We start from the raw sequence: 443,457 nt of genomic DNA on the forward strand, positions 1-443,457 counted from the left end.
GCGTAGTACAGGGTGATGAAGGTGGCGATGCAGCCGAAGCCGATGCCGCCCAGGGCCAGCCCGGTGCCGTGGGGCGCCACGCGGCCGAGCACGTGGTGGAAGGGCAGGCGCTCGCCGTGGACGATGGCCGCGGCGCGCTTGGGCCAGGCCAGGGCGAAGCCGATGGCGGCCAGCAGCATCACCACCGCGCCCATGCTCCATAGCCCCAGGCCCTGCACCAGCAGCACGCCGAAGGGCGCGCCCACGGCCAGCGCGCCGTAGCTGGCGATGCCGTTCCAGGAGATCACCTTGGCGGTGTGCAGCGAGCCGACGCGGTCGATGCCCCAGCTGATGGCGCCGGTGCCCACCAGGCTCTCGGCGGTGCCGAGGATCATCCGGCCGAGCAGCAGGCAGCCCAGGCTCAGCGCCGGCATGCCTTGCAGCCACACCGAAAGCAGCATCAGCAGGCCGCTGCCGGCGCAGCCGAGCATGCCGTAGAGCACCGCGCGCTTGGGCCCGAGGTTGTCGATCACCTTGCCGGCGTAGGGCCGGGTGAGCAGGGTGGCCAGGTACTGCACGCTGATCACCAGCCCGGCCAGCACCGAGCCGAAGCCCAGCTCGCCATGCACGTAGCCCGGCAGCACGGCCAGGGGGATGCCGATGGTCAGGTAGGCGAGGAAGGTGAACAGCACCACCGACACCACCTCGAGCGTGATGGCGGCGTTGGAGCGGGGCATGGCGGTATCGGCGGACATGGACACGAACGGCGGGGGGGAGAGGGGAGCGCCATGATGAACCGCCGCCGGCTTGTAGGAAAGCTAGCTAACGAACTACCTGAGGGGTTTGCACGAAGCCGGGTGTATCGGCGTACAACCGCGAACGGTTGTACGCCCTACGTTACGGGTGAGCTTGGCGTAGGGCGGATAACCGTTCGCGGTTATCCGCCGTTTGACCGTGATCCCCGGCGCGCCCCGGATTCGAGCACGAAGCGCCTGTTCGGGGGGGGCTCCGCGCTTACCGGGGAATCAGACGCGCCGGAACAACGTCGGGTAATCCACCACCAACCCCAGCCCATCCACCTCCAGCAACGCCTGGAAGTCCGTGCCCTCCAGGTTGCGGTACAGATAATGATGGGCATCCTGCCGCGTATAACCCTGGCGCATTTTCCTCGGCTGCAACCTTGGAGCCTCCACGTAGACCACCTCCAGCGCCACCGACTGGCCATCGCCCAGGCCCAGGCGGCGGATCGGGAAGGTGTTGGTGAAGGGGCTGGGCCAGATGTCGATGTCCAGGCAGCCGTCCAGTTCCGCCAGCGCAGTGCCGTCACCCAGCGTCCAGCGGCCCTGGCCGTCGGCCAGCAGCGCCAGGTTGCGTTGCAGGTGTTCGCCCTCCACCAGCAGCTCGGCCTCGCGCAGGCGCCAGTCGGTGTCCCATTCCAGGCGGTATTCCAGTTGGTAGGGCGGCTGGCCGTCGGCGGCGGCCACGCGCAACTGGCTGTCGGCGCGACCGTCCTGCAGGTGCAGGCGCTCCCAACTGGCCGGCGGGGCCTGCCACAGGCCTTCCCAGGTGAGTTGGCGGTTCATGCCGGGTCCAGCAGCAGGCCCAGGCGCAGGCGCTTGGGCAGGCGGGCGACCACCAACTGGTGCGAGCGGGTGAGGGCCTCGCGCAACTCGTCGGCGCCCATGGGGTAGGGGCGCTGCATGGCGATCCAGTGGGCGCGGGCCAGGTAGGGCGCGGGGCGGATGCCGGGGCGGTCGACGAAGCCGAGGAAGAGTTCCGGGCCGACCTTGAAGGCCAGGCCGCCGCGGCCCTCGTCGAGGAAGTCGAGGATGGCGAACATCTTGTTGCCGGCCACCGAGAACACCCGGTTGCTGCCCCACTTGAGGTCTTCGCGGGCGCCGGGCAGTTGCAGGCAGAAGCGGGCGATCTGGTCGGGCGTCATGGGTTCTCCGGCGTCAGTCGCGGAAATAGACCTGCACCAGATGGTAGCCGAACTGGCTCTTCACCGGGCCGTGGACGACGTTCAGCGGCTTCTTGAACACCACCGCGTCGACGCTGCGCACCAGTTGCCCGGGGCGTAGCTCGCCGAGGTCGCCGCCGCGCTTGCCGGAGGGGCAGGTGGAATGCTTCTTCGCCAGGGCGGCGAAGTCTTCCCCCTTGGCCAGGCGCTGCTTGAGCTGCTCGGCCTCGGCGGCGGTCTTGACCAGGATGTGGCGGGCCATGGCGACGGGCATGGAAGGTTCTCGGCTGAAGGAAATGGCCGATTGTACTCCCGCTCGGTCGCCCGCGAGGCAGTGACGTACATCGCATTTTTCCGGGGCTGGCATTGTGCCTGTCTGACGGCCTACCTAGAGTCTGATGATTATTCCTACAAGCGCTTGCCTGTCGTGGGCAGCGCCTCCCCTAGCGTGCGGATGCAGTACAGATGGAAATCCAAGCGATGCTGCGGATCCTGTCCAGCCAGGACGGTTCCGACCTTTACCTTTCCACCGGCGCGCCGCCCTGCGCCAAGTTCAACGGCGTGCTCAAGCCGCTGTCCAGCGAACCGCTGAAGGCCGGCGACGTGGCGCGCATCGCCGACGCCATCATGGACGAGGAACAGAAGGCCGAATTCGAGCGCGAGCTGGAGATGAACCTGGCGATCTCGGTCGCCGGGGTCGGGCGCTTCCGCATCAACATCTTCAAGCAGCGCAACGAGGTGTCCATCGTCGCGCGCAACATCAAGCTGGACATCCCGCTGTTCGAAGACCTGAAGCTGCCCGAGGTGCTGCTCAAGGTGGTGATGGAGAAGCGCGGCCTGGTGCTCTTCGTCGGCGGCACCGGCTCGGGCAAGTCGACTTCCCTGGCGGCGCTGATCGACCACCGCAACCGCAACAGCGGCGGGCACATCATTACCATCGAGGACCCCATCGAGTACGTGCACCGGCACCGCAAGTCGATCATCAACCAGCGCGAGGTGGGGGTGGACACCCGCAGCTTCCATGCCGCGCTGAAGAACACCCTGCGCCAGGCGCCGGACGTGATCCTGATCGGCGAGATCCGCGACCGCGAGACCATGGAGCACGCCCTGGCCTTCGCCGACACCGGGCACCTGGCGATCTCCACCCTGCACGCCAACAACGCCAACCAGGCGCTGGACCGCATCATCAACTTCTTCCCGGAAGAGCGCCGGCCGCAACTGCTCAACGACCTGGGCAACAACCTCAAGGCCTTCGTCTCCCAGCGCCTGGTGCGCACCCAGGACGGCAAGCGCCGCGCCGCGGTGGAGGTGCTGCTGGGCACCGCGACCATCAGCGACATCATCAAGCGCGGCGACTTCAGCTCGATCAAGGAGATCATGGACAAGTCCCGCGCCCTGGGCATGCAGACCTTCGACCAGGCGCTGTTCGACCTGGCGGTGGAAGGCGCGATCAGCGAGGAAGAGGCGGTGAAGAACGCCGACTCGGCGAACAACCTGCGGCTGAAGCTCAAGCTGCACCGGGACAACCCGGCTGCGGCCCAGACCCAGGCCGCCAGCGCCCAGCCAGCAACCCCGGCCGCGCCCGCGGTGGAAGCCTCCAGCTGGGGCCTGGAACTGGCCCTGGAAGAGATCAAGGCCGAGGACGAGGAAGACAAGAAGGGCGGTTGAAAGGTGGGCGAGGCGTAGGGCGAATAACCGTTCGCGGTTATCCGCCGTTTGACCTTGACCCCCGGCGCGCCGCCGCATCAGCCATGGCGCGCCAATAAATGTAGGAGCGCGCCCTGCGCGCGAATCGCGGGCAGGGCCCGCTCCTACAGGTGGGCTCGGAGGAGGGCGCATCGTAGGCGCGAGCTTGCTCGCGAACAGACTCCGCTGCGGGGTTCATTCGCGAGCAAGCTCGCTCCTACGCGGTGGATTCCGACGTGGACTTCAAGCGCCTGTCCGAGGCCGGCGTGGACGGCTTCTTCACCAACCGCGCCGACCGCCTGCTGGCCTTCTACGGGCGCCCGGCCGCCAAGTCGGTGGGGGGAGATACTGGCGGGGCTGGGCTACTGATAGAAATACCTTCGTATATCCCCCCGCCACAGAGGTATAGCCCTGCCGTCCCGATGGAGAAGTGCGCCAGGAAGTCCCCGCCAATAGCATGGGTTCACAGCGGACGATTCGCTGCAACGGCCCTGCATTTCGGCGCTCGCCTATCGCCCAGCCGAGCCCGAAGGAACGACTTCCAGGTTATTGGCCACTTCTTCCGAGGAAACGTCATGAACATGCATCTGAACTATTCCGTCCAAAAGAATTCCGCCCAAAAGAATTCCACCCAAAAGAATGCACAACACCAGGAGAGGGAAGAGCTGGTGCCTTCGCGCTATGCGCTGCGGGTCGGCGAGATCGACGTGCTGGTGGTCAGCGATGGGGTGCTGCCGCTGCCGACCGCGACCATGTCCACCAATGCCGAGCCGGCCGCCCGCGCGGCCTGGTTCAAGGACATGTTCCTGGGCCCGGAGGCGTTCGACTGGGCGCTGAACGTGCTGGTGGTGCGCAGCGGCGAGCAGACCATTCTGGTCGACGCCGGCCTGGGCGGGCAGTTCCCCGGTTTTCCGCGGGCCGGGCAGTTCCCCCGGCGCCTGGAGGCGGCCGGTATCAACCTGGCGTCGGTGACCGACGTGGTGATCACCCACATGCATATGGACCATATCGGCGGGCTGCTCGTCGACGAGGTGAAGAACCGGCTGCGCCCGGATGTGCGCATCCACGTCGCGGCCACCGAGGTGGCGTTCTGGGCGGCGCCCGATTTCTCCCTCACCTCCATGCCGGCGCCGGTGCCGGACGTCCTGCGCGCGACTGCCGGGCAGTTCATGGAGGCATACCGCGACAAGCTGCATACCTTCGAGGATGAGCACGAGGTTGCGCCGGGCGTGGTCGTCAGGCTCACCGGCGGCCACACGCCGGGGCATAGCGTGGTCCATGTGACATCCGCCGGCGAGCGCCTGACCTTCGCCGGCGACGCCCTGTTCCCGGTGGCCTTCGACCACCCCGACTGGCACAACGGCTTCGAGCACGACCCCGAGGAATCGGTGCGCGTGCGCGTCCGTCTTATGCAGGAGGCGGCGGCCAGCGGCGAGCTGCTGGTGGCCACGCACCTGCTGTTCCCCTCCGTTGGCCGGGTGGCCGTCGACGGCGATGCCTTCCGTTGGATTGCGGCCTTCTGGGATTACTGACGGTCCGGCCCGCCCGGATGGGCTGCACACCTTCACCGGCCAGGAGCCCGGCGCCGGCCCGCTCCTGGCCTTCATGGATTCTCCTGAAATTTCCCACCCACATTCTCCCTTGTGAGCCTACAAGCCCCCTCGCTAGATTCCCTTCCGCCATGGTCAATCCCGTGGCCCGGATCGCAGTCCGGTCGAGTAGAGGAGTGCACGAAGCGCCGATGCACCTTGCACAGGCGCTTTTTCTTGCCTGCTGCGAGATGCAGTTATGGCGGGTCGTGTGGGGCGGGCTTCGGCCTGGCCGGTTCTTGCTTCTCTCGCCGGTACTGCGACCCCGCACGATCCGCCACCCATTCCCGGGTTGGCGGTTCCTTCCTCCGTACTAAGGAGCAATGGAAATGCCGTATCACTTCGTGTCTGTCGTGTATCCCCCGTTGTCCCATTCGTCCTTCGCCTTCCCCCGGGAGGTGCGCCATGGCTGATCGCAGGCTGGTTGCGTTGCAGGCCCAGGCGTCCGAGGGCGTGCTCTATGTCGATACCGCCGCGCCGGCGGAACATATCTACGATGTGGCCGAACGCCGGCTGAATGCGCTGGAGGACCTGTTGCGGGTGCTGGAAGTGCATGACGTCGGCGACGTGCTGGTGCACGAGACGTCGCGCCTGGCCTCCGCCCTGGTGCCGTTGGTGGGCGAGGCGAGGCAGTTGTACGGGCTGGCGCGGGAGAAGGCTCTGGTGGCTGGCCGGTAGGAGCAACTATCTTGCGCCGAGGCGCTCTTCGTAGGATGGGTTGAGCTTGCGAAACCCATGCGGTTGCGCTGATGGGTATCGCTTCGCTCAACGCCATCCTACGAAAAGCCGTGCTGCCTGGAACCGTAGCGGGCCCTGCCCGCGATTCGCGCGCAGGGCGCGCTCTTACAGGGGAGTGGCGTGGGTGGGGCGGCGTAGGAGCGAGCTTGCTCGCGAATGGGGTTTACCGGTGGCTTGGGCGTCGGGTTCAAGAGCGCCCTCTCCCCAACCCTCTCCCGCAAGCGGGAGAGGGGGCTGTCCGGCGCGGGCGGGAGGTTCGGCGTCAACCTGTAGGAGCAACTGTCTTGCAGGCCGCGCCGGGGCGCTCTTCGTAGGATGGGTTGAGCCTTGGCGAAACCCATGCGGTCGTGGTGATGGGTATCGCTTCGCTCAACCCATCCTACGGGGTGTCATATCTGCCGGAAGGGGTAAGAGCGGACTCTGTCCGCGATTCGCGTGCAGGCCGACGCCTCATCCATCCGTGGAACGGGTGGTGGCTTCCCAGGCCGCTATTTCCTCTTCCAGCGCCTCCAGTTTCTGGCGCACCAGGCCGAGTGCATCGCTGCCCAGCAGCAGGTGGGCGGGGGGATTTGCCGAGCCGATCGCTTCCAGCATGGCCCTGGCTGCTTTCCTTGGGTCGCCCAGCTGCTTGCCGCTTTTTTCCTGGCGCGCCTGGCGCACGGGGTCGAAGAGTGCGTCGTAGTCGGCGATGCTGCGGGGGCTGCGGACCATGGAGCGGCCGGCCCAGTCGGTGCGGAAGGAGCCGGGCGCGACGGCGGTCACGGCGATGCCGAAGCCTTCGACTTCCTTGCCCACCACTTCTGATATGCCCTCCAGGGCGAACTTGCTGCCGCAGTAGTAGGCAATGCCGGGCAGGGTGATGAAGCCGCCCATCGAGGTGATGTTGAGGATATGGCCGCGGCGCCGCTGGCGCATGTATGGCAGCACCGCCTTCATCATCGCAACGGCGCCGAACACATTCACGTCGAACTGCCGGCGCATTTCCGCCAGCGGGGATTCTTCGAGGATGCCTTCGTGACCGTAGCCGGCGCTGTTCACCAGCACATCCAGCGGGCCGACGGTCTTTTCGACCTCGGCGACCAGCGGCTCGATGGCCGCGAAGTCGGTCACGTCCAGCAGGCGCCCCAGCGCCCGGCCGGGGGCCAGGGCTTCCAGCGCGGCCTTGGCCTGTTCGCTGCGGACGGTGCCCACCACGCGGTGGCCGTCCGCCAGTGCCTCCTGGGCGAGGGCCAGCCCGAAGCCGCTGCTGGCTCCGGTGATCAACAGGGTTTTGTGAGGTGACATGGCGGTGGCTCCATTTCAGTGGGGATGAGCGCACAATACTTATCCGCCGGCCTGTTTCAGAGACCGCATCTTCTGACTTTATTGCCTAATTCTATGAATCGACATCATCCCTCGGAGCGAGAACGCATGGTCGCCCTGCTAGAGGCGCTGGCCCCCAACGAGGGGTACAACCTCACGTCGCTGGCCAGCGTGCGCATCCTGAGGTCGGACCGGCCCCTGGCGCGGACGCCCGTGCTCTACGACCCCGGCATCGTGATCGTGTGCCAGGGCTGCAAGCGCGGGTATTTCGGCGATCAGGTGTATGTGTACGACGAGCAGCATTACCTAGCCGTCGCCGTGCCGGTGCCCTTCACCATGGAAACGGACGCGACGGCCGAGCGCCCGCTGCTGGCCATCTACCTGCACCTGGATTTTCAGCTCGCCGCCGAGCTGATGATCCAGATCGACCAGCAGCAGGCGCCCTCGCCGAAGGAGGCGCCGCGCAGCATGATGTCGAGCCCCATGGATGACGCGCTCGCCGCTTCCGTCCTGCGCTTCCTGGCGGCGCTGAACGACCCGCTGGAGGCGACGGTGCTCGGCCCGGCCTTGCTGCGCGAGCTGTATTTCCGCGTGCTGACCGGCGCCCAGGGCACCGCCATGCGCGCGGCGCTGGCCATGCAGGGGCGGTTCGGGCGGATCGCCAGGGCGCTGCGGCGCATCCACACCGATTACGCGCAGCCGCTCGACTTGCCGCAGCTGGCCGAGGAGGCCGGCATGAGCGTTCCTTCGTTCCACAGCCATTTCAAGGCGATCACCCAGACCTCGCCCATGCAGTACGTGAAGTGCACCCGGTTGCACCAGGCGCGGCTGCTGATCGTGCGCCAGGGCATGACGGCGCAGGCCGCCAGCCATGCCGTGGGCTACGCCAGCCCGTCGCAGTTCAACCGGGAGTTCAAGCGGTTGTTCGGGCGTTCGCCGCAGGTGGAGGCCAGGAGGATGCGGGAGAGTTTTGCGATTCCGCCGGTGCATGGGGAGGGGGTGTATGTGTCTTCCCATTAGGCCGTTCGGCGCAATCGCGGACGGAGTCCGCTCCTACGGGTGCGGGAGAGACGTCGTCGTAGGATGGTGTTGAGCGAAGCGATACCCATCAGCGCAACCGCATGGGTTTCGCAAGCTCAACCCATCCTACGAAAAGCCATGCTCGCTCATGCTGCAGGGGCGGACTTTGGGAGGAGGGCGCGGTATCACATCGTTGTAATCCGCGGCCGCTACCCTGGCGCCCGCATGCTGCCCGCCGAGGTGCGGGCGGCTTCCTGGCATTGCCGGCAGATGGGGCAGCAAGGTGGACACAGGTACTTCGCGCAGGCCGTTTCTCATCCGTTCCGAGGACATGCACGCCGACGAGTTCGGCGCGCTGTTCACGCGGATGTTCGGCGATCTCTATTCCGGCCTTCCGCCCCTGCGGCGCAAGGTCGCCATCGCCGGCGTCTACGGGCGCTACGAGGGCGTCAGCTTCCGGCGCCTGAGCTTTCGCGGCGACTTCCTCACCGCGCTGCCCGACATGGATGACGAGATCACCTTCGTCTTTCCCACCGCCGGGTGCATCGTGTTCAACCAGGCGAGCGAGACCGTGGGCGTGCCCCAGGTCGGCCTGGCCATCGAGAAGGCCGCGGTGCGCTCGGTGGGCTTCGGCGACGGCCATGCGCAGTATGGGCTGTCGGTGCGCCGCGGGCTGTTCGCCAGGCGGCTCGCCACGCTGCTCGGCCGCCCGGTGGTGCGCCCGGTGCGCTTCCAGCCGGTGGTGGACTTGAAGGTGGAAGCCTTCCAGGGGATCAAGGCGATCGTCGGCCTGGCCACCGGCGCGGAGTTCGACGCCCTGGCCAGTTCCAGCGCGCTGATGCCCGCTCGCCTGCAGGAGATGCTGGTGGATTCGGTGCTGGAGGCCTGGCCGCACAACTACAGCGAGGCGCTGCGCCGGCCGGGGCCGCTGATTGCGCCGCGCCACGTGAAGCTGGCCGTGGAATACATCCGCGAGCACCCCGAGGTCCTGGTCAGCGGCGGCGAGCTGGCGGCGCTGACGAACGTCAGCCTGCGCGCCCTGCAGGAGGGCTTCCGGCGCTTCGTCGGCAGTTCCATCGTCGCCTACCAGCGCCAGGTCCGCCTGGAGCGGGCGTACGACGCGCTGCGCCAGGACGCTTCGCCCTCGGTCAGCGAAATCGCCCTGGGCCTGGGCTTCAGCAACGTCGGCCGCTTCTGCCAGTACTTCCAGGGCGCCTTCGGGCTGAGCCCGGCGGACGTGCGCAAGGGCATCCGCCACTAGCGATGCCCGGCCGGTCGGCCGGGCAGGGCGGGCGGTCAGAACTGGTAGCTGGCCTTGAGGCTGCCGCTGTAGCCGTGGCTACCGCTGCCGCTCAGGGCGCCGACTTCCGCGCCGAAGCTCAGGTCGCCGAGGCTGGCCATGGCGTTCACCGCGCCGCTGAACTGGTCGCGGTTGTCGAAGGCGGCGCGCTGGGCGACGTCCAGGCCCAGCAGGTGGCCTTCGCTGTCGACCTTGTAGTCGCCCAGCGCGTGGTCGTAGCCCAGGTCCAGGCCCGGCACCAGTTGCCAGCCGCCGCTCAGGGCGATGGGCATGAAGCTCACCTTCAGGTTGGCGACGGCGCTGCGGCGGGTCTGCTCGATGCCGTCGATGTCCAGGGCCAGTTCGCTGCCTTTTTCCTGGAAGCCGGACAGGTCCAGGTGGCTGATGCGCACGCCCAGGCTCGGTTCTAGGATCGCGTCGCGCACCGGGATGCGGTAGCCCAGCGCCACGCCGGCGCCGCTGAGGGTGCCGTGGCTGTCGCCCTTGGCGGTGCCCAGGCCGCCGCCCAGCTCACGCTTGCTGTCGTAGTCGAGCCAGCCGGTGCTCAGGTCGGCGTCGACGAACAGGCCCTGCTCCAGGCTGCCCGGGGCGAAGCGCGCGCCGGCGCGGAGGAAGGTCAGGTCGGTGTCCACCTCGCCGCCCGCGCCGCCGACGCTGCCGCGGCTGTAGCCGAAGCCGGCGTTGGCGCTGAGCTGTTCGCTGAAGCGCTGGGTCAGGCCGACCATCAGGCCCTGGGTGTGCTCGTTGCTGCTGGCGGCCCGGGACGAGCCGTCGTTGCCCTGGTAGCCGGCCAGGGCGGTGCTCCACAGGCGGCGCTGGCCGGGCTTGAGGTCGGTGCCGCTGGCGAAGGGCGCGGCGGCCCTGTCGATCAGCGCGTCCTGGCGCAGCAGGTAGCTGGCGGCATCGGCGTGGGCCTGGCCGCCGACGGTGGACTCGACGCCGCCCAGGCTGCCGGCGTCGATGGCCGACTGCAGGTAGTAGTTGTAGGCGCTGTAGGCGCCGGAGAGGCTGCTGTTCTGCAGTTGCTGCAGCAGTTGCGCGCCGGCGGCGGCGTTGCCGGCCAGGCCTTCCATGCCGGGCAGGCTGTTGTAGTAGACCATCTTGCCGCGCAGCACGTAGAGGGTTTCCTGGGACAGGCCCAGGCCTTGCTTGAGGTAGTTGTCCATGCTGCCGTACCGGGCCACCACTTCGTCCAGGCCGGCCTGCAGGTAGCTGGCCTGCACGCCGAGCAGGGGCGCATAAACGGCTGCCATGCTCGGTGGCAGCGCCGCCAGGGTCGCGGCGATGCGCTGGGCGGTGTAGTCGTTGGTGGCCAGGTAGTTGGCCATGATGGTGGCGTTGTCCACCCCGGCGATGCTCAGCAGCACGGCGGCGGTCCAGCCGGTGCGGTCCTTGCCGGCGGTGCAGTGGAAGAGGGCGGCGCCGTCGGCCGCGGCCAGTTCGTTGAACAGCTCGGCGAACTGGCTGCGCATGCCGGCGTCGCTGACGAAGGCGCGGTTGGTTTCTTCCATCATCGCCACCGCCTCGGCGGCGCTGCCGAAGGCGATGTTGGTGACGTTCGCCCCGGAGGTGGTGCTGCCGATGATGTCGATGTTGCGGTAGGCGGCGCCGGCGGGCAGGGTGTCGGGCGTAGCGGCGATTTCGCTGGCGGTGCGCAGGTCGAAAACGTTGCTGATGCCCAGGCCATCGAGCGTGGTCAGGTCCGAGGCCGTGGGCGTCAGCGCGTTGGAGCGGTAGAACACCCCGGAGCGCATGGTGCCGTCGTTGGCGGTGGTGTAGGCGGTGGTGGTTCCGGCGATGTCGCGGAAGTTGTCCATGCCGGTCAGTCGCGGGGTGTCGAGGGTATAGGTCTCGGCGGCGTGGGCGGCGATGGACAGGCTGAGGGCGGACAGGGAGAACAGAACACGATGCAGCACGATGTAGCCTCTTCGAACGGGTTGGCGGGGGCTACTATCGGCATCGTTGCGAACCGGGATATTACAGTTCGCGGCGCCGGGAAAATCACGGCGCGAATTGTCCGTGGGCTGCGTTTTTCGTCCGTTGTGCTGTGGGTGTGGCCGCCTACTCCTCGAAGCGGCCGGTGCCCTCGCGGTCGCGCTCGTAGTGCCTGGCCAGCGGGAACGCCGGCAGCCAGGATTCGCGGCGAAGGGTCCAGAGTTCGTAGGTCGGCACGAACTGGTCCGGGGCATCCAGGGCACCCAGGTTCACTTCCACCTCGTCGGCGCTGCGCAGGAACACCGACGAGCCGCAGCGCGGGCAGAAGAAGCGCCCCGCGTAGTCGCGGGTTTCGCCCTCGATGCTTACCGCCGCCTCGGGGAATATCGCCGAGGCGTGGAACAGCGCGCCATGGTGCTTGCGGCAGTCGAGGCAGTGGCAGAGGCCGACCCGGTAGGGGCGCCCCGAGGCCACGAAGCGGACGTTGCCGCACAGGCAACCGCCGGTGAACTGGTCCATGCTGCATCTCCTCTGGAATCGAAGGTTCGGAAGTCCGTCGTGAAAAATAGCAGCCGGGCCGTCGCCGGGTTTCGGCTTCCGACGTTCGTTGCCGGGCGGGGGAGCGGCGGCGAGCCCGCTAGTCTTCGAGGCCGGTCGCCTGGCGGTATTGCCGCGGAGTGAAACCGGTCAGTTGCTTGAACTGCCGGCTGAACGCGCTGTGGTCGGTATAGCCGCACTGCAGGGCGACTTCGGTGATCGGCAGGTCGGTGTGCAGCAGCCGGTGGGCGTGCTCCAGGCGCACCTTGTGGATCAGCTGCCGTGGCGTCAGGTGGAACACGCGCTTGCAGTAGCGCTCGAGCTGGGCCACGGAGAGGTCGGTGATGCGCGTCAGTTCGTCCAGGCTGATGGGCTGGTGGAAGTGCGCGCGGATGTATTCGTCCACCGCGGCAAGGCGCTGGTAGGCCGGGTGGGTGGCGCTGGCCGACTGCAGGTCCACCGAGATGCCCACCAGGCCGATGATCTCGCCGTCGCGGTTGTACAGCGGCCGCTTGTGCGTCAGGCACCAGCCCGGCTCGCGGCTGCCGTACAGGTGCAGTTCCAGTTTGTCTTCCAGTACCTGGCCGTGTTCCAGCACGCGGCGATCCTGCTCGGTATAGCCCGGCCCCAGTTGCGCCGGGAACACCTCGGCGCTGGTCTTGCCCAGCAGCGGCTGCAACTGCTTCAGGCCGCAGCGCTGGACCAGCGTGCGGTTGGCCATGACGTAGCGCGCCTGGGTGTCCTTGATGAAGATCGCGGCATTGGGGATCACGTCCAGCATCGGCAGCAGCATCGACACGCTGGCCAGCAACGCCTCCATGCTCTCCGGGCGCTGCAGTTCATGCCCCTGGCACAGCATGGCGAGCACGTTCTGCGACATGGTTTCCAGCCTCCTGAAAGCCGCCTGGCAACAAGCTGCCGGGCAGCTTGCCGCAAGGCTCGCAGCCTGTCGAGGGTATGCAGAGGCGGCGTGATCCAGGCGCGGACGAGCGGGGCAATTGTGCCGATTTCGTCATTCGTGCTGAAGAAAACCATCAAGCGCGCCGGCGCCGCCCCGGTCCACTCTATGGCCAACGCGTGCAGCCGAACTTCATAGAACAAGCGGTTGCCGCCGGCCGACTCGTCCCTGCGGGCAGCACCCGGAGCGCAGCGTCGAGTGGCAATGCATCTGCCTATCCAACAACGCACAAGAAGGCAACGCCATGTCAGGCAAGTTCAAGAAGCAACTCTCGTTGATGGACCTTACGTTTATCGGGCTGGGAGCCATCTTCGGCTCCGGCTGGTTGTTCGCGGCCAGCCACGTTTCCGCCATCGCCGGCCCGGCAGGGATCTTCTCCTGGCTGCTGGGCGGGTTCGCCGTGCTGCTGCTGGGCATCGTCTACTGCGAGCTGGGGGCGGCCCTGCCGCGCGCCGGTGGCGTGGTGCGCTACCCGGTGTACTCGCACGGCCCGCTGCTGGGCTACCTGATGGGCTTCATCACCCTGATCGCCTTCTCCAGCCTGGTGGCGATCGAGGTCGTCGCCTCCCGCCAGTACGCGGCCGCCTGGTTCCCCGGGCTGACCAAGTCCGGCTCCAGCGACCCCACGGCCATCGGCTGGCTGGTGCAGTTCGGCCTGCTTTGTCTGTTCTTCCTGCTCAACTACCGCAGCGTGAAGACTTTCGCCAAGGCCAACAACCTGATCAGCATGTTCAAGTTCATCGTGCCGCTGCTGGTCATCGGCGTGCTGTTCTGCTTCTTCAAGCCGGAGAACTTCTCGGCCCAGGGCTTCGCGCCCTTCGGCCTGTCGGGCGTGGAGATGGCGGTTTCCGCCGGTGGCGTCATCTTCGCCTACCTGGGGCTGACGCCGATCATCTCGGTGGCCAGCGAGGTGAAGAACCCGCAGCGCACCATCCCCTTCGCGCTGATCCTTTCCGTGCTGCTCTCCACCGCCATCTACGTGCTGCTGCAAACGGCCTTCCTCGGCGGCGTGCCCACGGAAATGCTGGCCAACGGCTGGGCCAGCGTGTCCAGGCAACTGGCCCTGCCTTACCGCGACATTGCCCTGGCCCTTGGGGTGGGTTGGCTGGCCTACCTGGTGGTGGCCGATGCGGTGATCTCCCCCAGCGGCTGCGGCAACATCTACATGAACGCCACCCCGCGGGTGATCTATGGCTGGGCGCAGACCGGGACCTTCTTCAAGCTGTTCACCCGCGTCGACGAAAAGTCCGGCATCCCGCGCCCGGCGCTGTGGCTGACCTTCGGCCTGTCGGTGTTCTGGACCCTACCGTTCCCCTCCTGGGAAGCGCTGATCAACGTGGTGTCGGCCGCGCTGGTGCTCAGCTACGCCGTGGCGCCGGTCTCGGTGGCCGCCCTGCGCCGCAGCGCGCCCGGCATGCCGCGCCCGTTCCTGGTCAAGGGCATGGGCGTGCTCGGCCCGCTGTCCTTCATCATCGCCGCGCTGATCGTCTACTGGTCGGGCTGGGGCACGGTGTCCTGGCTGCTCGGCCTGCAGATCCTGATGTTCGTGGTGTACCTGCTGTGCGGCCGCTTCGTGCCGACCCGCCACCTGGACCTGCGCCAGCAGGTGCGCTCCTCGGCCTGGCTGATCGGCTTCTATGCCGTGACCATCGTGCTGTCCTGGCTCGGCAGCTTCGGTGGCATCGGCGTGCTCGGCCACCCGTTCGACACCCTGGCCGTGGCCGCCTGCGCCATGGGCATCTACTACTGGGGCGCGGCCACCGGCGTGCCTGCCCACCTGGTTCGCCTGAGCGGCGACGATGAAAGCGACGCCGAGGCCGACGTGGCCGGCGACCAGCACCCCCTGGGCGGCTACGCCCAGGCTTCGTCCTGACGGCCCGCGCCCTCAACGCCTTCGGGCTCTCTCACTGGACGGCTACATGAAACGCGTACACATCATCGACTCCCACACCGGCGGCGAACCCACCCGCCTGGTGATGAAAGGCTTCCCCGAGCTGGCCGGCGCCAACCTGGCCGAGAAGCGCAACGCCCTGCGCGAGCAGCATGACCACTGGCGCCGCGCCTGCCTGCTGGAACCGCGCGGCAACGACGTGCTGGTGGGCGCGCTGTATTGCGAGCCGGTGTCGGCGGGCGCCACCTGCGGGGTGATCTTCTTCAACAACGCCGGCTACCTGAACATGTGCGGCCACGGCACCATCGGCCTGGTCGCCTCGCTGCAGCACCTGGGGCTGATCGGCCCGGGCGTGCACAAGATCGACACCCCGGTGGGCCCGGTCAGCGCCACCCTGCACGAGGACGGCGCCGTCACCATCGGCAACGTGCCGGCCTACCGCTACCGCCGGCAGGTGCCGGTGGAGGTGCCCGGCCACGGCCGGGTGTACGGCGACATCGCCTGGGGCGGCAACTGGTTCTTCCTGGTATCCGAGCATGGCCAGCGGCTGGCGCTGGACAACGTCGAGGCGCTGACCGACTTCACCTGGGCGCTGCTCCAGGCCCTGGAGGCCCAGGGCATCCACGGCGAAGGCGGCGCGCCGATCGACCACGTCGAGCTGTTCGCCGACGACGAGGAGGCCGACAGCCGCAACTTTGTCATGTGCCCGGGCAAGGCCTACGACCGTTCGCCCTGCGGCACCGGCACCAGCGCCAAGCTGGCGTGCCTGGCCGCCGACGGCAAGCTGGCCCCCGGGCAGGCCTGGGTGCAGGCCGGCATCACCGGCAGCCGTTTCGAAGGCCGCTACGAATGGGAAGGCGAGCGCATCCGCCCGTTCATCACCGGCCGCGCCTACATGACCGCCGACAGCACCCTGCTGATCGACGAACAGGACCCCTTCGCGTGGGGCATCTGAGCCCCCACGCCGTTTTTCCCTACCCGAACGAGTGCTTCAAGGAGCCCGAACAATGAGCGACAACATCTTCACCGGCTGCATCCCCGCGCTGATGACCCCCTGCACCGCCCAGCGCAAGCCGGACTTCGACGCCCTGGTCGCCAAGGGCCGCGAGCTGATCGACGTCGGCATGAGCGCGGTGGTGTACTGCGGCTCCATGGGTGACTGGCCGCTGCTCACCGAGGCCGAGCGCCAGGAGGGCGTGGCGCGCCTGGTGGCCGCCGGCGTGCCGACCATCGTCGGCACCGGCGCGGTCAACACCCGCGAGGCGGTGTCCCACGCGGCGCATGCCGCCAGGGTCGGCGCCCACGGCCTGATGGTGATTCCCCGCGTGCTCTCCCGCGGCGCTTCGCCGGCCGCGCAGAAGGCCCACTTCTCCGCCATCCTCGCGGCCGCCCCGGAACTGCCGGCGGTGATCTACAACAGCCCCTACTACGGCTTCGCCACCCGCGCCGACCTGTTCTTCGAACTGCGCCGCGAGTTCCCCAACCTGATCGGCTTCAAGGAGTTCGGCGGCGGCGCCGACCTGCGCTACGCGGCCGAGAACATCACCTCCCAGGACGACGAGGTGACGCTCATGGTCGGTGTCGACACCCAGGTGGTCCACGGTTTCGTCAACTGCAACGCCACCGGCGCCATCACCGGCATCGGCAACGCCCTGCCGCGCGAAGTGCTGCAACTGGTGGCCCTGAGCAGGCAGGCCGCCAAGGGCGACGTCAAGGCGCGCCGCCTGGCCGGCGAGCTGGAGGCGGCGTTGGCGGTGCTTTCCTCCTTCGACGAGGGCTGCGACCTGGTGCTGTACTACAAGCACCTGATGGTGCTCAACGGCGACAGGGAATACAGCCTGCACTTCAACGAAACCGACGTGCTCAGCGAGGCCCAGCGCCGCTACGCCGAGAACCAGTACGCGCTGTTCCGCCAGTGGTACGCCAACTGGTCGGCCGAGCAGAACCTCGCCTGAACCGGCCGGCGGCGGGGCCCGATGCCCCGCCGCGATCCGCCCCCTGCGCGACGGGCGTCGCGCAGGGGGCCCACTTTCTTGATCCAGGACGCACCATGAACCTTACAGGCAGCATGCTGATCGGCCAGCAGGCGGTCGCCGGGCGCCGCGAGGCGACCCGGGCCATCGACCCGGCCACCAATGAACCCCTCCAGCCGCCCTATGCCGGCGGCACCGGCGAGCAGGTGGAGCAGGCCTGCGCCCTGGCCTGGGCCGCCTTCGACCGCTACCGCGAAACCTCCCTGGAGGCGCGCGCCGGCTTCCTTGAAACCATCGCCGAGGAGATCGAGGCCCTGGGCGAGCAACTGATCGAGCGCGCGATGGCCGAGACCGGCCTGCCGCGCCAGCGCATCCAGGGCGAGCGTGGCCGCACCTGCCAGCAGTTGCGCACCTTCGCCCGCACCGTGCGCGCCGGTGAGTGGCTGGACGTGCGGGTGGACAGGGCGCTGCCCGAGCGCCAGCCGCTGCCGCGCCCGGACCTGCGCCAGCGCCAGGTGCCGCTGGGACCGGTGGCCGTGTTCGGCGCCAGCAACTTCCCGCTGGCCTTCTCCGTTGCCGGCGGCGATACCGCCTCGGCCCTGGCCGCTGGCTGCCCGGTGGTGGTCAAGGCCCATGGCGCCCACCCCGGCACCAGCGAACTGGTGGGGCGCGCCGTGGCCCGCGCCGTGGCCAGGTGCGCCTTGCCGGATGGCGTCTTCTCGCTGCTGTTCGGCTCCGGCCGCGAGGTCGGCACTGCCCTGGTGGCCGACCCGCGCATCAAGGCGGTGGGCTTCACCGGCTCGCGCAGCGGCGGCCTGGCCCTGTGCCAGGTGGCCCAGTCCCGCCCGGAGCCGATCCCGGTGTATGCGGAGATGAGTTCGATCAACCCGGTGTTCCTCTTCCCCGCGGCCCTGCAGGCGCGCGGCGAGGCGTTGGCGCAGGGCTTCGTCGCCTCGCTGACCCAGGGCGCTGGCCAGTTCTGCACCAACCCGGGCCTGGTGGTCGCCCGCCAGGGGCCGGCGCTGGAGCGCTTCATCGCCGCGGCCGCCGAGCGGGTGCGGCGCAGCCCGGCGCAGACCATGCTGACGCCGGGGATCTTCCAGGCCTTCGAAGCCGGCGTCGCTGCGTTGGCCGGGCAGGCCCAGGCGCGTGTCCTGGCGAAGGGCCTGGAAGGCGAGGGACCCAACCAGGGCCAGGCCCATCTGTTCGCGACCCGGGCGCAGGCGTTCCTCGCCGAGCCGGCGCTGCAGGCCGAGGTGTTCGGCGCCGCGTCGCTGATCGTGGAATGCGCCGACGGCGAGCAGGTGCGCCAGATCGCCGAGCACCTGGAAGGCCAGCTCACCGCGACCCTGCACCTCGACGAGGCCGACCTGGACAGCGCCCGTGCGCTGCTGCCGACCCTGGAGCGCAAGGCCGGTCGCCTCTTGGTCAACGGCTGGCCGACCGGCGTGGAGGTGTGCGATGCCATGGTCCATGGCGGCCCCTTCCCGGCCACCTCGGATACGCGCACCACCTCGGTCGGCACCGCGGCCATCCTGCGTTTCCTGCGCCCGGTCTGCTACCAGGACTTCCCCGACGCCCTGCTGCCCGCCGCGCTGCGCCACGGCAACCCGCTGCAGTTGCGCCGCCTGCTCGATGGCCAGAGGGAAGCCCGGGAACATGCGTGACGTCCAGGCTTCGAACAGCCCGCAACCCCAGGCGGACATCGCCGTGATCGGCGCCGGCATCGTCGGCGTCGCCTGCGCCCTGCAACTGGCGCGCCAGGGGCTGCGGGTGCAGGTCGTCGACCAGCAGGCGCCGGGGCAGGGCGCCTCGTTCGGCAATGCCGGGCACCTGGCCACCGAGCAGGTGTTCCCCATCGCCGACCTGTCGATCCTCAGGCGCCTGCCGGCCATGCTCATGGACCCCATGGGCCCGCTACGCCTGGACTGGAAGTACCTGCCGCATGCTCTGCCATGGTTCGTGCGGCTGCTGCTGAACCTGCGCCCGGCGCCGTTCCGCCGCACCGTCGCCGGTATCCGCGCGCTCAACGAGGGCAGCCTGGAGGCCTGGCGGCGGATGTTGGCGGCCATCGGGCGCCCCGGCCTGTTGAAGGAGGACGGTTCCTTGCTGGTGTTCGAGCGCGCCGAGTCGCGCCAGGCGCTGGACGCGCTGCAGGCGCGCATGCGCCAGCAGGCGGTGCCGGTCGACTTCTGGCCCGCCCAGGCCGTGCGCGCCGCCGCCCCGCAACTCAGCGAGCGCCTGCTGGGCGGGCTGTTCTTTCCGCGCACGGGGCATTTCATCGACCCCTACCTCGTGGTCCGCGAACTGGTGGACGCCGCCCGTGCCCTGGGCGTGCAGTTCCTCCAGCGCAAGGTTCTCGGCGGGCAACTGCGGCAGGACGGCGTGGCGCTGGCCACGGCGGAAGGCGGCCTGCGGGCCCGCCAGGTGCTGATCGCCTGCGGCGCCCACTCGGCCGGGCTCACCGCGGCGCTGACCGGCCGCAAGGTACCCCTGGACACCGAGCGCGGCTATCACCTGATGCTGCCCCACGAGCACGGTCGCCTGCCGTTCGCCGTCACCTCGCTGGAACGCCGGTTCATCATGACGCCCATGGCCGACGGCCTAAGGCTGGCCGGCACCGTGGAGTTCGCCGGCCTCGAAAGCCCGCCGAGCATGGAGCGCGCCTGGCAACTGCACCGGCTCAGCAAGGGCCTGTTCGGCCGCGACCTGAGCGCCGAGGCGGCCACGCCCTGGATGGGCATGCGCCCGTCGCTGCCGGACTCGCTGCCGATCATCGACCGGGTGTGCGAGGGCAGGGTGCTGCTCGCCTTCGGCCATCAGCACCTGGGCCTGACCCAGGCGGCGATCACCGCCGAGCATGTCGCCCGGCTGGCAACCGTGCCGGCAACGGGCAATGCGCCGCACGGCCTGCCGGGGCTCGACGCCTACAGGTTGGATCGGTTCTGAACCCTGGCCGGGGCCGCGGGACAGGTGCGGCCTCGCCAGCGTGACCCGGCGAAGCGGCTATGCGCGTGGGAGCGGGCTTCGGCTTGTCGCGGGCTTCCCGTCGGCAGGGCGGGAAAGGCCCTGCGAAAAAACGCCGCGAACGCTTAGAATCCGCCCCCCACCGTCCAGGCAGCCCCGTCCAGAAGTCATGGCGCTCGATCCTCCCACGATGTTGACCCTCTCGATCGCCCTGGCAGCGGCCGCCGCCCTGTACCTGGCCATCGAGTGGCGCAACGTTCGCGAACCCTCGCTGCTGTTCTGGAGCGCGGGCTTTTCCACCATCGCCGTGGGCTCGACCCTCGCCCTGTTGCGCATGGGCGGCTTCCCGCTCCTGGGCATCTGGTTCGCCAACGGCCTGCTGATCATCGCCCACTGGCTGTTCCTGCTGGGCGTGGCGCGCTTCACCGAGGCGCGCCTGTCCCGCGCCTGGTACCTGATCTTCGTCGCCTGGACGGCCATGCTGCTGTTGCCGGACGGGCAGGCGTGGTCGAAGGTGATGCTGCTGGCCAACTCGCTGCTGGTGGCGCTGCCGACGCTGCGCGCCAGCGCGCTGCTGCGGCCCCACGGCAAGTCGCTGAGCGTGGGCGCCGGGCAGTTGCGCTACGTGTTGCTGCTGCACGGGCTGTTCTACCTGGGCAAGCCGCTGACGGCGCTGGTGCCGGGCACGCTGATCGACCTCACGGCCTTCCGCGGCGCGATCATCCAGGTTTCGCTGGTGGAAGGGACGATGGCGATCATGCTGATCGCGCTGTCGATGACCGGCACCGAGCGCTACCGCCGCGAGAAGCGCATGGCCCGGCTGGCCGCCCGCGATCCGCTGACCGCGCTGTACAACCGCCGCGCCCTGGAGGTGCGCGCGCCGCGGTTGCTGGAGGAGGTCTGCAGCGCGCGGCCGGGCGCGTTGCTGCTGATCGACATCGACAATTTCAAGCTGGTCAACGACCTGCACGGCCACATTGCCGGAGACCGGCTGCTGGTCATGCTGAGCGAGATGATCCGCGCGCTGCTGCCCGAGCGCGCGCTCGCGGCCCGGCTGGGCGGCGACGAGTTCGTCATCCTGCTCGGCGACATGACCGGCGAGCGCGTGGTGGCGCTGGGCAGCGCGTTGCGCGAGCAGTTCCACAAGGCCGCCGCGCAGGCCTTCGCCACCCCCGAGGCGGTGACCCTGAGCATAGGCGCCAGCCTGTTCGACCGGCCGCCGGCCAGCCTGACGGCGCTGATCGAGCAGGGCGACGCGGCGCTGTACGAATCCAAGCGCGGCGGGCGCGACAGCATCCGCCTGGTGGCCGGCGGCGAGGCGTAGGCCATGCCGAGACGCTCTTCGTAGGATGGGTTGAGCTTGCGAAACCCATCGGGCCATGGCGATGGGTATTCGCTTCGCTCAACCCATCCTACGGTTCCGCTGCCGGGCAACTATGCTGCAGGCTATGCCGAAGCGCTTTTCGTAGGATGGGTTGAGCTTGCGAAACCCATCGGGCCATGGTGATGGGTATCGCTTCGCTCAACCCATCCTACGGTTTCCGCTGCCATGGACTCACCGTCCACGCCTCGTGCCACCCATTTCGACCGCCAGGGCTTCGCGGCGCGGCATGTCGCCGTGCCGGCCCTGGCGCAGCGAACGCCAGGAGGTCAACCCCATGAGCGCGATTCACATTCACCCCTCGCTGGACAACGGCATCCGCCCGGAACAGCCCGGCTTCGCCGGCGGCACCCTGCAATGCCTGTGCGCGACCGACAAGGTGGAGGTCGCGGTCGGCGCGCAGACGCTGCACAACCACGCCTGCGGTTGCACCAAGTGCTGGAAGCCCGCGGGGGCGACCTTCTCGGTGGTGGCGGTGGTGCCGCGGGACAAGGTCAGCGTGGTGGCCCACCCCGAGAAGCTGCAGGTCGTCGACGACAGCGCCGTCATCCAGCGCCACGCTTGCCGCGAGTGCGGCGCGCACCTGTTCGGGCGCATCGAGAACCCGGGGCATGCCTTCTACGGCCTGGACTTCGTGCATACCGAACTGTCCCCGCAGGAGGGCTGGTCGGCGCCGGGCTTCGCCGCCTTCGTCTCTTCGGTGATCGAGAGCGGCACCCCGCCGGCGCAGATGGACGCCATCCGCCAGCGCCTGCGCGAACTCAACCTGGAGCCCTATGACTGCCTGTCGCCGCCGCTGATGGACGCCCTGGCCACCCACGCCGCCAAGCAGAAGGGCACCTACCGCGAGGCCTGACGGCGCTGGCGGGGCGGCCGGCCACCTGATAGAGGCCCTCGGTCAGCGCGGGCCTCCTCAGGCATACTCCTGGCCAACAGAGCCCCGAGTCCGTTCCCATGCCCCACAGCAAGCCCCCGGCCGGCGCCCCCGGCGCCAGCGGTTTCGTCGAAGTGCGCGGCGCGCGCGAGCACAACCTCAAGGACGTGGATGTCGCCATCCCGCGCGATGCGCTGGTGGTGTTCTCCGGCGTGTCGGGTTCCGGCAAGTCCTCGCTGGCGTTCGGCACCCTGTATGCCGAGGCGCAGCGGCGCTACTTCGAGTCGGTGGCGCCCTATGCCCGGCGCCTGATCGACCAGGTGGGCGTGCCGGACGTCGACGCCATCGACGGCCTGCCGCCGGCGGTGGCGTTGCAGCAACAGCGCGGCGCCAGCAACGCGCGCTCCTCGGTGGGCAGCGTGACCACCCTGTCCAGCCTGGTGCGGATGATGTACTCGCGCGCCGGCACCTACCCGCCGGGCCAGCCGCTGCTGTACGCCGAGGACTTCTCGCCGAATACGCCGCAGGGCGCTTGCCCGGCCTGCCACGGCCTGGGCCACGTGTACGAGGTGACCGAGGCGCTGATGGTGCCGGACCCGTCGCTGAGCATCCGCGAGAAGGCCATCGCCGCCTGGCCGCCGGCCTGGCACGGGCAGAACCTGCGCGACATCCTCGTCACCCTGGGCTACGACGTCGACCGGCCCTGGCGCGACCTGCCGAAGAAGGACCGCGACTGGATCCTCTTCACCGAGGAAACCCCCACCGCGCCGGTGTACGCCGGCCTCACCCCCGCGGAGACCCGCGCCGCGCTCAAGCGCAAGCAGGAGCCCAGCTACATGGGCACCTTCACCGGTGCGCGGCGCTACGTGCTGCACACCTTCGCCAGCACCCAGAGCGCCCTGATGAGAAGGCGCGTGTCGCGCTTCATGGAGGGCCGGCCGTGCCCGGCGTGCGGTGGCAAGCGGCTCAAGGCCGAGGCGCTGGCGGTGACCTTCGGCGGGGTGGACATAGGCGCGCTGGCGCAGTTGCCCCTGGACCAGGTGGCGGCGCTGCTGGAGCCCATCGCCCAGGGCGACTTCCGCGCCCAGCCCGGCGCCGCGCTTTCGGAAGAGAAGCAACTGGCGGCGCGGCGCCTGGCCGAGGGCGTGGTGGCGCGGCTGCGCACGCTGCAGCAGCTGGGCCTGGGCTACCTGAGCCTGGACCGCGCCACGCCGAGCCTGTCCACCGGCGAGCTGCAGCGCCTGCGGCTGGCCACGCAGCTGAGTTCCATGCTGTTCGGCGTGGTCTACGTGCTCGACGAGCCGTCGGCCGGGTTGCACCCCTCCGACAGCCAGGCCCTGTACGACGCCCTGGACAGGCTGCGCGACGCCGGCAACTCGGTGTTCGTGGTGGAGCACGACCTGGAGCTGATGCGCCGCGCGCAATGGCTGGTGGACGTCGGGCCCGACGCCGGCGAGCGCGGCGGCCGGGTGCTCTACAGCGGCGCTCCGGCGGGCCTGCGCGAGGTGGCGGAGTCGCGCACCGCCCGCTACCTGTTCGACGAGATTCCCGCGCCGCCCAGCCACGGGCGCGAGGCCGCTGGCTGGCTGGAGCTGCGCGGCATCCACCGGCACAACCTGCGCGGGGTGGACGCGCGCATTCCATTGGGCGTGCTCACCGCGGTCACCGGCATCTCCGGTTCGGGCAAGTCCAGCCTCATCGCCCAGGCGCTGCCCGAGCTGATGCTGGCGCACCTGGGGCACGAGCCCGAGGAGGAGGGCGCGCAAGCCACCGAGGAGGGCCCGGCGATCCTCGAAAGCACCGGCGGCCACCTGGCCGGCGACCTGGCGGCGGTGCAGCGGGTGGTGCAGGTGGACCAGAAGCCCATCGGCCGCACGCCGCGTTCCAACCTGGCCACCTACACCGGCCTGTTCGACCACGTGCGCAAGCTGTTCGCCGCCACCCCCGATGCGCGCCGCCGCCGCTACGACGCCGGGCGCTTCTCGTTCAACGTGGCCAAGGGGCGCTGCGACACCTGCGAGGGCGAGGGCTTCGTCAGCGTGGAACTGCTGTTCATGCCCAGCGTGTACGCGCCATGCCCCAGCTGCCACGGCGCCCGCTACAACGAGGCCACGCTGCAGGTGCGCTGGAACGGCCGCAACATCGCCGAGGTGCTGGGCATGACGGTGGAGGAGGCCGGCGACTTCTTCGCCGATGAGGACGCGGTAGCGCGCCCGCTGCGGCTGCTGCGCGAGATCGGCCTGGGCTACCTGCGCCTGGGGCAGCCGGCCACCGAGCTGTCCGGCGGCGAGGCGCAGCGCATCAAGCTGGCCAGCGAACTGCAACGCAGCCAGCGCGGCCGCAGCCTGTACGTGCTGGACGAGCCCACCACCGGCCTGCACGTGGCGGACATCGACCGGCTGATGCTGCAATTGCAGCGGCTGGTCGATGCCGGCAACAGCGTGGTGATGATCGAACACGACATGCGCGTGGTGGCCCAGGCCGACTGGGTGATCGACGTCGGCCCGGGCGCCGGCCAGGCCGGCGGCCGCGTGGTGGCCAGCGGCACCCCGCAGCAGCTGGCGCGGGCGAAGGGCAGCAGGACCGCGGCCTATCTCGCCGCGGAACTGGCGCGCTGTGCGCCGAACACGCGGCGCGCAAGGCGCTGAGGGCGGAACCGCTGGCGCAGCAGGCGCTCCTCCGAGCGCCTTCGCGCCGTCAGGCGCGCTTGGTGGACGGCAGCAGGATGGTCAGGCAGCCCAGCAGCGGCAGGTAGGAGCACAGCTTGTACACGTACTCGATGCCGTGGATGTCGGCCAGGTGGCCGAGCAGGGCGGCGCCGATGCCGCCGAAGCCGAACATCAGGCCGAAGAACACCCCGGCGATCATGCCGACGTTGCCGGGCACCAACTCCTGGGCGAACACCACGATGGCGGAGAACGCCGAGGCGAGGATGAAGCCGATGATCATGCTCAGCACGCCGGTCCAGAACAGGTCGACGTAGGGCAGGGCGAGGGTGAAGGGGGCCACGCCGAGGATCGAGAACCAGATCACCGTCTTGCGCCCGATGCGATCGCCTACCGGGCCGCCGAAGAAGGTGCCGGCGGCCACGGCGCCGAGGAACAGGAACAGGTACAGCTGCGAGCTGGCCACCGAGAGCTGGAACTTCTCGATCAGGTAGAAGGTGAAGTAGCTGGTGAAGCTGGCCATGTAGAAGTACTTGGAGAACACCAGCAGCGCCAGCACCACCAGCGCGGCGTTCACCCGGCCCCTGGACAGGCCGTGGGTAGCCTTGCCGCCCTGCTTGAGCTTGAACAGGTTCAGGTGGTTGCGGTACCAGCGGCTGAGGCCGTACAGCACGCCGATGGCGAACACCGAGAACAGGCCGAACCAGGCCACGTGGCCCTGGCCGTAGGGCACGATGATGGCCGCCGCCAGCAGCGGGCCGAAGGCGCTGCCGGCATTGCCGCCGACCTGGAAGGTGGACTGCGCCAGGCCGTAGCGCCCGCCCGAGGCCAGCCGCGCGATGCGCGAGGTTTCCGGGTGGAAGGTCGAGGAGCCGATGCCCACCAGCGCCGAGGCCAGGAGAATCGCCGGGAAGCTGCCGACGAAGGCCAGCAGGAGGATGCCGATCAGCGTGCAGACGCTGCCCGCCGGCGCCAGCCAGGGCTTGGGATGGCGGTCGGTGTGGTAGCCCACCCAGGGCTGCAGCAGCGAGGCGGTCAGTTGGAAGGTCAGGGTGATCAGGCCGACCTGGGTGAAGCTCAGCCCGTAGTTGGCCTTGAGCACCGGGTAGATCGACGGCAGCACCGCCTGGATCAGGTCGTTGATCAGGTGGGCCAGGGCGCAGGCGCCGATCACGCGCATGACCAGGGGGCTTGCTTGGCTGGCGACGGACGCGGCAGCCGTAGGGGCGGCAGTAGTGGACATGGGACTCCGGGCAGCAAGGGGCGGCCGGCGCGCAGGCGCGGCCATCGTTTTTGGCGGAGGCCCTATGCTAGGCAGTACGTGCCCGTCCGTCTTGCGAGTTTCGGACGTCGGGTATCGAGAAACGGGCAATTCGTTTCGGGCTGGCCGCCGTAGGGGGGGCTGCAACGCGCGGGGAGCGCAAAGCGAAACGGGACGCCAGGCGTCCCGTTTCGTCATTGACCGTAGGATGGCTCAAGCGAAGCGATACCCATCACCATGGCGGGTGGATCAGGCCAGCGCGGCGAGGTCGTTGCGCAGCTCGCGGGCCGCCGCGACCATGTTCACCAGCGCCGCTTCGGTCTCCGGCCAGGCGCGGGTCTTCAGGCCGCAGTCCGGGTTCACCCACAGGCGCTCGGCGGGGATGCGCTGGGCCGCCTTGCGCAGCAGCTTGACGATCTCTTCCCGGCTCGGCACGCGCGGCGAGTGGATGTCGTAGACGCCCGGGCCGATCTCGTTCGGGTAGTCGAACTTCTCGAAGGCCTCCAGCAGCTCCATGTCCGAACGCGAGGTCTCGATGGTGATCACGTCGGCGTCCATGGCGGCGATGGATTCGATCACGTCGTTGAACTCGCTGTAGCACATGTGGGTGTGGATCTGGGTTTCGTCGCGCACGCCCGAGGCGCACAGGCGGAAGGCCTCGGTGGCCCAGTCCAGGTAGTGCGCCCAGGCGCTCCTGCGCAGCGGCAGGCCTTCGCGGAAGGCGGCTTCGTCGATCTGCACGATCCTGATGCCGGCGGCCTCCAGGTCCACCACTTCGTCGCGGATGGCCAGGGCCAACTGGCGCGCCTGGACTTCGCGGGGCACGTCCTCGCGCGGGAAGGACCACATCAGCATGGTCACCGGGCCGGTCAGCATGCCCTTCATCACCTTGTCGGTGAGGCTCTGGGCGTAGGTGATCCACTCCACGGTCATGGCCTTCGGGCGGCTCAGGTCGCCATAGATCACCGCCGGCTTCACGCAGCGCGAACCGTAGCTCTGCACCCAGCCGAAGCGGGTGAAGACGTAGCCGTCGAGCTGCTCGGCGAAGTACTCGACCATGTCGTTGCGCTCGGCTTCGCCGTGTACCAGCACGTCCAGGCCCAGTTGCTCCTGGATCTGCACCGCGTGGCGGATTTCGCTGTGCATGGCTTCGGTGTACTCGGCCTCGCTCAGCTTGCCCTGCTTGAACGCCTGGCGCGCCAGGCGGATGGCCGAGGTCTGCGGGAAGGAGCCGATGGTGGTGGTGGGGAAGGCCGGCAGGTCCAGGCCGGCGCGCTGCCTGGCGATGCGCTCGGCGAAGGCGGAATGACGCTGGGCGTCGGCCGGCTGGATGGCGGCCAGGCGGGCCTGCACGGCCGGCTTGTGGATGCGCGGCGAGGCGGCGCGGCTGGCCTGTACGGCGCGGCTCTGCTCCAGGGCGGCAACCACGTCGGCGGCCTGCGGCTCGGTGGCGGCGCGGGCCAGCACGGCCACTTCGGCGCACTTCTGCACGGCGAAGGCCAGCCAGCTCTTCAGCTCGGCATCCAGCTTGTCTTCACGCTCCAGGTCCACCGGGCTGTGCAGCAGCGAGCAGGAGGGCGCGAGCCACAGGCGCTCGCCGAGGCGTTCCCGGGCGTGGCGCACCACGTCCAGGGCCTTTTCCAGGTCGCAGCGCCAGACGTTGCGGCCGTTGACCAGGCCCAGCGACACGACCTTGTAGGCCGGCAGGCGGTCGAGGATGCTGGGGTACTGTTCCGGCGCGCGCACCAGGTCGATGTGCAGGCCATCGACCGGCAGGTTCGCGGCCAGGCCGAGGTTGTCTTCCAGGCCGCCGAAGTAGGTGGCCAGCAGCTTTTTCAGCGGCTCGCCCTGCAGTAGGTTGTAGGCGCGCTCGAAGGCGTTCTTCCAGTCCTGGGGCAGGTCGAGGACCAGGATCGGTTCGTCGATCTGCACCCATTCCACGCCCTGGGCGGCCAGGCGCTGGAAGATCTGCCCGTAGAGCGGCAGCAGGCGGTCGAGCAGGTCGAGCTTGTTGAAGCTGTTCGTTTCAGAGTCAGCACCTTTGGTCTTGCCCAGCCACAGGTAGGTCAGCGGGCCGATCACCACGGGCTTGACGTCATGGCCGAGGGCCTTGGCTTCGTCGACCTCTTCGAACAGCTGTTCCCAGCTCAGCGCGAACTGCTGGTCGGCAGTGAACTCGGGGACCAGGTAGTGGTAGTTGGTGTCGAACCACTTGGTCATCTCTTGCGCATGGGCGCCGCCGCAGCAGCTGTCGCTGCGGTCCGTCGCCACGGCGCCACGGGCCATGCCGAAGAGGGTCTGCAGGGTCGGCTTGGCATCGCCATGGCCGCGGAAGCGCTCGGGGATGACGCCGAAGGTCAGCGAGTGGGTCAGCACCTGGTCGTACCAGGCGAAATCGCCCACCGGCAACAGCTCGATGCCGGCATCCTTCTGCGCCTGCCAGTGGGTGGCGCGCAGTTGCTTGCCGACGGCGCGCAGGCCGGCTTCGTCCAGCTCGCCTTTCCAGAAGGCTTCCAGGGCTTTCTTCAGTTCGCGGTCCCGGCCGATACGCGGGAAGCCGAGGTTGTGGGCCAATGCCATGGGTGAATCTCTCCATTGAAAAACCAGTGGAGGGATTCTCGGGATCGGTGGTTCATGAGACAAACTCAATTTATTTGCGATGAAATCAAGTTTTACTCATGATCGGGCTTCGTCATCTACCTCGGCGCTGGGGCTTTCCCCCGGATCGCGGATGAATCCGCTCCTACCGTTCGGCCTCTTGCGCCGAGCCTCCCTGTAGGAGCGGGCCCTGCCCGCGAATCGCGCGCAGGGCGCGCTCCTACAGGGCAATGGCGTGGGTGGGGATTGCGTAGGAGCGGACTCCGTCCGCGATTTTCGGCTGCAGGCTGGGCATCGATGCCAGGTCCAAGAGCCCCTCACCCCAGCCCTCTCCCGGAGGGAGAGGAAGCTAGCCCGTGCCGAGAGGAGGCCGGGTTTCCGCCGGCAATCCCTGTGCTGGCCGGCTAACGCCGAAACACTTGCCGACTGCGCCGAGGCGCGCCTCAACGGATGGGTTGAGCTTGCCATACCCATCGGCCCCCGGTGATGGGTATCGCTTCGCTCAACGCCATCCTACGACGGCGTTTCCCTCGCGATTGCCAACACACGCCGGCCTGCCGGCCGGATCGCGGATGAATCCGCTCCTACCGTTCGGTCTCTTGGGCCGAGTCTCCTTGTAGGGCCCTGCCCGCGAATCGCGCGCAAGGCGCGCTCCTACAGTGGAATGGCGTGGGTGGGATAGCGTAGGAGCGGACTCCGTCCGCGATTTTCGGCAACCGGCGAACACCCTCCGCGAGCAGGGACTCGCTAGGCATCCCGCAATTCGAATCGCGGGAACAGCGCTTCCAACTCGCGCCACAATGCCGCTGCGCCCTGCGGGGCCGGCGTTGCAATGAGCTGCGGATCGAGCTGCCGCCCACTGCGGGCCAGTTGCACCACGAAATTTTCCACGCCCACCCCGCGCAGGCGCGTGGCCAGGCGCCGTAGTCGTTCCAGGTCGAACAGTTGCCAGTGCACCGTGGTCCGGCATTCGTAGGCCACGCCGCTTTCCAGCAGCAGCTCCAGGCTGCGCCAGTTGGCCTGGCCGCTGCGGGGCACGCCGGTGATGGCGTCGGTGTCCTCGGCCAGGGCCTTCACGTCGAACCCCACCCAGTCGGTGTGCGGCAGCGCCCGGGCGAAGGCGCGCGGCTGGATACCGGCGCTGTGCAGGCCGGTGCGCAAGCCCATCTCGCGCACCCTGGCCATGGCCCCGGGCAGCGCGGCCTGGAGGGTCGCTTCGCCGCCGCTGAACACCACGGCCTGCAGCAGGCCCTGGCGGCGCTGGAGGAAGGCGAGGATGTCCTCCCAGCGGATTTGTGCCTCGCCGCGCGCCGGGATCAGCTGCGGGTTGTGGCAGTAGCGGCAGCGCCAGGCGCAGCCCTGGCAGAACAACACGCAGGCCAGCAGGCCGGGGTAGTCGAGGGTGGTCAGGGGCACCAGGCCCCCGACCCTGAGCTCAGCGCTCATCGCGTCTCGCGGAAGTGGCAGCGCTCGCGGTGCTCGGACTGCTTGCCGGCGTTGAAGGCCGACACCGGGCGGTGGTAGCCCATCACGCGGGTCCAGACTTCGCAGCGTTGGCGTTGGTTTTCGGGCAGTTGGTTGGCTTTCATCGGTAGAGCTCCTTTCTTGCGGTTGGTGAAGCGGGGTGTCGCCGGCTCAGCCGCCGCAGCTGCCGCAGCAACTGGCGGCGCGTTGTTGCAGCAGGGCTTCGTCGCACTTCGGGCAGAACTCGTGTTCGCCGGCGAGGTAGCCGTGCACCGGGCAGATGGAGAAGGTCGGCGTGACGGTGAGGTAGGGCAGGCGGAAGCGCCCGAGGGCGTTGCGCACCAGGGTCTTGCAGGCCTCTGCGCTGGAGATGCGCTCGGCCATGTACAGGTGCAGCACGGTGCCGCCGGTGTACTTGCATTGCAGGGCGTCCTGCAGCTCCAGCGCCTCGAAGGGGTCATCGGTGAGGCCCACCGGCAGCTGCGAGGAGTTGGTGTAGTAGGGCGCCTCCGGCGTGCCGGCCTGGAGGATGTCCGGGTGGCGCTTGCGGTCCTCGCGGGCGAAGCGGTAGGTGGTGCCCTCGGCGGGCGTCGCCTCCAGGTTGTAGAGGTGGCCGCTGTCTTCCTGGAAGCCGACCAGGCGCGCCCGCACGTGGTCCAGCAGTTCCAGCGCCATCTGCCGGCCGGCCTCGTTGTGCAGGCCTTCGCGGTCGCCGGTGAAGTTGCGCACCATCTCGTGCAGGCCGTTCACGCCGATGGTGGAGAAGTGGTTGCGCAGGGTGCCCAGGTAGCGCTTGGTGTAGGGGTAGAGCCCGGCGTCCATGTGCTGCTGGATGACCTTGCGCTTCACCTCCAGGCTGTCGAAGGCCAGCCCCAGCAGGTAGTCCAGCTGGCGGTAGAGCCCGGCGAGGTCGCCGCGGTGGCGGTAGCCCAGGCGTGCGCAGTTGAGCGTCACCACGCCGAGGGAGCCGGTCTGCTCCGCCGAGCCGAACAGCCCGTTGCCGCGCTTGAGCAGCTCGCGCACGTCCAGCTGCAGGCGGCAGCACATGGAGCGCACCTGGTTGGGCTGCATGTCCGAGTTGAGGAAGTTCTGGAAGTACGGCAGGCCGTAGCGCGCGGTCATCTCGAACAGGCGCGTGGCGTTGTCGCTGTGCCAGGGGAAGTCGTGGGTGATGTTGTAGGTGGGGATGGGGAAGGTGAACACCCGGCCGTGGGCGTCGCCGGCCTGCATCACCTCGATGTAGGCGCGGTTGATCAGGTCCATCTCCGCCTGCAGCTCGCCGTAGGCGAAGGGCATTTCCTCGCCGCCGACGTAGGGAATCTGCTCGCGCAGGTCCTCCGGGCAGACCCAGTCGAAGGTCAGGTTGGTGAAGGGCGTCTGGGTGCCCCAGCGCGACGGCACGTTGAGGTTGTAGATGAATTCCTGGATGGCCTGGCGCACCGCGTCGTAGCCGAGGCCGTCCTTGCGCACGTAGGGCGCGAGGTAGGTGTCGAAGGAGCTGAAGGCCTGGGCGCCGGCCCACTCGTTCTGCAGGGTGCCGAGGAAGTTCACCATCTGCCCGAGGGCGCTGGACAGGTGCTTCGGCGGCCCGGCCTCGACCCGCCCCGGCACGCCGTTGAGGCCTTCGTTGAGCAGGGTGCGCAGCGACCAGCCGGCGCAGTAGCCGGCGAGCATGTCGAGGTCGTGGATGTGCAGGTCGGCTTCGCGGTGGGCGGCGGCGATGGCTTCGTCGTACACCTCGTCCAGCCAGTAGTTGGCGGTGACCTTGCCGGAGACGTTGAGGATCAGCCCGCCCAGGGAATAGCCTTGGTTGGCGTTGGCGCGCACCCGCCAGTCTTCCCGCGAGAGGTATTCGTTCATCGAGGCGGCGACGTCCACCAGCGTCTTGCGCTCGCGGCGCAGGCGGCCGTGGCGCTCGCGGTAGACGATGTAGGCCCGCGCGGTGGGGTAGTGGCCGGCCTCCATGAGGATGCGCTCGACCACGTCCTGCACCTGCTCCACATCCAGCTCGCCCTCCGGCAGGCGCGACAGCACGCGGCGCGTCAGCGCCTGGGCATGGGCGGCGCTGAACTCGCCGCTGGCTTCGCCGGCGGCGGCGATGGCGCGTTCGATCTTGCTCGGGTCGAAGGGGGCGGCGGCGCCGTTGCGCTTGCGCAGGCGGGTGGGGAGAGGGGCGTTCCGGGTCTGGGTCATTGGACTGGATTCCACAACATGATGTGTTTTGAATTTTCAAGACAACAAGATGTTGTGGAATCTAATGGCGTCGGCCGAGGAGGGATTGACCTCGGTCAATGTTCGGCGCCGGAGGGTTTTCGCCATCGGAGGTATTGACCGGCTGGGTCTGGCGTTTGTGTAGGAGCGAGCTTGCTCGCGAATGAGCCCCGCAGCGGAGTGTGTTCGCGAGCAAGCTCGCTCCTACGAAGAGCACCCTCTCCCCAGCCCTCTCCCGCAAGCGGGAGAGGGGGCCGTTCGGCGTGGGCGGATGATGCAGCGTCAGCCGGCGAGTTCGTAGGGCGCATAACCGTTCGCGGTTATGCGCCGTTGGCCGTGCCGCCGGGGGGCCCGGCGGCACGGCTTCTCGTAGGAGCGAGCCCCTCTCCCCAGCCCTCTCCCGCAAGCGGGAGAGGGGGCCGTTCGGCGTGGACGGATAGTTCAGCGTCAGCCGGTGAGTTCGTAGGGCGCATAACCGTTTGCGGTTGCGCCGTTGGCCGTACCGCTGGGGTGTCCGGCGGCACGGCTTCTCGTAGGAGCGAGCACCCTCACCCCAGCCCTCTCCCGGGGGGAGAGGGGGCTAGTCCGTGCCGAGAGGAGGGTGGTTTCAGCTTGCAGCCACGGTGCTTGCCGGCTAACTGCAAACTACCCAAGCACACCGAACGGTCCCCTCTCCCTTCAGGGAGAGGGTTAGGGAGAGGGCGCTCTTAAGCCCCATGCCTACAGTCACAGGAAAACACACCAACCCATCCTACGAAGAACCCCTCGGCGCCGCGATCCCCATCATCAGCGCTTGCGAATCGCCACGCGCCGCGGCTTGAGGCCGCTTCCCGCGTCGGCGGCGCTGTCCTGCACAGGCTGCAGCCTGGCCCGAGCCGCGTGCAGTTTCTTGTAGCTGTCAATCAGCCGCAGGTGCCTGTCCAGCCCTTCCAGTTTCATGCTGGTCGGCGTCAGGCCGTGGAAGCGCACGCTGCCGTCCACCGAGCCCAGCGCCGCGTCCATCCGCTCGTTGCCGAACATGCGGCGGAAGTTGGCTTCGTAGTCGGCGATCTCCAACTCCTCATCCAGCACCACCTCCAGCACCACGTTCAGGGCCTGGTAGAACAGGCCGCGCTCGACGGTGTTGTCGTTGTACTGGAGGAAGGCCTCCACCAGTTCCTTGGCGTCTTCGCAACGCCGCAGGGCGAGGTTGATCAGCAGTTTCAGTTCGAGAATGGTCAGCTGGCCCCAGACCGTGTTGTCGTCGAACTCCACGCCGATCAGGGTGGTGATGTCGGTGTAGTCGTCCACCTCACAGCCTTCCAGGCGCTCCAGCAGCGCTTCGAGGCGGGCGTCGTCCAGGCGGTGCAGGTTGAGGATGTCCTCGCGGAAGGCCAGCGCCTTGTTGGTGTTGTCCCAGACCAGGTCCTCCACCGGGTAGATCTCCGAGTAGCCCGGCACCAGGATGCGGCAGGCCGTTGCGCCCAGGTGCTCGTACACCGCCATGTACACTTCCTTGCCCAGGTCTTCGAGGATGCCGAACAGGGTGGCGGCTTCCTCGGCGTTGGATTCTTTTCTTTCACTGCAGCCGCGCCGGCCGGAGAAGTCCCACTCGACGAATTCGAAGTCGGCCCTGGCGCTGAAGAAGCGCCACGACACCACGCCGCTGGAGTCGATGAAATGTTCGACGAAGTTGTTCGGCTCGGTCAGCGCCTGGCTTTCGAAGGTGGGCTGCGGCAGGTCGTTCAGGCCTTCGAAGCTGCGGCCCTGGAGCAGTTCGGTGAGGCTGCGCTCCAGCGCCACCTCCAGGCTGGGGTGGGCGCCGAAGGAGGCGAACACGCCGCCGGTGCGCGGGTTCATCAGGGTCACGCACATCACCGGGAAGCGGCCGCCCAGGGAGGCGTCCTTGACCAGCACCGGGAAGCCCTGTTCCTCCAGGCCGCGGATGCCGGCGAGGATGCCGGGGTACTTGGCCAGCACCTCCTGCGGCACGTCCGGCAGGGCCAGTTCGTTTTCGAGGATTTCGCGCTTCACCGCGCGCTCGAAGATTTCCGACAGGCACTGCACCTGGGCTTCGGCCAGCGTGTTGCCGGCGCTCATGCCATTGCTCAGGTAGAGGTTCTCGATCAGGTTGGAGGGGAAGTACACCACCTTGCCGTCGGACTGGCGCACGAACGGCAGCGAGCAGATGCCGCGCGCCACGTTGCCCGAGTTGGTGTCGTACAGGTGCGAGCCGCGCAGCTCGCCGTCGGGGTTGTAGATCGCCAGGCAGTGGGCGTCGAGGATTTCCGCCGGCAACTCGTCCTGGCGGCTGGGCTTGAACCAGCGCTCGTCGGGGTAGTGGACGAAGGGCGCGTTGGCGATGTCCTCGCCCCAGAACTGGTCGTTGTAGAAGAAATTGCAGTTCAGCCGCTCGATGAACTCGCCCAGGGCCGAGGCCAGCGCGCTTTCCTTGGTCGCGCCCTTGCCGTTGGTGAAGCACATCGGCGACTGCGCATCGCGGATGTGCAGCGACCAGACGTTGGGCACGATGTTGCGCCAGGAGGCGATCTCGATCTTCATGCCCAGGCCGGCGAGGATCGCCGACATGTTGGCGATGGTCTGCTCCAGCGGCAGATCCTTGCCCGGGATGTAGGTGCGCGAATCCGCGTCGGCGCTGGGCATCAGCAGCGCCTGGGCGTCGGCGTCGAGGTTTTCCACTTCCTCGATGACGAACTCGGGCCCGGTCTGCACCACCTTCTTCACCGTGCAGCGCTCGATGGAGCGCAGGATGCCCTGGCGGTCTTTTTCCGAGATGTCCGCCGGCAGCTCCACCTGGATCTTGAAGATCTGCTTGTAGCGGTTCTCCGGGTCGACGATGTTGTTCTGCGACAGGCGGATGTTGTCGGTGGGGATGTTGCGCGTCTGGCAGTACAGCTTGACGAAGTAGGCCGCGCACAGCGCCGACGAGGCCAGGAAGTAGTCGAACGGACCCGGTGCGGAGCCATCGCCCTTGTAGCGGATGGGCTGGTCGGCCACCACGGTGAAATCGTCGAACTTGGCTTCGAGCCGAAGGTTATCCAAGAAATTAACCTTTATTTCCATGCGGGTTTACCACGACAAAAAATGAGATGAATAACCCGCCATTGTAAGCGTTTTGCGCAGCGCTCCGCCCGTTCGCCTGTCCGGCGCGCTACTGCCCATCGGTGCGCTGATAGCGCGCGGCCGCCCGTTGCACCCAGCCCTCGTCGAGCATCTGCCGCAGCGCGCCTTCGATCAGTTGGCGCTCGGCCGTCAGCGGGCGCTGGTGGGAGAAGCCCAGGTAGAGCTCGGTGCGGCTGTCCGGCTGGAAGCGGGTGCGCACGATCTGCCGGGCCAGTTGCGGGTCGCGCAGTTCGTAGTCCACCTGGCAGTCGGTGCCGATCACCAGTTGCAGGCGGCCGAGGGAGAGCATCTGCAGCAGTTGCGTCTCGTTGTTCACGCCGAATTTCTTCAGGCGCTTGTCGGAGTCGAAGGGTTCGAAGTAGGCGGACTCCAGCACATAGCCGATGGTGGGGCCGAGCAGGTCGTCGTAGCGGGCGATGCGCGGCGCCTCCTGCGGCGAGGCGTACAGGCGCGGGGCGCAGGCGTAGTAGGGCTGCGGCAGGTAGTCGATGTACTGCTCGCGCTCCGGGGTGCGCGCAAGGCCCGTCATCAGGTCCGCCGCGCCGCTCTGCAGGGCGGCCAGGCCGCGGGCCCAGGGCGCGCGGTGCACCTCGAAGCGCAGGCCGGTGCGCTTTTCCAGCTCGGCCAGCAGATCCATGTCCAGGCCGCTGATGCGGCCGTCGGCGCCTTCGATGCGGAAGGGCGGCCAGTAGTCGGTCATCACCCGCAGCGGCGGGTATTCAGTGGCATCGGTCGCGGCTACGAGCGCGAGCAGGCCGATGCCCAGCCAGCGGCGAGCGGACACGACGAATCTGGCGAAGGGCTGGCAAGGCATACCGGCTCCCGGAACTGGAATGGGTGGCGAAGTCGGCGGCTCCCTTGCCGAGGGGCGGTGCGCGCCCCGGAGCGTTCGGTCGGCGGACGCCCCCTCAGGCGACGTCGCAGAATCCTTCCGAATTATCTGAAGGATAGCCTTCTGCCGCTACGTTGCAGAATGCCCGGCGTGAAGGAAAGACATGGACGCTCGGGTTCGCCATCAAGTCCTAAGTACCTCGTTTGCAGTCGAAAGAACTCGCTGTGCGGAGAGTCATGATGACTTCGGTGGCCTTCAACACCTTGAAAAACTGAGGGTTTTACCCTGGCACGGAAGTTGGTGATGGTTCCTGGCGCCGATGCGCGAATCCCCGCGCCAGGCGATCCCACTGACGACCATCAGGAGCATGTACATGCCAAGCAATGATTCCAGGTCCCCCCTGGCGGTGATCACCGGCGCCGGTTCCGGCATCGGCCTGGCCGTGGCCCGGCGGCTGCTGCGCGAGGGCACCCGGGTAGTGGCCATGGCCCGGCGCGAGGTGCCGCCGGCCGACCTCGACGAGGCCGGCGGCCACTTGTGCTGGTTGAGCGGCGACGTCACCCGCGCCGAGGACCTCCAGTGCCTGGCGGACCTGGCCCGGGAACTGGGGCCGGTGGACTACCTGCTGCCCAACGCCGGCATCGCGCAACTGGCCGACGGCCTGGACCAGGCGGCGTTCCAGCGGCAGTGGGCGGTCAACGGCGCCGGCGCGCTGAACACCCTGGCCGCCTTGCGCGGGCAGATGGCGCGGCCGTCTTCGGTGGTGTTCATCGGCACCTTCCTGTCCCAGGTGAGCTTCCCGGGGCTGGCCGCCTACATCGCCTCGAAGTCGGCGCTCAAGGCCCAGGCGCGCACCCTGGCGGTGGAACTGGCGGGCGAGGGCATCCGCGTCAACGTCGTGTCGCCCGGGCCCACGGCGACGCCGATCTGGGGCACCCTGGGGCTGGACGACGAGGCCTTGGGCAAGGTCGCCGCCAGCGTCAACGGGCGCCTGCTGGACGGCCGCTTCCTGGAGGCGGAGGCGGTCGCCGATGCGATCCTCTTCATGCTCTCGGACCAGGCCCGCGGCATCCACGGCCAGGACCTGGTCGTCGACAACGGCTACACCCTGCGCTGAAACCCGCCTGCGCCGCCCCCGCGCGGCGCAGGCCGCTCAGGGCTCCTGCGGCCGGCGGTCGGGGGCGGTATCGTAGTCTGGCCGTCTCCGCTAGGCGCTCTCCGCCGGCTCCTTCAGCGCTTCCTGCACCAGCGGGTGCAGGTCGGTCTCCGGGTGCTGCGCCAGCCAGGCCCCCAGGTCGCGGCGCATGGCCGGCGTCCAGAAGCTCTGCAGGTGCTGGCGCACGCCGCGCACGGCCAGTTCGCGGTCGGCCTCGCTGGCGAAGTACTGGCCGATCTGGTTGGCCATCTTGACCAGGTTGTCGATGCTCATCGGCGCACCTCGGCTTTCTCGGCGTGGCGGCGTTCCTTCAGCAGGCGGCGCTGTTCGTCGCTGAACGCCTGGTAGCGCTTCTGCCATTCCGAGGGCTGGAAGACGCGCACCACTTCCACCGCGGTGACCTTGTATTCCGGGCAGTTGGTGGCCCAGTCGGAGTTGTCGGTGGTGATCACGTTGGCGCCGGACTCGGGGAAGTGGAAGGTGGTGTAGACCACCCCCGGCGCCACCCGCTCGCTGACCTTGGCGCGCAGCACCGTCTGCCCGGCGCGGCTGCCCACGCCGACCCAGTCGCCGTCGGCGATGCCGCGGCTCTCGGCGTCGCTGGGGTGGATCTCCAGGCGGTCCTCGGGGTGCCAGGCGACGTTGCCGGTGCGCCGCGTCTGGGCGCCGACGTTGTACTGGCTGAGGATGCGCCCGGTGGTCAGCAGCAGCGGGTAGCGGTTGTTGACCTTCTCGTCGGTGGGCACGTAGCCGGTGAGCATGAAGCGCCCCTTGCCGCGCACGAACTGGTCGATGTGCATGGTCGGGGTGCCGTCGGGCGCGGCGTCGTTGCACGGCCACTGCAGGCTGCCGTGGCGGTCCAGCTCGGCGTAGCTGACGCGGGCGAAGGTGGGCGTCAGGCGGGCGATCTCGTCCATGATCTCGGACGGGTGGCGGTAGTTCATCGGGTAGCCCAGGGCGTTGGACAGCGCCATGGTCGCTTCCCAGTCGGCCTTGCCGCCCAGCGGCTCCATCACCTTGCGCACCCGCGAGATGCGCCGTTCGGCGTTGGTGAAGGTGCCGTCCTTTTCCAGGAAGGAGCTGCCCGGCAGGAACACGTGGGCGAACTTGGCCGTCTCGTTGAGGAAGATGTCCTGCACCACCACGCATTCCATGGCCGAGAGGGCAGCGGTGACGTGCTGGGTGTTGGGGTCGCTCTGGGCGATGTCCTCGCCCTGGCAGTACAGCGCCTTGAAGCTGCCGTCCAGGGCCGCCTCGAACATGTTGGGGATGCGCAGGCCCGGGTCGGGCTGCAGGCTCACGCCCCAGGCCTGCTCGAACTGGCTGCGCACCTCGACGTTGGAGATGTGCCGGTAGCCTGGCAGCTCGTGGGGGAAGGAGCCCATGTCGCAGGAGCCCTGGACGTTGTTCTGCCCGCGCAGCGGGTTCACCCCCACGCCTTCGCGGCCGACGTTGCCGGTGGCCATGGCCAGGTTGGCGATGCCCATCACCGCGGTGCTGCCCTGGCTGTGCTCGGTGACGCCCAGGCCGTAGTAGATGGCCGCGTTGCCGCCGGTGGCGTAGAGCCGCGCGGCGGCGCGGATCAGTTCGGCGGGTACGCCGCACACCGGGCCGAGCACTTCGGGGGCGTTCTGCGGCTGGCTGACGAAGTCGCGCCAGTGGGCGAAGTCCGCCGCCTCACAGCGCTGCTCGACGAAGCGCTGGTCGACCAGTCCCTCGGTGACGATGACGTGGGCCAGGGCGTTGAGCATGGCCACGTTGGTGCCCGGGCGCAGCTGCAGGTGCAGCTCGGCGCGGGCGTGGGGCGAATCCACCAGGTCGATGCGCCGCGGATCGATGACGATCAGCCGCGCGCCCTGGCGCAGGCGGCGCTTGAGCTGGGAGCCGAACACCGGGTGGGCGTCGGTGGGGTTGGCGCCCATCACCAGGATGACGTCGGCCTGCATCACCGAGTCGAAGCTCTGGGTGCCGGCGGATTCGCCGAGGGTCTGCTTCAGGCCGTAGCCGGTGGGCGAGTGGCAGACGCGGGCGCAGGTGTCGACGTTGTTGTTGCCGAAGGCGGCGCGCACCAGCTTCTGCACCAGGTAGGTCTCTTCGTTGGTGCAGCGGCTGGAGGTGATGCCGCCGATGGAGTCGCGCCCGTACTTGAGCTGGATGCGGCGGAATTCGCCGGCCGCGTGGTTGAGCGCTTCTTCCCAGCTGACCTCCTGCCAGGGATCGCTGATGTTCTGGCGGATCATCGGCTTGGTGATGCGCTCGGGGTGGGTGGCGTAGCCCCAGGCGAAGCGGCCCTTGACGCAGGCGTGGCCGTGGTTGGCCTGGCCGTTGCGGTCCGGGACCATGCGCACCAGCTGCTCGCCCTTGAGCTCGGCGCGGAACGAGCAGCCCACGCCGCAGTAGGCGCAGGTGGTGACGACGCTGCGCTCCGGCTGGCCCAGCTGCACCACGCTCTTCTCCATCAGCGTGGCGGTGGGGCAGGCCTGCACGCAGGCGCCGCAGGACACGCACTCGGAGTCGAGGAAGTCGTCGCCGCCGGCCGCCGCCACCCGCGAGTCGAAGCCGCGGCCGTCGATGGTCAGGGCGAAGGTGCCCTGGATTTCCTCGCAGGCGCGCACGCAGCGGTTGCAGACGATGCACTTGCTCGGGTCGTAGTCGAAGTAGGGGTTGGAGACGTCCTTGGCCTCGCTCAGGTGGTTGGCCCCGGCGTAGCCGTAGCGCACCTCGCGCAGGCCCACCTGGCCGGCCACGGTCTGCAGCTCGCAGTTGCCGTTGGCCGGGCAGGTCAGGCAGTCCAGCGGGTGGTCGGAGATGTACAGTTCCATGACGTTGCGCCGCAGCGTCGCCAGCTTCGGCGTCTGCGTGCGCACCACCATGCCCTCGGCCACCGGCGTGGTGCAGGAGGCGGGGTAGCCGCGCATGCCGTCGATTTCCACCAGGCACATGCGGCAGGAGCCGAAGGCTTCCAGGCTGTCGGTGGCGCAGAGCTTGGGAATGCTGGTACCCAGCAGCGCGGCGGCGCGCATCACCGAGGTGCCGGCGGGCACGCTGATCTCGCGGCCGTCGATGCTCAGGCTGACCTGCGCCTCGCTGTCGCGGGGCGGGGTGCCGAGGTCGACGATGTCGGTGGAGGGATCGAAGAGGTTGATCACTGGTCGGCCTCCGTATTCGCCAGACCGAAGTCGGCGGGGAAGTGCTTGAGGGCGCTGGTCACCGGGTAGGAAGTCATTCCGCCCAGGGCGCAGAGCGAGCCGTATTGCATGGTGTCGCAGAGGTCCACGAGCAGCCGCGCCTGTTCCTCGCGGGCGCCGAGGTCGGTGGCGGCGATCAGCCGGTCCACCACCTCCACACCGCGGGTGGAGCCGAGCCGGCAGGGCGTGCACTTGCCGCAGGATTCCTCGGCGCAGAACTGCAGGGCGAAGCGGGCCATGCGCGCCATGTCCAGGCTGTCGTCGGCCACCACCACGCCGCCGTGGCCGAGCATGGCGCCCATGGCGGCGAAGGCCTCGTAGTCCAGCGGGGTGTCGAACTGCGCCGGCGGCACCCAGGCGCCCAGCGGGCCGCCCACCTGCGCCGCCTTCAGCGGGCGGCCGCTGGCGGTGCCGCCGCCGTAGCCTTCCACCAGCTCGCGCAGGCTCAGGCCGAAGGCGCGTTCCACCAGGCCGCCGTGGCGCACGTTGCCGGCCAGCTGGAAGGGCATGGTGCCCAGCGAGCGGCCCATGCCGAAGTCGCGGTAGAACGGCGCGCCGCGAGCCAGGATCACCGGCACCGAGGCCAGGGTGAGCACGTTGTGCACCAGCGTCGGCTGGCCGAACAGGCCCTGCAGGGCCGGCAGCGGCGGCTTGGCGCGGACCACGCCACGCTTGCCCTCAAGTGAGTCGAGCAGGGCGGTTTCCTCGCCGCAGATGTAGGCGCCGGCGCCCACCCGCACCTGCAGGTCGAAGGCGCGGCCGCTGCCCAGCACGTCGGCGCCCAGGTAGCCGGCCTCGCGGGCGATGGCCAGGGCCTGCTCCAGGGTGTCGATGGCGTCCGGGTATTCCGAGCGCACGTAGATGTAGCCCAGGCTGGCGCCCACGGCGAGGCCGGCGATGGCCATGCCCTCGACCAGCAGGAAGGGGTCGCCCTCCATCAGCATGCGGTCGGCGAAGGTGCCGGAGTCGCCTTCGTCGGCGTTGCACACCACGTATTTCGGCGTGGCCGGGGCCTCGCGCACGGTGCGCCACTTGATGCCGGCGGGGAAGGCCGCGCCGCCGCGGCCGCGCAGGCCGGAGTCGAGCACCGCGGCGACCACCTCGGCGCCGTCCAGGGCGATGGCCCGCGCCAGGCCCTCGAAGCCGCCGTGGGCGCGATAGTCCTCCAGGGACAGCGGCCGGGTGATGCCGGCGCGGGCGAACAGCAGGCGCTGCTGGCTCTTCAGGTAGGGGATGTCCTCCACCGGCCCCAGGGCCAGCGGGTGAATGGTGGCGTCGGCGGCCAGGGCATCGAGCAGGGCGGGCACGTCCTGCTCGGCGAGCGGGCCGAAGCCCAGGCGGCGGCCGGCGGCGTCTTCCACCTCCAGCAGCGGTTCCAGCCAGTAGAGGCCGCGGGAGCTGGTGCGGCGCAGTTCCAGCGGCAGCTGCCGGCGCCCTGCCTCGTGGGCCAGGGCGGCGGCCACCTGTTCCGCGCCCACGGCGCGGGCGACGGAGTCGCGGGGGAGGAAGAGCTTCAGCATGCGCCATCCTCCAGGCAGCCGTTGACCAGCTCGCGCAGGCGCTCGGCGGTGAGCCGCGCGTGCAGCCGGCCGTCCAGCTCCAGGGCCGGCGAGCAGGCGCAGGCGCCCAGGCAGTACACCGGGCGCAGGCTGATGTTGCCGTCGGCGCTGGTGCCGTGGTCGTCCAGCGCCAGCTGTTCGCGCAGCTGCGCGGCCAGGCGCTCGGCGCCCATGCTCTGGCAGGACTCGGCGCGGCACAGGCGCAGGGTGTGGCGCGCCGGCGGCGCGGTGCGGAAGTCGTGGTAGAAGCTGATCACCCCGCGCACCTCGGCCTGGCTGAGGTTGAGGGCATGGGCGATTTCCGCGACGGCGAGGTCGGGAACGTACCCGCAGCCGTCCTGGATGGCGTGGAGGATCGGCAGCAGGGCGCCGGGGGTGTCCTTCTCGCGTGCCAGCACGTCGTGGATCAGGGGCAGGTGAAGCGTCTCATCAGGCATACAGCGTACCTCGGCATCGCGGACCGGCCTGCCTTGGCGGCAAACCTCCGGTGTCTTCGGCTGCGGCGTACCGTCCACGTCACGGCGGCGTGGTCACCCGGTCGCCCTCCCTGCCGCCGGCCGGGTGTCTTGACGCACCGGTCCGGGGGCATCCTGCAAGCTTGCCATCCTGCTCGCCCGGGGTTTGCACCCAAGCGACCCGGCGCATCCTGAAACCGACCTGCGCCCTGGCCCGGCGTCTTCCCTATCAGCGGGTTTAGCTGGTACGCGAGCGCGGCGCCAGGGGTTGCCGATCGGCGGAGGCAGCGGGGCAACAGCGAATCAACAGTTGTTGCTCAGATAGCAACAGGCCGCCCGCGCCAGGCCGCGCAAACCGGCTCGGTGGACACTGGAATGGTTATTGCTCGGCCCTGCGTGCAGTTCAATTTCGCCGGCCGGGCCCATGGCGGCCGCGGCCGAAGGTTCATTGCCGGGGCGGCGCCCGCCTGAAGGCCGCCCCGACCGACGAGGGATCCCGTGTGAGCGCCAACCAGCAAAGCCGCATCCTCAACCCTTTGCAGATCGCCCGCCAGCTGGCCGCCGGTTTTGCCGAGAACGCCGCCGAACGCGACGAGCGCGGCGGCACGCCCAAGGCCGAGCGCGACGCCATCCGCCACAGCGGCCTGCTGGCCCTGAGCATTCCCGGCGCCTTCGGCGGCCATGGCGCGGACTGGTCGCTGACCCTGGAGGTGGTCCGCGAGTTCGCCCGGGCCGACAGTTCCGTGGCCCACGTGTTCGGCTTCCACCACCTGATGCTGGCCACCGTGCGCCTGTTCTCGCGCCCGGAGCAGTGGCAGCCGTGGTTCGAGCTGACCGCGCGCAAGAACTGGTTCTGGGGCAATGCCCTGAACCCGCTGGACACCCGCACCCAGGTGAAGTGGTTCGACGGCTGGTGCGAGTTCTCCGGCAAGAAGAGCTTCTGTTCCGGCGCCAACGACTCGGAGATGCTGATCGCCTCGGCGGTGGACGAAAGCGCCGGCGGCAAGCTGCTGATCGCCGCGCTGCCCAGCGGCCGCAGCGGCATCGGCGTGCACGACGACTGGGACAACATGGGCCAGCGCCAGACCGACAGCGGCAGCGTGACCTTCGAGCGGGTGCGCGTGGAGCGCTCCGAGCTGCTGCTGGACCCGGGCCCGCTGAGCACGCCTTTCGCCTGCCTGCGCCCGCTGCTGGCGCAGCTGATCTTCGCCCACATGTTCCTCGGCATCGCCGAAGGCGCCTTCGAGGAATTCCGCGGCTACACCCTCAAGGAGGCGCGGCCCTGGTTCCGCTCCAGCGCCGAGAGCATCAGCGAGGACCCGTACGTGCTGCGCCACTACGGCGACTTCTGGGTCGGCCTGGAAGGCGTGCGCCTGCTGGTGGAGCGCGCCGCCGCGCAGTTCGACGCGGCCTGGGGCAAGGAACAGCGCCTGGGTGCCGAGGAGCGCGCGGAGCTGGCCATCGCCATCGGCACCGCCAAGGTCGCCGCCACCCGCGTGGGCCTGGAACTCTGTAGCCGCCTCTTCGAAGTCACCGGCGCCCGCGCCACCCACGCCGCGCTGCGGCTGGACCGGCACTGGCGCAACCTGCGCACCCAGAGCCTGCACGACCCCCTCGATTACCGCGTCCAGGAGCTCGGCGCCTGGGCGCTCAACCGGCAGCGACCTTCGCCCACGTTCTACTCGTAAGGAAGCCCATGCAACTGCTGACCCTCCCACCCAACCCGACACTGGCCACCTCGATCCGGGCAACCGCACAGGTCTTCGAAGACCCGAAATCGCAGGCGCTTCTCTCCCATTTGCAACAGGTCGCCCCCAGCGAGGCCAGCGTCCTGATCATCGGCGAGACCGGCACGGGAAAGGAGCTGGTCGCACGTCACATCCACAATTTGAGCGGCCGGCGCGACCGGCCCTTCGTCGCGGTGAACTGCGGGGCCTTCTCCGAATCCCTGGTGGAGGCCGAGCTGTTCGGCCACGAGAAGGGCGCCTTCACCGGCGCCCTGGGCGCCAAGCCCGGCTGGTTCGAGGCGGCCAACGGCGGCACCCTGTTCCTCGACGAGATCGGCGATTTGCCGATGCCCATCCAGGTCAAGCTGCTGCGCGTGCTGCAGGAGCGCGAAGTGGTGCGCCTGGGCTCACGCAAGGGCATCCCGATCGACGTGCGGGTGCTGGCGGCCACCAACGTGCAGCTGGAGAAGGCGATCAACGCCGGGCACTTCCGCGAGGACCTGTACTACCGCCTCAACGTCGTCACCCTGCAGCTGCCCGCGCTGCGTGAGCGGCGCGGCGACATCCTGCCGCTGGTGCGGCACTTCATCGGCACCTACGGGCGCAAGCTCGGCTTCGAGGCGGTCGACCTGAGCGATGCGGCGGCGCGCAAGCTGGCGGAGTACGACTGGCCGGGCAACATCCGCGAGCTGGAGAACGTCATCCACCACACCCTGCTGGTCTGCCAGGGCGGCCGCATCGAGGCCGACGACCTGCGCCTGCCGGGGCTGCGCCCGGAACGCCTGGAGGGCGCGGCCGGCGCCGACGAACCGCTGGAAGCGCAGCTGGAACGCGCCTTCCTGCGCCTGTTCCGCGAGCGCGGCGGCGACGTGCATGGGCAGGTGGAAAGCCTGCTGGTGCGCGAGGCCTACCAGTTCTGCCATGCCAACCAGGTGCACACCTCCGACCTGCTGGGGCTCAGCCGCAACATCGTCAGGGCCCGGCTGATCGCCGCCGGCGAACTGGTGGTGAACAAGCGCCGCACGCCTGCGCCGTTGGCCAGCCGTATCGTGCGGCTGTCGATCTGAACTGGGCGGAGGAGGACGGGCGAGCACAGCTTTTCGTAGGAGCGAGCTTGCTCGCGAACGGGGCTTCCCGTGGCTTCGGTGCCAGGACCAAGAGCACCCTCTCCCCAGCCCTCTCCCTGAAGGGAGAGGGGGCTTGTCTGTGCCAGCGGAAAGCATGGCTTCAGCCGGAAACCACCGGCGTGTCCGGCTAACTCCAGACTACCCAGCTCTGCCGAACGGTCCCCTCTCCCTTCAGGGAGAGGGGTAGGGAGAGGGCGGAGTCAGCCCAATGCACCGGCACAACCGGGAAACGCCTGTAGCGCTCCCTGCAATCGCGGATAAATCCGCTCCTACAAGGAAAGACGCACCCGTAGGATGGGTTGAGCGAAGCGATACCCATCACCGCAACCGCATGGGTTTCGCAAGCTCAACCCATCCTACGAAGGGCGCTTCGGCGCGGCTGGCGTCCCGTCATGCCCCGCGCGGGCGGCGGCCGGGGACGAAGTGGGTCGGGTCGTTGTAGCCCGGCGTGGAGGCGTGGCCGGGGGTGACCAGGGCGTCGACGAAGGCTTCGTCCTCGGCGTCCAGGCGCACGTCCAGCGCCTTCAGGTAGTCCTGCCACTGTTCCTCGGTGCGCGGGCCGACGATGGCCGCGCTGACCAGGGCGTTGTTCAGCACCCAGGCGATGGCGAACTGCACCACGCCGACGCCACGCGCCTCGGCGTGGGCCTTCAGCTTCTGTGCGATCTCCAGGGACTCCGCGCGCCATTCGGTCTCCAGGATGCGCTTGTCCTGGCGCCCGGCGCGGCTGTCCGCGGCCGGCTCCACGCCCGGCAGGTACTTGCCGCTGAGCACGCCGCGGGCCAGCGGACTGTAGGGCACCACGCCCAGGCCGTGGAATTCGGCGGCGGTGAACTGCTCGGTCTCGGCCTGGCGGTTCACCAGGTTGTACAGCGGCTGGCTGGCGATGGGCCGGGGCACGCCCAGGCGCTCGGCCACGTGGACCACCTCGGCGATGCGCCAGCCGCGGTAGTTGGACAGCCCCCAGTGGCGCACCTTGCCCTGGGCGATGGCGTCGCCGATGGCCGCGACCGTTTCCTCCAGCGGCGTCTGCGGGTCCTCGCGGTGCAGGTAGTAGAGGTCCAGGTAGTCGGTGCCCAGGCGTTTCAGGCTGGCATCCAGGGCCGCGGCGATGTGCTTGCGGCCCAGGCCGCGGCGGTTCGGCCAGGCGTCCGCCGGGCCCATGCCGACCTTGGAGGCCAGTACCCAGTCGTCGCGGCGCGCGGCGATGGCCTGGCCGACGATTTCCTCCGAGCGCCCGTCGTTGTAAACGTCGGCGGTGTCGATGAAGTTGATCCCGCGCTCCAGCGCCTGGTCGATGATGCGCCGCGAGGCGGCGGCATCGGTCTGGCCGCCGAACATCATGCTGCCCAGCGCCAGGGGGGAGACCTGCAGGCCGGAGCGGCCCAGGGTTCGGTAGTTCATGTCGCTCTCCGGTTGGGAAATTCAGACCGCCTCGGCTTCTTCCTGGAACAGCCCGTCGGACTGCCGGCTCCACAGGCGGTAGTACTGGCCGCGCTTCTTCAGCAGCTCCTGGTGGCTGCCGTCCTCGACCACGCGGCCCTTGTCGAAGACGATGATGCGGTCAAGGTGTGCCACTGTCGACAGGCGGTGGGCCACCACGATCACGGTCTTGCCCTGCATGATGCTGTCCAGCTGGTCCTGGATGAAGCGCTCGGTGATGGAGTCCAGGCTGGAAGTGGCCTCGTCCATCACCAGGATGGGTGCGTTCTTCAGCAGCACCCGGGCGATGGCGATGCGCTGCCGCTGGCCGCCGGACAGCTTGACGCCGCGCTCGCCCACCAGGGAATCGTAGCCGTGCTCCATGCGTTCGATGAAGGCGCTGGCGCCGGCGCCGTGGATGGCCGCGGCCAGTTCCTCGGCGCTGGCCTCCAGGCGCCCGTAATGGATGTTCTCGCGGATGCTGCGGTGGAACAGCCCCGGCTCCTGGGGGATCAGGCCGATCTGCCGGTGCAGCGAGTGCTGCGTCACCTCGCGGATGTCCTGGCCGTCGATCAGCACCTGGCCGCCGTCGACGTCGTACAGGCGCAGCAGCAGGTTGAGCAGGGTGGACTTGCCGGAGCCGGAGAAGCCCACCAGGCCGACGCGCTGGCCGGCCGGGATGCGCAGGTCGAGCTGCTCGAAGATCGGCTGGCCGGGGTGGTAGCCGAAGCGCACGCCGCGGAACTCGACGTTGCCCTGGCGCACTTCCAGGCGGCGGGCGTCGGGGCGGTCGACCACCTCGTGGGGGCGGATCAGGGTGCGCACGCCGTTGGCGATGTTGCCGGTGGCCTCGAACAGCTCCAGGAAGCGCCGCGACAGGCTGGCCACGTCGTTGATGATCAGCAGCGCCATGCTGGTGGCCATGACGAAGGCGGCGATGCTGATGGCGCCGCTGCGCCACAGCCACAGGGTGAGCAGCAGCATGCCGATCTTCAGGGCCATGCCGCAGCTGTTCTGGAACCAGCGGATCTTCTCCATGTAGCCCAGCGAGCGGCCGGCCGCCGCCAGTTCGCGGTCCAGGTAGCCGGACAGGTAGTCCAGCTCGTGGGAATGCCGGGCGAACAGGCGCACGTTGCTCAGGTTGGTCACCGCGTCCACCACCTTGCCGGTGCTGATGCTGCGCGCCGCGGAGTACTGCTGCGCCAGCGGGTGGCTGCGCCGGGCGAGCAGGAAGGAGATGCCGATGAACAGCACCGACCAGCCCAGCATGAATGCCGCCAGCAGGCCCGAGGCGCTGGCCAGCACCAGGCTCGCCAGGCTCAGGGTGACCAGCAGCGGGATCAGGTCGAAGAGCAGGATGTTCATGGTCTGGTTCACCCCCATGGCGACTTCCGAGACCTTGTGCGCCAGGGCACCGGCGAACTCGTTGCTGACGAAGCGGTGCGAGTGCTGCTGCAGGTAGGCGTAGACGGTGTAGGTGACGCGCGCCCGCTGGCGCGGCAGCACGCGGATGTTGATGGTGTTGGCGCTGCGGGTGAAGACCACCTCCAGGGCCACCAGCACGGCGAAGCCGGCCACCGGCCAGAACAGCGCCTCGGGCGTGCTGCTGGCGTTCACCAGGCGGGTGACCTGGCCCAGGCTCCAGGGGATCAGCACGGTGCAGACCACCGCGGTGATCTGCAGCAGCAGGATCGCCAGGTAGGCCCAGCGGTACTGGCTGACGAAGTGGATGACGAAAGGTACCGGCGCCTCCGGCAGGTAACGGATGTTCCAGGCGTGGGCCTGGCGTTCGCCGGCGGTGTCGTCCGGGGTGTGGCTCATGGCGGGTAAAGTCCTTCAGGCATGGGTCAGGGGCAGCAGGTAGCGGGTCACCGGGAAGGCCGTGCCGTCCTCCCCGAAGACCCGCGAGGCGTTGCTTTGCGGGGTGAAGCCGGCGGCGCGGTAGAAGCGCTCGGCGCGCGAGTTGCCGTCCAGCGCCCACAGGGTGACGCGGGCGAAGCCCGCGGCCTCCAGGGCCTGGCGCGAGGCCAGCCAGAGCGCGCGGCCGATGCCGGCGGACCAGGCCGCCGGCACCAGGTAGATGGAATAGAGCTCGCCGGTGCCGGGCTCGACGTCGGGGTCGCGGCTGGCGCCGAAGGAACTCCAGCCAACCACCGCGCCCTCATGCTCGGCCACGCGGATGTCGCGGTTGCCGTTGCGGATGGCGTTGTCGATGAAGTCGACGCGGCGCTGCAGGTTGTCGGCCAGGCCCTGCAGGTAGCTGTCCGGCAGCAGCCCGCGGTAGGTCGCCTGCCAGCTCTGCACGTGAGCTTCGGCGATGGGCCGGGCATCGCCTGGGCGAACGGTACGGATCAGCGCGGGAATGGGCTCAGCCATGGGCGGTCTCCTTGGGGCATGCGTTATCGGCGAGCGAGGGCCTGGCGTGGCCGCTGATCGAGGCTCCGGCGGTTTCGCCCAGGCGGCGGAACGACAGCGCCGAGGCGGCGCACAGCAGCGCCCCGGCGAGCATTGCCAGGGACAGGTCGGCGACCTGCGGCTGGGCATGGCCCTGGGCGTGCATGACCAGCCCCAGCAGGCTGGCGGCCAGGCCCACCGCCAGGCTCATGGCCAGTTGCATGGACATCGCCGACAGGCTGCTGGCGCGGCTGGCCAGCTCGCGCGGCACCTCGCAGAAGGTCAGGGCGCCCAGGGTGCTGAACTGCAGCGAGCGCAGCAGGCCGCTCAGGTACAGCAGCCCCAGCAGCAGCCACAGGGGTGTGTCGGCGCGCAGTAGGGCGCAGCCGACGATGGACAGGGCGCAGAGCAGCGCGTTGCCGACCAGGGTGCGGCGGAAACCCAGGCGCTGGACGATGCGCACCGAGAGGAACTTCACGCTCAGCGCGCCGGCGCCGCCGGCGAGGGTCAGCAACCCGGCGTCCAGCGCCCCCAGGCCGAAGCCCAGCTGCAGCATCAGCACCATCAGGAACGGCTGCGCGGCGCTGCCCAGGCGGAACAGGTTGCCACCCCAGATCGCTGTGGCGAAGGTGGGGATGCGCAGCAGGCCGAGGTCGATCAGCGGCGCTGCGTGGCGCCGGGCATGGCGCCAGTAGGCCAGCGCGGCGCAGGTGCCGGCGGCCAGCAGCGCGGCCACCGCCGGCAGCGGCAGCAGGCGGTGGCCCAGGGCCTCGAAGCCGAACACCAGCGCCGCCAGGGCGCAGCCGCTGAGCAGGAAGCCGCGGCGGTCCAGGCGCCGCTGCGGATCGCCCGGGAAGTCGGGGACGAAGCGCAGGATCAGGACGATGCCCAGCGCGCCTATGGGCAGGTTGACCAGGAAGATCCAGTGCCACGACAGCAGGTCCACCAGCAGCCCGCCCAGCGGCGGGCCGAGCAGCGGCCCGACCAGCGCCGGGATGGCCAGCGCGGCCATGTTGCGCAGCAGGGTGTCGGGCGTCGACCAGCGCAACAGCAGCACCTGGCCCACCGGCGCCATCAGCGCCCCGGCGGCGCCCTGGGCCAGGCGCGCCAGGGACAGCTGCAGCAGCGAGGTGGACGCCGCGCAGGCCAGCGAGGCGAGCATGAACAGGCCGATGGCCGCCAGCAGCACCCGGCGCGGGCCGAAGCGGTCGGCGACCCAGCCGCTGACCGGCACGAACAGCGCCACCGCCAGCAGGTACAGCGACACCACCAGGTTCATGCGCACCGCGGCCTCGCCGAAGTCGGCGGCCATCTGCGGCAGCGCGGTGAGCACCGCGGTGCTGTCCAGCAGCTCCATGAACAGCGCGGCGCCGGTGATCATCGGCACCAGGCGGCCGTTTTGCTTGGCAAGGTTCATAGCCGGCCACCGTCGCCAGGCGTGGCCAGGTTGCGGATATAGCGCTCCAGCGGCGCCCGGAACGGCATGACGTCGTCGTCCTGCCGTTCCACCAATACCTGCAGCAGCCTCGCCAGCAGTCGCTGGGCGAGGGACGCGTATTGCGCGCTGTCGTAGAGCGCGAGCGCATGGAAGAGGAAGGCCGCATTGTTCGTATGCGCCAGCGCCGAGAGCGTCTGCAGGCTCTCCTGAGCCCGCCCCATGACCCTCAGCGACGAGCCCAGGCCGAGTATCGCGATCACCTCCTCCCGTTCGTCCAGCCCCAGGGCCAGGGCATTGCGGTAATGGTCGATGGCCTCGGCTTCCCGCGAGGCCTGGTCGAGCTTCAGGGCCTTGCGGAAATGCCATCGCGCGACATCGCCATCCGCGCTGCCGACGATCGGGACGCCGGCCGCTTCGCTCTTCTCCAGCAGGTGCAGGGCGGGTGCATCGTTCCTTGGCCCCAGGTCCCGCCAGCCACTGCTTCGGTAGAACCTCCAGGCCGCCTGGTTGGCCGGGCTCACGGACAGGCGCAGCGTGCGACAGCCGAGTCGTTGGAGAAAGCTTCGAGCGTAGGATTCCAGGACTCGGCCCAGCCCTTCGCCGCGCCTTTCCGGTACCAGGTAGAAGAGATGGACGTAGCCCTGCGGCCCCTCGGCCGACTCCAGCAGGCTCATCTCGATCTGCCCGATGACCTGTTCGCCGTCGTGGAGGAACACGGCGCTGCCGGGCAGCTTGTGCAGGCGCTCCCGCAGCCAGTTCAGGTAGCGCGCCGCGCCATTGCCGTCGTTGCCGTGGAAGGGAATGGTCGAGCCATAGGCACAGTGTGCCGTGTCTTCTCTGAAGCGAACGCACAGTTCGGCATGGGCGTGTGGGTCGATGGGGCGGAATTGCAGTTGCGCTTTCCCCGGCATCAGAACAGCCCCGAGGTCGGCGGCTCGCTGCCCTTCAGGCGCCAGGCGCCGACCACCGCGGCCTTCCAGTGGCGCGGGTTGTGGTTGGCCAGGGTGCGGGCGTTGCGCCAGTGGCGGTCGAGGTTGTGCTGGCGGCCGGTAGTGGAGGCGCCGCCGACGTCGAACAGCAGTTCGGCGGCCTTGAGCGCCGATTCCACGGCGATGTACTGGGCCTGGGCCACTTCCACGGCGGCGAGGTTCACCGCGTCGTGGTCGAGGCCCGCCGCCCAGGCTTCGTCGAGGCGCTCGGCGGCGCGCAGGATCACCGCCTCGGCGGCCAGGGCGCGGGCGGAAATCTCGCCCACGGCGAATTCCACGTAGGGGTCGTCCACCGAGCGTTGCGCGCTGCTGTGCTTGATCGGCCGGGCGTGGTCGCGGGCGAAGGCCACGGCGTCGGTCAGGGCGTTGCGGGCGATGCCGGCCTCCACCGCGCCGAGGAACAGTTGCAGGAAGGGCGTGACGATGGAGCGCTGGCCTTCCTCCACCACCCGCGGGCGGATTTCCCCCGGCTGCACCAGCAGGTCGTTCAGGCGCGTGGTGCCGCTGGCGGTGAGGCGCTGGCCCATGGCGTCGAAGTCGTCCAGCAGTTCCAGGCCCTCGCGGTCGCGCGGGACCACGAAGGACACCGGCTTGTCGTCCTCGTCCAGGGCCACCGCGCTGACCCAGTCGGCGTACAGCGAGCCGGTGCTGTAGAACTTGCTGCCGCTGGCGCGGAAGGCCTCGCCGTCGCGGCGCAGGCGCGCGCTCACCGCGCCGTTGGCGCCGCCGATCTCCCAGCCGGCATTGCCGAACACCTCGCCGGCGAGGAAGCGCGGGAACCAGCGCTGCTGCTCGGCCTGGTCGCCGCGGGCGAGCAGGCCTTCGATGAAGGCGAAGCTGGGGCGCAGCGACTGGGCGACGTTGGAGTCCACCGCCGCCAGGTCGATGACGAACTGCACGGTGTCGCGCACGCTGGCGCCGGCGCCGCCGTATGCGGCGGGGATGCGGAAGCACAGCAGGCGGTCGGTGGCCAGGGCGCGCACCTGCTCGTGGGGCAGCTGGCGCAGGCGCTCGCGTTCGGCGGCACCCTCGGCGATGGCGGCCAGGCGCGGCATGGCGCGGCGGCGCAGCTCGGCCAGGTCGAGGGTGGCGGGGGGCAGGGCGGTTGCGGCGGATGTGGGCATCTTCAGGTCCATCTCGGGAAAGGGATCAGGCCGGCGCCTGGGCGAAGCGCAGCGGCGCGCTGGCCTGGCGCAGGGCGGCCGGGTCGCGGTAGCGGGCGCCATGGTGGTCGGCGGGCAGGCGCGCGTGGCCGGCGCCGAACAGCCGTTCGCGCAGGGTCTCGCCGTCGTTGTAGGCCTCGCGGAAGCGTCCGCGGCGGCGCAGCTCGGGCACCACCAGTTCGATGAAGTCGCGTGCTGTGTGCGGGGTGAGGAACTGGCGCAGGTTGATGCCGTCGATACCGTCCTCGTCGAGCCATTTCTCGATCTCGTCGGCCACCACCTTCGGCGTGCCGGCGACGAAGAAGCGGCCCTCGTCGAAGCCGCCCAGGCGCTTCACCAGCTGGCCCACGGTGGCCTGCGGGTCGCTGGCCAGCAGCGCCGCCCAGGGCCCGCCGCCGGGCAGCTCGGCCAGCGGCGTGTGCGCCGGGAAGGCGGCCAGGTCGACGCCCGACTGCATGTGCGCCAGGGCGCCGTCGAGGCTCTGCAGGCGCCGGTAGTCTTCCAGCTTGGCCTGCACTTCCAGGTCGTTGCGGCCGACGATCACCGCCGCCTGGACGATGAACTTGATGCCCGCCGGATCGCGCCCGTGGGCGCGGGCGCGTTCGCGCATGTGGGCGATGTTGCGGCGCACCGCCGCCGGCGTCGGGCCGCCGGTGAACACCACCTCGGCATGGCGCCCGGCGAACTCGGTGCCGGCCGGCGAGCCGGTGGCCTGGAACAGAACCGGGGTGCGCTGCCGCGAGGGTTGGCAGAGGTGCGGCCCGGCGACCTTGAAGTGCTCGCCGACGTGGTCGATGTAGCGCACCTTGGCCGGGTCGGTGTAGATGCGCCGCTGGCGGTCGGCGATCACCGCGTCGTCGTCCCAGGAGCCTTCCCAGAGCTTGTAGAGCACGTCCAGGTATTCGTCGGCGATCTCGTAGCGGTGGTCGTGGGGCACCTCATCGTCCAGGCCGAAGTTGCGCGCGGCGTTGGGCAGGTAGGAGGTGACGATGTTCCAGCCGACGCGGCCGCGGGTCAGGTGGTCGAGGGTGCTCATGCGCCGGGCGAAGGCGAAGGGCGGCTCGTAGGTGGTGGAGAAGGTGGCGCCGAAGCCCAGGTTGCGGGTCACCGCGGCCATCGCCGGGATGACCAGCAGCGGGTCGTTGCTGGGCACCTGCACGGCCTCGCGCAGGGCCGTCTCGGGGCCGCCGCGGAAGCGGTCGTAGACGCCCACCACGTCGGCCAGGAAGACGCCGTCGAAGGTGCCGTGCTCCAGCAGTTGCGCCAGTTCCGTCCAGTAGTCGATGTCGTTGAAGCGGTGCCGCTGGTTTTCCGGGTGGGCCCAGAGGCCGTGGACGATGTGGCTGACGCAGTTCATCTCGAACAGGTTAACGTGCAATGGCTTCGACACGGATGCGGCGCTCCCGGGGTTGCGGCAGGTGGGGAATGGCGCCCAGCAGGGCGCGGGTGTAGTCGTGCTGCGGGCGGGCGAAGACCTCGCGCACCGGGCCGCTCTCGACGATGTGGCCGTCCTTCATCACCAGCACGCGGTCGCTGACGTGGCGCACCACGCCCAGGTCGTGGGAGATGAACAGGCAGGCCAGGCCCAGGCGCTGCTTGAGGTCGGCCAGCAGGTCGAGGATCTGCGCCTGCACCGAGACGTCCAGCGCCGACACCGGCTCGTCGCACACCAGGATTTCCGGCTGCGCCGCCAGGGCGCGGGCGATGGCGATGCGCTGGCGCTGGCCGCCGGACAGCTCGATGGGCCGGCGCTGCAGCATGCCCGCCGGCAGGCGCACCAGCTCCAGCAGTTCGCGCGCCCGCTGCTGGCGCTCGGCGCGGCTGCCGCCGGCCCGGGCCAGGGCCTCGTCGAGGACGCGGGCCACGCTGTAGCGCGGGTCGAAGGAGGCCAGCGGGTCCTGGAACACCACTTGGATACGGCGCCTCTCGCGGCGCTGGGCGAGGGCGTCGAGGGCGCTCCAGGCCTGGCCGCGCAGGTATACCTCGCCGCTGTCGGGGCGCTCCAGGCCGAGGATCATGCGGGTGAGGGTGGTCTTGCCCGAGCCGGATTCGCCGACGATGCCCAGGGTCTCGCCGGCGCGCAGGGTGAAGGAGGCGTTGGCCACGGCCTGCTGCGCCGCGCCGTTCGGGCCGCGGAAGTGCTTGGCCAGCTGCCGCGCCTCCAGCACCACCGGCTGGGCGCCGAGGCTGGCCGGCGGCGGCTCGCTGGCGGCGGGCTGCGGCGCATGGCTGAGGTGCACCGCGGAGGCTGCGCGCAGCAGCGAGCGGGTGTAGGGGTGGCGCGGGTCTTCCAGCACCTGGTCGACCGGGCCTTCCTCGACTATCACGCCGTGCTGCATCACCGCCACGCGGTGCGCCAGGCGCGCCACCACCGCCAGGTCGTGGCTCACCACCAGCATGGCGCGGTTGCGCTGGCGCAGGCTTTCCAGCAGGTCGAGGACCTGCGCCTGGACGGTGGCGTCCAGCGCCGTGGTGGGTTCGTCGGCGATCAGCAGGTCGGGGTCGCAGGCGATGGCCGAGGCGATCAGCGCGCGCTGGCGCAGCCCGCCGGAGAGCTGGTGCGGGTACTGGCGGGCGCGCAGCTCGGCCTCGGGCACGCCCACCGCGCGCAGCAGCTCGATGACCTTCTGCCGGCGCCGCTCGCGGTCCAGGGACGTATGCAGGCGCAGCGGCTCGTCGATCTCGCGGCCCACCTGGCGCAGCGGGTCGAGCGAGCCGAGGGCGTCCTGCATCACGAAGCCGATGCGCGAGCCGCGCAGCTCGCGCCACTGGCGGCCGCCGAGGTTCAGCAGGTCCTGGCCGTCGAAGGCCAGGCGCCGTGCGCGGATGTGCGCACCGGCGCCGGTGAGCCCGGCCAGGGTGCGCGAGGTGACGCTCTTGCCCGAGCCGGACTCGCCGACCAGGGCCAAGCATTCGCCGGGGTAGAGGCTGAAGGACACCTGCTGCAGCACCGGCTGGGCGCGGCCGAAGGCGACGTCGAGGTCGGCCACTTCCAGCAGCGGGCGGAACGGGTTGATCAGGGTGGTCATGGGCGTTTGCCCTCGCTGTAGCGCAGCAGGGCGCGGCCGAGCACGGTCACGGCGACCACGGTGAGGGTCACCGCCGTGCCCGGTGCCGCGACCAGCCACCAGGCGTTGGAGAGGAAGTTGCGGCCGACCGAGAGCATCGAGCCCCATTCGGGCGCCGGCGGCGGCGCGCCGAAGCCGAGGAAGCTCAGCGAGGCGCCGGCGGCGATGTTGGCGCCAATGCCCAGGGTGGCCAGGATCAGCACCGGGCGGATGGCGTTGGGCAGCAGGTGGCGCCAGATCACCGCCGGCCGCGACAGGCCCAGGGTGACCGCCGCCTCGACGTAGGCCGCGCCGCGCACCACCTTGGCTTGGGCCCGCACCAGGCGGGCGTAGCGCGGGATGCCGGCGATGCCCACGGCGAGCATGGCGTTGACCAGCCCCTGGCCCCAGAAGGTGATGATGACCAGGGCCAGCAGCAGTTCCGGGAAGGCCAGCAGCACGTCGATGCCGCGCATGGCCGCGGCGTCCAGCCAGCGCGGCCCGAGCCCGGTGGCCAGGCCCACGGCGATGCCGCCGAGCAGGCCGATGGCGGTGGCCGCCAGGCCCATCAGCAGCGATGGCCGGGCGCCGTGGACCAGGCGCGCGAGCACGTCGCGGCCGTTCTCGTCGGTGCCCAGCCAGTGCGCCGCGCTGGGCGCCTGGAAGGCGTGGCGGGCGCTGGCCAGCAGTGGGTCGGTGGCCACCAGCCAGGTCGGCGCCAGGCTGGCGAGCACCAGCAGCGCCAGGAACACCCCGGCCAGCGTCAGGCCCGGACGGGCCAGGGCCGCGCCGAGGAAGGCGGGCGGCTGGCGGCGCCGCGACGGCGCGGGCAGCAGGCGGGGCAGTGCGGTCGACGGACCGGCCATGGGCGTTCTCCTCTCAGGGCGCCGGGTTCGGCAGGCGCGCGTGGATGGCGTCGATGGCGGCGAGCGCCTCCGGCGTCAGCTGCAGCTCGGCGGCGTCGAGATTCTGCGCCAGTTGCTCCAGGCTGGTGGCGCCGTTCAGCGCGCTGGCCACGAAGGGCTTGGCGATGACGAAGGCCAGGGCCAGTTGCGCCGGCGCCAGGCCCAGCTCGCGGGCCAGCTCGACGTAGGCGCGGGTGGCCTGCTGCGCCTCGGCGCTGGCGTAGCGGGCGAAGCGGCCGTAGGCGGAGCCGGCACTCAGGCGCGCGCCGGCCGGCTGGGCGCCGTCCAGGTACTTGCCGGTGAGCACGCCGAAGGCCAGCGGCGAATAGGCCAGCAGGCCGATGCGCTCGCGGTGGCTGAACTCCGCCAGGCCCGTCTCGTACTGGCGGTTGAGCAGGCTGTAGGGGTTCTGCACGCTGAGGATGCGCGGCAGGCCCAGGCGCTCGGACTGCCTGAGGAACTCGGCCACGCCCCAGGGCGTTTCGTTGGACAGGCCGATGTGGCGCACCCGCCCGGACTTCACCAGTTCGGCCAGGGCGGTGAGGGTTTCGCCGATGTCGTCGCTCTGCTCGTCGTCCACCCAGGGGTAGTCGCGGGTGCCGAAGAAGTTGGTGCTGCGGCTGGGCCAGTGGAGCTGGTAGAGGTCCAGGTAGTCGGTCTGCAGGCGGTCGAGGCTGCCGTCCAGGGCGCTGCGCAGGGTGGCCAGGTCGAAGCGCGTGGCGCCGTCGCGGATGTGCTGCATGTGCCCGCTCTGGCGCGGCGGGCCGACGATCTTGCTGGTCAGGACGATGTCCTGGCGGCGCTTGCTGCGCGCAAGCCAGGTGCCGATGAAACGCTCGGTGTCGCCCCAGGTGTCGGCCCGGGACGGGGTGGGGTACATCTCGGCGGCGTCCACCAGGTTGACCCCGCGCGAGAGCGCGTAGTCGAGCTGGCGGTGGGCGTCGGCCTCGCTGTTCTGGTGGCCCCAGGTCATGCTGCCGAGGCCGATGACGCTGACCTTGAGGTCGCTGTTGCCGAGTGGGCGGTAGTTCATGCCGGTGGTCTCTCGCAGGTTCAGGCCGAGGCGGCCGCGGGTTGTTCGTAGCGGCTGGCCGGGTAGGGCAGGCCGAGGTGTTCGCGCAGGGTGCTGCCCTGGTATTCGTGGCGGAACAGCCCGCGCTTGCGCAGGCGCGGCACCACTTCGTCGACGAAGCTCTCCACGCCCGAGGGGAAGCTGTCGGGCATGATGTTGAAGCCGTCGGCGGCGCCGGCGAGGAACCATTCCTCCAGGCTGGCGGCGACCTGCTCGGGGGTGCCCACCAGCAGCCGGTGGCCGACCAGGATGCGCCGCGACAGCTGGCGCACGCTGAGGTTCTCGGCGCGGGCCAGGTTCAGCTGGGCTTCGAGGAAGCCGTGGGAGCCCTTCTCGAATTCGTTGACCGGGCCGATGCGCTGCCAGGGCAGCGGCGCGTCCGGGTCCAGCTCGCTGGCGTCGATGCCGATGCGCTGGGCGATCTGCCGCAGCAGGCCGCCTTCGCCCAGGTAGCTGTTCAGCCGCTCGAAGCGCTCCAGGGCCTCGGCCTCGGTGCTGCCGATCACCGTGGACAGGCCGGGCATGATCTTCAGGTGCTCGGGGTTGCGCCCCCACTGGCGGGCGCGCTGCTTCATCTCGCGGTAGAAGGCCTGGCCGTCGGCGAGGGTGGTCTGGGTGGTGAAGATGGCGTCGGCGAAGCGCGAGCCCAGGGCCTTGCCGCCCTCCGAGGAGCCGGCCTGGAATAGCACCGGGCGGCCCTGGGGCGAGCGCGGCACGTTGAGCGGGCCCTTGACCGAGAAGTAGCGGCCGACGTGGTCGATGGCGTGCACCCGGGCCGGGTCGGCGAAGCGCCCGGAGGCGGCGTCGCCGAGGATGGCGCCGTCTTCCCAGCTGTCCCACAGCTTGAGGGTGACGTCGACGAACTCCTCGGCGCGGGCGTAGCGGTCCACGTGCAGCGGCGCGCCGGCCAGGCCGAAGTTCTGCGCAGCGGCGTCGCCGGCATTGGTCACCACGTTCCAGGCCGCGCGGCCGCCGCTGATGTGGTCGACCGAGGCGATGCGCCGGGCCAGGTTGAAGGGTTCGTTGTAGGAGCTGGAGGCGGTGGAGATCACGCCGATGCGCTGGGTGGCCAGGGCCACCGCGGTGAGCAGCACGGTGGGCTCCAGGCGCCCGGCCGGCTGGCGGCCGACGTCGCCGGCCAGGGCCGGGCCGTCGGCGAGGAAGATGGCGTCCAGGGTGCCGCGCTCGGAGATGCGCGCGATGTTCTGGTAGTAGCCCACGTCCAGGTAGGCGGTGGGCGGCGCCTCGCCGGTGCGCCAGGCCGCGGCGTGGGCGCCGAAGCCGAGGATGTTCATGCCGATGCTCATTTGCCGCTGTGCGTTGCTCATGCCGGGGTCTCCTCGGTATCGGGGGCTTGCTGTTGCGCGGCCTTGGCGGCGGCGAAACGCTCGCTCCAGGCCTCGCTGGGAAGGGTGCCGTTGAGGTGGTAGTCGCCCAGGTAGGCCTCGCGCAGGATCGCCGGGTTGTGCGAGGCCAGGGTGCGGGCGTTGCGCCAGTGCCGGTCGAGCCGGCGGCCGCTGCTGGTGGCCGAGGCGCCGCCGACCTCGAAGAGCAGGGTGGCGGCCTCCAGCACCTGGGGCAGGACGATCTGCTGCGCCTGGTAGGCGTGGATGTCGGCCTCGGCGTACAGCTCGCGGCTGGCTTGGCCTGCGCGGTGCGCCTGCCAGGTGCGTTCGAGGGTGGCCGAGACGGCTTCCACCAGCGCCTCGGCGGAGAACGCCAGGCTGCCCAGGCGGCCCACCACGCGCTGCACCAGCGGGTCCTGGCGCGGCTCGGAGCGGCCGGGAATGCCGAAGGCGCGGGTGCGGCCCTGGACGAAGGCGACGGCGTCGCGCAGCACCGCCCGGGCGATGCCGGCCAGGGTGGCCAGGTGCACCTGCTGGTAGAAGGCGGTGATGTAGCTGTCGCTGCGCCCTTCGCCGAGCTTGAAGCGGCGGAACAACTGGTGTTCCTCGACGCGCACCTTGTCGAAGCGGGTGGTGCCGCTGCCGGTCAGCCGCTGGCCGAAGCCGTCCCAGTCGTCCAGGCGGGTGACGCCGGGCGCGTCGGTGGCCACGGCCACGGCGACGTGTTCGTCGCCGTCGCTGGCCGACACGGCGATCCAGTCGGCATAGAGGGTGCCGGTGCAGTAGTACTTCTCGCCGTCGAGCAGCCAGTGGTCGTCCTCGCGGGTGAGGGTGACGCTGTTGCCGGTGACTTCGCTGCGCTCGGCCATGGCCGCGCCGAACAGCTCGCCGCCGACGATGCGCGGGAACCAGTGCTGGCGGCTGGCTTCGTCGTCGTCGTTGAGGCGGCCTTCGACGAAGCCGAAGTGCGCGCGGAAGATCTGCGGCAGGTTGGAGTCGGCCTCGCCGAGGCGGCGGACCAGGCGGAACAGCTGCGGCAGGCTGGCGCCCAGGCCGCCGTAGGCCAGGGGGATGCGCAGCGCGCCGAAGCCGGCCGCGCGCAGCCAGGCCACCGGCTCGTAGGCCAGCTCGCGCTGCTGCTCGCGCTCGATGGCGCCGGCGGCGATGCGCTGGAACACCGCTTCGAAGCGTTGCAGCAGGGCGTTGTCGTCGGGGTGCGCCGGCGCACTCGCGGCGGCGGGAAGGTCGTCGGGGAAGATCATCGCGGTGTCCTCGGGGCGGGCGATGGAAGGGGGCGGCGCCTGGTGGGCGTCGAACAGTTGGCGCAGCTGGGCCAGGGCGATGCTCGCGGTCATGCTCATGCCTCGCTCACCCGCGGGTCGACCAGGGCGTTGAGCAGGTCCACGGCCAGGTTCACCAGCACGTAGATCGCCGCCGCCAGCAGGGTGATGCCGAGCACCACGGGCACGTCCTTGTCGTTCACCGCGTTGAGCATCAGGCGGCCGATGCCCTGGCGGGCGAACAGGTTCTCGGTGATCACCGCGCCGCCCAGCAGCGCGGCGAAGACGAAGCCGGATAGGGTGATCAGCGGCGTCAGCGCATGGCGCAGGGCGTGGCCCAGGCGCACGCCGGCCTCGGACAGGCCGCGGGCGCGGGCCATGGCGATGAAGGGCTGTTCGAGGATTTCCTCCAGCTCCTGGCGCAGCACCTGGGCCAGCACGGCGGCCACCGGCAGGGCCAGGGTGAGGATCGGCAGCACCAGGCTCTTCCAGCCGCGCGAGCCGGTGGGCGGCAGCCAGTGCAGCTGGAAGGAGAACACCAGCAGCAGGAGGATGCCGAGCACGAAGCTGGGCATGGACGACAGCAGCAGCTCGCCGCCGGAGGCCAGGCCGCGGGCCCAGGGCGCGCGGTTGGCGGTCAGCACCGCCGCGCTCACCGCCAGCAGCACCGCGGCCAGTGCCGCCCACAGGGCTAGCTGGGCGGTGGCGCCGACCTGCCCGGCGATGGCCTGGGCCACCGGGATGCGCAGGCGGTACGACTCGCCCAGGTCGCCCTGGACCAGGCGCCCCAGGTAGTGGGCGTACTGCACCGCCAGCGGCTGGTCCAGGCCGTAGTCGCGGCGCACCTGGGCGATGGCCTCGGCGGTGGGCATGGCGTCCGGCCCGCCGAGGATGGCCAGGGCCGGGTCGCCGCCGCTGACGTTGAGGGCGACGAAGGTCAGGCTGGCGGCGCCCCAGAGCACCGCCAGGCCGCCGAGGAAACGCCAGAGGATGCGGCGCAGGGCTTTCATGGTTGCGGCTCCCGGTCCAGCCAGACGCTGGTGAAGAAGGGCACGTTGTGCGAGCTGTCGAACACCACGCCCTTGACGTCGCGGCGGTAGGCGATGGTCAGCTGGCTTTCGTACACCGGCACCGCCGGCACCACTTCGGTGAGGCGTTGCTGGGCGGCGCTGTACAGGCGCTGCTGCTCGGCCGCGTCGGTGCTGCGGCGGGCGCGGGCGAGCAGGTCGTCGAGCCGGGCGTCGCGCAGGCGCGCGCTGTTCTGCCCGATCAGCTTCGGCGTGGCGATGGAGTTGCTGTGGTAGAGGATGTACAGGCCGTCCGGGGTGTTGGTGTGCCAGTAGCCGCCGACCAGCGCCTGGTAGTCGCCGGCGTAGCGCAGGTCGTTGACCTGGGCCTGGGGCAGCACGCGCAGGCCCAGGTCGATGCCGATCTTCTTCGCGTCGGCCTGCATGGCCACCGCCACGTTGGCCGGCAGCGCCGGGCTGTCGATCATCAGCAGGGTGGCGGCCAGGCGCTTGCCGTCGCGGCTGCGGTAGCCCTCGGCGTCGCGCGCGGTCCAGCCGGCCTCGTCGAGCAGGGCGTTGGCCGCGGCCACGTCGTAGCCCAGGGCGTTGCGCCAGGCCGGGTCGTAGAAGCGGGTGTTGGCGGCGAGGAAGTCGGCCTTGACCTGGAATTCGCCGAAGCCGCTGATCCAGGCCAGGCCCTCGCGGTCGATGGCGCGGGCCAGGGCCTTGCGCACGCGCACGTCGTCGAAGGGGAAGCGTTCGACGTTGAAGGTCAGGCTGCGCACCGGGTTGCCCTTGCGGATGCGGCTGCGCAGCACCAGTTGCGGGTCCTTGCGGATGGCCTGGGCGTTCTGCGTCGGCGCGTCCAGGGTGAAGTCGTACTGCCCGGAGACCAGCGAGCTGTAGCGGATCAGCGCCTCGGGCACGAAGCTCAGTTCCAGGCGCTCCAGGTAGGCCGGGCCCTGGTGGCGCAGCACCGGCGGCGCCCAGTGGTAGCCGGCGCGGCGCACGAAGCTGGCGCCCTGGTCGCGGGTGTAGCTTTCCAGCACGAAGGGCCCGGAGCCCACCGGGTGGGCGGCGATGGATCTGGGGTCTTCGAGGATCTGCTTCGGCGAGATCATGCCCAGCCAGGACTGCGCCAGCACGTCGAGGAAGGGCGAGTAGGGCTCGCGCAGGGTGGCCTGGAAGGTGTACTCGTCGAGCACCTTGCCCGACTGGTAGGGCGCGATGTAGGCCGCGGCCAGCGGCGACTTGGTGGCCGGGTCGCGCATGTGTTCGAGGTTCACCCGCACCGCTTCGGCGTTGAACTTCGTGCCGTCGCTGAAGCTGACGTCGTCGCGCAGATGGAAGGTGTAGGTCAGGCCGTCCGCGGAAATCTCCCAGGATTTGGCCAGCCAGGGCGACACCTTGCCCTGTTCGTCCTGGTACACCAGGCAGTCGTAGAGGATGCGCCCCAGCCACTGCACGTTGCCGTGGGAGAGGGCGTGGATGTCGAAGGAATAGGTGTCCAGCGCGGCGCTGGCGCGCAGGGTGCCGCCGGGCTTGCCGGGGGCCTGCTCGTGGAAGTCCTCGGCGGGGTAGCTGAGCTGGCCGTCCTTGAGGGTGCCGGTGTCGAGGGCGGCGCCGCCGGCGCCGGGCCCATCGTCGGCGGCCGGCGAGCAGCCGGCCAGCACGGCGGCCAGCAGGGCGCCGGCCGCCAGGGGCAGGAGTCTGTCGATCATGCCGGCCTCCGCGGGAGGGCCGGTGGGGTGTGCGGTGTCGATGGCATCTACGGTGTCCCTGTTGCCAGGCGGGCGGCGGATCGCGCCGCCCGCGTCAGTGCGCGCCGCCCCGGTCGGGCGGCGCGGCCGGTCAGTAGCGCAGTTCGAGGCCAACGTAGGCGCCGATGCCGTCACCCGGGTAGAGGGCGGCGACGTCCTTGCCCTTGGCGTCGTACTGCGGCGCCACGGCGGTCACGTACTTCTCGTTGGCGAGGTTCTTGAGGTCGAGGGAGACCTTCCAGTCCTTCTTCGGCGCCTCGTAGCCGACCCCTGCGCCGAAGATGGTGTAGGAGGGCGCGTAGAAGCTGTTGGCATAGTCCACCGCGGTGCGCGAGGCGGAGGTGACGTTGACGCCGCCGTAGAAGCCGCTGGGGTGCTGGTACTGCAGTTCGCCCTGGTAGACGTGCTTGGGAATGCCCGGCAGCTGGTTGTCGCCGAAGGTGTCGTCGTGGCGGTAGTAGAAGTCGTTGTAGGTGTACGCCTGGCGCCAGCTGATCTTCTCGCCGACGCTGTTTTCCCAGAGCAGGGTGTTCAGCCCGGCCTCGACGCCCTGGTGGATGGTCGGGCTCTCGGCGTTGAAGGCCGAGGTGACCGCGGCGGTGGTGGCCGTGGCGGGAATGATCTGCACGTTCAGCAGCTCGTCGCGGATCCACGAGCGGTACAGCGCCAGGCTGCCGTCGAAGATGCCGTGGGAGCCCTTGATGCCGACCTCCAGGGTGTTGGCCTTCTGTTCCACCAGCGGCTTGACGAAGGGCGTGGCAGCCGACGAGTTGGAGTACTGCCAGGACGCCGGCGGGTCGATGGAGCGGCTGAAGTTGCCGAACAGCTGCAGGTCCGGGGTCAGTTGGTAGCGCAGGCCGACGCGCGGCGCGGTGCTCCAATTCTCGTAGGTGTCCTTGCTCGGGTAGCCGCTGGTGTTGCTGGTGTTCACGTACTTGATGTCGGTGCTGCGGCGCACGTTGATGAAGGACAGGCCGGTGGTCAGCCAGAGGTCCTCGGTCAGCTCCAGGTCGTTGCCGAAGGAGAAGACGTGGTCGAAGGACGATCCGTAGTCCACCACCTTCACCGGCTGCTTGTTGGCCCGCGTCGAGTCGACTCCGCCCTTGATGTGCTCGGTGGAGGTGAAGGCCGCGCTGGAGCGGCTCTCGTGGCCGAACCACTGGTCGCTGCGCGCGTAGTTGAGGACGAAGCTCAGGTCGTGCCAGTCCCAGTAGCTGGGGTTGGTCGGGCTGTCCGGGCTGTTGTTGTGCGGGTAGTCGTAGTAGACCAGGCCGACGTCCAGCCTGGAGTCGTCGTCGAAGGTGTAGGTGGTCTTGCTGCCGACCCAGGTGCTGCCCGGCCGGCGGCTGCCGGCGCCGCTGCTGGTGGCGGTGGGGCTGGCCTTGTCCGGGTCGTGCTTGAGCTGCTTGAGGGTGATGGCGCTGGGGTCGTTGTGGTACTCGTCGCGGTAGCGCACCAGCAGGCGCGTCTCCAGCTTCGGGTTGAAGCGGTAGCCCAGGTTGAGCACCACGCCCTGGCTCTTCGACAGGCTGTAGTCGCGGTAGCCGTCGTTGCGGTAGTTGTCGACGTTGGCGTAGTAGTCGAAGCCGCCGACCACGCCGCCGGCGCTGAGTACTTCCTTCTGGTAGCCGTAGCTGCCGGCCTCCACCCGCAGGCGGGTGCCGGGCGCGCTGTAGCCGGTCTGGTTGACGAAGTTGACCGCGCCGCCGAGGGTCAGCGCGCCGTACTGGAAGGCGTTGGCGCCGCGCAGGATCTCGGTGTAGTTCACCCCCGAGCCGTTGAGGAACTCGTAGGGCGTACCGCCCGGGCCGGTCAGCGGCAGGCCGTCGAAGAGGAACTTGATGCCCTCGCGGAAATAGCCCGGCGAGGTGTTGGCGCCCGAGCCGCGGATGGAGATCTTCGCCGCGTCGTTGCCGCCGGTGGACTGCACGAACACGCCGGGCTGGTAGGCCAGGGTGTCCTGCAGGTTGGCGGTGCGGCCCCTGGAAAGCTGCTCGCTGTCCACCACGCTGACGCCGCCGGGGACGTCGGCGAGCTGGCTGCGCGCCGCCTCCACCGGGGTTTCCTTCTGTGCCTGCACCACTACCGTCTGCAGGCGGGTACCGCTGTTCTGCTTGCTGCTGTCGCTGGCATCGCTGCCTGCGGTTTCGGCCATTGCCTGGGTCCCCACCAGCAATACCGCCGAACCGAAACTTGCCGACCAGAATGTTGCCCGGCGAATAGCCAGCGCAAGTTTCCCCCACTCACCCCCAGAATAATTAACCACCAACTTCGAATCCTCATGGAATAGATAAAGTAATTGGCTTTCTATTCGTATAGTCATGCTCCGTCTGTACTTGAGCAGGACTCGTGCCAAGTGGTTAAGTCCTTTTAAATCATGGTGTTGGTGGTTTTTATGGATTTTTTGTCTGCTTGCGTTGGATCAACAGGTGCTGATGTTCTGTTGGTTTGTGCGCAGTGTTTGGGTTATATGCAAATAACGGGGTGTTGGGTGGCGGGAAGTTGTATTGCGGGGGCGGGGGAAGTTGTGGTGTTTTTTGTAGGAGCGGGCTTGCTCGCGCGTCAACCCTCTCCTGAAGAGAACCCTCTCGGGTGCTCAGTGCTCTGTTCGCCGGATGCTGTGGTACCCGGCTGAAACCTCGCTTTCAGTCGGCACGGACAAAGCCCCCTCTCCCTTCAGGGAGAGGGCTGGGGAGAGGGTACGGAGTCAACCTCCCACACCAGCCTCACCGGCTGACACCGTTCGCGAGCAAGCTCGCTCCTACAACAGCAGCGCCCCCCTCAAACCGCCAACCCCCACAACCAGCGCTCCTCGAACGGCGGCTCCAGGTCGACGCTGGCCGGTGCCAGTTGCGCCACCTTCGGTCGGCCCTCCGCCGGCAGTTGCGGCACCGAGGCCAGCAGGCGCTGGGTGTAGGGATGCTGCGGGTTCCGCAGCACCGCCTCGGTGGGGCCGGCCTCGACCACCTTGCCTTGCAGCATCACCAGCACTTCGTCGCTGAGGTGGCGGATCACCCCCAGGTCGTGGGAGATGAACAGGTAGGCCAGGCCCAGTTCGTCCTGCAGGTCGGCCAGCAGGTCGAGCACCTGGGCCTGCACCGAGACGTCCAGCGCCGACACCGGTTCGTCGCAGATGATCACCTTCGGCTGGCTGGCCAGGGCGCGGGCGATGGCCACGCGCTGCCGCTGCCCGCCGGAGAGTTGCAGCGGGCGGCGTTGCGCCAGTTCCGCCGGCAGGCGCACCTGGCGCAGCAGCTCGGTGATGCGCGCCGGGCGCCGCGCGGCGTCCAGGCCGCCGGCCTGGAGGGCGTCGTCGAGCACCTGGCCGACGCTCCAGCGCGGGTCGAAGGAGCTCAGCGGGTCCTGATAGATCACGCTGATGTCGCGCCGCCGCGGGCGCCGTTCGCGTTCGGCGATGCGCTGCGCGGCGGCGGCATTCCAGGGCTGGCCGGCGAACGCCACGCTGCCGGCGTCCGGCTCCAGCAGGCCGAGGGCGATGCGCGCGGCGGTGCTCTTGCCCGAGCCGGATTCGCCGACGATGCCCAGGGTGCGCCCGGCGTGCAGGCGGAAGCTGACGTCGTCGAGCACCTGCCGCCATTGCTGGTCGGGGCCGCGGTAGCGCTTGCCGAGGCCGCGGGCTTCCAGCAGCACCTGTGGCTGTGCGACCTCCGCGCGTCGCACCGCGGGCGCCGCGCCGGGCGTCAGCCGCGTGCCGCGCGGGCGGTTGGCGGGGATCGCTTCCAGCAGGCTGCGGGTGTAGGGGTGGCGCGGCGCGTGGAGAATCTGTTCGATCGGCCCCTGTTCCACCACCTCGCCGTGGCGCAGCACCAGCACCTCGTCGGCGAGCTGGGCGACCACCGCCAGGTCGTGGCTGATCAGCAGCAGTGAGTCGCCGCGCGCCTTCACCTGCTGCAGCACGCCGAGAATCTGCGCCTGCACGGTGGCGTCCAGCGCGGTGGTCGGCTCGTCGGCGATCACCAGGCCCGGGTCCAGGGCCAGGGCGCTGGCGATCAATGCGCGTTGGCGCAGGCCGCCGGAGAGTTGTTCGGAGCGTTGCCGGGCACGCAATGCCGGTTCCGGCACGCCGACCTTCTCCAGCAGCTCCAGCACGCGCTGCTGGCGGCTGTGGCGGTCGCCCCAGCGGTGGGTGGCGAGCACTTCGAGGATTTCCTGGCCCACCGGGCGCAGCGGGTCCAGGGACACCAGGGCGTCCTGCAGCACGAAGCCGATCTCGCGGCCGCGCAGTTCGCGCCAGCGCCGCTCGTCCAGGGCCAGCAGGTCGCGCCCGGCGTATTCCAGGCGCCGCGCCTGCACCTGTGCGCCGGCGCCGGCCAGGCCCACCAGGCTGCGCGCCAGCACGCTCTTGCCCGAGCCGGATTCGCCCACCAGGGCCAGTGCGCGGCCCGGCTGCAGGGTGAAGGACAGGCGGTCGAGCACGCGGTGCTCGCCGAAATGCACGGACAGGTCTTCGACTATCAGCGGTTGGCGCGGCATCAGCGGCGGCCCTCCAGGCGTTGTTGCAGGTAGCGCCCGGCGACCGTGGTCGACAGGGTGGTGAGGACGATGAACAGCCCGGGGAAGAAGGTCAGCCACCAGGCGTTGACGATGAAGTCGCGGCCCATCGACAGCATGGTCCCCCATTCCGGCGCCGGCGGCCGCGCGCCCAGGCCGAGGAAGCTCAGCGCCGAGGCCCAGACGATGGCGTGGCCGACGCCCATGGTCAGGGTGACGATCAGCGGGCGCATGGCGTTGGGCAGTATCTGCCGGGCGATGGTGCGCCACGGGCCGTGGCCCAGGGCGCGGGCGGCCTCGATGTAGCCGGCGTGGCGCACCGCCAGCACCTGGCCGCGGACCATGCGCGCGTAGCCCGGCGCGCTGCCGATGCCGGTGGCGATGATCAGCGGGCCGATGCCGCTGCCGAAGATGGCGACGAAGAGCAGGGCGAGGATCAGGCTGGGGAAGGCGAACAGCACTTCCAGCAGCCAGCCGATGCCGCGGTCCACGGCGCCGCCGGCCAGGCCCGCGGCGAGCCCCAGGCCGATGGCGATGCTCATCGCCAGGGCGGTGGCGGCCAGGCCAATGGTCAGCGACTGGCGCGCGCCGTGGATGACCCGCGCGTAGATGTCGCGGCCGGACTGGTCGGTGCCGAACCAGTGGGCCCAGCTCGGCGCGCTGAACGCCTCGCGCGGCTGGATGGCCAGCGGGTCGCCGTGGGCGAACAACTGCGGGAACAGCGCGGCGGCCACCAGCGCGGCCAGGAAGGTCGTCGCCAGCAGCGCCGGCCAGGGCAGCGCGCGGGCCTGCCGGCGCGGCGCCAGGGGCAGTTCGAGACTCGGGGCCAGTTCGCTCATGGGGCGCTCCTTTGCAGGCGGGGGTCGACCAGCTCGTAGAGCAGGTCGACCAGGATGTTGGCCAGCACGTAGCCGGCGGCGACCACCAGGGTGATGCCCAGCACCAGCGGCAGGTCCTGGCTCTGCACGGCCTGGAACAGCTGGCGGCCCAGGCCCTTGCGGGAAAAGATCACCTCCACCACCACCGAGCCGCTGAGCAGCGCGCCCAGCGCCCAGCCCGACAGCGAGATGGCCGGCAGCACCGAGTGGCGTAGGGCGTGGCGGTAGCGCACGGCGCGGTCGCTGAGGCCGCGGGTGCGCGCGGAGAGGATGAAGGGCTGCTCCAGGGTGATCTCCAGGGCCTCGCGGGTGACCTGGCCGATGAACCCGGCCAGCGGCACCGCCAGCGCCAGGGCCGGCAGCACCAGGCTGCGCAGGCCGTCGCTGCCGGCCGGCGGGAACAGCTGCAGGCCGAAGGCGAAGGCGGCCAGCAGCAGGATCGCCAGCCAGAACTGCGGCAGCGCCGCGGCGAGGGTCTCCAGCAGCGAGGCCAGGCCGCCGAACCAGTGGCGGCGGCCGGCGCTGAGCAGCGTCCAGCCCAGCACCATGAGCCAGGCCAGGGCCAGGGCGGCGAAGGTCAGCTGCAGGGTGGGGCCGGTCTGCTCGGCGAGGATGCGCGTCACCGGCAGGTGCTGCGAGTAGGACACCCCGAGGTCGCCGCGCAGCAGGTGGCCCAGGTGGATGGCGTACTGCACCGCCAGAGGCCGGTCCAGGCCGTATTCGCGGGTGGCCTCGGCGATGGTTTCCGGGGTGGGGTTGCCGCTGGGGCCGCCGAGGATGGCCAGCACCGGGTCGCCGGGCATCAGGCGCACGGCGAAGAAGGTCAGGCTGGCGGCGGCCCACAGCACCAGCAGGCCGCCGAGCAGGCGCCAGGCGGCGTGGCGGGCCAGGCGCAGCAGGCGCTCGCGGCGCGGGTCGGGTGCGGTAAGGGTCTGGCTCATGGGTTCACCCAGGCGTCGTAGAGGGAGGTGACCGCCAGCGACGGCTCCAGGCGCACGCCGTGGGCGCGCTTGTAGATGCCCAGGCGGGTGCTCTGCGGGTAGGTGGTCAGCTGCAGGTACTGGCTGGAGGCGAGGGCCTGGGCCTGGTGGTACAGCTCGCGGCGGCGCTCGCCGTCCTGGGTGGCCAGGGTCTGCTCCACCAGGGCGTCGAAGCGCGGGTCGTCGAAGCCGGCGGTGTTCTGGTGGTAGCCGCGCACCCCGGCCGGGCGCAGGAAGGCCGAGCCGAAGATGATCCGCAGCACGTCCGGGGTGTTGGTGTTCCAGTAGCCCAGGCGGATGTCGTAGTCCCAGTCGGCCTGGCGCTGCTGGGCGAGCACGTCGCTCATCTGCTCGATGATCACCTCGAAGCCGGCGCGGCGGGCGGTGGCCTGCACCTGCTCCCACAGGCTGAATTCCGAGGGCGGCGTGCGGTTGCCCATGATCACGTGGACCTGCAGGCGCTTGCCGCCTCGGCTGCGGTAGCCCTCGGCGTCGCGCCCGGTCCAGCCGGCGGCGTCGAGCAGCTGCCCGGCGCGCTGCGGGTCGTAGTCCTGGGCGTGCTCGAAGTCCGCGCTGTAGAAGGGCGTGGCCGCGCTGAGCGGGCCGCCGGCGCGGGGGAACTCGCCGAAGTACACGCTCTTCAGCGCCGCGTCTATGTCGGCCGAGCGGATGAAGGCCTCGCGCACGCGGATATCGTCGAAGGGCGCGCGGGTCATGTTGAGAGTGCCGTTGGTGGGGTTGCCGGGGCGCTGGGCGACCAGCAGCGACACCTCCGGGTTGGCCCGCGCGGCGGCGTGGGATTCCGGCGGCACGCTCTCGATCACGTCCACCTCGCCGGCCTGCAGCGAGGCGAAGCGCACCGAGGGTTCCTGGATGAACTTCCAGACGATGCGTTCCAGGTACGCCGGCCCCTGGTGCGCCGCGGTGGGCGGCGCCCAGTGGTAGTCGGGGTTGCGTTCCAGCACCACCTGGCTCTGCCGGTCCCAGCGCACCACCTTGAACGGGCCGCTGCCCACCGGACTCTCGCAGTTCTCGTCGCGCGGGCGGCGCAGCGCGGCGGGCGACTGGATGCCGAGGAAGCCCTGGGCCAGCACTTCGAGGAAGGCCGCGTAGGGCGTGGCCAGGTGCACCACCGCGGTGTGCGCGTCGGGCACGTCGGTGCCGCGGTACTGGCGCACGTAGCCGCCGGCGGTGCTGGACTGGGTGCGCGGGTCGACCATGTGGTCGAGGTTGGCCTTCACCGCGTTGGCGTCGAAGGGCGTGCCGTCGCTGAAGCGCACGTCGTCGCGCAGGTGGAAGGTGTAGCTCAGGCCGTCGGCGGAGACCTCCCAGCTTTTCGCCAGCCAGGGGCCGATGCGGCCTTGTGCGTCCATGGACACCAGCGAGTCGAGGAACTGCCGGCCGAGGAACACCTGGGGCATGTCGCCGGCGACGTGGGGGTCGAGGCAGATGGGTTCGCGGTCGGTGGCGTAGGTCAGGGTGCCGCCGCTGACCGGGGTGTCGCTGTGGGCCTGGTGGTCCTGCGCGTCGCGGCAGCCGCCGAGCGCGGCGGCGAGCAGCAAGGGCAGGGCGAGGGCCAGGGGCTGTGGGGGTGTTCGTCTGGGCTTCAAGCGTGGGCAGCCTTCTGCAGGTGGAAGACGGGGCGGCGTGCGCTCCGGGAGCGGCCGCCCAGGCTGCGTTGCACAAGCCATGCCCGGCCTGGAAGGCCCGTTTCAGCGGGGTTGCGCCGCGATTCCGCGCTGCTGCGCGGGCAGTTTGTCGATTCGCTGTTGCTGGCTGAGCAGCGGGCGGTTGGCGGCGGGTTGTGAAGCGATCAACAGCGCGGCAACAGATGTTCCTTCGAGTACAGCGTGATTTTTCTCAACTGGTTGATTCAGAAGGAATTAATGCTTGGCATGGATTCTGCGAAAGCGCTGTCGAGCACGACTATGCGCATAGAGGCTCGCCCACTCATTGGAGGACCTAAGGAGCCTTGCCGTGCATTCGAAAAAACCTATAACCCGTACAACCCGCGCCGGCCTGGGGGGCCGGCTGCTGAGCCTCGGCGCCGGCCTGTGCCTGGCCGGCGGCCCGCTGTGGGCGGCCCAGCCGGAGGATGGCGATACCCGCCTGGCCACCGTGGTGGTGGAGGGCGCCGCCCGCAGCGAGGCGCAGAAGGCCGAGGAGCGCTTGAAGAAGGTGCCCGGCGCGGCCGTGGTGGTGGACAACAAGGCAGTGGAGAAGGGCCGCGCGACCAACGCCGAGGACGTGTTCGCGCTGCAGCCGGGGATTTTCGCCCAGGCCACCAGCGGCAGCGGGGCGAACAAGATTTCCATCCGCGGCTCGGGCCTGAACACCTTCTACCAGGGCTACGCGCTGGGCATCAGATACCTGTTCGACGGCCTGCCCATCACCGGCCCGGGCGGCACCCAGGAAGACTACCTGAGCATGAACGGCATCGATCACACCGAGGTGCTCTACGGTGCCAACGCCTTCGACTACGCGGCCACCAGCCTGGGCGGCGCCATCAACTTCGTCACCCACAGCGGCTACACCGCGCCGGGCAACTACCTGCGCCTGGAGGCCGGCAGCTTCGGCTACCGCAAGCAGCAGCTGAGCACCGGCGGGGTGGTGGACGACAGCGACTACTACGTGTCGATCTTCCACAACGAACGCGACGGCTACCAGCACGACACCCCGAACAAGGGCCAGGAACTGGTGGCCAACCTCGGCCACCGCTTCAACGAGCGCCTGGATACCCGGCTGATCGTGCGCTACCGCGAGGAGACGCTGACCCAGGGCAACACCCTGACCCGCGCGCAGATCAAGCACGACTCCAATTCCAACAAGGTGCCCATCGGGCGCAAGAAGGACGGCTCCACCTGGGTCGGCAGCACCACCACCTACCGCTTCGACGACGACTCGCGGCTGCAGGTGGGCCTGAGCGTCAACGACTACCCGCTGCTCAACGGCTGGCGTTACTCGGCCACGCCGCAGGACTGGCGCTCCACCGACACCAACCTGACGCTGCGCTACCTGCGCAGCCGGGACCGCCTGTTCGGCCTGCCCAGCGACACCACCCTGACCTTCAGCAGCACCCGCTCGCAGTTCGCCGACGTGAAGTCCCACAGCCGCGCCACCGGCCAGTTGCTGCAGCACACCGACTACACCGGCTCGCGGGATACCGTGTTCGCCTTCGGCAACGAGCTGCAGCTGGACCCGCGCCTGTGGCTGGTGAGCGGGCTCTCGGCGATCAACATCGACCGCGACGTGAGCATCGAGTACAGCACCAGCGCCAACACCAGCGAGTTCCCCAGCGCGGTCAGCTACAACAAGTGGTACGCCGCGCCGCGCATCGGCCTGCGCTACCAGCTGACGCCGGACATCCAGCTGTTCGGCAACGCCAGCCGCTCCATCGACCCGCCGGTGACCTGGCAACTGGGCAGCACCGGCGTGCCCTACATCCGCCCGCTCACCCCGCAGAAGGCCGACACCCTGGAGGTGGGCATCCGCGGCAGCGTCGGGGTGGTGGACGGCAGCCTGACGCTGTACCGCTCCTGGGTGAAGGACGAACTGCTCTCGGTGGTGGTGCGCCAGGCCACCGCCACGGCGGATGCGCTGGTGGCCAACTCCAACGCCAGCCCGACCATCCACCAGGGCATCGAGGCGGGGCTGGGCATCCAGCTCTGGGAAGGCGCCAACGGCGACCGCCTGGACCTGCGCCAGGCCTGGACGCTGAACGACTTCCACTACCGCGGCGACAGCACCTTCGGCGACAACGAACTGCCCAGCCTGCCGCGCCAGGTGTACCAGGCGCAGCTGAACTACCAGCGGCACGACGGCTACTACGCCGAGCTCAACGCGCGGGCGGCCTCCAGCTACTACGTGGACTACGCCAACAGCCTGGGCGCGCCTTCGTACACGCTGTGGGGCGCCAAGCTGGGCTACCAGGCGCCGGGCCGGCGCTGGGAGGTGTTCCTCGACCTGCGCAACCTGACCAACGAGCACTACGCCACCGCGGCCAACACCGCCTACGACGCCAAGGGCCGGGACTCGGCCAACTTCTACCCGGGCGATCCGTTCAACGTCACCGCCGGGGTGGCCGTGCGCTTCTGAGCCGCCGCGGGGCCGGCGCCGTGCCGGCCCCGCCGCTTCAGGCGCCCGGCGCCAGCGCGGCGGTCAGCGAGCGCAGCAGGGCGGCGCAGCGCTGCTGCCGGTCCAGCGGGTAGCGGGCCAGCCACAGGGGCAGGTGCTCGAACAGTTCCAGGGTGGGCTGGCAGGCCTGGCCGGGGCTGGCGTAGCCGGCGGCGCCCAGCAGCGCATCGAGTTTCTGGCCGAGCTGCCGGCGCAGCCGTTCGACGCATTGGCGCTGTTCGTCGTTGAGGCAGCCGGCGTCGCGGGTGGCCAGCTGGAAGTGCAGGGGATTGCTTTCGTACAACGCCACCAGGCCCTCGACCACCCGCTGCAGGGCGGCCTTGGGGCAGCCGCGCAGCCGGCGCTGGTCGAACAGCGAAAGCAGCGCCAGGTAGTGTTCCTCGATGAACTCCAGCAGCAGCTCTTCCTTGCTCGCGCAATGGCTGTAGAGCGAGCCCGCGGTCAGCTCCAGGTGGCGCGCCAGTTCGCGCAGGCTGACCTGGGCGAAGCCGCGCCGGGCGAAGAGCTCCAGGGCCTTGGGGCGGTTGCGCGCGAAACGCGAGCCGGGGGAGGCGGTCATCTGGGCACCTGTGCGTCGGGTCGGGCTGTCGCCGGGAAGGCGCGCCGAAAGGGCGGCCGGCCGCGGCGCGCCCGTTTCGTGGGTTGGGCGCCTCCGGGGCCGGCCGGCCCGATCAGACGCGTTCGAAGATCACGGCGATGCCCTGGCCGCCGCCGATGCACATGGTGGCCAGTGCGTAGCGGCCCTGGATGCGCTGCAGCTCGTGGATGGCCTTGGTGGCGATGATCGCGCCGGAGGCGCCGATGGGGTGGCCCAGGGAGATGCCGGAGCCGTTGGGGTTGACCTTCTGCGGGTCGAAGCCCAGCTCGCGGCTGACCGCGCAGGCCTGGGCGGCGAAGGCCTCGTTGGACTCGATCACGTCCAGGTCGGCCACGCTCAGGCCGGCGCGCTGCAGGGCCAGGCGGGTGGCCGGGATCGGGCCGAGGCCCATCAGGGTGGGCTCGACGCCGGCGTGGGCATAGGCCACCACCCGCGCGATGGGTTGCAGGCTCTCGCTCTTCACCGCCTCGGCGCTGGCCAGCAGCAGGGCGCTGGCGCCGTCGTTCAGGCCCGAGGCGTTGCCGGCGGTGACGCTGCCGTCCTCGAGGAAGGCCGGTTTCATCTTGGCCAGTTGCTCGAGGCTGGCCTCGGCGCGCACGTGCTCGTCCACCTCGAACAGGCTGGTGCCTTTGCGGCCGCGGATCTCCACCGGCACGATCTGCCCGGCGAAACGCCCTTCGGCGATGGCGCGGGCGGCGCGCTGCTGGCTCTGCAGGGCCAGGGCATCCTGGTCCTGGCGGGTGATGCCGTGCTGCTTGGCGATGTTCTCGGCGGTGATGCCCATGTGGATGCCGTGCAGCGGGTCCTGCAGGGCGCCGAGCATGTAGTCGAGCATCTTCACGTCGCCCATGCGCGCGCCCCAGCGGGCGCTGGGCACCAGGTAGCCGGACTGGCTCATGCACTCGGCGCCGCCGGCGATGGCGATGCGCGAGTCGCCCAGCATCAGGCCCTGGGCGGCGCTGACGATGGCCTGCAGGCCCGAGCCGCACAGGCGGTTGACGGTGAAGGCCGGGGCCTCCTTGGGAATGCCCGCCTGCAGCGCCGCTACGCGGCTGATGTAGGCGTCCTTGGGCGTGGTGGGGATGACGTGGCCGAACACCACGTGCTCGACGCGCTGCGCGTCGCAGTTGGCGCGGGCCAGCGCGGCCTGGGTGACCAGGGTGGCGAGCTGGGCGGGCGGGGTGTCCTTGAGGGTGCCGCCGAAGGTACCGATGGCGGTGCGCACCGCGCTGACGACGAAGACTTCTGGTCTGTGCATGGGAAGGGCTCCTGGCAGAATGGCGAGCAGTCTAGAAGGCGATGCGGCGGCGTCCTATGCCAGAATTGCGCAGCCCCGGCTGACGAATTTGGACATATCGGATGATGAAACCCGCCCTGGGCCCCGAGGAACGGACGGCCACCCCGCGCCGGCGCGACTCGGTGGCGGCCTATTTCGTGAAGGCCGCGCTGCACCGCCTGGCCGACCGCCCGCAGCGCGCCGCCGAGCTGCTGGCGCAGGCCGGCATCGAGCCGCACTGGCTGGACGAGCCGCTGCACCGGGTGCCGGCGGAGGCGGTGACGCGCCTGTGGCTGCTGCTCACCGAGGAGCTGGGCGACGAGTTCTTCGCCTTCGATTCCGCCGGCCTGCCGCGCGGCGCCTTCGCCATGGTCTGCCGCAGCGTGCTGCACGAGCCGGACCTGGGCCGCGCCCTGCGCCAGTGCCTGGCCGGCTTCAACCTGTTCCTGCGTGACATCCGCGCGCACCTGGAGCTGCGCGGCAACCGTGCGGCCATCGTGCTGCACACGCGCATCGACGACGCCACCCTGCGCTGCGTCGCCGAGGAAATCTACCTGAGCATGGTCATCGGCGTGGCCTGCTGGCTGGTGGGGCGGCGCATCAACCCCGACCGCGCCCGCTTCGGCCACCCGCAGCCGCCCCACGGCGCCGAGCCGCTGCTGTGGGGGCCGTGGATCCGCTTCGACGCCGACCACACCGAGCTGGAGTTCAACGCCCAGCAACTGGCGCTGCCGGTGATCCGCAACTTCGCCAGCCTCAAGCAGTTCCTGCGCCAGGCCCCGGAGGGCGTGGTGGTGCGCTTCCGCAACCGTTCCGGGTTGTCGGCCAAGGTCTACCGCCGCCTGAAGGCCGGCGGCGACCTGGACTGGCCATCCCAGGCGCAGATGGCCGCGCAGCTGGCACTGAGCGAATCGGCCTTCCGCCGCCAGTTGGAGCGCGAGGGTTTTTCCTACCAGATGATCAAGCACGAGGTGCGCCGGGCGCTGGCCTTCGAGTGCCTGGATGATGCCAGCCTGAGCATCGCCGAGATCGCCGCGCGCTGCGGCTTCCAGGAGCCCAGCGCGTTCCACCGCGCCTTCCGCCAGTGGACCGGCATGAGCCCCGGACGCTACCGCGCGGCCCGCGCCCAGGGCGGGGATTGAGCGGCCAGGGAGTGTATTGGGCCCCGCCCTGAGGCGGCGGGGCCTGCCCGTGAATCGCGCGCAGGGCGCGCTCCTACATGGGGAGGGTGCGGGTGGGGTGGATAACGCTTGGAGTGTTATGCGCCCTACGGACTGTCTTGCCGGCTGTGCTCAGCCCCGTAGGATGGGTTGAGCGAAGCGATACCCATCACCCCGGCCACATGGTTTTCGCAAGCTCAACCCATCCTACGAAAAGCACCTCGGCGCAGCCGGCAAGACGGTTGCTCCTACGACCGCGATGCTTGGGGTGTTATGCACCCAACATGGCTGCGTTGAGCCAGGGAGCTTCGTGATTCCGCATCATGCCGAACGGTTCCCTCTCCCGCTTGCGGGGGAGGGTTAGGGAGGGGGTGCGGAGTTAGGGTTGGCAGAGGTGCGGCGAGCAGCGCCCTGGCCCTGGCCGGCAACCTGCAGGAGGCGCTGGACCTGCTGCTGCAGCACCGCGCGCGCTTCTGCCCGCTGCTGGCGCCGCGCCTGCTGCTGGAGGAGCGCTACGCCTGCCTGTACTGGGTGGACGCCTGCGGCCTGGGCGGCACCCGGCGCTTCCTGGTGGAGAGCAGCATGACGGCCGTCACCGCGCTGTGCCGCTGGCTGGCCGGCGAGCACCTGCCCTGGCGCTACCTGTTCGCCCATGCCCAGCCGGGCTACCTGGAGCAGTACCAGGCGCACCTGGGTCTGCAACTGCAGTTCGACAGCCATGTGGACGCCATGCTGATCCCCCGCGAATACCTGGTGAAACCCTGGCCACGGGCCGCCGCCACCGCAGGCCAGGCGGCCCGGCGCGACGCCCAGCGCGAACGCCAGGCGCTGGGCCTGCGCGAGGGCTTCCTCGAACACCTGTACCTCCTGCTGCAACGCGAGGCCCACGACCCGCTGAGCCTGGAGCAACTGGCCGCCCGCCTGGGCATGAGCCCGGCCACCTGCAAGCGCAAGCTGCAGAAGCACCACACGCACTTCCAGGCCCTGCACGACGAAGTGCGCAAGCATGTCGCCCTGTACCTGTACCTGTACCTGTACCTGTACCTGTACCTGTACCTGTACCTGTACCTGTACCTGTACCTGTACCTGTACCTGTACCTGTACCTGTACTGGTCACGCGGCTATGGCAACGACGAGGTGGCGCAGTACCTGCGCTTCACCGACACCACCAACTTCCGCCGCTCGTTCAAGCGCTGGACGGGGGTGGTGCCCAGCGCGATCCGTGGGCTGCAGCCGGACGGCTTCTCGTAGGAGCGAGCACCCCGGCGCGGCCGGCAAGACCGTTGCTCAATACATCCCAGCTACCTGTAGCGGGGCCTGCCCGCGATTTCGCACGCAGGGCTCGCTCCTGCAGGGGCACGGTGCGGGTGGGACGGCCGGTGCCCGGTCGAGCAGGGGCGATGGGCGCCTCGGCGCTGTCGGCAGTTGTCCCTCCGGGAAATGCCGTACCTCAAGGTGCGCGCCGTGCCTTGCCCGGCAATGGGTACGAAGGAGCCCTACGCGCCCTGGACCTGCAGGGCGCGTGGGCGTTGGCTGCGTCGCTCATCGGTGGCTTCGCTGGCGGGCTGCAACTGGAAGTCGAAGACGACCTCGGCGCAACGGCCTGCGATGCCGTGGGCATTCTCGACGAAGTTGACCTCGCCGATCAGCCCGTCGCGGGTGGCGTAGGCGAAGTCGTCCCACAGGTACCGGTCGCCGGCCAGGTTGATCTGGGTGGTCAGGTGGCGATGGCCGGGCGCCGAGATGAAGAAGTGGATGTGCGCCGGGCGCTGGCCGTGGCGGCCGAGCTGGTCCAGGCATTGCTGGGTCGGGCCGTCGGCCGGGCAGCCGTAGCCGCTGGGCACGATGCTGCGGACGCGGTAGCAGCCCTGGGCGTCGGTGCGGATACGCCGGCGCAGGTTGTACTCGGCCTGGCTCGGGTCGAAGTAGGAGTAAAGGCCCTTGGTGTTGGCGTGCCACACGTCGACGGTGGCGCCGGCGATGGGCTGGCCGCGCAGGTCCAGCACGCGGCCGGCCAGGAACATCGGGATGCCGGCGTCGCTGCCGTCGTCCATGCGCGCCTCGCCTTCGCTGAGCGGGGCGCCGGCCACGTACAGCGGGCCCTCGATGGTGCGCGGGGTACCGCCGGTCCTGCCGGCTTCGGCGTCGCGGGCATCGCTGAGCAGGTCGAGGAAATGCTCGATGCCAAGGCCCGCCACCAGCAGGCCGGCTTCGCCGCGGTTGCCCAGGCGGTTGAGGTAGTCGACGGCGGTCCAGAATTCGTCGTCGGTGATTTCCAGGTCTTCGACGAGCCTGGCGGTGTCCTGCAGGATGCGCAGCACGATTTGTTTCAGGCGTGGGTTGCCCTGTTCGTTGCGCAGGCCGGCGGCCTCTTCGAAGAAGGTCTGGATTTCGGCAGTCCGGGAAATCTTCACGGTCATGGGGTTCACCTTGTTGGTCTTGTCGTCAGGTACCGCGAAGGTGGCTGAGCAAAGACGGTGCCAATCTTTCAACTTGTTGATATAAAAGGAGTTCTGTTTTTTCTGGACGGCGAAAGGGGCAGGCCGGTCGAGCATTTGGTGAAGTGCCCGGTCGGCCTTCGTCCAAATGCTCAAGCCCGCCCGGGGGCGCCTTCGCCCGGCGACTTCTTCAGCCGGTAGGCCAGCGCCGGGCGGGTCATGCCCAGCAGGCGAGCGGCCTCGGAGACATTCTGCTGGCTGCGGGCCATGGCTTCCTGCATCAGTGCTTCCTCCAGCGCGTCGAGGCCGATGCCGCTGTCGATGATCTGCCCGACCCACGGCGCCTGCCCGGCGCTGGCCACCAGGCGCCCGTCGCTGGCCAGGCCGATGCTCTCGGCTTCCGGCGGGGCGTGGGGGAAGAGGGCGTCCAGGCCGATGCTCTGGTTCTCGTCGGTGATGATCACGCCGCGCTCCATGAGGTTCTCCAACTCGCGCACGTTGCCCGGCCAGTCGTACTGCAGGCAGGCCTGCAGGGCGCGGTCGCTGAGGCCGAGGGTCTTCTTGCCGTAGCTTTCGTGCAGGCGCGCGAGGAAGTGCTCGATCAGCAGCGGGATGTCTTCGCGGCGCTCGCGCAGGGCGGGGATGCGCACCGGGAACACGTTCAGCCGGTAGAACAGGTCGGCGCGGAAGCGGCCTTGCTTCACCGCCTGCTCCAGGTCCTCGTGGGTGGCGGCGATGACGCGCACGTCCACCTGGCGCGTGCGGCTGTCGCCGACGCGCTCCAGTTCCTCTTCCTGCAGCACCCGCAGCAGGCTGGCCTGCGCGCGCGGGGTCAGCTCGACGATCTCGTCGAGGAACAGGGTGCCGCCGTTGGCCCGCTCGAAGCGGCCCATGCGCGACTGCTGGGCGCCGGTGTAGGCGCCTTTCTCGACGCCGAACAGCTCGGCCTCGATCAGGTCCGGTGGGATGGTCGCGCAGTTCAGCGCCACGAAGGGGCTGCCGGCGCGTTCGCTGCGCAGGTGCAGGCTACGGGCGATGACTTCCTTGCCGGTGCCGGTCTCGCCCAGCAGCAGCACCGAGGCCTTGCCGGGGGCAACCTTGTCGATCAGCGCGCAGCAACGCTTGTAGGCCGGGGCCTGGCCGATGCCGTAGAACTGCCCGGCCTGCAGTTGCAGGCGCTGGCGCATGTTCGCCACCTGCACCTGCAGGGCCTGCAGTTCGTCGATGATGGGGTCGCTCTGGAAGTAGCGCAGGAAGTCGTTGGCGTCTTCCCATTGCTCCACCGGCTTGCCGACGATGCGGCACTGCGCACCGCCGCAGCCACGGCAGCTGACTTCCTTGTAGAGCACCTGGCGGCCGAGGAAGAACGAGCTGTAGCTGATCGCGTAGCCCAGCAGCATCCAGCACACCGGTTGCTCGGAGTGCAGGTTTTCGGCCTGGCAGTTCTCCACCTCGAAGCTGTCCTGCCATTCGATGTCGGCATAGAAATGGCCGCTGTCCAGGTCGATCTCCAACTGCAGCGGGCACACCTTGACCATGCCCTTGAGCGAATGCAGCTGCGGGCCGATGAAGAACATCTCCACCGGGTTGCCCTGCGGGCGCAGCTTGCGCGCCAGCTCGGCGTCCTTCAGCCCGGACTGGTAGCCCATGCGCAGGAAGAAGCCCTTGGCCCGCTCCACACCGAGCATCTCGATCAGCTCGCGGCGCATGCTGGCCATCATCGCTGCCTGGACCAGCAACATGCGCTGTTCGTCCAGCCAGACCTTGCCCTCGGTGCCGAGGAAGCGGACCCGCTCGGTAAGGTCCTTGAGCGCCGGAGCGGGGTCCGGCGCCTTGTATTGGGTAATCATCGATCGCGCCCCTGAATTGTCGTTGTACGGGGTGGTGGCGCGTCCCGCCCAGGCTGTGGCGGGGTGGCTCGCGCCGGCGACGCCGCCGCGGTTCAGGCAAGGCGGAGGGGCGTCGCTCTTTTTCCAAATCGCCTGAAGGGGCGGGAAAAGTCAATCCGGCCCGGCCTTCGCCATTTGCTGCAATGGCCCCCGCCGGCTTGAGCAAATGATCAATCGCAGTAGCCGTCCGGGCCAGGCTGCAACCCTTCGGCGGGCCTCTTCGCAAGTCGCGATATTTCTAAAAAAACCTTTTGTTTCAGTTGGTTAAATTTATTTTTCGAGCGTCTTCCACGGTCCTGGCACAGGCGTTGCTCAAGCCCCTTCGACGCCACCGGAGCCCGAGCATGAACGCCACCCCCTTCGACCAGATGCCCCGCTACGTGCGGGTTCGCAGCGAGCCGGACGCGGCCTTCGTCGAGTTCGACTTCGCCATCGGCTACCCGGACCTCTTCGTCGAGCTGGTGTTGCCGCGTGCGGCCTTCGCCAGCTTCTGCCGGAGCAACCGGGTGCATCACATGGACGCGCAGATGGCCGCCGCCATCGACGCCGACATGCAGAAATGGCGCTACGGCGAAAGCCGTGGCCAGGACGACTGACGCGCCTTCCGCTGCGTCGCCCCACAACAACAACTACGGGACGCCTTGCATGAGCATCGAGATCAAGACGGCCACGGTGGAGCCCATCCGCCAGACCTTCAGCCACACCCGCCGGCGCTTCGGCGACAAGCCGGCCAGCCGCTACCAGGAGGCCAGCTTCGACATCGAGGCGGCGACCAACTTCCACTACCGCCCGCTGTGGCAGCCGGACAAGCTGCTCAACGACCCCACCCGCACTGCCGTGCGCATGGCCGACTGGTACGCCGTCAGTGACCCGCGCCAGTACTACTACGGCGCCTACGTGCAGGCCCGGGCGCGGATGCAGGAGAACGCCGAGCACGACTTTGCCTTCTGCGAGAAGCGCGAACTGCTGGCCCAGCTGCCCGGGGAAAAGCGTGCGCTGATCGCCCAGCTTCTGCTGCCGCTGCGCCACGCCGAACTGGGCGCGAACATGAACAACAGCGGCATTGCCGCCGACGCCTTTGGCACCAGCGTCACCCAGATGCACATGTTCCAGGCCATGGACCGCCTGGCTATCGCCCAGTACCTGTCGCGTATCGGCCTGCTGCTGGAGGACGACGGCCTGGCGCTGCTGGCCGAGGCCAAGCGGTGCTGGCTGGACGAGCCGGCCTGGCAGGGCCTGCGCCGCTACGTGGAGGACACGCTGGTGGTACGCGATTGGTTCGAGTTGAGCCTGGCGCAGAACCTGGTCAGCGACGGCCTGCTGTATCCGCTGCTGTTCGAGCGTTTCGACGCCCAACTGGTGGCCGCCGGGGCGGGACAGGTGGGCATGCTCACCGAGTTCATGCGTCTGTGGTTCGCCGAGAGCCAGCGCTGGGTCGACGCGCTGGTGAAGACGGTGGTCGCCGAGAGCGACGCCAATCGCGCGCTGGTCGAGGGCTGGGTCGCCCACTGGCGCGAGCGCGCCTTGCCGGCCCTGGCGCCGCTGGCCGAGATCGGCCCCGGCCACGAGGCGCTGGACGCCGTCGACGGCGCCTTCGGCGCACGCCTGAAGAAACTCGGCCTCAGTGGAGCAGCAGCATGACTTCCCTCGTCTACATCGCCTTCCAGGACAACGACGCCGCCCGCTACATCGTCGAAGCCATCGTCCAGGACAACCCCCACGCCGAGGTCCAGCACCGGCCGGCGATGATCCGCGTGCAGGCCGAAGGCCGCCTGGACATCCACCGCGCCACGGTGGAGGAGAAGCTCGGTCGCGAGTGGGACGTGCAGGAAATGCTGATCGACGTGATCACCCTCGGTGGCAACGTCGAGGAGGACGAGGACCGCTTCGCCCTGCACTGGAACTGATCCGCACAACGACAAGAATCCGGAGAGAGCCGCCATGGCCGCCAAACGCCTGAACCAGAAAGACAAGTACCGCTGCCTGACCCGCGACCTGGGCTGGGAGCCGAGCTACCAGCGCAAGGAAGACATCTACCCCTACGAGCGCTTCGAGGGGATCAAGATCACCGACTGGGACAAGTGGGAGGACCCCTTCCGCCTGACCATGGACGCCTACTGGAAGTACCAGGCCGAGAAGGAGAAGAAGCTCTACGCCATCTTCGACGCCTTCGCCCAGAACAACGGCCACCAGAACATCTCCGACGCCCGCTACGTCAACGCCCTGAAGCTGTTCCTGTGCGGCGTCACGCCCCTGGAATACCAGGCCTACCAGGGCTTCGCGCGGGTCGGCCGGCACTTCGGCGGGGCAGGGGCGCGGGTCGCCTGCCAGATGCAGGCGATCGACGAGTTGCGCCACGTGCAGACCCAGGTGCACGCGATGAGCCACTACAACAAGCACTTCAACGGCCTGCACGACTTCGCCCACATGCACGACCGCGTGTGGTTCCTCTCAGTGCCCAAGTCGTTCTTCGAGGACGCCCGCACCGCCGGCCCGTTCGAGTTCCTCACGGCCATCTCGTTCTCCTTCGAGTACGTGCTGACCAACCTGCTGTTCGTGCCCTTCATGTCCGGCGCCGCCTACAACGGCGACATGGCCACGGTCACCTTCGGCTTCTCGGCGCAGTCCGACGAGGCGCGGCACATGACCCTGGGCCTGGAGGTGATCAAGTTCCTGCTGGAGCAGCACGAGGACAACGTGCCCATCGTCCAGCGCTGGATCGACAAGTGGTTCTGGCGCGGCTACCGCCTGCTGACCCTGGTCGGGATGATGATGGACTACATGCTGCCGAACAAAGTCATGTCCTGGGCCGAGGCCTGGGAGGTGTACTTCGAGCAGGCCGGCGGCGCGCTGTTCAAGGACCTGGAACGCTATGGCATCCGCCCGCCCAAATACGTCGAGCAGACCGCCATCGGCAAGGAGCACATCAGCCACCAGGCCTGGTCGATCTTCTACCAGTACAGCCAGGCCACCAACTTCCACACCTGGATACCCACCGACGAGGAGCTGGACTGGCTCTCGGCCAAGTACCCGGAGACCTTCGACAAGTACTACCGGCCGCGCTACGAGCACTGGCGCGAACTGCAGGCGCGCGGCGAGCGCTTCTACAACCCGACGCTGCCGATGCTCTGCCAGATCTGCCAGATCCCCCTGGCCTTCACCGAGCCGGACGACGCCACGCGCCTGAGCCACCGCAGCCTGGTGCACGGGGGCGAGCGCTATCACTTCTGCTCCGACGGCTGCTGCGACATCTTCGCCCATGAACCGGAGAAGTACGTGCAGGCCTGGCTGCCGGTGCACCAGATTCTCCAGGGCAACTGCGGCGGCGGCGACGTCGAGGCGGTGGTGCGCGACTACTACAACATCGCCCCCGGGCAGGACAACTTCGAGTACCAGGGCTCCCCCGAGCAACAGCGCTGGCAGGCGCAGAAAGCCGGTTGAAGCACAAGGCGGGCGCGCCCGCCGCGCCCCTCGACAAGAACAAGAGGAATACCACCATGTCCGTGACCGCCATCGGCACCTATATCTCCGAGCCCCTGGACCGCCAGGCCAATTTCCACGGCGCCCAACTGGTCTACCTGTGCTGGGAGCACCACCTGCTGTTCTGCGCGCCCTTCACCCTGCCGGTGGACCCGGCGCAGCCCTTCGCCGAGTTCGTCGAGCAGGTGGTCAAGCCGGCCATCGCCCTGCATCCGGACGCCGCCCGGGTGGACTTCGCCGCCGCCCAGTGGCGCCTGGACGATGCGCCTTTCGCACCCGACCCGGCCCGCGGCCTGGCCGCCAACGGCGTGGGCCACAAGAGCCTGCTGCACCTGCATACCCCGGGCCTGGAAGGCCTGGGCGGCAGCCGTAACTGAGGGCGCCGCCATGAGCTATCAAGTGACCATCGAACCCACCGGCGAGCAGATCGAGGTGGAGGAGGGCCAGACCATCCTCCAGGCCGCCCTGCGCCAGGGCGTGTGGCTGCCCTTCGCCTGCGGCCATGGCACCTGCGCCACCTGCAAATGCCAGGTACTGGAAGGCGAGGTGGACCTGGGCGCCGCCTCGTCCTTCGCGCTGATGGACATGGAGCGCGACGAGGGCAAGGTCCTGGCCTGCTGCGCCATTCCGCAGAGCGACTTGGTGATCGAGGCCGACATCGACGTCGACCCCGACTTTGCCGGCCACCCGGTGCGCGACTACCACGCGGTGGTCAGCCGCCTGGTGGACCTGTCGCCGACCATCAAGGGCGTGCACCTGAAGCTGGACCGGCCCATGGCCTTCCAGGCTGGGCAGTACGTCAACCTGCAACTGCCGGGCATTGAGGGCACCCGTGCCTTTTCCCTGGCCAATCCGCCGAGCCGCCCCGATGAGGTCGAGCTGCATGTGCGCCTGGTCGAGGGCGGCGCCGCCACCGGCTTCATCCACGACGGCCTGCGCGAGGGCGACGCGGTGGAAGTCTCCGGTCCCTACGGGCAGTTCTTCGTGCGCGGCTCCCAGGCCGGCGACCTGATCTTCATCGCCGGCGGCTCGGGACTGTCCAGCCCGCAATCGATGATCCTCGACCTGCTGGAGCAGGGCGATGCCCGGCGCATCACCCTGTTCCAGGGCGCGCGCACCCGCGCCGAGCTGTACAACCGCGAGCTGTTCGAGGAACTGGCCACGCGATACGCCAACTTCACCTATGTGCCGGCGCTCAGCCAGGCCGCCGAGGACGGCCAGTGGAGCGGCTTTCGCGGCTACGTCCACGACGCGGCGAAGAAGCACTTCGATGGTCGCTTCGGCGGCCACAAGGCCTACCTGTGCGGCCCGCCGCCGATGATCGACGCGGCCATCACCTGTCTGATGCAGGGCCGACTGTTCGAGCGCGACATCTTCATGGAGCGTTTCTACAGCGCCGCCGACGGTGCCGCCGAGGGCCAGCGCTCGGCCCTGTTCAAGCGCATCTGAAACCTTGCTGCCCGGCACCTCGCTCCTGCGCGGGGGCCGGGGTGCGCCCGACCGATAACAACAACAAAGGTTGCCCCGATGAAAAAGCCCCTTGCGTACCTGCTCCGCTTCGCCGCCTGCGCCCTGCTGTTCGGCGTCGCCAACCTGTCCCGCGCCACCGAGGGTGGCGGTACTTCCTACCCGTTGGGCGCGGAGAATTACATGTCCGGCGCCATGCCGCCGCCGGGCTTCTACGGCCAACTGTTCGTCAACCACTACGAGGCCGACAACCTTCGTGGCAACGACGGCCGCAAGCTGCCGGTGGACTTCCGCGTGCGCGCCAACGCCATCGTTCCCCGGCTGATCTGGGTGAGCGACTACAGCTTGCTCGGCGGCAGCTTCGCGCTGCACGCGATAGTCCCGCTGGTGGACCTGAAGGTCGACCTCAACGGCCAGTCGCAGCACAACCGCGGCCTGGGCGACATGATCTTCGGCCCGGCGCTGGGCTTCCATCACAGCGAGAAGTTACACAGCATCCTGGCCTTCGACATGATCGCCCCCACCGGCCGCTACGATAAGGACGACCTGGCCAACCCCGGGCGCAATTACTGGGTGTTCGAGCCGGTGTACGCGATGAGCTACGTCGACCCGAACGGGCCGAACCTGGATGCCAAGGTGATGTACGACTTTAACCGCAAGAACCCCGACACCGACTACCGCTCCGGGCAGGAATTCCACGTCGACTACGCGGTGGGCTGGGGCTTCGGCAACGGCTGGGTGGCCGGGGTGGGCGGCTACTATTACCGGCAGACCACCGATGACCGCCAGGACGGCGAGCGCATCGAGGACAACAAGGGCCGCAGCTTCGCCATCGGCCCGTCGCTGAAGTACAGCGGCAAGGACGGCTGGTTCGTCACCGCCAAGTGGTCGAAGGAAACCGACGTGCGCAACCGCGCCCAGGGTGACGCCTATTGGCTGAAACTGACGCTGCCATTCTGAGCGGAGGGGCCCGCCGCCTCACTGCGGCGGGCGCTGGCAGTCCTTGAGCAGGCGCTTGATGGCCTTGTTGACGTTGCGCTTGGCCAGTTCGTCCAGGGAGAACCAGCGGCAGTCGGCGATTTCGTTCTGCGGCTGGGGGTTCTGCGGCTCGGGCAGGGCCGTTTCGAACACGTAGTGGAGGGTCTGGTACAGCTCCAGCGGAGCGAGGTAGGCCATGGCCTCCACCTGCAGGCCGGTTTCTTCGGCCAGCTCGCGCTGGGCCGCCTGGCGCGGCGCCTCGTTGGCCTCGATGCGGCCACCGGGCAGGTTCCATTTGCGCCGGGCCTTGCGCACGAAAAGGATCTTGTCGTCCTGACGGCAGATCACTGTCGCCCGTTCCTTGATCGCACTACCCATGGGCACCCCCTGATACTGCTTGCCACATACATCTGTAATAGCAGACAACGCTTGTCATGAATTTGTCACAAAAAATAAGCAAGAACGACGCCAGCCGGCGCGGCGCGCAGGATACGCAGGGGAGAAGGCAGCGTTCCATTTGAAACCGCTGATTCGGGTAATGGAAATTTCTGATCGGTCGGCGGGGGATGGGCGGTTTTGGGGCGCGGTGTTCCGGCTTGCGCCGAGGTGCCTTTCGTAGGATGGGTTGAGCTTGCGAAACCCATGCGGTCCCGGTGATGGGTATCGCTTCGCTCAACCCATCCTACGGGAATGACCGAGCGCCGGCCTTGCCGGCGAAATCGCGGATAAATCCGCTTACATGGGAATGGCATGGCGCGTAGGAGCGGACTCCGTCCGCGATCAGCACACCGCGATATGCGAATCCGCCCGCGGTTCGGTGCCGCCGCAGAGCACGCCGGTCTGCGGGTCGCGGACGATGATCTGGCCGCGGCCGTAGTCGGTCAGGTCGCAGGCCACTTCCACCTCGTGGCCGCGGCGGGCCAGGGCGAAGGCGAGGTCGCGCGGGGCGCCCTGTTCTATGCCCACCTTCATCCCGCCCAACCACTGCCAGCGTGGGGCGTCCAGCGCGGCTTGCGGGTTGAGGCCGAAGTCCACCAGGTTCATCACCACTTGCACGTGGCCCTGGGGCTGCATGTAGCCGCCCATCACGCCGAAGGGGCCGACCGCCACGCCGTCCTTGCTGAGGAAGCCGGGGATGATGGTGTGGAAGGTCTGCTTGCCCGGGGCCAGGGCGTTGGCGTGGCCGGGGTCGAGGCTGAATTCCGAGCCGCGGTTCTGCAGGGCGATGCCGCTGTCGGGCAGCACCACGCCGGAGCCGAAGCCGTGGTAGGCGCTCTGGATGAAGGAGACCATGTTGCCTTCGCCGTCGGCGGTGGCGATGTACACGGTGCCGCTGGCGTGCGGGTCGCCGTGTTGCGGCGCCTGGGCGCGCTCGCCGATCTCGGCGCGGCGGCGCGCGGCGTAGTCTTCGCTCAGCAGGGCGCTGGCGGCCACGCGCATGTGCTCGGGGTCGGTGATGTAGTGCAGGCCGTCGGCGTAGGCCTTCTTCATCGCTTCCAGCTGGCGGTGCCAGGTGAGTTGGCTGTCGCGCTGGTCGAAGTCGAAGCCCTGGAGGATGTTCAGCGTCATCAGGGCGATCAGACCCTGGCCGCTGGGCGGGATTTCCCAGACGTCGTAGCCGCGGTAGTTGGTCTTGATCGGCTCGACCCATTTCGGCCGGTAGCCGGCCAGGTCCGCCGCGCCCAGGTGGCCGCCGCTGGCCGCGGAGTGCGCCGCCAGGCGCTGGGCGATGGCGCCGCGGTAGAAGCTCTCGCACTTGGTCTCGGCCAGTTCGGCCAGCGTCCGCGCCTGGTCCGGGTTGCGGAACAGCTGGCCGGCGCGCGGCGCTTCGCCGTCGAGGGTGAAGGTGTCGAACCAGGCTTGCAGCACCGGCTCAGCGGCGCGGCTGGCCTGGTATTCGCGGCGGGCGATTTCCCACTGGTGGGCCACCACCGGCGACACCGGGAAGCCGTCGCGGGCCAGGGCGATGGCCGGTTGCAGCAAATCGGCGAAGGGCAGCTTGCCGAAGCGCGCGGACAGCTCGGCCCAGGCCGAGGGTATGCCCGGCACCGTGACCGGCAGCCAGCCGTGCACCGGCATCTTCCCGTGGCCGGCGGCCTTCACCGCGTCGATGGACAGCGAGGCCGGTGCGTGGCCGCTGGCGTCCAGGCCGTGCAACTGGTCCTTGACCCAGACCAGGGCGAAGGCGTCGCCGCCGATGGCGCAGCCGGTGGGCTCGACCACCGTCAGCGCCGCCGCGGTGGCGATGGCCGCGTCGATGGCGTTGCCGCCGGCGCGCAGCATGGCGATGCCGGCCTCGGCGGCCAGCGGCTGCGAGGCGGCGACCATGCCGTTGCGGGCGAAGACGCTCTGGCGCTGGGAGGCGTAGGGGTATTCGTGGGCGGAGAAACGCAGCATGGAGGGCGTCCTTGAATCAGAGTACGCGGCTGAGGAATTCCCGCGTGCGCGGGTGATGGGGGTTGCCGAACACCTGGGCCGGAGGGCCTTCTTCGATGAGTTCGCCCTGGTGCAGCACCACCACGCGGTCGGCCACTTCGCGGGCGAAGCCCATCTCGTGGGTGACCACCACCATGGTCATGCCTTCCTCGGCCAGCTCCTTCATCACCTGCAGCACTTCGCCCACGGTTTCCGGGTCCAGCGCGCTGGTGGGTTCGTCGAAGAGCATCGCCTGGGGCTTCATCGCCAGGGCGCGGGCGATGGCCACGCGCTGCTGCTGGCCGCCGGAGAGCTGCGCCGGGTAGTGCTCGGCCTTGTCTGCCAGGCGCACCCGGGCGAGCAGGCGGCGCGCCTGTTCGAGGGCTTCGCCGCGGGGCACGCCGAGCACCTGCACCGGCGCCTCGATGATGTTCTCCAGCACCGTCATGTGCGGGAACAGGTTGAAGCGCTGGAACACCATGCCGATGTCGCGGCGGCGGCGGGCGATGTTGCTTTCCGAGTCGCGCACCAGCTTGCCGTCGGCGCGCTCGCGGTAGCCCATCAGCGCGCCGTTGACGCGGATGCTGCCGCCCTGGATGTCTTCCAGGTGGTTGATGCAGCGGATGAAGGTGGTCTTGCCCGAGCCGGAGGCGCCGATCAGCACCACCACCTCGCCGCGGTGCACGTCCAGGGACACGCCCTTGAGGATCTCCAGCTCGCCGAAGGCCTTGTGCACGTCGCGGGCCTGGATCACCACGTCTTTCGCGGTCGGGATCATCTCAGCGCCCCCTCAGCAGTTTCATGGCCTGCTGGCCGAACATCCGGCTCGGCGCCGCCGGGGCGTTGCCCTCGGACTTGCCGAAGCGTTTTTCCAGCCAGCGCTGGAAGAAGCCCCAGAGGGTGGTCAGCAGCAGGAAGTAGATGGCCACCACCAGGTACAGCTCGAACACGCGGAAGGTCGCCGAGGTGACCATCTGGGTGCTCAGCAGCAGTTCCTGCACGCCGATCACGCTGACCAGGGTGGTGTTCTTCAGCATCACGTTGAACTCGTTGCCCAGCGGCGGGACGATGACGCGGAAGGCCTGGGGCAGGACGATGCGCCGCATCAGCTTGGCGAAGGTCATGCCCAGGGACTTGCCGGCCTCGTACTGGCCCTTGTCCACCGCGCCTATGCCGGCGCGGATGATCTCGGCCATGTAGGCGCCCTCGTTGAGGCCCAGGGCGATGATCGCCGCCTGGATGTTGCCGGGCAGGACGAACAGCCCCAGGTCCAGGTCCTCGAAGCGGAACACCCCGCCGGCGGCCAGCGCCGTGTAGAGGAAGACGATCTGCACCAGCAGCGGGGTGCCGCGCATCAGCCACACGTAGAAGCGCACCGGGTATTGCAGCAGCGGGTTGGACGACAGCCGCATCAGCGCCGCCAGCAGCCCGAGCACGCAGCCCAGGAGCATGGCGCTGACGGCGATCACGCAGGTCAGCCAGAGCCCGTACAGGTAGATGTCGCTCGGCTTGAGCAGGTATTGCCAGAACACGTCCCAGCTGAAGTTCATGGTCGGTCACCTCGGCTCAGTCGAGCTTGTCGCCTTCGATGTGCCACTTGGCGAGCAGCGCCCGGTAGCTGCCGTCGGCCTGCATGTCCTGGATGATCTGCTGCACCGCCGCGCTGAGTTGCTTGTCTTCCTTGCGGATGCCCAGGCCGGTGAGGATGCGGGCGAAGGCCGGCACGCCGGTCTCGAACAGGTCGGGCGCCATGCCCTGGTAGTAGCCGGCGGTTTCCACGGTGGTGCCGTAGGCGTCGGCCTGCTGGATGCGCAGGGCCTGGAAGGCGTCGGTGTCGGTGTTGTAGACGATGACCTTCATCGGCGCCTTGCCGGCCTGCTTCAGCTTCTCGTTGTGGGCGTCGAGCAGGGTGCGGATGGTCGAGCCGTTGAGCACCGCGACCTTCTTCCCGGACAGGTCGTCGAGGGTGTGGATGCCCTTGGGGTTGCCCTTGGCGACCACCACAGCCTGGCTGGAGTACATGTAGTTGACCATGTCGATCACTTCGCGCCGCTCGGGCTTGTCGAACAGTTGGTCCACCAGCATGTCGCACTGCCGGGCCAGCAGCGCCGGGATCAGCCCGGAGAAGGGCGTCACCCGCCATTCGATCTTCTTGTCGCCCAGGCGCTTGGCGATGGCTTCGCCGAGGTCGACGGTGACCCCGGTGAGCTTCTGCGAGGCGTCGTAGAAGCCCATGGGCGGGGAGTCCATGCCGCCGCAGAAGACCACCTTGTCGGCGGTTTTCAGGCGGTCGGGGATTTTCACCGCGTCGGCGTGGGCCAGCGGGGCGGCCAGGCAGAGGGCGAGAAGGCACTGCGGGATCCTGCGTACGAACATGTTCAGCTCCAGTGGGCGAGGTTGCCGGGGCAGTTCAACGGGACAGGCGAAGCGCGGGTCTCAGGCGCCCTTTGCTTCGAGGAACTTCAGCAGCGAGGGCACCGTGCCCTCGATGTGCTCGCAGAGCACCCGCTCGGCTTCGCGGGCATCGCCGCTGCGCAGGGCGTCGAGGATCACCGCGTGCTCCTCGCGGGCGCTCATGGGCTTGTCGACGTGCTGCAGCCACAGGCGCATGTGCGGCTCGATCACCGAGTACAGGGCGTTGATCTGGCGCAGCAGGCGCGGTCGCCCGGCGAGGCTGCAGAGGTATTCGTGGAAGACGCGGTGGCGGCTGACCCACTCGGCGCTGTCGTCGCGGTAGTCGTCCATCTCGTCGAGCAGCCGCTCCAGGCGCGCCAGCTGGCGTTCGCCCAGCTTCGGCACGGCGAGGCGGATGGCCAGGCCTTCCAGGGCGCTGCGCATCTCGAAGACTTCGCGCATCTCCTCGATGTTCAGCCCGCTGACGATGGCGCCGCGGTTCGGCCGCAGCGTCACCAGGCCCTCGGCGGCCAGGCGGCGGAAGGCTTCGCGCACCGGCATGCGGCTCATGCCGATGTCGTTGGCGATGTCTTCGGCGATCAGGCGGTCGCCGGTGCGGTACTGGCCCTTGCAGATGGCGTCCAGCAGGTAGCTATAGGCCTCTTCCTCGGCGGTCACGGGTTGGCGGTCGTAGTTGGGTACCAGGCGCATGGGGTGCTCCTTTTGGATTTCTGTATCCAATTATCCATGAATGCAATTAAGCAGATGCCGTGCCAGGATCGATGATCGAGACACAAGCCGTTGATTCGCTGGCGATTTGGTTGGGATGGAGGAGGGCGGCGGGGTGCTGGATGGGCATCGAACGGTAACGTCCGGCGCTCGTCGTGCGTCATGTTGATGCACGGCGGGCACTTTTGTAACGCGGACGGACGTTCGTCAGGGCGGCGCCGGGGGATGTGCCGTGGCCGCGGCGGCGTGCGTCGATGCCTGGGTTGGCACTGTCAGCTCCGCTTCGCCCCGCGACAACCGGTCTCAGCCGAAAGAATGGTCGTGATGCCCATCCTTGACGCTTCGCTCGGCGCCTGGTCAGCTTGGCGCGGGCGTTTCGGGGGTGCTTGCTGGTTCGTTGGCGCTTGCAATTTGACAGCTGTGTTCCAAGCTAGGTCAGGGCATCGCTTTCTGTTAAGGTTCGCGGATTCGATGGCGCGCACAGCGCCGGATTCCACTCTAGTTATGCATGAGGTGCTGTGTGATCAAGGTGCTGGTGGTCGATGACCACGATCTGGTGCGCACCGGAATTACCCGCATGCTGGCCGACATCGAGGGCCTGCAGGTGGTGGGCCAGGCCGAATCCGGCGAGGACGCCCTGCGCCTGGCCCGGGAACTCAAGCCCGACGTCGTCCTGATGGACGTGAAGATGCCCGGCATCGGCGGCCTCGAAGCCACCCGCAAGCTGATGCGCAGCCAGCCGGACGTGCGCGTGCTGGCCGTGACCGTCTGCGAGGAAGACCCGTTCCCCACCCGCCTCATGCAGGCCGGCGCTTCCGGTTACCTGACCAAGGGCGCGGCGCTTGAGGAAATGGTCCAGGCCATCCGCCAGGTCTTCGCCGGGCAGCGCTACATCAGCCCGCAGATCGCCCAGAGCCTGGCGCTGAAGTCCTTCGAGCCGGAGAAGGGCGGTTCGCCGTTCGACTCGCTGTCCGAGCGCGAAATCCAGATCGCCCTGATGATCGCCAACTGCCACAAGGTGCAGAGCATCTCCGACAAGCTCTGCCTGTCGCCCAAGACGGTGAACACCTACCGCTACCGCATCTACGAGAAGCTCTCCATCACCAGCGACGTCGAGCTGGCGCTGCTGGCGGTGCGCCACGGCATGGTGGATGCCAGCAACTAGATGAGCGCGGTGTTCGATTCGGCGGCCTACCTCGCCACCTGCAGCGGCCGCCCCGGCGTCTACCGCATGTTCGATGCGGACGCCAAGCTGCTCTACGTCGGCAAGGCGAAGAACCTCAAGAAGCGCCTGGCCAGCTACTTCCGCAAGACCGGCCTGGCGCCCAAGACCGCCGCCCTGGTGGCGCGCATCGCCCAGGTCGAGACCACCATCACCGCCAACGAGACCGAGGCGCTGCTGCTGGAGCAGACGCTGATCAAGGAGTGGCGGCCGCCGTACAACATCCTCCTGCGCGACGACAAGTCCTACCCCTACGTCTACCTGTCGAGCGAGGACGAATACCCGCGCCTGGCCCTGCACCGCGGCGCCAAGAAGGCCAAGGGCCGCTACTTCGGGCCCTACCCGAGCGCCGGCGCCATCCGCGAGAGCCTGGCCCTGCTGCAGAAGGCCTTCCTGGTGCGGCAGTGCGAGGACAGCTACTTCCGCAACCGCACCCGGCCCTGCCTGCAGTACCAGATCAAGCGCTGCAAGGGGCCCTGCGTCGGCCTGGTCGGCCCCGAGGAATACGCCCAGGACGTGCGCCATTCGGTGATGTTCCTCGAAGGCCGCAGCAACCAGCTGGCCGATGAGCTGAGCGCCGACATGGAGCAGGCGGCCATGCGCCTGGAGTTCGAGCGCGCCGCCGAGCTGCGCGACCAGGTGGCCATCCTGCGCCGCGTGCAGGACCAGCAGAGCATGGAGGGCGGCAACGGCGACGTCGACGTCATCGCCGCCATGGTCAACCCCGGCGGCGCCTGCGTGCACCTGATCAGCGTGCGCGGCGGGCGCGTGCTGGGCAGCAAGAACTTCTTCCCCCAGGTGGGCATAGAAGAGGAGGTCGACGAGGTGCTGCTGGCTTTCCTCGGCCAGTACTACCTGAGCCACCACGAGCGCGAGCTGCCGGCGGAACTGATCGTCAACGCCGTGCACGAGGACTTCCCGGTGCTGATCGAGGCCATCGCCACTGCCCGCGGCCGCGAACTGGAGATCAGCCACCGGGTGCGCGGCACCCGCGCGCGCTGGCAGCAGCTGGCGATCACCAACGCCGAGCAGGCCCTGGCCGCGCGCCTGGCCAACCGCCAGCACGTCGCCGCGCGCTTCGAGGCCCTGGCCGAGGCGCTGGACCTGGACGAGCCGCCGCAGCGCCTGGAGTGCTTCGACATCAGCCATTCCAGCGGCGAGGCCACGGTGGCCTCCTGCGTGGTGTTCGGCCCCGAGGGCCCGCTGAAGTCCGACTACCGCCGCTTCAACATCGAGGGCATCACCGGCGGCGACGACTACGCCGCCATGCACCAGGCCCTGACGCGGCGCTTCAGCCGCCTGAAGGAGGGGGAGGGCAAGATGCCCGACATCCTCCTGGTGGACGGCGGCAAGGGCCAACTGGCCATGGCCCAGGAAGTGCTCCAGGAACTGGCGGTGAGCGGGCTGATCCTGCTCGGCGTGGCCAAGGGCGTGACGCGCAAGCCGGGCCTGGAGACTCTCTACCTCAACGATGCCGAGCACGAATTCACCCTGCCGGGGAATTCCCCGGCGCTGCACCTGATCCAGCAGATCCGCGACGAATCGCACCGCTTCGCCATCACCGGCCACCGCGCCCGCCGCGGCAAGGCCCGGCGCACCTCGACCCTGGAAGAAGTGCCGGGGGTAGGGCCCAAGCGCCGCCGCGAGCTGCTCAAGCATTTCGGTGGGTTGCAGGAACTGGGCCGCGCCAGTATCGATGAGATCGCCAAGGCCCCGGGCATCAGCAAAAAGCTGGCCGAGCAGATTTATGCTGCCCTGCACAGCGAGTAGAATGCCGGGCTCAACTCACCGGCCAGTGGTCCCGATGAATATTCCGAACCTGCTCACACTGCTACGCGTCCTGCTCATCCCGATCTTCATCCTGCTGTTCTACATGCCGTTCCCGGGCAGCCACCTGGCCTCCAGCGCGGTATTCGCCCTGGCTGCGGCGACCGACTGGCTGGATGGGTATCTGGCGCGCAAACTGGGCCAGAGCACGCCCTTCGGCGCCTTCCTCGACCCGGTGGCGGACAAGCTGATGGTGGCGGTGGCGCTGGTGCTGCTGGTGGAAGAGCACGCCAACCTCTGGCTGACGCTGCCGGCGGTGATCATCATCGGCCGCGAGATCGTGGTCTCGGCGCTGCGCGAATGGATGGCCGAACTGGGCGCCCGCGCCCACGTCGCCGTATCCAACCTGGGCAAGTGGAAGACCGCCGCGCAGATGGCCGCGCTGGTGATCCTGCTGGCCAACGCCCCGGTGTTCACCTTCTGGGTGCTGCTGGGCTACGGGCTGCTGATCGTCGCCGCGGCCCTGACGCTGTGGTCCATGCTGCACTACCTGCTGGCCGCCTGGCCGCACCTGAGCACCACCCCGAAAGAGAAATAACTTTTTTTGAATCAAAGGGTTGACGAGGCTCCAGAAAAAGATAGAATGGCGCCCGTCAACACGACGCGGGAATAGCTCAGTTGGTAGAGCACGACCTTGCCAAGGTCGGGGTCGCGAGTTCGAGTCTCGTTTCCCGCTCCAAGTTATGATCTACAGACTTCTACTGACGTCTGTAAGTCGTTGAAAAGAGGGGCTTCGGCCCCTTTTTTCATTCCAGCGAGCGCCACGGAAATCCACCCACAGCTACCGTTTTTGAGTGACCAATTGAGGCACAAGAATGCGGTTGGGTCGGCTACCGGATAGTTGCTGGGGCTGAGCGGGAACCATGACGAGCATTAGGCCTAAGTCATCACTTAGGAGCCTCGAAATGGCACTCTCTGATCTGACCGTCCGGCAGGCAAGGACCACCGGCAAGCGCTACACCCTCTCCGACAACGACTGCCTGGGCCTGATGGTCTCTGCCGCAGGCGGCAAGTCGTGGATCTTCCGCTACTACTGGCTCGGCAAGCAGAAGCGCTTGTCCCTCGGCGGCTATCCCGCCCTCAGCCTGCGTGAGGCCCGCGCGGAGCGGGACAAGGCCCAAGCCCTGCTCGCCAGGGGAATCGACCCCCAAATCGAACGCGACCAGCGCCGGCACGCGGCCAAGCTGGCGGGCGAATACACCTTCAAGAACGTCTTTGACGCCTGGGTCGAGCATCGCCGCAAGGAACTCAAGGAAGGCCGTCAAAGCACGCTGTCGCAGATTCTGCGCATCTTCAACAAGGACGTGCTGCCCACCCTTGGGAAGATGTCGATCTACGACATTCGCCGGTCCCAGCTCGTGGGCGTCGTGGCGGCGATCGAGAAGCGCAAGGCGTTCACCACCGCCGAGAAGGTACGCACCTGGTTCAATCAGATGTTTCGCTATGCCCTGGTCATTGCCGAGGGGCTGGAAGTCAACCCTGCAGCGGACCTGGACGTGGTGGCCGAACCCAAGCCTCCGGTGGCGCACAACCCCTACCTGCACCTTCCCGAGCTGCCCGAGTTCCTTCAGAAGCTCCGGCTCTACAACCCCCGGGGTTGGCAGACGCAGCTTGGCGTCCGGCTGCTGTTCTTGACGGGGGTGCGCACGGGCGAGTTGCGGCTGGCCGAGCCCGAGCAATTCGACCTCGACCGCGGCTTGTGGATCATCCCGCCGCAGGTCGTCAAGCAGCTCCAGGACGAAATGCGCAAGGCCGGCAAGCGGCCGCAGGACGTGCCGCCCTACATCGTGCCTCTGTCCCTGCAGGCCATCGAGATCGTGCGCTATCTCCTGGGCGTGATGCGTCCGGCGCAGAAGTACCTGCTGTCGCATCGCAGCGAACTCAAGAAGCGCATCAGCGAGAACACCCTCAACAAGGCCGTGCAGCTCATGGGGTATGAGGGACGCCTGACCGGCCACGGCATCCGCGGCACTATCTCGACCGCGCTCAATGAGATCGGATACCCGAAGATTTGGGTGGACGCGCAGCTTTCGCACTCCGATCCGAACAAGGTCAGCTCGGCCTACAACCACGCCAAGTACGTGGAGCCGCGCCGCCGCATGATGCAGGACTGGGCCGACCGTCTCGATCTGCTCGAACAGGGCGAAGTGGAAGCCGCGAGCGCGCACCTGACCATCCGCATCGACGGCGTGCCGGCGATGGCTGAAGTGGAGGAAGCGCTGGGTGCGGTAGTTGCGGTCCCCACGGCGGCCGAGCCCGCTGTCCTCGGGGTGCCGCCCGTGGTGGCCACGCCCATCGTCGTGACCCCCAACAGCGGCGGAATCCCGTTCCAGCGGCTGTCGCAGGTGCCGCCGGCTCCGGTGCATGCCCCGGAGCCGGAAGTATCCGCCATCCAGCGCGAGCGCGAGGAAATGCTGGCCATCTACGAGTCGCCGAACAATCTGCCGGTCCCGCTCTTCGGCAAGCTGGCCGGGAAGTCCAAGGACCAGATCAACCGCGAGCTGAAAGCGGGCAAACTCCTGTCCATCAGCCTGGGCAATCGCGGGCAGCGGGTCCCCGACTGGCAACTGGTGCCGCTCAAGCACAGGCTGGCCCAGGTGCTCATGAACCAGTGTCCGCACGCGGATTCGTGGGACCTGTACCGCATGCTGACCCAACCGCACCCTGACCTGGGTGATCGCGCAGCCATTGATGCAGTCACGCCCACCAACGTGCCTGTGATCGTCCGGGTCATCATGGGCGACTACCAGCGCCATGAGGATGAGCCTGACGCCATTGCCATGCGGCCCATCCCCGAGGATGTCCGGCTGAGCGTCCGGCGGCTGGTGGATAGCGCAGTGGTGCTTGAGGGGGCTTAAGCCCTGCTTCACTCTATTGCCGGGGTCATCGCCCCGGCAATTGGGGTGTCATTACGTGGCGTCAGCCCCGGTGACTTGCAGCCCTCTGCGCTCGAATCGCTCCGAAACGGAGTCGGCCTGCGCGTCGGGTCGCTGCAGGTAGGTCACGATTTCATAGGGGCCGTCGGAGAGCGGTCGCATGGAGATTCCCCACTGATGGGCACGCTCGATGCGTGATCGCGCAGATACCCCGACGCCGTAGCCGGCCGCAACCCATAGGGCCAGCATCTCGAATGAAGTCGCCTGCTGGATGTTCGCCTGGTCCGCTGGCGTGAGGGAGGCCAGCCTCTCATCCAACAGCGGACAAGCCTCGGCCTGCCAGCGATAGATGGGGTAGTCCTGGAGATCGGCGATGGTGAGTTTCTCCCGGTTGGATAAGCGGAACCGTGGCGGGATGGCGACGGCCATTGTCTCCGCCCACAAGGGCTGCGTTTTGAGAGCCGGGGCGCTATGCCCCTGAAGTGACATCCCGACGTCGTAGCGACCTTCAAGAAGCCCCTCAAGCAGGACATCCCCTGCAACCTCGAAAAACATGAGGGCGACGCTTGGCTCATCTGCGCGTTGCCGCGCGAGAAGCGCCGAAAGTTGTGATGACGGCACGCCCGGCGCTACCGCAAGTCTAAGACGGGGGGACGGGCTGGTGGCATCGTGCATAAGAGCCCCCAAGAAGAGAATTGACCAAGAAACCAATCCGACATGATACGTATGAGTTAAATTTAACGTGGTTAAATTCTAGTGACTGCTCGACGCTTCTGCTAATGCAGAAGCGTACTGTTCAACGAGGCCGTCCCCCAGGCACAACCAGATATGAAGCCGAACCAGCTCTGGCTTTCGGCAAGGCCGTGCGCGCGTTTCGTATGAATCAGGGCGTTGCCCAGGAGGAACTGGCTGCGCTGGCCGGGATCGAGCGTTCGCACATGGGCAAGATCGAGCGAGGGGAGCACTTGCCCTCGTTGGCCCTGATATTGAAGATTGCCGCAGCACTCAAGATAAGTAGCACCGAACTGATGGCTGCAACGGAGTGCAACATTGGCGCTGGCCCTGACACATGAAAGGGATCGCTTGGAGATCGCTTCGTCAGCTTCCGAAGTGGGCGCGAAGGCGGGCGATGAATCGCTCAAGCAGCGCTGGCACTGGGGCGCCGTCAACGTGCAATAGGTATGTTGTGATCACGGCAGATGCCGTCGCCAGGGGGCGAATAACGACATCGGGCCGCTGACAGGTCGCAATCCTGGTTTCCGTCGTAAATCCGACGCCGAAGCCGGCTCCCACGAGAGTAAGCATCATGTCCAATGATGATACGTGCTCTACAACATTGGGTTCGCGCTCCAGCGACCGAAGAAGTCTCGCTAATTCTCGGCAGTACCCTTCGCAGACATTTGGATCACACAAGACAAGCGGGTGATTTCCGAGTTCATGAAGTGGAATCTCTTTGTGGGCCAGCAATTCGTGCCGGGTGGGCACAACGATCACCAATGGATCTTGCCAAATGGGTTCGGCAACGATGCCATCACCGACGTCGGCGGTGTGTGCAAACCCGAGCGTGAAATCGCCTGACCGCAGTCCTCGCAACTGCTCTGCCAATGGGGTTTCGGAAAGGCGTATCTCAATCTCCGGCTCTTCCTCTCTGCTCTGGGCAAGGAACGCCGAGAGCCTGGGATTGATCGCTCCGTCGGACACCACGATGCGCAAACTTCCTCGCAGACCGGACGCAATGGCCCTGACATTTTCCCTCGCCTGTTCCAAAACAGAAAACAGTCGGCGAGCGTCTTGCAGGAATGCTGCTCCTGCCGCAGTGAGCTGCGTACCCCTACGATCCCGGTCAAAGAGAAGCACGCCGAGTTCGTCCTCAAGCTCCTTGATGGCTCGTGACAAAGGTGGCTGCTCAATGTGCAAGCGTTCTGCAGCACGCGTGAAATGCAACTCTTCGGCTAGGGCGACAAAGCAGCGAAGGTGTCGCAACTCCATATGCAGCGCTCCTTTTGAGTTCTCCAAGGCATTACGCAATCGAGATCATCAACCACGCCAAGTCAGTTAGAGAAAACCATGCAAATACTTCCACGCACTATTAACTGTTCAAAATCAATGTCTCAATCTTCTCGCGCCATCGGCCTTTCCTCATCGGCTACATGCTTGAGCGCAGGGCTGCTATGACCGGTTGGCGGAGGCTACGCTTGTGTCCAGATCGGACGCGCGCAAGTCCTCCTCCAACTGTTTCAGGAAGGCGCGTTCCCAGCGCCAAGGGATGAATCAACCACCGTGCTCTTGTTCGAGCAACGAGCTCAGGCGGGCCACTTCATTGCTGGTAATGGCGATGCTCTTGCCATCCTTCGCAGCCACCGAAGCGCCGACCTGCTGGTACACCGCGCGTCCGAAGCGATTCTCCTGGGCCATGCGCCCGTCTTTGAAGATATAGAGCGTGCCACCGTCTGCCAGCGGGACCATCTCCTTGGCCGCTTGGACTGCCGCGTGGCCGGCGAAAGCAGGCACGGACAGCGCTGTCAACAGGGCGGCAACGACGATTTGCGATTTCATAATCAACTCCTTTGTGAAAACGGCGACAACTTGCGCCGCGTCATTAATGTAGAAGTGTGCTAACTACGGGGCACTTACGCGGCCATTACATTCACTTCATGCGCTGTCATCTTCTGAGCAAGGATCAATTTCCTGTAGGAGAAAGAATGCCCAGCCACGCGACTGCCGCCAAAATCAGAACCGCGAGAGCCGTCTCTGTGAACAAGCTCTGCCGGAGCTTCAGGGCGGCCTTCACGTGGTTGCCTGTCTTCAGTGCCGCTTCCAGGCCGGGGCTCAGACGAAACCGATTCGCGGCCGCCAAAGCGAGCATTCCCCCAAGCAGTACCAGCTTTCCCAGCAACAACCGGCCATACAGAGTCGAGATAAGCGGATCAATCGATGGCCCGACGATCAGCACATAGTTGACGATGCCGCTCACGGTGAGAACCGTCACGATCAGCGTTCCTATCCGGGCGAAGCTATTCGACGTGCGGCTGAGAATCTCTACCGAATCGCTTTGATTGGCAGGCTTGATGACCGCAAGCATGAGGAAGGAGAGCAATGCCCCCACCCAGGCGCCCGCAGCCCACAGGTGTGCGATGTCGGAAGCGAGGTGGACGTATCCTCGCACGCCTTCATCCATGGCCCCGTGTCCTGCCCAGGCTAAGGTTGCCAGCGCCACGCCACCTGTACCTGCCATGGCAGCGAATCGCCATGTTGGATTGAACGTCAGCACTGAAATCAGCACACAGGCCACCAGTGCCAGGATACGAATGCACCAGGCGATGCCCATGTGGGTGCCGGTGATGAGCATTTCAAAGATGTGCGTTGATAGCTCACCGTAGCTCTGCGCGCCGGACATCGCCTTGGCCATGACCATCATTCCGCAAATCGACAAACCAATGCCGATTGCGGCGGCTGCGCCGACGAACACCCTATAGCGCTGCGAGATCAGGGAGGATCGCTCGTCGTGCCGCAAGGCATAAAGTCCGAACATGGCGACGCCGAATGCCGTCGCCATGTCCAGATAGAGTGCGAGGCGCAGAACGATCGTGAACCAATCGCCGGCCATCGGGTTACTTCACCTGGAAGGTGATATTGCCGGTGATCGGATGGGTGTCCGACGAGACGGCACGCCACTCCACTCCACGCGGTAGCTGCCCGCTTGTAACGTCTGCGCCGGCGTGATGACCATCGTCTTACCGTCAGTGGCACCCGAGACACTTGCATTGACCTTCATCGCTCCGTGATTCGCCATGCCAGGCATCTCGGTCATGACGAGGTTCGCAGCAGAGAACTGCGGCACGAGTGTTTCGGAGAACTTCAGTTCGATGGTGGCCGGTGCGGTGACCTGCGATTTGTCGGCCGGCGTCGATGACACCAGCGAGGGATGGGCGAATGCGGCAGTGGCGAACAGGCCGAGGGCGATCGGTGCGACGAACTTGGCGATGAGGTGTGAACGGGTCATAAAGATTCCTGCGTTGGTGTGTGAGGGGGGTTGAGAAAAATTCCGATGTGAGGCTTACGCCTGGGCACCGGCATGGAGCGGAAAGGCGGTTCGCTTTGCTATAGCAACCTCCTGCAAGTCATGAGCGGAATGTTTGTCATAGCTTGCTGCCTCGCAGCCGCAGCGCGTTGCCGACCACCGAGGCCGAACTCAGGCTCATCGCCAGCGCTGCAATCAGGGGAGACAACAACCAGCCGGTGAAGGGATAGAGAACGCCAGCGGCGATGGGAATGCCCAGCGCGTTGTAGAGAAAGGCGAACATGAGGTTTTCTTTCATGTTTCGCACGGTGCTTACCGAGAGCGTTCGAGCCACAGCGATTCCGCGCAGGTCACCCTTGACCAGCGTGACCTGGGCGCTGTTCATGGCCACGTCGGTTCCGGTACCCATGGCGACTCCCACGTCGGCTTTGGCCAGGGCAGGCGCGTCGTTGATGCCGTCGCCGGCCATGGCCACGATCCGACCTTCCTTCTGCAAGCGCTCGATCAGCATGAGCTTGTCAGCCGGCTTGACCTCGCCGTGGACCTCGTCGATGCCCAGACGTGCACCCACCGCCTGGGCGGTCGTCTGGCCGTCCCCGGTGGCCATGATGACGCGCAGGCCCGCGGCCTTCAACGCGGCCAAGGCTTCGGGAGTGCTGTCCTTGATCGGGTCAGACACTGCAAGCAATCCAGCAAGCTGACCATCTACAGCGAGGTACATGACGCTGGCGCCCTCGCTGCGAAGCGATTCGGCTTGTGGCACCAGCGGTGTCACGGACACGCCAGACTGCTCCATAAGGACGGTATTGCCCAGAGCCAGTTGCTGGTGTTCAACCTTTCCTCGCACGCCGATGCCGGTTCCCGACTCAAACGTCTGGGGCTTGAAGAGTTCAAGGCCCTGGGCACGGGCGGCCTGCACGATCGCCTCGGCCAGGGGATGTTCGCTGCCCTGGTCCAAACTGGCCGCCAGGCGCAGCACTTCGTCGTCCGTGAACCCGGTAGCCGCCACAACCCGATCGAAGGCGGGCCGGCCTTCTGTCAAGGTCCCGGTCTTGTCGATGACCAGCGTATCGACCTTGCGCAGATTTTCGATGGCGGCGGCGTCGCGGAACAGTACGCCTTGCGTGGCACCGCGGCCCGTGGCGACCATGATCGACATCGGCGTGGCCAGCCCCAGCGCGCACGGGCAGGCGATGATCAGCACCGCCACGGCATTGATCATTCCGTAGACCCAGGCTGGCTGCGGTCCGAAGAAGCCCCAGACGAAGAAAGTCGTGATCGCGATGGCGACGACGGCCATCACGAAGTAGCCCGCGACCACGTCCGCCATGCGTTGCATCGGCGCCTTGGAGCGCTGCGCCTGAGCGACCATCTGGACTATCTGCGACAGCACCGTGTCCGAGCCGATCCGCTCCGAGCGCATGATCAGCGCGCCGCTGGTGTTGAGCGTGGCCCCGATCACCTTGTCTCCCACGCGCTTGCTGACCGGCAGCGGCTCACCTGTCAGCATGGACTCGTCAATCGAACTGCTGCCTTCGTGGACAACGCCATCGACCGGCACTTTCTCGCCAGGCCGGATGCGCAGCAGGTCGCCGACGTGGACATGGCTGAGCGGCACGTCCTCCTCGCTGCCATCCGCGTTGATGCGCCGTGCGGTCTTGGGCGCCAACCCCAACAGCGACTTGATGGCCGCCGAGGTCTGGGAGCGTGCCTTCAATTCCAGCAACTGGCCGAGTAGGGTCAGCGAGATGATGACGGCGGCGGCCTCGAAGTAAACGCCCACCCGTCCCATGGACATGAACGACGCCGGAAACACCTCGGGTGCCACGGTCGCCACGACGCTGTAGACGAAAGCGGCCCCCGTCCCTAGCCCGATAAGCGTCCACATGTTCGGGCTGCGATTGACCAGCGACAGCCACCCACGCTCGAAGAAGGGCCATCCGGCCCAGAGCACGATCGGCAGCGACAGCACCAGTTCCACCCAGCTCTGCGTGGCCATGTCCATCAGGTGCAGGCGTTCGCCCAGCATAGCCAGCGCCAGGACCACGAGCGTCAGCGGCAAGGTCCACCAGAAGCGATGCGAGAAATCGCGCAGCTCCGGATTGTCTTCATCGAGGTCGGGCAGCAGCGGCTCCAGCGTCATCCCGCACTTTGGGCAGGTTCCCGGATGGTCCTGGCGGATCTCCGGGTGCATGGGGCAGGTGTAGATCGTTCCGGGTGCGACAGCGGGTGCTTGCGGCACGGCTGGGCTCGACGCACTGGTATGGCAATGCAGCGCTGCGCCATTGCCTGCATTGGCGGCGGCATATCGCGCGGGCTCGGCGTCGAATTTGCGCTTGCATCCCGGACTGCAAAAGAGATAAGTGTTGCCCTGGTGTACCGAGCGGTGCTCCGACGCTGCGGTGACGGCCATGCCGCAAACCGGGTCCCGTGTCGCGGCATCAGGCGGCGAGCTGGTGGAGGCCCCGGCCGTATCGCTACCACCTGAATGTGGGGCGTGACGATGATGCGCATGTGAGGTGGACGGCGTGGCAATTCCGGCCATGCCGGGATGCGTGTGCTGCTGCCCCGAAGGCTTGTCGGTTGAACTCATTGCTTCGTCTCCCCGGGCGCGTCAGCTTTGCCCGATGCGTCGTCTTTGGCCTGATCCGCCGCCCGTTCATGTCCATCATGGCCATGGCCGCGGTGCATGAAAAAGTGCATCAGCGGGCATGCCGCCAACAGCAGCAATGGGAGATAGTTGGCGACGTGTGCCGTGTGGTCCTTGAGCAGGAAATACGCAGCGACCGCAGCAATGATGAGGAAGGCAACGCCATAGCTCGATCGCCAGAAACGAGGTCGAAGGCTGGACGTCTGTGTGTGCTCATGCCGCATGGCGTATCTCCGCAGGAAAAGTGATGGTTGTTCAGCGATGCGCCTGATAGACCGTGCTGTTGCCGTCCGTTCCGATCAGCAGCACGTCGTAGGCGTCTTTGCGTCCGCCGTAGGCCGGACCATCCATGCCCGGCGAGCCGACCGGCATGCCCGGCGCCGCGAGGCCGATGGCCCGAGGCGCCTCGCGAAGCAGCCGCTGGATGTCCGCCGCGGGTACGTGGCCTTCGATGGCGTAGCCGCCGATCTGCGCGGTGTGGCACGAACCGTATTTCTGCGGGATGCCCAGGCGCGCGCGAGCGGCCGCGTTGCCGGTATCCAGAACCTGCACATCGAAGCCGGCACCTTCAAGGTGCGTGACCCAATCCTTGCAGCATCCGCAGTTCGGGTCCTTCCATACCTTGGCGACGGGCCGGCTCTGCGCCATGCCAGGCCCGGCAAGTGCCACCATCAGCAGGCCAGCGATCAATGCCTGGCGCCTCGACCCCTTGGCCTGCTGTCCATCGTCATGATTGTTCATGGCTTGTCTCCCAAAATAAATGACTAGAACCAGAATCGAACGCCGGCCACCCAGCGCGTTTGCTGTGCGCGGCCACCTTCGGCGCGCACGTAATCCGCAGTGCGGCCAAAGCTGCCCGCGCGTTCAACGCCGATGTAGGGCGCGAACTGGCGGCTGATTTCGTAGCGCAGGCGCAGGCCCGCCGACGCATCGGCAAGCCCCTTGCCGATGCGCCGCTCTGGGTCGTCCTTGCCGTAGAACTGCAATTCGGCGCGAGGCTCCAGAATCAGGCGTTGCGTGAGCAGCAGCTCGTAACTGCCTTCAAGGCGCAGCGCGGTCCTGCCGTCATTGCCGACATAGCCGGTCGCTTCCAACTCGAACCAATAGGGTGCGAGACCCTGCACGCCAAAGGCCAGCCATTGGCGACTCGGCCCCTCGCCGTTGTCCACGCGAATACCAAGCTGCGTGTCCCAATACGGCGCGATGGCATGCCCCCAAAGAAGCTCGGTGCGCGACTCTTCGAGCTTTCCCTTGGCGATGTCGCCCTCGGCTTTCACGACGGCCTTGTTGTAGGTCGTTCCGAACCATGCCTGGAGGTCGTAGGCCGTGGAATCGTCCCCTTTGCGTGTGAAGCGCCGCTCCAGGGTTTCTCCGCGTAGCGAGGCGAACGTATGTTCATCGGCCATCATCAGGCGCGGCACACCAGGTACGGCGTAGTCGCCCGAGCCGAGTTGCTGGCCATCGGAATAGCCATGGGGATCGCGTGCGTCGGGCGGCGCCGAGCCGCCCTGCATTTGCATGTTGCCGTGGTCCATGGCCGGGGCGGCGGCCGCACCGTCTGCTGAAGTTGCGTGACCGGCGTGCGGATCGGCTGCAGGCGCGGCGGGTGGTGTGGCCGGCACGGTGGTCGCCTGAGTGTCGGCGTGGCCGTGCGCCGCATGATCGTCTTGCGCTTGCGCCTGAGCGGCAACGCTCACCAGAGCCAGGAGCGTGGTCGCCAGCGCGCGAATGGGGAGTGCTTTGGACATTCTTGATCTTCCTTGTGCGCTTGGTTCAGGACACCACGACTTCACGGAACATGCCGGCATCCATGTGGAACATCAGATGGCAGTGCCAGGCCCAACGACCGAGCGCGTCGGCCGTCACCAGGAAGCTGATGCGTTGCGCGGGCTGTACCGGCAGCGTATGGCGGCGGGCGAGGAATTTGCCGTCGGGGCTTTCCAACTCGCTCCACATGCCATGCAGGTGCATGGGATGGGTCATCATGGTGTCGTTGTGCAGGATGACCCGCAGTCGCTCGCCGTGGCGGAAATGCACGGGCGTGGACTTCCCGAACTCCAGTCCGTCCAAGGACCACGAGTAGCGCTCCATGTTGCCCGTCAGGTGCAGTTCGACCTCCCGCCCAGGGCCGCGTTTGTCCAGAGGACCCGAGGGCGTGTGCAGGTCAGCGAGTGTCAGCACCCGTCGACCGTTGTTGCGCAAGCCGATGCCGGGGTCATCGAGATTGGTGCGCGCCATGTCAACGCGCATGTCCGTGCTCGCGCCGTACTCGGTGCGAGCGTGGCGCGCGGTTGTGCTAGGCACTGCCAATCCGCTCGCACCAGCGGCATGCTGGCTGTGATCCATCGCCATGCCGTGGTTCATGCTCCCGTGGTTCATGGCGCCATGGTTCATGCCACCCATCGCTCCGTGGTCCATTCCAGACATGGAGCCCGCGTCCTTTCCGGTCATGCCCGTCATCCCGGTCATCCCGGTCATCCCGGTCATCTCCATGGGCTGACCCGACATGCCTTGGCCCATGGCACCCATCATGTCGTTCATGGTTAGCCATTCGATGGGGTCGATTGCTGGGACGGGAGCTTGGAGACCCTCACGCACTGCCAGCGTGGCCCGCGCATATCCGGTGCGATCCATGGACTGCGCGAAGATTGTGTAGGCGTCGTCGCGCGGCTGGACGATGACATCGACGGTTTCGCCAGGTCCGAAGCGGAACTCATCGACCGTCACAGGCTCCACGTCCACGCCATCGACATGCACGACGGTGAGTTTCAGGCCGGGAATCCGCACGTCATAGAAGGTATTGCCGGCACCGTTGACCATGCGCAGCCGCACGCGCTCACCAGGGCGGAACAACGCCGTCCAGTTGCCGGCCGGCGTCACACCGTTGGCGAGATAGGTCAGCGTCGCGGACGACAGATCAGCAAGATCCGTGGGGTTCATCCGCATCTCGTTCCACATCTTGCGCTTGTCGATCGCGGCGGCCATGCCGTCGCGCGAGGCGTCACGGAAAAAATCGAAGACCGTGGGCTGGTTGTAGTTGTAATAGTCGCTCTGGGACTTGAGCTTGGTGAAGACACGCATCGGGTCTTCGTCGGTCCAGTCCGAGAACAGCAGCACGTGGTCGCGATCGGCGTGAATGGTCTCCGGGCCAGCGGGATCGATGATGATCGACCCGTACATGCCAGTGAGTTCCTGGAAGCCGGAATGCGAGTGGTACCAGTAGGAGCCGCTTTGCTGGACCTTGAAACGGTAGGTGAAGGTTTCGCCAGGCGCGATCCCCCTGAAGCTGATGCCCGGAACGCCGTCCATCTGATACGGCAGGATGATGCCGTGCCAGTGAATAGACGTAGATTCACGCAGCTTATTGGTGACCCGGATCGTGACCGTTTCCCCCTCGCGCCAACGCAGGGTCGGGCCGGGCAGCGAGCCATTGATCGTTGTCGCCACCCCAGGCTTGCCCGTGAAGTTCACAGGCGACTCGGCGATCACCAGATCGAATTCAGTGCCTCTCAGAATTGGTGCCGCCCCGTGTGCCGAGCGCTGCTGTGCGAAAGCCTTCAGAGCAGGTGACGACAAACCGGCCAGGACGCCGCCAGCGGCCAGCCCTTGCACGAAGCGGCGGCGAGACAAACCGTGTGATGGAGTAATAAGAAAGGGCGAACGAGGCGGCATGGCCTTGAATCCTCCATAGAGCTTGAAAAGTTGCCTTTGAGCCACCCTGTTCAGGACGGCACGATTTGGCGTATGGAGGTCATGCTACGAACTTGCCACTTTCGGATGAATGACCCGTTGATTACATTCATGTAATCATTGAGTCATGTTGGTGGCAGGTATGGCTCCGTACATTGCACCGTGAGCGATGGTGCGAATCGGGGGTGCGGCCCCCGAGCGCGGGATTTTCATAGGGAAAAGCAATGAAACTGCTGGTAGTCGAGGACGAAAACAAGACTGCTGACTATGTCAGGCAAGGTCTCATCGAAGCAGGATTCGTGGTCGATCTGGCACGCAACGGTCTGGATGGGCACCACATGGCCATGACCGAGCCCTATGACCTAATAGTCTTGGACGTCATGCTGCCGGATGTCACCGGATGGCACATTGTGCAGTCGCTGCGGGAGGCGGGGAAACAGGTACCGGTGCTTTTTCTGACCGCGCGCGGTAGCGTGGATGATCGCGTCAAGGGGCTTGAGTTGGGGGCCGATGACTACCTCGTGAAGCCCTTCGCGTTTTCTGAACTGCTTGCGAGAGTGCGCACTTTGCTGCGACGTGGTGGTGTTCCCAATCATCCGGACCACATTCAGGTCGCCGACTTGGTACTTGATCTGCTTCGTCGACGGGCCACCCGAGGGGGGCAACGCATCAATCTCACGAACAAGGAATTCGCGTTGCTCGAACTGCTGGCCAGACGTCGAGGAGAGGTGCTGCCACGCTCTTTGATCGCCTCGCAAGTATGGGATATGAACTTCGATAGCGACACTAACGTGATCGACGTCGCAATAAGAAGGCTGCGCGCGAAGATTGATGACGCATACGATTCCAAGCTCATCCAAACGGTTCGTGGCATGGGCTATACGTTAGATGCTCCCGATGATCTCGAAGCGTAATTCGACCTCGCGTCGACCTGCCTCGCTTGCACTGCGCGTAACAACGCTGGTCTGTATCGCCACGACCTTGGTATTTCTAGCCTTTGGATGGGTGATCATTCGATCGATGGAGCATCATTTCGCACAGCAAGATGCACAGGAACTGGATGCAGTAGTTTCGGCATTGTCAACGCCCCTGCAGCAGGCCTCCGCCGAAACGGACCTCGGTGCACTACGTCGAGAACTGGCGGGCGCAGTGGCTGGTCATCATGGAATCAGCTATGCCGTCTATGACAATGCCGGCAACACGATCTTTGCAACCTCCGGCCCCGATTTGTCTCATCTGATGGCTGCGGCAAAGTCGATCAGCCGCCTTGGCGGGGACGATCTGGCAGTATGGCAGGACAACCAACGGCATTTTCGGGGCGTCGCCCTTTCGTTCAAGGCAAGCGATGGCGTGGTAGATCGTTCCTATCGCATTGCCGTGGCAATGGACATCGAGTTCCATCTTGAATTCCTGCGGGACTTCAGGCGCATGCTCTGGTGGGCAACTTGCATTGTGATTCTCATCGCGCTTGTGGTGGCATGGCTTGCGGTGCAGTGGGGCCACCTGCCCATCCGCAAAGTCAACGAAGAGATTCGGACGATCCGATCGTCCAAACTGGATGTGCGGCTCAACCCCATGGATGTTCCGGTAGAGCTTGCCGAACTAGTCATTTCGTTCAACGATATGCTCGCTCGCATCGAAGACGGATTTACCACGTTGTCCAATTTCTCTGCCGACATCGCGCATGAACTGAGAACGCCTGTCACGAACCTGGTAACGCAAACGCAGGTCGCGTTAAACCACCCCCGGTCGGCCGAGGAGTATCGAGAGATCCTCTACTCCAATTTGGAGGAATTCGAGCGCATGGGCCGCATGATCGGCGATATGTTGTTTCTTGCTCAGACCGAGAATGACCCCCATAACCTTCGCTTGGTAGAAGTGGACCTGGGGAGAATGGTGCGAGGGCTATTTGACTATTTCGAGGCGCTGGCGGAAGACCGGGAAATAACGCTGTGCTTGAAAGGTCAATCGCGACCGATATCCGCTGACAAGGAAATGCTGCTGCGTGCATTGAGCAACCTTTTGTCGAATGCCATCCGACATGCTCCTCACGGAGCTGGCGTCACGGTTCTATTGAGAGAGGACGAACAACTCACGACCATCAGTGTCGAGAATCCTGGTGAGCCAATTCCAGCGTCCGCAATTCCAAAAATCTTTGACCGGTTCTTTCGGGTCGATCCTGCGCGTCAGCGAAAGTCGGCTGGCGCGGGGCTCGGCCTTGCAATAGTTAAATCGATTGCTGTGGCTCATGGAGGCGATGTGCGCGTGACATCCAATGAGTGGACGACAAGGTTCGACCTCACACTTCCACATCTTGCGTAGCCTTTCGCCAGGAAGTCGCTTCCATATGGCCGCGCTGTTCAAGCGCGGTTTGGGCTATGTATACGCACAGCGTTAGCCCACCAACGTCAAGTCTGACAGAAATGTAATCAATTCGCAGGAAAATGTAATTGTTGCGTCATCGTTCGGTTGGTGGCGGACTTGCATAGTGATCCCGAAATTTCGCGCAGTCACGTCGGGACTCACTCTTCATGAAATCATCACTCATCATTGCAGCAGGCACTTTGGTGCGGCCGGCCTTGCTTGTGTTCGCGTTGACGTTATCAGTAGGAAGTGGGATCGCTTACGGCCAGCCCTCACGTAACACCACGACGCTTGGCTCAACCGCGCAGACCCTGATTGACTATGCGCGCCAGAGTAATGCTGGGTTCGCTGCTGCGCGAGCAGAAGCGGCCGCAGCGAGCGAGCGTGTAACGCCCGCCGGTGCGTTGCCCGACCCGAGTTTCGAGGTCGAATTAATGGACGCCACGAACACCATGAGCGGGCGCTCGGCGTCGTTGCTACCGGGTCAAGTGGGCGAAACACGTTACCGGATTACCCAGCCCTTGCCTGGTTGGGGCAAGCGCAAACTTGCTGTGGAGGCGGCAGAGGCTCAGGCAAGGCAGGCAGACGCAGTCAAAGAGACGGTTTGGAGCGATCTTGCGACGAAGATCGAGACGCTATGGTTGAAATACTACTCGGCTGATCGGGAGCTTGCACTTGCCAAACAGGGCCTGGCCTTGCTGCAGGGCTTGGAGGAGACCAGCTTGGTTCGCTACAAGACCGGGCGGTTGCCTCAGCAAGCAGTGCTGCGCATGCAGAGGGAGATCACGGCGCAGCGCATCGCACTGGTCGAAATCGAGCAACGTCGCAAAGGTCTTGCCGCAGGGCTGAATGGGCTGATCGGCCGGACACCTGATTCGCCCCTCGATGCACCTGCGGAGCCACCCCCATTGCCAGAACGGCTGGTGATCGACTCTCTCTTTGATGCGCTGATGAACGCTAATCCGGAAGTGAATGTCGCTACTTTCGGCATCGAAGCGGCTCGTGCCGAGCGGGCGCGCACTTACCAGGATCGTTTGCCGGACTTCGCCGTCGGCTTGCGCAACAGCCGTCCTGATGGGCGACGGGCATCTTGGGACGTAATGTTTGAGGTGACCATTCCGCTACAGCAATCCAGTCGCCGTGCAAAGGAGCGTGAAGCGGAGCAGATGCTCTTGGCGGCCGAAGCACGGCGCGAAGATGCGCGCTCGCGCGCTGCCGGCGAACTCGGTACTGCTTGGTCCATGTACGCACAGGGGAGCGAGACGCTTCGCTTGCTCGAAAACACCCTAGTGCCACAAGCGCAGGCAACGCGGGACGCCAGCCGGGCGGCGCTTGCCAGTGGCGCGGTCGATTTCGACAACGTGATCGAGGCCGAGCGCCAGCTCATCGACATCCGAGGGCAGCGCCTGAAGGTCGAGGTGGAGGCTCGTCTGGCCCTGATCGAAATCAAGAAACTTACAGGGGAACTGAAGTGAACGCTGCCGTCCGATTGACGACGATCGCCGTAGCCGTGGCCATTGCTGCAGGCGCTGGATACTGGTTCGCTCAAGCGCAACACGCGACGGCACCTGCCAATCAGGCTGTCGAAACCAGTCCTGGCCCGGCCGCTCCGCTTGCCGATGGCAGCACTCAGAGCGAGCAAAAAGTTCTCTACTACCGCAACCCAATGGGTCTGCCGGACACCTCCCCTGTGCCCAAGAAGGACCCTATGGGGATGGACTACATCCCAGTCTATGCAGACACCAAACCGGACGATACAGGCGCGGTGATTGTCAGTCCCGCGCGTGTCCAATCGCTCGGGGTTAGGACTGCTGAGGTTGAATTGCGTGTTGTTGATGCAGCCGTGCGTGTGAGCGGACGTATCGAGACCGACGAGCGTAGCCAGGTGGTGGTCGCCCCGCGCTTCGAGGGCTGGATCGAACGCCTACATGTCAATGCCGTCGGCGATACGGTCCGGAAGGGACAGGCGCTCTTCACCGCCTACAGTCCCGAGCTGCAATCCACCGGAGAGGAACTGCGCATCGCCGAGCGACTTGCCAGCCAGAGCGCGGATCACGACCCGCTGGCGAGCGAGTCCGCTAGCCGCTTGGCCGAAGCAACGCGCGCTCGTCTGCGTAACCTCGAAGTAGCTGGACAGGCTGGTGCCCGCCAGGTCTTCCACGCGCCTGTAAGCGGCGTTGTGCTCGAAAAAGAGGCCATACAGGGCAAGCGCTTCATGCCGGGTGATGCGCTGTTTCGCATCGCCGATCTGTCGAAAGTGTGGATCATTGCCGACGTCTACGAACGCGATCTTGCGCACGTGCGCGTGGGACAGTCTGCGCAGATTGCGCTAGACGCCTTTCCCGGCCGCAGTTTCGAGGGGCGGATCAGCTACCTGTATCCAACGCTTGACGCGACTACCCGCAGTACTCGGATGCGAATTGAACTGGGCAATGCCGAAGGCTTGCTGCGCCCCGGCATGTTCGCCCAGGTCAAGCTGGCGGTCGGCGACACGACTCCGAAGGCGACTGTACCGACCTCCGCAATCATCGACGATGGCGAGCGCCAGGTCGTCTTGCGCGTGCTTGGTGAGGGACGTTTCAAACCACAGGTGGTCAAGCTCGGACAGCGTGGTCAGGATGTGGTCGAGGTGCTGGAAGGGGTCGAGCCAGGCGATCGGGTGGTCGTCTCGGCCAACTTTCTGATCGATTCGGAGAGTCAGCTCAAGGCGGCGCTAGCGAACATGGTCGCCCCCCAGGCTGATGGACATGACCATGGCGGCGCGGCAAGCTCCTATGAGGCTGAAGGGACGATTGATGCGTTCGACGCTCAATCTGGTCGGGTCACGGTCGCTCACCGCGAGATCCCGGCGCTTCAGTGGCCGGCGATGACCATGGACTTCGTGATTGGCGACCCAGCCCTGATGAAGAACATGGGCCCAGGTGCCGCTGTCCGCTTTTCCTTCAAGGCAGGCAAGCCTGGCGAGTACGTCGTCACAAGCATAGAGCCGATTGCCAGCCGCAAGCCGACCTCGGCCGCAAGCGGACACAGGGGGCACTGAGATGCGCACTTCTGCGACGAACTCTCCAGGCCTGGGGCGCGACGACGCAGCCAAGCCGGCGGCGACTGGCTTGCTTGATCGCGTGATTGACTGGTCGGCACGAAATGTCTTCCTCGTGCTGCTTGCCACGTTGTTCCTGGTCGGTGGCGGCATCTATGCGGTGAAGAATACGCCGCTCGATGCGTTGCCCGATCTTTCGGATGTTCAGGTGATCGTCTACACCGACTATCCCGGGCAAGCACCGCAAGTGGTCGAGGACCAAATTACCTATCCGCTCACCACTTCGATGTTGGCCGTGCCGCGTGCGAAGGTGGTTCGTGGATTCTCGATGTTCGGTGCATCCTACGTGTACGTGATATTCGAAGATGGTACCGACATCTACTGGGCTCGCTCGCGCGTGCTGGAATACCTGAGCACTGTAGCTGGCCGTCTGCCGCAGGGAGTGGCACCACAGATCGGGCCAGATGCGACCGGCGTAGGGTGGGTGTATCAGTATGCGGTGCAGGGCAAGGACATGAGCTTGGCCGACACCCGCAGTTTGCAGGATTGGTTCGTGCGGTATCAGCTTACCAAGGCGCAGGGTGTTTCCGAGGTGGCAAGCCTGGGTGGCTTCGTTCGCGAGTACCAGGTCACTGTCGATCCGCTACGTCTGGCTGGCTATGGAATCACACTCGATCAGGTCACACAGGCTATCCGTGCGTCGAACAAGGACGTCGGCGGCCGGGTTGTCGAGATGGCAGAGAAGGAGTACATGGTACGTGGCCGGGGCTACCTGCGAAGTGTCCAGGACATTGCCGACATCGTGCTCAAGGCTGATCGTGGAACCCCTGTGCGTGTATCGGATGTAGCTCGCGTCGAGCTGGTGCCGGCCGAGCGGCGCGGCATCGCTGAACTGAATGGCGAGGGTGAAGTCGCCTCCGGCATCGTCATGGCGCGGTTCGGTCAAAATGCGCTTCAGGTAATCGCCAATGTCAAGGCAAAAATCGCGGAGATTGCCCCGGGCTTGCCGACTGGCGCCGAGATCGTCCCGGTATATGACCGCTCCCAGCTCATCGAGCGAGCGATCGGCAATCTGAAATGGACGCTACTCGAAGAAAGCCTGATCGTTGCAGTGGTGTGCGTGATCTTTCTGCTGCACGTGCGCAGCGCGCTGGTAGCAATCATTACGCTGCCCCTGGGTATCCTGATCGCATTCATCGCCATGCGCAGTCTCGGGCTTGGGTCGAACATCATGAGCCTCGGCGGCATCGCGATTGCAATCGGAGCCATGGTCGATGCGGCGATCGTGATGATCGAAAACGCGCACAAACGCATCGAGCATCTGCCCGAGGGCGCTACCCAGAAGGAGCGAGCGAGGGCTATCGTCCAGGCGTGCAAAGAGGTGGGGCCGGCGCTGTTCTTCTCGCTGCTCATCATCACGGTCTCCTTCCTACCGGTGTTTGCGCTTGAGGGCCAGGAAGGCCGCTTGTTCTCACCTCTCGCCTTCACCAAGACCTTCGCCATGGCCGGCGCCGCCTTGCTGTCGGTGACGCTGGTGCCAGTGTTGATGCTGTTCTTCGTGCGCGGTCGTATCCTGCCCGAGGCTAGGAATCCGGTGAACAGGCTGTTGATCTGGCTGTATCGACCGATCATCAAGGCGGTACTGCGTTTCAAAGGCGTCACACTTCTGCTGGCCATTCTTGCGATGGTCGCGACGATCATCCCCGCGCGCCAGATCGGCTCGGAGTTCATGCCGGCGCTCAACGAGGGCACGCTGCTCTACATGCCAGCGGCGCTGCCGGGTATGTCGGTTACCGAGGCCGGACGCCTACTGGCCACGACCAATCGCATCATCAAGACCTTTCCTGAAGTGGAATCGGTCTACGGCAAGGCCGGTCGTGCCAGCACGGCGACCGACCCGGCGCCCCTGGAGATGTTCGAGACCATCATCAATCTCAAGCCGCAGGATCAATGGCGTGTCGGCATGACGACCGACAAGCTGATCGCTGAAATGGATGCCGCGCTTAAATTCCCGGGACTGGCGAACTCGTGGACGATGCCGATCAAGGCCCGCATTGACATGCTCTCAACTGGTATTCGCACACCGGTGGGCGTGAAGGTGTTTGGCAAGGACTTGGAAACACTGGAGAAGATGGCCCAGGCGGTGGAAGCCGTCGTGCGCAAGGTGCCGGGTGCGAGCAGCGCTTATGCCGAGCGCGTGGCCGGAGGCTACTACGTGGACATTGTGCCTCGGCGTGATCAGCTCGCCCGGTATGGGCTCACCATCAACATGGTGCAGGACGTGATCGCCACCGCACTGGGTGGCGAGACGGTGACCACCACGGTAGAGGGGCTGGAGCGCTACGGCGTGTCGGTGCGCTACGCCCGAGGGCTGCGCGACGATCCGTCGCGGATGGGCTCCGACGTCTACGTGCCAACCATGAACGGCCCGATTCCGCTCGGCCAAGTGGCAGACGTGCGTCTAACACGCGGAGCGCCTGGCATCCGTACCGAGAATGCGCTACTGGCCGCCTACGTATATGTCGATACGCGTGAGCCCGACATCGGAGCCTTCGTCAAACGCGCTCAGCAGGCAGTGGCCGAAGAAGTCGAGTTTCCGCAGGGCTACTACGCTACCTGGAGCGGACAGTTTGAGAACATGGAGCGCGCCAAGGAGAAGATGAAGGTCGTGGTGCCGGTGACCCTTGCACTGATCTTCGTCCTGCTCTACCTGAACTTCCGCCGTTTGTCGGAGACATTGATCGTGATGTTGTCCGTGCCCTTCGCACTGGTGGGCGGCGTTTGGTTGATGTGGTGGTTGGGCTATCAGATGAGCGTTGCGGTAGCAGTCGGCTTCATCGCGCTCGCCGGCGTTGCGGCCGAGACAGGCGTGATCATGCTGATCTACCTCGATCATGCATGGAAGGAGGTCCGCGAACGCAGGCAGGCTGTTGGCCGCGATGCAGGCGTCGCCGATCTGTACGAGGCAATCATGGAGGGCGCTGTCGAACGTGTTCGGCCCAAGATGATGACCGTGGTCGCGATCATGGCGGGCCTGCTGCCGATCATGTGGGGGTCTGGCACGGGCAGTGAGGTGATGAGCCGGATCGCCGCACCGATGGTGGGCGGCATGGTGTCCTCGACTGTCTTGACGTTGGCGGTCATCCCGGCGATATACGCGCTCGTCAAGCAGTGGGAGCTACGCCGTCGCGGGCGTCCATCCATGCCGGCGGTCACAACGTAATCCAGCTACTAGCGTGAAGGCCGGCGGTATCTGCTTCATTTCGGGTGCCACCGGCGAACTCGCCCTCAGTTTCTTAGCACGCCATCGGCGTTGGGCATTACCCGCTTCCCGAAGAGGAGTTCGCGCTGCACATCGAGGAAGGTCGCCTAGTGCATGTGCTGGAGGACTGGTGTGAGCCGTTCTCAGGACACTTCCTGTACGACCCCGGCCACCGGCAACCGTCGCCGGCGTTTTCACTGGTGGTCGATTCGTTGCGCTACAGCGAGGAGCTGATCGGCACTCCAAAGAAGAAGGCCGAGCCGCGGAAGAAAGCAGGCGCGAAATGAGTCGGTAGCGGTTGCAGCGCGCACCGGGAACGTGGCGCTGCGGTTTTCGTCACTTCTCTTGCACCAGTGTCAGGTAAGGGTTGTTCGGCGGCGTGTCGGCGAACAGCAGGCGCGCATCGTCCAGCAGGTAGCCGTGGAGGCGGCGGGATTTGCGAGGCCCCGTCACCTCGCAGGTCCAGATGTTCAGGCCGTTGGGATGCTTGCGATGGTGTTGCAGTCGCTCGAAACGCTTCTGTACCCATTGCCAATCCTGCTGGCTTTCCTGCTTCGCCAGCGTGCCAACTTGCGGGTGCTCCTGCGCGTAACGCTGGAAGACGCCGGGGCTGACCAGGTAGGCGGTGTCGCCCACGGTATGCACGAGCGCCTTGGCGTCGTTGATGATGAGCCGCCGCGAGGCGACGCCCTGTTGCAGCCATGCCATGAAGTGCTTGCCGGATGGCTGCGCGGACGTAGGCGCGGGCGCTGGAGGCAGTGGCTTCGCCACGGACGATGCAGGAATTTCGGGGGCTGCGGCAGGCGCTTCGACCGAGACGGCTTCTGCATCCTGCCGGATGCCAGGCAAATCACCCATTCCCACCATCGCGAGCATGTCTTCCATGACATCGGGCACGGCCCGGGCAGCGGACGGGTGAACCGGGGCAGCGGCGCCGCCAGCGTCCGTCCATGGAGCGGACTGCTGCTCTTCGGCAGGAGGCGTTGCCGCGATTGCTGCCGATTGCACCGAGGCATCGGCATCTTTGTCGGCCGCTGTCGTATCGATCGCCACCGTCCCCGCGAACGGCGCCGGCCGCTCGCCAGGCTCCCAAATCAGCGCTGGTGCCAGCCGCAACAGGGTGAACGAGTGGGACCAGCCGGTCGAGCTGGTCACGGTCGCGCGCCAGATCGCCTTGCCGTCGGCCGTCGGCTGCAACATGCCGTGGTCCTGGAGCACATTGAACACCGCGGTGTTGTTCGCAGGGATGCCATCGACCCCCTGGGACAGCAGGTGCGCGCGCAGCTTGTCCGATACCGTCTTGCTCACCAGCCACAGCGCGTCCTCGGTGAGCCAGCCATCGGAGGCTTCGGGCTGGTTCAGTTTCAGCGCTTTCTTGAGCAGGTAGCGCAGCCCGTTGACCAGCTTGCGTTGGAGCGAGTGCTTGGGCGCGGCCATGGCGCGGGCCGGATCGCCGCCCAGCTCCTGGGCGACAGAGGCGCGGTCGGCCTGCACGACCAGCTCGCCCAGCACCCCGGCGTGCTCGTACTGCCCGGCCAGGACGTAGAGCAGCGGCGCCCACAGGGATGGATAGCCACTGAGCCAGTCCAGCAGATCGCGATCGAGCAGTTGCTGGTAGAGCAAGCCTGTCGCGGCGCTATGGAGCCGGTACTCGCGGTCGGGGTTGTAGCGGAAGCGGTACGGCTGACGCAGCGGGCCGTGCCACGGGTGCCAGGTGCTGCCGTCGGCCAGCTCGACGTGCAGATCGACCGCTACCTTGCCGATGTCATGGAGCAACGCGGCATAAGCGACGGCCGCAGTCCAGGCTTCGGCCTGCGCCGCCTGGTCTTCGGGGCTGGCCCCGATGGGCAGCAAATGGGACTGCCGCAGCTTCAGGCTGTAGGCGACGATTTCCAGGCCATGGTCGAGCATGCCGCCCGGATATGCGTGGTGGTGCGCTTCGGAGGCCGGGAAAGCCTGGACCAGTTCGGCGTAGCGCTCCAGTGGCGTGCGGTACAGGGTGGCGAACTGCCTGCGCGAGAGCGAGGTGCGCTGCCAGATGTGTTCCATCAGCTTCTGCCGGCGCGGGGTGGCCAGCAGCGATGCGGCCGACTCCGGCCGCATCAACCCTTTCGGGAGGCCGGTGGCGGGGGCTGGCGACGGCGCGGCAGCGACCGGGGGCCGTTTTCGCTGGAACAGGGAGAGCATGTCGGTGTCCTGATGGCGGGCCGGGCGGGAGGCCTTTTGGCCTTTTCGAGGTAGGGCCTTTCCCCTTGCGCCCCATTCCCTTGCCGTTTCGACCCTTTGGCCTTTAACCGTTTCGGTATAGCGGGACCCGGGCTGCGGCTCCAGCGTCAATGTGGAACTCGCACGAATGGATTGGACGGCGACTTGGCGCTGGCCCCGGCCTATGCTGCCGGGACGCTACACCGCCAGGTAGGCTCCCGCTCAGGCGACTAAGTTGACAAGTGCGACAAAGGCGACTAGAGTGAACCCTGTCTCAAACCTACTTGGGAGCTGACCATGCCCACTGCGATCGAGTTCATTGCCGACCGTCTGCCGCGCGTCACCGTGGAGGATGTGCGCCGTTTCGCGGATACCGTCGAAATCCGCAATGCCCCGGCTTTCGCGGCCGAGTTGCAGGCGTTCATTCATGAGCGCGTGGAAGCGGTGAAGCTGCCCGCCAACCTCGAAGGCAAAACGGTGGCGCAGGCCTTGGAGCGCAAGGCGGCCGCGCTGCGCGCCGACACGCGCTGGGCACCGACTGAAACCGACGTCCAGCGAGGCCGCGCCGTGCTGCTGGAGGCCTTCAACCAGCCGCACAACCTGCCGATCCCCGAGTACGCCAAGTTGGCGGACAAGTCGCGCCAGCAGATCTACAAGGACATTCTTGCCCGTCGCTTGCTGGCGCTGAACGTGGGAGCGCGCGGCCAGAAGCTGCCCGACTGGCAGCTCGACCCGGTGAAGCAGCAGTTGACCCAAGCCGTGCTTCAGGAGGTCGAGGGCATCGACCACTGGACGATCTACCGCGCGCTGTCCGAACCGCTCGAAGGCTTGGGCGGTCGCTCGCCGGTGGATGCGGTGACGCATGGCACGATCGATGACGTGGCCGAGGCCGTGTTCAACGTGCTGGGCGTGCAGGTGCATTGAGGCGAGACCGCCATGAACCACGAGCTGCCTTCGTTCCTGATCGATGCCGGTGAACTGCTCCAGCATGTGAGCCGCGTCGTCTATCGGGGCAGCCCGCTGTACTATGGCCACAGCAGCACGAATCGCTACGATGACCCGGCAGGGGCCTACGGCGTGCTCTACCTGGGGCGCGACCTGCCCACGGCGCTGATGGAGTCGGTGTTTCACAAGCACCAGTGGCTTGCGGACACGCAACGCTCGATCGCGCTGAAAGAAGTCCAAGCCCGGATGGTGCGCGCAGTAGGCGTGATGGACGACGTGCTTCTGGCCGATCTCACGGCGCCGGGCGTCATGGCGGGCTACTTCGGCCTGAACCTGGAGCAGTTGGCCAGCCGCGACTACACGCACACGCAGCAGGTGTCCGCCCAGGTGCATGCGATGCTCGGAGATGACGGCCAGGCGCTGTTCGACGGGGTGCTCTATCCGTCGCGCAACAACTATCCCGCCAAGAGCATCGCCCTGTTCGAGCGTGCGGGACCGAAGGTTGGCGTCATCGAGGACATCGACCTGGTGGACCATCTGGACTGGCCGCGGTTCGTTGCCACCTACCGCATTGGCGTGGAACCCGACCCCGGCCCGGTGGGGCCGGATGACGAAGCGTCCTGAAGCAGCAAGAAAACACATTGAAGCCGCAAACCGAATGAAGTGGAGCAAACTGGAATAGGCATTCCTCAGCAGCAGGAGACGACCATGAACGCGACGACCCGCACCAGCACCGCAGAACGCCTCGGCCGCGCCTTTGGCCACGGATGGCGTGCCTATGCGCGCGGCGAACGGCGGGCGTCGAACTGGTTGATCTCCAAGGGAGTGCCGGTAGCTGGCGCTGTCGTGCTCGTGTGGGTGCTCAAGCTGGCCGCGCTCGGGGTGCTGCTGTACACCACCTTCTGGCTGGCTCTGCTGCTGGTGTGCGTCATGGTCGTTGCCTGGATGGCCCGCAACGCCGACCTGGGCGAGGAGTTGCCCGAGCCAGAATGGCGAAACGGACCAGCCGGGTTCGGCCTGTACACCTACGACGGTTTTCGCATTGATCCTCATGTCGAGGACGACTAGCAATGATCACTTCTTCGACACTGCATTGATCGCGATACTTCCTCCCTTCCCACCGGCAGCCTTGGCATCGCCAGTGGCACCAGAGAGGCCTTGCAGCACGTTACCGGCGCGAACGCCCGCCCAAGCCAAGGCCATGATCCAGAAGGTAGGCAGCACGATGAACATCGTGCCCGTGATGAACATCAGGAGCATGTCACCGAAGGCGTTGTTCAACCCCACCAGCGGGTCGAAGTTGGTGTGCGGCCGGTTCCAACCGAAGCCCCAGCCATAAAGCGCGTCCAGAATCGTCGAATCGATCCAGCGTGCGAGCTGGAACCAGAAGTCCGTGAAGAACAGCGCGAACTGCACAACGCTGACGGTGACGACCGTCTTCAGGTCATAGGTGCCCACGACCAGCACGAGCGGGATGCAGATGACCAGCGCCATCTTCAGCAAGGCGAGCACCATGGGCAGGGATTGGCGCACGACGTCCATGGCGGGAAACGCAGCGATCGCGCCGACTGCCATTCCGACGTCGCCCGTGGCGCGCGTCACGATGTTCGGCAGGGTCTTGTCGATCTGGCCGCCGTAGTCCGTATAGACGCTGCCCTGGTTCAGTTTCTGCTGCCGCGGTGACGCGATGGCGCGGATCACCGAATCGTCCACCTCGGCCCGGCTCAGGAACCCGGCCCAGCCCGCCAGGCGACTCAGCAGGCTCGGGTCCACCTGACCCAGCAGGCGTGCCCGCAGGCCGTTGCTGCCACCGGCCCACCACTCCCTGCAGGTCGGATAACCGCCGCCATTGGCAACCTGCGCGAGGCCAGCATCGCGGGTGTCGTCGTAGGGCCAGGCTTCGCGCGCCGTGCTGGAGCGGTAGCTGTCGTAGTAGCCACCCGTGTCCGTGAAAAAGCGCGAGCCGATCCAGGTCACGTCGTGCATCTGCTGCTCATCGAGATCCGGGCGCTGCATGAACAGTTTGGCCCGCGCAGGCCCATAGCAATCCCGTGAGAAGTCCGCGACTTCCTGAGCCAGTACCGGGTCGTCAATGCGCGTCGCGTCGATCTCCATCCTCATCTGCCGCAGGTCCGTACCGCACGGGATCGCCGCTACCGAGGCGCTCGTGACGGCGCGCGAGAGCGCGTGCATGAAGGCCCACCAGACCGGCACCTTCGCCGACTGATTGTTGATGGTGCTGAAAGACTGCGACCAGCCGGTTTCCGTGGGCTGCGGCACGCTGACCTGGCACTGCGCCGAGCGCGAGCTGTCGTACTGGATGGTGCTGAGGTCCACGTCGATGAACGGAATGCCCGCGAACATCACCACCACGATCGCGACGAACACCCGGTTCTCGATACGGGCGGCACTCAGGACGCCTTTGTTGCCCTCGTCAGCGCCTTCCGCACGGGCCTTCAGCCACTCCTGCACGACGATGGCGACGAAAGGCAGCGCAAACACTCCGCTGGACACCAGCACGGCCCAGATGCCGTTGTTGACGATCCAGGACACGAGGGTGAGGTAGTACTCCAGATAGTCGGTCGTGAAGAGCGTCATGGCCCCGATCTCCCCTCAAGCGGCCTGCATCAACAGGCTGGTTTCCAGTGCGACGATGGCGACGACGCCGGCGACCTCGGTGCGGATCAGCCGGCGCCGTGCCTGCCCATCTGTCCCGCTTTGGTCTTCGCGGGCCAGCACCCGGCGGCGCATCCAGAACCATCCATAGGCCGTTGCCGCGTACACGCACAGCCGCCAGATGAAGAAATGCCCTGCGGAGGCCGCCAGCCACCGTTCCCAGCCTGCAACGCTGCCGACCAGGTAGATGCCCGCGACGTTCGCCCCCGCGGCGGCGGCAACGATCAGCACCAGCCACAGCAGCGTTTTCGCCGCGCGCCGGCTGAACAACCAGCGAAGACCGGCTCTACTTTGCCGCCAGGCCATGCGCCCCGGGCTCATGGCCGACTCCCCGGATTGCCCTTCTGGAGCTGGTCGAGGCGATCCGGCACAGGATCGCCCTCGTAGATGCCGCGCGAGCCGGCCGCGCGCGTGCCGTGGCGCTGAATGATCGCCATGGGCGAGTTGTTCGCCAGCTCGCGCCGCAGCTCCAGTTCGGTCTTGAGGTTGCGAATCTCGCGGTCGAGCGTGTCGCTCTCGTGGTTCACCGCCTCCACGGCAAGCTCGTTCGCCGCGACGTTGGGCTCCTTCTTGCCCGTGAGCAGCGTGCGCTGCAGCAGCAGCGCCTTCTCCAGCACGGACGCCAGCGCGACCTCGGACGCCAGGCGCTGCGACAGCAGGTGCTGGTCGGGCTCGTCGCGCAGCGCCTCGATCACGCCGCGCGTGATGGGCAGCGACGCACTGCCGGCCTCGCGCAGGTTCTCGGGCGTCGTGTTCTTGGCCTTGGTCACCAGGTCCTGGAGCGCCTGCAGCTTCGCGTCGTACTCCTCCTGGATCAGCGGCGTGAGCCCGACGCCCGGCGTCGTCTCGGTCTTGGTGCAGGCATCGCACGTGCGCTGCTCCTTCTCGCCGAGCACGCGCGTGGCCCATTCGACGGCGGCCTGCGGCGAGGCCCAGGTCTGGCACGAGAGGCTGCTGCAACTGGCCGGCGCGATAGACGAGGTGTCGGTCACGCCGCGGCCGTTGACCAGGTTGTAGCCAGCGCGGGTGACATCGCCGACGACCCTGATCGCGGGCTGGCCGGAGCCGCCCGCGTTGCTGCCCCCGACCCACGGCACGCCGTCATTGCCGCGGCGCGTCTCGGCCTGCTCGATGGCCGAGACCGCATCCGTGCTCGACACGGCATCGCGCAGCGCCAGCCCTTCGGCCATCTGGCTCCAGCCGAGCTGGCCGCCCGCCGTTTCGGCCATCTTCTCGGCCATGGCACGGCACGTCAGCTTGCTGCGGTCGAAATCCAGTCGCGCCTGCAGCACGCCATTGGTGAGCAGGTTGTACAGACCGGGATCGGCCCGCTGGATGATCAGCGCAGGCAACGATGCCACCGCACTGGTGGCACTCTGGATCACCGACGACATGATTTGCTGGAAGCCGTTGGTGATGCCGTTGAGTTGGTTCCTCAACGTGGTCTGGATGCTCATGTCGCCGCAGATCAAGTTGCTGTTCCAGCCCACGCCGACACCGAGAGAGCGCATGCCGGCCGCACGGCCCATCGACACGGCGTTGCCGCCACCGATCGAGTACATGACGTCATCGCCGATGACGCTGCCGCTGGTCTGGTATCCCAGTTGACCCCAGGCCACGCCGCTGCCCAGCGCGAGTGCGCCGGCCAGCGCCAGGACGATCTTCGTGCGACGTGCCCGGCGGCAGAGCGGATTGAATGCGGGACGGAACTTCATGGCACCACCTCAGAGGAAATCGACGCTGCCCAGGAACACCTGGCCCCGGCGTTCGCAGCAGGCATACGGCCGCCACAGCGCCCATGCGTAGTCGCCTTGCTGCGCCTGGGTAAGGAAGCCGCTGCGCGGAAAGACCGTGCAGGACGACGACAAGACGGGGGTGAGTTCTTGCCACTTGCCGGTGGAGGCATCGCCCTCCATCAGCGCGCCGGCCGGCCAGTAGCCGTCGCGGGAGTTGGCAAGCAACGGCTGATAGACGTGGATCTGCCCCCGGCGAGTGACCACATCGCCCGCACGCTGGGCTACCACTGCGCCGGCCTTGAAGTCGTCGGTCTGGTGCAGGAAGCCGCCACGGGGATACACGTTGCCCCAGAGATTCATCGTGGTACGGGCGCCGACTTCGCGCCGGCCCGGAATCAGCGCTTCCGGGTAGGCCATCTCGGGCACGTTGTAGCGCCAGGCCAGCGTATCCAGGGTGCTGAGCAAGTACGGCATGAACGCCGTGCCCGCGCCCTCACAGAAGTAGCCCGACGACGAGACGAACTGGTTGAACACCTCGACGCCAGGGTGGCCGATCACGTCGGCGTTCTTGAACTTGGCGAGGTTGTTTTCGTGATCCTCGTTCGTGGTTCCGTCGCCGCCCGCTTGGGCGGACGGGTTGGGCGTGCTCATCGCCCGGACTTCGACCCAGGGGTTCTCGCCGGTGTTGCTGTAGCTGGAGACGACTGCATCGGGAACGTAGTGGCGAACCTTGGTGGACGTGCGCACCGTGCAGCCCGTCCAGGTGCAGTAGAGCCAGTAGCAGATGCCGACGACGCGGTATTCGAGGCAGTCGGGCGATGCCACCGAGCCGATGACGGTGGCGGTGTTGAGGGCGTAGCTGCCCGTAGCGCTGAGCAGCAGCACGGATACCACGCCAGCACGGATGCGGCGCATCAGGTCGAATGGTCGGGTCACGGCTGGTTCCTCCGGTGCTGCTCGATGCCGGCGATGGCGCGAGCCACGTCCGGCTCGCCATAGACCACGTAACGCTGGTCCACCACGACTGCTGGGAGGCTGGTGACGCCCAGGCTCCATGCGTCGGTGACGCCTTGGTACGCGGAGGCGATGCGGCGCTGGAGATCGGCGCCGCCGCTGGACAGCCGGCGCTTGACGATGGCCGTTGCCTGTTCAGGATCGGTGGGTAGCTCTGCCGACAGTTCCGCTTCAATCCGGCGGGCTTCGTCCAGTTCGATCAACCGCTCGCCGCCCATGGTCTTGACCGGGTGTCGGCTGTCGGTGACGACCACCACGTCGGCGGCGAAGGTGGCCGGGCTGAAAACGGCCAGGGCGGCCGGCAGCGCCACGGCCAGGCCGAGGGTTCGCCAGCCCGACGCGAACCGGAGAAGAGATGCTGGCATGTCGCGTGCCCTTGAAGTTGATCAGAGCCGTAGTCAAACGCGAAGCCGATGCGGCCCCAACAAACAATGCGCATCGCGCACTGCCCGCATACCTGCTTGTCTCGCGCCCATGAAAAAAGCGGAGGCCGAAGCCTCCGCGTGGATTAGCAAGCCGATGCCGTCGCTACAGCAAGCCGGATTCCGCGAACGAGTACGGCGTGCCTTGGCCAACGATGATGTGGTCCAACACTCGCACGTCGATGAGCGCCAACGCGGCCTTCAGTCGGTCGGTCAAAACGCGATCCGCGCTTGACGGCTCAGTGCATCCCGACGGATGCTGATGCGAAAAAATCACCGCGCCGGCATTCAGCTCCAATGCCCGCTGCACGACCACTCGCGGATAAACCGCGGTCGCATCGAGCGTGCCTTTGAACATCGGCTCGTAGGCCAACACCCGGTGCTTAGTGTTCATGAACACGATGGCGAACACTTCGTTCGGTTCTGCGACGAGTTTCAGACGCAGGTAGTCCTTTGCGGCCTGTGGCTGGTCAAGAAGCGGCCCGGCCTTGAAAACACGTTTTTCCAGCAGCACGATGGCTTGTTGGATGATCCAGTCATCGGATTGGGACGTTGGGGTAAAACGTGGCTCCACGCAGGAGTCATTGACGACGAGAGACATGGCGAACCTCCAGAATGTGAACGGAGGACGCCGCCCTGGGAGGGCAAGCCCTCCTGGGGATGGAAACAGCATCCACCACCGCGCAGCGGTGATTGTTCGCAGGCAGGATGCGGAGCGAACGGGTCGCGGTCAGCGCGGCAAGCCGCGCCGTAGCCTCCAAGACCGAGGGCTACCTGGGCATGTCGCCGACAACGTCGGCAGGCATTTCGGATGTGGGGGTGGCGAGCGAAGCCGCCGCGTCGCTGGTCGAGTCCTCGGCTGCCAGCATGTCCATGGCCGAGAGCAAGGCATCACCCTCGATAGGCCCCTGCAGCAGGATGGCCTGGCCCGTCTGGCGATCGAGCAGTCGCAGCGACGGCGTGGCGGTCACGCCGCTCTTGGTGGCTTCCGCGGCCTGCGCGCGGATGGCCACGTTGGGGCGCTCGCTCGCCATGCACTGTTCGATGGCTGACGTTGTTTCGGGATAACGCAAGTCATCGGGCAAGCCCTGGCCGTCGCTGCGCGTGTGGGCATAGACCCATTCGACCGCCTGCCAGAACGCCGCATCCCCGCCAGCTTCGGCAGCGCACTCGGCCAGACGAGCCTCGGCCGACGCGGCTGGCTCGTGCGCCGCCAGCGGCTGGTGATGCCATTGCAGTGCGACGTCGGTGTTGTTGCCGACCCACCGCTTGAGCTGCGGGAAGTACTCCCGGCAGAACGGACATTCCAGGTCGGCATAGAGCGTCAGCGTGAAGCGGCCTTCCGGGTTGCCCATCTGCCAGGGTGGCCCAGCGACCTGCGCCGTGCCGACCGGCGCGGGCGACGGCGCTGAGGATTCGCCGGGCGTCCGGGACACCAGCCAGATCAGCAGCAGCGCGACCAGCGCAGCAGCCAATACCCAGGGCCAGCGAGGCCGCCAGCGGCGACGGCGGAACGCCTGGACCTGCATCGGGATGGAAGGACGTTTCTGTTCCATGGCGTTCTCCGGCTTACGACAGTTCCAGGGCCGGCGACTCGATGCCGCGGGCCTGGTCGATCTTCTCGGCCACCTTGAACGCCGCTTCCAGTTCGGTGCAGCCGTACTGCTGCATGAGCTGGTAGCGTTCGGCCTTCTCCTCGGGTTCTGTCTGGGCGAGGGCGAGGTACAGGCTCGGTGGCACGGCGCGGAACAGCACTTCCATGCTCTTGGAGAGGATGACGCCTTCGGTGAATTTCCCCGCCTCTTTGCGCGCCGAAAGCATCAGCGCCTTCTGCGCGGGCGAGAGTTCGCGGAACCGCGCGATCTTCTCGACTTCATCGGGCGGCATGCTGAGACAAATCCACCACTCGATCATGTTGAGCATGGGCTCCGCGGCGCGCGGCAAGTCGTCGATGTTCTGCGTCGCGAGCCAGAACCAGGCCCCCAATTTCCTCCACATCTTTGTAATTTTCACGACGTAGGGCGCGAGCAGCGGGTTCTTCGTGATGATGTGGCCTTCGTCGGTGACGTTGATGATCGGGCGGCCCAGGTACTGGTCGCGCTCGGCGATGTTGTTCACCGTGCTGATCAGGCTGATGTAGGCGATGGAGAGCTGGGCGTTGTAGCCCTCGCGGGCGTAGGTCGCCAGATCGACCAGGGTGATGTCGGCTTCGGGCCACGGCGTGCCGTCGCGGTCGAACATCTCGCCGTCCGTGCCTTGGCAGAACATATCCATCGCGTCCGCCATCTCCAGCAGCCGCACGCGCCGCATTTCGGGCAGCGTCGGGTCCTGGCCGCGGGTGCGCAGCGCGTTGCGCACGTCGCGCGTGAGCACCGTGCGCTTCTCGGCCACGCAGTGCTCGGCGGCGTCAAGGATGCACTGGCGGATCAGCGAGCGGTCGGCCCGCGTCATCCGGGCTTCTTCCTTGTCCTCGCCGCCCGTGATCATCAGCCGCGCCGTGATCTCCAGTTCGCCGAGCACGTCGCGCTGCTCGTCCGCCTCCATGGCCGAGGCGTCCGGGGGCAGGTCCTCGTCCAGCGCATCGGCATCGAGGGTCTGCACGTCGCTCGGCGTTTCGATCAGCCGGCGTGCATCGGCGAACGGCGCGAGGCTGATGCCCGAGCCAGGGGACAGCTTGACCCGGTTCACCGTCAGCCCGAGCCTGCGCGCGAAATCGCTGAACAGGCCGAAGCTGTTGCCGGCCTCCACGATGAACAGCCGCGGGCGGTAGATCGCCGTGACCTGGTTCAAGAGGTTGTTGAGCGTCGCTGACTTGCCCGAGCCGGTAGGGCCGAACAGGAACAGATGGGCGTTCATCTGCCGATCCAGGCGATTGAGCGGATCGAAGGTGATCGGGCCGCCACCACGGTTGAACATCGTGATGCCGGGGTGCCCCGTACCCTGGGCGCGGCCCCACACCGGCGACACGTTCGCGATGTGCTGCGCGAACATCAGTTGGGTGTACCACCTGCGCCGATCCTGGCCCGGGTTGTAGCAACACGGCAGCCAGCGCAAGTAGCTGTTGAGCGGTGCCACCTCGTCGTCCTCGCGCACCGGCTGCAAGCCGGCATTGAGCATCACGTTCGCCAGGTCCAGGCCGCGCCGGTCCAGTTCCGCTTCGTCGCGTCCGCGCAGGTAGAACGCCAGCGTCCCCCGGTAGAGCTTGTGCGCGCTGCCGATGAGGGAGCGGGCTTCCTGCACGTCCTTGAGCGTCTGCTCCGACGCCAACGTCTCGCCCACGGCCTTCTTCGCCAGGTGGTTGAGATCCGCTTCCAGGACATCCTGCGGCGTGGCGACCATGGTGAGACACATCAAGGTGTCTTCCGGCATCTGGTCGAACAGGGTGTTGATCGCATCGCCCTTGCGGGTTTCGCCGGTCAGGTGCCCAGTGGCAGGCGGCATGCGCAGCCGGTCGGTGATCAGCACGCGGTGCGGCATGCCGTCGAAGTACCAGGTGCCATGCTCCACGTCGGAGCGTGGCTGGCCGAAGAACAACCGCTGGCTGAAATCCCGCCCGCTCGCCAGTTCGATTTCGCCGTCCTCGGCCTCGTCGGGGTAGCGCGCCAGCGCGTAGAAGCGCTCCCGGTCCTCTGCACTCGGCCCAAGCATCGCGGGGCGCGGATTGAACCACCGCAGCAGCCAGTCGTGAACGTCGGCCGCGACCATGCGCCGTGCCTGGATGCCGGCGTTCGCCAAGCCGCCGCACAGGCGGTCGCAGACGATGTTCAGCATCTGCTCGGGCGTCTGGCCGCGGCGGCTTGCCTGCCCGGTGGCACGGCGATAGATGATCATGCGCACCCGCCGCGTCTGGCCGCGCCAGCGCAGCCGCGTGACCACCGTGTCCTCGAACAGGCCGCCCGGCTTGGCGACCGCGCGCAGGTGGTGGCCGAAGAAGCGCAGGTAGAACTCGGTGAGCGCGGTACCGCAGGCGCGCGGCTGCACGTAGTCGCGCAGGGTCTGCATGTACTGGTCGAAGCTGGGCTCGTCCTGGGCGTAGAGCTGGAGCACCCAGGGGTTTTCGTCCAGCTCATCGAACGAGTCCTGAAGCGCGTTCTCCAAGGCATCGCGGGCATGCGCGAGCCAGCCGGGTTCCCGGCCCTCGGTGCCCAGCGGCACCAGTTCGTAGAAGGCCGCCACCGACTGCCCATCCTCCAGCAGCATGGACTTCGACTGCGGCAGGAACTCCACCCAAGGCAGCAGTTCCGCAAACGACGGCGCGACGTCGTACAGCGCCTTCTCGTCGGCGACGGTTGCCGGCCTGCGGCCCTGGACCGCTGCACCAGGTTCGGGGATACCGGCCTGGCGCAAGGCATCGACGTGGCGCTGCCAACCGTCCGGCTGCTCGTCGTCGCTGGCGCTGGATGTGGCCAGCTTCGGCCAGGGAAGTTTCCAGCGCATCAGTAGTCCTCCACGCGCTCGCCTGGCATGGCGTACTGCACGCGCTGGTACAGGGGGAAGACCGTCGTGTAGCCCGGTACAGGTACAGGGTCCGAGCCCGCCAAGTGCGGATACACGTACATGACGAGATCGGGATTCGGCAGCCGGTGGAACTGGCGATAGACCTCGTTGCGCGCGGTGCGCGTGTAGCGCGTCTGCTCGGCGGGCGCGGCCTGCACGTCGGCCTCGGTCAGCGGCCGGCGCAGGCTCTGGCGGGCATCGAGCAATTGCCGGCGTGCCGCCTGGCCGGCGCTCCCGCCGCCGTCGCCGGCGTTCTGCTGCCAGATGTCCATCATCGTGCTGTCGCCGTGGGGCAGCAGCTTTTCCTTGCTGGTGGCGCAGCCGCCGAGCACCGCGACGGCGAGGGCCAGCGCCAGGCCCCTATTCAAGTTCGAGAGCATGGCTTTCTCCTGCGCGGTGATCGACCTTGCGGCCTTCCGGATCGAAGTCGATGGCGAGCGGCTTTTCGAGGTGGACGGCGACCTTCGCGCCGGGCTGGACATAGACGGCCGCGAACGCCTGCCCGTACAGCTTGTTCACCCAGTCCGCCATGTCGCGCACGCCACCGGCCAGGATGCGGCCCACGGCCTCGTTGCCCGAGATGCCGACGCTGCCGATGGAGCCGTCGGCGCCGACGTAGGACATCTGGCCGCTGTCGCTGTCGATCAGCGAGGCCACGCCGGCGCCGGCCGCGGTGATCAGGGCCTGCGAGCCGAGGTACTGCTGGGCGTTGCTGCGCCGCTCGCCGCTGACGCAAGGGATGCCATAGGGATCGCTGATCCAGCCCAGGCCGTCGCGCTGCTGGTTGTTCTGCTGGTTGCCGTCGCGGTCTTCGGGGATGGTGCGGATCGTGCCGTCGTGGAAGACGAAGGTGATGCTGCGCACCTGACCGCGCACGCACGAAAGCGTCCAGTCGCCCGATGCGGTTCCGCTGAACACGGCGCCGGCCACGTCGGGAATGTCGATGCCATTGGCGGTCAGGTTGTCCGGCCCGACCAGTACCTTGAAGGGGTACGGATCGTTCACCGTCCCGTCGATCGGAACACGACCGATCAGCGCCGTCATCGCGACCGACCCCATCAGCGTCGAGTTGGTCGGCACGGTATAAACCGGCGTGGCGCTCTTGACGCCTGCCGCGCGTGCGCCGGCGTTCGCCACGGTTTCCGCGGTCGTTTCCAGCGTGCTTTGCGCCGGGCCGAAGCTCGTCGGGAAGCTCATGCCGCTGCCCGCGCCACGACTGCCGTTGCGTCCCTCGGTCTTCTTCGCGTCGTCCGGCTCGACCCAGCGCATGCCGCCTTCCATGCCGGCCTCGTCGCCATCGCGCAGCCCCAGGCCCACGGGCAGATCGGCATGGCCGCCGCCGCGCCCGCCGATGCTGTCCAGACGCCGCTGCAGGTCGGCGAGCAGCCCTTCGGTCTGCTGGCGCGCGCTGGCCGCCTGTTCCTGGTCGCGGCGCAGGTTGGAGCGCTCGGATTCGAGGGCCGAATTGATGCGCTGGTCGATGGAGTTCTCGCGCTGGCGCAGGCGCTGGTTTTCCTCGCGCTGCGACTTGTTGTCGGTCAGCGCGGTCTGAAGCTCGGTGCGCAACTGCTTCACCTGGGCGACGAGCGTTGCCACGGTGTCGCGCGGGGTATCGCCTTCGATGCCCAACGCCTTCATTTCCTCGGGCGTGAGCTTGGAACCGGCATCCGCGGCGGGCGGTGCCGACGTGCTTCCGCCGGAGAACAGCCGGATGGCAACGAACAGCACCAGCAAGGCGACCGGGATCATCAGCCACTTGAGCAAGCCGTTACTGCGCATGGCGGGTCTCCTTGCCGTCGTCGGCTTCCGCTTCCGGCTGCGGCAGATGCACGGCCGGGTCGAAGCGGTGGATCGCCGGCAGCAGCGATTGCGCGAGGCCGTGCCCGCGCGTCACCAGGTACAGGACGGTCGTGTCCTCGGGCGTCCCGCGGGGGCCGAGCGCTTCGTGCTGGAAGGTGGCGGTGAGGAAATCGCCTTGCAGCACGCGCGGGTCGAGCGTGACCCAGCCGCTGCTGCTGTTGGTCAGACGCACGGCGGTGACCCACTGGTCTTCCAGGCGCCACGACGCGAGCGCGACCGCGCGCACCGGCAGCGTCGGCATCAGCGTGTCGAGGTCGAGGTCGCGGCGCAGGTTCACCCGCATGACGCCGGGCAGCGGCTCCACGGTGCGCAGGGGCGCGTAGAGGTTCTGCGCGGCGAAGCGCGTCAGGACGACCGGCACCGGGGTTTCGCGCCGGGTCGCCCGCGTACCTGCCTGGTCCTGGGCGCGTGCGGGGACCTCATCGGCACCGCCTGCCAGATCGCCGTAGCGCGCCGGGGTGCTGCTGCCCTCGACGATACGCACCGGCTCCAGTTCGGCTTCGCCGTCCTTGGGCGGTTCGGCCGCAATGTCGAGCAGGATCAGTGCGCCGGTATCGGCGTCCTGCAATTGCAGCCGCGTGGGCTCGATCGGCTCGCTGGCGCGCAGGTACACCGCGCCACCCGCGCTCTGCACGCGCAGGCGTTCGCCCACGCCCGCAGGCACGCCCACGCGGACGTTCCGATCGATGAACACGATGCGCTCCTGGCCGACCTTCAGCGGCACCGCCAGCGGCATGCGTTCCCAGCGCAGAATCTCCACAGCATGGGAGACGGGTGCCGCGGCCGCGGCCAGCAGCCCCAGCAGCACGAGTACAGGATGCTTCATGGGGTGTTTCCTCCTTGGGGCGCTTGCGGAGACAGGCCGCCAGGCGCCGGGCGCGTCGGCTCCGGGGCGCTGATGCGCTGGGGCGCACCGTCGTAGCAGTCCAGCGCCAGGCCGAACGGGTTGCGGGCGGGATCGACGTCCACCCTCGTGACTTTCACCGGGTAGCGCACGAGCGCGCGCTTGACCTGCTCGGCGCCGTAGTACTCGTCGGCGGTGATGTCGAGCGTCACCACCCAGTCGCGGTCGGAGACCACGCGCACGCGCGCCGTGGGGTCGTCGCCGTAGCCGCGGCCGGGGATTTCGTAGATGCCGCGCACGCGCTGGCGCAGCTCGCCCGTGCTGCGACGGTAGTCGTAGTCCGCGCGCAGGAAGGCCTGGCAGGACGGGGTAAGGTACGGCGAGAGCGTGTGGAGGTTGCGCGGATAGTCCTCTTCGCCGTTCGTCGGCCAGCGGTTCAGGGTCTGGAACACGTAGAACGTGAACGCATAGACCGATTCGGGCGGTACTTCCCACCACTTGCGGGTACTGCCGGAGCGCAGGTCGGGCGGGACGTGGATGGTCAGGTCGCGCGGCGCGCTCCACCATCCACCGCCCATGACCAGGGCGACGATGACAAGCGCGCCAGCACCCAGGCGAAGCGTCTTGATGTGCGCCTGCAGGTGGGTGATCTCGTTCTTGAAGCGGCTCATCGTGTCCCCCTTGAGGCAGACCTTCGGGTGGACCAGAAGCCAGAGCGCGAGATCAGCACGTGGCCGCCTACCCAGCCCGCCATCAGCGGATGGCGCGTGGCGATGCGCCATTGCAGTTGCCGGTACAGCCAGGTATCGGGACGCCCGCGCTTGAGCCGGCGCAGGATGCCGCCGCCGATGAAGACGCCCAGGGCCACGCCCAGGACGACGAACGTCGGCGCGATGGCGATCGTGCGGAACACCCAGGACAGCGGCGCGCCGACCAGCAGGCCGGCGGCGCCGGACAGGCCGCAGCAGATCCACAGTTCGTCGGCGGTGAGGCCGCGCACGACAACGGGATGGCGGTTGAGCCGGTGCGGAAGGAACGTGACCGTCCCGTCCGCACGGACGTGCTGCTGCTCGGACATACCGGCCTCGCCTTACAGGATGCCGGTGGCTTCGGTGAGCAGCCAGATGCCGATCACCAGCAGCACGGCACCGATCGCGACGGTGAGGCCGAACTGGCCCCAGGTCTTGCGGCCGGTGTGGATTTCCGCGTAGGTGCCGTAGGCGTGGTAGCAGACGCCGATGAACATCGACGCCACGACCAGGAGGGCCACGAGCATGATGATGTCGTAGCCGTAGTTCCTGATCGTTTCCATGATGCCGTTGCCGGTGCCGCGGGTCGGGTTTTCCAACTGCGGCAAGCCTTGCGCGAACGATAGCGCGGGCAGCGCGGCGGCGCCCAGTGCCACAGCGGCGCGCTGGGCAAGACGGGAATGGAGGATGCGGTTTTGCATGGTCGTGCCTTTCAGGTCAGGAGAGGAGGAAGAAGCTCAGGACGAGGTACATCGCGACGAAGCGGATGCAGACGCCGAGGAACTGGCGCTGGTTGAGGCGGCTCTCGGCCCACCCCACGTAGGCCGTTCGGATGGCCCAGACGCCCCACACGAGCAGGACCGCGAACACGACGCCGACCAGGACGGTCGCCATCGCCGAAGGCGCGATGCCGCTGTTGGCTTGAAATGCCGAGACCTGGGCGCCGTTCATTGCTTAGCTTCCGTAGTCGTCGGCGATGGCGAAGCGGACCGCTCGGTGCGGTAGTCGCCGGCCAGTTCGGAGGGGTCGCGCGGCTGGGCACGCGACGGTGTGAGATGGGCCTGGATGCCGGCGCGCACGCGCGCCAGGTCAGTCAGTAACCGCGGGTAATCGAAGTGGTAGCGCTCGCCCGGCTGGATGGGGGTATGCGCGGCGCTGTCGGCGACGGTGCGCTCCAGGGCGTCGAGCTGGCGCAGCGCGGCGACCAGCTCCTGGCGCTGTGCGGGGGACTCGGCCAACGCCATGGGGGACTGCCCCAGCAGGAGGGCCGTCATGAGAAAAATGGGCACGCCGCGATGCGCGGCGCGCAGCCAGATCGGAGCCAACATCGCGCCATTCCTGTGTGATCAGCAATGGCTTGATCGTGGGCAGCGAGGGGCTTTTAGGCCGCAAACAATAGGAACTCGCGCATGCCCGGATTGATGGCCTAGAGGTACTTCTTGAAGCTGCCTGCGGTCAGGCTCACGGCCAGTCCCAGCAAGGCGGCGCTGGGTAGCAGGATCAGCAGTGGATGCACCGAGATCGGCAGTGCCAGGTACGTGACCCACGGCAGCACGGCCAGCGGCATCAAGCTGGCTTTCGCGCGGTGGTAGATGAAGCCGGATTCCCGGCCCGCGCCGAACCGGCGCACGTCGCGCCGCACCAGGCCGTCGATCAGGCCGACAAATGCCGCGGTGAGGATCAGCGGGAGCGTGAGCACCAGGACAAGCAGGCGCACAAGGAACGTGAGCGTCGTGAAGGCCGCGGCGATCAGGTAGCTCTCGGTCCAGACATAGACCTGGCTGATGTAGTAGCGGAAGTTGCGCCCCCCACCCTGATCCTTCCCCTGGCTGGGCGCGCGGGCACGTTCGGCGGTCTGGCTCATGCGCTCCAGCAGCCCGGAGCGCACGAACACCCATTCGTAGCCGGTGTCCACCAGCGCGTGCGCCGTGCGGCCCGGTTCCTGCACGACCACGCTGCGTGTGAAGTGGCTGGACAGGTGCCCCAGTTCGTACTGCAACATCTGCTGCGAGTGCCGCCAGCCCTGGTCCTTCCAGAACAGGTGCATGCCGATGCACTCGATCACGATCGAGAACAGCAGCGAGCCGATCAGCACCCCGAGCAGCCGGAACGGCAAGGTGATGGTGCCGACGATCAGGCCCTGGCGCTGGTTCTGCTCCCGTTGCGCAGTCGAGGCGGCGTCCTTCATGGCGAGGCCTCGTTTCCGATGTCCTCGTCGCTGGCGGTGGCTACCGCGGTAGGTTCGGCCGCAGCGGCGTCATCCAGCAGGTCGTCGGGCAAGCCCCTGTCCTGCAAGGCCGGGGAGCTGGTGAACTCCCACCACTGCGTCGCTTCGCTGTAGCTCTGGCGCATGTACCCGGCCAGTTGCTGCAAGTCCGCCGGCATCACCTCGTCCGGGTCCGGCGCTGGCAGCGGCATGCGCACTTTCCAAAGCTGGCCGCCCTGCAGCAGCGCGAAGCACTGGCCCTTGGGCAGGCCGACGACATGCGACGGCTCGATCATCGGCACGCTGGACATGCTGATGCGGTCCTGGGTGTTCGACGTGAAATCCGTCGCCCCGCGAATGTCCGAGCTGTCGGTCGCGCCGCTCACGATGGTAGTCGTATAGACCTCGACCTTCGGCAGTTGCCTCGTCAGCAGTTCGGCGGTCGCCGTCTCCCTGACCCTCAACATGAACAAGTTGTTGAAGTTGCCGATGACCTGACCGGCCTTGGCGCGGTTGCCGATGCGGGCCTCGATGTCCGAGAGCGTCTGCGTGTACGCGGTAACTTGCAGGCCGGCACCGCCGCCCTTGTTGATGAGCGGGATGAACTCGTCACCCATCAACTCGTTGAACTCGTCGGCATGAACATTGATCGGTACGCGCGATCCTGCCGAAGCGCCGGGCAGACCGTCGTCGATCCCGTGCTTGTAGATGTGCCCAGCGACCGACACGAGATCACTGAACATCGAGTTGCCGACCGCTGCGGCGACTTCGGCATCGGACAGCGCATCCAGACCCACATAGACCACGGCACGCTTTCTGATGACCTGCATCCAGTCGAAGATCGGGCGCGGGTCGCCCAGGTCGGAGTAGTTCGGGGCCAGGAGCTGGGCGATCTTGCCGCTGGTGAGCTTCTCCAGCAGGGGTAAGAGACTGGCGACGATTTTGTCGAAATAGGTCTTGTCGTATCGGACAGCCGAGCGCAGGCCATCCAGCACGGGGTCGTAGTTGCGCGCCTGCGAGAGGTACTGCTCCAGCGCCACCACGCGCTTCTCGCGCCCGATCATGTTGCGCGGGATGTTTTTCTCGTTGAGCTTGGCCTCGATCTGGACGATCACCTCCCAGGCCTTGGGCTCCGTCTTCGCGAAGAAATGCTGGGCGTACTCGATGAACAGCGCGTCGATGTTGATGACGTGCCGCTGGATCAGCATGTAGTCCGGGCGCTGTCCCAGTTCCACCAACGCGCGCGCAATGATGTTGACGAAGCGCCAGGCGAACTCGCGGAACGCCGCGCTGTTGCCCTCGCCGGAAAGCTGCCCCGCAACGCGGGTGGCGACTTCCGATATGCGCCCGAATCGCCCCACGGCGTTGTAGCGCGCGGAGATGTCTGGCCATCCCAGGTGGAAGACGTAGAACTCCCCCTCACGGCCCGCACGCTTGGCCTCGATATACATCCGCTTGAGCAGGTCTGCGTCCCCTTTGGGGTCGATGACGATCACGACTTCGTGTTCGCCCGCAGCGTTTCGTCGCCTGATGTCTTGGGTCACGAACAATTCGGCCAGCCGTGTCTTGCCCACGCGTGTGGTGCCCAGCACCAGGGAGTGCCCGACACGCTCGCCCAGCGGCAGGCCGACGTCCACCTCATCAGGTTCGATGCCATGCAGACGTGGCAGGCCTCCGACGGGCGGCAGCGGGCGCATGGGATTGAACGGCACATCCCAGCCGGTCAGCTTTGCCAGGCGCGAGAGCGGGAACGGCGCAAACTCCAGCCGTTCCTCCAGCCGCCGCGCCAGCCGGTAGGCCGACCTCGGCTCGACATAGTGGCGAAACTCCGGCCGGTACGTCTGCACCAGCCTATGGGTGTGCTTCTGCTCCCACAGGAAGCCGCGCCCGACAAAGAGCCGCTGCTGGCTGACCGGCACGTCCTTGCTGGTCATCACGTAGCGCGGCAGACGCCGGATGTTGCGCCGGTAGCGCAGGATGACGCGGGCATCGCGGTAGCGGATCGCGCCGTAGGCGCCGAACGCCAGCGCACTGCCGATGCCCATGACGGGACTCAGCGCGAGCGACCATGGGGCCACCAAGGACAGAAACGCGGCGCCTGCACACGCTGCGACGGTGTATAGCTCCACCGCTGGGCGAAGCAGGACCTCGACTGGTTGTTTCCCCGACATGGCTTCATTGCTCGATGCCGGTGGCAGTGATCAGCGCGGGGTAGTGCCGCAGGCCCAGACGCTCGGCCAGGTCGTCGCCGGATACCGGTGCGAGCGGCACGCCGGGCACCAGGGCACGTAGCCGTTCCAGGGCCTGCATGGTATCCACGTTGACCACCAGGCCGACCGCGCCGCGCTCACGCAGCGATGTTGCGTGGCGGTCCAGCCAGGCTTGAGATGCCTCGTCGTCGCCAACGACCACGAAAGGCCGCAGACCCGGAGCCTCGATGACCCGCCGCGCGACGGTGCCGGGCGTGAGCTGGGCGCTGCGCACCGGCAGCATCGCGGCCTCGTCCGCCGGCGTGGCGGGAACCTGGGGCGTCGGGATAGGCGGCCGGGCCGGCGCGTTGGCACGCGGCTGGAGGTTCAGGGCTTCGTAGTACGGCAGCGCCGACGCGCCGCCACGGTCTTCGACCACGATCAGCGGCTCGCCGGCAAGCGAGGCCAGCGGCAGACCCGCCAGCAGTACGAGCAGACCCTTCACCGAGAGATGGGCCAGATGGGATGTCGTCATGGGGATGTCTCCTGGCGCGCCGCGAGGACCGCGCCGGTTGGGCGCGCGCCCTGCACGCGGGCAAGGTGGCGGGATACGCTGCGCCGGTAGCGGGCGGCAGGCTCGCCCCCGGCAGGACGGTGGTAGCGGCCGATCGCCAGCAACCAGTCCTCGCCGGGGGCATGCTGCTCGCGCAGGATCTCGGCAGCGATGGCGAGGTTCCGGTACGGGTCGAGCAAGTCGCAGGCGCTGGCGTAGCGCTGCTGGTGGTAGCCGAGGTTGATCTGGCCCAGGCCCGCGTCGATGCGCGTGTGCGGCGTGGAGCGCATCGCCCGCTGCAAGCCCGCGCAGGCATCGGAACGGGTCGCATAGCGGCGCGACTGGCCGGCGACATTGAGCGACCACGGCCACGGGACGATGCGCCCGTTGCGCCGGATGCCGCTCTCCTGCAGCGCCACCGCGTAGAGCACCGTCGAGGGGATGCCTGCGCGCTGTGCGGCGAGCTGGTAGGCCGGTGGCGGAACCTCCTGGGCCTGGGCGACGCAGGCGAACAGGCCAGCGGCGAGCACCAGTGCGCGCAGGAGTGCGGCTATGGCTGGCGCTGCCATTGGCCGTTCACCTCGCGCACGACCGCGGGCAGATCGCCGGGCACCCCCAAGGTCAACCAGCGGCCGCCGTCGTGGTTGAGCGTGATGCTGCCGCTGCGCACGCGCGTCGGATCGACGTTCGCGCGCTTGGCCCAGTCGCGGATGCGCGCGTCGTCCTGGCGGCTGCCGACCATGTACAGGTCGAATTCGGCGCCCGCCGATTGCAGGCGCTGCACGAGCTGGCCGCAGGCCACGCAGCCGTCCTTGACGAACACCGCCGTGCGGCCGGAGCCGCGCGTGGTTCCGGCGACCGGCTTGTCGTCCGGCAGGTTCACTCGCTGCATGCCAGGGTTCAGGCGCTGCCAGGCCTCGTCGTAGGCGCGCTGATAGGCAAGCAGCTTCTCGACGCGGCGCGCTTCGACCTGCACCTGCAGTTCTGCGTAGCGGCGCCGTTCCTCGTCGGTGCGGGCCTCGATGCCCAAGGCTGAAAGCGGGTCCAGGTTGGGCGAGTAGATGCCCAGCGGCCCGTCCATCAGTTCGCGGTAGCGTGCCCATTCCTGCGGTTGCAGGCCCCAGTCGCTCGCCACCCGGTCGTCCAGGATGCGGGCGGCCAGCGGGCGCTCCTGGCTCTGCGCATTGCGGGCGGGAGCCGTGGCGGGCTGCTGCGCCCAGGCGGGCCACTGGGCGGACGCCAGCAGGAGCGCGGAAAGGATGATCGATGGCTTCATGTGGTGTGCTCCGGTCAGGGAATCGCCACGCGGCGGGTCTGGTCGCCGGCCTGGAACACCGCGGTGTTGCCCTCGACGGCCTGCAAGCGCCACGGGCCGACCGCATCGCCGGGGAGCAGCACCTGAAGCTGGTCGGGCGTGAAGTCGCCATTGCTTGGCGCGACGGACACGCTGCGCTCGCCGGCACGCAGTTCGGCACCGACGATGCGGAACGGGAGCGGCGGCGGTTCGGGCCTGGCGGCTGACTTGCTCGGTGCGCGCGGCTGGGCGGGTACTGCGGCGCGTGCGGCGGTTTGGCGCGCCTTGACCTGCTCGACTTCGGCGCGCAGTGCCTGAAGGTCGTCGGCAGCGGCATAGCTGCTCAGCGATTGCTCGACCTGGGCTGCGCGTGCCTCCAGGATTTGGCGGGTGTCTTTGAGGTCTGCCGCCGGGGCGACGGCCGGACGCTGCTGGATGGCCTCGACGGTCTCGGCCAGGCCTGTTGCCTGCGCTTCGAGGCGTTGCAGGCGGGAATCGAGGCGCTCCTGGTCGGCCTGGTCGTTCATCGCCTGGTAGCCGAGGGCCATGAGGACACTGAGGCCGATCAGCCAGAGCCACATCAGGCTCTGTACCACCACGGCGGCGGTTGAACGCTGGGTGGCCTGCGGGGCGTTCATGGCTGGCCTCCCGGTGCTGCGGGGGCGAGCGGGAACGTCTGCACCGCCTCGGTGGCGGGCGGCGCGGGTGCGTTGTCGGCGGTCATGCTGTCGCCGGGCCGCTCGAAGCAGATTTGCCGCGCGCGGTCATCCGCGTGCAGTTCCCAGGCCGGACCAGCCAGCGTGAGCAGCGCATCGCGCAGGGTCATGGGGCCGAGGTGCAGGTGCGCCGCCGGCAGCGGCAGTGCGTACAGCTCGATCACCGCGTGCGCCGTCTGGCACAAGCCGTAGCCGCTGCGCTTGAGCACATGCCGCAGCCCGTCGCCGACCGTGGCGCGGGCGTCCTCCGGCATGGCGACATCGATGGTCTGCAACAGCAGGTCGCGCTGCGCCGCCGTGGGTGCGAGTTCCACGAGGGTGTAGCGGCCGTAGCGCACGACGGGGATGTACTCGGGCGCCTCAAATGCGGGTACGGCCGAGACTTCCTCGATGGTGTCGGGCGCGACCGGCGCGCTCGTCGTCGCGCAGCCGCCAGCCAGCACCGACCAAAGCAGGCCGAGAAAACCCGCCAGCAGGCGGCGTTCGGGATGGTGAAACCAGGGTGGAGAGGGGCACATGGCATCGGCTCATCTGTTGCGATGCCGATACCTTGGCCGGGCACTGTCGTGCGGTCAGCCAGGAATACGAACTGCGGCTTGTCGGTTTCTAGAGGGCAGCTCGCGAACACGGCGACGGCACGGGGTGTTCGGCGGAAATGAGGTCGGCGATACGCCAGTCGCAGCGCGAGGTGACTTCGGCCACCGTCGGATCACGGTAAAGGCCGAGGAACGACATGGCGGTGCTCAACACGCCGGAACGCTCGTTGTCCGACTTGTTGAGCACTTCGCGCGCCGCCGAAGCGACGACGGGATGCGGGCCATCGCCCAGGTGGGGCGTGGTCATCATCCGATGCAAGGTCAGCTCGAACGGGCTGGCCGGGTCGCTGAGGAAGTTGGCGACGCCGCGCAGCGTCTTGTCCTCGCTGGCATACAGCACATGCAGGATGGCACCGACCAGCAGCGCGTGGCTGGTCTTTTCCCAATGGTTGCGCTTCTCCAGCGCGCCTTCGGGATCGACCAGGATGTCCGCAATGTTCTGCACGTCGCGCACCTCATGCGCGCCGCGCCGGACCTCCAGCAGCGGGTTGTACGCTGCCGACTTCGCATCCGTGGGGTTGAACAGCAGGCAGTGGCTGAAACGGCTGCGCCAGCCGGCGGTGATCTGCCAGTTCTCGCCCTTGATGTCGTGGATGACGGCCGAGGCCGGCCAGCTCAACAAGGTGGGCACCACTAGGCCGACGCCCTTGCCCGAGCGCGTGGGCGCGAAGGTCAGGACGTGTTCCGGCCCCTCATGCCGCAGGTACTGGCGGTCGTGCTGGCCGAGGAACACGCCGACCGGCTGCGTGAGGCCCGCCTTGCGAATGTCCTCCGCGTTCGCCCAGCGGGCTGAGCCATAGGTCGTGACGAGACGCGATTGGCGCGACCGCCAGATCGACATGCCGATGGCGACGACCACCGCCAACAAGCCGCTGCCGCCCGCGACGGCGCCGCCGGTGTCGAAAACGCGCGGCGCGTAGGCGTCGAAGAAGAACCACCACTCGAATAGCTTCCACGGGTGGTAGATCGGCGTGCCAAGAAAATCGAACCAGGGCGAGCCAAGGCGTACTTGGTAGCCAAGGGCCGCTGCTGTCCATTGTGTGGCGCCCCACACGCCGGCGATCACGATGCCGAACACGACGGCGATCTGACCGAACAGCACGTTCGTCCCTTGCATGACCCTGCCTCCAATCACGGCACACACAGGTGCCGCAGTACCGAGGATCAAGGTGCGTGCGCAGGTCGGTCAAAGGCCGTTATGGCGGCAATTCAGGCCAAAAAAACAAGATTTCTTGCTGGAGCGAAGACAATAAAAACGCCGCTAACGCGAGAGCGTTGCGGCGTGTCGAGGTAACAGCGAGAACTTCGTCGCGGCGGTGCGACGGCGGCGGGTATTACTGCGTCTTTTGCTCCGGCCGATCGCCGAAGAAGCGCCGCTTGGCAGCCTCGGCCGCGCGCACGCAGAGTTCGTCGCCGACCTTCGCGCGATCCTCCTTGCATTGGCGCTGGAGTTCCTTGATGCGCTCGGGATGGGCCACAAGGTAGTCCACGGTTTCCGAGGGCTGGGATTGACCACATGCCGCCAATGCGGTGGCCATCGTCAGCAGCGGCAGCACTTTGTTCATGGTTCCAGTCCTTTCGTTGGGTGAGCTGCGAGATCTTCGGCGGGGCCAGTCTCATCCGCTGCGTCAAGGTAGCTAACCCGTTCGATGAAACGGGTGAACATTTCGGATGGCTCCGTATCGCGGCGAAGCAGATAGGTCGTCAACATCGGTGGCTCCCCGGCCAGCGGCCGACCGACGACGCCAGGCTCACGGCCGGCGGCGATGTGGGCCGCTCCAGCCAGCCCAAGAGCAAGGCCGGCCGACACGAAGGTCATCATCACGTCATACGTGGCAACGCGCTGAACGATCAGTGGCTCCATTTCGTGTTTGCGCAAGATGCGATCAACTTGGCGCGCGTGGCCTGCGCATACCGCCGGGTCGCATAGCACCAGCGGATGGCGCAATACTTCCTCCGGCGGTACGCGCTTGTAGGCAAGCAACGGATGGCGAGCGGGCACCGCCACCATCAATTCGTCCTCCCAAGCAGGAGTGACCAAGATGCCATCGCCCACGTCGTCGGCCATCGAAAAGCCCGCGTCGTACAGGTCGTCGTGCAGTCCCTTGATCTGTTGGGACAGAGACACCTCAAACAGCCGTACCTCCACTTCGGGGTCTTCTTCACGGCAGCGTGCTAGCAAGGCAGGCAAGCGCGAAGGTGTGACGCCATCGGACAAGGCAATACGCAACTGCCCATGAAAGCCGTTGGCAGCGGACTTGACGCTATCGCGCGCCTGCTCCAGTGCAGTGAAGATGCGCGGCACATGCTCCAAGAGCTTCCGCCCAGCGCGGGTCAGTTGAGTGCTGCGGGTAGTGCGAACGAACAGGCGGGCGCCGAGTTCTTCCTCCAGTTCCTTGATGGTGCGGGACAGCGGCGACTGGTCGATGTGCAATCGCTCGGCAGCTCGGGCGAAGTGCAGTTCTTCGGCCACGGCCTGAAAACAGCGTAAATGACGAAGCTCCATCGGCGATCTCCTTGGGCGATGGCACCTCTGACGCAACTCCATTGGCGTGCCTGACGCCTCGACTAGGGTATAGCTCAAGCAGACGCATGCGTTGAGTCAGCCTCGTGGCGCCGCTATCTGGCGCGTCGAACGCGAATTGAAGGTAAACGCGACCAGCACTATGAGCAGCACGGCGAGTTGAGCCAATAGTGTTTGCCAAGTTGGATAAATGCCCAGTAGGTCGATGCGCGGAATTGCAATTGGACTGGTGTGTAGCAATCCAGCTTCTTGAAGTCCGGCAATGCCCTTGCCAGCCAAGATCACTGCGAGCACTGCCACAAGCAGGGAACTCACAGCAAAGAATTGCCCAATTGGAAGGCGCGCACTGGTACGCAGCAACACGGCGGCAAGCAGGGCTAGGAGCGCCATGCCCGTTCCCAAACCAGCGAGCAACGGCCATCCATTGCCTTCTGTCCAGAGAGCGGCGTAGAACAGTACCGTCTCGAATACTTCGCGGTACACCGCGACGAAAGCCAGCGAGAACAGGAACCATGCCGTGCGTTTGTTGAGCGCTGAGGACAGCTTCTCTTTGAGATAAACCTGCCAGCGGCCAGCCACGCTCTTCTGGTGCATCCACATGCCCACGCCGAGCAGAACCACGGCGGCAAAGAGTGACGAAAATCCCTCGGTCAACTCCCGGCTCGCGCCGCTGACGCCGACCAAGTAGGTCGCCACGGCCCAAGTGATGCCGCCTGCGGCCAGTGCGGCCACCCAGCCAGCATGCACGTAGGCCACCACGTCCCGGCGCTCGGCCTTCTTGAGAAATGCCAGCATGGCCACCACCACCAATAGGGCTTCCAAGCCCTCGCGCAGCAAGATGGTCAGCGCCCCGATGAAAGCCGCCACTGCATCGTTTTCCGAGGGCGCAAGCACCTTGTCTGCCTCATCGAGCAGCCCCTGCAAACGCTGTTGGTCGGCCTGTACGTCGGCAGGCGTGCCGTTGGCCACCAATGCCCGGTAGGACACCATTGCGGCTTCGATCTTCTCGAACAGAGGGCGGTTGCGGGTGGCCAGTGCCGGTTCAATGGGCTCGAAGCCATCGAGGTAGGCGGACAGGGCCAGTTTGGTCGCGCCCGCACGATCCCCGCCTTGCAATGCGACCACGCTCTCGGCCAGCTTGGCCTTGGCAATCGCGGTGCCCTTCGGCTTGTTTGCGTCAAGCTCGCTGGGGTTGGCGCGAAGGTATGCGGTCAGCGCTTTGCCCGACTGCTCATCCAGCCGATCCGCCAACACATGCTCAGAGGTTTGTGTCAACACGTCCAGATTGCCCACAGCTTGCCTGGCCGGTGCATTCGTCTGCCAGAGCTTCGCTCCTTCGGCCTTGTCGCTCTCCGTATAGGAGAGCGTGCCGACAAAGAATGCCAACGCCCAGCGATCCGCATCCGACAGCGAGCCAAAGCCTTGCATCGCGGTTCCTTGGACGCCATTGCTGATGATTTGATGCAGCGCGAACAGGCTGCGCTCACGCGCCCGCATGTGCTCGGCCAGCGCGGTCGGTTTGGGACTCAGGGACGCAGCCAATGGGCCGTCGCCGCGCCCTTGCGCGCCGTGACAGGCCACACATTGCGCCTGAAACAACTGAGCGCCCCGTGCCAAATCCGGCATGGCGGTCGGGGCTACCGGGAATGGGTACGCCTTTTGCACCGCGCTGGACAGCACGTGCGCCAGTCGCCCTACGGTTGCCGGATCGGCCTTATTGGCCACCGCCAGGCGCAGCTCGGCGGCCTGTTGCAGCAAGACGCCCTTGTCAGTCTGGCCCGGCAGCTCGCTCAGCTGACGCTCGGCCGTGGTGGCGAATTCCTGCATCTCGGCGTATTCCGAGTCTTTCAGCACCGTGCCATTGGCCACTGCGCCGCCGTAATCAACGGCTACATAGTCCAAGAGCTGCCAAATCTGTTTGGCTTTGACTTCGGTGCTATCGGCTGCGTGTGCTGGCCCGCCGAGCAACGTACAAGTCGCCAGCAGCAGCGCCATCAGCCAGCGAAAAGGTGCTCGGCAGGGCATGGGAAATTCTCTAGTTAAATTAACGAGAATGATTATAATTCGCATCTGCCTGGGAGTCCACGACCTTGCCTTGGGTCAGCCCTTTCAAGATGAGCAAGACCGCCCCGGAGGTGATAGCTACGTCGGCAAGATTGAAGGCAGGCCAGTGCGCGTGTCGCCAATGGAAGTCGAGGAAGTCCACGACCTGCCCTCGCAACACGCGATCCAAGACATTCCCAAGTGCGCCACCGAGAATCAGGCCGTAGCCCGCTGCTTCAGGGCGGGACAGTGGCCGCCGCAGAATGTGCACAAGCCAAGCTGAAACGGCCAAGCCAAGAGCGATGAAAAAGTAGCGTTGCCATCCGCCAGCTCCAGCTAGGAAGCTGAATGCGGCCCCCGGATTCAGTACATGGACAAGGTTGAAGAAAGGGGTGACTTCGATCTGCTCGCCGTAAGCGAACGTTCGGGAGATGACGAGCTTTGCGAGCTGATCGGCCATGACGGCGCAGGCGGCCACCCCGTACCAGACCAGGGCCGACGTGCGGCGGGCCATGCGCCATACGGGAGCAATCAGCGATACCAATCTGCCGGCAAGAGCAGTACAGCCCAATCCGAGACCCCAACCCGCCAGCACGTCGGCCGGGAAGTGCATTCCAGATGCGATGCGCGACCAGCCAACCAGCCCGGCGTAGATCACCAAACCGATGCGGCCACGACGACCCACCTGGGGCCAGAGCGCGCCGACTACCAGCGCCGAATAGGTGGCATGCCCACTGGGCAGGCTGTAGTGGCGTTCGGCCTGCCCGATGAGGCGCACCAGCTCGCCTAGCACAGCGGGCGGGCGCGGGAAGTCGAGCCACAGCTTCAAGACGGTGGCGGCAAGCAAGGCCAGCAAGAAAGCCATGCCAAAGCCAGTGACTCGGAGTCGCACGGCATTGGCGCGCGCCGGATCGGCGGCCGACTTCGACCACCACCACAGGCTCAGCATCACGAGAGGGGCTGTCCAGTAATTTCCAACGAGGCTGAAGAACCACGCAATCGGCTCCAGCGCGGCGGGCGTGCCTGCATTGATGGCTTGGAACAGGGCGACGTTCAGACCACACCAATCATAGAGAATGAATTTCAAGCTCATCGGCGCAACAACCTCAGGCCGTTGCCCACGACGAGCAGGCTGGCCCCCATGTCGGCAAACACGGCCATCCACATGGTCGCGTGGCCGGTGAAGGTCAGCACCAGAAATACCGCTTTAATGCCGAGGGCCAGCACGATGTTTTGCGTGAGCACCTGAGCTGTGGCTCTCGACAGGCGCACGAAGGTTGGAATCTTCCGCAGGTCATCGTCCATCAGCGCCACGTCGGCCGTCTCGATGGCCGTGTCAGTGCCAGCTGCCCCCATTGCAAAGCCGATGTCGGCGCGTGCCAAGGCCGGTGCATCGTTGATGCCGTCACCTACCATGCCGATCTTGCCGGTCTGCGCCAATTGTTCGACCTCGCGCAGCTTGTCGTGCGGCATCAAGTTGCCCTGCGCACGGTCGATCCCGGCTTGCTTCGCAATCGCCTGGGCGGTGTGCGGGTTGTCGCCGGTCAGCATTATGGTGTTGATGCCCAGTGAATGCAGTTCAGCGACGGCGCTTCGGCTGCTGTCCTTGATCGTGTCGGCGACCGCAAACAGAGCTTGCACGCCGTTCGGGCCAACCAGCGTGACGACGGTCTTGCCTTGGGCCTCCAGCGCCGTGATGCGTTCTTCCACCTCAGGCGTGCAGCGCCCCAACTCTTCGAGCAACCTATGGTTTCCAAGGTGATAGCTTGCACCATCGATGCTGCCGCTCACGCCCCGACCGGGCAGTGCGGTGAACTCAGTGACTTCCCTCAGCCCAACGCCTTCGGCGCTCGCAGCCTGCGCCACGGCCTTTGACACCGGATGGTCAGAGCGGGTAGCCAGACTGGCAGCGATGCTGCGGCTGTCAGCCGATGGCGCACTGTCCCACACGAGGAAATCGGTCTGCGCCGGCTTGCCGTGCGTGATCGTGCCGGTCTTGTCCAGTGCCAGCCAACGCAACTTGTGGCCTTCTTCCAGATAAACACCGCCCTTGATGAGAACGCCGTGCCGGGCGGCAGCGGCCAAACCGCTGACAATGCTGACCGGCGTGGAGATCACCAGCGCACACGGGCAGGCGACGACCAGCAAAACCAGCGCACGGTAAATCCAGTCCGGCCATGCAGCGTCCATGAACATCGGCGGTGCCAGCGCGACGGCAATAGCCAAGCCGAACACGATGGGCGTGTACCAGCGGGCGAACTGATCGACGAAGCGCTGGGTGGGTGCGCGGCTGCCTTGCGCGGCCTCCACCGCATGGATGATGCGGGCCAGGGTTGAGTTGTCGGCCACGGCCGTAACACGATATTCGAAGGAGCCGGATTCGTTGATCGTGCCTGCGAACACTAGATCGTCCAGAGCCTTTTCGACCGGAAGGCTCTCGCCAGTGATCGGCGCTTGGTTGACGGTAGAGCGTCCTTCCACTACTTCGCCATCGAGCGCGATGCGTTCGCCCGGCTTGACGCGAACCCGGCTGCCGATGGCAACTTGTTTGGCATCCACTTCGCGCCATGTGCCGTCCGGCTGCTGCACCGTGGCCTGTTCTGGCGCGAGATCGAGCAAGCCACGGATGGCGTTGCGGGCACGATCCAGCGACTTGGCTTCGATCACCTCGGCCAGCGCGAAAAGCACCATTACCATCGCAGCTTCTGGCCAATGGCCGATCAGCATCGCGCCCGTGACGGCAATCGACATCAGGGCGTTCATGTTGAGATTGCGGTTCTTGAGCGCAATCCAACCCTTCTTGTAGGTGGACAGTCCCCCCGTGAAGACGGCAACCAGAGCCAGCACCACAACCGACCAGTGATTGCCGTTGTGGAGCCAGTACACTGCTTCCGCCGCCGATGCTGCTAACAAGGAGACGCCGAGCGGCCACCAGTTCGTTGAGGCGGCCGTCGATGCCGCCGATGAGGGTGTGGCCGTCTTCGCATCGAGCACTTGCGCCTCGAAGCCCAGCGATGTCAGCGCAGCCAGTACCTCCGGCAGAGTGCGGGAAGCATGGCGCACCGACAGCGTGCGCTGCATCAGATTGAAATCGAGATCGGCAACCCCGGCCACTGTGGCGAGCTTGTTGCGGATCAGCGCCTCTTCAGTCGGGCAATCCATCTTGGCGATGCTCAGCTTGGTGGTCTGCCCAGCCGATGCGTCGTCCACGCGCACGGCATGCATGCCAACGGCCGTCAAGGCTTGCTCAACCGGAGCCAGTGACGGTAATTCGTGTCGCACGGTCAAGGTGCGTTGCATCAGGTTGAAGTCGAGTCCGATCATGCCGGACATCCCGGCCAGCTTGCCCCGAATCAGTGCCTCTTCCGTGGGGCAATCCATGTTCTCGATGCGATAGACCGCTTCGGCCGATTCGACTGTCGTTTGGGTCGTCGCTCCGGCTGGACTGATCGGCTTGGTCGAGCAGCCGCATCCTGTTGAACCGCATTCGCTCATGGCAATTCCTTCATACAGATTGGTGTATTAAAATATCTATAGCCACTATAGAGTCAAGCGATGTGTGAGGAGGAAGCATGAAAATCAGGATTGGCGAACTCGCCCAGCGGACAAGATGCGAGGTGGTGACGATCCGCTACTATGAAAAAGAAGGGCTGTTGCCAGCGCCTGCGCGCAGCAGTGGCAACTTCCGACTGTATGGCGACGCCCACATTGAGCGCTTGCAGTTCATTCGACACTGCCGCTCTCTCGACATGACGCTCAGCGAAGTGAGGGCGCTTTTGGGTTTGCGCGATAACCCGACACAGGATTGCGGCGAGGTTAATGCGCTACTGGATAACCACATCCAGGAGGTGGAAGTGCGTATGGAAGCGTTGTCGCAGTTGAAGACACACTTGTTCGCCCTGCGCGAAAAATGCTCGGGCGCTAGGCCTGTAGAAACATGCGGCATCCTGCAGGGACTGGCTGAATGCTCTTGCCATAGCGTAGCCAACATGCCTTGACCAAGCAGGGGTGGGGTCGGCGATGGCGGGATTGAGGGATCGCCTCCCTGCCTGAAGGAGAGTTCACCCCCACATTGAGGAGGGGCAACTTGTGCGCGTGCTGGAGGATTAATGCCCGCCATTCCCGGCAACTACCTGTACTACCCGAGCCACCCCCTGCACAGAGAACCCCGGAGCGGTTAGCCAACTGCGGGGCCTCGTTGACGGCCAATCTCCCACGACACCCCGCCACCGCGCACCGTCGCGGCAAGCTGCTGCCCCAGCCGCTGCTCGATCACCGGCTTCCACGGCACCAGCGAGAAGCCCATGCCGTCATCGAGCATCGTGTAGCGCCCGCTGGCGAGCATGACGCTGCGCCGGTAGATGCCGGCCACGCGCTGACCGTCGGCCACCGGGCGATGCGCCAAGCCGGTATCGGCGGCAATGTCCTTCGCGGCCTGCGCCAACTCCCGGTTGCAGGGCCGCAGCGCCAACGGACGCCGCCAGCAGAGCGGGCTACAGTCGCGGACAAGGTGATGAACTCAGGGAAGACGGTTGGACATGGCAACGGCCGCCTCTATGTGCCGACCGCACGGTAAGCGAAGCGCGCAGGCCCGAAGCTGGAAGCCGGGCCGGAGGCGTCAGCCGAGCGGAGCGAGGGAACGATGGAAGCCCGACAGGGGCGAAACCCCGCAGGGGGTTCGATGCGCAGCACGACAGCGCGACCGGCCATCTCCCAGGTGGCCGGGGACGCCCAGACTTCAAAACCGCATGGACAACACGATCAGGACAAGCACAGGCAAGGCGTCGTGGATCTGCTTCGGATGCTGTCTGGCCGATCCGGCGCAGCCGGGTCGGCGGCGTTCAGGGGCGCCAAGCCTGCGCGGCGGGGATAGCCCGCAGGGCTTTCCCCTGGAGGCAAGCGAAGCGCGCAGCGCCCCGTCAGGGGCGCGAAGGCATCAAGCCGAATCGTCAGGACGCAGACTGGATTGCGCAACCGGCATCCACGGCGAAGATGAATCCAGCAGGTAGCGCCTGCCAAGCGCATACAACCCCGAAGGCTCCGTTGGCTTGTAGAACCCGGCGACGCGGCAATGGAATTGGACGCCGAATTCGTTGGTGTAGATCACCGCGTCGCCGATCTTGAAGCGCAGCGGCTGGCCGTTCGTCGGTAATGAATGCGTTGTGCATGGTGAACTCCTGAAAGGATGCCGGGCGGAATTGCCCGACCCGTTCAGGGCACGGCGCAGCGCAAGCAGTCAGGGGTCACAGACGGCCGCCAGGACGCAAGCGCGCACGGCGCGCGCCGCCCTTGACGGCGAGCACGCCGTGGCACGATGAAGGGAACAGCAAGCCGCCACCCCACACCTCGCACATGGGGGTTTGGGTAAGTGCGCAGCACACGCAGGCCCAGGCCGGCGATCAAGGCCGCTCGAATAGAGGTCGTCTCATCAGAAAACGGAAAATAGAGCACGCTAAGGCGTAGCCGCCCCTCGGCTACATCACGCTGGCACTGTTCGGTTGTCTGTAATGACCCAGCACTTCCTGCACAGGTTAGGCCGCTAAAGCGTATGCCTCGGCGGGTGTCTTCATGCCCAGCGCCTGATGCGGCCGCCGGTGGTTGTAGAACTGGATCCAGTCGCCGATCACGCGCATTGCATGCTGTTGGCTTTCGAAGCGGTGCCGGTGTGCGCATTGCTCCTTCAGCGTCCGTATGACGCGTTCGACCATGCCGTTCTGCTGTGGACAGTGCGGGGTGATGAATTCCTGCCGTAATCCGTAGCTGCGCACCAGGCGCGTGTAGTGGCGGCTGGTGAAGACCAGTCCGTTATCCGAGCGCAGCAGGAACGGTTCGGGAACGCGGCCGAGCGTACCGAAGCGCGTGATCAACGCCTGCTCCAAAGCCGCTGCCGCCGTCGTCGCACGGCCGGTTCGCGACAGATGCCATCCCAGCAGTTGGCGGGTGTGGCAGTCGATCACCAGCGCCAATGTGAGCCAACCATCACGGCCGCCCCAGATCCGGCACAGATCGGTCGCCCAACGCTGGTTCGGCGCCGAGGCCACCGAGGGCAGTGCCTGGATGCGGGGACGCATGCCCACAGCGCGTTTGCGTACCTGCCAGCCCATCAACTGGAAGATCCGTTGCACCGTGTTCTTGTTCATGCCCAGCAATCCGGCGACCGTGCGATAGCCAAACGAGGGCTCGGCCTCGATCAGTTGCTTGATCGGGCCGGCCAGCTCCGGCCGCACCGCCGGTGCAGCTTTCACTGGCCGGTAGTAAACCGTCCGACGCGGCACGTCGAACCAGCGGCACAACTGCGACATCGAGACCGCCACGCCGTCATTGCGCAGTCCCTGCTGGATCGTGACCATCAGGTCTCGTCCTTGCCCAGCAGGGACGCCAATTTTTTTCGTGCACGCAGCTCCAGCATCGCCTCGCCATACGCCTCCTGCAGATCCTTGAGCTGCCGCTCATACTGCTCGCGCACGTCCTCCGGCTTGGCACGCAGCGCGTTCTCCATCCCGCGCTTTCCGTCATCGACCCAGCTCTCGATCTTTGATGGCGGCAAGTCGAACTGGCGACTCGCCTCCGACACAGTGGTCTTGCCCTGGATGATCTCCAACACCAGCGCCGACTTCCGCCGTGCTGTCCAACGTTTGATCTCTTCTTCCATTACCGCGCTCATCGGCGTCTCCTTGAAAAGGTTACACCTGAGCAGGAAATCACTGGGTCATTACATGTCTTGCAGCGACGCAATCAGCGGACAGGAAACATTCCCCTTGCGGGCATGGCAGGCGCACACCAACGCAGATAGCACGGTTTCCATGCGCGCTAGGTCGGCCATCTTTTCGCGTACGTCCTGGAGCTTGTGCTCCGCCAGGTGGCTGGCTTCATCGCAGTGCGTGCCGTCGTCCAACCTGAGCAGTTCGGCAACTTCGTCCAGGCTGAAGCCCAGCCGCTGGGCTGATTTCACAAACCGTACCCGCGTCACGTCTGCCTCACCATACCGGCGAATGCTGCCATAGGGCTTGTCCGGCTCGGGCAACAGTCCCTTGCGCTGATAGAACCGGATGGTCTCCACGTTGACCCCGGCCGCCTTGGCAAAAGCGCCAATGGTCAGATTCTCAAAAATAGTTTGCATACCGTTTGACTCCGTACATGACTACGGAAGTAAGGTTACGCTACTCAATCCGCTTTCGATAGGACAAGCACATGGCTGAACCACAAAACGGGCGTGCCGCGCTCTTCGCCGGCGGGCTGGCCGCCATTCTCGCTTCGACCTGCTGCCTGGGGCCGCTGGTTCTGATCGCCTTGGGATTCAGTGGTGCCTGGATCGGCAACCTGACGGTGCTGGAGCCGTACCGTCCGATTTTCATCGGTGCGGCGCTGGTTGCGTTGTTCTTCGCTTGGCGGCGCATCTTTCGGCCGGCAAACGCTTGCAAGCCGGGCGAGGTGTGCGCGGTCCCGCAGGTGCGCAGCGTCTACAAGCTCATTTTCTGGGTCGTGGCCGCGCTGGTACTGGTTGCGCTCGGATTCCCCTATGTCCTTCCCTTGTTTTACTAATCGGAGATCACCATGAAAAAACTGTTTGCCTCCCTCGCTCTCGTCGCCGTCGTTGCCCCCGTATGGGCTGCCACCCAAACCGTCAAACTGTCGGTGCCGGGCATGACCTGCGCTGCCTGTCCGATCACGGTCAAGAAAGCGCTTTCCAAGGTCGATGGCGTGAGCAAGGCCGACGTGGATTTCGTCAAGCGCGAGGCCGTCGTCACCTTCGACGACGCCAAGACCAGCGTCCAGAAGCTGACCAAAGCGACCGAAGACGCGGGCTATCCGTCCAGCGTCAAGTAGTGAGCCGCTGAGCCAGGAGCGGCATCATGGGCTTGATTACCCGCATCGCCGATAAAACCGGGGCGCTCGGTAGCGTCGTTTCCGCGATGGGCTGCGCGGCCTGTTTTCCGGCTCTCGCCAGCTTCGGCGCGGCCATCGGGCTGGGCTCTCTAAGCCGGTACGAAGGACTGTTCATCAGCCGGCTGCTGCCGCTGTTTGCCGCGCTCGCCTTCGTGGCGAACGGGCTGGGCTGGCTGAGTCATCGGCAATGGCACCGCAGCCTGCTCGGCATGATCGGGCCGGCCATCGTCTTCGCGGCCACGGTCTGGCTGCTCGGTAACTGGTGGACGGCGAACCTGCTGTACCTCGGGCTGGCCTTGATGGTCGGGGTGTCGGTCTGGGATTTCGTCTCGCCGGCGCATCGCCGCTGTGGACCCGACAGCTGCGAACTGCCAGCACATCGCGGCTGACGGCAACGGCCATCGCCGACAACAGAAAAGGAACAAGTATGACCACCCTGAAGATCACCGGCATGACCTGCGATTCGTGCGCGGCGCACGTCCAGGAAGCCTTGGAGAAAGTACCGGGCGTACAGTCGGCCGTTGTGTCCTATGCCAAGGGCGCGGCGCAGCTCGCGCTTGACGCCGGCACCGCGCCGGACGCACTGACCGCCGCCGTGGCGAGACTTGGCTACAAAGCAACGCTGGCCGATGCCCCCGCGACCGAGAATCGCAGTGGTCTGCTCGACAAGGTGCGCGGCTGGATGGGTGCCGCCGACAAGGGCAGCGACGGCGAACGCCCATTGCAGGTCGCCGTGATCGGTAGCGGCGGCGCGGCAATGGCAGCGGCGCTGAAAGCCGTCGAGCAAGGCGCACATGTCACCCTGATCGAGCGCGGCACCATCGGCGGCACTTGCGTCAATGTCGGCTGCGTACCGTCCAAGATCATGATCCGCGCCGCTCACATTGCCCATTTGCGCCGTGAAAGTCCGTTCGACGGCGGCATTGCGGCGACTGTGCCGCCGATTGACCGCAGCAAACTGCTGGCCCAGCAGCAAGCGCGTGTTGATGAACTGCGCCACGCCAAGTACGAAGGCATTCTGGAAGGCAACCCTGCTATCACCGTGCTGCACGGCGAAGCGCGTTTCAAGGACGACCAGAGCCTTGCCGTCCGCTTGAACGATGGCGGCGAGCGCGTCGTGACGTTCGACCGCTGCCTGGTCGCCACCGGCGCCAGCCCGGCCGTGCCGCCGATTCCGGGCTTGAAAGAGTCCCCCTACTGGACATCCACCGAGGCGCTGGTGAGCGACACCATTCCCGAGCGTCTGGCCGTGATCGGGTCGTCGGTGGTGGCGCTGGAACTGGCGCAAGCCTTCGCCAGGCTGGGCAGCCAGGTCACGATCCTGGCGCGCAGCACGTTGTTCTTCCGCGAAGACCCGGCCATTGGCGAAGCCATTACAACCGCCTTCCGTGCCGAAGGCATCAAGGTGCTGGAACACACGCAAGCCAGCCAGGTTGCCTATGCAGACGGCGAATTCATGCTGACCACGGGACATGGTGAAGTGCGCGCCGACCAACTGCTGGTCGCTACCGGTCGCACACCGAACACGCGCAGCCTTGCATTGGAAGCGGCGGGAATCGCCGCCAATGCGCAGGGGGCTATCGTCATCGACAAGGGCATGCGCACCAGCACGCCGCATATCTATGCCGCCGGCGACTGCACCGACCAGCCGCAATTCGTCTATGTGGCAGCGGCCGCCGGCACCCGTGCGGCCATCAACATGACAGGCGGGGACGCAGCCCTCAATCTGACCGCGATGCCGGCGGTGGTGTTCACCGATCCGCAGGTCGCCACGGTCGGCTACAGCGAAGCGGAAGCGCATCACGACGGCATCGAGACCGACAGCCGCCTGCTCACGCTGGATAACGTGCCGCGCGCGCTCGCCAACTTCGACACGCGCGGCTTCATCAAGCTGGTCATCGAGGAAGGTAGCGGACGACTCGTCGGCGTGCAGGCGGTGGCCCCGGAAGCGGGCGAACTGATCCAGGCGGCGGTGCTCGCGATCCGTAACCGCATGACGGTGCAGGAACTGGCCGAGCAGTTGTTCCCCTACCTGACGATGGTCGAAGGGCTGAAGCTCGCGGCGCAGACCTTCAGCAAGGATGTGAAGCAGCTTTCGTGCTGCGCGGGCTGAGGAAAAGGAAGTGTTCGATGAACGCCTATACGGTGTCCCAGCTGGCCCATGATGCCGGTGTGAGTGTGCATGTAGTGCGCGACTACCTGCTGCGTGGATTGTTGCGGCCGGTGGATCACACCGCTGGCGGCTACGGCTTGTTCGATGCGGAGGCGTTGCAGCGGTTGTGCTTCGTTCGGGCCGCCTTTGAAGCGGGCATCGGCCTCGACATATTGACGCGGCTATGCCGAGCTCTGGATGTCGCAAACGGCGATGAAGCGGTGGCGCGGCTTGCTGAGCTGCGCCACCTCGTGGAGCGTCGGCGTCAGGCGCTAACCGACCTGGAAGCGCAGTTGACCTTTCAGCTCACCGAGCTGGCACGCGACGCGGAGGTCTCGCCATGAACAGTCCAGAGCGTATCCCCGTTGAGACACGCAAGCCGCTCATCGGCTATCTGTGGGGCGCGCTGGCAGTGCTGACCTGCCCCTGCCATCTCCCCATTCTCGCCGTCGTGTTGGCCGGAACGACCGCTGGCTCATTCATCGGGGAGCACTGGGGTATCGCCGCCATCGCGCTGACCGGCTTGTTCGTCCTGTCCGTGGCGAGGGTGCTGCGGGCGTTTAAGGGAAGAGCATGAGCGCCTTCCCTCTCGCCGAATGGACGACGGCACAACTGGTCCAGGCCGTCGAGCGCGGACAGCTTGAGCTGCACTACCAGCCGATTGTCGATCTGCGCAGTGGCGAGATTACCGGCGCGGAATCGCTGTTGCGCTGGCAGCATCCGAGTCTCGGCTTGTTGCTGCCGGGCCAGTTCCTACCGGTGGCGGAATCGTCCGGCCTGATGCCGGAAATTGGTGCATGGGTGCTGCGCGAAGCCTGTCGCCAGATGCACGACTGGCAGCCGCTGCAATGGCGGCCGTTCCGCCTGGCTGTCAATGTATCCGCCCGCCAGATGGGGGCAGATTTCTATGACCAGGTGCAACGGGTGTTGGCGGATGCGGGCTTGTCCGCCGAATATCTGGAGATCGAACTGACCGAATCGGCCGCTTTCGGCGATCCGGTGATTTCCCCTGTCCTGGATGCGCTGCGCGCCATCGGCGTGCGCTTCGCTGCCGATGATTTCGGGACGGGCTACACCGATACGGCAGGCTTCACCGATCACGTTTTCGCACTGATGCACCTGCTGGGCTTCCGTTTCTGCCGCGTATCCGCGACCTGGGCGACACCAAGCTCTACATTCCGAAGGGTGACGCTGCGTATGCCGCGCTCAAGCCAATGATCGGCGGCACGCTCAACATCAAGCGCGTTCGCGCTCATTGGGCCCTGCGCGAGTTGGGGCGCATCGAGCGCACGCTGCTCATCCTGGACTGGCTGCAAAGTGTCGAGCTGCGCCGCCATGTGCATGCCGGACTGAACAAGGGCGAGGCGCGCAATGCCCTGGCCCGCGCCGAGTTCTTCAACCGCCTGGGCGAAATCCGCGACCGCAGTTTCGAGCAGCAGCGCTACCGTGCCAGCGGCCTCAACCTGGTAACGGCGGCCGTCGTGTTGTGGAACACGGTCTACATGGAACGGGCAGCGCACGCGTTGCGCGGCAACGGCCATGCCGTGAATGACGCGCTGTTGCAGTACCTGTCGCCGCTGGGCTTGGGAACACATCAATCTGACCGGCGATTACCTGTGGCGCAGCAGCGCCAAGATCGGCGTGGGCAAGTTCAGGCCGCTTCGACCGCTGCAACGGCTTAGCGTGCTTTATTTTCCGTTTTCTGAAGCGACCCCGATAGGTTTTTACCGCTAATTCAATAAGTATTGTATCATTGAATAATGAATGAAGCCCAAGCTGTTTCCGCCCTGAGCGCATTGGCCCATGCCCAACGCCTGCGCGTATTCCGCGCCCTGGTCATCGCCGGCCCCGAAGGGCTGACGCCCAGCGTGTTGGCCGAGCAACTCGACGTGGCTCGCAACGCGCTGTCCTTTCATCTGAAAGAACTGGCACATGCCGGCCTCGTCACCATCGAACAGCAAGGCCGCAACCTCATTTATCGCGCCGACTTCTCCCAGATGAATGGGCTGCTCGGCTACCTGACCGAGCATTGCTGCCAGGGCGGTGTATGCGAAGTCTCCGAATCCTCCCACTGCGACTGCTGATGCCATGACCATCAATACCACCTACAACGCACTGTTCATCTGCACGGGCAATTCGGCCCGTTCGATCCTCGCCGAAGGCATCCTCAACGAACTCGGCCAAGGCCGCTTTCGTGCCTACTCGGCGGGGAGCCACCCAAAGGGCGAGGTGCATCCGCTGGCGCTTGCCACACTGGAGCGGCTGCACATGCAAGCCACCGGCTACCGCAGCAAAAGTTGGGATGAATTCGTAGCACCGGACGCCCCGGTGTTCGACTTCATCTTTACCGTCTGCGACAACGCCGCCGGCGAAGCATGTCCGCTCTGGCCCGGCAAGCCGGTTTCGGCGCATTGGGGCGTGCCCGACCCGGCAGCGGTCGAAGGCACGGAAGAACAGCAGCGCAAAGCGTTTTTCGAGGCAGCGATGACCCTGCGCCGTCGCATCGAACTGTTTCTGTCGCTGCCGCTCCAGCGCCTGGATGCCATGTCGTTGCAGCGTGAGCTGCGCGACATTGGCAAGCAGTGAGGTGCCTATGACCGCAGCCGCTGAAACGGCCCGCTCCATGCCGGCCGTCCCGACCATGAGCGTCTTCGAGCGTTACCTGACGGTGTGGGTGCTGCTGTGCATCGTCGCCGGCATTGCATTGGGCCAGCTCGCGCCTGGAGTGTTCCAAGCCATCGGCCGCATGGAGGTCGCCCAAGTCAACCTGCCGGTGGGCCTGCTGATCTGGGTGATGGTGATCCCGATGCTGCTCAAGGTGGACTTCGGCGCGCTAGGCCAAGTCAAACAGCATTGGCGCGGCATCGGCGTGACGCTGTTCGTGAACTGGGCGGTCAAGCCGTTCTCGATGGCGCTGCTGGCCTGGATCTTCATCCGCCAGGTCTTCGCGCAGTGGCTGCCCGCAGACCAACTCGACAGCTATGTCGCCGGCCTGATCCTGCTGGCCGCCGCGCCCTGCACGGCGATGGTCTTCGTGTGGAGCCGGCTGACCGGCGGCGATCCGGTGTTCACGCTGTCGCAGGTGGCCTTGAACGACACCATCATGGTGTTCGCCTTCGCCCCCATCGTCGGCTTGCTGCTCGGACTGTCAGCCATCACGGTGCCGTGGGACACGCTGCTGGTGTCGGTGGCGCTCTACATCGTCGTCCCCGTCATCATCGCGCAGGTATGGCGTCGTGCGTTACTGCGGCGCGGCCAAGCTGCCTTTGACGCCGCGCTAGCGCGCATCGGCCCGCTGTCCATCGCCGCGCTGCTGCTGACACTGGTATTGCTGTTCGCCTTCCAGGGCCAAGCCATCCTGCAACAGCCGCTGGTCATCGCCATGCTGGCCGTGCCCATCCTCATTCAAGTGTTCTTCAATTCCGGGCTGGCCTATTGGCTCAACCGCAAGGTGGGCGAGAAACACAACATCGCCTGTCCTTCCGCGCTGATCGGCGCGAGCAACTTCTTCGAGCTGGCCGTGGCTGCGGCCATCAGCCTGTTTGGCTTCCAGTCCGGCGCGGCGCTGGCCACGGTGGTCGGCGTGCTGATCGAGGTGCCGGTGATGCTGCTGGTCGTGCGCGTAGTCAACCGCTCGCGCGGCTGGTACGAATGCGGCCCGAATCCCATCCACAGATAACCCAGGCGTCCCATGAGCACCATCACGATCTATCACAACCCCGCCTGCGGCACGTCACGCAACACGCTCGGCCTGATCCGCAACAGCGGCGAAGAGCCCACGGTCATCGAGTACCTGAAAACGCCGCCCGACCGCACAACGCTGGTCAAGCTGCTGGCCGATGCGGGACTGAGCGTGCGCGATGTGCTGCGCGAAAAAGGCACGCCCTACGCGGAACTCGGCCTGGGCGATCCGAAATGGACGGATGACCAGTTGCTCGATTTCATCGAGCAACACCCCATCCTCATCAACCGGCCCATTGTGGCCACGCCGCTGGGCACGCGCCTGTGCCGGCCGTCGGAAGCGGTGCTGGACATCCTGCCGCAGCCGCAGCGCGGCGCATTCAACAAGGAAGACGGCGAGCCGGTGATCGACGCGGAAGGCCGCCGTGTCTGAATCGCGCCTTGATCTGCCCAACATCGACACGACGCTGTTCCAGCCACCGGACACGGCACGATTGCTTGCGCCCGAGCGCGCCGGCCATGCGCCGCGCTTTCTGCTGCTCTATGGCTCGCTGCGGGAACGCTCGTACAGCAGGCTCGCCACCGAGGAAGCCGCGCGCATCCTGCGCGCATTGGGCGGCGAGACGCGGATGTTCAATCCCTCGGGCCTGCCGCTGGTGGACGATGCGCCGAGCGATCATCCCAAGGTTCAGGAGCTGCATGCGCTCACGCAATGGGCCGAAGGCATGGTGTGGTGCTCGCCCGAGCGCCACGGCGCGATGACCGGCCTCATGAAAACCCAAATCGACTGGATTCCGCTGTCGGTCGGCGCGGTGCGCCCGACCCAGGGCAAGACACTGGCGGTAATGCAAATCTCGGGCGGCTCGCAGTCCTTCAACGCAGTGAACCAGATGCGCGTGCTCGGCCGCTGGATGCGCATGCTCACCATCCCCAACCAGTCCTCGGTTGCCAAGGCCTGGCAGGAGTTCGACGAGGCCGGGCGCATGAAGCCTTCGGCCTACTACGACCGCATCGTGGATGTGATGGAGGAGCTGATGAAGTTCACGCTCCTCACGCGCGATGCAGCCCCTTATCTGGTGGACCGCTACAGCGAACGCAAGGAAAGTGCCGAGGCGTTGTCGAAGCGCATGCGGCAGGAGGTTATTTAACTGATCCCCGTTGAGCAGACTCAACGGGCCAGCGAGCATTGGTAGAAAGAGCGCAGCCATGCCCACGAGAAACGTGGGCATGGCTGCAAGGTGGGAACAACGGAAAGCCGGCGGCGCGAGGCCGGCGTTGGCGTGGGGATCAGGCGGCGACCAGTTGCCGGGCCAGCGCGACCTCGACGGAATCACCGTCCTGGTTGAGCACATCCAGGCCCGATTCGGGCACGTCGCCCGAGGTGGACTGCGAGACCATGATCTTCTTGGCCATCAGTTCCAAGCAGGTCATCTGCGAGGTGGCTGCATAGCCGAGGTAGATCACGCGCACCGGCTGTTTCTGTCCAATGCGCCAGGAGCGGCGTGCCGCCTGCTGGAGCGAGTACACGTTGTAGCCCGACTGCATGAACACGATCGTCGGGAAGTCCAACAGGTCCAAGCCCGTCTTGACCAGCTCGGGGTTGGTGATGAGCACGTCGATGCCACGGTCCAGTTGCTCGGCGATCCAGTCCTCGCGGCGGCTGGCGTCCACGCTGGCGCGCAGCACCGCCACCCGAAAGCCTTCTTGCTCCAGCAATACCTTCAAGCGCGACGTGGTGTCGCGCGTGCCGGTATAGACCGTGTAGGCCAGAACCTTGCGGCCCTGCGCCTTCTCTTCCTTGCAGATGTTGATCAGCTCGCGCTCTTTCGGCGTCACCTCGAACTCGTTGAACTGAGCCGGGACGAACGCCAAGGTGTTGCGCGTGCGCGGATGCACCACGGTCTCCGACCGGAAGCAGCAGTCCGGCCAGGCCAGCAGCACGTTGAGCACCACACCCAGCAGCGTCGTATCGCGTCGCGCCAGAGCCTGTTTCAGCTCCGCGGTCAGCCGACCCGCCAAGTCGCGGTAGGCCGCAGCTTGCGCCACGTCCATCTGGACCTCACGAAACTCCTCGTCATACGGCGGCAGGACGTTGCCGCCGATGTCCTTGAGCTTGAGGAAGATCGTGAACGGCAGGATGCAGCGCAGCACACCCTTGGGGCCGAAGCCCGGGGCCTTGACCGTGCGCACCGATACCTTGGTGCCCTTGGCCGTCTTGTGCGCCGTGCCGGTGCTCTCGGAATAGATGTCTTTGAGGACGCCGTGATCGCGCATGAACGCCATCGCGGCCGAGGTCATGCTGCCGCTCGTGGTCGGGCGGTAGCCGTCTTCGATCATCCGCCCGGGAAGGGCTCGGAACAGCAGGTAGTCGGGTAGGGACAGGCCATTGCTGGCCCATCCCCCCCTAAGAACCGTACGTGAGAGTTTCCCCTCATACGGCTCAAGCCTTTCAAAGCCCGCTTTCGCGAACCGGCTTCACCACCTTGAGACCATTGACGTGAATCTGGTTATGACAGTTCGGATGCACCATGACCAGGTTGGAGTTGATGTCCGGTCCGCCGTCTACCCGCCTGACCAGATGATGGACATGCCACCCGCTGATTTCGGTGATGGGTTGACTACAAACCGGGCACCTACCGCCCTGTTCCATCCAAAGCCGAATGAGCTTCTTCCGCCCTTGCAGCGAGTCCTTTAACTTGAAGCCGAACCTCTGCTCAAAGTAGGTTTCCCACTGCGGGTCGAACGGATTGGCATCAGCCTTGATCTTGCGGTGCCGACGAATCTTCGTATCGCAAATGTCCCGAAGTGCGGTCAGCTTTGGTTTCCCATTGCTGAGCCGTTCCCCGGTGTCCATCGCGAACACCCATCCGCGGAAGCCGTCGGTCTGGAAATACTTCTTCCGTACCCACTGCGCTCCCTTGTTCGGGTGGCGTCGTCTTGCCCACTGCCACAAACATTGCCAAATCTCCATCCTGACGCGCTCGAAAGTGCGGCGTGCCACGACGTGCCGATGGTAATTCGCCCACCCCTGAATCATCGGGTTGAGCGCCTTCACCAGTTTGTCTTGGCGGAGTGCCTTATTGCCCTTTACGAACTCCCGGACTTTGCCAAGGAACGCCGAGACGTTCTTCTTGGATGGCTTGATGAGAAGCTTGCCGTCGTACTTGCGTACGTTAAATCCGAGGAAATCAAACCCATCGTCGATGTGCGTGATCTTGGTCTTCTCTGGCGAGAGCGTGAGCCCCCGTGCAGCCAGGAATTCCTCGACCATTGGACGGACCTCGTTCTCCAGCACTTCTTTCGTTGCGCCGGTGATGATGAAGTCGTCTGCGTACCGGACGATGTTGACCTTCTGCTTGTTCCAATTCTTCTTCAAGTACCGCCGAAGAAGCATCGGTTCAAGCCCATCGAGGGCCAGGTTTGCCAGCGTTGGCGAGATGATGCCACCTTGCGGTGTTCCCGCTTCCGTTCGATAAAGAGCGTTGCTTTCGAGGTATCCCGCTTTCAGCCACTTCCGTAACACTGCCGAGTCCATCGAGACGTTCTCGGACAGCCAGTCGTGACTGATGTTGTCGAAGCAGCCTTTGATGTCTGCCTCAAAGACCCACTGAGCACGATCTTTCTTTGCCAGCAAAGCGAAGCATTGCTCGATCGCATCCGCCGTGGAACGAGCGGGACGGAACCCATAGGAGTTCAGGTCGCCCGTCGTTTCCGAGACCGGTTCGAGCGCAAGCAAGTGCAGCGCCTGCATTGCCCGATCCTTCATCGTCGGAATCCCGAGTGGCCGCAATTTGCCATTCGACTTTGGGATGTAGATTCGCTTCAACGGCATTGGCTTGTAACCGTGCCGCCGCAGCGATTGGACCGCTTGAGACTTGGCCTCCGGTGTGGACCACGTGATGCCATCCACGCCCGGAGTTCTTTTGCCTTGGTTCTCGGTGACTCGTCTGACGGCCAAAGCTTTGCCGCTGAACGAGTGGGTCAGAATCCACTGCAAGGCTTTCACCCTGCCGTGTTTCCCTTCCCGCGTTGCCTTTACGATACGCGCTTGGAGCCTTCGCACTTCACGGTGACACTTGGCCCAGTCGATGCTGTGCCATGTGACCGATTCGCGTGAGGGCGCACCCGCGCAAGCAATTTCTTGCGTAGTCATCTGCAATTCCCTCTTGAAGAAGGTTGGACAAGTTTTCTCGTAGAGAAAGACCAAGTGGAAGTCTGCTCGCTTTCGCGCGGGATGATGTCGCCTTGCGGCTCAATCCCTATCCGCCCCATTACAGAGCGGCATTCGCTTTCTCCACATTCCTCTACCCGCACCTCCAACAGCATTCCTTGCGGTCTGCCTGCCCCGAGGGGCAGAGATACGGGCTTACCGTGTTTCACTTGATTCACAAGGTCGGATTAGGTTGTGCCTTTTCGCCGGTAGCTATGAATGTCCGTGCATCCCCACTATTCAAAGGGATGTCCAGCTACAGCCCCATTTTGGGAAAGAGCCTGTCAGCATCTTTGGCTCTATCAGACGTGACGACGTTTATCAGCACTTCACTTGCGTTAACCATACCAACCAGCCTAGCGACCCAACCGCGTTGATGCTCGCAGTAGCAGGGTCAGCCTCGCGGCCTTCCCTTGGCTTGCGCCGGTCTACATTGTCTCGGTGGCTTCACACGCAGTCGTTACCAACCACGCATGCACCGATAGGCTACTGATGACGGAACATCAGGCTTCCTGCCGCCGAAGCGGTGAAGCAATGAATCAAGCGACTTCACGTCGCACGAACAGGTCGTCCCCATAGCCGCCCATCAGCGTGCCGGTCAGCAGCAAGGTCTTGCGAGCCTTCGCCGCCAGCACGCCCATGGCCTGGCCCTGGGCACTGCCACCGTTCTTGTACTCGTGGGCCTCGTCCGCGATGCACAAGTCGAACGTGCCTTGAGGCAGGTAGCGCTTGATGAACTCGGACGGCTGGTAGCCGCCTTCGCCGAAGCCGAACTCCATGTTCGCCATCGCTCTTTCCATGCGATGCGCCTGGCGGTCAGAGAAGACCAGTTCGCCATTGCCGTCCATGAGGTTGATGAACTCATGGATGTTGTCGCCCAGCATCGACGCCAGGAACCCGTCGCCGAACTTCTGCATCAGCTTCTGCGCGGTGACTTCCCCGATGGTCGGGATGCGCTTCAAGGCTTTCAGCACGGCCGAGGACTGGTCGCTGCCGGACAGGCTGCGCGGGCGGATCAGTGTCCACAGGGGTGCGGCGCAATGGCTGCACTTCCTGCGGTATTCCTCGGCTTGGAGCGCGACCGGGTTGACCGGCTCGCCGTCGAGGTCGGTGATGACCGTGCCGCAGTCCGGACACGCCGCCACGTTGCCATGGCGGGTACGCCGCTGGGTGAAGACAGGCTTCCAGTGGAACCCCATCCGCATCCTGACCCGGCCCAGGACAAAGAACTCCTGGCCCGTGGGCTGGACATTCAACTGCTCGCGCAGCTTGATGAGCTTGACGAGCGTGTCCGGCCCGTTGAGCACCCACACCTTGGCGCCTGCCACCGTCTCCTGGATCTCGCGCCGCCACTTGTAAACAAGGTGCGGCGGCGAAAGAACCAGGGTGCGGCGGTAGCCTTCGGCGTTGAGCACAGCGGCCGTGGCGATGCCGACGGTCGTCTTGCCGCAGCCCATTTCGCCATTGACGATCGCGGCGCGTTCGCCCCGATCGATCAGCAGCTCCGCGGCGGCGTGGACGACTTCGGCCTGGGCTTGGAAGAGCTTGCGCTTGAGGCTGGCGACGATGAGTTGCCGGTGCGCCTGCGGCTGGCCGTTATAGACCGGCGGGTTGGCGCTGTTGAGGGCGTCGAGCAGTTCGTCGCCGAACTCGCCGACGAAATCCTGAAGGCTCAGGGTCAGAGGGGAAGAATCCGCATCGAGCAGTTCGCCCTGGACGGGCGCGGCTTCAGCGGCAGTGGTTTCGAGATCGAGGGACATGGTGATGCTCCAATGAAAAATGGGGCATGCACCACCCCCAGCGGGGCAATGGCATGCCCCGCAGTGGGAAGGAAATCGGCGCTTGGCCGAGGTGGTCGAAATTGCCGGCCGTGGCGGCCTGCTGGTGAATCGTGCTCAGTCTTCGGACGGCAGCACGATGACGGTGGCGCTGCGCTGCACATCGGTGACGATGCGGATGGCCAGCCCCGGATGGATCACGTAGCGGGATTCCAGCGATGCACCGGATTGCAGTGCAGTGCTGTTGGCCTGCCATTGCTGGAGGTTGACGTCGCCCCAGTCGCCACGGGTGTGGCGCCTGAAGTACGGGATCGGGTTGAGGCGACCCGTGCGGACCAGGCGATCGATGCCTCTGCTGAAGATGAGCGCACCGACAGGAAACGCCAGCCTGTGGCAGTAGGTTTCAATGCGATGTGATGCCATGGGCTCCTCCTTGATGAGTCATTGAGCCACGACACCCCTGGCGGCGTGAAGTGGCTCCGGCAGGTGGATGAAGACGACGATGGTGCTGTCAGATCATGTCCCGTTCTTCGGGAAGCTGGATCACCGTGGTCTGGTGGTCCTCGCTGGTCTTGACGATCAACACCAGTTCGGGCGTGATCCTGAAGTGGGAGATCATCGGATCGTCCCCACGGATTGCGACATCGTTGGCTTGACGGGTGGCCTCATCGGTCTCGCCCCAGTCACCGCGCACATGGCGCTGGACAAGAGCCAAGGGGTCGATCAGGCCTTTGCGGGCCAGCCAATGCACCTTCTCGCTCAACTGCAACGTACCTGGTGCGAACAACGGTTGCGTCTGCGGCGCGGGCCGCTTGAACATGCTTGAGAACATGGGTGTTTCTCCTTCGAGGTAGTACAGCAGGACGGCAGCGCGTCCGGTGGATTAACGGATGGTCAGGACCTCGCCCCGTGTAGCGGAGCCGGGTGTCATGTCCCACGCGCGGATGACAGGTACGAACTTGTCGGTGAGGATGCGGGTCTCGGCGACGGAGCCGTCTTCGCGTTCGGTGAATTCCCTCTGGAGCGTTTTGTCCTTGTGGGTATCACCTTTGACGACAAGCACACGCCCGGTCTTGGAGCGCACAACGCCCGAGATCGCGCCCGCGGCCAGAGCCAGGGCGAGATGCCAGTGCGACAAGGCACGCGCTGGTGGACGCAGCGATTGCTGCGCAGCCCCCAAGTGCGTGTCCAACGATGGCCAGAGGCCTTGGAGCCTGCCCACCTCATCGGCGAACTGCTCCGGCTCCATCGTCACGCGGAAGAAATGCTCCGGCTCGGCCGGACTGGCGGGGACGATGTACGGCAGGAACGGCCATTCGCTCGGCAGCTCCTCGGCTTCGACTTCACCAAGCCCGACTTGCAGCAGCAGATTGCGCACGGCCTTGAGACCATCGGGTGCCAGCTCGCGCTGACGCACCCTGCGGCCGAAGATCACCACTTGCTTGAACTGCGTCTCCACCGCTCGGTAGATCCGCAGGTCCGTGTAGTGGCGCGTCAGCCAGCCGACCAGCTCGGCGTCGAGCACGTAGCCGGGGACGATGAAGACCAGCACGCCGCCGTACTGCAACAGCGACAGGCTGCGCTGGTAGAACAGCTTTTCGAGGCGGGCACGGCCCTGGCCCTGATAGCCGATGTTGCCGTTGACGTCCTTGGACAGATCGCCATACGGCGGGTTGAGCCAGAGCATCCCGAACGACTGCTTGGAGATCATCGTGTCCATCAGGTCCGCGTGCAGGCAGTGATCGACCAGGCCGCGGGCATGGCGTGCCCGTTCTGCGTCGAACTCGACGGCGAACGCCTTGGCCTGCTCGCGCCCGAGGGCATGAGCGGCTTCGGCGATCGCCACGCCTTCGCCGGCGCAGGGATCGAGGATGCACATCGGGCCATCGCTGGGCATCAGTGCGTTGAGGGCTCTTTCGAGCGTGGGTTCATCGGTCGGGTAATACCCGTTCTTGGCGAAATTGCGGGCGAGCCGCGGGAACATGAGGGCCATGAAAGTCTCCTTGTTGGCGGGGATGAAGTGCGAAAGCACGCCTTGGCGTGCTCTCGCGGGTGGGTCAAGCCGCTACCGCTTCCGGCGTCCAAATCTTGGCCGGATAGGGATAGGCGGTGAGCACGTCACTGCGGATCAGGGAGCCCAGCGCCAGGGTCAGCGCCGGCACGTCGATGGCGAGCCGATGGCCTTCCAGCGGCCCGAGGGCGAACGGAAGACGGGCCAGCATCTCGCGGGTCTGTAACAGCTCCAGCACGGTTTCGCGCCAGTGGTCGAGCAGCGGTAGTGGGCAGGTGTCCCGTACCAGCATCCACAGGCGGTCAAGCCGGTGGGCGCTGCCCTTGGGCAGCAATGCCAGTGCGCTGGCGTTGGCCTTGTCGGGCTTGACGCAGCGGCGGTCGAACAGCCACACGTTGGACAGCGAACCGAACAGCGTTCGCCGGTAGGCGCGGGTCATGCGCTTCTCCAGGCGATCGACGTTGCTGACGAACACCGGGACGCTGCCGCCCTGGTCGGTGATGACGTGGAACTGGTCCAGGCCCTGTTCGTCGCGCCCGAGGGTCAGACGAGCGAGGAACTGCTGGACGGCGGTGTCGCGCGCCCAGATCGACAGGAAGATCAGATTGCCCAGGTCATCGCCGACGCAAGCGTCGGCCATCACGTCGGAGCATTCGTCGATCCGATACAGCTTGGTGGAAGAAGTGTTTGCGGGCATGGTGGTGTCCTCGGATGAACGGGAACAGCACCGCCCGCTGGGGCAAGTACTGCCCCAGGGGGTAGAAGAAAACCGCTCAGTCCGGCTCGAACTGCCGGGTGTGCGGGTTGAAGTGAAGTGCCTCGTCCACCGCGGTAATCGGCGTGAAGCCGTCCAGGTAGATGTTGTTGAGGTACTGGTCGCGGTAGGTCAGTGCCTGCCGCGCCTGTTCCTCGGTGAGGCCGTTGCTGATGAAGTACTCCAGCATTTCCTCGTCGGAAGAAACTTCGTCGTTGGACAAACTCCCTTCAACGAGCTTCAGCAGCGAGGGCGGGAGCGCAGCCAGGATCGGGTCCATGTCGGTTCCTCCTGGCTCAGGCCATCAGCGCTGCGGTGGGTGCCGCAGGTGCCGTGGGTGTGCGCCGCCGCGCGTGGTAGGCGCGAACGCCTGCACGCCAGTCGGCGGATTGCTCTGGTGCGAGATCCAGATAGGACAGCGGGCACGTGTAGTAGTACGGGTGCATGGACTCGTCCAGCGGCTTGTAGCCCCACTGGTTGCCGCTGCGTTCGAGCAGATCGCAACGGATGTAGCGCAGGGATTGGCCCGGCGCCAGATGACGATGCACGCCTTCGACCTTGGCCGTCACTTCCGCGACGGACCAGAGGACGTTGCCGCGCAGCGCGTGGGCGATGACCTTGACGCTGGCGCGCTCGGTCTCCTGCGGTGCGATCAGTTCCGCGATCAGTTCAGACCGCGATTGGGGGGAGAAATACCAACCCATGAAAAGCCTCCTGAAGAATCGAGCCGGAGGCCTCCCCGTGGGGGAGAGCCCCCAGCGGGTGATGGAATGCCGCAGATGCGGCGTCTGCGATCACGCAGGTTGCAGTTCGGCCTGGCGGCTCCACTCCTGCGTCTTGAAGTCCAACGCATAGCCCATCTCGCCTAGGCGGGCGATCTGCGCGCGCAGGGCACGACGGTCGATGGTCGAATCCAGTTTCACGGATTCGCCCAGCGGCCAGAGCAGCCCGAACAGCGCAGCGTCGCCATCTTCGGTGTTGCCGGGGGCAGCAGCCGCAGCGGGCGTCGGCGCATCCACGCCGAAGGGCGTGGTATCGACCAGCGGGTCCGCGGACGCCTGCACGGGTGCGGGCTTGGCGGGTCTGGATGCCTTGGCGGGCTTGGCCGGCGTTGCCGCAGGCTGCGCGCCCAGTTCTTCATCGAGCGGATCGACCTCCTGGCTGGCGAAGCTGCGAGCTTCGTCACGACTCAGTTTGTCGATGCCGTTGAGCGTCATTCCGTCGAGATTGGCGCGGACTTCAAACCTTGCGCCACCGGCGACTGGATAGGACTTGGCGAAGATGTAGCGGATGACGAATTCCCCGTCGTATTTGCCTTCGGGGTACTGTTCGAGTTCCGCATCCTTGACGGCGAACTCGCCGATGGGAGTGGTCAGGCGACCGACCGTGAACGGGCCGTTCTTGCCGCGGATGGTCCGCAACGTGAGCTGGCCGGGGACGACGATGGGAAGGACTGATCTCGTGGGTGCCGATGTGACTGCCATGATGGTTCTCCTTGAGGAATAGGAAAACGGCAAGGCCCCGTCAGGGGCCATGCCGGATCAGAACGAAGCAGCCAATGCCGGCTCATGTTCCTCGACTTCACCTGCAGGCTCGCGCTCGGCGGGCTCGACAGACTGGTCGGCAGCGGTGTCGGCGGCAACCTCGGCTTCGGACGCGGATGCGTCCTCGGCCTGCGGCGCCTCGGCTTGCGCCTGGCTCGTCGGATAAACCTGGGTGCCATCGATCTTGATGAAACCGATGTGGACCAACGTCGATTCCAGGCTCGCTCCCGGTTCCCCTGCGCGCTCGCCCTTGGTGCGGATGTACGGATCGATCTTCATGTCGTTCAACTTGAAGGCGATCAGCACTTTGCGATCCCCTTCGATGGCCTGTACGCACCGGCGGACCAGGTGCTCGGCTTCAGGGGTGGCGACGATGGTGTCGAAGTACCGGTATTCCGGTTCACCGACAGGCCCGGCCAGTGCCGCGATGCAGCACGACAGGAACGGATCGCCATCCTTGGGGGTGACGTCCTTCGGACGGCTGAGATAACCGATACCGCGAGTGATCAGCTCGTGCTGCTCGATCAAAGCCAGTTCGGCCCGGTCAAGCGGCTCGGCCTTGAGCAGTCGCGCCTTGAGGGACGCGGCGGCCTGGCCCTTGTGCTCACCCTTGTCACGGATATAGGCATCGCCCCAGAGGTCTCCGAGGCGAAAACGCACCAGCGGGCGCTGCTTGGGATCGTCAACGCCGATATAGCGCTCGACCAATTTCTTGGCCTCGGCACCCGAGACCTTGACGTCGAAGTAGCGGTAGCTGGGGTCCTTGGCAGAACCGACCAATGCGGCGATGGTGCATGCCAGGAAGGGCTGCGCGCGGCGGCCGCCCCGGACGGGAACCTCGCGGGCACGCTGGATATAGCCGATGCCCGAGGTGTGGAGGTCGAAATACGATTTCTCGTTGGACGTGGTGCTCATGGTGAATCTCCATTGGGATGAAGCGGAGACACACCGGCCCACGCATGCGGGGAAAGGTGCGTAACCCCGCGGTGGGTTGATAAGGCGAAAGCATCCGCCACCAGGACTGGTGGCCGCTCGCGGATGGATGCGGTGCGAGCTGGCTCGGTCACGCAGTGGGAACTGCGCGGCAACCTCGAAGACCGATGGTTGCCTGGCATGTCGCTGACAACGTCAGCAGGCATGGGGGCAGCATGTCCGGGCCTCGCGCGTGCGGCAGCAATCAATCGGCATCCAGGCGTTCCCCTTTCTGCTTTCTGGTCAGTCGCCGCAGAAGCAGGCGATCGATTCCTCGGCAGTGTCGAACAGGTCGCCCTGGTCGGCGGCGAAGCGCGCCAGGTCGGCGTAGCTGGGGCCGTCGGCGCGGAAGCGGGCGCCGCTGGGCTTGCTCGCCAGGTGCAGCGACTCCATGCGAATCCACCACACGGCGACCTCGGGCCGGGCCTTGATGAGGGCCAGGCGCTGCCCGCGTGGTTTCAAGAAGCACAAGTCGCAGTTGCCCTCAAGCGTGCGCCCGTTCACCGTCAGCAGATCAAGGTCGAACGGCTGCGCCTGCCAGAAGGCGCCCACATCGCGCACGGTGATGCCGGCATCTGCCAGCGGCATGCACATGGTTTCGTGGGTCGATTCGGTGGAATGCCCGCGCGCGCGAATCTTGGCGACGCGGCGCTGCTCGTCGGCGCGAATGCCGATCATCTGGTCCCAGTCCGTCCACCCCAGATGCCGCAGGTAGCGGTGCATCGGGCGGATTTTCAGACTGGTCGTGCAGCCGCGCGCGACGGGATTGGGCAGGTACTGGCGCTTGCGGATCAGCGCCTCGAACGGCTCGCCCTGGCGGCTGGCCCGATCGAAGTCCACCAGCGTGAAGCCTGGCTCCGTGGGCAGATATTCCAGCCAGCGTATCGGCACTTGCCAGTGCTCGGCGCAGTCGCGCACGAAGCGCAGCGTCGCTCCCACCTCCTTGCCGGTGTTGGCGAAGCAGACCACGGTGTCGGCAGGTAGGCCGCCATTGGCCTGCAACACGCGCCAGAGCATGTAGGCGCTGGTGCGCCCGCCCGAGAAGCTGATGCAGGTCGGTTGGGTGATCTTGAACGGGTCGTGCATGCGGTCGTCTCCGTAGGCATGTCGGCTGGCTGCCGACGCGGCGGGCCATGGCGGCCGGAGACGAGCGCGCACGCGGCGATGGCCGCGGTGCTGGAAAAAGGAAGCCCCCAAGAAGGGGGCCGTGAGGGGATGGTGGTAGTCGTTGCGCTACACCGATGGCACCACCTCCAGCGACAGGTGCGTGGTGGTGGCGGTCAGTATCAAATCATCCGTGCCGTGCAGAATGCGTGCGAAGACACCGTCCTTCGGGTCGAAGATTTCGCCGAAGTCGTCGCCACCCAGCTCGGCGCGCGCCAGTTCCCACCAGTCGTCAAACGGGTCGGTATCCGGGTTGCAGCCGACGGCATAGGCCAGCAGCTTCACGCGGCCATCGGGACGGCGCTCTCCCTGCTCGGCGAGGAAGTACACGCCCTGGTCCTTGGCGAGGACGACGCGGCATTGGTTGGCAACAGCCTCGGCCAGCACGGGGCGCAGGTTGGAACCTTTGAATCGCAGTGACATGGTTGATCTCCTGAAGAAAAAGGCCCTCCACCCGAGTGGATGGAAGGCCTATGGGGGCAAGTCGCCGGTTGGCTGCGATCAGCCGTAGCGCCGCTTGGTTGCCTTGGCGTCGATGACGCTCACGTCGATCAGGCGCCAGTGCCCGTCGTCGATGAGCCGCTCCAGCACTTCACCGAGCATGTCGAAATACACCTCGTCATGCCGATCGACCAGCTCGCCGTCGCGGTGCAGCTCCACCACGTAGGTGTCGCCGCCGCGGTCATAGAGGATCGTCACCTGGCCCTCGAACTTCGCGGTCGAAACCGTGAAGCTGATAGCCGGGGGCGTCTCGATGATCTTGGACGGCTTCGGATCGACCCAGGTGAAGTCGCGGGCACCCGCATCGACCAGCATGTGGGTGATGCGCCGGAACCCGTCGGGAGCCGGCATTTCCTCCAACTGCTGGATGAGCTGCCCCAGTTCCATGCACTGCGGCTCGGGGATGGGCAGCTTGGCAGGCGCGGAGCCGAGGATGTGCCTGGTGATGGTGTAGGGAACACCGTCGGCGGTCTTCTCGGTGACCACTTCCGGGGTGTCCGCGCGCAGGCCGTCGAAGCGGCGGCGGGCATACGGTTGGACATGAACCTTGGCGCCTTCGCTGGGAACGGAAGTGACCAGGATGGGATCGAGCACCGCGAACTCGCTGGGCTTGAGCTTGACGACGATGGCGTCGTCGTTGGCCGCGACCACCTTGCCGTCGAAGGGCTGGGGATCTATGGCGAAGCCCAGCGTCGAGGACTGCGGCTGATCATCGAACACGCGATACTTGAACGACCGCACGTTGCGGGGCACATGGCCTGCGACAAGCGAAGGCATCATGGATTTGATGAGTGAACGGTCCATGGGAATCTCCTTGAGGAAGAACAAGGGATTCCCCGCCCACAAGGGAGAAGTCCCTTGTGGGTGGATGGACGCGGTGCGTCCGTAGGAAGAAACGACCAGCACGGTTTCCCGCGCTTGCAGCCTCGAAGGTCTCGGCTGCCTGGGCATGTGTCGGCAACACCGACGAACACGGGGCAAGGATGGCGCTTGAGCCAGCCGCCTGCCCGCTTGAAACGGCTTCGCATCGCACCCGCTTTTTTGCGCCGCGAGCGAGAAAGTTCCGGTATCAAGTCCTTCGCTCAACCTGTCGCGCTATCCGAACCGAAGAACGGATAGCGTCACGCGCTTTCGCGTCTGAGAGAAATGGTGCACGCGCTCGATGGTGGCGACACCTGGCTTCTCGTGCCGGCACGGTTGTGCAACAAGCTAAAGGTGCGGTTTGAGCCACCACCAGGCTGCGGCACCCACGCTCAGCCATATCAACACGATGAGCACCATCCCGAACGGGCTCCTGGGCTTGGTGCCGTTGGCTTGCATCCAGGCATCCGCCTGATCGCGGCACTCCGCAAGGACTTCCGGTGGCAGCAGCTTGACGGCCAGCCAGATCAAGGCGGGCAACAACAGCATGTCATCCACATAACCCAACACGGGAATGAAGTCCGGAATCAAGTCGATGGGACTCAGCGCATAGGCCACCACAAAGACCCCGAGGGCTTTGGCGTACCAGCGCGTGCCGGGATGCTTGCCCGCGAACCACAGCGTGACGCCATCGCGCTTGATCCGCTTGGCCCAGGTTTTCAGGGACGTGCCGATACTCATGCGGCCTGCCGCTGCACCTCGACCGTGACATGCGACAGCTCGTGGATGTGCGCCAACAGCGCCTTGTAGTGCCCGGGCTCCTGCGGTTCCCGGGCGATCAGCGAAACGATGGCCGCGAAATGACCCGGCCCGACCTGCCACACGTGCAGGTCAGTGACTTGGCTTCCCGTAGGTGCCATCGCTTCCCGGATCTCCTGCCGCACTTCCTCGCCTTCGGCAGCGGCATCGAGCAGCACGCTACCGGAATTCTGAATCAGCCCCCAGGACCAGCGAGCAATCACCAGCGCGCCAACCGCGCCCATGGCCGGATCGGCCCAGAGCCAGCCGTAGCTGCGGCCGACCAGCAGTGCCACGATAGCCAGCACGGAGGTCAGCGCATCGGCCAGGACGTGGATGTACGCGGCGCGCAGATTGTTGTCGCGGCTGTTGCCATGTGCATGATGATCATCGTGCTCGTGATCATGGCCATGATCATGGTGGTGGTGATGGCCGTGGTGGTGGCCATGATGCGCATGGTCGTCTTTCAGCAGCCAGGCGCAGATCAGATTGATGACCAGGCCCACGGCAGCCACGGCGATCGCCTGATTGAAATCAATGTGGATCGGCTGAGTCAGCCGCACCAGACTTTCCCAGGCGATCAGCAGCCCGATCAAGGCCAGGACGATCGCGCTGGCAAAGCCAGCCAAATCGCCGAGCTTGCCGGTGCCGAAGGTAAAGCGCGGATTGCCCACATGCTTGCGCGCGAAGCGGTAGGCCAACGCAGTGATCAGCATCGCGCCCGCGTGGGTGGACATGTGCCAGCCATCAGCCACCAGTGCCATCGATCCGTAGATCGTGCCAGCAATTATTTCCACCAGCATCATGCTGGCCGTCAGCACAATCACCAGCCACACCTTGCGCTCGTTGCGCTGGTGGTCAGTACCCAGGAAGAAATGATCGTGCGCGGATGCGACGAGTGGGGTGGTCGTGGCGCTGGTCATGGGTGGTTTCCTGAAAAAGGCTATGCGGGCGACAGCTTCATTTCATGTAAGCCCGGATGACTTCGATCATTTCCTCGCCGCCCTGGTGGCGCTCCTTGTCGTCTGGCGGCGCCAGGACGTGCTCACGCAGGTGGTCTTCCATCACTTCGGCGGTCAGGCCGCTGACCGCGCCGCGCACGGAGGCGATCTGGCGCAGCACCTCGACACAGGCCGCGTCCGCTTCTAGGGCGCGTTCGATGCCTTCGATCTGGCCCTTGATACGGCGGACTCGCGCGATCAACTTGGCTTTTTCACGGGCGGTATGAGACATGGCAAAGTGCAATCAATATAGTCTAGGGGACTATATTAAACGAACGCAACCAAAGACTGAAGTGTGGCTCTGGAAAAGCCGGCGTACCGGAACACACAGCTATCGCTGAGGTTTGCCGGGCATCTTCATTTCCAGCAGTGCGTCCGCGCCGGGCGCGCACAAAGAAAAGCCCCTCGAAAGGGGCTGGATGGGTCAGGCTTCGTACACGAAATAGTGTTCGCGCTGACGCGGGAAGAACACGTGCTTCCACGTGTCGCCGCTGGTGTTTCCACCGTCGAAGACGACCATTTCATAGTCGTTCATGTCGGTATCCACCAGATCGGCGCTGGCGATGTGACGCATGTGCAGCGTGCCGTGCGTGCGCTCGAATACCAGGATCTGGCCGATGGCGTCTTCCTGGCTCATGGCCTTGACGCAGGCTCCGAGCTGGTGCTCGAAGTCGGGTGCGCGCGAGATGAGGTCGGGGAACATGAGGTTGCTCCTATGAAATGGACCAGCCCGGCTCCTGGGGGAGACGGGCTGGCATGGGGAAACAATGAGGAAGGCCGGCGTGTCGCGCGGCTGCTAGGACTCGGCCAGCGGCAGGCCCGGCAGCGCGGGTGCGTCGGCATCGAGGATGAGGATGCGTACATCGGCCTGGCCAGCCAGTTCAAGGATGTTCGCCAGGTCGTCCGGCATGCCCTTGTTCTGGTGCTCCTGTCGAAGCTGCTCGGCGGTGATGCCCTCGGCGTGCTCCAGGTTCTGGTCCGTCCAGGGTGTGGAGATCAGCTTGATGCCGATCGCCGGGCTGTACGGCACACGGAAGGCGATGAACAGCATGGCCTCCGGCGTGGCGAGGTCCGCCAAGTTGGCAAGGTAGTGCCAGGTATCGACCGTGATGTGCTCACGGGTGATCTCCCAGCAACGGCTGTAGTAGCCGGTCTCGAAACTTAGGCGCTGCATCACTTCCCGCGCGGCCTCGGCCGAATAGGCGTCACCGACGTGGACTGGGCGGCCGTCGAAGTCCTCGCCATGGATGGCATAGACCACGGCGCCGATTACACCGTCGCCGCTGACACCTTCACTGGCATCGCATTCGGCCAGTACCTTGGCGCTCACGCCTTCGGGGCCATTGCAGACCACGGCGAAATCGTTGGCGACGATGCAGGACGATGAAACCAATTCCTCGTCGGAGAGGTGCTCTTGGCTCGCGTGGATGTTTCGCCAGACATGCGGGCTTCCGTCCTCGTAGCTGATGGACAGCGTGCGGACGATTTTCAGATTCCAGTAGCCACGGAGAAAGGGATTGGGTTTCTGGGACATGGGAACTCTCCAGATTGAATAATGGAGCCAATTCCCGCCACCGGGAACTGGACCCGGTGGGTTGAAAATTGAAAATGCGTCAGACAACGCTGACCTTGGCGATGTCAGCATTGCGCTGGACGACGGGAAATAAATCGAGGGACATGGCCTCGTAGGCGCATGTCCCTCATGGGGAGTGAACGAAGACGCGGTGGTGTGCCGGAGACCGGCTCACCAGCCGTTGTAGTTCACGAGCAGGTCGGCGAGGACTTTGCGGCGTTGCAGGTCGAGACCGTCGAAGTCCGACAGCCCGTGGAAGTGGCAGCGCTTGAGCATGGCACCACCCTCGCGCGCGTTGTAGAAGCTGACCATGGCGGACAGGAACATGCGTTCGCCGCTGCTCAGGACGCCGAGGGCATCGTTGAGCCGCAGCATGTTGGGACGCAGATCCCACTTGCTCTTGGCCTGGTTCAGACCTTCGCGGGTGCCGTCGCCGAACCACTCGGGGCCAGCAATCTCGACGCCGCGCTTCCAGGCCTCGAAGAAGGCTTGGGGCGCGGCAGCGAAATGCTGCTCTTCCCGCATGATCTGATCGACGACTTCCCGGGGCAGTAGCTGGTTCATGACGTGATTCCTCCAGTTGGATCAGGGAATGGCGAGCTGGGACCAGCCGCCTCTTTCGAGGGCACGTTGAGCCGCGGCATAGCTGCGGAAGTACTCGCGGGATTCCCGCGAAACGGGACCTTCGGTATCGCGCGTGCCGATGTAGTGGCCGGCGGCGCTTTGCAGGACTTCGAGCGGCAGGAACTTGCCGCAGTAGGTCGAGGCCAATTGCCCGAAGGTTTGGCCGAAAGAGGCTTGCTGGGACATGGACGGGCTCCTTGGAAAAGCGGGGCCTCGTCCCTCACGGGATGGCAGCTCCCGCACGCGGTTGATAAAAAGCATCAGCGTCACGAGGACGCGCGTCCGCGGAATTGATGCGATGCGGACTGGTGGGCAACGCGGGAGAGACCCGCGGCAGCCTGGAACCCTGGCTGCTGGCATGTGCTGACCGGAATCAGCGAACATGCGGGCAGCTTCGTGCGCGGGCCGCGTCGCGTCAGTTGGAAAACGGCATCCGGTCCAGCCCCGATTGATGGGCACGGGGAAAAGAAAAAGCCCCGCATGAGTGCAGGGCTGTCAGGAGGGTGCGATGGTGCTGGGTCAGTCGGCCTTGTCGCCCAGCACATGCTGCTTCCACAGGTCGAATGCTTGCTCGGGCGCAAGCTCGGCGAGGATGACGATGGGCTGGGCCTGCCGGGCGCGCAGCGAAGCGAAGTACGCTTTGCGGTCGGCGATGGCCTTGAGCTTGATGCCCTTGATGAACAGCAGTTTGCCGTCCTTGATGAAAAGCACCTTGTTGGCGATGTCGCGGCTGAACGCGGCTCGCACCTTGCGTTCCGCGTGCATGGCATCGGCCAGTTCATCGACCAGGAAGTCGAGCGTCATGTCGATGTAGTGAGGGTCTTCGCCCTCCTGGCCGAGGTGGAGCGGCGCAGGCGGCAGGCCCTTGGCGAAGGCTTCGGCCTGCGCCAGCAGCGCCACCTTTCCGCTGAGCGCACGCAGGAACGTCGAGCCGCCGTGGCCGTCGTTGCGGGCCTCGGCGATGGGAGTGCCGTCGAACACGACGGTGGCGCTGAAGCACATCGTTTCCTCGCTGGCGAAATCTGCCACCTTGAGGTTCTTCAGCGTGATGCGGTCTTGCTTGGTGATGTTGTCCATGGGAAGTCCTGAAATCGACCGGGTGGCGACATGCCCCTGACGGGACGTGGCGGCCATCCCGTGGGTTGGAGAAAAGAGGCATCGATGCCCCGGTGGGCAGCGTTCGCCGGTGAGATGCCGAGGCGAACTGGCGGGTGGCGCGGGGGGAACCCACGGCAGCCTTGACACCCTGGCTGCGGGCTACTGCCGATACGTCGGCAATGCAGGAGGGAGAATGGCGCGGCCCGCAGGCTGCGTCGCCGATCAATCCGAAGCGGTCGAGCCCGTCTTGTGCAGGCACTGCACCAGGCGCTGGCCCAGCCATGCCATGCACGGGACGGCCATGGAGTTGCCGATTGCTTTGTAGCGCGGCGCATCCGCGGCGGGCTTGCCGCGGTAGGGGATCAGCGTGTAGTCATCGGGCATGCCTTGCAGCCGCTCGCACTCCGTCGGCATCAGCCGCCGCACACGCCAGTGCGACCAGTCGCCGGGGCCAGGGTCGTTCCAGTCGTAGCGGAAATGCGCCTCGAAGTCGGGGGCCAGCACATGAGGCTTGTCCGCGCCGCCGCCGCTGGTGCGCAGTGCGGCCGCTACGCTGCGGCCCAGCTCGGCGGCAAGACCCTGCTCGCGGCCGCGCAGAGACACGCAGGCCACCATCGGCACCCCGTAGCCCGGCTTGCCGTTGGATAGCACGGTGCAAGCCACCTGGCCATGGCCCGACTCGAAGCGCACTTCACCGCGGTTGTTCTGCGCGAACGCGATGGCGGGTACGACCCCGGCGTTCGCATGGCTGTTGCGATGGCCGCCAGCGCGCAGCGTCGGCGTTAGGTCGAGCGTGGCATCCCCGCCGCTGCCCTGGGCGGTGAAGGCGATGATCGGAACACCCTTGCCGGTGCCGTCCTCGCTGCTGCCCTTGCCGTTGTTGGCGCTGTCGAGCGTGTGCGCGATGCTGCCGGCGATCGACTGCACCATGAACGTCTCGGTACGGATGTCGTGCTTGGGGCCAGCGGCCATCAGGCATGCCGCCACATCGACGGGGCCAATGCCGCCGCTGAATCCGAACGTCGTCGTGACCTTGCCGTAGGGTTGCTTCAGTCCTGCGAATCCTGCAAGTCCTGCGCATGCGCCTGCTGCTTCAGCACCCGGTCCAGCATCGCGGGCAGCTTCTTGCCACGGCGCGCTGCCCGCACAAGAATCCCCGAGCAGGCCTGCGCGCTCAAAAAGTACTTCTGCGGGATCGAGGTCATCTCCACCACTTGCCACAAGAAACACGCGCTTGCGGCGTTGGGCGACACCGAAATATTGAGCGTCGAGCACGCGCCAGGCGATGCGGCGACGGGGTCCAGACACACAACCAGCGTGCGCCCACCGATCCCCTGGCGGCTGGAGCGCACGGCTTTCTCCGGCCAGTGCCCCCAGGAAATGCCCGAAGGCATTGCTGCGGTCGTTGAGCACGCCGGGGACGTTTTCCCAGACGAGCGTGGCCGCCGGGCGGCGGTCTTGTTGGCGGGTTTGGTCGATGGCATTGGCAAGCTCCACATAGGCAAGGGAAAGGGCTCCGCGCGGGTCATCCAGCCCGCGACGGCTACCTGCAACGCTGAACGACTGGCACGGCGTGCCGCCGACCAGGATGTCGGGCGTCGGCACGGTGCCGGCGCGCACCTGGCAGGCGATCGCGGTCATGTCGCCCAGGTTGGGCACGCGGGGGTAACGGTGGGCGAGCACGGCGCTCGGGAACGGCTCGATCTCGGCGAACCACACGGCTTCGAGGCCGAGGGGTTGCCAGGCGAGGCTCACGGCCTCGATGCCGCTGCACACGCTGCCGTACAGCAGTGGCGCGGCCTGGGGCGCACCGCGTGGGGTGCGAGGTTGCGGGTTCATGGCGGTCTCCTGTTCGTGTGGCCCTGGACCGTGTGGCCTGGCCGGACGTTGATTGGCAGGAGAAAGGCGCCGAAGGCCTTGCGGCCTTCGGCTCGGGAGGACGGAACCACCCGTGGGCTGTTGCAGGCCGGTCGTCGCTAGAACCGTCTGCTGTCAGCAATCGCACCCGGCGCATATCGTGGTTGGCGCCGGCATCTTCTGGCGCACATCCGCGCACAAAAGGAGCCCAGTTTTTCGCCGTTGGGCACGGCATCGAATACCGCTGACCACGAAGGGTCTCCGGGTGGCTCGCAGCTTGGCAAGCCATCGGGGGGCCCTTCGCAGAGGCGGAAAAATGCAGATCAGCAGAACGTGCCGGTAAACGCCGGACACGGTTCGCGGAGAAGCTACCTTCAGGCCCCGCGGCCGGGGGCGGCCGAGCGGGACGCGCACACGGACAAGAGAAGGCGTTGCGCGCTGGGCGTCCCGCAGGGCGTGCGGGACATGGGCCACGCCGCCGATGGCGGGCACGGCTCTCGGGGAGCGGGGTCGGTCAGGAGCCCTTGCGGCCGCTACTGCGCGGGCGCGAGGCTCCGCGCTTGGACGTGCCGGATTCGACCGGCAGCGTGCCTTTGCAGTCGGGGTAGCGACTGCACGACCAGAAGGGGCCGGTCTTGCCGGTGCGCTGGCGCGTGGGTGCGCCGCACTGCGGGCAAGCGGGTCCCTGGGGAACCTTGATGGACAGCGAGGTGCTGCCGTACTGCGCGATCAGTTGCGAAATCCATGCGGCCTGCTTGCCGATAAACACGTCCAGGGTGAGCTGTCCGGCCTCGATCATGTCGAGCGCCTGCTCCCACACGGCGGTGGTTCCGGGGTCGGCAATCGCCGCGGGTACGGCATCGATCAAGGTGAACGCCGCATCCGATGCGCGAATGGAGCGCCCCTTCTTCACGATGTAGCCGCGGGTGATCAGCCCGCTGATGATGTTGGCCCGTGTCGCCTCGGTGCCGATGCCGACCGTATCCTTGAGCTTCTGCTTCAGGCGCGGGTCTGTCACCAGCTTGGCGACCCCCTTCATGGATTTGACCAGTTCGCCCTGCGTGTACGGCTTGGGCGGCATCGTCTTGAGCGCTTTGATCTCGGCCTCGGCCACCTGGCACGCCATGCCCTGGCGCAGCGGGGGGAGTACCTGGCTGCGCGCGGCGGCGTCGCCGTCCTCGTCCGCTTCCGGCTCGGCCAGCACCAGACGCCAGCCTTGGGCGACCACCTGCTTTCCGGTGGCCACCAGCTTCTGCTGGCCGCAGGAAAACTCGGCGACCGTGCGGTCGAACTCGTGGTGACGGAGGAACTGCGCGAGGTAGTGCGCCCGGATGAGCCGGTACACGGCCAGTTCCTTCTCGCTCATCGAAGAGAGGTTCGCGGGTTCGAGCGTCGGAATGATGCCGTGGTGCGCCGTCACCTTGCCGTCGTTCCAGGCGCGCGAGCGCTGCGAGCGGTCGAGCTGGCCCATGATCGGGCGCAGCGAGGGATCGGTCTTGAGCAAGCTGTCCAGGACAGTCGGCACTTCCGCGAACATGCTTTCAGGCAGGTAGCCGGAATCCGAACGCGGGTATGTGGTGGCCTTGTGCGTCTCGTACAGGGCCTGGGCGATCTCCAGGGTCTCCTGCACGTCCAGCCCAAGCTGCTTGGAACAGACTTCCTGCAAGGTGCCCAGGTCGAACAGCAGCGGCGGGCCTTCGCGCACGCGCTCGGTCTCGACCGACACCACCTGGGCAGCATCCGCAGCGCGGATCTGCTGCGCGGCCTGCTGGGCGATGGGCTGCTGCAGGCAGCGGCCGGCGTCGTCGGTGCAGCCATCGGGCGGAACCCACTGCGCGCTGAAAGCCTGGCCGCCTGCGGACAGGGACACGTCGATGGCCCAGAACGGCACCGACTTGAAGGCCGCGATCTCACGGTCGCGGTCCACGACGAGCTTCAGGGTCGGCGTCTGAACGCGACCGACGGACAGCACGCCGTCGTAGCCGGCCTGCCGGCCCAGCACGGTGAACAACCGGCTGAGGTTCATGCCCACGAGCCAGTCTGCGCGCGAGCGCGCCAGTGCCGAGTAGTACATCGGCAGCGTGTCGGCCGAGGGCCGCAGCTTGCCGAGCGCGGTGCGGATCGACGCATCGTTGAGCGCCGACAGCCATAGCCGCTCGATGGGGCCGCGGTAGCCGCACAGGTCGATGATCTCGCGGGCGATCAGCTCGCCCTCGCGGTCGGCATCGGTGGCGATGACCAGATGGGTCGCCTTCGCCAGAAGCGCTTTGACGACCTTGAACTGCGTGGCGGTCTTCGGTTTGACCTCGACCCGCCACTGCTGGGGAATGATGGGCAACTGCTCCAGGGACCAGCGTTTGAGCGCCGCGTCATAGACCTCGGGGGCTGCCGCCTCTACGAGATGGCCGATGCACCAGGTGACGGTGATGCCGGAGCCGCTGAGACAGCCTTCACCGCGCTGCGTCGCGCCGAGAATCCGGCCAATGTCTTTGCCCTGGGAGGGCTTCTCGCACAAGAACAGCCGCATGTCCGTCCATCCGATTTCCGTGGTTCATTGAGTTGCTGGAATCGAGGATGCCGAGCAGCACCAGGGACAGCAGCAAACAAGCCGCATGCGGTGGCGACCACTTTCACGGGATGGAATGGCGGGACGGGAGTGGTGTGCGGTCGGGGGTGTGCGGGCCGGGAGCCGCGATTTTCGGGAGCGCGTGGAAGCCGGTGGACGTTGATGGAGCTATCCCCTGGGGATAGCTCGCGAGGGCATGGGGGGCGACGGACAACTGCCGCCGCCCCATGCCTGTCACTTCCTGCGCTTCGGCTCCTTCGGCGCGGTCGGTTCCTGGGTGGCCGGAGGTTTCGGCTGCGCGTCCTGCGCGGTCTCCTGTTGCCTGGGACTGAGGGTCACGGACTCGATGCGGAACGGCAGGATGCCGACGTTGCGCGCGTTGATCTGCCAGGTCTCGCGCGGCTGATCCTCGTTGTCCGTCCAAGGTTCGCGCTCCATCCGGCCGACGACCAGCACGCGCATGCCCTTCTGGTATAGGTCCTTCCAGTGCGCGGCGTCGCGGTGCCAGATTTCCACCGGCGCCCAGAAGCCGCCGCGATCCTCGAAGGTGCCATCCTTCCTGGGAATGGGGTTGTCGAAATAGACGTTCAGGCGCAAAAGGCGGCTGGGCTCGTCGTTGCCGTTAAGGAACTCCCGGTACTCGGGGGGCGAACCGATGTTGCCCTCGCCAGAAAAATGCGTGCTCATGTTGCAATCTCCGTGGTGGTTGAAATACCCGTACCTGGTCGGCGACGGGCGCTGGCGTGCTCTGCGCGATCACCGATCACGCATGGCGGGTGGCGTGGACTTGAGCCGGCGCAGGTAGGCGTCTTCCGCCTCGCCAGCCTTGCTGGCGCACTCCTGGGCCTGCCTGCCCAAGGTGTGCAACAGGCTGATCTGCATGTTCAGCGTGATGCGCTGAAGCTCGATCGCGTGCAGGTCGGCCAGCAGGTTGACCGGCGTGCTGGTGCTCGCCATCAGCTCCTGCCACAGGGCCACGCCCATGGCTGACCTGTCGTGCTTGCGCCAGCGCAGAAACACCCTGCCTGCGCCAGTGGTCTGCTGGGCCAACTCGATGGGCAGCAGGTGGAAGGGATGCCCGACCGCCTGTGGCAGCACCTGTCGCTGCGCCAAGCCAATCAACTCGTCGCGCATGGCGAAGCACTGGCTGGCCCAGGCCTCCAAGTCCCCTTTACCTTTAAAGGGCTTCAAAAGGCCTTTTAGAGAGCCTGCGTGTTCCAGCCGCATGAAGGCGGTCTGTTGCAACGGGCGGAAGTAGCGGGTGTCGCGGTTCGGGTCGCTCATGCCTGCGCGTCCTCGCCCGAGCTGGTCTCGGGTGTCTCGGTGGTGGTGGCCTCCTCGCTGGGCGATGCGGTTGCGGCAGGACCGTCACCGCGCTGCTGCAGGCCACGGCGCACGATCGGCGGCGCGAACTTCGAGCGGCGCGTGCCTTCCAGCACGTCCTGCGGCAGTTCACCGAATTTCTCCAGCGCCGCCCGCGCTGCGGCATTCTTCGCGGCGAAGTCGTCGCGCGTGCAGCCCGAGTAGCGGTACTGCTGAGCCAGACTGAAAAGACTGCGCAGCGCATGGGCGCCTTCGTTGAGCCAGCGTTCGAGCGTCGAGCGATCGATCAGCGCGGTGTGGTGCGCGAGGATGAGTTTGCGGGCGATGTCGTCGTAGTCGGCCAGCAGATACACGGCAGCAAAGCCGAGCTGCGCATTGACGAACAGCGGCAGCTTGACCGGCTGGACGTTGAGGTTCTCGCCCAGGGTGAGTGCCGGCGGCACGCTCGCCAGGGCCCGGTCCACCTGCTCGCGCAGCGATTGCAGCGTGGTCTTCGTCTGGTCGAGCTTGTCCTCGATGCGCAGCATCCAGAAGTCGCTGTACGGGTCGTCCTGCTCCGAGCCGCGCCGCATCTTGTTCATCTGGGCGATGTAGCCATTCAGGCCGACGATGCCCGGTCGCCCCTCGGCGGCGGCGCGGCCATGCCAGATGCGCGAGGCGTGGTGCGTGTGCAGCGTCAGCGACATCGCGCTGCGCAGGGAGCCGAGATTCAGTTGCAGGGGTTCGTTGGTGGTTGCCATGGTGTCCGCTCGTTGTTGGAAAAGAGCGGACAGCTTCGGCAGGTGGCGGAAGGCAGTCAGTCAACAAACCGAAACCCGCCAGTCCCCGGTTCAGGGCGCGGCGGGTGCATGCGTCGCGAGCTATCCCCAGGGGATAGCTCCATGGAGCGCCAAGGAACGCTGCACGTCCGGATCAAGCTCGGACAAGCACGATCCAGCCGCAGGCGATCGAGGCGTGGCGCGCAGCGGTTCGACGTCGTAGCTGTCAGTGGAACTATCCCCAGGGGATAGTTCCATGGAGCGCCAAGGAACGCTGCGCGCCCGGATCAAGCGTGGACAAGGCCGATGCCACCGCAGGCGATCGGGGCTTGGCGTGCAGCGGTTCTACTGGAAGCCACTGAAATCCACTTCACCGCCTTGCAGGCCCGCTCACTTGCTGGCGAGCAGGTTGCGCAACCGCTCGATGTGCTGCTTAGCGACTTCTGGCGGCACTGGCTTGCCCTGCGGCCGGGATGGTGGCGGTGCTGGTGGTGGCCGCTCTTTCGGCGGAGCGGGTGCCGATGGCGCGTCTTTCTTGGCCCAGGCGTTGAACTCGCCATGGATGGCCCGCTGGATGATGCCGAACAGATACCCTGCAGGATTGCGGACGCCATGGTTGCTGCATCGTGCGGCCCATTCGTCCAGCACCGCCTGCCTCAGCGCAGCATCGACCTGCTGTAGTGCCACTCGCGCACCTGTCTGCTGCTCTGCCTTCAGTTCCGCGAAGCGTTTGGGCCATTGCAGGTCGCCCAGCGCGCGCGCCTGCGCCTGTGCCTGCGCGGTAGTACGTACTTCATTAATACGACTACTACGTACTGTACGGGCCTGCTTCGGATTCCGAAGAGAGGCGTCTGGCGCGGGTTTCGGCCCTGCTTCGGATTCCGAAGTGGGGTCATCGGGATTCCGAAGAAGGCTCGTCGGCCCTTCTTCGGAATCGTGAGTGACATCCTCTTGTGGATAACTTTCGGTCGCCGTGAGGCCCTGGCTGGCGAGTCGTTCGGCCAGGACCTGCAGCCGTGACGGCAGCGTGCGGCCGGACAGCAGCGGGTCTTCCGCGATTTCCTTGAGCGTGTTCAGGCCGACCATCTGGACGGCCTTGGCCGAGTGGCCGACGGACTGGCTGACCAGCGCCAGGTAATCGGCGTCGAGCTGCATCGCTTCAAAGGGCGTCAGCGGCTCGTCGTGCAGGACATAGAGGTTGCCGAGGATGCGGCCGGTCTTGGGGTCGCGGCGGCGCCGCACCAGGCTCAACCATCGGGTGAGGCGCAGAAGCGTCAGGGCTCGCGCCACGGTTTCGTGCGAGGCTTGCCCGGCGCAGGGCATCGACGCCAGCCAGGGCCGAAGCTGTTCATACGTCGGGAACGCCGTCACGCCATCGTCGTTGAGCATCAGCCGGAAGACCTGCCAGGCGTTGCGCTCCAACGGCGTCAGGCGGCGGTCAAGGAAAAGCCGCCGCGGTACGGTCTCGTGCCGATTGCCGCTGAACAGGAAGGCATCGCCAGACGCCGGGGTCGTGGGCATCGCGACAGGCGTGGGTGTGGGCGGGGGCGCGTCGGCGTTGGACCTGGGCGCAAGGTCTTTCAGCGCAGCATCGAACAGGTCTGCGAGTGCGATGGGGCCAAGACGTGGTGCGGTGTCGTCCACGGCCATGGTCAACCCAATCCTTGATCGACCCAGCTCTTGATCGAAGCCCAGACCACCGACAGAGGAAGCGACATGCCTTCGGCCAAGTCCATGGCGGCATCGAGGATGGAGGTCTCGTCTTCGAGATCGACGTTCCTGCTGCCGGTCATGGCCTTCCATTGCTGCCACAGCTCCGTGTCCTGCTTCTCGTCCAGCACGGGATGGCGGCCCTTGCGCTTGGGCAGGCCGAGGATTTCGCGGCGAAGCGCCACCTCCTGGTGGGTCAGGCCGTAGAAGCGGCTCACCATCTCGGTGCTCGCGCCCAGTCTGAGCATGCGATCGACCGTGGCGATCTCCTTCTCCACGTCCTGCGCCTGCCTGAGCAGACGCCGGAGCACTTCGCGGTTGACCGTCACCGAGCACCACGAGACGTTGGCGTTGGCCAGCACGCTGATCAGCGCGGGATGCTTGAGGGCGTCCAGCTCTTCCTCGCCAAACCCCATCAGCTTGCAGCGGCGCAGTTGCCCATTGCGCAGGTCATAGAGGGCCTGGGCGATGACGGCCTGGTTGAGTGGGTGTGGTGCGGACATGTCGGTCTCCCTCTGTCACGTTCCAGAGTCCGCAGCGCCGGCGTCCAGGTCGAGCAGACGGCGGGCCAGCCGCAGCAGCCGGAACAGCTTGACCAGTGCGGTGTCGCTCAGTCGCCGGGTTGCGTCGCCGTGTCCGTGCAGCAGTTCCGACAAGTCGATGACGAATTGCCCGTTATCCAGGCCGACGTCGGCGGGCTGCTGACCGGTCAGGCATGCCAGCAGCGCCAGGACGGCACGGCCCAGCGGCCCCGGGTCTTGGGCGTGGGCACGGCAGGCGAACCCGATGCCGTCTGGACGGTCATCGATGCACTCGTCCAGGTCGGCCTCGCCCGCGATCTCGCGGGCGAACTGCGCGACGTGGATGCGCAGGCGCTCGGGCGTGTCCAGGCTCGCGTCGATGTACCAGACATCAGAGATCGGATAGAGCCCGCCGGCCTGCACGGGGATGGACTGCAAGACGTTCGCCGGGAAGTCGGGCGGCAGCGCATCGCCTAACTGGTCGGCGACCAAGCGCTGGATGGACTGGAGCCGTTCGGTCGTTGGCGCCGGTGAGACGATGTGCTTCTGAAGCAAGTAGTCGTCCGCTGTCGGACTGGCCGTGCCCGCCTCGTTGGCATCTGCGTCGCACTCGCGCGTTGAGGTGGGAGACACAGGGCCTGCAGGCTGCGCTGCCGGTGCAGGCCCTGTGGTGGGCGGCGAGGCGTTGGCAGGTGGGCGCGCGATAACCCCAGGCTCCGGCAAGGCGGGCGGTGTCGAGGATGGCGTCGGATCGCTGACCAGAGCGCGCTGGCGGCTCTCGGATTCGGTCATGTCCAGCGCGAGCACGTCGTAATCGACGCCCAGCAGCTCGGCCATCTGACCGATCAGCTCGTCCTGTACGCGCTGCGCGGAGAACTCGTCGGCCTGCACATCAAACTGCGACAAGACTTCCTGGAAGAACTCGTCGAAGTCCTGGACCAACGTGCGGCCATTGGCGTAGCGCTCCCACGCGAGCAGGCAGGCCTTGCGCATGACCGACAGGCGTTCGACCTGGTGGCGGCCGAGGCCGCAATAGAGCACGGCGGGGATCGCCGGCAGGAGGTAGCGCACCGCGTCGTTCATGCGGCTGATGTGCGACTGCTGGACCGGAAAGCCGTCGGCGGCCAGGCGTCGGGCCAGTTCGGACTGGCTCAAGGCGGCGCCGCTTTCCTGCTCGTAGAACTCGCGCGCCTTCTCGACGCCGAGGGCGCGCTCGATGAAGGTGAGGCCGCCGCGCAGTTCGTTCTCGGCCAGGTGCCCGGTCAGCATGACGACTTCGCCGCGGCTGGGCCACGGCCGGAACAGGCACGATATGCGGAAAAACTGCTCGTCCTTGGTCTCCGACCACAGTTCGCGCAGGATCGCCAGCCGCGTGTTGCCGCCGTTGCGGATGATGTAGTGGTCCTCGCCAGGCCGTCGGGTGATGGCCGGTGCCGCATCCAAGCCGCGCTCGCGGATGGATACCTTGATTTCCTCATAGGCTGGATTGCGCTTCTTGCGCGGGTCATGGTCGTAGGGGCGTAATTGGTCCAGGGTCACGACCATGGGTGTGTCGGCGATCGGGTCGCTCAAGGCCGACGCGGTCGGGCCGCTGCGCTCGAACCCGGCCGCGAGCAGCTTGCCGGCCATCTGCTGGGAGGTCATTTCAGCCATGGCGGCCTCCCTGCGCTGGGGACCGGGCCTCGCGCTCGGCGCGGCGGATCTGCGCACGGACGTTGAGAGCCGCCCGGTGGTCGCTGGCCGTCGAACTGGTGTAGATCGCGGCGCAGCCTGCCTTGGTGAATTTGAGGTGGCCGCCCGGCGTGCGCTTGACGTGCCAGCCTTCACCGACAGCGAACTCGATCAGGGCGCGCAGCCGCTTGTGGCCTCGGGCCAGTTCATGTGCGTTCGCCATGGGGCCTCCCGGTATCAAGAGGGACTGGAGAACGGCCGGACACCGCGGCAAATCGGTTTTGCCACTGCGGGAATAGCTCGCCGGCGAGGCCGCGCATGGTGTCGAGCGCGGCGGGGGCGACTCTGCCCGGTGGCTGGCGGTATTCGACCCGATGCACTGGCAGGCCGCGCGTCGCGGCGCGCGGATAGGCTTCGATGGCCGGCACGTCGGTGGTCAGCACGCGGATGCCGGCGTGGTCCTGGAACAGGTCGCGCAAGGCCTGCTGGATCAGCCGGGCGTTCGCCGACACGGGGTGGACGCGGTTGATGAGCAGGTGCAGCGGTGGCGGCTCGATGCCGAGGTGCCGGTACGGTGCGATGTCTTCGAGCAACTGCATGGTGCCGCGCCGCAGCTCGCGCGCCGCGAGGATTTCCGGGGTCACGGGCGACAGCGCAACGTCGGAGGCGAGCACCGCCATCTCCAGCAGCACCGAGCGCGCGCCCTGGGTGTCGATCAGCACCAGGTCATAGAGGGGAGCCAGGACCGGCAGCAGGTGCCGTAGCCGCAGGCGCCCATCCGGCGCGTGCAGCAGCAAGGTGTTCAACTCGCCCCGGTGGTCGTTGGACAGCACCAAGTCCAGGCCCGAAATGATTGTGCGGGACACGAGCTGGCCGAGGTCGCGCTCGTTGAAGGCCAGCAGCTCATAGATGCCACCAGGCGCACGGTGTCCCAGTTCGTAGTAGGACGACAAGGTGGGCTGCACGTCGAGATCGAGCAGCAGCACGCGCAGCCCCGCGTCGGCGACGAGCCCGCCCAGGTTCGCGGCCGTGGTGGTCTTGCCGACGCCACCTTTCGTTGAAATGATGGATACAACCTGCATGGCGTTCTCCGTGTGAGGATGGAAAGTCCGCGGGAGAACGGGTCAGGCCCGGTTGTTGACGCGCTCGGCGATCCACTGATCGATTTCGATGGAATCCCAGCCGACGGCGCGCACGCCCAGACGCAGCGCCTGCGGGAACTGGCGCTTCTTCATCAGGTTGTAGATGTGGGCACGCTTGAAGCCGGACTTCGCTTCGACTTCTTCCAGGCGCAGGATGCGGCGCTCGTTGGGTGGCAGTACAGGTGTTTGCGACATGGCGGTCACTCCTGAACGCTCAGTGGCGTTTGTTGGCGTGACCTCTATTCAATAGACCTGGCTGCGGAAAGACATTGCAAATGCAATCTCCGCGACTGCACATACAAGCTGGCAATCCTCAGAGCGTGGCGCTATGCAGCCGGCGTCTGGCTGTGGCGAACTTGCCGTTCAACGTCCGCTCGGCGATCCCCATGACGCCGTGGTGATGGGCGACCAGTGCGCTGACCACGGCCTCCTGCGTCTTGAAGCTGGAGTACGGCGCGCCCGAAGGCGACTGGCCGAGCATCAGTTCCAGCATGCCCCCGATGATGTTCAGGTAGGTGGCCTCGGCCCGATCGCTGATCGGGCACTGCGCGCAGGCGGGAATCACCGAGGACTGCTTGAGCAGCGCGTCGTGCTTGTCCTGCAGCTCGCGAAGTTGGCGCTTGGACTGCTCCAAGGCGGATTTCAAGGCAAGCTGTTCAACCAGCATGGCTTGCCCTGTCTCCAGCGAGATAAAGGGATGGGTGATGCGCTCGCTGCGGGAGAAGAGAAAGCCTGGTCGCTGTTCGGGGTAGTGCTGGCGCATCCACCGCTTCAGATCGATATGGCGGATGGTGAGATCGAGAGAGTCGATCAATTCGGTATCGTACGTCGTGATGCCGTCCCGCCCGAAGGGCAGCTCCCCATTGAGGATGCCGTCATAGATGCGCTCGGTGTGTAGCCGCAGTTCGCCCCAGCGCGGGCAGTCCAGCGAAAGTGGCAGGTTTCGGGGCGACGAAATCGAAGCCAGGATCACCTGTTCGTACCGCAGCAGCCCGGCCCAGCGAATGGACGCTTCGATCGGGCGGTAGAACACCTTTGATGTGGGTGCATCATTCTTGTTCTCGTGCATGCTCCGTCTCCTTCCAGGAGAAGAACTACATGGCCGACTCCTTTGTGGTCGTACTTATGCTCGGGCTTGGTGTTGGCAGGCAGCGAGTCCCGAAGCAGCTCCGCCACCGGGCTTGAGTGGATCATCGTTTCATTCGACCAGTAGCCGTCGTATGCTCAATAAGTCCGGCACAAAAGCATAGAAGTGGTGGAACTGCCAGCCAGTGGCGAGGCTCAAGACTGAAGCGTTATAGGTTGTTGCGCTTTGAGCAAATCCTGTTTGGTATCGTCTGATACAGAGAGGGTTTCACACGTGCCCCCGGGGACCTTCAATCGACAAGGACCCAATGGGTATGGGTAGTTTTCGCGGCCTTCCCTGCATTCTGGGAATCCTGATATACCGACATGGCATTGGCGTCGGGCAAGCGGTTCGGTCGCGCTCCCACACATCAAGGAGACTCAGATGGAAACGCATTCCAAGAACGAGCACAGTCAAACGCATGCCGGGATGGGCCCGTACGCGAAGTTCTGGGTGAACATGATCCTGGGGCTCGTCGTCATGTACGTCGTGATGTTCACCATGATCGACGGCATCGGGGACTTCAGGAACAACCTCAACATGCTCTACATGGCAGTCACGATGTGGGCACCTATGGGCATCTTCATGCTCGCGACCATGCCAGGCATGTTTCCGAATCGAAGACTGAATCTTGCGCTCTACGCAGTTTTTGCTGTGCTGACGTTGGGCTCTCTTATGGCTACACGGGAACAGGCGGCGATAAACGACCGACAGTTCGTGGCCTCCATGATTCCTCACCATTCGGGGGCCATCCTTATGTGTCGCAAAGCGAAGCTTTCGGACCCCGAGCTTGTTGCCCTGTGTCAATCAATTTCAAGTGGCCAGCGGCAAGAGATCGAGCAGATGAATCGTATTGCGGCGCGTCTTCACTAAGTTGTGGATGGCGATCGCCAGAATCGTTTGCTTGTAGCGCAGCAGCCCAGCTACAGCAGACCGATGCTTCAATGGGAGGGGAAGTTCGCGACATCCGAACTGCATCGGCAGAGGAAGCATCGGGCTCCTCCTCGCGATGACGGATGTGGGGGCAGAGAGGGGCGGGGTGTGGCCAGTCAGTTCGAGACTGCGGTGGACTGAGTGCGCCAAGTGCTGGGTTGATGCGCTGAGTGTTGATCTATGGACGTCCTTGGAATTCTTTGGACGATCTTGTTGCCGAGGACCAAAAACAAGGCTACAATTGAGGTCTTCGCTGGCCACCTCAGCGAAGAAAGTGTTCGGGAAACAACGACTTACGCGCCTAGTGCATGTCTCGTTTCCCGCTCCAAATATCGATCTGCAGATGTCCACTGGCATTTGCAAGTCACTGAAAAAAGGGCCGAAAGGCCCTTTTTTCGTTCTGGCGAAAACCACTGGAATCCACCCCCAGCCAGGACTTTCAAGTCCATTTTCAAGTACAGGCTTTTCGGGGGAGGGCGCTTTCCGGATTCTTGCTGGAGGAGCGTGGTCGGCGAGACAAGCATCGGGTCCTGACTCTCTTTCAGGAGCCAGGTCATGGCACTCAAAGACATCGTCGTCCGGCAAGCCCGGGCTACCGGCAAGGACTACACCCTTCCTGATTTCGACGGCCTGTCCCTGGCCGTGTCCGCCAAGGGCAACAGGTCCTGGCATTTCCGCTACTACTGGGCTGCCAAGCAGCAGCGCATGTCCTTCGGAACCTATCCGGAGGTCAGCCTTCTCGAGGCGCGTGCGTTGCGCGACGAGGCGCGCGCGTTGCTGGCGAAAGGCATCAATCCCAAGATCGATCGCAAGCAGAAGTTCCGGGCTGTGTGCCTGGCTGCGGAAAACAGCTTCGAGTCGGTGTATCGGCAGTGGCTTGGCCACCGCGAACTGGAGCTCAAGGAGGGGCGGCAGAGTACGCTTTCGCAGATTCGGCGCATCTTCGGCAAGGACGTGCTCCCCACCCTGGGCTCGGTATCCATCTACAACGTCCGTCGTCCCGACTTGCTGGATGTGCTGAATCGGATCGAGCAGCGCAGGGCATTATTACCGGAGCTTTCGAGCAGCGCTCGCTAAGTACCAGGATCGCAATGGAGGTTCCCAGGGCCGAACTGGCGATTGCTATTGAATCCTGGTGGTCAGGCCACCTCGGCTACGCCCCAACGCATGATCTGGCGGCTCTTCCGGCCCCCTTTTCCCGGCGCCTGAAGAGGCTCGGGTTGCACGCACTGCGCTGGAGTCGATCATCCAGGTGTCCAGATCAATCCGACCTTCCTGATTCGACCGGACATGCAATCGCTCAAGTACTCGGTCAAACGTGCCCTCGTCTCGCCAATCACGGAACCGTTGATACATCGTCGACCAGGGGCCGAAGCGTAGCTACCAGCCAAGCGCAATGAGCGTGTAGCCGAAAGCTGCCTGAACAAGATGCTCGAGCGTCATGCTCGACCGATGATCGTGCGAGTAGAGCTTCCCAGCGGGTTTACATACAAACCGCAGCCACTGCGCCACGACGCCCGCAGGCCCCCGCATCTGGCCTGCAGCACGGTGCAATGTGCGAATTCTGCCGGCAATCGTCCTTTTCCTTATAGGCCGCGTAGCCCTGGCCGCCTCAGAATCGATTCCGGTCAGGATTTCGTGAGCGGGGCGGGTCGCTCGGCCCGTCGATGGACTCCAATCGAAAGTCAGCCGTTACATCAGGGCTTGGCCCGGGAATGCCTGGTTTGCGCCAAGCGAATGCGGCCGGCGCTGTGGCTTGTGAAGTTGTTCCCCAAGTGCTCTTTCGGAAACTAGAAGAGGGTGGTCGTAAATGAAAACAACAAAACAAATGACCCTGGATTTTGCACAAGGAGCCGGTGCCGCAGGTAAGGGGGCGCACGCGATGAAAGCGCTGCTGTCCTGCACGCCGCTATTGTTGGGCCTGGCCGGGTTCGCGCCGCTTGCCCAGGCGGCGGAGTGCGGCACGGTGACGATCGCGAGCATGAACTGGGCCTCCGCCGAGCTGCTCGCCGAGGTGGACAAGTTCATTCTGCAGAACGGTTATGGCTGCGATGCCAGCATCGTGCTGGGCGATACCGTGCCGACCCTGACCTCGATGGCGGAGAAGGGCAAGCCGGACGTGGCGCCCGAATCCTGGACCAGCCTGCGGCCGCCCATCACGCAGAAGAACATCCAGGAAGGGAAGCTGCTGATCGCCGGCAAGGCCTTCACCGAAGGCGGCGTACAGGGCATCTACATTCCCAGGTTCATCGTCGATGCCCATCCCGACATCAAGACCATCGCCGATGCCTTGAAGCACCCCGAACTCTTCCCCGACCCGGAAGACCCGTCGAAAGGCGCCTGGTCCGCGGGGCAGCAGGGCTGGGGCGGCACCGTCATCGCCAGCCAGTACTACAAGGCCTACAAGGCCAGGGACGCCGGCTTCAACCTGGTGGACACCGGCTCGGCGGCCGGCCACGACGGCTCTCTCATCCATGCCTACGAGCGCAAGAAGGGCTGGATCGGCTACTACTGGGAACCCACTTCGCTGCTTGGCAAATATGAAATGGTGCGACTGTCCTCGGGCGTTCCCTACGACGAGGCCGAGTGGAACCGTTGCAACAAAGTGGAGAAGTGCCCGGACCCGAAACCCAACGAATGGCCGGCCGATGAGGTCAACACCATCGTGACCAGGACATTCGCGGAGCACGCCGGCCCCGCCTACAAGTACCTCTCGACCCGCTCCTGGCCCAATGCGCTGGTCAACCGGATGCTGGCCTGGATGGCGGACAACCAGGCCACCGGTGAAGACGGCGCCAAGGCGTTCCTGAAGAGGAACCCGGATGTCTGGGTGAAGTGGGTCGACGCTGACGCTGCCGAGAAGATCAAGTCAGCTCTGTAATGCGCAGCATGGCGCGGTGCGTACCATTGCGCTGCGCCCTCTCGGCCGGGAGAAAACAAGAATGAGCCCGGCATATCGGAAAAGGGCAATCACATGAGCTGGTTTCAGGATTTTCCCCAGATGGACGATGACTCCCTGCGCAGCCTCAAGCAGGTCATCGACGAGGGCTTCCGTTCGTTCACCCGTGGCCATGGCGATAGCATCGAGAACTTCTTCGCCCCCCTGCAGAAGTTCCTGCTGCTGTCCGAGCGTTTCATGACGCAGACGCCCTGGCCGATCATCGTTCTCATCGTCCTGGCCATCGCCTGGGTCGCCAGCCGCAGCCTGAAGGTGGTGCTGGGCGCGCTCGTGACCCTGCTGGCGATCGGTTACTTCGGCATGTGGGACGACTCCATGCGCACGGTATCGATGATCTTCGTCTGCACCGTGCTGTCGATCGCCATGGGCTTGCCGATCGGCATCCTGATGGCGCGCTCGGAACGCCTCCAGCGCCTGGTCAACCCGGTGCTCGACGTGATGCAGACCATGCCCAGCTTCGTCTACCTGATCCCCGTGGTCATGCTGCTGGGCATCGGCCGGGTGCCGGGGCTGATAGCGGTGGTCATCTATGCCATCCCGCCGATGATCCGCATGACCAACCTGGGCATCCGCCTGGTGGACAAGGACGTGCTCGAGGCGGCCGACGCCTTCGGTTCTTCCAGCTGGCAGAAGCTGCGGAACGTCCAACTGCCCCTGGCGCTGCCGACCATCATGGCCGGCATCAACCAGACGATCATGATGGCCCTGGCCATGGTGGTCATCGCCTCGATGATCGGCGTGCAGGGCCTCGGCCAGCCGGTACTGAAGGCGATCGCCAACCAGTACTTCACCCTCGGCATCTTCAACGGCCTGGCGATCGTCGGCATCGCCATCATCTTCGACCGGATCAGCCAGGCCTACGGGCAGCGGCTGCAGAAACACCTGGAGGTGGTCCATGGCTGAGCGGCAGTTCGACGGCATCAGCATCCGCAATCTCTACAAGATCTTCGGCCCGGACGCGGCGGCCCACGTCGAGGCGGTGAAGCAGGGCATGGGCAAGACCGAGCTGATGGAGCGTTTCGGCCACGTCCTGGGCCTGAAGGACATCAACCTGGACATGCCGGCGGGCTGCATCCAGGTGATCATGGGGCTGTCCGGCTCGGGCAAGTCCACGCTGATCCGCCACATCAACCGGCTGATCGACCCGACCGCGGGCGAGGTGCTGGTCAACGGCGTGGACGTGGTCAAGATGAGCCAGGCCGAGCTGCGCGGGTTCCGCCGCCAGCAGACCGCGATGGTGTTCCAGAAATTCGCGCTGCTGCCCCACCGCAACGTGATCGAGAACACCGTCTACGGCCTGGACATCCAGAAGTTGCCCCGCGCCCGGAGCCTGGACATCGCCATGCGCTGGATCGAGCGGGTGGGGCTCAAGGGCTTCGAGAAGAAGTACCCCAACCAGTTGTCCGGCGGCATGCAGCAGCGCGTGGGCCTGGCCCGCGCGCTGGCCAACGACGCGCCCGTGCTGCTGATGGACGAGGCCTATTCGGCGCTCGACCCGCTGATCCGCATGGACATGCAAAGCGTGCTGCTGGACCTGCAGAAGGAGATCAGGAAGACCATAGTATTCATCACTCACGACCTCGACGAGGCCCTGCGCCTGGGCGACCAGATCGCCATCCTGCGTGACGGCCAGGTCATCCAGCAGGGCAGCAGCCAGGACATCGTCCTGCGCCCCGCGGATGACTACGTGGCGAACTTCGTCAAGGAGGTCAACCGGGGCCGGGTGCTGCACGTCGAGGCGGTGATGACGCCGGCGCGCGCGGGCGCCGCTGCGAGCGGGATGACCATCCCCGCCGGCACCACGGTGGAGGAGGCGGTGCGCACGCTGGCGCTGGCGCCGGACGGCGACGTCACGGTGGTCTCGCCGGGCGGGAAGCCGCTGGGCACCGTGACCTTCCGCCGGCTGGCGGAGGCCATGGTCAATGCGCGGGAGCTGCCGAACCCGCGCAGCCAGGGGGTGGCGGCGGTGCGCTGAGTCTGCTCGGGAGCTCGAGTCCCTTTGCGCCCGTAATGCTGTTCATCCAAGCGCTGCCCTGGTTCAGCGAAGGTGTTCCAATCCTGGCTCCGCCCCTCACCCCAACCCTCTCCCAAAGGGAGAGGGGGCCGTTCGGAGTGGACGGTGAATGCTGAGTCATCCTGATCACGGTTATCCGCCGTTAGCCGTGCCACCAGGGTGACCGGCGTGGCCGGTGAGTCCAATCGCGGACAGAGTCCGCTCCTACGCCCGCCGGCAAACCACCCCGTAGGATGGCGTTGAGCGAAGCGATACCCATCACCCCGACCGCATGGGTTTCGCCAAGGCTCAACCCATCCTACGAAGAGCGCCTCGGCGCAGCCGGCAAGACAGTTGCTCCTACACCTTCCGGCAAATATGACGCCGCGTAGGATGGTGTTGAGCGAAGCGATACCCATCACCCCGACCGCATGGGTTTCGCCAAGGCTCAACCCATCCTACGAAGAGCGCCTCGGCGCAGTCGGCAAGACAGTTGCTCCTACACCTTCCGGCAAATATGACGCCGCGTAGGATGGTGTTGAGCGAAGCGATACCCATCACCATGACCGCATGGGTTTCGCAAGCTCAACCCATCCTACGAAGAGCGCCTCGGCGCAGCCGGCAAGACAGTTGCTCCTACGCCCGTGCTTCCTGGAACCGAGCGGACTCCGCCCTATGCACCCAGGCCCTTCGCCCGAGCTTTCAGCCGGCCCAGGGCGTACTGGCAGACGACCAGGTCCAGGTGGGCGCCGCCGGCGTTCTTGTACAGCGTGCGCTCCGTGGCGGCGCGGGCGAAGGGGTTGCGCTGGCACAGGTCGTAGAGATCGCCCTCGATCTGCCCGGGCTGGATGACGCCGGCCTGCAGCGGCCCCAGGATGTCGCCCGCGCAGGCCGCGCTGCCCCGGTCGTCGACGAAGATACGCGCGTTGGCCACCGCCTGGTCGTCCGCCTCGCGCATGTCCGCGCGGTAGCCGCCGACGAGGTCGAGGTGGGTGCCGGGGCGCACCAGCTCGCCGCGGATCAGCGGGGTGGGGGCGCTGGTGGCGGAGGCGATGATGTCGGCGCGGGCCACGGCCGGGTCGAGGTCGTCGACGATCCGCGCGTTCACGCCCCTGGCCTGGAGTTCGGCGCAGGTCGCCATGAGCTTCGCGGGCGTGCGGTTCCACAGCAGCACCTCGCGGAGGGATGGGCGGATGTGCAGGTAGGCGTCCGCCAGGGCCTGGGCGATGGGCCCGGCGCCCATGACCAGCAGCACGGCGCTGTCCTCGCGGCTCAGCTTGCGGGCGGCCAGCGCCGAATCCGCGGCGGTTTTCCAGCGGGTGATCTCGGGGCCGTCGAGGATGGCGGCGATGGCCTTGCTGGCCTCGTCGATGACGATGAAGGCCGCCTGCTCGGTCGGCACCGGCGGCGTCGCGGCGTTGCCGGCGGGGTAGATGGAGCAGACCTTCACCCCGGCGCCGTAGCCGGGCAGCACCACGCCGCGGCTGAACAGTCCGTATTCGGCGTCGCCGATGAAGTAGCTGTCGCCGGCGGGGCGCGCGCCCAGGTGCGCCTGCTGCAGCGCCTGCAGCACGCCTTCCCAGTCCAGCAGCGCGCGGATCTGCGCGGCGTCGATCATTTGCATTCTTCCATCCTCCTGGATGCCTGGCTGAAAAACGCCGAGGGCGCCTTCGGCTGGGAAGGCGCCCTCGGGGTGGAGCATGAACGACGGGGGGCACTCAAGCCCAGATGTCACCTATGGTGAAGCCCTCGGTGAAGGGATCGTCGTGGTCCAGCACGAAGGTGTTGATTCCGTAGATCCAGCTCTTGCCGGTGATGGTGGGGACCACCGCCTTGCGCTCGCCGATGCGGGTTTCCTCGATCAGCCGGCCGGTGTAGATGTTGCCGACGATGCCCTGGTGGCGGAAGTCCCGGTCCAGCGGCAGCTCGCCCTTGGCGTGCAGGGTGGCCATCTTGGCGCAGGTGCCGGTGCCGCAGGGGCAGCGGTCCAGCGCGCCGGTCCAGGTCGCCGGGTCGTCCCAGGAGAACTCGCCCGAGGCCATGGTCACCACGTTCTTCCAGTCGGCCCTGGGGTCGTCGCTGGGCCCGGACAATTGCGAGATGGTGATGCCGATGCCCGGGTAGTCGGGGTGCGCCACCGGCAGTTGCTCGATGGCCGCCTGGCGGATCATCGAGGAGATACGGGCGATCTCGGCGCCGTGCTGCGGGATCAGTTCCAGGCCCTTGAACTGGCGGACGTCGGCGATGACGTAGAACATCCCGCCCCAGCCCACGTCGACCCTGACCTTGCCCAGGTGCGGCACGTCGATGGTCGCGTCCAGGTGCGCGGCGAAGGCCGGCACGTTCTGGAAGGTGACGCCCTTGACCTTGCCGTCCTTGCACTCGGCCTTCACCCGGATCAGCCCGGCGGGGGCCTCCAGCACCAGTTCGGTGACCGGTTCGCGCATCGGCAGCATGCCCATCTCCAGCAGCACGGTCACCACCGAGATGGTGTTGCCGCCGGACATCACCGGGTACTCGATCTGCTCCATGATGATGTAGCCGGCGTCGGCTTCCGGGTGCGTCGGCGGCACTATGATGTTGCAGCAGTGCGCCGGGTAGCCCCGCGGCTCGCGCAGCATCAGCTTGCGCAACTGGTCGTCGTTTTCCTCCAGCCACTTCATCTTCTCGTAGACGCTGTTGCCGGGGATGTGCGGGACGCCGCCGGTGATGACGCGCATGGGCGTGCCGGCGTGGGTGTCCACCGCGTGGATCGTTCTCTTGAATGCCATCTTTTCTACCTGTACGTCTGCGGGCGGGGCCCGGGGTCGAGGTTCCGTCCGACGGCAGGAGGCCCGCCATGCGCGGGCCCGTGCTGCCTGTCGGCCGGGTTCAGTAGCTGAGCGAGCTGGCCTGGTGCAGGTCCAGGGAACGGGTTTCCGGGGCCATCAGCCAGGTGACGAAGAGGCCCACCATGGAGACGCCGAAGGCCACGAACATGGTGTTGGCGATGCCGATGCCGTCCAGCGACAGGGGCACCAGGTAGGTGCCGACGGCCGCGCCGATGCGCGACAGCGAGGTCGCCAGGCCCACCGCCGAACCGCGGATGGAGGTGGGGAACAGCTCGTTGGGGTACACGTACTGCAGCACCTGGGCGCCGCCGATGAACAGCGCGTAGCTGCCGAACAGCACCAGCGTGAGCAGGGCCGCGCCGTCCGGGCACAGGCCCAGCAGCAACAGGGCCAGGCCCGACCAGAGGAAGCTGTGCATGAGCATGTTGCGCCGGCCCAGCGGGTTGATCAGGCGGACGCCCAGCAGGCAGCCGAAGACGAACATCACGGTGATGGCCACCGCGCCCCAGGCCGCCAGCTCGCCGGTCAGGCCCATGGTGCTGAGGATTTTCGGGGCGAAGGCGTAGATGGCGAACTGCGGGATAATCGAGCAGGTCCAGAAGATGCTGACGAAGAAGATGCGCTTGCCGTAGTTGGAGTGGAACAGCGACCAGACCGAGACGTGCTGCTCCGGGGTCTTCTCCGGCAGGTTGCGCACCGAGTACTGCTCGCCATAGACCTTCTTGATCACCTGGTCGGCCTCCTGCACGCGGCCCTTGCTCAGCAGCCAGCGGGCCGACTCGGGGGTGCCGGCGCGCATGACCAGGAACAGCACCGCCGGCACCACCGCGCTGGCCAGGGCCCAGCGCCAGGCGTCCGGGCCGGCGCTGCGCAGGATCAGCTCGCCGGCGATGTAGGCCACGGCGGCGCCGACGAACCACATCATCACCAGGCTGGCGAGGATGGAGCCGCGCTGTTTCTTCGGCAGGAACTCGGCCAGCAGGGAAGTGGCCAGCGGGTGGTCGGCGCCGATGGCGACGCCGAGCATCAGGCGCAGGGCGATCAGCGACCAGGCGGAGGCGACCCAGAACTGGCACAGGGAGAACAGCGCCAGGACCACCAGCACCAGCACGTACAGCGTCTTGCGCCCGAGCCGGTCGGTGAACAGGCCGCCGACGAAGCCGCCGAAGAACATGCCCACCAGCGAGGCCGCGGCGATCATGCCTTCCTGCAACGAACTCAGCTGCAGCGCCTGGCTCAGTTGCACCATCACCACGCCGATGATGCTCAGTATGTAGCCGTCGAGGAATGGGGCGCCGGAAGAATAGATCGCCAGCTTCTTGTGGAAGCTGTTCAGCGATGCATCTTCCAATGAAATCTTGTGATTGTTGGACATGGAGCCTCCGTCAGCGCTCAGCATGCTTGTCCATGGGGGGCCGGACAAGGCTCGCCGGCGGAACAAACAGCTGTTTCTTGTTGGAATTGTTCAGTGGCTTTATCTGCACGAGTGCATCGGCCCGGCACGGCCACGGGAAGTCGCGCCGACGCTTGCCGGCGCGGCCCTGCATCCTTTCTTTTCCTGGCGTACAGATACGAACCACAGCCTGGTCAGCACTATCTCACCGAGGGCTTTGGCGGCCATATAACAGGCCTGACTACTTATAGGAGATTCCTTCTGGAGGGCTGCGGGCGCTCTGGCTCGCGGGCTGCAGGCCGCGCCGGGCGGGGCCTGCAGGGGGCGGGAAGGGTGCCGCGACGCCGGGCGCCGCGGCGTAATCCGCTAGGCCGGATCCTCGCCGGGTCGGGCGAACAGCTCGCCGGCCACCGCCCAGTCGCAGGGGCTGACGTTCTCGAAGACGACGTGGATCCACTGGCTGTCCATGCCGGTCTTCTCGGCCAGTACGCGGGTGAACTCCGCGGCGACTTCCGCCTTCACGGAGTCGCTCTTGTCATTGAACCAGGTGACGCGGATTACGGGCATGGGCAAGTTCCTCGGTTTGTCTGCCGTTGGTTCGGCGGGAGAGGGCATGATTCAGCGAGGCGTGAGTGCGGGATATAAGAACAAAGACAATTAATGCGATATTGAAAACGGCGGCCCGAAAATAAAAAACGCCAGTGGCGACTCCCGGTGCGCCACTGGCGGAAAGTTATCAGCTGAACTTGTGCCGAAGGCTCACTGGATATTCAGGCACAGGTATTTGATCTCCAGATAGTCCTCGATGCCGTACCTGGAACCTTCGCGGCCCAGGCCCGAGGCCTTGATGCCGCCGAAGGGCGCCACCTCGTTGGAGATCAGCCCGGTGTTGATGCCCACCATGCCGTATTCCAGGGCCTCGGCCACGCGGAACACGCGGCCCAGGTCGCGGGCGTAGAAGTAGGAGGCCAGGCCGAACTCGGTGTCGTTGGCCATGGCGATGACCTCGGCCTCGTCCTTGAAGCGGAACAGCGGCGCCAGCGGGCCGAAGGTCTCTTCCTTGGCGACGGCAGCGTCCTTCGGCACGTCGACCAGAATGGTCGGCTCGAAGAAGGTGCCGCCCAGGGCGTGGGGCTTGCCGCCGGCAACGACCTTGGCGCCCTTGCCCACGGCGTCGGCGATGTGTTCCTGAACCTTGGCCACGGCCTTGTAATCGATCAGCGGGCCGGTGGTCACGCCGTTCTCCAGGCCGTTGCCGATGTTCAGCTTGGCGACCGCCGCCTTGAGTTTCTCGACGAAGGCGTCGTACACGCCGTCCTGGATGTACAGGCGGTTGGCGCAGACGCAGGTCTGGCCATTGTTGCGGTACTTGGAGATCAGCGCGCCGTCCACGGCGGCATCCAGGTCGGCGTCGTCGAAGACGATGAAGGGCGCGTTGCCGCCCAGCTCCAGGGAGACCTTCTTGATGTCCTGGGCGCACTCGGCCATCAGTTGGCGGCCGATCTCGGTGGAGCCGGTGAAGCTCAGCTTTCGCACGATGGGGTTGCCGGTCAGCTCGCCGCCGACTTCGCCGGCGCTGCCGGTGACCACGCTGAACACGCCTTTCGGGATGCCGGCGCGCTCGGCCAGTTCGGCCAGGGCCAGGGCGGAATACGGCGTCTGCGAAGCGGGCTTGAGCACCATGGTGCAGCCGGCGGCCAGGGCCGGGCCGGCCTTGCGGGTGATCATCGCCGAGGGGAAGTTCCACGGGGTGATGGCGGCGGTGACGCCGATGGGCTGCTTGATCACCATCAGACGCTTGTCCGGCTGGTGGCCGGGGATCATGTCGCCGTAGACGCGCTTGGCTTCCTCGCCGAACCATTCGAAGAAGGACGCGGCATAGGCGATCTCGCCCTTGGCCTCGGCCAGCGGCTTGCCCTGTTCCTGGGTCAGCAGGCGGCCCAGGTCGTCCTGGTGCTCGATCATCAGTTCGAACCAGCGGCGCAGCTTGTTGGCGCGCTCCTTGGCGGTCAGCGCGCGCCAGGCCGGCAGGGCGCGGTCGGCGGCCTCGATGGCGCGGCGCGTCTCGGCGGCGCCCATCTTCGGCACGCTGCCGATGATCTCGTTGGTGGCCGGGTTGTTGACCTTGAGCGTCTGGCCGTTGTCGGCGTCCACCCAGGCGCCGTCGATGTAGGCCTGCTGGCGGAAGAGCGAAGGGTCTTTCAGTTGCATGCAATGCTCCTGTGGATTCGAGTGGGCGAAGGCTGGCCAGCGGCCCGGGGCGGGCCGCTGCGTCCATGGGGGTCAGACTTCCGAGCTGCGGGTTCTGAGCTCGATGTTGAGGATGCGGTCGTTCTCCGAGTAGTCCACCGGGCAGTCGATGACATGCACCCCGGGTGTGCTCAGGCAGCGCTCCAGCAGCGGCAGGAAGCCTTCCGCGCTTTCCACCCGGTGGCCCTGGGCGCCGTAGGCCCGGGCGTACTGCACGAAGTCCGGGTTGCCGTAGTCCAGGCCGAAGTCGCTGAAGCCCATGTTCGCCTGCTTCCAGCGGATCATCCCGTAGCCGTCGTCGCGCAGGATGACCACCGTGAGGTTCATCTCCAGGCGCACCGCGGTTTCCAGCTCCTGGCTGTTCATCATGAAGCCGCCGTCGCCGCATACCGCGAGGATGCGCCGCTGCGGGTACACCAGGTGCGCGGCCATGGCCGAGGGCAGGCCGGCGCCCATGGTCGCCAGGGCGTTGTCCAGCAGCACGGTGTTGGGCATGTGCGCCTTGTAGTTGCGGGCGAACCAGATCTTGTAGATGCCGTTGTCCAGGGCCACGATGCCGTCCGACGGCAGCGCGCGGCGCACGTCGGCCACCAGGCGCTGCGGGTACAGCGGGAAGCGCGCGTCGTCGGCGCCTTCGGCGACCTGGGCCTCGTTGGCCTCGCGGATCGCCAGCAGGCGGCCGAAGTCCCAGTGCGAGGTGTCGCGCAGCGCCTCGCCGATCTGCCACACGGCGTTGGCGATGTCGCCGATCACTTCCACCTGCGGGAAGTACACCGGGTCCACCTCGGCCGAGCGGAAGTTCACGTGGATCACCTCGGTGCCGCCGCGGACCATGAAGAACGGCGGCTTCTCGATCACGTCGTGGCCGATGTTGACGATCAGGTCGGCGGCCTCCACCGCGCGGTGCACGAAGTCGCCGGAGGACAGCGCGGCGTTACCGAGGAAGCGCGGGTGGCGCTCGTCCACCACGCCCTTGCCCATCTGGGTGGTGACGAAGGGGATGCCGGTCTTGTCGATCAGCTGCTTGAGGACCTTGGCGGTCATCTTGCGGTTGGCCCCGGCGCCGATCACCAGGATCGGGCTGCGCGCGGCCTGCAGTTTCTCCACCGCGGCCTCGATGGACTTGTGCTCGGCCAGCGGGCGGCGCGACAGGCTGCGCGGGATGGGCAGGCTGTCGGTCTGCTCGGCGGCGACGTCCTCGGGCAGCTCCAGGTGCACGGCGCCGGGCTTCTCTTCCTCGGCCAGGCGGAAGGCCTCGCGCACGCGGGAGGGGATGTTGTCGGCCGAGGCCAACTGGTGGGTGTACTTGGTCAGCGGCTGCATCATGCCGACCACGTCGAGGATCTGGAAGCGGCCCTGCTTGGACTTCTTGATCGGCTTCTGCCCGGTGATCATCAGCATCGGCATGCCGCCCAGGTAGGCGTAGGCGCCGGCGGTGACCAGGTTGGTGGCGCCGGGGCCGAGGGTGGACAGGCTGACGCCGGTCTTGCCGGTCAGGCGGCCGTAGGTGGCGGCCATGAAGCCGGCGGACTGCTCGTGGCGCGTCAGCACCAGCCTGATCGTCGACTTGCGCAGGGATTCCAGCAGGTCGAGGTTCTCCTCGCCGGGAATGCCGAAGACGTATTCGACGCCTTCGTTCTCCAGGCATTGCACAACCACATCGGCGGCCTTGGCCATCTTGCTTGCTACCTCGGTATTTCGGGGAGTGGAGGGTTGGGCGGCGCCGCCGGCGCGGCGCCACGCGGTGGAGCATAGGCCCGCTGGCGCGAAGGGCGCGGCGTTGCGCCAAACGGTCGCGGGCGGGGCGCTAGGCGCCGGGCCCGCTCGAGCGGGTCAGCAGCGCGTCCAGCACCACTTCGCAGGCGGCGCCCCAGTGGGCGTTGGCCTGCAGGTGGTTGAGCATGTCCAGCCCGTTGGCGGTGTAGGTGCCGGGCGTGGCGATGGCCTGGCCGAGTGTCCTGAGGTCGACGCCGGGGTGGTGGCGGGCGCTGGCGATGCAGTCCTGCATGTTGTCCAGCACCAGGCTGCGCGCCTTGTCGGCGGGCAGGCCCTTTTCCACCAGCCATTGCTGCAGGTCGTGGAGGAAGAAGTAGAACCAGCCGTTCATGCAGGCGGCCACGGTGGCCAGTTCGAAGTCGGCTTCCTCCTGCAGCACCACCAGGTGCCCGAGCGCTCGCAGCGCCCGCTCGGTGGCCGCATCCGGCGGGCAGACCACCACGGTGGACTGGTTGAACTGCGCCGCATAGGAAAGCATCGCCCGCACGCAGCGGGCCCCGGGGAAGTGCCCGGCCAGTTGCGCCAGGCCGACGCCGGCGACCAGCGAAACCAGCTTGCGCCCCGGCGGCACCCGCACCTCGTCGGCCAGCGCCGCCAGGGCGTCGGGGCGCACGCCGACGACCAGCAGTTCGGCCGCGTCGACCACCGCCTGGTTGCTGTCCATCACCTGCGCGCGGCAGTCCGCGGCCAGTTGGGCGGAGCGCTCGTGGTTGCGCGGCGACAGCAGGATGCGCCCGTCGAAACCGCTGCGGCGCAGGCCGCGCACGACCTTCTCGGTCAGCTCGCCGACGCCCAGTATGCCAAGGCTGTGCATGATTCCCCCCTTTGCCGCGGCACGCGCGGCGTGCCTGGCTCTCGATTCGATCGGTCCACTATCTCACCCGCGCGCCGGCTCGCCATATAACGACCGGGACAAGTGATAGGACGTTCGCGGCCGCGGGACCGGCGGGCAGGGGAGCTGGGCACGGCCGGCGTGGGCGGGCGAGGGGAAACCTGCTGGCAATCGTCCTTTTCGTTATAGGCGCCGGGCTGGCGCGCGCTCCAGAATTCGCCATCCGTTGTGAGAGCAGAACACCGTGAAAATACAAGAAACCCCTGCTGACGATAATGGCTGCGGCTGGTTCCACCTCAGCCCCCCGCGCACCCCGCGAGCCGCCCGCGGCGGCCAGGTGCGGGCGCGCTGGGCGGTGGTCGGGGCGGGCCTGACCGGGCTTGCCGCCGCGCGCCAACTGGCGTTGAACTTCCCGGCCGACGAGGTTGTGCTGCTGGAGGCCCAGGAGGTGGGCTTCGGCTCGTCCGGGCGCAACTCCGGTTTCGCCATCGACCTGCCCCATGACATAGGCGCGCCCGACTACATCGGCGATCCGGCCATTGCGCGGATGAGCCTGAAGCTGAACCTGTTCGCCCAGGGCGTGATCACCTCGCTGGTGGCGCGGCACGGCATCGACTGCCAGCTCAAGCCGGTGGGCAAGTACCAGGCGGCGGTGGAGGACAAGGGCCTGCGGGTGCTGGAAGCCTACAAGAGCGGCCTGGAGAAGCTCGGCCAGGCCTACCAGATCATCGAGGCCGACGCGCTGCCCGCGCACCTGGGCACTTCCTTCTACCGCCGCGCGCTGTACACCCCCGGTACCCTGCTGTTGCAGCCGGCGAGCCTGGTGAAGGGCCTGGCCGACAGCCTGCCGGCCAACGTCTCGCTGTTCGAGCGCTGCGCCGTCACCGAGGTGGACTACCGCGGGCCGATCACCCTGCGCCACGCCACGGGCAGCGTGGTCGCCGACAAGCTGGTGCTCGCCAACAACGCCTTCGCCACCCAGTTCGGCTTCCTCAAGGGGCGGCTGCTGCCGGTGTTCACCTACGCCAGCATGACCCGCCCGCTGAGCGAGGAAGAGCAGGCGCGGCTGGGCGGCAAGCCGGTCTGGGGCATCATCCCCGCCGACCCCTTCGGCAGCACCCTGCGGCGCACCCCGGACCAGCGCCTGCTGGTGCGCAACAGCTTCAGCTTCAACCCCAACGGCAAGATCGACGCGCGCCTGCTGGCACGGGCCGCGGCGGCCCAGCGGCGCTCCTTCGAGCATCGCTTCCCGATGCTGCCGGGCGTGGCGTTCGACTACACCTGGGGCGGCGCCATGGGCATGACGCGCAACCACGCCGGCCACTTCGGCGAGCTGGCGCCCAACGTCTACGGCGCGCTGGGCTGCAACGGCCTGGGCATCACCCGCGGCACCGGCACCGGCACGCTGCTGGCCGACTGGCTGGCCGGCCAGCGCAACGAACTGATCGACTTCCTGCTCGCCAGCGCGGGGCCCAGCCGCAACCCGCCGCAGCCGTTCCTGTCCCTCGGCGTCAACGCCAGCCTGTGCTGGGGCCAGCACTGCGCCGGCCTGGAAAGCTGACGGCGCGCAACCCTTACGAATCCGCCCGGGCAGGCCCCGGGCACCCCTTGAAGAGGAACCGAACCCATGGCCGTCAAACCGACCCTGATCAAGAACGCCGCGCAATCGCCCATGGGCGAACCGACCCCGGCCAAGCTGCCGGTCGGCGACCTTGTCGCCCAGGCCCGCCTGGGGCAGGACGTCACCCTGGAGGCGTCCTCCGCCTCGGTGGGCGTCTGGGAAAGCAGCCCGGGGGTATTCCGCCGGCACATCATGAACCGCGAGTTCAGCCACGTCGTTTCCGGCTGGTGCATCTTCACCCCCGACGGTGGCGAGCCGCTGGAGCTGCGCGCGGGCGACGCGGTGTTCTTCCCGGCCAACTGCGAAGGTGTGTGGGACATCCGCGAACCCTTCCGCAAGACCTACGTGATCTTCTGAGGCGCCGGCGCAGCATGATTACCCGTATTGACGCATCGCCCAGGGCCAGCAAACTGGTCATCGCCGGCGACAGGATCGAAACCTCGGGCCTGGTGGCCAACGACTGCGCGGCGGGCATCGCCGGGCAGACCCGCGACGTGCTGGCCCAGCTCGACGCCCTGCTGGCCAAGGCCGGCGTCGGCCGCGAAGGGCTGCTGCGGGTGCAGATCTGGCTCGCCGACATGCAGGACTTCGCGGCCATGAACGAGGTCTACGACGCCTGGGTCGGCGGCGTGCTGCAGCCGGCCCGCGCCTGCGTCGGCGCGCAGCTGGCCAGCCCCGACTACCGCATCGAGATCCAGGCCTGGGCGCAACGCTGATGATCGCCCGTCTCCCCGCCGAACCCCGGCTCGCCAAGGTCTATCGCGCGTTCCTGGAGCGCTTGCGCGCCGCCGGCTTCCGCGGCGAGATCACCCCGGACCAGGCGACGCGCACGGTGCTCGCCACCGACAACTCCATCTACCAGCGCCTGCCGCAGGCGGCGGTGTTCCCGCTGGATACGGCGGACGTCGTCTGCCTGGCCGAGCTGGCCGGCCGCGCCGAGTTCCGCGAGGTGTTGCTGGCCCCGCGCGGCGGCGGCACCGGCACCAACGGCCAGTCGCTGACCGAGGGCATAGTCGTCGACCTGTCCCGGCACCTGACGCGGATCCTCGAGATCGACCCCGAGCGGCGCTGGGTGCGGGTGCAGGGCGGGGTGGTCAAGGACCAGCTCAACGCCGCGCTGCGCCCCCACGGGCTGTTCTTCGCCCCTGAGCTGTCGACCTCCAGCCGCGCCACCCTCGGCGGCATGATCAACACCGACGCCAGCGGGCAGGGCAGCTGCACCTACGGCAAGACCCGCGACCACGTGCTGGAATTGCACAGCGTGCTGCTGGGCGGCGAAGTGCTGCACAGCGCGGCCATGGACGAACCGGCGCTGCAGGCGCAGATCGCCCGCGGCGACCGGCGCGCCGAGGTGCTGCGCTGCGCGCGCGACATCGCCGACAGCAAGGCCGAGCTGATCGCCGCCGGCTTTCCCAGGCTCAACCGCTGCCTGACCGGCTACGACCTGGCGCACCTGCGCGAGGCCGACGGGCGCTTCAACCTCAACAGCGTGCTGTGCGGTTCCGAAGGCACCCTGGGCTTCATCGTCGAAGCCAAGCTCAACGTGCTGCCGATCCCCCGTCATTCGGTGCTGGTCAACGTGCGCTACGCCAGCTTCATGAGCGCGCTGCGCGACGCCAAGGCGCTGATGGCGCTGCGGCCGCTGTCCATCGAGACGGTGGATTCCAAGGTGCTGCTGCTGGCCATGCGCGACATCGTCTGGCACGGCGTGGCCGAGTATTTCCCCGAGGATGCGGATACGCCGACCCTCGGCATCAACCTGATCGAATTCAGCGGCGACGACTGGCCCGAGCTGGAGCAGCGCGTCCACGCCTTCGTCGAGCACCTGCGCAGCGACACCTCCGTGCAGCGCCTGGGGCATACCCTGGCGATCGGCGACGAGGCGGTGAAGCGCGTCTACGCCATGCGCAAGCGCGCCGTCGGCCTGCTCGGCAACGTCGAGGGCCAGGCCCGGCCGCAGCCCTTCGTCGAGGACACGGCGGTGCCGCCGGAGCACCTGGCGGACTTCATCGCCGAGTTCCGCGCCCTGCTCGACGGCCACGGCCTGCAGTACGGCATGTTCGGCCACGTGGACGCCGGCGTGCTGCACGTGCGCCCGCTGCTGGACATGAAGGACGCGCGCCAGGCCGCGCTGATCCGTCCCATCTCCGATGGCGTGGCGGCCCTGACGCGCAAGTACGGCGGGTTGCTCTGGGGCGAGCACGGCAAGGGCCTGCGCTCGGAGTACGCGCCGGCCTACTTCGGCGAGCTGTACCCCGAGCTGCAGGCGCTGAAGGCGGCCTTCGACCCGTGGAACCAGCTCAACCCCGGGAAGATCGCCACACCGGCGAGCCTGCCGGAGGCACGGCTGACCGGCGTGGACGAGGTGACCCTGCGCGGCGAACTGGACCGCCGCATCGACGAGCGCGTCTGGCAGAGCTACGACACGGCCGTGCAGTGCAACGGCAACGGCGCCTGCTACAACTTCGACCCGGACGACGCCATGTGCCCGTCGTGGAAGGCCACCCGCGACCGCACGCAATCGCCCAAGGGGCGCGCCTCGCTGATCCGCGAGTGGCTGCGCCTGCAGGGTGAGCAGGGCGTCGACGTGCTGGCGCAGAGCGCGGCGATCCGCCGGGGCGGGCGGCCGCTGGCGCCGCTGTGGCGCTTGCGCAATGCCCTGGCCCGGCGCCTGGGCGAAAGCGACTTCTCCCACCAGGTGTACGACGCCATGGCCGGCTGCCTGGCGTGCAAGTCCTGCGCGGGGCAGTGCCCGGTGAAGGTCAACGTGCCGGAGTTCCGCTCGCGCTTCCTGGAGCTGTACCACGGCCGCTATGGGCGCCCGCTGAAGGACTACCTCATCGGCTCGCTGGAGTTCAGCATTCCCTTCTTCGCCCGCTTCCCGCGGCTGTACAACGCTTTGATGGACTTCGCCCCGGTGCGCCTGTTCCTCGCCCGGGTGGCCGGCATGGTCGACAGCCCGCTGCTCAGCCGCCTGGACTTCGACGCGGCCTGCGCGCGCTGGGACGTGCAACTGGCGACGCCCCGGCGCCTGGCCGGCCTGTCGGCGGCCGAACGCGAGCGCAGCGTGGTGTTCGTGCAGGACGCCTTCACCCGCTACTTCGAGACGGCGGTGGCCATCGACTGGATCGAGCTGGCCTCACGCCTGGGCTACCGCGTGTACCTGGCGCCCTTCGCCGCCAACGGCAAGCCGCTGCACGTGCAGGGCTTCCTCGGCGCCTTCGAGAAGGCCGCGCGGCGCAATGGCGGGGCGCTGGCGGCGCTGGCAGCGTGCGGCGTGCCCCTGGTCGGCCTCGACCCGGCCATGACCCTGGTGTACCGCCAGGAGTACGCCAAGCTGCTGGGCGAGGACACGCCCCGCGTGCAACTCATCCAGGAATGGCTGTGCGACGTGCTGCCGGCGACGCAAGCGCCGACGGGGGCGGAGCGGCCCGGCTACCGGCTGCTGGCCCATTGCACCGAGAAGACCAACGCCCCGGCCAGCGTCGGCCAGTGGCAGCGGGTGTTCGAGCGGCTGGGGCTGGAACTCACGGTGCTGGCCACGGGTTGCTGCGGCATGTCCGGCACCTATGGGCACGAGACGCGCAACCTGCAGACCTCCAGGGCCATCTACGCGCAGTCCTGGGGACGGTTGATCGCGGAGCATGGCGTGGAGGCGAACCTGCTGGCCGACGGCTACTCGTGCCGCAGCCAGGTCAAGCGCATGGAAGGCAAGGCCCTGCCGCACCCGCTGCAGGCCCTGCTGGCGCACGTGCGCGGCCGGGCGGCCGGGCAGGGCGCGGGCATCAGCCGCTGCGCGACGCCCACCAGCACACCAGGGAACCCAGGGTCACCATCAGCGTGCCCTGCCAGAAGCTCAGGCCCAGGGCGGTGCTGAGGATCACCGAGCTGAAGGCCGAGGACAGCACCGGCGCGGTGTAGGAGGTGGCGGCCAGCATCATCAGGTTGCCGGTGCGCAGCGCCTGGTTCCAGGCCGCGTAGCCCAGGGCGATGACCAGCGCCGTGGCCACCAGCAGCCCGGCCCCGCCGAGGCCGGGCATGGCCAGGGACTCGTCGCTGAAGGCGTACTTGATCCAGAGCACCGCGCTGGCCATGGCGAAGAAGGGCACGGTGCCGTCCTTGGTCGGCGCCATGCGCTTGGAGATGCAGCAGTACAGGGCCCAGACGCAGGCGCAGCCGACCCCCAGCCCGTAGCTCAGGGGGTTCTGCACGGCGTTGCGGGCGATGCTTTCCACCGACAGGCCCTGGCCGCCGCTGAGGATCCAGCCCACCCCCAGCAGCGACAGCGCCATCCCCGGGATCAGCCAGAGGCTGGCCCGCTGCAGCCGCAGCAGCGCGGCCAGCAGGACGGTCAGGCAGGGCCACAGGTGGTTGAGCATGGCCACCTCGATGGCCTGGGCGCGGTTCTGGGCGAAGGCCAGCGCCAGGAACAGGGCGATCTCGTAGGTGACGAACAGGCTCCCGACCACCACCAGGTAGCGCAGGCTGAAGTGCCGCAGCGAAGGCCAGCCCAGCAACAGGGCGAGGAAGAGCGTGGCCACCGTGTACATCAGGGCGGCGCCGCCGAGGGGGCCGAAGGCCTCGCTCATCAGGCGCATAAGCGAGGCCATGGTGCTCCAGAGCAGGATGGCGCCTATGCCCAGGAGGTTGCCTTTGGTTTGTTGCGACGCTGCGGCGGTGGTCATGCTGTGCCTTGATCGGAAAGCGGGAGGCGGGGCGTGGCTCGGCGGGCGCCGAGCCTGGCGTCAGGGGCCTTCCCTGGGATTGTGTGGGGGGAGCGGATGAGATGCGGGGTTGCCGTGCGCCTGCCGCCGGGGCGGCAGGGCGCTGCGAGCGGGCCGTTCAGTGGCCGGAATTTATCAGTTTTTCCACGTCGTGGCGGCGCTTGCGGAACGAGCAGGGCGTTTCGCCGAACTGCTTGCGGAACCAGAGGATGAAGTGCGAGGCGTCGGAGAAGCCGGTCAGGTAGGCGATCTGGGTGACGTGCAGCTCGGTGTTCATCAGCATCTTGCGCGCCTCGTCCAGGCGCAGCTTGCGCCAGTACTGGGCGGGCGACTCGTTGGTGCTGGACATGAAGGCACGGTGCAGCTGGCGCTCGTTGGTGCCGATGCTTTCCGCCACTTCGCGCAGCGAGGTGGGCGAGTCCATGTGGTTGCGCATGTAGGCGATGGCGCGCTCCACCAGGGCGTTCTTGTAGACGTGCAGCTCGGTCACCGGGGCCTTGTCGTCGCTGGCCTGGCGCTGGATTTCCTCGTCGTCCACCAGCAGGTATTCCAGGCCCTTCTGCGCGCGGATCAGCCCGCAGTGGCGGCTGATCAGCTTGGCCGCCAGGTCGATGGCGGTGCCGCCGGGACAGGTGATGATGCCGTCGTCGTCGACGTAGCTCTTGTCCACCAGCACTTCCGCTTCGGGAAAGCGCTGCATGAACTCCTCGCGGATGGTGAAGTGCACGGCGCAGCGGCGGCCGTCGAGCAAGCCGGCCTTGCCCAGCACGAAGGAGCCTGAGCACAGGCCGATGATCGGCGTCTTGGCCGCGCGCAGTTCGCGCAGCAGCTGCAGCAGGGATTCGGGCGGGTTGCGCGTCTCGCTCAGCAGGCCGCCGGCCAGCACCACGTAGTCGTACTGGTCGATGACGCTCAGCGGCTTGGTCGGGGAGATCGGCATGCCGCAGCTGGCGGTCACCGGCTGGTCGTCGCAGGTCATCCAGTCCCACTTGCAGAAAATCTGCTGGCTGCGGAAGGACTTGTCGGCGGCGAAGCGCAGCGAGTCCACCAGGCCGGCGACGGGCACCAGGGTGAACTGGTTCATCAGAATGAAGCCCACCCGCAGGTCGGGCTTCACCACCGGGGCTTCGGCGTCGTCGCCACCGGGTTCGTACACACTGGACATCTTCATTATTGTTGTCCTCTACCTCATGCCCTGGCGGCAGGGGCCGGGCGCTCCAGGTCGCATCGCCAGGGGCCGCGCCGCACGCGCGATGCCCTGCGATGGCAGTAGCTTAATCCTGGCCGGCTGTCTTAAATATAACAACGCTCTCGGAATCTATAAGATTTCGGCGCCCCTCGGGGGATTTCGGACAGCTGGCCGTGCCAGCGGGGCGTCCGGCGTGGCCGGTGAGTCCAATCGCGGACAAGGTCCGCAACCGCATGAGCGAGCATGGCTTTTCGTAGGATGGTGTTGAGCGAAGCGATACCCATCACCACGACCGCATGGGTTTCGCCAAGGCTCAACCCATCCGTTGAGGCGCATCTCGGTGCAGCCGGCAAGACAGTTGCTCCTACGCCCGTGCTTCCTGGAACCGTAAGCGGGCCCTGCCCGCGAATCGCGCGCAGGGCGCGCTCCTACATGGGAATGGCGCGGGGGGCAGCGTAGGAGGATCTCATCCGCGAACCGCGCCGATATGTCCGGCCATCGCGGACAAGGTCCGCTACGGGGGAATGCCGTGCCTCGGGGCAACCTGTAGGAGCGGGCCCTGCCCGCGATTTCGCGCGCAGGGCGCGCTCCTACATGGGAATGGTGCGGGTGGGGCTGCGTAGCGGATCTTATCCGCGAATCGCGTCGGGATGGCCGGTTATCGCGGACAAGGTCCGCTACGGGGGGAGAAATACCGTGCTTCCCGGCTACCTGTAGGAGCGGGCCCTGCCCGCGAATCGCGCGCAGGGCGCGCTCCTACATGGGAATGGTGCGGGTGGGGCTGCGTAGCGGACTCCGTCCGCGATTCGGCGGATAACGCCATAGGCGTTATGCGCCCTACGATGAAATACCCGAGCGCACCGGAACGCCCCTGTAGATCGGAGCGCAGGACCAAGAGCCACAAACGAGCCATAGCCTCGGCCCCTATGAAAATCCCGTTCCCCCCAGCCAGAGAAACGGCATCCTTTCCCAAGCGAACGGCATTGACTCGGCAGCGGGCTTCTAGCATCTGTCCGTAACCTGATAGTGGCCGGCCGTCCCCTTCGGCAACATGTGTTCTAACCATCACATTCGCAGTGGGTGAATACACATGTACCGTGGCTTTTGGTATGCGCAGGCGCTGGATCGCGATTGTCACCTCGCCCCCTCGCTCAAGGGTAATGAGCAGGCCGACGTCTGCATCGTCGGCGGAGGTTTCCTCGGCCTGTGGTCGGCGATCCGCCTGAAGCAGGCGCACCCCGAGCGCCGGATCGTCATCGTCGAGCGCGACCGCTGCGGCTCCGGCGCCAGCGGCCGCAACGGCGGCATCGCCACCAACTGGTGGGCGAAGTACCTGTCGGTGATGAGCATCTGCGGCGAGAAGGAAGCGCGGCGCATCTGCGAGGCCGCCGAATCGGCCATCGACGAGATCGGCAGCTTCTGCCGCGAGCACGGCATCGACGCGCAGTACCGCAAGGACGGCTGGCTGTGGACCGCCAGCAACCAGCGCCAGGTGGACTCCTGGAAGGTGCTCACCGACAGCCTCGAACGCCATGGCGTCAACCCCTTCCGCAACCTCACCCGCGAGGAGGTGCGCCGGCGCACCGGTTCGGCGCGGATGATGGGCGGCATCTTCGACCCCAACGCCGCCACCGTGCAGCCGGCGATGCTGGCCCGCGGCCTGCGCCGGGTGGCCCTGGAGCTGGGCGTGGTGATCTACGAGAAGTCGCCGCTGACCACCCTGGAGCGCTCCGAGCAGCCGGTGGTGCATACCGCGCAGGGCAGCGTGCGGGCGAAGAAGGTGGTCGTCGCCATGAACGCCTGGGGCGCGCAGTTCCCCGAGCTGCGCCGGATGATCGCGGTCATGTCCAGCGACATGGTGGCCACCGCGCCGGTCAAGGAACGCCTGGATCAGATCGGCTTCAGCGGCGGCGAGTGCATCACCGACTCGCGCACCGTGCTCAACTACTACCGCAACACCCCCGACGGGCGCATCGTCTTCGGCAAGCCCCTGGGGCAGTTCGCCTTCGCCGGCAGGATCGGCGACCTCTACGAGCGCCCGACGCCGGCGGCGCAGAAGGTGGCTGCCGAGATGCGCAGCTTCTACCCGCAACTGAGCGACGTGCCCATCGTCAGCAGCTGGACCGGCCCGATCGACCGCGCCATGAAGGGTCTGCCGAACTTCGGCCAGCTGGGCGGCCACCCGAACATCGTGTTCGGCATCGGCTTCTCCGGCAATGGCGTCGGCACCACGGTGTTCGCCAGCCGGATCATCAAGTCGCTGGTGGAGGAGGCCAACGACGAGTGGGCCAACTGCGGCCTGGTCAACCAGAAGATGAAGCTGTTCCCGCCGGAGCCGTTCCGCTTCATCGGCGCCCACCTGGTGCGTGACGCGCTGGTGCGCAAGGAGTCCCTGGAGGACCGCAACCTGGACGCCAGCTTCCTGACCTCGCAGCTCGCCGCGCTGGCCCCCGCCGGCTACGTTCCCGCCCAGAAGAAATAGGAAAGCATTCCAATGAAGCATCGCATCGTCTTCCTCGACGACGAAGGCATCGGGCCCGACGTCCGCGTGCCGAAGCTGCCTTTCGAGCACACCTGGGTCAGCCACCGCTACACGCGCCCGGAGCAGGTGGTGGAGCACCTGCGCGGCGCCAGCGTGGCGCTGACCTGCAGCGTGCCGCTGCGCGAGGAACACCTGGCCCAGTTGCCCGACCTGCGGATGATCTCCCTGGCGCTGACCGGCACCGATATCGTCGACCTGGACTACTGCCGGGCGCACGGCATCAAGGTCAGCAACGTGCCGGGCTACGCCACCTACTCGGTGGCCGAGCATGCCGTGGCGATGATGTTCGAGCTGTTCCGCAAGGTCTCCAGCTACAGCCGCCTGATGCAGCGGGTGCGCAGCGGCGCCGCCGAGCCCAGGAACATCTACTTCGACTACCCGATCCGCGACCTGCGCGGCCGCGTGCTCGGCATCGTCGGCAACGGCCCCATCGGCAAGCGCGTGGCCGAGCTGGGCAGGGGCATCGGCATGCACGTGGTCTTCCATGACCGCGGCGGTCGCTACGCCGGGCCCAGCTACGTACCGCTGGACACGCTGCTGCAGCTCAGCGACGTGCTGATGATCAACTGCCCGCTGACCGACGAGACCCGCGACCTGGTCGGCGCCGCCGAGCTGGCGCGGATGAAGCCCGACGCGGTGATCGTCAACACCGGCCGCGGCGGCGTGGTCAACGAGGCCGCGCTGATCGAGGCGATGCTCGCCGGGCGCCTCGGCGGCGCCGCGCTGGACGTGCTGGTGGACGAGCCGGTGCAGCCGGACAACCCGATCCTGCAGTTGATCGAGCGGGACAACTTCATCCTCACGCCGCACGTGGCCTGGAGCAGCAACGATGCGATGCAGCGGCTGATCGACCAGAGCGTCGGCAACATCGCCGAGTTCGTCGCCTCGACCGACGGCGCGCAACGCCTCGGGGTGCTCAAGTGAACACCGGCCCGGCCTGCCGCGCGGCGGGCTGAGCTTAACGATCTCCACTTGTGCTGCCCACCGGCAAAGGTGCGCAGCACTTTTTTATCAGATGCAACCTGACGTCCAACGACAATCAACGAGGTATGCAGATGCCGTTCCGCCCGCTCGACATGCTCCGGAAGCTGCGCTACACGCGCGATGTGATGCAGTGCCGGGCCGAGCTGGTGCGCGAGATGCCCGGCCACCTGACCCGCCACCGCTTCCACTATCCCTTCCGGCAGGCCGCCCGCTACCCGACCTGGCTGGTGGACATGGGCTTCCGGCTGGTGGAGGCCCTGGGCGGCTGGAAGGTGCCCCTGGCCTACCGCCGCCTGTCCCCTGCGCAGGCCGCCAGCGAGAGTGCCCTGGGACGGGGCAGGGCGGAGGCGCTCTCGCGGATCGCCGCTACGAGGCTCGGCTGGTCCGAGGCCCGTCGTCAGGAAGAGCTGTGCCATTTCGAGCAGGACAGTGCCGGGCTCGCGAACAGGGCCTTGCCCATTGAGCGAAACCTCTCAGGAGGAATGAGCCATGACCCGGGAGGGCCCGCGGCGTAGTGGATGTTTCGTGCAGGACGCGCCAGCGGAAGCGATGGACCGCCTGGAAAGTCCACGGCCAAGTGCTGTTTGCCTTCAAAACGCTTTTTGCCGCAAAGCTCGGGCACGCGGTCCGGCCGGGTCCCCGGTGGAGCCAAAGGCTCCACCGGGTGAGGGCTTAGCTGCGCCCGCCTCCATGGCTGTGCTGCCCGCCCTTGCGGCCGGCTTCGGAGGCTTTCTCACGGTCGTTGGCGAAGTTGCCGCCGCTTTGCTGACCGCCTTTCTTCCCTGCCTCGGAGGCTTTTTCGCGATCGTTGGCGAAGTTGCCGGGGTTGGTGTTTTTGGAAGTCATGAAAGTGCTCCTCGGATGCATCGCATCCATTGGGTGGGCCGCCAGTCGGCCCACACAGTTACTGGGAAGGCATCGCCGGACAATGGTTCGAAGAAGTTTCGCCAGTGGTTGAAGCACCGTCGGATCAGGCGCCGGAAGGCGTCCGCGAGGGGCGGAGCAGGTCGACGACCTCCTGGTCGTCGAGCTGGTGGAAGTCCCGGTAGTAGTGGCCGACGCTGTGGAAATCCTCCGGCGTCAGCAGGCACACCAGCTCGTCCACCAGCGGCCGCAGTTTCTCCACGGTGGCCGGCGGCCCCACGGGCACGGCGAGGATGATCCGCCGCGGGTCGTCCTCGCGCAGGGCCTGCAGCGCCGCGCGCACGCTGTTGCCGGTGGCCAGTCCGTCGTCCACCAGGATCAGGTCGCGGCCGCGGCGTGACGCCAGCGGTTGCTGCCCACCGTAGCGGGCGCGGCGGCGCTCGATTTCCCGCAGCTGTTCGGCCAGGCGGCGTTCGAACCAGTCGGGCGCCAGGCGCAGCTGGCGCAGCAGGTCCTCGTCCTTCACCCACCTGGGCGGGTCGCCTTCCACCACCGCGCCCACGGCGTATTCCTCGTGGCCGGGCGCGCCTATCTTGCGCACCAGCATCAGCTCCAGGGGGTATTGCAGGGCCAGGGAGATTTCATAGGCCACCGGCACGCCGCCGCGGGGCAGGGCCAGCAGCAGGGGTTCGTGCATGGGCCGTTCGCGCAGCGCCTCGGCCAGGGCCTTGCCGGCGTGCCGGCGGTCGTCGAATGCGTTCATCGTCGGACTCCGAAGGGGATGGTGTCCGCCGCGTCCGGCTCCGGCAACGGTTCGGCGGCGCGGCAAAGGCGTTCGCGCTCGGCTTCGCTGGCGAAGGAGGACATGCTGCGTACCTCGTCCCGTGGTTCATTCTGGTTTGAGAAGGCAGCGGGGCGGGCGTTCAGGTTTTCAGTGCGGCGGCGGGCAGAGCAGGAAGCGCAGGGCAGGGGGCCGCTGGCCCCGTTCGCGCCGAAAAGCCGACGTCAGGAAATGACGGTAACTGGCTGGCGAAGCGTCGTTATAACTTCTTCTTATACAGGGGGGATTTCAACTCGCGGACGGCGTCCTGGCGCATGAGCGAGCATGGCTTTTCGTAGGATGGTGTTGAGCGAAGCGATACCCATCAGTGCAACCGCATGGGTATCGCAGGCTCAACCCATCCTACGAAGAGCGCCTCGGTGCGGGGGGCAAAACCGTACCTCCCTGGAATTGTAGGAGGCCCTGCCCGCGATTCGCGCGCAGGGCGCGCTCCTACAGGGGAATGGCGCGGGTGGGGTTGCGTGGGAGCGAGCATGGCTTTTCGTAGGATGGTGTTGAGCGAAGCGATACCCATCGGCGCAACCGCATGGGTTTCGCAAGCTCAACACCATCCTGTTCCTCCGCGGCGTCCTTGGCGCGGTAGGCCGGTCGGCGAGCGCGGCTGAACCTTGGCCCGGAGCGCCGGTCAGCCGGAGACCACGCACCACGGAGGAACACGACCATGGCGCAGCCCCCGCGCTTTCGCATCCATTACGAGCTCGAAGGCCAGCCCTGCTCCCACGAGGTGGATGCCCCCAGCGGCAACCTGACCCCCGACCAGGCGCGCTTCCAACTGGAAAGCCTGCATTCGGACAGCAACCCGGCAGACATCACCGAGCTGCGCATCGTCCCGCTGACACCCTGCGAGGGCGAACCCGGCCCCGGCGACGGCTGGCAGGCCGGCGCCCTGGATGGCGTGGCCTGAGGCTGGCGCGTGATGAAGCCTTGCAAGCCGCCCCGGGCAGAGGAGCCGTCGGCATGAAGTCCGCCCTGTTGTGCCTGCTCAGGGGCTGCGAGTGGGAATGCCGGGAGGTGCTGGAGGTGGGCCGCGAGCGCCTGCTGCACCAGTGCTGCCGGCGCTGCGGCGCGCACCGTTACGCCGCCGCGGCCGAGCTGCCCTGAGACCCTGGCCGCCGATCGAGGGCGATCGGCCGCTCGCGGGTGCGCCGGCGATGGCTCATTCGCCCTGCGCCAGCGGCAGTTCGGCGAGGCTCTCCAGGTAGGCGCCGAAACCGCCGTGGGCGCGGTAGTCGCGGCGGGCGCTGGTGGTCACGCAGGTCTGGTGCGTCCAGACGATGCGCGCGCCGCAGCGTTCCAGGTCGCGCACCAGGTGCACGTCCTCGTCGCAGGGTAGCGGGCGGAAGCCGCCGGCGCGGCGATAGGCCAAGGCGCAGATGCCCAGGTTGGCGCCGTGCACGTGGCGGTGGCCCTCGCGGGACTGGTAGTGGCGCAGGTAGCGCGCCTGCACCTCGGGGGCATGGGCCGACCAGTCGTCCAGGCGCACCGTGCCGCACACCGCCTCGGCGTCGAAGGCCAGCTGGCGCGCCAGCCAGTCGGGGCCGACGCGGCTGTCGGCGTCGGTGCAGGCCAGCCAGCGCGCGCCCAGGCCCAGCAGGTGCTGGGCGCCGGCGCGGCGGGCCTGGCCGACGTTGCGCGCGCTCACCGGCAGCACCGCCACGCCCAGCTCGGCGGCGATGGCCGCGCTGCCGTCGGTGCAGCTGTCGAGCACTGCCAGCACGGTTACCTGCTCGCCGTTCAGGGCCGGGTGGCGCGCCGCTTCCAGCAGTGACAACAGGCAGCCACGCAGGCGCTGTTCCTCGTTGTGCGCCGGCACCAGCACGCCGATCACGGGGCGGCCCCGGCGTTGTCGTCGAACCACAGCTCCAGGCGGAAGTCCGGTTCCAGGTGGCAGACCCGCGCCGGCGCGCCCATGGCCTCGGCGAGCAGGGCATGGACAGCGTCGCCGGCCAGTTCGCAGCCCTGGATCGGATGGCGCCAGTGGCAGGCCGCCAGCGCGGCGCCGCGCTCCAGGCTGGCGGCGGCGCGTTCGCAGGCCAGGCGCCAGGACTCCGCATCGAGGTAGTAGCCCAGCTCGCTGAGCACCACCAGGTCGAAACGGCCGGCGGGCCAGTCCTGGGGCAGGCCGCCCTGGCGCACGCGGGCGTGGTCGCAGCTGGCCAGGCGCTGGCGTGCCAGGCTCGCGGCGGTGGCGCTGGGGTCGCTGCACAGCAGTTCGTCGCAGCGCTGGGCCAGTTCGATGCTCAGTTCGCCGTTGGCGCAGGCCGGCTCGAAGCCGCGGGCGAAGCGCGGGCGCGGCAGGCAGGCCAGCAGCAGCGCGCGCTTGCGCCGTTCGTACCAGCGGGTGCGGAAGGCCCAGGGGTCGGGATCGTCGGCGTACAGCGCCTCGAAATGGCTGGCGGGCAGGCTCACAGGAAGTACACCTCGAAGGGGTGGCTGAGGGTTTCCAGCAGGTGCGGGCCGAGGATGGGGCCGGCGCCGCGGGTGGGGTCCGCTTGCAGCTGGCTGGCATGGGCGGCGATGGCCCGGCGCTTGTACCCCCGGGCGCGTGTGTCCAGGTCCAGGCGCCGGGCCCGCGCCCAGGGCAGGCGCGGGTCGCCGGGGGCGGCCCAGTGCCAGGCCCAGATCGGCACTTCGCAATGGTGCGCACCGGAAGTAGCGGCTGCCGCCGCGCAGGCCAGGCCGACCTGCTCGTGGTCCGGGTGGCCGTCGCGGTGCCAGGTGCTGAGCAGCCTGTCGCCGGGGCGCAGCAGGCCGCGCAGGGCGGTGTCGAGGGTGGCCGCGTCGACCTGGCCGTCGGCCATGCCCAGGCGCCGCCAGTGCAGGCGCGACAGGTCCAGGCCGAGGCGGGCGAGGGCCTCGCGGCTCTCCTGCGGGCGCACTTCGCGCAGGCGTTCGCGCGTCCAGCGGGACGAGCCGGGGTGGCTGGCCTCGCCATCGGTGACCGACACCAGCAGCAGCTCGCCGGCCCAGTCGCCCAGGCTGGCGAGCAGGCCGCCGCAGCCGAGCACCTCGTCGTCGGGGTGCGGCGCCACCAGCACCAGGCGCCCGTCGCCCAGCAGCGTCTGCGGGGTGATCCGCGGCAAGCGCTGCAGCGCCCGGCAGGCGCGCCAGGCCTGCGGGTCGGTGCCGGCGCCGGCTGCGGCTATCGGGTCCTGCGTCGCGCTCATAGCGCCCAGGCCTCGGCGGCCTGGGCGGTCAGGCGCAGGCCGAGGAAGGCCAGGTCGCGCTCGCCGTGGCTCTGGCGCAGGAACACCGGCAGGTCGGCGGCCAGCTGGGCGAAATGCTGGTCGCGGCAGAATGGCGTGGCGCCCAGGGCGTGGCCGACGTGCCATTGCACCGCCTCCACGGCGCCCTCGACCTGGGCCCGCACGCGCCGGGCGCCGAGTTCGGCGCAGGCGTCGGGGTTGTCGTCGATCCAGCCGGCGCATTCGCGCAGCGCGCCGGCGGCGCCGGCCAGGGCGGCGTCCACCGCGCCCAGGTGGGCCATGGCGTGCGGGTCGTCGGTGTGGCCGTGGTGCAGGTAACTGGCCAGGCGGCTGGCCGCGCCGTACCAGCAGGCGGCGATGCCCGCCGCGCCGTGCCAGAAGCCCGGGCGCTCCAGGTAGGCCAGCGGCCCGCCCACGCAACGCGCCCCGGCTGCCTCGAAGCTGACCTCGACGCTGGCGGTGGCGGCCATGCCCACCGCGTTCCAGCCGCCCTCGGCGACCTGCACGCCCGGCTGCTTCAGGCTCACCGCCACCAGTTGCGGGCGCTGGTTCTCGTCCCGGACGCTGAGCAGCGCCTGGTCCACCTGGGCGGCGCCGGAGCACCAGGGCTTGACCCCGCTGATGCGCACCTCGTCGCCCCGGCGCGCCTCGATGCGTACCCGTTGACTTGGCGGGTCGGCGGCCCACACCGCCCAGACGCCGGGGCGCCGCGGCACTTCGGGGGCCAGCTCGGCGAGGATCGCCAGGGCATCGGTGTGGCCTTCGTAAAGCTTGAGCAGCGACAGGTCGGCGCCGGCCACCGTGGCCAGCGCCTGCCAGCGCTGCAGGGTGCGGCCGCTGCCGGGGCGGGGCAACTGGTCGAGGCCGGCGGCGCACAGCTCGCGCAGGCGCCGGCCCAGCGTGTCGGGCTGGCGGCTGAGGTCGCGGGGGAGTTCGAAGTCGGCGAGGGCCTGCAGCAGGCCGGTGGGTAGGTCGTGGGACATGGCGGCTCCGGCGAAGGTCGTTTCCCAGCCGACTGCCGGGCAAGGCCGGAGGTTCAAACCGAACGCCGAACGCGCCGCCGGCCTACCGCCGGGGAAAAAAGCCTGAACTCCGCCGCCGCGCCCGCCCCCAACCAAGAGCCAGCGCGCCCATGGGCGCCGCCCACCTGATCAGGAGATGGACAGATGACGCAGAACAAAGAGTCCGGCAAGCAGAGCCAACTGGCGGGGACCCAGACCACCGACCGCGGCAACGTCAACGAGAAGCTGGAGCAGTTGGAGCGCTACCGCGAGGACGCCACCGGGCAATCCCTGACCACCAATACCGGCACGCGCATCGCCGACAACCAGAACAGCCTCCGCGCCGGCCCGCGCGGCCCCTCGCTGCTCGAAGACTTCATCCTGCGCGAGAAGATCACCCACTTCGACCACGAGCGCATCCCCGAGCGCGTGGTGCATGCCCGCGGCTCGGCGGCCCACGGCTATTTCGAGGCCTACGAGGACTGCAGCGCGCTGACCAAGGCGGCGTTCCTGGGCAAGGCCGGCAAGCGCACCCCGGTGTTCGTGCGCTTCTCCACCGTGCAGGGCCCGCGCGGCTCGGCCGACACCGTGCGCGACGTGCGCGGCTTCGCGGTGAAGTTCTACACCGAGGAGGGCAACTTCGACCTGGTGGGCAACAACATGCCGGTGTTCTTCATCCAGGACGCGATCAAGTTCCCCGACTTCGTCCACGCGGTGAAGCCCGAGCCGCACAACGAAATCCCCACCGGCGCCTCGGCCCACGACACCTTCTGGGACTTCGTCTCGCTGCAGCCGGAGTCGGCGCACATGGTCATGTGGCTGATGTCCGACCGCGCCATCCCCATCGCCTTCCGCAACATGCAGGGCTTCGGCGTGCATACCTTCCGCCTGGTCAACGCCAACGGCGAGAGCCACCTGGTGAAGTTCCACTGGCGGCCGAAGTCCGGCACCTGCTCGCTGGTCTGGGACGAGGCGCAGAAGCTCGCCGGCAAGGACCCGGACTTCAACCGCCGCACGCTCTGGGAGGACATCGAGAAGGGCGACTACCCGGAATGGGAGCTGGGCGTGCAGGTGATCGCCGAGGACGACCAGGACAAGTTCGACTTCGACCTGCTCGACGCCACCAAGCTGGTGCCCGAGGAACAGGTGCCGGTGCAGCTGCTCGGGCGCATGGTGCTGGACCGCAACCCGGACAACTTCTTCGCCGAGACCGAGCAGGTGGCCTTCCACGTCGGCCACATAGTGCCGGGCATCGATTTCAGCAACGACCCGCTGCTGCAGGGCCGGCTGTTCTCCTACACCGACACCCAGCTGCTGCGCCTGGGCGGGCCGAACTTCAACCAGATCCCGATCAACCAGCCGCTGTGCCCGTTCCACAACAACCAGCGCGACGCCTACCACCAGCACAGCCTGCACCGCGGGCGGGCCTCCTACGAGCCCAACTCCATCGACGCCGGCTGGCCCCGGGAAACCCCGCCGGCGGCGCGCCAGGGCGGCTTCGTCAGCTACCACGAGCCGATGACCGGCAGCAAGGTGCGCGAGCGCGCGGCGTCCTTCGCCGACCACTTCAGCCAGGCCGCGCTGTTCTGGCACAGCCTGAGCGAGGCCGAGCAGAATCACGTGGTGGCCGCTTACGCCTTCGAGCTGGGCAAGGTGGAGCGCCAGGCGATCCGCGAGCGCGAGGTCAACGAGGTGCTGGTGAATATCGACGCCCAGCTGGCCGCGCGGGTGGCCGCGCAGATCGGCGTGCAGGTCACGGCGAAGGCCCCGCAGCGCCCGGCGCCGCAGCCATCGCCGGCGCTCAGCCAGGTGAACCTGCTGGCCGGCGACATCCGCTCGCGCAAGGTGGCGATCCTGATCGCCGACGGTGCCAGCGAAAGCGAGATCGGCGACATGCTCCAGGCCCTGGGCGCGGAGGGCGCCAGCGCCAAGCTGATCGGCCCCACGGCGGCGCCGGTCAAGACCGACAGCGGCACCAGCCTGGTGCCCCAGGGTACCTGGGACGGCCTGCCCTCGGTGGCCTTCGACGCGGTCTACGTGCCGGGCGGGGTGGCGGTCACCCTGGGCGGGGACGGCCGTGGCCTGCATTACCTGCTGGAGGCCTACAAGCACCTCAAGCCGCTGGCCTTCAGCGGCGATGCGCAGGCGTTGCCGGGGCAACTGGGGCTGCAACCGGATGACGGCCTGGTGATGGGGGCGACGGCGGGGGATGTGTTCGGCGGGTTGAAGAACGCATTGCTGCAGCATCGTATCTGGGCGAGGGAGGCGCAGGTGGGGGCGGTGCCGGCGTGAATGTGGCAGGGGTCGCTCCTACGGTTCCAGGAGGCACGGGCGTAGGAGCAACTGTCTTTCAGGCTGCGCCGAGGCGTTTTTCGTAGGATGGGTTGAGCCTTGGCGAAACCCATGCGGTCGTGGTGATGGGTATCGCTTCGCTCAACGCCATCCTACGGGTTGTGTTTGCCGGGGGCGTAGTAGCGGATTTTGTCCGCGATTAGACTCACCGAGCGCACCGGACACCCCGATGGCACGGACAGCCCCCTCTCCCTCTGGGAGAGGGCTGGGGTGAGGGCAACGGACTTCGCCCACACACCGTTGCCAACCCTGACTCCACACTCGTCTGGCCGCACCCATCGCGGACTGGCCGCCACCGCACTGAACTCGCCGTCCGCTGCGCCAGTCCACTGCCAGAGAAGCTCCGGAGGCGGTAATGAAAAGACGCTACAGCCTGCTCCTGTCGAGCGTCCTGGCGATCCTGGCGTTGCTGCTGGTCGCGCATGTCGCGTTGCCCTACGTGATCCGCGACTACCTCAACGGCAAGCTCGACCGCATGGGCGACTACCACGGCCAGCTCGCCGACGTCGATCTCGCGCTGTGGCGCGGGGCCTACCGGATCAATGGCCTGAAGATCGTCAAGGTCAACGGCAAGGTGCCGGTGCCGCTGCTGGACGCGCCGGTGATCGACCTCTCGGTGAGCTGGCACGCGCTCTGGTACGACCACGGCATCGTGGCGCGGGTGGTGTTCCTGCGGCCGCAGCTGAACTTCGTCGACGGCGGCGACCGCCAGGACTCCCAGAGCGGCGCCGGCACCGACTGGCGCGAGCAGCTGGACAAGCTGCTGCCCATCACTCTGGACGAGGTGCGCATCGACGACGGCCGCATCCACTTCCGCAACTACCGCTCCAGGCCGCCGGTGCACCTTACCGCCAGCGCGGTGCAGGCGAGCCTGTACAACCTGACCAACGTGAGGGACGAGAAGGGCGAACGGGTGGCCCGCTTCGAAGGCCACGCCCAGCTGTTCGGCCAGGCGCCGCTGGAAGTGCAGGCGTCCTTCGACCCCTTCGCCAACTTCGAGGACTTCGAGCTGCGCATGCGCGCCAGCGACGTGGAGCTGCGGCGGGTGAACGACTTCGCCGCGGCCTACGGCAAGTTCGACTTCAACCAGGGCCACGGCACCCTGGTGATCGAGGCCAGGGCGGACGAGGGCCGGCTCAGCGGCTACATCAAGCCGCTGTTGCGCGACGTCGACGTGTTCAACTGGCAGCAGGACGTGGAGGAGAAGGACAAGGGCCTGTTCCGCTCCATCTGGGAGGCGCTGGTGGGCGGCGGCGAGACGCTGCTGAAGAACCAGCGCAAGGACCAGTTCGCGACCCGCGTCGAGCTCAGCGGCAACATCCATGACCGGGACGTCAGCGCGTTCCAGGCCTTCCTCGGCATCCTGCGCAACGCCTTCATCCAGGCGTTCAGCGCGCGCTACGAGCGTTCCGCGCCCGAGGACTGAGGCGCCCGCTCAATGGCTGGTGGAGCCCTGGCCGCCGTTCTGCGCCGGCGGGCGGGCGAAATGGCGTTGCGGGCCGCGCGGGGCATCGCCCGGCGCCTCGACGTTGCGCAGCTCGCGGACCGGGAAGGCGAAGTCGACGCCCAGCGCCTGCACCCCGGCCAGCAGCCCCAGATTGATCTGCTGCTGCACGTCCATGTAACGGTTGTAGTCGGCCGTCTGCATGATGTAGACGACCTCGTAGAGCAGGCGGCTCTCGTCGAAGCAGAGGAAGTGGGCGCGGTCGAACTTCGCCTCGCGCTGGGCGTCGATGATTTCCTTCACCAGCTCCGCCACCGCCTTGGCCTGCTCGGCCGAGGTCCGATAGCTGATGCCGAACTGGAAGACGATGCGCCGGGTGTTCATCCGCTTGTAGTTATGCAGCGTCTGCTTGAGCAGCTCGGTGTTCGAGCAGACGATCTGCTCGCCGCTGAGGCTGCGGATGCGCGTGGTCTTCAGGCCGATGTGCTCGATGGTGCCGGCCACGTCGCCGAACACCACGAAGTCGCCTATCTCGAAGGGCTTGTCGAAGCCGATCGAGAGGGACGCGAACACGTCGCTGAGGATGGTCTGCACGGCCAGCGCCACGGCGATGCCGCCCACGCCCAGGCTGGCGATCAGCGCGGTGATGTCGACGCCCAGGTTGGCCAGGATGGACAGCAGCATCACGGCCCAGACGACGATCAGGATCACCACCGAGAGGAGGGTCGCCATCACCGGGTTGCGGATGCCGCCGAAGCGCGAGCGGGCCAGCTCGCCGGTCCACAGGCGCACGCAGGCGTCGAGCCACAGGGCCACCTGCAGCGCCAGGATGACGAACCAGCCATGGGTCAGCGCCGCCTCCCAGTTGCCCGGCAGGGCAACCAGCTTGAGGGCCAGCATCAGCGAGAAGGCGAACAGCAGCAGGTTGCTGGTCTTGTTGGCGATCGCCGAGGCATAGCGGGCCCACTGGCTGGTCCTGGCCGCCAGGCGCTTTCTCAGGGAACCGATGAGCAGGTGCAGCAGCCCGGCGACCACGAAGGCGGCGGCCACCACCAGCAGCAGGCGGCCGAGGAAGGCGAGCTCGAGCCAGGAATTCAGCGACGCCATGGTATTCCCCCTTATCAATGCGTATGAGTAGTTTTGGTCGGGGCGAGGCGGCAGAAGTTCAGGAAAACGGCGAAGCTCGCGCTGCCGCCGGGGAGAACTTCTGAACTCTCGGCCGCGGCGCTTTTCCACCGAGGGCGACACCAGAGGCTTTGGGGGCTCGGCCCCGGGAGAGAACGTGATGAGCGAGAAGAACACCATCGTGCAGAAACCCCGCCCTGGCCCCGTGGCCGAACATGACGACCCGCCGAAGGCGCCGGTGCGCGAGCGCAAGGGCGAGCCGCGCCGGCCCGGCCCGGTCATCGAGACGCCCGAGGAGGACGGCAGCGAGGGTTGCGTGCAGAAGCCCCCGGCTTCGACGGCGGAGTATTCGCCGGAGGACATCGACATCCAGGGGATCGGCGATGAGAAGCGCCCGGGCTGAGCGGCCGGGGCAGAGTGCGAAGGCGGCCGCGCCGGAGGCCGACGAGGCGCCCCCGGCCGCGGCTGGCGCCGAGCGGGAAAAGCCCGGCGGGCTGTCGTTTTCCCGCTTCGCCCAGTGGCTGTCGCTATGGGCCGGGCGCCCGCCGACCTTCGCCGTGGCCTGCGCGCTGCTGGTGGTCTGGGCCGTCAGCGGGCCCTTCTTCCACTTCAACGACACCTGGCAACTGGTGATCAACACCTCGACCACCATCGTCACCTTCCTCATGGTGTTCCTCATCCAGAACACCCAGAACCGCGACACCGACGCCCTGCACATCAAGATCGACGAGTTGCTGCGCACCACCCACGCGGCCCACGACGCCCTGATGGGGCTGGACGAACTGGACGCCGAGCAGCTGCAGAAGCTGCGCGACACCTACCAGCGCATGGGCGAGAGCGCCGGCGCCGGGGAAACGCCCCAGCGCGTGGCCGACCAGGAGCAGGCCGAAGGCGACGCGCCGCCGCGCTGATCCACGCAGAACACTTCGCAGCCGCTCATTTGCCGCTCTCGGGAATGATGGAGATCTTGCCGTTCTTCTCCAGGATGGCGAAGCGGATCTGCTCCATGCGCTCGAGGCCCTGGGTCTGGCGCGCGGCGAGGAGGATGTCTTCCTCGCGCAGGCGCGCCTCGGCCAGGCGCGCGCGCAAGGGCCGGCCGTACTCGACGATGAGCGTCGGCGAGCCCTCGATCAGCCGGTCCACCGCCGGGTGGCGCAGCTTGAGCAGCGACAGGCCGACGTCGATGACGATCAGCGTGACTATCACCAGCGCCGCATTGATCAGCGAGAAGTCGTTGCCCAGCAGGGCCTGCTGGGTGGCCTCGCCGATGATCATCAACAGCAGCAGGTCGAAGGTGGTGATGTCCGCCAGCGACCGCCTGCCGGCGATGCGGAAGAGGATCAGCAACAGCAGGTAGATGGCCGCGGCGCGCAGGACCGACTCCATGGGGCACCTCCTCAGGGGTAGATGAGCTGGTTGAATTCCAGGGCCTGGCCGGCGCCTTCCACCCGGTAGTCGAGCAGGCCCGGCGCGTCGGGCAGCAAGGTCAGGAACAGGTGCCACTCGCCGCGCTCGTCGTGCCGCCCGTGGATGGCCAGCCCGCCGCGCCAGCTGTCGCCGCGCTGCATCGGCTGCAGGCTTTGCACGCTCTGGCGGGCGAGAAAGTCGCCGCCCAGGCGCAGCTCGGCCGGGCTGCCCGGGGCGCCCCGCAGGCGCACGTGCAGGTTGTGGCTGGCGCCGATGCGGCCGAAGCGCTCGTACTCCACCTGCAGCCGGCCATCCTGGCTGGCCAGCTGGCGCGAGCTCAGCGGGCCGCTGGCGAACAGGCCGCTCAGGGCCACCAGCACGATGCCCAGCAGGACGGCCAGCCCCAGGCGCTCCAGGCGCCAGGCCCGGCGCTGGCCGGCCATGTGCTCGTCGACCGGGTGGCTGCGTTCGCCGAACTCCTCCGCGGGCTCCGCCGGGAGGGGGCGGGGATGCTCTGTCATGGCGGGTACCTTCGCTTGGCCGCTCTTTGCTGCGACTGCGGCGGCGCCGCTTGGTGCCGGCCAGCTTACCGGCGGCTGCGCTGGGCATTTTGCAGCGCACGGCGGAGCCGCCAGCGCATTCTGCTGATGTCGTCCTGCCATGACCCTGTGCGCGGGCGCTCTGCGCCGGGGCCTGGATCGTCGCGCGGGTGGGCGTGGTTCTTGCTCGCCAGGAAGTCGGACCATTCACCGACGGAGACGAGCCATGAGCGAAACGAACAAGGTGGTGCTGCTGCTCGCCGAGCAGGCCGACCAGTTGTGGCGCCTGGAGCAACTGCTGCTGGACCGCGGCTATGCGGTGCTCGGTGCCGGCGATGCGGAACAGGCGCTGGAACACCTGTCGTCCCCGGTGGTGATCGACCTGATGCTGGTGGACGAGCCTTTCGCCGGGCCGCTCACCGGCGCCGCGCTGATCGAGTCCTGCCTGCCGCTGCGCCCGCTGATGCGGGTGCTGGTGCTGACGCAGAACCCTGAGCGCTCCGCGCTGCACGCCCGGGCCTACCCCGTGCTGCTCAAGCCGGTGGGCCTGGAGGAACTGGGCCTGGCGATCGGCGTGGCGCTGTGCAGCCCGCCGGTGCAGCCCTGGCTGTGACGGGGATCAGGCCAGGCGCCGCAAGGTCAGCAGCACCGCGGCGATGCGTTCCACCTGGCGGTAGGCGGGCACTTCCAGCTCTTCGCCGAACACGTCCGGGTCCAGTTCCTCGTAGCGCCATTCCCAGCCGGGGCGGGCCGCCAGCAGCCGGCTCGCCTGGCGCCACAGCGGCGCCTCGCCGTCGATGACCGCGGCGCCCGTGTAGAGCAGCAGGCTGCCGCCGGGCGCCAGGCGGCCGAGGGCGCTTTCGAGGATGCGCAACGACAGCTCCGCGCCCTGGGAGCCGCCGCCATGGCGGTAGGTGCGCTGGGCCGCGTCGAGCATGTAGGGCGGGTTGGCGACCATCAGGTCGAAGTCGCCGGCCAGGCCCTCCAGCAGGTCGCTGCGGCGCACCTGCAATTGCGGCGCCTCGGCCAGCAGCGCGTTGACGCGGGTGAAGGCCAGGGCGTGGGGGTTGATGTCCACCGCATGTATCTCCGCCTGCGGGCAGGCCCCGGCGAGGAGGATGGCGCCGGGCCCGGCGCCGCAGCCGATGTCCACCGCGCGATGGATGTCGCGGCTGTCCAGCGTGCGCAGGTGCTGGGCGATGGCGCGGGCGAAGCGGTAGGTGTCGGGGCCGAAGAACACCGCCTCGGCCGCCTCGGTGGGGTAGGCCGAATGGGCGAACAGCTGGTCCTCCAGGCTCGACCAGCGCACCTTGCTGTGCCAGTGGCGGCCGTCCCACTGCAACAGGTCGGCGGCCGCCAGCAGGGAGAACAGCGAGCGCTCGAGCAGGTCCTCGGCGAAGGGCCGGCTCCAGCCGAAGATGTCGCGCAGGTCGCGGGCCAGGGCGTTTTCCTCGCGAGCATTGACCCGCGCGTGGGTGGCCGGGCTCACGGTGACGAAGGCGTAGCCTTCCCCGCGCAGGCGCTGCCCCAGCGCCAGCAGGGCTTCCAGGCGTGGCGGCAGCGGCGTCATGGCGCCACCCCCAGGTCCTGGCTGAACAGGCGGGTGGCCAGCAGGCCCAGCGGTGTCCAGTGGCGCTGCGGGGCCAACAGCGGCAGCAGGTGCCGGCGGCGCTGGTGCGGCGCCAGCTGGGCCAGTTCGCGGCGCAGCCGGCGTTCTTCCTCGTCGAGGTCGGCCGGCGCCGCTTCCAGCGCCACCGGCTGCGGCGAGCGCCGGCCAGGGGCGTGCGGAGGCGACCAACTGCCGGCGATCCAGTCGTGCAGCAGCTGCTGCTCATAGCCATCGAAGACGCCGAACATGGCCGCGTCGGGGCCGCTGACCAGGCGCCAGAAGCGGCTGTGCGCCGGGTCGGCGTCGCGACGGATCCAGCCCTCCTGCTGCAGCGCCCGCAGCAGCGCGGCCACGCCCCAGGGCGCGGCCAGCCACTGGTTCAGGGTGCGGCCCTGGATGCGCGTGCGGTCGCTGTGCAGGTGGCGGGCGAAGGGCTGCTTGCGCTCCAGCATGGCCAGCAGCTCGCGGTCGAGGTCGAAGCCGTCGATCACCTGGGTGCTGGACAGACCGACGTCGTTCAGCCCCATGCCGGCCCGCACCCGGGCGAGGAAGGCCCGGCGCCGCGGTTTGTCCGGCAGATGGTTGTAGAGCGCCTGCAGGGCCCGGCGGGCGTGGCCGCAGCTGGCGTTGTCGATGGTCACGTGGAGGCGGAAGTAGGTGGCGTCGATGCCCAGCTCCTGCAGCTCCCAGGTGGTCACCAGCAGGTGCAGCGGCGGCAGCTCGTAGCCCAGGTTGTAGCCGATCAGCTCGGGCAGGCGCTGCCCGGCCAGGCAGCCCAGCGCCAGTTGCACCGCGCCCTGCACGTAGTGCTCGGCGGACAGCTCGGCCGCGCCGGCGCAGCCCAGGCTTTCCAGCAGGTGGCGGTAGATCAGCACGTGGTTGCTGGCGGCCACGCCGCGACCGAGTTCCTCCAGGTAGGTATGCAGCAGGGGCAGCAGGCGGGCGTCGCCGGCATGGCCCAGCACGCCATACAGCCAGGCGCCGTCCACCAGCTTGGTGGGGGCCACGCCGCGCAGGAAGTGCAGCGCGTGGGCGCGGTTGCGGAAGTAGCGCCGCGGCGCGCCGGCATGTCGCTCGGCCAGGTACCGGGCATAGTCCCGCGCGGTGCGGGCGGCCCGCGCGTCCAGCCACTGCGGCCAGGCCGCCGGGGTGTCGGGCAGGTCGACGGGCAGCTCGGCCGCCTGGCGCAGCTGCCGGTCGAGGAAGGTTTCGGCCGCCGTCAGGTGCTCCAGGGGCGCATGGAGCAGCGCCCTGTGCAGCGAACGGGCATCGACCGCCTCTTCGCGGGGCGGAGTGCAGGGCAGGTTCATGGGGCGGCTCCTCTGGCGATGGCTCCTGAACATTGCGAGTGGCGCCGGCGGCGAAGGTTTCAACGATCGGCACCAGCGGCTGCGCGTGGGAAAAACGGAACCCCGGACGGGGCCGCGGCGTCGATCCTGTAACCCTTCCGGCAGGGATCCCCATGGTCGCGACGCCCGCCCACCCACCGGCCCGCTTCGGCATCGAGGAAGAGGCCTTCCTCGTCGACGGCGCCAGCCTCGACCTGGCCCGGCAGGTCCCGCCCGAATGGGCGCAGGCCTGCCGCCGGGCGCTGGGCAACTGCTTCGCCGAGGAGATGTTCCAGTGCCAGGCGGAACTGGTCAGCCCGGTGTTCCGCCAGTTGGGCGAGGCCGCCGCCTTCCTCGCCCGCGCCCGCGCGCAGCTGAGCGAGCTGGCCCGGGCCCACGGTCTGCGCAGCCTGGTGGTGGGCGCGCACCCGTTCAGCCGCCTCGCCGACGCTGCGCCCAGCGAGCCGGCGCATTACCGCGCCTTGTTCGAGGACTATGTGCAGCCGGCCCGCAACAGCCTGCTGTGCGGCCTGCACGTGCACGTGGAAGTGCCGCCGGGGCTGGACCGGGTGGCGCTGATGAACCGGGTGCTGCCCTGGGCGCCGCTGCTGCTGGCACTGAGCTGCTCGTCGCCGTTCTGGCAGGGCCGCCACACCGGGCTGGCGAGCTACCGCCGGGCGCTGTCCGGGCAGTGGCCGCGAATGGACATCCCGCCCTGGTTCGACGACGAGCCGGCCTACCAGGCCTACCTGAAGCTGCTCCACACCCGGGGCCTGATGCGCGAGCCGGGCCACGCCTGGTGGTTCGTCCGGCCCTCGGCACGCTACCCGACCCTGGAACTGCGCATCAGCGACGCCTGCCCGCGCCTGGCCGATGCGCTGTGCATCGCCGGGCTGTTCCGCGCGCTGCTCACCCAGGCCATGGCCGATGCCGACGCAGAGGAGCCGCACCGGCTGCGGGCGCTGCTGGCGGAGAACTACTGGCAGGCCCAGCGCCACGGTTGCCGGGCGCGCTTTCTGCTGGCCGATGGGGATTGCGTGGACCTGGCGCGGTGGCTGGAACTGGCCTGGGCGCAGTGTGGGGCAACGGCGCGTGCCGGCAACGAATGGGCCTATGCCCATGCCTGCCGGCTGGCCCGCGAGGGTGGCAGCGCGGTGCGGCAGGTTCGCAGTTTTCGCCGCCACCTGGCGCGTGGCGGCGATGTGGATGAGGCGGTGCGGGAGGTGGTGGTCGAGTTGCTGGAAGAGAACAGCCAGGCGCCGGTGGGGCTGGCGTAGCCGGCGAGTCCAATCGCGGACAAGGTCCGCTCCTACGCCGGTGCTTCCTGGAGCCGTAGGCGCAACCGTCTTGCCTGCTGCGCCGAGTCGCTTTTCGTAGGATGGGTTGAGCCTGCGAAACCCATGCGGTGGTGGCGATGGGTATCGCTTCGCTCAACCCATCCTACGGGGTGTGGTGTTTGCCGGAGATGTAGGAGCGGACTCCGTCCGCGATCCGGCGGATAACGCCGGCGGTCGGGGTCAAGAGCACCCTCACCCCAGCCCTCTCCCGCAAGCGGGAGAGGGGGCCGTCCGTGCCACCGGAGTGTCCGGCGGGGGCGTTGAGTCCAATCGCGGACAAGGTCCGCTCCTACGCCGGTGCTTCCTGGAACCGCGGACCTTGTCCGCGATTCGGATTTCCAGCGAAACATCCGCGCACTCCGAAACGCCCCTTCAGCAGGCCGAGCGAAACCGGCGCTCAGGAGGTCATGCGACATGGATGTCGCGAGAGCCCCGATGGGCTACAGGGACGTACCCTCGGGGCGGGCCTCCGTGGCGGGGGAGTTCGTGAGGGTAGCCCGGCTCCATCGGGCCCGTATGGCGGGGCAAGCCTTTTTGGTTCCTTTTGTGGCGTTTGACAAAAGGGACTCGCCCGAGGGGGCGAAACAAGACGGTCGGGCAGACTCGGAGCGGCGCGCTACACCGAGCCCCCAAGCCACTGGGTTCCGCGTTCGCGGGAATGACGAAGTGAAGGACGGAACTACACCTCACCACCATTCGTCGCCCCAATGGCTCCCCCACCCGCCCCCGCGACTCACCAGAGAGTCCAGCCCAGCGACCCACGCCCCCAGGAGCCCCCATGTCCACCCATATCATCCACTTCACCGGCCCGATCAACTCCTCCACCTGCGGCAACCTCATCAGCACCTGCACCCGCGCCCTGCAGCAGGGCGCCAGCCACCTGCAGCTGAACATCGCCACCATGGGCGGCGACTGCAGCTACGGCTTCACCCTCTACAACTACCTGCTCTCGCTGCCGGTGCAGGTGGACACCCACAACCTCGGCACAGTCGAATCCATGGGCAACATCCTGTTCCTCGCCGGCCAGGTGCGCACCGCGTGCCTGTACAGCAAGTTCCTGTTCCACCCCTTCCACTGGTCGCTGCACGGCGCGGTGGACCATGCGCGCATGGCGGAATACGCCATGAGCCTGGACTACGACCTGAAGCTCTACGCCGACATCGTCGACGAGCGCACCCGGGGCGCGGCGGAGCGCCTGGACATTCCCAGCTACCTGATGGCCTACCCGCGCATCCTCGGGGCGCAGGAAGCCATCGCCTGCGGGCTGATCGAACGGGTGGACGCCATGCCCATCGCCGATTCCACCTGCCAGTGGACGGTGCACGCCTGACGCCCGGGCAGATTCTTCGAACCCTGGCGGCGGCGGACTTTCCACACAGGTGAGTCCACCCTTGAGGAGAACAGCGATGAAAGTCAGCGAAGTCATGAGCCGCGAAGTCCGCACCATCGACCCGGCCACCACCCTGCAGGAGGCCGCGCTGCTGATGCGCCAGGCGGACATCGGCGCCCTGATCGTCGGCGAGGGCGAGCGCATGACCGGCGTGGTCACCGACCGCGACCTGGTGGTGCGCGGCCTGGCCGATGGCCTGGACGGGAGCACGGCGGTCAGCGAGGTGATGAGTCCCGGCGTCTGCTACTGCTTCGACGACGAGGAGCTGGACCACGTGGCCAAGAACATGGGGCAGATCGAGAAGCGCCGCCTGGCGGTGGTGAACCGGCAGAAACGCCTGGTGGGCGTGGTGTCCCTGGCCAACGTCGCCAGCTGCAACGCCGACAAGCTGGGCGCCAACCTGCTGCGGGCGGTGGCGCGGCCGCATTGAGTGCAGGTCCCGCCGCCGGCGCATGCCGGCGGCGGGGCAGGGGGGTTACCAGCGCGGGTTGCGCTCGGCCAGGGCGCGCAGGCGCTCGCCGGCCACCACTATCTTGCGTGGCCGGTGCCGGTAGTTGCCGGGGACGAAGGTGCGCAGCTCGATACGCTTGAGGAACCAGTCGACGTTGTCCGGCTGCAGCGGACCCGACTCGGTGATCAGGTCGCGGCGGATGCGCTCCACCAGGTTGTTCAGCAGGACGTCGTTTTCCTGCTCTTCCTTGTGCAGCACGCGCAGGGCGATGCGCTCGCCGTTGGCGTCGTGCAGGTCCATCAGCACCGAGCCGTCGGGACGGTAGGAGAATTGCGGGGCATAGGCGCGGAACTGGTTCTGCAGGTATTCGATGGCGGCGTTGGAAATGGCAGGCATGACGTACTCCCTGTGTGTTGGTTGGGTAGCCGATGCCTTTGCAGCAATCGTTCCGCCCGTGCCGCTATTCCTAAGCGGCTGTTTACGTTGAACTTTCAGCTGAATAGATGGCCCTTTGATGCTTGCGCATTGCAAAGCGGCGGGCTCGCCCGGCGCCTTACTGCATGCCCGGGTGGTGGCGAAATGCAATCCAGGCGCGCCTCTGCCGGCCGGGCCTTGATGGCGGTTGGTACCCGGGTACCGGTAACGCCCCATGGCGCCTACCGCTCGTCGGGCTCGACGCTTTTTTGGGCGACAAGAAAGCGGCGCGCAGGTCCGCGGTCCCGCTAAGTGGATGACATGCGGAGCGCTTTTGCCAATCAGGCATTCTGCATGGCCAAAGGATGGCGTCCTGCCAGCCTTTTTTCGCCGGCAGCCGGCGCTACCTTTTCCCGAAAGAGGGGCTTTTTCCCGGGGAGGGTATCCGCATGACGCATTTCACTCGTGGCGAAATCGAAGCCTTGTTGCAGCACAACCATCCGGGGTTCCGCTTCAACTGCTGCCGCCAGCTCGATGGCTGCTACGCCATCAGCCTGCGCCACCCGTCGCAGGGCAGGGCGCCCACCACGGTGGTGGGCATCAGCGGCGAGGAACTCTGCACTCCCGAGCAGGTGGAAAGCCTGGGCCAGGAGCTGATCCGCACCTACGCCGCCGCCTGAGGCGCGGCGGCGTCGCCCGCGGGAAAAGCTGAACTCCCCGCTTGCGTCCGGCTCAACCGAGGTAGAGCTGACGCACGGAGGAGCCTGGAAATGAAACCCGATATCTGTGCCTGCCCCAACTGCATCTGCGAGCTGGACGCCGCCGCCGTGCGCGAGGGCGAGCGCTATTTCTGCTGCCAGGCCTGCGCCCAGGGCCACCCCGAGGACCGCCAGTGCAAGGACCCCGAATGCCCCTGCGCCGACAGCGGCAGGCTGAAGAAGGCGCAGGAACGGCAACTGGACCACTCCCTGGAAGAAACCTTCCCCGCCAGCGACCCCATTTCCCCCTGAGGCCCATGCGCCGCGCGCGGCCCGTAGGTGGCCGGACAGGGCGGCGCCCAGCGAGAGGAGAAGGCCATGAGCGACGATCGCAAGCACAGCCAGCCGCAGGAAATCGACGACACCGAGGACCGCATGGGCTCGGTGCGCGAATTGGATTTCGAGGACGAGCGCGCCGCGGGCCGCATCGGCGACGAGCGTCCGCGCCGCGAAGTGAATGAGGAGTTCCCGCCGCAGCGGGCTGCCGAGATGGGCATGACCGGCGGCGAGACCCTGGTCGACGGCGAGTACGAGGACCACGTGGACAGCGACGACCTGGCCCCGGAGACGCTGCTCGACGAAGGTACCGAGTCCGAACTCGAGCCCGCCGACGAAACCCCGGTGGACCGCGAACTGCGGGTGGTGGGCGAGGAGGAGATCGGCGGCGGCATCGGCCTGGACGAGGCCGAGTTGGGCCGCTCCGCGCCATTGGACGGCAAGCCCTGGACCGACCAGGTGTCGCCGCCGGACACTGACGAGGAAGAACGCTGAAGCGGCCCGCCGCGGAGGAAACGCCCATGGCCAGTGATACGCCGAGCCTGGAGGAGTACGCCCGCCGCCGTGACTTCAGCGGCACGCCGGAGCCGCGCGGCGAGGCCCCCGGACACCAGGCCGGGGAACTGGAGTTCGTCGTCCAGAAGCATGACGCCAGCCACCTGCACTACGACTTCCGCCTGGAACTCGATGGCGTGCTCAAGAGCTGGGCGGTGCCCAAGGGGCCCTGCCTGGACCCTTCGGTGAAGCGCCTGGCCATCGAGGTGGAGGACCACCCGCTGGAATACGCCGGCTTCGAGGGCCACATCCCCGAGGGCCATTACGGCGCCGGCGACGTCATCGTCTGGGACCGCGGCCGCTGGCAGCCCCTGGGCGACCCGCGGCAGGGCCTGGAGAACGGCCACCTGAAGTTCCGCCTGGAAGGCAGCAAGCTGCACGGCAGCTGGAACCTCATCCGCACCCGCATGGCCGGGCGCAAGCCGCAGTGGTTCCTGGTCAAGGGCCGCGACGACCAGGCCCGCGACTTCCCCCGCCACGACATCCTCGCCGAGGCGCCGCAGAGCGTGCTCAGCGGGCGGACGCTGCCCGGCGAGGCGGCGCCGGCGCAAAAGCCGGCCGACCCGCCCAGGCGCGCCGCCGCGGCCAAGGCGCCGCGCCGCAAGGCCGCCAAGGCCGGCGCCATGCCCGAGCGCATCTCCCCGGAACTGGCCACGTTGCTGGATGCGCCCCCGGAGGGCGACTGGCGCTACGAGCTGAAGCTCGACGGCTACCGCATCCTGGCGCGGGTGGAAAAGGGCGAGGTGCGCCTGCAGACGCGCAACGGCCACGACTGGGCGGAGCGCCTGCCGGACATCTGCGCCGCGCTGCGTGCCCTGCCGCTGCAGTCCGCCTGGCTCGACGGCGAAATCCTGGTGGTGGACGAGGAGGGTCGCCCGGACTTCCAGCGCCTGCAGAACGCCTTCGACGTCGGCGCCAGCGACGAGGTGCGCTACACCCTGTTCGACCTGCTCTGGCTGGACGGCGAGGACCTGCGCCGGCAGCCCGTGGAGCAGCGCCGCGCCATGCTGGCCGGGTTGCTGAAGCACAATGCCAGCGACCGCCTGCGCTACTCGGAGGATTTCACCGACGACCCGCGCAGCATCCTCGACAGCGCCTGCCGCCTGGGCCTGGAAGGGCTGATCGGCAAGCGCGCCGGCAGCGCCTATGTCGAGCGCCGCTCCACCGACTGGATCAAGCTCAAGTGCAAGCGCCGCCAGGAATTCGTCATCCTCGGCCTGACCCCGCCCAAGGGCAGCCGCCGGCATTTCGGCGCGCTGCTGCTGGGCCTGCACGACGACCAGGGCGAGCTGCGCTACGCCGGCAAGGTGGGCACCGGCTTCGACGCCGCCACCCTCAAGCGGGTGCACGACAACCTGCGCCCGCTGGCCAGCAAGACCTGCCCGCTGGCCTCGCCGCCGCGCGGCCAGGCCTTCCAGGGCGTGACCTGGCTGCGCCCCGAGCAGCTCTGCGAAGTGGCCTTCGCCGAAATGACCCGCGAGGGCCTGGTGCGCCACGCGGTGTTCCACGGCCTGCGCAACGACAAGCCCGCCGAGGCGATAGTCGAGGAACGCGCGAAGCCGGCGGCCGGGGAGGGCGCGCAGCCCACGGCGAAACGCCCGCGCAAGGCGGCGAAGGACGACGCGAAGGTGGCCGGCGTGGCCATCACCCACCCCGAGCGGGTGATCGACGCCGCCAGCGGCCTGCGCAAGCTGGACCTGGCGCGCTACTACGAGAAGGCCGCCGAGCGCATCCTGCCCTGGCTCGGCGACCGCCCGGTGTCGCTGCTGCGCGCCCCGGACGGCGTCGGCGGCGAGGTGTTCTTCCAGCGCCACGCCTCGCGCAACGCCATGCCCGGCGTGGAACAGCTGGACCCGCGCCTGGACCCGGGCCACGCGCCGCTGCTGCGCATCGCCACCGCCAAGGCCCTGGCCGGCGCCGCGCAGATGGGCGTGGTCGAGCTGCACACCTGGAACGCCCGGGTGGACGACCTGGAGCACCCCGACCGCTTCGTCCTCGACCTGGACCCCGACCCCAGCCTGCCCTGGGCGCGGATGATCGAGGCGACCCGACTGACCCTCGCAGTGCTCGACGAACTGGGCCTGGCCTGCTTCCTCAAGACCAGCGGCGGCAAGGGCATGCACATCCTGGTGCCGCTGGAGCGCCGCCACGGCTGGGACGAGGTCAAGGACTTCGCCCACGCCATCACCCGCCACCTGGCCAGGCAGATGCCGGACCGCTTCAGCGCCGTATCCGGGCCGAAGAACCGCGTCGGGCGGATCTTCGTCGATTACCTGCGCAACAGCCGCGGCGCCAGCACCGTGTGCGCCTGGTCGGTCCGCGCCCGCGAAGGCCTGCCGGTGTCGGTGCCGGTGGCCGAGGGCGAGCTGGATGCGTTGCGCGGCGCCAATGCCTGGAACCTGGGCAACATCGACGAGCGCCTGGCGCTGAAGGGCGAGGATGACCCCTGGGCGAGCTGGGGCGAGACCCGGCAACGCCTGACGCGGCGGATGTGGCAGCAGTTGGGCGAGGAGCGCTGAGGCCGGCCGGGCCGCGGACGGAGTCCGCTCCTACGTCCGCAAACACAGTCCGTAGGATGGCGTTGAGCGAAGCGATACCCATCACCACGACCGCATGGGTTTCGCCAAGGCTCAACCCATCCTACGAAAAGCGCTTCACAGTTGCTCCTGCGTCCGGGCTGTAGGGCGCATAACGCCTATGGCGTTATCCGCCGTTTGGCCTTGGTTTCCAGCAGCTCCGGGGGGATCTGGGCGTTGGCCATGACCTCGGTGTATCGGCGGATAACCGCGAACGGTTATACGCCCTACGTCACTGACGAAGTCTCAGGATGACTGCGAATTCATCGCCCACGCCGAACGGCTCCCTCTCCCTCTGGGAGAGGGCTGGGGTGAGGGCAACGGACTTCGCCGACACACCTCTGCCAACCCTGACTCCGCTCCCCCTCCCTAACCCTCCCCCGCAAGCGGGAGAGGGGATCGCTCGGCATGATGCGCAACCACGAAGCTCCCTGGCTCCACAGGCAGGCGAATAGCAGCAGCGAAATGCGCGCAGCCGGCGGGCCGCTGGCGGGAAAAGCTGAACTCCGCCGCCCCCAGCCGGCCGAACCCAGTGACCGGCGGGGCTGCGGCCCCGCGCCACGAAGCGGAGGAGACCTGCCATGAGCGACCAACCCTGCGCCTGCCCCGGCTGCCAGTGCAGCCTGGGCGCGGCGGCCGTGTTCGCCGACGGCCGCGCCTATTGCTGCCAGGCCTGCGCGGACGGCCATCCCGATGGCGAGAAGCACTGCCAGGACCCGCACTGCCATTGCGGCGAGACCCTGCCGCCGCGCGGCTGACGGCCCGCGCTACCGACCCACGCACCGGAGGACAGCCACCATGAGCGAGAAACTACCGCCCCAGCACCAGGACCGGCAGCCCGGCCGCGAGGAGATCATGCGGCCGCCGCCGGAGTTCGCCTCGGAAAGCTACCGCGCCGCCGGCAAGCTGGAGGGCAAGGTGGCGGTGGTCACCGGCGGCGACAGCGGCATCGGCCGCGCCGTGGCGCTGACCTTCGCCCGCGAGGGCGCCGACGTGATGCTGCTGTACCTGGAGGAAACCGAGGACGCGACCAAGACCTGCCAGTTGATCGAGGCCTGCGGCCAGCACTGCCTGGAACTGGCCGGCGACGTCGCCGATGCCGGTTTCTGCGCCGAGGTGGCGCGGCGCCTGAAGGAACGCTGGGGCAGGCTGGACGTGCTGGTGAACAACGCCGGCGAACAGCACCCGGCCGACTCCCTCGAAGACATCAGCGAAGAACAGTGGGAGCGCACCTTCCGCACCAACATCTTCGGCATGTTCCAGCTGACCAAGGCGCTGCTGCCGCTGATGGGCGAGGGCGCGGCCATCGTCAACACCACCTCGATCACCGCCTACAAGGGCAACCCCAGGCTGATCGACTATTCCTCGACCAAGGGCGCCATCACTTCCTTCACCCGTTCCCTGGCGCTGAACCTGGTGGGGCGCGGCATCCGGGTGAACGCCGTGGCCCCGGGGCCGATCTGGACGCCGCTGATCCCCTCGACCTTCAGCGCCGAGGAGGTGGCGAAGTTCGGCAGCAACACCCCGATGGGGCGCCCCGGCCAGCCCGACGAACTGGCCCCGGCCTACGTCTACCTGGCCTGTTCCGACTCCTCGTACATGAGCGGCCAGGTGCTGCACGTCAACGGCGGAACCGTGGTCAACGGCTGAGACGCCCGGCCCCTGGCGCAATGCAGCGCCAGGGGCCAGGGATCAGGCCTTGCGCAAGGCCTCGATCAGCTCCTGCTTGCGCATGGACGAGCGCCCGCGGATGTTCTGCCGGCGCGCGCGCTCCAGCAGTTCCTGCTTGTTCATCGCCTCCAGGCGCTGGCCGGGGCGTGGCACGCCGTGCTTGGTGGCCACCGCGCGGCGCGCCGAGGAACGCCGCGACTCGGCCTTGGCCGTTGGGCTCTTCTTCTGGCCCGAGCCGCCGGCGCGCTCGCCGCCGCCGGACTGCTTGTTGACGGTGGCCCAGGCCCGCGCTTCGGCCTCGTCCCTGGACACGCCACGCTCCTCGTAGCTTTCCTCGATATGTTCGGCCTTGCGCTTCTGCTTGTCGGTGTACTTGTCTTTGCTGCCTCGGGGCATCGCTCTTCTCCTTTCGCGGCCGCTTCACTGCGGGGTTCGTTCGGGAGAGGCCGCGGCGCCGGGTGGTGTTCAGCGATTCGGACGGACGGCCGCGGACGAGGGGAAAAACGCCTGAACTCTGGCCGGCGCACCGGGCCTAGATACACGAGGCGGCCGCCGGCGCCGCCGGTTTCCCACAGGCGAACCGCGGAGAACACGCCATGCAAGGCTCCAGCACCCCCGTGCCCGAACAGGTGGAGAACTTCAAGCAGGAAGTGCTGACGCGACTGCGCTACGACGTCGGCAAGGACGCCGCCGACGCCTACGCCCACGACTGGTTCGAGGCCGTGGCGCTGGCCGCGCGGCGCTACATCGTCGACGGCTGGGACGAGGCCAGCCGCAGCATCGACCGCGGCCAGCGCAAGCGCGTCTACTACCTGTCGCTGGAGTTCCTCATCGGCCGCCTGCTGATCGACAACCTGAGCAACCTCGGCCTGCTGGAGATCGCCCGCGAGGCCCTGCTGCAACTGGGCGTAGACCTGGAGCAGGTGCGCCTGGCCGAGCCCGACGCGGCCCTGGGCAACGGCGGCCTGGGCCGCCTGGCGGCGTGCTTCATGGAGAGCATGGCGACCCTCGACATCCCCGCCTACGGCTATGGCATCCGCTACGAGCACGGGCTGTTCCGCCAGAGCATCGCCGACGGCTGGCAGCAGGAGCAGCCGGAGACCTGGCTGGACTTCGGCAACCCCTGGGAGTTCGAGCGCCCGGAATGCAGCATCAGCATCGGCTTCGGCGGCAGCGTGTACGCCATCGACGGCGGCGACGGCAGCGCGCGGCAGCACTGGGAACCCATGGAGCGCCTGCGCGCGGTGGCCTACGACATGCCCATCGTCGGCTGGCGGCGGGCCGGGGTGAACACCCTGCGGCTGTGGCGCGCCCGCGGCGAGGAAACCCTCAAGCTCGACCGCTTCAACGCCGGCGACCACCTCGGCGCGGTGGCCGACACGGCGCGCGCCGAGAGCATCTCGCGGGTGCTCTACCCGGCGGACAGCACCGAGGCCGGCCAGGAGCTGCGCCTGCGCCAGGAATACTTCTTCGTCAGCGCCTCGCTGCAGGACCTGCTGCAGCGCCACCTGGGCCAGGGCCTGGCGCTGGCCAGCCTGCCGGCGCGGGTGGCCATCCAGCTCAACGACACCCACCCGGCCATCGCCGTGGCCGAACTGATGCGCCTGCTGCTGGACGACCATTACCTGCAGTGGGAGCAGGCCTGGGAGCTGACCGTGGCGACGCTGTCCTACACCAACCACACGCTGCTGCCCGAGGCCCTGGAGTCCTGGCCGGTGGGGCTGATGGAGCGCATGCTGCCGCGGCACATGCAGATCATCTACCTGATCAACGCCTTCCACATCGACGCGCTGCGCGCCAAGGACATCCACGACTTCGCCCTGCTGCGCGCGGTGTCGCTGATCGAGGAGGACAACGGCCGGCGGGTGCGCATGGGCAACCTGGCGTTCCTCGGCTCGCACAGCGTCAACGGCGTCTCCGCGCTGCACACCGAGCTGATGCGCGAGACGGTGTTCCGCGACCTGCACCGCCTGTACCCGGGGCGCATCAGCAACAAGACCAACGGCGTGACCTTCCGCCGCTGGCTGTTCCAGACCAACCCGGAGCTGACCGGGCTGCTCTGCGAGTTCCTCGGCCGCGAACTGCTCGACGACCCCGAGACGCGCCTGCGCGCTCTGGAGGCCCACGCCGGCGACGCCGCGGTGCAGCGCGGCTTCGCCCAGCAGCGGCGGCACAACAAGGCGCGCCTGGCGCGGCTGGTGGAGGAGCGCCTGGGCATCCGCCTGGACGTCGAGGCGCTGTTCGACGTGCAGGTCAAGCGCATCCACGAGTACAAGCGCCAGCTGCTCAACCTGCTGCACGCCGTGGCGCTGTACCAGGACATCCGCAACGACCCGGCCACCCCGCGGGTGCCGCGGGTGAAGATCTTCGCCGGCAAGGCCGCGCCCAGCTACCACCAGGCCAAGCTGATCATCAAGCTGGCCAACGACGTCGCCCGCATCGTCAACGACGACCCCACCGTGCGCGGCCTGCTCAAGGTGGTGTTCATCCCCAACTACAACGTCAGCCTGGCCGAGGCCATCATCCCGGCGGCGGACCTGTCCGAGCAGATTTCCACCGCGGGTCTCGAGGCCTCGGGCACCAGCAACATGAAGTTCGCCTTGAACGGCGCGCTGACCATCGGCACCCTGGACGGCGCCAACGTCGAGATGTCCGAGCGCATCGGCCTGGAGAACCTGTTCATCTTCGGCCTCACCGCCCAGCAGGTGGAGGCCCGCAAGCACGCCGGCGAGCTGTCCATGGCCGGCGAGATCGCCGCCTCGCCGCGCCTGCAGGAAGCCCTGAAGGCCATCGGCTCGGGGGTGTTCTCGCCGGACGATGCCAACCGCTACGCGGCCCTGGTGGAGGGGCTGCGCCACGACGACAGGTTCATGCTCTGCGCCGACTTCGAGGCCTACTGGCAGGCCCAGGAACGCGTCGAGGCGCTGTGGCGCGAGCCGGCGCGCTGGTGGCGGGCGGCGGTGCTGAACACCGCGCGGGTCGGCTGGTTCTCCTCCGACCGCACCATCCGCGAGTACGCCGAGGACATCTGGAAGGTGCCGCTGGGCGGCGCCTAGGGTCTACCAGAAGCCGCCGCCGTGGCGGCGTGCCAGGTAGTCCGGGCTGAGGCCGAAGCCGGTCTGGAAGAAGGCCTGCAGGCGGGTGTCCAGCACCATGCGGTTGAGCGAGGCCAGCGGGCCGACGATGCGCTCCGGCTCGCTGCGCCCGCCGTAGTGGTTCTCGTGCACCAGGCTGGCGCTCTGCGGTTCGGCGCGGATCAGCAAGCGGCAGTCCAGGCCCTCGCCGGGGCGGCGGGCGTTCAGGCCCAGCTCGGAGAGCCCGCCGGCGCCACGGTGCAGGCCCACGTGGCAGAGCAGGCCGTGGGCGCGGGCGTACTCGCCGGCGGCGGCGAAGGCGGGCAGGGCCACTTCGGTCAGGGCCTGTTCGTAGGCCTGGGCGAAGTCGGTGTCGTCGCGGCTGTTCATGGCGCATTCCTTTGGTGTTCGACGCTTGCCGGGGTTGGACAGGCGCGGCGGGCGAATGCGCGGACGATCCGCCGGGCGGTAGTGCCGGCGCTACCGCCGGGGAAATCGTTCAAACCATCGGCCGGCGCGGCAGTCTGCACCTGCAACGGCCCTTCGCGGAGAAGCCCATGGAGACCCTGTCGCGCATCGCCGCGGCCCTGCTGGCGGAGTTTTCCGACCTGCGCGAGCTGGAGCAGATCACCCGCGCCTGCTTCCGCCTGGCGCTCGCCGCGCTGCTCGGCGGCCTGCTGGGCTACGAGCGCGAGGCCCAGGGCAAGGCCGCCGGGCTGCGCACGCACATGCTGGTCACCCTGGGCGCCGCGCTCTTCGTCATGGCCATGAGCGAGGGCGGCGCCGGCGACGACGCCATCAGCCGGGTGATCCAGGGCATTGCCGCGGGCATCGGCTTCCTCTGCGCCGGCACCATCCTCAAGCAGGACAGCGCCGACACCGCGCGGGTGAAGGGGCTGACCACGGCGGCGGGGCTGTGGCTGAGCACCGCCATCGGCATCTGCGTGGGCCGCGGCCATTCCGCCACCGCGGTGCTCGGCACCCTGCTGGCGCTGCTGGTGCTGCACAGCCTGCCGCGCCTGTTCGAGCGGCCGCGGGCGCCACGCAAGACAGCCAAGACAGCCAAGACAGCGGAGCAGCGGCATGTTCCGTGAATTCAGCGGCAGCAGCGCCTGGACCGACGCCATGCGCAGCGGCGGCGCCTACGTCGGGCTGATCGAATACCAGCCCAAGCGCGAGGGCGCGGCGGTGCAGGTGCTCTGGGTGTTCGCCCCCGGCAGCCGCAACGAGGCCCAGGCCGAGGACGCGGCCCGGCGCATGCTGGCGCGCATCCGCGACATTTCGGCGGACGGCCGCGTCCGCTTCGACGACGGCATCTCACTGTAGGAGGCATGCATGGCGCGCGTGATCTGGAAGGGCGCGATCAGTTTCGGCCTGGTGCACATCCCCGTGGGGCTGAACAGCGCCAGCCGCCCCGGCGGCACCGACTTCGACTGGCTGGACGCCCGCAGCCTGGAGCCGGTGGGCTACAAGCGGGTGAACAAGGTGACCGGCAAGGAGGTGCCCAAGGAGCAGATAGTCAAAGGCGTGGAATACGAGAAGGGCCGCTACGTGGTGCTCAGCGAGGCGGAAATCCGCGCGGCGCGCCCGCGGGCCACCCAGACCATCGACATCCTGCGCTTCGTCGAGCGCGGCGAGATTCCCCTGGCGTACTTCGACTCGCCCTACTACCTGAGCCCCGAGCGGCGCGGCGAGAAGGTCTACGTGCTGCTGCGCGAGACCCTCGCGCGCAGCGGCAAGGTCGCGGTGTGCCAACTGGTGCTGCACAGCCGCCAGCACCTGGCGGCGCTGCTGGCCGACGGCGAGGCGCTGCTGCTGATGACGCTGCGCTGGCCGGGCGAGGTGCGCTCGGTGGACGAACTGGGCCTGGAGCTGGACGACGTCGACCTGGACAAGCGCGAGCGCGAGATGGCCACGCGCCTGGTGGAAGACATGAGCCAGGCCTGGGACGACTCGGCCTTCAAGGACAGCTTCAGCGACGAGATCCACGCCCTGGTCGAGCAGAAGGCCGCCAAGGGCCAACTGGAGGAAGTGCCCGGCGCCGAGGCGCCGGAAACCGGGGAGGGCGCCAACATCATCGACCTCACCGACCTGCTGCGGCGCAGCCTGCGCGGCAACGCCGGGGGCGGCGGCAAAGCGGCGCCCAGGGGCAAGGCCGGAGAGGCGCCGGCGCCGCGCAAGAGCAGCGGCCGGCGGCGCGCCCCGCGCTGAGCCGGCCCGCCGGCGAAAAGTCTGAACTTGCCGGCGGGCCCGGCCTCGGAAAGCATGGGGCCGCAGGTTGCGGCCGACGACGAACATGCGATCGCCTGGCGAGGAGGGCGCAGCGATGAATCCGGACCTGCAGGGGCGCGCCAGCGCCGCGGCCAAGGCGCCGCGCATCGCCATCGAGGGCATCGAGCCCCAGGTCGAGGGCGGGCGCTTCGCCGCCAAGGCCATCGCCGGCCGGGGCTGCCCGGTCAGCGCGCGCATCTTCATGGACGGCCACGAGCAACTGGGCGCCGAGGTGACCTGGCGCCTGGAGCCTGAAGAGGTCTGGCGCAGCCTGCCGCTGGCCTGGCAGGGCAACGACCTGTGGCGCGCCGAGCTGCTGCCGCCCCACGAGGGGCGCATCCAGTTCGTCATCCAGGCCTGGCTGGACCGCTACGCCAGCTTCCGCCACGACCTGGAGAAGAAGTACGCCGCCGGCCAGGCCGTGGACCTGGAACTCAGCGAGGGCGAGCAACTGCTGCGCGAGGCTCGGCAGGGCGCCCAGGGCGAACCGGCCGCGCAACTGGACGCCCTGCTGGGCCAGCTTGCCGCCGAGCAGGCCCGCGACGGCCGCGTGGCCCTGCTGCTGGCGCCGGCCACCCTGGAACTGATGCAACGAGTGGAGCCGCGCCTGCACCGCGTGCGCAGCCCGCTGCTGAGCCTGGAGGTGGAGCGGCCGCTGGCCGGCTTCGCCAGCTGGTACGAGCTGTTCCCGCGCTCGGAGGGCGCGCAGCCGGGCGTGCACGGGCGCTTCGAGGACGTGCGCCGGCGCCTGCCGGAAATCGCCGCCATGGGCTTCGATGTGCTGTATTTCCCGCCCATCCACCCCATCGGCCGCACCCACCGCAAGGGCCCCAACAACAGCCTGCAGGCCGGCCCGGACGACCCCGGCAGCCCCTACGCCATCGGCGCCGAGGAGGGCGGCCACGAGGCCGTGCACCCGCAGCTGGGCAGCCTGGAGGACTTCCGCGCGCTGGTGGCCGACGCCCGCGCCCACGGCCTGGAGGTGGCCCTGGACTTCGCCATCCAGTGCTCGCCGGACCACCCCTGGCTGCGCCGGCACCCCGGCTGGTTCAGCTGGCGCGCCGACGGCAGCATCCGCCATGCCGAGAACCCGCCGAAGAAGTACGAGGACATCGTCAACGTCGATTTCTACGCCGCCGACGCCGTGCCTTCGCTGTGGCTGGCGCTGCTGGAAGTGGTGCTGGGCTGGGTGGCCCAGGGCGTGACGCTGTTCCGCGTCGACAACCCGCACACCAAGCCGCTGCCGTTCTGGGAGTGGCTGATCGCCGAAGTGCGCCACCTGCACCCGGAAGTGATCTTCCTGGCCGAGGCCTTCACCCGCCCGGCGATGATGGCGCGCCTGGGCAAGCTCGGCTTCAGCCAGAGCTACACCTACTTCACCTGGCGCAACACCAAGCAGGAATTGCAGGAATACTTCGCCGAGCTGAACCAGCCGCCCTGGCGCGACTGCTACCGGCCCAACTTCTTCGTCAACACCCCGGACATCAACCCCTTCTTCCTGCAGCGCAGCGGGCGCGCCGGCTTTCTCATCCGCGCCGTGCTGGCGGCCACCGGCTCTGGGCTGTGGGGGATGTATTCGGGCTTCGAGCTGTGCGAGGCGGCGGCCATCCCCGGGCGCGAGGAATACGCCGACTCCGAGAAGTACCAGCTGCGCCAGCGCGACTACCACGCGCCGGGCAACATCGTCGGCGAGATCACCCGGCTCAACCGCATCCGCCGCGAGAACCCGGCGCTGCACAGCCACCTCGGCTTCCAGGCCTACAACGCCTGGAACGACAACATCCTCTATTTCGGCAAGCGCACCGCGGACCTGGCCAACTTCGTGCTGGTCGCCGTGTGCCTGGACCCGGACAACGCCCAGGAGGCCGACTTCGAGCTGCCGCTGTGGGAGTTCGGCCTGGCGGACGACGCCGCCATGGGCGGCGAGGACCTGATGAACGGCCACCAGTGGACCTGGTACGGCAAACGCCAACGGATGCGCATCGAGCCCTGGCACCTTCCCTTCGGCATCTGGCGCCTGCATCCGCAGCGCCGCTAGGAGTCCGCCCATGGCCAGACGCCTGAGAAAGCCCCGTCCCTTCCTGCACGACCCGCTCTGGTACAAGGACGCGGTCATCTACCAGTTGCACGTGAAGTCCTTCTTCGACGCCAACAACGACGGCATCGGCGACTTCCCCGGGCTGATCGAGAAGCTCGACTACATCGCCGACCTGGGGGTGAACACCCTCTGGCTGCTGCCGTTCTACCCCTCGCCGCGGCGCGACGACGGCTACGACATCGCCATGTACCGTGGGGTGCACCCCGACTACGGCAGCCTGGCCGACGTGCGCCGCTTCATCGCTGCCGCCCATGCGCGCAACCTGCGGGTGATCACCGAGCTGGTGATCAACCACACCTCCGACCAGCACCCCTGGTTCCAGCGCGCGCGGCGGGCGAAGAAGGGTTCGCGGGCACGGGAGTGGTATGTGTGGTCCGACACTGACGAGCGCTATGCCGGCACCCGCATCATCTTCGTCGACAGCGAGACCTCCAACTGGACCTGGGACCCGCTGGCCGGGCAGTACTACTGGCACCGCTTCTACTCGCACCAGCCGGACCTGAACTTCGACAACCCGCAGGTGCTGCGCGCCGTGCTGGGGGTGATGCGCTTCTGGCTCGACCTGGGCGTGGACGGCCTGCGCCTGGACGCCATTCCCTACCTGATCGAGCGCGAGGGCACCAGCAGCGAGAACCTGCCGGAAACCCACGCGGTGCTCAAGCGCATCCGCGCCGAGCTGGACGCCCACTACCCCGACCGCATGCTGCTGGCCGAGGCCAACCAGTGGCCGGAGGACACCCGCCCGTACTTCGGCGGCATGGACGACGGCGGCCCCGGCGACGAATGCCACATGGCCTTCCACTTCCCGCTGATGCCGCGCATGTACATGGCCATCGCCCAGGAAGACCGCTTCCCCATCAGCGACATCCTGCGCCAGACCCCGGCCATCCCCGACAACTGCCAGTGGGCGATCTTCCTGCGCAACCACGACGAGCTGACCCTGGAGATGGTCACCGACGACGAGCGCGACTACCTGTGGAACTACTACGCCGCCGACCGCCGCGCGCGCATCAACCTGGGCATCCGCCGGCGCCTGGCGCCGCTGGTGGAGCGCGACCGGCGGCGCATCGAGCTGCTCAACAGCCTGCTGCTGTCGATGCCCGGCACGCCGACGCTGTACTACGGCGACGAGATCGGCATGGGCGACAACATCTACCTCGGCGACCGCGACGGCGTGCGCACCCCCATGCAATGGTCGGTGGACCGCAACGGCGGCTTCTCCCGCGCCGACCCGGCGAGCCTGGTGCTGCCGGCCATCCTCGACCCGCTGTACGGCTACCAGAGCGTCAACGTCGAGGCGCAGCTGCGCGACCCGCATTCGCTGCTCAACTGGACGCGGCGCATGCTCGCCGTGCGCAAGCAGCAGAAGGCCTTCGGCCGCGGCAGCATGACCCTGCTGTCGCCGAGCAACAGGCGCATCCTCGCCTACCTGCGGCAGTACCGCGGCGAGGACGGCGAGGACAGCCTGCTGTGCGTGGCCAACCTGTCCGGCGCGGCCCAGGCGGTGGAACTGGAGCTGGCCGAGTTCGACGGCCGCGTGCCGCTGGAAATGCTCGGCGGCGCGGCCTTCCCGCCGATCGGCCGGCTGACCTACCTGCTGACCCTGCCGCCCTACGGCTTCTACTGGTTCTACCTGGCCGACTCCCAGCGCATGCCCAGCTGGCACCGCCAGCCGGAGGAGCGCCTGCCGGAACTGCCGACCCTGGTGCTGGGCCAGCGCCTGGAGGAGATCATGGCCGGCGCCCCGCGCGAGCTGCTGGAGAAGGATTCGCTGCCGCGCTACCTGCCGCGCCGGCGCTGGTTCCCCCATGCCCGCGCGCAGGCCGGCAGGGTGCGCCTGCTCTACGCGCTGCCGCTGGAGGAGGATGACGCCGCGCCGCTGCTGGCGGAGCTGGAATACCGCGACGGCGAACTGCACGAGCGCTACCAGTTGCCCCTGGCCGCGGCGCCGGAAAAAAGCAGCAGCGGCTACGACCTGCCGCAGCAACTGGCCCTGGCCCGGCTGCGCCGCGGCCGCCGCGTCGGCCTGCTGACCGACGCCCTGAGCCTGCCGCGCTTCAGCCGCGTGGTGCTGCGCCTGCTGCGCGAGAACGCGACCCTGGCCGGCGACGGCGGCGAGGTGCAATTCCTGCCGCAACCCGGCCTGGCCGAGCTGGAACTGGCCGAGGACATCCCGGTGCGGGTGCTGGCCGCGGACCAGTCGAACACCTCGGCGCTGGTCGGCGACGGCCTGCTGCTCAAGGTGCTGCGCCGCGTCTCGCCCGGCCTGCACCCGGAGGCGGAAATGGGCGCCTACCTGAGCCGCCACGGCTTCGCCAACGTCGCGCCGCTGCTGGGCGAGGTGCGCCGGGTGGACGAGCAGGGGCAGACGCACACCCTGATGCTGCTGCAGGGCTACCTGAGCAACCAGGGCGATGCCTGGACCTGGACGCAGAACAACCTCGAGCGGGCCATCCGCGAGGCCCTGGCCGCCGGCACCGCGCAGCCCCCGGAGTTCGACACCCTGGACGAGCTGCGCGGCTTCGCCGCCACCCTCGGCCGGCGCCTGGGCGAGATGCACCAGGTGCTGGCCGACGGCGCGGACGAGCCGGACTTCGCCCCGCGGCGCAGCGGCCCAGCCGATAGCCGGGCCTGGCAGGAGGGCGTCGGCGCCCAGGTCGAGCAGGCCCTGCGGGCGCTGGAAGACGCACCCGGGCTGGACGAGCGCGGCCGCGCCCAGGCCGCGCGCCTGCTGGAGCTGCGCGACGAGCTGCTGCTGGCGGTGGGCAACCTGGCGCGGCTGGCCGAGGGCGGGCTGATGATCCGCGTGCACGGCGACCTGCACCTGGGCCAGGTACTGGTGGTGCAGGAGGACGCCTACCTGATCGATTTCGAAGGCGAGCCCAACCGTTCGCTGGCCGAACGCCGGGCCCTGAACAGCCCGATGAAGGACGTGGCCGGGGTGCTGCGCTCCTTCGACTACGCCGCCGCCATGGCCGAGCGCAGCCTGCAGAGCGCCGACGTCTCGGAGGAAGCGGTGCAGGTGCGCCGCGCCCTGGCCCAGCGCTACCGCGCGGACGCCCGCGACGCCTTCCTCGACGCCTACCGCCTGGCCGCCGCCGGGCTGCCCCACGAATGGCGCGGGCGCGAGGGGGAGGGCGCGGCCCTGGCGCTGTTCAGCCTGGAGAAGGCGGCCTACGAAGTGGTCTACGAGAGCGGCCACCGCCCCGACTGGGTCGCCGTGCCGCTGCAGGGAATGCTGGAACTGACGCTCCACCTGCTGGGAGGAAGGCCATGACACAGGCGTCGCAAGACGACGAACGCAACCACCTGCAAGGGCTGCAACGGGCGGAGCACGGCGACCCCTTCGCCTTCCTCGGCCCGCACCCGGAGGGCGACGGCTGGCGCGTGCGCGCCTGGCTGCCGGGGGCCTTCGCCTGCGAGCTGCTGGGCCGCGAGGGCGAATTCCTCGCGGCCATGCAGCAGCAGGACGCCAGCGGCCTGTTCAGCGCCCACCTGGATGCGCGCCAGGCCTACCTGCTGCGCATCCACTGGCCCGAGGGCGAGCAGATCACCGAGGACCCCTACGCCTTCGGCCCGCTGCTGGGCGACACCGACCTGTACCTGTTCGCCGAAGGCAACCACCGCCACCTGGGCCAGTGCTTCGGCGCCCAGGCCATGAGCGTGGACGGCGTGGCCGGGGTGCGCTTCGCCGTGTGGGCGCCCAATGCCCGGCGCGTGTCGGTGGTGGGCGACTTCAACGCCTGGGACGGGCGCCGCCACGCCATGCGCCTGCGCTACCCCAGCGGCGTGTGGGAACTGTTCGTGCCGCGCCTGCAACCCGGGGAAATCTACAAGTACGAAATCCTCGGCCCCGGCGGCCTGCTGCCGCTCAAGGCCGACCCTGTGGCGCTGGCCACGGAACGGCCGCCGGCCACCGGCTCGCGGGTGGCCGACCCGGCGCCGCGGCACTGGCGGGACGAACGCTGGATGAGCGAGCGGCGCAGCCGCCAGGGCGCGGAAAGCCCGCTGGCGATCTACGAACTGCACGCCGGCTCCTGGCAGACCCTCGACGGCCGCCCGCCGAGCTGGGACGAGCTGGCCGAGCGGCTGATCCCCTATCTGCAGGACATGGGCTTCACCCACGTCGAGCTGATGCCGATCATGGAGCATCCCTTCGGCGGCTCCTGGGGCTACCAGCCGCTGTCGCTGTTCGCCCCCACCGCGCGCTATGGCAGCCCGGCGCAGTTCGCCGCCTTCGTCGAGCGCTGCCACCAGGCCGGGATCGGCGTCATCCTCGACTGGGTGCCGGCGCATTTTCCCACCGACGCGCACGGCCTGGGGCAGTTCGACGGCACCGCGCTGTACGAATACGCGCACCCTTTCGAGGGCTTCCACCCGGACTGGGACACCTACATCTACAACCTCGGCCGCACCGAGGTGCACGGCTTCCTGCTGGCCTCGGCGCTGCATTGGCTGCGCGAGTACCACGTCGACGGCCTGCGCGTCGACGCCGTGGCCTCGATGCTCTACCGCGACTACTCGCGCAAGGAGGGCGAGTGGATCCCCAACCGCCACGGCGGGCGCGAGAACCTGGAGGCCATCGAGTTCCTCCGCCACCTCAACGAGGTGGTCGCCGCCGAGGTGCCCGACGCCCTGGTGATCGCCGAGGAGTCCACCGCCTGGCCCGGCGTCAGCCGCCCGGTGGCCGAGGGCGGGCTGGGTTTCTCGCACAAGTGGAACATGGGCTGGATGCACGACACCCTGGCCTACATCCGCGAGGACCCGCTGTACCGCGGCTACCACCACCACCGCCTGACCTTCGGCCTGCTCTACGCCTTCACCGAGCGCTTCATCCTGCCCATCTCCCACGACGAGGTGGTGCACGGCAAGGGTTCGCTGCTGGGCAAGATGCCCGGCGACCGCTGGCGCCAGTTCGCCAACCTGCGCCTGTACCTGAGCCTGATGTGGACGCACCCGGGGCGCAAGCTGCTGTTCATGGGCTGCGAGTTCGGCCAGTGGCACGAGTGGGACCACGACGACCAGCTGGACTGGTACCTGCTGCGCTACGCCGAGCACCTGGGCGTGCAGACGCTGGTGCGCGACCTCAACCGCCTGTACCGCGAACTGCCGGCGCTGCACCAGCTGGACGATAGCCCCGAAGGCTTTCACTGGCTGATCGGCGACGACCAGCGCAACAGCGTCTACGCCTGGTTGCGCCTGGACCGCGAAGGCTCGCCGCTGCTGGTGGTGCACAACTTCACGCCGCTGCCGCGCGAAGGCTACCGGGTAGGGGTGCCGCTGCAGGGCGCCTGGCAGGTGCGGCTGAATTCCGACGGCGCCTGCTACGCCGGCTCCGATGCCGGCAGCCGCGAGCGCTGCGAGACACTCCCGGAGCCGTCCCACGGCCAGCCGTACTCGCTGCTGCTGGACCTGCCGCCGCTGGGCAGCCTGGTCCTGGAACCGGCGCCGGCCCTGCCGGCGTAATCGCGGATAAGATCTCCTACGCTGCGCCATTCCCCTGTAGGAGCGCGCCCTGCGCGCGAATCGCGGGCAGGGCCCGCTCCTACGGGTTTGTGCGAGGCACGGCATGCCCTTGTAGGAGCGGATTCATCCGCGATAGCCGGACGTCCCGGCGCGGTTCGCGGATAAGATCCGCTCCTACGCTGCGCCACCTGCGCCATTCCCCTGTAGGAGCGCGCCCTGCGCGCGAATCGCGGGCAGGGCCCGCTCCTACAGGTTTGCGCGAGGCACGGCATGCCCTGACGGATTCATCCGCGATAGCCGGACGTCCCGGCGCGGTTCGCGGATAAGATCCGCTCCTACGCTGCACCACCTGCGCCATTCCCTTGTAGGAGCGCGCCCTGCGCGCGAATCGCGGGCAGGGCCCGCTCCTACAGGTTTGCACGAGGCACGGCATGTCCTGGCGGATTCATCCGCGATAGCCGGACGCCCCGGCGTGGTTCGCGGATAAGATCCGCTACGCTGCGCCACCCACGCCATTTCCCTGTAGCGGGCCCTGCGCGCGAATCGCGGGCAGGGCCCGCTTACAGGTTTGCACGAGGCACGGCATGCCCTTGTAGGAGCAACTGTCTTGCGCCGAGGTGCTCTTCGTAGGATGGGTTGAGCTTGCGAAACCCATGCGGTGGCGCTGATGGGTATCGCTTCGCTCAACGCCATCCTACGAAAAACCGTGCTTCCTGGAACCGTAGGAGCGGATTCATCCGCGATAGCCGGACGTCCCGGCGCGGTTTGCGGATAAGATCCCCTACGCTGCGCCACTCACGCCATTCCCCTGTAGGAGCGCGCCCTGCGCGCGAATCGCGGGCAGGGCCCGCTCCTACAGGTTTGCGCGAGGCCTGGCATTCCCTCGTAGGATGGCGTTGAGCGAAGCGATACCCATCAACCCGCCCGCGCCAGGCGCCGTTGCCGGCGGCGCAGACGGCGTGCCCGGCGCTCCAGCCACAGGTAGACCAGGCAGGCCAGGAACAGCGGCACCAGGAAGTACAGCACCCGGTAACCGATAAGCGCCGCCAGCAGGGGCCCGCGGCCCAGGTGGTCGTGGAGGATGGCGATGAACACCGCCTCCAGCACGCCCAGGCCCGCCGGCACGTGCAGCACCACCCCGGCGATGCTGCTGATCAGCAGGGTGGCCAGCACCTCGGTGTAGCTGGCCTTGTCCGGCAGCAGCACGCTCACCAGCAGCGCCATCAGCGACCAGTTGGCCGCCCCCATGGCGCCCTGCAGCAGCGCCAGGCGCCAGCTCGGCAGGGCCAGGCTGAACTGCCGCCAACCCCAGGCGCGGCGCCGGGCGTAGCGGCAGGCCAGGGGGTAGGCCACGCCCAGGGCCAGCAGCAGCGGGCCGATCAGGCGCAGGCCGTTGCGCCCCACCGACCAGTCGTCCGGCAGGTCGGGGTAGCCGCTGGCGAACAGCGCGCCGGCCAGCAGCAGGTAGCCGTACCAGTTGGTCACCAGGCTGAAGCTGAGGATGCGGGTGATGTCCGCCGCGCTCATGCCCAGGCGGCCGTACAGGCGGTAGCGCAGGGCCACGCCGCCGACCCAGGAGCTGAGGTTGAGGTTGAAGGCGTTGCACACGAAGGCCACGGTGAACACCCGCCGCACCGGCAGCGGGTGGCCGATGTAGTAGCGGCTGAGCACGTCGAAGCTGCTGAACACGCCATAGCTGGCCAGGCTGATGCCCAATCCCAGGAGCAGGGTGGTGGCGCGGTACTCGCTGAGCAGGTGGAATACTTCCCCCCAGTCGGTGGCGCGGATCAACAGGAACAGCAGCACCGGCAGCAGCGCCAGCAGGGCGATGGAGAAGCCGCGCCGGGCCAGCTTCCAGGCCTGCTTGTGCTTCTCCCGCGGCGCGGCAGCGTTCATGGGCGCACCCGCGGGGCGTCCGCCGCCGGCTCGCCTTCCAGGCCCCGCGGCGAGCGCAGGCGCTGGCGGTGCGCCGGCAGCTGCCCGGCGATGGCCGGGAAATGCCGCAGGAAGTGGAAGCTGAGGAACACCAGGGGCGCGCGCCACCAGTAGCCGCGGCGCGCCACCTTGCGGGTGATGCGCCGGCAGTTGTCGCGGGCCAGGGCGTCCAGGTGCGCCTGCAGTTCGTCGGCGAAGCGCGCGTCGTCGATCATCAGGTTGCCTTCCAGGTTCAGCGACAGGCTCAGCGGGTCCAGGTTGCTCGACCCCACCGTGGCCCAGCGCCCGTCGGCCACCGCCACCTTGCCGTGCAGCGGGCGGTCGCAGTACTCGTAGATCTCCACGCCGTCGCGCAGCAGGGTGTCGTAGAGCAACTTGCTGCACAGGCGCACCAGCGGCATGTCCGGCAGGCCCTGGAGGATCAGGCGCACCTTCACCCCGCGCTGCGCGGCCTGGCGCAGCGCCCGCAGCAGGCGGTAGCCGGGGAAGAAGTAGGCGTTGGCGATGGTCAGCCGTTGCCGCGCGCCCTGGATCGCCGCCAGGTAGTGCTGCTCGATGGCCGTGCTGCGCGGGCCGTTGTCGCGCAACACCAGGCAGGCGCGGGCCTGGCCGGCCAGCGGCGGCAGGCTGGGCGGCACCCAAGCCGGCGCGCTGCCGTACTCGTGCAGCAGGGCCAGGCTGGCCTGGCGGATGTCCCGCGCTACCGGGCCCTGCACCTGCACCGCGTAGTCCTGCTTGGCCATGGCGCCGAAGTCGGCCAGGTGGTCGGCGCTGAAGTTGATGCCGCCGACGAAGGCGGTGCCGCCGTCCACCACCAGCAGCTTGCGGTGCAGGCGGCGGAACAGGTTGGTGCGCAGGCCCAACAGGCGCGGGCGCGGGTCGAACAGGTGCAGGCGCACCCCGGCCTCCAGCAGGCTGCGCACATAGTCCCGGCCCAGGTCGGCGGTGCCGTAGCCGTCGACGATCAGCTCGACGCGCACGCCGCGCCGGGCCGCCGCCAGCAGCGCCTTGCGCAGGGCCAGGCCGACCTTGTCCTCGTAGATGATGAAGGTTTCCAGCAGCACCTCGCGCCGGGCCCGGGCGATGGCCTCGAACACCCGCGGGTAGAAGGCCTCGCCATTGACCAGCAGTTCGATGCGGTTGCCCGCGTGCCAGCGCTCGTTCATGGGGCCACCTCGGCGAGCAGCGGCAGATGGTCGGACAGGTGCGGCCAGGGGCGGCTGCCCAGCACCTGGCTGCTGCGCACCCGCAGGTTGCGCAGGTAGATGCGGTCCAGGCGCAGCAGCGGCCAGCGCGCCGGGAAGCTGCGCGGCGCGCCGGCCTTGTCGGCGAAGGCCGGCTCCAGCCCGCAACCGGCGAGCAGGGCGCCGGCCTGGCAGCGCCAGTCGTTGAAGTCGCCGGCGACGATCAGCGGCGCCTGGACGGGGAAGCCTTCCAGCAGGCGGCAGAGCAGCGTCAGTTGCTGCCGCCGCTGCGCCTCGCGCAGGCCCAGGTGCACGCACACGGCATGCAGCGGGGCGCTGCCCGGCAGGTCGATGCAGGCGTGCAGCAGGCCGCGCTCCTCGTTGCCGGCGATGGAGATGTCGTGGTTGTCGTGGCTGATGATCGGGTAGCGCGAGAGCAGGGCGTTGCCGTGGTGGCCCTCGGGGTACACCGCGTTGCGCCCGTAGGCGAAGGCCGGCCACATGCTGTCGGCAAGGAATTCGTAGTGCGGCTTGGCCGGCCAGCCGGGGTGGCGCCCGGCGTGCAACTGGTGCTCGCCATGTACCTCCTGGAGGAACACCAGGTCGGCCGCGGTGCCGCGCACCGCCTCGCGCAGTTCGTGGAGGATGAAGCGGCGGTTGAAGGCGTTGAAGCCCTTGTGGGTGTTCACCGTCAGCACCCGCAGCGACGGGCCGCTGGCCAGCGCCGGGCCGGCGCCGGTGTTGGCCGGCTGGTTCATGTCCAGTCCTCCGCCGGTTCGCCCGGCACCTGCTGCTGCGGCAGGCGCACGTCGAGCAGCTGCATGAGGCGGAAGGCATCGAAGGGCGCGCGCACCTTGATGTCGTTGTCGAAATAGCAGTACAGCTCGCGGTGCCGGCGGTCGCCGCGCTTGTCCGCGTCGATCAGCTCGGCGTCGGCGGGCTGCAGGCCGTTGCGCCACAGGCGGATGCGCTCGCTCCAGCGGCGCAGCGCCGCCTCGCCATAGCCGCTGGCGTACAACTGCTCGGCGCCGTGCAGGCGCAGGTAGGTGAAATCCGGGGCGGTGAGGTCCTCGGCGTAGGGCCACTTCGAGGGCGCGTCGGCCATCACCAGGGCCACGCCGTGCCGGCGCAACTGGTCGGTGAACTCGGCGCTGCAGAAGCTCTTGTGGCGCACCTCCAGGGCATGGCGCAGGGCGAAGCGCCGGCCGGGCGACGGCGCCTCGTGGCGCAGGCGCGCGTCCGCCGAACCGGCCAGTTCGGCCGCCGCATGGCTGTCGCGCGGCAGCAGGGCGAGGAAGGCCTCCAGCAGTTCGCCGTCGTAGGCCAGGCTGGGCGGCAGCTGCCAGAGGAAGGCGCCGAGTTTGTCGTCCAGCTCCAGCGGGCCGGAGGCGAAGAAGTTGGCCAGCCCCTGCTGCGGCTCGCGCAGGCGCCGCAGGTGGGTGACGAAGCGCGGGCCCTTGACGCTGAAGCGAAAGCCCGCGGGCGTCTGCGCCTTCCACTGGCGGTAGCGGCCGGGCGTCTGCAGGCCGTAGAAGGAGCCGTTCAGCTCGATGCTGGCGAAGGCATGGGCGGCGTAGCGCAGCTCCTCGCGCTGGGGCAGGCCCCTGGGGTAGAACTCGCCGCGCCAGGGAACGTAGCGCCAGCCGGAAATACCGATGTACAGGCCGTCCGTACCCATGGCGTCACTCCGCGGCGGGCGGCGCCGGCGGGCGGACGTGTTCCTCGTCGCCCTCGGCGGCATGTTGGCGCTGCGGCTGCAGCTCCACCTTCACCCAGCCGGTCTGGCGCTGGTCGAAGGCCTCGAAGACGGCGATGGCGTCGCTGATGGGCTTGACCTGGGTGAGCACCTTGGCCGGGTCGATGTGCCCGCTGAGCACCAGTTCGATCAGCTGCGGGATGTACTTGCGGTGGTGGCAGTTGCCCATCTTCAGCGTCAGGTTGCGGTTCATCGCGATGCCGATGGGGAAGGTCCGCGAGTCCGGCCCGTACACGCCGATGATGCCCAGGGTGCCGGCCTTGGCCAGCCCGGCCACCGCCCAGTCGAGCACCTGGGCCGGCGCGTTGCCCGGCGTCCAGGGCGTCTCGTGGCCTGCGCCGGGGGCCGGGGTGACTTCGCCGTGGCTGCGCTCGGCGTCCACCCCGACGGCGTCGATGGCGCGGTCCACGCCGATGCCGTCGGTGAGCCAGAGCAGCGCCTGCACCGGGTCTTCGCGTTCGAAGTCGATGACCTCCGCGCCCTGCTGGCGGGCCATGTGCAGGCGGTCGGGGTGGCGGTCGACGGCGAACACCCGCGCGGCGCCCTTGAGCAGCGCGCTGGCGATGGCGAACTGGCCCACCGGGCCGCAGCCGAACACCGCCACGGTGTCGCCGATGCCCACCTCGGCCAGCTCGGCGCCGAACCAGCCGGTGGGGAAGATGTCCGAGAGCAGGATCGCCTGGTCGTCGCCGATCTGCGAGGGCAGGCGGATCAGCCCGATGTTGGCGTAGGGGATGCGCGCCTTCTCGGCCTGCAGCCCGTGGAAGGCGCCGTTGGCCTCGGGGCCGCCGAACAAGGCGGTGCCGGCGCGCTGGCCGCCGGGGTTGGCGAGGTCGCACTGGGCGTAGTAGCCGGCGCGGCAGTACACGCAGTTGCCGCAGGCGATGGTGGAGGGGATCACCACCCGGTCGCCCACCTGCAGGTTGCGCACCTCGTCGCCCAGCTCCTCGACTATGCCCACGCCCTCGTGGCCGAGGATGGTGCCGGGCTTCATGCCGCCCACGCTGCCGCGCACGAAGTGCAGGTCGGTGCCGCAGATCGCCGAGGCGGTGAGGCGCACGATGGCGTCGTTGGGCTGGCGCAGCGTCGGCTCCGGGACCTCGTCCAGGCGGATGTCGCCGACGTCGTGGAATACCACAGCTTTCATGTCGTTCTCCCCGCTATCCGGCCGGCCACGGCCCGGGCGGCGCCGTGGCCAGGGGAAGCTCAGTGGGCCTGGGCCACGCCGCGCAGCACGGTGTCGCTGGCCTTGGCATCGCGGCAGGCGGCGATGTTGCCGAGGGAGACCACGCCCACCAGGCGCTTCTCGCGGCTGAGCACCGGCAGCCGGCGCATCTGGATCTGCGCCATGTTGCTGGCCACGTGCTGCACGTCCTCGTCCTCGAAGCAGTAGTGGATGTCGCCGCTCATCACCCGCGACACCGGGGTATCCACGCCCAGGCCGGCGGCCACTGCGCGGATGACGATGTCGCGGTCGGTGACCATGCCCACCAGGCGGTCGCCGTCGTTGACCAGCAGCGCGCCGCTGTCGATCCGCGCCATGGCCGCGGCCGCCTGGTGCAGCGGGGTGTCGGGGGCGGTGGTCTGGACGTTGCGCGTCATGATTTCGCTGATTTTCATGCTGTCCTCCGTAGCGGTTGCGGTTGGGGCGCCTTCGAGGACGCCTATAGCTTCCGACTGGGCGGTTGGGGCACCGTTCAGGTGGATTTCATGGATTGTTTGGGGGCGGGGTGGAATGGGCGGATAACGCAGCGTCAGCCTGCGAGTCCAATCGCGGCGTGTCTTGCGAAGTGCTTTTCGTAGGATGGGTTGAGCTTGCGAACCCCATGCTGCCGTGGTGATGGGTATCGCTTCGCTCAACCCATCCTACGGGTGTGTTTGCCGCGGAGATAGGTGCCGGGGATCAAGAGCACCCTCACCCCAGCCCTCTCCCGCAAGCGGGAGAGGGGGCCGTCCGTGCCGAGAGAAGAATTGGCCCCAGCCGGAAACCACCGAGGCTGCCGGCTAACGCCATAACATCCAGCCCTGCCCAACGGTCCCCTCTCCCTTCAGGGCGGGGCGCGCAGCCGAGGGTTAGGGAGAGGGGCGGCGTTGAACCGGCGCGCAGATGCCACCAGCCAGTTCGCGAGCAAGCTCGCTCCTACGAAAAAACAAATGCGCATTCGCTCTTGCTTTTGGACTTCCAGAGAAACCTCCGCGCACTCCGAAACGCCCCTTCAGCAGGCCGAGCGAAACCCGCGCTCAGGAGGTCATGCGACATGGATGTCGCGAGAGCCCCGATGGGCTACAGGGACGTACCCTCGGGGCGGGCCTCCGTGGCGGGGGAATTCGCGAGGGTAGCCCGGCTCCATCGGGCCCGTATGTCGGGGCAAGCCTTTTTGGTTCCTTTTGTGGCGATTGACAAAAGGGACTCGCCCGAGGGGGCGAAACAAAAAATCTCCGCAGACTCGGTGCGGCGCGCTACACCAAGCCCCCACGCCACTGGGTTCCCCCGTTCGCGGGAAAGACGAAGGTGAAGACCGGAGCGCGGAATATAAGGTTCGCGAGCAAGCTCGCTCCTACGAAGAGCAGGAGAGCCGCCACGGCTCCTTCAGCCATCCCCATCCTTGCGCAGCACGAACAACGCCAACGACCGCGGCCCCATCTCGAAGGCCGCATCGAACCCATGCACCAGCCCGTCGTCCAGCGCCGGCGGATCGGCCATGGTGTCCAGCAGGCACTGCCAGTCGCGCCCCTGGGCCACGCCGGGCAGCTGGAACTGCAGCGCCTCATGGTGGGCATTGAGCAACAGCAGCAGGGTGGCATCGGCCCCGCTGCGGCGGATGCCGGTGGGCTGAGCGCGGCCGTCGAGGAGCATGCCCAGGCAGCGGGCCTGGGGCGTCTCCCAGTCCTCCTGGGTCATCTCGCGGCCGTCGGAGGCCAGCCAGGTCACGTCCTTCACGCCCAGCTCGGCGTTGTACTCGCCGACCAGGAAGCGCCCGCGGCGCAGGATCGGGTAGCGCCGCCGCAGGCGGATCAGGTAGCGGGTGAAGGCCAGCAGCTGGCAGCCCTCGTCGTCGAGGTTCCAGTCGATCCAGCCCAGTTCGTTGTCCTGGCAGTAGACGTTGTTGTTGCCCTGCTGGGTGCGGCTGAACTCATCGCCCGCCAGCAGCATGGGGGTGCCCTGGGACAGCAGCAGGGTGGCCATCAGGTTGCACATCTGCCGCAGGCGCAGCTGGCGGATCGCCGGATCGCCCGTGGGGCCTTCCTCGCCGTGGTTCCAGGAGCGGTTGTCGTCGTGGCCGTCGCGGTTGTCCTCGCCGTTGGCCTCGTTGTGCTTGTGGTCGTAGGACACCACGTCGCGCAGGGTGAAGCCGTCGTGGGCGGTGATGAAGTTGACCGAGGCGTAGGGCCGCCGGCCGCGGTGGTTGTACAGGTCGCCGGAGGCGGTGAGGCGCCGCGCCAGGTCCGGCAGTTGGCCCTCGTCGCCGCGCCAGTAGCTGCGCACGGTGTCGCGGAAGCGGTCGTTCCACTCCACCCAGCCGGGCGGGAAGCGGCCCACCTGGTAGCCGCCGGGGCCGCAGTCCCAGGGTTCGGCGATCAGCTTGCGGTGGCTGAGCACCGGATCCTGGCGGCAGGCCACCAGGAAGCTGTGGCGCTCGTCGAAGCCTTCGGCGTAGCGGCCGAGGATGGACGCCAGGTCGAAGCGGAAGCCGTCCACGCGCATTTCCGTGGCCCAGTAGCGCAGCGAGTCGGTGACCATCTGCAGCACGCAGGGGTGGCTGAGGTCGAGGGTGTTGCCGGTGCCGGAGTCGTTGACGTAGTAGCGTCGGTCGTCGGCCTGCAGGCGGTAGTAGGAGACGTTGTCGATGCCGCGCATGCTCAGCGTCGGACCCAGCTCGTTGCCCTCGGCGGTGTGGTTGTAGACCACGTCGAGGATCAGCTCGATGCCGGCGTCGTGCAGGTGCGCGACCATCTCCTTGAACTCGTTGACATGGCCGCTGGCCAGGTAGCGGGCGTGGGGCGCGAAGAAGGCGATGCTGTTGTAGCCCCAGTAGTTGCTCATGCCCTTTTCCAGCAGGTGCTTGTCGTCGACGAAGCCGTGCACCGGCAGCAGCTCCAGGCTGCTGATGCCCAGGTGGCGCAGGTGCTTGATCAGCTCGGCGTTCATCAGCCCGGCGCAGGTGCCGCGCAGGCGCTCGGGCACCGCCGGGTGGCGCATGCTGATGCCGCGCAGGTGCGCCTCGTAGATCAGCGTCTCGTCCCAGGGGATGCGGGTGAACTGCTGCTCGCCCCAGGTGAAGGCCGGGTCGATGACCTTGCACCTGGGCACGAAGGGCGCGCTGTCGCGGGTGTCGAAACTCAGGTCCGCGTCGGCCGAGCCGATGGTGTAGCCGAACAGCGCCTCGGACCAGCGCAGCTGGCCCACCAGTTGGCGGGCGTAGGGGTCGATCAGCAGCTTGTTGGGGTTGAAGCGGTGCCCGGCGTCCGGTTCGAAGGGGCCGTGCACGCGGTAGCCGTAGATCTGCCCGGGGTGGGCGTCGGGCAGGTAGCCGTGCCAGATCTCGTCGCTGTATTCGGGCAGCTCGATGCGTTCCAGCTCGCGCTTGCCGGTGGCGTCGAACAGGCACAGCTCGACGCGGGTGGCATGGGCCGAGAACAGGGCGAAGTTGACGCCCAGGCCGTCCCAGGTGGCGCCCAGGGGGAAGGGGCGGCCCTCGGTGACTCGCGAGTGCGAGCGTTTGCTCATGGGGGTTTCCTCTGCTGGCCGGTGGTTCGGGGCGGATGCATGGATCAGCCCTCGTCAGGGCGCTCGGGATCGGCGGCGGGCAGCTTGCCCTTGCGCCGTGGCGGTTTCTGCAGCAGCGCCGGTTTCTCCGGCGGTTCGCCAGGAGGCTCGCGCTGGGCGAGTTGTGCCTGCTCGGCCTCGGCCAGGCTGCGGGCCATGCGCCAGTGGCGCTCGGCCTGGCCTTCGGGGCGGCCCTCGGATTCCCATATCTGGTGGGCCAGTTCGCGGACGCGCGCTTCGTCGATCTTCATGGGCTTGCCTCCTGGTGCTCGTCGACGCTGATCAGCAGGTTGACCGGCAGTTCGCCCAGCACTTCGGCCACCGCCAGTTCGCCGTGGTCGTCCCGGTGCCCGGCGGCCAGGCCCTGCCATTGGCGGCCGGCCAGTTCGGCGGGCAGGCGCACGCGGGTGTCGCCCCAGCGTTCGGGCGGCACCTGCGGCCTGTCTTCCAGCAGGCCCGCGCACAGCCGCGGCACCAGCACCAGCAGGTGCCGGCCGGCCTGGCTGCGCAGGAAGCCGAAAAGGCAATCGGCGTGCTCGCCGTGCAGTTCGAGCGGCTGGTAGCTGCCGTGGCTGAACAGCTGCGGCCAGCGCCGGCGCAGTTGCAGGGCCTGGCGCAGCAGGGCCTGCTTGATGCGTCCGTCGCGCCAGTACTGCAGCAGCTGCGGCCAGTCCGGCTGCGCCTGCAGGGCGGCCTGGCGCCGGGCGTAGTCCGGCGTGCGGCGGTTGTCCGGGTCCACCAGGCTGAAGTCCCAGAACTCGCAGCCCTGGTACAGGTCCGGCACGCCCGGGGTGGTGCAGCGCAGCAGGCTCTGCGCCAGGCCGTTGAGGGCGCCGGCGGGCATCAGCGCCCGGGCCGCCGCGGCAATGGCCTGGCGCAGCGCCAGGCCGGCAGGTTGCAGGAGCAGGGCGTCGAGGAAGTCCGCGCAGGCGCTTTCATAGGCCTGCACCGGCGCGCTCCAGTCGGTTTCCAGTTTGGCTTCGCGCAGGGCCTTGAGTTGCCATTGGGCGATGCGCGCGTGGTAGGCGCGCAGCCCCTCGGCGTCGTCTTCGGCCAGGTCGTGAGGCCAACTGGCCAGCAGGCATTGGTAGAGGATCAGTTCGTCGCCGCCGCTGGGCGCGTGGGGCGTTTCGGGGTGGCGCAGGGCCGCGGCCAGGGGCCGCCACTGCGCCACCTGTTCGGCGAACCAGGGCGCGCGCTCGCTCAGCGCGGCCAGGCGGGCGCGGCAGTCCTCGCCGCGCTTGTGGTCGTGGGTGGCGGTGGCCAGCAGGGCGCGGGGGAACTGGGCCAGGCGCGCCTGGCAGGCGGCGTGGAAGTCCGCCGGCGGGGCCGCCAGGCGCTGCGGGTCGAAGCCCACGTCGTTGCGCCCCAGGGCCGCGGCGTGACGGTAGCAGGCGGTGTCTTCCAGGGCCTTGGCGGCGATGGGCGGGGTCAGCTGCTGGAAGCGCGCCAGCACCTGCCGGCGCTTCTGCCGCAGCGGCCCGGGCGGCACCGCGCGCAGCGGCTCGCCGCCCAGCACCCGGTCGAGCCAGGCCAGGGTGCGGCGGTCGTGCTCGTCCAGCCGTTCGGCCGCCAGCGCGCGGGCCTGTTCGAAGTAGCGCCGGTCCTGCGCGGAGCGGCCGCAGGCGCCGGCGTAGCTGCGGTACACCGGGAAGGCCCGCAGCAGCTGGAACAGTGCGCGGCGGATGGAGCCCAGCGGCAGGTCGCGGCTGGCCAGGTCGGTGCGCGCCAGTTGCCAGAGCTGCTGGGCCATGCCTTCGAGGTCGCCGGCGAAGGCGCCGCGCAGCACCCATTCGCGGGCCGCCAGGCGCTCTTCGTCGAAACCCTGGCGGCGGCCGCTGGCCTGCTCCCAGAGCGCGCGCAAGGGGATTTCGCCGCGCGGGTCGTGCTGCAGCAGCGACACCTGGTTCATGAAGTCGTAGCCGCTGGTGCCGTCCGCCTGCCAGTCCGCCGGCAGATGTTCGCCGGGGGCGAGGATCTTTTCCACGTACAGCGGCGCGGCGCCGTCGCAAAAGGCGCGGCGCAGGCGCCGGCAGTAGCCGCGCGGGTCGGCCAGGCCGTCGACGTGGTCGATGCGCAGGCCATCCACCAGGCCTTCCTGCATCAGTTGCAGGAGGTAGGCGTGGCAGGCGCCGAACACGTCCGGCAGCTCCACGCGCAAGCCGACCAGTTCGTTGATGTCGAAGAAGCGCCGCCAGTTGATGTCGTCGGCCGCCACCCGCCAGTTGGCCAGGCGGTAGTGCTGGTGTTCCAGCAGGCGGTGCAGGGGGCGCCAGTCCTGGCCTTCGGCCACCTGGTAGAAGCCCAGCAGGCGTTGGCGCAGGGTCGCATCGCCCAGCAGCGCGGCCAGGCGCCGGCACAGGGCTGTGGCGAGCACGCGGGCCTGGGGGTGGCCGCGCAGCTCGGCGAAGCGCGGCGCCAGTTCGTACAGCGGGCCCTGCTCGGCGTGCACCAGGATCATGCCGTAGCTGGCCGGGCACACCGGGAAGCAGTGCTCGCCATAGTGCAGCTGGAAGCAGCCGGCGTGCTCGGCGAAGCCCAGGCGGATGCGCCCGGCCTGCAGTTCGTCGAGGTAGTCGCCGCCCAGGCAGGGCAGCAGCACCTGGCGGTCCAGCAGCGGGTCGTCGCTGCGCCAGTGGATGTCGAAGAAATGCGCGTAGGGGCTGGCCAGGCCCCACTTGAGCACGTCCTGCCACCAGGGGTTGGCCTGGCCGATGCGCATGTGGTTGGCCACGCTGTCGACGATCAGCCCCATGCCGCGCAGGCGCAGGCCGCCGACCAGCCGGCGCAGGGCCGCCTCGCCGCCCAGCTCGGGGTTGATGCGGGTGGGGTCGACCACGTCGTAGCCGTGGCCGGAGCCGGGCTGGGCGGTGAGCAGCGGCGAGGCGTAGAGGTGGCTGATGCCCAGCTCGGCGAAGTAGTCCAGCCAGGGCAGGGCGTCGTCCAGGGTGAAGTCGCGGTTGAACTGCAGGCGCAGGGTGGCGCGGATGGCGTTCATCGCTCGCCCTCCCGGCGCGCCTGGTCCAGCCGCTGCAGGCGCGCGTCCACCGCGGGGATGTCGAGCATCTGCCCGGCCTGCGCCGGGTAGCGCCGGCGCCAGTTCGGGTGTTCGTCGCCGGGGCCGGGCAGGTTGGGCTGCTTGGCGCTGCCCAGGGCGTCCTCAAGGGGCAGCAGCACCAGCGGCGCCGGGGTGCGGCCGACGAACTCGATGGCGCCGTCCAGCGCTTCGCCGCCGATGCCGTCCTCGTCCAGCGCCCGGGCCAGGCCCTGGACCTCGCGCTGGCGTTCCTCGCGGTCCTGCCGGGCCTGCTCCCCGCTGCGCTGGCCCAGGCGTTCGCGCCAGTCGATGTCGTGGCCCTGGCACCAGCCTTCGAGGCTCGGCAGATCGTGGGTGCTGGTGGTGGCCAGGGCCTCGGCGGACCACTGCCGCGGGGCGTGGAAGTGGCCGCCGGCCTGTTCGAAGAGCAGCACCCGCATGCCCAGGATGCCGTGTTCGGCGAGGCGCTCGCGCAGGCCCTCGGGGATGGTGCCGAGGTCTTCGCCGACGATCAGCGCGCGCGCCTGCCAGGCTTCCAGGCAGATGAGCCGGAGCAGGTCGTCCAGCGGGTATTCCAGGTAGGCGCCGGCCTGCGGCGGCGCGCCCTCGGGGATCACCCAGAGGCGGCGCAGCCCCAGCACGTGGTCGATGCGCAGGCCGCCGGGGTAGCGCAGGTTGGCCCGCAGCATCTCGATGAAGGCGCGGTAGCCGTGCAGGCGCAGGCCGTGGGGCGAGAAGGCGCAGATGCCCCAGTTCTGCCCGGCGCGGTTGAGCACGTCGGGCGGGGCGCCGACGCTGACCCCGGCCAGCAGTTCGTCCTGGCGCATCCAGGCCTGGCTGCCGCGCGGGTCGGCGCCCACCGCAAGGTCGGCGATCAGGCCGATGCCCATGCCGGCCTCGCGCGCGGCCCGCTGGGTGTGTTGCAGGCTGCGCGCCAGCAGCCACTGGCAGAACTGCTGGAAGTCGATTTCCTCCGGCTGTTCGAGGAAGAACCGGCGCACGCCCTCGGCCTCCGGGCGGCCATAGGCCGCCGGCCAGCGGCGCCAGTCCAGGCCGTCGCCGGCTTCGCCGCGCCGGCGTTGCAGGGCCTGGAAGCAGCAGTGCTGCAGCAGGGCCTCGCCACCGTCGCGGCGGAAGCGCTGGAAGTCGCGGCGCAGGCCGGCGTCGGCCCGGGCGAAGCTGCCGTGGAGCTGGCGCAGCAGGCGCTCGCGGGCCCGGGCGCTGCCTGGCCAGTCCACCAGCGGCAGGTTCTCCAGTTCGTGCAGTTCCCCGGCGAGCCCGGCCTCGGCGATGGCCCGGTCCACCGCGGCCTGGCCGAACACCTGGCGCGGCGCGGCGTGCAGTTCGTTGAAGAACAGCCGGCTGGACGGCGAGTAGGGGCTGCAGGCCTGGCGGGCGGCGGCGAACATGGCGTGCAGCGGGCTGATGGCCAGGGCGTCGGCACCCTTGGCGGCGGCGCTGCGGGCCAGGGCTTCCAGCGCGGCGAGGTCGCCCAGGCCGCCGTCGCCGGGCTCGCGCAGGGCGTACAGCTGCGCCGCCAGGCCCCAGGCGCGCCGGCGCCCGTCGCAGAGTTCCGGCACCTGGGGGCAGCGCGGCGGGGCGACGGCCAGGCTCAGCTCACGCTCGGCCAGTTGCAGGCGGTAGTAGCCGCATTCGGCCAGCGGGGGCAGGGCGGTGGCTTCGTCCAGGCGCCCTTCGATGGCTTCGCCGCGCTCTGGAATCAGCCGGAACGCTTCGTTGGGCCTGGCCAGGTGGCGCAGTTCAAGCGCCTGGCCCTGGTCCAGTGTCAACAGCGACGGCGGGGCGGCGCGCTCCTGGCGCACCCGGGCAAGGCTCTGGCGCAGCTGTTCGGGGCTCTGCGCCGGCAGCCCCAGGGCCTCCAGCACCTGGCGCAACACGTCGGGGCCGGCCTGCTGCGGGCGGTTGTCGGCGTCCACCCAGTCGGGCTTCAGGCCCACTTCGCCGGCCAGGTCGCGCAGCAGCGCATCGCTCATGGGCTTTCCTCCAGGCTCAGGGCCAGGCTGCAGGGGGCCAGCCGGCCGGCGCGGTAGCCGGCGACTTCCTGGCCTTCGCAGAAGAGGATCTGCGCCTGCGCCGCCGGCGCTTCGACGAAGACTTCCTCGCTGCCCAGGTTGAGTTCGATGCGCCACAGGCTGCCATCGCCCAGGCGCCAGCGCGCGCTGACCGCCGCCTCGCCCAGGGGCACCGCGCCCAGCGCGCGGGTGCCGCCCAGGCGCGGGATGAGCCAGGCGTGGCGCAGCTCCAGCAGGCGCCGGTAGTGGGCGCGCCAGTTGCCGTCGGCGTGTTCCGGGCGCGGCCGCGAGGCAACGAAGGTCTCGTAGTCGCTGGGCTCGGGGATGGCGCCGGAGAAGCGGCCGAAGGCGGCGAACTCCTGGCGCCGTCCGTCGCTGACCGCCTTGGCCAGCTCGCCCTGGTAGTCGGTGAAATACAGGAAGGGGTTGCGTTCGCCCCATTCCTCGCCCATGAACAGCATCGGCACCATGGGCGCGAGCAGCACCAGGGCCACCGCCACGCGCAGGCGCTCGGGTCGGCTCAGGGCGACCAGGCGCTCGCCCAGGGCGCGGTTGCCGACCTGGTCGTGGTTCTGCAGGAAGGCCACGAAGGCCAGCGGCGGGAGGTCCGCGCTGGGCTCGCCGCGCGCCCGCCCGCGATGGTCGCGCTGGCCCTGGAAGACGAAGCCTTCGCCCAGGCAGGCGCACAGCTTGGCGGTAGTGGCTTCGGCGTAGTCGGCGTAGTAGCCCTCGCGCTCGCCGGTCAGCAGGTGGTGCAGCACGTGGTGCAGGTCGTCGTTCCACTGGGCGTCGAAGCCCTTGCGCAGCAGGCTCGCCTGGTTGTCCTCGTTCTCCAGCACCAGGTGCAGGTGGCGGCCCTGGGCGGCGGCGCGGGCGCGCCCGGCCAGCTCGACCAGGAAGGCCTTGTCGGCGATGGCGTGCACCGCGTCCAGGCGCAGGCCGTCGACGCGGTAGTCGCGCACCCACATCTCGGCGTTGCCGATGAAGAACTCGCGCACCGCCGGACGGGCGAAGTCGATGGCGTGGCCCCAGGGCGTGGGCTGCTCGCCGAAGAAGCCCGAGGCGTACTCGCCCAGGTAGTTGCCCTGGGGGCCGAAGTGGTTGTAGACCACGTCGACGAAGACCATCAGGCCCAGCAGGTGGGCCTGGTCGACCAGCCGCTTGAGGTTTTCCGGCGTGCCGTAGGCCGCGGCGGGGGCGTAGGGCAGCACGCCGTCGTAGCCCCAGTTGCGGCGCCCGGGGAAGGCGCCGAGCGGCATCAGCTCGATGGCGGTGACGCCCAGTTCGACCAGGTCCGGGAGGAAGTCGAGCAGGGCGGCGAAGCCGTCGAACAGGCCCACGTGCAGTTCGTAGAGCACCGTCTCGTGCCAGGGCCGGCCGCGCCATTCGCGGCTCTGCCAGGCGTAGGCGGTGTGGTCCAGCACCAGGCTGTCGGACTCCACGCCGCCGGCCTGGGCCCGCGAGGCCGGGTCGGCCACCGACAGGCGCTCGTCGATGCAGAAGCGGTAGGCGCTGCCGGCCGCGCAGGGGATTTCCAGGCTGTACCAGCCGTCGTCCAGGGCCTGCATGGGCAAGCGGCTGCCGTCGCCCAGCTGCAGGTCCACCCGGCGCGCGTCCGGCGCCCAGAGGGCGAAGCGCGTCAGGCCGCCGGGTTGCGGCAGGGCGCCGGCGCGGGGCAGCTGGCGGCTCATCGGCGCACGCTCGCGGGTAGCTCCGCGAGCAGGTCGCGGTACAGCAGGGTGTAGGGACGGGCCGCCTCGCTCCAGTACGGCGGGGCCTCCATGGCCTTGCAGCGCATGGCGTTGAGCAGCTCGGGGTAGCGGTAGATGTTCAGCGCGCGCTGCACCGCTTCGAAGTAGCTGTCCGGATCGCCCTCGCGGAACAGCAGGCCGGTGACGCCGTCGACGATGGTGTCGGCCAGGCCGCCGGTGCAGCGGGCGATGGGCAGCGAGCCGAAGCGCTGGGCGTACATCTGGCTCAGCCCGCAGGGTTCGTAGCGCGAGGGCATCAGCAGGAAGTCGCTGGCGGCGTAGATGCGCCGCGCCTGGGTTTCGTCGAAGCCGATGCGCACGCCCACGCGGCCGGGATAGCGCTCGGCCAATTGGGCCATGGCCTGTTCCAGCGGCGGCTCGCCGCGGCCGATCGCCACCAGGCGGCCGCCGGCCTCGATCATGCGGTCGGCGATGGCCAGGGTCAGGTCGATGCCTTTCTGCTGCACCAGGCGCGAGACCACGGCGAACAGCGGGCCGCGCCCGGACAGCAGGCCGAAGCTGCGCTCGACGTACTCGGCATTGCGCCGCTTGCCCTGCAGGTGGCGGGCGTCGAAGCGTGCGACGAGATGCGGGTCGCTGCGCGCGTCCCAGCTGGCGTCGATGCCGTGGGTGATGCCGCTGAGGCGGCCCTCGCGGCGGCGCTGGGCGAGCACGCCCTGCAGGCCGCAGCCGAAGGTTTCGCCGGTGATCTCGCGGGCGTAGGTCTCGCTGACGGTGGTGATGTGGCTGGCATGGTTGAGGCCGGCCTTGAGGAACGACAGCCGGCCGTAGAATTCCATGCTCTCCGGCAGCCCGGCGTGCTCGGGCAGGCCCAGCTCGGCGCAGCAGCCCAGCGGGCAGGCGCCCTGGTAGCCGAGGTTGTGGATGGTCAGCAGGCTGGGCGTGGCCTGGCCGCGCCAGGCCATGTAGGCCGGGGCCAGGGCGCTGGGCCAGTCGTTGACGTGGAGCAGCTCGGGGCACCAGCCGGGGGTGGCCAGCCCTGCGGCCAGGTCGGCGGCGGCCAGGCTCAGGCGGGCGAAGCGGATGTGGTTGTCCGGCCATTGGTTGCCGGCCTCGTCGCCGTAGGGGGTGCCCTCGCGGTCGTAGAGTTCGGGGCAGATCACCACGTAGACGCGCAGGCCGTCGTCCAGCTGCAGCTCGCCGATGTCGCAGGGCGGCAGCGCCGCCAGCCCCGGCAGGTGGCCGACCACCTTGCAGGCCACCGCTCCCTTGAGCACCTGGCGGTAGCCGGGCACCAGCACGCGGATGTCGTGCTCGGCCAGCAGCGCCCGCGGCAGGGCGGCGGAAACGTCGCCCAGGCCGCCGGCCTTGACGAAGTCGGTGAGCTCCGATGTGACGAAGAGGACCCGCCTGCGGCGCCTGGGCGCAACTTCCGCCGTGAGGGAAAACGGTGGCAGCTCGGGTGGGCAGGGGTCTTCCAGGCGCGCATCGGCCAGCAGGTTTTGCATCTTCCGCTTCCTCTTTGCAGTGGGCCGGGCAGTCCTGCCGGCCGCATGGGGTGGTCGCCTTCGCGGGCGGCCTCTTCCGGGGGACCGGAACGCACGGCGCGAAGTTTCGATTTTCTGCCGGGGCAGGCCGGCGGGTGCCGCTGTCACGCAGGCTCGCGGGCAGGCGGCGGGGCATGGGTGGCTCGCCATTCTTTCGGTGTATTGCGCAAGAGCGGGAAGCAGGCTCCGTACCAGGCGATGCGCTTGTTTCAGGTGGTTGATTTGGAAGGAGAAAGGGAGTGGTTGATAGCGTTGTGATGCGGGCGTGTTGCACGAATGGGGTGGGGGTGCCGCGCATTTTGCAGGGGTGGTAGGGAGGGCGTTCTGAGTGGCTTGTGGTGCGTGGGAGCCAGTTGCTTCGACCTGGGTGTTTCTGCGCCGCACCGAGTCTGCCCGACCGTCTTGTTTCGCCCCCTCGGGCGAGTCCCTTTTGTCAATCGGTGGAAGGCCACCCCCGCAAAAAGGAACCAAAAAGGCTTGCCCCGCCATACGGGCCCGACACAGTCGGGCTACCCTCGCGAACTCCCCCGCCACGGAGGCCCGCCCCGAGGGTACGTCCCTGTAGCCCATCGGGGCTCTCGCGACATCCATGTCGCATGACCTCCTGAGCGCCGGTTTCGTTCGGCCTGTTGAAGGGGCGTTTCGGAGTGCGCGGATGTTTCGCTGGAAATCCGAATCGCGGACAAGGTCCGCTCGGTTCCAGGAAGCACGGGCGTAGGAGCGGACCTTGTCCGCGATTGGATTCACCGGCCACGCCGGACACCCCGGTGGCACGAATGGCCCCCTCTCCCGCTTGCGGGAGAGGGCTGGGGAGAGGGTGCTCTTGACCCCGGCACCTACCTCCCCGGCAAACACACCCGTAGGATGGGTTGAGCGAAGCGATACCCATCACCATGACCGCATGGGTTTCGCAAGCTCAACCCATCCTACGAAAAGCGCCCCGGCGCGGCCTGCAAGACATCTGGCGTATCTGCGCTTCGCGGTCCGGGTCCATCGTCCTGTCCTCGCTTCATCGGGCATGTAGAACCACTGACTGCGGGCACAGTCGAGTGTTCATGTGCCACGCACGAAGGGAGCGGCCGCATGATCCACGCCGAGAACCGCCGTATCGTCATCGCCACCTCGCCGCAGGCCGAACCGGCGCCCGAGGATGCCTGCAGCAACCGCGAACTGGCCCGCTGGCTGGCGGAAATCCAGGGGCTGGAGTTCTTCGACGGCCCGCCCGCGGAACGCGACCCGCAGCGCCACTACTACTGGGTGCCCAGCGACACCCTGGTGGGCCGCGAGCAGGCCCGCCAGTTGGGCGTGCAGGGGCCGCTGGACCTGTTCGGCGGCTACGTCGAGCAGGCCCACCAGGCCGGCAAGGCCATCGTCCACCCGCTGATCGAGCAGGCCGCGTTGACGCCCAAGGGCTGGGCGGCCGGTTTCGCCGAGCGGGTGGCGCCGGTGGTGCTGGACGGCCACAGCGCGTTCTGCCGCCAGGACGCCTGGCGCTGCGCCAGCGCGCGCCTGCCGCGGGGGCCGCAGCGGCTCAAGCCGGCCGGCGCGCGCGGCGGCCTGGGGCAGCGGGTGGTGGCCGATGCGGATGAACTGGAGGCCGCGCTGGCGGGCTACGACGAGGCGGACTACCTGGCCGGCCTGGCCATCGAGGACGACCTCGGCGAGGTGCGCACCCACAGCGTCGGCCAGGCCCAGGTCAGCGGCGTGCTGCTGTCCTACCACGGCTTCCAGCAGCAGAACCGCAACGCCCGCGGCGAGCTGGTCTACGGCGGCTCCGACCTGTTGGTGGTGCGCGGCGGCTTCGACGCCCTGCTGGGGCTGGACCTGGCCGCCGAGGTGCGCCTGGCCATCCAGCAGGGCCGGGCCTTCGACCGGGCCGCCAGCCAGTGCCTGCCGCATTTCTTCGCCTCGCGGCGCAACTACGACGTCGCCCAGGGCATCGATGCCGCCGGCCGCGCACGCAGCGGCGTGCTGGAGCAGTCCTGGCGCGTCGGCGGCGCCAGCGGCGCGGAACTGGCCGCGTTGCAGGCCTTCGTAGCCGATCCGGCGTTGCAGGCGGTGCGTGCTTCGTCCTTCGAGATATTCGAGGACAAGGCGCTGCCGGCCAATGCCCGGGTGATCTACCGCGGCCCCGACCGGCGTGGCGACTTCCTGTTGAAATACGCCATGGTGGAGGACCTATGACGCCTTATGACGAGCGCGTCGACATCGATGTCGACTCCCTGCGCCTGCAGGGCAACTTCCTCAGCCCGCGCACCCACGTGCCCGGCGTGCTCTTCGTGCACGGCTGGGGCGGCAGCCAGCAGCGCGACCTCAAGCGCGCCCGCGGCATCGCCGGCCTGGGCTGCGTGTGCCTGACCTTCGACCTGCGTGGGCACGGCGCCGAGGAGCGCCAGCGCGAGTGGATCACCCGCGAGCACAACCTGCGCGACCTGCTGGCCGCCTACGACCGCCTGGCCGCGCACCCGCAGATCGACCCCGAGGCCATCGCCGTGGTCGGCACCAGCTATGGCGGCTACCTCGCCTGCATCCTCACCGAGCTGCGCCGCATCCGCTGGCTGGCCCTGCGGGTGCCGGCGCTGTACCGCGACGAGGACTGGGACCGGCCCAAGCGCGAGCTGCCCCGCGACGACCTGATGGCGTACCGCTCCAGCCGCGTACCGGCGGCGAGCAACCGCGCCCTGCGTGCCTGCGCCGCCTTCACCGGTGACGTGCTGCTGGTGCAGTCGGAGCACGACGACTTCATCCCCCGCGCCACTATCCTCAGCTACCGGGCCGCCTTCCAGCAGACCCACTCGCTGACCCACCGGATCATCGACGAGGCCGATCACGCCCTGAGCACCGAGCTGGCCCAGGACGCCTATACCGACATCCTGGTGCGCTGGATCACCGAGATGGTGGTGGGCGAGCGCGCCAACCGCCTGGTGCTGGGCTGACGCACGCCGGGGTGCTCCTTTGGGCGGCCAGGGAGGTGCGCCCGGCGAAGCTGTGCTTTGCTGAAGCGATTCGGTGGAGGAACGCCATGTCAGGAACGATCGCCAGCAACGCGCAACTGGTGGAGGACGCCCGCTATCGGTTGCTGATGGAGGCAGTGACGGACTACGCCATCTACATGCTCGACCCCAACGGCCTGGTCGGCAGCTGGAGTTCCGGGGCGCAGCGGCTCAAGGGCTACGAGGCGCGCGAGATCATCGGCCGGCATTTCTCCTGTTTCTACCTGCCCGCCGACCGCGAGGCGGGGCTGCCCGAGCGGGCGCTGGCCACCGCGGCGCGCGAGGGCCGCTACGAAAGCGAGGGCTGGCGCCTGCACCGCGACGGCTCGACCTTCTGGGCCCACGTGGTGATGGACGCGGTGCGCGACGACAGCGGCGAGCTGCTGGGCTACGTGAAGATCACCCGCGACCGCACCGCCCAGCACGAGACCGAGCAGGCGCTGCGGCGCAGCGAGGAGCAGTTCCGCCTGCTGGTCAACGGCGTGTCCGACTACGCGCTGTACATGCTCGAACCCGACGGCCGCGTGGCCAGCTGGAACTCCGGGGCGCAGCGGATCAAGGGCTACCGCCCGGAGGAAATCATCGGCCGGCACTTCTCCTGCTTCTACACCGTCGAGGATTGCAACGACGGCGTGCCCGAACGCAGCCTGAACATCGCCCTGGCCGAGGGGCGCTACGAGGAGGAGAGGCTGCAGGTGCGCAAGGACGGCAGCCGCTTCTGGGCCAACCTGGTGATCGACCCGGTCCACGACGAGGCCGGCACCCTGCTGGGCTTCGCCAAGATCACCCGCGACATCACCGACAAGCGCTACGCCCAGGAGGAACTGGAGCGGGCCCGCAACGAGCTGGTCCAGTCGCAGAAGATGGAGTCCCTGGGCCAGCTCACCGGCGGCGTCGCCCACGACTTCAACAACCTGCTCACGGTGATCATCGGCGGCCTGCAACTGCTGCACCGGCACCTGCCGGCCGACGCCGAGCGCGTCCAGGACATCTGGCGCAATGCCCTTGAGGCCACCCGCCGCGGCGCCCAGCTGACCCAGCGGATGCTCGCCTTCGCCCGCAAGCAGCGGCTGTTCCCGCAGCCGATCGAGCTGCCGACGCTACTGCAGGACATGAGCGAGCTGCTGCTCAGCTCGCTGGGGCCGACCATCACTATCGAAACGCGCTTCCCGCTGCACCTGAACCGGGTGATGAGCGACCAGAACCAGCTGGAACTGTCGATCATCAACCTGGCGACCAACGCCCGCGACGCCATGCCCCAGGGCGGCGCCATCACCATCTCGGCGCGCAACGAGACGCTGCTGGACGGCCAGCGCACCAACCTGGCCGGCGGCGACTACGTGTGCCTGGCGGTCTCCGACACCGGCCAGGGCATGGACGCCGAGACCCTGCGCCGGGCGGCGGAGCCTTTCTACACCACCAAGGCCACCGGCAAGGGCACCGGCCTGGGGTTGTCCATCGTCCACGGCCTTGCCCAGCAGCAGGGCGGCGCACTGATATTGCACAGCGCGCCTGGGCAGGGCACCACCGCGGAAATCTGGCTGCCGGCGGTGCTCCCGGCGGCGGACGGCGAAGCGGACGACGCCGAGGACACGGCGGCCCAGGCGGCGCTGCCGGAAACGGTGGAACTGCGTGTGCTCATCGTCGACGACGACCCGCTGGTGCTGACCGGCACCGCGGCCATGCTGCTGGAGCTGGGCTGCGAAGTGCGCCGCGCCGACTCCTCGCAGCACGCCCTGGAGCTGCTGGAGAAGGAAGGCGATGCGTTCGACCTGCTGCTGACCGACTACGCCATGCCCGACCTGGACGGCATGCAGCTGATCCAGCGCGCCCGGCAGACGCATCCGGCGCTGTGCTGCGTGTTGATGAGCGGCTACTCGGCGCGCCTGGAGGGCTGCCCGGCGTCGCTGCGGCGCCTGGCCAAGCCCTTCGACCGCGAGCAGTTGCTGGCACTGCTGGTGGAGGTGCAGGCCGAGGCCGGAAAAACCGAACCAAACTGAGGCGCCGCTTCCAAAGCAAGGGTGACAGCCACCCTTGCCCAGGAGGTACGCCATGGCCCCGTTCACCGAACTCCAGCGGCCCCAGCCCGAGCAGCCGCCGACGCTGCCCGAGCGGGAAAGCCAGGTGCCCGAGGACTTCCCCGAGGAGGTGCCCATGCAGCAGCCCCCGGAGGAGCCGCTGCCGCCTCCGGGCTCACTGCTCCAGGTATTCGCCGCTGCCGGCCATGCTCTGCCCCCAGAGTTCGAGGAAGGCGAAGGCCGTGGTCAGTAGCGCCAGGAAGCCGAAGCCGAGGATGCAGCCGGCATAGAACACCGCCTTGCGCTGGCGCAGGTGCATGAACACCGGCAGCCCGCTGAACAGCAGGAAGGCCGAGCAGGCCGTGGCCAGCGCGGCGGCGAGCAGCATCAGCCAGCGCGAGGGCACCAGCGCCACCACCCCGGCCAGCATCAGCGGCACGGCGATGGTGGTGGTGAAGGCCATGCTGCGGCCGATGTCCGGCCGGCTCTCGGTGCGGAACAGCACCCAGCGCACCAGGTAGGCCATGATCACCACCCCGCAGAGAAAGCCCAGGTAGCACCACAGCGCCAGCAGCGCGCCGCTGCTGGCGCTCAGGTACTGCGTCTGGTCGTTGCCCGGCAGTCGCCAGCCCACCTGGGTGGTGCCGATGAACAGGCAGATCGCCGGGATCAGCGGCAGGGCCAGCCACAGCGGCACGAAGGCCCGCGGGTGACGGTCGACGCTGGCGCTGAGGTCGCCCCAGGCGTGTTTCGGTTGGGTCAGCAGGGTCGTGAACGGGATCATCGATGAGCCTCCTTCCGTTGCGCCGGGCTGTCAGCGGGAATGCTTGGTATCGGCGTCCGGCAGTTCGCTTTCCAGCAGCGAGCCGGGGTCTTCGTTGCCCGGGTCGTTGATGCCCGGATCGCTGATGCCGCCGTTGGGCGGCGGGGTGGTTTCCTGCAGGGGGATGTCCATCGGCAGGACGGCGGCGCCGGAGACCTCCCTGAGCCGCGGCAGCAGTTCGTCGCGGAAGCGTTGCTGCTGCTCCTCGGACAGCGCGGCGAAACCGTGCTCGAGGATGTAGCGGGCGAGGATCTCCTCGCGGCTGTCCGGTTCCAGGCTGCCCTGGGCGAACAACTGCCGCAGCGCGGCGGTGAATGCGGCGTCCTGATGGTCGTTCCAACCCATGTGCCGGTCCTCCTGTAGGTCGATGGCTGGCCGCCGGCATGACCCCGGCGGTCTCTCGGAGGACTGGAGGGCGGCGGCCATGTTCAGCCACCGGGACGAACGGTACGCCGCCGCGGCGCCGGTCCAGGCGATGGAACCTTGGCCGCGCGGGCCGGCCCACCGCAGACATCGACTGTGCCGAGGAGGTGCGCCATGACCCCGTTCGTCTCCCTGATGCTGATCGCCGTGGCGGTGATCATCGTGCTGCTGGACCTGTGGGCCATCGTCAGCGTGTTCCGCAGCGACAAGGGCGTGAACGCCAAGGCCCTGTGGGCGCTGCTGATCGCCATCTTCCCGGTGGTTGGCCTGGCCATCTGGGGCATCGCCGGGCCCCGCGGCATGGCGCAGCCGCCGGGCTCGGCGGAGCACGGCGAGTGAGCGGCCCGGGCAGGGCCGGCTCAGTCGGGCAGCAGCGGGTTGCGCGTGTTCTTCAACCGCTCGACCTGTTCGGCCGGGGTGCCGATCAGCAGGTGGGCGAACAGCCAGGGCTCGATGCCCATGGCGCGGGCGTGGATGCACAGCTCGGCCCAGCCCTTGCGCAGGCGGTAGGCCTGTGCGTCTTCGTTTTCCTCGAGGCGGGACAGTTCGATCTCCCGGGCCAGGGCAGGAACGCGGCGAAGAAACTCCGCCACGGCAGCCTGCCGCTGCGCGGAGTTCAATAGGATTTGCATGAGGAGGGGAGGAAAAGCCTGGTGAAGGGAAAGGCCCCGAGAACATCCAGGGAAATATGTAGCAGAAGACCTGAAAAAGTACGCCTGTAAGTGCGGTGGCTCAAGCGAAAAAGGGCATCAGTTGAAATTATGGATACGACGTTGCGCGCAAATTTCGAGCAATTCGCCGTATGCCGCGGATTCACTGGGCGCGAAGAAGCGATAGCATCATTTGGATATCAGCATGATGCAGTCATCGGCCGGCAATCGTTCATGCAATATGCGGGAATCGGCTTTATCTGTTCGATTTTTCAATGTCGATTGCGCCACCTGCCAGGCTCTGCCTGAATAGTTATTGCGAACTCCCCTTGATATGCACGCCCCAGGGACGGGGTGCTTTTTTCAAGCATCCATTCACGCCCTTGCCGATGCATTTCGGCGCATTGCTGAGGTCGGCGTCTGCCTGGCCACCGCCATCCACCTGCTCAACGGGCTGTACGACGAGAAGCACCAGCCGGTGCTGGCCATCGTCGGCCAGCAGGCGGTGACCTCCCTGGGCAGCGATTACCAGCAGCAGGTTGAACAGGCTTCTTCGGGGCCGGAGAAGCGGCTTCAGCGGAAGGTCATATGTCTGCGCAACGCCTTGAGTCTTTCCAATTCTTCGCTCGGCGTGCCGAGCAACATATGGGCGAACAACCAGGGCTCCAGCCCCGAATGCTTGGCTTGCGCGCAAAGTTCGCCCCAGCCCTTCCTGAGTCGATAGGAGTCCAGATCCTCGTCGCTTGCAAGTTGTGAAAGTTCTATCTCTCTGGCCAGGGTGGGCACCAGGCGCAGAAAGACGTTGACCGCCTCTTGTTGCTGTTGCGGGGAGAGCAATCTTTCCATCGGGCGACTTCACGATATGGGGTTGGATTTCTGCAAGACGCCGACAGGTTGCGGAAGGGAAAACTAAGGTAAGCCCCGGGCTGTTTCAAGGCGGAAAACCGGCGTGAAGAAATTTTGAATATAACCTTGGTGAGGTTTTTTAAAGTTGCCGGTTATAAGCAGGAAAGTTGCCGATGGCAGCGCCGCGATAGCCAGTGGATATCAGGCGAATTACACGGATTACATGGCAAAATGCACGCCTTATCAGGAGCTTGTGAAGGGTTTCAACAGTATTTTCAATGAATGTGGAAGCGCCCTGGGCTTGTACCTAGAATCACTTCGGTTCCTTTGTTCAGATGCCTCGCTTCAGGGATGAAGCTTCTTTTTCCCACTCTGATTGCACCCGGCGCAGCCGTTCGACCGCGCCGGGACGCCGCTCATTTGCGCGCCCCTTCAGGGCGAGATGGGGTCGCTGGCCGGAAAGGTTTCCTCCAGGGAGTTGTCCACGCGCTTTTCCTGGCTTTCGCGAGCCGGCCCAGGGATGACGCCAGGCGCTGCCTCGGCATGCCCGTCCCCGTGGCCGAGCAGCACCGCCTTGACCCGACAATGGCCGGTCAGGCCGCGCTTGACCATCAGCGCCGAGGCGCCCACTTCCAGCCAGCCCTGCAGGCCGCCGCGACGAAAACCGTTGCGCATCCCGGCCAGGCCCAGGGCCACCGAGAACAGCCGCTCCCAGCGGCCCAGATTCTGTGCACTCATCTGTTGTCTCTCTGTCTGCATGGGCGGATGGACCTCAGGCCGCCAGGGCCTGGCCGATGGCCTCGTTGAAGGCCGGCAGGTCGTTGGGGTTGCGCGAGGTGATCAGCGTCCAGCCCTGGGCCGGGCAGACCTTGACCTGCGCGTCCACCCACTCGGCCCCGGCATTGGCCAGGTCGGTGCGCACGCTGGAATAGGAGGTCAGCGTCTTGCCGGAGACCACGCCGGCATCGATCAGCAGCCAGGGGCCATGGCAGATCGCCGCGACCGTCTTGCCGGCCTCGGCGAACTCGCGGACCAGGCGCTGCGCATCGGCATCCTGGCGCAGGGTGTCGGCATTGACCGTGCCGCCGGGTATCACCAGGGCGTCGTAGTCCGCGGCGCGCAGGTCCTGGAGCCGGGCATTGGACTCCACCTTCACGTCCTTCTCGCTGTCCTTGAGCCAGGTCTGGGCCTCGCCGCCCTTGACGCTGCCGTGGGTGACGCTGGCGCCCTGGTCCTTCAGGGCCTGCAGCGGACGCAGCAGTTCGTCGCGCTCGATGCCGGCGTTGGCGGTGATGATCAGGACTTTCTTGCCTTGCAGGTTCGCACTCATGATCGGGCTCCTTCGCTGAAGCGCCACGCGGGCGCAGTGGCCGGCCACGCCTCGCGGCGCGGCACTCACCAGGCTTTGGAAGCCGTGGCGGCGGCGAGTTCGAAAGAATTGCCCAACGGAACAGCGCGCCGCTGCTCGGTGCGTTCGAACCCATGGCGGGCCGGGCAGTCGCAACAGGCAGGGCCGGCGGAACCGCCGGCAAAGCCATCGAACAGCGCGGGAGACACGCCATGAGCTACGACTGGGACCTGATAGAACAACTGCTGCTGCACGCCCAGCAATGCGCCGACGAACCCTACAAGGCCCGCGAGTACGGCGAGGAGGTGGCCGAGGAACGCCTGGCCCAGGGCGAGCCGCTGGGCGGCAGTATCGACCACATCAAGCGCGTGGCCGGCGACCTGGAGGGCGTGCTGTTCGACGGCGGCTTCATCCAGGACCGGCCGCGAGACCATGGCGGCACCGGCAACAACTTCGAGCTGACCGAGCGTGGCGTGCGCCTGCTGACGCTGATCGGCCGCAGCTTCCCGGAGCACCTGGTGTTCCGCCGGCTGCTCGACGAGCAGGGCGAGGAGGCGCTGAGCGCGGAAACCTTCGACGCCCTGGCCGCAAGCGCCGCGCGGGACCGAATCGACGACAAGCCGATGATCTGAGGCGAGGTGCGGCGATAGACATTGGTCTGGTGATCGGCCGGCTGATATGAAGGTCGCTTGCAAAACCAACGAGGGCTAACCAATCTGGTCCAGTTGGTTGAGTTGGATGGACTAACTTTGTCGACCCGGTAGGTATAACCCGTAAAACCCCAAAGCCCGTCGGATCGGAGAGGGCCATGATGAACATCAACCACTTAGAGATCGTGAATATCCACGATGCCAAGACGAACTTGTCCAAGCTCGTCGATCAGGCAAGCAAAGGTGCTGCATTCGTCATCGCTAGAGCCGGCAAGCCGCTGGTGAAGGTAACTGCGATCTCCGATGAGCCTGTAAAGCGCATCGGTATGCTGGAGGGGCAGATCGTCGTCCCCGATGACATTGATTCGCCGTTCGCTGCCGACATCGAGGCGATGTTCTACGGCAAGAGCTAATCAATGCGGATTCTTCTCGACACGCACATACTGTTGTGGGCAGCTGCCAACTCGCCCTCCCTCCCGGCAACTGCCCGCAACATGATCGACACTCCGTCAAGCCAGCTGTTCTTCAGCGCCGCAAGCATTTGGGAAGTCTCGATCAAAAACTCGTTAGGCAAGCCTGACTTCCAGGTTGACCCAAGCCTTCTGTACGCAGCGCTGATGGGCGCCGGTTATCAGGAACTGCCAATTCTCAACGCCCATACGATCGGTGTCGGTGCGCTTCCACATCACCACAGCGACCCGTTCGACCGGCTCCTGGTAGCCCAAGCTATCGCCGAAGGCATGCTCCTGGTGACGCACGATTCCGCCATCGCGCAGTATCCCGGGCCAATCAGAAAGCTGTAATTCCCTCTAGAGTGATCGATCATGAACGGGCCGCGCGGAAAGTCTCCTGCGCGGGCCGGCATCGGCCGGCGAGGGAGGGCGCTTCGATCTGGAGACGGGGGCGCGGTCGTTGGGCGGCACGAAAAGAAGAAGGCACCCGCGAGCGGGGGCAGTGAAGAGAGATGTCGGCGATCGCCTGAAAGGGGGGGGATCGGCTTGAGGCTCAGGTGTGCTGCGGAGGCCGACAACTCGAGATCGTCCTCGCTGGCGAGGATGTGCGCGAAGACCTTGGTCTGCGGGGAAAAGTGCTCACCGAAGTCATCGCCGCCAATGTCCACTGGCATTTGCAAGTCACTGAAAAAAGGGCCGAAAGGCCCTTTTTTCGTTCCAGCGAAAACTACTGGAAACCACCCCGCCCAGCCCTCCCTTCCGCCGAGCCCCGGACAGAAAAGACCGCCGGGTTGCCCTGGGCGGTCTTTTCAATTGGCGGTCTCGCCCATGCGCAAGGCGCAGCCGGACGCGCGACCCGAGCGGAATCGATCGGCTCGCGCGTCCCGCGCCTCACCAGTTGTAGCTCACCTTGGCCGTGATCTCGCGGCCCGGGTTGTAGTAGTCCGCGCTACCGCGACCGACCACGTGCTGCTCGTCGAACAGGTTGCTGACGTTGATGGCCAGGTCGGTGTCCTTGAGGAGCTGGTAGTTGAACGCGGCATCGAACAGGGTGGTGGCGTCGCTCTTGCCGGTGTCGTTGAAGTCGCCGAAATAGTAGGCCCCCGTATAACGGGCGCCCAGGCCGACGCTGACGTCCGTTCCCGGCACGCTGTAATAGCTCCATAGCGAAGCCGAGTGCTTGGGTGCGGAGACGAGCTGGTTGCCCTTGATCGACACGACCTCGTAACCCGTCCCGCTCCATACCTGCAGCGCACCGCGGAGTACCTCGGTGTCCATGTAGGAGTAGCCGCCGACCAGGCTCAGGTTATCCGTCAGCTCGGCCTTGACCTCCAGGTCCAGGCCTCGCACGCGCTGCGAGCCTACGGTCTGCTGGTCGATGACGCCGTTCGGCTGCACGACCGCGGTGGCGACATCGTCCTGGGTCAGTTGGTAGACGGCAGCGGAGAACAGCGCGTTCATCTCCTGCGGCGAATACTTCACACCCACTTCGTACTGGGTGCCGCGCTCCGGGGTCACGCCGACCTCGGGCGGGGAAACCGACTCCACCATGCTGACGTAGGTGGAAACCTCATCGTTGACGATATAGGTCAGCGCGCCGCGGAAAGAGTTTTCCGAGAAACTGTCCGAGGACTTGATGCCGTAGAGGTGGTCGGTTTCGGAAACGTCCATGGAGTCGTTGCGCATGCCGGCGGTGACGATGAAACGCTCGTAGAACGACAGGTTCTGCTGCAGGAACACCGACTTGATGGTGCTGTCCTGGTCCTTGTCCTGGTAGACGATGGCCGGCGAAACGCCGCGGTATACCGGGTTGGCAACGTCTATCGGGTCGGCGGAGCCGTAGACGGAGACGTTCTTGGCGGAGGAGTCGAGATATTCCACGCCGACGATGCTGCTGCTGTCGATGTTCTCGAAGCGCGCGTCGTACTGCAGCATCAGGTTGCCGTTGAACTGCTTGGCGTCGCTGTCGGAACCCAGGTAGCCACGGTCGACCAGGGTTCCGGTATGCCCGGCAGCGTCGCTGATATAGGCATAGCCGTATTCATCGCTCAGGTCGCTGTGGCGCAGGTTGCTGCGCAGGGTGAAACCGTTGTCGAAATCATGGGTGAAGTTGGCGCTGACGTTGGTGCGCTCGACATCGTGGAAGTTGTAGCTCGGCTCGCCGAAGAACTTGTCGCGGTCATACTCCCTGTCCATCGGGTAACCGCCACTGTTGGGCGTGTTGTCCTGGCGCAGGTGATCCACCACCAGGGTGGCGGAGGTATAGGCCGTCGGCGCCCAGGTCAGGCCGCCCATGAGGAAGTTGTTGTCGTCCTGGGAGTGGTCGTATTCGCGATCGCTGTCCTGGAACTTGCCGGTGAAGCGGTAGGCCAGGGTCTTGTCTTCGTTCGCATCGCCGGTATCCAGGCCGGCCTCCATGTGGTTGAACGAGCCGTAGGTCGCGTAGACCTGGCCGAACCTGCTGAAACGCGGCTGCTTGGTCACGAAGTTCACCGAGCCGCCCGGGTCGGCCGGGCCGAACAGCGTGGAGTTGGCGCCGCGCAGCACCTCGACGCGCTCATAGGCGAAAGGCTCCTCGCGCACACCGCGCATCGAGCCCAGGGTCAGGCCATCGCGGTAGGTGGTGGCCTGGAAGCCGCGAATCAGGAAGTAGTCGTTGCGGTCATCGGTGCCGTAGTAGTCGGTGATGGTCCCCGGGGTGTACTGCAGGATTTCCTCGGTCGTGCTGGCGCTGCGCTGCTCGATTTCCTTCTGGGTCACGACGGAAACCGAGGCCGGGGTGTTCTGGATGTTGGTCGCCACCTTGCCGCCGACCCACAGTTCCCGGGTCACCACCGAGGCGGCGGGGTCGTCCGCTACCGCCTGGGCGTTGACGATGACGGGAGCAAGGCGATAGGGCTCCGCGCTTGGCGCCTTCTGCAGCCCATAGCTGCCATCGGCCTGCCGAACGGCCTCCAGGCCGGTTCCGGAAAGCAGCGCGGCCAGGCCGTCCGACACCGTGTAGCTGCCTTGCAGGCCCGGGCTGGTCACGCCCTCGGCCACGCTGCCGGCACCGACCAGATACACGCCTGCCTCGCGGGAAAAACGCGTGAGCACGCTGGCCAGCGGGCCGGCGGGAATGTCGTAGCTGCGCTCGGCGCTGGCCACGACGCCGTCCCCGGCCATGGCGACCGGCGACCAGGCCGCCAGGCCCATGGCGCTGCCCGAGAGCGCCAGGTGAAGCGCCAGGGTCAGCGGGCGCAGGGCAAAAGCGTGTGCGACAACACCCGGGTGGGCAGCGCGCGGGTGACAGCGGAGGGACATGGACGGCATTCCTCTGGGGACAAGGGTTGATGAGCGAAGACCCTCAACCGCCGATGCCATACGGCCCCTCGAGGCACCGATGCGGCGATGTTTCATGTCTTCTCACTGGGTAAACCAGCGAGCGGGCGAAACCCGGAACCCTTTTTCCGATTTTTTTTTGCCCGCCTTGCTCAGTGCCGGGCTTCGATGCTCGCCCACCAGGGCAGGGGCTGTTCGATACGGATCGGCAACGCCGAGGCCAGCATGCGTAGCACGCGCTCGGAGTCCTGGATGGGGAAGTTGCCATACACCCGCAGGTCGGCCACCTCATCGGCAACGCCGAGGTGGCCGTGGCGATAGCGGCGCAGCTCCTGCACCACCTCGCGCAGGGAGATGTTGTCGGCCAGCAGCGAGCCCTGGGTCCAGGCTTCACGGGCCGCGTCGGCGGCCTGGCTGTCACCGATGTGCCCGGCGCTGAAATGCGCCTGCTGGCCGGCCTTCAGCACGCGGACGGCACCCTTGGCAGTGCGTATTTCCACAGCGCCTTCATAGACGGCCAGCCAGGTCCGCTCGCCCTCGCAGCGCACGTTGAAGCGCGTGCCCAGCGCTTGCAGGCGCCCATGCCCGGTCTCGACGTAGAAGGGGCGCGCGCCCTTGGCGGTGGCGATGAACACCTCGCCGCGCACCAGCGTGACGCGGCGAGCCCGGGCGCTGAACGCCAGGTCGATGGCACTGGCGGTGTTGAGCCAGGCGCGGGAGCCATCGGCCAGGGTTATTTCACGTTGCTCGCCAGTGGCGGTGCGGTAATCCGCGCCCCAGGCCATCAGGGCGGGCGGCAACAGCGCTTCACGCCAGCCCAGCCAGCCGCACAGGGTGCCAGTGCTGACGGCCGCCATTGCGGTCAGCAGCCGGCGACGCGATTGCATGCGTTCGGCGGCGATACCCAGCGCATCGGCGGCCAGGTGCGTGTCGGGCCGGCCGCGCAGCGGCTCGAAGTTGCGGCTGACGCCTTCGACATAACGCCAGGCCTGCTCGTGCATCTGATCCGCGCCCAGCCATGCCTGCCAGTGGGCGCGCTGCTGGGCGCTGGCCTGGCCGTCACGCAGGGTGGCGTACCAGTAGGCCGCCTGCTCCAGCACGGCGTGCGAGGGCAGGGGGCTTTCGTGACCGGGGCCCGCCATCAGTAGAGCGGCTCCTGGCGCAACGCGGCAGCCGTCTCGCCGGCGCGCAGTGTCAGGCACGCGAGCATGGCCTGGGCCACGTACTTGCGCACCATGCGCCCGGAAACCCCCAGCTGCGCGCCGACCTCGTCGTCGGTCATCTCGCACACCACGGCGAGGGTAAAGGCCCGTGCCGCCTTGGCGGACAGCGTCTGCAGCATGCAGCTGATCTCCTCCAGGGCTTGCAGCACCGCGGCCTGCCGCTCGGCGGAGGGGCACTGCTCTTCCGGCAGCGCCGCCAAGGTGTCGAGCCAGGCGCGTTCGATTTCCTGGCGCCGCCACAGGTTGATGCACAGGTTCTTGGCGGTGGTTCGCAGGTAGGCGCGCACTTCGGCCATGCTGGCGAAGCGCGGCTGGCTGGCCCCGCCGATCAGCCGCAGGAAGGTGTCGTGGGCCAGGTCCGCGGCATCGCTGGCGTGCCCCAGGCGCCTGCGCAGCCATGCCTGCAGCCAGCCGTGATGGTCGCAGTACAGCGTCTCCAGCGATGGAGGAGTGGCATAGGCAGATGAGCTCACAGACAGTCACCACGCCGCCGGGTGGTGTCCCGCGGCCATCAGAGTCTTTTGGTAAATGAGAATCGATACTAATCATCACATGGCTTGCCATTGGCCAGCAACTCGGCGCCGCTGCCGGCGCTGCTCGTATCGATGAGTCGTATAATTCCTGGGCTGTCGACAGAAGCTCCGGCCAGATCGCCTGGAAGGTCTACACTGGAGATCGGCCCGGAGGCGAGCGAGATGAAAGTCCGTATCTACCGTTATCTCCCGGAACAGGATGCAGCGCCGCGCCTGCAGGACTACACCTATGACCTGCAGCCGGGCGAGGACATGATGGTGCTCGACCTGCTGGAGCACCTGAAAACCCAGGACCAGACGCTGACCTACCGGCGCAGCTGTCGCGAAGGCGTCTGCGGCTCCGACGGCATGAACATCAACGGCGCCAACTGCCTGGCCTGCATCACCAGCGTCTCGACCTTGCTCCACGGTGGGCAGCTGCCATCCGGGCAGACGATCAGGCCGTTGCGCGGCGACGTGGACATCGTCATACGGCCATTGCCCGGCCTGCCGGTGATACGGGACCTGGTCGTCGACATGCGGACGTTCTACAGGCAGTACGAGCGGATAAAGCCCTACCTCATCAACGACCAGCCGCCACCGGCCATCGAGCGGCTGCAGTCGCCGGAGGAGCGGGCCAGGCTGGATGGCCTGTACGAGTGCATCCTGTGCGCCTGCTGCTCGACGCAGTGCCCCTCCTGGTGGTGGAACCCGGAGCGCTTCATCGGCCCGGCGGGCCTGTTGAATGCCTACCGCTTCCTCGTCGACTCCCGCGACACGGCCACCGAAGCGCGGTTGGCGGCGCTGGACGACCCGTTCAGCGTGTTTCGTTGCCGCTCGATCTACAACTGCATCGCCTTCTGCCCGAAAAAGCTCAAGCCGCGGGCGGCCATCGGGCATATCGAGAGGATGCTGCTGAAGCGCGGCACCTAGCCGCTCACGCCGGCGGCGAGTCAATCGCGGGATAGACCACCGAGCCATCCGCCTGGACGACGGCGCCGGGCGTCAGCCGGGCCGGCTCCAGGCGGCCTTCCCCCATGATGTGGAAGACCGCCTCGCCCCTGGCGATGAGGTAGTCGCTGACGATGCGGCGGTGGCAGCGCCACCACACGGCTTCCGAGCACATGATCGCGCAGCGGCGCTGGCGCCCGGCTTCCAGCAACTGCTCCAGGCCCTGCTGGAACGGCGCCGAGAGCGCGTAGTCGGCATAGTTGTGGAAGCTGCGGTTGTCCCAGAAGCCATTGACCTGCGCGGGCAGGCCCCGGGCCTTGCCGCGCAGCCCGCCGAGCGCGGCCAGGTGCTCATAGGCAATACCGCAGTCGGCCAGCGCCCCGGGAAGCGTATCGGCATTGAACTGCGGGTTGGACGCGGAGCGCGGAACCTTGCGGATGTCCACGAGCAGCCCGACGCCGGGCCCGCGCAGCAACTCGACGAAGGCCTCGAGGCTCCGGTTGGAGTGGCCGATGGTGAAGAACGGAAGCTTCACGGGCCGCCAGCATCACACAAGGGTAAGGGCGCTGCCCTTGTGCGCCGCGATGTGATCGGTCCTGTCGCTCTTGATCTCGTACTGCGGATCGTCTTCCGAGGCGTGATGGCGGTGGCCCTTGTAGTCGAAGTCGCGGGTATGGATGGCGATGATCGTCCCCGACACGCGGCCCGCCTCGGAATTCCAGCTCACATGATCGCCGATCTCGAATCTCCTGGTCATCGTGCAGGCTCCTCAGGACGTTGCGCTAACCGCTGGCGCTGCCAGCACGGACAGTCTAGCTCGCCCTGGATGCGCGAAGCCGAGCTGCGCCCGGCGGAAGTTCTTGATCCCGCTCAGGAGGCGCAACGCCCACATGGGTGTATCTTTGGACGGACGACTTGCAGCGACAGACTGCCAGCGTCCGAGGAGCCGTGCCATGTCTGAGTCGATGAGTTTCAACCGCGCGCTGGTCGAGAAGTACGATCGCCCCGGCCCGCGTTATACCTCCTATCCCACCGCGCCGCAGTTCCATGGCGCGTTCGCCGCCGACGACTATCGCCAGGCCGCCCGGTCGAGCAACCGGGCGCCGGCCAAGCCGCTGTCGGTCTACATCCACATCCCGTTCTGCAAGAGCCTCTGCTACTACTGCGCCTGCAACAAGATCATCACCCAGAAGACCCACCGCGCCGTGGAGTACCTGGACTACCTCAAGCGCGAGATCGCCATGCAGGCGGCGCTGTTCGAGGGCTCGCGCAAGCTCACCCAGCTGCACCTGGGCGGCGGTACGCCGACCTACCTGACCAGCGAACAGTTGTCGGACCTGATGGACAGCCTGCGCGAGCACTTCAACCTGGACGAGAGCGACGACCACGAGTTCTCCATCGAGGTCGACCCGCGCACCATCAGCCGCGAACGCATCGCCGAATTGCGCGCCCAGGGCTTCAACCGCCTCAGCTTCGGCGTGCAGGACTTCGACGAGAAGGTCCAGGCTGCGGTCAACCGCGTGCAGAGCGAGCAGCAGATCTTCGACCTGGTCCAGGCCGCCCGCGAGGCGCGCTTCAAGTCGGTCTCGGTGGACCTGATCTACGGCCTGCCGCTGCAGACGGTGGAGAGCTTCGACGCCACCCTGGGCAAGATCATCGCGCTGCGCCCGGACCGCATCGCCGCCTACAGCTACGCCCACCTGCCCGAGCGGGTGCGCGCGCAGCGGCTGATCCGCCGCGAGGACATGCCGCCGCCCGAGCGCAAGCTGGAGCTGCTGGAGCTGACCATCCGGCGGCTGACGGGGGAGGGCTATGCGTACATCGGCATGGACCACTTCGCGCTGCCCGACGACGAACTCACCGTGGCCCGCGCCAGGGGCACGCTGCAGCGCAACTTCCAGGGCTATTCGACGCATGCCGACTGCGACCTGATCGCCCTGGGCGTGTCGTCGATCAGCAAGGTCGGCGACACCTACGGGCAGAACGTGAAGGAGCTGTCGCAGTACTACGCGCGCCTCGACGAGGGCCTGCTGCCGGTGCACAAGGGCTACCGGCTGACCGACGACGACCGCCTGCGCCGCGAGGTGATAGGCGCGCTGATGTGCCATGGCCGCGTGGACTACGCGCCGCTGGAGGCGCGCCACGGCATCCGTTTCAGCGAGTATTTCGCAGGCTCGCTGCGGCAGTTGCGGGAGCAGGTCGACGACGGGCTGGTGGAGCTGCGCGACGACGCGCTGATCCTGCTGCCCCAGGGCCAGCTGATGATGCGCAGTGTGGCGATGGCCTTCGACGCCTACCTGGGCGGCGAGCAGCAGGAGCGTTTCTCGCGCACGATCTGAGGCGGGCCACGGCGCCGCCCTGGCCGGCGGTCTTCCTATCGTCGCCCGCCGGGGGCCCGCTGCCGAGCGGGCTCCCCGGCGGGCTTCGCGCTACTCAGTCGAGCCCGAACAGGCGCGCGGCGTTGCCATGGAAGAAGCGCTCCAGGGCGTGTTCGCTCAAGCCCAGGCGCCGGGCGTCCTCGATGCTCTGGCGAATGGGCCTGAAGGTGTAGGAGGAGCCGAACAGCAACTGGTCGGCGAGGAAGCCGTTGGCGGCCTGCACGTAGGCTTCGCTGCCGGGCAGGAACAGGTACATGTCCGGCACCAGGTGGACGTTCTCGTAGCGGAACGCCAGGCCGATGGCCTGCTGCACGTTGGGCCAGAAGCCGTGGTAGACGACGATCCGCAGGTCCGGGAAGGCCCGGGCCACCGCCGCCAGGCGGCCGGGGTCGTTGTAGGTCGGGTCGGGCGTGGTCGGCCCGCTCATCAGGAACAATGGAATGGCGCGCTTCTGCAGGTGCTCGTAGATCGGCCAGTACAGCGCGTCGTCCGGGTGCCGCGCCGGTTCGCCAAAGCCGGGCTCCAGGTCGATGCCGGCCAGGCCCAGGTCGTCGATCGCATGGTCGATCTCCGCGAGCGCGCCTTCCACACCCTGCAGCGCCGGGTCCACCGAGCCGATGCCGAGCAATTGCGCGTGGCCGTCGACGATGGCGTGGATCCGCTCGTTGGGCAGGTGCTGCGCCGGCGTGTGCCGGCCGACCACCACGGCCTTGTGCAGGCCGGCGTCGCGCACCTCGGCGAGGAAGCCTTCCTGGGTCAGCGAGCGTTCGAAGTGGGCATCGTCGCCACGAGTGCCGACGCGCCGGTTCAGCCAGCGCGCCGTGGCGTGCTCGGCCGAGCCGGGCACGGCGCCGAAGAACGGATGCAGGAAGGCCGGGCGGCAGCGCATGTCGATGATCTTCATGCGCCGTGCTCCTGTTTCCGGTCGCCGCGGGAGAGGCTTGGCTGGCGGTTGTCGCTGGAAGAGGGTGGGGCGCGGAAAGCGTCCAGACTCATGTTGCTGTCCTCGTTGGCATCGGTTGGCGCCGTTCACCTGGCAGGGAAGGGGGCCATGGGAGGTGTTCCCGAAATAAGCGGTGATGCCCCGAGGCAATCCCTGTGCCACTGGCATACCTCAGTGATTTCGGGGGTTGTGGCTTTCTGCCAGGCTTTTACTGTTGTTCTTCCAACTGTTCTGTTGGGGCGCTGTCGGCGGGCCAACAGTTGGCCCGGCCTGCCGCAAGTGATTTCAGAACGGGTGGGCGACGGCCTTGAGGAAGATGCCGATCGAGAGCCCTGAGGCTGGCAGGTGAGTCTTCAGAGGCGAATGAAGAAATTTAATCTCAGGTGTTGCCAGCCTTGTCCCATTAGTCCATAATCCCGGCCATCGAAAGCGCAGGGCGATGAAAACTCTGTGTAATCAATAGGTTAGAGCTTGAAAGAAAGCCAAGCCGAACAGAATTGCAGCGAACCGCAGCGCGGTTTGCCAGGTTAAAAGGCTGAGTAGCAGAGTGGTTATGCAGCGGATTGCAAATCCGTGAACGCCGGTTCGATTCCGACCTCAGCCTCCAACAGAAAAGCCCCGTAGATCAAGGTCTACGGGGCTTTTTCTTTGCCTGCTGTAAGCCCGGCGATTTCCACTATTTCAGAATCATTTCCACTATCCGCGCGTCAACGTGTCGGGCTGCCGGCGATGCGTCGGTATGCGAAAGAGGGCGACAAAAGGCCCGGACGGAGCCGGGCGAGGAGGGTGGCGTACTTGCCAGGGAGGTCAGGGGGGGGATTGCGAATTACAGGGAAAGTAGATATGAGTTCATCGTTGGAACCCGCCGAAATATCGCCAGGTAAGGCACCAAAATGAAATCGCCGTATACCCCGCCGCTTAGCAGCATCAAAGGATTGCCAGCCGCTCATGAGAGTCGTCCACTGTGGAAGGTTTTTTGGCTGATCTACCTTCCAGGGTTTCTACTCACGCTGTTCCTGTCGCACCTCCTCAAGGAGGGATTCTGGATGGCATGGGTCGCCTATCAAGTTTATGTAGCGAAGGCATCCCTTATTCAGATGGGGTTTGCCTTGCACCCTGGTCTTCTCTTGTCGTCCCTGATGCTCAGAGCAGCTCCATTCGCTGTTTTCTTTCCATGGATAATTAAGATCGCCTGGCGGTGCTCTAGAAATACCAGTAGGGAGATCTTTGGATATTCGGCGAGGGCTGCGGTGATACTTGGATTGCTCCTTGTCGCAGGGCGCTTTGTCTACGAGGCCAGTAGCATCATTCGGATCATCTTCCCGTAGCGTTCTGTGTGTCTTGCTGCTGGCTGGACTAGGGGATCGGTTCCTACTGATTAATCGCGAATGCAGTCGAAGCTGCGGGCCCCCGTGTCGCAATCGTTGCCACGGCCGTTCGAGCCGAGTTGCCCCTAAACCTTGGCGTCGTAGTGATAGAACAGACTGCCGCTGGCACGGTACGCCTCATCGCGTCACGACCAGTAGGGAGAAGCAGAAATGAAACGGCCGTACTCGATGGTGCGGCCTTGTCTGGGCATCGCTGTCTTCCCATGTCGCAAAAGCCGCACAGGGAATCCTGCTTCAAGAGTCAGCGCTGGGTGAAATGATCCGCTACCTGGGATCGATGCAGAAAATCAGGCCACCGGAGAGAACACGGCTTCGTCTCCTCGGACTAGGCGCTCAGCCCTTGCGGCGCACACGAAAAAGCCCCGTGGGTTCGCACCCACGGGGCTTCGGCATTCCAGTGCGGCGCTGGATTTACTTCTTGCCGCCGAGAGCGCCGCCCGCCGCGCCGCCCAGGCCGGCGCCGATGGCCGCGCCGGTGCTGCCGCCGAGCTTGTTGCCGATGAGCGAGCCACCGGCGGCGCCCAGGCCGCCACCGATGGCGGCCTTGGTCTTCCTGCCTTTCTTGGCGGTGGCCGCGCTACCTGCCGCGCCGCCGACGCCGGCGCCGATCGCGGCACCGGTGCTGCCGCCCAGTTGCTGACCGACGACGTTGCCCAGGGCGCCACCCAGGCCACCGCCGACGGCTGCCTGGGTACCGCCGCCGGCCATGGCGGCTTGGGCGAAGAGCAGGCTCAGGGCCAGGGCGGGGAGTGCTTTGCGCATATTGCTAACCTCGAGGGATGAAGGGCGGCAGGCTTGCCGCCCGGGATGGTCGATGGAGCGTCCGGATCGCAGGGCGATCCGCAATGTGAATTCGCTGGCGGTGTCAGACCGGCCGCAGCCGTTCCGGTTCCCGGGGCGGCGGAATTCTACCGGGCCCGGCGCTGCGTCGCTCGTTTCCTTGCCTGCCGGTGAATGCCGGATGCCATCCATGGTTCGTCATGGCATACTGGCACTTTGGAATTGCGCTGCTCAAGGATGAGAGATGTCGCGCTTCGAATGGCTCGTCGTGGCCGCCGCCTGCCTTTTCATCGCCTGCTATCTGGCGGCCTATCTGCTGCTCCCATACGAAAACATCGCGCCCGGCTGGCTGCCGCTGCGCTAGGCCGCGCCGTCTAGAGTGAAGGGAAAGCCCGATCGCGGAGGGGCCCGGCATGGCTGGCGTGAATCGGCGGTTGCTCTGGCACGGCTTGCTGCTGCTGTTGCTCGGCCTGCTCACCGGGCTGGTCGAGGCGCAGCTGAGCAATCCGCGCATGGCCCTGGCGGCCCACCTGGAGGGCATCCTCAATGGCCTGCTGTTGCTGGCGTTGGGGGCGATCTGGGGTGAGGTGGCGCTGTCGCGCAGGTGGCAGGGTGTCACTTTCTGCGCATTGCTCTACGGCGCCTATGCCAATTGGGCCTTCACCTTGCTCGCCGCGGTTTTCGGCACCGCGGCCATGTCGCCCGTCACCGCCGCGGGGCATAGCGGGGAGCCCTGGCAGGAGCTGCTGGTGACCCTTGGTTTCGTCAGCGTCGGCCTGGCGATCATCGTCGCCATCGGACTGCTGCTCTGGGGATTGCGCGGCAGGGTGGCGCGCTGAGAAGGGCGAGTGGCTGGCCGTCGCGTCCCTGCTCGGCCGGCCATGTCCTCAGCAAGAGGGCCAGGCATATTGCCATTACGCGACAGCGAAATAAACATACATCCTCGATTGCATGTATGCGAATCGCTCATACCTTGAGCTGATGCAAGTTTTCACTCGAACGATGGATAGCGGAAAGGAAAAAGCCCCGCGGCGAGGCGAGGCTTCTTCGTACTACCGATGGGGGCTGGTCCGTCAGCCTTCATGCAGTATAGAAGCGTGATGTTGCTTTGATATTGCAGGCGGTCGAGCGATACGCTCTTTCGTCAGCCAGCCCGCAGGGCAGGGGCTGTCTGCGGGCTGGCCAGCATGGAAGGTGGCAGCGTCCCGTCCAGGGTGGCGATCACGGTCGCTCCGTCGCGGGCCCGCAGCAGGTTGCGAACCACGCCGACGCGCTGGCGGCTCAGGGGCAGGCGGGTTTCCGTGCCGTCGATGCCGACGCTGGCCGAATAGGCGTCCCAGCGCAGGTTGCTGACCAGGCTGCGGCGTACCAGGTGGCTGCGATGGATGCGGATGAACTCCTCCGCGAACTCGATTTCCAGGGCCTTCAGGGTGGCGTCGAAATGGATGCGTCCCTTGGCGGTGAAGGCCGTCACATACTTTTCTTCCGCGCTGAAATGCGTGATGTCCTTGGTTTCGATGACGACCAGGGACCTGCCCACGCGGGTGGCAATACGTTGCCTCATCGGACCTCTCCTGTTTGGCGTTTCGTGATCCACTGAACGTCAAAGTCTTGTACCGATGATGGCTCTGTGCTGGCTTTTCGATAGTTATGTGATTGGGTTCACGCTGTTCGGCTGTCCAGGGAAGGTGGCGGAAGAAAAAGCGGCCGCATCCGGGGTAATGCGGCCCAAGACGGAGTCGGCTTCCCTTCCGCCCCGTGGGTGGGCAGCTTATGCGACAGGGGGGGATGGCAAAAAGCCGGTAATTCCGACTAGTCCCTTGTGCAGGGCGCTCGGAAAGAAGGGAATCGGCTGTGCCATCAAGCGCTTACGCCCGTGGTCCCGGCTTTACCGCAACGAGTCGACTCGGTATAGTCTCGGCCCTTCCACATTGCCCGGTGGCCGCGCTCTTCCGGCCTCGGCAATGCCCGCCCGGCTCGGATGGTGAAATTGGTAGACACAGCGCACTTAAAATGCGCCGGCCTCACGGTCTTGCGGGTTCGAGTCCCGCTCCGAGCACCAGAATCCCCCCCTCTGCATTCCCAGCTTCCCGATTCGGCAGCGTGACAATCGGCCGCGCCGCCGATGCCTGCCGCCGCGTCATCCGCCGGCTTGCGCACGGGGCCTGCGCTTGACCATTGGTCAGAATGCAACTCGCTGAAATCTTTGAGAAATATTGTTGTCCTAGGGTGCTCGCACTTTGTCATGAGGACCTGACGTGCAACGTGCAGCCCGCAACATCCGCAAGGTGCTGGACTCGGTAGCCAGCAACAACGAAGCCACTGCCATCGAAGTGATGCGCGCCGTGGAGCAAGTGCCCGACGAACTGCTGCGCCAGCGGTTGCTCAAGGCCATCCACCACCTGAACCAGGATGCAGCCGAATTGCGCGCCCTGCGCGACGAGGTCACCGGCGCGGACATTCGCCTGGCCTGAGGCCGGGTAGCCGGGGGAGCCGGCCTGCTCCGGGGCTGTCCAGCCTCGCCCGTCGGGCGAGAAAGCCGGGGCAGGGGCCTGTGCGGGGTTTCCGAAAAGCCTGAATGACGGCGGCCTGCTGCCGCCTCAGCGATGACTCCACGTTAGCCAGCCGGCATGGCGCCTGCGCGGGGCCGCCTGCGGCTGCGCCTGGGGCGCCGGCGCCTCGTGGGAGTGGGCCTGGGCCTCGCTGCGCGAATGCAGCCGGGCCCGGCGCATGGGCACGCGCAGGAAGGCCCACAGGGTGACGCCCGCCAGCAGCAGCCAGCCGAAAATCATGAGTGTGACGAACGTGCCAGGATTCATGCTGAAACTCCTCGCCCCCACACGAAGGATAGACCACGCCGGCGCGCTTGCCGGTGGCTGTCAATGGAGTAGGGAATGGCTTGCCGGGTTCACATTGTTTCTGGTATCTGTATGTATGTACAGTATTCCGAGGATGCCCCGTCATGTCTCACACCGCTTTCCTTCCTGCCGCCGCCGATCCGTCGGCGTTCCTTCAGGCGCAGCCGCGGTCGCTGGATGACCTGCTCGAGCTGCACACCCCCCATACCTACATAGTCCGCGCACATGGCGATGGTATGACCGGCGCCGGCATCCACGACAACGACCTGCTGGTGGTGGACCGCGCCTGCCTGGCCAGCTCCGGCGAGGTGGTGGTGGCCGCGGTGAACGGCGAGCCGCTGATCCGCCGCCTGGACATCATCGATGGCGGCTACGCGCTGCTGCCGGCCAACGACCGCTACCCGCCGATCCGCATCGGCGAGGGCGACGAGCTGGCGATCTGGGGCGTGGTGCGCTGGAACCTGCACCGCCTGGCCAGCTGAGCCACTAGCGGAAATCGCGGCTGGGCACGTCCAGGCCGCTGAGCAGGGGCGTCAGGTCGACCAGTTGCTCGGCGATCACGTGGCGCACGCCGCTCTCGCTTTCCAGCCGGCCGCGCACCTGCAGCAGTTGCGCTTGCAGGAAGACGCGGCGCTGGCGCTCGGCCAGGTCGCGCCAGACCACCACGTTGACCAGGCCGAACTCGTCTTCCAGGGTGACGAAGGTAACGCCGCTGGCGGTCTGCGGCCGCTGCCGGCCGATGACCAGCCCGGCGACGCTGACCGGCCGGCCGTGCTCCAGGCCGGGCAACTCGCGGGAGCTGCGGCAGCGCAGCGCCTTCAACTGGCCGCGCAGCAGGTTCAGCGGGTGCGGGCCGAGGGTGGTGCCCAGGCTGGCGTAGTCTGTGAGCATTTCTTCGCCCAGGCTGGGCAGCGGCAGGCTCACCGCGGTCTCCGCCATCACATCCTGGCCGGCGAACAGCGGTAGCTGCGGCTCCACCCCGGCCACGGCCCAGCGCGCCCGGTGGCGGTGCCCGGCCAGGCCGCGCAGGGCGCCGGCGTCGGCCAGGCGTTCGCGGGCCGCGGCGTCCAGGCCGGCCCGGTAGCTGAGGTCCTCGACGCTTTCGAAGGCCCGTCGCCCGCGGGCCTGGACGATGCGCAGGGCCAGCTCCTCGCGGAAGCCGCGGACCATGCGCAGCCCCAGGCGGATCGCCGGTTGCGCCTCGCCCTTGTCCTCCAGGCCGCAGTCCCAGTGGCTGTAGCGCACGTCCACCGGGCGCACCTCGACGCCGTGGCGGCGGGCATCCTGCAGGACCTGGTCGGGGCTGTAGAAGCCCATCGGCCAACTGTTGACCAGGGCGCAGGCGAAGGCTGCCGGCTCGTGGCATTTCAGCCAGCTGCTGGCGTAGGTGAGCAGGGCGAAACTGGCGGCGTGGGACTCGGGGAAGCCATAGCTGCCGAAGCCTTTGATCTGTTCGAAGATGCGCGCGGCGAATTCGGCGGTATAGCCATTCTTCAACATGCCTGCGGTCAGGCGCAGGCGGTGTTTTTCCAGGCCGCCGTGGCGTTTCCAGGCGGCCATGGAGCGGCGCAGGTCGTCGGCTTCGCCGGCGGTGTAGTCGGCGGCCACCACCGCGACCTCCATGACCTGTTCCTGGAACAGCGGCACGCCCAGGGTGCGCCGGAACACCTGTTCCAGGGCCGGCGAGGGATAGGTGATCGGCTCCTCTCCATTACGCCGTCGCAGGTAGGGGTGGACCATGTCGCCCTGTATCGGGCCCGGACGGACGATGGCGACCTCGATCACCAGGTCGTAGAAGGTCTTCGGCCGTAGCCGCGGCAGCATGGCCATCTGCGCGCGGGACTCGATCTGGAACACGCCTATGGCGTCGGCGCGGCTGATCATTTCGTAGGTGGCCGCGTCTTCCGGGGGGATGTTGGCAATGCTCATCGGCGTGCCGCGCAGTCGATGCACCAGGTCGAAACAGCGGCGCAAGGCACTGAGCATCCCGAGGGCGAGTACGTCGACCTTGAGCAGCTTCACCGCGTCGATATCGTCCTTGTCCCACTGGATCACGGTGCGTTCGGGCATGGATGCGTTCTCGACCGGGACCAGGCTGGTCAATGGCTGCTCGGAAATGACGAAGCCGCCGGGATGTTGCGACAGGTGGCGGGGAAAGCCGATCAGCTCGGCGGTGAGCGCCAGCACCCTGCGCATGACCGGGCTCTGTGGATCGAAGCCCGCTTCGCGCAGTTGCTCTTCGGGTGGCGTTTGCTCGCTCCAGCGCCCGCAGCATCCGGCCAGGGCGTCCACCTGGTCGGGTGGCAAGCCCAGGGCCTTGGCTATGTCGCGCATGGCGCCTGCGCCGCGGTAGCTGCTGACCACGGCGGTCAGGGCTGCACGCTGGCGGCCATAGCGACGGAAGACGTACTGGATGACCTCTTCGCGCCGCTCGTGCTCGAAGTCGACGTCGATGTCCGGTGGCTCGTTGCGTTCGCGGGAGATGAAGCGGCCGAAAAGCAGCTTGCTGCGCGATGGGTCCAGTTCGGTGATGCCCAGGGCGAAGCACACCGCGGAGTTGGCGGCCGAGCCACGTCCCTGGCAGAGAATGCCCTGGCTGCGGGCGAACTGGACGATGTCGTGGACCGTGAGGAAGTAGTTCTCGTACTCCAGTTCGGCGATCAGCAGCAGTTCCTTGCCGATGCGTTTGAGCACCTTCTTCCGCGCCCCCTCAGGCCAGCGCCTGCGGATGCCGGCATAGGTCATCTGGCACAGCCAGGACTTCGGCGTATGCCCCTCGGGCACCAGTTCGCGGGGATACTGGTAGCGCAGCTGCTCGAAATCGAAACTGCAGCGCCCCGCAATCCGCAACGTCTCCTCCAGCAACGGCGGTGGATACAGCTCGGCCAACACTTCCCGCGGGCGCAGGTGGCGTTCGCCGTTGGGAAACAGGTAGGCGCCGGCTTCGCTGACCGGCAGGTGCTGACGGATGGCCGTCATGCAGTCCTGCAGGGCGCGGCGGCCGCGGTTGTGCATGTGCACGTCGCCGCAGGCCACGGCGGCGATGCCATGGCGGGCGGCCTGGGCCAGCAGGGCTTGCAGGCGGGCGCTGTCATCCGCGCCGCGGTGCAGCTCGACGCCTAGCCAGAGGCGTTGCGGGAAGCGTTCGCGCAGCCAGGTTCCGTCGGTATCCGTTGGCGCGTCGGGCAGCCAGATCGCCAACAGGCCATCCAGCTCGGTTTCCAGGTCTTCGCGCAACAGGCGGTAGCTGCCCTTTTCGGCCCGGCGCCGGGCGTGGGTGATGAGCCGGCAGAGGTTCTGGTAGCCGGCGAGGTTCTCGGCCAGCAGCACCAGCTTGGGGCCGGCCTCGATGCGCACTTCGCTGCCGACGATCAGCGCCAGCTTGCATTCCTTCGCCGCCTGCCAGGCGCGGACGATGCCGGCCAGGCTGCATTCGTCGGTGATCGCCAGGGCGCGGTAGCCCAGGCGCGCGGCGCGTTCGAAGAGCTCGCTGGCGCTGGAGGCGCCGCGCTGGAAACTGAAGTTCGACAGGCAGTGCAGCTCGGCGTAGGCGGGAGTCATGCGAACCAGCCGTGGATCAGCCACGGCCCCTCGTTGCCGACCTCGCGGTAGACCCAGGCCTGCTGGCCGGCGCGGGTCTGCACCCGGTAGTAGTGGCGGCGCAGGTCGGCGCCGTCCCACCAGCCGGACTCGATGCGTTCCGGCCCGGCGAGCACCCTGGGCAGGCTTTCGCGCAGCGCCTGTGGCTGCAACAGCAGCCACCCGGGGCGCGGCCCGCAGGGCGGCAAGGGCAGGGCGCGCGGGCTTTCCCGGGGTTGCCAGGCCTGCTCCGGGCGGTGCTCGGCGAGGGCGCCCAGGCCATGTACGGCCTCGTCGCCAAGGCGGGCGCGCAGGCGTTCGCGCAACTGCTCCCAGGGCTGCGTCTGCTGGGGGCGCTCGTCGAACAGCTGGCGCCGTTCGGGGGCGAAGGGCGGCAGGTCGTCGGCCAGCAGGCGCACGGCGTGCACTGCGGCGGGCAGTTGCAAATGCTCCAGGCGGCCGCGGCTCAGCTCGAAGAGCATGGCGGGCTCGCGTTCGGCGCTGAGCAGGCCGACCGGCATGCAGGTGTCACCGCGGCCGTGGTGCTCCAGGTACAGCTCGAAGCGCTGCACGCCGCTGTCGCGCCCGGCGAGGAAGGCGGCGAGGTCGCCGGTCAGGCGGCGCAGGGGGAAGAGCAGTGCCTGGGTCGATTCGACGTCGAAGTTCAGCTCGATGCGGCTTTCGAAGCGCTCCGGCGGCCGGTAGAAGTCCAGGGCCAGCGGCCGCTGGCCGAGCAGGCTGTCGACCTGCCGCAGCAGTTCCGCCGGAAAGCGCCGGGCCAGGCCATCGCGGGGCAGAGCGAGCAGTTGCTGCAGGCTGCGCAGGCCCATGCGCGCCAGGCTGGCCACGCTTTCCCGGGGCAGCCCGCAGCGCTCCAGGGGCAGGCGGCCGAGGGCGCTGCGCAGGGCTTGCGGCCGTTCCACCAGCAGGCCGTCGCCGACGTTGACCAGTACCCGCGCGGCGGCGGGATTGGGCGCCACGCCGATGCGGTGGCTGAAGCCCAGGGCCCGCAGCTCCTCGCGCAGACGGGCCTCGAAGCGCGGCCAGGGGCCGAACAGCGCCAGGCTGGAGGCAACCTCCAGCAGCAGCGCGCGCGGGTAATGCTGGCTGACCTGGGAGCTGAAGCCGTAGGCCCAGGCGGCGAGCAGGTCCTGGCTGCGCTGGATGGCCGCCTGATCGTACTCGGCGCAGTCGAAATCGCGGCACAGGGCGCGCGCCGCGGTCAGCGACAGGCCGGGACGCAGGCCGAGCCGGCGGGCCGCCGGGTTGACCGCCTGCAACATGCGCCGCTGCGGCGGGCCGGCGAGCAGGGCGAGGGGCGCCTCGGGATCGCTGCGCTGGCGCAGGGCGGCGTCCATGGCCAGCTGTGGCAGGAGAATGCAGGCCCAGAGCATGGCGACCTCAGTTCAGGGCAGCCAGCGGCAGGGGGCTGGCCGGGGCGAGGCCGCCACGGCACTTGAGCACCCGCAACTGTGCCGGGCGGGCTTCGAGGGCCAGGCGCAGGGCAGCCGGCGAGGGGTTGAGCGCCTCGCGCAGCGGGCGGAAGGCGAAGGCCAGCGTCTGGCCGCTTTCCGCCGCCACCTGCAGGCGGCGCAGGGCGCGGTCGTCGGCCTGCTGCGGCCAGCACAGCACGGCGCCGCAGCAACCCGAACGCAGGCATTGCTCGGTCGCCCAGAGCGCATCGCGGCCACTGGCCTCGACCCACACCAGGTGCTGCAAGTCGACGCCGGCCGCCAGCCAGGCGCGGGGGTAGGGAATGTGCGGCGGCGCCACCAGCACCACGCGCTCGCCGGCGTGGCTCAAGCGCGCCAGGGTTGGCCAGAGCAGCTGCAGCTCACCGATGCCCTCGGCGCCATGGAGAATCTCGCTCAGCGCCGACTCCGGCCAGCCGCCGCCGGGCAGCAGGGCGTCCAGCCGGGCGTGGCCGGTGGGCTGGGCCGCGCTGGGCGCGGTGCCGGCCTGGCCTTTCCAGACGCGTCGCTGGTCGAGCAGCGCGCCCAGGTCTACGGCGAGGCCCATGGTCGGCACCGGTGGTGGGGAAGGCAGAAACGACGCAAGATGGAATCTCAATATACTGTATGTAAATACAGTATCCGGTCTAGTCCCTATCCGGTCAATACGGCCGGATCGCTCCGCCGCGACGATCCGCCGGAAGGCTGAGCCAGGTCAGCCCGGGGCGTGGCGGTGTCCTTCAGAGTGTGTAGGTCGAGGCCGACAGACGGTCGCCGAGGGCAGCCGGTGCTGACTTTTTGCCAGTATCGGCCGAACTTGCCGGCGCCGCGGCGGTCTGACTAGCCGTTGCCCATCTCCCGACGGGCCTGCGCCTCCGCTGGCGGGCGCGCAGCGTGGGCATTGTAAGCCGCACGCGGGCTCATTAGACTGCGCGCCATTCACACCCTCGTTCATGTCGAAGGACTTCCATGATCAAGAAATGTCTGTTCCCGGCTGCCGGCTACGGCACCCGCTTCCTCCCGGCCACCAAGGCCATGCCCAAGGAAATGCTGCCGATCGTCAACAAGCCGCTGATCCAGTACGGCGTCGAAGAGGCGCTGGAAGCCGGGCTGTCGGAGATCGGCATCGTCACCGGCCGCGGCAAGCGTTCGCTGGAAGACCATTTCGACATCAGCTACGAGCTGGAAACCCAGATCCGCAACACCGACAAGGAAAAGTACCTGGTCGGTATCCGCCGCCTGATCGATGAGTGCACCTTCTCCTACACCCGTCAGATCGAGATGAAGGGCCTGGGCCACGCCATCCTCACCGGCCGCCCGCTGATCGGCGACGAACCCTTCGCCGTGGTCCTGGCCGACGACCTCTGCCTGAACCTGGAAGGCGATAGCGTCCTGAAGCAGATGGTCAAGCTGTACAACCAGTTCCGCTGCTCCATCGTGGCCATCCAGGAAGTGCCGCCGGAAGAGACCAACAAGTACGGCGTGATCGCCGGCGAGATGATCCGCGACGACATCTACCGCGTGAACAACATGGTCGAGAAACCCAAGCCGGAAGAAGCGCCCTCGAACCTGGCGATCATCGGCCGCTACATCCTGACCCCGGACATCTTCGAGCTGATCGAGCAGACCGAGCCGGGCAAGGGTGGCGAGATCCAGATCACCGACGCCCTGATGAAGCAGGCCCAGGACGGCTGCGTGCTGGCCTACAAGTTCAAGGGCAAGCGCTTCGACTGCGGTAGCGCCGAGGGCTACATCGAGGCGACCAACTTCTGCTACGAGAACCTCTACAAGACCGGCAAGGCCTGGTAACCCCAGCGCGTTCCCGGTCCGTCGAAGAAGCCACCCGCGGGTGGCTTCTTCGTTTCCGGCGCCCGCATGATCCACACGCTTTTCGTAGGAGCGAGGGGGACGCCTGGTTCTTGCTCGCGAACGCTGTTTCCGGTGCGTGGGCGGTTCGCGAGCAAGCTCGCTCCTACAAATGCTGCCAGGCTATGGCACCTGCGGAATCGGCATGTCTTCCGAGCCCGGCCCCAGCGGCTGGCCGTAGCTGAATTCGACGTAATTGCCTGCTGGGTCCCTGAGGCCACAGTAATAGCCAACAGGGTAGGGCTCCTGGCGTGGCGCCCAGATCAGGCAGCCGGCGCGCTCGGCCTCGGCGGCGATGGCGTCGACCTTCTCGTGGCTGTCCACCGCGAAGCCGAAGTGGCTGTAGTCGTCGCTGGCCAGGTGGCGGGCCTCGCCGCCGGGCATGATGACGAAGATGAACTGGTGCTCCTTGCCCGGCTCGGCCATCCACACGATGCGCGAGCCCTTGCCCTCGCGCTGGTGGATCACGCGCATGCCGCAGAAGCGTTCGTAGAAGGCGATGCAGGCCTCCAGGTCCGGTACGTGCAGGGCCAGGTGGGTCAGGGTGGGGCGCATGGCGGCTTCCTCCTGTGGGCTCTGCTGGCAGGATAGGCCAGCGGCGATGAGGTATGCTGCCGGGCATCTGCCAGTGGAGAACGACGATGGCTTTCGATTTCGACCTGTTCGTGATTGGTGCGGGTTCCGGCGGCGTGCGCGCCGCGCGGTTCGCCGCGGGGTTCGGCGCGCGCGTGGCGGTGGCCGAGAGCCGCTACCTGGGCGGCACCTGCGTGAACGTCGGCTGCGTGCCGAAGAAGCTGCTGGTGTACGGTGCGCACTTCCACGAGGACTTCGAGCAGGCCGCCGGCTTCGGCTGGAGCCTGGGCGAGGCGCGCTTCGACTGGCCGACCCTGATCGCCAACAAGAACCGCGAGATCCACCGCCTCAACGGCATCTACCGCAACCTGCTGGTGAACAGCGGGGTGAGCCTGCTCGAAGGCCATGCGCGCCTGGTCGACGCCCACACCGTGGAAGTCGATGGCCAGCGCTTGCGTGCCGCCAACATCCTCATCGCCACCGGCGGCTGGCCCCAGGTGCCGGACATCCCCGGCAAGGAGCACGTCATCACCTCCCAGGAGGCCTTCTTCCTGCCGCAGCTGCCGCGCCGGGTGCTGGTGGTGGGCGGCGGCTACATCGCCGTGGAGTTCGCCTCCATCTTCCATGGCCTGGGCGCGCAGACCAGCCTGCTGTACCGCCGCGAACTGTTCCTGCGCGGCTTCGACCGCAGCGTGCGCGAGCACCTGCGCGACGAACTGACGAAGAAGGGCCTGGACCTGCAGTTCAACGCCGACATCGCGCGCATCGACAAGCAGGCCGACGGCAGCCTGCTGGCGACACTCAAGGATGGCCGCCTGCTGGAGGCCGACTGCGTGTTCTACGCCACAGGCCGCCGGCCGATGCTCGATGGCCTGGGGCTGGAGAACGTCGATGTAGCCTTGAGCGACAAGGGCTTCGTCAAGGTCGACGAGGCCTACCGCACCAGCGAGCCGTCGATCCGCGCCATCGGCGACGTCATCGGCCGCGTGCAGCTGACGCCGGTGGCCCTGGCCGAGGGCATGGCCGTGGCGCGCCACCTGTTCCGCCCCGAGGAATACCGGCCGGTGGACTACAAGCTGATCCCCACGGCGGTGTTCAGCCTGCCGAACATCGGCACCGTCGGCCTCACCGAGGACGAGGCGCGCGCCGCCGGGCACCGCGTCAAGCTGTTCGAGAGCCGCTTCCGCGCGCTCAAGCTGACCCTCACCGAATCCCAGGAAAAGACCCTGATGAAGCTGATCGTCGACGCCGACAGCGACCAGGTGCTGGGCTGCCACATGGTCGGCCCGGAGGCCGGCGAGATCCTCCAGGGCATCGCCGTGGCGCTCAAGGCCGGGGCCACCAAGCGCGTGTTCGACGAGACCATCGGCATCCACCCGACGGCGGCCGAGGAATTCGTCACCATGCGTTCGCCGGTGGCCTGACTTCGCGGGGCATCAACCTGTAGCGGGCCCTGCCCGCGATTCGCGCGCAGGGCGCGCTCCTACAGGCAAATATGACGCCCCGTAGGATGGGTTGAGCGAAGCGATACCCATCGCCGTGGCCGCATGGGTTTCGCCAAGGCTCAACCCATCCTGCGAAAAGCGCCTCGGCGCAGCCGGCAAGACACGTCGCACCGAACGGCTCAGCGCGACTGCGCCACCTGCGCCGCCGCTGCGCTTTCCTGCTGGCGCCTGGCGTAGCGCTGGGCCAGCACCGCGCAGACCATCAGCTGGATCTGGTGGAAGAGCATCAGCGGCAGCAGGATCACGCCGATGCTGCCGGTGGCGAACAGCACCTGGGCCATGGGCACGCCGGTGGCCAGGCTCTTCTTCGAGCCGCAGAAGACGATGGTGATCTCGTCCTCCTTGTTGAAGCCCAGGCGGCGGCTGAGTTGGCTGGTGGCCAGCAGCGCCAGGGCCAGCAGGATGCAGCACACCACCACCAGGCCGGCCAGCGCGGTCAGCGGCACCTGGTGCCACAGGCCCTGGATCACCGCGGCGCTGAAGGCGGTGTAGACCACCAGCAGGATCGAGCCCTGGTCGACGTAGCGCAGCACCGGCTTGTGCCGGTCCACCCAGCCGCCGACCACGCCGCGCAGGGCCTGACCGGCGATGAAGGGCACCAGCAGTTGCAGGGTGATCTTGCCGATGGCATCGAGGGTGGAGACGCCGGTGTCGCCATGCACGCCCAGCAGCAGCTGGACCAGCAGCGGGGTGAGGAAGATGCCGATCAGGCTCGACGCCGAGGCGCTGCACACCGCCGCCGGGATGTTGCCGCGGGCCAGCGAGGTGAAGGCGATGGACGACTGCACGGTGGCCGGCAGGGCGCACAGGTACAGCAGGCCCAGGTACAGGTCCGGGGTCACCAGCGGCGAGAGCACCGGCTTGAGCACCAGGCCGAGGATCGGGAAGAGGATGAAGGTACAGGCGAACACCAGCAGGTGCAGGCGCCAGTGGGTGGCGCCGGCGATGATGGCCTGGCGCGACAGCTTGGCGCCGTGCAGGAAGAACAGCAGGCCGATGGCCAGGTTGGTGATCCAGCCGAAGGCGGTGGCCACCTGGCCCTGGCAGGGCAGCAGGCTGGCGATGGCCACGGTGGCGACCAGGGCCAGGGTGAAATTGTCGGGGAGCAGACGTGGACGAGCCATGGCGATCATCTCGGGCAAGGTACGAAGAATGCGGTCGCCGTCTCTGACGGACGGACGACGGTTCCGACTCTATGCCCGCGGCGGCCTTCCGGCTAACGCGAGAAAGCCAGCCTGTATCGCTGAACGGACAGATCGCTCCGTCAGCAGCCGCTGAACGCCAATTCCACCGTCGCCACGCTGACCAGCGAGCGCATGCGCTCGGCCATCACCTCGCCACGCTGCTCCGGCATGCCCGCGATGCGCAGGTCCACCTGCAGCCATTCGCCCGCCTGCACGGCATGTACTTCAGCCGGCAGCCAGCCCTGCAGAGCGAACAGGTTCAGCAGCTTGCACAGCACATCGGCGTCGTTTTCGGCGCGGATGGCGAAGTGCGCCTGGCGCGCCATATCGGCCGGGCGGCGGGTCCAGCCGTCGGGGCGTTCGGCGGGGGTGGCGTCGAGCAGGCTGGCGGGCAGGGCGGCGGTGCTGCTGGGCAGGGAAACGGCTTGGTTCATGGCGGGTGACCGGCAAGGCTGGGAGGTGGCTCATTGTCGGTGGCCCGGCCGGGCTTTGCTTTGCGGAATGGGCGCCAAGATGAGTGGATTGGGAATAGACTATGCGTGATTTTATGGATTGGAGAATAAATCATGCCGATCGAGCTAGATGCCTATGACAAGCGCATCCTCGCCCTGTTGCAGGAGGAGGCGACCCTCTCCACCGCCGAGATCGCCGAGCGCATCGGCCTCTCGCAATCGCCGTGCTGGCGGCGCATCCAGCGCCTGAAGGAAGAAGGGGTGATCCGCCGCCAGGTGACCCTGCTGGACCGCAAGAAGATCGGCCTGAACACGCAGATTTTCGCCCAGGTGAAGCTGAACACCCACGGCCGCAACAACCTCACCGAGTTCGCCGCGGCCATCCGCGAGTTCCCCGAGGTGCTGGAGTGCCATGTGCTGATGGGCGCGGTGGACTTCATGCTGCGCATCGTCACCGAGGACATCGAGGCCTACGAGCGCTTCTTCTTCGAGCGCCTGTCGCAGGTGCCGGGCATCCAGGAGATCAACTCCATAGTCGCGCTGTCGGAGATCAAGTCGACCACCAGCCTGCCGCTGCCGGGACGCTGACGGGAGGAGGGCGCCGGCCTGGCCGGCGCCCGCGGGCGGGCTCAGGCGCCGCCGAGGAAGTCCATCTTGCCCAGCTCCACACCGTTGTGGCGGAGGATGGCGTAGGCGGTGGTGACGTGGAAGTAGAAGTTGGCGTTGGCGAAGCCGAGCAGGAAGTCCAGGCCCTTGAACTGCAGCTCGCGGCTCGGCGTCTTGATGTGGATGTCGCGGTTCTCGGCGCCTTCGAACTGCTCGGGCTTGAAGCCCTTGAGGTAGTCGACGGTCTTCGCGATGCGCGCCTGCAGGTCGGCGAAGCTCTGTTCGTCGTCGGCGTAGCTGGGAATCTCCACGCCGGCCAGGCGGGCGGCGCAGCCCTTGGCGGCGTCGCTGGCGATCTGCACCTGGCGCGCCAGCGGGAACATGTCCGGGGCCAGGCGGGCGTTCAGCAGCACCGTCGGCTCGATGGACCTGGCCTGGGCATGGGCCTCGGCCTTGGCCAGGATGGCCGAGAGGTTGCCGAGCATGCGGATGAACACCGGAACGGAAATCTGGTAGATCGACAGGGACATGCGAGGTACTCCAGACAGGGAAAATGAGGCCTGCGCGACAGGGCGCACCCGCTGAGTCTACTGCCGGGCGCGGCGGCCGTCGCCTGGCTTTCAGCGCCCGGCGACGCTGCCCGCGCTGCCGCAGCCCTGCAGGTCGATCTTGCCCACGTAAGGGTTGCCCCAGCCCATCACGCAGCCGACCATCTGGTTGCGCTGGCGCTCCCAGGTTTCCACCGGGTACTGCTTGCTCCAGGCCTGGTACAGCTGGCGGTCCTGCCTGGACAGCCTCAGGCCGTAGCGGTCGCTCATGTAGAAGTAGGTGCGGGCGATCATCCCGCGGATCTGCGGGCGCGGCATGGCCTTCTTCGCCTTGAAGTCGATGACCATCGGGCAGGCGCCATACTGCGGTGCCTGCTGCGGCAGCCAGCCGTAGCCGAAGTTGTTGCGGTCGCCGTTGACCTCGCCGATGCTCGGCACCAGGTTGAACAGGTCGGCCTCGGCGCGCTGGTACACCGGGTCGTGCCGCGAGCAGTTGCTGCGCCCGCCGCTCTGCCAGCACTGGCGCTGGTGGCCGATGACCCAGGCCGGGACTATGTGCTCCCATTCGATGCGCCCGGCGCGCTTGGCGTTCTTGCGCGGTACGTAGCCGCAACTGGCCAGGTCGACGCGGTTGCCCTTGTAGCGGCAGCCGCAATAGAACTCCACCGACTGGCGGGCATAGAGCTTCCAGCCGATCTTCTTGGCTTCCTGGAAGGTGCGCGGAGCGGCGGCGGAGGCGGCCAGGGGCAAGGCCGCGAGCAGGAGGAATAGTGCTTGGCGACGAATATTCATCAGAAACTTCTTTCAGAAATCGTCGCATCTTACTGATATGAAACGATCTGCCAATCGTGGCAATCGAATGGCAAGGAACAGGTGCGTAGGAAACTGGAGTTGTTAGACTGGGAACATTTCCAGCCTAACCGGAGGTTCAGCCAGCATGACCAGCATGAAGAGCCGAGCGCTTTGCGGCCTGCTCGCCAGCCTGGTGGCCGGGGTGGCGCTGGCCGGCCAGCCGCCGGTGCGCAGCATCGAGCGCATCTACGTCAGCCCTGGTGCCAGCGGCAGCATCGACAGCTCGTCCAGCGTGCAGCGCTATGACGGCTATGGTGGCGTCCAGGTTCCGCGCAGCTACGAACAGGGCTCCAGCCGGGTGATCATCGACAACAGCGGCGGCGGTACCAACGGTGGCATCCGCCAGAGCATCGAATACCCCAATGGCGTGCAGTTCGACGTCACCCCGGGGACGACGCGTTCGAACGGGCAGCGGCAGTCGTATCCCTGAGGGAGTGGCGTTCGCGGGGCATGGCCGGCCTGGCGGCCGGATCGCGGATGAATCCGCTCCTACGTTGCCGGCTGCGCCGAGGTGCCTTTTGTAGGATGGGTTGAGCTTGCGAAACCCATGCGGTCGCGGTGATGGGTATCGCTTCGCTCAACACCATCCTACGAAAAGCCAGGTTCGCTCATACGGAGTGGGCCCGGTGCAGGACTACCGTAGCGGGCCCTGCCCGCGATTCGCGCGCAGGGCGCGCTCCTACAGGGGGAGGGTGCGGGGTTACCTGTAGGACAACTGTCTGCCGGCTGTGCCGAGATGCTTTTCGTAGGATGGGTTGAGCTTGCGAAACCTATGTGGTTGCGCTGATGGGTATCGCTTCGCTCAACCCATCCTACGGGGTTACATCGCGATCACGCGTGGTATGTGGGATGGTGTAGGAGCGGACTCCGTCCGCGATTCGCGCGCAGGGCGCGCTCCTACAAAGGGCGCGGTCAGGACTCCTTGCGCACCAGGCGCGACTTGCTCAGCCCGCCCTTGCAGTAGAAGGGGCCGGTGTCGCCGCGCAGGTGGTAGAGGGTGGCGAGGAAGGCGGAACTGGTGCGGCCGACGGAGAGGCTGCGAAGTTTGTGGTAGGCCCACAGCCAGTCCTTGGGGAGCGTCTTGCTCATGGACTCGTCCTTGATTCAGCGTGCTGGTGCGAAACTGCCCCAAGGACATTAGTGACCGAACCCCCGGTGCGCAAGTCCGGCCGCTCTGCGGTAAGCCTTTGCGGCCTTTTGCCATCCCCGCGGAGGGGTTGGCCTCAGGCCTCCGCCGCCTCGCTGTGGGCCTCTTCCACGTATTCCTTCAGCCAGCGCAGCACCTGCACCGCCTCCCAGCGCGTGGGGTCGAACATGGCGTAGGCCTGGCCCTGGTAGCCCACCACGTCCAGCGGGCGGTGGTAGCCGGCGCGCTGCAGCAGCGCCTCGATCTCGGCGAAGCAGGTGTTGAAGTGGGTACGCGAGAAGGGCGTCTTGCCCTCGGTGACCAGGCCCTCGAGATGCAACTCGGCGACCGCTTCGCTGACTTCCTCCACGCCCATGTGGTTCACGGTGTATTTCATCTGGCGGATGTCCACCATCGCTTTCGCTCCTGTTCGGGTCCTTGCCTGCCACCTGTTGCCAGGGTGCCTTTCGTCGATGACAGAAGCATAATCGAAAAATACTGTATGCATGAACAGTATTTTGTGGCTACCATGGTTTCGCTGGCTCACAGAATCCATGGCTGCCGCGAAACCGGGCCCCGCCCCGCCCCGCGGCGACGACGAAGAAGAGGAACGCGTGATGAAGCAAGTCAAAGCCCTGCTGGTGCTCGCCCTCCTGGCCCTGCTCGGCGGCTGCGCCCAGCCGCCGGCGGAAGGCCCCAAGGCCAATGGCGCCTACCTGGTGATCGACGGCCGCGAGGCCTGGGCGGTGCTGGTGGCCGACGGCAAGCGCGTGGAGGAACACGGCATCGTGCGCGACGCCATCCGCGTGCCGCGCTCGCGCTCGGCGATGGTGGCCAGCTATGTGATCGACACGCCCAACTGCGGCCGCCTGCAGACGCTGACCGAGGTGCACGACGACGGCACCGGCGCCACCCGCCTGCTGAGCGTGGGCGAGGAGGGTGGCGACCTGTCCGCCTGCCGCATCCGCGACGACCTCAGCCGTGCCTGGACGGCGCTGGATTATTCCGGCTGAGCCCGAGTTTCTTCACGAAATTTTCACGCGCGTGGGGCGATGGTAGGCACATTGCTAAAGGACTAGCGCCCCAATAAAGAACCCGCCATCGGCGGGTTTTTTATTGCCCGCGATTCTTCTGCGGCGAAAGGCCGGCTCGCGGCGGTGCGGCGGGCGGGCTAAGGTTGCCTGGCGGGTCCGTTTCACGGACTTCTTCAGACGAGGTGCAGCATGCTCGCCAGCCAGATGACCAGGGCCCTGTGGCAGGCCCTGGAAGAGAACGCGGCCCTGCCCGCGTCCCTGTCCTTCCAGGCCGAGGGCGGGCTGCCCTCGACCTTCGCCGTCACCGACCTCGCTGGCGCCTCCATCGCCACAGCCGGCCTGGCCGCCGCGGCCTTGCTCAAGCGCGCCGGCCAGTCGCCGGGGGCGCTGCAGGTGGACCGCCGCCTGGCGTCCTTCTGGTTCGCCTGGACGCTGCGGCCCCAGGGCTGGGCGCTGCCGCCCATGTGGGGCGACATCGCCGGCGACTACGCCACCCGCGACGGCTGGATCCGCCTGCACACCAACGCCTCGCACCACCGTGCCGCCGTGGTGCGGGTGCTGGGCCCGGTCGCCAACCGCGAAGAGGCGGCGGCCCGCGTCGCCACCTGGAACAAGGCCGAACTGGAACACGCAGTGGTGGCCACCGGCGGTTGCGCCGCCGAAATGCGCTCCATCGACGAATGGAAGGCGCACCCCCAGGGCCAGGCCCTGGCCGAACAGGACCTGATCTGGTGCCAGGAACAGGCCATCGCCCCCGCGCCGGGCTGGGCGCTGGCGGCGGAACGGCCGCTGGCCGGGGTGCGGGTGCTGGACCTCACCCGGGTGCTTGCCGGGCCGGTGGCCAGCCGCTTCCTCGCCGGGCTCGGCGCCGAGGTGCTGCGCATCGACCCGCCGGGCTGGGACGAGCCGGGGGTGATCCCCGAGGTCTGCCTGGGCAAGCGCTGCGCGCGCCTGGACCTGAAGGACCCGCCCGGGCGCGAGCGCTTCGAGGAACTGCTGCGCCACGCCGACGTGCTGATCCACGGCTACCGTGGCGACGCCCTGGAAAACCTCGGCTTCGACGCCGAAGTGCGCCAGGACCTGGCGCCGGGGCTGGTCGACGTGAGCCTGAACGCCTACGGCTGGAGCGGCCCCTGGCGCAACCGCCGCGGCTTCGACAGCCTGGTGCAGATGAGCACCGGCATCGCCGAGGCCGGCATGCGCTGGCGCCAGGCCGACAAGCCGGTGCCGCTGCCGGTACAGGCCCTGGACCACGCCACCGGCTACCTGATGGCCGCCGCCGCGCTCTGCGGCCTGGGCCGGCGCCTGGCCAGCGGGCGCGGCAGCACCTGGCGCCTGTCGCTGGCGCGCACCGCGCAGTTCCTGGTGGAGCAGGGAATGCAGGCCGAGGCCTTGCCGGCGCTGGCCGGGGAGGCGCCGGCCGACCTCGACCCGGCCATCGAGGCCACCGCCTGGGGCCCGGCGCAACGCCTGCGCCCGCCATTGCTGCTGGAAGGCACGCCGCTGCAATGGGCCTTGCCGGCGGCGGCGCTGGGCTCGTCGAAGCCGTACTGGGCCTTCGAGCAGGGCGCCTGAACGGCGCTCAGCGCTGCGGCGGCAGCAGCAGGCCGCCGCGCACCTGGCGCCAGGCGCGGAAGCTGGCGGCCAGGCGCGAGAACCACAGGTAGATCACCGGCGTGGTGTACAGCGTCAGCACCTGCGACACCAGCAGGCCGCCGACGATGGCGATGCCCAGCGGCTGGCGCAGCTCGGCGCCGGAGCCGGTGCCCAGGGCCAGCGGCAGGGCGCCGAACAGCGCCGCCAGGGTGGTCATGAGGATCGGCCGGAAGCGCAGGGTGCTGCCCTCGATAGTCGCCTGCTCCGGCGTCATGCCGCCGCGTTCGGCCACCAGGGCGAAGTCGATCATCATGATGGCGTTCTTCTTGACGATGCCGATCAGCAGGATGATGCCGATCATCCCCATCAGCGACAGGTCCTGGCCGCACAGCAGCAGCGCCAGCAGCGCGCCGAGGCCGGCCGAGGGCAGGGTGGAGAGGATCGACAGCGGCAGCAGCGGGCTCTCGTAGAGCACGCCGAGGACGATGTACACCGTGACCACCGCCGCCAGGATCAGCCACGGCTGGCTGCGCAGCGAGTCCTGGAAGGCCTGGGCGGTGCCCTGGAAGGTGCCGCTGACGCTGTCCGGCAGGCCGGCCTGGCGGGTGGCCTGCTGGATGGCGGCGACCGCGTCGCCCAGGGCATAGCCCGGCGCCAGGTTGAACGACAGGGTGACCGCCGGGAACAGCCCCTGGTGGTTGATGGTGATGGGCGCCAGGTCCGGCTCCAGGCGGCCGAGCACGCTCAGTGGCACCAGCTCGCCGGTCAGGCTGGAGCGCGCGTAGAGGTGCTTGAGGCTTTCCTCCGACACCTGCCAGCGCGGGTCCAGTTCGAGGATCACGTGGTACTGGTCCAGCGCGGTGAACAGCGTCGCCACCTGACGCTGGCCGAAGGCGTCGTAGAGCACGTCGTCGATGGCCTGCACGTTCACGCCCAGGCGCGCGGCGCTGTCGCGGTCGATGTGCAGGGTGGCGCGCGGCGCCGCCTGCTGCTGGTCGGTGGCCACGTCGCGCAGTTGCGGCAGCTGCTTCAGGCGCGCCAGCAGCGCCGCGGCCCAGTGGTCCAGCTCGTGGCTGTCCGGGTCCTGCAGGGTGTACTGGAACTGCGTCTTGCTCGGCCGCCCGCCGATCTGCACGTCCTGGCGGATCTGCATGTACAGGGCGATGCCCGGCACCGCGGCGAGTTCGCGCTTGAGCCGCGCCACCACCTGGTCGGCCTTGGCCGCGCGCTGCTCGTAGGGCTTGAGGTTGATCATCACCCGGCCCTGACTGAGGGTGGGGTTGGGGCCGATCCAGTAGTAGACGTTGGCCACGTCCGGGTCGCGCTGGATCACCTCGCTGAGCGCGGCCATGCGTTCGCGCATGGCGGCGAAGGAAATGTCCGCGTTGGCCTCGGCCACGCCCATGATCACCCCGGTGTCCTGCTGCGGGAAGAAGCCCTTGGGCACCTCGACGTAGAGCACGGCGGTGACCAGCAGGGTGAGCAGCGCCACCGCCAGGGTCAGGCGCTCGTGGCGCAGCACGCGGCGCAGGCTGCGCCGGTAGCCGTCGAGCAGGGCGTCGAAGGTGCGCTCGCTCCATTGCAGGAAGCGGTTCTGCACGCCGTGCAGGTCATGGCGGATGAACCAGGCGCAGAGCATCGGCGTGACCGTCAGCGAAACCACCCCGGACATCACCACCGCCACGCTCACGGTCACCGCGAATTCGCGCAGCAGGCGGCCGATCACCCCGCCCATGAACAGGATGGGGATGAACACCGCCACCAGCGAAACGGTCATGGAGACGATGGTGAAGGCCACCTCTGCGGTGCCCTCGATGGCCGCCTGCAGCGGCGGCTTGTGCATCTCCAGGTGGCGGATGATGTTCTCCATCACCACGATGGCGTCGTCCACCACGAAGCCCACGGCGATGCTCAGCGCCATGATCGACAGGTTGTCCAGGCTGTAGCCCAGCACGTACATGGCCGCGAAGGTGGCCACCAGCGACAGCGGGATGGTCAGCGCCGGGATCACAGTGGCGCTGACGTTGCGCAGGAACACGAAGACCACCGCCACCACCAGGACGATGGACAGCAGCAGGTTGAACTGCACCTCGTCGATGGAGGCGTCGATGGTCTGGGTGCGGTCGCCCACCAGGTTCACTTTCACGTCGCGCGGCAGTTGCGCGATCAGCGCCGGCAGGCGGTCCTTGATCGCCTGGGTCACCGCCAGCACGTTGTAGCCGGGCTGCTTGTGGATGTCGACGATCACCGTCGGCCGACCCTGCAGGCCGGCGGCCTGGCGCACGTCCTCGGCGCCGTCGATCACCGTGCCCAGGTCGCTGATGCGGATCGGCACGCCGTTGCGGTAGGCGATCACCAGCGAGCCGTACTGCGCGGCGCGGGTGAGCTGGTCGGTGGTGTCGAGAGTCACCGCGCGCTCGGCGCCGTCGAGGTTGCCTTTGGGCGCATCCACAGTGGCGTTGCCCAGCACCTCGCGCACGTCATCCAGAGTCAGGCCACGGGCGGCCAGGGCGTCCGGGTCGATGCGCACGCGCACCGCCGGGCGCTGCTCGCCGTGGAAGTCCACCAGGCCGACGCCGGGAATCTGCGACAGCTGCTGGCCGAGGTAGTCGTCGGCGTAGCGGTCCAGCTCCGGCAGGGTGCGGGTGGACGAGGTCAGGGCGAGGGAGAGGAAGGTGAATTCCGCCGGGTTGACCTTGTGGAAGGTCGGCGGCGCCGGCAGGTTCTTCGGCAGGTTGCCGCCGGCGGCGTTGATCGCCGTCTGCACGTCCTGGGCGGCGCCGTCGATGTTGCGCTCCAGGTCGAACTGCAGGGTGATCTGCGTCAGCCCGAGGGAACTGGCGGAGGTCATCTGGGTGACCCCGGGAACGCTGGCGAAAGCCCGCTCCAGCGGCGTGGCCACGGAAGAAGCCATGGTCTCGGCGCTGGCGCCGGGCAGTTTGGCCTGCACCTGGATGGTCGGCATGTCCACCTGCGGCAGCGGCGCCACCGGCAGCAGGAAGTAGGCGGCGGCGCCGAGCAGCAGCACGCCCAGGGCCAGCAGGGTGGTCGCCACCCGGCGGCGGATGAAGGGCTCGGAGAGGGTCATTGGCGCTGCTCCGCGCTGGCGGTCTGCCGCGCGTCGGCCAGGGCGGCGACCTTCAGCCCCGGGGCCAGGCGGTACTGGCCGCCGGTGACCACGGTTTCGCCGGGCGCCAGGCCCTGGTGGATCCACTGCAGGCCATCGACCACTGCGCCGGCCTTCACCTCGCGCACCTGGGCCTGCTGGTCGCGCCCCACCACGTACACGAAGCTGCCTTGCGGGCCCTGCTGCACGGCGCTGGCCGGCACCACGGTGGCGGCCTTTTCGGTGCGCAGCAGCAGGCGCACGCTGAGCAGTTCGCCGGGCCAGAGCTTGCCGTCGGCGTTGGCGAAGTCGGCCTTGAACAGGATCTGCCCGTTGCCGCTGGAGACCTGGCTGTCGATGAAGCTCAGCCGCCCCGTGGCGATGTGCTGGCGGCCGTCGCGGCTCAGCGCCTCGACCTGCAACGCCTGCCCGGCGTTGGCCTGCAGCACTTCGGCCAGGTCCTCCTGGGGCAGGCTGAAGGCCAGGGAAATGGGCGCCATCTGGGTGAGCGTCAGCAGGCCGGTGTTGTCGCTGGCGTGGACGATGCTGCCGGCGTCCACCAGGCGCTGCCCGGTGCGCCCGGCGAAGGGCGCGGCGATGCGGGTGTAGCCGAGCTGCAGCTGGGCGGTGTCCAGCGCCGCCTGGTCGGCCTGGATCGTGGCCTGCAGGGTGGCCACCTGGCCGCGCAGGGTGTCCACGTCCTGGCTCGGCCCGGCATGGGCGGCGGCCAGCTTGCTGGCGCGCTCGAGGTTGACCTTGGCCACCGCCAGCTGCGCTTCATCGCGCGCCTTGTTGGCCTTGGCCTGCAGCACCTGGGCGGCGTAGGGGCGCGGGTCGATCTCGGCGAGCAGTTGCCCGGCCTTGACCATCTGGCCCTCTTGGAAGTGCAACTGTTGCAGCTCTCCATCCACCCGTACCTTGATGTCCACCGCATTCAGCGCCTGCACCGTGCCGATGGTTTGCAGCCAGATCGGCAGGTCGCGCTGGTCGGCCACGCCCAGGCTCACGGGCACCGGCGCCTCGGCCGGCTTGGCCGTCGTGGTGGCGGAGAAGTGGCGCCAGGCGAAGGCGGCCAGCGCCACGGCCAGGAAGAGGAGCGCCAGGCGCCAGTAGCGCCGCTGGGAGGAGGGCTGGGACGGGCTCACGGTCGAATCGCCTGTGCGGAAGGTTGATTGCTGGCCAGTTCGGCGCCCGCCGGCGCCTGGAAGCTGCCACCGAGCGCGCGGTTCAGGCCGACGGAGGCCTGCAGGCGTTGCAGGCGCACTTGCAGCAGGCTGTCCTCGGCCTGGTACAGGGTGCGCTGCACGGTCAGCAGGGTGAGGAAGTCGGTGCTGCCCAGGCGGTAGCGCACCTGGGCCAGGTTGGCGGCCTTGCGCGCCGAATCCACGGCGGCCTGGTCGATGCGCTGGGTCTGCGCCAGGCGGGCGTTGGCGCTGAGCTGCGTCTCCACGTCCTGCAGGGCCTGGAGCACGTTCTGCCGGTAGTCGGCGACCAGCTCGCGGGCGTGGGCGCGGTCGGCCTGCAACTGGCCTTCCAGCAGGCCGCCGTCGAACAGCGGCTGGCTGAGGCTGGCGGCCAGCTGCCAGAGCCCGCCGCCGGTGTGCACGTCGCTGCCGGCGAGGGCGCCTAGGGAGATGTTCGGCAGGAAGGCCGCGCGCGCCGCGCCGACGTCGAAGTTGGCCGAGACCAGCCGCGCCTCGGCGGCCTGGATGTCCGGCCGCTGGCTCAGCAGGCTGGCCGGCAGCCCGGCGCGCGCCTCGGGCAACTGGACGCCGTCCAGGCCGCTGTGCTGCAGGGCGAAGCCCTCGGGCGCGGCGCCCACCAGCACCGCCAACTGGTAGAGCGCGGCGTCGCGCTGCTGGGCCAGGACACTGACGTTGGCCTGGAAGTTCTGCAGGGCGTTGCGCTGCTGCTCCACTTCCAGGTCGGAAGAGGAGCCCAGCCGCGACTGCGTCTGCACCAGTTGCAGGATGTTCTCGGCGTCGCTGGCGATGCGCTTGGCCACGGCCAGGCGCTCGTCCAGCGAGAGCACCTGGAAGTAGCTGTCGGCGATATCCGCCTGCAGGCCGATGCGCGCCGTCTCCAGGTCGTAGGCCGTGGCTTGGGCCAGCGCCGTGGCGGAATCGGCCAGGGCGCGGTTGCGGCCCCAGAAGTCCAGCTCGTAGCTGGCCTGGGCGTAGAGGTCGTGGGCGTTCTTGCTGCTGTCGTGATCGTGGACGTAGCTGCCGCCCAGGCTCAGGTCCGGATACAGCGCGGCCCCGGCGACGCGGGCGCTGGCCCGGGCCTGGTCGACCCGCGCCACTGCTGCCTGCAGAGTGAGGCTGTCGCTGCCGGCGCGCTGGATCAGGCTGTCCAGCTCGGCGCTGGCATAGTCCTTCCACCACTGCTGCGGCGCCTGGGCGGCAGGCGCGACGGCATTGTCCCAGCGGCTGGCGAGGGGCACGGCGGGCCGCTGGTACTGCGGCACCAGCGAACAGGCCCCGAGCAGGGCCAGGGAAAAGGCGGCGGCCAGCCGGGGCAGGGCGCCGGCGGTGGATGGGGGCATGGGCTCGTCCTTCTGCGTCCCGCACGCTGCGGGCTGCTGTGATGGACGACCTTAGCGCCGGGCAGCTACCGGGCGGTTCTTCCCAAGCTGAATAAAAGTTTAGGTGGGGGGCGCGCGGGGATGTGATCCGAGCCGGTGGAATCCATTGTTGTAGCGGGAATGGCTGAAGCCGCGTAGGAGCGGACTCTGTCCGCGATCCCGTCGGCAGGGCTGGTGTTCGGTTGGGGGCGATGGGTATCGCTTCGCTCAACCCATCCTACGAAAAGCGCCTCGGCGCGGCCTGTTCCGGCGGCGTTTCGCTGAGCATGTAGCCGGCGCCGGGGACCGTGTGGATCAGCGGGTGCCCGAAGCCCTGGTCGACCTTCTGCCGCAGGCGGTGGATGTGCTTGTCGATGACGTTGTCGCGCGGGTCGAAGTCGTAGTCCCAGGCGCTTTCCAGCAGCATGCCGCGGGTCACCACCTGGTCGGCGTGGCGCATGAGTTTTTCCAGGATCAGGAACTCGCGCTGCTGCAGCGCGATGCTGTGCCCCTGGCGCTGGGCCACGCGGCCCTCGCAGTCCAGTTGCAGGTCGCCGACCTGCAGGCGCGCGCCGAGCAGGCGGCGGCCGGGGCGGCGCAGCAGGGCGGCCAGGCGGGCGTGGACTTCGACGAAGGCGTAGGGCTTGGCCAGGTAGTCGTCGCAGCCGGCCTGCAGGCCCTCGACGCGGTGGTGGGTAGAGGCCAGGGCGCTGAGCATCAGCACCGGGGTGTCGGAGCCGGCGGCGCGCAGCCGGCGCACCAGTTCCAGGCCGTCCAGGCCGGGCAGGCGGCGGTCCACCACCAGGGCGTCGTAGAGGTTTTCCAGGGCCAGGTCCAGGCCGTGGACGCCATCGCCCGCGGCGTCGACTATGTGCCCGCTCTCGCGCAGGCCCCGCACCAGGTAGCCGGCGGCCTGCGGGTCGTCTTCGATGACCAGGATTCTCAAGGTTGCACCTAAACTTTTGTTCATCTTGGCGCGAGGCCGACGTTCGCCCGCGCCAGACAAAATATACTGCCGAACACCTCCCGCCGCTGCCACGGACCGCGCCCATGACCCAGGTTCTCGTCGTCGAAGACGACCCCGCCACCGCCGCCGAGATCGGCGCCGCGCTGCATGACCACGGCTACCAGGTCAGCCTGGCCGGCAACGGCCGCGACGGCCTGGTGCGGGCACTGAGCGAAAGCTTCGCGGTGATCGTCCTGGACCGCATGCTGCCCGGCGGCATGGACGGCCTGGCCATGCTCACCGCGCTGCGCTCGGCCGGGGTGGAGACGCCGGTGCTGATCCTCAGCGCGCTTTCCGACCTCGACGAGCGCGTGCGCGGCTTGCGCGCCGGCGGCGACGACTACCTGACCAAGCCCTTCGAGTTCATCGAGCTGACCGCCCGCCTGGACGCCCTGACCCGCCGCGCCGCACGCGGTGGCGAGGCACGCGACAGCCGCCTGCGCATCGGCAATCTGGACATCGACCTGCTGCGTCGCTCGGTGCGCCGCGGCGAACGGTCGATCGACCTGGTGCCGCGCGAGTACCAGCTGCTGGAGTACCTGGCGCGCCACGCCGGGCAGATCGTCACCCGCACCATGCTCTTCGAGGCGGTGTGGAACTACCGCTACGACGAGCGCACCAACGTCATCGAGGTGCACATCGGCCGCCTGCGGCGCAAGGTCGACGTGGACGGCGAGCCGCCGATGATCCACACCGTGCGAGGGGCGGGCTATGTTCTCCGGGCGCCTGAGTGAGATTCCGCGCACCACCAGCTTCCGCGTGGCGCTGCTGTTCCTGCTGCTGTTCGGCGTGGCCTCGCTGGCGCTGTTCGGCTACGTGTATTGGCGCACCGCCGGCTACCTGCGCGCCGAGGTGCAGGCTAACCTGACGCGGCAGATCCACAACCGTGCCGGCCTGGAGCTGCCCGAGCTGCTGCGCGAGGTGCAGGAGCACGCCGCCAAGGACCCCGAGCAGCACTTCCCCCAGGCGCTGTTCGACGCCAGCGGTCGGCGGCTGGCCGGCACCCTCGCCGAGCAGCCGCCGACCGCGGCGCTGGACACGCCCATCGAGTTCAGCCGGCGCAGCCTCTCCGGCGGCGAGCGGCGGGTGCGTGGCATCGTCCACCGCATGCCCTCGGGCGAGGTGCTGGTGATCGGCCAGGACATCCAGGACCTGCTGGAATTCGACGAACTGCTGGTCAGCGCCATGGCTTCCGGCGGGGTGCTGATCCTGATCCTCGGCCTGGCCGGCGCGATCATCGCCGGGCGCACCTCGCAGCAGCGCCTGGACGCGGTGACCGGGGCCATCGAGCGGATCGTCAAGGGCGACCTCAGCGAGCGCCTGCCGGTGCGCGGCAGCTCCGACGACGTCGACCGCCTGGCGGTGGTGGTGAACCGCATGCTCGACGAGATCGAACGGCTGATGCATGAGGTGAAGGGCGTGTGCGACGACGTCGCCCACGACCTGCGCACGCCCCTGACGCGCCTGCTCGCCGGCCTGGAGCGCGCCCAGCGGCGCGACTGCAGCAAGCAGGAGTACGCAGCGGCCATCGACCAGGCCATCGAGGATGCCCACGGCCTGCTGCTGACCTTCCGCGCGCTGCTGCGCATCTCCGAGATCGAGGACAGCGCGCGGCGCACCGGCTTCGTCGCGGTGGACCTGACCCAGGTGGCGGCCGACGTGGTCGAGTTGTTCGAGCCCCTGGCCGAGGAGCGCGGCCTGCACCTGAGCTACAGCGGCCCGGCGCAGCCGGCCTGGCTGCAGGGCGATGCGCACCTGCTGTTCGACGCCCTGAGCAACCTGGTGGACAACGCGCTGAAGTTCACCCCGGCCGAGGGGCGTGTCGAGGTGCGGGTGGAAGCGGGCGAGGATTCGGTGGAAGTGCAGGTGCGCGACAACGGGCCGGGGATTCCCGAGCACGAGCGCGAGGCGGTGCTGCGGCGCTTCTACCGTTCCGAGCGCAGCCGGCATACGCCGGGCAATGGCCTGGGGCTGAGCCTGGTGGCGGCGGTGGCGCGGCTGCATGACCTGGCGATGAGCGTAGGGGATGGGGCGCCGGGGTGTTGGGTGAGTTTGCGGGGGCAGGTGGTTTCGGCGGCGGTGCGGGGGTAGGGCTGGGTGTGGGGGTTGAGCGCGGCTGCCCTCACCCCAGCCCTCTCCCAGAGGGAGAGGGGGCCGTTCGGCATGCTCTGATGGCTTGGTTTCAGCCGGTGGTGCAGGAGTGCTCTGATGCTTCAGCGGGCAGAGGACAGTCCCCTCTCCCTTCAGGGAGAGGGTTAGGGAGAGGGGCTCTTGCTTTAAGCCTCAGCCTTAACCACCTGAAACGCCTCCCCCGTCGCAAAGAAAGCCCCACCCGCCTGGTAATGAATGGTCCGCGACTCCTCGTCCGGAAAATGCCAGCGCCCCTTCGAGAACACCCGCTCGTCCGCATAGGCCGCCACCACCTCGGCGATGAACAGGTCGTACTTCTCCTGGTTGTGTGGCTCGGCGATCACCTTGCATTCCAGGTAGGCCAGGCAGCCTTCGACGATCGGTGCCTGCACCTGTTGGGCGCGGGCGGTGGCGATGTCGTAGCGGGCGAACTTGTCCAGTTCGCCGCCGTTGCTGGAGCCCACCGCCAGGGTGAGTTCGGCCTGGCGCCGCGAGGGCAGCTGGATGACGAAGGCGCCGGAGCCTTCCACCAGGTGCCGCGACCAGGTGTTGCGGTCCAGCACCAGCATCAGCTTGGGCGGGTCGAAGTCCAGCGGCATCACCCAGGCCGCGGCCATCACGTTGGCCACGCCTGCGTGTTCGCTGGTGACGAGGGTGGACGGGCCGTGGTTGAGCAGCAGGTAGGCCTTGGCCAGGGGAACGTCTTGCAGGTGGTTCATGGATGGTCCTCGCGGATCAGAGCAGCAGGCCGTCGACCGGCTCCAGCGGCGCCGGCAGCTCGCTTTCGCCGAGGATCTCCATGACGGCGATCTCCAGGTGGCGGCTCATGGCGTCCAGCGGCAGGTCGTTGGGCTGGGTGTCGAACGGGTCGGCGATCTGGTCGCCCAGGGCGTCCAGGCCGAAGAAGGTGTAGGCCAGCACGCACACCGCCAGCGGGGTGAACCAGCCGATGCTGTCGACCAGGCAGAACGGCAGCAGGAAGCAGTACACGTGGACGATGCGGTGCAGCATCAGGATGTAGGGGGAGGGGATGGGCGTGCCCTTGATCCGCTCGCAGCCGCCGAGCGCGTAGGACAGGCGGCTGACCTGCTGGTCGACGTTGGCCAGCAGCATGTCGCTGGCGTTGGCGCGGCGGCCGGCCTCGGCGAAGTCGCGGCCCAGGCGGGCGAGCAGGGCGCTGGCCGGGCCGGGCGTGTGCGCCAGAGCCTCGGCCAGTTCGTTGCCGAGCAGGCGGCGGGCGTCTTCGCTTTGCGGGCGTTCGCGCAACTGGTCGCGCAGCACGTAGGCGAAGGCGGCCAGGCGCTGGACCAGCAGGCGGCGCCCGGCGTCGTCCAGGCCGGGCAGCAGCGACAGGCTCTGCCGCGCCAGGTTGCGCGACACCACCAGCAGTTCGCCCCAGAGCGTGCGCGCCTCCCAGAAGCGCTGGTAGGCCACGTTGTTGCGGAAGCCGAGGAAGATCGCCAGGGTCAGGCCCCAGAGGGTGAACGGGGTAGAAGTGATCACCACCTTGTAGTGGTAGAGGGTGCCGTGGGTGGCCACCACCAGCGAGCTGAGCAGCACCGTGTAGAGCACCTTGCGCCAGATGGCCGGGATGATCGAGCCCTTGAGGGAGAACAGCAGCACCCAGAGTGTCGGGGTTTGCGGGCGGAGGATCATGCGCGGGCTTCCAGGCGGGGACACGGAGAGCGCGCATCATAGCCGAGATGGCCGCCGGGTGGAGCAGGGGACGGAGGGCGCAGCGCCCTCCGCCGTGGGCTCAGGCGCCGGCCTGTACCTGCCGGGCCTTGCGTTCGGCCAGTTCGTACAGCTGCCGCGCTTCTTCCAGCAGCGGCGCGAGGCTGGCGGACAGGCGCGCTACGCCCAAAGGCATGGGCATTTCGTCGGCGCTGTCTTCCAGCAGGCGCAGCAGCACGCTGAGGGATTCCAGGCGACGTTCGGCGGTGCCCATCAGATGGTCCACCGGGGCCTGCAGGTTGACGTAGAGCACGTCCTCGTGGGGTTGGGAAAGGGTGGTGAGGGGGATCATGTCAGGCATCGTCTGCCTCCGGATGAGAGGCAGCAGGGCGATGCACACGGATGGCCGGAAATTGCATGTCCATTGCTCCTCGAGTGGGTGAGGAACCGCCTTCCGGAATGGGAGGCGGGCCGCGCGGGGGTAGCAAGCCGGTGTCAGAAAAACCGGTCAGGCCGAAGCCTGCCCCGTGCGGCCCGCCATGAGTACCCTTGAGAGGGTGGCGGGGAAAAGTTCCCTGCATAGGGATGCAGGGAACTACCGCACTCTGACTCTACGGGTTGCTACACCCGTGTCACGGCATTGACCGTGACGGGCAGAGCCTACCGGTGGGGTTTGTAGGGGCTCAATGGAAAGGTCGGGTGTGAAATTTCGCAGAGTGCGGGAGGGGATTGGAGCTTTTGTAGGAGCGAGCTTGCTCGCGAACGGTGCTTGCCGGCTGGGGCGGTGCCTGTGCTGAAGAGCGCCCTCTCCCTAACCCTCTCCCTGAAGGGAGAGGGGACCGTTGGGCAGACGTTGATGTTCTGGAGTCAGCCGGCTAGCGCAGAGATTGCCGGCTGAAACCAGGCCATCTCTCGGCACGGACAAGCCCCCTCTCCCTTCAGGGCGGGGCGCGCAGCCGAGGGCTGGGGAGAGGGTTCGGAGTCAACCCAAAGCACCATCACCGCCGGTTGACTCCATTCGCGAGCAAGCTCGCTCCTACGAGAGCAGAGGATCTCACCCCTCCTGATACAGCTTCACGATCGCCGAGAAGTCCAACTGCCCATTCCCCTGGTTGCTGAACGTCTGGAACAGCTGCTGCGCCAGCGCCCCGAGCAGCACCGGTTGGCGCACCTGGCGGGCTGCCTCGCTGGCCAGGCCCAGGTCCTTGAGCATCAGGTCGGTGCCGAAGCCGCCGCTGTAGCCGCGCGCCGCCGGGGCGCCGGTGAGCGGGTTGTTCACTTCCGAGGCCCAGCAGCGGCCGCTGGAGGTGTTGATGATGCCGGCCAGCACTTCTGCATCCATGCCCAGCTTCACGCCCAGGGACATGGCTTCGGCCACGCCGATCATGCTGATGCCCAGCAGCAGGTTGTTCGCCACCTTGGCCACCTGGCCGTTGCCGGCGCCGCCGCAATGCACGATGTTCTTGCCCATGGCCGCCAGCACCGGCCTGGCGCGTTCGAAGTCGGCCGCCTCGCCGCCGACCATGAAGGTCAGGGTGCCGGCCGCCGCGCCCGCGGTGCCGCCGGAGACCGGGGCGTCGAGCATCGGGTTGCCGTGGGCCTGGGCCGCCGCCGAGACCTCGCGGGCGCTGTGCGGGTCGATGGTGGAGGAGTCGATCAGCAGCACGCCGGGCTGCACCTTGGCCAGCAGGCCCTCATCGCCGAGATAGACCTGCTTCACGTGGGCCGCCGCGGGCAGCATGGTGATGATCACTTCCACGTCGGCGCCGGCCAGTTCCGCCGGCGAGGCCACGGCCTTGGCGCCCTGGGCTACAGCTGCCTGCACGGCGGCGCTGGAAAGGTCGAAGACGCTCAGGTCGAAGCCGGCCTTGAGCAGGTTGGCGGCCATGGGGCCGCCCATGTTGCCGAGTCCGATGAAACCGATGCGCATGGGGTTTCCCCTTGTTGTCGTTGTCGGGAACAGGGCCCGCGCCGCGCGTGGCCTGTGGCCCCGCAGCTTCCTGCTGCAGGGCCTGGCCGGCGGGGCGCGCGGGCGGGTTCTGGCGGCTTACTTGAGGTGGATGGTGGTGTTCACCGCGCCGCCCACTTCGTTCTCGTCGAACCAGCGTTCGGTGACCGTCTTGGTCTGGGTGTAGAACTGCACCACCTGCTTGCCGTAGGGGCCCAGGTCGCCCAGCTTGGAGCCGCGCGAGCCGGTGAAGGAGAACAGCGGCACCGGCACCGGGATGGGCACGTTGACGCCCACCTGGCCGACGTCGATCTCTTCCTTGAAGTGCCGCGCGGCGGCGCCGGAGCGGGTGAAGATGGCGGTGCCGTTGCCGTTGGGGTTGGCGTTGATCAGCTCGATGGCCTCGTCCAGTGTCTTCACCGAGACCACGCAGAGCACCGGGCCGAAGATTTCCTCGCGGTAGATGCTCATCTGCGCGCTGACGCCGGAGAAGATGGTCGGGGCGACGAAGTTGCCTTTCTGATAGCCGGCCACCTGCGGGTTGCGGCCGTCCAGCTCCAGCCTGGCGCCTTCCTGGATGCCGCGCTCGATCAGGCCGCTGACGCGGTCCAGGGCGGCGCAGGAGACCAGCGGGCCGACATCGGTGCCGGCCTCGGTGCCGCCGCTGACCTTGAGCGTCCTGGCCTTGGCCACGAGGTCCGGGATCCACTCGTTGGCCTCGCCCACCAGGATGGCCACGGAAACCGCCATGCAGCGCTGCCCGGCGGCGCCGAAGGCCGCGCCGGCGATGGCGTTGAGGGTCTGCTCCTTGTTGGCGTCGGGCAGGATCACGGCGTGGTTCTTGGCGCCCATCATGCACTGCACGCGCTTGCCGGCCAGCGAGGCGCGGTTGTAGACGTGGGTGCCGACGCGGGTGGAGCCGACGAAGGACACGGCCTTGATGTCCGGGTGGTCGCAGATGGCGTTGACCACGTCCGGGCCGCCGTGGATGACGTTGAGCACGCCCGGCGGGATGCCGGCCTCATGGGCCAGCTCGACCAGGCGCATGGTCACCATCGGGTCCTGCTCGGAGGGCTTGAGGACGAAGGTATTGCCGGTGGCGATGGCCATGGGGAACATCCACAGCGGGATCATCGCCGGGAAGTTGAACGGGGTGATGCCGGCGCATACGCCCAGCGGCTGAAGCAGGGTGAAGGTGTCGACGCCGCCGGCCACGTTGTTGGCCAGCTCGCCCAGCTGCAGGTTGCCGATGGCCGCGGCGTGCTCGACCACCTCCAGGCCGCGGAACACGTCGCCTTCGGCGTCGGGCAGGGTCTTGCCCTGTTCGGCGGTGAGGATGGCCGCCAGTTCCTTCATGTTCTCGCGGATCAGTTGCTGGTACTTGAGGAAGATGCGCGCGCGGGCGCCGATCGGGGTTTTCTTCCAGGTCTTGAACGCGGCCTTGGCGCTGGCCACGGCGCGCTCGACTTCCTCGGTGGTGGCGAAGGGCACGCGGGCGAGGACTTCCTGGGTGGCGGGGTTGATCACCTCGCGCCATTCGCTGCTGGTGGACTCGACGGGCTTGCCGTCGATGAAGAGTTTGACCGTGGGAACGGCAGTAGTGGTGGTACTCATCGGAACTCCCAGCCTGCGGCGGTTTGTTGTTATGGGCCTTGGGGCGTACCTCAAGGAGATTGGATTGATCCTAGCAGTGCATTTTTGATGAATTCAATGCGGTGATGTGCAAGCATGCTCTGCGTTTTTGCACACCTGGAGCCGGCGATGGACTGGGACAACCTGCGTTTCTTCCTCGAACTCTCCCGCGCCGGCAAGCTCACCGTGGCCGCGCGGCGCCTGGGCGTGGACCACACCACGGTGGCGCGGCGCCTGCAGGCGCTGGAAAAGAGCATCGGCGCGCAGCTGCTGGTGCGCGAGCCCTCCGGCTATCGGCTGACCGAGGCCGGGCACGGCCTGCTGCCCCAGGCCGAGGCCATGGAAAGCGCCTGCAAGGTGATCGAGAAGCGCCTGGCCGGGGCCGAGGGCAACCTCTCGGGCAAGGTGCGCATCGGCGCTACCGAGGGCTACGGCTCGACACTGCTGACCTCGCAGCTGGTGGAGCTGAACCGCCGCCACCCGCACCTGGGCGTGGACCTGCTGGCGGTGCCGCGGGCGCTGCAGCTGTCGCGCCACGAGGCGGACATCGTCATCACCCTGGAACGCCCCGGCCGCGGGCCCTACCTGATCACCCGGCTGACCGACTACGTGCTGCGCCTGTACGCGGCCGGGGACTACCTGGCCGAGCGCGGGCCGATCCGCAACCGCGACGACCTGCGCAAGCACGCGCTGGTGGGCTACGTCGACGACCTGCTGTACAGCAAGGAGCTGCAGTACCTGGACGAGATCGGCCGGCCGCTGCACATGGCCCTGCGCTGCACCAGCATCCTGGCCCAGCAGCGCGCGGTGGCCGAGGGGGCGGGGCTGGCCATCCTGCCGGCCTTCGCTGCGGCGGAGGACCCGACGCTGCAGCCGGTGCTGGCGGGCGAGATCGAGTTCGTGCGGACCTTCTGGATGCTCATGCCCACGGAACTCAAGGACATCGCGCGGATGCGCACCACCTGGGACTTCCTCCGCGAGAAGGCCGAGGCGAGCCAGGCGGTTCTGATGGGGCGGGGCGCGTAGGGCGCATAACGCTCCGCGTTATCCGCCGTTTGGCCTTGGTCGAACCCCGCCTGGGGGCGAGCCTGGGCATTGCGCTGTGTTTCGCGGATGAGATCCTACAGTCCCGTAGGATGGGTTGAGCGAAGCGATACCCATCACCATGGCTCAGCCATGGCGTTGGCGATGAAAAGGGTGAAACGGCGTATAACCGCGAACGGTTATACGCCCTACGCTCCCGGGAACCCGGCGTGTGGCGTCAGGCCAGACCGACGTAGAGGTTCTGCACGTCGTCGTTGCCGTCCAGGGCGTCGAGGAAGGCTTCGACTTCCTCCAGCTCCGCGCCGGACAGGCTCACCGGGTTCTTCGCCTTGTAGCCGAGCTTGGCCGAGGCGACGCTGAAACCGTGCTCGGGCAGGGCGCGGCAGACGGCGTCCAGGTCGGTGGCGTCGGTGAGGAACAGGGTGTCGCCGTCTTCCTCGCCCGCCTCGAAGTCCTGGGCGCCGGCCTCGATGGCGGCCAGTTCCGCGTCGGCGTCGCTGCTGGCCGGGGTGGCCTCGATCAGGCCCAGGTAGTCGAAGTCCCAGGCCACCGAACCGGAGGCGCCCAGCTGGCCCTTGCGGAACAGCACGCGGATTTCCGCCACGGTGCGGTTCACGTTATCGGTCAGGCACTCGACGATCACCGGCACGCGGTGCGGGGCGAAGCCTTCATAGACCACGCGCTCGAAGCTGGCGCCGCCGTCGAGCAGGCCGGCGCCTTTCTTGATGGCGCGCTCCAGGGTGTCGCGCGGCATCGAGGCCTTCTTGGCCTGCTCGACTACCAGGCGCAGTTTCGGGTTCATGTCCGGATCGGCGCCGTTGCGCGCGGCGATCATGATTTCCTTGGCGAGTTTGCCGAAGACGCGGCCCTTGGCGTTGGCGGCGGCTTCCTTATGTTTGGCTTTCCACTGGGCGCCCATGCTGTTCTCTTGGCTGGTTCATGATGGGCGGCAAGTCTAAGCGCTGGCGCGGCGCCTGGCGATATCCGCCGGTGTCTTGGCGGCTGGACCGGGGCGTTCTTCGTAGGATGGGTATCGCTCCGCTCAACCCATCCTACGAAAGCTCGTCCTGGCGGGAGAGGAAGGCGTAGAGCCGTTCGTCCTGGGAGTGCGCGACGTTGAAACGCAGCCAGGGCACGTGGCGGCCGTCGGGCATGAACAGCTGGCCGGGGAACAGCAGGATCTTCGCCTCCTTGGCCCGCTCGGCCAGCAGCGTGGCGTCGGCCACCGCGCGGTGCCGGGCCCAGAGGAATAGCCCGGCGCGCGGCTCGTGGAACAGCTCCAGCCCCGCCGCCTCCAGGCGCCGGGCCACGCTGTCGTGGGCCTCGCCGAGCTGCTCGCGGAGCTGGCGCACGTGCTTGCGCTGGCGGCCCTGGAGGAGGATGTCCAGGGCGAGAGTCTCGGTCAGTTCCGAGCTGGTCAGCCCGGCCACCATCTTCAGCGGCAGCAGTTCCTCGATCAGCTCCGGGTGGGCGGCGATGAAGCCCACCCGCAGCGCCGGGGCGATGACCTTGGACAGGCTGCCGATGTAGATCACCCGCGCCAGCTGGTCGAGGTTGGCCAGTAGCAGTTGGCCGGCGGGGTCGAGGTCGGCGTAGATGTCGTTCTCGACGATCAGGAAGTCGTACTTCTCCGCCAGCTGCAGCAGGCGGTGGCTGGCGGCCAGGGACAGGCTGGCGCCGGTGGGGCTCTGCAGCCGTGCCTGGGTGAAGTAGACCTTGGGCCGGTATTCGCGCACCAGCTGCTCCAGGCGCTCCAGGTCCAGGCCGTCGGCGCTGCGCGGCACGCCCAGCAGGTTGGCGCCCTGCAGGCGCAGGTTGAGGAACAGGTTGTGGTAGCCGGGTTCGTCCACCAGCACCGGGTCGCCGCGCTGCACCAGGTAGCGCACGGCCAGGTCCAGCGCCTGGCTGGCGCCGCTGGTCAGCAGTATCTGTTCGGGGCTGGCGGCCACCCCGGCGTCGGCCAGGCGGTCGGCCAGCTTGCCGCGCAGGCGCGGGTTGCCCTTGCTGTGGCCGTAGTTGCCGAACTGCGCCGGTTCTTCCCGGGCCAGGGTGCGCAGGCCGCGCAGCAGGCCTTCGCTATCCAGCCAGTGCTCGGGCAGCAGGCCGACGCCGGGGCGCAGTTCCATGCCCAGAGGCTGGAACACCTTGTGCAGCAGCAGGTGGGCGTCGAAGTCGAATTCCGGCGCGGCCTGTTCGTCGGCCGTCTCCCCGGGCAGCGGGCCGCGCACGTAGAAGCCGGCGTTGGGCACGGCGTTCAGGCAGCCGCGCGCCACCAGGCGGTCGTAGGCCTCGACCACGGTGAAGTGGCTCACTCCGTGGGTCTGGGCGAATCTGCGGATGGAGGGCAGCTTGGCGCCAGGGCGCAGGCGCTGCTCGTCGATGGCCTGGGCGATGCCGTCGACGATCTGGGTGACCAGAGGCGTTTCGCAAGTGGGGTCGAGCAACAGCATCGAAGCGTCCGGTGGAAGGGAAACGGAAACTGTACAGGCCGCGCGGCCATAACAGCACTGCAGGCACTCCAGCGCCCCTGTGCATGGCGGCCGGGCGGGCGGCCCAGCACACTGCGGGGCACGACGCGGCAGCCAAGCCGCGCAAGCCTGATGACAAGGAACTGCCATGCGCGACACAGCTTACAACATCGACCCCGCGAGTATTTCCGCCGAAGAGTGGCAGGCGCGCTGCGACCTCGCCGCGCTGTACCGGCTGGTTGCGCACTTCCGCTGGACCGACCACATCGACACGCACATCTCCGCCCGTGTGCCGGGCGAGCCGGGGCACTACCTGATCAACCGCTACGGCGTGATGTTCCACGAGATGCGCGCTTCCGACCTGGTCAAGGTCGACCATGCCGGCGACGTCATCGACCCGCGCTTCGGCCCGGGCAGCGTCAACCGCGCCGGCTTCAACATCCACTCGGCGGTGCATGCCGCGCGCCCGGACGTGGCCTGCGTGATCCACACCCACACCGCCGCCGGCATCGCCGTGTCGGCCCAGGAAGAGGGCCTGCTGCCGATCAGCCAGCACGCGCTCAAGTACCACAACCGCCTGGGCTACCACGACTACGAGGGCATCGCCCTGGACCCGGACGAGCGCTCGCGCCTGGTCCGCGATCTCGGCCGGCACATGGCGATGATCCTGCGCAACCACGGCCTGCTGGCCACCGGGCGCTGCATCGCCGAGGCCTTCAACCAGATCTACTTCCTCGAACGCGCCTGCCAGGCCCAGGTCCAGGCCCTGGCCGGCGGCCGCCAGCTGCGCTACCCGCCCGAAGCGGTACGCGAACGCGTCGCCGTGCAGGAGGAGGAAGCCCTGGCCGGCGGCCTGCACCTGCTGGCCTGGGAATCGGCCCTGCGCCTGATCGAGGATCGCGCGGCCGACTACCGCAGCTGACCCCTTCGCCTGCGTCCCGGCCCGCAGAGGCCGGGCGCCTAGCGTGCTTGCAATCTGCCAACAACAAAGCCAAGAGGTGGAAATGAAGAACCCGATAGCGGCGGCCCTGCTCATGGGCCTGGCGTCCGGCGCCATGGCGGCCGACCTGAGTGTGATCTCCTTCGGCGGCACCAGTAAGGACGTGCAGACCGAAGCCTTCTACAAACCCTTCGCGAAGGCCACCGGCAACAAGGTGATCGCCGGCGAGTACAACGGCGAGATGGGCAAGATCAAGGCCATGGTCGACACCCACAGCGTCAACTGGGACGTGGTCCAGATCGAGGGCCCGGAGCTGCTGCGCGGCTGCGACGAAGGCCTGTTCGAGCAGCTGGACCCGGCGCGCCTGGGCAATGCCGCCGACTTCGTGCCGGGCACCTTCTCCGACTGCGGCGCCGGTCTGCTGGTGTGGTCGATGGTCATGGCCTACGACAGCAAGCACCTCTCTGCCGCGCCCACGGGCTGGGCGGACTTCTGGGACACCAAGAAATTCCCCGGCAAGCGCGCGCTGCGCAAGGGCGCCAAGTACAGCCTGGAGATCGCCCTGCTGGCCGACGGCGTACCCCGGCAGGACATCTACAAGGTGCTGGCCACCCCCGAAGGCGTCGACCGCGCCTTCCGCAAGCTGGACCAGATCAAGCCGTCGATCCAGTGGTGGGAGTCCGGCGCCCAGCCCATGCAGTTCCTCGCCAGCGGCGACGTGGTGATGAGCACCGCCTACAACGGCCGGGTGTTCGCCGCCCAGGAAGAGGGCGCGCCGATGAAGGTGGTGTGGAACGACAGCCTCTACGCCATCGATTCCTGGGCCATCCCCAAGGGCAGCCCGAACAAGCAGGAGGCGGAGGACTTCATCGCCTTCTCGCTGCGCCCGGAGCAGCAGAAGATCCACACCGTGAAGCTGGGCTATGGCTCGGTCAACACCAAGACCAACGCGCTGGTCGACCCGGCCCTGGTGGAGCGCCTGAACACCGCGCCGGCCAACCTGGAGCAGGCGGTGCCGGTGGACTTCGCCTTCTGGGTGGACCACGGCGAGGAACTGGAACTGCGCTTCAACGCCTGGGCCGCCAAGGGCAGCTAACCGACGCGCCGCCATACGCTGGCCAGCCAGGGCTGCTGCTCGCGCGGCAGCCCGGCGGGCCGGTAGTAGTGTTCCAGCTGCTCGAAGCCCGCCGCTTCGAGCAGCTGTTTCCAGTTTTCCCAATCGTGATAGGAGCCGTAGCGCGGACCGTTCCAGCCCTCTGCATTGTCCCCGCGCGGGTTGGAGGCGAACAGCACGCCACCGGGCTTGAGCGCCGCGCGCAGCTCGCCCAGTACCCGCGGCAGTTCCTGGCGCGGCACGTGGAACAGGCTGGCGTTGGCATAGATGCCATCGAAGCGCGCCGCCGGCAGGTCCAGCGCCAGGAAGTCCTGCAGCCACACCTCGCAAGCGCTGGCCTGGCGGGCCATTTCCACGAAGTCCGGGCAGCCGTCCAGGCCCACCGGCGCATGGCCCAGGGCCTTGAAGGTGCACAGATCGCGGCCGGGGCCGCAACCGAAATCCAGCAGGGCGAAGGGCGGCTCGCCGTGGATGTGCCGCAGCAGCGCGGCGATGTTCTGGCTGACGTCGTGGTCGCGGGTGCCTTCGCGGAAGGCCTCGGCGGTGGCCTGGTAGTGCTGCAGGGTGAGGCGGGAGATGTCGCGGAGGGTCTGGTCGTCTAGAGGCATGGCGGGCGTCGGTGGGTCGCTGGGGAGGTCATTCTACGCCGGGGTTTGGGGGGGTAGGAGCGAGCTTGCTCGCGAACGGTGTTCTGCCGGTCGTGGGTGGTGCCTGTGCTGCAGAGCGCCCTCTCCCTAACCCTCTCCCTGAAGGGAGAGGGGACTGTTCGGAGTGCTCGGGTATTTCGGAGTTAGCCGGCAACACTGATGGTCCCCGGCTGAAACCATTCCTTCTCTCGGCACGGACTAGCCCCCTCTCCCTCTGGGAGAGGGTTGGGGTGAGGGGACGGCGTTCATCCCGAACACAACTGCTACCGGCTGGCACCGTTCGCCAAAAATAAAAAAGCGCGGCACACCCCGAAGGACTGGCCGCGCAACACGCTCAACTGGGAATCAGAACTGCTCGGCCTCCAGCCCATAAAGGCTTTCACTGCCAGCCCGCACCGCGCTGGCCAGGGACTGGGTGCGCGGCAGCAGGCGGGCGAAATAGAAACGCGCCGTGGCCAGCTTGCCCTGGTGGAAGTCATCGGCCTGGCCGCTGGCGGCGCGGGCCATGCGCGCCCACATGTAGGCGTAGGCGGTGTAGCCGAACAGGTGCAGGTAGTCCACCGCCGCGGCGCCGGGTTCGCGCGGGTTTTCCTTGGCGCGCTCCTGGAGTTGCCGGGTGAGGGCTTCCAACTGGTCCAGGGCTTCCAGCAGCGGGGCGCTGAACTCGTCGTCCGCCGCGGCTTCGGCGAAGGCGCGGATTTCCCCGGCGAACAGCGCCAGCAGCTCGCCGCCGTTGGCCAGCACCTTGCGTCCGACCAGGTCCAGGGCCTGGATGCCGTTGGTGCCTTCGTAGATCTGCGCGATGCGCACGTCGCGCACCAGCTGTTCCTGGCCCCATTCGCGGATGTAGCCGTGGCCGCCGAATACCTGCTGGCCGTGCACGCAGCTTTCCAGCCCGGTATCGGTGAAGAAGGCCTTGGCCACCGGCGTGAGCAGCGCCACCAGACCTTCGGCGCGGGCGCGTTCTGCGGCGTCGTCGCCGTACTTGGCGATGTCCAGCTGCTGCCCCAGGTAGGTGGCGAAGGCGCGGCCGCCCTCGGTCAGGGCCTTCATGGTCAGCAGCATGCGGCGCACGTCGGGATGATTGATGATCGGGTCGGCGGCCTTGTCCTTGGCCACCGGGCCAGTGGGGGCGCGGCTCTGGATGCGCTCGCGGGCATAGTCCACGGCGGCCTGGTAGGACATCTCGGCGCAGCCGATGCCCTGGATGCCGATGGACAGGCGCTCGTAGTTCATCATGGTGAACATGGCCGCCAGGCCCTTGTTCGGCGCGCCGACCAGCCAGCCGGTGGCGCCGTCGAAGTTCATCACGCAGGTGGCCGAGGCCTTGATGCCCATCTTGTGCTCGATGGAGCCGCAGCTGACCGGGTTGCGCGCGCCGAGTGAGCCGTCTTCACCGACCAGCACTTTCGGCACGAGGAACAGCGAGATGCCCCGCGAGCCGGCCGGCGCGTCGGGCAGCTTGGCCAGCACCAGGTGGATGATGTTTTCGGTCAGGTCCTGCTCGCCGCCGGTGATGAAGATCTTGGTGCCGGTGATGGCGTAGCTGCCGTCGGCCTGGGGCTCGGCGCGGGTGCGGATCAGCCCCAGGTCGGTGCCGGCGTGGGGTTCGGTCAGGCACATGGAGCCGGCCCAGCGGCCTTCGTACATGGCCGGCAGGTACTTCTGCTTCAACGCCTCGCTGGCGTGGGCATCCAGCGCCAGGCAGGCGCCGGCGGAGAGGGTGGAGTAGAGGGCGAAGCTGGCGTTGGCCGCGTAGACCATCTCCTCGAACTGCACCGAGAGCATCTTCGGCATGCCCAGGCCGCCGAAGTCCGGGTTGCCGGCCAGGCCGACCCAGCCGCCCTCGGCGTAGGTGGCGTAGGCCTCGCGGAAGCCGGCCGGGGTGCTGACCGCGCCGTCCTTCCATTGCGCGCCCTGTTCGTCGCCGCTGCGGTTGAGCGGGGCGAGCAGGGTGCCGGTGATCTTCGCCGCTTCTTCGAGAATGGCCTCGGCGGTGTCGGCGTCCACCCGTTCGGCCAGGGCCGGCAGGCGGCGCCACAGGGCCGGGGCGTCGAACACGTCGGTGAGCAGGAAGCGCATGTCGCGCAGCGGAGCCTTGTAGTCGGGCATGAATGTACCTCGGCGCCCCGGCCTGGCCGGGGCGCTATCGCAAGTGGGAAGGGGAGGTCAGAGCTTCTGGGCCCAGTCGCGCAGGACGAACTTCTGCACCTTGCCGGTGGAGGTCTTCGGCAGCTCGGTGAAGACCACGGTCTTGGGCACCTTGAAGCCGGCCAGGTGCTCGCGACAGAAGGCGATGACCTGCGCCGCCTCGGTGTCGGCATGGCCGGCCTTGAGGGTGACGAAGGCGCACGGGGTTTCGCCCCAGCGCTCGTCCGGGCGCGCCACCACGGCCGCTTCCAGCACCGCCGGGTGGCGGAACAGCACGCCCTCGACCTCGATGGTGGAGATGTTCTCGCCGCCGGAGATGATGATGTCCTTCAGCCGGTCGCGGATCTCCACGTAGCCGTCGGGGTGCCACACGGCCAGGTCGCCGGTGTGGAACCAGCCGCCGGCGAAGGCTTCCTCGGTGGCGCTGGGGTTCTTCAGGTAGCCCTTCATCACGGTGTTGCCGCGCATGAAGATCTCGCCGACGCTCTGGCCGTCGCGCGGCACCGGCTCCAGCGTCTTCGGATCGGCGACCATCACGCCTTCCAGGGTCGGGTAGCGCACGCCCTGGCGCGACTTGATCCTGGCCCGCTCGTCCAGCGGCAGCTCGTCCCACTCCTCGTGCCAGGCGCACACGGTGACCGGGCCGTAGACCTCGGTGAGGCCGTAGACGTGGGTGACGCGGATGCCCATTTCCTCCACCGCGCCAATGACCTTGGCCGGCGGTGCGGCGCCGGCGACCATGGCGTGCACCGGGTGGTCGATGGCGGCCTTGGCCGAGTCGGGCATGTTGATCAGCGCGTTGAGCACGATGGGCGCGCCGCACATGTGGCTGACACGGTGCTCGCGGATCAGGGTGAGGATCTTCTGCGGGTCGACACGGCGCAGGCATACGTGGGTGCCGGCCAGCGCGGTGACCGTCCAGGGGTAGCACCAGCCGTTGCAGTGGAACATCGGCAGGGTCCACAGGTACACCGGGTGCTGGCCCATGGACCAGGTCATCTGGTTGCCCAGCGAGTTCAGGTAGGCGCCGCGGTGGTGGTAGACCACGCCCTTGGGGTTGCCGGTGGTGCCGGAGGTGTAGTTCAGCGAGATGGCGTCCCACTCGTCGCGCGGCCAGGCCCAGGCGTACTCGGGGTCGCCCTCGGCCAGCAGGGCCTCGTAGTCCAGGCTGCTGACCGGCTCGCCCTCGCCGTATTCCGGGTCGTCGACGTCGATCACCAGCGGCGGGTGGTCGAGCATGCCCAGGGCGGCGCGGATCACATCGTGGAACTCGCGGTCGGTGATCAGCACCTTGGCCTCGCCGTGCTGCAGCATGAAGGCGATGGCCTCGGCGTCCAGGCGCACGTTGAGGGTGTTGAGCACCGCGCCGATCATCGGGATGGCGAAGTGCGCTTCGAGCATCTGCGGGGTGTTGGGCAGCATCACCGCGACGGTGTCGCCACGGCCGATGCCGCGCCAGGCCAGGGCCGAGGCCAGGCGGCGGCAACGCTGGTAGGTTTCGCGCCAGGTGCGGCGCAGGCTGCCGTGGATCACGGCGGTACGGTCGGGGTAAACGCTGGCGGTGCGTTCGATGAAGCTCAGCGGGGTCAGCGCGGTATGGTTGACCGAGGCAGGCGCGAGACCCTGTTCGAAGATCGACATATGGACACCCTGTGGCTGATTGTTAGCTCATTGTTCTTGGCTGCCCGCAGGCGGGTCGGGCGGCTGATGGGGCGATTTATAGCAATGCCGAGATAGTTATGGAAGTACAACCATATGCTTATGGTATAAATACTATATTCCAATAAAAGCCCCCGGAACTGCCTCCATGCCTGAACTCAATACTCTGGTGCGCCTGCTCCGCGAGCCCGCGCCAGCGGCCGCCCAGGCCGACGCGCTGCTCGCCCTGTGCCGCGCCCGCGCGCCCCTGGAGCGCGCGCTCTACCTGGCCTGGCGGCCGCGTTCGCGCAGCTACGAGGCGCTTGGCGACGAACGCCTGCCGCCGGGCGCCGGCGACCCGCTGCAGGCCAACGACGAGGCCCTGCATGCGGCCTTCGCCGGCCGCCGCGACATGCCCCTGGACGAACTGCTGGCGCTGCCCGGCTGGCTGGGCGGGCGCCTGCGCCGCGCCGGCTGGAGCCATGGCCTGGCCTTGAACCTGGCGCTGGGCGGCGAACCCGGGTTGTTGCTGCTGGCCGCGCGGGATGCCGCCGCCACGCCCTGGCTGGGTTGGGTCGGCGAGCTGCTGGGTGAAGTAATGGCGCTGGCCGGCGGCGCCCGCCGCACCGCGCCGCTGCTGGCCGCCGAGCCGTTGCCGGCGTTGCTGTTGGACGGCGACGGGCAGTTGCTCGACGGCAACCCGGCGCTGCATGGCTTGGCCGCCGAACTGGGCCTGGACGACGTGCGCGAGCTGCTGCCGAGCAACCACCGCGAGCTGCTGCGCAGTTGCCTGGCCCAGGCCCGCGCGGTGCAGGACGCGCCCAGCGAGCAGGGCGGCCGGCACTTCCTCTGGAGCTTCATCCCCGACGCCGGCCAGGCCGAGGTGCTGGTGCGCGGCCGCGAGGCCAGCGCGCAGATCCAGGGCGAGCGCGAGGCGGCCCGGGCGCGGCGGCTGTACCGGCAGATCATCGAGAACACCAGCGACCTGATTTCGCGGCGCACCCTCGACGGCGTCATCCTCGACGCCTCGCCCTCGTCCTGGCCGCTGCTGGGCTACTGGCCGGAGGAGATGCGCGGCCAGTCGGTGCTGCCGCTGCTGCACCCGGACGACCGCAAGCGCGTGGCCCGCCACACCCGCGACGCCCTGGAGCAGGACGGCTACGCGACCCTGACCTACCGCCTGCGCCACCGCGACGGCCACTACCTGTGGTTCGAGACCGCCAGCCGCGCCATCCGCGAGACCTACACCGGGGCGGTGGTGGAGGTGGTCAGCGTGTCCCGCGACATCACCGCGCGGGTGCGCGTCGAGGAGAACCGCCGGCGCCTGGCCGAGGTGGTGGAGGCCAACGCCGACCTGGTGCTGTTCGTTGATGCCGGCGCCCGCCCCAACTACGCCAACCCGGCGGCGCGCAAGGCGCTGAACCTGGGCGAGGATAGCCTGCCGGAAAGCCTTGCCGGGCTGTTCGACGAAGCCCTGTTGCAACGCCTGGCGGAGGAGGGCTGGAAGGCGGCCGACAGCCAGGGCGTGTGGCGCGCCGAGGGCCAGCTGCGGCCGCTGGGCGATGGCGCGCCGGTGCCGGTGTCGCTGGTGCTGCTGGGCCACCGCGCGGCCGGCGGCGAGCGCTACTACTCGCTGGTGGCCCGCGACATGACCGAGCGCGAACTGCGCGAACACCAGCAGCGCCGCCACCAGGACGAACTGGCCCACAGCGCGCGCCTGGTCACCCTCGGCGAACTGGCCTCGGGCATCGCCCACGAGATCAACCAGCCGCTGGCCGCGGTGGTCAACTACGCCGGCGCCAGCCAGCGCTACCTGACGGCCCTGGGCAGCAACCCGGAGGCGGCGCAGCGCGTGGCCCAGGGCCTGGCGCGCATCACCGAGCACGCCAACCACGCCTCGGAAGTCATCCGCCGCCTGCGCGCCTTCCTGCGCAAGGGCCAGCGCCGCCTGCAGGCGCTGGACGTCAACGAGCTGGTGCGCGAGTCCCTCGGCCTGTGCGCCTGGGAGGCGGGGCAGGGCGGGGTAGCCATCGGCCAGGCGCTGGCGGAGAATCTGCCGCCGGTCTACGCCGACCGGGTGCTGCTGCAGCAGGTGCTGCTGAACCTGCTGCGCAACGCCATCGAGGCCAACCGCGAACGCCACGCCGGCGCGCCTTCGGCTATCGCCATCGGTTCGGCATTGGAGGCGGACGGCCGGCTCTGCGTGTGGGTGGAAGACAACGGCCCGGGGGCCGATGAAGAGACGCTGGGGCGCATGTTCACGCCCTTCTACAGCAGCAAGCCGGACGGCCTGGGCCTGGGGCTGTCGATGAGCCGCGGCATGGTCGAAGGCTTCGGCGGCACCCTGGACGCGCGCCCGGCGGCCGACGGCCTGCGCCTGGAGTGCCGGCTGCCGGCGGCCGGCGAAGGGGGCAAGGCATGATGGAAAAAGCACGGGAGCAGGGCATGGAAGTACCGCAAGAAGCGGTGGTGTACGTGGTGGACGACGACCCGGGCATGCTCGAGTCCACCGTCTGGCTGTTCGAGTCGGTGGGCCTGAAGGCGCTGCCCTTCACCAGCGGCCGCGACTTCCTCGAAGCCTGCCCGGCCGACGCCCACGGCTGCGTGCTGTTGGACGTGCGCATGCCCGGCCTGGGCGGCCTGAGCGTGCAGGAGGAAATGCGCCGGCGCGGCCTGGAGCTGCCGGTGATCTTCGTCAGCGGCCACGCCGACGTGCCCATCGTCATCCGTGCCTTCAAGGCCGGCGCGCTGGACTTCATCGAGAAGCCCTACAACGAGCAGCTGCTGCTCGACAGCGTGCAGCAGGCCCTGCAATCCCGCGCCCGCCAGCACGCCTCGCAAGCCGGCCTGGGCGAGGTGGACGAACGCCTCGCCGCGCTCACCCCGCGCGAGCGCGACGTGCTGCTGCCGCTGGTGCGCGGCTACACCAACCGCGAGGTGGCGGAGCAGCTGGATATCAGCGTGAAGACCGTGGACCTGTACCGGGCGCGGGTGATGAAGCGGATGCAGGCGCAGACCCTGGCCGACCTGGTGGGGATGGCTATTGCGGCGGGGTTGGTGGATCCGCTGCGGTTGCGGCCGGAGGAGGCCTAAAGCACCCTCACCCCAGCCCTCTCCCAGAGGGAGAGGGGGCCGTTCGGCGTCAACCTGTAGGAGCGGGCCCTGCCCGCGATTCGCGCGCAGGGCGCGCTCCTACATTGGAATGGCGTGGGTGGGGTTGCGTAGGAGCGGATCTTATCCGCGATCCGCGCCGGAGGCTCCGGTTATCGCGGATAAGGCCCTACGAGAGCCGTAGGGCGAATAACCGTTCGCGGTTATCCGCCGATACACCGGGGCCATAGCCAACGCCAAGGTCAACCCTGGCGCCGCCGGAAGCCAAGGCCAAACGGCGGATAACGCCATAGGCGTTATGCGCCCTACGTGAAACGCCGCTGACCACCGGGGCATCCCCGGGGAGCTAACCCCCCACCGCCGTTGTCTGAAACAACACGGGTATACTCGCCCGCCTGCCCGAACCCAGGAGCCCCGCTTGTCGAAGTCCCGTCCGTCGCGCCCGCTGCTTTCACTGGTCCTTGCCGCCGGCCTCAGCGCCAGCGCGGCGCTGTATGCCTGCCCGGCCGGGCAGTCGGAGGTCTGCCTGGGCGGCTGCATCTGCGTGGCCGACCCCGATGGGGTGTTCGGCGTGCTCCAGGAAGACGCGCGCAACGTCGCCGCACCCGCCCTGGCGCAGTGGCTCAGCCAGTCTCGCGAGCGCATGGTGGCCGCCGGCGTGCAGCCGCTGCCGCTGGACCTGCGCGTGCAACTGCAGGCCTGGTACCCGGACGACCTGCTGCAGGCGGTGCGCTACCGCGTCGGCCAGGGCCAGGACGTCGACGCCGCCAGCGCCATGCTGCAGAACCAGGACGTGGTCGCCGTGACGCTGATCGACGTGGTGGTGTTCCGCAACGAGGACGACGCGCTGCACAACCTGGCCCTCTGGGCCCACGAGCTCAAACACGTGCAGCAGTACCGCGAGCTGGGCGTGGACGGCTTCGCCCGCCAGTACGTGCGCAACTTCAGCGCCCTGGAAGACCCGGCCTACGCCATCCAGAACCAGGTCTCCCGGGAAGTGCGCAGCGCCCGGGCGCCGGCCGGCGACTAGCCGGGTTCGCCGCCGGTTGGCAGGCGCTGCGGCGCGTTTGATGCACATCAAGGGGCCGATAACGACGAAGGCGCAGGCTTAGGGCACAACCCCTGTCCCCCTCCGGAGGTCCCCCATGAACGCCTACACGCGCCTGCTGCTGATCTGCGATCCCCTGCTCCGTGACTCCGCCGCGATGGCGCGGGCCAAGGCCCTGGCGCTGGCCGGTGGCGGCCAGTTGCACATGGTCACCCTGGATGCCCTGCCGGTGGGCCTGGGCGTGCTCGACAGCGTGCTGCAGACCCGCGCCCGCGAAGAAACCCGCTTGCGCCAGGAGCGCTGGCTGGAGGAGCGCGCCGGGGAACTGCGCGCCCAGGGCATCGAGGTCGGCGTCGAGGCGATCTGGACCGAGAACCCGCTGGAGGAGGCGCTGCGCCTGGTGGAGCAGCACGGCATCGACCTGGTGGTGAAGGACAGCCAGTACGAGCCGGCGCTGAGCCGGGCGATCATGACGCCGCTGGACTGGCAGCTGCTGCGCCGTTGCCCGGTGCCGCTGCACCTGGTCAGCACCGCCGACAACCCGCGCCCGCAGCGGGTGCTGGCCACGCTGGACCTGTCCCAGGACGACGTGCTCGTCGACCAGTTGAACGACCATATCGTCGAGTCGGCGCAGGCCCTGGCCCGGCAGTGCGGCGCCGAGCTGCACCTGCTGCAGGCCTATGACCTGGCCAGCGGCTACCTGGCCTATGCCGCCGGGCCCGTGGCCTGGTCGCCGGAAGTCGCCGAGCAGATGAGCGGCCGCTCGCGCCAGCGCATGGACCGCATCGGCGAGCGCTTCGGCGTCGGCCGGCCCTACCAGCACCTGGTCAAGGGCGCGGCCACCCAGGTCATCAGCGAATTCGCCAACGAGAAAAGCTTCGACGTGGTGGTCATGGGCACCCTCTACCGCCCGGGCCTGGCGAAGATCATCGGCAGCACCACTGAACAGGCGCTGTACCGGGTGCATTCGGGCATTCTCGCGGTCCGGCCCTGAGGCGCGCGGCCATGAAGATGGTCGCGTTCCTCGCCCTGCTGCTGTCGCTCTGGGTCATCGCCGTGGTGGCCTGGATGATGCTGCGCTACACCCCCGCCGGCGGCGACGCCCAGTACGTGTTCCTCTGGGACCGCTGGGAGAACCGCGTGTGCCTGGTGTCCATCGGCAACCCGTCGCGGATCATCTGCGACCCGCGCTCGCTCTGGGTGGAGCAGCAGAAGGACGACGGGCCCACGGCGCGTCGTCCCTGACGGTGGGCGCTCAGCTGCCGTGGCGCCGTTGCTCGGCGTCGCGGCGGCGGGCCTCGGCCAGCGCGTGGGGCGCGGCCAGGCGTTGCTGCAGGCGCTCCAGGTAGTCGCGGGCCTGGGTTTCGTCGTGGAAGGGCACCCGGAACTGGTCGAGCTGGACGTAGCAGTGGCCATCGCGGGTGTGCAGTAGTTGCGTGCGCATGAAAGCCTCCTGGCGGAGCCGGCGGGGAAGTGGACTGCAACCACTTGTACGCCGCGCAGGGGGCGACGGCTTGATCCGCATCAACCCCGCGCAGCGGGCGCTGCCGGCCACAGCCGGACGGCAGCGCGGCGCTTTCTCAGCAGTCGCCCTGCAGGGCGGCCCTTTCCTGGCGGCGGCTGGCGGCCAGGGAGATCGACCAGAGCACGAAGCCGCCGATGGCCAGCAGGCTGCCCACCCAGCCCGGCGAGGTCCAGCCGTAGCCGGCGGCCAGGGCCAGGCCGCCGAGGAACGGGCCCAGGGCATTGGCGAAGTTGAAGGCCGAGTGGTTCAGCGCCGCGGCCAGGCCCTGGGCGTCCTCGGCCACGTCCATCAGGCGCGTCTGCAGCACCGTGCCCAGGGCGCCGCCGAAGCCGACGAAGAACACGCAGACCGCGATGCTCCAGATGTCGCCGGCGGTGAACGGGAAGATCGCCAGCACCACCGCGCTCCACACCAGCAGGCCGCCGGCGGTGGGCATCAGCGCGCGGTCGGCGAGCACCGGGATGAACATGTTGCCGAGGGTCATGCCGACGCCGAACACCGCCAGCACCAGCGGCACCACGGCGGGGGAGACGTGGGTGACCGCGCCGAGGATGTCGGCCAGGTAGGTGTACACCGCGAACAGGCCGCCGAAGCCGATGGCGCCGATGCCCAGGGTCAGCCACACCTGGCCGCGCTTCAGCGCGCCCAGCTCGCGCAGCGGGCTGGCGCCGGCCTCCGGCGGCGAGTACGGCGCCAGCAGGCGCACGCAGAGCATGGTGGTCACGCCCAGGGCGGCGACCAGCGCGAAGCTCCAGCGCCAGCCCAGGGCCTGGCCCAGCCAGTTGGCCAGGGGCACGCCGACGATGGTGGCCACGGTCAGGCCGAGGAACATCCGCCCGACCGCCACCGTGCGCCGGTGCGGCGGCACCAGCGAGGCGGCCACCAGCGCGGCGATGCCGAAATAGGCGCCGTGGGGCAGGCCGCTGATGAAGCGGAACAGCAGCATCCAGTGGTAGGTCGGCGCCAGCGCGCTGAGGCCGTTGCCGATGGCGAACAGCCCCATCAGCAGCACCAGCAGGGTGCGCCGCGGCAGGCGCGCGCCGAGCACCGCCAGCAGCGGCGCGCCCACCACCACGCCCAGGGCGTAGGCGCTGATCACATGGCCGGCGGTGGGCGCATCGATGCCCAGGGCCGGGGCGAAGAGCGGCAGCAGGCTCATGGTGGCGAACTCGGTGGTGCCGATGGCGAAGCCGCCCACGGCGAGGGCGAATAGCACCAGGGCCGCACCGCGGCTGCGCGGTTCGGTTGCGGAGGTAGTCATCAGGGGTCCTTTGGTCTTATGCGGTGCGCCGGAGCGCGGCTGTCACGGGGAGCACGGTCAAGGCAGTGACCGACAGCGAAAGGACGCACAGGATAGCAGAAGGTTCCGCCGGGGTGGACGGAAGGCTCGGAATAGACGGGTAGGGCGCTGGTCGTTTGGGTTGGGTAAAGCGGTATCTCTATCTGTAGGAGTGTTCCTGGTAGGCATGGCTATCAGGGTGATGGGTATCGCTTCGCTCCACCCATCCTACGTCAGGGTTGGCGCTGCTTTGCGGGACGGAGGTTGGGTCGGGAAGCGTCGGCGGAAGGGGGCTGGAGAGGGGTGGCATCTTGCCTGGCGGGCAGCGGGGGCGGGCTGCCGGCGGGGCGATGACGGATTTGGATACTGAGTAGTATGTTGATCGCAAGACGGGATTCCGGCCTGCCCGGGATGCGTCGTCACTTTCCAAAAACCTACTCGGTAGTATTCCCATGAGCATCATCTGGAGCCCACCGCTGACCGCCGACGAGCGCCGCTGGCAGGAGATCGCCCGGCTGCTCGGCGAGCGGCATTTCCGCCCGCTGGCCGCCGAGATCGACCGCGACCAGCGCTACCCGCTGGAACACCTGCCCGTGCTGCTGGAAAACCGCCTGAGCGGCATGTTCGTGCCCCGCGAACATGGCGGCGAAGGTGCGTCGCTGTGCGCGCTGGTGGCCGTGGTCGAGGAGCTGGCGCGCGGCTGCGCTTCCACCGCCGCGATCATGGCGGCCTTGTCCCTCGGCGCGTTCCCCGTGCTGCTCGGCGGCAGCGACGCACAGAAGCGCCGGCTGCTGGGCGGGCTCGCCGAAACCGGGGCCGCGGTGAACTTCGCGCTCAGCGAGCGTGGCGCCGGTTCCGACCCCGCCGCCCTGCAGACCACCGCCACCCGCTCGGGCAAGGGCTGGCGGATACGCGGCGAGAAATGCTGGCTGGGCAACGGCGGCCACTCCCGGCACTTCATCGTCTTCGCCGCCACCGGCGAGAACGCCGGGAGGAAGGCCATCAGCGCCTTCGTCGTGGCCCGGGACGCCGAGGGCGTGGTGATCGACCACTACGAAGACAAGCTGGGCATCCGCGGCACCACCACCACCAACCTGAAGCTGGACACCTACGTCGAGGACGACGCCATCGTCGGCGAGGCCGGCAAGGGCCTGGGCCTGGCGCTGGCCACCCTCGGCGTGGGGCGCGTGGTCATCGCCGCCCAGGCCAACGGCATTGCCCTGGCGGCATTCGAGGAGGCAGCGGCCCATGCGGTGGAACGCAGCACCTTCGGGCGCCCGATCATCGACCACCAGGGCGTCGGCTTCAAACTGGCCGACTCCGTTACCTCGCTGTCCGCGGCCCGCATGCTGACCTACGAAGCCGCCCGCGCATACGACCGCGGCGACGACATAACCGGGCTGGGGGCGATGGCCAAGCTGTTCTCCAGCGAATCTTCCCACCGCATTGTGGACGATGCCCTACAGATTCTGGGTGGCCGGGGCTACGTAAAGCCCAGTGCGATGGAACGTTATTATCGCGACCAGCGGATCACCGAAATCTACGAAGGCACTTCGGAGATCCAGCGGGTGGTCCTGGCGCGCCAGGTAAAACATTCGTTGTGTGCAAACCCGAACAAGAAGGAATGAAGTGTGGCCAATAAATCCGTCCGTTACGAAAACATGCCGCTGCGCCAGTCGGCGATATTGGATGCCGCGGCAGAGGCGTTTTCCAGAGTTGGTTATGAAGCAACTTCGATCGATTACGTGGCGGACCAGATACAGGCTACCAAGGGCAGTGTCTATTACTACTACCGGAGCAAGGGGGACCTGTTCGCCGCCGTGCACCGGCGGGCCATGGAAATGAACCTGGAAAGCGTTGCGCCGATTGCCGCGGACGTAGCCCTGGGCGCGGACCAGCGGCTGCGGCGGATGGCGGTCGAGCATACCCGGCTGATGATGGAATACACGTCCTACCAGCGGGTGACCGTGCAAGGCGTCGAGATGCACCTCACCGGCAGCCTGACCGATGCCCAGCGCGCCGAGATGCAGCGGCTCATCGTCATGCGCGACGAATACGAAGCGTTGTTTTGCGAAGTGATAGAGGAGGGAATCGTCGCCGGCATATTCAAGTCCGTCGATTCGCACCTGTTGGTCAAGCCGCTGTTGGGGGCATTGAACTGGACGACCATGTGGTATCGCCGGCAACCGGGCGAAACGGATATGCAGCGGCTGAAAGTTGCAGAAGATATTGCGGATTACGTCGTAGATGGTCTCAGGCAAACCTAAAACAACTAGAAGGTAGTAGAGATGAATACGGTAGTCGATAAAGAAACCAGCGAGGCATGGCATGCGGTAGCGCACTGGTACCACTCGTTCTTCACCGGGATGGTACTTTCCTCTGTGACCCGGCAAGGCACATCCCGCGCGGCGGAACTGGTTTACCAGGTGTTCTGCCGGCAACGCTCGGAACGGTTCCTCCAGGGCCTGGCGAAACTGGGCATCGACAAGCTCCCGCCCGCGGTGGCCGCCGCGCAATATCACTACCTGTCGAACAACATCGGCGGCGTCTGCGTCGAGTACATGTACGAGAGCGACCGCAAGGCCTGGGTTCGCTACACGCCGCCGCGCTGGATCTGGTCGGGCACCGCGCTGTGCGGCATCCCCTCGGAGGTTTCCGCGGCCATGCTGCGCGGCTGGCATGCGCAGAACGGCGTCACCCTGGGCAACCCGCGCCTGGGCTTCGTCTGCACCAAGCAGACCGCCGACGGCCAGTCCGGCCTCGAAGGCTACTACTACGAATACGACGAACCCCTGGCGCCCCACGAGCGGCTGCGCTTCGCCCGCCACGAAGACGCCCCGGACTTCGACGCGGCCGCCGCGCCCACGCTGTCCTCCAGTGATTGGCCGCAGGCGCGCATCGAGAAGGCCAGTCGCAACTATGCGATGGAATACGTACGCTCGACCCTGCCCACCGCCGTCGACCTCTTCGGCCCCTGCGAGGCGGTGAACGTGCTGCGCCTCTCGGCGCGCCAGGTCGCCATGCAGTGCTACCACGAAACCGCAGCGCGCCTGGGCGTGGCGCAGGACAAGTCGCTGCACGCCTTCGTCGACTTCCTGGCCAGGCTGGCCCGGGCCCAGGGCGACGAGGTTACGGTGCAGGAAAGCTCCGACGGCTACGTCATAACCCAGCGCGGCTGGACGCTGTTCGGCCAGGCCCAGGCCCTGCACCCGGCGGTCTTCGACATCTGGAACGGCCTGCTGGAAGGCGCCGCCGATGCGCACAACCACCGGCTGGCGCTGAGCGTCACCCACAAGGACCTGGCCAACGGCCGCTTCGCCTGGCACGTCGGGGGAGCTGTGTGATGGCCGGCGCACTGGAAGGACTGCGCGTCATCGACGCCTCGCGGGTGCTCGCCGGGCCCTTCGCCGCGCAGATACTGGCGGACCACGGCGCCGACGTGGTCAAGGTGGAAGGCCCCGAGGGCGACGAGTGCCGGGGCTTCGGCCCGCCGTTCGTGGAGGGCAGCGCGGCCTACTTCAACGCGGTGAACCGCAACAAGCGGGCGATCACCCTGGACATGGGCTCCGAGGCCGGCCGCGAAGTGTTCTGGAGGCTGCTGGAAAGCGCCGACGTGCTCATCGAGAACTTCAAGGCGAGCACCCTGCGCGCCTGGGGCATCGAATCGCCGCTGGAGATCACCCGGCGCCTGCCCCGGCTGGTGCATTGCCGCATCACCGGCTTCGGCGACGACGGCCCGCTCGGCGAACTGCCCGGATACGACGCCGTGGTCCAGGCGCTTTCCGGCCTGATGAGCATCAATGGCGAACCCGGGCGGCTGCCGGTCCGGCTGGGCTCGCCCATCGTCGACATGTGCACCGGCATGAACGCGGCGCTCGCGGCCCTGCTGGCGCTGCACGAGCGCAACGGCAGCGGCCGTGGGCAGATGGCCGACGTCGCCCTGTACGACAGCGGGGTGAGCATGGCGCACCCGTACCTGGCGAACTTTCTGGCCTCGAAGGTGCCGCCGAAGCCGGTCGGCAATGGCCATCCGAACATCGTGCCCTACGACCTGTTCGAGACGGCGGGCGCGCCGATATTCGTCGCCGTGGCGAACAACCGGCAGTTCCGCCTGCTCGCCCAGCTGCTGGGGGCGCCCGGCCTGGCGGACGATGCGCGGTACGCCAGCAACGGGCTGCGCGTCGAGAACCGGGCCGCGCTCGAAGTCGAGCTGAAAAGACTGTTCAGGCAGGTCCGCGGCGAGGCGTTCGGCGAGGAGCTGCTGCGCAAGGGCGTGCCGGCGGCGGCCATCCTCGACGTCGGGACAGTGGCGCAGGCGCCGCATACGCTGCATCGCCAGATGGTCATGGACGAAGAGGGCTACAGCGGCCCGGGCATCCCGGTGAAGCTGGCGCGCACGCCGGGCGCCTTGCGCAGGCGGCCACCGCGGCTCGACGAGCACCGCGACGAAGTGCTCATGGCGTATGGCTTTTCCAGTGCGCAGATAAAGGCGCTCGCCGAGCGCGGCGTATTCGGCGCCGAACGGGAGCCTTGAGGCTGCCCGCGCGCCTTTCGCGCCTGGGCCGGCCGCGAGGCTGACCCCGCACTCACCAGCACGATCAATCGAATAGCGGCTGTCCCTCTGCGAAGAGCGGGCAAGGGCTTTTGCATGCTTTGCGCAGGCAGCCAACGGGTGGAGAACAACGATGCAATCAGCAACCCCCGCAATAACGCTGGCCGATCTGAACCCGTCGGACGTCGACGCGACCTATCGGAAACTCAACCTGAGAATCCTGCCTTTCCTGTTCATCTGCTACGTGCTCGGCTTCATCGACCGGGTGAACATCAGCTTCGCCCACCTGGAGTTCAGCGCCGACATCGGTCTCAGCGAAGCCGCCTACGGCTTCGGCGTGGGCCTGTTCTTTGTCGGCTACATCCTCTTCGAAGTGCCGAGCAACCTGTGCCTGCAGCGATTCGGCGCGCGGGTCACCATCTCCCGGATCATGATCCTCTGGGGGCTGATCTCCACCTGCATGATGTTCGTGCAGACCCCCATGCAGTTCTACGTCGCGCGCATAGCGCTGGGCTGCGCCGAGGCGGGCTTCCTGCCCGGGGTGATTCTCTACCTGACGTATTGGTACCCGTCCGGGCGCCGCGCCCGCGTCACCTCCAGGTTCATCCTCGGCATCGCCGCGGCCGGCACCATCGGCGGCATCGTCTCCGGCTGGATCATGCACAACATGGGCGGCGTGTACGGGCTGAAGGCCTGGCAGTGGCTGTTCCTGCTCGAAGGCTCGCCGTCCATCGTCGCCGGCGTGATCGCCTACTTCTACCTGGCCGACAAGCCGGAGCAGGCGAAGTGGCTCAGCCCGGCGGAAAAGGCCATCGTCCAGGCGCACCTGGCCGAGGACGCCAGCGCCAAGGCCGCCGTCGAGAAGGGCCACGACTTCTCCGCGGCGCTGCGGAACCCCTGGGTCTACATCGCCGCCTTCGGCTACTTCGTCATTCCCTGGGCCGGCTCGGTGCTGAACTTCTGGGCCCCCACGCTGATCAAGCAGTCGGGCGTGACCAACGTCTGGTACATCGGCCTGCTCTCCGCGCTGCCCTGGCTGGTCGGTGCGGTCGGCATGCTCATCGTCTGCTGGAACTCCGACCGGGTGGTGGAGCGCCGCTGGCACTTCATGGCCTGCATCCTGGTGGTGGCCGGCGCCGTCGCCGCCATCGGCTACCTGCCGTCGAACTGGACGCTGTCGATCGTCCTGCTGTCGATCATGTGCGTCGGCTATCTCTCGGTGACGGCGTTGTTCTGGACCATTCCCACCGCCTTCCTGTCCGGTACGGCGGCGGCCGGAGGCATTGCGCTGATCAGCAGCCTGGGGCAGGTGGGCGGGCTGACCGCGCCCATCGTCATCGGCTGGGTGCGTGGGGCGACGGGGAGCCTGTCGTGGGGGATGTATACGGTTGCGCTGGTGTTGATCGCGGGGGGCCTGACCATACTGCTGGGGATTCCCAGGCGCATGTTGCGGGAGAACAAGGCGAAGTAGGGGGCTTTCCACCGATGGGGCCGAGGTGCTTTTCGTAGGATGGGTTGAGCTTGCGATACCCATGCGGTGGCGGTGATGGGTATTGCTTCGCTCAACGCCATCCTACGGGGCGTTGTGTTCACCGGTGGCTTCGGTGTTTTGGTTTGGCGCCTTTCCCTTTCCCTCTCCCTAACCCTCTCCCTGAAGGGAGAGGGGACCGTTCGGAGTGCGCTGATATTCAGCGTTAGCCGGCTTGTACTGAGTTGCCGGCTGAAGCCATTCCTTCTCTCGGCACGGACAAAGCCCCCTCTCCCTTCAGGGCGGGGCGCGCAGCCGAGGGCTGGGGAGAGGGAGCAGAGTCGACCAGACACACCAAGGCAACCAGACACACCAAGGCAACAACATATCGCCAATCTACAAATAATGATTATCATTCGCCACCAATCGCCACACCCCACCAGGACACCCCATGCCCCCAGCCCCCGCACCCACCCAGGGCACCCCCGGCCTGGCACCAACCCGCGACGGCCGCGAGCTGTTCTACCAGGCCCTCCCAGGCCCGGCAGATGGGCAGGCGCCCACCGTGGTGTTCGAGAGCGGCCTGGCCGCCAGCCGTTCCTTCTGGGGGCTGGTCCAGCCTTTGGTGGCCCAGTGGACCCGCGCCGTGGTCTACGACCGCAGCGGCCTCGGCCGCAGCCCGGCGGACGCCCAGCCGCGCAGCATGCAGCGGATGGCCGACGACCTCAACGACCTGCTCGACCACCTCGGCCCCGGCCCCTTCGTGCTGGTGGCGCACAGCGGCGGCGGCCCCCTGGTGCGCGCCGCCACCGCCGCGCGGCCGGAGCGCATCGCCGGCCTGGTGCTGGCGGACGTCTCCGACGAAGCCTGCGAACTGATCTTCACCCCGGCCTTCCGCCGCCTGGAGAAGTTCGCCCACGCGGCCAGCTGGCTGCTGGCCCGCTGCGGCTTGCTGGAGCGCTGCTACCGCAAGGCCATCGCCGTACTGCCCGAGGACGTGCTCGCCGACCTGCGCCGGGAAGGCTTCAGCATGCCGGTGATGCACACCCGCGGCGCCGAGCTGGCCGGCCTGGTGGCGGCGCTGGAAACCTATCGCAACCAACCGCCGGTGCTACCGGATATCCCACTGACAGTCATCTCCGGCGCCCTGGCGGACTTCGGCATGAGCGAGCGCATCCGCGCGGCGGCCAACGCCGCCCATGCCTACCGCGCCCGGCAGTCGCCCCGGGGCCGCCACGTACTGGCCGAGCGCTCGGGCCACGGGCTGATCCTCAGCGAACCGGCGCTGGTGGCCGAGGAGATCGCGCGGCTGCTCGGCGTGGCGGATGCCCGTGGCTGACGCCGCTCACGGCCCCGGCCGCCAGACCGCCGGGGCGATGCTCACTGCGCGCGGCAGTATGCGGTTGGCGTAGAACAGGTCGGCGGTGCGTTGCTGGGCGGCGACGTCGGCGTCGTTCAGCGGTCGGATCGGCGAGGCCGGCGGGCGGTGGCTGAAGGTGAGTTCGATCACCTGGGGCGACAGGCCGGTGACGCGGGCCATGATCGCCACGCTGCCGGCCTTGTCGCTGCGCGTCAGGGCTTCGGCCTGGGTGAAGGTGTCCAGCACCTGGCGCAGGAACTCGCCGTTGCGCTCGGCAAAGGCGCGCGAGGCCAGGTAGAAGGGGCCGGACAGGTCCAGGCCCTCGCCGTTGGCCAGCAGCCGCGCGCGGCCTTCCAGTTCCAGTTGCGAATACCACGGGTCCCAGATGGCCCAGGCATCCACCTGGCCGCTTTCGAAGGCGGCGCGGGCGTCGGCCGGGGTCAGGTACAGCGGCTGGATGTTGCCGATGCCCAGGCCGGCCTTCTGCAGCGCGCGCAGCAGGGTGTTGTGCGAGCTGGAGCCTTTCTGGAAGGCCACGCGCCTGCCTTTCAGCCCGGCCAGGTCATGGATCGGGCTGTCTCGCGGCACGATGATCGTTTCCGCCTGCGGCTTGGCCGGCTCGGTGCCCACGTAGAGCAGGTCGGCGCCGGCGGCCTGGGCGAAGATCGGCGGGATGTCGCCGCTGCCACCCAGGTCGATGGCACCCACGTTCAGCGCCTCCAGCATCTGCGGGCCGGCGGGGAACTCGACCCAGTCGATTCGGGTGTGCGCGAAGCGCTGCTCCAGCAGCCTGTGCTCCTTGGCCAGCACCTGGCTGGTGGAGGCCTTCTGGTAGCCGATGCGCAGTTGCGCGGGGGCGTCGGCCCAGGCGCCGCCGGCCAGTGCGAATAGGGTGAGCAGGGCCGCCAGGCGGCCCTTCAGGTGCTTGGTCATGCGTCCTGCCAGTCGGTGGAGGGTTTTTCCCAGAGGTTGATCCCGCCTTCCACGGCGTGGCGGTCGATTTCCGCCAGTTCCTCGGCGCTCAAGGCCAGGTTGTCCAGGGCGGCGACGTTCTCGTGCAACTGCTGCGGGTGGCTGGCGCCGATCAGCGCCGAGGTCACCCGCGGATCGCGCAGGGTCCAGGCCAGGGCCAGCTGGGCCAGGCTCTGGCCGCGGCGCGCGGCTATCTCGTCGAGCGCGCGGGCGCGGCGCAGGTTGTCCTCGGACAGGTGCTCGGGGCGCAGCGAAGCGCCGCCGGGGCGGTTGATCCGCGCGTCCTCGGGCACGCCGTTCAGGTACTTGCCGGTGAGCAGGCCCTGGGCCAGCGGGGTGAAGGCGATGACGCCGGCGCCGAGTTCGTCGGTGGTGGCCAGCAGGTCCTTTTCCACCCAGCGGTTGAACAGGTTGTAGGCCGGCTGGTTGATCAGCAACGGCACCTTCCAGTCGCGCAGCAGCGCCGCCAGCTCGCGGGTCTTGCCTGCGGAGTAGCTGGAGATGCCCACGTACAGCGCCTTGCCCTGCTGCACGGCGCTGGCCAGGGCGCCGGCGGTTTCCTCCAGCGGCGTGTGCGGGTCGAAGCGGTGCGAGTAGAAGATGTCCACGTAGTCCAGGCCCAGGCGTTGCAGGCTCTGGTCCAGGCTGGCCAGCAGGTACTTGCGCGAGCTGCCGCCCTGGCCGTAGGGGCCGGGCCACATGTCCCAGCCGGCCTTGGTGGAGATGATCAGCTCGTCGCGGTAGGCGGCGAAGTCCTCGCGCAGCAGGCGGCCGAAGTTGATCTCGGCGCTGCCGTAGGGTGGGCCGTAGTTGTTGGCCAGGTCGAAGTGGTTGATGCCCAGGTCGAAGGCGGTGCGCAGCAGCGCGCGCTGGGTGTCCAGCGGCGTGGCATCGCCGAAGTTGTGCCACAGGCCCAGGGACAGGGCCGGCAGCACCAGGCCGCTGCGGCCGACGCGGCGGTAGGGGAGGCGCTGGTAGCGCTCGGGGGCGGCGAGGTAGGTCATGGGGGACTCCGTGTTCAGGCAAATCGGTTGGCCGGGCGCGCCAGGCCCAGGTGGTCGCGCAGGGTGCTGCCGGCGTAGTCGCGACGGAACAGCCCGCGCCGCTGCAGCTCCGGCACCAGCAGGTTGGCGACGTCTTCCAGGCCGCCGGGCAGGTGCGGCACCAGCACATTGAAGCCATCGGCGGCGCCCTGTTCGAACCAGGCCTGCAGCTCGTCGGCGATGCGTTGCGGGGTGCCGACCAGGCTGTAGTGGCCGCGCCCGCCGGCGATGCGCCGGCCGAGCTGGGCGAGGCTGAGGTTCTCCTTGCCGGCCAGTTCGGTGAGCAGCAGCTGGCGGCTGCGCTGGCCGCTGTCGGTCAGCGGCAGTTCCGGCAGCGGGCCGTCCAGCGGGTAGGCGGACAGGTCGAAGTTGCCGAGCATGCGCGAGAGCAGGGCGACACCCACTTGCGGCTCCACCAGTTCCTGGAAGGCTTCCTGCTTTTCCTGGGCCTCGGCTTCGCTGTCGGCGACCACCACGTATACGCCGGGCATCACCTTCAGTTCGTCCGGGCGGCGGCCATGGCGCGCCATGCGGCCCTTGAGGTCGGCGTAGAAGTCGCGGGCGGCGGCCAGCGAGGTCTGCGCGGTGAACACCACCTCGGCGGTCTGCGCGGCCAGCTCGCGGCCGGTTTCCGAGGAGCCGGCCTGGACCACCACCGGGCGGCCCTGGGGCGAGCGCGCCACGTTCAGCGGGCCGCGCACCTGGAAGTGTTCGCCCTGGTGGTCGAGCTGGTGCAGTTTGGCCGGGTCGTAGTATTGGCCGCTGGCCTTGTCGCGCAGGAAGGCGTCGTCCTCCCAGCTGTCCCACAGGCCGCTCACCACGTCGTGGAACTCGCGGGCGCGGGCATAGCGCTCGGCGTGGCCGAGGTGCTCGCTGCGATTGAAGTTCAGCGCCTCGGCGGCGTTGTCCGAGGTCACCAGGTTCCAGCCGGCGCGCCCGCCGGAGAGGTGGTCCAGCGAGGCGAACTTGCGCGCCACGTGGTAGGGCTCGTTGTAGCTGGTGGTGACGGTGGCGATCAGGCCGATGCGCTCGGTCACCGCGGCCAGCGCGCTGAGCAGGGTGAGCGGTTCGAAGTGATCGGAACGGGCCATGCGGCTGGCGATGGGCGCGCTGGGGGCGGCCACGCTGTCGGCGACGAACAGGGTATCGAACTTCGCCGCCTCGGCGATCTGCGCCAGGCGCTTGTACTGCTGGAAGCTCAGCCCGGCGTCGGCCGGTACGTCCGGGTGGCGCCAGGCGGCGACGTGGTGCCCGGTGGCCATGAGGAAGGCGCCGAGGGAAAGGGTGCGGTTACTTGCGGTCATGCTGGTGTCCTCTGCGGAAGGGTGGCGCACGCCGGGCGGGACGGTTTCTTGGTTGGCGTCCCGCCGGCGAGGGCGGGGCGCAGGTTCCGCGGCTCAGAAGTCCTTGCGCAGCTCGAAGCCGAAATAACGGCCGTCGTCGCGCGGCACCAGGCGGTAGACGTAGCTCCCGCCGCTGGCCAGCAGTGGCGAATAGGACTTGTCGGTGAGGTTCTTGGCCAGGAAGGCCACGCGCCAGCCGGCGTTGTAGTCGGCCAGGGCCACGCTGGCATTCCAGATGCCGTAGGCGCCCTGGATGGTGTCCGGGTTCTGGCTCAGGTCGTACTGCACCTTGTCCTGCCAGCTGTAGTCGGTGCCCAGCTCCACATCCAGGCCGTTGTCCAGCGGGATGTCGTAGTCGGCGCGCACGTAGCTCTTCCAATCCGGCGAGAAGGGCAGCGGCTTGCCGTTGACGTTGCAGCTGGCGGCGGCGCCCGGCGGGCAGCTGAACTCGTCGATGCGCGCGTGGGTGTACGCCACCGAGCCGGACAGCTTCAACTGGCGGGTGGCCTGCCAGGCCAGGTCGGCCTCGGCGCCTTCGGTCTTCACCGAACCGGCGTTGATCAGGCGCGTCACCACCTGGTTGGCCACGGTGTCGTAGAAGTTCGCCTGGTAGTTGTCGTACTCGGTGTGGAACACCGCGAAGTTGGCGCTCAGGCGCTTGTCCAGGGCGGTGGCCTTCAGGCCCAGCTCCCAGGAGTTGGAGGTTTCCGGCTTGAGCGCCTCGGTGTCGCGCGGCTGCATGTTGAAGAACACGTTGTAGGCCGGGCCCTTGTAGCCGCGCGAGTAGGTCAGGTAGCTGGTGAGGTTCTCGCTCAGGTCGTACTGCACACCTAAACGCCCGGACCAGCCGTCTTCGTCGGTGGAGCCGGAGCTGCGGGTGGACGGCTGGATGCCGGTGACCGCGGTGGCCGAGGTGGACACCCGGCGGTGGTCGTATTCCAGCTCGTCGTGGGTGTAGCGCAGGCCGGCGATGCCACGGAAGGCCGGGGTGAAGTTCAGCGTCGCCTCGCCGAAGGCCGAGTAGCTGTCGCTGGTGGTGCCGTAGCCGGCCACGCCGGTGTCGACCGAGCCGGTGGTGGTCAGGGTGCGGCGGTAGGTCTCGTCGTCCTTGGCGTGCATGTAATACAGACCGGTGACGTACTCGGCGAACCGGCCCTTGGGCGAGGCCAGGCGGATTTCCTGGGAGTACTGGTCGTAGTCCAGCTCGCCCTTGTCGTGGGAGCTGGGGAAGGCCGCGCTGACCTGGGACAGGCGGTCGCCGTCCTGGTACTGGGTGTTGTCCCAGCCGCGCCAGGCGCTGATCGAGGTCAGGGTGTAGTCGCCCAGGCTCCAGTCCAACTGGGCCGACAGGCCCTTGTTGGTGTCGTCGACATGGGTGCGGTAGTCGGCGTTGATCTTGCGGTTGTCGCTGTCGGCCACCACCGGGCGCAGGGCATTGGCGAAGGCCGCGCTGCTGGTGTCGGTGACGACGCCGCTGGGGCTGTCGTCGTTGGCCTGCATGTAGTCGGCGATCAGCGTCACCTTCAGATCGTCGCTGGGCGTCAGCTCGAACTTGGCGCGCGCGCCCTTGCGGTTGTAGCCGTTGACCTCGTGGCCGTTGTAAACGTTCTCCACGTTGCCCTCGTAGCTGCCCAGCAGGGCAGTGACGCTGGCCTTGAGCTTGCCCGGCACGAGGGTGCCGCCGATGCCGAAGCTGGTGCGGTTCTCGTTGCCGCCGCCGAAGTGCGAGTAGTCGACGAAGCCGCTGGTTTCGTCCGGCACCGCCCGGGTGACGATGTTGAGCACGCCGGCCGAGGCATTCTTGCCGAACAGCGTGCCCTGCGGGCCGCGCAGCACCTCGATGCGCTCCAGGTCGAGCAGGTCCAGGGTGGCCATGCCGGGGCGGCCGTAGACCACGCCGTCGACCACGGTGGAAACGCTCGGCTCGACGCCCGGCGAGGTGCTGATGGTGCCCACGCCGCGGACGAACAGCGAGGTGTCCTTGTTCGAGGCGCCGGCGCGGTAGTTCAGCGTCGGCACTTCGCTGACGAGGGTCGAGACGTTGTTGCGGTTGTCGCGCTGCAGCTGCTCGCCGCTGATCACGCTGACCGCCACCGGCACCTTCTGCAGCGATTCCTCGCGGCGCGTCGCGGTGACGGTCACGGCATTGAGGGTGGGGGCCGCTTCCTCGGCCTTGGGCTGCTCGCCATCGGCGGCCTGCGCCGGCAGCTGCACGCCGCCCACCAGCGTGGCGATGGCCAGCGCCAAGGCGCTGAGCCGGGGGAATTGATCGTGGGCGTTCGCCCGGTACTGCTGAGTCATGGCCACTCCTGGATTGCCCTGGTCCGCCGCCAGCCTCTTGTGCGGGCCGCTGCGGCGCCTGTTCGCGGAAAACTTCACGAGCGCTCGCTCGTGCGAGTGGCCGATGGATGAAGAAGGCTTTTTGTCAGCGGCAAAGCTTGTTTGTTAGCGCTAACATCAGCGAGTATCCGGATCACGCTTTAGAGCGTCAAATACTGAAAAATTACTTTTATATTCCTGAAATGGAGATCGTCACTGGACAGTCCCCGCAAGCGCCGCGGCGCCGGCCGCGTCACCCTCACCGCCGTGGCTGAGCGCGCTGGAGTGTCGGCCATCAGCGTGTCGCGCTACTTCAACCAGCCGGCGAGCCTTTCCGAGGAGCTGCGCGAGCGCATCGGCGAGGCGGTGGCGGCGCTGGGCTACGTGCCCAACCAGGTGGCTGGCGGGCTGGCCTCGGCGCGCGGGCGCATCGTCGGCATGGTGGTACCGAACATCTCCGGGCCGATCTTCGCCGACACCATCCAGGCCTTCAGCGACGTCCTGGCCGCGGCCGGCTACCAGCTGTTGCTGGCCTCCAGCTACTTCGACGGCGAGAAGGAAGAGAGCGCCGTGCGCGCCTTCCTCGGCTGGAACCCGGCGGCCCTGGTGCTGACCAGCCACTTCCACACCCCAACCTGCGAGAAGCTGCTGGAAGACGCCGATGTCCCGCTATTGGAAATGTGGGACTACCAGCCGGCGCGCCGGCCCATCCAGGTGGGCTTCTCCCACTACCAGGTGGGCGTGGACGCCGCGCGCTACCTGCACGGCAAGGGCTACCGGCGCATCGCCTTCGTGCAGAACAGCGCGCCGGGCGACTACAGCGCCCTGGACCGCCGCGACGGCTACGCCGACACTCTGCGCGCCCTGGGCCTGCAACCCTGGATGTTCGTGCCCACCGCCAGCGCCCCCTTCGAGGCCGGCAAGCAGGCGATGGAAGCGCTGATGGCGCGGCGCGAGCGCCCGGACGCCATCGTCTTCGCCAACGACAACCTCGCCGCCGGCGGCCTGCTCGCCGGGCAGCGCGCCGGCCTGCGCATCCCGCAGGACTGCGCGGTGCTCGGCTTCGGCGACTACCCCTTCGCGCCCATGCTGCTGCCCAGCCTCACCACCCTCAAGCCGCCGGCCCGGGAAATCGGCGAGATCGCCGCGCAGCGGGTGCTGCAGGCCATCGGCGCGCAGCCGGCGGAAGGGGCGGTGGAGCGCCTGAACCTGCTGCAGTGCCGGGTGGTGGAGCGGGAGAGCTGCTGAGGCAGCGAGGCGATGCCCATTGCCGTGGCCGCATGGGTTTCGCCAAGGCTCAACCCATCCTACGAAAAGCACTTCGGCGCGGCCGGTGCGAACAGCCTCGTGGGATGGGTTGAGCGAAGCGATACCCATCGCCGTGGCTGGTGCGAACAGGGGACCGGTCATATTGGCTGAAGGAAAGGCCATACGCCTGCCTAGCCGACGCTCCGTCGAGCCTCTAGACTCGTCCTACGCTCCGATCGCTACGAGTCGTGACCTTGCCCAGTGCCGTAACAAGAACCTCGCCGCTCGCGCGTGCACTCCCGACCTTGGCCCTGACGCTCTTCCTCGCGCTGCTGCCGACCCTGGCGCCGGCCTGCGGCAAGACCCTGCGCTGGGACGACGACCCGCCCTTCAGCATGCTCCTGCCCAATGGCGAGATCGGCGGCATCAACGTCGACATCAACCGGCTCACCCTGGAGCGCCTGGGCTGCCAGGTGACGCTGGTCAAGCTGCCCTGGGCGCGGGCGCTGAAGGAGCTGGAGCAGGGCCGCCTCGACGTATTGCCGGGCGCCTTCCGCCGGCCGGAGCGGGAGGTCTACGCCTACTTCTCCGGGATCATCCTGCAGCCCTCGCGGAACATCCTGTTCATGCGCAAGGGCGACCCGGCCCGGGACGGTTTGCATGGATTGCTCGACCTGCTGGGCACCTCGTTTCGTCTGGGCGCGCAGGTCGGCGTGAGCTACGGCGAGTCCTACCAGCAGCTGCTCGCCAACCATGACTTCGCCAGCCGGGTGTTCTTCAATCCCAGCCGCGGCAACCTCTGGCACATGATCGACAAGGGCCGCCTCGACGGCATCATCGCGGACGAGAACAGCGGCCTCTACGAGCTGGAGCAACTGGGCCTGAACGAACGCATCGGCCCCACCGCCGTGGTGGTTTCTAGCGACGCCGCGGAAGTCGCCTTCAGCAAACGCACCACCACGCCGGCGTTCGTCAAGCGCTATGCTCGGGCGATGCGCGAGTTGGTCGAGGGCGGGGAGTACCAGTCGATCCTGCAGCGTTACCTGAGCCCCCTGTAGGAGCGCGCCCTGCGCGCGATTTCGCGGGCAGGGCCCGCTCCTACAGGTCAGGCACGGTAGTCCTCCCCCCGTAGCGGACCTTGTCCGCGATAGCCGGAGGTATCGGCGCGGTTCGCGGATAAGATCCGCTCCTACGCTGCCCCACCCACACCATTCCCCTGTAGGAGCGCGCCCTGCGCGCGATTTCGCGGGCAGGGCCCGCTCCTACAGGTCAGGCACGGTAGTCCTCCCCCCGTAGGAGCGGACCTTGTCCGCGATAGCCGGAACCATCGGCGCGGTTCGCGGATAAGATCCGCTCCTACGCTGCTCCACCCACACCATTCCCCTGTAGGAGCGCGCCCTGCGCGCGATTCGCGGGCAGGGCCCGCTACAACAGCGTCATGCGCCGAGCCTCAGCCCAACCCCTGCGCCCGCAGGTGCGCCTTCAGGGCCTCGATGAATACCCGCACCTTGCGCGTGTTGCGCCGGTGCGGCAGGAACAGCACGTGGATGGTGGCGCCGAAGGCGCTCTGGTCGCGCCAGCAGTCCGGCAACTGCTCCACCAATTCGCCGCGGGCCAGGTATGGCAGGGCGCTCCATTGCGGCAGGAACTGCACGCCGCGGCCGGCCAGCAGGCAGGCGAGCAGGAAGTCGTAGTTGTCGCTGGCCAGGCGCGGCACCGGCTGCTTCAGGCGGATGCGCTCGCCGTCGCGGTTCACCCACCAGAAGTTCCGGTTGAGCATGGGGTGGCGGAAGATCAGCCAGTCGTGCTCGGTGTAGTTCTCCAGGGTCACGTCCATGCCCTTGCGCGCCAAGTATGCGGGGCTGGCGCACAGCAGCAGGTGGTTCTCCAGCAGCGGCTGGGCGATCACCCCGGGCAGGTCGACGGGGCCGTCGCGCAGGGCCAGGTCGTAGCCGCCTTCCACCAGGTCGGCGAACTCGTCCTGCAGGTCCACCTCCAGGCGCACCTGCGGGTAATCCTCGAGGAAGGCGCAGCACACCTGGTTGAGGAAGGCCGGGGCGAAGGAGGGCGGGGCGGCGATGCGCAGGGTGCCGCGCAGGTCCTTCTGCAACTGCTCCACTTCCGCGCCGGCCGCCTGCAGGTGCAGCAGCGCCTGGCGCGCGCCCTCCAGGTAGATCTGCCCGGCCTCGGTCAGCGCCATGCGCCGGGTGGTGCGCTCGAACAGCCGCGCGCCGAGTTCCGCCTCCAGCTGCGCCACGCCCTTGGTCACCGCCGAGGGCGTCTTGCCCAGGTGTTCGGCGGCGCGGCTGAAGCCGCCGTGGTCGGCGGTGGCGACGAACATGGTCAGGGCGGTCATCTTGTCCATTTATCTATTCCTGTCAGGCACAGAAGTTGTGCAAAAAATCGGCATTAAAGCCGTGCCAGGCTTTGGTTAACCTGCGTTCACACAACAAGAACCTGGGCTAACCCATGAAAATACTGATTCCGGCGCTGGTGTCCATGGCCTGTGTTTTTTCCTCAGCGGAAAGTATGGCCGCCGCTGACCTCATCCTCCACGGCGGCAAGGTCTACACCGCCGAGCCCGGCCAGGGCCTGCAGCAGGCGGTGGCCATCGAGAACGGCAAGGTCCTGGCGGTGGGCAGCGACGAGCAGGTGCTGCGCCTGAAGGCCGCCGGCACCCGCGTCGTCGACCTGCAGGGCAAGGTGCTGATGCCCGGCTTCATCGACTCCCACAGCCACACCGTGAAGGGCGGCCTGCAGATGCTCCAGGCCAACCTCGACGGCGAACTGCTGCCGGTGTTCGAGCTCGAGAAAAAGCTGCGCGAATGGCGCGACAACGGCAAGGCGAAGCGCGGCGAATTCCTCAGCGTCGGCGGCCTGCCGTCCACCTACTGGGGCGACATCCCGGCGCTGGAGAAGACCTTCAACCAGGGCGAATGGGCCCAGGTGCCGATCCTCTTCGTCGGCTGGGACCTGCACACCGGCTGGGCCAACCAGGCCATGCTGAAACTCGCCAAGGTGGACGCGGCGAAAGTCGCAACGCTCAAGGGCGAGGAGAAAGCCACCCTCGGCGTCCACGCCGACGGCACCCCCAACGGCTTCCTGGTCGACGCCGGGCTCTACCCGCTGCAGGCGCTGCTGCCGCTACCCAGCACCGAGGAGCTGACCCGCGGCGCCTACGCCGCGCTGCGCTACTACAACAGCCTGGGCATCACCGCCTGGATGGACCCGCTGGCCAACGAAATCCCCGGCGCCGACATCACCAACGCCTCCACCGGCGTGCTGCCGATCTACAAGGCCCTGGCCGAGAAGGGCGACCTCTCCGCCCACGTCGCCGCGCTGCTGATGGCCGACGCCAAGGCCACCCCGAAGGACCTCGACGAGCTGGACAAGGTGCGCCAGCAGTTCCTCGGCGTGCCCAACCTGACGCTGCCGGGCATCAAGATTTTCGCCGACGGCGTGGCCGAGGTGCCGGCGCAGAGCGCGGCCATGCTCGAGCCCTACAAGAACTCGCACAAGTTCGGCGAACTGCTGATCGACCCCAAGCACTTCGGCGAGCTGGTCAGCGCCGCCGACGCCCGCGGCTGGCTGGTGCACGTGCACGCCATCGGCGACCGCGCCATCCACGAGTCGCTCAACGGCATGGCCCAGGCGCGCCGCGACCGCCACAGCGGCATCCCGCACTCCATCACCCACCTGCAGATGGTCAACCCCAAGGACTTCGAGCGCTTCAGGCAGTTGGACGTGATCGCCTCCATGCAGCTTTACTGGGCCAGTGCGGATGAATCGAGCATCGACCTCGTCAAACCCTACGTGGACGCCATGGTCTTCATGTACACCTACCCGGCCCATTCCCTGCTCAAGCACGGCGCCACGATAGCCGGGGCCAGCGACTGGCCGATCACCACGCCCGACCCGTGGAAGGCCATCTACCAGGCGGTGACGCGCAAGGGCCCGAAGGGCGTGCTCAACGCCGACGAAGCCATCGACCGCCAGGTCATGTTCCAGGCCTACACCCTCAACGCCGCGCGCATGCTCCGCCTGGAAGACAGCATCGGTTCGCTCAAGCCCGGCAAGCAGGCCGACATGGTGGTGCTGGACCGCGATGTCTTCACCGCGGAACCCGAAGCCCTGCGTGACACCCAGGTGCTGACCACCTGGTTCGCCGGCCGCGAAGTCTACAGCCGGCCGCTGACAGCCCAGCGCTGATCAGCCGGGCGGGGAAGCCCGCCCACTGTTTTTCCAAATCGACAAAGGAGCCTTGCAGTGATCATCCATTCCTTCGTGAGCGAAACCCGCGAGCCGTTCGAGCGCGGGCGGCAGATTGGAGAGCGGTGGGCGGAACAGATTCGGCGCACCGTGGCGCTGTACCTCGACTTCTTCCCCCGCGTGGGCGTGCCCGCCGAGCAGGTGCGCGGCATCGGCGAGGCCAGCCTGGCCGCGCTGGACGCCTGGTGCCCGGCCCTGGCCCGTGAGGTCGAGGGCCTGGCCGCCGGCGTGCAACTGCCGCTGTGGCAACTGGCGGCGCTGAACGCGCGCACCGAAATCCTCGCGGTGATGCCGGCGCAACCGCTGGAAGGCGAGTGCTCCACCGCGGTCTACGCGCCCCATGGCGCCGCCGCGCCGCTGAGCATCCAGACCTGGGACTGGCACGACAGCCTGGTGCCCCACGGCCTGCTGCTGCAGCTGGCCGCCGGCAGCGGCTTGACGGTCAAGCTGTTCACCGAGTTCGGCATGCTCGGCAAGATCGGCGTCAACAGCGCCGGCCTGGGCATGCACTTCAACATCCTCCACCACGCCGGCGACAACGGCGAAGCCGGGGTGCCGGTGCACGCCATCGCCCGCCGAGTGCTGGAAGAGGCCACCAGCGTGGCCGAGGCCATCGAGCTGGTGGGCTCGGCCCGCGTCAGCGCCTCCACCGTGCTGACCTGCTTCAGCCGCGACGACGCCGAACTGCGCGCCGCCAGCATCGAGATGAGCCCGGCGGCCACCGCCGTGGTGCCGCCGCGCGCCGACGGCTGGGTGCTGCACACCAACCACTTCGTCGACCCGCAGCAGGCCCGCGGCGAGCGCACCGCCGACGTCTCCACCACCTACGCGCGCTTCGACCACCTGGCGGCCATGGCCCCGGGCATGGCCCGCGAGGGCCTGGCGCAGCGCGCCGAAGCCTTCTGCGGCGAGGCCGGCGAGCAGGCGGTGGTGTGCTTCCACCCGGACCTGTCGCAGCCGGACACCGAGCGCTGGGAAACCCTGCTGACCATCGGCCTGGACAGCGTCGGCTGCAACCTGGAGTACCACGCCGGCAACCCGAAGGCGCTGGCCCGCGACGGCTTCCAGCGCTTCTGAGCTGAACGACCCACCCCCGCGGCGGCCACCCGGCCGCCGCGCGGAACACTGCTGCCACAAGAACAAGAGCAGACCACCATGATCGACCACACCCCCACGCCCGGCTCGCGCTCGGCGTTCAAAACCTTCTGCGTCTCCGGCATGGGCACCGCGCTGGAGTTCTACGACTTCGTCATCTACGGCTACGCCGCCGCCCTGGTCTTCCCCAAGCTGTTCTTCCCCGGCATGGACCGCCTCACCGCGGTGCTGGTGGCCTTCGCCGCCTTCGGCGCCGGCTTCTTCGCCCGGCCCCTGGGCGGTGTGGTGTTCGGCCACCTGGGCGACCGCTACGGGCGGCAGAAGGCGCTGGTCGCCACGCTGCTGCTGATGGGCATGAGCACCCTGCTGATCGGCTTCCTGCCGGACTACGCCAGCCTCGGCATCGCCGCGCCCATCCTGCTGGTGGGCCTGCGCCTGGTGCAGGGCTTCGCCGCGGGCGGGGAGTGGGGCGGCGCCGCGCTGTTCGGCATCGAGGTGGCGCCCCGCGGCCGCCGCGGCCTGTGGGGCAGCTTCACGAGCATGGGCATCGGCATCGGCGGCATCTTCGGCTCCGCGGTGTTCGCCCTGGTCAGCCTGGCCTTCGACGACGACCTGGGCGGCATCGCCTGGCGCATCCCGTTCTGGCTCGGCGGCGTGCTGGTGCTGGTCGGCCTCTACGCGCGCCTGCAGAACCCGGCGCCGGCGCAACCGGCCAAGGCCCAGCCCAAGGCGCGCATGCCGTTGCTCGAAGCCCTGCGCCAGCACCCGCGCGAGCTGCTGCTGTGCACCGGCATCGCCTTCGGCTACATCACCGTGGCCTACATCAGCACCTTCTTCCTCGCCTACGCCACCGACATCGGCTACAGCAGCAGCCAGGCGTTGCTGTTCGACTTCGCGCTGTCCATCGCCATCGTCGTCTCGGCGCCGTTCTTCGGCCACCTGTCCGACCGCTACGGCCGCCGCACGGTGATGATCTTCGGCGCGGCCATCATGGCCCTGGGGCTGTTCGCCTTCTTCCCGCTGCTGGGCACCCACCACCTGGCGCTGGCGCTGCTGGCCTACCTGGCCGTGGGCTTCTTCATGGGCGCGACCCAGGGCCCGATCCCGGCGTTCCTCGCCGAACAGTTCCCGCGGCGGATGCGCTACTCCGGTATTTCCGCCAGCTACCAGCTGGGGGCTGCACTGGGTGGTGGGACTGCCTCCAGCGCGGCTACTGCGATCCTTATCGCCAGTGGTCACCAGCCGGTCTACGTGGCGCTGTATGGCGCGGCGGCGATGGCGCTGGTGGCGGTTTGTTCGTTCGTGATGCGCGAGACGGCGTATCTGGAGATGGAAGAGGTGGACAGGGGCGTGGCATCGACGGGGGAGGGGGTGCGTAGTTTGTCCTGAGGCGGGGAGCTTTTTCTTTTTTGTAGGAGCGAGCTTGCTCGCGAACAGGGCTTCGAATTGGGCATGGTGTGGGCCCTGAAGAGCGCCCTCTCCCTAACCCTCTCCCTGAAGGGAGAGGGGACCGTTGGGCAGATGCTGATAGTTCGGCGTTAGTCGGCTAGCACAGTGATTACCGACTGAAACCATTCCTTCTCTCGGCACGGACAAGCCCCCTCTCCCTTCAGGGAGAGGGCTGGGGAGAGGGGACGGAGTCAACCCAAAGCACCACCGCCGACGGGAAATACCGTTCGCGAGCAAGCTCGCTCCTACAAAAGCCCAAAGCCCAAAACCCAAAACCCAAAACCCAAAACCCAAACCTCAAACCACCCCCCGCCGCCGCACCCCAGGCACCAACCCCAACACCAACGCACACCCCGCCAGAATGATCAGCGCCCCCAGCCCCTGCACCAGCGACAGCGGCTCGTGCAGCCACAGCGCCCCCACCAGCACCGCCACCACCGTCACCACGAACTCCACGCTGATGGTGCGGGTAGCGCCGATGCGGGCGACCAGGTGGAAGTACACCACGTAGTTGAAGGCGCTCATCATGCAGCCGCATAGCAGCAGGTAGAGCACGTCCAGCGCCGAGGGCACGCCCGGTGGCGGCACCCAGTACAGCAGCGGCAGGGTCAGCAGACCGCCCACCAGGAAGGCGCCGCAGGTCACCTCCCAGGGGCCCGCCGTGCGCAGGCGCAGCGCCGCGTAGTTGCTGCCGAAGGCCGCGCACACGCCGCCGAAGATCGAGGCCGCGCAGCCGAGCATGAAGGAAGGCGTCACCGGCACCGCCGGGAAGCCCACCAGCAGGAGCATGCCCAGCAGCCCCAGGGCCAGCCCGAAGGCCCCGGCCAGGGTGATGCGCTCCAGCCCCCAGAGGCGGCCGATGACCATGGAGAACAGCGGGATGGCCGCCACGAAGATCGCCGCCATGGCGGTGCCGATCAGCGGCGTGGCGAAGGTCATGCCGATCAACTGGCCGGCCACCGTGGTGGCGCCCACCACGCACAGCGGCCGCCACAGGCCGCGGAAGTCCAGCACCCGCCCGCTCAGCCGCGCCGCCGCCAGCAGGGTGAGGCTGGCGATCAGCGCGCGGAAGCTCACCGCGCCCACCCAGCCGAAGCCGGCTATCGCCTTGAGCAGCACCAGGAACGACAGGCCCCAGGCCACAGCGAGATACAGGTAGGCGACGAGATCGCGAGGTTGCATGGGGCACCGGCAGAAAAAGGGAAGGGGACACGCGCGAAAGCGCCCCGGTGGGGCGTGCCTATCTTGTCCGAACGGCCAGCTCGGCGGGAAGGGGGCTGTCGCTTCTGGCTGTCTGCATGCCGCAGCGATGCCAGCCGGCGTGTATTAGGAAAACTGATCACGCATTCGCTTAAATCATCGGGATCGATCTGGAGTGCGCCCCGCCGCGGTGCTAGAAATAGCCCGCGCCAGCCCCTTCGACCGCCGATAGAGAGATGCCCCGATGCAACCCGTACTGCCCCTGATCGACCCTGAGGTCGTCCGCCTGGCCCCCGGCTTCCGCGCCCTGAGCCTGACGGTCGAGGCCGCGCCCATCCTGCACCCGGAGGTGGCCGGCCAGGCCGTGGAGCACGCCTGCCGGGTGCTGCTCGACGGCGGCCCGGCCTGGGCCGAGGCGCATATCGCCGCCTGGGCCGAGGTGTTCCGTGGCTTCGGCGCCAAGCCCCAGCGCACCCCCTGCTCGGTGGAAGCCCTGCGCAAGCGCGTGCTGCGCGACGGCAGCCTGCCGAGCATCGACCCGCTGGTGGACCTCTACAACGCCATCAGCATCCGGTACGCGCTGCCGGTGGGCGGCGAGAACCTGGCCGCCTACGTCGGCACGCCGCGGCTGGCCATCGCCGACGGCAGCGAGCCGTTCGACACCTTCAAGGAAGGCCAGCCGGCCAACGACCCGCCGCTGCCCGACGAAGTCATCTGGCGCGACGACCTGGGCGCCACCTGCCGCCGCTGGAACTGGCGCCAGGGCGTGCGCACGCGCCTGGACGCCGAGGCCCGGCAGATGTGGTTCATCCTCGAAAGCCTGCCGGCCATGCCGCTGGAGGCCCTGCACGAAGCCGGCGAGCGCCTGGCCGAGGGCTTGCGGCAGATGATGCCGGGGGTGCGGGTGGAGCAGCGGCTGGTGAGCGCCACCGGAGCGAACTGACCCGGCTACCCATTGCCCATCAAAGCCGAAGGCCGGAGCCCGCGCCTCCACAAGGAAGCACAGGCCCCGGCCTTCGGCCATCCAGGCGGCGCGATCAGCCGCCGCTACGCTCGGCCCGTTGCTGGGCCAGCTCGTACAGGTGCCGCGCCTCGCCGGCCAGCGGCACCAGCGCCGAAGCCAACCGCGAGGTTTCCTGCACCAGCACGTCGTCGCCATCGTGGCATTCCAGCACGTGCAACAGGTCCTCCAGCGCCGCCAGGCGGCGCGCGGCGGCATCGTACAGATGCGCCGCGGGCGCGCCGGCATTCACGAACAGAACATCCTCGAAGGACTGATGGTGCAGTGGCACCAGTTTCGGATCAGCCATGGCACACCTCCAGGGCGAGGGCGCAGGGCAGGGGGGACGGCAAGGTGAACACAGCAAGATGTAAGCGACAGTGCATTTCCGTTGCTCCTTCTGGGAGGGAGAAACCGCCAGCCCGGAAAGAGGGGCGGCGGATCGTGCGGGGGTCGCAGTACCGGCACCGTTGATGCGCATATAACCGGCCAGGCCGAAGCCTGCCCCGCACGATCCGCCATGACTGCACTACGCAGCGGGCAAGAAAAAGCGCCTGTGCAGGAATGCTTTGGCGCTTATACGCGAACAACGGTGCACGGGGCTGCGACACCCCGGCCACGGGATTGACCGTGACAGGGAGCGAATCTAGCGACGGCCTTTGTAGGCCCACAAGGGCGAATGTGGGTGGGAAATTTCAGGTGAATCCGCAGCCCGCGTCACAGGCCGAAGAGGTAGCCCAACACCGCAGCCGCCATGGCCAAGGCCGCCACCACAAAAGCCGGCCTGGACGTAACCAGCCCCAGGAAAAGCTGCCGGTTCCGCCGACGTATCTCCACCAACTCCCGCGCCGCCTCCGGATGAATGTCCCTGAGAAGCTGCTGGCTGCTATAGATCAAATGCCGCGCCTGCCCAAGCTCGCTCGCATTCAGGCAGACAATGGAAAACATCGCCTCACCCTCCGGGCTGACGCCGGTGTTGAAGACATAAGAGTCCAGCCCATGCCTGCGCAGCGCCGAGTTCAGGTACTCGGCGAGGGCTTCTTCCTTGAAGTCGAGGAGGGTGTACATGGGGTAGTCCGCCTATTCGTTTTGTGTGCGCCTCAGACGGCAAGGCAGGACGTCACCATATCGTCGAGCATGTCCACCAGTTCAGGGTCCATGAAGCGGTAGTCATCGGGAATATCCAGAACGTGAAGCCGCTTGTGTTCAAGCAGACGGGCATATTCCGCCCGCAGACGATTCAGGTGCTTGCGCTCCATCACGAAGATCACATCGGCCCAACGGATATCCGCCGGGCCGACGGGTTTGCGGGCGTTCGGGCTGGTGCCTGCCGAACGGGCATCGAAGCCAGGCCGGCGGCGCCAGATAGCTTCCGCGGTGGGGCTGCGCCATTGATTTCGGCTGCAGATGAAAAGCAGGTTGGTCACTCTTGATCCAGCAGTTGTCGGACAGTGCGGATGGGATAACCCAAGCCAAGTTGGCGTGCCCTGAACAGCTTGTCGGCACGGGTGTATAACAGCTTCCAGTTCTTTTCCGGTCGGGGCCGCGGCGGATGAAACGCCTTTTGGGGGGGCGTGTCTACGGGCCTGCGAGCGTCTCCAGGCGCGAGTTCTTTCCATGGTCATATCCTCGTGAATACCGGGTTCAGCAGCCGCGGTAATACGGGATGGGGCGTATGGTAGGCGTGAATTGGTGCGCTGGCCAGGATGGGTGAGACTGCGATTGCTCCTAGCCGAGCCTGGAACTGCCATGTACTTGTCTGTTGTTTACTGCAAGCGTCGGATTTGGGTCGAAAGCGGACATTCAAAGCAGAAAACGGGGCCGGCGCTGGCGAGCATCAGGATGTGCACCAGGGTACCTGCTGGCGCCATGACATGGAGAGGGCGTAGTGTCGGGCGATAAGTCGGGCGATAATCAGGACGATTTGGAGCAGTCGGATGGTGCTTGTCAGGACGGTTGCCTTCACTGCCATCTGGGTGGCCTTCTGGTATTTCAGCTCGACCTTCTACATGGGATATATCCATGACGTCGGCGGCGCTTACTGGTCCATGGGCGTTTACGCGCTCCCCGTTTTTGTCCTGGCCTACAGCCGCTGATTGGAAACTCGCACGCACGTCATATGGCCGAAGGCATCCTTCGTTGACCTTTGCAGGTCTGTGCGCTCTCGGCGTTGCCCTCTATTGGCCAGGCACCATGGCTGTTCTGTGGGGGGCCAGGTACCTCGCTTCATACGGATAGCAGTGGCTGGTCTGTCCTGTCGGCGATCGGTCTGCGCCGTGGACCAGCCCCGTAGGATGGGTTGAGCGAAGCGATACCCATCGCCACAGCTGCATGCGAAGTGCGCCCTGGCGCACTTGGGGGCGGGGAGTTCCGCCAGGCAGCTTGATTCGGAAAAGGCTTACGCAAGGGGGCTGGAAACCCTCAAGGCCTCACGCCGAGTAGGGGAATAGAGTCCGCCGGGTCAACGATTACCCCGCGCGAGCCCCCGATATGGACATCCGTCGCCCCTTCTATCAGGCCATCGCCAGCGCCCTGGCCGGCCTGCTGTTCCTCAACCCCATAGTCGCGACCGCCGCGCAACTGGCGGTGGATGCGGCCGCCGGCGGCAACACGCAGATCGGCGCGGCGGGCAACGGCGTGCCCATCGTCAACATCGCCACGCCCAACGGCAACGGCCTCTCGCACAATAAATTCAGCGACTACAACGTCGGCCAGCAGGGCCTGATCCTCAACAACGCCACCGGCAAGACCGCCAGCACCCAACTGGGCGGCATCGTCATCGGCAACCCCAACCTCAAGGGCCAGGCGGCGCAGAAGATCCTCAACGAAGTCACCGGGGCCAATCCCTCGCAGCTCAAGGGCTACACCGAAGTGGCCGGGCAGGGCGCCCATGTCATAGTCGCGAACCCCCACGGCATCACCTGCAACGGCTGCGGCTTCATCAACACCCCGCGCGCCACCCTCAGCACCGGCAAGCCGATCCTGGCCGGCGAGCGCCTGCAGGGCTACGACGTGGACGGCGGCGAAATCGCCATCGAGGGCGCCGGGCTCAATGCCAGCAATCTCGACCAGTTCGAACTGATCACCCGCAGCGCCAAGCTCAACGCCGACCTGTACGCCAGGCAGCTCACCGTGGTGGCTGGGCGCAACACGGTGGATGCGGAAAGTCTCGCCGCCACCGCCAAGCCCGACGACGGCAGCGCCAAACCGCAACTGGCCATCGACAGTTCCGCCCTGGGCGGCATGTACGCCAACACCATCCGCCTGGTCGGCACCGAACAGGGCGTGGGCGTGAGACTGGCCGGCAACATGGCGGCCAGCGCCGGCGACATCCGCATCGATGCCAACGGCAAGCTGCAGCTGGCCCAGGCTTCGGCCAGCGGTGATATCGCCCTGAAGGGCCAGGACGTGGCGCTGAACGGCCCGGCCTATGCCGGCGGTAGCGCCAGCATGCAGGCCAGCGGTGCGCTGAGCAATGCGCAGAGCCTGGCGGCGGGTTCGACCATCGAACTGAAGGCGAACCAGCTCAGCAACAGCGGCGTGATCGAGGCCGGTGTCAACGCCGACAACAGCCGCAACGCCCGCGGCGACGTGGCGATCGACGCGCAGAACCTGCGCAACAGCGGCAGCCTGATCGCCACGCGCCAGCTGCAGGCCCGCGCCGCCGTGCTCGACAACCGCAACGGCCAGATTGGCGGCCAGCACATCCATATCAGCGGCGGCGCCCTGGACAACCGCCTCGGCCTGTTCGCCGCTGAACAGAGCCTGCGCCTGGACCTGGCCAGCCTGGACAACCGCGAGCAGGGCCTGCTGAGCAGCCAAGGCGGGCTAACGGGACGCGTCGGCAGCCTGAACAACCAGCAGGGCGGCATCACGGCCCGGGCCGTCGAGCTGCAGGGCGACAGCCTCGACAACCGCGGCGGCCAACTGTACGCCGAGACCGAACTGGCGCTGGACCTCGGCGCCAACCTGGATAACCGCGGCGGGCGCCTGGAAGGCCAAGGCGTGCGGGTGCGTACCGCCAACCTGGACAACTCCGCCGGCGGCATCCTCAGCGGCGCCGGGGGCTTGCTGCAACTGGCCACCGGGCACTTCGACAACCGCGCCGGCATCGCCCAGGGCGCCGCGCTGCTGCTCGACGCCAACAGCATCGCCAACAGCGATGGGCACCTGGCGGCCACCCACGGCGACGCCCGGGTGAACAGCGCCGGCTTCGACAACCGCGCCGGCGGCCTCTTCGCCAGCCAGGCCCTGGCCCTGTATGCCGGCGACTTCCTCAACCACGGCGGCCAGGTCGGCGCCCGGGACATCGACTTCAGCCTGCGCGGCGCGCTGGACAATACCCTCGGCCTGATCGAAGCCGGCAACCAACTAACCCTCACCGCCGCCGGCCTGTCCAACGCACAGGGCCGCGTGCGCGCCCTTGGCCAGCAGGGCGCCACGCGCCTGAGCATCGGCGGCCTGCTGGACAACCGCGAAGGCCTGCTGGAAAGCGCCGCTGCCGACCTGCTGCTCACCAGTGGCGACCTGCGCAACGACGATGGCAGTGTGCGCCACCTGGGCAATGGCGGGTTCGGCATCGACCTGGCGCAACTGGGCCTTGCGGGCGGCAGCTTCGTCACCAACGCCGCGCTGAGCCTGAGCGCGGCCAGTTGGACTAACCGCAGCAGCCTACAGGCGCGCGAACTGAGCCTGGATATCGGCCAGCTGGAACAAGCAGCCGAGGGACGTCTACTGGCCAGCCAGGCCCTGCGCGGCACGGGTGGCGACTGGTACAACGCCGGCCTGATCGCCAGCGACGGCGACCTGGCGCTGAACCTGGGTGGACGCTACAGCGGCAGCGGCCAACTGAGCAGCCTGGGCGAGCTCGGCCTCGATGCCGCCAGCCTTGCCCTCGATGGCAGCGCCAGCATCATCGGCGGTGGCGCCACCCGCATCAGCATTGGCGGCAGCCTGGACAATGCCGGTCGCATCACCGCGGCCGGCGACCTGCTGGCCCGCGCGGCCAGCCTGAACAACACCGGCACCCTGGGCAGCGCCGCCGACCTGCGGATCGAGAGCGCGGACCTGCTCAACGAAAACGGCCTGCTGTTCAGCGGCGGCGACATGGCGCTGCGGGTGGAGCGCTTCGTCAACCGCTACGCCGACGTCTACAGCCTGGGCGCCCTGGACATCGCCGCGGACGACCGGCAAGGGCGCGCCCGTGTGGTGGAGAACCGTTCGGCCACCCTGGAGGCGCAGGGCGACCTGGCGATCGCCAGCGACAGCCTGAAGAACACCCAGGACAGCTTCCGCCTCGGGCAGAAGCTGATCTCCGGGGAAATCATCGTTCGCTGCTACGACTGCTCCGGCGACCACTACAACGTCGACTACATCGCCCGTGAGGTCTATGCCAGCGAAGTGCAGGAGGCATCCCCGGCCGCTTTCATCCAGGCCGGCGGCAACCTGCGGGTGGATGCCCAGGACTTCGAGAACACCGCGAGCACCCTGGCCGCCGCTGGCGACATCGCCATCAGCGCCGGCAGCTTCGTCAACCAGGGCATCAGCGGTGGAGAGAGCATCCGCACGCGGATATTCAACAGCGGCAGGGTCACCGACGGCACCGTCGAACGCTTCGTCGGCCATTACGTCCTGCCCTACAACCTGGCGAACAATGCCGATCCCTCGGTGTTCAGCTACTGGGACAACCTCATCGGCGGGCTCAATCAGGGCACGGTGACCCCCACCGAACTGGCCAACGGTCTGCTTCTGCACGTCTACCGCGACGCCAATGGCAACCTCCACCGGCCGATGCACGTGCCGGACTACCAGGCCAACCACTACGACCCGGACAACCTGCTGGAACTGCCGTCGGCGCTGTACGACCTCGGCTTCCTCAGCGACGTCTGGGAGTACCGGCCGGGCGGCGCCACCTCCGCCAACGCCGTCATCCAGGCGGCCGGCGCGGTGCAGATCAGCGCCGGCGAGCGCCTGGACAATGGCGTCATCCACCCCGGCATTGCCTACGACGGTGGGGTGGCGCGGATCGAGGCCGTTCAGGTCGACGGCCAGTCGCAACCTCTGGTCGTGGTGCTCAACCCACAGCTGCCGCCGGACCTCGCCCAGCAGGCGGTCAACCCCATCACCCTGCCGGGCTTCCGCCTGCCCCAGGGCGAGCATGGCCTGTTCCGGCTCAATGCCCCGGACAGCGGCCACCCCTACCTGATCGAAACCAACCCGGCGCTGGCCGGGCTCAAGCAGTTCCTCGGCTCCGACTACCTGCTGGCCCAGCTGGGCTACGACCCGGCCCAGGCGCAGCAGCGCCTGGGCGACGGCCTCTACGAGCAGCGGCTGATCCGCCAGGCGCTGGTGGCGCGCACCGGCCAGCGTTTCATCGCCGGGCTGTCCAGCGACGAAGCGCTGTTCAGGTACCTGATGGACAACGCCATCGGCTACAAGGACCGCCTGGGCCTCAGCCTCGGCGTGGCCCTGAGCGCCGAGCAGGTGGCGGCGCTGACCCACGACATCGTCTGGTTGGAAGAGGCCGAGGTGAACGGTCGCAAGGTGCTGGTGCCGGTGCTCTACCTGGCTCAGGCCGAGCATCGTCTGGCACCCAACGGCCCGCTGATCCAGGGGCAGGACCTGGCGCTGATCAGCGGCGGCGAACTGAACAACGCCGGCACCCTGCGCGCCAGCAACGACCTCGGCGCCACTGCCGCCAACATCGGCAACAGCGGCCTGATGGAAAGCAACCGGCACCTGCAACTGCTGGCCACGCAAAGCATCCGTAACGCCGCCGGCGGCATCATCAGCGGGCGCGATGTCAGCCTCGCCGCGCTGACCGGCGATGTCGTCAACGAACGGACCCTGACCCAGGCGCAGGGCCAGGCCAGGGGCGCCAGCCTGCAGACCAGCCTGCTCGACAGCGCCGCGCGCATCGAGGCCGGCGGCGACCTGTCGATCAGCAGCGGGCGCGATCTGCTCAACCTGGGTGGCCAGCTGCAGGCCAAGGGCGACATCCAACTGCAGGCCGGGCGCGATGTGCTGATCGGCGCCGTCGAATCCGTCGACAGCAACGCCCGCCAGGACAAGCGTCATAGCTGGGAACAGACCGAGGTCCGCCAGCACGCCGCCGGCGTCCAGGCCGGCGGTGACCTGCAGATCAGCGCCGGCCGCGATATCGGCGTGCTGGCCAGCCACCTGGAAGCCGGCGGCGACGCCAACCTGGCCGCCGCCGGCAACCTGCTACTGGGCGCCGCGCAGGAACAGAGCAGCCGCGAATACCACTACCGGCGCAGCGGCAAGAAGGTCGACAGCGAAGACAGCCGCGTCAGCCAGCGCGGCACGACCCTGAACGCCGCCGGCGACGTCACCCTCAGCGCTGGCCAGAACCTGACCCTCGAAGCGAGCCAGGTCGGCGCCGGCAAGGAAGCCTTCCTGGTGGCTGGCGACAAGCTGCAGCTGCTGGCCGGTCATGACAGCGAACACTCGCTGTACCAGAAGCAGAAGAAGGGCAGCCTCGGCAGCAAGAGCTTCAAGCGCGACGAAATCACTGACGTGACGGCCGTGGGCAGCCAGGTCAGCGCCGGCTCCGACATCACCCTGCTCAGCGGCGGCGACCAGAAGTACCAGGCCGCCAGGCTGGAAAGCGGCAACGACATCGCCATCGTCAGCGGCGGCAGCGTGACCTTCGAAGCGGTCAAGGACCTGCACCAGGAAAGCCACGAGAAGAGCAAGGGCAACCTGGCCTGGCAGTCCGCCAAGGGCAAGGGTCAGACCGACGAGACCCTGCGCCAGAGCCAACTGATCGCCCAGGGCGAACTGGCGATCAAGGCCGTGGAAGGCCTGAAGATCGACATCAAGCACATCGACCAGCAGAGCGTCGGGCAGACCATCGATGCCATGGTGCAGGCCGATCCCAACCTGGCCTGGCTGAAGGAGGCCGAGGCGCGGGGGGATGTGAACTGGCGGCGGGTGCAGGAAGTCCACGACAGCTGGGAGTACAGCAGTTCGGGCATTGGTACCGGAGCTGCAATTGCCATTGCCATCATCGTTGCTGCTGCAACTTACGGCGCTGCGACCGGCGCAATAGGTTCGGCCGCAGGAGCTGGGGCCGGTTCTGGAACTACGATGGCGGCTGCAGGTAGTGCCGCCATGGTTGAGGCTGGTGCTGCCGTTGGCACTGCTGCCGCAGGTTGGGGGAACGCCATGGCGGCGACTGCTATTTCTTCTGTCGCTGGAACTGGGGCTGCCAGTTTTGTTGGGAACAAGGGCGATCTGGGGCAAACACTCAAGGACATCACCAGTGAGGGCAGCCTGAAAGGTTATGCCGCTGCGGCACTCATCGCAGGATTCGGCGCTGGCTATACGGAGGGCTGGGGTAGGGAGTTGACTGCCGAGGGGAACTACAAACTGATCAGCTATGGAGACCGGATCAAGGCTTATGCTGCCAATACTGCACTAAAAGGCATCCTTAATGGGAGCGACAAGGATACGTGGCTGAGTATTGCTGCTACAGGGGCGTTGATGGAGTTGTATCAGTACTCGGTCGGACGAAGTCCGGACGTAAGGCCTGGTGTTGATCGTCCGACCGGTTCAGCCTTTGATAGTGATGCTGGTTTTGTTCCGATGGTTCTTGATCGAGAGGGGAAGAATATTGGGTTAAACCTGCCACTGGATGATCTTGCATGCTCCAGCTTTTACTCAATCTGTCATGGTACGCCGATAAGTAATTCTTTGAATCAAGTTCCAGGCTTTAACGCGTTTGCGACTTTGCATGATCAGTGGATGATAAGTTTGGAGGCATCTAAGGGAGGTGGGATGAGTATTATTGAGAACTTAGGGAGTATGCCGCCGGCAATGTTGGTTAACTATGGGGCCCTGTATGATAAATACAGAGAGATGATAAAAGGTGTGCGTGATGTTTCCGGTGATTAGTAGGTTGATAACTGGTTTGCTCTTAATTTCTTCTATGCTGATCGGACTCTCTGGATGTCTGTCCTATGATGCTTGGGAGAAAAGCAGGGATACTTTGGTCGGAATGAAGTTTGATCCTGAAGCGTCATTAGTGGGAAAAGAGCGAATTTATTTTGTTAGGGGGGTTAGCAGCAGAAGGTCTGTCGACTATTCAAGGATTGAGAGTGGAGGAGTTCGCTATTATATAACTTATACGGTGCCGTTTTGTCGATATTCCATACTTGTTTCTCCTGATGGAATTATACGTTCATGGCGTCGTGAGTCTCTCGATAGAAAAAGCTGTTATGTTTATTAGAAGTAGTTGGCTGGACAGAATTAAAGTGCAGGAAATAAAACTTTCCCATTTTTCTTTTAGGTGTTATGGGGCTTGGAATGAAAAAATCTAAAAATGAGAGAGATGTATTTAAATGAAATTTCTTGCGTTTATGTATAGATATAGATTCATTGCTGTTGCCGTTATGGTGGGGTGCAGTGGATTGAACTCATTAAGATTTATAGGTGAGTGGAGTAATTTCTGGAGTGTTGTTGCTTCTCAGTGTCTATTTGGTCGAGGGTTTTACTGTTATATCGCAAATAAGCCTATTTATTATGGTCCTCAAGGAATGATTGAGGCTGACCATCCAAGGTCCATAAGGTTTTTGGCTGGAATTGGTGCGTTATCTATTTATCTATTTATCTATTTATGTTCGCATTTAATGGCTACGGCAGGGAGTGGTGGTAAGTTTAAGGAAGAATGTTAATTTCTGCTTTATAAGGCTGGCGGGTTGATTTTGGTATGTTAAATGAATTTTGCTCGCTTGAGGTTTTAGTAAGTTTTTAGGTGTGATTGTGGCGGGAATGGGGATTTGGTGTCGCGTGGGTGAGAGCTATATAAATGGCTTGGCTTGATTTTCTTTATAAGTATAGGCTGGCTATTCTTTTTCTTATGCTGGCAAGTAGTGGGGTGAATTCTCTGAGATTTATCGGGGAGTGGAAAGATTTTTGGGCTGCTATCACGGTTCAGGCGTTTTTTGGCCAGGGATTTTATTGTTACATTGCGAACAGGGCTATTCGTTTGGCTCCAGGTGGTATCAAGAAAGGCTATCCGGGAGCGGTTAGGTTGTTAGTTGGTGGAGGTGCGTTTTTTATATATTTATTGATGTTTGCGTTTAATGGCTACGGTAGGGCATGGTGGTGATGAAACTATTCGTTATAGACCAAAAGGGAGGGTATTTATTCTGATATCAAAGCTGACTGGTTATGTAGGGTTAGAGTGTAGGAGGTGATTTTCTAATTTTTCGATTTTATCACCTAGGTCTTATCAATAGGCGGGCTTAGGATAACGGGTGTAAATTTTCCATCTCTGGTTTTTGAAGAGATAGCTTTGGATGAGATTTTTAAGACTTTTGAAGAGGCATAGATTAGCTGTGCTTGCTCTGTTGGTTTTTGGCGGTATTGGCAATTCTTTAAGGTTTATTGGTGAGTGGGATAATTTTTGGGTGGTCGTAACTGGTCAGATTTTTTTTGGTTGGGGGTTTTATTGCTATTTGGCAGATAGAATTATTTATCTGGCGCCTGGAGGGGCGATCGAAAAGGATCATCCAACGGAAGTTAGGATTCTGGTTGGGGTGTTCGCCCTTGGTGTGTACTTATTGATGTTTGCGTTTAATGGCTATGGCAGGGGTTTGTGGTAAGTGCCGGGAAGGGTGTTTGTTATTTTTTTGTGGTGTTGGTTGATGAGGTGAGAAGGGGGCGCAGGCCGAAAGGGGACAGATTTGAATGGCACTTACTTAAGCGCTAACTAATTGACTCAGAAAAGAAAGGCTGGTCTTGGTCTACGGTGATGGTTGCGAACACACCGAGCCCAAGGAGCAGCCCAGATGAATCCTAGGCGCCAGGCCGTCATTCATCAACAGCAGCGCGCCCGTCGGTATACATCGAATACGGACGCTTACGCCTTCTTCAACCTGCTAACCGGCCCTGAATTATTCGACCCTGTCGAGTTGCTGCTGCCGGTTCATCGGGAGCGCTTGTTCCGCCGCCAGCCGCGAATACCAACTGATCGGCGAAGACCAGCTGTACGGTCCCTTAGAGTTGTTCGACCGCCAGCACGAGCTGACCCTCGGCGCCAACTACGGCCGCTCGCACCTCAAGGCCGGCGCCGACACCATCGCCGCCAACGGCTACTACACGCCCTGGTGGACCTGATGGCCAGCTACGACATCGACAGCCACTGGAGCACGGCGCTGAACCTGAACAACGTCACCGATCGCAAGTACCTGCTGTCGCTGTACGAAAGCACCACTACCGCCAACTATGGCGCGCCGCGCAACCTCACCGCCTCGGTAAGCGGAGAGCTCTTTCTGTTTTCGGCAGCGGTGAGCAGGGTCATGAGAGCGGGTACAAAAACCAGGGATTGAGGATCGGCTGACATCAAGTCCGCTCCCTTTCCCCACTGCGCTCGGTGAACCAGATGGCAACGGCCATCACCGCGACGCCCATCAACTGCAGAGCACCCAGGCTCTGCCCGTAGAACAGCCAGTCGATGACGATGGCCACGGCCGGGTAGATGAATTGGTAGACCGCGATCCTGTCGGTGTTCAGGCGCGCCATGCCGGCGTACATCAGCGAATAGGCGAGCCCGGTGTGGATCAGCCCCAGGCCTGCCAGCCAGGCCCAGGAGGCGCCCCATTGCGGCCAGCCGTGGAGCATGGGCCACGCCAGCAGGACCAGCGTTCCGATCGCGCACTGCCACCAGGCGAGGATGCCGGCCGACATGTGCCGTAGCCGCCGGGCGACGATGGTGACGCAGGCGGTGCAGAAGGCGCCGACCAGGCAGAACGCCACGCCCCACCAGTAGCTCGCGGGGTAGGCCTGGTCCGCACCGAACAGCGAAAGGTGTTCCAGTATGCCGGTCGCCAGCACCAGCCCTGCCATGGCGACGATCACCGATGCCACGCGCCGCCTGGCGATCGGCTCCTTCAGATACCAGGCGCCCAGGATCAGCACCCACAGCGGCTGCACATGGAAGAGCACCGTGGCCACGCCTGCGGAGGTGTGCTCGATGGCGGCGAAGAACAGGCCCCAGGCCAGCACCATCAGGCCGCCCGCCGCGAGCAGCGCGAAGGTCGCCTTCCTGCCCGGGAGCAGGCCGCGCAACTGGCGGCGACAGGCTGCCCAGAGCGTCAGCCCCAGCAGGCCGAAGGCGCAGCGGAACCAGGTCGCGGTCAGCGGATCGGCGCCGGACTGGTGCAGGAAGAGGCCGATGGTGCCCAGGACGACGCTGCCCAGTACGAAGGGCAGCGTTCCGCCGGTGGCGTCGGAATGGACGTGTGCGGTTTGCTGGCTGAAGGCCGAAGCCTTCGGCCCCGCCATTTGTTCATGTGCGTTCATGCGGCGAGTGTGGGACTGGCCCGTTGGAACGAGAAGCGCATAATGCCGCAGGCAAATATTCGATAAGCGAATGGATAGGTGATCGAGATGATGCCGCGTGACCTGCAGCTGGACTGGCTGAAGTGCTTCGTTTCCGTGGTCGATGCGGGCTCGCTGTCCAGCGCGGCGGGCGAGGTGCATCGTTCGCAGTCGGCGGTCAGCATGCAACTGAAGAAACTGGAAAGCGCCCTGGACCGGCAACTGCTGGTACGCGGCCCGCGCAGCCTGCAGCTGACCGCGGACGGCCAGACGCTGCTGGGCTTTGCCCGCCGCATGCTCGACCTGCACGCCGAAACCCAGGCCGCCTTCCATGGCGAGGAACTCAGCGGCCGGGTTCGCCTTGGCGTGCCCGACGACTATGCGGCCAAGTACCTCACGCCGGTGCTCAAGCGTTTCGCCCAGCGCTATGGCAGCGTGGAAATCGAACTGAACTGCGAGCAGTCGACGGCGCTCATCCCGCGGGTAGCCAGTGGCGATCTGGACCTGGCGCTGGTTTCCCGCGACCACTCCCGGCGCGGAACGCTGTTGTTCCACGAACCCATGGTCTGGGTGGGCTCGCCGCAGTTCGAGCTTTGGCGGCGCGACCCGCTGCCGATCGCGGTCTACGAGAGCACGAGCCTCGCACGGCGCAGCGCGATCAACTCCCTGGCGCTGCAGGGCCGACGCTACAAGGTGGTGTACAACAGCTCCAGCCTCGCCGGGCAGCTCGCCGCGGTGGAGAGCGGCCTGGCGGTGGCGGTGCTGACGCAATGCAGCGCCCCCGATCACTTGCAGATACTGGGCGTCGAACAGGGGCTCGGCCCGCTGGAGCCCATGGAGGTCGCGGTCTATCGAAGCCGCGCCTCCCAGGGCTCCAAGGCCGTGGACAGCCTGCGGAGCCTGTTGATCAGGACGTTGAGGTTGTCGAGCGAGGGCTGAAGGATTGCTGGTGGAGTTCGTTTCCTTCGAGGCGAGCGACATTCGATGCTGGTGCCGGCCCAGGTCGATCCGCTAGGCTTGCCGCTCCCGGCGCAGGTGCCGGGCCCCAGGAACGCCACTTTCAAGGAGATGCCCTATGGCGAACATTCCCCAGGCGCTGCCGCGCGCCTTTCCCCTGAAGCTCGTCTCCGGCGGCCTGATCGGCCTGCTGGTGCTGGTCGCCGTGGGCGGCTCGTTCTACACCATCGACGAGAAGGAGCGCGGCGTGGTGCTGCGCAACGGCAAGCTGGTGGACGTGGCCGAGCCCGGGCTGGGCTGGAAGGTGCCGCTCATCGAGACGGTGAAGACCCTGTCGATCCAGAACCATACCAGCCGCTACGAACAGTTGCAGGCCTACAGCCGCGACCAGCAGAGCGCGGCGCTGGTGGTCTCGGTGTCCTGGCACGTGACGCCGGACGAGGTGGCGAAGGTCTACTCCGGCTACGGCGACCTGCAGGGGCTGGTGGACCGTCTGATCAGCCGCCAGGTGCCGACCCAGGTGGAAAACGTCTTCGGCCGCTATACGGCGATCCAGGCGGTGCAGAACCGGGGGCAGTTCGTTGCCGACGTGGCCACCGCGGTCAAGGCCGCGGTCAAGGGCCCGGTGGTGATCGACGGGGTGCAGGTGGAGAACATCGACTTTTCCGACGCCTACGAACGCTCCATCGAGGAGCGCATGAAGGCCGAGGTGGCGATCCAGACCCGCCAGCAGAACCTCGCCACCGAGCAGGTGCAGGCGCAGATCCAGGTCACCCAGGCGCAGGCCGAGGCCGACTCCAAGCTGGCCCAGGCCAAGGCCGACGCCGAGGCCACCCGCCTGCGCGGCCAGGCCGAGGCCGATGCCATCCGCGCCAAGGCCGAGGCCCTGGCCTCGAACCAGAACCTCATCGAGCTGACCAAGGCCGAACGCTGGGACGGCAAGCTGCCGGAAACCATGCTGCCGGGCTCGACGCTGCCGTTCATCGATGTGAACCGCACGCGTCCCTGATTCCGGCATCGGTTCTTCGTGGGGCCGGGCCCCGGTGGGTTTGGCGCCAACCTGTAGGAACAACTGTCTGCGCCGAGGCGCTTTCCGTAGGATGGGTTGAGCTTGCGAAACCCATGCGGTTGCACTGATGGGTATCGCTTCGCTCAACACCATCCTACGAAAAGCCATGCTCGCTACGTTCGTGTGTCCCTGGAACTGGACTGTGTTCCGTGCCGAGGTTGAGGTTGGAGTGGAGGGCCGCGGAAGAGCACCCTCTCCCCAGCCCTCTCCCGCAAGCGGGAGTGGGGGCTGCCCGGCATGCTCGGGGAGTTCGGCGCCAACCTGTAGGAGCGGGCCCTGCCCGCGATTTCGCGCGCAGGGCGCGCTCCTACAAGGGGTTTGGTGTGGGGCAACGCTCATCCGCGAATCGCGCCGGAGCCTCCGGCCATCGCGGACAAGGTCCGCTCCTGCCATACGGGTGGGCACGGCTTCTCGTAGGAGCGAGCTTGCTCGCGAACACACTTCACTGCGCTGTTCATTCACGAGCAAGAACCAGGCGTCCCCCTCGACCCTACGAAGAGGCGATCTGCCTGTCTCCACCGAGCCTGCCAGATAGTCGATGACGTGGCGCATTCGATGGTCGGTGATGGCTGCGTTGATGGTGTAGACGCCGCCTCCGCTTCGTCGACATAGGGTTGCTTGTCGTACAGCGACATGTGGTTGGTACCCTCGATCAGGTGCATGGGCTTGTCCTGGGACGCTGCGCGGGCGAGGAGGTCATCGCTCATCCATTGCTGCCGGCCAGGGTGCCCGCCACGATCTGCAAGGGCTGGGTTAGGAAGGTGGCCCCCGGATCATCCGAGGGCCACTTTGCCGAGGCTCAGACCCCGCTGGCTTCGGACAGCGAGCGTCCCTTGGTTTCCGGTGCCAGGAAGTACGAGACCACGAAGCCCACCGCCGTCATGGCGGCCATGATCAGCATCGTGGCGCCGTCGCCGTAGTGCTCCAGCGAAAGCGGCAGCAGGAAGGTGCCCAGGGCTGCGCCTATTCGGCTGACCGCGGTGATCACCCCCATGGCCGTGGCGCGGATGTCGGTGGGGAACAGTTCGTTCGGATAGGACCATTCGAGGATGTTCGGGCCACCCGAGGTCACTGCGTAGAGGCAGAACCAGAAGATGATCAGCGCGACCGGGGCTTCAGGGGCGATGCCCAGCGCCAGGAACGGCAGGATCATCAGCGCGAAGGACCACAGCAGGAGCGGGCGACGGCCGACGGTTTCCGAGAGCCGCAGCGCTGGCAGGCAGCCCAGGAGGAACAGCAGGCTGATCAGTGCGTAGCCGATGTTGCTGAGGTTGCCCTCGTTCAGCCCGAATGCCGAAAGCATGACGGGGCCGAAGGTGTAGATCGCGAAAACCGGCGTAACCGCGCAGAGATAGAACATCCCGCAGAAGAACGTGCGCTTGAGGTACTCGCCCTGGAGAAGCGCCGAGTATCCAAGGCGCTTCGGACGCACCGACTCGGCCTCGCGAATGGAAGAAAGGTCTGCATCCTGCCCATAGATCTTCCTGACCACTGCCTCGGCTTCTTCGAACCGGCCTTTGGAGAGCAGCCACCGCGGGGATTCCGGGGTACCGATTCGCATCAGCAGGATGATCAGGCCCGGTACACCCGAACTGGCCAACATCCAGCGCCAGGAGTCCTCGCCCAGGTACTCGACCATGCCGAAGCCGAGGAAGGTCGCGACTGTCGCACCGAGGAACCAGGCCACCACCAGGGAGCCGAGCATCGCCGCGCGCTGTTTGGTGGGCAGCCATTCGGCGAGCAATGACGTGGCGATGGGGTAGTCGGCGCCGATGGCGACGCCGATCAGGAAGCGCAGCAGGATGATCTGCCAGGCGTGATCGACGAAGGCACAGAGCACCGAGCCGACGACCAGAACGATGAGGTCGATCGTGTACATCAGCTGGCGCCCGATGATATCGGTCATGCGACCGAAGACCAGACCGCCGAAGAAGATACCGATGAGCGCCGCCGCGCCTGCCAGGCTCAGGTCCGTGCCGGACAGTCCGAGCGCTGGCGTCATGCCGATCAGCGCGACGCCGATGATGCTCAGCAACCAGCCGTCGAGGAAGGGGCCGCCGGCGGATTGGAAGAGCAGCCGCCAATGGAAGAAGGTCATCGGGCTGTCGTCGATGATGGAGGAACCACGGTTCGCACTTGATGAGGAATCAGCGAGCGTTGCCGAGTCGGATCCGGTGATCACTGTCATTTCATTCACCCCGTTCTAATTGTTTTCATTCGTGGGTTCGTCGACGACCCGCTCGTTCATCGAGCGGCGTCGATCAAGGTCATTTCGCACGCGTAGGTCGATATACGGACTGGACTGAATCCTCCGTGGAAAGAGAAGGGGAGTCCGGCCCGGGAGGGCCGGAACGGGAATTCAGGCCTTCAGGAAGTCCTGCCAGCGGCTTTCCGCGACGAAGTCGAGTTCCTGACGAGCCTTGTCGCCGGAGAAGATCGAAGCGTAGGGATCACGCTCGTAGCGCTCCTTGTCGCGAATCTCCGGCAGCTTGCCGAGCACCCGCTCCACCCATTGCAGGGTGGGTTCGGCACGGCAGCTGTCCTGGGCGGTGATGAAGAAGTTGCCGCTGCTGACGTGGGTCGCCCGCAGCGCCGCCTCGAAGGCGCGGGCGCAGTCCTCGGGCGTGATGTAGTAGAACAGCCAGCGGGAGGAGCTATCATCGGCGCGGGCGAGGGTCGGCGCGATGTTTTCGGGGATCAGGACCATCATCGGACGCAGGCACACCACCTGGATATCGCCGCGGCGCACGAAGCTGGCGGCCATGCTCTCCATCAGTTGCTTGCTGACGCTGTAGGCCTGGACGGGGTAATGGGGATGCTCTTCGTCGACCGGAAGGTACTCCGGGACGAAGGACGGATTTGCTTCCGAGAGACCGCAGGCCGAGACGCTGGAGCAGAGGACTACCCGCTTGATGCCCAGTTCATTGGCGGCCTGAAGCACGTTCCAGGTTCCCTGGACATTGACGTGAATATAGTCCTCGGGTTTTGCCTGGTGATCGAAGTCGATGGCTGCCAGGTGAACTACCGCGTCGGCACCAACGAATTCTCTACGAAGCGTATCCAGGTCGAGAACATTCGCTTCTGCGAATTCCACATTCTGTTTGGGCGGGCGAAGATCCAGGACTTTAACTTCGAAGTTGTTTTGAAGTTGCTCGACCACATATTGACCGAGGCGTCCGCTACCTCCGGTGATTACAACTTTGCGCGGCTGGGGAGTGGAAGTTTCACGCACTGCATATCTCCTGCTCGGATATTATTGGATTTATGAGGCAGGAGAGTATCCAATTCGCAGCAGGGCCGCGAAGTATAAATACTTGGCCACCTGTGAGAATTTTTCATTGGCCCGGATGAACCATATTCACCGGCGGCAGCAGCTGTGCAAGCGGCTGCAATTCTGCCTTTGGAGGAGGGGCTGTCGCCGGGTCCCCAGGCCGCTCAGGCGGCCTGGGCCTTGAGCCAATCGATGAAGATACGCGCCTGCGGATTGCTCAGGACGTCGGGGCGGTACAGCAGGTAGTAGGAGTAGTGCGGCAGCGCCGTGGGGAACGGCGCCACCAGCGTGCCTTCGTTCAGCTCCCGCTCCAGCAGCGACAGGCACGTCAGGATGAGGCCCTGGCCATCGATCGCGGCGTGGAGCCTGACGTTGGTGTCGTCGATGCTCACGCGCTTGAACGGTTTCAGGCGCGGTTGCCCGGCCAGTTCAAGCCATCGATCCCAGTTGTCGGGGGCCTCTTCGTCCAGCAGCACCTGCCCGGCAAGCGCGGCCGCGGTCGGCGGGCTTCCCAGGGTTTTCAAGGTGGCGGGGCTGCAGACGGGGGTGAGGTCGCCATTCACCAGCAAATGCGATTCGAGGCCCGGAAAGTGCCCGCTGGCCCAGGCGATGGCGATGTCGCAGGTGTCGAGGCTGGTCGGCGAGAACTGGATGGTGTGGTGCAGGCTCAGCTCGATCTCGGGGTGTTGCTGCCAGAACGAAGACACCCGCGGCATCAGCCATTTCTGGGCGAAGTAGGGGCGCAAGGCGATGGTCAGCGGGCGGCCATTGCCCAGGTCGCGGACTTTCTGGGTGACCTCCAGCAGGTGGGCGAAGGAGCGGCTGCACTCCGGTAGCAGGTAGCTGCCCGCATCGGTGAGCAGCAGGCGGTTGTTCTCCCTTCGGAACAGCCGAACCCCGAGGTTTTCCTCGAGCAGCTTGATCTGGTGGCTGATCGCCGAGGGCGTGACGTTCAGCTCCAGAGAGGCTTGCGTGAAGCTGAGGTGTCGCGCCGCGACTTCGAAGGTCTTCAGGGTATTCAGAGGAGGAAGTCGATTGGTCATGATTCTTGTTCTGTATGCAGCAAGGCTATATCGACGTACGCACTAAGCGCTTTCCGAGTGTTGAGCAAAAGACTTGTTGCGTCAATCGTGACGAGGCCGTGAACGGGATTTGACGGGGGTTTTTATTTTTTCTCATTCGCCGTTGAATTCTTATCGTTTGTTCCCCTGGCAATGCGTTTCTAGGATGCAGGTCGAGTCAATCAAACTCACCATCAGCCTGACCAGGAAGGAATAAAAACATGTCAGTCGTTGAAGAAGTTATCCGTATTCGCGAGCAGTCGTGCACCAATGAGCCCGGTAATGTTCTTCCGGGCCTTTCCCAGGCGGCCTATACCAGCGAAGAGTTCTATCGCACCGAACAGGACAAGGTATTCGCGAAGAGCTGGGTCTTCGTCGGTTTTGTCCACGAGTTCGTCGAGCCTGGCACCTGCGCGCCGATCGAGGTCGCCGGCCAGCCGCTGCTGATCGTCTCCAACGACGGGGGCGAGATCGGCGTCTTCCACAACATATGCCGCCATCGCGGGCTGAAGCTCGTAACCGATCGCTGCAATGTCCAGGGCTCGATCAGCTGCCCCTACCACGCCTGGTCCTATTCGCTGGACGGCGAGCTGGAAGCCGCCCCGCATTTCGGTGGTTTCCGCAAGCAGGACGTGCCCGGCTTCTCCCGCGCCGAGCATGGTCTCAAGCGCGTGCGCCACGTGGAGTGGAACGACTGGATCTTCGTCAACCTGTCCGGCGATGCCGAGGCGTTCGAAGACTACTCCCGCTCCTTCGCCGAGCAGATCAAGATCCTCGACGTGAAGCTGCTCAAGCCGATCGGCAAGATCGACCTCGGCGAGGTGAAGTGCAACTGGAAGTTCCTGATGGAGAACTTCATCGAGCCCTACCACGTGCCGATCGTGCATGACCAGACCGCGTCGGGCCAGCCGCTCAAGGACCACTACACCATCATCGACGGACGCTGCCTGGGCTCGGCCATCGACCTGGAAGCGGAGAAGGAAACCACCGCGAAATCCAGCGCCCTGGACATGAGCGCCCGCTACCTGACGCTGTTCCCCAACTTCGTGCTGGGCATCTACCTGCCGGACCAGGCGGGCGTGCACCTGAATATCCCGCTTTCCGCCGACCGTACCCGCCAGTTCCGTGTGCTCTACAGCGTGGGCGAGCAGCACTACACCGACGCCGACAAGGAGAACCTCTGCAACCTCTGGTACAGCGTGCACAAGGAAGACCACGGGATTGCCGAGTTGCTGCAGGAGGGGCGTCGTTCCCCGGTCATGAAGGACGGCGGCGTGATGTCGCCGCACTGGGAAGACAGCGCCAATCAGTTCCAGAACCTCGTTCTGCAAGCGATGAAGGACTGACCCATGCAGGTACGCCTGATGCACACGATGCTGCGGGTCATGGACCTGCAGCGTTCGCTGGACTTCTACGTTGGCCAGTTGGGGATGCGCCTGCTGCGCAGCACGGATTATCCCGACGGCCGTTTCACCAACACCTTCATCGGTTTCGAAGAGGAGGCGTGTGGAACGGTCCTGGAGCTGACGCATAACTGGGATCGAACCGAGCCATACGAACAGGGTACGGCCTGGGGGCATCTGGCATTCGGTGTGGGTTCGCTGCGTGATTTCGTGGAGCGCTTGCGCGCCGCCGGCGTGCCGGTGGTGCGCGAGCCCGGTCCGATGTCGGGCGGTACCCGGGAAATCGCTTTCGTACTCGACCCGGATGGCTATCGGGTCGAACTGCTGCAGTCTGTGGTGGAGGGCGTGTGATGTCCGTGCGCGAAGAGGATTGGGCTGTTGCCTGTCGTGTCGACGAGGTCGGCGACGAGCAGGCCAGGCGGGTTCAGATCGGCGATCAGGCGATCGCCGTCTTCAACCTCGGTGGTTGCTTCCATGCGCTGGCGGACCGTTGCCCCCATGGCGATGCGTCGCTGGCCGAGGGCTGGATCGAGAACGGCGAAGTGGAATGTCCCCTGCACCAGGCGCGGTTCGACATCGCAACCGGCAAGGTCCTCTGCGCGCCCGCCAAGTCCTGCGCCCGGCGCTATCCGGTCAAGGTCGAAAACGATGTGGTGTTGATCGGCCTGTTCGAAAACACCCTGCAAATCGCATAACAAGAAATCAGGAGTCTACGTATGCCCATCATCCAGAAAGGTGTCGTCAGTTGGTCGGGGGAGAATCCCGGTATCTATCTGAAGAGTGCTTCCGATCCCCAGGGCGATTGGCAGGTGCTGGCCCTCTATTTCCGTGTGGTCGCCTCCGCCCATGGGCGCGGTCGCGGCATCCTCCTGCTGGGGGACCCCGCCGCCGCGGCCGGGTATCCCGCCGCGAGGAACCTGTGCATCGGCGACAACCTGGAGCTGATGGATTACCTGCTGACCCGTTTCGTCCCGAAGTTCGGCGCCTTCCGCGGTCGCGAGGCGCTGCCCCATGTCACGCTGCTGCAGGCAACCGGTGGCAGCACCGACGACAGGGACCCGAGCCAATGGGTGGAAACCATTGCGGCCGGCGATGTGAGCCTGTCGCTGGCCTGGAAGGGGCTGCAGCGCCCCCTCGCCGCGGACGTGGGGCCGGGTATTTCCGCAACCGGCGAGCACCGGATGTACAGCCTGTTCCAGGGTGCGGAAAAGGGCGAGGTCCGGCTCAACGGTGAACGGCTCGACGGTGTGGTGGTGGAGCGCGACTTCCTCGACGGCAAGCTCAACTCTGCATTCCTCGCCTTTGCCGAGACCTGGGTGGAAGAGGGGAGCCAGTGATGAACCTTGCCCTGCGCCGTCACCTGGCGGATTCGCTGGCGGTCGATGCCATGCTTGGCTGTCGGCCGCGTTGGACCGCCATTGCCACAGCCAAGGATGTCGTGGCTCTGCAGGGGCGCTACCTGCTCCATGCCGGGCCACCGATCACCGATCGTAGCCTGATCTCGCCGCCGCAGAAGAACTCGATGCTGATGGCCATCCTGTTCGAGGGATGGGCCACCGACCGCCAGGGCGCCGAGGAATTGTTGATGTCCGCCGAGGTGGCCTTGCATGCCGCTCAGGACCACGCTTGCGCCGTGCCTTTGGCCGATGTGCTTTCCCCGAGCATGCAGTTGCTGGTGATCGAGGATGAAGACTGCCCGTCTCGCCAGGGCTTCAGCACTCTCAATGGCGGCGACGGGCCCGTCATGCGTGTCGGGCAATATGGCGAGGAAGTCCTGCAGCGTCTGCGCTGGATCAACCGGCATCTGGCGCCGCAGCTCCAGGCCGTCGTCGCGAGAAGCCCTATCGACCTGCTGCCGGTGGCCGATGCGGCCCTCGCGGCGGGCGATGATTGCCATGGCCGGACACAGCACGCCAGCCAGCTGATCGCCCAGGCGCTCCTGCTGCGTGCCGGCTCCGACGGCCTGGACGATGAGGCCAGGCGCTTTCTCGAACAGTCCGCGGCCTTCTTCCTGAACTTGTGGATGGCGGCGGTGAAGTGCTGCTTCCTCGCCGCGGAAGATGTTCCGGATAGCAGCGTGGTGACCGCCATCGGCGGCAACGGTAGGCAGTTCGGCATCCAGGTCTCCGCCATGCCTGGGCGTTGGTTCGTGACCGCCGCCGATGCGCCGCTGGTCCCGGGAGTGGACGAGCAGACCCGCCTGCGCGCCCTCGGTGCGATTGGCGATAGCGCCATCGTCGATGCTTTCGGTAGCGGGGCGATGGCCCGTGACCTCGCCCCGCTTACCGCGCAGCGCCTGGCGCAAACCTGTTCCGAGCATGGCCGGGCCTTCCCGGGCAAGCTGCTCGAGTGTCCCCACCCGCGGCTGCTCAAGTCGCAGGCGTACCGTACCGGGTTGGATGCCCGGCAGGTCTGTCGCCTGGAGCTGGGGCCGGTCATCAGCCTGGGCGTGCTGGACAAGCAGGGGCTGTGCGGCCGTCTCGACGGCGGTTTCTTCTTCAGTCCGCTGAAACCCTTCCAAGCCGCGCTCGAGGCTCTGGAGGCAGCTGATGCGTCCGCATGAACTGGGGCTGGTCGAGGCGGCGGAGGCCATCGCGACCAGGGCGTTGAGCGCGGTGGAGCTGGCGACGGATTGCCTGGCCATCGTTGCGGCGCGCGAGGCCCAGGTAGGTGCCTGGGTCCACATCGACGCGGAACAGGTTCTGCGCGAGGCCCGGCGGCTGGACAACGAACCCGTTCGTGGCCCATTGCACGGCGTCCCCGTTGCCATCAAGGACATCATCGATACCTGTGACATGCCGACCTGCAACGGCTCGCCGATCTACGCCGGGCGTCGCCCCGGTATGGATGCCGCATCCGTGGCGTTGCTCAAGCGCGCCGGTGCTTTGGTGATGGGTAAGACCGTCACCACTGAATTCGCCTATTTCAAGGCCGGCAAGACCCGCAACCCGCACAACCTGGAACACACGCCGGGAGGCTCTTCCAGCGGCTCGGCCGCCGCGGTGGCCAGCCATATGGTGCCGGCGGCGCTGGGCTCGCAGACGGCCGGTTCGCTGATCCGCCCGGCGTCGTACTGCGGGGTCGTGGGTTACAAGCCCACCTATGGCGATTTCCCCACCACCGGGGTGAAGGGGTTCTCTCACTCGCTGGATACGCTGGGTGTCCTTACGCGCTCTGTCGACGATGCGCGCTTGCTGCGCTCCGTGCTCACGGCCGATAGCGTTTTCCCTTTCAGCAGCAGCGAGCGCTGGATTCCCTCCATCGGCCTGTGCCGCACGCCGGACTGGCTGCAGGCCTCTCCCGAAACACGTCACGGACTCGAACAGTTGCTGCTGTCGCTAGGCGAGTGCGGGACCCGTGTCGGCGATGCCCGATTGCCGCCCAGTTTCACGGCATTCGCCGACCTGCAGCGCAAGGTGATGGCCTACGAAGCCGCCCGCAGCCTCGCTCCGGAGTACGACGGCTACCGGGAACAGCTCAGCGAGCCGCTGCTTGCCCTTATCGACTACGGCCAGGGGATCTCCACCGAGGAGTACGGCGAAGCGCGGTCCAGTGCCGAACAGGGCGTGATCGCGAGCGCCTCGATCTTCGAAGAGTGGGACGTGCTGTTGGCGCCGAGCGCGCCTGGCACCGCCCCGCTTGCCAGCGACGGCACGGGAGACCCGCTGTTCAGTCGCCTGTGGATGTTGCTGGGAGTACCGACTCTCTCGCTGCCGGCCCTGACCGGCCGGAACGGGCTGCCCATCGGTATCCAACTGGTGGGCGCGCGGTTTGGCGATGATCGCCTGCTGCGTGCGGCTCAATGGGTGGAAAGCGTGCTTTCCGACCGTCCCCGGTTTTCGCTTCTCTAGGAGTACGCCATGCATGCGGATTATCTGATCGTCGGCGCGGGCCAGGCTGGCCGTCGTGCTGCCGAGTCGCTTCGTTCCCTGGCCCCTGCGGCGCGCGTCTGCCTCGTTGGCGAGGAGACGGAGCTTCCCTACGACCGTCCCATCCTTTCCAAGGAGGCCCTGTTCAACGCCGAAGACGAGGCCAAGGCCTTCATCCAGGAAAGGGACTTCTACGAGAGCCAGCGGATCGAGCTGCGCCTCGGCAGCCGGGTGGCGAAGGTCGATCGTGCCGCCAGGCAGGTCGAGCTGGCCAATGGGGAAAGGATCACCTACGAGAAGTTGCTGCTGGCGACCGGATCACGCGCGCGCCCCTATCCCGGGCAGGTTGGGGAGGGCGTGGAACTGCTTTACCTGCGCACTCTGGAGCAGGCTCGCCGGTTGCGCGATCGGCTGGCGGCAGGTAAACGCCTGGCCATTCTCGGTGGTGGCTTCATCGGTCTGGAGGTGGCTGCCAGCGCCCGCAAGCTCGGCTGCGAGGTCACCGTTCTGGAGCCGGCGCCATCCCTGCTGCAGCGAGTGATGCCCAAGGTCATCGGCGATTACTTGTTGGCGCTGCATCGCCAGGCTGGTGTCGACGTGTGCCTGGATACGCTCCCGGGCAATATCACGCGAAGTGCCAATGGCCTGCTCATCGAATCCAGTCGTGGCACCTATGAAGCCGATGAGGTTCTGGTTGGGATCGGTGCACTGCCGAATGTCGAACTGGCGACGGAGATCGGCCTGCTGGTGGAAAACGGCATCGTGGTCGATGAGCGATGCAGGACCTGCGACCCGCACATCTTCGCCGCCGGCGACGTGACCTGTCACTTCAACCCGCTTCTGGGTCGCCATGTGCGGGTGGAGTCCTGGCAGGTGGCCGAGCACCAGCCCCAGGTGGCGGCTGCGAACATGCTCGGCAACGAGGAAAGTTACGCGCAACTGCCGTGGCTCTGGTCCGATCAGTATCGGTGCAACCTGCAGACTCTCGGATTCTTCAGCGGTACCGGGCAGGTGTTGCTGCGCGGCAAGGTGGAAGAGGGGGCGTTCAGCGTCATCGAACTGGACGCCGAGGGGCGTCTACTGGCAGTCGCGACTGTGAACCAGGGGCGTGACATGGCGGCTTTCAAACGTCTGGCCGCTTCCGGCAAATCCCTCGATGCGGTCGCGTTGGCCGACAGTGCCAGCAACCTGCGTAGTCTCTTGTAACTGTCTTGCCGGCCGCGCCGAGAAGCTCTTCGCAGGATCGAGGGAGACGCCTGGTTCCTGCTAGCGAACGAGCCCCGCAGCGGAATCTGTTCGCGAGCAAGCTCGCTCCTACGAGAAGCCGTGCCAGCCGGTATGCGCGATCCACCCTGCGAAAAGCACCTCGGCGCAGTCGGCAAGACAGTTTCAGGGAAGCACGGGCGTAGGAGCGGACTCCGTCCGCGATCGGATTCACCGGCCACGCCGGACGTCCTGGTGGTACGGCCAGCGGCGGATAACCGCGAACGGTTATGCGCCCTACGCCGAATTTCTCTGCGGCGGCATACAAACGTTCGGCATCGGTCGCCGGGTGCTCTGGCGCGCTACCCCTCAACGACTCCCTTCATACATTTGTCTAGCGCAACTGCCCGTCCCTTGGATTTTGTCGATGTTCAGCCCTGGCGGAGGTCCCTAACCTTCTGAAAAGGCAGCGTTGATTACCAATAATAAAAGGAGACGACCAGTGCCTATTCAGACAGAACACGACCCGCGCCTGAAGCGTGCGCTCAAGACGCGGCACATCAGCATGCTGGCCCTGGGCGGCGTCATCGGCGCCGGGCTTTTCGTGGGCTCCAGCGCGGTCATTGCCTCGACCGGGCCCGGCGCTTTCATCACCTATGCCATCACCGGGCTGATCGTCGCGCTGGTGATGCGCATGCTCGGCGAGATGGCCGCCGCGCATCCCGCCAAGGGTTCCTTCGTCGATTACGCGAGGCTGGCCTTCGGCCGTCCGGCCGGGTACATGACCGGCTGGCTGTACTGGTACTTCTGGGTGATCGTGGTGGGCTTCGAGGCCGTGGTCGGCGGCCAGATCATCAACGGCTGGTTCCCGGACATCCCGGTGTGGGCCATCGCCCTGGGGCTGATGGTGGGCATGACGCTGCTGAACCTGATGTCGGTGCACTCCTTCGGCGAGGCTGAGTACTGGTTCGCCGGCGTCAAGGTCGCGGCCATCGTCGTGTTCCTGGTCGTCGCCGGGGCCTATGCCTTCCGGCTGTGGCCGGGCTCCACCGCCAGCTTCGGCAACCTCACCGAGCATGGCGGGTTCCTGCCCCACGGCGTGACGTCGCTGTTCACCGGCGTGGTGGTGGTCATCTTCTCCATGACCGGCGTGGAAGTCGCCACCCTCGCCGCGGCGGAGTCCGAGGACCCCTCGCGCAACATCCGCAAGGCCGTCAATACCGTGATGCTGCGCATCCTGGTGTTCTTCGTCCTGGCGACCTTCTTCATCGTGGTCGCGCAGCCGTGGACCGAGATCAAGGCCGGCAAGTCGCCGTTCGTGGCCACCCTGGAGCACATCGGCATTCCCGGCGCCGGCCACATGCTGACCGCGGTGATCCTGGTGGCGGTGCTGTCGGTGCTCAATGCCGGGCTCTACACCTCGTCACGCCTGCTGTACGTGCTGGCCTCCAACGACGAGGCGCCGCGCTGGATCGCCGGGGTGAGCCGCAAGGGCGTGCCGGTGCGCGGCGTCATCGCCTCCACCCTGGTGGGCTATGGCTGCGTGGTCATCGCGGCGCTCTGGCCCGATACCGTGTTCCAGTTCCTGATCAACTCCTCCGGCACCGTCTTCCTGTTCGTCTACCTGATGATCTGCCTGTCGCAGCTCAAGCTGCGCCGCAGATGGGTGGAGGAGGGCAGCCTGAAGTTCGCGATGTGGGGCCACCCCTGGCTGCCGCTGCTGGTGACCGCGTCGATCGTGGCGGTGCTGGTGAGCATGGCCTTCGACCCCTCGATGCAGATCAGCCTGCTGCAGTGCCTGATCGCCATCGCCGCGATCGCCGCCTCCTACGCGCTGGTGCGGCTGTCCCGCTGCCGCCGGCAAGCCGGCGTGCTACCCGCACGCAGCGCTTCGTAGCCCCCACCCATGGCCGTCAATTGGAAGCCAACCCCATGACCGCAAAATTCGATCTGACCCAGTTACCCAACAAGCCGCTCTGGTTCGAACAAGGCCCGGTCCGCGCTGCGCTGGAGGGCACCACGGACGCCGACGTCGTCATCGTCGGCGCGGGGTACACCGGCCTGTGGACGGCCTACTACCTGCTCAAGAGCGACCCCTCCCTGCGTGTGGTGCTGCTGGAGAAGCGCGAAGTCGGTTTCGGCGCCTCCGGGCGCAACGGGGGCTGGGCCTCGGCGATCTTCCCGATCTCGCTGTCCCGGGTGGCCGAGATGTATTCCCACGATGCCGCGCTGAAGCTGCAGGCGGCCATGAACGACACGGTGGACGAGATCGGCCGGGTACTGGCGCTGGAAGGCGTCGACGCCGACTACGCCAAGCAGGGCTTCCTCTCCCTGGCCCGCAGCGCGCCGCAACTGGCCCGTGCGCGGGCGGCGGTGGAAGGCTCGGCGCGCTTCGGGCTGCCGGAGCAGTGGCAACTGCTCGATGGCGCCCAGGCCGGCGCCAGGGTCGGCGCCGAAGGCACGCTGGGCGGGCTCTATACCGAGCATTGCGCGCTGATCCACCCCGGCAAGCTGGTGCGTGGCCTGGCGCGGCTGGTGGAGACGATGGGCGCGACCATCCACGAGCATTCCGCCGTCACCGAGTTTGCCGAGGGCGTGGTGCGCACCGGGCGTGGTTCGGTGCGCACGAAGTTCACGGTGCGCGCCACCGAGGCGTTCACCTCGCAGCAACCCGGGCACTCGCGCTTCGTCATCCCGCTGTATTCGCTGGTGCTGGCGACGGAGCCGCTGCCCGCCGAGCTGAGGCGCAGGCTGGGGCTCGACCACCGCCTGGCCTTCAACGACATGCGCCACCTTCGCGTCTACGGGCAGGTCACGGCCGAGGGGCGGCTGGTTTTCGGCGGCCGCGGCGCGCCGTATCGCCTGGGCTCCCGGATCACCGAGGAGGCCGACCTGGTGGACGGTATCCACGCGAAGATCCACCAGACGCTGCTGGAATTCTTCCCGGACCTGGCCGATGCGCGCATCACCCACCGCTGGGGCGGCGCGCTGGGCGTGGCCCGCGACTGGTGCCCCACGGTGAGCATCGACCGGAAGAAACGCATCGCCTGGGCCGGCAACTACGTGGGCGATGGCGTCGCCACCAGCAACCTGGCGGGGCGCATCCTGCGCAACCTGATCCAGGGCCGCGACGAGGCGATCAACGCCTTGCCCCTGGTCAACCACCGCTCCCCGTCCTGGGAGCCCGAGCCGCTGCGCTGGCTGGGTGTCAACAGTGGGCTCGCCGCGGCCTCGCTGAGCGACATCGAAGAGCGCATCACCCATCGTCCATCCCGCACCGCGATGTTGCTCGAGAAGCTGACAGGTGCGCATTAACAGGAGTACGCCGTGAGCACTTTCACGATCATCAAGTCCGCCGCCATCCAGTCCCTGCCCCTGACCCCCGCCGGCCAGCGCGCCGGGGCGGACAAGGGCGACCCGCAGATCGCCATCCAGCAGCTGGCGCCCGAGGCGACCGGCAACCTCGGCGTCTGGGAGTGCCAGCCAGGCGGTTGGCCGGTGGTCGAACGCCCCGACACCGAGTTCACCTACATCATCTCCGGTAAGGCGCTGCTCACCGATAGCGGCAGCGGCGAGGTGGTGGAAGTGACTGGTGGCGATCTGATCATCCTGCCTCCGGGTTGGACCGGGCGCTGGGATGTGCTGGAGACCGTGCGCAAGGTGTACGCGATCTACTGATTCTGCAAGGTGGTGGCTGAGCGCTACCGCTGTTATCCCTTGATGTGAGAAAGACAATGACCCAAACCATCATGAATTGGATCTCCGGCGCCCAGGTACAGGCTACCAGCGGACAGCAACTGCCGGTCTACAACCCGGCCACCGGCGTCGTCACCGGCCAGGTGCAACTGGCCAGCCACGCCGACGTGGACGCGGCGGTGGCTGCCGCCAAGGCCGCCTTCCCGGCCTGGAGCAATCTCTCGCCGCTGCGCCGCTCGCGGGTGCTGAACCGCTTCCTGGCCCTGCTCAACGAGCACCGCGACGAACTGGCCCGGCTGATCACCGCCGAGCACGGCAAGGTGTTCACCGACGCCCAGGGCGAAGTCACCCGCGGCATCGAGATCGTCGAATTCGCCTGTGGCGCGCCGCAACTGCTGAAGACCGACTTCACCGACCAGGTCAGCAGCAACATCGACAACTGGACGCTGCGCCAGCCGCTGGGCGTGGTGGCGGGCATCACGCCGTTCAACTTCCCGGTGATGGTGCCGATGTGGATGTTCCCCGTGGCCCTGGCCACCGGCAATACCTTCGTGCTCAAGCCCAGCCCGATCGACCCCAGCCCAAGCCTGTTCATCGCCGAGCTGCTCAAGCGGGCCGGCCTGCCCGACGGCGTGTTCAACGTGGTGCAGGGCGACAAGACGGCGGTCGACGCGCTGCTCGAACATCCCGACGTGCAGGCCATCTCGTTCGTCGGCTCCACGCCCATCGCCAACCACATCTACGAGACCGGCGCGCGCCACGGCAAGCGCGTCCAGGCCCTGGGCGGGGCGAAGAACCACCTGGTGGTCATGCCCGATGCCGACATCGACCAGGTGGTGGATGCGCTGATCGGCGCCGCCTACGGTTCGGCCGGCGAGCGCTGCATGGCCATCAGTGTGGCGGTCTTCGTCGGCGACGAGACCGCCGAGAAGGTCATGCCGAAACTGATCGAACGTACCCGCGCGCTCAAGGTGCTCGAGGGCAGCAACCTGGCGGCCGAGATGGGGCCGATCGTCACCCGTGCGGCGCTCGAACGCATCACCGGCTACATCGAGCAGGGCGTCCGGGAAGGGGCGACGCTGCTGGTGGACGGCCGTGGCTTCGACGGCGAGGCGGCGGGCGAGGGCTGCGGCGATGGCTTCTGGCTGGGCGGAACGCTGTTCGATGACGTCACCCCCGACATGCGCATCTACCGGGAAGAAATCTTCGGCCCGGTGCTGGCGTGCCTGCGCGTCAAGGACTTCGCCGAGGCGGTGCAGCTCATCAATGACCACGAGTTCGGCAACGGCGTGAGCCTCTACACCCGCGACGGCCACATCGCCCGCGAGTTCGGCCGGCGCATCCAGGTGGGCATGGTCGGCATCAACGTGCCGATCCCGGTGCCGATGGCCTGGCACGGCTTCGGCGGCTGGAAGAAGAGTCTGTTCGGCGACATGCATGCCTATGGCGAGGAGGGTGTGCGCTTCTATACCAGGCAGAAGAGCATCATGCAGCGCTGGCCGCAGGCCATCGCCAAGGGGGCCGAGTTCGCGATGCCGACCAGCGACTGAGGCTGGCGGCGACTGGGCTCCGACGGCCCCGCACCCCAGGTGCGGGGCCGTTCGCATTCAAGGGGTGTGGTCGAACAGCTCGGTGTTCTTCGCGGCCTGGAGCGCGATCCAGAAGCGTGCGATGCCGTTGGTGGAGGTGGGCTTGAGGCCCGTCAGCTGTTCCACGAGCTTCAGCCGGTAGACCAGGGTCTGGCGGTGGATGCCCAGGTCGAAGGCGGTGGCTTTCCAGTTCCCGTCGTTTTCCAGGAAGGCCAGCAGCGTGGGCAGCAGCGCGGCGCCCTGGGTGCGGTCGTGCTCGATCAGCGGGCCCAGGTAGCGCCCCACCAGCGCCCGGGCTTCGGCGAGGGACTTCGGCGCCATGATCAGGCCGGTCTCCGCCTCGCCATAGCGCAGCACGCCAGCCTCCACTTCCTGCGCCTGGGCCAGGGCCAGGCGCGCCTGCCTGACGCTTTCGCGAAAGCCCGTCGCCGCTGCGATCGGCCCGCTCACGCCGATCACGGTGCCCTCGCCGAGATTGCTGCGCAGGGCATCGAATAGCTCGTTGTCGTCGCGGCTGATCGCCAGCAGCAGACCCTTGTCGTTCAGCAGCAGGGGGCTGGCCTGGTGCAGGGCGGGCGCCTGGTGCAGTTCGTCCGGCCCCCAGGGCCCGTTGCCGCCCGGCTTGATCGCAAGGCACACCAGGGTGCCGAGCAGGCCCCGTTGTTCCAGGAGGGGGCGGGCGAGGCTGAACTCCGTCTCGCCTTCCAGCAGGCTGCGCAGCAGCGCCGAGCCCTCTTCGCGCTGCTGGTCGCGGTGGATCATCAGGCGTTCCAGCTCGACGCCGAGCAGGCCCACCAGCGAACGTACCAGGAGGGGGTCGTCCAGCATTCTTTCGCCCTTGCGGGCCATGACCAGGTTGGCCCGCGCCCGCCCGGCGATGGGTATCCGTTCCAGCCGCTCCGGGGGCGGCCTGCGGGCCGAGCGGGTTTCGACGATGTCGACGCCGCTGACCGCGTCCTCGATCGCCAGGTACATGTCCAGCGTGGCGGCCAGGATCGAAAGGCGGCCGGCCATGTCGGGCTCCTTGCGCAGGGCTTCGGCGTAGGTCTGGAACAGCCGCTCGCTGGCATTGAAGCGCTCGCGCTGGGCCTGCAGCACGCTTTCGATCACATGGTGGGACAGCTTGACGAACTCGAGCTCGAAGCTGCCGCGGAGAACGGGGAACAACAGGCGATCGGCCGCCGCCAGCAGCTCGTCCGACAGCGCCGGGGCGTCGTCACGGGGCGCGACTACCAGTGCGCTGGCGTTGCTCTGCACCAGTTGCTCCAGCCAGGCGACCTGCTCCTGCGCGGCTTCGGGCAGGCCAACGCCGGTGGTCATGACCAGGTCGCCCGGGGAAACCCAGCGCCACGGGTCCGGCAGGTCGACGGCATGGGCCCAGGTGATCAGCCTGCCGGTGCCGGCGAGGCCGGCGACCGCCTGCAGTTTCAGCAGTTCGATCTCGATCAGGTCTTGCACGGTGAGCATTGGGGCCTCTTGTTTCGACGCGGGCGGGATGCCGTTCATTATCCGGAGTTATCCGGGGGCGCCTAGCTCTCTCTTGTCATTCTTGTGAGCGTGGAGTGATGGGGTTGAGGTTGGAGCGGAGGTTCGCAGAAGAGCACCCTCACCCCAGCCCTCTCCCGGAGGGAGAGGGGGCCGTTCGGAGTGGGGGGGAGTCCGGAGTCATCCTGGCACTCCTGTATCCGCAGTGGGCCGTGCCGCCGGGGCGTTCGGCGTGGTCGGTGGGCCCAATCGCGGACGGAGTCCGCTCCTACCGCATGAGCGAGCATGGCTTTTCGTAGGATGGTGTTGAGCGAAGCGATACCCATCACCGCAACCGCATGGGTTTCGCAAGCTCAACCCATCCTACGGGGCTTCCCTGGAGCCAAGGAGCGGACTCTGCCAACAGAGCAAACATCCCTACCTCGCCGACTGCGCGATGTAACCGATGAACAACCGGAACAGGTCCGAGTTGCTGGAGATTTCCAGGCGCTGGTAGATGTTGTGCTTGTGGACCTTCACGGTACCTTCGGAGATGCCCAGCAGGTGGGCGATGGAGGCGTTGCTGTGGCCTTGCAGGATGAGCTTGGCGATGTAGCGCTGGGCGTCGGTCAACTGGCCCTGGAGGATGTCGACGAAGGCGCTCTCCAGTTCGCTTTCGGGCGCTTCCGTGGTGGCTTCGGCGGGCTTCAGGGCGGTGCGCCAGTGCAGTTCCCAGGCCGCGGCTATCACTGGCGCCAGGGTTTCCAGGTGGCGGACTTCCTGCGGCGCGAAGGGGCCGTGGTCCTCGGCCTTCATCAGCGAGAAGACGATGGCCGTGCGCGGCTGCAGGTGGATGATGTAGCCGATCTCCTCGACCTGGGTGCCGTGGGTGGACGACACGCAGGGGTGTAGGTCGCGGGAGATGGCGAAGCCGGAGGAGAAGAAGCTGTCCGGCGCTAGGTCGCTCATGCGCCACAGGCCGGCCGGGTGGCGGTTCATGCTGGCCACGTAGAAGGGGTCGAGCAGGTAGCCGCCGCGGGAATAGGCCTCCAGGGTCTTCGCCGACACCTGGCCGTTGTAGCCGTCGTGCAGCAGCTGCGCGTTGCAGTCGAAGCGGAACAGGTAGCCGCAGCTCATGTCGAAGCCGACCTTGCCGTCCAGCAGCGAGCCGATGGCGTGCCCCAGCTTGTCGGTGCCGACGGCGGCCATCAGGTCCGCCAGCTTCTTCGCGTCTTGGCTGTTCATGGAGGGCTGCGTCGCCTGTCTTGAGCCGGTGTTGCCGCGCCGGCGCGGGGCCGGCGGGTGCCTGGGCCTGGCAGGGGCGCCGCGGGGCGCCCCTGCGCGGGTGCGTCAGGACAGTCCGGTCGAGGCGCGCAGTGCGTCCTGCGGTGCTTCCTGGCTGCCCAGCTGCTGCGCCTTGGGCACCGCCAGCCAGTAGGCCAGGAGCATGCCGATCAGGCCACCGCCGAGTTTTCCAATGATCAGCGGCAGGATCAAGCTCGGCTGGAAGTTGGCGGAGTAGGCCAGGTGGTCGCCGAAGGTGAAGGCCGCGCTCACCGCGAAGGCGATGACCAGCACCTTGTCCTTGGGCGGCATGTCCGACACCAGGCGGAACATGGCGAGGATGTTGGCCGACGCCGCGAGGATGCCCGCCGCGCCCACCGGCGACAGGCCCAGGTGCGAGGCCACGCGCTCGATGGGGCGGGAGAGGAAGCGCTTGATCAGGTAGACCATCGGGAAGGCGCCGCAGAGCATGATGCCCACGTAGCCGGAGATCTCCAGCGCGCGGAACTGGTCCTGCTTGTCGGCGATGATGGGGGCGAAGCCCCAGCTGCCGAAGTTGGCGGTGAAGAAGCCGGTGAAGTATTCGACGATGGACGCCACCAGGATCAGCGTGACCGCCGCGTACATGATGCTGCCCAGCTTGAGGAACAACCGCACCATCAGCCCCGGCACGTAGCGCAGCGCGGCGGCCAGGGCGATGCAGAAGAGAATCTGCGGCAGCAGGTTGCGCAGCAGCATCGGCAGGTCGAAGTGCAGTTGCAGGGTGGCGGCGCCGCTGGTGGCGATGTCCGGGCGCACGCCCAGGCCCAGCAGCTGCATGCCCATGGCGATGAACACGATGCTGATGGGGATGCTCAGCAGCCCGGCCATGATGCCCAGGGCCATGTACTTGTGGTCGGCCTTGGCGAGCATGGCCAGGCCCACGGGGATGACGAAGATGATGGTCGAGCCGGACTGGAAGCCGGTGATCAGCCCGAGTATCCAGCCTTCCGGGTCGTGGGCCAGGGCCTGCGCCAACTGGTAGCCGCCCAGGTCCGAGGCTATGAAGATCGCCCCGGCGATGCCCGGGTCGGCGCCCAGCGCGGTGAACAGCGGGCCCACGTAGTGGCTGATGAAACTGGAGATGAAGGGGATCGCCGCCATGATGCCGGCGACCGGGATGAAGATCGGGCCGATGCTGTGCAGGCCGGCGTTGAACTCCTTGCCCAGCTCCGACTCGGCGTCGAGGATGGAGGCGATGGCGCCGACCACGGCGCAGGCCATGATGAGGTAGATGACGTACGTGCCGATGTTTTCCATTAGCTGCCTCTGTCTCTTGTAGGTTTCTTGTCTATTGGCAGAGCTAAGTGTCTTGCGAGCCGGGCGTTGTTGTTGGTCTGGGCGCGCGGCTCGGGCCGGTCAGGCCGCGGTGTAGGCGTTGTCGACGAACAGGTGGGCGCCGTTGACGAAGCTGGCGTCGTCGCTGGCCAGGAACAGCGCCGCCGAGGCCACCTCGCGCGGGTCGCACAGGCGGCCCTGCATGGCGCGCAGCGCCTCGTCGGAAACCTCGGTGCCGAATTCGCGCAGCAGGTCCAGTTCGCGGCGGCCGTGGGCGGTGCCGATGAAGCCGGGGCAGATGGCGTTGCTGCGGATGTTGCGGTCGCGGAACTCCACCGAGATCGCCCGGGCGAACATGTGGCAGGCGCCCTTGGTGGTGCAGTACAGGACCTCCATGGGAGTGCCGACCACGCCGGAGATGGACGAGGTGCAGATGATGCTGCCGCCGCCGGCCTCGATCATCTTCGGCAGCACGGCGCGGGTGACCAGGAACATGCTCTTCACGTTGATGTTCATCAGCCGGTCCCAGTCGCTCTCGCGGGTTTCCAGGAAGGGCCCGACGTGGATGGTGCCGGCGTGGTTCATCAGCACCGTGATGGCGCCGAAGCGTTCCTCCACCTGGGCCACCGCGCGCTCGACCTGTTCGGCGACGGAGACGTCGGTGGGCACGAAGAGGGCCGTGCCGCCGGCGGCGTTGATCCGCTCGGCCACCGCCTTGCCGTCGCTGTGCGGAAGGTCGAGCAAGGCGACCTTGGCGCCTTCGCGGGCGAAGAGTTCGGAAGCGGCCAGGCCGCAGCCGCCCGCGCCGCCGGTGATGAGCGCCACTTTGCCGTTCAGTCGTCCCATGGGTATCTCCTGCTTGTTGTTGGTGTGGGATTGCCGTGGGGCTCCACGCTAGGGACGGGCCTTGTGGGTGTCCATATGCCGGCGGATATACGCTGGCCTATCTCTTTGTTTTTAAAGAAATAAAAGTCGTTTTTCCGATGGGCGGGAAGCGCTATGCGGGGAGGGCGGCGGCGCTGCGTTGCGGCCGTCGCTGTCGGGCCTGGTCAAGGAAGCGGCGCGCTGGAACAACTGCCCGGCAGCGCACGTGAACTAGCTTGGCTTCGCGCAATGCGGCCCTGGCTGGCGGCATTGGGCACGGACATGACAAGAACAACGAAGAAGGCCTCAGGATGACAACGACAAGAACGCAAATCCGCAATGGCGAGCTCGCGCAAGGCTTCAAGCCGCGGCACGTCACCATGCTTTCCATCGCCGGCGTGATCGGCGCGGGATTGTTCGTAGGCTCGGGGCACGCCATCGCGGCTGCCGGCCCCGCCGCCATAGTGGCTTATGTGCTCGCCGGCACCCTGGTGGTGCTGGTCATGCGCATGCTGGGGGAAATGGCCGTGGCCAGCCCCGACACCGGCTCCTTCTCCACCTATGCCGACCAGGCCATCGGCCGCTGGGCCGGCTTCACCATCGGCTGGCTGTACTGGTGGTTCTGGGTGCTGGTGATCCCCATCGAGGCGATCGCCGCCGGGGTGGTGCTGAACAACTGGTTCCCGCAGGTGGAGTCCTGGTTCTTCGCCCTGGCGATGACCGTGCTGCTGACCCTCACCAACCTGTTCAGCGTGTCCAAGTACGGCGAGTTCGAGTTCTGGTTCGCCATGCTCAAGGTGATCGCCATCGTGCTGTTCATCGCCCTGGGCGCCGTGGCCCTGGCCGGCGGCCTGCCGGGCCGCGAGGTGAGCGGCCTTTCGCAGCTGATGGCGAGCAACGGCGGCTTCATGCCCAATGGCTGGACGGCGATCATCGGCGCGCTGCTGACCACCATGTTCAGCTTCCTCGGCACCGAGGCGGTGACCATCGCCGCCGCCGAGTCGGGCAACCCGGCGAAGAACATCGCCAAGGCCACCCGCTCGGTGATCTGGCGCATCTGCGTGTTCTACCTGCTGTCGATCTTCGTGATCATTTCCGTGGTGCCCTGGAACGACCCGCTGCTGCCGGTGCAGGGTTCCTACCAGCGCGCGCTGGAGGTGATGCACATCCCCTACGCGAAGTTCCTGGTGGACATGGTGGTGCTGGTGGCGGTGGCCAGCTGCCTGAACTCGTCGATCTACATCTCCTCGCGGATGATCTTCTCCCTGGCCAAGCGCTCCGACGCACCGGCCTTCATCCGTCGCACCTCGGCAGCCGGCGTGCCGCGGGCGGCGGTGATCGCCAGCACCGTCATCGGCATGCTGACCACGGCGGTGAACTTCTTCGCCCCGGCCCAGGTGTTCGCCTTCCTGCTGGCCAGCTCCGGCTCCATCGCGCTGCTGGTATACCTGGTCATCGCCTTCTCGCAGCTGCGCATGCGCTCGATCCTGCAGCGGCGCAACGCCGAGATCGCCTTCAAGATGTGGCTGTTCCCCTGGCTGACCTGGGCGGTGATCGGCTTCATCGTGTTCGCCCTGGGCGTGATGTTCGTGATGCCGGAGCACCGCCTGGAGGTGACTTCCACCCTGGCGCTGGCAGTGGTCATCCTGCTGCTCGGCAACCTCACCGCGCGCCGGCACGCCACGGCGGCCGCGCGTTCCGGCACGGTGGAGCGGGGCGCCTGAGGCCCGCGTAGAAAGCGACGGGAGGCCAGGGCCGGCTTCCCGTCGTCGCGTCAGTGCACAGTGGATTGGGACAGCTTGCTGCGAGCCGAGAGGAGGGTGGCGAAGATGATCAGCGCCGCCCCCAGCAGCATGCGCAGCGAGGGTTGCTCGCCGAACAGCAGCCAGGCGCAGGCGATGGCGTAGACCGGCTCCAGCGAGATGATCATGCCCGCGCTGCGGGCTTCCAGCGCATCCAGGCTCTTGACGAACAGGTACTGCGCCAGGCCCGTGCAGAAGATGCCCAGCAGCGCCAGGTAGACCCAGTCCGCCGGCAGCAGCGCATGGTGGGCGAGGTGCGTCAGGGCGAAGGGCGAAACCAGCACGGCGACGGTCAGGTTCTGCCAGAAGGCCACTTGCATGGCGTCCATGCCGCGCGTGGCGCGCCGGTTGGCGATCGCCAGCAGGGCGAACGACAGGCCCGAGCCCAGGCCCCAGAGCAGGCCCAGGGTGCCCTGGTCCGCCAGGTCGAACGACGGCACCACCAGCACCAGCCCCGCCGTGGCCATCAGCAGCAGGCAGGCTTCGCCGAAGCCGATCCGCTCGCGGAACACCGCCAGGTCCAGCAGGGCGATGAAGGCCGGGAAGCTGGCGAAACCGAGGGTCGCGACCGCGACGCCGCCGACCTTGACCGCGATGAAGAAGCTTACCCAGTGCGAAGTCAGCAGCGCCCCGGTCAGCGCCAGCACGCCGATCTTGCGCCAGCTCAGGCCACGCAGCAGCGGGCGCCGCTGCAGCTGGGCGACGGCGCCCAGGGCGACGATGGCGAAGGCGGCGCGGCCGTAGGTGATGACGCTGGCGTCGGCCTGGATCAAGGCGCCGAGGATACCGGTCAGGCCGAACAGTACGGCGGCGACGTGGGCCACCAGCAGGGCGTTGCGGTGCGCCGAGGCGCAAGTTGTGTGGGGGAGGTCGGATGTAAGCATGGCAGTGATTCTTCAAAAATGGTGTGCGCGCCGCTGCGCCGTGCGCAACGGTTGGGTGTCTGGTCGAGAAGGTTGTGTGTGGTGAGCGGCACGGGCCGACACCGACGGCGATGCAGCATTGAGAAGCTCTTCCGTGAGCCGTGCTGTTCGTTCGCCGCCCTGGATGGGTGGCGCCCCCGGCGCCGGGCGGCGCTGGGGGCTGTACTGCGGGTCAGGTCAGGATTTTACCGCGGGTCTCACGAAGCATCGATCCAGATGGTCTTCAGCTCGGTGTACTGGTCGTGGGCCCAGATCGACTTGTCGCGCCCGCCGAAGCCGGACTCCTTGTAGCCGCCGAAGGGCGTCGAGGCGTCGCCTTCGCCGAAGCAGTTGACGGTGACGATGCCCGCGCGGATTTCCCGGGCCAGGCGCAGGGCGTTGCGCAGGCTGCCGGTGTAGGCCGAGGCGGCCAGGCCGTAGACGGTGTCGTTGGCCAGGTCGATGGCGCCGTCGATGTCGGTGAAGGGCGTGACCGACAGCACCGGGCCGAAGATCTCCTCGCGGAACAGCCGGCTCTGCGGTTCGACGTCGTCGACCACGGTGGGCTCGACGAAGATGTCGCCCTGGGTCTGGCCGCCATAGACGAAGTCCAGGCGCTCGCTGCGGGCCTGCTCGATGTACGAGCGCACCTTCTCGAAGTGGGCCTTGCTGACCAGGGCGCCGAGGCGGTTCTCCGGGTCCAGCGGGTCGCCCATCTTCCAGTCGCGCATGTGTACGCCGATGCGTTCGAGCAGGGCGTCCTTGATGTCGGCGTGGACGATCAGGCGCGAGGACGCCGAGCAGTTCTCGCCCATGTTCCAGAAGGCGCCGTTGACCACGTGCTGGGCGACCTGGTCGAGGTCTTCCACGTCGTTCATCACCACCGCCGGGTTCTTGCCGCCGCACTCCAGCACCACGCGCTTGAGGTTGGACTCGGCGGCGTACTTGAGGAACAGCCGGCCGGTCTCGGTGGAGCCGGTGAAGCTGACCATGGCCACGTCCGGGTGGCGGCCGATGGGCTCGCCGGCCTCGCGGCCGCCGCCGGGCACCACATTGAACACCCCGGCGGGGATGCCGGCCTGGTGCGCCAGCTCGGCGACGCGCAGGGCGGTGAGGGTGGTTTCCCGGGCCGGTTTGACCACGATGGAGCAGCCGGCGGCCAGCGACGGGCCGATCTTCCAGGCCAGCATCAGCAGCGGGAAGTTCCACGGCAGCACCAGGCCGACCACGCCGATGGGCTCGCGCACCACCATGGTCACGGCGCCGGAGCCGACCGGCGCGGTGCTGTCGTAGATCTTGTCGATCAGCTCGGCGTGCCAGCGCAGGGTGTGGATGGTCTCCGGCACGTCGATGTTCTGGCATTCGCGCACCGGCTTGCCGCTGTCCAGGCTCTCCATCACCGCCAGTTCGTGGGCGTGGTCTTCGAGCAGCTGGGCGAAGCGCTGCATGACCGCCTTGCGCTCGCCGGGGGAGCGCTTGCTCCAGCGGCCGTCCTCGAAGGCCAGGCGGGCGCTGGCCACGGCCAGGTTGACGTCCTCGGCGTCGCAGGCGGCGATGTCGGCCAGCCGCTCGCCGGTGGCCGGGTTGCTGCTGGCGAAGGTGCGGCCGGAGACGGCGTCACGGAAGCCGCCGTCGATAAAGGCCTGGGTGGGGAAGCGCAGTTCGGCGGCGATGGCGGCGTATTGCGCCTTGCTCAGCAATTCAGCCATTGTGGGTGCCCTCGGTGATCTGCGCGACTTCGCGCTTGAGTACGGCGACGATCTCTTTCAGTTCGGCCTTCTCGGCCTCGGTCAGGCCCTTGAGCGGGGCGCGCACGCCGCCGCTGCGCAGGCCGGCCAGCTCGCAGCCGTACTTGATCGACTGGACGAACTTGCCGCCTTCCAGGAAGTCCATCAGCGGCATCATCGCCGCCATGATGCGGCGGCCCTTGGCGAAGTCGTTCTCGACCACGCAGGCCTGGTACAGGGCGACGTGCTCGCCGGGGATGAAGTTGGAACCGGCGCAGACCCAGCTGCGCGCGCCCCAGGCGAAGAATTCCAGGGCCTGGTCGTCCCAGCCGCAGGACAGCGCGATGCGCGGGTGCTTGCAGGCCAGGCGGTGCAGCTGGCCGGTGGAGCCGGAGCTTTCCTTGATGGCGACGATGTTCTTGCAGCCGGCGACGGCGGCGAAGAATTCCTCGCCCATGTCCACGCCCATGCGTGCCGGATAGTTGTACAGCATGATCGGCAGGTCGGCGGCGGCATCGACGGCCAGCACGTGGTCGGCGATTTCCTGCTGGGTGGGCAGGGCGTAGGGCGGCGAGCCGACCAGCAGGGCGTCGGCCTTGATCTCTTTCGCCGCCTTGGCGTAGGCCACCGAGTCCTCGGTGCGGATGGCGCCGGTGCCGACGATCAGCGGCAGGCGGCCGTTGATCACGTCCCTGGCCTTGGCCGCCAGGTCGAAGCGCTCCTGGGCGGTGTGGGCGTAGTACTCGCCGGTGGAGCCGCCGATGATGATGCCGTGGACCTTCGAGGCGATCAGGTATTCCAGCACTTCGGCGAAGGCCGGATGGTCGATCTGGCCGTCGGCCGCCAGGGGGGTGATGGCGGGGGTGTAGATGCCTTCGAATTTCATGATGCGTTCTCCAGTGGGGTCGTGGTGGTCGGCCGCCGCGCCCAGCGGCGCGGCGGCCCTTGATCAGGTGAGCGAAGCCGCCTGCTGCAGGTTGAGCGAGCGGGTTTCCGGGGCCAGCGCCCAGGCGAACAGCAGGCCGACCAGGGTGACGATGGCCGCGGCGTACATGGTCTGGGCGATGCCCAGGCTGTCCAGGGACAGGGGGACGAGGTAGGTGCCGACCGCGGCGCCGACCCGCGACAGCGAGGTGCCCACGCCGACCGCGCAGGCGCGGATCTCGGTGGGGAACAGCTCGTTCGGGTAGACCAGTTGCAGCACCTGGGCGCCGCCGATGAACAGGGCGTAGGCGCCGAACAGCGCGAGGATCACGGCTTCGGAGGAAGCGTGGAAGGCGCCGAGGCCGAGCAGCGCAAGGCCGGACCAGAGGAAGCTGTAGATCAGCATGCTGCGCCGGCCGATGACGTTGATCAGGCGGGTGGCGATGATGCAGCCGACCACGAACAGCAGGGTGATGGCTTCCGAGCCGAAGGAGGCCCAGTCACCCTGGAGGTTCAGCGCCAGCAGCACCTTGGGCGCGAAGGCGTAGACGGCGAACACCGGGATCACCGAGCAGGTCCAGAACATGCTGACGAACAGCATGCGTTTGCCGTAGCCGGAGTGCAGCAGGTTCCACACCGAGAGCTTCTTCTGCCTGGGCTGCTCGGGCAGGTTCTGCAGCGAGAAGCGCGGCCCGTAGACGCTCTTGATGACCTGCTCGGCCTCGGCTGCACGGCCCTTGCCCAGCAGCCAGCGCGGCGATTCGGGGGTGCCCAGGCGAACCAGGAACAGGGCCGCGCCTATCACCGAGGCGCTGGCCAGCACCAGGCGCCAGGCGTCGTCGCCGCCGTGCCTGAGCAGGGCGTTGTCGACCATGTAGGCCAGCGCGGCGCCGGCGAACCAGAGGATGGTCAGGGTCGCCAGGCGCGGGCCGCGGTGCTTCTTCGGCAGGAACTCCACCAGCAGGGAGGTGGCGACGGGGTATTCGATGCCCACGCCGATGCCGATGAGCAGGCGCAGCAGGAACAGCGCCAGGGCCGACTCCACCCAGTACTGCGCCAGCGAACTGAGGATGAACAGCACCGGGCCGACGAAGAAGATGCGCTTGCGCCCGAAGTGGTCGGTCAGCCAGCCGCCGATGAAGCCGCCGAAGAAAATGCCGATCAGCGCCGCGGCGGCGATCATGCCCTGCCAGAGGGTACTCAGGCCCAGGGCGGCGGTCATCTGCACCATGGATACGCCGATGATGCTGAGCACGTAGCCGTCGACGAAGGAGCCGCCGCCGGAGCGGATCGTCAGCAACTGGTGAAAGCGGTTGATGGGAACGTCTTCGATGGATGGAGTCGTAATTGTCATTGTTTTCCTCGTTTCAGGTTTCCCGGAAGCCGCAGCGCGCGCCCGGCAGCCGAAGGCGCTTCGGCCGGCGGGTACGCATCGCTGCGGCTTCAGGTCTGCACGCCGGGAATCGTGTCGTGCGGCCAATCTCGGCCGGAGGTTCCCTGGCAAATGACCGGGGCGGGGCTCAGCTTTCCTTGCCGGCGCGGTATTGCCCCCATTTCAGGTTCAGGTTGACGCCCGCGGAGAGGAACGGCTGCGGCGGGTTGCCGTTGGGGCCCGGCGAGTTCAGCAGGAAGTCGATGAGCTCGCTGCGCTCGCCGGCCAGCCAGTCGGCCAGCAGCTTGCCGGTAACCGTGCCGCGGGTAACACCCAGTCCGTTGCAGCACAGCGCGCCAAAGACGTTGGCGGCCAGTTGCCCGAAGTAGCCCGAATGGTTGCGCGACAGGGCCAGCGCGCCGCCCCAGGTGTATTCGAAATCGACCTCGGGCAGCATCGGGAAGCGCGCGTCGAACGAGGCCTGGTGGCGGCTGACGAAGCGCTCCAGGTACTTGGCGTTGCTGCGCCCGTCCGGGTTGAAACTGAAACTGTTGCGGATCAGCAGGCGGTTGTCGGGCGTGCGGCGCACCGTGGTGCCGAACGGGTCCGCCGGGATGACGCCCCAGTAAGGCTTGCCGCCGAGGCGCGCCTGCTCCTCGGCGGTCAGCGGGCGGGTGATGCTGGCATAGGTGAAGATCGGCAGCATCTTGCCGCGCAGGAAGCCGAAGCTCATGCCGAAGGCGTTGTTGGTGAGCACCAGGCGGTCGGCGACGAAGCTGCCGCGCTCGTGCCGGAGCACGACCTTGTCGCCGTACTCCACCTCGGTGATAGGGGTGTTCTCGTAGAGGCTGACGTTCGCCGGCAGGCTGTCCGCCAGGCCCTTGACCAGCGCGGAGGGCTGGATGAGCACGGTGCCGGGGGTGAACAGCGCCTTGCGGTAGAAGTGCGTGCCAATGTGCCCGGGCAGCGCGTCGGCCTCGATCATCTCGTAGGCCTGGCCGAGCCGGTCCAGGCCGCGGCGATAGGCTTCCAGCACGGCGATGCCGCGGTCCTCGATGGCCGCCTGGTATTTGCCGCAGGCCTTCATCTGGCAATCGATGCCGTGCCGCTCCACCTGGCTGCGCAGCAGGTCCTGGCCCATCAGGTTGAGCTTGAGGCTGGTCCTGGCGATGTCGATGTCGCCGATGTAGTCGTCGGCGCCGATGTCGTGGGGCAGGTCGATGGCGAAGCCGGCATTGCGCCCGGAGGTGCCGAAGCCCACTTCCTGGGCCTCGACCAGGACGATTTCCTCATGGGGGAAATGCAGCGCCAGCTGGCGCGCCGCGGCCAGCCCGGTGAAGCCCGCTCCGACGATCACCCAAGGTGCCGAAGTCCGGCCGGTATGCGTGGGCCTGGGTTGTCTGGCCTTGCTCAGGTGGTACCAGCCACAGCTTTTGTCATCGGCAGGTAAATGGGTGATCTTCGTCATTTCAGGGGCCTGTTCTATTTATTTCAGCCAATAGCTAACCGTTGCGTGGAGTGACTCACTCACGCGAGAAAACCAGAACCGGGGGATTACCCGAGTTTCACTGTTGCGGCTCGGCCTCGATGCCGGCGTCTGTGCGACGCTTCGAAGTGCGCCTTGAAGATGTCCGCTGTGGCTTGCGGGTCGTGTCGTTGGGTGCTGTCGATCATCCGCTCGTGCGGGGCGCGGGCAGGACCTCCTGCCCGTCGCCGGCGATCCTTGCCGTTCGTGGAATGACTATAGGGAGCGCGCCGACGGGGTGTCTAATTACATTTTCTGGGATCAATTCATACGCATACAGCGGGTTTCGGGCGCCGAAGAGGCGCTGGCGAGGGCCCCGGGCGCCTCTGTCGGCCGGGCATTTCCCAGCTGGAAATCACTGGGTTTTCTTTGCGGGCACAGGTGTTTCCACTGCCGGGGCGAGGGTTCCGGCCAGCTATGACGCGAGAGCAGGCGGCGCGCGCCGAGGCCGCTTGCGGGCCGGCCATGACCGGGGTCGAGGGGTTACGCGTGCCTGCGGGCCGCGTGAGGGAGTGGTCGGAGGCAGAGCGCCTGTATAACATTTGCCTACAGACGGTATACAGAACAGCCCTCGCCGCGCCGCCCTGCCAGGCCCGCCGCGAGGCTGATGAACGCCGCAACTGCCCACAAGAACTCATAGAGGCTGCCAACGGTGGAAAGACGACAATTCAGCGAAGCCATGCAAGGCAAGAATCTCCGCTTCATGGCCGAGAAGAAGGCGGAGCCGCAGCGTCAGCGACGCGTGGGCTTCGTCCTGCTGGAGCACTTTTCACTGCCGGCCTTCACCCAGGCGCTGGACACGCTGGTCACCGCCAACCTGATCCGCGAGGGCGCCTTCTCGACGCACACCTTCAGCCTGGACGGCGAGCCGGTGACCAGCGACCTGGGCCTGGTCATCTGCCCCTCCGCCGCCCTGGAAAGCCGTCACCTGGACCTGGACCTGCTGGTGGTCTGCGGCGGCCTGCGCACTCCGCTGCGCGAGCTGCCCTCGCTCAACCGCCTGCTGCAGCTCGCCGACGACCGGGGCGTGGACCTGGCCGGCCTGTGGAACGGCGCCTGGTTCCTCGGCAAGGCGGGGCTGCTGGACTGCCACAAGTGCGCGGTGCACCCGGAAAACCGCGCGGCCCTCGCCGAGGTGGCGAGGAACAGCGTGGTGACCGCCGAGAGCTACATCGTCGACGGCAACCGCCTGACCGCGGGGAGCCCGGCCGGCGCCTTCAACATGGTGCTGGAATGGATCAACCGCCTGTATGGCCGCGGGCTGGTCGACGGCGTGGTGGACATCCTGGCCTTCGAGGAATCCCGCTACCGGCGGACCCGCCCGGCGCTGCACGAGAAGATGTCGCAACCGCTGCGCGACGTGCTCAACCTGATGAGCGCGAACATCGAGGAGCCGCTGAGCACCGACCAGCTGTCACAGTGCGTGGGCCGTTCCAAGCGCCAGCTCGAACGCCTGTTCCAGGAGCAGCTGGGCACCTCGCCGGTGCGTTACTACCTGGAGCTGCGCATCACCGAGAGCCGCCGCCTGCTGCAGCATTCGGACCTGTCCCTGGTGGAGGCGGCGCTGGCCTGCGGCTTCGTTTCGCCGAGCCACTTCAGCAAGTGCTACACCTCGTTCTTCGGCTACCCGCCGTCGAAGGAAATCCGCCACGGCTGCGTGCGCTCCGCCAGGGCGAAGTAGCCGGGCGGCGCCGCTCAGAACTGCGCCATGAGCCAGTCGCGCAGGCGGCGGCAGGCGTCGTCGTCTTCCTTGTCCTCGTTGAAGGTCAGGTAGTGCTGGCTGTCGTGCAGCACCACTTCCTGTTCCACGGGGCGCACCAGTGAACCGTTGGCCACCAGGTGCCCCACCAGGTGGTTCCAGCCCAGCGCCACGCCCTGGTGGCTCAAGACCATCTGCACCAGCAGGTTGTAGTCGTTGGCGTTGAAGAAGTGCGGGCGCTTGCCCGGGCCGTTGTCCAGGTCGATGTTCTGGAAGGCCATCCACACGCTCCAGTCGACGTGCTCGGCCACCTGCGAGCGGCCGTAGGGGCTGAGGTTGAGCAGCACGCCTTGGCACAGGCCTTCCAGGCTGGCGATCTCCGGGTGCCGGGCTAGGTAGGCCGGGGTGCACACCGGGTAGATGACGTCGTGGACCAGCGGGTAGCTGCGGTAGCCCTCGCGGATCTTCGCCATCTTGGTGACGAAGATGTCGGGCCGCGTCCCCGGCTCCATGGAGAGGAAGTTCTGCGTGGTGATCAGGTTCAGCTCCACGTCCGGGTTGGCCTCGAAGAAGCCCGGCAGGCGGTGGGCGAGCCAGAGCGCCGAGAAGGCCGGCGAGCAGCAGAGGGTGACGATCGACTTGGACGTGCTGTTGTGGCGGATGCGTTCGGCCGCCTGGGAGATGTTGACGAAGGACAGCTGCACGGCGTCGAAGAAGATCGAGCCGGCCGGGGTCAGCTCCACGGCGCGGCCCACGCGCTTGAACAGGTCGGCGCCCAGGTAGGTTTCCAGCTCGCGGATCTGCCGGCTGATCGCCGCCTGGGTGACGCACAGCGCCTCGGCCGCCCGGGTGAAGTTCTGGTACTTGGCCGCGGCCACGAAGGACTTCACCGCGCGCAGCGACGGCATCTTGATCAGCGTCTGATCGGGTTCGGTGTGTTTGACCATAACTTCAGGTAATCAAGACCTTGGAGAAAATGTCGGTTCTTTCGCGTCGGCCCCGGTCCTAGACTGCCGCAAATGCTGTGATCGCGGCGGGCTGACAGGCTCCGTGGATGGAGGTTAGCCGAAGCGACCGACGACAGAAAGCCTCCGCGCCGCAGGGCCCCTGCGTCAGCGCCGGACGCCGCCGCCAGCCGATCCACGCATGCACCGATCCAAACCGCGCCTGCTCTGGAGTGCATACAACAATGGATAAGAAAGCCGCTGTGCTCGACCTGATTCGCCAACGCAAGGCCCGCCACGCGCTGCCCCGCGCCGTCTATAGCGACCCCGAGGTGTACCGCCAGGACCTGGAGCAACTCTGGCACAAGGAGTGGATCTTCGCCGGCCACACCTTCGAGCTGGAGAAGCCGGGCCAGTACCTGACGCTGCAGATCGGCGACTATCCCATCGCCGTGGTGCGCGGCGGCGACGGCCAGGTCCGGGCGTTCCACAACGCCTGCCGGCACCGTGGTTCCAAGGTGTGCACGGAGAACAGCGGCAAGGTGGCCAAGCTGGTCTGCCCCTACCACAAATGGGTGTTCGACCTGGACGGCAAGCTGCTGTTCGCCGGCAACATGGGCCCGGAATTCAACCCGGCCGACTACGGCCTGAAGCTGGCGCACTGCGAGGTGGTGAACACCTACATCTACGTGTGCGTCGCCGAGACCGCGCCGGACTTCTCGCGCTTCCGCGACGCGGTCTCGCCCTTCATCGGGCCGCACAACCTGGAAGACTGCAAGGTCGCCTTCGAATCCAACCTGGTCGAGCGCGGCAACTGGAAGCTGGTGTTCGAGAACAACCGCGAGTGCTACCACTGCGACGGCACCCACCCGGAGCTGCTCAACTCCTTCGTCGAGAACCTCTCCGTGGCCGGCGTGGGCGGCGAGGAAGACCCCGAGCTGAGTGCCCACTGGGACCGCTGCGAGGCCGCCGGCCTGCCCAGCCGCCTGGTGATGGACGAAGCCGGGCAGTTCCGCATGACGCGCATCCCGCTCTCGGCCGGCGCCGTGAGCTACACCATGGACGGCAAGCCGGCGGTGGCGCGGCGCCTGGACAAGAGCGGCGAGCCGAACATCGGTGCGCTGCTGTACTTCAACTACCCCTCCACCTGGAACCATTTCCTCGGCGACCACGCCCTGAGCTTCCGCGTGCTGCCCCAGGGCCCCAACGAGACCCTGGTGACCACCAAGTGGCTGGTGCCCAAGGATGCCCAGGAAGGCATCGACTACGACCTGGAACGCCTGACCCGCGTGTGGATCGCCACCAACGACCAGGACCGGCGCCTGGTCGAGGGCGCGCAGGCGGGGGTGAACTCGCCTGCATACGAACCGGGCCCGTACTCGTCGATTGCCGAGAATGGCGTCTGCCAGTTCGTGGATTGGTACTGCACCGAGATGACCAGTCGTTTGGCCGACTGATTCCTTTCCCGTTCGCTGCCGACAGGCCCCGCTTCACCCTCTGGTGAAGCGGGGCTTTTTCGAATGCCCGGTCGATCTGATACCCAGGGAGCAGGTCATGCGGACCCCGCGTTTTCTTCCCGGAATGAGCGCTCATTCCCGAGGCTTTCTTCTCGTTCTGCTGGCCGCGTTCTGCTATGGCCTGCAGCCGTTGTTCGCCAGCTTCGCCTATGCCGGCGGCGCCAACCCGATCGGCCTGCTGCTGGCGCGCTTCTCCATCGCCGCCGCGGTGCTGCTGGCGCTGCTGCACCGGCAGCGCATCGGCTTGCCGAGCCTGCGCCTGGTCCGGCAGAACCTGCTGCTGGGCGTGGGCTACGGCCTGGCGGCGCTGGGCTACTACAGCGCCAGTCGGGCCAGCTCGGTGAGCCTGGCGATCATCCTCGTCTACAGCTTTCCGGCCTTCGTCACCCTGGTTTCCATCGCCTGGCTGGGGGAACGCACCAGCCTGCTGAAGCTGTTCAGCCTGTTGCTGGCGCTGGGCGGGGTGGCGCTGGCTACGGGGCTGAGCCTGGCTGGCGCTTCCATCGGCGCGCTGTGGGCACTGTTCGCGGCGATGGCCTACGGAGCGGCGGTCATCTACGGCACACACCGCGTTCGCCATGAGCACCCGCTGGCCTCGGCGGCCATCGTCCTGCTGGGCTGCGCCGCCACCTTCGCCGTCGCCGCGCTGTTCCAGCACGCCGCCTTCCCGGTGGGTGGCCAGGCGTGGCTGGCAACCCTGGGGCTGGCGGTCTTCGCCACGCTGATACCTGTCGCCGCGTTCCTTGCCGGGGCGCCGGCGATCGGTCCTTCGGCGGCGGCCACGCTGTCCACCGTCGAGCCCCTGGTGGCGGTGGCGATCGCCGTACTGCTGATGGGTGAGCGGCTGACCCCATCGATGCTCGTCGGCGGCTGCATGGTGCTGCTGGCCGCCGTCGCCCTGGCCCGCCCGAGCCCCGCGGAAACGCCGCTGGCGCCCGTGACTTAGGAACGTAGGGCGTATAACCGTTCGCGGTTATACGCCGTTGGCTGTGCCGCTGGGGGGGGCCGGCGTGGCCGGTGAATCCGATCGCGGACGGAGTCCGCTCCTACGACCGAGCTTGCCTGGGGGCCTCGCATCAGGGCTTGAGAGCGCCCTCACCCCAGCCCTCTCCCGGAGGGAGAGGGGGCCGTTCGGAGTGGCCGGGAAGTCCAGAGTCATCCTGATACTCCTTACCCCTCGTCATTCCCGCGGACGCGCACTACTGTCCGGAATATTTTCGAGGGGGCGTCTGGAGGGCTTGCGGGGGCTGAAGGCACGGGTTAAACCGTTGAGCGCCAACTCAACCTCACAGCCCCCGCAAGATGTTCAGGATAAGCCGTTTTCACGATGTACTAAAAGCGCTGCCTCGCGGCGTCTTCGATCGACTGGTCGCCGAACACGGCGCCGACAAGCACAGCAAGCGCTTTGGCAGCTGGGATCACCTGGTCGCCATGGTGTATGCCCAACTGGCCGGCGTGAGCAGCCTGCGGGCGCTTGAAACCAGCTTCAACAGCCATCCCCATCAGCACTATCACCTGGGTACGGGCCCGATCCGGCGTTCCACCCTGGCCGACGCCAACGAACGCCGTAATACCGAGGTCTTCGCCCAGGTTGCGCACTACCTGATGGCGGGCGTCTGCCGGCAGTTACGCCGTGACGGGAAGGAACTGCTGTACCTGCTGGACTCCACCACGATCACCCTCAAGGGCCCTGGCTTCGACGAATGGACGCTGTCCAATCGAACCCGCTCCCAGGGGCTGAAAGTCCATGTGCTGTATGCCGAGCAGGCGGCGGCGCCGGTGCATTGCAGCTTCAGCGCAGCCAACGTCAACGACATCGACGAAGGCCGGACGCTGGGTATCGAGCCACAGGCCACCTACGTATTCGACAAGGGCTATTACGACTTCAACTGGTGGGCGAGCCTGGATGCCCAGAAGGCCCGCTTCGTCACACGATTCAAGTCCAATGTGCGGCTCAAGGTCCTGGCCCAGCGCGAGGTTCCCCAGCAAGACCGGGAAACGATCCTGCGAGACGAAGAGGTGAACTTCTCCAACCGCAACCCAGGTGGCCGACGGCGTAATCACTACACCCAGCCCCTGCGGCGGATCCTGGTGAACCGCCCAGGCGATGAGCCGCCTCTAAGCCTGGCGACCAACGACCTGAGCAGCCCGGCGGCAGAAATCGCCGAGCGCTACCGGGATCGCTGGCGGATCGAGCTGTTTTTCAAATGGATCAAGCAACACCTGAAGGTCAGGCGTTTCCTGGGCCGTAGCGAGAATGCCGTGCGCATCCAGATTCTCTGTGCGCTGATCAGCTACTTGCTGCTGAACCTTTACCAACGCAGGACGGGAACGCGGCAAAGCCTGTGGATGCTGATGGTGGAGGTACAGGCGACGCTGTTTCAGCGTCCTGGTCTGGAGGCCGAACGTTACCGACGACGGCAGGAGCGAATACGCGAGATCAACCTGCGTCAGGGGCAGCTGTTAATAGCATGAGGCGTGCCGGACAGCAGTGCGCGGACGCGGGAACCCAGTGACTGCGGGGTTCGCGAGCAAGCTCGTTCCTACGAAAAGCAAAAGCACGCCCGCTCTTGCTCTGGCGTTTGGACTTCCAGAGAAACATCCGCGCACTCCGGAACGCCCCTTCAGAAGGCCGAGCGAAACCGGCGCTCAGGAGGTCATGCGACATGGATGTCGCGAGAGCCCCGCGGGCTACAGGGACGTACCCTCGGGGCGGGCCTCCGTGGCGGGGGAATTCGTGAGGGTAGCCCGGCTCCATCGGGCCCGTATGCGGGGCAAGCCTTTTTGGTTCCTTTTGTGGCGTTTGACAAAAGGGACTCGCCCGAGGGGGCGAAACAAGACGGTCGGGCAGACTCGGTGCGGCGCAGAAACACCCAAACCAAGGCAACTGGGTTCCCGCGTTCGCGGGAATGACGGGGTTGAAGGATGCTGCCTAACCAACAAGCCGCTCAACCATGTAGGACTCATAACGCCCCAAGCCCCCGTGGCACAGGGCACGGACCCGGATCAATAACATCAAGTTATGGTTTTGAGCGAACAAATGTCGTTGGACGCTCGACAGGCGGAACCCTAATTTGAAGACACGCCGCCGTCGCCTTCGACGGCCGCTGAAAGCCTTGCAGGAGCTTCTGCAGAACGGAAGGGCCGCCTCGCCAGTGGCGGCCGTGATTCTTCCAGCGGTACCGGTGCTACGAGGCCGTCGAGGTCCCCGGCAGCAAGACCTTGGCCACAAGAATAAGCATAAGGTGAGGAACGTATGAGTCAGACCGACGATATCCTTTCGGTACGCAACATCTTCAAGGTCTTCGGGCCGCGCCCGAACGAAGCGATGGAGATGCTGCGCAAGGGCGCTGACAAGAACGAGATATTCCGCAAGTCCGGGCATGTCGTCGGGGTGTTCGATGCCAGCTTCTCGGTCAGGCGTGGCGAAATCTTCGTCATCATGGGCCTGTCCGGTTCCGGCAAGTCCACCATGGTGCGCCTGTTCAACCGGCTGATCGAGCCTACCTCCGGCAGCATCCACCTCAATGGCCGCGAGATCACCGGGCTGTCGGACAAGGCCCTGCTCGACGTGCGGCGCAAGGAAATGGGCATGGTGTTCCAGTCCTTCGCGCTGATGCCGCACATGAGCGTGCTGGAGAACACCGCCTTCGGCCTGGAGATCTCCGGGGTAGGGGAGCAGGAACGCCACAGCCGAGCCCGCGAGGCGCTGCGCCAGGTGGGCCTGGAAGGGCACGAGCACAGCTACCCGCACCAGCTCTCCGGTGGCATGCAGCAGCGCGTCGGCTTGGCGCGGGCGCTGGCCAACGACCCCACCATCCTGCTCATGGACGAAGCCTTCTCGGCGCTCGACCCGCTGATCCGCAACGAGATGCAGGGCGAGCTGATGCGCCTGCAGGCCGAGCAGCAGCGCACCATCATCTTCATCTCCCACGACATCGAGGAAGCCATCCGCATCGGCCACCGCATCGCGATCATGGAAGGCGGCCGGGTGGTGCAGATCGGCACCCCCCAGGAGCTGCTGAACCAGCCCGCCAACGACTACGTGCGGACCTTCTTCAAGGGCTTCGACAGCTCGCGGGTGCTCAAGGCCGGCGACGTCGCCGAGCTCGACCAGGCGGTGCTCTGCCGCCTCAACGGCAAGGGGCCGCAGCCCAACGCCGGCGTGCCATACAGCTACCTGGTCAACGAGCGCAACCAGCTGATGGGCGTCATGGGCGCCGAAGCCGGCGCCGCGGGCGAGGCGGGCGCGGGGCACTACACCCTGCACGAGCGGCACCCGGTCTACACCGACACACCGCTGCACGACGTGCTCGACATCGTCGCCGAGCTGCCGTACCCGGTGCCGGTTCTGGACCGCAGCGGCGCGCTGCACGGCACCATCTCCAAGAACCAGCTGTTGCAGACCCTCAGCCGGCACTGAGCGCAGCCTTGCGCAACAGCCGTCCTCGTCATTCCTAGAAGCAGGTAGCGAGCATGTCCGAGTCCAGTTTCCTCGATCCCTTCCAGAACGCGGTCATTCCGCTGGGCGATTGGGTCGAAACCAGCCTGAATTTCCTGGTACGCAATTTCCGCGATGTCTTCCACGCCATTCGCTGGCCCATCGACCACGTGCTCAACGGTTTCGAGTACGTGCTGCAGAGCGTGCCGCCGACGATCGCCATCGTGCTGGCGGCGCTGTTCGGCTGGCAGCTCGCCGGGCCGCGCATGGGTGCGCTGTGCGCCGTCACCCTGACCTTGCTGGGGCTGATCGGCGTGTGGTCCGAGTCGATGACCACGCTTTCGCTGGTGCTGACCTCGGTGCTCTTCTGCGCCGTGATCGGCATCCCGCTGGGCATCCTCTCCGCCCGCAGCGACCGCATCGAGCGCATCGTGCGGCCGCTGCTCGACGCCATGCAGACGCTGCCGGCGTTCGTCTACCTGGTGCCGGTGGTGATGCTGTTCGGCATCGGCAACGTGCCGGGCGTGCTGGTCACCATCGTGTTCGCCGTGCCGCCGCTGGTGCGCCTGACCAACCTGGGCATCCGCCAGGTGCCCGAAGACAAGATCGAGGCGGCCCGCGCCTTCGGCTGCACGCCGCGGCAGATGCTGATGCGCGTCCAGCTGCCGCTGGCCACGCCGACCATCATGGCCGGGGTGAACCAGACGCTGATGCTGTCGCTGTCGATGGTGGTGATCGCCTCGATGATCTCCGTCGGCGGGCTCGGCCAGATGGTCCTGCGCGGCATCGGCCGCCTGGACATGGGCCTGGCCACGGTCGGCGGCGTCGGCCTGGTGCTGCTGGCGATCTTCCTCGACCGCCTGACCCAGGCCATGGGCGAGCGCACCCGCTCCGACCCGAGCCGCCGCTGGTACCACAGCGGCCCGGTGGGCCTGCTGCTGCGCCTGTTCGGCAGCCAGCCGGTGCCGCACAAGGCGGCCTGAACGAGCCGCCACTGTTCTGCATTCATTCTGCCGACCCAACGAAAAGAACAAGAGGTATACAGCGATGCATTTCGAGACGTTCAAGAACAAGCTTGTGCACTGTGCCGCGGCCATCACCCTGAGCCTGGTGTCGCTGTACGGGATGGCCGCCTCGGCGGACAAGCCGGGGGAGGGCGTGAAGGTCACGCCGATCTTCCCGCCGATCGCCGAGGAGCGCTTCCGCGGCGAACTGGCCATGGCCGGCCTGCGCGAGCTGGGCTACGACGTGCAGGAGCCGAAGGAAACCGAATACGCGGCGATGATGGTGGCGCTGTCCTATGGTGATGCGGACTTCACCGTGCACTTCTGGGACAAGCTGCACGACGCCTTCTACCAGAAGGTCGACGGGCCGCACACGCTGGTCAAGGCCGGCGACGTGATCCCCGGCGTGCTGCAGGGCTACCTGATCGACAAGAAGACCGCCGAGCAGTACCACATCCGCTACATCACCGACCTGAAGAAACCGGAGATCGCCAAGCTGTTCGACACCGATGGCGACGGCAAGGCCAATCTGACCGGCTGCAACCCCGGCTGGGGCTGCGAACTGGTGATCTCCCACCACATGAAGGCCTATGACCTGGAGAACAGCGTCAACGTCAACCAGGGCTCCTACTTCGCCCTGATGGCCGACACCATCGCCCGCTACAAGCAGGGCCAGCCGATCCTCTACTTCACCTGGGTGCCGCAGTGGATCGCCGGCGTGCTGGTGGAAGGACGCGACGTGGTCTGGCTGGAGGTGCCCAAGACCGACCTGCCCGACGGCAACAACGACGTGAATACCACCTACCAGGGCAAGAACCTGGGCTTCGCCATCGACAAGGTAGAGGCGCTGCTGAACAAGGACTTCGCCGACAAGAACCCGGTCGCGCTCAAGTTCCTTTCTCAGCTGCAGATCAGCGCCGACGACGAAAGCCAGCAGAACCTGCGCATGCAGAAGGGCGAGAACAAGCCGGCCGACGTCCGCCGCCACGCCCAGGAATGGATCGCCGCCCACCGCCAGCAGTGGGACGGCTGGCTGCAGGCTTCGCGCGCGGTCGCCAGCCAGGCCAAGCAGTGACGCCAGCGGGTGCCCGCCGCCGGGCACCCGTTCCTCCGATTCCCGATCCCCGTCTGTGGAGCCCCACATGTCGCTCTATTCGTTCGTTCGTGAATTCCGCTTCGAGCAGGCGCCCGCGCACACCCGCGAACTCATGCAGACCTGCCTGCTGGACATCCTCGGCGTCGCCGCCGGCGCCCGCGACAACGCCACCAGCCAGGCGCTGCGCCGGTATGCCTTGAACCACTACCCGGCGGGCGTGCTGTCCAGCCGCCTGCTGTTCGACGGCCGCGCGGTGCACCCGCTGGGCGCGGCCTGGGCCGGCGGCTTCTGCGTCGACAGCCTGGATGCCCACGAAGGCCACTTCACCTCCAAGGGCCATGCCGGCGCCACCGTGGTGCCGGCGCTGCTGGCGCTGGTGGACGCCTGCCGCCAGCAGGGCCGGAGCATCAGCGGCGCGGAACTGCTCAGCGCCCTGACCATCGGCTACGAAACCGCCCTGCGCGCCGGCGCCGCGCTCATGGCCACGGCGCCGCAATACCACGCCTCGGGCGCGTTCTCCGGCATCGGCGTGGTGTGTGGCGGCGCGCGCCTGCTGGGCTTCGACGAACAGCAGTTGCGCCACGCCCTGGGCATTGCCGAATACTTCGGCCCGCGCTGCCCGATGATGCGCCTGGTGGACCACCCCTCCATGCTGCGGGACGCCCACGGCGCCGGCGCTTTCGCCGGCCTCAACGCGCTGCTGCTGGCCGAGGCCGGCGTCACCGGGGCCCCGGCCGAGACGGTCGAGTTCGACGAGGTCGCCGGCCACTGGCGCGACCTGGGCCAGCGCTGGGAGATCGACGCCCAGTACTTCAAGCCCTGGCCGGTGTGCCGCTGGGCCCAGCCGGCGCTGACCGCGCTGACTGCACTGATGGCCGAGCACCCGCAGATCCGCGGCGAGAACATCGAGCGCATCAAGGTGCAGACCTTCCACGAATCCATGCGTTTGCAGGGGCACACACCGGCCAACGCCGACGAGGCGCAGTACGCCCTGGCCTTCCCGCTGGCGGCCCTGGCCGTGCGTGGCCAGGTGGGGCCGCTGGAGGTGACCGGGGACGCGGTGCACGCCTCGGACATCCTGGCCGTCAGCCAGCGCGTCGACATCGTCGAAAGCGACGAGCTTTCCGCGCGCTTCCCCAACGAGATCCTTTCGCGGGTCTCGGTGTCGCTCAAGGACGGCCAGGTGTTCACCAGCCCGGTGACCGCGGCCAAGGGCGACCCCGCTACAGCCATGAGCCGCGAAGAGTTCCGCGCCAAGTTCGACCTGCTGGCCGGCATCACCCTGGACGAGGCCCTCCGGCAGGAGATCGCCGGGGCGATAGCGGCGCTGCCCACCAGCGCCGATTGCGAAGGCTTGTTCGGGCTGCTGTTCGAGGCGGCCGGGCAGGGCGCCTGAGCCCCGCGGCCGGGAGGCCATCGTCTGTAGCGATGGCCTTCACCGCAGCGGCCGCCGCCTTGCCCAGCGCCAGGCGGCGCCCTGCTACGGGGCCGGGTTTCTCAGCGCCTGGGTCTGCGCCAGCAGCCACTCGCGGAGCATGCGGATGCCCGTCGAGCCGACCAGGTCGCGGCGGCAGACGAAGTAGTGCTTCCTGTCGTCGGCGAAGTAGGTTTCCTGCAGGGGGCGCACCAGCCTGCCGCTGTCCAGCTGCGGCTGGACCAGGTGGCGCCAGGCCAGGCCGACGCCGACCTCCTGGTGCACCGCATCCATGAGCATGGAGAAGTGGCTGAAGTTCATGGCCTCCCGGCTTCCGGAAACGTCCAGGCCGAACTGCCGCAGCCAGAACGACCAGTCGATGGGCGCCCACAACCTGGCCTTCCAGTGGCTCGCGCTGAGGTTGAGCAGGGTGGCGTCCAGCAGCCCCGGCAATGTCGCGACCTGGGGATGCTGTTCGAGAAAGCCCGGGGTGCAGACCGGGAACACCTCCTCGGAAAACAGGTACTCGGCCACGTAGCGCGGATGTTCCTCCAGCCCCAGGGTCACCGCTGCGGTGAAGTTCTCCTGGTAGTCGGGGTTGCCTTCGGTGCTGATCAGGTGCAGCTGCAGTTCGGGATATTGCGCGCGCAGCTGCTTCAGCCGCGGCATCAGCCACAGCTGGGCGAAGGCCGTGGTGGTGATCAGGGCGAGATGATCCTGGCCGTTGCGCCGCAGCAGGTCGCTGGAGGCATTGGCGATGTGGTGCAGGGCCGACGACGCGGCCAGGTACAACGCATGCCCGTCGTCGGTGAGCTCCACCTTGCGGTTGCCGCGCAGGAACAGCTTGAGCCCGTAGAAATCCTCCAGCACCTGGATCTGGCGGCTGACCGCCGCCTGGGTCACGTAGAGCTCCTCCGCCGCCATCTTGAAACTGCCGTGGCGGGCGGCGGCCTCGAAAGTCCGCAGCGCATTCAGTGGCGGCAGCGAATGCCGGAGGTTGCTCATGGGGGCTCACCCGTTATGGAAAGACGCCTGGGCAGTTAAGCAAAACTCAAGCGTGCAGGGCAGTGCTTTCTCGCTTTCCTTCCATTCATGGGTATTTCGATTAACCAAAAGTCAATCGAATGCAGCGCAGAAGTCGTTTGTCGCCGGCCCCCGGCCTGTCGATCATCGGCCTCACACATCCCACTGAGGTGCAAGGCCATGCGATTCGAAAACAAGATTGTGGTGATTACCGGTGGCGCCGGCGGCGTGGGCCAGGCGCTGGTACGGCTGTTCGCCGCCGAAGGGGCCCGCCTGATGATCTCGGACATCAACGCCGAGGGCTGCCAGGCCATGGTCGACGAGGCGCGCGCCCTGGGCGCCGAGGCCGAGTGCCTGGCCGGCAACCTGCGCGAGAAGGAATATTGCGAGGCGATCATCGCCCGGGCGGTCGAGCGCTTCGGCGGCGTCGACATCCTGCTCAACAATGCCGGCATCATTCCCCGCGGCACCGTCGAGGAAACCACCGACGACATGTGGTTCACGGCGCTGGACGTCAACCTGAACGCCGTGTTCTTCCTCTGCCGCGCGGCGATACCGCACATGAAGCGCCGCGGCGGCGGGGCCATCGTCAACACCTCGTCGGTCTGGGGCGTCTACCCCGGCCCCGGGCACGTCGCCTACTGCACCAGCAAGGGCGCGGTGGCCGCGCTGACCAAGAACCTGGGCCGGGACGCCGCGCCCTTCGGCATCCGCGTCAATGCCGTGTGCCCGCACGAGATCAACACGCCGATGATCCGCAGCGGCTTCGAACGCCGTGGCCTGGACCCGCAAAAGGCCATCGAGGAACTGAACAGGACCGTGCCGCTGGGCCGCATCGCCGAGCCGGAGGACATCGCCGACGTGATCGCCTTCCTGGCCTCCGACCAGGCGCGCTACATTGCCGCGGAAACGCTCGAAGTCACCGGCGCCAAACCGGTTTCGGGCTGAGGAGGCCAGCATGCTGCTCAATGACAAGGTAGCCGTCGTGACCGGCGGCGGACGCGGCATCGGCCGCGGAATCACCGACAAGCTGCTGGAGGCCGGCGCCCGCGTGCTGGTCGCCCAGCGCCAGCCGCTGGATGAAGACCTGGGCGCAAACCCCCGGGTGGCATGGTGCGAGGCCGACCTGGGCGAGCGCGAGGCGCCCTATGCCATCGCCTGCGCCGTCGAGGCGCATTTCGGCGGCGCCGACATCCTGGTCAACAATGCCGGCTTCATGTTCGAGAAGTCGCTGGACGACATGCACGAGGACGACTGGGACCGCATGATGGCCGTCAACCTGCGCGCCCCGGTGTTCCTGGCCAAGGCGCTGCTGCCGCAGATGCGCCGGCGCGGCGGCGGCAGCATCGTCAACATCGGCTCCATCGAAGGCATCGGCGCCAACCCCTGGCATACCGCCTACTGCGGCTCCAAGGCCGGCGTGCATGGCTTCACCCGGGCCATGGCCGTCGACCTGGGGCGCGACGGCATCCGTTGCAACGCCATCGCCCCGGGGTGGATCAACTCGGAGCTGAGCGATGCCTACATCGACGCCCAGCCGCAACCCGAGCTGGCCCGCGCCGGCCTGCTGAAGCTGCACCCGGTGGGCCGCACCGGCGAGCCCGGGGACATCGGCGGCGTCGCCGTGTTCCTGGCCAGCGACGCGGCGGCCTTCATCACCGGCCAGGTGATAGTCGTGGACGGCGGCCGCACGGCCAAGCTGCCGCTGCCGTTCTGAGGCGCGAGCGGCGCCGGGAAGCCCACCTTGGCGGTGGGCTTTCTTCATTGCGTCGTGCGGTGGTGTTTCGAGTGTGCGGGGCCTGTGATCTGGGATATTTCCCCCCAAAGCGGACGGAGTCCTACGGTTACAGGGAGGCACGGCTTTTCGTAGGATGGCGTTGAGCGAAGCGATACCCATCAGCGCCACCGCATGGGTTTCGCAAGCTCAACCCATCCTACGAAGAGCGCCTCGGAGCGGCCGTAGGAGCGGACTCCGTCCGCGATTCGGATTTCCAGAGAAACCTCCGCGCACGCCGAAGCGGCGCAAACACACCCAAGGATCAGCGCGCCGCCCAGGCATTGAACCGCTGCTGCAGCTGCTCCCCATGGTCCGCCCAGAAGGCCGCATCCATCGCCAGTTGCTTGCCCAGGTTATCCGGCGCGCTGGGCAGGTTCTGGCTCTGCGCAGGCGCTATCTGCGCCGCAGCCTCGAGGTTCACCGGCCCGTAGGCGATGTGGTCGGAATAGGCCTTCTGCTGCGGCTCCTGCAGCGCGAACCGGATGAACTTGCGCCCTTCCTCGGCGTGCTTGGCGCCCTTGGGAATGGCGTAGGACTCGATGTCGTAGATGCCGCCGTTCCACACCACCTTCAGGTTGCTTTCGTTCTGCACGGCGGAGATGCGCCCGTTGTACGCGGCGCTCATCACCACGTCGCCGGAGACCAGGTACTGCGGCGGCTGCGCGCCGGCTTCCCACCACTGGATGTACGGCTTGATCTCGTCGAGCTTGCGGAAGGCGCGGTCCTGGCCTTCCTTGGTGGCGAGCACGGCGTAGATGTCCTTGTACGGTACGCCGTCGGCCATCAGCGCGTACTCCAGGGTGTACATCGGGCCCTTGCGCAGCCCGCGCTTGCCCGGGTACTTCTTCACGTCCCAGAAGTCGGCCCAGCCGGTGGGCGCGGTCTTGAGCTTGTCGGCGTTGTAGGCCAGCACCGTGGACCAGACGAAGATGCCCGCGCCGCAGGTGTTGATCGCGCCCTTGACCAGCTTGGGCGCCAGGGCGGCGATGGCCGGGTCGTCGCCGATCTCCTCCAGCAGCCCCTCGTCGCAGGCGCGCAGCAGTTCCGGCGTTTCCAGCTCCACCACGTCCCAGGAGACGCTGCCGGTGTCGACCTGGATCTTGACCTTGGCCATCTCGCCGTTGAATTCGTCGGCAATGATCCGGCTGCCGGTCTGCGCGCTGTAGGGCTGGTAGTAGGCTTGCTGCTGCGCGTTCTTGTTCGCCCCGCCCTGGGAGGCCACGGTGAGGTCGGCCAGGGCGTGGGTGGAAAGACACGCGATGGAAAGGGCGATGACGCTGCTCAGAGACTTTGGCATTGTTATGGGCTCCGATGAGTCGAGGGAATGTCCGGTGAGGGCAATGGGCCGGGGCGCTGGACTGCGCGCGGCCTGACCTCCAGTTTCCCCAGGGCCCGGGCGCGGCGACATCAGACAGATTTACAATTCGCCAGCAGCTGGTTCATACCTTTGTATGGATTCAACGGCCCGGGGCCGATGCGATCCTCTGATTCGCTGCTGCGAACCCACCTGCCGGAGGCGCCGTGCCGATTTCGATTCAGGACATCCTCGATGACAACGCGCTGTCCACGCGCCTGGTCAGCGGTGCCAGCCACGTCGGGCGGCTGCTGCGCTGGGCCCACGTCTGCGAACTGCCCGACCCCTCGCAATGGCTGGGCGAGGGCGAGCTGCTGATGACCACCGGCCTGGGCATTCCCGCCGACGCCGCGGCGCAGCGCGAGTACATCGAGCGGCTGGCCAGGGCCCGGGTGGCGGGGCTGATGATCGGCGAGAACATGCACGCGCCCAGCGACATGGGAGCGCTGTTCGATACCGCCATGCAGCTGGATTTCCCGCTGCTGCTGACGCACAGCTCGGTGCCGTTCTCGGCGGTCGCCCGGGCGATCATCGACGCCAGCAAGCAGGAGGAGCAGGAGCGCCGCAGCGCGGTGGCGCGCATCTACGAAAGCGCGCGCATGGGGCTGCGCCACGTCGGCGTGGAGTTCCTGCTGCAGCGCCTGGCGGCGGACTTGCGCACGCAGCTGTACCTGTTCGACGCCGCCTCGCTGGAGCCCTGGCATGCGGGCCTGGCGCCGCTGCCGGCGCACTGGCGGGCGGCCCTGGGCAAGCGTGCGAACACCACGACCACCGTCACCCGCCATTCGACGGAGGAGGGCGACGCCCTGGTCATGGCGCTGCCTTCGGTGCCGGCCTGCAAGATACTCGCCTGCGGCGGCGGCCTGGTCGACTACGGCCTGCTGCACCACGTGACGGCGGTGCTGGGCATCGAGCTGGAGCGCCAGCAGGTCGAGCATGAGCGCCTGCTGCGCCAGGGCTGGGAGTTGCTGGATGACCTGTTGCAGCAGCGCCTGAGCGAGCGGCCCGCCCACGAGCGCCTGGGCGCCCTGGGCTACCCCGTCGGCCAGGCGGTCTTCGCTGTCGCCCGCTGCCAGGTGGATTTGCCCGGGCGCTGGTCGCAGCGGCTGCACTTGCAGGGCGTGGCGTTATTGTCGCGCGTGCAGGGCGAGGAACTGATCCTGCTGCTGGCCTCGGACGCGGCGGCGGAGCAGGTGCAGCAGGTGCTCGGCTGCCCGCTGGGGCTGTCCAACCCGCTGGGGCACTCGGGCCGCACCCCGGAGGCGCTGCGCGAGGCGCGCCTGGCCCTGGCGCATACCTCGGCCAGCCGCCAGGTCGCCCACTACGGGCGGGCTTCCGGCGAGCTGCTGTGGCTGCCGTCCAGCCTGGAGGAAGCCCAACTGGTCTACCGCCGCGCCCTGGGCGCCCTGGCCGATTACGACCAGCAACAGGGCGCGCAGCTGCAGCACACGCTGCAGGTGTTCCTCGAACAGAACCGCTCCTGGCAGAAGACCGCCGAGCGGCTCAACGTGCACCGCCAGACGCTGGTCTACCGCATCCGCCGCATCGAGGAGATCACCGGCCTCTCGCTGGATTCCACCGAGGACGTCGCCGTGTTGTGGATCGCCCTGCGCGCGGCGGACATCGCCGGCCTCAAGGCATGATCACGAAGCTCTTGCGCAGGGTTTCGCGGATGTCCCAGGTGCCGTGACAATTCGCCGGGAACAGGATGGCGTCGCCGGCGCGCAGCTCGATGGGCTCGCCCTCGTCGGGAATGAAGAAGCCGTGGCCGCTGATGAAGTGGCTGAACTCGCGCTCCATGACCTGGCGGCGGAAGCGCCCCGGCGTGCATTCCCACACGCCGGTCAGCAGGCCGCCCTGGCCTTCGGCGGCGTAGGTGGCGGCCTCGGCCACCGGCGTGCCTTCCGGCGCCTTGGCCGGCACGCCGGCGGGCAGCGGGAAGCGGGCGGTATCGGGCAGATGGATCAGGTGCTGCATTTGAGGTCTCCTTGCCTGTTCAGGCGCTCTTGTCTTCCAGGCCCACGGGGGCGAACTTGCTCAGCCTGAGGTCGAGCCAGGACGGCTTGCGGTTCTGCGCTTCCTGCTCCTCCTTGCGCTGCACCGCGCCGCGCACCAGCAGGCCGCCGAAGTAGCGGATGGGCTCCGGCGGGAAGCTCTTGGGCCGGCGCCCCACCAGGCCGCAGCGGCTCCATTCGTCGTTGCGCCCCAGCACCAGGCTGGTGAGGATGCGCCCGCCCAGGCGGCTGGGGCCGACGCCGTTGCCGCTCCAGCCGATGCCGTAGAAGATGTGCGGCGCGCCTTCCAGGTGGCCGAACACCGGCATGCTGTCGTAGGTGCGGTCGATGGGGCCGCACCAGGCGTGGCTGATGGGCTCGTCGGCGAGGTTGGGGTAGGTGCGGCGGAAGTCTTTCTCGGTCTCTTCGCTCAGCCGCGGGTTGTCGTCGAAGCTGGCGTCGATGCGGCTGGCGTAGTTGATCATGCCGGTGCCCTTGCCGAAGGCGATGCGGCCGTCCTGCGTGGTGCGGTAGAAGTCCACCATCAGCTGCGAATCGGTGATCGACTCGCCGCCGGTCCAGCCGATCTGTTCCAGGCGCTGGGGGATCGGGTTGGTCGCCACTATGGTGCTGGTGACCGGCAGGACGACGCGGCTGAGTTCGGGGATCTGCGCGGCCCAGGCGTTGGTGGCCAGCACCACGCGCCGCGCCGTGACCGAGCCCGAGGGCGTGCGCAGCACCGCCGGTTCGCTGCGCTGGATGTCGTCCACGGGCGTGTTCTCGAAGATCCGCACGCCTTTCTCCAGCGCCACCCGGCGCAGGCCGCGGGCGAGGCGGGCGGGCTGCACGGTGGCGTTGCTGGCCTCGATCACGCCTTCCAGGTGCTGGCGCGAGCCGGCGCGGCGCTGCACTTCGTTGTCCGGCAGCGAGCGGAAGACCTGTTCGCCCAGGCTTTCGCAGGTGCGCTGCACGCCTTTCCAGGCGCCGCGCTGGGCGTCGCTGGTGGCGGTCCACAGCCAGCCGCCGCGGCGGAAGTGCGCGTCGATGCCGTGCTGCGCGCAGAACTCGCCGATCTCGCCGATGTTCGCTTCCGAGGCGCGGGCCAGGCGCAGGGCTTCTTCCTTGCCGCATTGCGCCACCAGCGAGCTGATCTTCGGCCACCAGGACATCACGAAGCCGCCGTTGCGCCCCGAGGCGCCGCCGCCGCAGATGTCGCGCTCGAGGATCACGATCCGGCACTGCGGTTCGAGCTCCAGCAGGCGCAGCGCCGTCCATAGCCCGACGAAGCCGCCGCCGATGATGGCGACGTCGACGCTGAGGTCCTCCCGCAGGGGCGCGGTCGGGGTGAGTTCGTCGGCAATTTCCTGGAGCCAGAGGGAGCGTTTCATGGCGAGAGCCCATGGGTTGTTGTTTCCCATAATCTCGCCGAGCGGCGCTGGCCTACCCATCGTGCATTTCTAACGATTTGGCGGCGGGTTTTCATACAAACATACGAACCCGGCGCTGCGGCTAGGGCACCCCAGCCTCATCGCTCTTCGTAGGATGGGTTGAGCTTGCGAAACCCATGCGGCCGTGGCGATGGGTATCGCTTCGCTCGACGCCATCCTACGGGGGCCTTCCACATCGTTTCCCCGTAAGCGCGCCCAGGTCGACCAGCGGATGAACTCGCCGGCCAGCAGGGCCCAGGTGTGGTGCGGCTGCCGTGCGGTCGGGTTGCGGACGGAGAGTTCAGGAGCGCTTGCCCGGAAGCGCACCCGCAACGCATGGCGACATGGCCCTGGTTGGCCACGCCGCATCCTGTCAGGCTAACTCCTTCCATGCCGCAACCAGGGAGTGGTCCCATGCGCTTCGATTGGCACAGCCAACCGATCACCCGGCAGACCCCGGTCGATCCGGGCTACCGCAACACCCAGAACGTCCGCCGCTTCCTGCGCGAGCAGTGCGGGGAGGGCTTTCGTTTCGAGCGTGCCTTCATGGCCTGGATACGCAGTGGCGCCCCGGCGACCATGGGCGAGGTGGTGGACGAATGGCTGCGGCGGTACGGCCCGTAGGGGCGCGTTCGCCCCGGCTCAGTCCAGCCAGCTGTGCCAGGCCAGGCGTACCGCGCCGTCGCGCAGCGGCAGCACGGTGAGGTTGTCCGCGCCGCGCAGTTCCATCAGCACCCGTTCCCAGGCCTTGGCGTCGTCGCCGGGGATGCGCTGCAGGGTCAGGCCGGGGCGCTGGCGGGCGTCGTGGGCGGCGATCTGGGCGTTAACCCGGGCGGCGAGCTGCTGGTAGGTATCGGCGTGCATGGTGTCCCCCTGGCGTCTGGGAAGTGGCTGATTGGCTCTGTGGAAAATACTGTATGTGCATACAGTATTGCTGTAAAGCCTCTCCGACGACGAGAAGATCACCGGCGTGGGGGTGGGCGCGCGCGCCTGCGTTTGCACTGAACTCCCGCGCGCCGCAGCGGCCCTACCTGCACAGGGCGCAGTGGCCAGCCATGGGCCGCTGCGCTGTTAGCAGCCAGGAGGAAGAAGAGGACGGCCGCATGAGCACGCCCGCCCCCGTGTACCGCACCGACCTGCCCGCGCGGCTGGACCGCCTGCCCTGGGGGCGCTTCCACAGCCGGCTGGTGGTGGCGCTGGGCATCACCTGGCTGCTGGACGGGCTGGAGGTGACCCTGGCCGGCGCGGTGGCCGGCGCCCTGAAGGCCAGCCCGGCGCTGCGCCTGGACAATGCCGGGGTCGGCCTGGCCGGCGGCGTCTACATCGCCGGCGCGGTGCTGGGGGCGCTGCTGTTCGGCTGGCTGGCGGACCGGCTCGGCCGCCGCCGCCTGTTCTTCGCCACCCTGTTCGTCTATGTCGGCGCCACGGCGGCCACGGCCTTCTCCTGGAACCTGTGGAGCTTCCTGCTGTTTCGCTTCCTCACCGGGGCGGGCATCGGCGGTGAGTACTCGGCCATCAATTCGACCATCCAGGAGTTCACCCCGGCGCGCTTCCGCGGCTGGGTGGACCTCGCCATCAACGGCACCTTCTGGGTGGGCACGGCGCTGGGCGCGCTGGGTTCCCTGGTGTTGCTGGACCCGCAGCGGGTCGGCGGCGACCTGGGCTGGCGGCTGTGCTTCGGCATCGGCGCGGCGCTGGGCCTGGTGATCCTGGCGATGCGCCTGTGGCTGCCGGAAAGCCCGCGCTGGCTGCTGATCCACCAGCGCCCCGAGGCGGCCAGGCGCATCGTCGAGGGCCTGGAGGCGCAGCTGCGCGCCCAGGGGCACGTGCTGGCGCCGGTGGCGCCTGGCCAGGCGCTGTGCCTGCGCGGGCGTCACCACACGCCGCTGGGGGAGGTGGCCGCCACGCTGTTGCGCCGGCACCTGCGTCGCTCGCTGGTCGGATTGACGCTGCTGGCCGCCCAGGCCTTTTTCTACAACGCCATCTTCTTCACCTATGCGCTGGTGCTGGGCGAGTTCTATGGCGTGCCGGGGGAGCGGGTCGGCTGGTACATCCTGCCCTTCGCCCTGGGCAATTTCTGCGGGCCGCTGTTGCTGGGGCGGCTGTTCGACGTGGTGGGGCGGCGGGTGATGATCAGCGCCACCTATCTCATCTCCGGCGTGTTGCTGCTGGCCAGCGGCTACCTGTTCCTGCGCGGCTGGCTGGACGCGACGCAGCAGACCCTGGCCTGGACGCTGATCTTCTTCTTCGCCTCGGCCGCGGCCAGCTCGGCCTACCTGACGGTGGCCGAGACCTTCCCGCTGGAGATCCGCGCCCTGGCCATCGCCGTGTTCTATGCCCTGGGCACCGGCCTGGGCGGCATCGCCGGGCCGCTGCTGTTCGGCCAACTGATCGAGACGGCCAGCCGGCAGAACCTGTTCATCGGCTACGGGATAGGCGCCGGGCTGATGGTGTTCGCCGGGCTGGTGCAGGCGCGCTGGGGCGTGGCGGCCGAGCGCCGCGCCCTGGAGGCCGTGGCGCCGCCGCTGTCGCTGGCGGCGCAGGAGGACGGCGCTCCGGGGCGGGCGAAGATCCCTCGCTAGCGACCCTGGTGCAGGCCGAAGGCGGCGACCTGCGGTGCGCGGCGCTGGCCGGCGCGCACCAGGGCGAACTCGTTGCCCAGGGCGCGGCTGAGCGCGCGCACGGCCGGTTCGCTGGTGATCAGTTCGGGCTGTACGCCGGGGATGGTGAAGTGCGTTCGGGTGGTGACTCGGCTGTCGAAGTGGAGGGTGAGCTGGCCGTCCGCCTCCCGCGAAATGCGGCATTCGTAGAACGGCAGGTATTGCTCGAGGATTTCGGCGATGCGCTCCGGGCTCATTGTTCGATTTCCTGTCGGTAGGTGGAGTGGGATGTGCTTCGCAGGGCCGTCCCTGGTGTTTTCGCCCTGTGCCGGCGAGACGGCCACGTCTGCCCGGCGGCCCTGCGAGCCGCCATGGGTGCTGCCGTCCGCTGCTGGCACCCTAGCGGTGGCCCAGGTCCATGATGATGATGAGGGCCGCCACGGCGATGATCAGCAGGATGAAAAAGGTATTCATGGCCCGCGCCTCCCCGGTAAGAGCTGAACAGTCGAGGCTGCCCGTTCGCAGGAGTTCACAAAGTCTTGCCCGGCGGTCAGGCGTGGCGGCCCATGGGGCCGCGTGGCCGCTGCGCTTCGCCGACGGAGCCGCTGCTCCGCATGGCCGGATGATCGACTACCGCGCAGGGCAGGGCATGTTCACCAGTATTGACCTGCCGGTGGTTTCCCACTCGGCCGTACGTCGCCGGGGTTGCATTCCGGCCGCTGCCGGCCTAAAAGCGAATCCCTTCAGCGCGCCGCTCCCCCGCCGGGCAGTGGCCGGCCACCGGAGCAGCAGAGGAAGCCCCCATGACAGCGGTCAGCACCCGCGAACACTGGATCGACACGCCGCTCGGCCGGCTCTTCGCCCGGCGCTGGACGCCGACTGGGGGCGGCGCCGCGGCGCCCATCGTGCTGTTCCACGACTCCCTGGGCTGCGTGGCGCTGTGGCGCGAACTCCCCGAGCAACTGGCGCGGGCCAGCGGGCGCGAGGTGATCGCCTACGACCGCCTGGGCTTCGGCCAGTCCGACGCCCATCCGGGGACGCTGGCGCGGGGCTTCGTCGAGGACGAGGCGCGGCAGGGCTTCTCCGCGCTGCGCGAACAACTGGGCTTCGAGCGCTTCGTCGCCTTCGGCCACAGCGTTGGCGGCGGCATGGCGGTGGGCTGCGCCGCGGCCTTCGGCACGGCTTGCGAGGCGTTGGTGCTGGAGTCGGCCCAGGCCTTCGTCGAAGACCGTACCCTGGAAGGCATCCGCGCCGCCGAGCGCGACTTCGCCCGGCCGGGCGGACTGGAACGCCTGGCGAAATACCACGGCGACAAGGCGCACTGGGTATTGCGGGCCTGGGTGGATACCTGGCTGTCCGATGCCTTCGGCGACTGGAACCTGGATGCCCAGCTGGCGCGCCTGCAATGCCCGCTGCTGTGCCTGCACGGCGAGCAGGACGAGTTCGGCTCGGCCCGCCACCCCGAGCGTTTCGTCGCCCGCGCCGCCGGGCCCGCCACCATGAAGTTGCTGGCGGACTGCGGCCATGTTCCGCACCGGCAGAAGGCCGCCGAGGTGCTGGCGCAGGTGTGCGCCTTCCTGGGCTGAGCGAGGCCGGCGAGAACCGTGCCAGAGCCCTCGCTGACACCCGCCGTTGCGTTACAGGCCGCGCCAGCCGTGGGCTGTGGCGGAATCAATATGAATGATCCGCCAGCGCGGCGGTCTACAGAACCGAGCGAGGCCGGCCGGCAGCGCCGCGAACAGGCGTGGCGCGCCAGGTGCCGGCGAGTGAGGTCGATCATGCGCTGGACAGTCCGGGTAGCGTGCATCGTCGCCTTGCTGTTCGGCGCCCCGGCATTCGCCGGGCCGCTCGGGCAGAAGGCCGCGGTGGCGGAGAACAAGGCCGAGGTGCTCGAGGAGCAGGCGGCCGAGCAGGGGGCGAGCGGCACGGCCGCCCAGGTCAGGCCCATCACCCGCAGCGAGGCCCGCGCCGTGGACCCGGCCGGGGAGGCGCCGCTGGACGACGCCATCACCTGCCTGGCCCGCTCCGTCTACTGGGAGGCCAAGGGCGCATCGCGCGGGGACATGGAGGCGGTGGCCAACGTGGTGATGAACCGGGTGGCCAGCAAGGACTTCCCCGATACCGTCTGCGCCGTGGTCAAGCAGGGCTCGGAGAGCAAGAGCTGCCAGTTCTCCTGGTGGTGCGACGGCCGCCCCGACCAGGTGGTGGAGGAAAAGCGCTACGACCTGGCCCGCGACATAGCGCGCAAGGCGCTCAACCGCCAGTTGCCCGATCGCACCGACGGCGCGCTGTACTTCCACGACCGCCACGTCAGGCCGTCCTGGGCGAGGACCTACCTGAGGACGGCGCGGACCGAGCATTTCCTGTTCTACAAACCGCGCCTGGGCGGCGAGCCGATAGCCCGCAGCGGGGCGGGACGGCGGCCGTGAGCGGGAGCGGCGGTCTTGCCGGGCCCGTAGGATGGGTTGAGCGAAGCGATACCCATCGCCACGGCCGCATGGGTTTCGCAAGCTCAACCCATCCTACGAAAAGCACCTCGGTACAGGGGCAAACCGTAGGAGCGGATTCATCCGCGATCCGGCCGGCAGGCCGGCGTGTGTCGGTGACCGCGGACGGAGTCTCATACCCCTGCCATTCCCATGTAGGAGCGCGCCCTGCGCGCGATTCGCGGGCAGGGCCCGCTCCTACAGGGAGGGTGCAAGGGGTTGGCCGGCGTGTATTGGTGATCGTGGATTAGGGTACGAGCGGGCACGGCTTCTCGTAGGAGCGAGCTTGCTCGCGAGCAAGCCCCGTAGCGGAGTCTGTTCGCGAGCAAGAACCAGGCGTCCCCCTCGATCCTACGAAGAGCACCTCGGCGCAGCCTGCTAGGCAGTTGCTCCTACGGTGCTCCAGGGGCGTTACATGGAGTACTTGACGCTGAACATCAGGTTGCGCGGCTCGCCGTAGTTCAGGTTGCCGAAGCTGATGCCGCTGTAATAGTACTTGTCGAAGATGTTGTTGAAGTTGACGCGGGTGTCGATGTTCTCGCTGACCTTGTAGCCGAGCATGGCGTCGACCACGGTGTAGCCGCCCTGCTGGAAGCCGGTTTCCGTATCTTCGGTCTTGCTCTGGGTGGTCAGGTTGCCGCCCACGCGCCATTTGTGCAGGTCGCCCGGCAGGGTATAGGTGCTGGCCAGCTTGAACAGGTGGCGCGGCTTGCTCGGGTCGAAGGGCTTGCCGACGTTGGATTCGTCGGCGTCATGCTTGTACTTCGCGTCGACGTAGGTGTAGCCCACCATCGCCTGCCAGCCTTCGCTCAGCTCGCCGCTCAGTTCCATGTCCACGCCCTGGCTGCGGACCTTGCCGGAGGCGCGCTGGCAGTAGTCGAAGGAGCTGGGGTTGGCCGGGCACGGGTTGGGGCTGCTGGTGTCGTCGGTGGCGCGGTTTTCCTGGTCCACCTGGAACAGCGCGATCTGCGAGTTCAGCGCGCCGCCGAAGTGCTCGCCCTTCAGGCCGATCTCGTAGTTCTTGCCGGTGATGGGGGTGAGCACGTTGCCGGTGGCATCCAGCGTGTCCTGGGGCTTGAAGATGTCGGTGTAGCTGGCATAGACCGAGTAGGTGTCGTTGAGGTCGTAGATCACCCCGGCGTAGCGGGTGACCTTGCGGGTGACCTTGAAGACGTCGGTGTCGCCGTGGGCGTCGGCCTCGTACCAGTCCAGGCGGCCGCCGAGGATCACCTTGAGCGGGTCGGCGATGTTCAGCCGGGTGGTGACGTAGGTGCCTTTCTGCTCCTGGTCGAGCTTCATGCCCCAGAGGTTCATGTCGATGCTCGGCTTGAGGGTCGAGGTCGGGTCCCACTGGGTCGGGTCCATTTCCCCCAGCGGTGTGCCATCCTTCTTGAACAGGTCGCCCCAGCCGCCGTGGCCGTCGAAGCGCTCCTGGCGGTAGCTGGCGCCCACCACCAGCTCGTGTTCGCGGCCCAGCAGCTGGAAGGGGCCGTTGGCGAAGGCGTCGTAGCTCTCGTGGTCGTCGGTGTAGTCGTACTTGCCGGCACCCTGGGTCATGGTCGGGCAGTCCTGGGTGTAGTAGCAGCTGTTGTACAGGCCGAGCATGTTGATGCGTGCCCACAGCTTGTCGGCCGCCAGCTTCATCTGCCAGCCGTTGTCGAAGCGGTGGGTCAGGTCGCTGAACAGGTGGGTGGTCTTGGTATCCCAGTAGGACCAGTCGGCGCCGTAGTAGTCGGAGCGCTTCAGGTCCAGGTGGCGGCCGCCCAGCGGGGCGGGCAGGCCCACCCAGTTGTCGTTGCGGTTGTCGTCCTGGTAGGAGGCGCCGATGGCCAGGGTGGTGTCCGGGCTCAGGTCGGCCTCGGTGATGCCGTAGAGCACGCCGCGCTCGCTGCTGACGTAGTCCTGGAAGCTGTCCTTGGTCTGGTAGGCCATCACGGCGCGGCCGCGCAGGGTGCCTTCGCTGTTCAGCGGGCCGGAGACGTCGGCCTCGCTGCGGTAGCGGTCCCAAGTGCCGGCGCTGCCCTCCAGGCTCATGTGGAAGTCCTGGGTGGGGCGCTTGCGCACCATGTTGATGGCCGCCGCCGGGTTGCCGGCGCCCTGCATCAGGCCGGTGGCGCCGCGCACCACTTCGACGCGGTCGAACATCGCGAGGTCCGCCGCGGAGATCACGTCCTGGGTGTAGGTGGAGATGCTGGTGGGCAGGCCGTCGTACATGATGTTGTCGACGTCGAAGCCGCGCGAGGCGTAGCTCACCCGCGCCGGGCCGTACTGCTGGACGGTCAGGCCGGTGACGCCCTTCACCGCGTCGTTGAGGTCGTTCATGCCCTGGTCGTCCATGCGCTGGCGGGTCACCACGCTGACCGACTGCGGCGTCTCGCGGATCGACATGGGGATCTTGGTCGAGGTGCGCATGGCCTTGGTGGTGTAGGAGCCGCTGCCTTCGGTGGTGGCGGCTGCGGCGGGGTCCTGGGTACCGAGCACCTCGGTGGCGCCCAGGTCCACACGGTCATCCTTGGCCGCGGCCTGGATGGCCAGGGGGAGGGCGGAGAGGCTTAGCAACAGGGCGCTGGATACTACTTGTCTCATTTTGCAGGGTCCTGGTCGGATGTAAGCCGCATGAGGCCGTGGCAGAGGCCGGCTGCGATTCTTGTTTACGTAGGAAATCGGAGAGGGATTTCTCCGCCGGCAAAATGGTAAGGAAAGGTAAATATGTTGTAAATAAAAACAATTAGCATTTACAGATTGTCACCAAGGTGGCCTTGAGGGGCGGCTGTTTCCAGGGAGGGATCATCGCGGACGGAGTCCGGGAGGGGCACGGACGTAGGAGCCGTGCCCACCTGCAATGTAGGAGCAACCGTCTTGCGCCGAGGTGCTCTTCGTAGGATGGGTTGAGCTTGCGATACCCATGCTGCCGTGGTGATGGGTATCGCTTCGCTCAACACCATCCTACGAAAAGCCGTGCTTCCTGGAATCGTAGGACTCCGTCCGCGATCGGCCACCGGCCATGCAAGTCGTCGGACATCGGTGCTCCGGCCAGCTGCGGATAACCGCGAACGGTTATTCGCCCTACGCGCTGTCGGCAGAGGAGGATTCTTCCTGCGACCGGGCTTTCATTTCCGGCTGAGGGGGAATGTCGTAGGCGTTTGGTGTGGGGCAGGTCGGCGACCCATGCGCCTTACATGGCGCTACTTGCAGCGCGTACCGCAGGTAGCCGTTGGGTGAGGTGCCCAGGTGTCGGAAGCCTGCCCGTGGTCTCGTCAGCCGTGCGCCAGCGGCGGGGTGCGCGGCGGGACGATGCGGCGCTTGCCGGTCGACTCGAAGGCCGCGGCGAAGCGCAGCAGGGCCGAGTCGTCGTAGGCGCGGCCGGCGAAGGTCAGGCCCACCGGCATGCCGATGTCCGCCATCACGCCCATGGGCACCGTCACCGTGGGCACGCCCAGGTGGCGGATGGCGAGGTTGCCGTTGGCGACCCACACGCCGTTGCTCCAGGCGATGTCCGCCGAGGCCGGGTTGACGTCGGCGTCCGCCGGGCCCACGTCGGCCACGGTGGGGAAGAGCACGGCGTCGAGGCCGAGTTCGTCCATCCAGTCTTCCAGGTCGAGCTTGCGCGTCTTCTCCAGGCCGCGCAGGCCATCGGGCAGGGTGGCGATCTGGTCCCAGGGCTTGATGCCGCGCTGGGCCATGCGCACGTATTCGTCCATGCCGGCGGCGAGGTCGCCCTCGCGGTTGGGCAGGGTGCCGGGGTCGTGGGGGAAGATCAGCTCGCCCTGCACGTCGGCCAGGCGGTTCAGTTTGGGATCGCCGTTGGCCCGCAGGAAGTCGTCGAAGGCCCAGCCGCTCAGCTCCCACAGCTCGTCGTGGAGGAACTCCTTGGAGACGATGCCGCGGTTGAACACCGTCGGCGCGCCGGGGCGGTCGCCCTCGCAGTTGGAAACCAGCGGGAAGTCCACCTCGACCACTTCGGCGCCGGCCGCTTCCAGGGCCTTGCGGGCCTGTTCCCAGAGGGCGATCACCGAGGGCCGGGTGTGGATGCGCTGCCCGGTCGGGCCACCGATGCCGGGGTTCTCGCTGGTGCCGGCCGCTTCATCCTTGTTGATGAACATGCGCGGCACGCCGAGGCGCTTGCCGGTCAGGGCGTCGGCCTTGGCGGCCAGTTCCAGGTAGGACGCCGGGCGCACCGAGGCGACGTCGGGGATCGGCACCCAGGGTTGCAGGCGCCACAGGTCGCCGCGTTTGTCGGCGTCCTCGGCCACCACCGCGTCCAGCACTTCCAGCAGGTCGGCCATGGTCCGGGCGTAGGGCACCACCACGTCCATGGTCGGCGTCAGCGGCCAGTTGCCGCGCACCGAGATCACCCCGCGCGACGGGGTGTAGGCGCACAGGCCGTTATTCGAGGCCGGGCCGCGGCCGCTGGACCAGGTTTCCTCGGCCAGGCCGAAGGCGCAGAAGCTGGCCGCGGTGGCCGTGCCCGCGCCGTTGGACGAACCGGAGGCGAAGGGCGCGGTGAGGTAGGCGGCGTTGTAGGGGCTTTCGGCGCGGCCATACACGCCGCGCTGCATGCCGCCGTTGGCCATGGGCGGCATGTTGGTCTTGCCCAGGCAGATGGCGCCGGCGGCGCGCAGGCGTTCGATGGTGAAGGCGTCGCGGTAGGCCACCAGGTCCTTGAAGGCCGGGCTGCCGGAAGCCGCGGTCAGGCCCTTCACCAGGTAGCTGTCCTTGGCGGTGTAGGGGATGCCGTCCAGCGGGCCCAGCGTCTCGCCCCGGGCGCGGCGCGCGTCGGACGCCTCGGCTTCCGCCAGCGCATCGGGGTTGCGCACCACGACCGCGTTCAGCGCGGTGGGGGTGTCGGCGCCGTCGTAGGCGTCGATCCGCGCGAGATAGGCCTTGACCAGCTCGACCGCGGTGATGCGGCCGGACTCGAGCGCGTCGCGCAGCTCGGCAATGGAAACCTCGGTTACCTCGATCATGCTGTCACCGCCGCTTGCAGGTGGGTGGTCGCGAAATCGGCTTTCATACTGTCCTCGTTCACTTCTTGTTCGGCACCCCGGTTTCCGGGGCAGGCCGCCGGGCACTGGGCCGGCGGCAGTTGATCAGTGTATCAGTGGCGGGGACCGGCGGCTGCCGTCATCCGCTCGTGCTCCTGAGCCCGCCTGCAGTACCCTGGCCGCCCGCTTTATGAACGAGAACACCGCGATGCCCGATGAAGACCGCAACCCGCTGCTGATCGATGGCCCGGCAGGCCGGATCCAACTGCTCATCGACGCCCCGGCCGGCCCGCCCCGCGGCGTAGCCATGGTCAGCCACCCGCAGCCGCTGCTCGGCGGCAGCCCACGGCACCTGGTGCCGCTGACCCTGGCGCGGCGCCTGAGCAAGGCCGGCTGGCTGGCGGTGCGCCCGAGCTTCCGTGGGGTGGACGGTACCGAGGGCGAGTACGCCGAGGGCATCGGCGAGGCGCAGGACAGCCAGGCGGTGGCTGCCTATCTGCGCGAGCGCTACCCGGACCTGCCGCTGGCGCTGGTGGGCTTTTCCTTCGGCGCCTACGTGTTTGCCCGCACCGCCCGCGACCTGGCGCAGCCGGCCGAGGCCGTGGTACTGATGGGCCTGCCGGTGGGCACGGTGCCCGGCGGCCGGCACTACGAACCCATGGCGCTGCCGGCGGACTGCCTTCTATTGCACGGCGAGGCCGATGAAATGGCGCCGCTGGCCAATCTGCTGGACTGGGCGCGGCCCGAACAGCGCCCGGTCACCCTGTTCGCCGGCGCCAACCACTTCTTCAAGGGCTGCCTGGACCGCGCGGTGGAC

Annotated in this window: 387 protein-coding genes, 3 tRNA genes and 14 pseudogenes (2 of these 404 cut by a window edge); 168 read left to right on the forward strand and 236 right to left on the reverse strand. The window is 67.4% G+C overall.

What is annotated here, in order from left to right; all coding sequences use genetic code 11:
* The 4 genes from IG194_RS26405 to IG194_RS26420 form a co-directional block, all read right to left on the reverse strand.
* Positions 1-734 carry the 5' portion of an MFS transporter gene (locus IG194_RS26405; RefSeq protein ID WP_082996363.1) on the reverse strand. 466 nt of this gene lie to the left of the window's left edge, so 734 of the gene's 1,200 nt are visible here — the first part of the coding sequence; it begins with the start codon at positions 732-734; the stop codon falls past the left edge of the window.
* A 270-nt stretch (positions 735-1,004) separates the two neighbouring features.
* Entirely contained in the window at positions 1,005-1,562 is a 558-nt protein-coding gene (locus IG194_RS26410; RefSeq protein WP_058489210.1) for a putative glycolipid-binding domain-containing protein, read from the reverse strand.
* On the reverse strand, positions 1,559-1,921 hold the full coding sequence (locus tag IG194_RS26415) for an MmcQ/YjbR family DNA-binding protein (RefSeq protein WP_009619514.1): 363 nt from the start codon (positions 1,919-1,921) through the stop codon (positions 1,559-1,561). Before IG194_RS26415 ends, IG194_RS26410 begins: the two co-directional genes overlap by 4 nt.
* A 13-nt stretch (positions 1,922-1,934) precedes the next feature.
* On the reverse strand, positions 1,935-2,213 hold the full coding sequence (locus IG194_RS26420) for a peptidylprolyl isomerase (protein ID WP_009619516.1): 279 nt from the start codon (positions 2,211-2,213) through the stop codon (positions 1,935-1,937).
* A 191-nt stretch (positions 2,214-2,404) separates the two neighbouring features.
* Between IG194_RS26420 and IG194_RS26425 the strand changes: the two genes are divergently transcribed.
* From IG194_RS26425 to IG194_RS26435, 3 genes are all read left to right on the forward strand, one after another.
* Positions 2,405-3,607, forward strand: coding sequence for a PilT/PilU family type 4a pilus ATPase (locus IG194_RS26425; RefSeq protein ID WP_176707187.1), 1,203 nt, complete (start codon positions 2,405-2,407; stop codon positions 3,605-3,607).
* Positions 3,608-4,200: 593 nt separating this feature from the next.
* Positions 4,201-5,157, forward strand: a complete 957-nt coding sequence (locus tag IG194_RS26430) for an MBL fold metallo-hydrolase (RefSeq protein WP_058489211.1) — start codon at positions 4,201-4,203, stop codon at positions 5,155-5,157.
* 462 nt (positions 5,158-5,619) lie between these two features.
* Positions 5,620-5,892: a hypothetical protein gene (locus tag IG194_RS26435; RefSeq protein ID WP_009619536.1), complete on the forward strand. Its 273-nt coding sequence runs from the start codon at positions 5,620-5,622 to the stop codon at positions 5,890-5,892.
* 510 nt (positions 5,893-6,402) lie between these two features.
* Here IG194_RS26435 and IG194_RS26440 read toward each other — a convergent pair.
* A complete protein-coding gene (locus tag IG194_RS26440) occupies positions 6,403-7,236 on the reverse strand; it encodes an oxidoreductase (RefSeq protein WP_058489212.1) in 834 nt (277 codons plus the stop codon).
* A 93-nt stretch (positions 7,237-7,329) separates the two neighbouring features.
* Here IG194_RS26440 and IG194_RS26445 point away from each other — a divergent pair, with 93 nt between their 5' ends.
* Positions 7,330-8,274 carry an AraC family transcriptional regulator gene (locus tag IG194_RS26445; protein WP_141679822.1) on the forward strand — a complete coding sequence of 315 codons (945 nt, stop codon included), beginning with the start codon at positions 7,330-7,332 and terminating at the stop codon, positions 8,272-8,274.
* Positions 8,275-8,605: 331 nt separating this feature from the next.
* The gene (locus IG194_RS26450; RefSeq protein ID WP_058489213.1) at positions 8,606-9,535 is read left to right on the forward strand and encodes an AraC family transcriptional regulator; all 930 of its coding nucleotides are present in this window, start codon (positions 8,606-8,608) and stop codon (positions 9,533-9,535) included.
* Between the two features lie 35 nt (positions 9,536-9,570).
* On the opposite strand, the gene IG194_RS26455 is transcribed toward IG194_RS26450, so the two are convergent.
* The 3 genes from IG194_RS26455 to IG194_RS26465 form a co-directional block, all read right to left on the reverse strand.
* Positions 9,571-11,490, reverse strand: coding sequence for a tyrosine-protein phosphatase (locus IG194_RS26455; RefSeq protein ID WP_058489214.1), 1,920 nt, complete (start codon positions 11,488-11,490; stop codon positions 9,571-9,573).
* A gap of 145 nt (positions 11,491-11,635) precedes the next feature.
* Positions 11,636-12,028 carry a GFA family protein gene (locus IG194_RS26460; protein ID WP_009619548.1) on the reverse strand — a complete coding sequence of 131 codons (393 nt, stop codon included), beginning with the start codon at positions 12,026-12,028 and terminating at the stop codon, positions 11,636-11,638.
* Between the two features lie 118 nt (positions 12,029-12,146).
* Positions 12,147-12,926 carry an AraC family transcriptional regulator gene (locus IG194_RS26465; protein WP_009619550.1) on the reverse strand — a complete coding sequence of 260 codons (780 nt, stop codon included), beginning with the start codon at positions 12,924-12,926 and terminating at the stop codon, positions 12,147-12,149.
* A 322-nt stretch (positions 12,927-13,248) separates the two neighbouring features.
* Here IG194_RS26465 and IG194_RS26470 point away from each other — a divergent pair, with 322 nt between their 5' ends.
* The 8 genes from IG194_RS26470 (at position 13,249) to uvrA (ending at position 24,738) form a co-directional block, all read left to right on the forward strand.
* Positions 13,249-14,877, forward strand: coding sequence for an APC family permease (locus IG194_RS26470; RefSeq protein WP_058489215.1), 1,629 nt, complete (start codon positions 13,249-13,251; stop codon positions 14,875-14,877).
* Between the two features lie 46 nt (positions 14,878-14,923).
* On the forward strand, positions 14,924-15,850 hold the full coding sequence (locus IG194_RS26475; protein ID WP_058489216.1) for a 4-hydroxyproline epimerase: 927 nt from the start codon (positions 14,924-14,926) through the stop codon (positions 15,848-15,850).
* A gap of 52 nt (positions 15,851-15,902) precedes the next feature.
* Positions 15,903-16,850: a dihydrodipicolinate synthase family protein gene (locus IG194_RS26480; protein WP_009619556.1), complete on the forward strand. Its 948-nt coding sequence runs from the start codon at positions 15,903-15,905 to the stop codon at positions 16,848-16,850.
* Between the two features lie 95 nt (positions 16,851-16,945).
* Positions 16,946-18,535 carry an aldehyde dehydrogenase (NADP(+)) gene (locus IG194_RS26485; RefSeq protein ID WP_058489217.1) on the forward strand — a complete coding sequence of 530 codons (1,590 nt, stop codon included), beginning with the start codon at positions 16,946-16,948 and terminating at the stop codon, positions 18,533-18,535.
* Positions 18,528-19,817 carry an NAD(P)/FAD-dependent oxidoreductase gene (locus IG194_RS26490; protein ID WP_058489218.1) on the forward strand — a complete coding sequence of 430 codons (1,290 nt, stop codon included), beginning with the start codon at positions 18,528-18,530 and terminating at the stop codon, positions 19,815-19,817. Before IG194_RS26485 ends, IG194_RS26490 begins: the two co-directional genes overlap by 8 nt.
* Positions 19,818-20,004: 187 nt before the next feature.
* Positions 20,005-21,159 (forward strand): GGDEF domain-containing protein, encoded by a 1,155-nt coding sequence (locus IG194_RS26495; RefSeq protein ID WP_083540398.1) that lies wholly within the window; start codon positions 20,005-20,007, stop codon positions 21,157-21,159.
* Positions 21,160-21,493: 334 nt separating this feature from the next.
* A complete protein-coding gene (gene gfa / locus IG194_RS26500; protein WP_058489220.1) occupies positions 21,494-22,072 on the forward strand; it encodes an S-(hydroxymethyl)glutathione synthase in 579 nt (192 codons plus the stop codon).
* 98 nt (positions 22,073-22,170) lie between these two features.
* Positions 22,171-24,738, forward strand: a complete 2,568-nt coding sequence (gene uvrA / locus IG194_RS26505; RefSeq protein ID WP_058489221.1) for an excinuclease ABC subunit UvrA — start codon at positions 22,171-22,173, stop codon at positions 24,736-24,738.
* 49 nt (positions 24,739-24,787) lie between these two features.
* Here the strand turns inward: uvrA and IG194_RS26510 are convergent, their stop codons facing one another.
* The 7 genes from IG194_RS26510 to IG194_RS26540 form a co-directional block, all read right to left on the reverse strand.
* The gene (locus IG194_RS26510; RefSeq protein ID WP_009619569.1) at positions 24,788-25,999 is read right to left on the reverse strand and encodes an MFS transporter; all 1,212 of its coding nucleotides are present in this window, start codon (positions 25,997-25,999) and stop codon (positions 24,788-24,790) included.
* Positions 26,000-26,266: 267 nt separating this feature from the next.
* Positions 26,267-28,597: a 5-methyltetrahydropteroyltriglutamate--homocysteine S-methyltransferase gene (metE, locus tag IG194_RS26515; protein ID WP_058489222.1), complete on the reverse strand. Its 2,331-nt coding sequence runs from the start codon at positions 28,595-28,597 to the stop codon at positions 26,267-26,269.
* Between the two features lie 765 nt (positions 28,598-29,362).
* Positions 29,363-30,061 carry an anaerobic ribonucleoside-triphosphate reductase activating protein gene (locus IG194_RS26520; protein WP_058489223.1) on the reverse strand — a complete coding sequence of 233 codons (699 nt, stop codon included), beginning with the start codon at positions 30,059-30,061 and terminating at the stop codon, positions 29,363-29,365.
* Positions 30,058-30,204, reverse strand: a complete 147-nt coding sequence (nrdD, locus tag IG194_RS33095) for an anaerobic ribonucleoside-triphosphate reductase (protein WP_058489224.1) — start codon at positions 30,202-30,204, stop codon at positions 30,058-30,060. Before nrdD ends, IG194_RS26520 begins: the two co-directional genes overlap by 4 nt.
* A gap of 46 nt (positions 30,205-30,250) precedes the next feature.
* Positions 30,251-32,272 (reverse strand): ribonucleoside triphosphate reductase, encoded by a 2,022-nt coding sequence (locus tag IG194_RS26530; RefSeq protein ID WP_058489225.1) that lies wholly within the window; start codon positions 32,270-32,272, stop codon positions 30,251-30,253.
* Positions 32,273-33,076: 804 nt separating this feature from the next.
* The gene (locus IG194_RS26535) at positions 33,077-35,353 is read right to left on the reverse strand and encodes an OsmC domain/YcaO domain-containing protein (RefSeq protein WP_058489226.1); all 2,277 of its coding nucleotides are present in this window, start codon (positions 35,351-35,353) and stop codon (positions 33,077-33,079) included.
* A gap of 88 nt (positions 35,354-35,441) precedes the next feature.
* Positions 35,442-36,227, reverse strand: coding sequence for a substrate-binding periplasmic protein (locus tag IG194_RS26540; protein WP_064987646.1), 786 nt, complete (start codon positions 36,225-36,227; stop codon positions 35,442-35,444).
* Positions 36,228-36,618: 391 nt separating this feature from the next.
* Between IG194_RS26540 and IG194_RS26545 the strand changes: the two genes are divergently transcribed.
* The gene (locus IG194_RS26545; RefSeq protein WP_058489227.1) at positions 36,619-37,362 is read left to right on the forward strand and encodes an SDR family NAD(P)-dependent oxidoreductase; all 744 of its coding nucleotides are present in this window, start codon (positions 36,619-36,621) and stop codon (positions 37,360-37,362) included.
* 90 nt (positions 37,363-37,452) lie between these two features.
* On the opposite strand, the gene IG194_RS26550 is transcribed toward IG194_RS26545, so the two are convergent.
* Genes IG194_RS26550 through IG194_RS26565 form a run of 4 tightly spaced genes read right to left on the reverse strand, consistent with a single transcriptional unit; the run spans position 37,453 to position 42,585 of the window.
* Entirely contained in the window at positions 37,453-37,674 is a 222-nt protein-coding gene (locus tag IG194_RS26550) for a formate dehydrogenase subunit delta (protein WP_058489228.1), read from the reverse strand.
* Positions 37,671-40,550: a formate dehydrogenase subunit alpha gene (fdhF, locus tag IG194_RS26555; protein ID WP_058489229.1), complete on the reverse strand. Its 2,880-nt coding sequence runs from the start codon at positions 40,548-40,550 to the stop codon at positions 37,671-37,673. The genes IG194_RS26550 and fdhF overlap by 4 nt, the downstream gene beginning before the upstream one ends.
* Complete coding sequence (locus tag IG194_RS26560; protein ID WP_058489230.1) at positions 40,547-42,109, reverse strand: formate dehydrogenase beta subunit; 1,563 nt, start codon at positions 42,107-42,109, stop codon at positions 40,547-40,549. The genes fdhF and IG194_RS26560 overlap by 4 nt, the downstream gene beginning before the upstream one ends.
* A complete protein-coding gene (locus tag IG194_RS26565) occupies positions 42,103-42,585 on the reverse strand; it encodes a formate dehydrogenase subunit gamma (RefSeq protein WP_009619595.1) in 483 nt (160 codons plus the stop codon). Before IG194_RS26565 ends, IG194_RS26560 begins: the two co-directional genes overlap by 7 nt.
* Before the next feature lie 518 nt (positions 42,586-43,103).
* On the opposite strand from IG194_RS26565, the gene IG194_RS26570 reads away from it, so the two are divergent.
* Both IG194_RS26570 and IG194_RS26575 read left to right on the forward strand, forming a co-directional pair.
* Positions 43,104-44,291, forward strand: coding sequence for an acyl-CoA dehydrogenase family protein (locus IG194_RS26570; protein ID WP_009619597.1), 1,188 nt, complete (start codon positions 43,104-43,106; stop codon positions 44,289-44,291).
* 8 nt (positions 44,292-44,299) lie between these two features.
* Positions 44,300-45,397: a sigma-54 interaction domain-containing protein gene (locus IG194_RS26575; RefSeq protein ID WP_058489231.1), complete on the forward strand. Its 1,098-nt coding sequence runs from the start codon at positions 44,300-44,302 to the stop codon at positions 45,395-45,397.
* A 450-nt stretch (positions 45,398-45,847) separates the two neighbouring features.
* Here IG194_RS26575 and IG194_RS26580 read toward each other — a convergent pair whose 3' ends face one another.
* From IG194_RS26580 to IG194_RS26670, 19 genes are all read right to left on the reverse strand, one after another.
* Positions 45,848-46,861 (reverse strand): aldo/keto reductase, encoded by a 1,014-nt coding sequence (locus IG194_RS26580; RefSeq protein WP_009619600.1) that lies wholly within the window; start codon positions 46,859-46,861, stop codon positions 45,848-45,850.
* A 21-nt stretch (positions 46,862-46,882) separates the two neighbouring features.
* On the reverse strand, positions 46,883-48,700 hold the full coding sequence (locus IG194_RS26585) for an ABC transporter ATP-binding protein (RefSeq protein WP_058489232.1): 1,818 nt from the start codon (positions 48,698-48,700) through the stop codon (positions 46,883-46,885).
* A gap of 15 nt (positions 48,701-48,715) precedes the next feature.
* Positions 48,716-49,255 (reverse strand): GNAT family N-acetyltransferase, encoded by a 540-nt coding sequence (locus IG194_RS26590; protein WP_058489233.1) that lies wholly within the window; start codon positions 49,253-49,255, stop codon positions 48,716-48,718.
* The gene (locus tag IG194_RS26595; protein ID WP_058489234.1) at positions 49,248-50,690 is read right to left on the reverse strand and encodes an MFS transporter; all 1,443 of its coding nucleotides are present in this window, start codon (positions 50,688-50,690) and stop codon (positions 49,248-49,250) included. The genes IG194_RS26590 and IG194_RS26595 overlap by 8 nt, the downstream gene beginning before the upstream one ends.
* Positions 50,687-51,622, reverse strand: coding sequence for a tetratricopeptide repeat protein (locus IG194_RS26600; protein ID WP_058489235.1), 936 nt, complete (start codon positions 51,620-51,622; stop codon positions 50,687-50,689). The genes IG194_RS26595 and IG194_RS26600 overlap by 4 nt, the downstream gene beginning before the upstream one ends.
* Complete coding sequence (locus tag IG194_RS26605) at positions 51,622-52,824, reverse strand: acyl-CoA dehydrogenase family protein (RefSeq protein ID WP_058489758.1); 1,203 nt, start codon at positions 52,822-52,824, stop codon at positions 51,622-51,624. The genes IG194_RS26600 and IG194_RS26605 overlap by 1 nt, the downstream gene beginning before the upstream one ends.
* Positions 52,825-52,849: 25 nt before the next feature.
* Positions 52,850-54,253 carry an LLM class flavin-dependent oxidoreductase gene (locus IG194_RS26610; protein WP_176707186.1) on the reverse strand — a complete coding sequence of 468 codons (1,404 nt, stop codon included), beginning with the start codon at positions 54,251-54,253 and terminating at the stop codon, positions 52,850-52,852.
* Positions 54,231-55,892 carry a dipeptide ABC transporter ATP-binding protein gene (locus IG194_RS26615; RefSeq protein WP_058489237.1) on the reverse strand — a complete coding sequence of 554 codons (1,662 nt, stop codon included), beginning with the start codon at positions 55,890-55,892 and terminating at the stop codon, positions 54,231-54,233. Before IG194_RS26615 ends, IG194_RS26610 begins: the two co-directional genes overlap by 23 nt.
* Complete coding sequence (locus IG194_RS26620) at positions 55,889-56,776, reverse strand: ABC transporter permease (RefSeq protein WP_141679821.1); 888 nt, start codon at positions 56,774-56,776, stop codon at positions 55,889-55,891. Before IG194_RS26620 ends, IG194_RS26615 begins: the two co-directional genes overlap by 4 nt.
* Before the next feature lie 13 nt (positions 56,777-56,789).
* Positions 56,790-57,848, reverse strand: a complete 1,059-nt coding sequence (locus IG194_RS26625) for an NADP(H)-dependent aldo-keto reductase (protein WP_058489238.1) — start codon at positions 57,846-57,848, stop codon at positions 56,790-56,792.
* 20 nt (positions 57,849-57,868) lie between these two features.
* A complete protein-coding gene (locus IG194_RS26630) occupies positions 57,869-59,215 on the reverse strand; it encodes an LLM class flavin-dependent oxidoreductase (protein ID WP_009619621.1) in 1,347 nt (448 codons plus the stop codon).
* Positions 59,212-60,588, reverse strand: a complete 1,377-nt coding sequence (locus IG194_RS26635) for an acyl-CoA dehydrogenase family protein (protein WP_009619624.1) — start codon at positions 60,586-60,588, stop codon at positions 59,212-59,214. Before IG194_RS26635 ends, IG194_RS26630 begins: the two co-directional genes overlap by 4 nt.
* Positions 60,589-60,590: 2 nt before the next feature.
* Positions 60,591-61,523 carry an ABC transporter permease gene (locus IG194_RS26640; protein ID WP_082996361.1) on the reverse strand — a complete coding sequence of 311 codons (933 nt, stop codon included), beginning with the start codon at positions 61,521-61,523 and terminating at the stop codon, positions 60,591-60,593.
* Positions 61,520-63,241 carry an ABC transporter substrate-binding protein gene (locus IG194_RS26645; protein WP_058489239.1) on the reverse strand — a complete coding sequence of 574 codons (1,722 nt, stop codon included), beginning with the start codon at positions 63,239-63,241 and terminating at the stop codon, positions 61,520-61,522. The genes IG194_RS26640 and IG194_RS26645 overlap by 4 nt, the downstream gene beginning before the upstream one ends.
* A gap of 130 nt (positions 63,242-63,371) precedes the next feature.
* On the reverse strand, positions 63,372-65,435 hold the full coding sequence (locus IG194_RS26650; protein ID WP_009619628.1) for a TonB-dependent receptor family protein: 2,064 nt from the start codon (positions 65,433-65,435) through the stop codon (positions 63,372-63,374).
* Between the two features lie 626 nt (positions 65,436-66,061).
* Positions 66,062-67,774: a dipeptide ABC transporter ATP-binding protein gene (locus IG194_RS26655; protein WP_058489240.1), complete on the reverse strand. Its 1,713-nt coding sequence runs from the start codon at positions 67,772-67,774 to the stop codon at positions 66,062-66,064.
* The gene (locus tag IG194_RS26660) at positions 67,774-68,631 is read right to left on the reverse strand and encodes an ABC transporter permease (protein WP_058489241.1); all 858 of its coding nucleotides are present in this window, start codon (positions 68,629-68,631) and stop codon (positions 67,774-67,776) included. Before IG194_RS26660 ends, IG194_RS26655 begins: the two co-directional genes overlap by 1 nt.
* Entirely contained in the window at positions 68,628-69,611 is a 984-nt protein-coding gene (locus IG194_RS26665) for an ABC transporter permease (RefSeq protein ID WP_058489242.1), read from the reverse strand. The genes IG194_RS26660 and IG194_RS26665 overlap by 4 nt, the downstream gene beginning before the upstream one ends.
* A complete protein-coding gene (locus IG194_RS26670) occupies positions 69,608-71,260 on the reverse strand; it encodes an ABC transporter substrate-binding protein (protein ID WP_197674179.1) in 1,653 nt (550 codons plus the stop codon). Before IG194_RS26670 ends, IG194_RS26665 begins: the two co-directional genes overlap by 4 nt.
* Before the next feature lie 367 nt (positions 71,261-71,627).
* Between IG194_RS26670 and IG194_RS26675 the strand changes: the two genes are divergently transcribed.
* On the forward strand, positions 71,628-73,745 hold the full coding sequence (locus tag IG194_RS26675) for a TonB-dependent receptor family protein (protein ID WP_082996359.1): 2,118 nt from the start codon (positions 71,628-71,630) through the stop codon (positions 73,743-73,745).
* Between the two features lie 37 nt (positions 73,746-73,782).
* On the opposite strand, the gene IG194_RS26680 is transcribed toward IG194_RS26675, so the two are convergent.
* Together IG194_RS26680 and IG194_RS26685 are read right to left on the reverse strand one after the other, a co-directional pair.
* Positions 73,783-74,343, reverse strand: a complete 561-nt coding sequence (locus IG194_RS26680) for a TetR/AcrR family transcriptional regulator (protein WP_058489244.1) — start codon at positions 74,341-74,343, stop codon at positions 73,783-73,785.
* Between the two features lie 112 nt (positions 74,344-74,455).
* Complete coding sequence (locus IG194_RS26685; RefSeq protein WP_058489245.1) at positions 74,456-75,640, reverse strand: acetyl-CoA C-acyltransferase family protein; 1,185 nt, start codon at positions 75,638-75,640, stop codon at positions 74,456-74,458.
* Positions 75,641-75,741: 101 nt separating this feature from the next.
* Here IG194_RS26685 and IG194_RS26690 point away from each other — a divergent pair, with 101 nt between their 5' ends.
* Both IG194_RS26690 and IG194_RS26695 read left to right on the forward strand, forming a co-directional pair.
* The gene (locus tag IG194_RS26690) at positions 75,742-76,800 is read left to right on the forward strand and encodes an AraC family transcriptional regulator (protein WP_051878287.1); all 1,059 of its coding nucleotides are present in this window, start codon (positions 75,742-75,744) and stop codon (positions 76,798-76,800) included.
* Positions 76,801-77,223: 423 nt separating this feature from the next.
* Positions 77,224-78,069, forward strand: a pseudogene (locus tag IG194_RS26695) (AraC family transcriptional regulator ligand-binding domain-containing protein); the annotation flags it as partial.
* A 245-nt stretch (positions 78,070-78,314) separates the two neighbouring features.
* Here the strand turns inward: IG194_RS26695 and catA are convergent.
* A complete protein-coding gene (gene catA, locus IG194_RS26700) occupies positions 78,315-79,238 on the reverse strand; it encodes a catechol 1,2-dioxygenase (RefSeq protein ID WP_058489246.1) in 924 nt (307 codons plus the stop codon).
* A gap of 170 nt (positions 79,239-79,408) precedes the next feature.
* On the reverse strand, positions 79,409-81,106 hold the full coding sequence (locus tag IG194_RS26705) for a sigma-54-dependent Fis family transcriptional regulator (RefSeq protein WP_009619650.1): 1,698 nt from the start codon (positions 81,104-81,106) through the stop codon (positions 79,409-79,411).
* 383 nt (positions 81,107-81,489) lie between these two features.
* On the opposite strand from IG194_RS26705, the gene IG194_RS26710 reads away from it, so the two are divergent.
* The 7 genes from IG194_RS26710 (at position 81,490) to IG194_RS26740 (ending at position 87,052) form a co-directional block, all read left to right on the forward strand.
* Positions 81,490-81,741, forward strand: coding sequence for a phenol hydroxylase subunit (locus IG194_RS26710; RefSeq protein ID WP_009619653.1), 252 nt, complete (start codon positions 81,490-81,492; stop codon positions 81,739-81,741).
* Between the two features lie 49 nt (positions 81,742-81,790).
* The gene (locus IG194_RS26715) at positions 81,791-82,786 is read left to right on the forward strand and encodes an aromatic/alkene monooxygenase hydroxylase subunit beta (protein ID WP_058489247.1); all 996 of its coding nucleotides are present in this window, start codon (positions 81,791-81,793) and stop codon (positions 82,784-82,786) included.
* Entirely contained in the window at positions 82,783-83,052 is a 270-nt protein-coding gene (locus tag IG194_RS26720) for an MmoB/DmpM family protein (protein WP_009619657.1), read from the forward strand. The genes IG194_RS26715 and IG194_RS26720 overlap by 4 nt, the downstream gene beginning before the upstream one ends.
* A gap of 34 nt (positions 83,053-83,086) precedes the next feature.
* Complete coding sequence (locus IG194_RS26725; protein WP_009619659.1) at positions 83,087-84,586, forward strand: aromatic/alkene/methane monooxygenase hydroxylase/oxygenase subunit alpha; 1,500 nt, start codon at positions 83,087-83,089, stop codon at positions 84,584-84,586.
* A 56-nt stretch (positions 84,587-84,642) separates the two neighbouring features.
* A complete protein-coding gene (locus IG194_RS26730) occupies positions 84,643-85,002 on the forward strand; it encodes a phenol hydroxylase subunit P4 (protein ID WP_058489763.1) in 360 nt (119 codons plus the stop codon).
* A 10-nt stretch (positions 85,003-85,012) separates the two neighbouring features.
* Positions 85,013-86,074 (forward strand): NADH:ubiquinone reductase (Na(+)-transporting) subunit F, encoded by a 1,062-nt coding sequence (locus tag IG194_RS26735; RefSeq protein WP_009619663.1) that lies wholly within the window; start codon positions 85,013-85,015, stop codon positions 86,072-86,074.
* Between the two features lie 78 nt (positions 86,075-86,152).
* Positions 86,153-87,052 (forward strand): transporter, encoded by a 900-nt coding sequence (locus IG194_RS26740; RefSeq protein ID WP_009619665.1) that lies wholly within the window; start codon positions 86,153-86,155, stop codon positions 87,050-87,052.
* Between the two features lie 18 nt (positions 87,053-87,070).
* Here IG194_RS26740 and IG194_RS26745 read toward each other — a convergent pair whose 3' ends face one another.
* The 6 genes from IG194_RS26745 to IG194_RS26770 all read right to left on the reverse strand — a co-directional run bounded on the left by IG194_RS26745 (position 87,071) and on the right by IG194_RS26770 (position 92,590).
* Complete coding sequence (locus IG194_RS26745) at positions 87,071-87,448, reverse strand: NUDIX hydrolase (RefSeq protein ID WP_009619666.1); 378 nt, start codon at positions 87,446-87,448, stop codon at positions 87,071-87,073.
* A 402-nt stretch (positions 87,449-87,850) separates the two neighbouring features.
* Positions 87,851-89,467 carry a gamma-glutamyltransferase family protein gene (locus IG194_RS26750; RefSeq protein WP_058489248.1) on the reverse strand — a complete coding sequence of 539 codons (1,617 nt, stop codon included), beginning with the start codon at positions 89,465-89,467 and terminating at the stop codon, positions 87,851-87,853.
* 16 nt (positions 89,468-89,483) lie between these two features.
* Positions 89,484-90,263, reverse strand: a complete 780-nt coding sequence (locus tag IG194_RS26755) for an amino acid ABC transporter ATP-binding protein (protein WP_043318903.1) — start codon at positions 90,261-90,263, stop codon at positions 89,484-89,486.
* 1 nt (position 90,264) lies between these two features.
* Positions 90,265-91,035 carry an amino acid ABC transporter permease gene (locus IG194_RS26760; protein WP_058489249.1) on the reverse strand — a complete coding sequence of 257 codons (771 nt, stop codon included), beginning with the start codon at positions 91,033-91,035 and terminating at the stop codon, positions 90,265-90,267.
* 16 nt (positions 91,036-91,051) lie between these two features.
* Entirely contained in the window at positions 91,052-91,861 is an 810-nt protein-coding gene (locus IG194_RS26765; RefSeq protein ID WP_058489250.1) for an ABC transporter substrate-binding protein, read from the reverse strand.
* 60 nt (positions 91,862-91,921) lie between these two features.
* Entirely contained in the window at positions 91,922-92,590 is a 669-nt protein-coding gene (locus IG194_RS26770; protein ID WP_058489251.1) for a GntR family transcriptional regulator, read from the reverse strand.
* Positions 92,591-93,128: 538 nt separating this feature from the next.
* Here IG194_RS26770 and uvrY point away from each other — a divergent pair.
* From uvrY to IG194_RS26795, 5 genes are all read left to right on the forward strand, one after another.
* Positions 93,129-93,773 carry a UvrY/SirA/GacA family response regulator transcription factor gene (uvrY, locus tag IG194_RS26775; protein ID WP_009619673.1) on the forward strand — a complete coding sequence of 215 codons (645 nt, stop codon included), beginning with the start codon at positions 93,129-93,131 and terminating at the stop codon, positions 93,771-93,773.
* The gene (uvrC, locus tag IG194_RS26780; RefSeq protein WP_058489252.1) at positions 93,774-95,600 is read left to right on the forward strand and encodes an excinuclease ABC subunit UvrC; all 1,827 of its coding nucleotides are present in this window, start codon (positions 93,774-93,776) and stop codon (positions 95,598-95,600) included. It begins immediately after the preceding gene.
* Between the two features lie 34 nt (positions 95,601-95,634).
* On the forward strand, positions 95,635-96,195 hold the full coding sequence (pgsA, locus tag IG194_RS26785) for a CDP-diacylglycerol--glycerol-3-phosphate 3-phosphatidyltransferase (protein ID WP_009619678.1): 561 nt from the start codon (positions 95,635-95,637) through the stop codon (positions 96,193-96,195).
* 65 nt (positions 96,196-96,260) lie between these two features.
* A tRNA-Gly gene (locus IG194_RS26790) sits at positions 96,261-96,336 on the forward strand.
* 226 nt (positions 96,337-96,562) lie between these two features.
* Complete coding sequence (locus IG194_RS26795; RefSeq protein ID WP_058489253.1) at positions 96,563-98,515, forward strand: tyrosine-type recombinase/integrase; 1,953 nt, start codon at positions 96,563-96,565, stop codon at positions 98,513-98,515.
* 51 nt (positions 98,516-98,566) lie between these two features.
* Here IG194_RS26795 and IG194_RS26800 read toward each other — a convergent pair whose 3' ends face one another.
* Positions 98,567-99,208 (reverse strand): substrate-binding domain-containing protein, encoded by a 642-nt coding sequence (locus tag IG194_RS26800; protein WP_058489254.1) that lies wholly within the window; start codon positions 99,206-99,208, stop codon positions 98,567-98,569.
* A gap of 104 nt (positions 99,209-99,312) precedes the next feature.
* Here IG194_RS26800 and IG194_RS26805 point away from each other — a divergent pair, with 104 nt between their 5' ends.
* Complete coding sequence (locus IG194_RS26805) at positions 99,313-99,606, forward strand: helix-turn-helix domain-containing protein (RefSeq protein ID WP_058489255.1); 294 nt, start codon at positions 99,313-99,315, stop codon at positions 99,604-99,606.
* A gap of 25 nt (positions 99,607-99,631) precedes the next feature.
* Here the strand turns inward: IG194_RS26805 and IG194_RS26810 are convergent, their stop codons facing one another.
* The 9 genes and pseudogenes from IG194_RS26810 to IG194_RS26850 form a co-directional block, all read right to left on the reverse strand.
* Positions 99,632-100,522, reverse strand: a complete 891-nt coding sequence (locus IG194_RS26810) for a LysR family transcriptional regulator (RefSeq protein WP_058489256.1) — start codon at positions 100,520-100,522, stop codon at positions 99,632-99,634.
* Between the two features lie 282 nt (positions 100,523-100,804).
* The gene (locus IG194_RS26815; protein WP_058489257.1) at positions 100,805-101,089 is read right to left on the reverse strand and encodes a CopK family periplasmic copper-binding protein; all 285 of its coding nucleotides are present in this window, start codon (positions 101,087-101,089) and stop codon (positions 100,805-100,807) included.
* 124 nt (positions 101,090-101,213) lie between these two features.
* On the reverse strand, positions 101,214-102,140 hold the full coding sequence (gene copD / locus IG194_RS26820; RefSeq protein ID WP_058489258.1) for a copper homeostasis membrane protein CopD: 927 nt from the start codon (positions 102,138-102,140) through the stop codon (positions 101,214-101,216).
* A gap of 4 nt (positions 102,141-102,144) precedes the next feature.
* A pseudogene (gene copC / locus IG194_RS26825) lies at positions 102,145-102,536 on the reverse strand (copper homeostasis periplasmic binding protein CopC).
* Positions 102,537-102,672: 136 nt separating this feature from the next.
* A complete protein-coding gene (locus IG194_RS26830; protein ID WP_242425433.1) occupies positions 102,673-104,967 on the reverse strand; it encodes a heavy metal translocating P-type ATPase in 2,295 nt (764 codons plus the stop codon).
* 176 nt (positions 104,968-105,143) lie between these two features.
* Complete coding sequence (locus IG194_RS26835) at positions 105,144-105,428, reverse strand: DUF2933 domain-containing protein (RefSeq protein ID WP_058489260.1); 285 nt, start codon at positions 105,426-105,428, stop codon at positions 105,144-105,146.
* A 31-nt stretch (positions 105,429-105,459) separates the two neighbouring features.
* The gene (locus IG194_RS26840; protein ID WP_058489261.1) at positions 105,460-105,945 is read right to left on the reverse strand and encodes a DUF411 domain-containing protein; all 486 of its coding nucleotides are present in this window, start codon (positions 105,943-105,945) and stop codon (positions 105,460-105,462) included.
* A 23-nt stretch (positions 105,946-105,968) separates the two neighbouring features.
* On the reverse strand, positions 105,969-106,952 hold the full coding sequence (locus IG194_RS26845) for a copper resistance protein B (protein ID WP_176707185.1): 984 nt from the start codon (positions 106,950-106,952) through the stop codon (positions 105,969-105,971).
* A gap of 25 nt (positions 106,953-106,977) precedes the next feature.
* Complete coding sequence (locus tag IG194_RS26850; RefSeq protein ID WP_082996356.1) at positions 106,978-108,876, reverse strand: copper resistance system multicopper oxidase; 1,899 nt, start codon at positions 108,874-108,876, stop codon at positions 106,978-106,980.
* Between the two features lie 242 nt (positions 108,877-109,118).
* Between IG194_RS26850 and IG194_RS26855 the strand changes: the two genes are divergently transcribed.
* From IG194_RS26855 to IG194_RS26880, 6 genes and pseudogenes are all read left to right on the forward strand, one after another.
* Positions 109,119-109,808, forward strand: a complete 690-nt coding sequence (locus tag IG194_RS26855; protein WP_058489262.1) for a heavy metal response regulator transcription factor — start codon at positions 109,119-109,121, stop codon at positions 109,806-109,808.
* A complete protein-coding gene (locus IG194_RS26860) occupies positions 109,783-111,216 on the forward strand; it encodes a Cu(+)/Ag(+) sensor histidine kinase (RefSeq protein ID WP_058489263.1) in 1,434 nt (477 codons plus the stop codon). Before IG194_RS26855 ends, IG194_RS26860 begins: the two co-directional genes overlap by 26 nt.
* A gap of 209 nt (positions 111,217-111,425) precedes the next feature.
* A complete protein-coding gene (locus tag IG194_RS26865) occupies positions 111,426-112,733 on the forward strand; it encodes a TolC family protein (RefSeq protein WP_082996355.1) in 1,308 nt (435 codons plus the stop codon).
* Positions 112,730-114,298, forward strand: a complete 1,569-nt coding sequence (locus IG194_RS26870) for an efflux RND transporter periplasmic adaptor subunit (protein ID WP_197674178.1) — start codon at positions 112,730-112,732, stop codon at positions 114,296-114,298. The genes IG194_RS26865 and IG194_RS26870 overlap by 4 nt, the downstream gene beginning before the upstream one ends.
* Before the next feature lie 70 nt (positions 114,299-114,368).
* Positions 114,369-117,521, forward strand: a complete 3,153-nt coding sequence (locus IG194_RS26875; RefSeq protein ID WP_141679825.1) for an efflux RND transporter permease subunit — start codon at positions 114,369-114,371, stop codon at positions 117,519-117,521.
* A gap of 86 nt (positions 117,522-117,607) precedes the next feature.
* Positions 117,608-117,847: pseudogene (locus tag IG194_RS26880) on the forward strand (hypothetical protein); the annotation flags it as partial.
* A 49-nt stretch (positions 117,848-117,896) separates the two neighbouring features.
* Here IG194_RS26880 and mobH read toward each other — a convergent pair.
* Positions 117,897-119,747: a MobH family relaxase gene (gene mobH, locus IG194_RS26885; RefSeq protein WP_058489266.1), complete on the reverse strand. Its 1,851-nt coding sequence runs from the start codon at positions 119,745-119,747 to the stop codon at positions 117,897-117,899.
* Between the two features lie 315 nt (positions 119,748-120,062).
* On the opposite strand from mobH, the gene IG194_RS26890 reads away from it, so the two are divergent.
* From IG194_RS26890 to IG194_RS26900, 3 genes are all read left to right on the forward strand, one after another.
* A complete protein-coding gene (locus tag IG194_RS26890; protein WP_058489267.1) occupies positions 120,063-120,689 on the forward strand; it encodes a hypothetical protein in 627 nt (208 codons plus the stop codon).
* 12 nt (positions 120,690-120,701) lie between these two features.
* A complete protein-coding gene (locus IG194_RS26895) occupies positions 120,702-121,334 on the forward strand; it encodes an RES family NAD+ phosphorylase (protein WP_058489268.1) in 633 nt (210 codons plus the stop codon).
* A gap of 84 nt (positions 121,335-121,418) precedes the next feature.
* Positions 121,419-121,778, forward strand: a complete 360-nt coding sequence (locus tag IG194_RS26900; RefSeq protein ID WP_058489269.1) for a DUF3742 family protein — start codon at positions 121,419-121,421, stop codon at positions 121,776-121,778.
* A 6-nt stretch (positions 121,779-121,784) separates the two neighbouring features.
* On the opposite strand, the gene IG194_RS26905 is transcribed toward IG194_RS26900, so the two are convergent.
* The 29 genes and pseudogenes from IG194_RS26905 to IG194_RS27045 form a co-directional block, all read right to left on the reverse strand.
* Positions 121,785-123,308: a conjugal transfer protein TraG N-terminal domain-containing protein gene (locus IG194_RS26905; RefSeq protein WP_058489270.1), complete on the reverse strand. Its 1,524-nt coding sequence runs from the start codon at positions 123,306-123,308 to the stop codon at positions 121,785-121,787.
* 15 nt (positions 123,309-123,323) lie between these two features.
* A complete protein-coding gene (locus IG194_RS26910) occupies positions 123,324-123,707 on the reverse strand; it encodes a hypothetical protein (RefSeq protein ID WP_058489271.1) in 384 nt (127 codons plus the stop codon).
* A complete protein-coding gene (locus IG194_RS26915; RefSeq protein ID WP_058489272.1) occupies positions 123,704-125,101 on the reverse strand; it encodes an integrating conjugative element protein in 1,398 nt (465 codons plus the stop codon). Before IG194_RS26915 ends, IG194_RS26910 begins: the two co-directional genes overlap by 4 nt.
* 9 nt (positions 125,102-125,110) lie before the next feature.
* The gene (locus IG194_RS26920; RefSeq protein ID WP_058489273.1) at positions 125,111-126,058 is read right to left on the reverse strand and encodes a TIGR03756 family integrating conjugative element protein; all 948 of its coding nucleotides are present in this window, start codon (positions 126,056-126,058) and stop codon (positions 125,111-125,113) included.
* Positions 126,055-126,501, reverse strand: coding sequence for a TIGR03757 family integrating conjugative element protein (locus IG194_RS26925; protein WP_058489274.1), 447 nt, complete (start codon positions 126,499-126,501; stop codon positions 126,055-126,057). Before IG194_RS26925 ends, IG194_RS26920 begins: the two co-directional genes overlap by 4 nt.
* Positions 126,502-126,664: 163 nt before the next feature.
* The gene (gene radC / locus IG194_RS26930; protein WP_058489275.1) at positions 126,665-127,159 is read right to left on the reverse strand and encodes a RadC family protein; all 495 of its coding nucleotides are present in this window, start codon (positions 127,157-127,159) and stop codon (positions 126,665-126,667) included.
* A gap of 169 nt (positions 127,160-127,328) precedes the next feature.
* Positions 127,329-128,114, reverse strand: a complete 786-nt coding sequence (locus IG194_RS26935) for a DsbA family protein (RefSeq protein WP_058489276.1) — start codon at positions 128,112-128,114, stop codon at positions 127,329-127,331.
* A 13-nt stretch (positions 128,115-128,127) separates the two neighbouring features.
* Positions 128,128-130,995, reverse strand: coding sequence for a conjugative transfer ATPase (locus tag IG194_RS26940; RefSeq protein WP_058489277.1), 2,868 nt, complete (start codon positions 130,993-130,995; stop codon positions 128,128-128,130).
* Complete coding sequence (locus IG194_RS26945) at positions 130,995-131,435, reverse strand: TIGR03751 family conjugal transfer lipoprotein (RefSeq protein ID WP_023435212.1); 441 nt, start codon at positions 131,433-131,435, stop codon at positions 130,995-130,997. The genes IG194_RS26940 and IG194_RS26945 overlap by 1 nt, the downstream gene beginning before the upstream one ends.
* On the reverse strand, positions 131,416-132,834 hold the full coding sequence (locus tag IG194_RS26950) for a TIGR03752 family integrating conjugative element protein (RefSeq protein ID WP_058489278.1): 1,419 nt from the start codon (positions 132,832-132,834) through the stop codon (positions 131,416-131,418). Before IG194_RS26950 ends, IG194_RS26945 begins: the two co-directional genes overlap by 20 nt.
* Positions 132,824-133,741 (reverse strand): TIGR03749 family integrating conjugative element protein, encoded by a 918-nt coding sequence (locus IG194_RS26955; RefSeq protein ID WP_058489279.1) that lies wholly within the window; start codon positions 133,739-133,741, stop codon positions 132,824-132,826. The genes IG194_RS26950 and IG194_RS26955 overlap by 11 nt, the downstream gene beginning before the upstream one ends.
* Positions 133,738-134,430, reverse strand: coding sequence for a PFL_4703 family integrating conjugative element protein (locus IG194_RS26960; RefSeq protein ID WP_003821110.1), 693 nt, complete (start codon positions 134,428-134,430; stop codon positions 133,738-133,740). The genes IG194_RS26955 and IG194_RS26960 overlap by 4 nt, the downstream gene beginning before the upstream one ends.
* On the reverse strand, positions 134,427-134,837 hold the full coding sequence (locus IG194_RS26965; protein ID WP_058489280.1) for a TIGR03750 family conjugal transfer protein: 411 nt from the start codon (positions 134,835-134,837) through the stop codon (positions 134,427-134,429). The genes IG194_RS26960 and IG194_RS26965 overlap by 4 nt, the downstream gene beginning before the upstream one ends.
* Positions 134,838-134,849: 12 nt before the next feature.
* On the reverse strand, positions 134,850-135,209 hold the full coding sequence (locus tag IG194_RS26970) for a TIGR03745 family integrating conjugative element membrane protein (protein WP_023095489.1): 360 nt from the start codon (positions 135,207-135,209) through the stop codon (positions 134,850-134,852).
* A 16-nt stretch (positions 135,210-135,225) separates the two neighbouring features.
* Positions 135,226-135,459, reverse strand: coding sequence for a TIGR03758 family integrating conjugative element protein (locus tag IG194_RS26975; protein ID WP_058489281.1), 234 nt, complete (start codon positions 135,457-135,459; stop codon positions 135,226-135,228).
* Complete coding sequence (locus tag IG194_RS26980) at positions 135,456-135,836, reverse strand: RAQPRD family integrative conjugative element protein (RefSeq protein ID WP_058489282.1); 381 nt, start codon at positions 135,834-135,836, stop codon at positions 135,456-135,458. Before IG194_RS26980 ends, IG194_RS26975 begins: the two co-directional genes overlap by 4 nt.
* A 98-nt stretch (positions 135,837-135,934) precedes the next feature.
* Positions 135,935-136,696: a TIGR03747 family integrating conjugative element membrane protein gene (locus IG194_RS26985; protein WP_058489283.1), complete on the reverse strand. Its 762-nt coding sequence runs from the start codon at positions 136,694-136,696 to the stop codon at positions 135,935-135,937.
* Complete coding sequence (gene traD, locus IG194_RS26990) at positions 136,693-138,885, reverse strand: type IV conjugative transfer system coupling protein TraD (protein WP_058489284.1); 2,193 nt, start codon at positions 138,883-138,885, stop codon at positions 136,693-136,695. The genes IG194_RS26985 and traD overlap by 4 nt, the downstream gene beginning before the upstream one ends.
* Before the next feature lie 4 nt (positions 138,886-138,889).
* On the reverse strand, positions 138,890-139,438 hold the full coding sequence (locus IG194_RS26995) for an integrating conjugative element protein (protein WP_058489285.1): 549 nt from the start codon (positions 139,436-139,438) through the stop codon (positions 138,890-138,892).
* Positions 139,435-140,025 carry a transglycosylase SLT domain-containing protein gene (locus IG194_RS27000; RefSeq protein ID WP_058489286.1) on the reverse strand — a complete coding sequence of 197 codons (591 nt, stop codon included), beginning with the start codon at positions 140,023-140,025 and terminating at the stop codon, positions 139,435-139,437. Before IG194_RS27000 ends, IG194_RS26995 begins: the two co-directional genes overlap by 4 nt.
* Entirely contained in the window at positions 140,007-140,732 is a 726-nt protein-coding gene (locus tag IG194_RS27005) for a TIGR03759 family integrating conjugative element protein (protein ID WP_058489287.1), read from the reverse strand. Before IG194_RS27005 ends, IG194_RS27000 begins: the two co-directional genes overlap by 19 nt.
* 14 nt (positions 140,733-140,746) lie before the next feature.
* Positions 140,747-141,388 carry a hypothetical protein gene (locus IG194_RS27010; protein ID WP_058489288.1) on the reverse strand — a complete coding sequence of 214 codons (642 nt, stop codon included), beginning with the start codon at positions 141,386-141,388 and terminating at the stop codon, positions 140,747-140,749.
* Positions 141,385-141,984, reverse strand: a complete 600-nt coding sequence (locus IG194_RS27015) for a PilL N-terminal domain-containing protein (RefSeq protein WP_058489289.1) — start codon at positions 141,982-141,984, stop codon at positions 141,385-141,387. The genes IG194_RS27010 and IG194_RS27015 overlap by 4 nt, the downstream gene beginning before the upstream one ends.
* A 118-nt stretch (positions 141,985-142,102) precedes the next feature.
* Positions 142,103-143,179: pseudogene (traG, locus tag IG194_RS27020) on the reverse strand (IncP-type conjugal transfer protein TraG); the annotation flags it as partial.
* 217 nt (positions 143,180-143,396) lie between these two features.
* Positions 143,397-143,627 carry an EexN family lipoprotein gene (locus IG194_RS27025; RefSeq protein ID WP_058489290.1) on the reverse strand — a complete coding sequence of 77 codons (231 nt, stop codon included), beginning with the start codon at positions 143,625-143,627 and terminating at the stop codon, positions 143,397-143,399.
* Positions 143,624-144,568, reverse strand: coding sequence for a LysR family transcriptional regulator (locus IG194_RS27030; RefSeq protein ID WP_058489291.1), 945 nt, complete (start codon positions 144,566-144,568; stop codon positions 143,624-143,626). Before IG194_RS27030 ends, IG194_RS27025 begins: the two co-directional genes overlap by 4 nt.
* A gap of 96 nt (positions 144,569-144,664) precedes the next feature.
* Entirely contained in the window at positions 144,665-146,581 is a 1,917-nt protein-coding gene (locus IG194_RS27035) for a cytochrome c/FTR1 family iron permease (RefSeq protein ID WP_058489767.1), read from the reverse strand.
* Between the two features lie 49 nt (positions 146,582-146,630).
* Positions 146,631-147,722: a signal peptidase II gene (lspA, locus tag IG194_RS27040; RefSeq protein WP_058489292.1), complete on the reverse strand. Its 1,092-nt coding sequence runs from the start codon at positions 147,720-147,722 to the stop codon at positions 146,631-146,633.
* A complete protein-coding gene (locus tag IG194_RS27045) occupies positions 147,719-150,124 on the reverse strand; it encodes a heavy metal translocating P-type ATPase (protein ID WP_058489293.1) in 2,406 nt (801 codons plus the stop codon). Before IG194_RS27045 ends, lspA begins: the two co-directional genes overlap by 4 nt.
* A gap of 77 nt (positions 150,125-150,201) precedes the next feature.
* On the opposite strand from IG194_RS27045, the gene cadR reads away from it, so the two are divergent.
* A complete protein-coding gene (cadR, locus tag IG194_RS27050; RefSeq protein ID WP_058489294.1) occupies positions 150,202-150,627 on the forward strand; it encodes a Cd(II)/Pb(II)-responsive transcriptional regulator in 426 nt (141 codons plus the stop codon).
* A gap of 179 nt (positions 150,628-150,806) precedes the next feature.
* Here the strand turns inward: cadR and IG194_RS27055 are convergent.
* The 5 genes and pseudogenes from IG194_RS27055 to merR all read right to left on the reverse strand — a co-directional run.
* Positions 150,807-151,082, reverse strand: a pseudogene (locus IG194_RS27055) (DUF3363 domain-containing protein); the annotation flags it as partial.
* A gap of 483 nt (positions 151,083-151,565) precedes the next feature.
* A pseudogene (locus IG194_RS33190) lies at positions 151,566-151,778 on the reverse strand (hypothetical protein); the annotation flags it as partial.
* Between the two features lie 382 nt (positions 151,779-152,160).
* Positions 152,161-152,979 (reverse strand): IS3 family transposase, encoded by an 819-nt coding sequence (locus IG194_RS27060; protein ID WP_141679818.1) that lies wholly within the window; start codon positions 152,977-152,979, stop codon positions 152,161-152,163.
* On the reverse strand, positions 152,979-153,293 hold the full coding sequence (locus IG194_RS27065) for a transposase (RefSeq protein WP_058489297.1): 315 nt from the start codon (positions 153,291-153,293) through the stop codon (positions 152,979-152,981). The genes IG194_RS27060 and IG194_RS27065 overlap by 1 nt, the downstream gene beginning before the upstream one ends.
* A gap of 48 nt (positions 153,294-153,341) precedes the next feature.
* Complete coding sequence (gene merR / locus IG194_RS27070; RefSeq protein WP_058489298.1) at positions 153,342-153,749, reverse strand: Hg(II)-responsive transcriptional regulator; 408 nt, start codon at positions 153,747-153,749, stop codon at positions 153,342-153,344.
* A gap of 71 nt (positions 153,750-153,820) precedes the next feature.
* Here merR and merT point away from each other — a divergent pair, with 71 nt between their 5' ends.
* From merT to arsH, 13 genes and pseudogenes are all read left to right on the forward strand, one after another.
* The gene (gene merT / locus IG194_RS27075; protein ID WP_058489299.1) at positions 153,821-154,171 is read left to right on the forward strand and encodes a mercuric ion transporter MerT; all 351 of its coding nucleotides are present in this window, start codon (positions 153,821-153,823) and stop codon (positions 154,169-154,171) included.
* Between the two features lie 12 nt (positions 154,172-154,183).
* Positions 154,184-154,456 (forward strand): mercury resistance system periplasmic binding protein MerP, encoded by a 273-nt coding sequence (gene merP / locus IG194_RS27080; protein WP_058489300.1) that lies wholly within the window; start codon positions 154,184-154,186, stop codon positions 154,454-154,456.
* Positions 154,457-154,482: 26 nt separating this feature from the next.
* Positions 154,483-154,905, forward strand: a complete 423-nt coding sequence (gene merC / locus IG194_RS27085; protein ID WP_058489301.1) for an organomercurial transporter MerC — start codon at positions 154,483-154,485, stop codon at positions 154,903-154,905.
* Positions 154,906-154,943: 38 nt separating this feature from the next.
* Positions 154,944-156,629, forward strand: coding sequence for a mercury(II) reductase (gene merA, locus IG194_RS27090; protein WP_064987645.1), 1,686 nt, complete (start codon positions 154,944-154,946; stop codon positions 156,627-156,629).
* Positions 156,630-156,646: 17 nt separating this feature from the next.
* The gene (gene merD, locus IG194_RS27095; RefSeq protein ID WP_058489302.1) at positions 156,647-157,012 is read left to right on the forward strand and encodes a mercury resistance co-regulator MerD; all 366 of its coding nucleotides are present in this window, start codon (positions 156,647-156,649) and stop codon (positions 157,010-157,012) included.
* Complete coding sequence (gene merE, locus IG194_RS27100; protein ID WP_058489303.1) at positions 157,009-157,245, forward strand: broad-spectrum mercury transporter MerE; 237 nt, start codon at positions 157,009-157,011, stop codon at positions 157,243-157,245. Before merD ends, merE begins: the two co-directional genes overlap by 4 nt.
* Positions 157,242-157,745, forward strand: a pseudogene (locus IG194_RS33100) (EAL domain-containing protein); the annotation flags it as partial. The gene merE and the pseudogene IG194_RS33100, both read left to right, overlap by 4 nt.
* A gap of 48 nt (positions 157,746-157,793) precedes the next feature.
* Positions 157,794-158,350, forward strand: a pseudogene (locus IG194_RS33105) (Tn3 family transposase); the annotation flags it as partial.
* 78 nt (positions 158,351-158,428) lie between these two features.
* Entirely contained in the window at positions 158,429-158,752 is a 324-nt protein-coding gene (locus IG194_RS27115; protein ID WP_058489305.1) for an ArsR/SmtB family transcription factor, read from the forward strand.
* 4 nt (positions 158,753-158,756) lie between these two features.
* Entirely contained in the window at positions 158,757-159,254 is a 498-nt protein-coding gene (locus IG194_RS27120) for an arsenate reductase ArsC (protein ID WP_058489306.1), read from the forward strand.
* Positions 159,255-159,261: 7 nt separating this feature from the next.
* Positions 159,262-160,347, forward strand: a complete 1,086-nt coding sequence (gene arsB / locus IG194_RS27125; protein WP_058489307.1) for an ACR3 family arsenite efflux transporter — start codon at positions 159,262-159,264, stop codon at positions 160,345-160,347.
* A gap of 12 nt (positions 160,348-160,359) precedes the next feature.
* Positions 160,360-160,782, forward strand: a complete 423-nt coding sequence (arsC, locus tag IG194_RS27130; protein WP_058489308.1) for an arsenate reductase (glutaredoxin) — start codon at positions 160,360-160,362, stop codon at positions 160,780-160,782.
* Entirely contained in the window at positions 160,775-161,497 is a 723-nt protein-coding gene (arsH, locus tag IG194_RS27135; protein WP_058489309.1) for an arsenical resistance protein ArsH, read from the forward strand. The genes arsC and arsH overlap by 8 nt, the downstream gene beginning before the upstream one ends.
* A gap of 139 nt (positions 161,498-161,636) precedes the next feature.
* Here the strand turns inward: arsH and IG194_RS27140 are convergent.
* The 34 genes and pseudogenes from IG194_RS27140 to IG194_RS27305 all read right to left on the reverse strand — a co-directional run.
* Positions 161,637-162,716 (reverse strand): annotated as a pseudogene (locus tag IG194_RS27140) (helicase-related protein); the annotation flags it as partial.
* Positions 162,717-162,798: 82 nt separating this feature from the next.
* Positions 162,799-164,502 (reverse strand): group II intron reverse transcriptase/maturase, encoded by a 1,704-nt coding sequence (ltrA, locus tag IG194_RS27145; RefSeq protein ID WP_058174471.1) that lies wholly within the window; start codon positions 164,500-164,502, stop codon positions 162,799-162,801.
* Positions 164,503-165,119: 617 nt separating this feature from the next.
* Positions 165,120-166,319: pseudogene (locus IG194_RS27150) on the reverse strand (DEAD/DEAH box helicase); the annotation flags it as partial.
* Positions 166,320-166,454: 135 nt separating this feature from the next.
* Positions 166,455-166,760, reverse strand: a complete 306-nt coding sequence (locus IG194_RS27155; protein WP_058489310.1) for a hypothetical protein — start codon at positions 166,758-166,760, stop codon at positions 166,455-166,457.
* Between the two features lie 88 nt (positions 166,761-166,848).
* Positions 166,849-167,169, reverse strand: coding sequence for a hypothetical protein (locus tag IG194_RS27160; protein WP_058489311.1), 321 nt, complete (start codon positions 167,167-167,169; stop codon positions 166,849-166,851).
* A 51-nt stretch (positions 167,170-167,220) separates the two neighbouring features.
* The gene (locus IG194_RS27165) at positions 167,221-168,354 is read right to left on the reverse strand and encodes a DUF6094 domain-containing protein (RefSeq protein ID WP_263866498.1); all 1,134 of its coding nucleotides are present in this window, start codon (positions 168,352-168,354) and stop codon (positions 167,221-167,223) included.
* 40 nt (positions 168,355-168,394) lie between these two features.
* Positions 168,395-169,045, reverse strand: coding sequence for a hypothetical protein (locus IG194_RS27170; protein ID WP_058489313.1), 651 nt, complete (start codon positions 169,043-169,045; stop codon positions 168,395-168,397).
* Between the two features lie 76 nt (positions 169,046-169,121).
* The gene (locus tag IG194_RS27175; protein ID WP_058489314.1) at positions 169,122-169,382 is read right to left on the reverse strand and encodes a hypothetical protein; all 261 of its coding nucleotides are present in this window, start codon (positions 169,380-169,382) and stop codon (positions 169,122-169,124) included.
* A 16-nt stretch (positions 169,383-169,398) separates the two neighbouring features.
* Positions 169,399-169,806 (reverse strand): hypothetical protein, encoded by a 408-nt coding sequence (locus IG194_RS27180; protein ID WP_058489315.1) that lies wholly within the window; start codon positions 169,804-169,806, stop codon positions 169,399-169,401.
* A 90-nt stretch (positions 169,807-169,896) separates the two neighbouring features.
* Complete coding sequence (locus IG194_RS27185) at positions 169,897-170,586, reverse strand: DUF3275 family protein (protein ID WP_058489316.1); 690 nt, start codon at positions 170,584-170,586, stop codon at positions 169,897-169,899.
* Between the two features lie 57 nt (positions 170,587-170,643).
* Positions 170,644-171,561: a DUF3577 domain-containing protein gene (locus tag IG194_RS27190; protein WP_058489317.1), complete on the reverse strand. Its 918-nt coding sequence runs from the start codon at positions 171,559-171,561 to the stop codon at positions 170,644-170,646.
* Positions 171,562-171,861: 300 nt separating this feature from the next.
* The gene (locus IG194_RS27195; protein WP_058489318.1) at positions 171,862-172,704 is read right to left on the reverse strand and encodes a phosphoadenosine phosphosulfate reductase family protein; all 843 of its coding nucleotides are present in this window, start codon (positions 172,702-172,704) and stop codon (positions 171,862-171,864) included.
* 147 nt (positions 172,705-172,851) lie between these two features.
* Complete coding sequence (locus IG194_RS27200; RefSeq protein WP_058489319.1) at positions 172,852-173,205, reverse strand: DUF3085 domain-containing protein; 354 nt, start codon at positions 173,203-173,205, stop codon at positions 172,852-172,854.
* Positions 173,206-173,283: 78 nt separating this feature from the next.
* Positions 173,284-174,087 carry a hypothetical protein gene (locus IG194_RS27205; protein ID WP_058489320.1) on the reverse strand — a complete coding sequence of 268 codons (804 nt, stop codon included), beginning with the start codon at positions 174,085-174,087 and terminating at the stop codon, positions 173,284-173,286.
* Positions 174,088-174,492: 405 nt separating this feature from the next.
* Complete coding sequence (locus IG194_RS27210) at positions 174,493-174,885, reverse strand: YkvA family protein (protein WP_058489321.1); 393 nt, start codon at positions 174,883-174,885, stop codon at positions 174,493-174,495.
* On the reverse strand, positions 174,882-175,865 hold the full coding sequence (gene dmeF, locus IG194_RS27215) for a CDF family Co(II)/Ni(II) efflux transporter DmeF (RefSeq protein ID WP_058489322.1): 984 nt from the start codon (positions 175,863-175,865) through the stop codon (positions 174,882-174,884). Before dmeF ends, IG194_RS27210 begins: the two co-directional genes overlap by 4 nt.
* 37 nt (positions 175,866-175,902) lie before the next feature.
* Positions 175,903-176,175, reverse strand: a complete 273-nt coding sequence (locus tag IG194_RS27220; protein ID WP_058489323.1) for a metal/formaldehyde-sensitive transcriptional repressor — start codon at positions 176,173-176,175, stop codon at positions 175,903-175,905.
* 192 nt (positions 176,176-176,367) lie between these two features.
* Positions 176,368-176,646: a hypothetical protein gene (locus IG194_RS27225; RefSeq protein ID WP_058489324.1), complete on the reverse strand. Its 279-nt coding sequence runs from the start codon at positions 176,644-176,646 to the stop codon at positions 176,368-176,370.
* A 93-nt stretch (positions 176,647-176,739) separates the two neighbouring features.
* Entirely contained in the window at positions 176,740-177,477 is a 738-nt protein-coding gene (locus tag IG194_RS27230) for a hypothetical protein (protein WP_058489325.1), read from the reverse strand.
* A gap of 210 nt (positions 177,478-177,687) precedes the next feature.
* A complete protein-coding gene (locus IG194_RS27235; RefSeq protein WP_058489326.1) occupies positions 177,688-178,080 on the reverse strand; it encodes a hypothetical protein in 393 nt (130 codons plus the stop codon).
* A gap of 21 nt (positions 178,081-178,101) precedes the next feature.
* The gene (locus tag IG194_RS27240) at positions 178,102-178,326 is read right to left on the reverse strand and encodes a hypothetical protein (RefSeq protein WP_058489327.1); all 225 of its coding nucleotides are present in this window, start codon (positions 178,324-178,326) and stop codon (positions 178,102-178,104) included.
* 333 nt (positions 178,327-178,659) lie between these two features.
* Positions 178,660-179,217: a hypothetical protein gene (locus IG194_RS27245; RefSeq protein WP_058489328.1), complete on the reverse strand. Its 558-nt coding sequence runs from the start codon at positions 179,215-179,217 to the stop codon at positions 178,660-178,662.
* 243 nt (positions 179,218-179,460) lie between these two features.
* On the reverse strand, positions 179,461-181,077 hold the full coding sequence (locus tag IG194_RS27250; protein WP_058489329.1) for a DNA cytosine methyltransferase: 1,617 nt from the start codon (positions 181,075-181,077) through the stop codon (positions 179,461-179,463).
* A gap of 532 nt (positions 181,078-181,609) precedes the next feature.
* The gene (locus IG194_RS27255) at positions 181,610-183,622 is read right to left on the reverse strand and encodes a DNA topoisomerase III (protein WP_058489330.1); all 2,013 of its coding nucleotides are present in this window, start codon (positions 183,620-183,622) and stop codon (positions 181,610-181,612) included.
* Between the two features lie 273 nt (positions 183,623-183,895).
* A complete protein-coding gene (locus IG194_RS27260; RefSeq protein WP_058489331.1) occupies positions 183,896-184,348 on the reverse strand; it encodes a single-stranded DNA-binding protein in 453 nt (150 codons plus the stop codon).
* A 69-nt stretch (positions 184,349-184,417) separates the two neighbouring features.
* The gene (locus tag IG194_RS27265) at positions 184,418-184,945 is read right to left on the reverse strand and encodes a DUF3158 family protein (RefSeq protein ID WP_058489332.1); all 528 of its coding nucleotides are present in this window, start codon (positions 184,943-184,945) and stop codon (positions 184,418-184,420) included.
* A complete protein-coding gene (locus IG194_RS27270; protein WP_058489333.1) occupies positions 184,942-185,724 on the reverse strand; it encodes a PFL_4669 family integrating conjugative element protein in 783 nt (260 codons plus the stop codon). The genes IG194_RS27265 and IG194_RS27270 overlap by 4 nt, the downstream gene beginning before the upstream one ends.
* A gap of 408 nt (positions 185,725-186,132) precedes the next feature.
* Complete coding sequence (locus IG194_RS27275; RefSeq protein WP_058489334.1) at positions 186,133-187,392, reverse strand: STY4528 family pathogenicity island replication protein; 1,260 nt, start codon at positions 187,390-187,392, stop codon at positions 186,133-186,135.
* Between the two features lie 2 nt (positions 187,393-187,394).
* Positions 187,395-187,955: a DUF2857 domain-containing protein gene (locus tag IG194_RS27280; protein ID WP_058489335.1), complete on the reverse strand. Its 561-nt coding sequence runs from the start codon at positions 187,953-187,955 to the stop codon at positions 187,395-187,397.
* 15 nt (positions 187,956-187,970) lie between these two features.
* A complete protein-coding gene (locus tag IG194_RS27285; RefSeq protein ID WP_058489336.1) occupies positions 187,971-189,626 on the reverse strand; it encodes a ParB family protein in 1,656 nt (551 codons plus the stop codon).
* On the reverse strand, positions 189,619-189,867 hold the full coding sequence (locus IG194_RS27290; RefSeq protein WP_058489337.1) for a hypothetical protein: 249 nt from the start codon (positions 189,865-189,867) through the stop codon (positions 189,619-189,621). Before IG194_RS27290 ends, IG194_RS27285 begins: the two co-directional genes overlap by 8 nt.
* A complete protein-coding gene (locus IG194_RS27295) occupies positions 189,851-190,726 on the reverse strand; it encodes a ParA family protein (protein ID WP_058489338.1) in 876 nt (291 codons plus the stop codon). Before IG194_RS27295 ends, IG194_RS27290 begins: the two co-directional genes overlap by 17 nt.
* 42 nt (positions 190,727-190,768) lie before the next feature.
* Complete coding sequence (locus IG194_RS27300; RefSeq protein WP_011347600.1) at positions 190,769-190,981, reverse strand: AlpA family transcriptional regulator; 213 nt, start codon at positions 190,979-190,981, stop codon at positions 190,769-190,771.
* Between the two features lie 118 nt (positions 190,982-191,099).
* Positions 191,100-191,855: a hypothetical protein gene (locus tag IG194_RS27305; protein ID WP_058489339.1), complete on the reverse strand. Its 756-nt coding sequence runs from the start codon at positions 191,853-191,855 to the stop codon at positions 191,100-191,102.
* A 441-nt stretch (positions 191,856-192,296) separates the two neighbouring features.
* Here IG194_RS27305 and IG194_RS27310 point away from each other — a divergent pair, with 441 nt between their 5' ends.
* Together IG194_RS27310 and IG194_RS27315 are read left to right on the forward strand one after the other, a co-directional pair.
* On the forward strand, positions 192,297-192,785 hold the full coding sequence (locus IG194_RS27310) for a DUF305 domain-containing protein (protein ID WP_225617136.1): 489 nt from the start codon (positions 192,297-192,299) through the stop codon (positions 192,783-192,785).
* A gap of 615 nt (positions 192,786-193,400) precedes the next feature.
* Positions 193,401-193,892 (forward strand): annotated as a pseudogene (locus IG194_RS27315) (tyrosine-type recombinase/integrase); the annotation flags it as partial.
* A gap of 81 nt (positions 193,893-193,973) precedes the next feature.
* Here the strand turns inward: IG194_RS27315 and IG194_RS27320 are convergent.
* A pseudogene (locus tag IG194_RS27320) lies at positions 193,974-194,222 on the reverse strand (IS5/IS1182 family transposase); the annotation flags it as partial.
* A gap of 433 nt (positions 194,223-194,655) precedes the next feature.
* Between IG194_RS27320 and IG194_RS27325 the strand changes: the two are divergent.
* The 3 genes from IG194_RS27325 (at position 194,656) to IG194_RS27335 (ending at position 197,779) form a co-directional block, all read left to right on the forward strand.
* On the forward strand, positions 194,656-195,726 hold the full coding sequence (locus IG194_RS27325) for an ABC transporter substrate-binding protein (protein WP_197674176.1): 1,071 nt from the start codon (positions 194,656-194,658) through the stop codon (positions 195,724-195,726).
* 120 nt (positions 195,727-195,846) lie between these two features.
* Positions 195,847-196,707, forward strand: coding sequence for an ABC transporter permease (locus IG194_RS27330; RefSeq protein WP_197674175.1), 861 nt, complete (start codon positions 195,847-195,849; stop codon positions 196,705-196,707).
* Positions 196,700-197,779 carry a quaternary amine ABC transporter ATP-binding protein gene (locus tag IG194_RS27335; protein WP_058072393.1) on the forward strand — a complete coding sequence of 360 codons (1,080 nt, stop codon included), beginning with the start codon at positions 196,700-196,702 and terminating at the stop codon, positions 197,777-197,779. The genes IG194_RS27330 and IG194_RS27335 overlap by 8 nt, the downstream gene beginning before the upstream one ends.
* A 691-nt stretch (positions 197,780-198,470) precedes the next feature.
* Here the strand turns inward: IG194_RS27335 and IG194_RS27340 are convergent.
* The 8 genes from IG194_RS27340 to IG194_RS27375 form a co-directional block, all read right to left on the reverse strand.
* Complete coding sequence (locus IG194_RS27340; protein WP_058489342.1) at positions 198,471-199,421, reverse strand: ornithine cyclodeaminase family protein; 951 nt, start codon at positions 199,419-199,421, stop codon at positions 198,471-198,473.
* A 94-nt stretch (positions 199,422-199,515) separates the two neighbouring features.
* Positions 199,516-200,568: a proline racemase family protein gene (locus IG194_RS27345; RefSeq protein WP_058489343.1), complete on the reverse strand. Its 1,053-nt coding sequence runs from the start codon at positions 200,566-200,568 to the stop codon at positions 199,516-199,518.
* A 100-nt stretch (positions 200,569-200,668) separates the two neighbouring features.
* Positions 200,669-202,003: an MFS transporter gene (locus IG194_RS27350; RefSeq protein ID WP_043266509.1), complete on the reverse strand. Its 1,335-nt coding sequence runs from the start codon at positions 202,001-202,003 to the stop codon at positions 200,669-200,671.
* 10 nt (positions 202,004-202,013) lie between these two features.
* Positions 202,014-202,175 (reverse strand): hypothetical protein, encoded by a 162-nt coding sequence (locus IG194_RS27355; protein WP_009619750.1) that lies wholly within the window; start codon positions 202,173-202,175, stop codon positions 202,014-202,016.
* Between the two features lie 212 nt (positions 202,176-202,387).
* Positions 202,388-202,588, reverse strand: coding sequence for a tautomerase family protein (locus IG194_RS27360; protein ID WP_009619751.1), 201 nt, complete (start codon positions 202,586-202,588; stop codon positions 202,388-202,390).
* 192 nt (positions 202,589-202,780) lie between these two features.
* The gene (gabD, locus tag IG194_RS27365) at positions 202,781-204,232 is read right to left on the reverse strand and encodes an NADP-dependent succinate-semialdehyde dehydrogenase (protein ID WP_058489344.1); all 1,452 of its coding nucleotides are present in this window, start codon (positions 204,230-204,232) and stop codon (positions 202,781-202,783) included.
* Positions 204,233-204,304: 72 nt separating this feature from the next.
* Positions 204,305-205,948, reverse strand: a complete 1,644-nt coding sequence (locus tag IG194_RS27370; RefSeq protein ID WP_043266505.1) for an acetolactate synthase large subunit — start codon at positions 205,946-205,948, stop codon at positions 204,305-204,307.
* Between the two features lie 130 nt (positions 205,949-206,078).
* Positions 206,079-206,861, reverse strand: a complete 783-nt coding sequence (locus tag IG194_RS27375) for an NAD(P)-binding domain-containing protein (protein ID WP_009619754.1) — start codon at positions 206,859-206,861, stop codon at positions 206,079-206,081.
* A 262-nt stretch (positions 206,862-207,123) separates the two neighbouring features.
* Here IG194_RS27375 and IG194_RS27380 point away from each other — a divergent pair, with 262 nt between their 5' ends.
* The 4 genes from IG194_RS27380 to IG194_RS27395 all read left to right on the forward strand — a co-directional run bounded on the left by IG194_RS27380 (position 207,124) and on the right by IG194_RS27395 (position 212,377).
* A complete protein-coding gene (locus tag IG194_RS27380; RefSeq protein ID WP_058489345.1) occupies positions 207,124-208,440 on the forward strand; it encodes an NAD(P)/FAD-dependent oxidoreductase in 1,317 nt (438 codons plus the stop codon).
* A gap of 66 nt (positions 208,441-208,506) precedes the next feature.
* Positions 208,507-208,857, forward strand: a complete 351-nt coding sequence (locus tag IG194_RS27385; protein WP_009619756.1) for a cupin domain-containing protein — start codon at positions 208,507-208,509, stop codon at positions 208,855-208,857.
* A 14-nt stretch (positions 208,858-208,871) separates the two neighbouring features.
* Positions 208,872-209,216 (forward strand): RidA family protein, encoded by a 345-nt coding sequence (locus tag IG194_RS27390; protein ID WP_009619757.1) that lies wholly within the window; start codon positions 208,872-208,874, stop codon positions 209,214-209,216.
* Positions 209,216-212,377 carry an FAD-binding and (Fe-S)-binding domain-containing protein gene (locus IG194_RS27395; RefSeq protein WP_058489346.1) on the forward strand — a complete coding sequence of 1,054 codons (3,162 nt, stop codon included), beginning with the start codon at positions 209,216-209,218 and terminating at the stop codon, positions 212,375-212,377. The genes IG194_RS27390 and IG194_RS27395 overlap by 1 nt, the downstream gene beginning before the upstream one ends.
* On the opposite strand, the gene yddG is transcribed toward IG194_RS27395, so the two are convergent.
* Both yddG and IG194_RS27405 read right to left on the reverse strand, forming a co-directional pair.
* Complete coding sequence (gene yddG / locus IG194_RS27400) at positions 212,286-213,185, reverse strand: aromatic amino acid DMT transporter YddG (protein ID WP_058489347.1); 900 nt, start codon at positions 213,183-213,185, stop codon at positions 212,286-212,288. The genes IG194_RS27395 and yddG overlap by 92 nt on opposite strands.
* Before the next feature lie 157 nt (positions 213,186-213,342).
* Positions 213,343-214,395 (reverse strand): GlxA family transcriptional regulator, encoded by a 1,053-nt coding sequence (locus IG194_RS27405; protein WP_009619760.1) that lies wholly within the window; start codon positions 214,393-214,395, stop codon positions 213,343-213,345.
* Between the two features lie 1,108 nt (positions 214,396-215,503).
* On the opposite strand from IG194_RS27405, the gene IG194_RS27410 reads away from it, so the two are divergent.
* The 3 genes from IG194_RS27410 to IG194_RS27420 all read left to right on the forward strand — a co-directional run bounded on the left by IG194_RS27410 (position 215,504) and on the right by IG194_RS27420 (position 218,454).
* Positions 215,504-216,895, forward strand: a complete 1,392-nt coding sequence (locus IG194_RS27410; RefSeq protein WP_009619761.1) for an NAD(P)/FAD-dependent oxidoreductase — start codon at positions 215,504-215,506, stop codon at positions 216,893-216,895.
* A gap of 12 nt (positions 216,896-216,907) precedes the next feature.
* Complete coding sequence (locus tag IG194_RS27415) at positions 216,908-217,879, forward strand: D-2-hydroxyacid dehydrogenase (protein ID WP_058489348.1); 972 nt, start codon at positions 216,908-216,910, stop codon at positions 217,877-217,879.
* Between the two features lie 131 nt (positions 217,880-218,010).
* Positions 218,011-218,454 (forward strand): hypothetical protein, encoded by a 444-nt coding sequence (locus tag IG194_RS27420; RefSeq protein WP_058489349.1) that lies wholly within the window; start codon positions 218,011-218,013, stop codon positions 218,452-218,454.
* 157 nt (positions 218,455-218,611) lie between these two features.
* On the opposite strand, the pseudogene IG194_RS27425 reads toward IG194_RS27420, so the two are convergent.
* Both IG194_RS27425 and IG194_RS27430 read right to left on the reverse strand, forming a co-directional pair.
* A pseudogene (locus IG194_RS27425) lies at positions 218,612-218,761 on the reverse strand (general stress protein); the annotation flags it as partial.
* Between the two features lie 148 nt (positions 218,762-218,909).
* Positions 218,910-219,566 (reverse strand): phosphoribosyltransferase, encoded by a 657-nt coding sequence (locus IG194_RS27430; RefSeq protein ID WP_058489350.1) that lies wholly within the window; start codon positions 219,564-219,566, stop codon positions 218,910-218,912.
* A gap of 739 nt (positions 219,567-220,305) precedes the next feature.
* Here IG194_RS27430 and IG194_RS27435 point away from each other — a divergent pair.
* Together IG194_RS27435 and IG194_RS27440 are read left to right on the forward strand one after the other, a co-directional pair.
* Positions 220,306-220,548, forward strand: coding sequence for a hypothetical protein (locus IG194_RS27435; RefSeq protein ID WP_009619767.1), 243 nt, complete (start codon positions 220,306-220,308; stop codon positions 220,546-220,548).
* Positions 220,549-220,601: 53 nt separating this feature from the next.
* Complete coding sequence (locus IG194_RS27440) at positions 220,602-220,745, forward strand: PSPA7_2676 family Cys-rich small protein (protein ID WP_176707184.1); 144 nt, start codon at positions 220,602-220,604, stop codon at positions 220,743-220,745.
* A gap of 55 nt (positions 220,746-220,800) precedes the next feature.
* On the opposite strand, the gene IG194_RS27445 is transcribed toward IG194_RS27440, so the two are convergent.
* From IG194_RS27445 to IG194_RS27460, 4 genes are read right to left on the reverse strand one after another with little or no spacing between them, the layout of a single operon-like run.
* Positions 220,801-221,472 carry a glycosyltransferase gene (locus tag IG194_RS27445; protein ID WP_064987644.1) on the reverse strand — a complete coding sequence of 224 codons (672 nt, stop codon included), beginning with the start codon at positions 221,470-221,472 and terminating at the stop codon, positions 220,801-220,803.
* Positions 221,469-222,053 (reverse strand): methyltransferase domain-containing protein, encoded by a 585-nt coding sequence (locus IG194_RS27450; protein ID WP_058489351.1) that lies wholly within the window; start codon positions 222,051-222,053, stop codon positions 221,469-221,471. The genes IG194_RS27445 and IG194_RS27450 overlap by 4 nt, the downstream gene beginning before the upstream one ends.
* The gene (locus tag IG194_RS27455) at positions 222,050-222,811 is read right to left on the reverse strand and encodes a PIG-L deacetylase family protein (protein WP_058489352.1); all 762 of its coding nucleotides are present in this window, start codon (positions 222,809-222,811) and stop codon (positions 222,050-222,052) included. The genes IG194_RS27450 and IG194_RS27455 overlap by 4 nt, the downstream gene beginning before the upstream one ends.
* Positions 222,808-223,833, reverse strand: a complete 1,026-nt coding sequence (locus tag IG194_RS27460; protein WP_058489353.1) for a hypothetical protein — start codon at positions 223,831-223,833, stop codon at positions 222,808-222,810. The genes IG194_RS27455 and IG194_RS27460 overlap by 4 nt, the downstream gene beginning before the upstream one ends.
* 183 nt (positions 223,834-224,016) lie before the next feature.
* Between IG194_RS27460 and katE the strand changes: the two genes are divergently transcribed.
* Both katE and IG194_RS27470 read left to right on the forward strand, forming a co-directional pair.
* Positions 224,017-226,143 (forward strand): catalase HPII, encoded by a 2,127-nt coding sequence (gene katE, locus IG194_RS27465; protein WP_058489354.1) that lies wholly within the window; start codon positions 224,017-224,019, stop codon positions 226,141-226,143.
* A 415-nt stretch (positions 226,144-226,558) separates the two neighbouring features.
* The gene (locus tag IG194_RS27470; protein ID WP_058489355.1) at positions 226,559-227,629 is read left to right on the forward strand and encodes a DUF748 domain-containing protein; all 1,071 of its coding nucleotides are present in this window, start codon (positions 226,559-226,561) and stop codon (positions 227,627-227,629) included.
* A gap of 9 nt (positions 227,630-227,638) precedes the next feature.
* Here IG194_RS27470 and IG194_RS27475 read toward each other — a convergent pair whose 3' ends face one another.
* Positions 227,639-228,754 carry a mechanosensitive ion channel family protein gene (locus tag IG194_RS27475; RefSeq protein WP_058489356.1) on the reverse strand — a complete coding sequence of 372 codons (1,116 nt, stop codon included), beginning with the start codon at positions 228,752-228,754 and terminating at the stop codon, positions 227,639-227,641.
* A gap of 178 nt (positions 228,755-228,932) precedes the next feature.
* Here IG194_RS27475 and IG194_RS27480 point away from each other — a divergent pair, with 178 nt between their 5' ends.
* Together IG194_RS27480 and IG194_RS27485 are read left to right on the forward strand one after the other, a co-directional pair.
* Complete coding sequence (locus IG194_RS27480) at positions 228,933-229,175, forward strand: hypothetical protein (RefSeq protein ID WP_043266479.1); 243 nt, start codon at positions 228,933-228,935, stop codon at positions 229,173-229,175.
* A 91-nt stretch (positions 229,176-229,266) separates the two neighbouring features.
* The gene (locus tag IG194_RS27485; protein ID WP_058489769.1) at positions 229,267-229,683 is read left to right on the forward strand and encodes a low affinity iron permease family protein; all 417 of its coding nucleotides are present in this window, start codon (positions 229,267-229,269) and stop codon (positions 229,681-229,683) included.
* A 25-nt stretch (positions 229,684-229,708) separates the two neighbouring features.
* Here the strand turns inward: IG194_RS27485 and IG194_RS27490 are convergent, their stop codons facing one another.
* Together IG194_RS27490 and IG194_RS27495 are read right to left on the reverse strand one after the other, a co-directional pair.
* Positions 229,709-230,158 carry a DUF421 domain-containing protein gene (locus IG194_RS27490; RefSeq protein WP_009619789.1) on the reverse strand — a complete coding sequence of 150 codons (450 nt, stop codon included), beginning with the start codon at positions 230,156-230,158 and terminating at the stop codon, positions 229,709-229,711.
* An 11-nt stretch (positions 230,159-230,169) separates the two neighbouring features.
* On the reverse strand, positions 230,170-230,700 hold the full coding sequence (locus tag IG194_RS27495) for a hypothetical protein (RefSeq protein ID WP_058489357.1): 531 nt from the start codon (positions 230,698-230,700) through the stop codon (positions 230,170-230,172).
* Between the two features lie 244 nt (positions 230,701-230,944).
* On the opposite strand from IG194_RS27495, the gene IG194_RS27500 reads away from it, so the two are divergent.
* Positions 230,945-231,331: a response regulator gene (locus IG194_RS27500; protein WP_058489358.1), complete on the forward strand. Its 387-nt coding sequence runs from the start codon at positions 230,945-230,947 to the stop codon at positions 231,329-231,331.
* 6 nt (positions 231,332-231,337) lie between these two features.
* Here IG194_RS27500 and IG194_RS27505 read toward each other — a convergent pair whose 3' ends face one another.
* Entirely contained in the window at positions 231,338-232,288 is a 951-nt protein-coding gene (locus IG194_RS27505) for a N5-glutamine methyltransferase family protein (RefSeq protein WP_058489359.1), read from the reverse strand.
* Positions 232,285-233,637 (reverse strand): iron-containing redox enzyme family protein, encoded by a 1,353-nt coding sequence (locus IG194_RS27510; RefSeq protein WP_009619798.1) that lies wholly within the window; start codon positions 233,635-233,637, stop codon positions 232,285-232,287. Before IG194_RS27510 ends, IG194_RS27505 begins: the two co-directional genes overlap by 4 nt.
* Positions 233,638-233,789: 152 nt before the next feature.
* Here IG194_RS27510 and IG194_RS27515 point away from each other — a divergent pair, with 152 nt between their 5' ends.
* From IG194_RS27515 to IG194_RS27525, 3 genes are all read left to right on the forward strand, one after another.
* Positions 233,790-234,932, forward strand: a complete 1,143-nt coding sequence (locus tag IG194_RS27515) for a carboxylate-amine ligase (protein ID WP_058489360.1) — start codon at positions 233,790-233,792, stop codon at positions 234,930-234,932.
* A gap of 838 nt (positions 234,933-235,770) precedes the next feature.
* Positions 235,771-236,322 carry an ATP-dependent Clp protease proteolytic subunit gene (locus IG194_RS27520; protein WP_058489361.1) on the forward strand — a complete coding sequence of 184 codons (552 nt, stop codon included), beginning with the start codon at positions 235,771-235,773 and terminating at the stop codon, positions 236,320-236,322.
* Positions 236,323-236,398: 76 nt separating this feature from the next.
* A complete protein-coding gene (locus IG194_RS27525; protein ID WP_058489362.1) occupies positions 236,399-236,812 on the forward strand; it encodes a CBS domain-containing protein in 414 nt (137 codons plus the stop codon).
* A 45-nt stretch (positions 236,813-236,857) separates the two neighbouring features.
* On the opposite strand, the gene IG194_RS27530 is transcribed toward IG194_RS27525, so the two are convergent.
* The gene (locus IG194_RS27530; RefSeq protein WP_058072375.1) at positions 236,858-237,229 is read right to left on the reverse strand and encodes a DUF3509 domain-containing protein; all 372 of its coding nucleotides are present in this window, start codon (positions 237,227-237,229) and stop codon (positions 236,858-236,860) included.
* A gap of 467 nt (positions 237,230-237,696) precedes the next feature.
* On the opposite strand from IG194_RS27530, the gene IG194_RS27535 reads away from it, so the two are divergent.
* The 6 genes from IG194_RS27535 (at position 237,697) to IG194_RS27560 (ending at position 243,062) form a co-directional block, all read left to right on the forward strand.
* On the forward strand, positions 237,697-237,927 hold the full coding sequence (locus tag IG194_RS27535; RefSeq protein WP_058489363.1) for a hypothetical protein: 231 nt from the start codon (positions 237,697-237,699) through the stop codon (positions 237,925-237,927).
* 90 nt (positions 237,928-238,017) lie between these two features.
* On the forward strand, positions 238,018-238,257 hold the full coding sequence (locus IG194_RS27540; RefSeq protein WP_043266464.1) for a metallothionein: 240 nt from the start codon (positions 238,018-238,020) through the stop codon (positions 238,255-238,257).
* A gap of 66 nt (positions 238,258-238,323) precedes the next feature.
* Positions 238,324-238,776, forward strand: coding sequence for a hypothetical protein (locus IG194_RS27545; protein ID WP_009619811.1), 453 nt, complete (start codon positions 238,324-238,326; stop codon positions 238,774-238,776).
* Positions 238,777-238,802: 26 nt separating this feature from the next.
* Entirely contained in the window at positions 238,803-241,355 is a 2,553-nt protein-coding gene (gene ligD / locus IG194_RS27550) for a DNA ligase D (protein WP_058489364.1), read from the forward strand.
* Positions 241,356-241,993: 638 nt separating this feature from the next.
* Complete coding sequence (locus IG194_RS27555) at positions 241,994-242,170, forward strand: metallothionein (protein ID WP_009619813.1); 177 nt, start codon at positions 241,994-241,996, stop codon at positions 242,168-242,170.
* A 40-nt stretch (positions 242,171-242,210) separates the two neighbouring features.
* Positions 242,211-243,062 carry an SDR family oxidoreductase gene (locus tag IG194_RS27560; protein WP_058489365.1) on the forward strand — a complete coding sequence of 284 codons (852 nt, stop codon included), beginning with the start codon at positions 242,211-242,213 and terminating at the stop codon, positions 243,060-243,062.
* Between the two features lie 42 nt (positions 243,063-243,104).
* Here IG194_RS27560 and IG194_RS27565 read toward each other — a convergent pair whose 3' ends face one another.
* Entirely contained in the window at positions 243,105-243,479 is a 375-nt protein-coding gene (locus tag IG194_RS27565; protein ID WP_043266456.1) for a Rho termination factor N-terminal domain-containing protein, read from the reverse strand.
* A 200-nt stretch (positions 243,480-243,679) separates the two neighbouring features.
* Between IG194_RS27565 and IG194_RS27570 the strand changes: the two genes are divergently transcribed.
* Positions 243,680-246,139, forward strand: coding sequence for a glycogen/starch/alpha-glucan phosphorylase (locus IG194_RS27570; RefSeq protein ID WP_058489366.1), 2,460 nt, complete (start codon positions 243,680-243,682; stop codon positions 246,137-246,139).
* A gap of 3 nt (positions 246,140-246,142) precedes the next feature.
* Here the strand turns inward: IG194_RS27570 and IG194_RS27575 are convergent, their stop codons facing one another.
* Positions 246,143-246,547, reverse strand: coding sequence for a hypothetical protein (locus tag IG194_RS27575; RefSeq protein WP_064987642.1), 405 nt, complete (start codon positions 246,545-246,547; stop codon positions 246,143-246,145).
* 167 nt (positions 246,548-246,714) lie between these two features.
* Between IG194_RS27575 and IG194_RS27580 the strand changes: the two genes are divergently transcribed.
* The 6 genes from IG194_RS27580 (at position 246,715) to glgB (ending at position 255,992) form a co-directional block, all read left to right on the forward strand.
* Complete coding sequence (locus IG194_RS27580; RefSeq protein WP_058489367.1) at positions 246,715-247,251, forward strand: MgtC/SapB family protein; 537 nt, start codon at positions 246,715-246,717, stop codon at positions 247,249-247,251.
* Positions 247,241-247,483 (forward strand): hypothetical protein, encoded by a 243-nt coding sequence (locus tag IG194_RS27585; RefSeq protein ID WP_043266441.1) that lies wholly within the window; start codon positions 247,241-247,243, stop codon positions 247,481-247,483. The genes IG194_RS27580 and IG194_RS27585 overlap by 11 nt, the downstream gene beginning before the upstream one ends.
* Before the next feature lie 9 nt (positions 247,484-247,492).
* Positions 247,493-248,368, forward strand: a complete 876-nt coding sequence (locus IG194_RS27590) for a Ku protein (protein WP_058489368.1) — start codon at positions 247,493-247,495, stop codon at positions 248,366-248,368.
* Positions 248,369-248,483: 115 nt separating this feature from the next.
* On the forward strand, positions 248,484-250,466 hold the full coding sequence (locus tag IG194_RS27595; RefSeq protein ID WP_058489369.1) for an alpha-1,4-glucan--maltose-1-phosphate maltosyltransferase: 1,983 nt from the start codon (positions 248,484-248,486) through the stop codon (positions 250,464-250,466).
* 10 nt (positions 250,467-250,476) lie between these two features.
* On the forward strand, positions 250,477-253,803 hold the full coding sequence (treS, locus tag IG194_RS27600) for a maltose alpha-D-glucosyltransferase (protein ID WP_058489370.1): 3,327 nt from the start codon (positions 250,477-250,479) through the stop codon (positions 253,801-253,803).
* On the forward strand, positions 253,800-255,992 hold the full coding sequence (glgB, locus tag IG194_RS27605) for a 1,4-alpha-glucan branching protein GlgB (protein ID WP_058489371.1): 2,193 nt from the start codon (positions 253,800-253,802) through the stop codon (positions 255,990-255,992). Before treS ends, glgB begins: the two co-directional genes overlap by 4 nt.
* A gap of 915 nt (positions 255,993-256,907) precedes the next feature.
* Here glgB and IG194_RS27610 read toward each other — a convergent pair.
* The 12 genes from IG194_RS27610 to glgA all read right to left on the reverse strand — a co-directional run bounded on the left by IG194_RS27610 (position 256,908) and on the right by glgA (position 273,925).
* On the reverse strand, positions 256,908-257,888 hold the full coding sequence (locus IG194_RS27610) for a lysylphosphatidylglycerol synthase domain-containing protein (RefSeq protein WP_058489372.1): 981 nt from the start codon (positions 257,886-257,888) through the stop codon (positions 256,908-256,910).
* Positions 257,885-259,093, reverse strand: a complete 1,209-nt coding sequence (gene clsB / locus IG194_RS27615; RefSeq protein ID WP_058489373.1) for a cardiolipin synthase ClsB — start codon at positions 259,091-259,093, stop codon at positions 257,885-257,887. The genes IG194_RS27610 and clsB overlap by 4 nt, the downstream gene beginning before the upstream one ends.
* Positions 259,090-259,869 carry an endonuclease/exonuclease/phosphatase family protein gene (locus tag IG194_RS27620; protein ID WP_058489374.1) on the reverse strand — a complete coding sequence of 260 codons (780 nt, stop codon included), beginning with the start codon at positions 259,867-259,869 and terminating at the stop codon, positions 259,090-259,092. The genes clsB and IG194_RS27620 overlap by 4 nt, the downstream gene beginning before the upstream one ends.
* Positions 259,866-260,789: a DUF72 domain-containing protein gene (locus IG194_RS27625; RefSeq protein ID WP_058489375.1), complete on the reverse strand. Its 924-nt coding sequence runs from the start codon at positions 260,787-260,789 to the stop codon at positions 259,866-259,868. Before IG194_RS27625 ends, IG194_RS27620 begins: the two co-directional genes overlap by 4 nt.
* A gap of 4 nt (positions 260,790-260,793) precedes the next feature.
* Positions 260,794-262,014, reverse strand: coding sequence for a zinc-dependent alcohol dehydrogenase (locus IG194_RS27630; RefSeq protein WP_058489376.1), 1,221 nt, complete (start codon positions 262,012-262,014; stop codon positions 260,794-260,796).
* A 59-nt stretch (positions 262,015-262,073) separates the two neighbouring features.
* Positions 262,074-262,487, reverse strand: a complete 414-nt coding sequence (locus IG194_RS27635; RefSeq protein ID WP_043266424.1) for a CBS domain-containing protein — start codon at positions 262,485-262,487, stop codon at positions 262,074-262,076.
* A 970-nt stretch (positions 262,488-263,457) separates the two neighbouring features.
* On the reverse strand, positions 263,458-265,596 hold the full coding sequence (gene glgX, locus IG194_RS27640; RefSeq protein WP_058489377.1) for a glycogen debranching protein GlgX: 2,139 nt from the start codon (positions 265,594-265,596) through the stop codon (positions 263,458-263,460).
* 44 nt (positions 265,597-265,640) lie between these two features.
* Complete coding sequence (locus IG194_RS27645) at positions 265,641-265,886, reverse strand: DUF2934 domain-containing protein (protein ID WP_009619832.1); 246 nt, start codon at positions 265,884-265,886, stop codon at positions 265,641-265,643.
* A complete protein-coding gene (gene treY, locus IG194_RS27650) occupies positions 265,883-268,633 on the reverse strand; it encodes a malto-oligosyltrehalose synthase (protein WP_058489378.1) in 2,751 nt (916 codons plus the stop codon). Before treY ends, IG194_RS27645 begins: the two co-directional genes overlap by 4 nt.
* Positions 268,630-270,666, reverse strand: coding sequence for a 4-alpha-glucanotransferase (gene malQ, locus IG194_RS27655; RefSeq protein WP_058489379.1), 2,037 nt, complete (start codon positions 270,664-270,666; stop codon positions 268,630-268,632). Before malQ ends, treY begins: the two co-directional genes overlap by 4 nt.
* Positions 270,663-272,396, reverse strand: coding sequence for a malto-oligosyltrehalose trehalohydrolase (gene treZ, locus IG194_RS27660; protein WP_058489380.1), 1,734 nt, complete (start codon positions 272,394-272,396; stop codon positions 270,663-270,665). The genes malQ and treZ overlap by 4 nt, the downstream gene beginning before the upstream one ends.
* Positions 272,393-273,925, reverse strand: a complete 1,533-nt coding sequence (gene glgA / locus IG194_RS27665) for a glycogen synthase GlgA (protein ID WP_058489381.1) — start codon at positions 273,923-273,925, stop codon at positions 272,393-272,395. The genes treZ and glgA overlap by 4 nt, the downstream gene beginning before the upstream one ends.
* 1,122 nt (positions 273,926-275,047) lie before the next feature.
* Between glgA and IG194_RS27670 the strand changes: the two genes are divergently transcribed.
* From IG194_RS27670 to IG194_RS27680, 3 genes are all read left to right on the forward strand, one after another.
* Complete coding sequence (locus IG194_RS27670; protein WP_058489382.1) at positions 275,048-276,148, forward strand: DUF3182 family protein; 1,101 nt, start codon at positions 275,048-275,050, stop codon at positions 276,146-276,148.
* Positions 276,145-276,900: an alpha/beta hydrolase family protein gene (locus IG194_RS27675; protein WP_058489383.1), complete on the forward strand. Its 756-nt coding sequence runs from the start codon at positions 276,145-276,147 to the stop codon at positions 276,898-276,900. Before IG194_RS27670 ends, IG194_RS27675 begins: the two co-directional genes overlap by 4 nt.
* An 86-nt stretch (positions 276,901-276,986) precedes the next feature.
* On the forward strand, positions 276,987-278,957 hold the full coding sequence (locus IG194_RS27680; protein ID WP_058489384.1) for a PAS domain-containing sensor histidine kinase: 1,971 nt from the start codon (positions 276,987-276,989) through the stop codon (positions 278,955-278,957).
* A 193-nt stretch (positions 278,958-279,150) separates the two neighbouring features.
* Here the strand turns inward: IG194_RS27680 and IG194_RS27685 are convergent, their stop codons facing one another.
* Complete coding sequence (locus tag IG194_RS27685) at positions 279,151-279,759, reverse strand: Yip1 family protein (RefSeq protein ID WP_009619841.1); 609 nt, start codon at positions 279,757-279,759, stop codon at positions 279,151-279,153.
* Positions 279,760-279,789: 30 nt separating this feature from the next.
* Positions 279,790-280,143, reverse strand: coding sequence for a hypothetical protein (locus tag IG194_RS27690; protein ID WP_058489385.1), 354 nt, complete (start codon positions 280,141-280,143; stop codon positions 279,790-279,792).
* A 192-nt stretch (positions 280,144-280,335) separates the two neighbouring features.
* Between IG194_RS27690 and IG194_RS27695 the strand changes: the two genes are divergently transcribed.
* Positions 280,336-280,560, forward strand: a complete 225-nt coding sequence (locus IG194_RS27695; protein WP_009619843.1) for a PLD nuclease N-terminal domain-containing protein — start codon at positions 280,336-280,338, stop codon at positions 280,558-280,560.
* A gap of 20 nt (positions 280,561-280,580) precedes the next feature.
* Here IG194_RS27695 and IG194_RS27700 read toward each other — a convergent pair whose 3' ends face one another.
* Positions 280,581-280,814 carry a hypothetical protein gene (locus IG194_RS27700; RefSeq protein ID WP_176707202.1) on the reverse strand — a complete coding sequence of 78 codons (234 nt, stop codon included), beginning with the start codon at positions 280,812-280,814 and terminating at the stop codon, positions 280,581-280,583.
* A gap of 418 nt (positions 280,815-281,232) precedes the next feature.
* On the opposite strand from IG194_RS27700, the pseudogene IG194_RS32895 reads away from it, so the two are divergent.
* Positions 281,233-281,424: pseudogene (locus tag IG194_RS32895) on the forward strand (thiamine pyrophosphate-requiring protein); the annotation flags it as partial.
* A 20-nt stretch (positions 281,425-281,444) separates the two neighbouring features.
* Here the strand turns inward: IG194_RS32895 and IG194_RS27705 are convergent.
* The 3 genes from IG194_RS27705 to IG194_RS27715 all read right to left on the reverse strand — a co-directional run bounded on the left by IG194_RS27705 (position 281,445) and on the right by IG194_RS27715 (position 283,047).
* The gene (locus tag IG194_RS27705) at positions 281,445-281,717 is read right to left on the reverse strand and encodes a hypothetical protein (protein ID WP_009619846.1); all 273 of its coding nucleotides are present in this window, start codon (positions 281,715-281,717) and stop codon (positions 281,445-281,447) included.
* A gap of 432 nt (positions 281,718-282,149) precedes the next feature.
* Positions 282,150-282,455 (reverse strand): DUF2892 domain-containing protein, encoded by a 306-nt coding sequence (locus tag IG194_RS27710; RefSeq protein ID WP_058489387.1) that lies wholly within the window; start codon positions 282,453-282,455, stop codon positions 282,150-282,152.
* 34 nt (positions 282,456-282,489) lie between these two features.
* Positions 282,490-283,047, reverse strand: coding sequence for a type 1 glutamine amidotransferase domain-containing protein (locus IG194_RS27715; protein WP_058489388.1), 558 nt, complete (start codon positions 283,045-283,047; stop codon positions 282,490-282,492).
* A 230-nt stretch (positions 283,048-283,277) separates the two neighbouring features.
* On the opposite strand from IG194_RS27715, the gene IG194_RS27720 reads away from it, so the two are divergent.
* From IG194_RS27720 to IG194_RS27730, 3 genes are all read left to right on the forward strand, one after another.
* Complete coding sequence (locus tag IG194_RS27720) at positions 283,278-283,697, forward strand: hypothetical protein (protein WP_058489389.1); 420 nt, start codon at positions 283,278-283,280, stop codon at positions 283,695-283,697.
* A gap of 176 nt (positions 283,698-283,873) precedes the next feature.
* Entirely contained in the window at positions 283,874-284,128 is a 255-nt protein-coding gene (locus IG194_RS27725) for a type II toxin-antitoxin system Phd/YefM family antitoxin (RefSeq protein ID WP_206779269.1), read from the forward strand.
* 3 nt (positions 284,129-284,131) lie between these two features.
* Positions 284,132-284,518: a type II toxin-antitoxin system VapC family toxin gene (locus IG194_RS27730; RefSeq protein WP_058489390.1), complete on the forward strand. Its 387-nt coding sequence runs from the start codon at positions 284,132-284,134 to the stop codon at positions 284,516-284,518.
* A gap of 540 nt (positions 284,519-285,058) precedes the next feature.
* Here IG194_RS27730 and IG194_RS27735 read toward each other — a convergent pair.
* The 3 genes from IG194_RS27735 to IG194_RS27745 form a co-directional block, all read right to left on the reverse strand.
* Positions 285,059-287,362: a TonB-dependent siderophore receptor gene (locus IG194_RS27735; protein ID WP_225617242.1), complete on the reverse strand. Its 2,304-nt coding sequence runs from the start codon at positions 287,360-287,362 to the stop codon at positions 285,059-285,061.
* Positions 287,363-287,640: 278 nt separating this feature from the next.
* The gene (locus IG194_RS27740; RefSeq protein WP_058489391.1) at positions 287,641-288,630 is read right to left on the reverse strand and encodes a FecR domain-containing protein; all 990 of its coding nucleotides are present in this window, start codon (positions 288,628-288,630) and stop codon (positions 287,641-287,643) included.
* Positions 288,630-289,184: a sigma-70 family RNA polymerase sigma factor gene (locus IG194_RS27745; protein ID WP_009619857.1), complete on the reverse strand. Its 555-nt coding sequence runs from the start codon at positions 289,182-289,184 to the stop codon at positions 288,630-288,632. The genes IG194_RS27740 and IG194_RS27745 overlap by 1 nt, the downstream gene beginning before the upstream one ends.
* Before the next feature lie 222 nt (positions 289,185-289,406).
* On the opposite strand from IG194_RS27745, the gene IG194_RS27750 reads away from it, so the two are divergent.
* Positions 289,407-290,156 carry a succinate dehydrogenase iron-sulfur subunit gene (locus IG194_RS27750; RefSeq protein WP_058489392.1) on the forward strand — a complete coding sequence of 250 codons (750 nt, stop codon included), beginning with the start codon at positions 289,407-289,409 and terminating at the stop codon, positions 290,154-290,156.
* A 4-nt stretch (positions 290,157-290,160) separates the two neighbouring features.
* On the opposite strand, the gene IG194_RS27755 is transcribed toward IG194_RS27750, so the two are convergent.
* Positions 290,161-290,709 carry a DUF488 family protein gene (locus tag IG194_RS27755; RefSeq protein ID WP_058489393.1) on the reverse strand — a complete coding sequence of 183 codons (549 nt, stop codon included), beginning with the start codon at positions 290,707-290,709 and terminating at the stop codon, positions 290,161-290,163.
* 12 nt (positions 290,710-290,721) lie between these two features.
* Positions 290,722-290,931: a DUF2945 domain-containing protein gene (locus IG194_RS27760; protein ID WP_009619863.1), complete on the reverse strand. Its 210-nt coding sequence runs from the start codon at positions 290,929-290,931 to the stop codon at positions 290,722-290,724.
* 196 nt (positions 290,932-291,127) lie between these two features.
* Here IG194_RS27760 and hemN point away from each other — a divergent pair, with 196 nt between their 5' ends.
* On the forward strand, positions 291,128-292,513 hold the full coding sequence (gene hemN, locus IG194_RS27765) for an oxygen-independent coproporphyrinogen III oxidase (RefSeq protein WP_009619865.1): 1,386 nt from the start codon (positions 291,128-291,130) through the stop codon (positions 292,511-292,513).
* Between the two features lie 94 nt (positions 292,514-292,607).
* On the opposite strand, the gene IG194_RS27770 is transcribed toward hemN, so the two are convergent.
* Entirely contained in the window at positions 292,608-293,456 is an 849-nt protein-coding gene (locus IG194_RS27770; protein ID WP_043317100.1) for an amidohydrolase family protein, read from the reverse strand.
* A 572-nt stretch (positions 293,457-294,028) separates the two neighbouring features.
* Between IG194_RS27770 and IG194_RS27775 the strand changes: the two genes are divergently transcribed.
* Positions 294,029-294,102: transfer RNA gene (locus IG194_RS27775), tRNA-Cys, on the forward strand.
* A 1,192-nt stretch (positions 294,103-295,294) separates the two neighbouring features.
* Here the strand turns inward: IG194_RS27775 and IG194_RS27780 are convergent.
* Entirely contained in the window at positions 295,295-295,645 is a 351-nt protein-coding gene (locus IG194_RS27780; RefSeq protein WP_009619928.1) for a hypothetical protein, read from the reverse strand.
* Positions 295,646-296,076: 431 nt separating this feature from the next.
* On the opposite strand from IG194_RS27780, the gene IG194_RS27785 reads away from it, so the two are divergent.
* Complete coding sequence (locus tag IG194_RS27785; RefSeq protein ID WP_058489395.1) at positions 296,077-296,502, forward strand: hypothetical protein; 426 nt, start codon at positions 296,077-296,079, stop codon at positions 296,500-296,502.
* A 305-nt stretch (positions 296,503-296,807) separates the two neighbouring features.
* Here IG194_RS27785 and IG194_RS27790 read toward each other — a convergent pair whose 3' ends face one another.
* Positions 296,808-297,227, reverse strand: a complete 420-nt coding sequence (locus tag IG194_RS27790; protein ID WP_058489396.1) for a LytR/AlgR family response regulator transcription factor — start codon at positions 297,225-297,227, stop codon at positions 296,808-296,810.
* 411 nt (positions 297,228-297,638) lie between these two features.
* On the opposite strand from IG194_RS27790, the gene IG194_RS27795 reads away from it, so the two are divergent.
* Positions 297,639-297,725, forward strand: a tRNA-Leu gene (locus IG194_RS27795).
* Positions 297,726-297,921: 196 nt separating this feature from the next.
* Positions 297,922-298,137 carry a hypothetical protein gene (locus tag IG194_RS27800; RefSeq protein WP_009619935.1) on the forward strand — a complete coding sequence of 72 codons (216 nt, stop codon included), beginning with the start codon at positions 297,922-297,924 and terminating at the stop codon, positions 298,135-298,137.
* A gap of 126 nt (positions 298,138-298,263) precedes the next feature.
* Here IG194_RS27800 and IG194_RS27805 read toward each other — a convergent pair whose 3' ends face one another.
* Complete coding sequence (locus IG194_RS27805; protein WP_043273722.1) at positions 298,264-298,482, reverse strand: hypothetical protein; 219 nt, start codon at positions 298,480-298,482, stop codon at positions 298,264-298,266.
* A 143-nt stretch (positions 298,483-298,625) separates the two neighbouring features.
* Here IG194_RS27805 and IG194_RS27810 point away from each other — a divergent pair, with 143 nt between their 5' ends.
* The gene (locus IG194_RS27810; protein ID WP_064582945.1) at positions 298,626-299,003 is read left to right on the forward strand and encodes a LexA family protein; all 378 of its coding nucleotides are present in this window, start codon (positions 298,626-298,628) and stop codon (positions 299,001-299,003) included.
* Positions 299,004-299,007: 4 nt separating this feature from the next.
* Here IG194_RS27810 and IG194_RS27815 read toward each other — a convergent pair whose 3' ends face one another.
* From IG194_RS27815 to imuA, 3 genes are read right to left on the reverse strand one after another with little or no spacing between them, the layout of a single operon-like run.
* Positions 299,008-302,082 carry an error-prone DNA polymerase gene (locus tag IG194_RS27815; RefSeq protein WP_058489397.1) on the reverse strand — a complete coding sequence of 1,025 codons (3,075 nt, stop codon included), beginning with the start codon at positions 302,080-302,082 and terminating at the stop codon, positions 299,008-299,010.
* Positions 302,079-303,494, reverse strand: a complete 1,416-nt coding sequence (locus tag IG194_RS27820; protein WP_058489398.1) for a Y-family DNA polymerase — start codon at positions 303,492-303,494, stop codon at positions 302,079-302,081. Before IG194_RS27820 ends, IG194_RS27815 begins: the two co-directional genes overlap by 4 nt.
* A 7-nt stretch (positions 303,495-303,501) precedes the next feature.
* Positions 303,502-304,119 (reverse strand): translesion DNA synthesis-associated protein ImuA, encoded by a 618-nt coding sequence (gene imuA, locus IG194_RS27825; RefSeq protein ID WP_058489399.1) that lies wholly within the window; start codon positions 304,117-304,119, stop codon positions 303,502-303,504.
* A gap of 401 nt (positions 304,120-304,520) precedes the next feature.
* Here imuA and galU point away from each other — a divergent pair, with 401 nt between their 5' ends.
* Complete coding sequence (gene galU / locus IG194_RS27830; protein WP_009619948.1) at positions 304,521-305,360, forward strand: UTP--glucose-1-phosphate uridylyltransferase GalU; 840 nt, start codon at positions 304,521-304,523, stop codon at positions 305,358-305,360.
* 180 nt (positions 305,361-305,540) lie between these two features.
* Here the strand turns inward: galU and IG194_RS27835 are convergent, their stop codons facing one another.
* Positions 305,541-305,972: a VOC family protein gene (locus IG194_RS27835; RefSeq protein ID WP_058489400.1), complete on the reverse strand. Its 432-nt coding sequence runs from the start codon at positions 305,970-305,972 to the stop codon at positions 305,541-305,543.
* Between the two features lie 86 nt (positions 305,973-306,058).
* On the opposite strand from IG194_RS27835, the gene gorA reads away from it, so the two are divergent.
* A complete protein-coding gene (gene gorA, locus IG194_RS27840; RefSeq protein WP_058072324.1) occupies positions 306,059-307,414 on the forward strand; it encodes a glutathione-disulfide reductase in 1,356 nt (451 codons plus the stop codon).
* A gap of 200 nt (positions 307,415-307,614) precedes the next feature.
* Here gorA and IG194_RS27845 read toward each other — a convergent pair whose 3' ends face one another.
* Both IG194_RS27845 and IG194_RS27850 read right to left on the reverse strand, forming a co-directional pair.
* Positions 307,615-308,619 carry a bile acid:sodium symporter family protein gene (locus tag IG194_RS27845; RefSeq protein ID WP_058489771.1) on the reverse strand — a complete coding sequence of 335 codons (1,005 nt, stop codon included), beginning with the start codon at positions 308,617-308,619 and terminating at the stop codon, positions 307,615-307,617.
* Positions 308,620-308,759: 140 nt separating this feature from the next.
* On the reverse strand, positions 308,760-309,113 hold the full coding sequence (locus tag IG194_RS27850; RefSeq protein ID WP_058489401.1) for a hypothetical protein: 354 nt from the start codon (positions 309,111-309,113) through the stop codon (positions 308,760-308,762).
* Between the two features lie 132 nt (positions 309,114-309,245).
* Between IG194_RS27850 and IG194_RS27855 the strand changes: the two genes are divergently transcribed.
* Entirely contained in the window at positions 309,246-309,719 is a 474-nt protein-coding gene (locus IG194_RS27855) for an Lrp/AsnC family transcriptional regulator (RefSeq protein WP_043273730.1), read from the forward strand.
* A gap of 41 nt (positions 309,720-309,760) precedes the next feature.
* Here the strand turns inward: IG194_RS27855 and IG194_RS27860 are convergent, their stop codons facing one another.
* Entirely contained in the window at positions 309,761-310,267 is a 507-nt protein-coding gene (locus IG194_RS27860) for a DUF1993 family protein (protein ID WP_058489402.1), read from the reverse strand.
* A gap of 90 nt (positions 310,268-310,357) precedes the next feature.
* Entirely contained in the window at positions 310,358-311,077 is a 720-nt protein-coding gene (locus tag IG194_RS27865) for an endonuclease (protein WP_058489403.1), read from the reverse strand.
* A 145-nt stretch (positions 311,078-311,222) separates the two neighbouring features.
* Between IG194_RS27865 and IG194_RS27870 the strand changes: the two genes are divergently transcribed.
* Positions 311,223-311,567: a hypothetical protein gene (locus IG194_RS27870; protein WP_051879407.1), complete on the forward strand. Its 345-nt coding sequence runs from the start codon at positions 311,223-311,225 to the stop codon at positions 311,565-311,567.
* Between the two features lie 482 nt (positions 311,568-312,049).
* Here IG194_RS27870 and IG194_RS27875 read toward each other — a convergent pair whose 3' ends face one another.
* Positions 312,050-312,226, reverse strand: a complete 177-nt coding sequence (locus IG194_RS27875; RefSeq protein WP_009619965.1) for a hypothetical protein — start codon at positions 312,224-312,226, stop codon at positions 312,050-312,052.
* Between the two features lie 134 nt (positions 312,227-312,360).
* The gene (locus IG194_RS27880; RefSeq protein WP_058489404.1) at positions 312,361-312,678 is read right to left on the reverse strand and encodes a hypothetical protein; all 318 of its coding nucleotides are present in this window, start codon (positions 312,676-312,678) and stop codon (positions 312,361-312,363) included.
* A gap of 202 nt (positions 312,679-312,880) precedes the next feature.
* On the opposite strand from IG194_RS27880, the gene IG194_RS27885 reads away from it, so the two are divergent.
* Both IG194_RS27885 and IG194_RS27890 read left to right on the forward strand, forming a co-directional pair.
* A complete protein-coding gene (locus tag IG194_RS27885) occupies positions 312,881-313,276 on the forward strand; it encodes a hypothetical protein (RefSeq protein ID WP_058489772.1) in 396 nt (131 codons plus the stop codon).
* A gap of 225 nt (positions 313,277-313,501) precedes the next feature.
* Positions 313,502-314,872: a CoA transferase gene (locus IG194_RS27890; protein WP_058489773.1), complete on the forward strand. Its 1,371-nt coding sequence runs from the start codon at positions 313,502-313,504 to the stop codon at positions 314,870-314,872.
* A gap of 7 nt (positions 314,873-314,879) precedes the next feature.
* Here the strand turns inward: IG194_RS27890 and IG194_RS27895 are convergent, their stop codons facing one another.
* The 4 genes from IG194_RS27895 to IG194_RS27910 form a co-directional block, all read right to left on the reverse strand.
* Complete coding sequence (locus tag IG194_RS27895) at positions 314,880-317,981, reverse strand: efflux RND transporter permease subunit (RefSeq protein WP_058489405.1); 3,102 nt, start codon at positions 317,979-317,981, stop codon at positions 314,880-314,882.
* Entirely contained in the window at positions 317,978-319,144 is a 1,167-nt protein-coding gene (locus IG194_RS27900; protein ID WP_058489406.1) for an efflux RND transporter periplasmic adaptor subunit, read from the reverse strand. Before IG194_RS27900 ends, IG194_RS27895 begins: the two co-directional genes overlap by 4 nt.
* Complete coding sequence (locus IG194_RS27905) at positions 319,141-320,544, reverse strand: efflux transporter outer membrane subunit (protein ID WP_058489407.1); 1,404 nt, start codon at positions 320,542-320,544, stop codon at positions 319,141-319,143. Before IG194_RS27905 ends, IG194_RS27900 begins: the two co-directional genes overlap by 4 nt.
* 256 nt (positions 320,545-320,800) lie before the next feature.
* Complete coding sequence (locus tag IG194_RS27910; protein WP_058489408.1) at positions 320,801-321,508, reverse strand: response regulator transcription factor; 708 nt, start codon at positions 321,506-321,508, stop codon at positions 320,801-320,803.
* Positions 321,509-321,612: 104 nt separating this feature from the next.
* Here IG194_RS27910 and IG194_RS27915 point away from each other — a divergent pair, with 104 nt between their 5' ends.
* Both IG194_RS27915 and IG194_RS27920 read left to right on the forward strand, forming a co-directional pair.
* Positions 321,613-322,302 (forward strand): response regulator transcription factor, encoded by a 690-nt coding sequence (locus tag IG194_RS27915; protein ID WP_058489774.1) that lies wholly within the window; start codon positions 321,613-321,615, stop codon positions 322,300-322,302.
* Positions 322,280-323,659, forward strand: coding sequence for an ATP-binding protein (locus IG194_RS27920; protein ID WP_058489409.1), 1,380 nt, complete (start codon positions 322,280-322,282; stop codon positions 323,657-323,659). Before IG194_RS27915 ends, IG194_RS27920 begins: the two co-directional genes overlap by 23 nt.
* Positions 323,660-323,844: 185 nt before the next feature.
* Here IG194_RS27920 and IG194_RS27925 read toward each other — a convergent pair whose 3' ends face one another.
* The 5 genes from IG194_RS27925 to IG194_RS27945 all read right to left on the reverse strand — a co-directional run bounded on the left by IG194_RS27925 (position 323,845) and on the right by IG194_RS27945 (position 328,934).
* A complete protein-coding gene (locus IG194_RS27925) occupies positions 323,845-324,417 on the reverse strand; it encodes a flavin reductase family protein (RefSeq protein ID WP_058489410.1) in 573 nt (190 codons plus the stop codon).
* Positions 324,418-324,433: 16 nt separating this feature from the next.
* A complete protein-coding gene (locus IG194_RS27930) occupies positions 324,434-325,354 on the reverse strand; it encodes a bestrophin family protein (RefSeq protein ID WP_058489411.1) in 921 nt (306 codons plus the stop codon).
* Positions 325,355-325,454: 100 nt separating this feature from the next.
* The gene (locus IG194_RS27935) at positions 325,455-325,733 is read right to left on the reverse strand and encodes a hypothetical protein (RefSeq protein WP_043273743.1); all 279 of its coding nucleotides are present in this window, start codon (positions 325,731-325,733) and stop codon (positions 325,455-325,457) included.
* Between the two features lie 693 nt (positions 325,734-326,426).
* Complete coding sequence (mmsB, locus tag IG194_RS27940; protein ID WP_058489412.1) at positions 326,427-327,302, reverse strand: 3-hydroxyisobutyrate dehydrogenase; 876 nt, start codon at positions 327,300-327,302, stop codon at positions 326,427-326,429.
* A 117-nt stretch (positions 327,303-327,419) separates the two neighbouring features.
* On the reverse strand, positions 327,420-328,934 hold the full coding sequence (locus IG194_RS27945) for a CoA-acylating methylmalonate-semialdehyde dehydrogenase (RefSeq protein WP_058489413.1): 1,515 nt from the start codon (positions 328,932-328,934) through the stop codon (positions 327,420-327,422).
* Positions 328,935-329,081: 147 nt separating this feature from the next.
* Here IG194_RS27945 and IG194_RS27950 point away from each other — a divergent pair, with 147 nt between their 5' ends.
* Complete coding sequence (locus tag IG194_RS27950) at positions 329,082-329,978, forward strand: LysR family transcriptional regulator (RefSeq protein WP_058489414.1); 897 nt, start codon at positions 329,082-329,084, stop codon at positions 329,976-329,978.
* Between the two features lie 235 nt (positions 329,979-330,213).
* Here the strand turns inward: IG194_RS27950 and IG194_RS27955 are convergent, their stop codons facing one another.
* Entirely contained in the window at positions 330,214-330,915 is a 702-nt protein-coding gene (locus IG194_RS27955) for a YebC/PmpR family DNA-binding transcriptional regulator (RefSeq protein WP_058489415.1), read from the reverse strand.
* 133 nt (positions 330,916-331,048) lie between these two features.
* A complete protein-coding gene (locus IG194_RS27960; RefSeq protein WP_058489416.1) occupies positions 331,049-332,446 on the reverse strand; it encodes a PLP-dependent aminotransferase family protein in 1,398 nt (465 codons plus the stop codon).
* Positions 332,447-332,612: 166 nt separating this feature from the next.
* On the opposite strand from IG194_RS27960, the gene IG194_RS27965 reads away from it, so the two are divergent.
* Both IG194_RS27965 and IG194_RS27970 read left to right on the forward strand, forming a co-directional pair.
* Positions 332,613-333,386, forward strand: a complete 774-nt coding sequence (locus IG194_RS27965) for a class II aldolase/adducin family protein (RefSeq protein WP_058489417.1) — start codon at positions 332,613-332,615, stop codon at positions 333,384-333,386.
* Positions 333,387-333,468: 82 nt separating this feature from the next.
* Complete coding sequence (locus IG194_RS27970) at positions 333,469-334,500, forward strand: ABC transporter substrate-binding protein (RefSeq protein WP_058489418.1); 1,032 nt, start codon at positions 333,469-333,471, stop codon at positions 334,498-334,500.
* Here the strand turns inward: IG194_RS27970 and IG194_RS27975 are convergent.
* The 3 genes from IG194_RS27975 to IG194_RS27985 form a co-directional block, all read right to left on the reverse strand.
* The gene (locus IG194_RS27975) at positions 334,497-335,126 is read right to left on the reverse strand and encodes a class I SAM-dependent methyltransferase (RefSeq protein ID WP_058489419.1); all 630 of its coding nucleotides are present in this window, start codon (positions 335,124-335,126) and stop codon (positions 334,497-334,499) included. The two genes, IG194_RS27970 and IG194_RS27975, sit on opposite strands and share 4 nt — an antisense overlap.
* Positions 335,127-335,510: 384 nt before the next feature.
* Positions 335,511-337,277, reverse strand: a complete 1,767-nt coding sequence (locus IG194_RS27980; RefSeq protein WP_058489420.1) for an acyl-CoA dehydrogenase C-terminal domain-containing protein — start codon at positions 337,275-337,277, stop codon at positions 335,511-335,513.
* Between the two features lie 57 nt (positions 337,278-337,334).
* Positions 337,335-338,957, reverse strand: coding sequence for an acyl-CoA synthetase (locus tag IG194_RS27985; RefSeq protein ID WP_009620014.1), 1,623 nt, complete (start codon positions 338,955-338,957; stop codon positions 337,335-337,337).
* 166 nt (positions 338,958-339,123) lie between these two features.
* Here IG194_RS27985 and IG194_RS27990 point away from each other — a divergent pair, with 166 nt between their 5' ends.
* The 5 genes from IG194_RS27990 (at position 339,124) to IG194_RS28010 (ending at position 344,358) form a co-directional block, all read left to right on the forward strand.
* Entirely contained in the window at positions 339,124-341,376 is a 2,253-nt protein-coding gene (locus IG194_RS27990; RefSeq protein WP_058489421.1) for a PAS domain-containing sensor histidine kinase, read from the forward strand.
* Between the two features lie 23 nt (positions 341,377-341,399).
* Positions 341,400-342,047, forward strand: coding sequence for a response regulator transcription factor (locus IG194_RS27995; RefSeq protein ID WP_058489422.1), 648 nt, complete (start codon positions 341,400-341,402; stop codon positions 342,045-342,047).
* Between the two features lie 436 nt (positions 342,048-342,483).
* Positions 342,484-343,095 carry a DUF4157 domain-containing protein gene (locus IG194_RS28000; RefSeq protein WP_058489423.1) on the forward strand — a complete coding sequence of 204 codons (612 nt, stop codon included), beginning with the start codon at positions 342,484-342,486 and terminating at the stop codon, positions 343,093-343,095.
* 115 nt (positions 343,096-343,210) lie between these two features.
* Entirely contained in the window at positions 343,211-344,107 is an 897-nt protein-coding gene (locus tag IG194_RS28005) for a universal stress protein (protein ID WP_058489424.1), read from the forward strand.
* A gap of 11 nt (positions 344,108-344,118) precedes the next feature.
* The gene (locus tag IG194_RS28010) at positions 344,119-344,358 is read left to right on the forward strand and encodes a hypothetical protein (RefSeq protein ID WP_058489425.1); all 240 of its coding nucleotides are present in this window, start codon (positions 344,119-344,121) and stop codon (positions 344,356-344,358) included.
* A 10-nt stretch (positions 344,359-344,368) separates the two neighbouring features.
* Here the strand turns inward: IG194_RS28010 and IG194_RS28015 are convergent, their stop codons facing one another.
* Positions 344,369-344,557: a hypothetical protein gene (locus tag IG194_RS28015; RefSeq protein ID WP_009620021.1), complete on the reverse strand. Its 189-nt coding sequence runs from the start codon at positions 344,555-344,557 to the stop codon at positions 344,369-344,371.
* 136 nt (positions 344,558-344,693) lie between these two features.
* The gene (locus IG194_RS28020) at positions 344,694-345,899 is read right to left on the reverse strand and encodes an MFS transporter (RefSeq protein WP_058489426.1); all 1,206 of its coding nucleotides are present in this window, start codon (positions 345,897-345,899) and stop codon (positions 344,694-344,696) included.
* A gap of 470 nt (positions 345,900-346,369) precedes the next feature.
* On the opposite strand from IG194_RS28020, the gene IG194_RS28025 reads away from it, so the two are divergent.
* From IG194_RS28025 to IG194_RS28050, 6 genes are all read left to right on the forward strand, one after another.
* Positions 346,370-347,545, forward strand: a complete 1,176-nt coding sequence (locus tag IG194_RS28025; protein WP_058489427.1) for an acyl-CoA dehydrogenase family protein — start codon at positions 346,370-346,372, stop codon at positions 347,543-347,545.
* Between the two features lie 3 nt (positions 347,546-347,548).
* On the forward strand, positions 347,549-348,184 hold the full coding sequence (locus IG194_RS28030) for a TetR/AcrR family transcriptional regulator (RefSeq protein WP_082996416.1): 636 nt from the start codon (positions 347,549-347,551) through the stop codon (positions 348,182-348,184).
* Positions 348,185-348,205: 21 nt separating this feature from the next.
* A complete protein-coding gene (locus IG194_RS28035) occupies positions 348,206-349,261 on the forward strand; it encodes a hypothetical protein (RefSeq protein WP_058489428.1) in 1,056 nt (351 codons plus the stop codon).
* Positions 349,261-350,451 (forward strand): CaiB/BaiF CoA transferase family protein, encoded by a 1,191-nt coding sequence (locus IG194_RS28040; RefSeq protein WP_058489429.1) that lies wholly within the window; start codon positions 349,261-349,263, stop codon positions 350,449-350,451. Before IG194_RS28035 ends, IG194_RS28040 begins: the two co-directional genes overlap by 1 nt.
* Before the next feature lie 151 nt (positions 350,452-350,602).
* On the forward strand, positions 350,603-351,940 hold the full coding sequence (locus tag IG194_RS28045) for an MFS transporter (RefSeq protein WP_058489430.1): 1,338 nt from the start codon (positions 350,603-350,605) through the stop codon (positions 351,938-351,940).
* 448 nt (positions 351,941-352,388) lie between these two features.
* Complete coding sequence (locus IG194_RS28050) at positions 352,389-353,276, forward strand: alpha/beta fold hydrolase (protein WP_058489431.1); 888 nt, start codon at positions 352,389-352,391, stop codon at positions 353,274-353,276.
* A gap of 6 nt (positions 353,277-353,282) precedes the next feature.
* Here the strand turns inward: IG194_RS28050 and IG194_RS28055 are convergent, their stop codons facing one another.
* From IG194_RS28055 to IG194_RS28070, 4 genes are all read right to left on the reverse strand, one after another.
* Positions 353,283-354,230 (reverse strand): aliphatic sulfonate ABC transporter substrate-binding protein, encoded by a 948-nt coding sequence (locus IG194_RS28055; protein WP_058489432.1) that lies wholly within the window; start codon positions 354,228-354,230, stop codon positions 353,283-353,285.
* Complete coding sequence (gene mgrA / locus IG194_RS28060) at positions 354,227-355,273, reverse strand: L-glyceraldehyde 3-phosphate reductase (protein ID WP_058489433.1); 1,047 nt, start codon at positions 355,271-355,273, stop codon at positions 354,227-354,229. The genes IG194_RS28055 and mgrA overlap by 4 nt, the downstream gene beginning before the upstream one ends.
* Before the next feature lie 14 nt (positions 355,274-355,287).
* Entirely contained in the window at positions 355,288-356,616 is a 1,329-nt protein-coding gene (locus tag IG194_RS28065) for an LLM class flavin-dependent oxidoreductase (RefSeq protein WP_058489434.1), read from the reverse strand.
* Between the two features lie 93 nt (positions 356,617-356,709).
* On the reverse strand, positions 356,710-358,956 hold the full coding sequence (locus IG194_RS28070) for a TonB-dependent receptor (RefSeq protein WP_009620040.1): 2,247 nt from the start codon (positions 358,954-358,956) through the stop codon (positions 356,710-356,712).
* Positions 358,957-359,172: 216 nt separating this feature from the next.
* On the opposite strand from IG194_RS28070, the gene IG194_RS28075 reads away from it, so the two are divergent.
* Together IG194_RS28075 and IG194_RS28080 are read left to right on the forward strand one after the other, a co-directional pair.
* Complete coding sequence (locus tag IG194_RS28075) at positions 359,173-360,222, forward strand: LacI family DNA-binding transcriptional regulator (protein WP_043300100.1); 1,050 nt, start codon at positions 359,173-359,175, stop codon at positions 360,220-360,222.
* Positions 360,223-360,527: 305 nt separating this feature from the next.
* Complete coding sequence (locus tag IG194_RS28080) at positions 360,528-361,280, forward strand: substrate-binding periplasmic protein (RefSeq protein WP_058489435.1); 753 nt, start codon at positions 360,528-360,530, stop codon at positions 361,278-361,280.
* Positions 361,281-361,672: 392 nt separating this feature from the next.
* Here IG194_RS28080 and IG194_RS28085 read toward each other — a convergent pair whose 3' ends face one another.
* Complete coding sequence (locus tag IG194_RS28085) at positions 361,673-362,587, reverse strand: LysR family transcriptional regulator (protein ID WP_058489436.1); 915 nt, start codon at positions 362,585-362,587, stop codon at positions 361,673-361,675.
* Between the two features lie 104 nt (positions 362,588-362,691).
* On the opposite strand from IG194_RS28085, the gene IG194_RS28090 reads away from it, so the two are divergent.
* The 3 genes from IG194_RS28090 to IG194_RS28100 all read left to right on the forward strand — a co-directional run bounded on the left by IG194_RS28090 (position 362,692) and on the right by IG194_RS28100 (position 366,975).
* Complete coding sequence (locus IG194_RS28090; protein ID WP_058489437.1) at positions 362,692-364,431, forward strand: amidohydrolase; 1,740 nt, start codon at positions 362,692-362,694, stop codon at positions 364,429-364,431.
* A gap of 57 nt (positions 364,432-364,488) precedes the next feature.
* Positions 364,489-365,568 (forward strand): C45 family autoproteolytic acyltransferase/hydolase, encoded by a 1,080-nt coding sequence (locus tag IG194_RS28095; RefSeq protein WP_058489438.1) that lies wholly within the window; start codon positions 364,489-364,491, stop codon positions 365,566-365,568.
* Positions 365,569-365,646: 78 nt separating this feature from the next.
* Positions 365,647-366,975: an MFS transporter gene (locus tag IG194_RS28100; RefSeq protein WP_009620051.1), complete on the forward strand. Its 1,329-nt coding sequence runs from the start codon at positions 365,647-365,649 to the stop codon at positions 366,973-366,975.
* Positions 366,976-367,332: 357 nt separating this feature from the next.
* On the opposite strand, the gene IG194_RS28105 is transcribed toward IG194_RS28100, so the two are convergent.
* On the reverse strand, positions 367,333-368,217 hold the full coding sequence (locus IG194_RS28105; RefSeq protein ID WP_064987687.1) for a DMT family transporter: 885 nt from the start codon (positions 368,215-368,217) through the stop codon (positions 367,333-367,335).
* Between the two features lie 262 nt (positions 368,218-368,479).
* Between IG194_RS28105 and IG194_RS28110 the strand changes: the two genes are divergently transcribed.
* Positions 368,480-369,178, forward strand: coding sequence for a B3/4 domain-containing protein (locus tag IG194_RS28110; protein WP_058489440.1), 699 nt, complete (start codon positions 368,480-368,482; stop codon positions 369,176-369,178).
* Between the two features lie 94 nt (positions 369,179-369,272).
* On the opposite strand, the gene IG194_RS28115 is transcribed toward IG194_RS28110, so the two are convergent.
* The 3 genes from IG194_RS28115 to IG194_RS28125 all read right to left on the reverse strand — a co-directional run bounded on the left by IG194_RS28115 (position 369,273) and on the right by IG194_RS28125 (position 370,662).
* Positions 369,273-369,545 (reverse strand): hypothetical protein, encoded by a 273-nt coding sequence (locus IG194_RS28115; RefSeq protein ID WP_009620055.1) that lies wholly within the window; start codon positions 369,543-369,545, stop codon positions 369,273-369,275.
* A gap of 407 nt (positions 369,546-369,952) precedes the next feature.
* The gene (locus IG194_RS28120; protein WP_058489441.1) at positions 369,953-370,303 is read right to left on the reverse strand and encodes a hypothetical protein; all 351 of its coding nucleotides are present in this window, start codon (positions 370,301-370,303) and stop codon (positions 369,953-369,955) included.
* 32 nt (positions 370,304-370,335) lie between these two features.
* Positions 370,336-370,662, reverse strand: a complete 327-nt coding sequence (locus tag IG194_RS28125; RefSeq protein WP_024128409.1) for a low molecular weight protein tyrosine phosphatase family protein — start codon at positions 370,660-370,662, stop codon at positions 370,336-370,338.
* Between the two features lie 510 nt (positions 370,663-371,172).
* Between IG194_RS28125 and IG194_RS28130 the strand changes: the two genes are divergently transcribed.
* From IG194_RS28130 to IG194_RS28150, 5 genes are all read left to right on the forward strand, one after another.
* Entirely contained in the window at positions 371,173-371,331 is a 159-nt protein-coding gene (locus IG194_RS28130) for a hypothetical protein (protein ID WP_160329411.1), read from the forward strand.
* 394 nt (positions 371,332-371,725) lie between these two features.
* Positions 371,726-378,151 (forward strand): filamentous hemagglutinin N-terminal domain-containing protein, encoded by a 6,426-nt coding sequence (locus IG194_RS33195; protein ID WP_058489442.1) that lies wholly within the window; start codon positions 371,726-371,728, stop codon positions 378,149-378,151.
* Positions 378,152-379,064: 913 nt separating this feature from the next.
* Positions 379,065-379,367, forward strand: coding sequence for a hypothetical protein (locus IG194_RS28140; protein ID WP_141679882.1), 303 nt, complete (start codon positions 379,065-379,067; stop codon positions 379,365-379,367).
* Positions 379,368-379,557: 190 nt separating this feature from the next.
* Positions 379,558-379,863: a hypothetical protein gene (locus tag IG194_RS28145; protein WP_141679883.1), complete on the forward strand. Its 306-nt coding sequence runs from the start codon at positions 379,558-379,560 to the stop codon at positions 379,861-379,863.
* A gap of 513 nt (positions 379,864-380,376) precedes the next feature.
* Positions 380,377-380,589 (forward strand): TonB-dependent receptor, encoded by a 213-nt coding sequence (locus tag IG194_RS28150; RefSeq protein WP_009620064.1) that lies wholly within the window; start codon positions 380,377-380,379, stop codon positions 380,587-380,589.
* 13 nt (positions 380,590-380,602) lie between these two features.
* Here the strand turns inward: IG194_RS28150 and IG194_RS28155 are convergent, their stop codons facing one another.
* On the reverse strand, positions 380,603-381,562 hold the full coding sequence (locus tag IG194_RS28155; protein ID WP_197674186.1) for a DMT family transporter: 960 nt from the start codon (positions 381,560-381,562) through the stop codon (positions 380,603-380,605).
* 87 nt (positions 381,563-381,649) lie between these two features.
* Here IG194_RS28155 and IG194_RS28160 point away from each other — a divergent pair, with 87 nt between their 5' ends.
* Positions 381,650-382,519, forward strand: a complete 870-nt coding sequence (locus IG194_RS28160) for a LysR family transcriptional regulator (protein ID WP_058489443.1) — start codon at positions 381,650-381,652, stop codon at positions 382,517-382,519.
* Between the two features lie 136 nt (positions 382,520-382,655).
* Positions 382,656-383,546: an SPFH domain-containing protein gene (locus tag IG194_RS28165; RefSeq protein ID WP_058489444.1), complete on the forward strand. Its 891-nt coding sequence runs from the start codon at positions 382,656-382,658 to the stop codon at positions 383,544-383,546.
* Positions 383,547-384,405: 859 nt separating this feature from the next.
* On the opposite strand, the gene IG194_RS28170 is transcribed toward IG194_RS28165, so the two are convergent.
* The 3 genes from IG194_RS28170 to IG194_RS28180 all read right to left on the reverse strand — a co-directional run bounded on the left by IG194_RS28170 (position 384,406) and on the right by IG194_RS28180 (position 387,920).
* A complete protein-coding gene (locus IG194_RS28170) occupies positions 384,406-385,794 on the reverse strand; it encodes an MFS transporter (RefSeq protein ID WP_225617137.1) in 1,389 nt (462 codons plus the stop codon).
* Positions 385,795-385,965: 171 nt separating this feature from the next.
* The gene (locus IG194_RS28175; protein WP_058489446.1) at positions 385,966-386,838 is read right to left on the reverse strand and encodes an NAD-dependent epimerase/dehydratase family protein; all 873 of its coding nucleotides are present in this window, start codon (positions 386,836-386,838) and stop codon (positions 385,966-385,968) included.
* A 203-nt stretch (positions 386,839-387,041) separates the two neighbouring features.
* Positions 387,042-387,920: a LysR substrate-binding domain-containing protein gene (locus IG194_RS28180; protein ID WP_009620070.1), complete on the reverse strand. Its 879-nt coding sequence runs from the start codon at positions 387,918-387,920 to the stop codon at positions 387,042-387,044.
* A gap of 239 nt (positions 387,921-388,159) precedes the next feature.
* Here IG194_RS28180 and IG194_RS28185 point away from each other — a divergent pair, with 239 nt between their 5' ends.
* From IG194_RS28185 to IG194_RS28235, 11 genes are all read left to right on the forward strand, one after another.
* The gene (locus tag IG194_RS28185) at positions 388,160-389,284 is read left to right on the forward strand and encodes an aromatic ring-hydroxylating oxygenase subunit alpha (protein WP_064987689.1); all 1,125 of its coding nucleotides are present in this window, start codon (positions 388,160-388,162) and stop codon (positions 389,282-389,284) included.
* 3 nt (positions 389,285-389,287) lie between these two features.
* Positions 389,288-389,692, forward strand: coding sequence for a lactoylglutathione lyase (gloA, locus tag IG194_RS28190; protein WP_009620073.1), 405 nt, complete (start codon positions 389,288-389,290; stop codon positions 389,690-389,692).
* The gene (locus IG194_RS28195) at positions 389,692-390,036 is read left to right on the forward strand and encodes a non-heme iron oxygenase ferredoxin subunit (protein WP_058489447.1); all 345 of its coding nucleotides are present in this window, start codon (positions 389,692-389,694) and stop codon (positions 390,034-390,036) included. Before gloA ends, IG194_RS28195 begins: the two co-directional genes overlap by 1 nt.
* A 21-nt stretch (positions 390,037-390,057) precedes the next feature.
* A complete protein-coding gene (locus IG194_RS28200; protein ID WP_058489448.1) occupies positions 390,058-390,678 on the forward strand; it encodes a hypothetical protein in 621 nt (206 codons plus the stop codon).
* A complete protein-coding gene (locus IG194_RS28205; RefSeq protein WP_058489449.1) occupies positions 390,678-391,904 on the forward strand; it encodes a DUF1116 domain-containing protein in 1,227 nt (408 codons plus the stop codon). The genes IG194_RS28200 and IG194_RS28205 overlap by 1 nt, the downstream gene beginning before the upstream one ends.
* Positions 391,891-393,192, forward strand: a complete 1,302-nt coding sequence (locus IG194_RS28210; protein WP_058489450.1) for an amidase — start codon at positions 391,891-391,893, stop codon at positions 393,190-393,192. The genes IG194_RS28205 and IG194_RS28210 overlap by 14 nt, the downstream gene beginning before the upstream one ends.
* A gap of 9 nt (positions 393,193-393,201) precedes the next feature.
* On the forward strand, positions 393,202-394,416 hold the full coding sequence (locus IG194_RS28215; protein ID WP_058489451.1) for an NAD(P)/FAD-dependent oxidoreductase: 1,215 nt from the start codon (positions 393,202-393,204) through the stop codon (positions 394,414-394,416).
* 499 nt (positions 394,417-394,915) lie between these two features.
* Positions 394,916-396,310 carry an amino acid permease gene (locus IG194_RS28220; RefSeq protein ID WP_058489452.1) on the forward strand — a complete coding sequence of 465 codons (1,395 nt, stop codon included), beginning with the start codon at positions 394,916-394,918 and terminating at the stop codon, positions 396,308-396,310.
* A gap of 35 nt (positions 396,311-396,345) precedes the next feature.
* Positions 396,346-397,728 carry an NAD(P)/FAD-dependent oxidoreductase gene (locus IG194_RS28225; protein ID WP_058071869.1) on the forward strand — a complete coding sequence of 461 codons (1,383 nt, stop codon included), beginning with the start codon at positions 396,346-396,348 and terminating at the stop codon, positions 397,726-397,728.
* A gap of 12 nt (positions 397,729-397,740) precedes the next feature.
* Positions 397,741-398,091, forward strand: coding sequence for a cupin domain-containing protein (locus tag IG194_RS28230; protein WP_058489453.1), 351 nt, complete (start codon positions 397,741-397,743; stop codon positions 398,089-398,091).
* A 56-nt stretch (positions 398,092-398,147) separates the two neighbouring features.
* The gene (locus IG194_RS28235; RefSeq protein ID WP_058489454.1) at positions 398,148-399,659 is read left to right on the forward strand and encodes a CoA-acylating methylmalonate-semialdehyde dehydrogenase; all 1,512 of its coding nucleotides are present in this window, start codon (positions 398,148-398,150) and stop codon (positions 399,657-399,659) included.
* Positions 399,660-399,716: 57 nt separating this feature from the next.
* Here IG194_RS28235 and IG194_RS28240 read toward each other — a convergent pair whose 3' ends face one another.
* From IG194_RS28240 to IG194_RS28255, 4 genes are all read right to left on the reverse strand, one after another.
* Positions 399,717-401,165: a PucR family transcriptional regulator gene (locus tag IG194_RS28240; RefSeq protein ID WP_043273790.1), complete on the reverse strand. Its 1,449-nt coding sequence runs from the start codon at positions 401,163-401,165 to the stop codon at positions 399,717-399,719.
* A gap of 435 nt (positions 401,166-401,600) precedes the next feature.
* On the reverse strand, positions 401,601-402,407 hold the full coding sequence (locus tag IG194_RS28245) for a helix-turn-helix transcriptional regulator (protein ID WP_058489456.1): 807 nt from the start codon (positions 402,405-402,407) through the stop codon (positions 401,601-401,603).
* A gap of 105 nt (positions 402,408-402,512) precedes the next feature.
* A complete protein-coding gene (gene eutH / locus IG194_RS28250; RefSeq protein ID WP_058489457.1) occupies positions 402,513-403,745 on the reverse strand; it encodes an ethanolamine utilization protein EutH in 1,233 nt (410 codons plus the stop codon).
* Positions 403,746-403,844: 99 nt separating this feature from the next.
* A complete protein-coding gene (locus IG194_RS28255) occupies positions 403,845-404,609 on the reverse strand; it encodes an SDR family NAD(P)-dependent oxidoreductase (protein WP_043273794.1) in 765 nt (254 codons plus the stop codon).
* 329 nt (positions 404,610-404,938) lie between these two features.
* On the opposite strand from IG194_RS28255, the gene gabP reads away from it, so the two are divergent.
* Positions 404,939-406,351 carry a GABA permease gene (gabP, locus tag IG194_RS28260; protein WP_192353602.1) on the forward strand — a complete coding sequence of 471 codons (1,413 nt, stop codon included), beginning with the start codon at positions 404,939-404,941 and terminating at the stop codon, positions 406,349-406,351.
* Between the two features lie 50 nt (positions 406,352-406,401).
* Here gabP and IG194_RS28265 read toward each other — a convergent pair whose 3' ends face one another.
* The 5 genes from IG194_RS28265 to IG194_RS28285 form a co-directional block, all read right to left on the reverse strand.
* Entirely contained in the window at positions 406,402-407,313 is a 912-nt protein-coding gene (locus IG194_RS28265) for a DMT family transporter (protein ID WP_058489459.1), read from the reverse strand.
* 236 nt (positions 407,314-407,549) lie between these two features.
* Positions 407,550-409,040, reverse strand: coding sequence for an aldehyde dehydrogenase (locus IG194_RS28270; protein WP_058489460.1), 1,491 nt, complete (start codon positions 409,038-409,040; stop codon positions 407,550-407,552).
* Positions 409,033-409,944 carry a dihydrodipicolinate synthase family protein gene (locus tag IG194_RS28275; RefSeq protein ID WP_043273798.1) on the reverse strand — a complete coding sequence of 304 codons (912 nt, stop codon included), beginning with the start codon at positions 409,942-409,944 and terminating at the stop codon, positions 409,033-409,035. Before IG194_RS28275 ends, IG194_RS28270 begins: the two co-directional genes overlap by 8 nt.
* A 63-nt stretch (positions 409,945-410,007) precedes the next feature.
* Positions 410,008-411,336: an MFS transporter gene (locus IG194_RS28280; RefSeq protein ID WP_058489461.1), complete on the reverse strand. Its 1,329-nt coding sequence runs from the start codon at positions 411,334-411,336 to the stop codon at positions 410,008-410,010.
* A gap of 166 nt (positions 411,337-411,502) precedes the next feature.
* Entirely contained in the window at positions 411,503-412,822 is a 1,320-nt protein-coding gene (locus IG194_RS28285; protein WP_058489462.1) for an NAD(P)/FAD-dependent oxidoreductase, read from the reverse strand.
* Between the two features lie 709 nt (positions 412,823-413,531).
* Between IG194_RS28285 and IG194_RS28290 the strand changes: the two genes are divergently transcribed.
* Entirely contained in the window at positions 413,532-414,560 is a 1,029-nt protein-coding gene (locus tag IG194_RS28290) for a GlxA family transcriptional regulator (RefSeq protein WP_225617138.1), read from the forward strand.
* A 14-nt stretch (positions 414,561-414,574) separates the two neighbouring features.
* Here IG194_RS28290 and IG194_RS28295 read toward each other — a convergent pair whose 3' ends face one another.
* Positions 414,575-415,525, reverse strand: coding sequence for a LysR family transcriptional regulator (locus IG194_RS28295; RefSeq protein ID WP_058489464.1), 951 nt, complete (start codon positions 415,523-415,525; stop codon positions 414,575-414,577).
* Between the two features lie 242 nt (positions 415,526-415,767).
* Here IG194_RS28295 and IG194_RS28300 point away from each other — a divergent pair, with 242 nt between their 5' ends.
* From IG194_RS28300 to IG194_RS28330, 7 genes are all read left to right on the forward strand, one after another.
* Positions 415,768-416,979 carry an aromatic ring-hydroxylating oxygenase subunit alpha gene (locus IG194_RS28300; protein WP_009620111.1) on the forward strand — a complete coding sequence of 404 codons (1,212 nt, stop codon included), beginning with the start codon at positions 415,768-415,770 and terminating at the stop codon, positions 416,977-416,979.
* A 124-nt stretch (positions 416,980-417,103) separates the two neighbouring features.
* Positions 417,104-417,985 (forward strand): DMT family transporter, encoded by an 882-nt coding sequence (locus IG194_RS28305; RefSeq protein ID WP_058489465.1) that lies wholly within the window; start codon positions 417,104-417,106, stop codon positions 417,983-417,985.
* A 356-nt stretch (positions 417,986-418,341) separates the two neighbouring features.
* A complete protein-coding gene (locus tag IG194_RS28310) occupies positions 418,342-419,514 on the forward strand; it encodes an IS4 family transposase (RefSeq protein ID WP_024128628.1) in 1,173 nt (390 codons plus the stop codon).
* A gap of 781 nt (positions 419,515-420,295) precedes the next feature.
* Positions 420,296-421,462 carry a quaternary amine ABC transporter ATP-binding protein gene (locus IG194_RS28315; protein ID WP_058489466.1) on the forward strand — a complete coding sequence of 389 codons (1,167 nt, stop codon included), beginning with the start codon at positions 420,296-420,298 and terminating at the stop codon, positions 421,460-421,462.
* A 53-nt stretch (positions 421,463-421,515) separates the two neighbouring features.
* The gene (proW, locus tag IG194_RS28320; RefSeq protein WP_009620115.1) at positions 421,516-422,463 is read left to right on the forward strand and encodes a glycine betaine/L-proline ABC transporter permease ProW; all 948 of its coding nucleotides are present in this window, start codon (positions 421,516-421,518) and stop codon (positions 422,461-422,463) included.
* 64 nt (positions 422,464-422,527) lie between these two features.
* Positions 422,528-423,559: a glycine betaine/L-proline ABC transporter substrate-binding protein ProX gene (proX, locus tag IG194_RS28325; protein WP_058489467.1), complete on the forward strand. Its 1,032-nt coding sequence runs from the start codon at positions 422,528-422,530 to the stop codon at positions 423,557-423,559.
* A 67-nt stretch (positions 423,560-423,626) separates the two neighbouring features.
* On the forward strand, positions 423,627-424,976 hold the full coding sequence (locus tag IG194_RS28330; RefSeq protein ID WP_058489468.1) for an MmgE/PrpD family protein: 1,350 nt from the start codon (positions 423,627-423,629) through the stop codon (positions 424,974-424,976).
* Positions 424,977-425,060: 84 nt separating this feature from the next.
* Here the strand turns inward: IG194_RS28330 and IG194_RS28335 are convergent, their stop codons facing one another.
* Complete coding sequence (locus IG194_RS28335; RefSeq protein WP_058489469.1) at positions 425,061-425,999, reverse strand: LysR substrate-binding domain-containing protein; 939 nt, start codon at positions 425,997-425,999, stop codon at positions 425,061-425,063.
* 198 nt (positions 426,000-426,197) lie between these two features.
* Here IG194_RS28335 and IG194_RS28340 point away from each other — a divergent pair, with 198 nt between their 5' ends.
* Positions 426,198-426,965: an SDR family NAD(P)-dependent oxidoreductase gene (locus tag IG194_RS28340; RefSeq protein WP_058489470.1), complete on the forward strand. Its 768-nt coding sequence runs from the start codon at positions 426,198-426,200 to the stop codon at positions 426,963-426,965.
* A 10-nt stretch (positions 426,966-426,975) separates the two neighbouring features.
* Positions 426,976-427,734: an SDR family NAD(P)-dependent oxidoreductase gene (locus tag IG194_RS28345; protein ID WP_141679748.1), complete on the forward strand. Its 759-nt coding sequence runs from the start codon at positions 426,976-426,978 to the stop codon at positions 427,732-427,734.
* Between the two features lie 322 nt (positions 427,735-428,056).
* Here the strand turns inward: IG194_RS28345 and IG194_RS28350 are convergent, their stop codons facing one another.
* Positions 428,057-429,091 (reverse strand): ABC transporter substrate-binding protein, encoded by a 1,035-nt coding sequence (locus tag IG194_RS28350; protein WP_043273827.1) that lies wholly within the window; start codon positions 429,089-429,091, stop codon positions 428,057-428,059.
* Positions 429,092-429,315: 224 nt separating this feature from the next.
* On the opposite strand from IG194_RS28350, the gene IG194_RS28355 reads away from it, so the two are divergent.
* Entirely contained in the window at positions 429,316-430,791 is a 1,476-nt protein-coding gene (locus IG194_RS28355; RefSeq protein ID WP_058489471.1) for a PucR family transcriptional regulator, read from the forward strand.
* Here IG194_RS28355 and IG194_RS28360 read toward each other — a convergent pair.
* Positions 430,781-431,125 carry a cupin domain-containing protein gene (locus IG194_RS28360; RefSeq protein WP_058489472.1) on the reverse strand — a complete coding sequence of 115 codons (345 nt, stop codon included), beginning with the start codon at positions 431,123-431,125 and terminating at the stop codon, positions 430,781-430,783. The two genes, IG194_RS28355 and IG194_RS28360, sit on opposite strands and share 11 nt — an antisense overlap.
* Positions 431,126-431,144: 19 nt before the next feature.
* On the reverse strand, positions 431,145-432,530 hold the full coding sequence (locus IG194_RS28365; RefSeq protein ID WP_058489473.1) for an NAD(P)/FAD-dependent oxidoreductase: 1,386 nt from the start codon (positions 432,528-432,530) through the stop codon (positions 431,145-431,147).
* 453 nt (positions 432,531-432,983) lie between these two features.
* Here IG194_RS28365 and IG194_RS28370 point away from each other — a divergent pair, with 453 nt between their 5' ends.
* Positions 432,984-433,193 (forward strand): DUF6434 domain-containing protein, encoded by a 210-nt coding sequence (locus IG194_RS28370; protein ID WP_058489474.1) that lies wholly within the window; start codon positions 432,984-432,986, stop codon positions 433,191-433,193.
* A gap of 18 nt (positions 433,194-433,211) precedes the next feature.
* On the opposite strand, the gene IG194_RS28375 is transcribed toward IG194_RS28370, so the two are convergent.
* Positions 433,212-433,433, reverse strand: coding sequence for a DUF1654 domain-containing protein (locus tag IG194_RS28375; protein ID WP_058489475.1), 222 nt, complete (start codon positions 433,431-433,433; stop codon positions 433,212-433,214).
* Positions 433,434-433,672: 239 nt separating this feature from the next.
* Here IG194_RS28375 and IG194_RS28380 point away from each other — a divergent pair, with 239 nt between their 5' ends.
* The gene (locus IG194_RS28380; protein WP_058489476.1) at positions 433,673-435,151 is read left to right on the forward strand and encodes an MFS transporter; all 1,479 of its coding nucleotides are present in this window, start codon (positions 433,673-433,675) and stop codon (positions 435,149-435,151) included.
* Here the strand turns inward: IG194_RS28380 and IG194_RS28385 are convergent.
* Positions 435,148-435,426 carry a hypothetical protein gene (locus IG194_RS28385; RefSeq protein ID WP_009620156.1) on the reverse strand — a complete coding sequence of 93 codons (279 nt, stop codon included), beginning with the start codon at positions 435,424-435,426 and terminating at the stop codon, positions 435,148-435,150. The two genes, IG194_RS28380 and IG194_RS28385, sit on opposite strands and share 4 nt — an antisense overlap.
* A gap of 546 nt (positions 435,427-435,972) precedes the next feature.
* On the opposite strand from IG194_RS28385, the gene IG194_RS28390 reads away from it, so the two are divergent.
* Both IG194_RS28390 and IG194_RS28395 read left to right on the forward strand, forming a co-directional pair.
* Positions 435,973-436,755, forward strand: a complete 783-nt coding sequence (locus IG194_RS28390) for an alpha/beta fold hydrolase (RefSeq protein WP_058489477.1) — start codon at positions 435,973-435,975, stop codon at positions 436,753-436,755.
* A 192-nt stretch (positions 436,756-436,947) separates the two neighbouring features.
* Entirely contained in the window at positions 436,948-437,598 is a 651-nt protein-coding gene (locus tag IG194_RS28395; RefSeq protein ID WP_058489478.1) for a cell wall hydrolase, read from the forward strand.
* Between the two features lie 468 nt (positions 437,599-438,066).
* On the opposite strand, the gene IG194_RS28400 is transcribed toward IG194_RS28395, so the two are convergent.
* Positions 438,067-440,241 carry a TonB-dependent siderophore receptor gene (locus IG194_RS28400; RefSeq protein ID WP_082996251.1) on the reverse strand — a complete coding sequence of 725 codons (2,175 nt, stop codon included), beginning with the start codon at positions 440,239-440,241 and terminating at the stop codon, positions 438,067-438,069.
* Between the two features lie 671 nt (positions 440,242-440,912).
* On the reverse strand, positions 440,913-442,622 hold the full coding sequence (locus IG194_RS28405) for an amidase (protein WP_058489479.1): 1,710 nt from the start codon (positions 442,620-442,622) through the stop codon (positions 440,913-440,915).
* Between the two features lie 226 nt (positions 442,623-442,848).
* Between IG194_RS28405 and IG194_RS28410 the strand changes: the two genes are divergently transcribed.
* Positions 442,849-443,457, forward strand: the 5' portion of a protein-coding gene (locus IG194_RS28410) for an alpha/beta hydrolase (RefSeq protein WP_058489480.1). It continues 45 nt past the right edge of the window; only the first 609 of its 654 coding nucleotides appear in the window; its start codon is at positions 442,849-442,851; its stop codon lies off the right edge, out of view.

This window comes from Pseudomonas sp. ADPe, assembly GCF_014843515.1.
GTDB lineage: Bacteria > Pseudomonadota > Gammaproteobacteria > Pseudomonadales > Pseudomonadaceae > Pseudomonas > Pseudomonas citronellolis.

Coding starts and splice junctions, on each gene's coding strand:
- IG194_RS28225 (WP_058071869.1), top strand. CDS start 396,346: ATGACCGCAAAATTCGATCTGACCCAGTTACCCAACAAGCCGCTCTGG.
- IG194_RS26540 (WP_064987646.1), bottom strand. CDS start 36,227: ATGCCTTGCCAGCCCTTCGCCAGATTCGTCGTGTCCGCTCGCCGCTGG.
- IG194_RS26740 (WP_009619665.1), top strand. CDS start 86,153: ATGAAAAAGCCCCTTGCGTACCTGCTCCGCTTCGCCGCCTGCGCCCTG.
- IG194_RS27555 (WP_009619813.1), top strand. CDS start 241,994: ATGAGCGACCAACCCTGCGCCTGCCCCGGCTGCCAGTGCAGCCTGGGC.
- IG194_RS27170 (WP_058489313.1), bottom strand. CDS start 169,045: ATGCCCGCAAACACTTCTTCCACCAAGCTGTATCGGATCGACGAATGC.
- IG194_RS28165 (WP_058489444.1), top strand. CDS start 382,656: ATGGCGAACATTCCCCAGGCGCTGCCGCGCGCCTTTCCCCTGAAGCTC.
- IG194_RS27295 (WP_058489338.1), bottom strand. CDS start 190,726: ATGCAGGTTGTATCCATCATTTCAACGAAAGGTGGCGTCGGCAAGACC.
- IG194_RS26450 (WP_058489213.1), top strand. CDS start 8,606: ATGCACGCCGACGAGTTCGGCGCGCTGTTCACGCGGATGTTCGGCGAT.
- IG194_RS26440 (WP_058489212.1), bottom strand. CDS start 7,236: ATGTCACCTCACAAAACCCTGTTGATCACCGGAGCCAGCAGCGGCTTC.
- IG194_RS27290 (WP_058489337.1), bottom strand. CDS start 189,867: ATGGCGAACGCACATGAACTGGCCCGAGGCCACAAGCGGCTGCGCGCC.
- IG194_RS26545 (WP_058489227.1), top strand. CDS start 36,619: ATGCCAAGCAATGATTCCAGGTCCCCCCTGGCGGTGATCACCGGCGCC.
- IG194_RS26605 (WP_058489758.1), bottom strand. CDS start 52,824: ATGCCCACATCCGCCGCAACCGCCCTGCCCCCCGCCACCCTCGACCTG.
- IG194_RS27630 (WP_058489376.1), bottom strand. CDS start 262,014: ATGAAAGCTGTGGTATTCCACGACGTCGGCGACATCCGCCTGGACGAG.
- IG194_RS27520 (WP_058489361.1), top strand. CDS start 235,771: ATGTCCACCCATATCATCCACTTCACCGGCCCGATCAACTCCTCCACC.
- IG194_RS27225 (WP_058489324.1), bottom strand. CDS start 176,646: ATGTTCCCCGACCTCATCTCGCGCGCACCCGACTTCGAGCACCAGCTC.
- IG194_RS26905 (WP_058489270.1), bottom strand. CDS start 123,308: ATGACGCTCTTCACGACCGACTATCTGGAGTACTACCTCACCCTCGTG.
- merC (WP_058489301.1), top strand. CDS start 154,483: ATGGGCTTGATTACCCGCATCGCCGATAAAACCGGGGCGCTCGGTAGC.
- IG194_RS27990 (WP_058489421.1), top strand. CDS start 339,124: ATGCCTGAACTCAATACTCTGGTGCGCCTGCTCCGCGAGCCCGCGCCA.
- IG194_RS28255 (WP_043273794.1), bottom strand. CDS start 404,609: ATGGGACGACTGAACGGCAAAGTGGCGCTCATCACCGGCGGCGCGGGC.
- IG194_RS28055 (WP_058489432.1), bottom strand. CDS start 354,230: ATGACCAAGCACCTGAAGGGCCGCCTGGCGGCCCTGCTCACCCTATTC.
- IG194_RS28215 (WP_058489451.1), top strand. CDS start 393,202: ATGCATGCGGATTATCTGATCGTCGGCGCGGGCCAGGCTGGCCGTCGT.
- IG194_RS26650 (WP_009619628.1), bottom strand. CDS start 65,435: ATGGCCGAAACCGCAGGCAGCGATGCCAGCGACAGCAGCAAGCAGAAC.
- IG194_RS26830 (WP_242425433.1), bottom strand. CDS start 104,967: ATGGCCGTCACCGCAGCGTCGGAGCACCGCTCGGTACACCAGGGCAAC.
- IG194_RS27835 (WP_058489400.1), bottom strand. CDS start 305,972: ATGCGCCCCACCCTGACCCACCTGGCCCTGCACGTACCGGACCTGGAG.
- IG194_RS27845 (WP_058489771.1), bottom strand. CDS start 308,619: ATGGCTCGTCCACGTCTGCTCCCCGACAATTTCACCCTGGCCCTGGTC.
- IG194_RS26595 (WP_058489234.1), bottom strand. CDS start 50,690: ATGAACCTTGCCAAGCAAAACGGCCGCCTGGTGCCGATGATCACCGGC.
- IG194_RS28240 (WP_043273790.1), bottom strand. CDS start 401,165: ATGCTCACCGTGCAAGACCTGATCGAGATCGAACTGCTGAAACTGCAG.
- IG194_RS27430 (WP_058489350.1), bottom strand. CDS start 219,566: ATGAACGCATTCGACGACCGCCGGCACGCCGGCAAGGCCCTGGCCGAG.
- merD (WP_058489302.1), top strand. CDS start 156,647: ATGAACGCCTATACGGTGTCCCAGCTGGCCCATGATGCCGGTGTGAGT.
- IG194_RS27575 (WP_064987642.1), bottom strand. CDS start 246,547: ATGAACAGCCGCGACGACACCGACTTCGCCCAGGCCTACGAACAGGCC.
- IG194_RS27525 (WP_058489362.1), top strand. CDS start 236,399: ATGAAAGTCAGCGAAGTCATGAGCCGCGAAGTCCGCACCATCGACCCG.
- merE (WP_058489303.1), top strand. CDS start 157,009: ATGAACAGTCCAGAGCGTATCCCCGTTGAGACACGCAAGCCGCTCATC.
- IG194_RS27715 (WP_058489388.1), bottom strand. CDS start 283,047: ATGAGTGCGAACCTGCAAGGCAAGAAAGTCCTGATCATCACCGCCAAC.
- IG194_RS27780 (WP_009619928.1), bottom strand. CDS start 295,645: ATGCGCAAAGCACTCCCCGCCCTGGCCCTGAGCCTGCTCTTCGCCCAA.
- IG194_RS26730 (WP_058489763.1), top strand. CDS start 84,643: ATGTCCGTGACCGCCATCGGCACCTATATCTCCGAGCCCCTGGACCGC.
- IG194_RS27010 (WP_058489288.1), bottom strand. CDS start 141,388: ATGAACGCCCCGCAGGCCACCCAGCGTTCAACCGCCGCCGTGGTGGTA.
- IG194_RS27360 (WP_009619751.1), bottom strand. CDS start 202,588: ATGCCCGTAATCCGCGTCACCTGGTTCAATGACAAGAGCGACTCCGTG.
- IG194_RS26665 (WP_058489242.1), bottom strand. CDS start 69,611: ATGAGCCAGACCCTTACCGCACCCGACCCGCGCCGCGAGCGCCTGCTG.
- IG194_RS27890 (WP_058489773.1), top strand. CDS start 313,502: ATGACCAGGGCCCTGTGGCAGGCCCTGGAAGAGAACGCGGCCCTGCCC.
- pgsA (WP_009619678.1), top strand. CDS start 95,635: ATGAATATTCCGAACCTGCTCACACTGCTACGCGTCCTGCTCATCCCG.
- IG194_RS27925 (WP_058489410.1), bottom strand. CDS start 324,417: ATGAACCACCTGCAAGACGTTCCCCTGGCCAAGGCCTACCTGCTGCTC.
- IG194_RS28385 (WP_009620156.1), bottom strand. CDS start 435,426: ATGAGCCCGGAGCGCATCGCCGAAATCCTCGAGCAATACCTGCCGTTC.
- IG194_RS27490 (WP_009619789.1), bottom strand. CDS start 230,158: ATGGAGTCGGTCCTGCGCGCCGCGGCCATCTACCTGCTGTTGCTGATC.
- gloA (WP_009620073.1), top strand. CDS start 389,288: ATGCAGGTACGCCTGATGCACACGATGCTGCGGGTCATGGACCTGCAG.
- IG194_RS28270 (WP_058489460.1), bottom strand. CDS start 409,040: ATGGCTGAATTGCTGAGCAAGGCGCAATACGCCGCCATCGCCGCCGAA.
- lspA (WP_058489292.1), bottom strand. CDS start 147,722: ATGAGCTTGAAATTCATTCTCTATGATTGGTGTGGTCTGAACGTCGCC.
- IG194_RS27570 (WP_058489366.1), top strand. CDS start 243,680: ATGCAAGGCTCCAGCACCCCCGTGCCCGAACAGGTGGAGAACTTCAAG.
- IG194_RS27620 (WP_058489374.1), bottom strand. CDS start 259,869: ATGAACCAGCCGGCCAACACCGGCGCCGGCCCGGCGCTGGCCAGCGGC.
- IG194_RS27730 (WP_058489390.1), top strand. CDS start 284,132: ATGCGGATTCTTCTCGACACGCACATACTGTTGTGGGCAGCTGCCAAC.
- IG194_RS27245 (WP_058489328.1), bottom strand. CDS start 179,217: ATGGACAACATCACCAAGCAAGACCGCATCACGCTGAAGAACCTCAAG.
- gfa (WP_058489220.1), top strand. CDS start 21,494: ATGAGCGCGATTCACATTCACCCCTCGCTGGACAACGGCATCCGCCCG.
- IG194_RS27710 (WP_058489387.1), bottom strand. CDS start 282,455: ATGAGTGCACAGAATCTGGGCCGCTGGGAGCGGCTGTTCTCGGTGGCC.
- IG194_RS27950 (WP_058489414.1), top strand. CDS start 329,082: ATGGACTGGGACAACCTGCGTTTCTTCCTCGAACTCTCCCGCGCCGGC.
- IG194_RS28105 (WP_064987687.1), bottom strand. CDS start 368,217: ATGCAACCTCGCGATCTCGTCGCCTACCTGTATCTCGCTGTGGCCTGG.
- IG194_RS27645 (WP_009619832.1), bottom strand. CDS start 265,886: ATGAAGATCGACGAAGCGCGCGTCCGCGAACTGGCCCACCAGATATGG.
- IG194_RS26560 (WP_058489230.1), bottom strand. CDS start 42,109: ATGCTGAAGCTCTTCCTCCCCCGCGACTCCGTCGCCCGCGCCGTGGGC.
- IG194_RS26580 (WP_009619600.1), bottom strand. CDS start 46,861: ATGAACTACCGAACCCTGGGCCGCTCCGGCCTGCAGGTCTCCCCCCTG.
- IG194_RS27175 (WP_058489314.1), bottom strand. CDS start 169,382: ATGGACCCGATCCTGGCTGCGCTCCCGCCCTCGCTGCTGAAGCTCGTT.
- merA (WP_064987645.1), top strand. CDS start 154,944: ATGACCACCCTGAAGATCACCGGCATGACCTGCGATTCGTGCGCGGCG.
- IG194_RS28345 (WP_141679748.1), top strand. CDS start 426,976: ATGCTGCTCAATGACAAGGTAGCCGTCGTGACCGGCGGCGGACGCGGC.
- IG194_RS28380 (WP_058489476.1), top strand. CDS start 433,673: ATGAGCACGCCCGCCCCCGTGTACCGCACCGACCTGCCCGCGCGGCTG.
- IG194_RS27160 (WP_058489311.1), bottom strand. CDS start 167,169: ATGTTCTCAAGCATGTTCAAGCGGCCCGCGCCGCAGACGCAACCGTTG.
- IG194_RS26835 (WP_058489260.1), bottom strand. CDS start 105,428: ATGCGGCATGAGCACACACAGACGTCCAGCCTTCGACCTCGTTTCTGG.
- IG194_RS26425 (WP_176707187.1), top strand. CDS start 2,405: ATGGAAATCCAAGCGATGCTGCGGATCCTGTCCAGCCAGGACGGTTCC.
- IG194_RS28375 (WP_058489475.1), bottom strand. CDS start 433,433: ATGCACGCCGATACCTACCAGCAGCTCGCCGCCCGGGTTAACGCCCAG.
- IG194_RS26625 (WP_058489238.1), bottom strand. CDS start 57,848: ATGAACTACCGCCCACTCGGCAACAGCGACCTCAAGGTCAGCGTCATC.
- IG194_RS28265 (WP_058489459.1), bottom strand. CDS start 407,313: ATGCTTACATCCGACCTCCCCCACACAACTTGCGCCTCGGCGCACCGC.
- IG194_RS27590 (WP_058489368.1), top strand. CDS start 247,493: ATGGCGCGCGTGATCTGGAAGGGCGCGATCAGTTTCGGCCTGGTGCAC.
- gabD (WP_058489344.1), bottom strand. CDS start 204,232: ATGCAACTGAAAGACCCTTCGCTCTTCCGCCAGCAGGCCTACATCGAC.
- IG194_RS27530 (WP_058072375.1), bottom strand. CDS start 237,229: ATGCCTGCCATTTCCAACGCCGCCATCGAATACCTGCAGAACCAGTTC.
- IG194_RS26630 (WP_009619621.1), bottom strand. CDS start 59,215: ATGAGCAACGCACAGCGGCAAATGAGCATCGGCATGAACATCCTCGGC.
- IG194_RS27580 (WP_058489367.1), top strand. CDS start 246,715: ATGGAGACCCTGTCGCGCATCGCCGCGGCCCTGCTGGCGGAGTTTTCC.
- metE (WP_058489222.1), bottom strand. CDS start 28,597: ATGGCATTGGCCCACAACCTCGGCTTCCCGCGTATCGGCCGGGACCGC.
- glgX (WP_058489377.1), bottom strand. CDS start 265,596: ATGAGCAAACGCTCGCACTCGCGAGTCACCGAGGGCCGCCCCTTCCCC.
- IG194_RS26420 (WP_009619516.1), bottom strand. CDS start 2,213: ATGCCCGTCGCCATGGCCCGCCACATCCTGGTCAAGACCGCCGCCGAG.
- IG194_RS26940 (WP_058489277.1), bottom strand. CDS start 130,995: ATGCGCTGGAAACTTCCCTGGCCGAAGCTGGCCACATCCAGCGCCAGC.
- IG194_RS27850 (WP_058489401.1), bottom strand. CDS start 309,113: ATGAACCAAGCCGTTTCCCTGCCCAGCAGCACCGCCGCCCTGCCCGCC.
- mobH (WP_058489266.1), bottom strand. CDS start 119,747: ATGCTCTCCCTGTTCCAGCGAAAACGGCCCCCGGTCGCTGCCGCGCCG.
- IG194_RS27685 (WP_009619841.1), bottom strand. CDS start 279,759: ATGATCCCGTTCACGACCCTGCTGACCCAACCGAAACACGCCTGGGGC.
- IG194_RS27865 (WP_058489403.1), bottom strand. CDS start 311,077: ATGAATATTCGTCGCCAAGCACTATTCCTCCTGCTCGCGGCCTTGCCC.
- traD (WP_058489284.1), bottom strand. CDS start 138,885: ATGTCGGGGAAACAACCAGTCGAGGTCCTGCTTCGCCCAGCGGTGGAG.
- IG194_RS27705 (WP_009619846.1), bottom strand. CDS start 281,717: ATGGAAAGATTGCTCTCCCCGCAACAGCAACAAGAGGCGGTCAACGTC.
- IG194_RS28170 (WP_225617137.1), bottom strand. CDS start 385,794: ATGACAGTGATCACCGGATCCGACTCGGCAACGCTCGCTGATTCCTCA.
- clsB (WP_058489373.1), bottom strand. CDS start 259,093: ATGAACGAGCGCTGGCACGCGGGCAACCGCATCGAACTGCTGGTCAAT.
- IG194_RS28310 (WP_024128628.1), top strand. CDS start 418,342: ATGTTCAGGATAAGCCGTTTTCACGATGTACTAAAAGCGCTGCCTCGC.
- IG194_RS27435 (WP_009619767.1), top strand. CDS start 220,306: ATGGCGCAGCCCCCGCGCTTTCGCATCCATTACGAGCTCGAAGGCCAG.
- IG194_RS27980 (WP_058489420.1), bottom strand. CDS start 337,277: ATGCCCGACTACAAGGCTCCGCTGCGCGACATGCGCTTCCTGCTCACC.
- IG194_RS27585 (WP_043266441.1), top strand. CDS start 247,241: ATGTTCCGTGAATTCAGCGGCAGCAGCGCCTGGACCGACGCCATGCGC.
- IG194_RS26615 (WP_058489237.1), bottom strand. CDS start 55,892: ATGACCACCCTGATCAACCCGTTCCGCCCGCTGCTGGAAGTGGCCGAC.
- IG194_RS27340 (WP_058489342.1), bottom strand. CDS start 199,421: ATGCAAATGATCGACGCCGCGCAGATCCGCGCGCTGCTGGACTGGGAA.
- IG194_RS28160 (WP_058489443.1), top strand. CDS start 381,650: ATGATGCCGCGTGACCTGCAGCTGGACTGGCTGAAGTGCTTCGTTTCC.
- IG194_RS27270 (WP_058489333.1), bottom strand. CDS start 185,724: ATGGCAACCACCAACGAACCCCTGCAACTGAATCTCGGCTCCCTGCGC.
- IG194_RS27275 (WP_058489334.1), bottom strand. CDS start 187,392: ATGGCCGTGGACGACACCGCACCACGTCTTGGCCCCATCGCACTCGCA.
- treY (WP_058489378.1), bottom strand. CDS start 268,633: ATGAACGCCATCCGCGCCACCCTGCGCCTGCAGTTCAACCGCGACTTC.
- gabP (WP_192353602.1), top strand. CDS start 404,939: ATGACAACGACAAGAACGCAAATCCGCAATGGCGAGCTCGCGCAAGGC.
- IG194_RS26575 (WP_058489231.1), top strand. CDS start 44,300: ATGCAACTGCTGACCCTCCCACCCAACCCGACACTGGCCACCTCGATC.
- IG194_RS27860 (WP_058489402.1), bottom strand. CDS start 310,267: ATGTCCCTGTCGATCTACCAGATTTCCGTTCCGGTGTTCATCCGCATG.
- IG194_RS27930 (WP_058489411.1), bottom strand. CDS start 325,354: ATGATCCTCCGCCCGCAAACCCCGACACTCTGGGTGCTGCTGTTCTCC.
- IG194_RS27870 (WP_051879407.1), top strand. CDS start 311,223: ATGACCAGCATGAAGAGCCGAGCGCTTTGCGGCCTGCTCGCCAGCCTG.
- IG194_RS27875 (WP_009619965.1), bottom strand. CDS start 312,226: ATGAGCAAGACGCTCCCCAAGGACTGGCTGTGGGCCTACCACAAACTT.
- IG194_RS27200 (WP_058489319.1), bottom strand. CDS start 173,205: ATGTCACTGCGATTCAAAGGTTCCAACCTGCGCCCCGTGCTGGCCGAG.
- IG194_RS26680 (WP_058489244.1), bottom strand. CDS start 74,343: ATGACCGCCTCCCCCGGCTCGCGTTTCGCGCGCAACCGCCCCAAGGCC.
- cadR (WP_058489294.1), top strand. CDS start 150,202: ATGAAAATCAGGATTGGCGAACTCGCCCAGCGGACAAGATGCGAGGTG.
- IG194_RS27480 (WP_043266479.1), top strand. CDS start 228,933: ATGAGCGAGAAGAACACCATCGTGCAGAAACCCCGCCCTGGCCCCGTG.
- IG194_RS28035 (WP_058489428.1), top strand. CDS start 348,206: ATGAATACGGTAGTCGATAAAGAAACCAGCGAGGCATGGCATGCGGTA.
- IG194_RS26900 (WP_058489269.1), top strand. CDS start 121,419: ATGAACGCGACGACCCGCACCAGCACCGCAGAACGCCTCGGCCGCGCC.
- IG194_RS27895 (WP_058489405.1), bottom strand. CDS start 317,981: ATGACCCTCTCCGAGCCCTTCATCCGCCGCCGGGTGGCGACCACCCTG.
- IG194_RS26640 (WP_082996361.1), bottom strand. CDS start 61,523: ATGAAAGCCCTGCGCCGCATCCTCTGGCGTTTCCTCGGCGGCCTGGCG.
- IG194_RS27855 (WP_043273730.1), top strand. CDS start 309,246: ATGCCGATCGAGCTAGATGCCTATGACAAGCGCATCCTCGCCCTGTTG.
- IG194_RS28015 (WP_009620021.1), bottom strand. CDS start 344,557: ATGCGCACGCAACTACTGCACACCCGCGATGGCCACTGCTACGTCCAG.
- IG194_RS27120 (WP_058489306.1), top strand. CDS start 158,757: ATGACCATCAATACCACCTACAACGCACTGTTCATCTGCACGGGCAAT.
- IG194_RS27180 (WP_058489315.1), bottom strand. CDS start 169,806: ATGGGTTGGTATTTCTCCCCCCAATCGCGGTCTGAACTGATCGCGGAA.
- proW (WP_009620115.1), top strand. CDS start 421,516: ATGTCCGAGTCCAGTTTCCTCGATCCCTTCCAGAACGCGGTCATTCCG.
- IG194_RS27565 (WP_043266456.1), bottom strand. CDS start 243,479: ATGCCCCGAGGCAGCAAAGACAAGTACACCGACAAGCAGAAGCGCAAG.
- IG194_RS26950 (WP_058489278.1), bottom strand. CDS start 132,834: ATGCGCAGTAACGGCTTGCTCAAGTGGCTGATGATCCCGGTCGCCTTG.
- IG194_RS26860 (WP_058489263.1), top strand. CDS start 109,783: ATGCTCCCGATGATCTCGAAGCGTAATTCGACCTCGCGTCGACCTGCC.
- IG194_RS27880 (WP_058489404.1), bottom strand. CDS start 312,678: ATGGTGGACATCCGCCAGATGAAATACACCGTGAACCACATGGGCGTG.
- IG194_RS27680 (WP_058489384.1), top strand. CDS start 276,987: ATGTCAGGAACGATCGCCAGCAACGCGCAACTGGTGGAGGACGCCCGC.
- IG194_RS27675 (WP_058489383.1), top strand. CDS start 276,145: ATGACGCCTTATGACGAGCGCGTCGACATCGATGTCGACTCCCTGCGC.
- arsC (WP_058489308.1), top strand. CDS start 160,360: ATGAGCACCATCACGATCTATCACAACCCCGCCTGCGGCACGTCACGC.
- IG194_RS27375 (WP_009619754.1), bottom strand. CDS start 206,861: ATGCACAGCCTTGGCATACTGGGCGTCGGCGAGCTGACCGAGAAGGTC.
- IG194_RS27230 (WP_058489325.1), bottom strand. CDS start 177,477: ATGTCCCAGAAACCCAATCCCTTTCTCCGTGGCTACTGGAATCTGAAA.
- IG194_RS27385 (WP_009619756.1), top strand. CDS start 208,507: ATGGCCGTCAAACCGACCCTGATCAAGAACGCCGCGCAATCGCCCATG.
- IG194_RS26955 (WP_058489279.1), bottom strand. CDS start 133,741: ATGAAGCATCCTGTACTCGTGCTGCTGGGGCTGCTGGCCGCGGCCGCG.
- IG194_RS28140 (WP_141679882.1), top strand. CDS start 379,065: ATGGCTTGGCTTGATTTTCTTTATAAGTATAGGCTGGCTATTCTTTTT.
- IG194_RS28110 (WP_058489440.1), top strand. CDS start 368,480: ATGCAACCCGTACTGCCCCTGATCGACCCTGAGGTCGTCCGCCTGGCC.
- IG194_RS28090 (WP_058489437.1), top strand. CDS start 362,692: ATGAAAATACTGATTCCGGCGCTGGTGTCCATGGCCTGTGTTTTTTCC.
- IG194_RS26430 (WP_058489211.1), top strand. CDS start 4,201: ATGAACATGCATCTGAACTATTCCGTCCAAAAGAATTCCGCCCAAAAG.
- IG194_RS27770 (WP_043317100.1), bottom strand. CDS start 293,456: ATGAAGATCATCGACATGCGCTGCCGCCCGGCCTTCCTGCATCCGTTC.
- IG194_RS27155 (WP_058489310.1), bottom strand. CDS start 166,760: ATGGCATCACATCGCATTGAAACCTACTGCCACAGGCTGGCGTTTCCT.
- glgA (WP_058489381.1), bottom strand. CDS start 273,925: ATGCAAAACCTGCTGGCCGATGCGCGCCTGGAAGACCCCTGCCCACCC.
- IG194_RS27610 (WP_058489372.1), bottom strand. CDS start 257,888: ATGAACGCTGCCGCGCCGCGGGAGAAGCACAAGCAGGCCTGGAAGCTG.
- IG194_RS28200 (WP_058489448.1), top strand. CDS start 390,058: ATGCCCATCATCCAGAAAGGTGTCGTCAGTTGGTCGGGGGAGAATCCC.
- hemN (WP_009619865.1), top strand. CDS start 291,128: ATGTCTGAGTCGATGAGTTTCAACCGCGCGCTGGTCGAGAAGTACGAT.
- IG194_RS27415 (WP_058489348.1), top strand. CDS start 216,908: ATGAAGCATCGCATCGTCTTCCTCGACGACGAAGGCATCGGGCCCGAC.
- IG194_RS27740 (WP_058489391.1), bottom strand. CDS start 288,630: ATGGCGGGCCCCGGTCACGAAAGCCCCCTGCCCTCGCACGCCGTGCTG.
- IG194_RS26965 (WP_058489280.1), bottom strand. CDS start 134,837: ATGTCCGAGCAGCAGCACGTCCGTGCGGACGGGACGGTCACGTTCCTT.
- IG194_RS27390 (WP_009619757.1), top strand. CDS start 208,872: ATGATTACCCGTATTGACGCATCGCCCAGGGCCAGCAAACTGGTCATC.
- IG194_RS28315 (WP_058489466.1), top strand. CDS start 420,296: ATGAGTCAGACCGACGATATCCTTTCGGTACGCAACATCTTCAAGGTC.
- IG194_RS27325 (WP_197674176.1), top strand. CDS start 194,656: ATGAAAACAACAAAACAAATGACCCTGGATTTTGCACAAGGAGCCGGT.
- IG194_RS26765 (WP_058489250.1), bottom strand. CDS start 91,861: ATGTTCGTACGCAGGATCCCGCAGTGCCTTCTCGCCCTCTGCCTGGCC.
- IG194_RS27955 (WP_058489415.1), bottom strand. CDS start 330,915: ATGGGCGCCCAGTGGAAAGCCAAACATAAGGAAGCCGCCGCCAACGCC.
- IG194_RS26645 (WP_058489239.1), bottom strand. CDS start 63,241: ATGATCGACAGACTCCTGCCCCTGGCGGCCGGCGCCCTGCTGGCCGCC.
- IG194_RS27505 (WP_058489359.1), bottom strand. CDS start 232,288: ATGACGCCGCTGCCGCCACGCCTGGAAGCCCTGCTGGCGCTGGGGCAG.
- IG194_RS28145 (WP_141679883.1), top strand. CDS start 379,558: ATGAGATTTTTAAGACTTTTGAAGAGGCATAGATTAGCTGTGCTTGCT.
- IG194_RS28150 (WP_009620064.1), top strand. CDS start 380,377: ATGGCCAGCTACGACATCGACAGCCACTGGAGCACGGCGCTGAACCTG.
- IG194_RS28295 (WP_058489464.1), bottom strand. CDS start 415,525: ATGGTCAAACACACCGAACCCGATCAGACGCTGATCAAGATGCCGTCG.
- IG194_RS28155 (WP_197674186.1), bottom strand. CDS start 381,562: ATGAACGCACATGAACAAATGGCGGGGCCGAAGGCTTCGGCCTTCAGC.
- IG194_RS27255 (WP_058489330.1), bottom strand. CDS start 183,622: ATGCGGCTGTTCTTGTGCGAGAAGCCCTCCCAGGGCAAAGACATTGGC.
- IG194_RS26590 (WP_058489233.1), bottom strand. CDS start 49,255: ATGGCTGAGCCCATTCCCGCGCTGATCCGTACCGTTCGCCCAGGCGAT.
- IG194_RS26975 (WP_058489281.1), bottom strand. CDS start 135,459: ATGAACGGCGCCCAGGTCTCGGCATTTCAAGCCAACAGCGGCATCGCG.
- IG194_RS26485 (WP_058489217.1), top strand. CDS start 16,946: ATGAACCTTACAGGCAGCATGCTGATCGGCCAGCAGGCGGTCGCCGGG.
- IG194_RS28405 (WP_058489479.1), bottom strand. CDS start 442,622: ATGATCGAGGTAACCGAGGTTTCCATTGCCGAGCTGCGCGACGCGCTC.
- IG194_RS28085 (WP_058489436.1), bottom strand. CDS start 362,587: ATGGACAAGATGACCGCCCTGACCATGTTCGTCGCCACCGCCGACCAC.
- eutH (WP_058489457.1), bottom strand. CDS start 403,745: ATGGAAAACATCGGCACGTACGTCATCTACCTCATCATGGCCTGCGCC.
- merT (WP_058489299.1), top strand. CDS start 153,821: ATGGCTGAACCACAAAACGGGCGTGCCGCGCTCTTCGCCGGCGGGCTG.
- IG194_RS26510 (WP_009619569.1), bottom strand. CDS start 25,999: ATGTCCACTACTGCCGCCCCTACGGCTGCCGCGTCCGTCGCCAGCCAA.
- mgrA (WP_058489433.1), bottom strand. CDS start 355,273: ATGACCTACCTCGCCGCCCCCGAGCGCTACCAGCGCCTCCCCTACCGC.
- IG194_RS26600 (WP_058489235.1), bottom strand. CDS start 51,622: ATGCCGGGGAAAGCGCAACTGCAATTCCGCCCCATCGACCCACACGCC.
- IG194_RS26810 (WP_058489256.1), bottom strand. CDS start 100,522: ATGGAGTTGCGACACCTTCGCTGCTTTGTCGCCCTAGCCGAAGAGTTG.
- IG194_RS27345 (WP_058489343.1), bottom strand. CDS start 200,568: ATGGCATTCAAGAGAACGATCCACGCGGTGGACACCCACGCCGGCACG.
- katE (WP_058489354.1), top strand. CDS start 224,017: ATGACGCAGAACAAAGAGTCCGGCAAGCAGAGCCAACTGGCGGGGACC.
- IG194_RS28395 (WP_058489478.1), top strand. CDS start 436,948: ATGCGCTGGACAGTCCGGGTAGCGTGCATCGTCGCCTTGCTGTTCGGC.
- IG194_RS27920 (WP_058489409.1), top strand. CDS start 322,280: ATGTTCTCCGGGCGCCTGAGTGAGATTCCGCGCACCACCAGCTTCCGC.
- IG194_RS27285 (WP_058489336.1), bottom strand. CDS start 189,626: ATGGCTGAAATGACCTCCCAGCAGATGGCCGGCAAGCTGCTCGCGGCC.
- IG194_RS26750 (WP_058489248.1), bottom strand. CDS start 89,467: ATGCTGCGTTTCTCCGCCCACGAATACCCCTACGCCTCCCAGCGCCAG.
- treS (WP_058489370.1), top strand. CDS start 250,477: ATGGCCAGACGCCTGAGAAAGCCCCGTCCCTTCCTGCACGACCCGCTC.
- IG194_RS26725 (WP_009619659.1), top strand. CDS start 83,087: ATGGCCGCCAAACGCCTGAACCAGAAAGACAAGTACCGCTGCCTGACC.
- IG194_RS26815 (WP_058489257.1), bottom strand. CDS start 101,089: ATGAAATCGCAAATCGTCGTTGCCGCCCTGTTGACAGCGCTGTCCGTG.
- IG194_RS27460 (WP_058489353.1), bottom strand. CDS start 223,833: ATGTCCCACGACCTACCCACCGGCCTGCTGCAGGCCCTCGCCGACTTC.
- IG194_RS27935 (WP_043273743.1), bottom strand. CDS start 325,733: ATGCCTGACATGATCCCCCTCACCACCCTTTCCCAACCCCACGAGGAC.
- IG194_RS26800 (WP_058489254.1), bottom strand. CDS start 99,208: ATGCACGATGCCACCAGCCCGTCCCCCCGTCTTAGACTTGCGGTAGCG.
- IG194_RS26755 (WP_043318903.1), bottom strand. CDS start 90,263: ATGATCCCGACCGCGAAAGACGTGGTGATCCAGGCCCGCGACGTGCAC.
- IG194_RS26635 (WP_009619624.1), bottom strand. CDS start 60,588: ATGACCGCGAGCATCGCCCTGGCCCAGCTGCGCCAACTGTTCGACGCC.
- IG194_RS26530 (WP_058489225.1), bottom strand. CDS start 32,272: ATGACCCAGACCCGGAACGCCCCTCTCCCCACCCGCCTGCGCAAGCGC.
- IG194_RS27000 (WP_058489286.1), bottom strand. CDS start 140,025: ATGGCAGCGCCAGCCATAGCCGCACTCCTGCGCGCACTGGTGCTCGCC.
- IG194_RS27235 (WP_058489326.1), bottom strand. CDS start 178,080: ATGAACCAGCTACTGCCCCGGGAAGTCGTCGATCAGATCATGCGGGAA.
- IG194_RS26520 (WP_058489223.1), bottom strand. CDS start 30,061: ATGAGCGCTGAGCTCAGGGTCGGGGGCCTGGTGCCCCTGACCACCCTC.
- IG194_RS27335 (WP_058072393.1), top strand. CDS start 196,700: ATGGCTGAGCGGCAGTTCGACGGCATCAGCATCCGCAATCTCTACAAG.
- IG194_RS28305 (WP_058489465.1), top strand. CDS start 417,104: ATGAGCGCTCATTCCCGAGGCTTTCTTCTCGTTCTGCTGGCCGCGTTC.
- IG194_RS28040 (WP_058489429.1), top strand. CDS start 349,261: ATGGCCGGCGCACTGGAAGGACTGCGCGTCATCGACGCCTCGCGGGTG.
- IG194_RS28280 (WP_058489461.1), bottom strand. CDS start 411,336: ATGACAATTACGACTCCATCCATCGAAGACGTTCCCATCAACCGCTTT.
- IG194_RS27395 (WP_058489346.1), top strand. CDS start 209,216: ATGATCGCCCGTCTCCCCGCCGAACCCCGGCTCGCCAAGGTCTATCGC.
- IG194_RS26655 (WP_058489240.1), bottom strand. CDS start 67,774: ATGCCGCGCCAACCGCTGATAGTCGAAGACCTGTCCGTGCATTTCGGC.
- IG194_RS28205 (WP_058489449.1), top strand. CDS start 390,678: ATGAACCTTGCCCTGCGCCGTCACCTGGCGGATTCGCTGGCGGTCGAT.
- IG194_RS27440 (WP_176707184.1), top strand. CDS start 220,602: ATGAAGTCCGCCCTGTTGTGCCTGCTCAGGGGCTGCGAGTGGGAATGC.
- IG194_RS27495 (WP_058489357.1), bottom strand. CDS start 230,700: ATGACAGAGCATCCCCGCCCCCTCCCGGCGGAGCCCGCGGAGGAGTTC.
- IG194_RS28065 (WP_058489434.1), bottom strand. CDS start 356,616: ATGACCGCAAGTAACCGCACCCTTTCCCTCGGCGCCTTCCTCATGGCC.
- arsB (WP_058489307.1), top strand. CDS start 159,262: ATGACCGCAGCCGCTGAAACGGCCCGCTCCATGCCGGCCGTCCCGACC.
- ltrA (WP_058174471.1), bottom strand. CDS start 164,502: ATGACTACGCAAGAAATTGCTTGCGCGGGTGCGCCCTCACGCGAATCG.
- IG194_RS27560 (WP_058489365.1), top strand. CDS start 242,211: ATGAGCGAGAAACTACCGCCCCAGCACCAGGACCGGCAGCCCGGCCGC.
- IG194_RS27455 (WP_058489352.1), bottom strand. CDS start 222,811: ATGAGCGCGACGCAGGACCCGATAGCCGCAGCCGGCGCCGGCACCGAC.
- IG194_RS28185 (WP_064987689.1), top strand. CDS start 388,160: ATGTCAGTCGTTGAAGAAGTTATCCGTATTCGCGAGCAGTCGTGCACC.
- IG194_RS26795 (WP_058489253.1), top strand. CDS start 96,563: ATGGCACTCTCTGATCTGACCGTCCGGCAGGCAAGGACCACCGGCAAG.
- IG194_RS27535 (WP_058489363.1), top strand. CDS start 237,697: ATGACGCATTTCACTCGTGGCGAAATCGAAGCCTTGTTGCAGCACAAC.
- uvrA (WP_058489221.1), top strand. CDS start 22,171: ATGCCCCACAGCAAGCCCCCGGCCGGCGCCCCCGGCGCCAGCGGTTTC.
- IG194_RS28235 (WP_058489454.1), top strand. CDS start 398,148: ATGACCCAAACCATCATGAATTGGATCTCCGGCGCCCAGGTACAGGCT.
- gorA (WP_058072324.1), top strand. CDS start 306,059: ATGGCTTTCGATTTCGACCTGTTCGTGATTGGTGCGGGTTCCGGCGGC.
- IG194_RS26910 (WP_058489271.1), bottom strand. CDS start 123,707: ATGAGCCCGGGGCGCATGGCCTGGCGGCAAAGTAGAGCCGGTCTTCGC.
- IG194_RS27370 (WP_043266505.1), bottom strand. CDS start 205,948: ATGGCCAAGGCCGCCGATGTGGTTGTGCAATGCCTGGAGAACGAAGGC.
- IG194_RS28115 (WP_009620055.1), bottom strand. CDS start 369,545: ATGGCTGATCCGAAACTGGTGCCACTGCACCATCAGTCCTTCGAGGAT.
- IG194_RS26770 (WP_058489251.1), bottom strand. CDS start 92,590: ATGCGCCTGGTACCCAACTACGACCGCCAACCCGTGACCGCCGAGGAA.
- IG194_RS26435 (WP_009619536.1), top strand. CDS start 5,620: ATGGCTGATCGCAGGCTGGTTGCGTTGCAGGCCCAGGCGTCCGAGGGC.
- IG194_RS27785 (WP_058489395.1), top strand. CDS start 296,077: ATGGCTGGCGTGAATCGGCGGTTGCTCTGGCACGGCTTGCTGCTGCTG.
- IG194_RS27015 (WP_058489289.1), bottom strand. CDS start 141,984: ATGTGCCCCTCTCCACCCTGGTTTCACCATCCCGAACGCCGCCTGCTG.
- IG194_RS27260 (WP_058489331.1), bottom strand. CDS start 184,348: ATGAGCACGCATTTTTCTGGCGAGGGCAACATCGGTTCGCCCCCCGAG.
- IG194_RS27265 (WP_058489332.1), bottom strand. CDS start 184,945: ATGAGCGACCCGAACCGCGACACCCGCTACTTCCGCCCGTTGCAACAG.
- merP (WP_058489300.1), top strand. CDS start 154,184: ATGAAAAAACTGTTTGCCTCCCTCGCTCTCGTCGCCGTCGTTGCCCCC.
- IG194_RS26535 (WP_058489226.1), bottom strand. CDS start 35,353: ATGGAAATAAAGGTTAATTTCTTGGATAACCTTCGGCTCGAAGCCAAG.
- IG194_RS28350 (WP_043273827.1), bottom strand. CDS start 429,091: ATGCCAAAGTCTCTGAGCAGCGTCATCGCCCTTTCCATCGCGTGTCTT.
- IG194_RS28370 (WP_058489474.1), top strand. CDS start 432,984: ATGCGCTTCGATTGGCACAGCCAACCGATCACCCGGCAGACCCCGGTC.
- IG194_RS26980 (WP_058489282.1), bottom strand. CDS start 135,836: ATGTTGGCTCCGATCTGGCTGCGCGCCGCGCATCGCGGCGTGCCCATT.
- IG194_RS26445 (WP_141679822.1), top strand. CDS start 7,330: ATGAATCGACATCATCCCTCGGAGCGAGAACGCATGGTCGCCCTGCTA.
- IG194_RS26585 (WP_058489232.1), bottom strand. CDS start 48,700: ATGAGCCACACCCCGGACGACACCGCCGGCGAACGCCAGGCCCACGCC.
- IG194_RS27540 (WP_043266464.1), top strand. CDS start 238,018: ATGAAACCCGATATCTGTGCCTGCCCCAACTGCATCTGCGAGCTGGAC.
- IG194_RS26945 (WP_023435212.1), bottom strand. CDS start 131,435: ATGCTCTCGAACTTGAATAGGGGCCTGGCGCTGGCCCTCGCCGTCGCG.
- IG194_RS27820 (WP_058489398.1), bottom strand. CDS start 303,494: ATGCTCTGGGCCTGCATTCTCCTGCCACAGCTGGCCATGGACGCCGCC.
- IG194_RS27515 (WP_058489360.1), top strand. CDS start 233,790: ATGGTCGCGACGCCCGCCCACCCACCGGCCCGCTTCGGCATCGAGGAA.
- IG194_RS26465 (WP_009619550.1), bottom strand. CDS start 12,926: ATGTCGCAGAACGTGCTCGCCATGCTGTGCCAGGGGCATGAACTGCAG.
- IG194_RS26710 (WP_009619653.1), top strand. CDS start 81,490: ATGAACGCCACCCCCTTCGACCAGATGCCCCGCTACGTGCGGGTTCGC.
- IG194_RS27965 (WP_058489417.1), top strand. CDS start 332,613: ATGCGCGACACAGCTTACAACATCGACCCCGCGAGTATTTCCGCCGAA.
- treZ (WP_058489380.1), bottom strand. CDS start 272,396: ATGAGCCGCCAGCTGCCCCGCGCCGGCGCCCTGCCGCAACCCGGCGGC.
- radC (WP_058489275.1), bottom strand. CDS start 127,159: ATGTCTCTCGTCGTCAATGACTCCTGCGTGGAGCCACGTTTTACCCCA.
- IG194_RS27690 (WP_058489385.1), bottom strand. CDS start 280,143: ATGGGTTGGAACGACCATCAGGACGCCGCATTCACCGCCGCGCTGCGG.
- merR (WP_058489298.1), bottom strand. CDS start 153,749: ATGCAAACTATTTTTGAGAATCTGACCATTGGCGCTTTTGCCAAGGCG.
- IG194_RS27985 (WP_009620014.1), bottom strand. CDS start 338,957: ATGTCGATCTTCGAACAGGGTCTCGCGCCTGCCTCGGTCAACCATACC.
- IG194_RS26845 (WP_176707185.1), bottom strand. CDS start 106,952: ATGTCCAAAGCACTCCCCATTCGCGCGCTGGCGACCACGCTCCTGGCT.
- galU (WP_009619948.1), top strand. CDS start 304,521: ATGATCAAGAAATGTCTGTTCCCGGCTGCCGGCTACGGCACCCGCTTC.
- IG194_RS28330 (WP_058489468.1), top strand. CDS start 423,627: ATGTCGCTCTATTCGTTCGTTCGTGAATTCCGCTTCGAGCAGGCGCCC.
- IG194_RS27005 (WP_058489287.1), bottom strand. CDS start 140,732: ATGAAGCCATCGATCATCCTTTCCGCGCTCCTGCTGGCGTCCGCCCAG.
- IG194_RS26895 (WP_058489268.1), top strand. CDS start 120,702: ATGAACCACGAGCTGCCTTCGTTCCTGATCGATGCCGGTGAACTGCTC.
- IG194_RS28130 (WP_160329411.1), top strand. CDS start 371,173: ATGGTGCTTGTCAGGACGGTTGCCTTCACTGCCATCTGGGTGGCCTTC.
- IG194_RS27205 (WP_058489320.1), bottom strand. CDS start 174,087: ATGGACCGTTCACTCATCAAATCCATGATGCCTTCGCTTGTCGCAGGC.
- IG194_RS27350 (WP_043266509.1), bottom strand. CDS start 202,003: ATGTCCAACAATCACAAGATTTCATTGGAAGATGCATCGCTGAACAGC.
- IG194_RS33195 (WP_058489442.1), top strand. CDS start 371,726: ATGGACATCCGTCGCCCCTTCTATCAGGCCATCGCCAGCGCCCTGGCC.
- IG194_RS26715 (WP_058489247.1), top strand. CDS start 81,791: ATGAGCATCGAGATCAAGACGGCCACGGTGGAGCCCATCCGCCAGACC.
- IG194_RS27735 (WP_225617242.1), bottom strand. CDS start 287,362: ATGGGCCTGGCGGCCTGGTCGCCGGTCGCCATGGCCGGGGACGGCGTC.
- IG194_RS26660 (WP_058489241.1), bottom strand. CDS start 68,631: ATGAGCGAACTGGCCCCGAGTCTCGAACTGCCCCTGGCGCCGCGCCGG.
- IG194_RS27410 (WP_009619761.1), top strand. CDS start 215,504: ATGTACCGTGGCTTTTGGTATGCGCAGGCGCTGGATCGCGATTGTCAC.
- IG194_RS27220 (WP_058489323.1), bottom strand. CDS start 176,175: ATGTCTCATACCGCCCGTGAAAAAGCCAAGTTGATCGCGCGAGTCCGC.
- IG194_RS27885 (WP_058489772.1), top strand. CDS start 312,881: ATGAAGCAAGTCAAAGCCCTGCTGGTGCTCGCCCTCCTGGCCCTGCTC.
- IG194_RS26925 (WP_058489274.1), bottom strand. CDS start 126,501: ATGCCAGCATCTCTTCTCCGGTTCGCGTCGGGCTGGCGAACCCTCGGC.
- IG194_RS27970 (WP_058489418.1), top strand. CDS start 333,469: ATGAAGAACCCGATAGCGGCGGCCCTGCTCATGGGCCTGGCGTCCGGC.
- IG194_RS27330 (WP_197674175.1), top strand. CDS start 195,847: ATGGACGATGACTCCCTGCGCAGCCTCAAGCAGGTCATCGACGAGGGC.
- IG194_RS28020 (WP_058489426.1), bottom strand. CDS start 345,899: ATGACTACCTCCGCAACCGAACCGCGCAGCCGCGGTGCGGCCCTGGTG.
- IG194_RS27065 (WP_058489297.1), bottom strand. CDS start 153,293: ATGAGCGCGGTAATGGAAGAAGAGATCAAACGTTGGACAGCACGGCGG.
- IG194_RS27475 (WP_058489356.1), bottom strand. CDS start 228,754: ATGGCGTCGCTGAATTCCTGGCTCGAGCTCGCCTTCCTCGGCCGCCTG.
- glgB (WP_058489371.1), top strand. CDS start 253,800: ATGACACAGGCGTCGCAAGACGACGAACGCAACCACCTGCAAGGGCTG.
- IG194_RS27310 (WP_225617136.1), top strand. CDS start 192,297: ATGGAAACGCATTCCAAGAACGAGCACAGTCAAACGCATGCCGGGATG.
- IG194_RS27030 (WP_058489291.1), bottom strand. CDS start 144,568: ATGGAGCTTCGTCATTTACGCTGTTTTCAGGCCGTGGCCGAAGAACTG.
- IG194_RS27510 (WP_009619798.1), bottom strand. CDS start 233,637: ATGAACCTGCCCTGCACTCCGCCCCGCGAAGAGGCGGTCGATGCCCGT.
- IG194_RS26890 (WP_058489267.1), top strand. CDS start 120,063: ATGCCCACTGCGATCGAGTTCATTGCCGACCGTCTGCCGCGCGTCACC.
- IG194_RS28275 (WP_043273798.1), bottom strand. CDS start 409,944: ATGAAATTCGAAGGCATCTACACCCCCGCCATCACCCCCCTGGCGGCC.
- malQ (WP_058489379.1), bottom strand. CDS start 270,666: ATGAGCGATGCGCTGCTGCGCGACCTGGCCGGCGAAGTGGGCCTGAAG.
- IG194_RS26805 (WP_058489255.1), top strand. CDS start 99,313: ATGCAGAAGCGTACTGTTCAACGAGGCCGTCCCCCAGGCACAACCAGA.
- IG194_RS26735 (WP_009619663.1), top strand. CDS start 85,013: ATGAGCTATCAAGTGACCATCGAACCCACCGGCGAGCAGATCGAGGTG.
- IG194_RS27185 (WP_058489316.1), bottom strand. CDS start 170,586: ATGGCAGTCACATCGGCACCCACGAGATCAGTCCTTCCCATCGTCGTC.
- IG194_RS26460 (WP_009619548.1), bottom strand. CDS start 12,028: ATGGACCAGTTCACCGGCGGTTGCCTGTGCGGCAACGTCCGCTTCGTG.
- IG194_RS28285 (WP_058489462.1), bottom strand. CDS start 412,822: ATGACGAAGATCACCCATTTACCTGCCGATGACAAAAGCTGTGGCTGG.
- IG194_RS28045 (WP_058489430.1), top strand. CDS start 350,603: ATGCAATCAGCAACCCCCGCAATAACGCTGGCCGATCTGAACCCGTCG.
- IG194_RS26550 (WP_058489228.1), bottom strand. CDS start 37,674: ATGAGCATCGACAACCTGGTCAAGATGGCCAACCAGATCGGCCAGTAC.
- IG194_RS26935 (WP_058489276.1), bottom strand. CDS start 128,114: ATGGAACAGAAACGTCCTTCCATCCCGATGCAGGTCCAGGCGTTCCGC.
- IG194_RS28005 (WP_058489424.1), top strand. CDS start 343,211: ATGAACGCCTACACGCGCCTGCTGCTGATCTGCGATCCCCTGCTCCGT.
- IG194_RS27945 (WP_058489413.1), bottom strand. CDS start 328,934: ATGAGTACCACCACTACTGCCGTTCCCACGGTCAAACTCTTCATCGAC.
- IG194_RS27305 (WP_058489339.1), bottom strand. CDS start 191,855: ATGCACGAGAACAAGAATGATGCACCCACATCAAAGGTGTTCTACCGC.
- IG194_RS27190 (WP_058489317.1), bottom strand. CDS start 171,561: ATGAGCACCACGTCCAACGAGAAATCGTATTTCGACCTCCACACCTCG.
- IG194_RS28050 (WP_058489431.1), top strand. CDS start 352,389: ATGCCCCCAGCCCCCGCACCCACCCAGGGCACCCCCGGCCTGGCACCA.
- IG194_RS28335 (WP_058489469.1), bottom strand. CDS start 425,999: ATGAGCAACCTCCGGCATTCGCTGCCGCCACTGAATGCGCTGCGGACT.
- IG194_RS28180 (WP_009620070.1), bottom strand. CDS start 387,920: ATGACCAATCGACTTCCTCCTCTGAATACCCTGAAGACCTTCGAAGTC.
- IG194_RS28365 (WP_058489473.1), bottom strand. CDS start 432,530: ATGAAACGCTCCCTCTGGCTCCAGGAAATTGCCGACGAACTCACCCCG.
- IG194_RS27810 (WP_064582945.1), top strand. CDS start 298,626: ATGTCTCACACCGCTTTCCTTCCTGCCGCCGCCGATCCGTCGGCGTTC.
- IG194_RS27470 (WP_058489355.1), top strand. CDS start 226,559: ATGAAAAGACGCTACAGCCTGCTCCTGTCGAGCGTCCTGGCGATCCTG.
- IG194_RS27915 (WP_058489774.1), top strand. CDS start 321,613: ATGACCCAGGTTCTCGTCGTCGAAGACGACCCCGCCACCGCCGCCGAG.
- IG194_RS27750 (WP_058489392.1), top strand. CDS start 289,407: ATGAAAGTCCGTATCTACCGTTATCTCCCGGAACAGGATGCAGCGCCG.
- IG194_RS27725 (WP_206779269.1), top strand. CDS start 283,874: ATGATGAACATCAACCACTTAGAGATCGTGAATATCCACGATGCCAAG.
- IG194_RS26985 (WP_058489283.1), bottom strand. CDS start 136,696: ATGAAGGACGCCGCCTCGACTGCGCAACGGGAGCAGAACCAGCGCCAG.
- nrdD (WP_058489224.1), bottom strand. CDS start 30,204: ATGAAAGCCAACCAACTGCCCGAAAACCAACGCCAACGCTGCGAAGTC.
- IG194_RS26480 (WP_009619556.1), top strand. CDS start 15,903: ATGAGCGACAACATCTTCACCGGCTGCATCCCCGCGCTGATGACCCCC.
- IG194_RS27405 (WP_009619760.1), bottom strand. CDS start 214,395: ATGAAGATGTCCAGTGTGTACGAACCCGGTGGCGACGACGCCGAAGCC.
- IG194_RS27695 (WP_009619843.1), top strand. CDS start 280,336: ATGACCCCGTTCGTCTCCCTGATGCTGATCGCCGTGGCGGTGATCATC.
- IG194_RS27670 (WP_058489382.1), top strand. CDS start 275,048: ATGATCCACGCCGAGAACCGCCGTATCGTCATCGCCACCTCGCCGCAG.
- IG194_RS26720 (WP_009619657.1), top strand. CDS start 82,783: ATGACTTCCCTCGTCTACATCGCCTTCCAGGACAACGACGCCGCCCGC.
- catA (WP_058489246.1), bottom strand. CDS start 79,238: ATGACCGTGAAGATTTCCCGGACTGCCGAAATCCAGACCTTCTTCGAA.
- IG194_RS28010 (WP_058489425.1), top strand. CDS start 344,119: ATGAAGATGGTCGCGTTCCTCGCCCTGCTGCTGTCGCTCTGGGTCATC.
- IG194_RS27240 (WP_058489327.1), bottom strand. CDS start 178,326: ATGTCCCAGCAAGCCTCTTTCGGCCAAACCTTCGGGCAATTGGCCTCG.
- IG194_RS27045 (WP_058489293.1), bottom strand. CDS start 150,124: ATGAGCGAATGCGGTTCAACAGGATGCGGCTGCTCGACCAAGCCGATC.
- IG194_RS27960 (WP_058489416.1), bottom strand. CDS start 332,446: ATGCTGTTGCTCGACCCCACTTGCGAAACGCCTCTGGTCACCCAGATC.
- IG194_RS28120 (WP_058489441.1), bottom strand. CDS start 370,303: ATGTACACCCTCCTCGACTTCAAGGAAGAAGCCCTCGCCGAGTACCTG.
- IG194_RS27500 (WP_058489358.1), top strand. CDS start 230,945: ATGAGCGAAACGAACAAGGTGGTGCTGCTGCTCGCCGAGCAGGCCGAC.
- imuA (WP_058489399.1), bottom strand. CDS start 304,119: ATGGGCCTCGCCGTAGACCTGGGCGCGCTGCTCGACCAGCGACGCGTC.
- IG194_RS27625 (WP_058489375.1), bottom strand. CDS start 260,789: ATGGGTACGGACGGCCTGTACATCGGTATTTCCGGCTGGCGCTACGTT.
- IG194_RS28340 (WP_058489470.1), top strand. CDS start 426,198: ATGCGATTCGAAAACAAGATTGTGGTGATTACCGGTGGCGCCGGCGGC.
- IG194_RS27195 (WP_058489318.1), bottom strand. CDS start 172,704: ATGCACGACCCGTTCAAGATCACCCAACCGACCTGCATCAGCTTCTCG.
- IG194_RS27720 (WP_058489389.1), top strand. CDS start 283,278: ATGAGCTACGACTGGGACCTGATAGAACAACTGCTGCTGCACGCCCAG.
- IG194_RS26495 (WP_083540398.1), top strand. CDS start 20,005: ATGGCGCTCGATCCTCCCACGATGTTGACCCTCTCGATCGCCCTGGCA.
- IG194_RS27300 (WP_011347600.1), bottom strand. CDS start 190,981: ATGTCGCAAACACCTGTACTGCCACCCAACGAGCGCCGCATCCTGCGC.
- IG194_RS27250 (WP_058489329.1), bottom strand. CDS start 181,077: ATGAACCCGCAACCTCGCACCCCACGCGGTGCGCCCCAGGCCGCGCCA.
- IG194_RS26760 (WP_058489249.1), bottom strand. CDS start 91,035: ATGAACTTCAGCTGGGACGTGTTCTGGCAATACCTGCTCAAGCCGAGC.
- IG194_RS27060 (WP_141679818.1), bottom strand. CDS start 152,979: ATGGTCACGATCCAGCAGGGACTGCGCAATGACGGCGTGGCGGTCTCG.
- dmeF (WP_058489322.1), bottom strand. CDS start 175,865: ATGACCAGCGCCACGACCACCCCACTCGTCGCATCCGCGCACGATCAT.
- IG194_RS27790 (WP_058489396.1), bottom strand. CDS start 297,227: ATGAGGCAACGTATTGCCACCCGCGTGGGCAGGTCCCTGGTCGTCATC.
- IG194_RS28360 (WP_058489472.1), bottom strand. CDS start 431,125: ATGCAGCACCTGATCCATCTGCCCGATACCGCCCGCTTCCCGCTGCCC.
- IG194_RS26915 (WP_058489272.1), bottom strand. CDS start 125,101: ATGAAGTTCCGTCCCGCATTCAATCCGCTCTGCCGCCGGGCACGTCGC.
- IG194_RS26565 (WP_009619595.1), bottom strand. CDS start 42,585: ATGCCTGATGAGACGCTTCACCTGCCCCTGATCCACGACGTGCTGGCA.
- IG194_RS27280 (WP_058489335.1), bottom strand. CDS start 187,955: ATGTCCGCACCACACCCACTCAACCAGGCCGTCATCGCCCAGGCCCTC.
- IG194_RS28025 (WP_058489427.1), top strand. CDS start 346,370: ATGAGCATCATCTGGAGCCCACCGCTGACCGCCGACGAGCGCCGCTGG.
- IG194_RS27995 (WP_058489422.1), top strand. CDS start 341,400: ATGGAAGTACCGCAAGAAGCGGTGGTGTACGTGGTGGACGACGACCCG.
- uvrC (WP_058489252.1), top strand. CDS start 93,774: ATGAGCGCGGTGTTCGATTCGGCGGCCTACCTCGCCACCTGCAGCGGC.
- IG194_RS28400 (WP_082996251.1), bottom strand. CDS start 440,241: ATGAGACAAGTAGTATCCAGCGCCCTGTTGCTAAGCCTCTCCGCCCTC.
- IG194_RS27805 (WP_043273722.1), bottom strand. CDS start 298,482: ATGAATCCTGGCACGTTCGTCACACTCATGATTTTCGGCTGGCTGCTG.
- IG194_RS27760 (WP_009619863.1), bottom strand. CDS start 290,931: ATGACCAGGAGATTCGAGATCGGCGATCATGTGAGCTGGAATTCCGAG.
- IG194_RS27035 (WP_058489767.1), bottom strand. CDS start 146,581: ATGGCGCTGCTGCTGGCGACTTGTACGTTGCTCGGCGGGCCAGCACAC.
- IG194_RS26850 (WP_082996356.1), bottom strand. CDS start 108,876: ATGCCGCCTCGTTCGCCCTTTCTTATTACTCCATCACACGGTTTGTCT.
- IG194_RS26685 (WP_058489245.1), bottom strand. CDS start 75,640: ATGCACAGACCAGAAGTCTTCGTCGTCAGCGCGGTGCGCACCGCCATC.
- IG194_RS28070 (WP_009620040.1), bottom strand. CDS start 358,956: ATGACTCAGCAGTACCGGGCGAACGCCCACGATCAATTCCCCCGGCTC.
- IG194_RS27545 (WP_009619811.1), top strand. CDS start 238,324: ATGAGCGACGATCGCAAGCACAGCCAGCCGCAGGAAATCGACGACACC.
- IG194_RS27975 (WP_058489419.1), bottom strand. CDS start 335,126: ATGCCTCTAGACGACCAGACCCTCCGCGACATCTCCCGCCTCACCCTG.
- IG194_RS27420 (WP_058489349.1), top strand. CDS start 218,011: ATGCCGTTCCGCCCGCTCGACATGCTCCGGAAGCTGCGCTACACGCGC.
- IG194_RS28100 (WP_009620051.1), top strand. CDS start 365,647: ATGATCGACCACACCCCCACGCCCGGCTCGCGCTCGGCGTTCAAAACC.
- IG194_RS27595 (WP_058489369.1), top strand. CDS start 248,484: ATGAATCCGGACCTGCAGGGGCGCGCCAGCGCCGCGGCCAAGGCGCCG.
- IG194_RS26995 (WP_058489285.1), bottom strand. CDS start 139,438: ATGACGACATCCCATCTGGCCCATCTCTCGGTGAAGGGTCTGCTCGTA.
- IG194_RS27210 (WP_058489321.1), bottom strand. CDS start 174,885: ATGAGTATCGGCACGTCCCTGAAAACCTGGGCCAAGCGGATCAAGCGC.
- IG194_RS26705 (WP_009619650.1), bottom strand. CDS start 81,106: ATGATTACCCAATACAAGGCGCCGGACCCCGCTCCGGCGCTCAAGGAC.
- IG194_RS26620 (WP_141679821.1), bottom strand. CDS start 56,776: ATGGCCGGTCCGTCGACCGCACTGCCCCGCCTGCTGCCCGCGCCGTCG.
- IG194_RS27635 (WP_043266424.1), bottom strand. CDS start 262,487: ATGAAAATCAGCGAAATCATGACGCGCAACGTCCAGACCACCGCCCCC.
- IG194_RS28300 (WP_009620111.1), top strand. CDS start 415,768: ATGGATAAGAAAGCCGCTGTGCTCGACCTGATTCGCCAACGCAAGGCC.
- IG194_RS27025 (WP_058489290.1), bottom strand. CDS start 143,627: ATGAACAAAGTGCTGCCGCTGCTGACGATGGCCACCGCATTGGCGGCA.
- IG194_RS26475 (WP_058489216.1), top strand. CDS start 14,924: ATGAAACGCGTACACATCATCGACTCCCACACCGGCGGCGAACCCACC.
- IG194_RS26470 (WP_058489215.1), top strand. CDS start 13,249: ATGTCAGGCAAGTTCAAGAAGCAACTCTCGTTGATGGACCTTACGTTT.
- IG194_RS26410 (WP_058489210.1), bottom strand. CDS start 1,562: ATGAACCGCCAACTCACCTGGGAAGGCCTGTGGCAGGCCCCGCCGGCC.
- IG194_RS28390 (WP_058489477.1), top strand. CDS start 435,973: ATGACAGCGGTCAGCACCCGCGAACACTGGATCGACACGCCGCTCGGC.
- IG194_RS26745 (WP_009619666.1), bottom strand. CDS start 87,448: ATGGGTAGTGCGATCAAGGAACGGGCGACAGTGATCTGCCGTCAGGAC.
- IG194_RS26970 (WP_023095489.1), bottom strand. CDS start 135,209: ATGCAAAACCGCATCCTCCATTCCCGTCTTGCCCAGCGCGCCGCTGTG.
- IG194_RS26855 (WP_058489262.1), top strand. CDS start 109,119: ATGAAACTGCTGGTAGTCGAGGACGAAAACAAGACTGCTGACTATGTC.
- IG194_RS27905 (WP_058489407.1), bottom strand. CDS start 320,544: ATGCCCCCATCCACCGCCGGCGCCCTGCCCCGGCTGGCCGCCGCCTTT.
- IG194_RS26415 (WP_009619514.1), bottom strand. CDS start 1,921: ATGACGCCCGACCAGATCGCCCGCTTCTGCCTGCAACTGCCCGGCGCC.
- copD (WP_058489258.1), bottom strand. CDS start 102,140: ATGGCCGGCGATTGGTTCACGATCGTTCTGCGCCTCGCACTCTATCTG.
- IG194_RS28210 (WP_058489450.1), top strand. CDS start 391,891: ATGCGTCCGCATGAACTGGGGCTGGTCGAGGCGGCGGAGGCCATCGCG.
- IG194_RS26690 (WP_051878287.1), top strand. CDS start 75,742: ATGATGAAACCCGCCCTGGGCCCCGAGGAACGGACGGCCACCCCGCGC.
- ligD (WP_058489364.1), top strand. CDS start 238,803: ATGGCCAGTGATACGCCGAGCCTGGAGGAGTACGCCCGCCGCCGTGAC.
- IG194_RS26960 (WP_003821110.1), bottom strand. CDS start 134,430: ATGAGCCGCTTCAAGAACGAGATCACCCACCTGCAGGCGCACATCAAG.
- IG194_RS27355 (WP_009619750.1), bottom strand. CDS start 202,175: ATGCAGGGCCGCGCCGGCAAGCGTCGGCGCGACTTCCCGTGGCCGTGC.
- IG194_RS26490 (WP_058489218.1), top strand. CDS start 18,528: ATGCGTGACGTCCAGGCTTCGAACAGCCCGCAACCCCAGGCGGACATC.
- IG194_RS26865 (WP_082996355.1), top strand. CDS start 111,426: ATGAAATCATCACTCATCATTGCAGCAGGCACTTTGGTGCGGCCGGCC.
- mmsB (WP_058489412.1), bottom strand. CDS start 327,302: ATGCGCATCGGTTTCATCGGACTCGGCAACATGGGCGGCCCCATGGCC.
- IG194_RS26840 (WP_058489261.1), bottom strand. CDS start 105,945: ATGAACAATCATGACGATGGACAGCAGGCCAAGGGGTCGAGGCGCCAG.
- IG194_RS28245 (WP_058489456.1), bottom strand. CDS start 402,407: ATGAACAGCCAAGACGCGAAGAAGCTGGCGGACCTGATGGCCGCCGTC.
- IG194_RS27815 (WP_058489397.1), bottom strand. CDS start 302,082: ATGACTCCCGCCTACGCCGAGCTGCACTGCCTGTCGAACTTCAGTTTC.
- IG194_RS27115 (WP_058489305.1), top strand. CDS start 158,429: ATGAATGAAGCCCAAGCTGTTTCCGCCCTGAGCGCATTGGCCCATGCC.
- IG194_RS28195 (WP_058489447.1), top strand. CDS start 389,692: ATGTCCGTGCGCGAAGAGGATTGGGCTGTTGCCTGTCGTGTCGACGAG.
- proX (WP_058489467.1), top strand. CDS start 422,528: ATGCATTTCGAGACGTTCAAGAACAAGCTTGTGCACTGTGCCGCGGCC.
- yddG (WP_058489347.1), bottom strand. CDS start 213,185: ATGACCACCGCCGCAGCGTCGCAACAAACCAAAGGCAACCTCCTGGGC.